Annotated in this window: 433 protein-coding genes, 4 tRNA genes, 1 other RNA gene and 3 pseudogenes (1 of these 441 only partly in view); 203 read left to right on the top strand and 238 right to left on the bottom strand. The window is 66.7% G+C overall.

The genetic code is table 11. The features are described from left to right. Nucleotides 1–76: 76 nt before the first annotated feature. Together ASE61_RS21130 and ASE61_RS21125 are read right to left on the bottom strand one after the other, a co-directional pair. On the bottom strand, nt 77–1,462 hold the full coding sequence (locus ASE61_RS21130) for an IS1182 family transposase (protein ID WP_061970217.1): 1,386 nt from the start codon (nt 1,460–1,462) through the stop codon (nt 77–79). 226 nt (nt 1,463–1,688) lie between these two features. Continuing rightward, nucleotides 1,689–2,723 carry a LacI family DNA-binding transcriptional regulator gene (locus ASE61_RS21125; protein ID WP_082617596.1) on the bottom strand — a complete coding sequence of 345 codons (1,035 nt, stop codon included), beginning with the start codon at nt 2,721–2,723 and terminating at the stop codon, nt 1,689–1,691. Between the two features lie 61 nt (nt 2,724–2,784). On the opposite strand from ASE61_RS21125, the gene ASE61_RS21120 reads away from it, so the two are divergent. From ASE61_RS21120 to ASE61_RS21095, 6 genes are read left to right on the top strand one after another with little or no spacing between them, the layout of a single operon-like run. After that, nucleotides 2,785–3,735, top strand: a complete 951-nt coding sequence (locus ASE61_RS21120; protein WP_162260131.1) for an N-formylglutamate amidohydrolase — start codon at nt 2,785–2,787, stop codon at nt 3,733–3,735. Nucleotides 3,736–3,765: 30 nt separating this feature from the next. Next, nucleotides 3,766–5,259, top strand: a complete 1,494-nt coding sequence (locus tag ASE61_RS21115; RefSeq protein WP_162260130.1) for an ABC transporter substrate-binding protein — start codon at nt 3,766–3,768, stop codon at nt 5,257–5,259. A 26-nt stretch (nt 5,260–5,285) separates the two neighbouring features. Continuing rightward, the gene (locus tag ASE61_RS21110) at nt 5,286–6,245 is read left to right on the top strand and encodes an ABC transporter permease (protein ID WP_061970209.1); all 960 of its coding nucleotides are present in this window, start codon (nt 5,286–5,288) and stop codon (nt 6,243–6,245) included. Next, nucleotides 6,223–7,080 carry an ABC transporter permease gene (locus ASE61_RS21105; protein WP_061970207.1) on the top strand — a complete coding sequence of 286 codons (858 nt, stop codon included), beginning with the start codon at nt 6,223–6,225 and terminating at the stop codon, nt 7,078–7,080. Before ASE61_RS21110 ends, ASE61_RS21105 begins: the two co-directional genes overlap by 23 nt. Next, the gene (locus tag ASE61_RS21100; protein ID WP_061970205.1) at nt 7,080–8,960 is read left to right on the top strand and encodes an ABC transporter ATP-binding protein; all 1,881 of its coding nucleotides are present in this window, start codon (nt 7,080–7,082) and stop codon (nt 8,958–8,960) included. Before ASE61_RS21105 ends, ASE61_RS21100 begins: the two co-directional genes overlap by 1 nt. 13 nt (nt 8,961–8,973) lie before the next feature. After that, on the top strand, nt 8,974–9,570 hold the full coding sequence (locus ASE61_RS21095; RefSeq protein ID WP_061970203.1) for a HutD family protein: 597 nt from the start codon (nt 8,974–8,976) through the stop codon (nt 9,568–9,570). Between the two features lie 112 nt (nt 9,571–9,682). Here the strand turns inward: ASE61_RS21095 and ASE61_RS21090 are convergent, their stop codons facing one another. Further along, the gene (locus ASE61_RS21090) at nt 9,683–11,236 is read right to left on the bottom strand and encodes a winged helix-turn-helix domain-containing tetratricopeptide repeat protein (protein ID WP_061970201.1); all 1,554 of its coding nucleotides are present in this window, start codon (nt 11,234–11,236) and stop codon (nt 9,683–9,685) included. A 125-nt stretch (nt 11,237–11,361) separates the two neighbouring features. On the opposite strand from ASE61_RS21090, the gene ASE61_RS21085 reads away from it, so the two are divergent. After that, the gene (locus ASE61_RS21085; protein WP_061970327.1) at nt 11,362–11,823 is read left to right on the top strand and encodes a cupin domain-containing protein; all 462 of its coding nucleotides are present in this window, start codon (nt 11,362–11,364) and stop codon (nt 11,821–11,823) included. 165 nt (nt 11,824–11,988) lie between these two features. Here the strand turns inward: ASE61_RS21085 and ASE61_RS21080 are convergent, their stop codons facing one another. From ASE61_RS21080 to ASE61_RS21045, 8 genes are all read right to left on the bottom strand, one after another. Next, nucleotides 11,989–12,480, bottom strand: a complete 492-nt coding sequence (locus ASE61_RS21080) for a DUF411 domain-containing protein (protein WP_061970199.1) — start codon at nt 12,478–12,480, stop codon at nt 11,989–11,991. A gap of 161 nt (nt 12,481–12,641) precedes the next feature. Then, nucleotides 12,642–12,908: a heavy-metal-associated domain-containing protein gene (locus ASE61_RS21075; protein WP_061970197.1), complete on the bottom strand. Its 267-nt coding sequence runs from the start codon at nt 12,906–12,908 to the stop codon at nt 12,642–12,644. A gap of 75 nt (nt 12,909–12,983) precedes the next feature. Then, nucleotides 12,984–13,199 carry a hypothetical protein gene (locus ASE61_RS21070; RefSeq protein WP_061970195.1) on the bottom strand — a complete coding sequence of 72 codons (216 nt, stop codon included), beginning with the start codon at nt 13,197–13,199 and terminating at the stop codon, nt 12,984–12,986. 74 nt (nt 13,200–13,273) lie between these two features. Continuing rightward, the gene (locus ASE61_RS21065; RefSeq protein ID WP_061970193.1) at nt 13,274–13,552 is read right to left on the bottom strand and encodes a copper-binding protein; all 279 of its coding nucleotides are present in this window, start codon (nt 13,550–13,552) and stop codon (nt 13,274–13,276) included. Between the two features lie 26 nt (nt 13,553–13,578). After that, a complete protein-coding gene (locus ASE61_RS21060; RefSeq protein ID WP_061970191.1) occupies nt 13,579–14,061 on the bottom strand; it encodes a plastocyanin/azurin family copper-binding protein in 483 nt (160 codons plus the stop codon). A gap of 28 nt (nt 14,062–14,089) precedes the next feature. Then, nucleotides 14,090–15,526 carry a multicopper oxidase family protein gene (locus ASE61_RS21055; protein ID WP_082617593.1) on the bottom strand — a complete coding sequence of 479 codons (1,437 nt, stop codon included), beginning with the start codon at nt 15,524–15,526 and terminating at the stop codon, nt 14,090–14,092. Nucleotides 15,527–15,540: 14 nt separating this feature from the next. Next, complete coding sequence (locus ASE61_RS21050) at nt 15,541–17,007, bottom strand: TolC family protein (RefSeq protein ID WP_244492939.1); 1,467 nt, start codon at nt 17,005–17,007, stop codon at nt 15,541–15,543. A gap of 56 nt (nt 17,008–17,063) precedes the next feature. After that, nucleotides 17,064–17,282: a hypothetical protein gene (locus ASE61_RS21045; RefSeq protein WP_139163516.1), complete on the bottom strand. Its 219-nt coding sequence runs from the start codon at nt 17,280–17,282 to the stop codon at nt 17,064–17,066. Nucleotides 17,283–17,439: 157 nt separating this feature from the next. Here ASE61_RS21045 and ASE61_RS21040 point away from each other — a divergent pair, with 157 nt between their 5' ends. Together ASE61_RS21040 and ASE61_RS21035 are read left to right on the top strand one after the other, a co-directional pair. Continuing rightward, on the top strand, nt 17,440–18,228 hold the full coding sequence (locus tag ASE61_RS21040) for a response regulator (RefSeq protein ID WP_082617611.1): 789 nt from the start codon (nt 17,440–17,442) through the stop codon (nt 18,226–18,228). Beyond that, nucleotides 18,225–19,637 carry an ATP-binding protein gene (locus ASE61_RS21035; protein WP_061970187.1) on the top strand — a complete coding sequence of 471 codons (1,413 nt, stop codon included), beginning with the start codon at nt 18,225–18,227 and terminating at the stop codon, nt 19,635–19,637. Before ASE61_RS21040 ends, ASE61_RS21035 begins: the two co-directional genes overlap by 4 nt. Nucleotides 19,638–19,712: 75 nt before the next feature. Here ASE61_RS21035 and ASE61_RS21030 read toward each other — a convergent pair. After that, nucleotides 19,713–19,797 (bottom strand) — tRNA-Leu (locus tag ASE61_RS21030). 197 nt (nt 19,798–19,994) lie between these two features. Here ASE61_RS21030 and ASE61_RS21025 point away from each other — a divergent pair. From ASE61_RS21025 to purU, 3 genes are all read left to right on the top strand, one after another. Continuing rightward, a complete protein-coding gene (locus ASE61_RS21025; RefSeq protein ID WP_061970185.1) occupies nt 19,995–20,606 on the top strand; it encodes a YqaA family protein in 612 nt (203 codons plus the stop codon). 9 nt (nt 20,607–20,615) lie between these two features. Then, nucleotides 20,616–21,164, top strand: coding sequence for a disulfide bond formation protein B (locus ASE61_RS21020; RefSeq protein WP_061970183.1), 549 nt, complete (start codon nt 20,616–20,618; stop codon nt 21,162–21,164). Between the two features lie 209 nt (nt 21,165–21,373). Further along, on the top strand, nt 21,374–22,258 hold the full coding sequence (gene purU / locus ASE61_RS21015; RefSeq protein ID WP_061970181.1) for a formyltetrahydrofolate deformylase: 885 nt from the start codon (nt 21,374–21,376) through the stop codon (nt 22,256–22,258). A 252-nt stretch (nt 22,259–22,510) separates the two neighbouring features. Here purU and ASE61_RS21010 read toward each other — a convergent pair whose 3' ends face one another. Further along, on the bottom strand, nt 22,511–23,068 hold the full coding sequence (locus ASE61_RS21010; protein WP_061970322.1) for an HNH endonuclease: 558 nt from the start codon (nt 23,066–23,068) through the stop codon (nt 22,511–22,513). A gap of 222 nt (nt 23,069–23,290) precedes the next feature. Between ASE61_RS21010 and ASE61_RS21005 the strand changes: the two genes are divergently transcribed. Further along, nucleotides 23,291–23,797, top strand: coding sequence for a DUF3060 domain-containing protein (locus ASE61_RS21005; protein WP_061970180.1), 507 nt, complete (start codon nt 23,291–23,293; stop codon nt 23,795–23,797). A gap of 30 nt (nt 23,798–23,827) precedes the next feature. Here the strand turns inward: ASE61_RS21005 and ASE61_RS21000 are convergent, their stop codons facing one another. From ASE61_RS21000 to ASE61_RS20930, 15 genes are all read right to left on the bottom strand, one after another. Beyond that, a complete protein-coding gene (locus tag ASE61_RS21000) occupies nt 23,828–24,712 on the bottom strand; it encodes a 3-hydroxybutyryl-CoA dehydrogenase (RefSeq protein WP_061970178.1) in 885 nt (294 codons plus the stop codon). Nucleotides 24,713–24,795: 83 nt separating this feature from the next. After that, nucleotides 24,796–25,740: an electron transfer flavoprotein subunit alpha/FixB family protein gene (locus tag ASE61_RS20995; RefSeq protein WP_061970176.1), complete on the bottom strand. Its 945-nt coding sequence runs from the start codon at nt 25,738–25,740 to the stop codon at nt 24,796–24,798. Continuing rightward, the gene (locus ASE61_RS20990; RefSeq protein ID WP_061970174.1) at nt 25,740–26,486 is read right to left on the bottom strand and encodes an electron transfer flavoprotein subunit beta/FixA family protein; all 747 of its coding nucleotides are present in this window, start codon (nt 26,484–26,486) and stop codon (nt 25,740–25,742) included. The genes ASE61_RS20995 and ASE61_RS20990 overlap by 1 nt, the downstream gene beginning before the upstream one ends. Nucleotides 26,487–26,650: 164 nt before the next feature. Then, nucleotides 26,651–27,349: a rhomboid family intramembrane serine protease gene (locus ASE61_RS20985; protein ID WP_061970172.1), complete on the bottom strand. Its 699-nt coding sequence runs from the start codon at nt 27,347–27,349 to the stop codon at nt 26,651–26,653. A 6-nt stretch (nt 27,350–27,355) separates the two neighbouring features. Beyond that, on the bottom strand, nt 27,356–27,937 hold the full coding sequence (locus ASE61_RS20980) for a cob(I)yrinic acid a,c-diamide adenosyltransferase (RefSeq protein ID WP_061970170.1): 582 nt from the start codon (nt 27,935–27,937) through the stop codon (nt 27,356–27,358). A 58-nt stretch (nt 27,938–27,995) separates the two neighbouring features. Then, nucleotides 27,996–28,592, bottom strand: a complete 597-nt coding sequence (locus ASE61_RS20975; RefSeq protein ID WP_061970168.1) for an acyloxyacyl hydrolase — start codon at nt 28,590–28,592, stop codon at nt 27,996–27,998. Nucleotides 28,593–28,748: 156 nt separating this feature from the next. After that, complete coding sequence (locus ASE61_RS20970) at nt 28,749–28,937, bottom strand: twin transmembrane helix small protein (RefSeq protein WP_061970166.1); 189 nt, start codon at nt 28,935–28,937, stop codon at nt 28,749–28,751. Nucleotides 28,938–29,009: 72 nt separating this feature from the next. Continuing rightward, nucleotides 29,010–30,290, bottom strand: a complete 1,281-nt coding sequence (locus ASE61_RS20965; protein WP_061970165.1) for a glycosyltransferase family protein — start codon at nt 30,288–30,290, stop codon at nt 29,010–29,012. Between the two features lie 148 nt (nt 30,291–30,438). Then, nucleotides 30,439–31,236, bottom strand: coding sequence for a polysaccharide deacetylase family protein (locus ASE61_RS20960; RefSeq protein ID WP_061970163.1), 798 nt, complete (start codon nt 31,234–31,236; stop codon nt 30,439–30,441). Beyond that, nucleotides 31,233–32,372, bottom strand: a complete 1,140-nt coding sequence (locus ASE61_RS20955) for a glycosyltransferase family 4 protein (protein ID WP_061970161.1) — start codon at nt 32,370–32,372, stop codon at nt 31,233–31,235. Before ASE61_RS20955 ends, ASE61_RS20960 begins: the two co-directional genes overlap by 4 nt. A gap of 26 nt (nt 32,373–32,398) precedes the next feature. Then, the gene (locus ASE61_RS20950; protein WP_061970159.1) at nt 32,399–33,586 is read right to left on the bottom strand and encodes an ABC transporter permease; all 1,188 of its coding nucleotides are present in this window, start codon (nt 33,584–33,586) and stop codon (nt 32,399–32,401) included. Continuing rightward, nucleotides 33,583–34,581 (bottom strand): ABC transporter permease, encoded by a 999-nt coding sequence (locus ASE61_RS20945; protein ID WP_061970320.1) that lies wholly within the window; start codon nt 34,579–34,581, stop codon nt 33,583–33,585. Before ASE61_RS20945 ends, ASE61_RS20950 begins: the two co-directional genes overlap by 4 nt. 6 nt (nt 34,582–34,587) lie before the next feature. Next, nucleotides 34,588–36,543 (bottom strand): ABC transporter substrate-binding protein, encoded by a 1,956-nt coding sequence (locus ASE61_RS20940; RefSeq protein WP_061970157.1) that lies wholly within the window; start codon nt 36,541–36,543, stop codon nt 34,588–34,590. After that, the gene (locus ASE61_RS20935; RefSeq protein ID WP_061970156.1) at nt 36,540–38,417 is read right to left on the bottom strand and encodes an ABC transporter ATP-binding protein; all 1,878 of its coding nucleotides are present in this window, start codon (nt 38,415–38,417) and stop codon (nt 36,540–36,542) included. Before ASE61_RS20935 ends, ASE61_RS20940 begins: the two co-directional genes overlap by 4 nt. 26 nt (nt 38,418–38,443) lie before the next feature. Continuing rightward, on the bottom strand, nt 38,444–39,469 hold the full coding sequence (locus ASE61_RS20930) for a polysaccharide lyase (RefSeq protein WP_082617609.1): 1,026 nt from the start codon (nt 39,467–39,469) through the stop codon (nt 38,444–38,446). A 184-nt stretch (nt 39,470–39,653) separates the two neighbouring features. On the opposite strand from ASE61_RS20930, the gene ASE61_RS20925 reads away from it, so the two are divergent. From ASE61_RS20925 to ASE61_RS20875, 11 genes are all read left to right on the top strand, one after another. After that, a complete protein-coding gene (locus tag ASE61_RS20925) occupies nt 39,654–42,410 on the top strand; it encodes an ABC transporter ATP-binding protein/permease (RefSeq protein ID WP_061970154.1) in 2,757 nt (918 codons plus the stop codon). Next, entirely contained in the window at nt 42,407–42,856 is a 450-nt protein-coding gene (locus ASE61_RS20920) for a Crp/Fnr family transcriptional regulator (protein ID WP_061970152.1), read from the top strand. The genes ASE61_RS20925 and ASE61_RS20920 overlap by 4 nt, the downstream gene beginning before the upstream one ends. Nucleotides 42,857–42,872: 16 nt before the next feature. Beyond that, nucleotides 42,873–44,681: an adenylate/guanylate cyclase domain-containing protein gene (locus ASE61_RS20915; RefSeq protein WP_061970150.1), complete on the top strand. Its 1,809-nt coding sequence runs from the start codon at nt 42,873–42,875 to the stop codon at nt 44,679–44,681. A gap of 76 nt (nt 44,682–44,757) precedes the next feature. Further along, nucleotides 44,758–45,420 (top strand): hypothetical protein, encoded by a 663-nt coding sequence (locus ASE61_RS20910; RefSeq protein WP_061970149.1) that lies wholly within the window; start codon nt 44,758–44,760, stop codon nt 45,418–45,420. After that, nucleotides 45,417–46,667: a glycosyltransferase gene (locus ASE61_RS20905; RefSeq protein ID WP_061970147.1), complete on the top strand. Its 1,251-nt coding sequence runs from the start codon at nt 45,417–45,419 to the stop codon at nt 46,665–46,667. The genes ASE61_RS20910 and ASE61_RS20905 overlap by 4 nt, the downstream gene beginning before the upstream one ends. After that, a complete protein-coding gene (locus ASE61_RS20900) occupies nt 46,664–47,824 on the top strand; it encodes a glycosyltransferase family protein (protein WP_061970145.1) in 1,161 nt (386 codons plus the stop codon). Before ASE61_RS20905 ends, ASE61_RS20900 begins: the two co-directional genes overlap by 4 nt. Nucleotides 47,825–47,976: 152 nt before the next feature. Next, nucleotides 47,977–48,960 (top strand): cobaltochelatase subunit CobS, encoded by a 984-nt coding sequence (gene cobS / locus ASE61_RS20895; RefSeq protein WP_170843377.1) that lies wholly within the window; start codon nt 47,977–47,979, stop codon nt 48,958–48,960. A 16-nt stretch (nt 48,961–48,976) separates the two neighbouring features. After that, complete coding sequence (locus tag ASE61_RS20890) at nt 48,977–49,327, top strand: GFA family protein (RefSeq protein ID WP_061970142.1); 351 nt, start codon at nt 48,977–48,979, stop codon at nt 49,325–49,327. Between the two features lie 8 nt (nt 49,328–49,335). After that, nucleotides 49,336–49,752, top strand: coding sequence for a GNAT family N-acetyltransferase (locus ASE61_RS20885; RefSeq protein WP_061970140.1), 417 nt, complete (start codon nt 49,336–49,338; stop codon nt 49,750–49,752). Beyond that, a complete protein-coding gene (gene cobT / locus ASE61_RS20880; RefSeq protein ID WP_061970139.1) occupies nt 49,749–51,641 on the top strand; it encodes a cobaltochelatase subunit CobT in 1,893 nt (630 codons plus the stop codon). Before ASE61_RS20885 ends, cobT begins: the two co-directional genes overlap by 4 nt. After that, nucleotides 51,641–52,639: an esterase-like activity of phytase family protein gene (locus ASE61_RS20875; protein ID WP_061970137.1), complete on the top strand. Its 999-nt coding sequence runs from the start codon at nt 51,641–51,643 to the stop codon at nt 52,637–52,639. The genes cobT and ASE61_RS20875 overlap by 1 nt, the downstream gene beginning before the upstream one ends. 166 nt (nt 52,640–52,805) lie before the next feature. Here ASE61_RS20875 and rpmB read toward each other — a convergent pair whose 3' ends face one another. Next, nucleotides 52,806–53,093 (bottom strand): 50S ribosomal protein L28, encoded by a 288-nt coding sequence (rpmB, locus tag ASE61_RS20870; protein WP_061970136.1) that lies wholly within the window; start codon nt 53,091–53,093, stop codon nt 52,806–52,808. Between the two features lie 288 nt (nt 53,094–53,381). On the opposite strand from rpmB, the gene ASE61_RS20865 reads away from it, so the two are divergent. Further along, nucleotides 53,382–54,194: a DUF3108 domain-containing protein gene (locus tag ASE61_RS20865; RefSeq protein WP_061970134.1), complete on the top strand. Its 813-nt coding sequence runs from the start codon at nt 53,382–53,384 to the stop codon at nt 54,192–54,194. 9 nt (nt 54,195–54,203) lie between these two features. Here the strand turns inward: ASE61_RS20865 and ASE61_RS20860 are convergent, their stop codons facing one another. Next, on the bottom strand, nt 54,204–54,536 hold the full coding sequence (locus ASE61_RS20860) for an NIPSNAP family protein (protein WP_061970132.1): 333 nt from the start codon (nt 54,534–54,536) through the stop codon (nt 54,204–54,206). A 2-nt stretch (nt 54,537–54,538) separates the two neighbouring features. After that, on the bottom strand, nt 54,539–55,723 hold the full coding sequence (locus ASE61_RS20855; protein ID WP_061970130.1) for a pyridoxal phosphate-dependent aminotransferase: 1,185 nt from the start codon (nt 55,721–55,723) through the stop codon (nt 54,539–54,541). 257 nt (nt 55,724–55,980) lie between these two features. On the opposite strand from ASE61_RS20855, the gene ASE61_RS20850 reads away from it, so the two are divergent. The 7 genes from ASE61_RS20850 (at nt 55,981) to denD (ASE61_RS20820) (ending at nt 63,267) form a co-directional block, all read left to right on the top strand. Beyond that, the gene (locus tag ASE61_RS20850; protein WP_061970128.1) at nt 55,981–57,801 is read left to right on the top strand and encodes an IlvD/Edd family dehydratase; all 1,821 of its coding nucleotides are present in this window, start codon (nt 55,981–55,983) and stop codon (nt 57,799–57,801) included. Between the two features lie 316 nt (nt 57,802–58,117). Further along, complete coding sequence (locus ASE61_RS20845) at nt 58,118–58,957, top strand: isocitrate lyase/PEP mutase family protein (protein WP_061970127.1); 840 nt, start codon at nt 58,118–58,120, stop codon at nt 58,955–58,957. Beyond that, nucleotides 58,954–59,280 carry a hypothetical protein gene (locus ASE61_RS20840; RefSeq protein WP_061970125.1) on the top strand — a complete coding sequence of 109 codons (327 nt, stop codon included), beginning with the start codon at nt 58,954–58,956 and terminating at the stop codon, nt 59,278–59,280. Before ASE61_RS20845 ends, ASE61_RS20840 begins: the two co-directional genes overlap by 4 nt. Beyond that, nucleotides 59,277–60,410: a GNAT family N-acetyltransferase gene (locus ASE61_RS26110; protein ID WP_082617589.1), complete on the top strand. Its 1,134-nt coding sequence runs from the start codon at nt 59,277–59,279 to the stop codon at nt 60,408–60,410. The genes ASE61_RS20840 and ASE61_RS26110 overlap by 4 nt, the downstream gene beginning before the upstream one ends. Before the next feature lie 14 nt (nt 60,411–60,424). Next, complete coding sequence (locus tag ASE61_RS20830; RefSeq protein WP_061970123.1) at nt 60,425–61,171, top strand: SDR family oxidoreductase; 747 nt, start codon at nt 60,425–60,427, stop codon at nt 61,169–61,171. Nucleotides 61,172–61,265: 94 nt separating this feature from the next. Then, complete coding sequence (gene denD / locus ASE61_RS20825) at nt 61,266–62,252, top strand: D-erythronate dehydrogenase (RefSeq protein WP_061970122.1); 987 nt, start codon at nt 61,266–61,268, stop codon at nt 62,250–62,252. Between the two features lie 34 nt (nt 62,253–62,286). Next, the gene (gene denD, locus ASE61_RS20820) at nt 62,287–63,267 is read left to right on the top strand and encodes a D-erythronate dehydrogenase (RefSeq protein ID WP_061970120.1); all 981 of its coding nucleotides are present in this window, start codon (nt 62,287–62,289) and stop codon (nt 63,265–63,267) included. 119 nt (nt 63,268–63,386) lie between these two features. Here denD (ASE61_RS20820) and ASE61_RS20815 read toward each other — a convergent pair whose 3' ends face one another. From ASE61_RS20815 to ASE61_RS20805, 3 genes are all read right to left on the bottom strand, one after another. After that, complete coding sequence (locus ASE61_RS20815) at nt 63,387–64,076, bottom strand: GNAT family N-acetyltransferase (RefSeq protein ID WP_082617588.1); 690 nt, start codon at nt 64,074–64,076, stop codon at nt 63,387–63,389. Between the two features lie 154 nt (nt 64,077–64,230). Next, the gene (gene rpmA, locus ASE61_RS20810) at nt 64,231–64,497 is read right to left on the bottom strand and encodes a 50S ribosomal protein L27 (protein WP_061970119.1); all 267 of its coding nucleotides are present in this window, start codon (nt 64,495–64,497) and stop codon (nt 64,231–64,233) included. Nucleotides 64,498–64,596: 99 nt separating this feature from the next. Continuing rightward, nucleotides 64,597–65,286, bottom strand: coding sequence for a 50S ribosomal protein L21 (locus ASE61_RS20805; protein ID WP_061970318.1), 690 nt, complete (start codon nt 65,284–65,286; stop codon nt 64,597–64,599). A 295-nt stretch (nt 65,287–65,581) separates the two neighbouring features. Between ASE61_RS20805 and ASE61_RS20800 the strand changes: the two genes are divergently transcribed. The 3 genes from ASE61_RS20800 (at nt 65,582) to ASE61_RS20790 (ending at nt 66,548) form a co-directional block, all read left to right on the top strand. Then, nucleotides 65,582–65,671: transfer RNA gene (locus tag ASE61_RS20800), tRNA-Ser, on the top strand. Between the two features lie 204 nt (nt 65,672–65,875). Beyond that, the gene (locus ASE61_RS20795; RefSeq protein WP_061970118.1) at nt 65,876–66,085 is read left to right on the top strand and encodes a hypothetical protein; all 210 of its coding nucleotides are present in this window, start codon (nt 65,876–65,878) and stop codon (nt 66,083–66,085) included. Nucleotides 66,086–66,266: 181 nt separating this feature from the next. Next, nucleotides 66,267–66,548, top strand: a complete 282-nt coding sequence (locus tag ASE61_RS20790; protein WP_061970117.1) for a hypothetical protein — start codon at nt 66,267–66,269, stop codon at nt 66,546–66,548. Nucleotides 66,549–66,626: 78 nt separating this feature from the next. On the opposite strand, the gene ASE61_RS26650 is transcribed toward ASE61_RS20790, so the two are convergent. Both ASE61_RS26650 and ASE61_RS20780 read right to left on the bottom strand, forming a co-directional pair. Beyond that, entirely contained in the window at nt 66,627–66,839 is a 213-nt protein-coding gene (locus ASE61_RS26650; RefSeq protein WP_061970116.1) for a DUF2934 domain-containing protein, read from the bottom strand. Nucleotides 66,840–66,987: 148 nt separating this feature from the next. Then, nucleotides 66,988–68,010, bottom strand: coding sequence for a bile acid:sodium symporter family protein (locus ASE61_RS20780; RefSeq protein WP_061970115.1), 1,023 nt, complete (start codon nt 68,008–68,010; stop codon nt 66,988–66,990). A gap of 88 nt (nt 68,011–68,098) precedes the next feature. Between ASE61_RS20780 and ASE61_RS20775 the strand changes: the two genes are divergently transcribed. Continuing rightward, complete coding sequence (locus tag ASE61_RS20775) at nt 68,099–69,004, top strand: LysR family transcriptional regulator (RefSeq protein ID WP_142113307.1); 906 nt, start codon at nt 68,099–68,101, stop codon at nt 69,002–69,004. Nucleotides 69,005–69,124: 120 nt separating this feature from the next. On the opposite strand, the gene ASE61_RS20770 is transcribed toward ASE61_RS20775, so the two are convergent. Next, complete coding sequence (locus ASE61_RS20770) at nt 69,125–69,943, bottom strand: aspartate dehydrogenase (RefSeq protein WP_061970114.1); 819 nt, start codon at nt 69,941–69,943, stop codon at nt 69,125–69,127. A 323-nt stretch (nt 69,944–70,266) separates the two neighbouring features. Here ASE61_RS20770 and ASE61_RS20765 point away from each other — a divergent pair, with 323 nt between their 5' ends. The 6 genes from ASE61_RS20765 to mnhG are packed head-to-tail and all read left to right on the top strand — an operon-like array spanning nt 70,267 to nt 76,303. Further along, a complete protein-coding gene (locus tag ASE61_RS20765; protein WP_061970112.1) occupies nt 70,267–73,173 on the top strand; it encodes a monovalent cation/H+ antiporter subunit A in 2,907 nt (968 codons plus the stop codon). Then, nucleotides 73,164–73,505, top strand: coding sequence for a Na+/H+ antiporter subunit C (locus tag ASE61_RS20760; RefSeq protein ID WP_061970111.1), 342 nt, complete (start codon nt 73,164–73,166; stop codon nt 73,503–73,505). The genes ASE61_RS20765 and ASE61_RS20760 overlap by 10 nt, the downstream gene beginning before the upstream one ends. Next, nucleotides 73,505–75,139, top strand: coding sequence for a monovalent cation/H+ antiporter subunit D (locus tag ASE61_RS20755; RefSeq protein WP_061970109.1), 1,635 nt, complete (start codon nt 73,505–73,507; stop codon nt 75,137–75,139). Before ASE61_RS20760 ends, ASE61_RS20755 begins: the two co-directional genes overlap by 1 nt. After that, entirely contained in the window at nt 75,136–75,621 is a 486-nt protein-coding gene (locus tag ASE61_RS20750) for a Na+/H+ antiporter subunit E (protein WP_061970107.1), read from the top strand. Before ASE61_RS20755 ends, ASE61_RS20750 begins: the two co-directional genes overlap by 4 nt. Then, nucleotides 75,618–75,899 carry a K+/H+ antiporter subunit F gene (locus ASE61_RS20745; RefSeq protein WP_061970106.1) on the top strand — a complete coding sequence of 94 codons (282 nt, stop codon included), beginning with the start codon at nt 75,618–75,620 and terminating at the stop codon, nt 75,897–75,899. Before ASE61_RS20750 ends, ASE61_RS20745 begins: the two co-directional genes overlap by 4 nt. After that, complete coding sequence (gene mnhG / locus ASE61_RS20740) at nt 75,896–76,303, top strand: monovalent cation/H(+) antiporter subunit G (protein WP_061970104.1); 408 nt, start codon at nt 75,896–75,898, stop codon at nt 76,301–76,303. The genes ASE61_RS20745 and mnhG overlap by 4 nt, the downstream gene beginning before the upstream one ends. A gap of 163 nt (nt 76,304–76,466) precedes the next feature. Here mnhG and ASE61_RS20735 read toward each other — a convergent pair. Next, a tRNA-Val gene (locus ASE61_RS20735) sits at nt 76,467–76,541 on the bottom strand. 167 nt (nt 76,542–76,708) lie between these two features. Further along, complete coding sequence (gene cpdR, locus ASE61_RS20730) at nt 76,709–77,068, bottom strand: cell cycle two-component system response regulator CpdR (RefSeq protein WP_038363805.1); 360 nt, start codon at nt 77,066–77,068, stop codon at nt 76,709–76,711. A 221-nt stretch (nt 77,069–77,289) separates the two neighbouring features. On the opposite strand from cpdR, the gene ASE61_RS20725 reads away from it, so the two are divergent. Continuing rightward, complete coding sequence (locus ASE61_RS20725) at nt 77,290–78,210, top strand: N-formylglutamate amidohydrolase (protein WP_061970102.1); 921 nt, start codon at nt 77,290–77,292, stop codon at nt 78,208–78,210. A gap of 308 nt (nt 78,211–78,518) precedes the next feature. After that, entirely contained in the window at nt 78,519–79,301 is a 783-nt protein-coding gene (hisN, locus tag ASE61_RS20720) for a histidinol-phosphatase (RefSeq protein WP_061970315.1), read from the top strand. Here the strand turns inward: hisN and ASE61_RS20715 are convergent. Next, nucleotides 79,206–80,261: an alpha/beta hydrolase gene (locus ASE61_RS20715; protein WP_061970100.1), complete on the bottom strand. Its 1,056-nt coding sequence runs from the start codon at nt 80,259–80,261 to the stop codon at nt 79,206–79,208. The genes hisN and ASE61_RS20715 overlap by 96 nt on opposite strands. A 265-nt stretch (nt 80,262–80,526) precedes the next feature. Between ASE61_RS20715 and ASE61_RS20710 the strand changes: the two genes are divergently transcribed. Continuing rightward, entirely contained in the window at nt 80,527–80,997 is a 471-nt protein-coding gene (locus ASE61_RS20710; RefSeq protein ID WP_061970098.1) for an Hsp20 family protein, read from the top strand. A 64-nt stretch (nt 80,998–81,061) separates the two neighbouring features. On the opposite strand, the gene ASE61_RS20705 is transcribed toward ASE61_RS20710, so the two are convergent. Then, nucleotides 81,062–82,021 carry a hypothetical protein gene (locus ASE61_RS20705; protein WP_061970097.1) on the bottom strand — a complete coding sequence of 320 codons (960 nt, stop codon included), beginning with the start codon at nt 82,019–82,021 and terminating at the stop codon, nt 81,062–81,064. A 93-nt stretch (nt 82,022–82,114) separates the two neighbouring features. Next, on the bottom strand, nt 82,115–83,170 hold the full coding sequence (locus tag ASE61_RS20700; protein WP_061970095.1) for a threonine aldolase family protein: 1,056 nt from the start codon (nt 83,168–83,170) through the stop codon (nt 82,115–82,117). A 614-nt stretch (nt 83,171–83,784) separates the two neighbouring features. Between ASE61_RS20700 and gltB the strand changes: the two genes are divergently transcribed. Both gltB and ASE61_RS20690 read left to right on the top strand, forming a co-directional pair. Further along, complete coding sequence (gltB, locus tag ASE61_RS20695; protein ID WP_061970093.1) at nt 83,785–88,473, top strand: glutamate synthase large subunit; 4,689 nt, start codon at nt 83,785–83,787, stop codon at nt 88,471–88,473. 98 nt (nt 88,474–88,571) lie between these two features. After that, a complete protein-coding gene (locus tag ASE61_RS20690) occupies nt 88,572–89,996 on the top strand; it encodes a glutamate synthase subunit beta (RefSeq protein ID WP_061970092.1) in 1,425 nt (474 codons plus the stop codon). Between the two features lie 31 nt (nt 89,997–90,027). Here the strand turns inward: ASE61_RS20690 and ASE61_RS20685 are convergent, their stop codons facing one another. Next, nucleotides 90,028–90,336: a DUF6958 family protein gene (locus ASE61_RS20685; RefSeq protein ID WP_061970090.1), complete on the bottom strand. Its 309-nt coding sequence runs from the start codon at nt 90,334–90,336 to the stop codon at nt 90,028–90,030. A gap of 355 nt (nt 90,337–90,691) precedes the next feature. On the opposite strand from ASE61_RS20685, the gene ASE61_RS20680 reads away from it, so the two are divergent. After that, nucleotides 90,692–92,206 (top strand): ABC-F family ATP-binding cassette domain-containing protein, encoded by a 1,515-nt coding sequence (locus tag ASE61_RS20680; protein WP_061970088.1) that lies wholly within the window; start codon nt 90,692–90,694, stop codon nt 92,204–92,206. On the opposite strand, the gene ASE61_RS20675 is transcribed toward ASE61_RS20680, so the two are convergent. Then, nucleotides 92,207–93,409: a DUF459 domain-containing protein gene (locus tag ASE61_RS20675; RefSeq protein WP_061970086.1), complete on the bottom strand. Its 1,203-nt coding sequence runs from the start codon at nt 93,407–93,409 to the stop codon at nt 92,207–92,209. A gap of 56 nt (nt 93,410–93,465) precedes the next feature. Then, the gene (locus tag ASE61_RS20670; protein WP_061970085.1) at nt 93,466–94,698 is read right to left on the bottom strand and encodes a lytic murein transglycosylase; all 1,233 of its coding nucleotides are present in this window, start codon (nt 94,696–94,698) and stop codon (nt 93,466–93,468) included. 340 nt (nt 94,699–95,038) lie between these two features. Here ASE61_RS20670 and rnk point away from each other — a divergent pair, with 340 nt between their 5' ends. Then, nucleotides 95,039–95,449: a nucleoside diphosphate kinase regulator gene (rnk, locus tag ASE61_RS20665; protein WP_061970083.1), complete on the top strand. Its 411-nt coding sequence runs from the start codon at nt 95,039–95,041 to the stop codon at nt 95,447–95,449. Nucleotides 95,450–95,581: 132 nt separating this feature from the next. Here the strand turns inward: rnk and galE are convergent, their stop codons facing one another. After that, nucleotides 95,582–96,574: a UDP-glucose 4-epimerase GalE gene (galE, locus tag ASE61_RS20660; protein WP_061970081.1), complete on the bottom strand. Its 993-nt coding sequence runs from the start codon at nt 96,572–96,574 to the stop codon at nt 95,582–95,584. Nucleotides 96,575–96,743: 169 nt separating this feature from the next. Here galE and galU point away from each other — a divergent pair, with 169 nt between their 5' ends. The 6 genes from galU (at nt 96,744) to grxD (ending at nt 101,985) form a co-directional block, all read left to right on the top strand. Next, nucleotides 96,744–97,622, top strand: a complete 879-nt coding sequence (galU, locus tag ASE61_RS20655; RefSeq protein WP_061970079.1) for a UTP--glucose-1-phosphate uridylyltransferase GalU — start codon at nt 96,744–96,746, stop codon at nt 97,620–97,622. A 101-nt stretch (nt 97,623–97,723) separates the two neighbouring features. Next, nucleotides 97,724–98,611, top strand: a complete 888-nt coding sequence (locus ASE61_RS20650) for a class I SAM-dependent methyltransferase (RefSeq protein WP_061970077.1) — start codon at nt 97,724–97,726, stop codon at nt 98,609–98,611. Beyond that, the gene (locus ASE61_RS20645; RefSeq protein WP_061970075.1) at nt 98,608–99,045 is read left to right on the top strand and encodes an acyl-CoA thioesterase; all 438 of its coding nucleotides are present in this window, start codon (nt 98,608–98,610) and stop codon (nt 99,043–99,045) included. The genes ASE61_RS20650 and ASE61_RS20645 overlap by 4 nt, the downstream gene beginning before the upstream one ends. 49 nt (nt 99,046–99,094) lie before the next feature. Beyond that, entirely contained in the window at nt 99,095–101,353 is a 2,259-nt protein-coding gene (gene purL, locus ASE61_RS20640) for a phosphoribosylformylglycinamidine synthase subunit PurL (RefSeq protein WP_061970073.1), read from the top strand. Between the two features lie 12 nt (nt 101,354–101,365). Further along, nucleotides 101,366–101,602 (top strand): BolA family protein, encoded by a 237-nt coding sequence (locus ASE61_RS20635; RefSeq protein WP_061970071.1) that lies wholly within the window; start codon nt 101,366–101,368, stop codon nt 101,600–101,602. 47 nt (nt 101,603–101,649) lie between these two features. After that, complete coding sequence (gene grxD / locus ASE61_RS20630) at nt 101,650–101,985, top strand: Grx4 family monothiol glutaredoxin (protein ID WP_061970069.1); 336 nt, start codon at nt 101,650–101,652, stop codon at nt 101,983–101,985. A gap of 78 nt (nt 101,986–102,063) precedes the next feature. Here grxD and ASE61_RS20625 read toward each other — a convergent pair. The 4 genes and pseudogenes from ASE61_RS20625 to tlpA all read right to left on the bottom strand — a co-directional run bounded on the left by ASE61_RS20625 (nt 102,064) and on the right by tlpA (nt 105,516). After that, nucleotides 102,064–102,706 (bottom strand): annotated as a pseudogene (locus ASE61_RS20625) (glutathione S-transferase family protein). Between the two features lie 52 nt (nt 102,707–102,758). Next, a complete protein-coding gene (locus tag ASE61_RS20620) occupies nt 102,759–103,007 on the bottom strand; it encodes a DUF1272 domain-containing protein (RefSeq protein ID WP_061970067.1) in 249 nt (82 codons plus the stop codon). A gap of 105 nt (nt 103,008–103,112) precedes the next feature. Beyond that, complete coding sequence (locus ASE61_RS20615) at nt 103,113–104,843, bottom strand: carbamoyltransferase (RefSeq protein WP_061970066.1); 1,731 nt, start codon at nt 104,841–104,843, stop codon at nt 103,113–103,115. 43 nt (nt 104,844–104,886) lie between these two features. Beyond that, the gene (gene tlpA / locus ASE61_RS20610) at nt 104,887–105,516 is read right to left on the bottom strand and encodes a thiol:disulfide interchange protein TlpA (protein ID WP_061970064.1); all 630 of its coding nucleotides are present in this window, start codon (nt 105,514–105,516) and stop codon (nt 104,887–104,889) included. 30 nt (nt 105,517–105,546) lie between these two features. Between tlpA and argH (ASE61_RS20605) the strand changes: the two genes are divergently transcribed. From argH (ASE61_RS20605) to ASE61_RS20590, 4 genes are all read left to right on the top strand, one after another. After that, nucleotides 105,547–106,929 (top strand): argininosuccinate lyase, encoded by a 1,383-nt coding sequence (argH, locus tag ASE61_RS20605; protein WP_061970062.1) that lies wholly within the window; start codon nt 105,547–105,549, stop codon nt 106,927–106,929. A 151-nt stretch (nt 106,930–107,080) separates the two neighbouring features. Next, the gene (lptM, locus tag ASE61_RS20600; protein WP_061970061.1) at nt 107,081–107,344 is read left to right on the top strand and encodes an LPS translocon maturation chaperone LptM; all 264 of its coding nucleotides are present in this window, start codon (nt 107,081–107,083) and stop codon (nt 107,342–107,344) included. Nucleotides 107,345–107,491: 147 nt separating this feature from the next. Beyond that, nucleotides 107,492–108,781: a diaminopimelate decarboxylase gene (lysA, locus tag ASE61_RS20595; protein ID WP_061970059.1), complete on the top strand. Its 1,290-nt coding sequence runs from the start codon at nt 107,492–107,494 to the stop codon at nt 108,779–108,781. Nucleotides 108,782–108,916: 135 nt separating this feature from the next. Then, a complete protein-coding gene (locus ASE61_RS20590) occupies nt 108,917–111,634 on the top strand; it encodes a TIGR02302 family protein (RefSeq protein WP_061970057.1) in 2,718 nt (905 codons plus the stop codon). A gap of 104 nt (nt 111,635–111,738) precedes the next feature. Here the strand turns inward: ASE61_RS20590 and ASE61_RS20585 are convergent, their stop codons facing one another. Next, on the bottom strand, nt 111,739–112,683 hold the full coding sequence (locus tag ASE61_RS20585; RefSeq protein WP_320409882.1) for a DMT family transporter: 945 nt from the start codon (nt 112,681–112,683) through the stop codon (nt 111,739–111,741). A 181-nt stretch (nt 112,684–112,864) separates the two neighbouring features. Between ASE61_RS20585 and ASE61_RS20580 the strand changes: the two genes are divergently transcribed. Beyond that, the gene (locus tag ASE61_RS20580) at nt 112,865–114,067 is read left to right on the top strand and encodes an MFS transporter (protein WP_061970055.1); all 1,203 of its coding nucleotides are present in this window, start codon (nt 112,865–112,867) and stop codon (nt 114,065–114,067) included. A 135-nt stretch (nt 114,068–114,202) separates the two neighbouring features. Next, nucleotides 114,203–115,441: an MFS transporter gene (locus tag ASE61_RS20575; protein ID WP_061970053.1), complete on the top strand. Its 1,239-nt coding sequence runs from the start codon at nt 114,203–114,205 to the stop codon at nt 115,439–115,441. 70 nt (nt 115,442–115,511) lie between these two features. Here ASE61_RS20575 and phbB read toward each other — a convergent pair whose 3' ends face one another. From phbB to ASE61_RS20560, 3 genes are read right to left on the bottom strand one after another with little or no spacing between them, the layout of a single operon-like run. Beyond that, a complete protein-coding gene (gene phbB, locus ASE61_RS20570; protein WP_061970051.1) occupies nt 115,512–116,237 on the bottom strand; it encodes an acetoacetyl-CoA reductase in 726 nt (241 codons plus the stop codon). A gap of 42 nt (nt 116,238–116,279) precedes the next feature. Continuing rightward, entirely contained in the window at nt 116,280–116,495 is a 216-nt protein-coding gene (locus ASE61_RS20565) for a DUF1737 domain-containing protein (protein WP_061970050.1), read from the bottom strand. Between the two features lie 19 nt (nt 116,496–116,514). Beyond that, nucleotides 116,515–117,693, bottom strand: a complete 1,179-nt coding sequence (locus tag ASE61_RS20560) for an acetyl-CoA C-acetyltransferase (RefSeq protein ID WP_061970048.1) — start codon at nt 117,691–117,693, stop codon at nt 116,515–116,517. Nucleotides 117,694–118,000: 307 nt separating this feature from the next. On the opposite strand from ASE61_RS20560, the gene phaR reads away from it, so the two are divergent. Both phaR and ASE61_RS20550 read left to right on the top strand, forming a co-directional pair. Next, a complete protein-coding gene (gene phaR, locus ASE61_RS20555; RefSeq protein WP_061970046.1) occupies nt 118,001–118,603 on the top strand; it encodes a polyhydroxyalkanoate synthesis repressor PhaR in 603 nt (200 codons plus the stop codon). Between the two features lie 130 nt (nt 118,604–118,733). Next, the gene (locus ASE61_RS20550) at nt 118,734–119,114 is read left to right on the top strand and encodes a hypothetical protein (protein ID WP_061970045.1); all 381 of its coding nucleotides are present in this window, start codon (nt 118,734–118,736) and stop codon (nt 119,112–119,114) included. Between the two features lie 91 nt (nt 119,115–119,205). Here the strand turns inward: ASE61_RS20550 and ASE61_RS20545 are convergent, their stop codons facing one another. Then, entirely contained in the window at nt 119,206–120,897 is a 1,692-nt protein-coding gene (locus tag ASE61_RS20545; protein ID WP_061970043.1) for an EAL domain-containing protein, read from the bottom strand. Between the two features lie 172 nt (nt 120,898–121,069). Between ASE61_RS20545 and ASE61_RS20540 the strand changes: the two genes are divergently transcribed. Next, a complete protein-coding gene (locus tag ASE61_RS20540) occupies nt 121,070–121,282 on the top strand; it encodes a hypothetical protein (protein ID WP_061970041.1) in 213 nt (70 codons plus the stop codon). An 85-nt stretch (nt 121,283–121,367) separates the two neighbouring features. On the opposite strand, the gene rpmF is transcribed toward ASE61_RS20540, so the two are convergent. Together rpmF and mtgA are read right to left on the bottom strand one after the other, a co-directional pair. Beyond that, a complete protein-coding gene (rpmF, locus tag ASE61_RS20535) occupies nt 121,368–121,553 on the bottom strand; it encodes a 50S ribosomal protein L32 (RefSeq protein WP_047582212.1) in 186 nt (61 codons plus the stop codon). Nucleotides 121,554–121,704: 151 nt separating this feature from the next. Continuing rightward, nucleotides 121,705–122,373 carry a monofunctional biosynthetic peptidoglycan transglycosylase gene (gene mtgA / locus ASE61_RS20530; protein WP_082617585.1) on the bottom strand — a complete coding sequence of 223 codons (669 nt, stop codon included), beginning with the start codon at nt 122,371–122,373 and terminating at the stop codon, nt 121,705–121,707. 127 nt (nt 122,374–122,500) lie between these two features. On the opposite strand from mtgA, the gene ASE61_RS20525 reads away from it, so the two are divergent. Further along, on the top strand, nt 122,501–123,448 hold the full coding sequence (locus ASE61_RS20525; protein WP_061970039.1) for a polyprenyl synthetase family protein: 948 nt from the start codon (nt 122,501–122,503) through the stop codon (nt 123,446–123,448). Between the two features lie 137 nt (nt 123,449–123,585). Here ASE61_RS20525 and ASE61_RS20520 read toward each other — a convergent pair whose 3' ends face one another. Both ASE61_RS20520 and ASE61_RS20515 read right to left on the bottom strand, forming a co-directional pair. Next, entirely contained in the window at nt 123,586–124,830 is a 1,245-nt protein-coding gene (locus ASE61_RS20520; RefSeq protein ID WP_061970038.1) for a hypothetical protein, read from the bottom strand. Between the two features lie 31 nt (nt 124,831–124,861). Continuing rightward, the gene (locus tag ASE61_RS20515) at nt 124,862–126,154 is read right to left on the bottom strand and encodes an adenylosuccinate synthase (protein WP_061970036.1); all 1,293 of its coding nucleotides are present in this window, start codon (nt 126,152–126,154) and stop codon (nt 124,862–124,864) included. A 305-nt stretch (nt 126,155–126,459) separates the two neighbouring features. Between ASE61_RS20515 and ASE61_RS27605 the strand changes: the two are divergent. The 4 genes and pseudogenes from ASE61_RS27605 to ASE61_RS20500 form a co-directional block, all read left to right on the top strand. Beyond that, a pseudogene (locus ASE61_RS27605) lies at nt 126,460–126,723 on the top strand (hypothetical protein); the annotation flags it as partial. 20 nt (nt 126,724–126,743) lie between these two features. Further along, entirely contained in the window at nt 126,744–127,769 is a 1,026-nt protein-coding gene (locus tag ASE61_RS20510; RefSeq protein ID WP_082617583.1) for an amidohydrolase, read from the top strand. A 499-nt stretch (nt 127,770–128,268) separates the two neighbouring features. Next, nucleotides 128,269–129,300: amidohydrolase (locus tag ASE61_RS20505; protein WP_244492935.1), on the top strand; the 1,032-nt coding region annotated here is incomplete at its 5' end. A 123-nt stretch (nt 129,301–129,423) separates the two neighbouring features. Continuing rightward, nucleotides 129,424–130,008, top strand: coding sequence for a tyrosine phosphatase family protein (locus ASE61_RS20500; RefSeq protein WP_061970033.1), 585 nt, complete (start codon nt 129,424–129,426; stop codon nt 130,006–130,008). A gap of 15 nt (nt 130,009–130,023) precedes the next feature. Here the strand turns inward: ASE61_RS20500 and ASE61_RS20495 are convergent, their stop codons facing one another. The 4 genes from ASE61_RS20495 to ASE61_RS20480 all read right to left on the bottom strand — a co-directional run bounded on the left by ASE61_RS20495 (nt 130,024) and on the right by ASE61_RS20480 (nt 134,081). After that, nucleotides 130,024–131,730, bottom strand: a complete 1,707-nt coding sequence (locus ASE61_RS20495) for a mucoidy inhibitor MuiA family protein (protein WP_162260129.1) — start codon at nt 131,728–131,730, stop codon at nt 130,024–130,026. Nucleotides 131,731–131,874: 144 nt separating this feature from the next. Next, on the bottom strand, nt 131,875–132,666 hold the full coding sequence (locus ASE61_RS20490) for a F0F1 ATP synthase subunit A (protein WP_082617581.1): 792 nt from the start codon (nt 132,664–132,666) through the stop codon (nt 131,875–131,877). 101 nt (nt 132,667–132,767) lie between these two features. Then, on the bottom strand, nt 132,768–133,085 hold the full coding sequence (locus tag ASE61_RS20485) for a DMT family transporter (RefSeq protein ID WP_061970028.1): 318 nt from the start codon (nt 133,083–133,085) through the stop codon (nt 132,768–132,770). A gap of 114 nt (nt 133,086–133,199) precedes the next feature. Next, nucleotides 133,200–134,081, bottom strand: a complete 882-nt coding sequence (locus ASE61_RS20480) for a type 1 glutamine amidotransferase (protein ID WP_244492934.1) — start codon at nt 134,079–134,081, stop codon at nt 133,200–133,202. Between the two features lie 83 nt (nt 134,082–134,164). Here ASE61_RS20480 and ASE61_RS20475 point away from each other — a divergent pair, with 83 nt between their 5' ends. Next, complete coding sequence (locus ASE61_RS20475; protein ID WP_082617580.1) at nt 134,165–135,103, top strand: DMT family transporter; 939 nt, start codon at nt 134,165–134,167, stop codon at nt 135,101–135,103. Nucleotides 135,104–135,232: 129 nt separating this feature from the next. Here ASE61_RS20475 and bla read toward each other — a convergent pair whose 3' ends face one another. The 3 genes from bla to ASE61_RS20460 all read right to left on the bottom strand — a co-directional run bounded on the left by bla (nt 135,233) and on the right by ASE61_RS20460 (nt 139,265). Next, nucleotides 135,233–136,234 carry a class A beta-lactamase gene (gene bla / locus ASE61_RS20470; RefSeq protein ID WP_061970025.1) on the bottom strand — a complete coding sequence of 334 codons (1,002 nt, stop codon included), beginning with the start codon at nt 136,232–136,234 and terminating at the stop codon, nt 135,233–135,235. Between the two features lie 69 nt (nt 136,235–136,303). After that, nucleotides 136,304–137,893: a phosphoglycerate dehydrogenase gene (gene serA, locus ASE61_RS20465; protein WP_061970024.1), complete on the bottom strand. Its 1,590-nt coding sequence runs from the start codon at nt 137,891–137,893 to the stop codon at nt 136,304–136,306. Between the two features lie 193 nt (nt 137,894–138,086). After that, a complete protein-coding gene (locus tag ASE61_RS20460) occupies nt 138,087–139,265 on the bottom strand; it encodes a phosphoserine transaminase (RefSeq protein WP_061970022.1) in 1,179 nt (392 codons plus the stop codon). A 274-nt stretch (nt 139,266–139,539) separates the two neighbouring features. Here ASE61_RS20460 and ASE61_RS20455 point away from each other — a divergent pair, with 274 nt between their 5' ends. Continuing rightward, nucleotides 139,540–140,115: a DUF6932 family protein gene (locus tag ASE61_RS20455; RefSeq protein WP_244492933.1), complete on the top strand. Its 576-nt coding sequence runs from the start codon at nt 139,540–139,542 to the stop codon at nt 140,113–140,115. Continuing rightward, entirely contained in the window at nt 140,115–141,092 is a 978-nt protein-coding gene (locus ASE61_RS20450; RefSeq protein ID WP_061970308.1) for a hypothetical protein, read from the top strand. The genes ASE61_RS20455 and ASE61_RS20450 overlap by 1 nt, the downstream gene beginning before the upstream one ends. An 838-nt stretch (nt 141,093–141,930) precedes the next feature. Here the strand turns inward: ASE61_RS20450 and ASE61_RS26645 are convergent. After that, nucleotides 141,931–142,455, bottom strand: a complete 525-nt coding sequence (locus tag ASE61_RS26645) for a hypothetical protein (RefSeq protein ID WP_156407173.1) — start codon at nt 142,453–142,455, stop codon at nt 141,931–141,933. On the opposite strand from ASE61_RS26645, the gene ASE61_RS20440 reads away from it, so the two are divergent. Then, a complete protein-coding gene (locus ASE61_RS20440; RefSeq protein ID WP_061970017.1) occupies nt 142,448–142,708 on the top strand; it encodes a hypothetical protein in 261 nt (86 codons plus the stop codon). The genes ASE61_RS26645 and ASE61_RS20440 overlap by 8 nt on opposite strands. Nucleotide 142,709: 1 nt before the next feature. On the opposite strand, the gene ASE61_RS20435 is transcribed toward ASE61_RS20440, so the two are convergent. Then, nucleotides 142,710–143,165: an RbsD/FucU family protein gene (locus ASE61_RS20435; RefSeq protein ID WP_061970015.1), complete on the bottom strand. Its 456-nt coding sequence runs from the start codon at nt 143,163–143,165 to the stop codon at nt 142,710–142,712. Then, nucleotides 143,159–144,019 carry an amidohydrolase family protein gene (locus ASE61_RS20430; protein ID WP_061970014.1) on the bottom strand — a complete coding sequence of 287 codons (861 nt, stop codon included), beginning with the start codon at nt 144,017–144,019 and terminating at the stop codon, nt 143,159–143,161. The genes ASE61_RS20435 and ASE61_RS20430 overlap by 7 nt, the downstream gene beginning before the upstream one ends. Before the next feature lie 201 nt (nt 144,020–144,220). Between ASE61_RS20430 and ASE61_RS20425 the strand changes: the two genes are divergently transcribed. The 9 genes from ASE61_RS20425 to ASE61_RS20385 all read left to right on the top strand — a co-directional run bounded on the left by ASE61_RS20425 (nt 144,221) and on the right by ASE61_RS20385 (nt 153,533). After that, complete coding sequence (locus ASE61_RS20425; RefSeq protein WP_061970012.1) at nt 144,221–145,558, top strand: ABC transporter substrate-binding protein; 1,338 nt, start codon at nt 144,221–144,223, stop codon at nt 145,556–145,558. A 134-nt stretch (nt 145,559–145,692) separates the two neighbouring features. Next, complete coding sequence (locus tag ASE61_RS20420; RefSeq protein ID WP_061970010.1) at nt 145,693–146,622, top strand: carbohydrate ABC transporter permease; 930 nt, start codon at nt 145,693–145,695, stop codon at nt 146,620–146,622. Beyond that, nucleotides 146,622–147,440 carry a carbohydrate ABC transporter permease gene (locus ASE61_RS20415; protein ID WP_082617579.1) on the top strand — a complete coding sequence of 273 codons (819 nt, stop codon included), beginning with the start codon at nt 146,622–146,624 and terminating at the stop codon, nt 147,438–147,440. Before ASE61_RS20420 ends, ASE61_RS20415 begins: the two co-directional genes overlap by 1 nt. An 84-nt stretch (nt 147,441–147,524) precedes the next feature. Further along, a complete protein-coding gene (locus tag ASE61_RS20410; protein ID WP_061970006.1) occupies nt 147,525–148,421 on the top strand; it encodes a dihydrodipicolinate synthase family protein in 897 nt (298 codons plus the stop codon). Nucleotides 148,422–148,426: 5 nt separating this feature from the next. After that, nucleotides 148,427–149,122, top strand: coding sequence for a GntR family transcriptional regulator (locus ASE61_RS20405; RefSeq protein WP_061970005.1), 696 nt, complete (start codon nt 148,427–148,429; stop codon nt 149,120–149,122). Nucleotides 149,123–149,194: 72 nt separating this feature from the next. Next, nucleotides 149,195–150,187: a sialic acid TRAP transporter substrate-binding protein SiaP gene (locus tag ASE61_RS20400; RefSeq protein ID WP_061970003.1), complete on the top strand. Its 993-nt coding sequence runs from the start codon at nt 149,195–149,197 to the stop codon at nt 150,185–150,187. Nucleotides 150,188–150,352: 165 nt separating this feature from the next. Continuing rightward, nucleotides 150,353–150,865, top strand: a complete 513-nt coding sequence (locus ASE61_RS20395) for a TRAP transporter small permease (protein ID WP_244492930.1) — start codon at nt 150,353–150,355, stop codon at nt 150,863–150,865. Beyond that, nucleotides 150,862–152,148, top strand: a complete 1,287-nt coding sequence (locus ASE61_RS20390; protein WP_061970000.1) for a TRAP transporter large permease — start codon at nt 150,862–150,864, stop codon at nt 152,146–152,148. The genes ASE61_RS20395 and ASE61_RS20390 overlap by 4 nt, the downstream gene beginning before the upstream one ends. Before the next feature lie 86 nt (nt 152,149–152,234). Then, nucleotides 152,235–153,533, top strand: coding sequence for a hypothetical protein (locus ASE61_RS20385; protein WP_061969998.1), 1,299 nt, complete (start codon nt 152,235–152,237; stop codon nt 153,531–153,533). Here the strand turns inward: ASE61_RS20385 and ASE61_RS20380 are convergent. The 4 genes from ASE61_RS20380 to ppk2 all read right to left on the bottom strand — a co-directional run bounded on the left by ASE61_RS20380 (nt 153,481) and on the right by ppk2 (nt 156,251). Continuing rightward, nucleotides 153,481–154,056, bottom strand: coding sequence for a hypothetical protein (locus tag ASE61_RS20380; protein WP_061969996.1), 576 nt, complete (start codon nt 154,054–154,056; stop codon nt 153,481–153,483). The genes ASE61_RS20385 and ASE61_RS20380 overlap by 53 nt on opposite strands. Then, entirely contained in the window at nt 154,053–154,613 is a 561-nt protein-coding gene (locus tag ASE61_RS20375) for a hypothetical protein (RefSeq protein WP_061969995.1), read from the bottom strand. The genes ASE61_RS20380 and ASE61_RS20375 overlap by 4 nt, the downstream gene beginning before the upstream one ends. Continuing rightward, nucleotides 154,610–155,206 carry a hypothetical protein gene (locus ASE61_RS20370; protein WP_061969993.1) on the bottom strand — a complete coding sequence of 199 codons (597 nt, stop codon included), beginning with the start codon at nt 155,204–155,206 and terminating at the stop codon, nt 154,610–154,612. Before ASE61_RS20370 ends, ASE61_RS20375 begins: the two co-directional genes overlap by 4 nt. A gap of 91 nt (nt 155,207–155,297) precedes the next feature. Beyond that, complete coding sequence (gene ppk2, locus ASE61_RS20365) at nt 155,298–156,251, bottom strand: polyphosphate kinase 2 (RefSeq protein WP_061969991.1); 954 nt, start codon at nt 156,249–156,251, stop codon at nt 155,298–155,300. A gap of 121 nt (nt 156,252–156,372) precedes the next feature. Between ppk2 and ASE61_RS20360 the strand changes: the two genes are divergently transcribed. The 7 genes from ASE61_RS20360 to phoB all read left to right on the top strand — a co-directional run bounded on the left by ASE61_RS20360 (nt 156,373) and on the right by phoB (nt 162,905). Continuing rightward, nucleotides 156,373–157,431 (top strand): ATP-binding protein, encoded by a 1,059-nt coding sequence (locus tag ASE61_RS20360; protein ID WP_061969990.1) that lies wholly within the window; start codon nt 156,373–156,375, stop codon nt 157,429–157,431. Between the two features lie 114 nt (nt 157,432–157,545). Further along, nucleotides 157,546–158,571 carry a phosphate ABC transporter substrate-binding protein PstS gene (gene pstS, locus ASE61_RS20355; protein WP_061969988.1) on the top strand — a complete coding sequence of 342 codons (1,026 nt, stop codon included), beginning with the start codon at nt 157,546–157,548 and terminating at the stop codon, nt 158,569–158,571. 156 nt (nt 158,572–158,727) lie between these two features. Further along, the gene (gene pstC, locus ASE61_RS20350) at nt 158,728–159,702 is read left to right on the top strand and encodes a phosphate ABC transporter permease subunit PstC (protein WP_061969987.1); all 975 of its coding nucleotides are present in this window, start codon (nt 158,728–158,730) and stop codon (nt 159,700–159,702) included. A gap of 8 nt (nt 159,703–159,710) precedes the next feature. Then, complete coding sequence (gene pstA / locus ASE61_RS20345; protein WP_082617578.1) at nt 159,711–160,595, top strand: phosphate ABC transporter permease PstA; 885 nt, start codon at nt 159,711–159,713, stop codon at nt 160,593–160,595. A 45-nt stretch (nt 160,596–160,640) separates the two neighbouring features. Next, the gene (pstB, locus tag ASE61_RS20340; protein WP_061969985.1) at nt 160,641–161,441 is read left to right on the top strand and encodes a phosphate ABC transporter ATP-binding protein PstB; all 801 of its coding nucleotides are present in this window, start codon (nt 160,641–160,643) and stop codon (nt 161,439–161,441) included. 23 nt (nt 161,442–161,464) lie between these two features. Further along, nucleotides 161,465–162,184, top strand: coding sequence for a phosphate signaling complex protein PhoU (phoU, locus tag ASE61_RS20335; RefSeq protein ID WP_061969983.1), 720 nt, complete (start codon nt 161,465–161,467; stop codon nt 162,182–162,184). A gap of 13 nt (nt 162,185–162,197) precedes the next feature. Next, nucleotides 162,198–162,905, top strand: coding sequence for a phosphate regulon transcriptional regulator PhoB (gene phoB / locus ASE61_RS20330; RefSeq protein WP_061969982.1), 708 nt, complete (start codon nt 162,198–162,200; stop codon nt 162,903–162,905). A gap of 3 nt (nt 162,906–162,908) precedes the next feature. Here the strand turns inward: phoB and ASE61_RS20325 are convergent, their stop codons facing one another. Continuing rightward, nucleotides 162,909–163,295 carry an STAS/SEC14 domain-containing protein gene (locus ASE61_RS20325; RefSeq protein WP_061969980.1) on the bottom strand — a complete coding sequence of 129 codons (387 nt, stop codon included), beginning with the start codon at nt 163,293–163,295 and terminating at the stop codon, nt 162,909–162,911. Between the two features lie 57 nt (nt 163,296–163,352). Further along, nucleotides 163,353–164,279, bottom strand: coding sequence for a LysR family transcriptional regulator (locus ASE61_RS20320; RefSeq protein ID WP_061969979.1), 927 nt, complete (start codon nt 164,277–164,279; stop codon nt 163,353–163,355). A 95-nt stretch (nt 164,280–164,374) separates the two neighbouring features. Between ASE61_RS20320 and argH (ASE61_RS20315) the strand changes: the two genes are divergently transcribed. The 13 genes from argH (ASE61_RS20315) (at nt 164,375) to lpdA (ending at nt 180,450) form a co-directional block, all read left to right on the top strand. Then, nucleotides 164,375–165,790 carry an argininosuccinate lyase gene (gene argH / locus ASE61_RS20315; protein ID WP_061969977.1) on the top strand — a complete coding sequence of 472 codons (1,416 nt, stop codon included), beginning with the start codon at nt 164,375–164,377 and terminating at the stop codon, nt 165,788–165,790. Further along, nucleotides 165,787–166,680, top strand: a complete 894-nt coding sequence (locus tag ASE61_RS20310; RefSeq protein WP_061969976.1) for an amino acid ABC transporter permease — start codon at nt 165,787–165,789, stop codon at nt 166,678–166,680. The genes argH (ASE61_RS20315) and ASE61_RS20310 overlap by 4 nt, the downstream gene beginning before the upstream one ends. After that, nucleotides 166,677–167,471, top strand: coding sequence for an amino acid ABC transporter ATP-binding protein (locus ASE61_RS20305; protein WP_061969974.1), 795 nt, complete (start codon nt 166,677–166,679; stop codon nt 167,469–167,471). Before ASE61_RS20310 ends, ASE61_RS20305 begins: the two co-directional genes overlap by 4 nt. A 35-nt stretch (nt 167,472–167,506) precedes the next feature. Beyond that, entirely contained in the window at nt 167,507–168,337 is an 831-nt protein-coding gene (locus ASE61_RS20300; RefSeq protein WP_061969972.1) for an ABC transporter substrate-binding protein, read from the top strand. Nucleotides 168,338–168,554: 217 nt separating this feature from the next. Then, a complete protein-coding gene (gene zapE / locus ASE61_RS20295; protein ID WP_061969970.1) occupies nt 168,555–169,733 on the top strand; it encodes a cell division protein ZapE in 1,179 nt (392 codons plus the stop codon). Between the two features lie 3 nt (nt 169,734–169,736). Then, complete coding sequence (locus tag ASE61_RS20290) at nt 169,737–170,336, top strand: TetR/AcrR family transcriptional regulator (protein WP_061969969.1); 600 nt, start codon at nt 169,737–169,739, stop codon at nt 170,334–170,336. 321 nt (nt 170,337–170,657) lie between these two features. Beyond that, nucleotides 170,658–171,620, top strand: coding sequence for a malate dehydrogenase (mdh, locus tag ASE61_RS20285; protein WP_061969967.1), 963 nt, complete (start codon nt 170,658–170,660; stop codon nt 171,618–171,620). 78 nt (nt 171,621–171,698) lie between these two features. Next, nucleotides 171,699–172,895, top strand: a complete 1,197-nt coding sequence (gene sucC / locus ASE61_RS20280; protein ID WP_061969965.1) for an ADP-forming succinate--CoA ligase subunit beta — start codon at nt 171,699–171,701, stop codon at nt 172,893–172,895. A gap of 9 nt (nt 172,896–172,904) precedes the next feature. After that, nucleotides 172,905–173,789, top strand: a complete 885-nt coding sequence (gene sucD, locus ASE61_RS20275; RefSeq protein ID WP_061969963.1) for a succinate--CoA ligase subunit alpha — start codon at nt 172,905–172,907, stop codon at nt 173,787–173,789. A 163-nt stretch (nt 173,790–173,952) separates the two neighbouring features. Further along, nucleotides 173,953–176,910: a 2-oxoglutarate dehydrogenase E1 component gene (locus tag ASE61_RS20270; protein ID WP_061969962.1), complete on the top strand. Its 2,958-nt coding sequence runs from the start codon at nt 173,953–173,955 to the stop codon at nt 176,908–176,910. A gap of 106 nt (nt 176,911–177,016) precedes the next feature. Then, complete coding sequence (gene odhB, locus ASE61_RS20265; protein ID WP_061969960.1) at nt 177,017–178,249, top strand: 2-oxoglutarate dehydrogenase complex dihydrolipoyllysine-residue succinyltransferase; 1,233 nt, start codon at nt 177,017–177,019, stop codon at nt 178,247–178,249. 16 nt (nt 178,250–178,265) lie between these two features. Next, the gene (locus tag ASE61_RS20260; protein WP_061969959.1) at nt 178,266–179,009 is read left to right on the top strand and encodes an SDR family oxidoreductase; all 744 of its coding nucleotides are present in this window, start codon (nt 178,266–178,268) and stop codon (nt 179,007–179,009) included. Nucleotides 179,010–179,046: 37 nt separating this feature from the next. Further along, the gene (lpdA, locus tag ASE61_RS20255) at nt 179,047–180,450 is read left to right on the top strand and encodes a dihydrolipoyl dehydrogenase (RefSeq protein WP_061969957.1); all 1,404 of its coding nucleotides are present in this window, start codon (nt 179,047–179,049) and stop codon (nt 180,448–180,450) included. Between the two features lie 115 nt (nt 180,451–180,565). Here lpdA and folD read toward each other — a convergent pair whose 3' ends face one another. Beyond that, nucleotides 180,566–181,426 (bottom strand): bifunctional methylenetetrahydrofolate dehydrogenase/methenyltetrahydrofolate cyclohydrolase FolD, encoded by an 861-nt coding sequence (folD, locus tag ASE61_RS20250; protein WP_061969955.1) that lies wholly within the window; start codon nt 181,424–181,426, stop codon nt 180,566–180,568. A gap of 191 nt (nt 181,427–181,617) precedes the next feature. Between folD and ASE61_RS20245 the strand changes: the two genes are divergently transcribed. From ASE61_RS20245 to ASE61_RS20225, 5 genes are all read left to right on the top strand, one after another. Beyond that, nucleotides 181,618–182,943, top strand: a complete 1,326-nt coding sequence (locus ASE61_RS20245; protein WP_244492928.1) for a cytosine deaminase — start codon at nt 181,618–181,620, stop codon at nt 182,941–182,943. Beyond that, nucleotides 182,940–184,364 carry an FAD-binding oxidoreductase gene (locus ASE61_RS20240; protein ID WP_061969953.1) on the top strand — a complete coding sequence of 475 codons (1,425 nt, stop codon included), beginning with the start codon at nt 182,940–182,942 and terminating at the stop codon, nt 184,362–184,364. The genes ASE61_RS20245 and ASE61_RS20240 overlap by 4 nt, the downstream gene beginning before the upstream one ends. 5 nt (nt 184,365–184,369) lie before the next feature. Then, the gene (locus tag ASE61_RS20235) at nt 184,370–184,957 is read left to right on the top strand and encodes an NAD(P)H-dependent oxidoreductase (protein ID WP_061969951.1); all 588 of its coding nucleotides are present in this window, start codon (nt 184,370–184,372) and stop codon (nt 184,955–184,957) included. Between the two features lie 98 nt (nt 184,958–185,055). After that, on the top strand, nt 185,056–185,538 hold the full coding sequence (locus tag ASE61_RS20230; protein WP_061969949.1) for a MarR family winged helix-turn-helix transcriptional regulator: 483 nt from the start codon (nt 185,056–185,058) through the stop codon (nt 185,536–185,538). 92 nt (nt 185,539–185,630) lie between these two features. Beyond that, complete coding sequence (locus ASE61_RS20225) at nt 185,631–186,554, top strand: DMT family transporter (RefSeq protein ID WP_244492926.1); 924 nt, start codon at nt 185,631–185,633, stop codon at nt 186,552–186,554. 126 nt (nt 186,555–186,680) lie between these two features. Here ASE61_RS20225 and ASE61_RS20220 read toward each other — a convergent pair whose 3' ends face one another. The 3 genes from ASE61_RS20220 to ASE61_RS20210 all read right to left on the bottom strand — a co-directional run bounded on the left by ASE61_RS20220 (nt 186,681) and on the right by ASE61_RS20210 (nt 190,560). Then, on the bottom strand, nt 186,681–188,645 hold the full coding sequence (locus ASE61_RS20220) for a potassium transporter Kup (RefSeq protein ID WP_082617576.1): 1,965 nt from the start codon (nt 188,643–188,645) through the stop codon (nt 186,681–186,683). A gap of 78 nt (nt 188,646–188,723) precedes the next feature. Continuing rightward, nucleotides 188,724–189,998 carry a flavodoxin-dependent (E)-4-hydroxy-3-methylbut-2-enyl-diphosphate synthase gene (ispG, locus tag ASE61_RS20215; RefSeq protein ID WP_061969945.1) on the bottom strand — a complete coding sequence of 425 codons (1,275 nt, stop codon included), beginning with the start codon at nt 189,996–189,998 and terminating at the stop codon, nt 188,724–188,726. 13 nt (nt 189,999–190,011) lie between these two features. Then, nucleotides 190,012–190,560, bottom strand: coding sequence for a Fur family transcriptional regulator (locus ASE61_RS20210; protein ID WP_244492924.1), 549 nt, complete (start codon nt 190,558–190,560; stop codon nt 190,012–190,014). Between the two features lie 112 nt (nt 190,561–190,672). On the opposite strand from ASE61_RS20210, the gene ASE61_RS20205 reads away from it, so the two are divergent. The 3 genes from ASE61_RS20205 (at nt 190,673) to ASE61_RS20195 (ending at nt 193,237) form a co-directional block, all read left to right on the top strand. Then, entirely contained in the window at nt 190,673–191,458 is a 786-nt protein-coding gene (locus tag ASE61_RS20205) for a 3-hydroxybutyrate dehydrogenase (protein ID WP_061969943.1), read from the top strand. Continuing rightward, complete coding sequence (locus tag ASE61_RS20200; RefSeq protein WP_082617574.1) at nt 191,455–192,528, top strand: patatin-like phospholipase family protein; 1,074 nt, start codon at nt 191,455–191,457, stop codon at nt 192,526–192,528. The genes ASE61_RS20205 and ASE61_RS20200 overlap by 4 nt, the downstream gene beginning before the upstream one ends. A 292-nt stretch (nt 192,529–192,820) precedes the next feature. Continuing rightward, nucleotides 192,821–193,237 (top strand): DUF3830 family protein, encoded by a 417-nt coding sequence (locus ASE61_RS20195; RefSeq protein ID WP_061969942.1) that lies wholly within the window; start codon nt 192,821–192,823, stop codon nt 193,235–193,237. Between the two features lie 55 nt (nt 193,238–193,292). On the opposite strand, the gene ybaL is transcribed toward ASE61_RS20195, so the two are convergent. After that, on the bottom strand, nt 193,293–195,164 hold the full coding sequence (gene ybaL, locus ASE61_RS20190; RefSeq protein WP_082617573.1) for a YbaL family putative K(+) efflux transporter: 1,872 nt from the start codon (nt 195,162–195,164) through the stop codon (nt 193,293–193,295). A 173-nt stretch (nt 195,165–195,337) separates the two neighbouring features. Further along, the gene (locus tag ASE61_RS20185) at nt 195,338–195,658 is read right to left on the bottom strand and encodes a polyhydroxyalkanoic acid system family protein (RefSeq protein WP_061969940.1); all 321 of its coding nucleotides are present in this window, start codon (nt 195,656–195,658) and stop codon (nt 195,338–195,340) included. 134 nt (nt 195,659–195,792) lie between these two features. Here ASE61_RS20185 and ASE61_RS20180 point away from each other — a divergent pair, with 134 nt between their 5' ends. After that, nucleotides 195,793–196,170, top strand: coding sequence for a YkvA family protein (locus ASE61_RS20180; protein ID WP_061969938.1), 378 nt, complete (start codon nt 195,793–195,795; stop codon nt 196,168–196,170). 88 nt (nt 196,171–196,258) lie between these two features. On the opposite strand, the gene ASE61_RS26640 is transcribed toward ASE61_RS20180, so the two are convergent. Continuing rightward, nucleotides 196,259–196,657 (bottom strand): hypothetical protein, encoded by a 399-nt coding sequence (locus ASE61_RS26640; protein WP_156407172.1) that lies wholly within the window; start codon nt 196,655–196,657, stop codon nt 196,259–196,261. Between ASE61_RS26640 and ASE61_RS20170 the strand changes: the two genes are divergently transcribed. After that, nucleotides 196,644–197,306 (top strand): hypothetical protein, encoded by a 663-nt coding sequence (locus tag ASE61_RS20170; RefSeq protein ID WP_061969935.1) that lies wholly within the window; start codon nt 196,644–196,646, stop codon nt 197,304–197,306. The genes ASE61_RS26640 and ASE61_RS20170 overlap by 14 nt on opposite strands. Before the next feature lie 85 nt (nt 197,307–197,391). Here the strand turns inward: ASE61_RS20170 and ASE61_RS20165 are convergent, their stop codons facing one another. Beyond that, nucleotides 197,392–197,622, bottom strand: a complete 231-nt coding sequence (locus tag ASE61_RS20165) for a hypothetical protein (protein WP_244492923.1) — start codon at nt 197,620–197,622, stop codon at nt 197,392–197,394. Between the two features lie 326 nt (nt 197,623–197,948). On the opposite strand from ASE61_RS20165, the gene ASE61_RS20160 reads away from it, so the two are divergent. Continuing rightward, complete coding sequence (locus ASE61_RS20160; RefSeq protein ID WP_061969931.1) at nt 197,949–198,257, top strand: DUF4156 domain-containing protein; 309 nt, start codon at nt 197,949–197,951, stop codon at nt 198,255–198,257. Nucleotides 198,258–198,303: 46 nt separating this feature from the next. Here ASE61_RS20160 and iolB read toward each other — a convergent pair whose 3' ends face one another. The 8 genes from iolB to ASE61_RS20120 form a co-directional block, all read right to left on the bottom strand. Then, nucleotides 198,304–199,101: a 5-deoxy-glucuronate isomerase gene (iolB, locus tag ASE61_RS20155; protein WP_061969930.1), complete on the bottom strand. Its 798-nt coding sequence runs from the start codon at nt 199,099–199,101 to the stop codon at nt 198,304–198,306. Between the two features lie 108 nt (nt 199,102–199,209). Beyond that, nucleotides 199,210–200,094 carry a myo-inosose-2 dehydratase gene (gene iolE / locus ASE61_RS20150; protein ID WP_061969928.1) on the bottom strand — a complete coding sequence of 295 codons (885 nt, stop codon included), beginning with the start codon at nt 200,092–200,094 and terminating at the stop codon, nt 199,210–199,212. A 31-nt stretch (nt 200,095–200,125) separates the two neighbouring features. Then, nucleotides 200,126–201,976 (bottom strand): 3D-(3,5/4)-trihydroxycyclohexane-1,2-dione acylhydrolase (decyclizing), encoded by a 1,851-nt coding sequence (iolD, locus tag ASE61_RS20145; protein ID WP_156407182.1) that lies wholly within the window; start codon nt 201,974–201,976, stop codon nt 200,126–200,128. 73 nt (nt 201,977–202,049) lie between these two features. Continuing rightward, complete coding sequence (locus ASE61_RS20140; RefSeq protein WP_061969925.1) at nt 202,050–203,984, bottom strand: bifunctional 5-dehydro-2-deoxygluconokinase/5-dehydro-2-deoxyphosphogluconate aldolase; 1,935 nt, start codon at nt 203,982–203,984, stop codon at nt 202,050–202,052. Between the two features lie 106 nt (nt 203,985–204,090). Further along, nucleotides 204,091–204,960 carry a MurR/RpiR family transcriptional regulator gene (locus ASE61_RS20135; RefSeq protein ID WP_061969923.1) on the bottom strand — a complete coding sequence of 290 codons (870 nt, stop codon included), beginning with the start codon at nt 204,958–204,960 and terminating at the stop codon, nt 204,091–204,093. A gap of 97 nt (nt 204,961–205,057) precedes the next feature. After that, on the bottom strand, nt 205,058–205,861 hold the full coding sequence (locus ASE61_RS20130) for an SDR family NAD(P)-dependent oxidoreductase (protein ID WP_061969922.1): 804 nt from the start codon (nt 205,859–205,861) through the stop codon (nt 205,058–205,060). Between the two features lie 158 nt (nt 205,862–206,019). After that, complete coding sequence (locus tag ASE61_RS20125; protein ID WP_061969920.1) at nt 206,020–207,039, bottom strand: TRAP transporter substrate-binding protein; 1,020 nt, start codon at nt 207,037–207,039, stop codon at nt 206,020–206,022. A 53-nt stretch (nt 207,040–207,092) separates the two neighbouring features. Continuing rightward, complete coding sequence (locus tag ASE61_RS20120; RefSeq protein WP_061969918.1) at nt 207,093–208,961, bottom strand: TRAP transporter large permease subunit; 1,869 nt, start codon at nt 208,959–208,961, stop codon at nt 207,093–207,095. 234 nt (nt 208,962–209,195) lie between these two features. Here ASE61_RS20120 and ASE61_RS20115 point away from each other — a divergent pair, with 234 nt between their 5' ends. From ASE61_RS20115 to ASE61_RS20105, 3 genes are read left to right on the top strand one after another with little or no spacing between them, the layout of a single operon-like run. Next, nucleotides 209,196–210,083, top strand: coding sequence for an IclR family transcriptional regulator (locus ASE61_RS20115; RefSeq protein WP_061970301.1), 888 nt, complete (start codon nt 209,196–209,198; stop codon nt 210,081–210,083). Continuing rightward, a complete protein-coding gene (locus tag ASE61_RS20110; protein WP_061969916.1) occupies nt 210,080–211,714 on the top strand; it encodes an acyl-CoA synthetase in 1,635 nt (544 codons plus the stop codon). The genes ASE61_RS20115 and ASE61_RS20110 overlap by 4 nt, the downstream gene beginning before the upstream one ends. Continuing rightward, on the top strand, nt 211,711–212,562 hold the full coding sequence (locus ASE61_RS20105) for a PCC domain-containing protein (RefSeq protein ID WP_061969915.1): 852 nt from the start codon (nt 211,711–211,713) through the stop codon (nt 212,560–212,562). Before ASE61_RS20110 ends, ASE61_RS20105 begins: the two co-directional genes overlap by 4 nt. Nucleotides 212,563–212,574: 12 nt before the next feature. Here ASE61_RS20105 and ASE61_RS20100 read toward each other — a convergent pair whose 3' ends face one another. Further along, on the bottom strand, nt 212,575–214,200 hold the full coding sequence (locus tag ASE61_RS20100) for an acyl-CoA synthetase (protein ID WP_061969913.1): 1,626 nt from the start codon (nt 214,198–214,200) through the stop codon (nt 212,575–212,577). A gap of 120 nt (nt 214,201–214,320) precedes the next feature. On the opposite strand from ASE61_RS20100, the gene ASE61_RS20095 reads away from it, so the two are divergent. The 8 genes from ASE61_RS20095 to ASE61_RS20060 all read left to right on the top strand — a co-directional run bounded on the left by ASE61_RS20095 (nt 214,321) and on the right by ASE61_RS20060 (nt 222,464). Beyond that, nucleotides 214,321–215,214, top strand: coding sequence for a 3-keto-5-aminohexanoate cleavage protein (locus ASE61_RS20095; RefSeq protein WP_244492921.1), 894 nt, complete (start codon nt 214,321–214,323; stop codon nt 215,212–215,214). After that, on the top strand, nt 215,214–216,443 hold the full coding sequence (gene pepT, locus ASE61_RS20090; protein WP_061969910.1) for a peptidase T: 1,230 nt from the start codon (nt 215,214–215,216) through the stop codon (nt 216,441–216,443). The genes ASE61_RS20095 and pepT overlap by 1 nt, the downstream gene beginning before the upstream one ends. A 75-nt stretch (nt 216,444–216,518) precedes the next feature. Then, nucleotides 216,519–217,886: an ABC1 kinase family protein gene (locus tag ASE61_RS20085; protein WP_061969908.1), complete on the top strand. Its 1,368-nt coding sequence runs from the start codon at nt 216,519–216,521 to the stop codon at nt 217,884–217,886. Nucleotides 217,887–218,186: 300 nt separating this feature from the next. Beyond that, nucleotides 218,187–218,471 (top strand): aa3-type cytochrome c oxidase subunit IV, encoded by a 285-nt coding sequence (locus tag ASE61_RS20080; protein WP_061969907.1) that lies wholly within the window; start codon nt 218,187–218,189, stop codon nt 218,469–218,471. Between the two features lie 37 nt (nt 218,472–218,508). Then, a complete protein-coding gene (locus ASE61_RS20075; protein WP_061969905.1) occupies nt 218,509–219,648 on the top strand; it encodes a Re/Si-specific NAD(P)(+) transhydrogenase subunit alpha in 1,140 nt (379 codons plus the stop codon). A gap of 17 nt (nt 219,649–219,665) precedes the next feature. Continuing rightward, on the top strand, nt 219,666–220,100 hold the full coding sequence (locus ASE61_RS20070; RefSeq protein ID WP_061969903.1) for an NAD(P) transhydrogenase subunit alpha: 435 nt from the start codon (nt 219,666–219,668) through the stop codon (nt 220,098–220,100). Nucleotides 220,101–220,105: 5 nt separating this feature from the next. Next, on the top strand, nt 220,106–221,512 hold the full coding sequence (locus ASE61_RS20065) for an NAD(P)(+) transhydrogenase (Re/Si-specific) subunit beta (RefSeq protein WP_061969901.1): 1,407 nt from the start codon (nt 220,106–220,108) through the stop codon (nt 221,510–221,512). A gap of 79 nt (nt 221,513–221,591) precedes the next feature. Further along, entirely contained in the window at nt 221,592–222,464 is an 873-nt protein-coding gene (locus ASE61_RS20060) for an alpha/beta hydrolase (RefSeq protein ID WP_156407171.1), read from the top strand. Nucleotides 222,465–222,484: 20 nt separating this feature from the next. Here the strand turns inward: ASE61_RS20060 and ASE61_RS20055 are convergent, their stop codons facing one another. From ASE61_RS20055 to ASE61_RS20035, 5 genes are all read right to left on the bottom strand, one after another. Beyond that, entirely contained in the window at nt 222,485–223,336 is an 852-nt protein-coding gene (locus tag ASE61_RS20055; protein ID WP_185745081.1) for a tetratricopeptide repeat protein, read from the bottom strand. Between the two features lie 343 nt (nt 223,337–223,679). Beyond that, nucleotides 223,680–223,913 (bottom strand): 30S ribosomal protein S21, encoded by a 234-nt coding sequence (gene rpsU, locus ASE61_RS20050; protein ID WP_061969899.1) that lies wholly within the window; start codon nt 223,911–223,913, stop codon nt 223,680–223,682. Between the two features lie 171 nt (nt 223,914–224,084). Then, nucleotides 224,085–225,191, bottom strand: a complete 1,107-nt coding sequence (locus ASE61_RS20045; RefSeq protein WP_061969897.1) for a 5-(carboxyamino)imidazole ribonucleotide synthase — start codon at nt 225,189–225,191, stop codon at nt 224,085–224,087. After that, nucleotides 225,188–225,688 carry a 5-(carboxyamino)imidazole ribonucleotide mutase gene (gene purE, locus ASE61_RS20040; RefSeq protein WP_061969895.1) on the bottom strand — a complete coding sequence of 167 codons (501 nt, stop codon included), beginning with the start codon at nt 225,686–225,688 and terminating at the stop codon, nt 225,188–225,190. Before purE ends, ASE61_RS20045 begins: the two co-directional genes overlap by 4 nt. 99 nt (nt 225,689–225,787) lie before the next feature. Continuing rightward, complete coding sequence (locus tag ASE61_RS20035; protein ID WP_047580734.1) at nt 225,788–226,006, bottom strand: YdcH family protein; 219 nt, start codon at nt 226,004–226,006, stop codon at nt 225,788–225,790. A gap of 230 nt (nt 226,007–226,236) precedes the next feature. Here ASE61_RS20035 and ASE61_RS20030 point away from each other — a divergent pair, with 230 nt between their 5' ends. The 3 genes from ASE61_RS20030 to ASE61_RS20020 all read left to right on the top strand — a co-directional run bounded on the left by ASE61_RS20030 (nt 226,237) and on the right by ASE61_RS20020 (nt 227,506). Then, on the top strand, nt 226,237–226,425 hold the full coding sequence (locus tag ASE61_RS20030) for a YdcH family protein (RefSeq protein WP_061970298.1): 189 nt from the start codon (nt 226,237–226,239) through the stop codon (nt 226,423–226,425). A 236-nt stretch (nt 226,426–226,661) separates the two neighbouring features. Continuing rightward, entirely contained in the window at nt 226,662–226,922 is a 261-nt protein-coding gene (locus ASE61_RS20025) for a GlsB/YeaQ/YmgE family stress response membrane protein (RefSeq protein ID WP_061969893.1), read from the top strand. An 80-nt stretch (nt 226,923–227,002) separates the two neighbouring features. Further along, nucleotides 227,003–227,506, top strand: a complete 504-nt coding sequence (locus ASE61_RS20020) for a YidB family protein (RefSeq protein ID WP_061970296.1) — start codon at nt 227,003–227,005, stop codon at nt 227,504–227,506. Between the two features lie 146 nt (nt 227,507–227,652). On the opposite strand, the gene ASE61_RS20015 is transcribed toward ASE61_RS20020, so the two are convergent. Beyond that, a complete protein-coding gene (locus tag ASE61_RS20015; RefSeq protein WP_061969891.1) occupies nt 227,653–229,281 on the bottom strand; it encodes an acyl-CoA synthetase in 1,629 nt (542 codons plus the stop codon). A gap of 98 nt (nt 229,282–229,379) precedes the next feature. Further along, nucleotides 229,380–230,144, bottom strand: coding sequence for a sulfite exporter TauE/SafE family protein (locus tag ASE61_RS20010; protein WP_061969889.1), 765 nt, complete (start codon nt 230,142–230,144; stop codon nt 229,380–229,382). 172 nt (nt 230,145–230,316) lie between these two features. Here ASE61_RS20010 and ASE61_RS20005 point away from each other — a divergent pair, with 172 nt between their 5' ends. After that, nucleotides 230,317–232,251, top strand: a complete 1,935-nt coding sequence (locus tag ASE61_RS20005; protein WP_061969887.1) for a propionyl-CoA synthetase — start codon at nt 230,317–230,319, stop codon at nt 232,249–232,251. Between the two features lie 21 nt (nt 232,252–232,272). Here the strand turns inward: ASE61_RS20005 and ASE61_RS20000 are convergent, their stop codons facing one another. The 3 genes from ASE61_RS20000 to ASE61_RS19990 form a co-directional block, all read right to left on the bottom strand. After that, nucleotides 232,273–233,163, bottom strand: coding sequence for an MBL fold metallo-hydrolase (locus ASE61_RS20000; protein WP_200959666.1), 891 nt, complete (start codon nt 233,161–233,163; stop codon nt 232,273–232,275). A 25-nt stretch (nt 233,164–233,188) separates the two neighbouring features. Continuing rightward, nucleotides 233,189–233,917, bottom strand: a complete 729-nt coding sequence (locus tag ASE61_RS19995; protein WP_061969883.1) for a DUF1013 domain-containing protein — start codon at nt 233,915–233,917, stop codon at nt 233,189–233,191. A 178-nt stretch (nt 233,918–234,095) separates the two neighbouring features. Continuing rightward, nucleotides 234,096–235,094: an NAD(P)H-quinone oxidoreductase gene (locus ASE61_RS19990; RefSeq protein WP_061969881.1), complete on the bottom strand. Its 999-nt coding sequence runs from the start codon at nt 235,092–235,094 to the stop codon at nt 234,096–234,098. A 92-nt stretch (nt 235,095–235,186) separates the two neighbouring features. On the opposite strand from ASE61_RS19990, the gene ASE61_RS19985 reads away from it, so the two are divergent. Both ASE61_RS19985 and ASE61_RS19980 read left to right on the top strand, forming a co-directional pair. Next, nucleotides 235,187–235,387, top strand: coding sequence for a DUF1192 domain-containing protein (locus tag ASE61_RS19985; protein WP_061969879.1), 201 nt, complete (start codon nt 235,187–235,189; stop codon nt 235,385–235,387). 360 nt (nt 235,388–235,747) lie between these two features. Then, nucleotides 235,748–236,278 carry a DUF1465 family protein gene (locus tag ASE61_RS19980; protein WP_061969877.1) on the top strand — a complete coding sequence of 177 codons (531 nt, stop codon included), beginning with the start codon at nt 235,748–235,750 and terminating at the stop codon, nt 236,276–236,278. Between the two features lie 124 nt (nt 236,279–236,402). On the opposite strand, the gene rpmE is transcribed toward ASE61_RS19980, so the two are convergent. Beyond that, nucleotides 236,403–236,639, bottom strand: a complete 237-nt coding sequence (rpmE, locus tag ASE61_RS19975) for a 50S ribosomal protein L31 (protein ID WP_061969875.1) — start codon at nt 236,637–236,639, stop codon at nt 236,403–236,405. Between the two features lie 253 nt (nt 236,640–236,892). Between rpmE and ASE61_RS19970 the strand changes: the two genes are divergently transcribed. Beyond that, on the top strand, nt 236,893–238,689 hold the full coding sequence (locus ASE61_RS19970; RefSeq protein ID WP_061969873.1) for an ABC transporter transmembrane domain-containing protein: 1,797 nt from the start codon (nt 236,893–236,895) through the stop codon (nt 238,687–238,689). A 12-nt stretch (nt 238,690–238,701) separates the two neighbouring features. Here ASE61_RS19970 and ASE61_RS19965 read toward each other — a convergent pair whose 3' ends face one another. From ASE61_RS19965 to ASE61_RS19935, 7 genes are all read right to left on the bottom strand, one after another. After that, nucleotides 238,702–239,115 (bottom strand): Ivy family c-type lysozyme inhibitor, encoded by a 414-nt coding sequence (locus ASE61_RS19965; protein ID WP_061969871.1) that lies wholly within the window; start codon nt 239,113–239,115, stop codon nt 238,702–238,704. Nucleotides 239,116–239,117: 2 nt separating this feature from the next. Beyond that, a complete protein-coding gene (locus ASE61_RS19960) occupies nt 239,118–240,137 on the bottom strand; it encodes a peptidoglycan -binding protein (RefSeq protein ID WP_061969869.1) in 1,020 nt (339 codons plus the stop codon). Nucleotides 240,138–240,166: 29 nt separating this feature from the next. Then, complete coding sequence (locus ASE61_RS19955) at nt 240,167–241,177, bottom strand: hypothetical protein (protein WP_061969868.1); 1,011 nt, start codon at nt 241,175–241,177, stop codon at nt 240,167–240,169. Nucleotides 241,178–241,275: 98 nt separating this feature from the next. Beyond that, nucleotides 241,276–242,067, bottom strand: a complete 792-nt coding sequence (locus ASE61_RS19950; RefSeq protein ID WP_061969866.1) for an inositol monophosphatase family protein — start codon at nt 242,065–242,067, stop codon at nt 241,276–241,278. Between the two features lie 199 nt (nt 242,068–242,266). Further along, nucleotides 242,267–243,199: a tetratricopeptide repeat protein gene (locus tag ASE61_RS19945; RefSeq protein WP_061969864.1), complete on the bottom strand. Its 933-nt coding sequence runs from the start codon at nt 243,197–243,199 to the stop codon at nt 242,267–242,269. Next, the gene (locus ASE61_RS19940; protein ID WP_082617572.1) at nt 243,196–243,849 is read right to left on the bottom strand and encodes a thiamine phosphate synthase; all 654 of its coding nucleotides are present in this window, start codon (nt 243,847–243,849) and stop codon (nt 243,196–243,198) included. The genes ASE61_RS19945 and ASE61_RS19940 overlap by 4 nt, the downstream gene beginning before the upstream one ends. Next, entirely contained in the window at nt 243,846–245,000 is a 1,155-nt protein-coding gene (locus ASE61_RS19935) for a benzoate/H(+) symporter BenE family transporter (protein WP_061970295.1), read from the bottom strand. Before ASE61_RS19935 ends, ASE61_RS19940 begins: the two co-directional genes overlap by 4 nt. 206 nt (nt 245,001–245,206) lie before the next feature. Here ASE61_RS19935 and ASE61_RS19930 point away from each other — a divergent pair, with 206 nt between their 5' ends. Continuing rightward, nucleotides 245,207–247,207, top strand: a complete 2,001-nt coding sequence (locus tag ASE61_RS19930; protein ID WP_061969860.1) for a PhoX family protein — start codon at nt 245,207–245,209, stop codon at nt 247,205–247,207. A 57-nt stretch (nt 247,208–247,264) separates the two neighbouring features. Here ASE61_RS19930 and fba read toward each other — a convergent pair whose 3' ends face one another. From fba to tkt, 5 genes are all read right to left on the bottom strand, one after another. Then, nucleotides 247,265–248,347, bottom strand: a complete 1,083-nt coding sequence (gene fba, locus ASE61_RS19925) for a class II fructose-bisphosphate aldolase (protein ID WP_061969859.1) — start codon at nt 248,345–248,347, stop codon at nt 247,265–247,267. Between the two features lie 140 nt (nt 248,348–248,487). Beyond that, nucleotides 248,488–249,681, bottom strand: a complete 1,194-nt coding sequence (locus ASE61_RS19920) for a phosphoglycerate kinase (protein ID WP_061969857.1) — start codon at nt 249,679–249,681, stop codon at nt 248,488–248,490. Next, on the bottom strand, nt 249,678–250,175 hold the full coding sequence (locus tag ASE61_RS19915; protein ID WP_061969856.1) for a hypothetical protein: 498 nt from the start codon (nt 250,173–250,175) through the stop codon (nt 249,678–249,680). The genes ASE61_RS19920 and ASE61_RS19915 overlap by 4 nt, the downstream gene beginning before the upstream one ends. A 74-nt stretch (nt 250,176–250,249) precedes the next feature. Then, complete coding sequence (gene gap, locus ASE61_RS19910) at nt 250,250–251,260, bottom strand: type I glyceraldehyde-3-phosphate dehydrogenase (protein WP_061970293.1); 1,011 nt, start codon at nt 251,258–251,260, stop codon at nt 250,250–250,252. A 122-nt stretch (nt 251,261–251,382) separates the two neighbouring features. After that, complete coding sequence (gene tkt, locus ASE61_RS19905; protein WP_061969854.1) at nt 251,383–253,380, bottom strand: transketolase; 1,998 nt, start codon at nt 253,378–253,380, stop codon at nt 251,383–251,385. A gap of 321 nt (nt 253,381–253,701) precedes the next feature. Here tkt and ASE61_RS19900 point away from each other — a divergent pair, with 321 nt between their 5' ends. Then, the gene (locus tag ASE61_RS19900) at nt 253,702–254,007 is read left to right on the top strand and encodes a DUF4164 family protein (RefSeq protein WP_320409881.1); all 306 of its coding nucleotides are present in this window, start codon (nt 253,702–253,704) and stop codon (nt 254,005–254,007) included. A gap of 19 nt (nt 254,008–254,026) precedes the next feature. Beyond that, on the top strand, nt 254,027–254,395 hold the full coding sequence (locus tag ASE61_RS19895) for a cell division protein ZapA (protein WP_061969853.1): 369 nt from the start codon (nt 254,027–254,029) through the stop codon (nt 254,393–254,395). 74 nt (nt 254,396–254,469) lie between these two features. On the opposite strand, the gene pal is transcribed toward ASE61_RS19895, so the two are convergent. After that, nucleotides 254,470–254,985, bottom strand: coding sequence for a peptidoglycan-associated lipoprotein Pal (gene pal, locus ASE61_RS19890; RefSeq protein WP_061969851.1), 516 nt, complete (start codon nt 254,983–254,985; stop codon nt 254,470–254,472). Between the two features lie 341 nt (nt 254,986–255,326). On the opposite strand from pal, the gene ASE61_RS19885 reads away from it, so the two are divergent. The 4 genes from ASE61_RS19885 to ASE61_RS19870 all read left to right on the top strand — a co-directional run bounded on the left by ASE61_RS19885 (nt 255,327) and on the right by ASE61_RS19870 (nt 257,256). Beyond that, on the top strand, nt 255,327–255,650 hold the full coding sequence (locus ASE61_RS19885; protein ID WP_061969849.1) for an ArsR/SmtB family transcription factor: 324 nt from the start codon (nt 255,327–255,329) through the stop codon (nt 255,648–255,650). After that, nucleotides 255,647–256,066 (top strand): SRPBCC family protein, encoded by a 420-nt coding sequence (locus tag ASE61_RS19880; RefSeq protein ID WP_061969847.1) that lies wholly within the window; start codon nt 255,647–255,649, stop codon nt 256,064–256,066. Before ASE61_RS19885 ends, ASE61_RS19880 begins: the two co-directional genes overlap by 4 nt. 42 nt (nt 256,067–256,108) lie before the next feature. After that, nucleotides 256,109–256,312, top strand: a complete 204-nt coding sequence (locus ASE61_RS19875) for a hypothetical protein (RefSeq protein WP_061969845.1) — start codon at nt 256,109–256,111, stop codon at nt 256,310–256,312. Nucleotides 256,313–256,455: 143 nt separating this feature from the next. Further along, on the top strand, nt 256,456–257,256 hold the full coding sequence (locus ASE61_RS19870) for an aldolase (RefSeq protein WP_061969843.1): 801 nt from the start codon (nt 256,456–256,458) through the stop codon (nt 257,254–257,256). A gap of 90 nt (nt 257,257–257,346) precedes the next feature. Here ASE61_RS19870 and tolB read toward each other — a convergent pair whose 3' ends face one another. The 10 genes from tolB to ybgC form a co-directional block, all read right to left on the bottom strand. After that, a complete protein-coding gene (gene tolB / locus ASE61_RS19865) occupies nt 257,347–258,684 on the bottom strand; it encodes a Tol-Pal system beta propeller repeat protein TolB (RefSeq protein ID WP_082617571.1) in 1,338 nt (445 codons plus the stop codon). Between the two features lie 5 nt (nt 258,685–258,689). After that, entirely contained in the window at nt 258,690–259,898 is a 1,209-nt protein-coding gene (tolA, locus tag ASE61_RS19860; RefSeq protein WP_061969842.1) for a cell envelope integrity protein TolA, read from the bottom strand. A 28-nt stretch (nt 259,899–259,926) separates the two neighbouring features. Beyond that, nucleotides 259,927–260,376 (bottom strand): ExbD/TolR family protein, encoded by a 450-nt coding sequence (locus tag ASE61_RS19855; protein ID WP_061969840.1) that lies wholly within the window; start codon nt 260,374–260,376, stop codon nt 259,927–259,929. Between the two features lie 11 nt (nt 260,377–260,387). Continuing rightward, nucleotides 260,388–261,098, bottom strand: a complete 711-nt coding sequence (gene tolQ, locus ASE61_RS19850; RefSeq protein WP_061969839.1) for a protein TolQ — start codon at nt 261,096–261,098, stop codon at nt 260,388–260,390. A 385-nt stretch (nt 261,099–261,483) separates the two neighbouring features. Beyond that, nucleotides 261,484–261,756 carry a hypothetical protein gene (locus ASE61_RS26635; RefSeq protein WP_156407170.1) on the bottom strand — a complete coding sequence of 91 codons (273 nt, stop codon included), beginning with the start codon at nt 261,754–261,756 and terminating at the stop codon, nt 261,484–261,486. A 114-nt stretch (nt 261,757–261,870) separates the two neighbouring features. After that, on the bottom strand, nt 261,871–262,131 hold the full coding sequence (locus ASE61_RS19840) for a hypothetical protein (RefSeq protein WP_156407169.1): 261 nt from the start codon (nt 262,129–262,131) through the stop codon (nt 261,871–261,873). 88 nt (nt 262,132–262,219) lie between these two features. After that, nucleotides 262,220–262,528, bottom strand: coding sequence for a hypothetical protein (locus ASE61_RS19835; RefSeq protein WP_061969834.1), 309 nt, complete (start codon nt 262,526–262,528; stop codon nt 262,220–262,222). A gap of 263 nt (nt 262,529–262,791) precedes the next feature. After that, nucleotides 262,792–263,253, bottom strand: a complete 462-nt coding sequence (locus ASE61_RS19830; protein ID WP_061969832.1) for a DUF2852 domain-containing protein — start codon at nt 263,251–263,253, stop codon at nt 262,792–262,794. A gap of 95 nt (nt 263,254–263,348) precedes the next feature. Beyond that, nucleotides 263,349–264,005 carry a TetR/AcrR family transcriptional regulator gene (locus tag ASE61_RS19825; protein WP_061969830.1) on the bottom strand — a complete coding sequence of 219 codons (657 nt, stop codon included), beginning with the start codon at nt 264,003–264,005 and terminating at the stop codon, nt 263,349–263,351. Nucleotides 264,006–264,193: 188 nt separating this feature from the next. Beyond that, the gene (gene ybgC / locus ASE61_RS19820; RefSeq protein WP_061969828.1) at nt 264,194–264,598 is read right to left on the bottom strand and encodes a tol-pal system-associated acyl-CoA thioesterase; all 405 of its coding nucleotides are present in this window, start codon (nt 264,596–264,598) and stop codon (nt 264,194–264,196) included. A 125-nt stretch (nt 264,599–264,723) separates the two neighbouring features. Between ybgC and ASE61_RS19815 the strand changes: the two genes are divergently transcribed. Then, entirely contained in the window at nt 264,724–265,236 is a 513-nt protein-coding gene (locus ASE61_RS19815) for a hypothetical protein (protein ID WP_061969826.1), read from the top strand. Between the two features lie 24 nt (nt 265,237–265,260). Here the strand turns inward: ASE61_RS19815 and ASE61_RS19810 are convergent, their stop codons facing one another. The 5 genes from ASE61_RS19810 to ruvC all read right to left on the bottom strand — a co-directional run bounded on the left by ASE61_RS19810 (nt 265,261) and on the right by ruvC (nt 268,714). Further along, the gene (locus tag ASE61_RS19810; protein ID WP_061969824.1) at nt 265,261–265,791 is read right to left on the bottom strand and encodes a DUF3828 domain-containing protein; all 531 of its coding nucleotides are present in this window, start codon (nt 265,789–265,791) and stop codon (nt 265,261–265,263) included. A gap of 89 nt (nt 265,792–265,880) precedes the next feature. Next, complete coding sequence (ruvB, locus tag ASE61_RS19805; RefSeq protein WP_061970288.1) at nt 265,881–266,906, bottom strand: Holliday junction branch migration DNA helicase RuvB; 1,026 nt, start codon at nt 266,904–266,906, stop codon at nt 265,881–265,883. Between the two features lie 23 nt (nt 266,907–266,929). Continuing rightward, the gene (locus tag ASE61_RS19800; protein WP_061969822.1) at nt 266,930–267,421 is read right to left on the bottom strand and encodes a hypothetical protein; all 492 of its coding nucleotides are present in this window, start codon (nt 267,419–267,421) and stop codon (nt 266,930–266,932) included. Continuing rightward, entirely contained in the window at nt 267,418–268,035 is a 618-nt protein-coding gene (gene ruvA, locus ASE61_RS19795) for a Holliday junction branch migration protein RuvA (RefSeq protein ID WP_061969821.1), read from the bottom strand. The genes ASE61_RS19800 and ruvA overlap by 4 nt, the downstream gene beginning before the upstream one ends. Nucleotides 268,036–268,201: 166 nt before the next feature. Further along, nucleotides 268,202–268,714 (bottom strand): crossover junction endodeoxyribonuclease RuvC, encoded by a 513-nt coding sequence (ruvC, locus tag ASE61_RS19790; RefSeq protein ID WP_061969820.1) that lies wholly within the window; start codon nt 268,712–268,714, stop codon nt 268,202–268,204. Nucleotides 268,715–268,823: 109 nt separating this feature from the next. Here ruvC and ASE61_RS19785 point away from each other — a divergent pair, with 109 nt between their 5' ends. Next, the gene (locus ASE61_RS19785) at nt 268,824–269,657 is read left to right on the top strand and encodes a sulfite exporter TauE/SafE family protein (protein ID WP_210171890.1); all 834 of its coding nucleotides are present in this window, start codon (nt 268,824–268,826) and stop codon (nt 269,655–269,657) included. 103 nt (nt 269,658–269,760) lie between these two features. On the opposite strand, the gene ASE61_RS19780 is transcribed toward ASE61_RS19785, so the two are convergent. The 4 genes from ASE61_RS19780 to ssrS form a co-directional block, all read right to left on the bottom strand. Continuing rightward, a complete protein-coding gene (locus tag ASE61_RS19780; RefSeq protein ID WP_061969818.1) occupies nt 269,761–270,507 on the bottom strand; it encodes a YebC/PmpR family DNA-binding transcriptional regulator in 747 nt (248 codons plus the stop codon). A 101-nt stretch (nt 270,508–270,608) separates the two neighbouring features. Further along, nucleotides 270,609–271,433 (bottom strand): TIGR00282 family metallophosphoesterase, encoded by an 825-nt coding sequence (locus tag ASE61_RS19775; RefSeq protein ID WP_061969817.1) that lies wholly within the window; start codon nt 271,431–271,433, stop codon nt 270,609–270,611. 97 nt (nt 271,434–271,530) lie between these two features. After that, nucleotides 271,531–272,118 carry a 5-formyltetrahydrofolate cyclo-ligase gene (locus ASE61_RS19770; RefSeq protein ID WP_061970286.1) on the bottom strand — a complete coding sequence of 196 codons (588 nt, stop codon included), beginning with the start codon at nt 272,116–272,118 and terminating at the stop codon, nt 271,531–271,533. 6 nt (nt 272,119–272,124) lie between these two features. Next, nucleotides 272,125–272,281, bottom strand: a non-coding RNA gene (gene ssrS, locus ASE61_RS19765) — 6S RNA. 166 nt (nt 272,282–272,447) lie between these two features. On the opposite strand from ssrS, the gene ybgF reads away from it, so the two are divergent. From ybgF to glmM, 4 genes are all read left to right on the top strand, one after another. Beyond that, complete coding sequence (gene ybgF / locus ASE61_RS19760) at nt 272,448–273,392, top strand: tol-pal system protein YbgF (RefSeq protein ID WP_061969815.1); 945 nt, start codon at nt 272,448–272,450, stop codon at nt 273,390–273,392. 80 nt (nt 273,393–273,472) lie between these two features. Beyond that, nucleotides 273,473–274,444: a tRNA lysidine(34) synthetase TilS gene (gene tilS / locus ASE61_RS19755; protein WP_082617607.1), complete on the top strand. Its 972-nt coding sequence runs from the start codon at nt 273,473–273,475 to the stop codon at nt 274,442–274,444. A gap of 111 nt (nt 274,445–274,555) precedes the next feature. After that, complete coding sequence (gene ftsH, locus ASE61_RS19750) at nt 274,556–276,481, top strand: ATP-dependent zinc metalloprotease FtsH (protein ID WP_061969811.1); 1,926 nt, start codon at nt 274,556–274,558, stop codon at nt 276,479–276,481. A gap of 159 nt (nt 276,482–276,640) precedes the next feature. Continuing rightward, nucleotides 276,641–277,984 carry a phosphoglucosamine mutase gene (gene glmM, locus ASE61_RS19745; protein WP_061969809.1) on the top strand — a complete coding sequence of 448 codons (1,344 nt, stop codon included), beginning with the start codon at nt 276,641–276,643 and terminating at the stop codon, nt 277,982–277,984. Nucleotides 277,985–278,107: 123 nt separating this feature from the next. Here glmM and ASE61_RS19740 read toward each other — a convergent pair whose 3' ends face one another. Beyond that, nucleotides 278,108–278,875, bottom strand: coding sequence for an SDR family oxidoreductase (locus tag ASE61_RS19740; protein WP_142113099.1), 768 nt, complete (start codon nt 278,873–278,875; stop codon nt 278,108–278,110). A 130-nt stretch (nt 278,876–279,005) separates the two neighbouring features. Between ASE61_RS19740 and ASE61_RS19735 the strand changes: the two genes are divergently transcribed. Then, nucleotides 279,006–280,043 carry an L-idonate 5-dehydrogenase gene (locus ASE61_RS19735; protein WP_061969807.1) on the top strand — a complete coding sequence of 346 codons (1,038 nt, stop codon included), beginning with the start codon at nt 279,006–279,008 and terminating at the stop codon, nt 280,041–280,043. A gap of 9 nt (nt 280,044–280,052) precedes the next feature. Here ASE61_RS19735 and ASE61_RS19730 read toward each other — a convergent pair whose 3' ends face one another. The 4 genes from ASE61_RS19730 to ASE61_RS19715 form a co-directional block, all read right to left on the bottom strand. Beyond that, nucleotides 280,053–281,813, bottom strand: a complete 1,761-nt coding sequence (locus ASE61_RS19730) for a diguanylate cyclase (RefSeq protein ID WP_061969805.1) — start codon at nt 281,811–281,813, stop codon at nt 280,053–280,055. A gap of 71 nt (nt 281,814–281,884) precedes the next feature. Then, complete coding sequence (locus ASE61_RS19725; RefSeq protein WP_061969804.1) at nt 281,885–283,558, bottom strand: formate--tetrahydrofolate ligase; 1,674 nt, start codon at nt 283,556–283,558, stop codon at nt 281,885–281,887. Between the two features lie 133 nt (nt 283,559–283,691). Then, a complete protein-coding gene (locus ASE61_RS19720) occupies nt 283,692–284,378 on the bottom strand; it encodes a glutathione S-transferase family protein (protein ID WP_061969802.1) in 687 nt (228 codons plus the stop codon). 22 nt (nt 284,379–284,400) lie between these two features. Next, the gene (locus tag ASE61_RS19715; RefSeq protein WP_061969800.1) at nt 284,401–285,150 is read right to left on the bottom strand and encodes a haloacid dehalogenase type II; all 750 of its coding nucleotides are present in this window, start codon (nt 285,148–285,150) and stop codon (nt 284,401–284,403) included. Between the two features lie 114 nt (nt 285,151–285,264). Between ASE61_RS19715 and gpmI the strand changes: the two genes are divergently transcribed. Further along, entirely contained in the window at nt 285,265–286,779 is a 1,515-nt protein-coding gene (gene gpmI / locus ASE61_RS19710) for a 2,3-bisphosphoglycerate-independent phosphoglycerate mutase (RefSeq protein WP_061969799.1), read from the top strand. A gap of 59 nt (nt 286,780–286,838) precedes the next feature. Here the strand turns inward: gpmI and ASE61_RS19705 are convergent, their stop codons facing one another. The 8 genes from ASE61_RS19705 to ASE61_RS19670 form a co-directional block, all read right to left on the bottom strand. Further along, nucleotides 286,839–287,708: an outer membrane protein gene (locus ASE61_RS19705; protein WP_061969797.1), complete on the bottom strand. Its 870-nt coding sequence runs from the start codon at nt 287,706–287,708 to the stop codon at nt 286,839–286,841. A gap of 168 nt (nt 287,709–287,876) precedes the next feature. After that, complete coding sequence (locus ASE61_RS19700) at nt 287,877–288,341, bottom strand: low affinity iron permease family protein (protein ID WP_082617570.1); 465 nt, start codon at nt 288,339–288,341, stop codon at nt 287,877–287,879. Between the two features lie 79 nt (nt 288,342–288,420). Beyond that, nucleotides 288,421–289,257 (bottom strand): S-formylglutathione hydrolase, encoded by an 837-nt coding sequence (fghA, locus tag ASE61_RS19695; protein WP_061969795.1) that lies wholly within the window; start codon nt 289,255–289,257, stop codon nt 288,421–288,423. Nucleotides 289,258–289,468: 211 nt separating this feature from the next. Continuing rightward, on the bottom strand, nt 289,469–290,581 hold the full coding sequence (locus tag ASE61_RS19690) for an S-(hydroxymethyl)glutathione dehydrogenase/class III alcohol dehydrogenase (RefSeq protein ID WP_061969793.1): 1,113 nt from the start codon (nt 290,579–290,581) through the stop codon (nt 289,469–289,471). A gap of 25 nt (nt 290,582–290,606) precedes the next feature. After that, the gene (locus ASE61_RS19685) at nt 290,607–290,891 is read right to left on the bottom strand and encodes a metal-sensing transcriptional repressor (protein WP_061969791.1); all 285 of its coding nucleotides are present in this window, start codon (nt 290,889–290,891) and stop codon (nt 290,607–290,609) included. A gap of 130 nt (nt 290,892–291,021) precedes the next feature. Further along, nucleotides 291,022–291,933 carry a hypothetical protein gene (locus ASE61_RS26630; protein WP_061969789.1) on the bottom strand — a complete coding sequence of 304 codons (912 nt, stop codon included), beginning with the start codon at nt 291,931–291,933 and terminating at the stop codon, nt 291,022–291,024. A gap of 152 nt (nt 291,934–292,085) precedes the next feature. Next, on the bottom strand, nt 292,086–292,646 hold the full coding sequence (locus ASE61_RS19675; protein WP_061969786.1) for an NUDIX hydrolase: 561 nt from the start codon (nt 292,644–292,646) through the stop codon (nt 292,086–292,088). A 5-nt stretch (nt 292,647–292,651) separates the two neighbouring features. Next, nucleotides 292,652–293,695 carry a DUF3616 domain-containing protein gene (locus ASE61_RS19670; protein WP_061969784.1) on the bottom strand — a complete coding sequence of 348 codons (1,044 nt, stop codon included), beginning with the start codon at nt 293,693–293,695 and terminating at the stop codon, nt 292,652–292,654. Between the two features lie 178 nt (nt 293,696–293,873). Between ASE61_RS19670 and ASE61_RS19665 the strand changes: the two genes are divergently transcribed. The 3 genes from ASE61_RS19665 to ASE61_RS26625 are packed head-to-tail and all read left to right on the top strand — an operon-like array spanning nt 293,874 to nt 295,246. After that, entirely contained in the window at nt 293,874–294,083 is a 210-nt protein-coding gene (locus ASE61_RS19665) for a hypothetical protein (protein ID WP_244492920.1), read from the top strand. Between the two features lie 8 nt (nt 294,084–294,091). Then, nucleotides 294,092–295,036, top strand: coding sequence for a dihydrodipicolinate synthase family protein (locus tag ASE61_RS19660; protein WP_061969780.1), 945 nt, complete (start codon nt 294,092–294,094; stop codon nt 295,034–295,036). A 48-nt stretch (nt 295,037–295,084) separates the two neighbouring features. After that, nucleotides 295,085–295,246, top strand: coding sequence for a hypothetical protein (locus ASE61_RS26625; protein ID WP_156407168.1), 162 nt, complete (start codon nt 295,085–295,087; stop codon nt 295,244–295,246). A 66-nt stretch (nt 295,247–295,312) separates the two neighbouring features. On the opposite strand, the gene aceB is transcribed toward ASE61_RS26625, so the two are convergent. Then, complete coding sequence (gene aceB / locus ASE61_RS19655) at nt 295,313–296,920, bottom strand: malate synthase A (RefSeq protein WP_061969778.1); 1,608 nt, start codon at nt 296,918–296,920, stop codon at nt 295,313–295,315. Nucleotides 296,921–297,225: 305 nt separating this feature from the next. Here aceB and ASE61_RS19650 point away from each other — a divergent pair, with 305 nt between their 5' ends. Continuing rightward, the gene (locus tag ASE61_RS19650) at nt 297,226–298,500 is read left to right on the top strand and encodes a TadE/TadG family type IV pilus assembly protein (RefSeq protein WP_162260128.1); all 1,275 of its coding nucleotides are present in this window, start codon (nt 297,226–297,228) and stop codon (nt 298,498–298,500) included. Nucleotides 298,501–298,502: 2 nt separating this feature from the next. Here the strand turns inward: ASE61_RS19650 and ASE61_RS19645 are convergent, their stop codons facing one another. From ASE61_RS19645 to ASE61_RS19635, 3 genes are read right to left on the bottom strand one after another with little or no spacing between them, the layout of a single operon-like run. After that, the gene (locus tag ASE61_RS19645; RefSeq protein WP_061970282.1) at nt 298,503–299,105 is read right to left on the bottom strand and encodes a YfbR-like 5'-deoxynucleotidase; all 603 of its coding nucleotides are present in this window, start codon (nt 299,103–299,105) and stop codon (nt 298,503–298,505) included. Beyond that, nucleotides 299,105–299,734: a DNA-3-methyladenine glycosylase I gene (locus tag ASE61_RS19640; protein ID WP_200959671.1), complete on the bottom strand. Its 630-nt coding sequence runs from the start codon at nt 299,732–299,734 to the stop codon at nt 299,105–299,107. The genes ASE61_RS19645 and ASE61_RS19640 overlap by 1 nt, the downstream gene beginning before the upstream one ends. Before the next feature lie 11 nt (nt 299,735–299,745). Beyond that, entirely contained in the window at nt 299,746–300,645 is a 900-nt protein-coding gene (locus ASE61_RS19635) for a YgfZ/GcvT domain-containing protein (protein ID WP_061969774.1), read from the bottom strand. A gap of 150 nt (nt 300,646–300,795) precedes the next feature. Here ASE61_RS19635 and ASE61_RS19630 point away from each other — a divergent pair, with 150 nt between their 5' ends. The 5 genes from ASE61_RS19630 to pgm all read left to right on the top strand — a co-directional run bounded on the left by ASE61_RS19630 (nt 300,796) and on the right by pgm (nt 306,318). After that, the gene (locus ASE61_RS19630) at nt 300,796–302,136 is read left to right on the top strand and encodes a dihydroorotase (protein ID WP_061969772.1); all 1,341 of its coding nucleotides are present in this window, start codon (nt 300,796–300,798) and stop codon (nt 302,134–302,136) included. A 134-nt stretch (nt 302,137–302,270) separates the two neighbouring features. Then, a complete protein-coding gene (locus tag ASE61_RS19625; protein WP_061969770.1) occupies nt 302,271–302,693 on the top strand; it encodes a YciI family protein in 423 nt (140 codons plus the stop codon). 77 nt (nt 302,694–302,770) lie between these two features. Further along, the gene (locus tag ASE61_RS19620; protein ID WP_061969768.1) at nt 302,771–303,196 is read left to right on the top strand and encodes a YciI family protein; all 426 of its coding nucleotides are present in this window, start codon (nt 302,771–302,773) and stop codon (nt 303,194–303,196) included. Nucleotides 303,197–303,258: 62 nt separating this feature from the next. Continuing rightward, entirely contained in the window at nt 303,259–304,530 is a 1,272-nt protein-coding gene (locus tag ASE61_RS19615) for an RNA polymerase sigma factor (protein ID WP_061969766.1), read from the top strand. 129 nt (nt 304,531–304,659) lie between these two features. Beyond that, entirely contained in the window at nt 304,660–306,318 is a 1,659-nt protein-coding gene (gene pgm / locus ASE61_RS19610; RefSeq protein WP_061969764.1) for a phosphoglucomutase (alpha-D-glucose-1,6-bisphosphate-dependent), read from the top strand. A 40-nt stretch (nt 306,319–306,358) separates the two neighbouring features. Here the strand turns inward: pgm and ASE61_RS19605 are convergent, their stop codons facing one another. From ASE61_RS19605 to ASE61_RS19590, 4 genes are all read right to left on the bottom strand, one after another. Continuing rightward, complete coding sequence (locus ASE61_RS19605) at nt 306,359–307,747, bottom strand: amidase (protein ID WP_061969763.1); 1,389 nt, start codon at nt 307,745–307,747, stop codon at nt 306,359–306,361. 56 nt (nt 307,748–307,803) lie between these two features. After that, entirely contained in the window at nt 307,804–309,243 is a 1,440-nt protein-coding gene (locus ASE61_RS19600; protein ID WP_244492919.1) for an aldehyde dehydrogenase family protein, read from the bottom strand. Between the two features lies 1 nt (nt 309,244). After that, a complete protein-coding gene (locus tag ASE61_RS19595; protein ID WP_061969759.1) occupies nt 309,245–309,928 on the bottom strand; it encodes a GntR family transcriptional regulator in 684 nt (227 codons plus the stop codon). A 100-nt stretch (nt 309,929–310,028) separates the two neighbouring features. Further along, on the bottom strand, nt 310,029–311,498 hold the full coding sequence (locus ASE61_RS19590) for an aromatic amino acid ammonia-lyase (RefSeq protein ID WP_061969757.1): 1,470 nt from the start codon (nt 311,496–311,498) through the stop codon (nt 310,029–310,031). A gap of 168 nt (nt 311,499–311,666) precedes the next feature. Between ASE61_RS19590 and ASE61_RS19585 the strand changes: the two genes are divergently transcribed. After that, complete coding sequence (locus ASE61_RS19585; RefSeq protein WP_082617565.1) at nt 311,667–312,416, top strand: GntR family transcriptional regulator; 750 nt, start codon at nt 311,667–311,669, stop codon at nt 312,414–312,416. A gap of 3 nt (nt 312,417–312,419) precedes the next feature. On the opposite strand, the gene ASE61_RS19580 is transcribed toward ASE61_RS19585, so the two are convergent. From ASE61_RS19580 to ASE61_RS19555, 6 genes are read right to left on the bottom strand one after another with little or no spacing between them, the layout of a single operon-like run. Then, entirely contained in the window at nt 312,420–313,199 is a 780-nt protein-coding gene (locus tag ASE61_RS19580) for an enoyl-CoA hydratase-related protein (RefSeq protein ID WP_061969755.1), read from the bottom strand. Further along, nucleotides 313,200–313,979, bottom strand: a complete 780-nt coding sequence (locus tag ASE61_RS19575; RefSeq protein ID WP_061969753.1) for an enoyl-CoA hydratase/isomerase family protein — start codon at nt 313,977–313,979, stop codon at nt 313,200–313,202. A 36-nt stretch (nt 313,980–314,015) separates the two neighbouring features. Next, complete coding sequence (locus ASE61_RS19570) at nt 314,016–314,891, bottom strand: amidohydrolase family protein (RefSeq protein WP_061969751.1); 876 nt, start codon at nt 314,889–314,891, stop codon at nt 314,016–314,018. After that, nucleotides 314,884–315,498: a carboxymuconolactone decarboxylase family protein gene (locus ASE61_RS19565; protein WP_061969749.1), complete on the bottom strand. Its 615-nt coding sequence runs from the start codon at nt 315,496–315,498 to the stop codon at nt 314,884–314,886. The genes ASE61_RS19570 and ASE61_RS19565 overlap by 8 nt, the downstream gene beginning before the upstream one ends. Nucleotides 315,499–315,509: 11 nt before the next feature. Then, entirely contained in the window at nt 315,510–316,715 is a 1,206-nt protein-coding gene (locus ASE61_RS19560; protein ID WP_061969747.1) for a CaiB/BaiF CoA transferase family protein, read from the bottom strand. Continuing rightward, nucleotides 316,708–317,334 (bottom strand): glutathione S-transferase family protein, encoded by a 627-nt coding sequence (locus ASE61_RS19555; RefSeq protein WP_200959665.1) that lies wholly within the window; start codon nt 317,332–317,334, stop codon nt 316,708–316,710. The genes ASE61_RS19560 and ASE61_RS19555 overlap by 8 nt, the downstream gene beginning before the upstream one ends. Nucleotides 317,335–317,604: 270 nt before the next feature. Here ASE61_RS19555 and ASE61_RS19550 point away from each other — a divergent pair, with 270 nt between their 5' ends. Then, complete coding sequence (locus ASE61_RS19550) at nt 317,605–318,618, top strand: amino acid ABC transporter substrate-binding protein (RefSeq protein WP_061969746.1); 1,014 nt, start codon at nt 317,605–317,607, stop codon at nt 318,616–318,618. Between the two features lie 263 nt (nt 318,619–318,881). Continuing rightward, nucleotides 318,882–321,230, top strand: coding sequence for a xanthine dehydrogenase family protein molybdopterin-binding subunit (locus ASE61_RS19545; RefSeq protein ID WP_061969744.1), 2,349 nt, complete (start codon nt 318,882–318,884; stop codon nt 321,228–321,230). A 24-nt stretch (nt 321,231–321,254) separates the two neighbouring features. Here ASE61_RS19545 and ASE61_RS19540 read toward each other — a convergent pair whose 3' ends face one another. The 4 genes from ASE61_RS19540 to ASE61_RS19525 are packed head-to-tail and all read right to left on the bottom strand — an operon-like array spanning nt 321,255 to nt 330,493. Further along, the gene (locus ASE61_RS19540; RefSeq protein ID WP_061969742.1) at nt 321,255–324,401 is read right to left on the bottom strand and encodes an efflux RND transporter permease subunit; all 3,147 of its coding nucleotides are present in this window, start codon (nt 324,399–324,401) and stop codon (nt 321,255–321,257) included. Next, nucleotides 324,398–327,562, bottom strand: a complete 3,165-nt coding sequence (locus ASE61_RS19535; RefSeq protein ID WP_061969740.1) for an efflux RND transporter permease subunit — start codon at nt 327,560–327,562, stop codon at nt 324,398–324,400. Before ASE61_RS19535 ends, ASE61_RS19540 begins: the two co-directional genes overlap by 4 nt. A 13-nt stretch (nt 327,563–327,575) precedes the next feature. Beyond that, nucleotides 327,576–329,012, bottom strand: a complete 1,437-nt coding sequence (locus tag ASE61_RS19530) for an efflux RND transporter periplasmic adaptor subunit (protein ID WP_061969739.1) — start codon at nt 329,010–329,012, stop codon at nt 327,576–327,578. Beyond that, the gene (locus tag ASE61_RS19525) at nt 329,009–330,493 is read right to left on the bottom strand and encodes an efflux transporter outer membrane subunit (protein WP_061969737.1); all 1,485 of its coding nucleotides are present in this window, start codon (nt 330,491–330,493) and stop codon (nt 329,009–329,011) included. The genes ASE61_RS19530 and ASE61_RS19525 overlap by 4 nt, the downstream gene beginning before the upstream one ends. A 217-nt stretch (nt 330,494–330,710) precedes the next feature. Here ASE61_RS19525 and ASE61_RS19520 point away from each other — a divergent pair, with 217 nt between their 5' ends. Continuing rightward, the gene (locus ASE61_RS19520) at nt 330,711–331,307 is read left to right on the top strand and encodes an IMPACT family protein (protein WP_061969735.1); all 597 of its coding nucleotides are present in this window, start codon (nt 330,711–330,713) and stop codon (nt 331,305–331,307) included. A 21-nt stretch (nt 331,308–331,328) separates the two neighbouring features. Here the strand turns inward: ASE61_RS19520 and ASE61_RS19515 are convergent, their stop codons facing one another. Next, entirely contained in the window at nt 331,329–331,991 is a 663-nt protein-coding gene (locus tag ASE61_RS19515; RefSeq protein WP_061969733.1) for a GNAT family N-acetyltransferase, read from the bottom strand. 130 nt (nt 331,992–332,121) lie between these two features. Here ASE61_RS19515 and ASE61_RS19510 point away from each other — a divergent pair, with 130 nt between their 5' ends. From ASE61_RS19510 to ASE61_RS19500, 3 genes are all read left to right on the top strand, one after another. Beyond that, nucleotides 332,122–333,552 carry a PLP-dependent aminotransferase family protein gene (locus ASE61_RS19510; protein ID WP_061969731.1) on the top strand — a complete coding sequence of 477 codons (1,431 nt, stop codon included), beginning with the start codon at nt 332,122–332,124 and terminating at the stop codon, nt 333,550–333,552. 130 nt (nt 333,553–333,682) lie between these two features. After that, nucleotides 333,683–334,825 carry an MFS transporter gene (locus ASE61_RS19505; protein WP_156407167.1) on the top strand — a complete coding sequence of 381 codons (1,143 nt, stop codon included), beginning with the start codon at nt 333,683–333,685 and terminating at the stop codon, nt 334,823–334,825. Between the two features lie 48 nt (nt 334,826–334,873). Next, a complete protein-coding gene (locus tag ASE61_RS19500; RefSeq protein ID WP_061969727.1) occupies nt 334,874–335,710 on the top strand; it encodes a Ku protein in 837 nt (278 codons plus the stop codon). On the opposite strand, the gene ASE61_RS19495 is transcribed toward ASE61_RS19500, so the two are convergent. The 5 genes from ASE61_RS19495 to ASE61_RS27435 form a co-directional block, all read right to left on the bottom strand. Beyond that, nucleotides 335,711–336,496, bottom strand: coding sequence for a Ku protein (locus ASE61_RS19495; protein ID WP_061969725.1), 786 nt, complete (start codon nt 336,494–336,496; stop codon nt 335,711–335,713). A 67-nt stretch (nt 336,497–336,563) separates the two neighbouring features. Continuing rightward, nucleotides 336,564–339,182, bottom strand: a complete 2,619-nt coding sequence (gene ligD, locus ASE61_RS19490; RefSeq protein WP_061969723.1) for a DNA ligase D — start codon at nt 339,180–339,182, stop codon at nt 336,564–336,566. 44 nt (nt 339,183–339,226) lie between these two features. Continuing rightward, on the bottom strand, nt 339,227–339,502 hold the full coding sequence (locus ASE61_RS19485) for a hypothetical protein (protein WP_061969722.1): 276 nt from the start codon (nt 339,500–339,502) through the stop codon (nt 339,227–339,229). Nucleotides 339,503–339,615: 113 nt separating this feature from the next. Beyond that, a complete protein-coding gene (locus tag ASE61_RS19480) occupies nt 339,616–340,485 on the bottom strand; it encodes a hypothetical protein (RefSeq protein WP_061969720.1) in 870 nt (289 codons plus the stop codon). Between the two features lie 216 nt (nt 340,486–340,701). Beyond that, nucleotides 340,702–340,827 carry a hypothetical protein gene (locus tag ASE61_RS27435; protein ID WP_274532885.1) on the bottom strand — a complete coding sequence of 42 codons (126 nt, stop codon included), beginning with the start codon at nt 340,825–340,827 and terminating at the stop codon, nt 340,702–340,704. 14 nt (nt 340,828–340,841) lie between these two features. Between ASE61_RS27435 and ASE61_RS19475 the strand changes: the two genes are divergently transcribed. The 4 genes from ASE61_RS19475 (at nt 340,842) to ASE61_RS19460 (ending at nt 342,946) form a co-directional block, all read left to right on the top strand. Continuing rightward, nucleotides 340,842–341,051: a hypothetical protein gene (locus ASE61_RS19475; protein WP_061969718.1), complete on the top strand. Its 210-nt coding sequence runs from the start codon at nt 340,842–340,844 to the stop codon at nt 341,049–341,051. A gap of 107 nt (nt 341,052–341,158) precedes the next feature. After that, nucleotides 341,159–342,061: a TIGR04255 family protein gene (locus ASE61_RS19470; protein ID WP_162260127.1), complete on the top strand. Its 903-nt coding sequence runs from the start codon at nt 341,159–341,161 to the stop codon at nt 342,059–342,061. After that, on the top strand, nt 342,058–342,537 hold the full coding sequence (locus ASE61_RS26620) for a hypothetical protein (RefSeq protein ID WP_156407166.1): 480 nt from the start codon (nt 342,058–342,060) through the stop codon (nt 342,535–342,537). Before ASE61_RS19470 ends, ASE61_RS26620 begins: the two co-directional genes overlap by 4 nt. 118 nt (nt 342,538–342,655) lie before the next feature. Continuing rightward, entirely contained in the window at nt 342,656–342,946 is a 291-nt protein-coding gene (locus tag ASE61_RS19460; RefSeq protein WP_061969713.1) for a hypothetical protein, read from the top strand. Between the two features lie 54 nt (nt 342,947–343,000). On the opposite strand, the gene ASE61_RS26615 is transcribed toward ASE61_RS19460, so the two are convergent. Genes ASE61_RS26615 through ASE61_RS19440 form a run of 5 tightly spaced genes read right to left on the bottom strand, consistent with a single transcriptional unit; the run spans nt 343,001 to nt 344,692 of the window. Beyond that, entirely contained in the window at nt 343,001–343,168 is a 168-nt protein-coding gene (locus ASE61_RS26615) for a hypothetical protein (RefSeq protein ID WP_156407165.1), read from the bottom strand. Continuing rightward, nucleotides 343,168–343,854 (bottom strand): SOS response-associated peptidase, encoded by a 687-nt coding sequence (locus tag ASE61_RS19455; protein WP_061969711.1) that lies wholly within the window; start codon nt 343,852–343,854, stop codon nt 343,168–343,170. Before ASE61_RS19455 ends, ASE61_RS26615 begins: the two co-directional genes overlap by 1 nt. Nucleotides 343,855–343,861: 7 nt before the next feature. After that, nucleotides 343,862–344,053, bottom strand: coding sequence for a hypothetical protein (locus tag ASE61_RS19450; protein ID WP_061969710.1), 192 nt, complete (start codon nt 344,051–344,053; stop codon nt 343,862–343,864). Nucleotides 344,054–344,057: 4 nt separating this feature from the next. Beyond that, the gene (locus ASE61_RS19445) at nt 344,058–344,441 is read right to left on the bottom strand and encodes a hypothetical protein (protein WP_061969708.1); all 384 of its coding nucleotides are present in this window, start codon (nt 344,439–344,441) and stop codon (nt 344,058–344,060) included. Further along, nucleotides 344,438–344,692, bottom strand: a complete 255-nt coding sequence (locus ASE61_RS19440) for a hypothetical protein (protein ID WP_061969707.1) — start codon at nt 344,690–344,692, stop codon at nt 344,438–344,440. Before ASE61_RS19440 ends, ASE61_RS19445 begins: the two co-directional genes overlap by 4 nt. A gap of 60 nt (nt 344,693–344,752) precedes the next feature. On the opposite strand from ASE61_RS19440, the gene ASE61_RS19435 reads away from it, so the two are divergent. From ASE61_RS19435 to ASE61_RS19420, 3 genes are all read left to right on the top strand, one after another. After that, the gene (locus ASE61_RS19435; RefSeq protein WP_061969705.1) at nt 344,753–345,007 is read left to right on the top strand and encodes a hypothetical protein; all 255 of its coding nucleotides are present in this window, start codon (nt 344,753–344,755) and stop codon (nt 345,005–345,007) included. Between the two features lie 353 nt (nt 345,008–345,360). Further along, a complete protein-coding gene (locus ASE61_RS19425; protein WP_061969702.1) occupies nt 345,361–345,615 on the top strand; it encodes a hypothetical protein in 255 nt (84 codons plus the stop codon). Continuing rightward, entirely contained in the window at nt 345,612–345,902 is a 291-nt protein-coding gene (locus ASE61_RS19420; RefSeq protein WP_061969700.1) for a hypothetical protein, read from the top strand. Before ASE61_RS19425 ends, ASE61_RS19420 begins: the two co-directional genes overlap by 4 nt. A 32-nt stretch (nt 345,903–345,934) precedes the next feature. Here ASE61_RS19420 and ASE61_RS19415 read toward each other — a convergent pair whose 3' ends face one another. The 6 genes from ASE61_RS19415 to ASE61_RS19390 all read right to left on the bottom strand — a co-directional run bounded on the left by ASE61_RS19415 (nt 345,935) and on the right by ASE61_RS19390 (nt 350,183). Then, the gene (locus ASE61_RS19415) at nt 345,935–347,905 is read right to left on the bottom strand and encodes a transglutaminase domain-containing protein (protein WP_156407164.1); all 1,971 of its coding nucleotides are present in this window, start codon (nt 347,903–347,905) and stop codon (nt 345,935–345,937) included. A 147-nt stretch (nt 347,906–348,052) separates the two neighbouring features. After that, nucleotides 348,053–348,388 (bottom strand): hypothetical protein, encoded by a 336-nt coding sequence (locus tag ASE61_RS19410; RefSeq protein WP_156407163.1) that lies wholly within the window; start codon nt 348,386–348,388, stop codon nt 348,053–348,055. A 117-nt stretch (nt 348,389–348,505) separates the two neighbouring features. Next, a complete protein-coding gene (locus ASE61_RS19405; protein ID WP_061969696.1) occupies nt 348,506–348,736 on the bottom strand; it encodes a hypothetical protein in 231 nt (76 codons plus the stop codon). Further along, nucleotides 348,736–349,242: a lysozyme gene (locus tag ASE61_RS19400; protein ID WP_061969694.1), complete on the bottom strand. Its 507-nt coding sequence runs from the start codon at nt 349,240–349,242 to the stop codon at nt 348,736–348,738. The genes ASE61_RS19405 and ASE61_RS19400 overlap by 1 nt, the downstream gene beginning before the upstream one ends. Further along, nucleotides 349,232–349,462 carry a hypothetical protein gene (locus tag ASE61_RS19395; protein ID WP_061969692.1) on the bottom strand — a complete coding sequence of 77 codons (231 nt, stop codon included), beginning with the start codon at nt 349,460–349,462 and terminating at the stop codon, nt 349,232–349,234. The genes ASE61_RS19400 and ASE61_RS19395 overlap by 11 nt, the downstream gene beginning before the upstream one ends. A 64-nt stretch (nt 349,463–349,526) precedes the next feature. Then, nucleotides 349,527–350,183 (bottom strand): hypothetical protein, encoded by a 657-nt coding sequence (locus ASE61_RS19390; RefSeq protein WP_061969691.1) that lies wholly within the window; start codon nt 350,181–350,183, stop codon nt 349,527–349,529. An 88-nt stretch (nt 350,184–350,271) separates the two neighbouring features. On the opposite strand from ASE61_RS19390, the gene ASE61_RS19385 reads away from it, so the two are divergent. Further along, the gene (locus tag ASE61_RS19385) at nt 350,272–350,982 is read left to right on the top strand and encodes a hypothetical protein (protein WP_061969689.1); all 711 of its coding nucleotides are present in this window, start codon (nt 350,272–350,274) and stop codon (nt 350,980–350,982) included. A gap of 9 nt (nt 350,983–350,991) precedes the next feature. On the opposite strand, the gene ASE61_RS19380 is transcribed toward ASE61_RS19385, so the two are convergent. From ASE61_RS19380 to ASE61_RS19245, 27 genes and pseudogenes are all read right to left on the bottom strand, one after another. After that, nucleotides 350,992–351,426: a hypothetical protein gene (locus ASE61_RS19380; protein ID WP_061969687.1), complete on the bottom strand. Its 435-nt coding sequence runs from the start codon at nt 351,424–351,426 to the stop codon at nt 350,992–350,994. Nucleotides 351,427–351,909: 483 nt separating this feature from the next. Beyond that, nucleotides 351,910–352,632, bottom strand: a pseudogene (locus tag ASE61_RS19370) (hypothetical protein); the annotation flags it as partial. After that, on the bottom strand, nt 352,632–352,886 hold the full coding sequence (locus ASE61_RS19365) for a hypothetical protein (protein ID WP_061969682.1): 255 nt from the start codon (nt 352,884–352,886) through the stop codon (nt 352,632–352,634). The pseudogene ASE61_RS19370 and the gene ASE61_RS19365, both read right to left, overlap by 1 nt. Beyond that, a complete protein-coding gene (locus ASE61_RS19360) occupies nt 352,868–353,368 on the bottom strand; it encodes a hypothetical protein (protein WP_061969680.1) in 501 nt (166 codons plus the stop codon). The genes ASE61_RS19365 and ASE61_RS19360 overlap by 19 nt, the downstream gene beginning before the upstream one ends. Further along, entirely contained in the window at nt 353,368–354,942 is a 1,575-nt protein-coding gene (locus tag ASE61_RS19355) for a hypothetical protein (RefSeq protein ID WP_061969679.1), read from the bottom strand. Before ASE61_RS19355 ends, ASE61_RS19360 begins: the two co-directional genes overlap by 1 nt. Next, nucleotides 354,939–355,133 carry a hypothetical protein gene (locus ASE61_RS19350; RefSeq protein WP_061969677.1) on the bottom strand — a complete coding sequence of 65 codons (195 nt, stop codon included), beginning with the start codon at nt 355,131–355,133 and terminating at the stop codon, nt 354,939–354,941. The genes ASE61_RS19355 and ASE61_RS19350 overlap by 4 nt, the downstream gene beginning before the upstream one ends. After that, nucleotides 355,133–355,534 carry a hypothetical protein gene (locus ASE61_RS19345; protein WP_061969676.1) on the bottom strand — a complete coding sequence of 134 codons (402 nt, stop codon included), beginning with the start codon at nt 355,532–355,534 and terminating at the stop codon, nt 355,133–355,135. Before ASE61_RS19345 ends, ASE61_RS19350 begins: the two co-directional genes overlap by 1 nt. A 9-nt stretch (nt 355,535–355,543) precedes the next feature. Then, nucleotides 355,544–360,757, bottom strand: coding sequence for a phage tail length tape measure family protein (locus tag ASE61_RS19340; RefSeq protein ID WP_061969674.1), 5,214 nt, complete (start codon nt 360,755–360,757; stop codon nt 355,544–355,546). A gap of 535 nt (nt 360,758–361,292) precedes the next feature. Beyond that, the gene (locus tag ASE61_RS19335; protein ID WP_061969672.1) at nt 361,293–361,565 is read right to left on the bottom strand and encodes a hypothetical protein; all 273 of its coding nucleotides are present in this window, start codon (nt 361,563–361,565) and stop codon (nt 361,293–361,295) included. A 29-nt stretch (nt 361,566–361,594) separates the two neighbouring features. Further along, a complete protein-coding gene (locus tag ASE61_RS19330) occupies nt 361,595–362,059 on the bottom strand; it encodes a hypothetical protein (RefSeq protein WP_061969671.1) in 465 nt (154 codons plus the stop codon). Continuing rightward, on the bottom strand, nt 362,056–362,268 hold the full coding sequence (locus tag ASE61_RS19325) for a hypothetical protein (protein ID WP_061969669.1): 213 nt from the start codon (nt 362,266–362,268) through the stop codon (nt 362,056–362,058). The genes ASE61_RS19330 and ASE61_RS19325 overlap by 4 nt, the downstream gene beginning before the upstream one ends. A 27-nt stretch (nt 362,269–362,295) precedes the next feature. Continuing rightward, complete coding sequence (locus tag ASE61_RS19320; RefSeq protein WP_061969668.1) at nt 362,296–363,219, bottom strand: phage tail tube protein; 924 nt, start codon at nt 363,217–363,219, stop codon at nt 362,296–362,298. A gap of 22 nt (nt 363,220–363,241) precedes the next feature. Next, a complete protein-coding gene (locus tag ASE61_RS19315; protein WP_162260126.1) occupies nt 363,242–363,646 on the bottom strand; it encodes a phage tail terminator-like protein in 405 nt (134 codons plus the stop codon). Between the two features lies 1 nt (nt 363,647). Continuing rightward, nucleotides 363,648–364,211, bottom strand: a complete 564-nt coding sequence (locus tag ASE61_RS19310) for a hypothetical protein (protein WP_244492917.1) — start codon at nt 364,209–364,211, stop codon at nt 363,648–363,650. Between the two features lie 38 nt (nt 364,212–364,249). After that, on the bottom strand, nt 364,250–364,600 hold the full coding sequence (locus tag ASE61_RS19305) for a hypothetical protein (RefSeq protein ID WP_061969663.1): 351 nt from the start codon (nt 364,598–364,600) through the stop codon (nt 364,250–364,252). Continuing rightward, nucleotides 364,600–365,196 carry a hypothetical protein gene (locus ASE61_RS19300; RefSeq protein ID WP_061969661.1) on the bottom strand — a complete coding sequence of 199 codons (597 nt, stop codon included), beginning with the start codon at nt 365,194–365,196 and terminating at the stop codon, nt 364,600–364,602. The genes ASE61_RS19305 and ASE61_RS19300 overlap by 1 nt, the downstream gene beginning before the upstream one ends. Before the next feature lie 2 nt (nt 365,197–365,198). After that, a complete protein-coding gene (locus ASE61_RS19295; RefSeq protein WP_061969660.1) occupies nt 365,199–365,504 on the bottom strand; it encodes a hypothetical protein in 306 nt (101 codons plus the stop codon). 58 nt (nt 365,505–365,562) lie between these two features. Further along, nucleotides 365,563–366,000, bottom strand: coding sequence for a hypothetical protein (locus tag ASE61_RS19290; RefSeq protein ID WP_061969658.1), 438 nt, complete (start codon nt 365,998–366,000; stop codon nt 365,563–365,565). A gap of 87 nt (nt 366,001–366,087) precedes the next feature. Beyond that, nucleotides 366,088–367,491: a phage major capsid protein gene (locus tag ASE61_RS19285; protein ID WP_156407160.1), complete on the bottom strand. Its 1,404-nt coding sequence runs from the start codon at nt 367,489–367,491 to the stop codon at nt 366,088–366,090. A gap of 23 nt (nt 367,492–367,514) precedes the next feature. Beyond that, nucleotides 367,515–368,354, bottom strand: coding sequence for a head maturation protease, ClpP-related (locus ASE61_RS19280; protein WP_061969657.1), 840 nt, complete (start codon nt 368,352–368,354; stop codon nt 367,515–367,517). After that, nucleotides 368,332–369,645, bottom strand: a complete 1,314-nt coding sequence (locus ASE61_RS19275) for a phage portal protein (protein ID WP_082617561.1) — start codon at nt 369,643–369,645, stop codon at nt 368,332–368,334. Before ASE61_RS19275 ends, ASE61_RS19280 begins: the two co-directional genes overlap by 23 nt. Nucleotides 369,646–369,648: 3 nt before the next feature. Further along, nucleotides 369,649–371,352: a terminase large subunit gene (locus tag ASE61_RS19270; RefSeq protein WP_244492915.1), complete on the bottom strand. Its 1,704-nt coding sequence runs from the start codon at nt 371,350–371,352 to the stop codon at nt 369,649–369,651. 3 nt (nt 371,353–371,355) lie between these two features. Continuing rightward, nucleotides 371,356–372,138: a hypothetical protein gene (locus ASE61_RS19265; protein WP_156407159.1), complete on the bottom strand. Its 783-nt coding sequence runs from the start codon at nt 372,136–372,138 to the stop codon at nt 371,356–371,358. Between the two features lie 15 nt (nt 372,139–372,153). Continuing rightward, nucleotides 372,154–372,483, bottom strand: coding sequence for an HNH endonuclease signature motif containing protein (locus ASE61_RS19260; protein ID WP_061969653.1), 330 nt, complete (start codon nt 372,481–372,483; stop codon nt 372,154–372,156). Nucleotides 372,484–372,700: 217 nt separating this feature from the next. Beyond that, a complete protein-coding gene (nusG, locus tag ASE61_RS19255) occupies nt 372,701–373,354 on the bottom strand; it encodes a transcription termination/antitermination protein NusG (protein ID WP_061969650.1) in 654 nt (217 codons plus the stop codon). A gap of 9 nt (nt 373,355–373,363) precedes the next feature. After that, a complete protein-coding gene (locus ASE61_RS19250) occupies nt 373,364–374,521 on the bottom strand; it encodes a helix-turn-helix domain-containing protein (RefSeq protein WP_061969649.1) in 1,158 nt (385 codons plus the stop codon). Further along, the gene (locus ASE61_RS19245; RefSeq protein WP_061969647.1) at nt 374,518–375,210 is read right to left on the bottom strand and encodes a hypothetical protein; all 693 of its coding nucleotides are present in this window, start codon (nt 375,208–375,210) and stop codon (nt 374,518–374,520) included. The genes ASE61_RS19250 and ASE61_RS19245 overlap by 4 nt, the downstream gene beginning before the upstream one ends. 61 nt (nt 375,211–375,271) lie before the next feature. On the opposite strand from ASE61_RS19245, the gene ASE61_RS19240 reads away from it, so the two are divergent. Further along, nucleotides 375,272–376,009 carry a hypothetical protein gene (locus ASE61_RS19240; RefSeq protein WP_156407158.1) on the top strand — a complete coding sequence of 246 codons (738 nt, stop codon included), beginning with the start codon at nt 375,272–375,274 and terminating at the stop codon, nt 376,007–376,009. Here the strand turns inward: ASE61_RS19240 and ASE61_RS19235 are convergent. The 6 genes from ASE61_RS19235 to ASE61_RS19205 form a co-directional block, all read right to left on the bottom strand. Next, a complete protein-coding gene (locus ASE61_RS19235; RefSeq protein ID WP_061969643.1) occupies nt 375,990–377,123 on the bottom strand; it encodes a DNA polymerase III subunit beta in 1,134 nt (377 codons plus the stop codon). The two genes, ASE61_RS19240 and ASE61_RS19235, sit on opposite strands and share 20 nt — an antisense overlap. Continuing rightward, nucleotides 377,111–378,478: an MT-A70 family methyltransferase gene (locus ASE61_RS19230; RefSeq protein WP_061969641.1), complete on the bottom strand. Its 1,368-nt coding sequence runs from the start codon at nt 378,476–378,478 to the stop codon at nt 377,111–377,113. The genes ASE61_RS19235 and ASE61_RS19230 overlap by 13 nt, the downstream gene beginning before the upstream one ends. Beyond that, complete coding sequence (locus tag ASE61_RS19225) at nt 378,471–379,067, bottom strand: hypothetical protein (RefSeq protein ID WP_061969639.1); 597 nt, start codon at nt 379,065–379,067, stop codon at nt 378,471–378,473. Before ASE61_RS19225 ends, ASE61_RS19230 begins: the two co-directional genes overlap by 8 nt. Before the next feature lie 217 nt (nt 379,068–379,284). Next, nucleotides 379,285–379,644, bottom strand: coding sequence for a hypothetical protein (locus ASE61_RS19215; protein WP_061969636.1), 360 nt, complete (start codon nt 379,642–379,644; stop codon nt 379,285–379,287). Further along, nucleotides 379,641–380,111, bottom strand: a complete 471-nt coding sequence (locus ASE61_RS19210; protein ID WP_061969634.1) for a hypothetical protein — start codon at nt 380,109–380,111, stop codon at nt 379,641–379,643. The genes ASE61_RS19215 and ASE61_RS19210 overlap by 4 nt, the downstream gene beginning before the upstream one ends. Before the next feature lie 56 nt (nt 380,112–380,167). Further along, nucleotides 380,168–380,440: a hypothetical protein gene (locus ASE61_RS19205; protein ID WP_061969633.1), complete on the bottom strand. Its 273-nt coding sequence runs from the start codon at nt 380,438–380,440 to the stop codon at nt 380,168–380,170. A 90-nt stretch (nt 380,441–380,530) separates the two neighbouring features. On the opposite strand from ASE61_RS19205, the gene ASE61_RS19200 reads away from it, so the two are divergent. The 13 genes from ASE61_RS19200 (at nt 380,531) to ASE61_RS26085 (ending at nt 387,406) form a co-directional block, all read left to right on the top strand. Beyond that, the gene (locus ASE61_RS19200; RefSeq protein ID WP_061969631.1) at nt 380,531–381,229 is read left to right on the top strand and encodes a helix-turn-helix domain-containing protein; all 699 of its coding nucleotides are present in this window, start codon (nt 380,531–380,533) and stop codon (nt 381,227–381,229) included. Nucleotides 381,230–381,345: 116 nt separating this feature from the next. Beyond that, nucleotides 381,346–381,513 carry a hypothetical protein gene (locus ASE61_RS26610; protein WP_156407157.1) on the top strand — a complete coding sequence of 56 codons (168 nt, stop codon included), beginning with the start codon at nt 381,346–381,348 and terminating at the stop codon, nt 381,511–381,513. A gap of 11 nt (nt 381,514–381,524) precedes the next feature. Beyond that, nucleotides 381,525–381,734 carry a hypothetical protein gene (locus tag ASE61_RS19195; RefSeq protein ID WP_061969629.1) on the top strand — a complete coding sequence of 70 codons (210 nt, stop codon included), beginning with the start codon at nt 381,525–381,527 and terminating at the stop codon, nt 381,732–381,734. Then, on the top strand, nt 381,731–382,339 hold the full coding sequence (locus ASE61_RS19190) for a hypothetical protein (RefSeq protein ID WP_061969627.1): 609 nt from the start codon (nt 381,731–381,733) through the stop codon (nt 382,337–382,339). The genes ASE61_RS19195 and ASE61_RS19190 overlap by 4 nt, the downstream gene beginning before the upstream one ends. Nucleotides 382,340–382,556: 217 nt before the next feature. Next, a complete protein-coding gene (locus ASE61_RS19185; RefSeq protein ID WP_061969626.1) occupies nt 382,557–382,937 on the top strand; it encodes a DUF4031 domain-containing protein in 381 nt (126 codons plus the stop codon). A 26-nt stretch (nt 382,938–382,963) separates the two neighbouring features. Next, a complete protein-coding gene (locus ASE61_RS19180) occupies nt 382,964–383,206 on the top strand; it encodes a DUF2312 domain-containing protein (protein WP_061970270.1) in 243 nt (80 codons plus the stop codon). Further along, nucleotides 383,203–383,601 (top strand): hypothetical protein, encoded by a 399-nt coding sequence (locus ASE61_RS19175; RefSeq protein WP_061969624.1) that lies wholly within the window; start codon nt 383,203–383,205, stop codon nt 383,599–383,601. The genes ASE61_RS19180 and ASE61_RS19175 overlap by 4 nt, the downstream gene beginning before the upstream one ends. Beyond that, nucleotides 383,598–383,864 (top strand): hypothetical protein, encoded by a 267-nt coding sequence (locus tag ASE61_RS19170; RefSeq protein ID WP_061969622.1) that lies wholly within the window; start codon nt 383,598–383,600, stop codon nt 383,862–383,864. Before ASE61_RS19175 ends, ASE61_RS19170 begins: the two co-directional genes overlap by 4 nt. Beyond that, entirely contained in the window at nt 383,849–384,103 is a 255-nt protein-coding gene (locus tag ASE61_RS19165; protein ID WP_061969619.1) for a hypothetical protein, read from the top strand. Before ASE61_RS19170 ends, ASE61_RS19165 begins: the two co-directional genes overlap by 16 nt. Continuing rightward, the gene (locus ASE61_RS19160) at nt 384,096–385,295 is read left to right on the top strand and encodes a phage Gp37/Gp68 family protein (protein WP_061969617.1); all 1,200 of its coding nucleotides are present in this window, start codon (nt 384,096–384,098) and stop codon (nt 385,293–385,295) included. Before ASE61_RS19165 ends, ASE61_RS19160 begins: the two co-directional genes overlap by 8 nt. After that, nucleotides 385,292–385,657 carry a DUF4326 domain-containing protein gene (locus ASE61_RS19155; RefSeq protein WP_061969615.1) on the top strand — a complete coding sequence of 122 codons (366 nt, stop codon included), beginning with the start codon at nt 385,292–385,294 and terminating at the stop codon, nt 385,655–385,657. The genes ASE61_RS19160 and ASE61_RS19155 overlap by 4 nt, the downstream gene beginning before the upstream one ends. Further along, nucleotides 385,657–385,842 (top strand): hypothetical protein, encoded by a 186-nt coding sequence (locus ASE61_RS19150; protein WP_061969614.1) that lies wholly within the window; start codon nt 385,657–385,659, stop codon nt 385,840–385,842. The genes ASE61_RS19155 and ASE61_RS19150 overlap by 1 nt, the downstream gene beginning before the upstream one ends. Next, nucleotides 385,796–387,406 (top strand): recombinase family protein, encoded by a 1,611-nt coding sequence (locus ASE61_RS26085; RefSeq protein WP_082617604.1) that lies wholly within the window; start codon nt 385,796–385,798, stop codon nt 387,404–387,406. Before ASE61_RS19150 ends, ASE61_RS26085 begins: the two co-directional genes overlap by 47 nt. On the opposite strand, the gene ASE61_RS19135 is transcribed toward ASE61_RS26085, so the two are convergent. The 3 genes from ASE61_RS19135 to mnmA all read right to left on the bottom strand — a co-directional run bounded on the left by ASE61_RS19135 (nt 387,363) and on the right by mnmA (nt 389,385). Next, nucleotides 387,363–387,439: transfer RNA gene (locus tag ASE61_RS19135), tRNA-Met, on the bottom strand. The two genes, ASE61_RS26085 and ASE61_RS19135, sit on opposite strands and share 44 nt — an antisense overlap. A 67-nt stretch (nt 387,440–387,506) precedes the next feature. Then, the gene (locus ASE61_RS19130) at nt 387,507–388,163 is read right to left on the bottom strand and encodes a class I SAM-dependent methyltransferase (protein ID WP_061969609.1); all 657 of its coding nucleotides are present in this window, start codon (nt 388,161–388,163) and stop codon (nt 387,507–387,509) included. A 37-nt stretch (nt 388,164–388,200) separates the two neighbouring features. Then, nucleotides 388,201–389,385 (bottom strand): tRNA 2-thiouridine(34) synthase MnmA, encoded by a 1,185-nt coding sequence (gene mnmA, locus ASE61_RS19125; protein ID WP_082617560.1) that lies wholly within the window; start codon nt 389,383–389,385, stop codon nt 388,201–388,203. A 252-nt stretch (nt 389,386–389,637) separates the two neighbouring features. Between mnmA and ASE61_RS19120 the strand changes: the two genes are divergently transcribed. From ASE61_RS19120 to ASE61_RS19085, 8 genes are all read left to right on the top strand, one after another. Then, nucleotides 389,638–391,131: a flagellar hook-length control protein FliK gene (locus ASE61_RS19120; RefSeq protein WP_156407156.1), complete on the top strand. Its 1,494-nt coding sequence runs from the start codon at nt 389,638–389,640 to the stop codon at nt 391,129–391,131. A gap of 15 nt (nt 391,132–391,146) precedes the next feature. After that, nucleotides 391,147–391,809 carry a flagellar hook assembly protein FlgD gene (locus ASE61_RS19115; protein ID WP_061969605.1) on the top strand — a complete coding sequence of 221 codons (663 nt, stop codon included), beginning with the start codon at nt 391,147–391,149 and terminating at the stop codon, nt 391,807–391,809. 107 nt (nt 391,810–391,916) lie between these two features. Then, nucleotides 391,917–392,192, top strand: coding sequence for a DUF1153 domain-containing protein (locus tag ASE61_RS19110; RefSeq protein ID WP_038359348.1), 276 nt, complete (start codon nt 391,917–391,919; stop codon nt 392,190–392,192). A 201-nt stretch (nt 392,193–392,393) separates the two neighbouring features. Continuing rightward, nucleotides 392,394–394,091, top strand: a complete 1,698-nt coding sequence (gene fliF, locus ASE61_RS19105; protein WP_082617559.1) for a flagellar basal-body MS-ring/collar protein FliF — start codon at nt 392,394–392,396, stop codon at nt 394,089–394,091. A 14-nt stretch (nt 394,092–394,105) separates the two neighbouring features. Continuing rightward, complete coding sequence (gene fliG, locus ASE61_RS19100) at nt 394,106–395,185, top strand: flagellar motor switch protein FliG (protein ID WP_061969603.1); 1,080 nt, start codon at nt 394,106–394,108, stop codon at nt 395,183–395,185. Between the two features lies 1 nt (nt 395,186). Then, entirely contained in the window at nt 395,187–395,777 is a 591-nt protein-coding gene (locus tag ASE61_RS19095; protein ID WP_061969601.1) for a FliH/SctL family protein, read from the top strand. Between the two features lie 11 nt (nt 395,778–395,788). Then, the gene (gene fliN / locus ASE61_RS19090) at nt 395,789–396,139 is read left to right on the top strand and encodes a flagellar motor switch protein FliN (RefSeq protein WP_061969600.1); all 351 of its coding nucleotides are present in this window, start codon (nt 395,789–395,791) and stop codon (nt 396,137–396,139) included. Nucleotides 396,140–396,183: 44 nt separating this feature from the next. Beyond that, nucleotides 396,184–397,548, top strand: coding sequence for a sigma-54 interaction domain-containing protein (locus ASE61_RS19085; RefSeq protein ID WP_061969598.1), 1,365 nt, complete (start codon nt 396,184–396,186; stop codon nt 397,546–397,548). Nucleotides 397,549–397,560: 12 nt separating this feature from the next. Here the strand turns inward: ASE61_RS19085 and ASE61_RS19080 are convergent, their stop codons facing one another. From ASE61_RS19080 to ASE61_RS19070, 3 genes are all read right to left on the bottom strand, one after another. Further along, nucleotides 397,561–397,875: a hypothetical protein gene (locus tag ASE61_RS19080; protein WP_185745076.1), complete on the bottom strand. Its 315-nt coding sequence runs from the start codon at nt 397,873–397,875 to the stop codon at nt 397,561–397,563. A 137-nt stretch (nt 397,876–398,012) separates the two neighbouring features. Continuing rightward, complete coding sequence (locus ASE61_RS19075) at nt 398,013–399,455, bottom strand: MFS transporter (protein ID WP_061969595.1); 1,443 nt, start codon at nt 399,453–399,455, stop codon at nt 398,013–398,015. 70 nt (nt 399,456–399,525) lie between these two features. Further along, on the bottom strand, nt 399,526–399,810 hold the full coding sequence (locus ASE61_RS19070) for a hypothetical protein (RefSeq protein WP_139163494.1): 285 nt from the start codon (nt 399,808–399,810) through the stop codon (nt 399,526–399,528). A gap of 224 nt (nt 399,811–400,034) precedes the next feature. Here ASE61_RS19070 and flhA point away from each other — a divergent pair, with 224 nt between their 5' ends. Together flhA and ASE61_RS19060 are read left to right on the top strand one after the other, a co-directional pair. Continuing rightward, the gene (gene flhA / locus ASE61_RS19065) at nt 400,035–402,164 is read left to right on the top strand and encodes a flagellar biosynthesis protein FlhA (protein ID WP_061969592.1); all 2,130 of its coding nucleotides are present in this window, start codon (nt 400,035–400,037) and stop codon (nt 402,162–402,164) included. An 83-nt stretch (nt 402,165–402,247) separates the two neighbouring features. Further along, the gene (locus tag ASE61_RS19060; RefSeq protein WP_082617558.1) at nt 402,248–403,135 is read left to right on the top strand and encodes a DMT family transporter; all 888 of its coding nucleotides are present in this window, start codon (nt 402,248–402,250) and stop codon (nt 403,133–403,135) included. Between the two features lie 59 nt (nt 403,136–403,194). On the opposite strand, the gene ASE61_RS19055 is transcribed toward ASE61_RS19060, so the two are convergent. Both ASE61_RS19055 and ASE61_RS19050 read right to left on the bottom strand, forming a co-directional pair. After that, entirely contained in the window at nt 403,195–404,232 is a 1,038-nt protein-coding gene (locus ASE61_RS19055) for a lysylphosphatidylglycerol synthase transmembrane domain-containing protein (RefSeq protein WP_061969590.1), read from the bottom strand. A gap of 159 nt (nt 404,233–404,391) precedes the next feature. Next, on the bottom strand, nt 404,392–404,775 hold the full coding sequence (locus tag ASE61_RS19050) for a DUF305 domain-containing protein (RefSeq protein WP_061969588.1): 384 nt from the start codon (nt 404,773–404,775) through the stop codon (nt 404,392–404,394). Nucleotides 404,776–404,968: 193 nt separating this feature from the next. On the opposite strand from ASE61_RS19050, the gene ASE61_RS19045 reads away from it, so the two are divergent. After that, on the top strand, nt 404,969–405,583 hold the full coding sequence (locus ASE61_RS19045) for a GNAT family N-acetyltransferase (RefSeq protein ID WP_061969587.1): 615 nt from the start codon (nt 404,969–404,971) through the stop codon (nt 405,581–405,583). Between the two features lie 54 nt (nt 405,584–405,637). On the opposite strand, the gene fliJ is transcribed toward ASE61_RS19045, so the two are convergent. Then, nucleotides 405,638–406,042 (bottom strand): flagellar export protein FliJ, encoded by a 405-nt coding sequence (gene fliJ / locus ASE61_RS19040; RefSeq protein ID WP_061969585.1) that lies wholly within the window; start codon nt 406,040–406,042, stop codon nt 405,638–405,640. A 338-nt stretch (nt 406,043–406,380) separates the two neighbouring features. Between fliJ and ASE61_RS19035 the strand changes: the two genes are divergently transcribed. Further along, the gene (locus tag ASE61_RS19035) at nt 406,381–407,598 is read left to right on the top strand and encodes an MFS transporter (RefSeq protein WP_061969583.1); all 1,218 of its coding nucleotides are present in this window, start codon (nt 406,381–406,383) and stop codon (nt 407,596–407,598) included. A gap of 7 nt (nt 407,599–407,605) precedes the next feature. Here the strand turns inward: ASE61_RS19035 and ASE61_RS19030 are convergent, their stop codons facing one another. Together ASE61_RS19030 and fliI are read right to left on the bottom strand one after the other, a co-directional pair. Beyond that, nucleotides 407,606–407,959, bottom strand: coding sequence for a DUF1304 domain-containing protein (locus ASE61_RS19030; protein ID WP_061969582.1), 354 nt, complete (start codon nt 407,957–407,959; stop codon nt 407,606–407,608). Nucleotides 407,960–407,990: 31 nt separating this feature from the next. Further along, complete coding sequence (fliI, locus tag ASE61_RS19025; RefSeq protein ID WP_061969580.1) at nt 407,991–409,337, bottom strand: flagellar protein export ATPase FliI; 1,347 nt, start codon at nt 409,335–409,337, stop codon at nt 407,991–407,993. Between the two features lie 436 nt (nt 409,338–409,773). Between fliI and ctrA the strand changes: the two genes are divergently transcribed. Further along, a complete protein-coding gene (gene ctrA, locus ASE61_RS19020) occupies nt 409,774–410,475 on the top strand; it encodes a response regulator transcription factor CtrA (RefSeq protein WP_047580924.1) in 702 nt (233 codons plus the stop codon). A gap of 314 nt (nt 410,476–410,789) precedes the next feature. Here ctrA and ASE61_RS19015 read toward each other — a convergent pair whose 3' ends face one another. The 6 genes from ASE61_RS19015 to chpT form a co-directional block, all read right to left on the bottom strand. Then, a complete protein-coding gene (locus tag ASE61_RS19015) occupies nt 410,790–411,680 on the bottom strand; it encodes a CheR family methyltransferase (RefSeq protein WP_061969578.1) in 891 nt (296 codons plus the stop codon). Then, entirely contained in the window at nt 411,677–412,792 is a 1,116-nt protein-coding gene (gene cheB, locus ASE61_RS19010) for a chemotaxis-specific protein-glutamate methyltransferase CheB (RefSeq protein ID WP_061969577.1), read from the bottom strand. The genes ASE61_RS19015 and cheB overlap by 4 nt, the downstream gene beginning before the upstream one ends. Nucleotides 412,793–412,880: 88 nt before the next feature. Further along, nucleotides 412,881–413,246: a response regulator gene (locus tag ASE61_RS19005; protein WP_038359309.1), complete on the bottom strand. Its 366-nt coding sequence runs from the start codon at nt 413,244–413,246 to the stop codon at nt 412,881–412,883. A 30-nt stretch (nt 413,247–413,276) separates the two neighbouring features. Next, the gene (locus ASE61_RS19000; RefSeq protein WP_061969575.1) at nt 413,277–413,780 is read right to left on the bottom strand and encodes a chemotaxis protein CheW; all 504 of its coding nucleotides are present in this window, start codon (nt 413,778–413,780) and stop codon (nt 413,277–413,279) included. Further along, nucleotides 413,777–416,407 (bottom strand): chemotaxis protein CheW, encoded by a 2,631-nt coding sequence (locus ASE61_RS18995; protein WP_061969573.1) that lies wholly within the window; start codon nt 416,405–416,407, stop codon nt 413,777–413,779. Before ASE61_RS18995 ends, ASE61_RS19000 begins: the two co-directional genes overlap by 4 nt. Nucleotides 416,408–416,516: 109 nt before the next feature. Continuing rightward, nucleotides 416,517–417,158, bottom strand: a complete 642-nt coding sequence (chpT, locus tag ASE61_RS18990) for a histidine phosphotransferase ChpT (protein WP_061969571.1) — start codon at nt 417,156–417,158, stop codon at nt 416,517–416,519. A gap of 125 nt (nt 417,159–417,283) precedes the next feature. Here chpT and ASE61_RS18985 point away from each other — a divergent pair, with 125 nt between their 5' ends. After that, nucleotides 417,284–418,117 (top strand): 3'(2'),5'-bisphosphate nucleotidase CysQ, encoded by an 834-nt coding sequence (locus tag ASE61_RS18985; protein ID WP_061969570.1) that lies wholly within the window; start codon nt 417,284–417,286, stop codon nt 418,115–418,117. Between the two features lie 5 nt (nt 418,118–418,122). Here the strand turns inward: ASE61_RS18985 and ASE61_RS18980 are convergent, their stop codons facing one another. Then, nucleotides 418,123–418,680 carry a YHS domain-containing (seleno)protein gene (locus tag ASE61_RS18980; protein ID WP_061969568.1) on the bottom strand — a complete coding sequence of 186 codons (558 nt, stop codon included), beginning with the start codon at nt 418,678–418,680 and terminating at the stop codon, nt 418,123–418,125. 294 nt (nt 418,681–418,974) lie between these two features. On the opposite strand from ASE61_RS18980, the gene ASE61_RS18975 reads away from it, so the two are divergent. The 4 genes from ASE61_RS18975 to ASE61_RS18960 all read left to right on the top strand — a co-directional run bounded on the left by ASE61_RS18975 (nt 418,975) and on the right by ASE61_RS18960 (nt 422,852). Further along, a complete protein-coding gene (locus tag ASE61_RS18975; RefSeq protein WP_082617556.1) occupies nt 418,975–419,562 on the top strand; it encodes a DUF1134 domain-containing protein in 588 nt (195 codons plus the stop codon). Between the two features lie 123 nt (nt 419,563–419,685). Further along, a complete protein-coding gene (locus ASE61_RS18970; protein WP_061969566.1) occupies nt 419,686–420,930 on the top strand; it encodes a hypothetical protein in 1,245 nt (414 codons plus the stop codon). Between the two features lie 123 nt (nt 420,931–421,053). Beyond that, a complete protein-coding gene (locus tag ASE61_RS18965) occupies nt 421,054–421,992 on the top strand; it encodes a sugar kinase (RefSeq protein ID WP_061969564.1) in 939 nt (312 codons plus the stop codon). Further along, nucleotides 421,992–422,852, top strand: coding sequence for a TIGR01459 family HAD-type hydrolase (locus ASE61_RS18960; RefSeq protein WP_061969563.1), 861 nt, complete (start codon nt 421,992–421,994; stop codon nt 422,850–422,852). The genes ASE61_RS18965 and ASE61_RS18960 overlap by 1 nt, the downstream gene beginning before the upstream one ends. A gap of 8 nt (nt 422,853–422,860) precedes the next feature. Here ASE61_RS18960 and ASE61_RS18955 read toward each other — a convergent pair whose 3' ends face one another. From ASE61_RS18955 to ribA, 3 genes are all read right to left on the bottom strand, one after another. Next, nucleotides 422,861–424,393: an MFS transporter gene (locus ASE61_RS18955; RefSeq protein ID WP_061969561.1), complete on the bottom strand. Its 1,533-nt coding sequence runs from the start codon at nt 424,391–424,393 to the stop codon at nt 422,861–422,863. Nucleotides 424,394–424,494: 101 nt separating this feature from the next. Then, nucleotides 424,495–426,858 carry a glycosyltransferase family 39 protein gene (locus ASE61_RS18950; protein ID WP_244492913.1) on the bottom strand — a complete coding sequence of 788 codons (2,364 nt, stop codon included), beginning with the start codon at nt 426,856–426,858 and terminating at the stop codon, nt 424,495–424,497. A gap of 31 nt (nt 426,859–426,889) precedes the next feature. Further along, complete coding sequence (ribA, locus tag ASE61_RS18945; RefSeq protein WP_061969559.1) at nt 426,890–428,017, bottom strand: GTP cyclohydrolase II RibA; 1,128 nt, start codon at nt 428,015–428,017, stop codon at nt 426,890–426,892. Nucleotides 428,018–428,270: 253 nt separating this feature from the next. Between ribA and ASE61_RS18940 the strand changes: the two genes are divergently transcribed. Continuing rightward, nucleotides 428,271–428,834 carry a cytochrome b gene (locus tag ASE61_RS18940; protein WP_061970264.1) on the top strand — a complete coding sequence of 188 codons (564 nt, stop codon included), beginning with the start codon at nt 428,271–428,273 and terminating at the stop codon, nt 428,832–428,834. A gap of 7 nt (nt 428,835–428,841) precedes the next feature. On the opposite strand, the gene ASE61_RS18935 is transcribed toward ASE61_RS18940, so the two are convergent. Then, nucleotides 428,842–429,315, bottom strand: the 3' portion of a protein-coding gene (locus ASE61_RS18935) for a class I SAM-dependent methyltransferase (protein WP_061969558.1). 366 nt of this gene lie beyond the right edge of the window; only the last 474 of its 840 coding nucleotides appear in the window; its start codon lies beyond the right edge, outside the window; it ends in the stop codon at nt 428,842–428,844.

The following is a 429,315-nucleotide window of genomic DNA, read 5'->3' as shown; positions in this document are numbered from 1 at the left end:
GCCGATACCGTTGAAAAAGTCGGCCTGCGAGCGAGGCGATCACGAGCTGTGATTTACCTGCGGGGGCGTTTGCCCTTCACGCGGCCCTCATCTGCGGTCCGTTGGGCAGGAGCTTGGCGAGCTTCCTGAGGTTCTGGGCTGCTGCGGCGAGGTGGAACTCGTCTCTGGCGCCGTTGGGTCCGCGTAGGCGCAGCCGGTCGAGCCTCAGGATGCCCTTGAGATGGGCGAAGAGCATCTCGACCTTCTTCCGCTCGCGTCGCGAGACGACGTAGGCGTCGGTCTGCGCGATGTCCCTGGCCATGTCGCGGGCGCCCTCGTGGATCGAGCGCAGGATTTTGCGGGCCGGTGTGTTGGGGCAGCACTGCGGCTTCAGCGAGCAGGCGTCGCAGGCAAATTTGCTGGCGTGGTAGCGCATCAGGCCGTTCTCATCGACGAGCGGGCGCTCGGTTCGATAGACCTTCTGGCGCTGCCTCAACTCCTTCCCGCCCGGGCAGATGTAGAGATCGCGGTCGTGGTCGTAGGCAAAGTCGGAGCGGCTGAAGGTGCCGTCGCTGCGCTGGGATTTGTCGAAGACCGGGATATGCGGCTCGATCCCGCGCTCGTGCACCAGCCAGGCGAGGTTCTCGGCCGAGCCGTAGGCGCTGTCGGCGGCGAGCCGGGCCGGCCAGAGGCCGAAGCGCTTCTGCGTCCGGTCAAGCATGGTGCGGGCCGATCCGACCTCGGCCTGCCGGATCGCTCGGCTGGCCTCGACATCGACGATGACGGCGTGGTCGAGGTCGATCAGGTAGTTGGTCGCATAGGCGAAGAAGGCGTGACCCTTCAGGGCTCCCGTCCATTGCGCTGCCGGATCAGAGCGCGACACGAACTTCGGCTTGGCCTCGCTGGCTGCGCCCCAGGCGGCCTCGTCGAGCGTATCGAGATACTCGCGGACCGAGCGCCGTGTTCGGGCGAGATCGTCCCAATCGACCGGCTCGGAGGCTTCGGCCGAGCGTTGCTTGTTGGCATCGGCCTTGATCAGGCTGGCATCGACCGCGAAGCCCTCGCCGCCGACGAGCCCCTCCGCGATGCAGCGCCGGACGGTCGTCTCGAATAGCTCGCGCAGGAGATCGCTCTCGCGGAAACGGCCATGCCGGTTCTTCGAAAAGGTTGAGTGATCGGGAACGGCGCCCTCCAGCCCGAGCCGGCAAAACCAGCGATAGGCGAGGTTTAGATGCACTTCCTCGCACAGGCGCCGTTCGGAACGGATGCCGAAGCAGTAGCCGATGAGCAGCATCCGGATCATGAGCTCCGGATCGATCGAGGGCCGACCCATCTCGCTGTAGAACGGTCGCAGATGCGCTCGGATATCTGAGAGATCAACGAACCGATCGATGGCTCGCACCCAATGATCGGCCGGCACGTGGCGCTCCAGGCTGAACTCGTAGAACAACGCCTCCTGCGCCACCTGCCGTTCGCCCATCATCGCGCCGCCCTCCGACCAAGGACAACTGAATCAGGACTTCAAACCCGTGGCAACGACGACTTTTTCAACGACATCCGCCNCCTGCCGTTCGCCCATCATCGCGCCGCCCTCCGACCAAGGACAACTGAATCAGGACTTCAAACCCGTGGCAACGACGACTTTTTCAACGACATCCGCCACAAGCAGACGTTGCGCGCCCCCCCAGATAATGGGCCTTGTCGAGCCCTCACCTCAAGCTGGAAACAGAGCCTCTTTCGGCAATACGGAAACGCTCGAGCCGAACATTTTCCATCTCGGATCCATTCTCAATGGCATCAATGAGTTCGTTCGCAGCCAGGCGCCCCAGCTCCTCGAACGGGAACTGCACGGCTGAAATGGCTGGCACGTGCATCAGCGCGAGCGGGCTGTCGAGAAGCGAGATGACGGAAAGCTCGTCCGGCACCTCCAGCCCGATCGATCGCGCTCCCGCTATCATCCCTGAGGCAATCGTCGTGTTCGCGGCGCAGACCGCGGATGGCGGGGCCGCGCTGGCCACGTAGATCCGCTTGAAGACCTCTGCCGCCTCGGCCCAGCCATAATTGCACTCGCCGATGAGCTGTTCATCAGGCACGAGCCCGCAGCGACGAAGCCCCTTCGTGAAACCCTCCAGGCGCTTCTGTCCGGCATATTGGTGCAAGGGTCCCGATATGAAGGCCAGGCGCCGATGCCCGAGCATGACAAGGTGCTCGACCACCTGTGCGGTCGCCTCGACATAGTCGACGATGATCGAACCCTGATGACCTTCGAGTTCGCGATTCACCAGGAGATGCTTGATCGAACGGCGGCGCAACTCGTCGACCAGGCCGGGATCGCTGATGGTCGTGACGAGAACGCCGTCGACGCCCTTGCCCTCCACGAGCCGGCGATAAAGCGCCGTGTCGGGCTGGTCCTTGTCGGCGAGCGAGATGAAGAGCGAATACCCTCGCTCGATCGCGGCCTTCTGCGCACTGCGTATGATCGTGCCGAAAGCCGGATTGTCGATTTCGGGCACGACGATACCAAGCGCGTAGGTTCGCTTGAGACGCAACGCGCGCGCCCGGGTGTCGGGCCGATAGCCGAGTTTCGCCGCGGCATCGAGCACGCGCTGCCGTGTTTCCTCGCGGATCGTCAGCGTGGCTTCGCCGCTCATGACTCGGGAAGCCGTCGACCTAGCCACGCCCGCCGCAGCCGCAACATCATCAAGGCGCGGGACGAGAACACCCTTCCGAAACTGCTCCGGCACGCGTTTTCCTCGCCCGTTGCCCCTGGTCCGCTCTATCGCAGATGCGAGACGTCAACTCAGGGTGAGCAAGCATGGAAGCCATGCGCTTGACAATCGGCAGGTCGGCTTCATAGGGTTAGGAAATCGATTTCCTTTTCACTTACCGCCGAGTTATCCCATGCTTCTCGTACCTGGCGTTATGCTCCGGACCGACCCGGCCGGCGTCGCTTCACCCGTGGTTTTCGACGTGCCGAGAAGCGGAACCTGGTATCCTTGCGATTTCCGCCCGGACGCAAGCTTCCAGGATGTGCATCGCTCGGTGTCGATGTACCTGCACGAGCTCTACAGCGTCGTTCCGACGGCCGGGGCGACGTTGCTCTATGCGCTATTTCCCAACGCCTATATCGACGCGAACCGCCACGAGACCGATGTCGATCCGGAGCTCCTCAGCGACGAATGGGCAGGCCCCGGGATCCTGAATCCGACGGTCAAATCCAAGCTCGGCATCGGCCTGATCCACAGCGCCGCCGGCAACAATTCTCTCTATGACGGCAAGCTCACGGCGGCGGACGTCCGCAACCGCATCGAGAACTACTTCCTGCCCTATCATGACGAGCTCGCCCGGATCATCTCCGAGCAGCGGAAGGCTTCGCCGGCCAGCTACCACATCAGTTGCCACAGCATGGCTTCCATCGGCGGCCGGTCCACGCTCGATGCAGGCTCGCCGCGATCGGACATCGATATCGGCGACCTGAACGGCAAGAGCTGCTCCCCGGAGCTTTCCAAGCTCGTCGAGGAAACCTTCAAGCGGCACGGCTATCGCGTGACCTCCAATTTCCACTACGCCGGCGCCGAATGCGTGACGCGTCATGGCGATCCGGAGAGCGGCCGCCACAGCCTGCAGATCGAGGTCAACCGCAAGCTGTACATGGACGAGGAAAGCCTCACCAGGAATCCGGGTTTTTCAGAGCTTCAGAAGGCTATCGCCGACCTCGCCGGCGCATTGAAGGAATTCGCCGCTCATCGCGGCTGAGACATTCCAAAAAAAGAAATGGGGACGAACATGAACAAGCTACTTGCTGCAACTCTGGCGATTCCTTGCCTGGTGTTGTCCCCATCGGCCGATGCGCAGGTCAAGGACAGCCTCGTCGCGACGCTGAACAGCAACGTCAACAGCCTCTACCCGGGCCGCGGCACGACGGCAGAGGAGTACAATGTCGGCGTCCTCCTCTTCAACGGCCTGGTCCGCATCTCCGAGGACCTCAAGCTCGAACCGGAGCTGGCGACCTCCTGGACCGCCAATGCCGACGCGACGGAATGGACCTTCAAGCTCCGGGGCGGCGTGAAATTCCACAATGGCAAGCCCTTCTCTGCCGAGGATGTGGTCCACACCTTCGCGCTGCTCGCGGATCCGCAACTGGCCTCCCGCGCACGCTCGACCGCCGAGATGGTCAAGACGATCGAGACGCCCGATCCACTCACGGTGAAATTCGTGCTGCATCAGCCTTACGGCTCCTGGCCGGAAATGCTGATCGAGCGCCATCTCAAGATCGTGCCCAAGGGCGTTTCGATGGACGACATGCTCGTCAAGCCGATCGGCACCGGCCCGTTCAAATTCGAGTCCTATACGCCCGGCGACAAGCTCGTCGCGGTCAAGAACGCCGACTATTGGGAGGATGGCCTGCCCAAGTTGAAGCAGGTCACGCTCCGCATCATGCCGGAGGACGCCGCCAAGATCGCGGCGCTGAACGCCGGCGACATCGACATTCTCTGGAACGTGCCGCTCGAGGCCATCAAGGAGTTGTCGGCGTCGCAGGCGATCAAGGTCGATCCCGTGCCGACCGGCACCTGGGACGGCATCGTCATGAAGAACGACCTGAAGCCGTTCACGGATGTGCGCGTCCGGCAGGCGGTGCTGAAGTCGCTGGACAAGGCGCAACTGGTCCAGTTCGCGCTGTTCGGCCAGGGCGCGCCCACGCACACGCCGATTCCACCCAACCACCCCTTCTTCGACGCATCGCTGCCGCTGAAGCCCGACGTCGCCGGCGCCCGGAAGCTTCTTGCGGAGGCCGGATATCCCCGCGGCTTCGAGATCACGCTCAACGTGCCTGTCGGGCGGCCGACCCGCGAGCGCGCAGCCGTCGCGATCCAGCAGATGCTGAAGCCGGCGGGCATCAATGTGAAGCTCGAGCGGGTGCCGTACAGCCGCTGGGGCGCGACCGTCGCGGGCAAGGCCCCCTTCTACATGGACGGCTATCTGTCGCGGCCGACGATCGATACCGCCACCTATCCCTGGTACCACTCCAGTGGCTCCTGGAATAAGCAGATGTGGAACTTCAAGAGCGAACGGATCGATGCCGTGCTCGACAAGGGCCGGCTGGCAACGTCGGAAGACGAGCGCAAGGAACAATACAAGCTGTTCCAGAAATACGCTGTCGAGGACGTGCCGGGTGCCGTGATGTACGTCATCAACTTCGCCACCGCCTACCGCAACAACCTCCAGGGCTACAGGACTCATCCGTATTCCTGGATGGATTTGCGCCGCGCTCATTTCTAAGACGCATCTCGGCGAGGTAGGTCTGCATGGCCGGCTACGTTCTCAAGCGACTGCTGTCCATCGCCCTGACGATGGCGGTCATGTCCGTCCTCATCTTCTGGATCACGCAGGTCATGCCGGGCAACGTCGCCTACATGATCCTGGGTGATTTTGCCTCGCCCCAGGACGTGGCGACGCTGGAGGCCAAGCTCGGCCTGAACGACCCGGCTTACGTCCAGTATCTGCGCTGGGCGACGGGATTGCTTCAGGGCGACCTCGGCCGGTCGCTGGTGATGGATCGTCCGATCGCACCCGTCTTATGGGATGCGGTCGGCAAGTCGGCGATCCTCGCAGGCATCTCGATTGGCCTGGTCGCGCTTCTCGGCATCTCGCTGGGCGTCTATGCCGGCGTCCGGCACGGCCGGATCTCGGATCACATCGTCTCCGTCGCGACCTATATCAACATCGCCATCCCGGAGTTTCTCTGGGCGATCGTCATCGTCATGCTGTTCGCCGGCTATCTCAACTGGTTCCCGGCCACGGGGTACAGCGACCTGTCGAGCGGCTTCGCTTCCTGGGCCCGCCATCTGATCCTGCCGGTGTTCACGCTGGTCACCGGCCTGATCGCGCACATCTCGCGGCTCACGCGCTCGAGCATGATCGACACGATGCAGACCCAGTATGTCCGCGCGGCCCGCGCCCGCGGACTGCCGGAGAAGCTGGTCATCCGGCGCCACGCCCTGCCTAACGCCCTTCTCCCGACGATCACCATCCTGGCGATCGACGTCGGCATCATGATGGGCGGCATCGTCGTGGTCGAGACGATCTTCTCCTATCCCGGTCTCGGGCGGCTTCTCATGTTCGCGATCCAGAACATGGACGTGCCGCTCCTGCAGGCCTGCATGATGGTGATCACCTTCGTCTACGCGGCGGCGAACCTGATCGCCGACCTGCTCTACGCATTCCTGAACCCCAAGGTCCGATATGGCCGAAGCAGCAGCGAATAGTCGGCCCCGGCACCGGCGCGCGCCCCTTCCAGCATCGCTGATCTGGGGCGGCGTTCTCCTGACCGCGATCCTCGCTCTCGCGATCGCAGGCCCCTCCCTCTCGCCCTACGACCTCGACGCGCTCCAGCTCGACATGCGGCTGATGCCGCCGAGCGCCGTCCATTGGCTCGGAACCGATGAATTTGGCCGGGACGTGCTCAGCCGCGTGCTCAACGGTGCCCAAAGTTCCCTGCTGATGGGCTTCGGCGCGACCGCGGTCAGTCTCCTCTTCGGTGTCCCGCTCGGGCTGGTCGCCGGCTATTATCGCGGCTGGGCCGACGAGGCCATCATGCGCGCCGTCGACGTCATGATCTCCCTGCCGCCGATCATTCTCGGACTTCTCATCCTGTCGGTCACGTCGCCGAGCCTCTGGAAGACCGTGCTGGCCGTCGGCTTCGTCTACATCCCGATCATCACGCGGCTCACCCGGGGTATCACCCTCGAGGTCGCGAGCGAGGAGTATATCCAGGCTGCCCGCGCGCGGGTCGAGGGCGGCTGGTACATCCTCTTCCACGAAATCCTGCCGAATGCCTGGCCCCCGATCATCGTCGAGTCCGCGCTCAGGGTCACCTTCGCGATGCTGCTGGCGGCGGCCCTGAGCTTCCTCGGCCTCGGGGTGCAGCCGCCGGCCTCCGATTGGGGCCTGATGATCGCCGAGGCCCGGCCGTTCATCAATTCTGCCCCCTGGATCGCATGTTCGGCTGGCGCGGCCCTCTGTGTGACCGTGATCGCGATCAACCTCGTCGGCGACGGCCTTCGCGAAGCGCTCGATCCCCGGCTGGCGAGGAGGCGGTGATGACTGACCATGTCCTGAAGGTCGAAGACCTTTCCGTCAGCTTTCCTCAGTCCGGCGGCCGGGCGCGCATTCTGCACAATGTCGACTTCGCCCTGGAGCGGGGAACGGTGCTCGGCATCGTCGGGGAGTCCGGTTCCGGCAAGAGCACGGCCGCGCTGGCTGTTCTCGGCCTGCTGGACAACGGCGGCAGCATCGATAGCGGCCGCGTCGTCATCGATGGCGAGGATCTCTACGCCAAAAGCGCCGAGGAGCGTCGCCAGTTGCGCGGCGGCAAGATCAGCATCGTCTTCCAGGATCCCTTCACCACGCTCAACCCGGCCATCAGGGTTGGCCGGCAGATCGCCGAGCCCCTGGTGATGCATCGTGGAATGACCGAGGCGGCAGCCCGGGCTGAGACGCTTCGGTTGCTGAAGGAAGTGGGGATTCCTGACCCCGAACGGATGGCTGCGAGCTATCCGCACCAGTTATCGGGCGGAATGAAGCAGCGTGCATTGATCGCGAGCGCGCTCGCCTGCGATCCCGATGTGCTCATCCTCGACGAGCCCACAACCGCCCTGGACGTGACCATCGAGGCGCAGATCCTCGATCTCCTCGACAGCCTGCGCATCACGCGCTCGTTGTCGATGCTGTTCATCAGCCACAATCTGGGGGTCGTATCCCGGATCTGCGACGAGATCTGCGTGCTCTATGCCGGCCGCGTCGTCGAATATGGCAAGAGCGCTTCCATCCTGACGGAGCCGCGGCACCCCTACACGAAGGGGCTTCTCGCATCGCTTCCCAAGATGTCGCGCGAGCGCCACCGGCTCCAGCCGATCCCCGGCCGCCTGCCGGACGTCAGGAAACCATTGAGCGGCTGTGTCTTCGCGCCCCGGTGTCACTTCGCCGAACCGCGCTGCCAGACCACGCCCCCTGCGATCACACCTATCGGCGAGGATGTGGCGGCAGCCTGCTGGCGCGCGAGCGAACTCGCAAGAACGCCATGGCGCATCGAGAGTAGTGAGACGATCCCGCGTCGCGTCGACGCCGGCGACGGGAAGCCGATCGTCGTGGCACGCGATGTCGAGCGCACGTTCGAGGCCGGCGGCGCCATGGACGGGATATCGTTTTCGCTCGACGGCTGGGTACCGAGGGTCAGCTTTGGCAGGAAGGTGGTCCGGGCGGTCGACAAGGTCTCGCTCACCATCCATGAAGGCGAGATCGTCGGGCTCGTCGGCGAAAGCGGCTCCGGCAAGACGACGCTCGGGCGCTGCCTGATCGACCTGATTTCGCCCACCTCGGGCGAAGTCGCGATCGATGGGGCCCAGCTGTTGAATGCCAGCCGCTCCGAGAAGCGCGACCTGCTCAAGCGGGCGCAGATCATCTTCCAGAATCCGGATTCCTCGCTGAACCCACGCAAGTCGATCGGAGAAACGCTCGAACGACCTCTGGAGCTTGTCGGGCTCGGCCGCGAGGAACGCCAAAGGCGCGTCGCGGAGCTGCTCGACCTCGTTCGCCTGGATGCCAGCTACGCCGAACGCTACCCGCACCAGATGAGCGGCGGCGAGAAGCAGCGTGTCGGCATTGCCAGGGCCCTGTCCACGAATCCTCGCTTCATCGTCTGCGACGAAGCGGTTTCGGCGCTCGACGTCTCCGTGCAGGCCTCGATCCTCAATCTGCTTCTCGACCTGCGCGAGCAGTTCAAGTTGGCCTATCTCTTCATCACGCACGATCTCTCGGTCGTTTCCTACATCGCGGATCGGATCTGCGTGATGCGCCACGGAGCGATCGTCGAGGTCGGCAGCACCGAGGCCATCATCGACAGGCCGCAGCACCCTTACACCAAGGCGCTGCTGGCGGCCGTGCCCAAGGTTCCCGAGCTGCGCGCGAACCTGGATCGTTAGGGATCGGATTGCCATGACCAACAGCGCGATCAGCTATCGCTACCTGCCGCGGGCCGCCTGCACGGTCGAGCCCTGGAAGAACGGGCTGGGCTCGACGGACATCATCGCCGAGGAGCGGATCGGCAACGTAGCGAGAGAGGGCTGGGACGGGCTGGTCTGGCGTCTCGCCGCAACCGAGATACCGACTGCTCTGCCGTTCTCCGACCATAGCGGCTTCGAACGCCACCAGGTCGTCATCGAAGGCGAAGGCCTTTATCTCGATACGCCTTCCGGCACCATCGACCTATCGACGCCGCTGAAACCCGTTCGATACGGTGGCGAACTCAAGATCATCAGCCGACCGGAAAAGGGGGCTGTCAAAGTCTTGAATCTGATGCTCGATCGAAGCTTGGCGACAGGAGAAATGGCAGTCCTCACTGCTGAGGCGGATAGCGAGTTTCCGGCAGGAGCGCATCTCGTATCGGCCGTCGCGGGTAATGTTCGTGCGCTGGTTCAAGGCGTCGAAATCGACATTGTGGAAGGCGATACCGTCGCCCTTGAGATTGAATCAACTGTATCGATAGTCATCAGATCGGGTTCTGCTGTGGTCTCCTCAATTTATCGGACATGAAGATCGGCGCCTGCGTTTCACGTTCATGAGGGCGGGTGTCGCCTGCTGATGCTGCACTTCGGGATGGCTGAAATTGAACTTCTAAAGATAGACAGCCCGAAACCGGACATCGCTACTCTGGCAGTCCGGCCAGGAGCAATGCCTCACCGAGAGCCTCTGCAAGCGCGGGAGCGCAGTTCACCCCCGCGAACTGGCGGCTGAAGCGAAACGTCGGATGGAGTTCGAGCACCCGTGCCGCTGCGCATTTGGCGTCTTCCAGCCGGCCGAGCTTGGCCAGCGCCGCCGCCAGTTGCACATAGGTGATGCTGTGGCCCGGATTGGCATGTACGGATTTGTAGGCAGCGCTGCAGGCTTCCTTGTAGCGACCGCGCAGCAAATGGCTCATCGCCTGCGCATCAAAGGCGGCGAAGGCCCATGGATCGAACGGGCTGAGCCGCATGCCTCGCTCGCTCCACACGATGGCCTGTTCCGCTTCCCCGCCCCATCCGAGCATCACGCTGCCCAGGATATAGGTGAGCGCTGATGACGAGCTGATCGCCAGCGCGGCTTCGAACGCGGTGAACGCGGCGCCGCGATCATGACCGTCCATGCCGATCGAAAACCCGGCGAGGGTCAGCGCGGTCGCATCATCCTGGCCATGGATGAGCGCGAGACGGGCATGGTGGATCGAGGCTGCGCGGCTGGCTTCCTGCCAGCCGGCGCGCAGGAAGAGGCAATGATGGCACATCGCGGCGTTGCCGTACGCCAATGCATAACCAGGATCGAGCTGGATTGCTCGTTCGAGCAGGCCAAGAGCGCGGGTCACCCGCTCGGGCATGCCTGAATCGACATCGGGCTGAGCTCGCAGCACAAGATCATAGGCGTCGAGGCTGTCGGGACGTTTGCGCTTGACCCGATCCATTTCGGCGCGCCGGATGCTCGGCGCAATCGCCCCCACGGCCGACAGCGCAATCTCATCCTGAAGCTCAAAGATATCGTCGGAGGCACGGTCGTAGCGCTCGGCCCAGACATGGGCACCGGTCGAGGCGTCAATCATCTGAACGTTGACGCGGATGTTGCTGTCGCTCTTGCGCACGCTGCCTTCGAGCACATAGCGCACGCCAAGCTCCCGGCCAATTTGCTTCACGTCGAGCACACGCTCTCTGTAGGTGGCCGTCGAGTGGCGCGCGATGACGAACAGTCCCTTGATGCGCGCCAGGCCGGTGACGATGTCGTCGACCATCCCCTCGGTAACGTAGTCCTGCGCCCGGTCGCCGTTCAAACTGGAGAAAGGCAACACCGCGATCGAGGGCCTGTCCGGCAACGCCAGCTGAGTCGATGCGGCAGCCGTGGTCGCTGCGTCTGGATCATCGATAGCGACTTCGGGTCCGATATAGCGATAGCCGCGTCGGGGAAGGGTCTCGATCCAAGAGGCGCTGCCACCCCGCTCGTCGAGCATACGCCGTATCGCGGCGATCTGAACCGTAAGGTTGCTGTCCTCGATCGCCTGCGCAGGCCAAGCCTTCTCGAACAGGGCCTCCTTGGCCACCGGCTTGCCCTCGCGTTCCACCAGCAGCGCGAGCAGTGCTATCGCGCGCCGGCCGAGCGCAACCGGCTCAGCGCCGCGGAACAGGATTCCAGCACCGGCGTCGAGGCGGTATGGGCCGAATGCGAAGATTCTCGCCATGAGCGAAGATGGGACCGGTTGCGAATTTTTCGCAATGATTTCGGAACGGTTTCACGACTCGCCGATATGACGAGGAGATATTGCCCGGTGCCTGCACATCAGAACCCCAGCCGATGGAGGATCATATGAGCGCTGCACCGGTCATTCGTAGGCCCGAGCAGAACAACGGCGTCATGCTGCGAGGCTATCCGATGACATTCCTCGTCACCGGTGAGGATACGAGGCACACGAGCATGTTCGATTGGACGATTCCGCCGGGGTTCGCTACCGGCCTGCATGTCCACCGCGTCCAGGAAGAAACATTCTACCTCCTCGACGGCGAATGCGCCTGGTATGTCGGCGATGAAGTCATCCATGCGCGGCCCGGCACCTTCCTCTTCATCCCGCCAGGCGTGCCGCACAACATCACCAATGTCAGCGAGAGCCCGGCGCGCGTGCTGATGACCGTTTCGCCGCCAGGCCATGAACGCTATTTCGAAGAACTCGCGCAACTTGCAGCACACGGGGCTCCCGATCCAAACGTTCTCGCCGATCTGCGGGGCCGCTATGACACGGATCAGCTCTCGACTTTAACCACGCGGTCCTAGATCGCGGCTCGGTTGCACAGCGCCGAAAGCTGACGCTGGCAATCTGCCACGGAGCGGATATTCAGCTGGACGTGAAGGTGGGAGAACCTTCGCATCGTGCCCGCTTTCAGCTGGAGATTGCCTCGTGCATTCGGCCCAGGTCGCGGAGAGTGGATGGGCGGCAGATCAGATCTGATCGAGCCCGCGGTAGCGCGCGAAGATGTTCTGCCGGCCGGCTGAGAAGATGACGACCTCGTAACTGTCGGGCGCCTGCCCGCGCACCTCCATGCCGGGCGAACCGACGGGCATGCCCGCGACGGCAAGGCCGGTCGCCTTCGGGCGTTCGGCCAGCAGGCGTTTGATCGCCTCGGCCGGGACATGACCCTCGACGACATAGCCGCCGATCTCCGCGGTATGGCAGGAGGCGAGAGCATCGGGCACGCCGAGTCGGGTCTTGAGCGGCGCAACATCCGCGACCTCGATCACCTCGACCGGAAAGCCGGCGGTCCTCACATGCGCGACCCAGTTGCCGCAGCAACCGCAATTCGGGTCGCGCGTCACGGTCATCTTCGGTAATGCCTCGGCAGCGACCGCGGGGAGCCACAGCATGAGGCCGGCAGTTGTCGGCGCGAGGCCGAGCATCAGCGCCCGGCGGGATGGCAGAAATGCGTTGGTCATGACGATCTCTCTTCTTCGGCGTCCAATTCTACCATTGCCGCCTCATTGGTGACGCCTGCGCTCTCGATCGCGGCACCCGTGTCATCGAGCACCGTTTCGCGTCGCCCCGTTCGCAGCCGCAGGCGAGGAGGACCGGCCGCGAAGGCCGGCCCTCCTTGACGTCAGCTGACCGGCTCCGGGCTCGGCGTGTAGCCGGCTGCGATGACGGCGGCCTTGATCGCGGCATAGTCGTCCGAGCCCAGCACGCTCACGCGCTTGGAGCCGGGGTCGGCAGTCGCGGCGGTTCCCGGCAATCTGGCCTCGATCGCAGCCTTGATCGTACCGGCGCAGTGGCCGCAGGTCATATCCTCGACCTGAAAGGTTACGGCGTCGCCGGTCGGCGCGGCCGCCTCGGTTGCGGGCTTCGCGTGCTGTTGGCAGGAGCACATGTCTGCATCATCCTTTCGATGTGGCGATGGCCGGAGCGTGCTCTTTCCCATCGTGGGAAGGTCAAGCGGCTTTTGCTAGCCACCGCGATCTTTGGCCGAGGGGCTTGGGCTGCACCGGCCCCTGCTGCAGACGATGACGAGAATCTTGTGCGAAGTGCCAAGGCAATTCGCCCGGTAGGCGATGAGATCGCGCTGCTGCAGAACAGTCTCGATCTGCGGCTCGATGCAGCCGTTGTCGAGCAGGGTTCGTTGCAGATCGGCATCGGAGGCGAGGGCTGCGGAGCTTGTCATGGCGACCCCCGCGGCGATCGAAACGACCCTGCGAAGGCGGGCGCGTCGAGACCGCCCGCCGCGCTTGGGTGTCGTCACTTCGCTTTCTGGAGCTTGGTCACCGTAAGCTGGCCGTTGACGCGGTCGGCGTCGAACTTGACCCTGGTGCCGGCCTTCAGCCCCTTGAGCATGGCCGGGTCGCCCGCCCGGAACACCATGGTCATGCTGTCCATGTCGAGATTCTTGATCGGGCCGTGGTTGATGGTGAGCTTGCCCTGGGCCTCGTCGATCTTGGTGACGGTGCCGCTGACCGACTGGGCGGCGGCCGGCAGCGCGGCGACGAGGAAGGCGAGGGCGGCGGCGGTTTTCAGCATGGGATGCTCCTTTCGGCAGAGGCCGTTCACTTGACGATGATCTTACCGGTCATGCCGGCTTCGCGGTGGCCGGGGATCAGGCAGGAGAAATCGAACTCGCCGGCCTTGGTGAAGGCCCAGACGATCTCGCCGGTCTTCTTCGGCGCGAGCCGCTTGGCGTTCGGATCGTCATGTTCCATGTCGGGGTTCTTCTGCATCTCGACGGCGTGCTTGAGGTTCTCCGCCAGCGTCGCCAGCACGAGCTCGTGGTCGAGCTCGCCATTGTTGCGGAGCTGGAAGCGGATCTGCTCGCCGCGGCGAACCTCGACCCGGTCCGGGATGAAGGACATCTTGCCGTCCCGCTCGGCCATCACGACCTGGACGATGCGGGCAGGCTTCTTCGGGTCTCCGGCCTTGCCATAGGCGGTTTCGTCACCATGGCCGTGCCCGGCGCCGCCGGGACCGGCCAGCGCGGCGCCGGCTGAGAGGAAGACCGCGATCGCGGCGAGCTTGAATGCTGCTATGCCCATGAGGCTCTCCTGGTCGGGGATTTGCGTGTCAGTGGTTGGAATGCGGTTTCTTGGTCGCGGGGCGGGGCTTTCCGTCCGGCGCCAGGCTCGGCTGGCGCGGGTCCTTGGCGCGCCATTCCGCTGCCTTGACGCCGCTGTCGGGCGAGGTCGCGCGCGGCGCCTCGCCGAGCTTCGCGCCCTTGAGCTCGTAGGCGACGGTTCCCTCGGGATGCTTGAACCAGCCGGGGTCCTTGTAATCGCCCTTCGCCAGGCCATCGCGGACCTTCACCACGGAGAACATGCCGCCCATCTCGACCGGGCCGAACTGGGCGAAGCCGGTCATCATCGGCAAGGTATTGTCGGGGAGCGGCATCTCCATCGCGCCCATCTCGCCCATGCCGTTCGAGCCCATCGGCATGTAGCCGGGCGCGATCCTGGCGATGCGCTTGGCGAGGTCCTTCTTGTCCACGCCGATATAGTTCTTAACCGAATGCCCCATGGCATTCATGGTATGGTGCGACTTGTGGCAGTGGATCGCCCAGTCGCCTGGCTCATCGGCGACGAAATCGAAGGCGCGCATCTGGCCGACGGCGACGTCGATCGAGACCTCGTCCCAGGCCGCCGCCGGATCGACCCAGCCGCCATCGGTGCAGGAGACCTTGAACTCGTAGCCGTGCATGTGGACCGGGTGATTGGTCATGGTCAGGTTGCCGAAGCGGATACGGACCTTGTCGTTCTTGCCCACGACGAAGGGGTCGATGCCCGGAAACACGCGGCTGTTCCAGCACCACATGTTGAACTCGGTCATCTCCGCGACGCGCGGGACATAGGAGCCGGGCTCGATGTCGAAGGCGTTGAGCAGGAAGACGAAATCGCGGTCGACGCGGCGGAAGGCCGGGTCCTTGGGGTGGACGACGAAGAAGCCCATCATGCCCATCGCCATCTGGACCATCTCGTCCGAATGGGGGTGGTACATGAAAGTGCCGGAGCGCCGGAGCAGGAACTCGTAGACGAAGGTCTTGCCCGAGGGGATATGCGGCTGCGTCAAACCGCCGACGCCGTCCATGCCGTTGGGCAGGCGCTGGCCGTGCCAGTGCACGGCCGTGCTCTCCGGCAGCTTGTTGGTGACGTAGATGCGGACCTTGTCACCCTCGACCGCCTCGATCGTCGGCCCCGGCGACTGGCCGTTATAGCCCCAGAGATAGGCCTTCATGCCGGGCGCCAGCTCGCGCACCACCGGCTCGGCGACGAGATGGAACTCCTTCCAGTCGCCGTTCATCCGCCAGGGCAGGGACCAGCCGTTGAGCGTCGCGACCGGCTGGTAATCCGGTCCCGTGGTCGGCACGAGCGGCGCCTGCGTCGTCGCCTCCGTCATGGTCGGCGCTTCCGGCACGGCGGCGAAGGCGCTGCGGCCCGAGACGGCGGCGGCACCGGCCAGCACCAGCCCGGACGAGCCGATGAAGCCTCTGCGGGAAAGGGATGTCATGTCCGTCAACTCCTTCAGTGGCCTGCGCCGCCGGCATCGCCGCCGCCGGCAGCCGCCACGGTGGCCGAGCCGCCACCCCCGCTGCCGCCGCCGATCAGCGCGTGCTTGAAATCGGTATGGGCGATCCAGAAATCGCGGCGGGCATTGATCGCGGCGACGTTCGAGAGGATGCGGCTGCGGGCATCCGCGATCAGGTCCGTGACGTCGTTGAGCATGCCGCTATACTGCAGCAGCGACTGCTCCTGGATGATCTTGCGCAGCGGCAGGACGTTGGTCTGGTACTGGCGCGTGATGTCGTAATTGGCGCGGTAGGCGGTGTAGGCCTCGCGGGCCTCGGAGCGGATATTGACCGCCTTCTCCGCAAGCTTGTTGGCGGCCTGCATATAGGTCTGCTCGGCGAGCGCGACCTTGGACTGGCCGAAATCGTAGATCGGGATGTCGATCTCGAGCTCCAGCGTCCGGCTGCGGCTTGCCTCGCGCTCGACATGGCCGTGGTCGTTGACGCTGCGGCTGCGGTCATAGGTGCGCCGCCCGAGCAGGTCGATGTCGTTGACGAAGCGCGTCGCCTGGGTGAGTCCCAGCGACTTGGCGAGCGTGTCGAGCTCGGCCCGTGCGATCCGGAGGTCGACGCGCTTGCGCAAGGCCTCGGCCTCGATCGCCTTGACCGATTGCAGGCGCGGCAAGGGCGGCAGGCTGCCGACCCGGAACTTGAGGTCGTCGCCCCAGAGGCCGAGTTGGCGGACGAGGCGCTCGCGCTCCTGGGTCTGCTGCTGGCGGGCCTGGGCGAGCTGCACGGTGAGCTCGGCCTCGAAGGCGAATTCGCGGGCCTGGTCGATCTTGTTGACGCCGCCGGATTCGCCGAGCCGCTTGAGCAGTTCGGATGCCGCATCGGCGGAGCTTTTCGCCTCCTGATAGAACGCGACCTGCGCATTGGCGGCGGCTGCGCGATAGTACTGGCGGCGGGTGTCGGCTGCGAGTTTCAGCACGGCTTCTGCCGTCCGCATCTGTGCGGTCTGGAAGCGGTCGCGGGCGATCTCGGCCCGGGCCGGCAGGGTCGCCAGCGCCAGCAGGCTGCCGACGATCTGGCGCTCGATCTCGACCTCGAAGCGGCCGGAGAGCTTGGAGATGCCGAAGCGCGGATTAGGCGGCAGGCTCGCCGCGACCATCTGCGCCTCGGCCATGCCAAGCTCGTTGAGGGCGGCCTGCAAGCCGCGATTGTTGAGTAGCGCGACCTGCACGGCCGCATCCGCCGTCAAGGGCTTGCGCAGGAGCTGGTCGACACGCCCCTTGGCGGTGAGTGCGGCCTCGTCGTCACTGATCTTGGCCACGTCCTTGCCGATATCGGCATAGGTCGCGCTCTGGATCGCGCTCATGCCGCCGTCAGCGGAAAACCCGGCGCAGCCGCCCAGCAGCGCCGTGGCGCCGGCAAGCAGGGTCCAGCGCAGCAGGCGGCGGGCTTTCGAAACGGGAGAAGCGGTCAAGGCCGGTCCTTGGGTATGGATGCGCGAGGGCGTGGCGGCAGGGCTGCTCGGCTTCGTCATGATTTCGGCCCGACCCGGCGGTTGAGCTCGCGCCAGTCCCTGGGCTCGGCAGGGCGATAGGTGGCGGCGCCTGCGGTCACGCTGCCATAGGTGACGGCGGGAACGCGGGCATTCGGATCGGCCGGCCGGGCCAGATGGTCTGGAACGGCGGCGACCGAGCAGGCACCGAGTGCCAGACCGATCGCCCCCAGGAACGGCAGCTTCACCAATCTCACGACTCACGGCTCCCCTGTTGCGGTGGAGCAGGGGTAGCAACGCCGATCCGCGGGCGTCCGTTACAAATTGTTTCAAAGCGATGCGGGCAGCCGGATCGCGGGCGCGCTATGGTCGGTTCGCACAGAGAAGGAGAGCCGGCGCTCGCGCGGCATGGTGATGTCAGGGAACGCGGAACACGAGACGGATCAGGCGCCGGTTGCGCCGACCAACGACGATCACGGTCATATCCTGGTGGTGGATGACGATCCGCAGATCAGGCTTCTCGTCGCGCGCTTCCTGCAGCGGCACGGCTATCAGGTGACCGGTGCGCCGGACGGCCGGGCCATGATGGAGGCACTGGCGCACAGCGCTATCGACCTCATCGTGCTCGACCTGATGCTGCCCGGCCGCTCGGGCGTCGAGCTCTGCCGCGACGTGCGCGCGACCTCGCATGTCCCGATCGTGATGCTGACTGCGCGCAGCGAGGAGAGCGATCGCATCACCGGCCTCGAAGGCGGGGCGGACGACTATGTCACCAAGCCGTTCAGCCCGCGCGAATTGCTGGCGCGCATCCGGGCCTTGCTGCGCCGGGCGCGGGCGGGGCAGGGCGCGGCCGTCTCGCAGGCGAGCGCGCTCGTGACCTTCGACGGCTGGCGCATGGATCTCAGGCGCCGGGAATTGCAATCGCCGGCCGGGACCTTGATCGACCTCTCGACCGGCGAGTTCGACCTGCTCCTCGCCTTCGTCGAGCATGCCAATCGCGTGCTCTCGCGTGAGGCGCTGATGCAGTTCGCCAAGGCGCGGATGAGCGACGACCCGTTCGACCGGACGATCGACGTCCAGATCAGCCGCCTGCGCCGCAAGCTCGAAGCCGATGCCAGTGGCGGCCAATTGATCAAGACGGTGCGGGGCGCTGGCTACCTGTTCGCCTCGACGATCGGGTATCACGAAGGACAGAGCGCTTGACGAGGCTGCTTGGACGATTCTGGCCCGACACGGTGGCAAGCCGCGCGATCCTGATCCTGTTCGCGGCGCTGCTCGCCTTCCATCTGTTGGGCTACTGGGCCTTCCGCGTCGGTGTGGAAAGTTTCGCCTCGGCCGGGCGGGACGGCAGCCTCGCCGAGCGCATCGTCTCGATCAAGCGCGCCATCGCCAGCATCCCCGACGGGGCGGAGCGCGACCGCGTCGCGCATGATTTGTCGAGCGCGAGCCTCGAAGTGCATTGGAGCAAAGTCAGCCTCGTCCTCGGGAACGTGCCGGCGACCGAGCGGACGCGCCTGATGGAAGCGCACTTGCAGCAGTTCGCGCCCGATCTCGCGACAGAGTCCTTCCGCGTCGGTGTGGCGGATGATGGCGGAGCCGCAACCGACCGGCACCTGATGCTGGTCTCGATCCGGCTCGACGACGGCAGCTGGGTCAATTTCTCGTCGTCGGCGCTCGGTGCCGCGCAGCATCTCGACTGGAACCTGACCGCGATCATGATCTGCTTCGCCGTCGGGATCGTCGTGGTCGCGCTGCTGCTGCTGCGCTGGGCGACACGGCCGCTGCGCGACCTCGCGCTGGCGGCGGAGCGCTTCAGCCTCGACCAGGTGCCGCAGCCCTTGCCGGAGGGCGGCCCAGCCGAGGTCCGCCGTGCCGCGCGCGCCTTCAACACCATGCGCGAGCGCATCCAGCGTCTCGTCACTGAGCGCATGCAGGCGATGGCCGCGGTGTCGCACGATCTGCGCACGCCGATCACCCGCCTCCGTTTGCGCTCCGAATTGCTCGACGACGACGCGACGCGGCGCCTGATCGATGCCGATCTCGGCGAGATGGAGGAGATGATCGATTCGACGCTGGACTATCTGCGCGGCGGCGTGTCGAGCGAGGCGCTCCGGCCGATCGATCTCGCCTCGGTCGTCGAGACCATCGTCGACGAGCATCTCGACCAGGGGCATAGCGTCAGCCTGTCGGGGCTGAACGCGGCGCCGATTCTCGGGCGCCTCCTGCCGCTGAAGCGGGCGTTCTCGAACGTCATCGGCAATGCGGTCAAATACGGGACATCGGCCACGATCAGCATCGCCGAAGCGGGGAGTCTTGTCGTGATCACGGTCGAAGACGAGGGGCCGGGGATCCCGGCGGCCGACAGGGAGCGCGTCTTCCTTCCCTTTGTGCGGCTGGAAGAATCGCGCGGCCGCGAGACCGGGGGCTCCGGGCTCGGCCTCACCATCGCCCAGGCCGTCGTCAGGTCGCATGAGGGGAGCGTGGTGCTGGAGAACCGGGTGGAAGGCGGCCTTCGCGTCACGGTCTCGTTGCCCAGGCTCGATCATCCGACCCGGGACCGTTCCCGTTGGCCCGATGCGCTCATCAAAAATGGGCAAATCGTCCGTGGCTGAGGCAATTATTCTGGAATGGCCCACCGCCGACGCACGCTCGGGACAACGACGCCGGATTGCCTGAAAGCAGACCTTTGGTGCCCCTGGCCGGGATCGAACCAGCACTCCTTGCGGAACTCGATTTTGAGTCGAGCGCGTCTACCAATTCCGCCACAGGGGCCCTTGCAGGCGGGCGGACTATAGCGATCGACCGATGCCGGTCAATCGGCGGAAGCGTCATTCCCGCAGGTTTCGTCGGATGATCTTCGGGGCGTTTCATCGTCGAGGCGGCATTGCCGAGGCGATGGCTCGACAAGCGATCGCCTCGGCTTATGGAAGCCGTTGCGTCACCGGCTGCCTCATGCTCTAGAGCGCGCCATGCTCAAGCGCCTCTATGAATGGACGATGTCGCTCGCCGCCCGGCCGCGGGCAGAGCTCTGGCTGGCGGCCGTCGCCTTCGTCGAAAGCTCCTTCTTCCTGATCCCCGCGGATGTCCTGTTCGTGCCGATGGCGCTCGCCCGGCCGCAGCGGGCCTATCGGCTGGCCTTCATCGCGACGCTGTTCTCGGTGCTCGGCGGCATCGCCGGCTATGCGATCGGCTATTATGCCTTCGAGGCGCTGGCGAAGCCGGTCCTGGCCTTCTACGGCAAGCTCGGCGCCTTCGAGACGCTCAAGGCCTGTGCCGGGCCGGATACGACCCTGATCCTGCTGACGACCTCGGGCCTCGCCCATCTGCCGCCGATCAAGGTGGTGACGATCCTGGCCGGTGCCGTCCATATCGGGCTGACCTTCTTCGTGATCTCCTGCGTGCTGGCGCGCGGCGCGCGCTTCTTCGCACTCGCCTTCCTGCTGCGGCGCTACGGCGATACCATCCGCCACTTCATCGAACGTCGCCTGAAAGTGATCGCCGTTGCCGGCGCTGCCGTGCTGATCCTGCTTTATTTCGGCCTCAAGCTCGTCGCAGGGTCCGGCCAGCTTCTCTCCTGCTGAGCCCCCGCCATGACCGCCTCCCCAGCCGCCGCTGCTTCGAGCCGCCTGCCGAACTCGCGACAACTGATCGCCCTCATCGGCGTCGTGAGCCTGGCGCTGATCGCAGGAGCCTGGTTCTTCGAGCTCGCCCTGCACTTGAGGCCCTGCAAGCTCTGCCTCGAGCAGCGCATGCCGCATTACGCCGCCATCGGGCTGGCGCTCGCCGGGCTGGTGCTGGCGCGCTCGCCGCGCCTGCAATGGCTCGTCCTGCTCGGGCTGGCCGGGCTGATGGCGTGGAGCACGGGGCTCGGCATCTATCATGCCGGCGTCGAATGGGGCTGGTTCATGGGGCCGAACGACTGCGGCGGCGCGGCCGCGGCTGCGACCGGCATGCAGGATTTCATGAAGCAGCTCCAGACGACGCGCATCGTCGCCTGCTCGGAGGCAGCCTGGCGCTTCCTTGGGCTGTCGCTCGCCGGCTGGAATGCGTTGGCATCGGCCGGGCTCTTCCTGCTCGCGGTGCTCGGGCTGCTGCGCGGGCGGACGGCTGTCACGCATCCGGGAACCGGGCTCGTTTAGCCACTCTAGCGGTCGCCTCCTGGTTCGATCGGCGCCAGGCTCCTCATCGCCCCGGCTTCTCGGGGGCTGGCGTCCCGGACAGAGCCCGTGCGGTTCAATCGCGAAGACGACGACCAGGGTGAGATTGCACGCGGCTGTTGGCAGCCATAGATTTTCGCGAGAAGGCGGATCTGACCCCTTAAGAACCCGCAACCGGATTGGTCCGTTCGATGAACAAGCACATCCTGACTGTTACCTGCGTATCGAGAAGAGGGGTCGTTGCCGCAATCGCGGGCTATCTGGCCGGCATGGGTTGCAATATCTCGGACAGCGCGCAGTTCGACGATAGCGACACGGGCCGCTTCTTCATGAGGGTCGGCTTCGTCAGCGAGGAAGCGAAGCCGCTATCGGCGATCGCGGAAGGCTTCGCAGATGTCGCCAGGCCCTTCGATATGACGTTCGACTTCCGCGACGAGAGCGAAAAGGCGAAGGTCGTCCTGATGGTCTCGCGCTTCGGGCACTGCCTGAACGACCTGCTCTACAGGTGGCGGATCGGTGCGCTGCCGATCGATATCGTCGCGGTGATCTCAAACCACATGGACTATCAAAAGGTCGTCGTGAACCACGACATTCCGTTCCATTGCATCAGGGTGACCAAGGAGAACAAGACGGCTGCGGAGGCGCGCCAGATGGAGATCATCAAGGAGAGCGGCGCCGAGCTCGTCGTGCTCGCGCGATACATGCAGGTCCTGTCCGATGAAATGTGCAGGCAGATGTCCGGGCGGATCATCAATATCCACCACTCGTTCCTTCCAAGCTTCAAGGGAGCGAACCCCTACAAGCAGGCCTTCGAGCGTGGTGTGAAACTGATCGGCGCCACGTCCCACTATGTTACGGCCGATCTCGACGAAGGGCCGATCATCGAGCAGGACATCGTGCGCGTGACGCATGCGCAGAGTCCGGAGGATTATGTGAGCCTGGGAAGGGATGTCGAGAGCCAGGTGCTGGCCCGGGCGATCCACGCCCATATTCACCGCCGCGTCTTCCTGAATGACGGGAAGACTGTGGTGTTTCCTGCCTCGCCGGGGTCGTACGCCTCCGAGCGGATGGGGTGACCCCAACCATTCGGCCGAAGCCGCTGCGGAACGGCAGCTCGCCGCTCGCAGCCGTTCTTCGTGTGGGCGCGCTGGCTCTACGTAAAAACACGCTGTCATTCCGGGTGAAGCCCGAATGGCGGTGCGTTTCGTGGGAATGAAGCGAGCGCTTGAAGCAATTCCGCAACTCTTCGAATCGCGGAATTGCTCCAGGTCCTTGTCTTATCGGATGTTCTTCACGCGAACCGGTGCCCGCTTCGCTCGAAAACGCTCTCAGGGCTCCAGTTCCGAATCCCAGTAGAGGTAATCGAGCCAGCTTTCGTGCAGGTAATTCGGCGGGAAGAGCTTGCCGTTGCGGTGGAGGTCATTGACCGTCGGCGCAAAGGGCTTCTGGGCCGGGAACATCTCGACTGCGGCCGGCATCTTGTCGCCCTTGCGCAGGTTGCAGGGCGAGCAGGCGGCGACGACGTTTTCCCAGGTGGTCAGGCCGCCCTTCGAGCGCGGGACGACATGGTCGAAGGTCAATTCGTCGCGCGTATTGCAATACTGGCAGGCGAAGCGGTCGCGCAGGAAGACGTTGAAGCGGGTGAAGGCCGGGGTCCGAGAGGGCTTGATATAGCTCTTGAGCGAGACCACCGAGGGCAGCCGCATGTCGAAGCTCGGGCTGCGGACGACGGTGTCGTATTCGGAGACGATGTTGACGCGGTCCATGAAGACCGCCTTGATCGCGTCCTGCCAGCTCCACAGCGACAGGGGATAGTAGCTGAGCGGCCGGAAATCGGCGTTCAGCACCAAAGCCGGACAGCCGTCCGGCGATGCCATCGGATGCATCACATGCGCCGTCAAACCCGTCGCACCTCCGCTTCATCGAGCGGGACGAATCCCGCCTGAGGATCAATGTAAGCGCGAGACGACAGGAATGTGAAGGAACTTATTGCGCCTGCGTTGCGGCGCCCGGCATGAGGTGCGGCACATAACCGCCCGACTTCGCCGGTAGTCGCCGGACAGGCCCTGTGGGGCCGATTCGTGGACGAAACACCGGAGGGTCCGCCCGTGAAGGCCAAGCTTGCCGCGTTCCTTGCCCTGATGATCCTGATTGCGCCGGCTTCCGCCGCGGAGATCCGGGTCGAAGGCGCGCAGATGTCGCGCGATTTCGCCTGCGAGGACGGGCAGGATGTCTCGATCTCCGGCGCCGGACACAAGGTCGTGCTCACCGGCCGCTGCGGTGCGGTGAACGTGCACGGCGCGGATCACATCGTGTCGTTCGAGACGGCCCGGGAGATCGCCGTCAGCGGCATCGCCAATACGGTCGAGGGCGGCACGACCGCGGGGCTCGTCGTCGAAACGGCCAAGAATAAGGTCAAGGCGACCGTGAAGGCGGCGGAGACGGCGAAGATCGACGTCTCGGGCGCCGATCAGAAGCTCGAGTTGACGCTTGCGGGCCCCACGCAGATCGAGGTGCAGGGCGCCAAGAACGCTGTCGAATGGCGCGCCGAGGCCGGGATCAAGGCGCCATCGGTTTCGGCCGGGGGCGTCGAGAATCGGATCAGCCGCCGCTGAGGCGGCAGCTGCGAAGCAGAATCGATCCGCTCAGCGGGTCGGGACGGGCTTCTCGCCGCGATAGTCGTAGAAGCCGCGCTTGGTCTTGCGGCCGAGCCAGCCGGCCTCGACATATTTCACCAGCAGCGGGCAGGGGCGGTATTTCGAGTCGGCCAGCCCGTCATGGAGCACCTGCATCACCGAAAGGCAGGTATCGAGGCCGATGAAATCGGCGAGCTGGAGCGGGCCCATCGGGTGGTTGGCGCCGAGCCGCATGGCGGTGTCGATCGCGTCGACCGAGCCGACGCCCTCATAGAGCGTGTAGACGGCCTCGTTGATCATCGGCAGCAGGATGCGGTTGACGATGAAGGCCGGGAAATCCTCGGAGACCGAGACGGTCTTGTGCAGGCTGCCGACGAGGTTCTTGGCGCGCTCGAAAGTGCCGTCATCGGTAGCGATGCCGCGGATCAGCTCGACGAGCTGCATCAACGGCACCGGATTCATGAAATGGATGCCGATGAAGTGCTCCGGGCGATCGGTCGCGGCCGCAAGGCGGGTGATCGAGATCGAGGAGGTGTTGGAGGCCAGGATCGCGTCCGGGCGCAGATGCGGGCAGACCGCGGTGAAGATCTTGCGCTTGACCTCCTCGTTCTCGGTCGCGGCCTCGATCACGAGGTCGCAATCGCCGAGGTCGGCGAGGCCGACGGCGGGCTGGATGCGGGCGATGGCCGCACGGCGCTCATCCTCCGCCAGCGCACCCTTCGAGACCTGCCGGGCCATGTTGCCGTCGATCGTGGCGAGCGCGGCGTTGATGCGCTCCTCGGCGATGTCGTGCAGCTTGATGTCGAAGCCGGCGGCCGCCGCGACATGGGCGATGCCGTTGCCCATCTGGCCTGCCCCGATAATGCCGATCGTCTTGATCGCGTGGTCCGACATGGTTTGATCCCGGATGAAACGTTCAGGCTCCCGCAGGAGCGGAACGGGCCGCCCTGAGGCGGCCCGGAAGGGTGGTGCCGGCCTTACTTGCCGGCTTTGGCGAGCTCGGCGTCGAGCTCTGGCAAAATGGTGAAGAGGTCGCCGACGAGGCCGTAATCGGCGATCTGGAAGATCGGGGCTTCCTCGTCCTTGTTGATGGCGACGATGACCTTCGAGTCCTTCATGCCGGCGAGATGCTGGATCGCGCCGGAAATGCCGACCGCGATATAGAGCTCGGGCGCGACCACCTTGCCGGTCTGACCGACCTGCCAGTCGTTCGGGGCGTAGCCGGCGTCGACCGCGGCGCGCGAGGCGCCCATCGCAGCACCGAGCTTGTCGGCGACGGGCTCGATCACCTTGCCGAAATTCTCGGCCGAGGCCAGCGCACGGCCGCCGGAGATGATGATCTTGGCCGAGGCCAGCTCCGGACGGTCGGACTTGGCGACCTCCTCGCCCTTGAAGGACGAATTGCCGGGGTTCTCGGCCGCCGCGACGCTCTCGACCGCGGCCGAGCCGCCTTCGCCCGCCGCCGCGAAGGAAGCGGTGCGGATGGTCAGCAGCTTCTTGGCGTCGGTCGACTGCACGGTCTGGATCGCGTTGCCGGCATAGACCGGACGCTCGAAGGTGTCGGGCGAGACGATGCCGCTGACATCCGAGACCTGCATCACGTCGAGCAGGGCGGCGACGCGCGGCAGCACGTTCTTGCCGGTGGTGGTCGAGGGCGCGACGATGGCGTCGTAGCCGTCCGCGAGCTTGACGATCAGCGCGGCGAGCGGCTCGGCCAGCGCATGGCCGTAAGCCGCGTCATCGGCGAGCAGCACCTTCTCGACGCCGGCGAGCTTGGCAGCGGCATCGGCCGCGCCCTTCGAACCCTGACCCGCGACGAGGATATGGACGGGGCCGCCGAGCTTGGCAGCGGCCGTCAGTGCCTTGGCGGTGGCGTCCTTGACGGAGGCGTTGTCGTGTTCGGCGATCAGCAGCGTGGTCATCAGATCACCCCGGCGGTCTTGAGCTTGGAGACGAGTTCGGCGGCGTTGGCCACCTTGACGCCGGCGGAACGGCCAGCGGGCTCGACCGTCTTCAGAATTTTCAGGCGCGGCGCGACGTCGACGCCGAGCGCTTCGGCCGAGGTCTCGTCGAGCGGCTTCTTCTTCGCCTTCATGATGTTGGGTAGCGAGGCATAGCGCGGCTCGTTGAGGCGCAGATCCGTGGTGACGATCGCCGGGAGCTTGAGCGTCACCGTCTGCAGGCCGCCGTCGACCTCGCGGGTGACGTCGACCGAATCCGCGGAAAGCTCGACCTTGGACGCAAACGTGCCCTGGCCCCAGCCGAGGAGGGCTGCGAGCATCTGGCCGGTCTGGTTGCAATCGTCGTCGATCGCCTGCTTGCCGAGGATGACGAGACCGGGGCCTTCCTGCTCGACCACCTTCTTCAGGAGCTTGGCGACGGCGAGCGGCTCGACGATGCCGTCGACCTTCACGAGGACGCCGCGGTCGGCGCCCATGGCGAGGCCGGTGCGGATCGTCTCGGCCGCCTGCGCGGGGCCGATCGAGACCACGATCACCTCGGTCGCCTTGCCGGCTTCCTTCAGGCGCAGCGCCTCCTCGACGGCGATCTCGTCGAACGGGTTCATCGACATCTTCACGTTCGCCAGTTCGACGCCCGAACCGTCCGCTTTCACGCGGATCTTCACGTTGTAGTCAACCACCCGCTTGACGGGCACCAAGATCTTCATCGCCAGATCACCGTTCAGAAGAGATGAGCCTCGCACCGCACTGCACCTGACGGCAGGACAGCGGCATCGCGGCCCTCGGCTGGAATGCGCTGGGACCGTAGCGACGCCCGTTTGCGCTTGTCAACGCCCGTCCAGGCACGGCTCGGGGGCAAAACAGCGTGGCTTCAGCCACGGGCAGGCTTGCGCCCGAACAGCGCGATGCTGCGGTGCACGAAGAGCGGGGTCAGGGCGGCGCCCGTCGCCAGCCCGCCAAGGTGCGCCCACCAGCCGACATTGCCGTCGGCACCGAGCAGGGCGGCGGCGGCCTGCAGCAGGACCCAGCCGCCGAGCGCGTAGAGCGCGGGGATGTGGATCGGAATCCAGTTGAAGGCGAGCCCCCAGATCCGGACCTGCGGATAGATCATCAGATAGGAGGCGATGACGCCGGAGATGGCACCGGAGGCGCCGATCAGGGGCTGCTCCGATCCGGGATACATGCCGGCATGGAAGAGGGAACCGCCGAGCCCGCAGAGGAAGAAGAAGGCGAGGAAGCGCAGATGCCCCATCGCATCCTCGACATTGTCGCCGAAGACCCAGAGGAACAGCATGTTGCCGACGAGATGGGCGACATTGGCGTGCAGCAGCACATTGGTGAACAGGGTCGCCCAGGCCGGGACATGGGCAAGGCCTTCCGGCAATTGCGCCGTGCCGAACAGCACCGAGGGAATCATGCCGAAACCGGCCATGATCGCGAGCTCCGCTTCCTGGCTCGGCCAGAGCTGCAAGGCGATCTGCAGGGCGATGCAGGCGCCGATCAGCCCGTAGGTGATATAGGGCGTGCGCATGAAGCGCAGCGGTACACCGTCATGCAGGGGGACGAACATGGTGGCTCAGCGGTTCTGGCCGGGCACCCAGAGCACGTCGCCGGCTGCCTTGGCATTGAGGTAGCGGGAGGCGACGAACAGGAAGTCCGAGAGGCGGTTGATGTATTTGAGCGCGGGCGCGGCAACCGTCTCGCCTTCGGTCGCGGCAAGCTCGGTCATCAGGCGCTCGGCCCTTCGGCTGACGGTGCGGGCGAGATGGAGATGGGTTGCGGCCGGGGTTCCGCCGGGCAGGACGAAGGAGCGCAAGGGAGCGAGATCGGCGTTCAGCTCGTCGATCTCGGCCTCGATCCGGTCGACCTGGGCCTGGACGATGCGCAGCGGCTCGAAGGCCAGGGGCTTGTCGGTCTGGGGGGTCGAGAGGTCGGCACCGAGATCGAAGAGATCGTTGCTGATGCGGCCGAGCATGGCGTCGACCAGGGCGTCTTCCGTCGCTGCATGGAGGCGGGCGAGGCCCACACAGGCATTGGTCTCGTCGACGGTGCCATAGGCGGCGACGCGCAGGTCGGATTTCGGCCGGCGCGGGCCGCTCGTCAGTCCGGTCGTGCCGTTGTCGCCGGTGCGCGTGTAGATGCGGTTGAGCTTGACCATGCGATGCTTATAGCGTGGCTGCGGCGGGACGGAAGCGCGTTTGCGGCGTAGCCGGGCTTCAGAAGGTGTAGCCCAGCCTTGCGCCGATATTGGCGGGGCCACGGCTGGTCGTGCCAGGCTTGTCGGAGCAGCCGACCGTGCTGAAATGCTCGAGCGTGGTGACGAGGCTCCAGCGATCCGACAAGCGGAAGCCGAGGGCGGCAGCCTCGCGCGTGCCGGTATTGCAGCCAAGCGCGAGGCGATTCTCGGGGACGACCAGGCCGGTCTTGCCGTCGTTCAAGGCGGCACCGAGGCTCGCCTCGACGAAGATGTCGCGGGTCACGTCGAAGGTCCAGGTCGCCCCGGCATAGGCATAGCGCGTACCGTTGAGGTTGACGCTCGCGCCGATGTTGAAGCGGGGGATGAAGGTCGCCGCGATGCGATCGCTCAGGGGGAGGAGGCGTGGCGACAGGAGGTCGGCGCCCAGGTTCGGCAGGCCGCTCTCCCGGCCACCGGGATTGGCAAGGCCGGCGCCGATGCGGGCTTCCCAGGCAGGGGTGGGCGCTTCGGTGGCTGGGGCGTAGCTGGAGACAGAGCCGGAGAGGGACCGGGTCTGCGCGGAAGCAGCAGAGGCGGCCAGGCAAACGGCAAGTGACAGCAACGCGACGCGGACCATGGGCCTTCGGCAATTGAACGTGTGAGCAGGCGTTAGTGAAGCACACATACTCGTGTTCGGAATGTGGCGAGGCCCGGATATTCAGGCTCTCGTCCACAGCGGGTGAAGAAATTCAATTCAATTATTTCAAAGGCTTGCGCGCAGTGACGCAGGCGTTCAGCCGTTGCGCCACCACAAGACGATGACGATCAGCACGATGGCGACGAACTGCAGGACGACCCGCAGCCGCATCAACCGCTGCGAGGTGTTGGCGCTGCCGCCGCGCAGCATGTTGATGAGCCCGAGCAGGAGCACGATGGCGACGGCGCCGACCGCGACGGACACGAGAGTGTTCGAAAACGTCATGGGGATTGGCTTAGGACCATGCGAGGAACTTGACCAGCGCCATCATGCGGCTGACGTGGCCTGAGCCGTGGGTCAGCTCGTCGCAGCCGTCTGCGCCAGGGCGCGGCTGCGGACGGGCAGGGAAAGATCGCCGGCAAGCGCGCGGCTGATCGCGGGCAGGCCGTCGAGAAGATCGGGCATGAAGGCCTGTGACGGGGGCGGGCGTTGCGGCAGCGCATGGAGCGCGGCTGCCATCACGCGCGGATCGCGCTCGCCCTCGCCGGTCTGGGAGGGGTCGTAGAGGACGTCGACCAGCTTGAGCTCGTCGGCGCGGCCGGCGCGGATCGCCTGTTCGAGGCGCGGACGGACGCGGGGCACGATCAGGGCCGGCTTGTCGAAGGAGAGGATCTCGCAGAAGGTGTTGTAGCCGCCCATGGCGACGACACAGTGGGCCCGGTTCATCAGCAGTTCCAGGCGCGGCTCGAAGCCGAGGCCTTCGAGCTTGGGATTGCGGGCGATGCGCTCCGCGAATTCCTTGCGCTTCTCCCGCGACATGAACGGTCCGAAGACGATGAGCGCGGGGAGCGCGATCGTCGGATCGGCCTCATAGGCCGAGATCACCCAGTCGATGACGCCGGCGCCGTCGCCTCCGCCGCCCGGCGTGACCAGGATGAAGGGCTGCTTGGTGATGCGCGGGTAGCGGTTCGGCGGCATCGGGCTCGGCACCGCGCGCTTGAGATAGCCCAAGTAACGGAGCTTGTCGGCGAAGCGGTGCTGGCCCGGCAGGCCGGTCAGGGGCTGGTAGACGTTCTCCAGCCCGTAGACGAAGATGTCGTCATAGACGGTGTCGAGCGCTTCAAGCGCGCCGTTGCGGCTCCATTCCTCCAGGACGGCGGCGGGCTCGTCGAGCACGTCGCGCAGGCCGAGCACGATGCGTGCGCCGCGCCGGCGCAGGATGTCGAGCGAGGGCTTCAGCTCGCCGCGCAGGCCGACCGGCTCCTTGTCGACGATGACGACGTCGGGATCGAAGGACAGGACCGTCTGCTTGATGATGTCGGCCCGCAAACGGATCGTATCGCCGAGGTCGAGATTGAGATGGTGCGGCTCGTAGCTGCCGTCGCTCTGCTTCTCGACGCCGGGAATGCGGACATAATCGACGCCGTCGCCGAACTGGAAGCTCGAGATGACGGACGAGCCGGAGACGATGATCACCGAGATATGCGGAAAGCTGGCGATCAGCGCATTGGCGATGGCGCGGCAGCGGCGGATATGGCCGAGCCCGAAGGTGTCGTGGCTGTAGATCAGGACGCGCGGCGCATGGGGGCTGCGCGGCGCACGTTCGGCACCGGCGAGATCGACGACGTTTGAAGGCATCGGAACGTCGCCCCCCGGAAAGGCCAGACGACCTCTTGGCGAGGACGAACGCAGTTGGAACTATGGAGCGATTATAACCGGTCGTTGGGGACGATCCAAGCCCGTCCAGCACCTGTTCCGTTGGGATATCCAACGGCAGCAGATCACGTCATCGTAAGCCGGCGACGCCGCTCGCAGCGTCTTCGGGCGGTGTGACGAACTGGCCGGGATCGATCGTGCGGACCGCCGGGTGAACGGCGGTCGCGGCCAGAATGTCGGATAAGACTGACCAGGCGGTCTCGTCGTGGTCGCGATGGTGCAGCAGCAGGCCCAGCTCGATGTCGCCGGCCTCGTTCCGCCGCCGCTGTGCCAGTAGAGCGACGAGTTCGCCCAGGATGTCCGCGGCCGGGCGCCCGACGCGGCCGCCATGCCAGTCCATGACGTCGACATGGGTGTTGAGCAGGCGCGGCCCACCGTCCGACCCCAGGCGATACCCGCGAAAGCAGGAGAGACCGGCAAAGCCGAGCGCGCCGAGGCGCGCGGCATGGCCCTGGGCGATGCGGTTCCAGGGTGGCACGAAGACCGGCAGGACGGCGTCGCCGAGGAGATCGCGCAGGCGCTGCTGGCCCCGCGCGATATCGGCATCGACATCGGCGGCCTCGCGATCGGTGCCGAACTCCGATTTCTTGCTGCCGGCAGGTGCGTGGTTCAGGTGGGAAGCGCCGTGCTGGCAAGGCCGCAGCAACGGCCTGCCGCGCAGCGCCGGCGCCAGCGCAGGCTCGGCCAGCAGGGGGATGACCGCGAGCAGGATCGGTGCCGCGAAGCGCTCGGCCAGATCCGAAAGACGGTCGAGTGCCGGGCTTGGCGCCACGGTGTCGTCGTCGCGCAACCAGAGGCCGATCTTTCGGCCGGATGCACTCCAGTGGTCGAGTTCGAGGGCGAGCGCCTGCCAGGGGGAGACATTCACGGCGCAGTTCTCTCCGTTGGGGATGATAGCTTGGCGCGGCGATTCCGCATGGCGAGCGCCAGGCCTTCCGCCAGCCTTTCGGCGGCGCGTTTCGTCGTGCGTTCGGCCGATATGAAACGGCGCGCGGCAGCCCCCATGGCTTCGCGCTGCGCTCCGTCGCGCAGCAAGCTGATCAGCGCAACGGCCAGGGCTTCCTCGTCAAATTCGGGGGCGAGCAGGGCAGTCTCGCCGACCAAGACCGTCTCGCCGACGCCGCCGCTGTCGAAGGCGACGACTGGCAACCCTGCCGCCTGGGCCTCGAGATAGACCAGCCCATAAGCCTCGCCGATGCCGGGCCAGACGAAGATATCGTGCCGGGCGAGCTCGGCCTGGGTGGCGTCGCGGTCGAGCTGGCCGTGCCAGGTGATGCGGCCAGCGGGGAGACCGGCAAAGGCGGATTCGACTTCGGCACGGTGGGGACCGTCGCCGATGATGCTCAGCGTCCAGTCTTCGCCCCGGCAGCGGTCGAGGACGCGGGCGAGGGTGAGGTAGCTCTGCAGCTTGGCACCCTCTCGCATCATCGCAATGGTGACGAGGCGTGGCGGGCCCGATGAAATGGCGGGCCGGGGCTGCTCGAGAGGGGTCGCGACGAAGGGGGGCAGTGCGAGCAGGGACGTACCCGCGTTCCGCCAGGGTTCGAGCCCCTGCCGGTCGCGGTCGGTGAAGTAGAAATGGACGTCGCCGGCGGCCAGCCCCTGCCGGACAGCCGCCGTATGCGCGGCCCATTCGCCGGTGGCGCGCCGGGCGGAATCGCTCGATTCGGCGGTGACATAAGGGATGTCGAGCGCTGTCGCGATATCCGGCCCGAGGAGGTCCGGCGAGCGATAGTAGTTGTGATAGGTGAACCAGAGATCGGGGCGTGGCCGGCCGGCTTGGTATCCGGCGAGCAGGGCATCGCGCAGGCGGGCCGCGTCGGTGACGACGCTGATAAAGCGCGCCGGGTCCGGTTCGCGAAAATAGGTCTTCGGCGCTGCGACAGGCTCGACGAGATGGCCGAGGCTTTCGAGCGCGGCGACGAGCTGGCGGGCCATGCGGCGGTCGCCGGAGACGCCGCCGTCACCGACCGGATTGAGCGGGGTGTGGAACGCGATGCGCAAGATCGTCTTCGAGGTCGGTGATGCTGTCAGCGATAGGGGTCGGCCGCGTCGCGCAGGCCGTCGCCGAGGAAGTTGAAGGCGAGGATGATCACGATCACGGGCACGACCGGATAGAGCAGCCAGGGATAGAGCGCCACCACATTGATGTTCTGGGCCTCGTTGAGCATCACGCCCCAGCTCGTGATCGGCGGCCTGAGGCCGAGGCCGAGGAAGGAGAGGGCGGTTTCGCCGAGGATGGTCTTCGGGATCGTGATCGTCGCCGAGGCGATGAGATGGCTCATGAAGCCGGGCACCAGATGGAGCGCGATGATGCGGCGCGGCTTCGCGCCCATGAGCTGGGCGGCGACGACATAATCCTCCTCGCGCAGCGAGAGCAGCTTCGAGCGCACGGAGCGGGCAAGCCCGGTCCAGTCCATCAGGCCGAGGATCACCGTGATGCCGAAATAAACCAGCAGCGGGCTCCAGGTCGGCGGCAGGATCGAGGCCAGCGCCAGCCAGAGCGGGATATGCGGCAACGACTGCACGATCTCGATGATGCGCTGGACGACCAGATCGATCCGGCCGCCATAATAGCCGGCGATGCCGCCGATGATGACGCCGAGCACGAAGGAGACGGAGACGCCGAGCAGGCCGATCGAGAGCGAGATGCGCCCGCCATAGAGGATGCGCGAGAGCATGTCGCGGCCGAGCCGGTCGGAGCCGAGCAGGAAGAAGGTGCCGCCCTCGGGCGGGCAGACGAGGTGCCGGTTGCCGGGGATCAGTCCCCAGAAGTCGTAGTCGTCGCCTTTGCAGAAGAAGCGCAGCTTCTGCGGGCGCGTCCTGTCGACCTCGTATTCGCGCTTCAGGTTCTCCATGTTGAGGCGCATCGCATAGGGGTAGACGAAGGGGCCGATGAAGCTGCCTTCGTGGAAGAGGTGGATGCTCTGGCTGGGCGCCCGGATGAAGTCCGTGTTGCGCGTCGTGTAGTGATAGGGCGCGAGGAACTCGGCGAAGGCCGCCATGGCGTAGATCACGAAGATCACCACGGCGGAGATGACCGCGAGCTTGTGCTTGCGGAACTTCCACCACATCAATTGCCATTGCGAGGCGAGGTAGACCCGCTCCTGCTCCGGCGTCATCGCCTCGGTGGCATAGGGTTCGAACGGTGCCGTCGAGACCTCGTGCGGCAGGGCCGCGCCGTCCGGCGGAAGATGGTTGAGCGTCGTCGCCTTCACTTGGTCGCGGCTCCCTGGAGGCGGATGCGCGGATCCAGGATGGCGAGCGCGATATCCGAGATCAGCACGCCGATCACGGTCAGGAAGGAGAGGAACATCAGGAAGGAGCCGGCGAGATACATGTCCTGGCTCTGCAGGGCGCGGATCAGGAGGGGGCCGGTGGTCTGCAGCGAGAGCACGATCGCGACGACCTCGGCGCCCGAGACGATCGAGGGCAGGATGTCGCCGATATCCGAGATGAAGAAGTTGAGCGACATCCGTAAGGGGTATTTCCGCAGCGCCTTGCCGGGCGGCAGTCCCTTGGCGCGGGCCGTGACGTAATATTGCTTCTGCAACTCGTCGAGCAGGTTGGCGCGCAGCGCCCGGATCATGCCGGCGGTGCCGCCCGCACCGATGATGATGACGGGAATCCAGAGATGCTCCAGCACCGATTTGAGCTTGGCCCAGCTCATCGGCTGGTTGAGATAGGCGGGATCGACGAGGCCGCCGATCGAGGTGCCGAACCAGATATTGGCGAAATACATGAAGACCAGCGCCAGCAGGAAATGCGGCACGGCAAGCCCGACGAGGCCGAGGAAGGTAAGGCCGTAATCGCCCCAGCTGTACTGGTGCGTCGCCGAGTAGATGCCGATCGGGAAGGCGACGATCCAGGTGAAGATGATGGTGGCGAAGGACACGATCATGGTCAGCAGCAGGCGGTCGCCGACGATCTCGCGCACCGGGCGCTGGTATTCGAAGGAATAGCCCATGTCGCCCTGGATGAGGCCAGCGACCCAGCGGACGTAACGTTCCAGCGGGGGCTTGTCGAAGCCATATTCCTTCTTCAGGAACTCGATGCGGCTCATGTCCGCCTTCTCGCCCTGGGCCTGCATCTCGGCGGCGAGCGTCTCGAAATAATCGCCTTCAGGCAGGTTGATGACGGTGAAGATCAGCGCGCTGGTGACGATCAGCGTCGGGATCATGAGCAGGATGCGCTTGAGGATGTAGCGGATCAGCACGCGTCAGGCCTTGGTCTCGGCTCGGTCGAACCAGAAAGTGTCGGGCATGTAGCGGCCGATGAAGGCGCCGGGCTCGAAGCTGTAGAGACCTTTCTCGGGCACGTTGCGCAGGTCCCTGGAGACGACGATCGGCTGCAGCGTGCTGTTGATCACGCCGATGCTGAAGAGCTGCTCGGCATTGATCGCCAGCATCTTGTGCCAGATGGCGCGGCGCTGGTCGCGGGTCGAGCTGACGCGCCATTCCTCGTAGAGCCGCACGAGCTCGTTGACCTCCGCCAGGGCCGGCCGTTCGCCTTCGCGGCCGCTGTTCTCGACGAACTGGCCCCAGCGCGGCCACTGGAACTGGGCGGAAGAGGTCGGCGCCAAGGCATCCGGCTCCATGTCCGAGGTGACCAGAGCATTGTCCATGCCGGCCCAGGCCGACATCACCGTCTGGCCGGCGAGGATGCGGCGGCGGAAGACGTCGCGCTGGGTCGAGCGGGGATAGATCTTCATGCCGACATCGAAGAAATCCTGCTTGAGCAGGTCGAGTATGTCGGTTTCCTCGGTGTTCTCGCCGGCGGTCTCGATGGTGAACTCCAGCCGGCGCCCGTCCGGGAGCAGGCGGATGCCGTCGTCGTCGCGTTTGGTCAGGCCGATCTCGTCGAGCAGGCGGTTGGCGAGCGCGGGGTCGTGCTGCGTCCAGAGCGCGGCGAGCTTGGCGTCGTAGAGCGGGCTTTCGGGCAGGGCGGTGTTGCCGCTCTCGCGCGCCAGCCCGAAGAAGATGACCTTGTTGACGTCCTTGCGGTTGATCGCGACCGAGATCGCCCGGCGATAGCGGACATCGCGGTTGAGGTCGCGCCAGACTGGATCGATGGCGTTCAGGTTGGGGAGCAGGGCGAAATAGGCGCCTTCCGCCCGCTTCCAGAGCCTGACGTCGAAATTCATCCGCTTCGAGGCTTCCTTCAGGAAGGTGTAGTTGTCGAAGCGGATATAGCGGGCCTGGAGGTCGGACTCGCCGGCCGCGGCCTTGGCCGGGATGAGCGAGCTTGTGCCGATCGTCAGCGTCACCTGGTCGGTATAGGGGAGCTGGCGACCGTTCCTGTCGATGCGGTGGAAATAGGGGTTGCGCTCGAAGACGAACTGCTCGGCCGGCAGGGGCGTGGTATTGCGCCAGGGCTCCAGCGTCGGCAGCTTCGGGTTCTCCGGCCGGTACATGCGCGAGAGCCGCTCGTGCAGCGCGCCCCAGTCGCGGACATGGTGCTCCTTCACCCGCTTGGCCAGTTCGTGCTTCGGGGCGTGGCGCTCGTGGAACTGCTTGAGATAGCCGGAGGCCATGAAGATGTAGGTCGGCTGCGCGCCCGCCAGCGCCGGCAGGAAGATCGGGTTCGGCGTCTTCCAGCTGTAGCGGACTTCCGTCTCGCTCAGGATCTCGAAGCGCGGCGGTTCATTGGCCGAGAACAGGGCCTGGGGCGGGCCGCCCGGCGAAAGCCGCTTGTTGTTGGCGATATCCTCCCACCAGTAGCGGAAATCCTCGGTGGTGAAGGGCGAGCCATCCGACCAGCGATGGCCCTGGCGCAGCTTGAGCGTGAAGATGCGGCCATCCTCGACCTCGCAGCTCTCGAGCAGGTCCGGCACAAGCTCCAGATCGTCGTCATAGACCATCAGGCGGGTGTAGCCGTAGAGCGTCATCATGCGGATGTCGCGCTGGTCGCCCATCAGCATGCGGATATTGCCGCCATGGCGGCCGGGCTGCCGGCCGAGTGTCGCCAGATCGATGATGCGTGGATTGGCCGGCAGGCGCGCAGCGACCGGTGGCAGGGTGCCGGCGGCGACCTGGTCCGCGAAGAACGGGCTGTCGATCGCAGTGCCCGAGAACGGCGCGGCCTGCGCGCGGCGCGGCAGGGCGGCTCCCGCGAGAGCGGCGGAGCCGAGTAGCAATGCAGTGCGGCGGGTCGGGTGCGGGGCACGGCGCGTCATGGCACCAGCTCCCGCATATCGGCATTGGGCCGCGCGAGTACGAAATGGCCGTCGCCGAGCGGCAGATGCGTCAGGGTGCCCTCGTCGGGCCCTGCCTTGAAGGCCTTGTCCCAATGGCTGTCGTCGGAGGCGCCGCCGGGCGCGGCCAGCTTGAAGTCGAGCCTGCGGTCGAGATCGGCGAAGGGCACGGAGCGCAGCAGCGCCCTCGTGTAAGGATGGGCGGGGCGGTCGAAGAGCGCGTGGCGCGGCGCCAGCTCGACGATCCGGCCATTGGCCATCACCGCGATCCGGTCCGCCATGTAGTTCACCACGGCGAGATTATGCGAGATGAACAGGAAGGTCAGGCCGCGCTCGGCCTGCAGGTCCTTGAGTAGGTTGAGGATTTGCGCCTGCACGGAGACGTCGAGCGCTGAGACCGGTTCGTCGCAGATGATCAGGTCCGGGTCGAGCGCGAGGGCGCGGGCAATGCCGATGCGCTGGCGCTGACCGCCGGAGAAGGAATGCGGATAGCGGTTGAGGAACCGCATATCGAGCCCGACATCCTGCATCAGGGTCCGCACCCGTTCGTCCTGCCCGGCCTGATCGCCGCGGCCATGGATGACCAGCGGCTCGCGCAGGATGTTCATCACGGTCATGCGCGGTGACAGCGACGAGACCGGGTCCTGGAAGATCATCTGGACGCGCGGGCGGAACTTGCGGAGGTCCTCGCCCTCTAGGCCGAGCACGTCGACCCGCTCGCGCCCATCGTCGAAGATCACTTCGCCGGAATCGGGCGTGACGGCGCGCATGATGATCTTGCTGACCGTGGTCTTGCCGCAGCCGCTCTCGCCGACGAGGCCGAGGCATTCGCCACGCCTGATGTCGAAGCCGACATCGTTGACGGCCTTGACGCTGGTCTGGTTGCCCTTGCCGAAGAAGCTGCGCGAGCCCGTGACATAGGTCTTGTGCAGGCCGCGGACGCTGAGGAGGGGGGCGGCGTCTGCCGCGGGTTTCGGTGGCGGCGCGGCGACGGCCGGGCGCGGGCGGGCTTCCCTGAGGGCGACCAGCCGCTCGCCGTCCTGCATGTCGAAATGCGGGGAGGCGTCGAGCAGGGCCCTGAGATAGGGGTGGCGGGGGCGGCGGAAGATATCCTCGACCGTGCCGCGCTCCATGATCTCGCCGTGGAAGATCACCACCACCTCGTCGGCCATGTTGGCGACGACGCCGAGATCATGGGTGATGAGCAGGATCGCCATGCCCATCTCGGCCTGGAGATCGCGCATCAGGTCGAGCACCTGGGCCTGGATGGTGACGTCGAGCGCGGTCGTCGGCTCGTCGGCGATCAGCAGGGCTGGCTGGCAGATCAGCGCCATGGCGAGCATGGCGCGCTGGCGCAGCCCGCCCGAGAGCTCGAAGGAATAGAGGCCGAAGGCGCGCTTCGGGTTCTTGAAGCCGACACGCTTCAGCATCGCTTCGATCAGTTCGCGCGCCTCAGGCTTCGGCATCGGTCGGTGCAGGAGCAGCGCCTCCTCGATCTGGTTGCCGATGGTATGGACCGGCGAGAGCGAGGACATCGGCTCCTGGAAGATCATGCCGATCCGCCCGCCGCGCAGCGCCCGGATGCCCTTGCCTTCGGCGGGCAGCGTCGCGATGTCGACGACGGTCTCGGGGGCCTGCGGGTCGCGGAACAGGATCTCGCCGCCGGTGATCCCGCCGGCGCGTGGCAGGAGACCCATGATGGCCTGGGAGATCACCGATTTGCCGGAGCCGGATTCGCCGACGAGCGCGACGGTCTTGCCCGCGGGGACGCGCAGGCTGACGCCCTTCACGACGTCACGGGCCAGGCCGTGGATCGTGAAGCCGATACGCAGGTCGCTGATGCGCAGGATGTCCATAGTCCGAAACGATGTGCCCCTGGGGCCTAGGGCCCTTCACCTTTCCTGACGTCACTAGACGTCGAAAGCGGCAACTTGCCAATCGCTTTCGACGCTTGCGGTTCCGGCGGGCATTGCCCGATGCGGATGACATCGCTGCAACGGGGACCGCGCCGGAAGTCGTCGTAGCTGATGCTCCAGGGCAGCGGGGCCGGGGCGCGATAGGGGCCCATCTTGAAATACTGGTTGTCGTCGAGCCCCGGGCCGCTATGGCCGATATGGCCTGTGACGGTCGCGATATGGACGCCGTCGGCGATGATCTCGATATGGCCGTCGCCGTCGGGGCCGGGCTTGGAGCGGACGACGAAATCGATCCAACCCTGCTGCGCCGAGGGCAAGTCGGCATGATGCTTGACCCGGATTCCGGGTGCGCAGGCATTGAAATAGCTCGGGTAGTTCTCCGTGGTCGTGCCGCTTTCCATGGCGACCAGCGCACGGGTCTGCTGCGCTTCGGTGCGGCTGATCACGAGGGCCTCGCCCGGCAGGCAACCCTCGGGGCGCTCGCTGCCGCCGATCGGGTAGGAGGGGATCAGGTCGGTCTCGACGGTGATGCCGAGGCGGCCGCGATAAAGGCGCAGCGCCAGGAAGGGTGAATAGTCGCCGACGGCCTCGGGCAGGATCTCGCGCTTCCACTGGGCGATCACATATCTGCGATCGTCCTGGGCGAGCGGATCGTTGAGGCGCAGCGCAAAGCCGTACCAGACCGCGCTGCGGAAGGGGACGAGCACCTCCGGGCGCTCCCAGACCTCGGCCCGCTCGCTGCAGCCGATGGCGCGCGGAAGACAGGACGGCGTCGCGATCAGGGTCAGGCCGCCCGCGCCGCTATAGGGCGCGGCATCTCCGAAAATCGCGCGGCCGGAGCGCTGCTCGGGATTGTCCTTGTAGAATAGCCCGCCTTCGGGGGCGAAACCGCCCTGTTCGAAGCCGTCGTGCAGGATGCGCTGGGCGGGGTCGGCTCGGGCCGAGACGACGAATAGGCCGACGAGACCGATCGCGGCCGCGCAGCACAGCATTCCCGACGCAACTGTCCTTTTCACGCTACCCCCGACGATGGATGCCGCCTTCGCTCTGCAATGCCGGCATGGCCACAGCGTGGCGCGCATTGCACTCGGCCGCAACCTCACCACATATGGTCGCTTCGGGCCCGCCGGACCCGGTCGGGACCGCGCCGCGAGCGCTTCGGTACAGGGTTGCCCTTTGGAGTCCAATCTCTTCCGTTATATCTGGCAGAAGAGCCGGGCCGAGCAGATCGTCGTCCTGCTGATCATCCTTGTCTCGATCCCGTTCAACTGGGCCTCCTTCGACGTGCCCAAGCGCATCGTCAACGATGCGATCCAGGGCGGCGCCTTCAAGGACGGCAAGACCACCGCGACGCTGATGGATTTCACCCTGCACCTGCCGTCCTGGCTGGGTGGGGCGAGCTACAGGCTGTCGGAGGGCATCCAGGTCGGCCAGTATGGCCTGCTCGTCGGCCTCAGCACCTATTTCCTGCTGCTGGTCCTGATCAACGGCGCCTTCAAATACGTCATCAACGTGCGCAAGGGCATCCTCGGCGAGCGCATGCTCAGGCGCATGCGCTACGATCTGTTCAGCCAGCTGATGCGCTTCCGGCCGGAGGAGATCCGCGCGGTCAAGCCGGCCGAGATCGCCAGCATGATCAAGGACGAGGTCGAGCCCGTCGGCGGCTTCGTCGGCGATGCCTTCATCCAGCCTGTCTTCCTGCTCAGCCAGGCGCTGACGGCGCTGATCTTCATCATGGCGCAGAGCTTCTGGCTGGGCTCGATCGCGCTGCTGATCGTGCTGGTGCAGGCGATCATCATCCCGATTCTCAGGCGCGAGCAGCTCAGGCTCGGCCGCGAGCGCCAGATCGCCTCGCGCCAGCTCGCAGGCCGGATCGGCGAGATCGTCGATGCCGGGCCGATGATCCAGGGCCATGGCGCGACGGCCTATGTCCAGTCCGACATCGCCGGGCGGCTCGGGCGGCTCTTCGACATCCGCTATGCGCTCTACAAGCGGAAATTCGCGGTCAAGTTCCTCAACAACCTGCTGGCCCAGATCACGCCCTTCTTCTTCTACTCGATCGGCGGCTTCTTCGCCCTGCAGGGGCGGCTCGATATCGGCCAGCTGGTCGCGGTGATCGCCGCCTATCGCGACCTGCCGCCGCCGATCAAGGAGCTGATCGACTGGGACCAGCAGCGCAACGACGTGACGATCAAGTACGATCAGGTGATCTCGCAGTTCAACAGCGACGAGACGCTCGTCCTCGACGAGGAGGACGGCGTCGCGGCCCTGCCGGAAAAGGGCGAGATCCGGCTCGAATCCGTGCAGATGCTGGACAATCGCGGCCAGCCGCTGCTGACGCCGCTCTCGTTCAGCCTGGCGCGGCCGGGCCTGGTGGCGGTTATCGGCCCGCCGGGCGGCGGCAAGGACGTGCTCGGCCGGATCCTCGGCCGGCAGGCGACGAGCTATACCGGCCGTGTGCTGATCGACGGCGAACCGCTGGCGGGGATGTCGGTCGAGCGGGCGAGCCACATCATCGGCTATTCCGGCGACGAACCCGAGCTCATCGCCGGCTCGATGCGCGACAACATCCTGCTGCCGCTGCGGCGCCGGCGCCCGGACCTCAAGGCCGGCGGCGCGGTCTCCGCACCGGAGCATCACCGCTTCGTCGAGGCGATCCGCTCGGGCAATTCGCCCTTCCCGTTCGAGGCGGACTGGACCGACTATGCCGGGGTCGGCGTCACCGACACCGCCGAACTCGCGGCGCGCATCCACGAATTGCTCGACGTCTTCGGCTGCACGCAGGAGGTCTACGAGCTCGGGCTTGGCGGCAAGGTGATGCGCCCGGTCAGCGAGCAGGCGATCGAGCGCATCATCGCGGCCCGACGCGTGGTCGCGGCCGAGCTGACACGGATCAAGCAGGGCGACCTGATCGAGCCCTTCGTGCTCGACCGCTACAACCGCAACGCCCCGATCGTCGAGAACCTGATCTTCGGCACGCGGACCAGCACGCGCTTCGACAGCACGACCCTGCTGTTCGAGCCCTATGCCCAGTCGATCCTGAAAGCGGAGGCGCTGGTCGAGCCGCTGGCCGAGATGGGCGCGCGCATCGTCGCGACGGTGGTCGAAATCTTCGCTGGCCTGCCGCAAGGTCATGCGCTGTTCGAGCGCTATTCCTTCGGCGCGAATTTCGAGTTCGAGCGCCTGAACGAGCTCGCCGCGCTGCTGGCCAAGCACGACATGCGCAACCCGCTCGACCAGGAGACCGAGCGCGATCTCGTCGCGCTGGCGCTCGGCTATATCGAGCCCAAGCACAGGCTGAACTTGATCGATGCGCGCCTCGAGCGACGCATCCTGCGGGCGCGGGAAAGCTTCCGCAAGCATCTGCCGGCGGATGCGGTCGAGGATGTCGATTTCTACGATCCCGACAAGGTGATGGTCGGCGCCAGCGTGCGCGACAACCTGATGTTCGGGCGCATCGGCTACGGCGTGCCCGATGCCGCCCGCAAGGTCGGCGAGATCGTGCTGCAGGCGCTCGCCCGCTCAGGGCTGGGCGAGGCGCTCTACCGGCTCGGCCTCGATACCGAGAGCGGCATCCGCGGGCGTTTCCTGCCGGTCCGGCTGCGACAGGCCGTGCCGCTGGTCCAGGCGCTGGTCAAGGCGCCGCAGATCGCGGTGCTCGACATATCCTCTCTGCTCGCGATTTCGGACGAGCCGCGGGAGATCGTCGCCCGGCTGCACAGCTATTGCGCGGGCATGACGCTGTTTCTTCTGGTCGGAGATGCTAACCTTGCGGGAGAGGTCCCGCTGCGGGTGCTGTTCCACGGAGCGACGGGCACGGTCGAGGCGCCGGGCAGGCCCGATGCGGCCAATGATCGGGCGTCGCGCCTCGAAAGCACCGGGCGCGAGGACACTGGGCGCGAGAACACTGGGCGAATGGAGGCGCGATCATGAGTCTGGAAACCGATATCGGCTGCCTGCGTTGCCTGCCGCTGTTCCAGGACATGCCGGCATCGCGGCTCAAGCTCGTCGCGCTGATGGGCGAGCGGCTGCAATTCGAGCCCGGTGCTGTCCTGATCAGCCCGCAGGAGAAGCTCGAGGGCGTCTACGTGATCCTGGAAGGCGAGGTCGAAATCCTGCAACCAAGCGAGAGCGGCGAGGAGCGGCGCTTCGTCAAGGACACCGGCAGCATCACCGGCGACGTGTCCCTGCTGAGCGGCCAGCCCTTCATCGCCACCATCAGCGCGAAGTCGCGGGTGCTGGCGCTGCGGATTCCGAAGGACCTGTTCTTCGAGCTGCTCCAGACGGTGCCGGAATTCAGCCTCGCCGTCTGCCGGGATCTGGCCGGCCGGGTCCACAGGCTTGCCTCCGTCCTGCTGCGCGAGCACGAAACCGTTTGACGAGGTCCATCATCGCATGAACCGGCCGCAAGCCGCAGGCACGAACCGCACGGGCGCAACCCGCGGCGGCATGGGTGCGAGCATGGACCAGGTCTCGTCCTGGAGTCGGGACATCCGGTTCGTCTCCGGGCTGATCCTGCTTGTTTTCGCCACGACCCATTTCCTGAACCATGCCGTCGGCATCCTCGGTGTCGGCGCCATGGAGAAGGTCCAGGACTGGCGCTATGGCTTCTGGCATTCCTGGGCCGGGACGGCCGCGCTCTATGGCGCGCTGATCGTCCACCCGGTCTTCGCGCTGCTCAGGGTGGTGCAGCGGCGCACCTTCAAGATGCCTCTGCGCGAAATGCTGCAGATCGCGCTCGGCCTCGCCATTCCGCTGCTGCTGGTCGACCACATCATCAGCACGCGGGTGATGGGCATCTATTTCGGCGTCGACGAGAGCTACCGCTCGGTCCTGCGCCGGCTCTGGCCGGGGCTGGCGCTGACGCAGTCGCTGCTGCTGCTGCTGGTCTGGACGCATGGCATCATCGGCATCCATTTCATGCTGCGCGCCCGCGACAGCTATCGCCACTGGCGCGACCCGTTCCTGCTGGCGGCGATCCTGGTCCCGCTCCTGGCCATCATCGGCTTCTCCGTCGGAGCGCGGGAGGCCGAGCAGATGGCGATGCCGGCCGAGCTGGTCAGCGACGCGCAGGCCGCGATGTTCGCCCGCGACGTGATGTGGGGCAAAGGCGCCTTCTACGGCCTTGTCGCTTCCTTCCTGCTGTTCATCGGCATTCGCGAGATCAGGGTCCGCACGACGCGCCAGATCACGGTGCGCTTCGTCGGCCACGGCACGCGCAGGCTGGCGCCGGGGCCGACCGTGCTCGAGATGTTCCGGCGCTTCGGCATTCCCCATGCCGCGCTCTGCGGCGGGCGGGCGCGCTGCGCCACCTGCCGCGTGCTGGTGATGGACGGCAACGACAAGCTGCCGAAGCCGGGTCCGAACGAGGCCAAGCTGCTGCGGCGGATCTCGGCGCCGGACGGTGTCCGGCTCGCCTGCCAGATCAGGCCGCGCGACGATCTTCAGGTGCAGATCCTGCTGGCGTCGCGATTGAATGCCGGCGCGGCGCGCCCGTTCGAGATCGACGATGCCGCGGGCAAGCGCGGCCTGACCGTGGTGGTGGCCGATCTCAGGGCGTTCTCCGCTCTCTCCGAACGGCAATTGCCGCGCGAGCTGATCGGCCTGCTCAACCGTTTCTTCGACGAGATGGGGCAGGCGATCACGGCGCATGAGGGGCGCATCGACGCCTTCTATGGCGACGGCTTCATGGCGGTGTTCGGTCTCGAAGGCCCGCCGGCACGCGGGGCACAGGCCGCGATCGCGGCTGCCGGCGACATCGTGCGCGCGGTCGATGCGCTCAACCGGGAATACGGTGCGGCGCTGCCTTTGCCGCTGCGGATCGGCATCGGCATCCATACCGGCGACGCCATCACCGGCGCGGTCGAGAACGACAATCTCGGCCGGCGCGAGATTACGGTCGGCGAGACCGTGATGGTCGCGAGCCAGCTCGAATCGGCGACTCGGCGTGTGCTCGCCGATGTCGTGGTCTCCGAGGACACGATCCGGGCGAGCGGGCGCAGCTATGCCGGCACGACGACGCTGAAGATCGCGATCAAGGGGCGCGAGAAGCCTTTGACCGCCTATGGCTTCGCCAGCGCGCCGGAAATCGCCCGCCGCAAGCGCGAGGACGTGGCGGTGCCGGTTCCCGTGGTGGCCGGCGGCGAGGCGACCACATCGGCAGAAGTGGTGCAGGAGCAGGGCGAGACCGGCGAAAAGGGCTGATCCTTGCGCGGGCGGCTGGTTTTTTGCGGGCGCGCATGTCTATGGTCCGCCGCCTTCTCCGGATGACGATCGACCCATGACGCCCGAACCGCCTCAAGAGGCTTTTCACGATCTGCTGCGCGGCATGGCAGCGCTCTCGGGCAACCGCGTCGTCGGCGATATCGCGCGGCTCTATGGCAAGGGCGCGCCGCCCGATCTGTCGATCGCCTGCAACCACAAGCAGATCGCCTCGAAGCAGTGGCTGGTCGAGGCGCTGGCCGAGACTTACCCCAAGCCCGCGGGACCGGTCTGGGTGCTCGGCGCCTGGTACGGCGTGCTCGGCGCGCTGCTGCTCGACGATGAAGGGCTTGCGATTCCCGGGATCGTCAGCCTCGACATCGATCCGACCTGCGCGCCGATCGCGGAGATCCTGAACCATCGCCATGTTCAGGCGGGGCGGTTCCGGGCGATGACTGCGGACATGATGGCAATGGATTTCGCGGCCCAGTCGCCGGCGCCGGGCCTCGTCATCAACACGAGCTGCGAGCATCTCGATGATGTGCCGGGCTGGCTCGCGACCTTGCCCAAGGGCCTGCCGCTCGTGCTCCAGTCCAACGACTACTTCCGCGAGCCGGACCACCGCAGCTGCGTGCCTTCGCTTGATGCCTTCCGCGAGCAGGCGGGGCTGTCCGAGGTCTGGTTTGCCGGCGCCCGGCCGACGAAGAACTATACGCGCTTCATGCTGATCGGGCGGCGATGACAGCGGGCAAGGCGCCGCGCATCGCGGTGGCGATGAAGGGCTATCCGCGCCTGTCGGAAACCTTCATCGCGCAGGAATTGCTCGGCTTGCAGCAGCGCAGCCTCCCCTTCGAAATCTGGTCGCTGCGCCATCCGACCGATGCGGCGAAGCATCTGATGCACCATCAGATCACGGCGCCGGTGCGCTATCTGCCGGAATATCTGCATGACGAGCCGGTTCGCGTGGCGCGCGGCATGCTGGCGGCCCTGCTGAGGCCGGGTTTGCTGCGACTGCTGCCGGTCTTCCTGCGCGACCTCGCGCGCGACCGGACGCGCAATCGCTGGCGCCGCTTCGGGCAGGCCTGCGTGATGGCGCGCGAACTGCCCGATGATATCCGGCACCTGCATGTGCATTACCTGCACACGCCGGCTTCCGTGATCCGCTATGCCGCCTTGCTCGGCGGCCTGACATGGTCGTTCTCGGCCCATGCCAAGGATATCTGGACGACGGAAGACTGGGAAAAGCGCGAGAAGATCGCCTCTGCCGCCTGGGGTGTCACCTGCACCCGCGATGGGCATCGCGAGCTGGAGCGCCTCTCCGACCGGCCGGACAAGGTTGCGCTGGTCTATCACGGGCTCGATCTCGCGCGCTTTCCGGCGCCGGGATCGCGCTCGGCACGGGACGGCTCGGACGCGAACGATCCCGTGCGCTTCGTCACCATCGGGCGCGCGGTGGCGAAGAAGGGCTTTGACGACCTTCTGGACGCGCTGGCCAAGCTGCCCCGCACGCTGCACTGGCGCCTGACGCATATCGGCGGCGGGGAGAGGCTGAAGGCCTTGCAGGCGCAGGCGCAGGCGCTCGGGCTCGACGACCGGATCGTCTGGGCCGGGCCGAAGGCGCAGGATGAGGTCATCGCGGCTTTGCGGGCGGCCGACCTTTTCGTGCTGCCTTCCAAGGAGGCTGGCGATGGCGACCGCGACGGCCTGCCCAATGTGGTGATGGAGGCCGCGAGCCAGGGCCTGCCGATCGTCGCGACGGATTTCGCGGGAATCCCGGAATTCGTGCGTGATAGCGTCGAGGGCCTGCTGGTGCCGCCGGGCGATGTCGCGGCGCTCGCTGCTGCGTTGAATGATCTGGCGAAGGCGCCTGAGAAGCGCGCCACGCTGGGCGAGGCGGCCTATGCGCGGCTGACGGGAGCCTTTTCTGCTCAGGCGGGGCTCGATCGGGTCGCGACGATGCTGAAGCGCTCGGCGGGCGAAGGGGCATGAGCGCTTCCGTCCTGATCGCGGTGACGCATCTGCTCGGCAGCGGCCATCTGGTCCGGGCCGCGAATCTCGCGCGAGCATTGGTGCAGGGCGGGCTTTCCGTCACGCTCGCCAGCGGCGGGATGCCGTTGCGCGCCATGGAGGATGAACCCTTCGCCTTCGTGCAATTGCCGCCGATCAGGACCGAAGGCACGGATTTCCGCACGCTGCTCGATGAGAACGGGCAGCCGATCGACCCGGAGCGAAGGACCACCCGCGTCGCCATGCTTGAAGAGCTGGCGGCGCGGTTGCGGCCGGATGTCGTGATCGTCGAGCATTTCCCCTTCGGGCGACGGCAACTGGCCGCCGAGTTCCTCGCGCTGATCGCCGTAGCGAAGTCGGCACGGCCCGAGACGCTCGTGCTCTCCTCGGTGCGCGACGTTCTGGTGACGCCGAGGCCGGACCGAATCGCCGAGGCGGAGGATCGGATCGCTGGGATGTTCGATGCGGTCCTGGTCCATGGCGATGCCGGTTTCCTGCCGCTCGACCGGTCGTGGCCGGTGGGCGAGGGGCTGGCGGCCAAGCTGCGCTATACCGGTTATCTCGCCGATGATCGGCCTGCCGGCATCGCGCTGGAGAACAGCGAGGTCATCGTCTCCGGCGGCGGCTCGGCCGCGGCCCTGCCGCTTTTCGCTAGCGCAGTCGCTGCGGCGCGCCTCGACCGCTCAGGACGTCGTTGGCGGCTTTTGGCCGGGCGTGGCATGGCGGATACCGATCTCGCGCTGCTTGCGACGGAGGCTCCCGAGAAAGTCGTGATCGAGCGGGCTCGGCCGGACTTTCCCGCTCTCCTTGCCGGCTGCGCGGTCTCGATCAGCCAGGCCGGCTACAACACCGTGCTCGATCTCGTCGCGGCCGGGCGGCCGGCGATCGTCGTGCCCTTCGATGCCGGCAACGAGACCGAGCAGACGGTCAGGGCCGAGGCGATGGAGCGGGCGGGGCTGGCGCGATGCTTCCGTCTGTCCGGGGATTTCGTCGGGGATGCGGTGGCTCTGGCGGATGCCGTCGGTGAGGCCATGGGAGCCCTGCCCCCGGCCCTGCTGATCGACCGGGACGGCGCAGCCCGCTCGGCCGCGATCGTGAAGGAGCTTCTCGCCGGGATTGCCGGCCGCGCTCGACACTGAGCCGGCATGCCCTTTGCGAGGGCCGGGGTGCAGCTTTGCGAATTGCCGCCTCCGGTCTTTCGCTCTAATGAGGGACGATCCGCCTCCCTTCTCGGTCGGCTCTGGGTTAACCGGCGAATTCCGGTCATGGCCCTTTGCCTGGAGACAAGATGATGACGACGACGACTGCGCCCGGCCTGCCCGACATCAAGCTGTCGGTGCGCGAGACCTTCGGGATCGATTCCGATCTCGAGGTGCCGGCCTTCTCCGCAGCCGATCCGCACGTGCCGGACTTCGACCCGGATTACCGATTCGACCGCGACACCACGATCGCGATCCTCGCCGGCTTCGCGCATAACCGCCGCGTCATGATCTCGGGCTATCACGGCACCGGCAAGTCGACCCATATCGAGCAGGTCGCTGCCCGCCTCAACTGGCCCTGCGTCCGCGTCAACCTCGACAGCCACGTCTCGCGCCTCGACCTCGTCGGCAAGGACGCGATCGTGCTGAAGGAAGGCAAGCAGATCACCGAGTTCCAGGACGGCATCCTGCCCTGGGCGCTGCAGAACAACATCGCGCTGGTCTTCGACGAATACGATGCCGGCCGCCCCGACGTGATGTTCGTGATCCAGCGCGTGCTGGAGCAGTCCGGCAAGCTGACGCTGCTCGACCAGAAGCGCGTCATCCGCCCGCACGGCGCCTTCCGCCTGTTCGCCACCGCCAACACGGTCGGCCTCGGCGACACGTCCGGCCTCTATCATGGCACCCAGCAGATCAACCAGGGCCAGATGGACCGCTGGTCGATCGTCACCACGCTGAACTACCTGCCGCATGACAACGAGGTCGCGATCGTCCTGGCGAAGTCGAAGCATTACCAGGGCACGCCGGACGGCAAGGATGTCATCAACAAGATGGTCCGCGTCGCCGATCTCACCCGCAACGCCTTCATGAACGGCGATCTCTCGACCGTGATGAGCCCGCGTACGGTCATCACCTGGGCCGAGAACGCGGCGATCTTCGGCGATATCGGCTTCGCTTTCCGCGTCACCTTCCTGAACAAGTGCGACGAGATGGAGCGGACGCTGGTGGCCGAGTTCTTCCAGCGCTCCTTCGGCAAGGAACTGCCGGAAAGCGCCGCGAACGTGGTGCTCAGCTAACGGGAGGACACGAGCCATGGCGCAGTATCAGGGAAGCTGTCACTGCGGGCGGGTCGCCTATGAGGTCGAAGCCGATCTCGGACAGACCCTTACCTGCAATTGTTCCTACTGCCAGCGCCGCGGCTCGATCCTCGCGTTCTCGCCCGCCAGCGCCTTCACGCTCACCAAGGGCGAGGATGCGCTGACCGAGTACCGCTTCAACACGCAGAAGATCCAGCATCTGTTCTGCGAGACCTGCGGCATCGAATCCTTCGCCAAGGCGAATGGGCCCGACGGCACGCCGATGGTCGCGGTCAATGTGCGTTGCCTCGCTGGCGTCGAGCCGACCGAACTGTCGCCGACCGCCTATGACGGGCGTTCGCGCTAGGAGGGGTTGTGGTCGCGATCACGGTCGAGCCCGAGCAGGACGAGACGCGTGCCGCGGTGCTGCGCGGCCTCAGCGCCCATAACCAGGTCAGGGTCGGCCCGCGCAACGGCACGCCATTGACGATCAGCCTGCGCGATGCGGACGGCACGATCCTCGGCGGGCTCGTCGGCGAGCTGAAATGGGAATGGCTGCATGTCGATCTGTTCTGGATCGACGAGAGCCAGCGCGGCACGGGCCGGGGCGCGGCCATCATGGCCGAGGCCGAGCAGCGGGCGAGGGATTACGGCGCGCGCGGCGTCTATCTCTCGACGATGAGCATCCAGGCGCCGGGGTTTTATCCCCGGCTCGGTTATCGCGAATGCGGCCGGATGGAGGACTATCCGGTGGCCGGTCAAACGCTGCATCATTTCACGAAGGCGCTATGAGTATCTCGAACCGCAAGCCAGGAACGCCGAAGGAAGCCCCGGCCGAGCCGCTGAAGCGGGCGATCTCGGGCGCGATGAAGGCGATCGCACGCAAGCCGGAGATGGAAATCGTCTTCGCGGCCGACAAGCCCTCGCTCGTCGGCGAGCGGGCGCGCCTGCCCGAGCCGCCGCGCAAGCTCAGCCCCGGCGATGTCGCGATCCTGCGCGGCCATGCCGATTCGATGGCGCTGCGCCTCGCCTGCCATGATGCCGCGATCCACCGCCGCACGGCGCCGGAGGGCGATGCGGCCCGTGCCGTGTTCGACGCCGTCGAACAGGCGCGCGTCGAATCGATCGGCGCGCGGCGGATGTCCGGCATGGCCGGCAACATCACCGCGATGCTGGAGGACCGCTACCACCGCGGCGGGCGCTACGAGGAGGTCACCGACCGGGCCGACGCCCCGCTGGAGGATGCGTTGGCGCTGATGGTGCGCGAGCGCCTGACGGGCCTCAAGCCGCCCAAGGCGGCCGAGAAGGTCGTCGAGCTCTGGCGCGAGCAGATCGAGGCCAAGGCCGGCGCGGATCTCGACCGGCTCACCAAGACGATCGAGGACCAGCGCGGCTTCGCCCGCACGGTGCGCGACATGCTGGCGGCGCTCGACATGGCCGAGCAGACCGCGCAGGGCGACGAATCCGACGAGGACGAGGACAACCAGGACCAGTCCTCCGAAGACCAGCAGCAGCAGGAAGGCGAATCCGAGCAGGAGAGCGGCGCCGATCGTTCCGAGGTCGAGGTCTCCGAGGACGCGACCGAGGAACTGCAGGAAGGTGCCTCCGAGGCGACCGACGCGCCGGCCGGTGACTGGGACGAGGAGGACGAAGCTTCCGAATCCGAGGAGGCCGGCGAGGCCCCGCGTCCGCGCGAGAGCCGCGGCAACGAGCGCCCGCAGACCGATTACAAGGCCTATACCCAGAAATTCGACGAGGTCGTCACGGCCGAGGAACTCTGCGACGCCGAGGAACTGACGCGCCTGCGCGCCTATCTCGACAAGCAGCTCGCCCATCTCCAGGGCGTGGTCGCGCGCCTCGCCAACCGCCTGCAGCGGCGCCTGATGGCACAGCAGAACCGCACCTGGCAGTTCGACCTGGAGGAGGGCGCGCTCGACCCGGCGCGCCTGCCGCGGATCATCCTCGATCCGTTCCAGCCGCTCTCCTTCCGGCAGGAATCGGACACGAATTTCCGCGACACGGTCGTCACCCTGCTGATCGACAATTCCGGTTCGATGCGCGGCCGACCGATCACGGTGGCGGCGACCTGCGCCGACATCCTGGCGCGGACGCTGGAGCGCTGCGGCGTCAAGGTCGAATTGCTCGGCTTCACCACGCGCGCCTGGAAGGGCGGGCTGTCGCGCGAGGCCTGGCTGCAATCAGGCAAGCCGGCCAATCCCGGCCGCCTGAACGATCTCCGACACATCATCTACAAGGCGGCGGATGCGCCCTGGCGTCGGGCACGGAAGAATCTCGGGCTGATGATGCGCGAGGGATTGCTCAAGGAGAATATCGACGGCGAGGCGCTGGATTGGGCGCATAAGCGCCTGCTCGGCCGCTCCGAGCAGCGCAAGATCCTGATGGTGATCTCGGACGGCGCGCCGGTCGACGATTCCACCCTCTCGGTCAATGCCGGCAATTATCTCGAGCGGCATCTGCGCCATGTCATCGCCGAGATCGAGACGCGCTCGCCGGTCGAGCTCATCGCCATCGGCATCGGCCATGACGTGACGCGCTATTATCGCCGCGCCGTCACCATCGTCGATGCCGAGGAGCTGGGCGGGGTGATGACCGAGAAGCTCGCCGAGCTGTTCGAAGAGGACGGGCCTGCCGGGTCCGGCTCCAAGCGCCGCGGGCATTGATGCGTCTCACGCGCCGCGCCGCGCTGGCAGGGCTCGGCGCGTTCGCGCTGCCCGCCGCCGCGCAGGCGATCGAGCAGACCCGCTTCCCCGTCGGGGTCTCGGCCCGGCCGATCGCGGCTTTCGAGCCGCGCCGGCCGGAGCAGCGCCGCTTCGGCGCGCTGCAATTCCGCAGCGGGCTCGTGCTCTCGTCCGGCCATCCGCGCTTCGGTGGATTTTCGGGGCTGGCGCGACTGAATGGCGGGCGCGATCTCGTCGGGATCACGGATCGCGGCTACTGGCTGACGGCGAAGGTCGCCTCCAGTGGCGGCAAGCTCGCCGGGCTCGAAGAGGCCGAGATGGCGGCGATTCTCGGCGCCTCCGGCCGGCCGCTGACCCGCTCCGGTCTCTTCGACACCGAGAGCCTCTGCATCCACGAGGGTACGGCTTACGTCGGGATCGAGCGCAAGCACGAGATCGCCCGCTTCGACTGGGCGCGTGATGGCGTCGAGGCGCGTGCACGGCCCGTGCCGGTGCCGCGTGAATTCAAGCGCCTGCCGCGTAATCGCGGGCTGGAGGCGATCGGCGTCATGCCTGTGGGGCCGCTGAAGGGCGCTCTCATCGCCATCGCCGAGCGTTCGGGCAAGGAGGACGAGCCGACGCTCGGTGCCATCCTTGGCGGCCCTCAGCCGGGCCTGTTCAAGCTCGCCCGGCATGACGGCTACGACATCACCGATCTCGCCTTCCTGCCTTCGGGCGACATGCTGGTGCTGGAGCGCTGGTACCAGCCGCTGCGCGGCGTCGGCATGCGGATCAGGCGAATCGCCGGGCGCGACATCCGGCCGGGTGCGTTGCTGGACGGACCGCGCCTGATCGAGGCCGATCTCGGCTTCGAGATCGATAATATGGAGGGCTTGTCCGTCCATCTGGAGGGCGGGCGGGCGATCCTCACCCTGATCTCGGACGACAATTTCTCGTTCCTCCAGCGCACGCTGCTGCTGGAATTCGAGCTGCTTTCGTAGACAGCGTCATGGTCGGGCTTGTCCCGACCATCCACGTCTTCGCTGTTCGAAAGCCGTGTTCAAGACATGGATGCTCGCCACAAGGGCGAGCATGACGGTTGAGCTCAGCTCAAACGAAAAAAGCGGCCTTGCGGCCGCTTCATTCAAACCCGGAAGGGCAAACCGCTCAGTTGGCGGCGAGCTTCTTCTCGAGGTCGCGCTTCAGCGTGGCAGCGCCCGTCGAGAGGTCGCCGGCCGAAGCCTTGATCAGGAAGGCGTCGAGGCCGCCGCGGTGCTCGACCGAACGCAGGGCGTTGGCCGAAATCCGCAGGCGCACCGAACGGCCGAGCGCGTCCGACTGCAGCGTGACGTTCACGAGGTTCGGACGGAAGACGGTCTTCGTCTTGCGGTTCGAGTGGCTCACGAGATGGCCGCTCTGGGTGGCTTTCCCGGTCAGTTCGCAACGGCGGGCCATGATATCGTTCCTTACGTTCCCGGGGGGCGCTCAAACAAAAAAACCGACACGTGACGTGCCGGCGAGCACCGGAAGTCAAATTGAAGTCGCGGTTCCATAGCCAAGGGCGCGGCCTGCGTCAAGGAAAACTCCGTTCGCCGTTCACATGGCCTTCAGCGTTAACGGGGTGTAAAGATCGGGGTCCGATGCTTCAATCGGTCGTTGCTTCGCCACAAGGGGAAGCCGGCCACGATTCGGGCTGATTCAGAGTGCATTCCGCACAGGATCGCGCCGTTCCGGAGACAGTGGATGAAGTCCGCCGCCGCATCGACCCTTGCAGGCCTCGTCCTCGCCGCCTGTCTGGGCGTGAGTGCCGATGCAGCCTCGCTCGACGCGCGCTACGACGTCTCGCTCCTGGGAATCACCCTGGGCACGGCGAGCCTCAGCGGCGGTATCGACAACTCCGGCTACAAGCTCGACATCACTGCCAAGCTCACGGGAATCGCCGGTGGCGTCACCGGCGGGCGCGGCTCGGGCGCGGCGACAGGCGCCCTCGTCGGCGGCAGGCTTGCGCCGAAGACCTTCGCTGTGAGCTCCGCCAATTCCAGCGAGAGCCGGACCGTCCGCATGGCGCTTGCCGAGGGCACCGTCGCCGGCATCGATATCGAGCCGCCGATCGACGAGAAGCCCGATCGCGTGCCGCTCAACGAGAGTCACAAGCGCAATATCGTCGATCCCCTCAGCGCCTTCCTGATGCCGGTCACCGGCAAGGGCAAGGACGCCGCCTGCAACCGCACGCTGCCGATCTTCGACGGCGCGGCGCGCTACGACATCAAGCTGTCGAGCGCCGGCACCCGCAACGTCAAGCTCGAAGGCTATAGCGGCCCGGTCTCGATCTGCCAGGCGCGCTTCGTCCCGATCGCCGGCCACCGCGCGCTCAGGCCCAGCACCAAGTTCATGGCCGAGAACCGGGACATCTCGGCCTGGCTCGCGCCGATTGCTGGCACCGATGTGATGGTGCCGGTGCGCATCTCCGTGAAGACGATGATCGGCACGGCCGTGATCGAGGCTTCCAGATTCAAGGTCGATCCCGGCGTGACCGCCAGCGCTGCGCGGAATTGAGGCCGGGCCTCAGGGTGCGCGCTTGACGCCCTGATCGTCCTCGAAGACCGGCCGGAAGAACGAGCGCTCATAACTGATGATGAAACGCTCCTTCTCGTTCATCGCGAAGGCTGCCTGGCATTCGGGATCGGCGAAGGAGCGCTTGCGGTAGTCCTCATAAGCAGCGAGCGAGGGAAAGCTGAACATCGCCAGCGCGACGTTCGACACGCCTTCCGACGGCATGAAATAGCCGTGGTGCTTGCCGCCGAACTTTTCGACCAGCCGGATCCAGAGCTTGCCATAGGCCTCGAAGGCTTCGAGCTTATGCGGATCGACGACATAGCGCAGATAGCAGGTGACCATGGTCAGGCCGCCTTCGCCGTGCTGAGGAAGGTCTTCATCCGCTCCAGCGCCTTCTCGATGTTCTCCAGCGAGTTGGCATAGGAGAGGCGGATATAGCCCTCGCCATGGACGCCGAAATCGGGGCCGCCGATGGTGGCGACGCCGGTCTCCTCCAGCAGGGCCGAAGCCAGTTTCTTGGCCTTCCAGCCGGTCTGCGAGACGTTCGGGAAGGCGTAGAACGCGCCCCTGGGCTCGATGCAGGAGACGCCGGGCAGGCCGTTCAGGCCCTTGACCACCGCCTTCCGGCGCCGGTCGAACTCCGCCAGCATCATGTGGACCGCGTCCTGCGGGCCGGTCAGCGCGGCGAGGCCGGCCCATTGCGCGGGGGCGTTGACGCAGGAATGCGAGTTCACCGCGAGCTTGCGGGCATTGTCGAGCAGGGGCTTCGGCCAGACCGAATAGCCGAGGCGCCAGCCGGTCATCGCATAGGTCTTGGACCAGCCATTGAGCAGGATCAGCCGGTCGCGGATTTCCGGATAGCTGAGAAGGCAGACATGCTTCTCGCCGTCATAGACCATCTGGTCGTAGATCTCGTCGGACATGATCGCGACATCGGGAAACGCCGCCAAGCCGGCGACGAGCTTGTCGATCTCGGCCTTGGGCGTGACGCCGCCGGTCGGGTTGGCCGGCGAGTTGATGATCAGCAGCCGGGTCTTCGGCGTGATCAGCGCCAGCGTCTCCTCGGCCGAGAAGGCGAAGCCGTTCTCCTCGCGGATCGGCACCGGGATCGGCGTCGCGCCGGTATACTCGATCATCGAGCGATAGATCGGGAAACCGGGGTCCGGATAGAGGATCTCGGCGCCGGGCTCGCCGAACATCAGGATCGCCATGAACATGGTGACCTTGCCGCCGGGCACGATCATCACGCTCTCGGGCGAGACCTCGACCGCGAAGCGCTTGTGCAGGTCGGCGGCGACCGCCTCGCGCAGGGGCAGGATGCCGTTGGCGGGGGTGTAGCCGTGATGACCGTCGCGCAGCGCCTTCACCGCGGCTTCGACAATATGGTCGGGCGTCGAAAAATCCGGCTGGCCGATGCCGAGATTGATGATGTCCTTGCCCTGGCGCTGCAACTCGGTGGCGCGGGCCAGCACGGCGAAGGCGTTCTCCTCGCCGATGCGGGAGAAGGAGGGGACGACGTGGAGGGTCATGGCGCGTTTCCTCGGGCAGCGTTGGCGTGAAGGCCGGCTTCGGCATTTCTTGGCGCCAAACCGGCGCGGCTGGCAAGCGTGGGCGACGCATCGCAGGATTGTTGCATGCTGCATACAGCATGATTAAATAGTATGACTATCAGCCAGATTGGGCCTTGCCGAGCCGCAGGCGATGGGCATGATGGCTAGTCTCAAATCGTTTGAATGTGAGATCGGCAAGCGGCCGCCAGCGCCGCGCCGAACGAGAGGAAACGAGGATGGCCAAGGCACCCGGCAAGAAATCCGTTCGGCGCATCAAGCCCGAGCAGTTGCGCTCGAAGGCATGGTTCGACAATCCCGACAACGCCGACATGACCGCGCTCTATATCGAGCGCACGATGAATTTCGGCTTGTCGCGGGAAGAACTGCAATCGGGTCGGCCGATCATCGGCATCGCCCAGACCGGCTCGGACATCGCGCCCTGCAACCGGCATCATATCGAACTCGCCTCGCGCGTCCGCGACGGCATCCGCGAGATGGGCGGCGTGCCCTTCGAGTTCCCGATCCATCCGATCCAGGAAACCTGCAAGCGGCCGACCGCGGCGCTCGACCGCAACCTGCAATATCTCTCGCTGGTGGAGATCCTCTACGGCTATCCGCTCGACGGCGTCGTGCTGACGACGGGCTGCGACAAGACCACCCCGGCCCAGATCATGGCGGCCGCGACGGTCGATATCCCGGCGATCGCGCTGCCGGGTGGGCCGATGCTGAACGGCTCCTTCCGCGGCGAGCGCACCGGCTCCGGCACGATCGTCTGGAAGGCGCGCCAGATGATGGCGGCCGGCGAGATCGACTATAAGGGCTTCGTCGACCTCGTTGCCTCGTCGGCACCTTCCGCCGGCCATTGCAACACGATGGGCACGGCCTCGACGATGAACTCGCTGGCCGAGGCCATGGGCATGACGCTGCCCGGCGCCGCCGCGATCCCCGCGCCTTATCGCGACCGCTACGAGATGGCCTATCTCACCGGCAAGCGCATCGTCGAAATGGTCTGGGAGAACCTGATCCCCTCGAAGATCCTGACGCGCGAGGCGTTCGAGAACACCATCGTCATCAATTCGGCGATCGGCGGTTCGACCAACGCGCCGGTCCATGTCAACGCCATCGCCAAGCATATCGGCGTCAAGCTCGACAACGAGGACTGGACCAAGATCGGCTACGATATCCCGCTGCTGGTCAACCTGCAGCCGGCCGGCGAATATCTCGGCGAGGATTACTACCGCGCCGGCGGCCTGCCTGCCGTGATCGCGGAGCTGATCGAGAAGGGCAAGCTCAAGCCCGCGATCACCGCCAACGGCAAGACGCTGGAAGAGAACTGCAAGGGCGCCTTCTCGATCGCCCGCGAGGTGATCAAGAGCTACGACCAGCCGATGAAGGCCCAGTCGGGCTTCCTCAACCTCTCCGGCAATCTGTTCGATTCCGCGATCATGAAGACCAGCGTGATCACGCCGGAATTCCGCAAGCGCTATCTGGAGAACCCTGGGGATCCGATGGCCTTCGAAGGCCGCGCCATCGTCTTCGACGGGCCGGAGGACTATCACCACCGCATCGATGATCCGGCGCTCGCCATCGACGAGCACTGCATCCTGTTCATCCGCGGCGTCGGGCCGATCGGGTATCCGGGCGCGGCCGAGGTCGTGAACATGCGGCCGCCGGATTACCTGATCAAGAAGGGCATCACGGCGCTCGCCTGCGTCGGTGACGGGCGCCAGTCCGGAACTTCGGGTTCGCCCTCGATCCTCAACGCCTCGCCGGAAGCGGCGACCGGCGGCGGGCTCGCGCTGCTCAAGATGGGCGACAAGGTCCGCATCGACCTCAAGAAGCGCACCGCCAACATCCTGATCTCGGATGACGAGCTGGCGCAGCGCAAGGCGGCGTTCAAGGCTTCGGGCGGCTACAAGTATCCGAAGAGCCAGACGCCCTGGCAGGAGATCCAGCGCAAGATCGTCGACGAGCTCTCCGAGGGCATGGTCCTCAAGCCGGCGGTCAAGTACCAGAAGATTCACAAGAAGTTCGGCATTCCGCGCGACAACCACTGAGGGGATGTCGCGTTTGAAAGGGTGTCATCCCGTGCGCGCTGCGGCATGTAATGCCGCGGCGCAGACACGGGATCGTCGCCCGATAAAGGCGCCTTTGCTTCGTACGATCCCGCATCTGCGCAGCGGCACTTCGCGCCGCGGCGCGTGCGGGATGACACGCGGCACTGGCGCTTTCCCGTTGCCGTCGCCACCCACGCCATTCCGCTCGCGCATCGGCGTTCGCTGCGCGACGCGCAGCCTTCGGGGCTGACAAACGATACGACCCTCGACACTATGGCAGTCGTTCGTTCCGCCTCCATTTGAAACGATTTAAACCATGGCACAGAGCCCGCAGGTCGAAGCCTTCCGCAAGCTCCACGAGGCCGGCTGCTTCGTGATGCCCAATCCCTGGGATCTCGGCTCGGCCCGCTGGCTGCGCGGGCAGGGCTTCAAGGCGCTGGCGACGACGAGCGCCGGCTATGCCTTCACGCAGGGGCGCGCCGACCAGGACGTGCCGCGCGACATGATGCTGGCCCACATCGCCGAGATCGTGAAGGCGGTGCCCGACCTGCCGGTCAATGCCGATTTCGAGAACGGCTATGCCGATACGCCGGACGGCGTCGCCGCCAACGTCAAGCTCTGCGTCGCGACCGGCGTCGCGGGCTTGTCGATCGAGGATGCGACCGGGCGCCAGGACGAGCCGCTCTACCCGTTCGAACTCGCGGTCGAGCGGATCAAGGCGGCGCGCAAGGCGATCGACGAGACCGGCTCCGGCGTCGTGCTGACGGCGCGCGCCGAATGCTTCCTGACCGGCCATGCCGAGCCGCTGAAGGAATCGGTGCGGCGGATCGAAGCCTATGCCGCGGCGGGTGCCGATGTGCTCTATGCGCCCGGCCCGAAGACCACGGCCGATATCGGAGCCATCGTCGCTGCGGCCGGCGGCAAGCCCGTGAACACGCTGATCTACGGCGATTTCGGGCTTTCCGTGCCTGAAATCGCGGCGACCGGCACGCGGCGCATCTCGATCGGCGGGGCGCTGGCGCGGGCGGCCTGGGCCGCCTTCATCGAGGCGACGCGGCTGATCGCGGAGGAGGGCAGCTTCAAGGGCTTCGCCGGCAACGGCGCCTCGGCGCCCCTGAATCCGTTCTTCACCAAAGACCTCGCGGAGCGCTCATGAGCGGCACGCTGCTGATCGCGCCGGAATGGCTTGGCCTCAGCGGCCTCTGGCAGATCGACGCCAAGGGCAAGCGTCGAGCGGTCGACGCCGAGGATGTCGGGCTCTCCGAGGCGGTTGCGGACCGGCTCGAAGCCTGGATGGATGCCTTCGACGCGATCTATGACGAGGATCAACCGGCGGCTTCCGATTTCAGCGACGCGGTCGAGCGGCTGGCCTGGGAAGCGGAGGGCGCAGCGCTCGCCCATGCCATTGCGGGAGAACTCGGAGCGGGCTGGGAGATCCGGCTCGACCTCGCCGGCTGGAAGGGGAAGGAAGCATCATGACGACGCTTCATTGGACGCCCCCCCCGTTCCCGCCGGCCAAGGTTCTGGAAGGCCAGTATTGCCGGCTCGAACCGCTCGATGTCAGCAGGCATATCGACGACATCTGGGCCGCCGATGTCGGGCGCGACAGCGTCTGGGACTGGCTCTCGGCCCCGCCGCCGAAGGACAAGGACGCATACCGCGCGCTGCTCGACTCGATGGTGGCCAAGGCCGGCATCGTACCACTCGCCGTGATCGACAAGGCCGACGGCAAGGCCAAGGGCCATCTCTGGATCATGGAGATCCGGCCCGAGCATGGCGTGTTCGAGGTCGGCTCGATCACCTATTCCCCGGCGCTGCAGCGGACGCGGGCGGCGACCGAGGCGATCTATCTCGTCGGCGATTACGGCTTCTCGCTCGGCTACCGCCGCTACGAGTGGAAGTGCAACAACCTGAACGAACCCTCCAAGCGGGCCGCTTTGCGCTTCGGCTTCCAGTATGAGGGGTTGTTCCGCCAGCACATGGTGGTGAAGGGCGCCAATCGCGACACCGCCTGGTTCTCGATGCTCGACGGGGAATGGCCGGTGCGGGCCCAGGCGTTCCGTCGCTGGCTGGCGCCGTCGAATTTCGACGCGCAGGGCCAGCAGAAGCTCGCGCTCGGTGCCTTCAACCAGATCGGAGGCCATGCGGGAACTGTCACGCTGCGCCGGGCCGGGCTGGCCGATATCCCGGCGATCCTCGCGCTCAAGAACGCTGCCTATACGCCGAACGAGAGCATCATCGGCGTGCCCTCGCTGCCCCGCATCGCCGATTATGCGCAGGTCGTCGCCGAGCACGAGGTCTGGCTCGCGGAGGATGCCGGCAAGCTCGAAGCCGCGCTGGTGCTCGACATCGAGCCGGAGGATTTCACGATCTGGAGCGTGGCCGTCGCGCCGGAAGCGGCGGGCCGCAAGCTGGGCGCCGCGCTGATGGGCTTCGCCGACGAGCGGGCGCAGGCGCTCGGCTATGCTTCGGTCCATCTCTACACCCATGCCAAGCTGACCCAGCGCATCGGCTGGTACGAGCGGCTGGGCTTTTCCATCACGCATCATGAGGACATGGCCGACCGGCGGCTGACCCATATGCGCAAGACCTTTGCAAAAGCCGGTTGAAAGAGGACACGGGTATGGCAGGACGTTTGAAGGGCAAGGTCGCGGTCGTCACCGCCGCGGGGCAGGGGATCGGCCGGGCCATCGCCGAGGCTTTCGTCGCCGAGGGCGCCACCGTCTGGGCGACCGACAAGGATGTCGCCCTGCTGGAGGGCATTCCGAAGGCGAAGAAGCGCAAGCTCGACGTGCTTTCGTCCAAGGCGGTCAATGCCTTTGCCGAGAAGGTTGGCCCCGTCGACATCCTCGTCAACGCCGCCGGCTTCGTCCATCACGGCACGGTTCTCGACACCGACGACAAGGCTTGGGACTTCTCCTTCGACCTCAACGTCAAGTCGATGCACCGCACGATCCAGGCCTTCCTGCCGGGCATGCTGGCCAAGGGCTCCGGCTCCATCGTCAATATCGCGTCCGGCGCCGGCTCGGTGCGCGGCATCCCGAACCGCTACGCCTATGGCGCGACCAAGGCGGCGGTGATCGGCCTGACCAAGGCGGTCGCGGCCGACTACATCAAGAAGGGCGTGCGCGCGAACGCGATCTGCCCGGGCACGATCCAGTCGCCCTCGCTCGACCAGCGCATCAAGGATCTCGCCCAGGCGACGAAGACGACCGAGGCCGCCGCCCGGCAGGCCTTCATCGATCGCCAGCCGATGGGCCGGCTCGGCACGGCCGAGGAGATCGCTGCGCTCGCCGTCTACCTCGCAGCGGACGAGTCGAGCTACACCACCGGCCAGATCCATCTGGCGGATGGCGGCTTCGCCCTCTGAAGCGCTTTCGGACGGAGGGCGGCCGTCGCCCTCCGTTCCCCTGACGGGTTGCCGCGAAGAGCAGCCCGCGATGCGAACCGGATAGGGAGACGTCATGCATGTCCTGATCACGGGTGCGGCCGGCATGGTCGGCCGCAGGCTGGCGGAGCGTCTGGCGCGCGAGGGCCAGTGCGCCGGCCAGGCGATCGACAGGCTGACGCTGACCGATGTGGTGGCGCCCGCGCTGCCGGCCGAGCTTGCCGATCGCGCGACGATCCGCGTCGAGGATGCCGGCGATGCCGCTGTCGCCAGGGAATTGGCGGCGCTGCGGCCGGACCTGATCTTCCATCTGGCCGCGATCATCTCCGGCGAGGCCGAGCGCGATTTCGACAAGGGCTACCGCGTCAATCTCGACGGCATGCACAACCTGCTGGAGGCGATCCGGCATGAGGGCGGCGCTGCCTATGCCCCCAAGCTCGTCTTCACCAGTTCGAGCGGCATTTTCGGCGCGCCGTTCCCCGCGTCGATCTCCGACGAGTTCCACGTCACGCCATTGACCAGCTACGGCACGCAGAAGGCGATCGGCGAATTGCTGCTGGCCGACTATTCGCGACGCGGCTTCGTCGAGGGCATCGGCATCCGCTTCCCCTCGATCGTGGTCAGGCCGGGCAAGCCCAATGCCTCGGCCGGCGGCTTCTTCTCCGGCATCATCCGCGAGCCGCTGCAGGGGCAGGAGGCGTTGCTGCCGGTCAGCGACGAGGTGCTCTTCACCCATGCGAGTCCGCGTTCCGCCGTCGGTTTCCTGATCCATGCCGCCGGCCTCTCGCGCGATGAGCTTGGCCCGCGGGTCAACCTGACCATGCCCGGCGTCTGTGTCACGGTCGGCGAGCAGATCGAGGCGCTCCGCCGCATTGCCGGCGACAAGGCAGTGAAGTTGATCAAGCGCGCGCCCGATCCGGCCTCGGCGGCGATTGTCGCGGGCTGGCCGACGCGCTTCGACGCGAAGCGCGCGCTGGCTTTGGGCTTCACCGCCGAGCGTGATTTCGACGAGATCATTCGCGTCCATATCGCCGACGATCTCGGCGGCCATCTCCCGAACTGACGAAACCTCAGAGCAAACCTTCAGGACAGATCCGATGCATATTCTCGTTCTCGGCGGCGCCGGCATGGTCGGGCGCAAGTTCATCGAGCGGCTGGCGCGTGACGGCCAGCTCGGCGGCAAGCCGGTGACCCGCGTGACGGCGCAGGACGTCGTCGTCGCCTCGCCGCCGCCGGCCGCGCCCTTCGATTTCGAGGCGGTGGTCTCCGATCTCTCGATCCACGGCGAATCCGAGAAGCTGATCGCGACGCGGCCCGAGGTGATCATCCATCTCGCGGCGGTGGTCTCGGGCGAGGCCGAGGCCGATTTCGACAAGGGCTACCGGATCAATCTCGATGGCACGCGCTATCTCTTCGAGGCGATCCGCCATGCCGAGGGCTATACCCCGCGCCTGGTCTTCACCTCCTCGGTCGCCGTGTTCGGTGCACCCTTCCACGACAAGATCGAGGACGAGTTCTTCACCACGCCATTGACCAGCTACGGCACGCAGAAGGCGATCGGCGAGCTCCTGCTCTGCGACTATTCGCGGCGCGGCTTCTTCGACGGCGTGGGCATCCGCCTGCCGACGATCTGCGTGCGGCCGGGCAAGCCGAACAAGGCGGCCTCGGGCTTCTTCTCCAACATCATCCGCGAGCCGCTGAACGGCGAGGAGGCGGTGCTGCCGGTCTCCGATCAGGTCCGCCACTGGCATGCCTCGCCACGCTCGGCGGTCGGCTTCCTGATCCACGCGGCGACGATGGATACGGCCGCGATCGGCCCGCGCCGCGCCCTGACGATGCCGGGTTATTCCTGCACGGTCGCCGAGCAGATCGAGACGCTGCGCAAGGTCGCCGGCGAGAACGTGGTCAAGCGCATCAAGCGCGTGACGGACCCGGTGATCGACGGGATCGTCGCCGGCTGGCCGCGCAATTTCGATCCGCAGCGCGCTCTGGCGCTCGGCTTCAGGTCGGAGGCGAATTTCGAGGAGATCATCCGCGTGCATATCGACGACGAGCTGCACGGGACCTTCGTGAAGTAAGACGAAACTGCACTTCCGTCATGGTCGGGCTTGTCCCGACCATCCACGTCTTCCTCGGTCAAGTCCGCGTTCAAGACGTGGATGCTCGCCACAAGGGCGAGCATGACGGTTGCAGATCTTCAGGCCGGGCAGGGCTCGGCCTGTTCCTGCTGGCGGCGAGGAGGCATGCCGAGCGCGGGCGCACCGCGCGCCGGCTCCGGTTCCAGTTCAGGCGCATGAGCCCAGCCGCTGGCGCTCCAGCTCTTGAGCGCCGCCCAGGTCGAGCGGTCGAGCCGGAACTGCTCGCAGGGGAACAGCCCGCCGCGCGCCGGCAGCGACTTCAGGAACGAGCCCTCCGACCGGAAGCCGGACTTCTCCAGCACCCGCCGCGAGGCCGGGTTGATGACGCGGGTATCGGCCTCGATCGCGGGCAGGTCGATCAGCGAGAACAGGCTGTCGATCAGGCCCTGCACGGCCTCGGTCGCGCAGCCCTTGCCCCAGTGCGGGGTGCCGAGCCAGTAGCCGATGAAGGGCACGCCCGTCGCCTGCCTGTGCGCGCTGATCATGCCGATCAACTCGTTGGGCTTCGACCGCGGGGTAATGGCCAGCGCGAGATGCTCGCCCAGCGCGTTGCCCTTGCGCATCGCGAAGATGAAGGGCTCCACCGCCTGGGGCGGGTAGGGATGGGGGATCGATGCCGTCATCTCGGCCACCGCCTTTTCACCGGCAAGGCGCAGGATGGCATTGGCATCGGCCATGCGGGGCCAACGCAGCCAGAGACGCCGGGTCTCGAGCCGGAAGACATCGTCGCGGGTCAGTTCGGGGAACATATCGTCTCTCCGTCGGCGCAAACGAAAAAGGGAGCTGGGACTTTGGTCCCATCTCCCCTTCGCTGACCTTCGGGAGACCCGTATTGGGTCTTTTAACCCTTGATCCGTTCGGTTCGATGGAACCGGCGGATCGAGAGAATTCCCTATCCGCCTTTTACTCTGCGGCCTCTTGGGCCGGAACTACGTTCACGAAAGCTCGGCCGAGTTTCGTCGTGAATCGGACTCGGCCATTCGCCGTCGCAAAGAGGGTATGGTCTTTGCCCATGCCGACATTGGCGCCGGCATGCCACTTGGTGCCGCGCTGACGGATAATGATGTTGCCCGGAATCACGGCCTGGTCGCCGAACTTCTTGACGCCGAGGCGCCTGCCTTCGGAGTCGCGACCGTTGCGGGACGAACCGCCTGCCTTTTTATGAGCCATAACGCCCTACCTCAAAACTTGTGCTGTCTCTGTAACCCGAATCGGCGGCGAAAGCCAGCCGGTTCGGGTCCGACGATCAATCTGCGCTGACGGATGCCGTCAGTAGTCCTCGCCCGAAGCCAGTTCGGCCTGGTCGGCCTTGGCGCGCGGCGGCTTGCCGGCGAGCAGCTCCTTGGCCTGCTCGACCCACTCCTCGCGGGTGGCGCGGCCACGCAGCTTGAGCTCCTCGTCCCACTTGGCGATGTCGGCCTCGGTCCAGGCGGCGATGTCGTTCCACGAGGTGATGCCGGCGGCGCGCAGCTTCTTCTCGATGGTCGGGCCGACGCCCGAGATCAGCGAGAGGTTCGAGGCGTCGAGGCCCTCGGCCGCCGCAGCAGCCTTGGCGGCCTTCGGAGCGGCCTTGCCCTTGGTCGCGGTCGAAGCGGCCTTCAGCGCCACAGCGGAGGCATCGCCCTTCTTCATCTCCGGCTTCTTGCCGCCGGTGAGGATGTCGGTGATGCGGATGACGGTCAGCTCGGCGCGGAAGCCGCGCTTGCGCTTCGAATTCTGGCGGCGGCGCTTCTTGAAGGCGATGACCTTCTCGCCACGAGCCTGCTCGACGATTTCACCGACGACGGTGATGTCGGAGAGGGCCTTGGCGTCGAGCGTGGTCTTCTCACCCTCGGTGAGCATCAGCACGGAGCCGAAAGCGACGGTGTCGCCCGGGTTGCCTTCGATCTTGGCGGCGGTGATCTTGTCGTTGGCGGCGACGCGGAACTGCTTCCCGCCGGTCTTGATGACTGCGAACATTTTGTCCTCCATGTTCGGCCCCGTCCTGTCACGGCGCTTCCGGTGGGAGCGCCTGCGGGACGGCTTTTTGGCAGTCGATTGCGTGGTCTGGCTTGCTCTTGCGACATGCGACGCAGCGCACATGCCAAAAGAGATCGGGCGCGAGTTTCCCCGCGCCGGACGGTGCTCGATAGTCGCAAGGCCGGAGCAGGTCAAGCGAAAGCGGCGGGGAAGAGTGGATTTCTCCTGCGCAGGAGGCTTGCTCCCCGGACGCGGCTTGTGTAGTAACCGCCTCGCTTCGACCGAAGGCGACCGCGGACAGGTGGCAGAGTGGTTGAATGCACCGCACTCGAAATGCGGCATACCTGCAAGGGTATCGGGGGTTCAAATCCCTCCCTGTCCGCCATTCTCTCAATTCATTGCGCTGATCTGGAACGAGAAGCGCCACCCGGCGACGTCAAGCTCGCGCTCTTCATTCCCACGCGGTCCGCAGAGTCGGTGTGCGAGGCGGGCTTGCGGCTCGCTGGATACAGCTACCGGCACGGAACGGGGTTGAACTGACCGGCCAGGTTGCGCCTTAATCGCGGCTCCCACAGCAAGGAGGCCCCCGATGCGATTGGCGCTTGCCATTATCACCCTGGCTCTCACCGGCTGCAACAGCACGCCTCAATCCCAGCATCCGACGCGGGATTACACCGTGGGCACGGCGGAGTGCTCGAAATTCGGCTGGGGTACCGCCCAGATGGCGGAATGCCTCGATCGTACCGCCGAACGCCAGTCGGCAACGGTTTCGCAAGAGCGCACAGGCGAAGCCGGCTAGATCGCGGGCGGCCTTTCGGATGTGAAGTGTCGATCCGTTGCTGTAGCCGGCAACGAATCGGCAGACGTCTTCGGCCTCCCTTTGAACCGCTGCCGATCCCGCGTGCAGCCTGAACTGTTGGTTCGTCGCAAATTCGTAAGCAGGGTTGCACGCTGCCCTCAGGCGCGGCAAAGATGGACACATGATCAGGATCTCGATTGCCGCCAGCCTGGTTGCCGTTCTGGCCGCCGGCTGTGTCTCCTCCCGGCCCCAGCCTGTCCAGCAGACTGCGGCTCCTTCCGCCAAGCGCATCGTCCGCGACGGCGGGCAGCTGGTTCTGCCGGACGGCACACGCGTCTCGCCGGATCATACCGGCGGCTTCACTCTGCCGAACGGCGATTACGTGAAGCGCGAGCGAGGGGCGCTGGTGTTGCCGACGGGCGCACGCTGCCAGCCCGACGCAAGCGGGTATATCTGCCCCTGAGGCCGAGGCGCCGGATGACGGCGCCTGCCTCGCTGCTCATTCTCTTTTCAGCCCGTTCATGACGAGCGGGCCTGCTGCTCAGGCCGCGTCGGATGTCTGCCGACGCTTCTTCGCCGTGCCCGCGCCGGAATCGTCGGTGTCGTCGAGGACGTGGTTATGGCTGCGGAAGGCCCAGATCTCCTTGGCGGCTTCCCAATGCTCGCGGTCGCGGCCCTCGGGCTGTCCGTCCTTGATCCAGAGCCCGTAGGCGATCTTCCGAATCTCGTGCTGGGTCTTGTCGTCCTGCTTCATGTCTCGCCTCCATGATCGCTCCCCGATGCGCATCGGGGAACTCTGGTTTCGGAGAGGATGACGGCCTTGCCGTGCAGGGGAACAACCGCGGGTCGGCCGGGTTGTTCCCGCGCGCGATGAAAGATCCAGCCCGGCGCGGGCGGCATGTTCAGGTCTTTGCGGTCGCCAGATCCGCTTCGCCGGGCGTTTCGGTTTTTGCTTGAACGGGACGGCGGGCATAACGCTGGGCCAGAACGGCGCAGGCGAAGAGCTGTGCCTGGTGGAACAGCATCAGCGGCAGCACGATCAGGCCGAGCGCCTCGCCGGGGAACAGAATGTTCGCCATCGGGATGCCGCTCGCCATGCTCTTCTTCGAGCCGCAGAAGACGATGGCGATCTCGTCCTCCTTGGAGAAGCCGAGGCGGCGGCTGACGAAGGTCGTGATCGCCAGCACTGCGGCGAGCAGAGCGACGTCGATGATGATGACGAGTCCGAGATCGGCGAGCGTGACCTGCGACCAGATGCCGGCGACCATGCCCTCGCTGAAGGCGGCGTAGACGACGAGCAGGATCGAGCCGCGATCGACCAGCGAGATCGGCGCCTTGTGGCGCTGCAGGAAGGGGCCGATCCAGCGGCGCAGCAACTGCCCGACCAGGAAGGGCAGCAGGAGTTGCAGGGCGATGCTCTCGACGGCACGCGTGCTGAAGCCGCCGCCTTTCGAATTGAGCAGGAGGACGACGAGCAGCGGCGTCAGCACCATCCCGAAGAGGTTGGAGACCGAGGCACTGCACAGCGCCGCCGCGACATTGCCGCGCGCGATCGAGGTGAAGGCGATCGAGGACTGCACGGTCGAGGGCAGGATGCAGACGAAGATCAGGCCGGCGATCAGTTCGGACGGCAGGAAGCCGCCGAAGATGCGCGTGAGCAGCAGGCCGAGCAGCGGGAAGAGCAGATAGGTGCTCGCGAAGACCAGCGATTGCAGGCGCCAGTGCAGCAGGCCTTCCCAGACCGCCAGCGGCGACAGCCTTGCGCCATAGAGGAAGAAGAGGAGGGCGACCGCGACGGACACGGCGTCACTGGCGATCTCGGCCCCAGTGCCATGGGCGGGGAACACGGCCGCGACCGCGACAGTGGCCATCAAGGCGATCAGATAAGGATCGATGCCGAAGCGGGCGAGGGTGCGGCGGAGCATCTGCGGTCCTTGTGATGAGATGGCGCCTTCTAAACTCTTTCACGTTCATTTTGATCTGGACTGGCGGCGATATCGGATATCATGAATCATGATGAACATCCGCCCCGATCCGAAGCCGCTCGATCCGGTCCTGCTGCAGAGCTTCCTAAAGGTCTGCGAGACGTTGAGCTTCACCGAAGCGGCGCGCCAGCTCGGCCTGCGCCAGTCCTCCGTCAGCCAGCATGTCGCGCGGCTGGAAAAGCGGCTCGGGCGGCGCCTGCTCGCGCGCGACACCCACGAGGTGCGGCCGACGCCGGACGGGGATGCGATCCTGCCCTTCGCGCGGCAGGCGCTCGAGGCGGGACAGCGGATCGAGCGTCATCTCGCTGGCTCCACCCTGCGGGGGCGTCTCAGGCTCGGGGTCTCCGAGGATTTCGCCTATACGGCATTGCCGGAGATTCTCGCCGCCTTCGCCATGCAGCATCACGCGGTCGATCTGGAGCTGACGGTGGGCCTCAGCGGGTTGCTCTACGAGCAATATGACGCGGGCGATCTCGACCTGATCTTCGCCAAGCGCCGCAAGGGCGACGCGCGCGGCGAGGTCGCCTGGCAGGAACGGCTGGTCTGGGCCGGCCGGCCGGGCACGGGACTGGCCGAGCAGCCGGTGGTGCCGCTCGTGCTCTATCCGCCGCCGAGCATCACGCGCGTTCATGCCATCGAGACGCTGGAACGAGCGGGCCGCGCCTGGCGCGTCGCCTGTACCAGCGGCAGCCTCGCGGGTCTGCGCGCGGCGACGGTGGCGGGGCTCGGCATCACCGCCCATTCGGCCCGCCTGATTCCGCAGGGGCTCGCCGAGGTCGAGCCGCGTGACGCGCTGCCGCCGCTGGGGACGATCGAATTCGTCGTGATCGGCGGGCAGTCGCATCAGGCGGCGGCGCGGGCGCTTGCCGACAGCATCCTGGCGAGCGCGGAGCGCCTCCTGCCGGAAGCGTCGCGGCGTGTCAGGCGCGGTTAGGCTTCAGATCGCCATCCTGTGGGGGAGCGTCTTCACGGTCATGTAGTGGGCGAGACCCTCGGCGCCACCTTCGCGCGCCTATCCGCTGTCCTCGACGCCGCGCGGAATGACGCTGGAGGTTCAGCGCACCAAGGTGCGCACGCGGTTCTCGATCAGCCGGACCAGCCCCAGCGCCGTCATCTCCGAGGATTTCGGGTTCGTGGCGAGCGGGCGGTTCTCGATGGTGATGTCGAGCTTGCCGAAGGCGCCGCGCGCGCTGAGCTGGTGGCCGTTGCCGCCTGCTGCAGGGTCGGCGACAAGCTCGACGCGGGTGCGGTCGAGCCCGATGCCGGCGAGCGCCGAGATCACCGCGACATTGGCGTTCTGCGGAAAGCGCGAGGCGGCCTCGCGGGCGGTGCCGGAGAAGAAGGCGGTCGCCTCGGTGATCCCGTCGAGCCCGAGCAGGCTTTCGGCCGAGGTCCCGCGCCAGGCGACCGGCGGCTTGACGATGCGGTGGATGACCTCGTCGAGCGGCAGCAGGGAGGCAGCGGCGATGCCGTCGATGCCGGCGAGGGCGCCCGGCGGGATCAGGAGCTGGCTGCCGCGGCTTTCGGCGGCGGCGATCAGGCGAGCGAGCAGGGCGTCGTCGCAGAAGGCGCTGGTCGAGGCGACGGCGAAAGCCGGAGCGTGCACGAGCGCCGCCTTACCCCAGATGCCGACAGCCTCACGCCCGGCGGCTTCGACGACGAGATCGAGATCCAGGCCGGCGAGTTCATCCGGCTCCGTGATAAGCTTCGCTCTGGCTGGGATGTCGCCGGCTGCGGCGGGGTTGCGGACGGCGACAGCGGCGATGGTGATGTCGCCGCTGCTTCGCTCCGCCAGCAACTCCGCGACACGGCGGTTGATGGCGCCCCAGCCGATCAGGGCGAGACGGAGCGGTTTGCGAGGTTGCATCGTCATGAGCCTTCCGCCGTTTGCAAGGCGAGATCGGGCAGGGGGCCGCCGTTCAGGCCTTCCAGCATGCTGAAATGGCGGCCCGCACAGATCAAGGGCGCTGGCGCCTGCGTGCGCGGCCTCGCCGGCGCTCTCGGTTTTCGAGGGGCTGCTGCGCCGCTTCGTACGCCAGCTCGCGCCGAGCGAGGCCGGGTGAGGGGCGCATGCCGGCTTCGTCTGCCGTCGTCAGCGCGAGAGAAAGCGCGCGACCGTATGACCGGCCGCTCGCCGTTGGCGGATCACGATCGATGGCCTAAGAACGGACGACGCCTCGCAGCCAAAGGAGAACGATGCCTTCCCCGCTACTGCTGATCCTCGTTCTACCCTTCGTCGGCAGCCTGGCCGTGGTCCTATTCCCGGGGGTTTCCCGCGAGCCGGCGACCTGGATTACCGGGGTTACCATGCTGGCCTGCCTCGTCGTGACCGGGGCGCTTTATCCTGATGTCAGCGGCGGAGATGCCGTCCGGGTTCAGATCGACTGGATACCGTCCCTCGGGCTTGACTTCACCCTGAGGATGGACGGTTTCGCCTGGATTTTCGCGATGCTCGTCAGCGGCATCGGGCTTCTGGTCGTTATCTATGCCCGATATTACATGTCGGCCGAGGATCCGGTCCGTCGCTTCTATATGTTCTTCCTGGCCTTCACGGGATCGATGCTGGGGGTCATCCTCTCGGGAAACCTGATCCTTCTGGTCGTGTTCTGGGAACTGACCAGCATCTTCTCATTCCTGCTGATCGGCTACTGGCACCATACCCAGCCAGCGCGCGACGGCGCCCGCATGGCCATGACCATAACCGGCATGGGCGGCCTCGCTTTGCTGGGCGGCGTGCTGATCGTCGGCCATATCGTCGGCAGCTACGACCTCGACGACGTCCTGCGGTCAGGCGACCTGATCCGTTCGCATCAGCTCTACGTCCCGGCGCTTGTGCTGATCCTCCTCGGCGCGCTCACGAAAAGCGCGCAGTTTCCCTTCCATTTCTGGCTACCCAACGCCATGGCGGCGCCGACGCCCGTCTCGGCGTTCCTGCATTCGGCCACCATGGTGAAGGCTGGCGTGTTCCTGATGGCGCGGCTGTGGCCGGTGCTCTCCGGCACGCCCGAATGGTTCATGATCCTGGGCATCGCGGGCATGGCGTCGTTCGTGCTCGGCGCCTACCTCGCCATGTTCCAGCATGACCTGAAGGGACTCCTGGCCTATTCGACGATCAGCCATCTGGGCCTGATCACGCTGCTGCTCAGCCTCGGGAGCCCGCTCGCGGCCGTGGCGGCGATTTTCCACATGCTCAACCATGCGACCTTCAAGGCGTCGCTGTTCATGGCGGCCGGGATCATCGACCACGAGACGGGCACGCGCGACCTGCGGCGGCTCTCGGGCCTGTTCCGCTACATGCCGATCACGGGCACGCTCGCCATGGTGGCAAGTGCCGCGATGGCGGGCGTTCCACTGCTGAACGGCTTCATCTCGAAGGAGATGTTCTTCGCGGAAGCCGTGGAGACCCACGCCGATTCATGGCTGGACACCGCCGCTCCCTACGCGGCCGTGCTCGGCAGCGCGCTCGCCGTCGCCTATTCCCTGCGGCTGATCCATTCGATCTTCCTGGGAGCGCCCCCCGAAAGCTTTCCCCGCGAGCCCCACGAGCCGCCGTTCTGGATGCGGTTCCCGGTGATGTTCCTGGTCATCGCCTGCCTCGTCGTCGGCATGATCCCGGCCCTGACCATCGGCTCGTTCCTCCACGTCGCCGTTTCGTCCGTGCTGGGTGCCGCCACGCCGCAATACAGCCTGGCGGTCTGGCACGGCTTCAACCTTCCGATGGCGATGAGCGTGCTCGCGCTGGCGGCCGGCGCGCTCCTGTATCTCGGCGTCGGCAATTACCTCGAGCGTTCCGAACGTCCGCCGCTTCTTGGCCGGATCCAGGGGCAACGCATCTTCGAGCGGGTGATGGTCGCGATTTCGTGGCGCGCAGCGCCGCTGGTCGAGGACATCTTCGGCACCAGGCGCCTTCAGCCGCAGATGCGCCTGCTGGTGGCGGCCGCAGTGGCCGCCGGCACCGTCCCGCTGCTCGCTTCGGGCCTCTCCTTCGGGGCCTTCGGCAACGGCACGACGGATCTCGCCTTCACGGGCCTTTGGTGCGTCGGGATGATCTGCGCCGTCGCCGCCGCCTATCAGGCCAAGTTCCACCGCCTCGCGGCACTCGCCCTGCTTGGCGGCACGGGGCTCGTGACCTGCGTGACCTTCGTCTGGCTTTCCGCGCCGGACCTTGCCGCGACCCAGCTCGTCGTCGAGATCGTGACGACCGTGCTCATCCTGCTCGGCCTGCGGTGGCTGCCCAAGCGGCTGCAGGACGTGCCGGAACCGAGCGGCTGGCTGCCGCGGCTGCGCCGCTTCCGGGACCTCACGATCGCCGTCGTTGCGGGCCTGGGAATGACGGCGGTCTCCTATGCGGTGATGACGCGCACGCCACCCGACACGATCTCGAAATTCTTCGTCGAGAAGGCCTATAGCGAAGGCGGCGGCCGCAACGTCGTCAACGTCATTCTCGTCGATTTCCGCGGTTTCGACACGCTGGGCGAGATCACGGTCCTGGGCATCGTCGCGCTGACCGTCTTCGCGCTGCTGCGGCGTTTCCGCCCCGCGCCGGACAATATCGAGCGGCCCGAACAGCAGCGCATCCAGTGGTCCTTTGACGAGGCCGAGCCGGAGGTGGAGGCCGGAGCGACCAAGGCCGAATACCTCTACCTGCCATCCGTGATCATGCAGTGGATGTTCCCGGTCGTCATCGTCCTGGCCGCCAATCTCTTCCTGCGGGGGCATGACGCCCCGGGAGGGGGCTTCGTGGCCGGCGTCGCCATGGCGGCAGGCTTCATCCTGCAATACATGGCTGCGGGCACGGTCTGGGTCGAGGACAGGCTGCGCATCCTTCCGGTCGTCTGGATCGGCGGCGGCCTGCTTCTGGCCGCGTTCACCGGGGCGGCCTCGATGCTGCTGGGAGATGCCTTCCTCACCTCGTATTTCCGGTATGTCGAGCTGCCGCTCGTCGGGAAGGTTCCCATGGCGAGTGCGACCCTGTTCGATCTCGGCGTCTTCAGCCTCGTGGTCGGGGCTACGGTGCTGATGCTGATCGCCATCGCCCACCAATCCGTCCGCCGCCTGCGCGCGGCCGCCCGTCTCGAGGAGGAGCGCCGGCGATGGAACTGACGCTTGCAATCGCCATCGGCGTTCTCACCGGATCGGGTGTCTGGCTGGTCCTGCGTCCGCGCACCTATCAGCTCGTCATCGGCCTGTCGCTGCTCTCCTATGCGGTGAACCTCTTCATCTTCAGCATGGGCCGGCTGCGCGTCGGAGCCGCTCCCGTGCTGGAATCCGGCGGCGCGGGGAATCCGGCGGATTATGCCGACCCGATTCCGCAGGCGCTCGTGCTCACGGCGATCGTGATCGGCTTCGCCACGACCGCTCTCCTTCTGGTCGTGCTGCTCGTCGCCCGCGGGCTGACGCGCAACGACCATGTCGATGGGAGGGAGCCGAGCTGATGGAGTGGACGAGGCACCTTCTCATCGTCCCGATCCTGCTTCCGCTGATCACGGGGGCCGCCCTGCTGTTGATCGACGAGCTGCGCCACACGCTGAAGGCGCTGCTCAGCCTGGCATCGACCTTGCTGCTACTCGTGACGGCGATCGCCCTGATGCGCCTGGCAGACGGAGTTCCCGGCGGAAGCGCTGCCCTGTCCTCGTCCTACGCCGTCGCCAACTGGCCCGCGCCCTTCGCCATCGTGCTGGTGCTCGACCGGCTGTCGGCGTTGATGCTCACCCTCACGGCCGTGCTGGCGGTGGCCGCCCTCGTGTTCTCGACGGCGCGCTGGGACCGGGCGGGGCCGCATTTCCACACGCTCCTGCAGTTCCTGCTCATGGGGCTCGGCGGCGCGTTCCTGACCGGGGACCTGTTCAACCTCTTCGTCTTCTTCGAGGTCACGCTGGCAGCGTCCTACGGGCTGCTGCTGCATGGTTCCGGCGCCTTCCGGGTTCGCGCCGGGCTCCACTACATCGCGATCAACCTGGCCGCATCGTTGCTCTTCCTCATCGGCGTCAGCCTGATCTACGGGACCGCCGGAACGCTGAACATGGCCGATCTCGCCGTCCGCCTGCCGAACGTGCCGGCCGAGGACCAGGCGCTGCTGCGCGCCGGCGTCGCGATCCTCGGCACCGCCTTCCTGGTCAAGGCCGGGCTGTGGCCGCTCTGCTTCTGGCTTCCTTCCGCCTATATGGCGGCAGCCGCCCCCGTTGCCGCGATCTTCGTCGTGCTGACCAAGGTCGGCACCTATGTGCTGCTGCGCCTCACGCTCCTGCTCTTCGGCCCCGAGACCGGTGATATTGCGGGCTTCGGCGGCATGGTCCTGCTGTGGGGCGGCATGGGCACGATCGCCTTTGCGACATTCGGGCTGCTCGCGTCCCAGGCGATGGGCAGGCTCGCCGGCTACAGCGTGCTGATCTCCTCGGGGACCTTGCTCGCGGCCGTCGGCATCGGCGATGCCAGGGTCGTGTCCGGAGCCCTGTTCTACCTGGTCAGCTCGACCCTCAGCGTGGCTGCCCTCTTCATGCTGATCGAACTGGTGGAGCGGGCACGCGAGCCGGCGGCGGACCTGCTGGCCGTCACCATGGAGGCGTATGGCGACGAGAGCGACAAGGGCGAGGAACACGAGGATGAGGAGGTCGGCGTGGCCATGCCGGGAGCGCTCGCCATCCTGGGCATCTCGTTCGGATGTGCCGCGCTTCTGCTCGCGGGCCTGCCGCCGCTATCGGGGTTCATCGCCAAGTTCGCGATGCTGACGGGGATGCTGAACCCGGACGGGTTGGGAGCTCCGGCCGCGATTCCAGGGCGCATCTGGCTCTTGGTCGCGCTGGTCATCCTGTCCGGCCTGGCGGCGCTTGTTGCCATGATGCGCAGCGGCATCCGGATATTCTGGGCGCCGCTCGAGGTCATCATTCCGCGCGTGCTCGTGGTGGAGGTCGCGCCGATCGTCGCGCTGCTGGCGCTCTGCATGGTCCTTGCGGTCCAGGGCGGCGCGGTGCTCAGCTATACCGACGCCGCGGCGCAGGCGCTGCATGCCCCGTCGAGCTATATTCAGAGCGTATTGGGGGCGGGGCACCCGCCGGGCGTGTCCCGATGAGCCGCGCGCTGCCCTATCCACTCCTGACCGCGGCGCTGCTGCTGATGTGGCTGCTGCTCACCTCCTTCTCGACCGGGCAGCTCCTCGTCGGTGCCGCGGTCGCGATCGGAGCCTCCCACGCGATGGCGGCGCTGCAGCCATCCAAGCCCAGACTGAGGCGCTGGCAGCTCCTTCCCAAGCTTCTGGGCATCGTGGTGCTGGACATCCTCCAGTCGAACATCGACGTTGCCAGGATCATCATCGGTGGGGACCGTCGCGGCCGGGTCGCGGGCTTCGTCGCCATACCGCTCGACCTGCGCGACAAGACCGGCCTGGCTCTGCTGTCATGCATCGTCACCAGCACGCCGGGGACGGCCTGGGTCGAGTACGCCCCGGATACCGGCGTGCTTCTGATCCATGTGCTCGACCTCGTCGACGGGGCCGACTGGGTCTCCCTGATCAAGAATCGCTATGAGGCGCTGCTCATGGAGATATTCGAATGACCGCCGCAATTCTCCTGTGGTCGGTCATGGCCGCGCAGGCGATGCTCGTCGCCGCCATGGCGTGCTACGCCTACAGGGTCATCCGGGGGCCGCGCGCGCAGGACCGGGTGCTTTGCCTCGACGCCATGTATGTCTGCGCCATGCTGCTGATCCTGACGATCGGCATCCGCACCGGCAGCGCGATCTATTTCGAGGCGGCCCTGATCATCAGCGTGCTCGGCTTCGTCTCGAGCATCGCGCTCGCCAAATTCCTCATGCGCGGCGAGGTGATCGAATGACCCCGGCCGAGAACCTGCCCGCCTGGGCAGCCCTGTTGACGGCCGTCCTGGTCCTCCTGGGCGCCGCACTGACCCTGGTCGGCGCGATCGGAACCTTGCGCTTCGGCAGCTTCTTCGAGCGGGTTCATGCGCCGACGCTCGGCACGAGCTGGGGGACCGGGGCGATCCTGCTTGCGTCGGTCGTCTGCTTCTCGGCACTGGGATCGCGGCCGATCGTGCACGAGATCATGATCGGCGTCTTCGTCACCATCACGACGCCGGTCACGCTCATGCTGCTCGCTCGCGCGGCGCTTTACCGGGATCGGGTCGAGGACGATGCAAATGTCCCCCCGCGAACCATGTTGCGGCGCCGCAGCGTGAACGCCGCAGCGCCGGAATCGGGAGACGAGCAGCCGCGCGGATGAACGCGCTCTACGCGGGCAACAGGCGACAAGCTCTCATATGACTTACTTGCCCGGGAGACCGCGTGCCGGGGCCTTGTGCGCTGTCACGGCCCCATTCGCGGCCCCAAACGAAAACGGCCTCCCGGGAGGGAGGCCGTAATCCCCAGCAGACACTGAGGGAAAATGGTGGGCGCGACAGGGATCGAACCTGTGACCCCTACGATGTCAACGTAGTGCTCTCCCGCTGAGCTACGCGCCCGTCGCCGCTGAAAGCAGCTTCCGGAAGCGTGTCCGGGCCGTGTTGACCGCGATCACGCTGCGAGTGAGGGGGGCTATAGCGGCTCGCTTCGCGGGTGGCAAGGCGTTTGCCGCATAAATTCTACAGGGGCTGTCGGCATCCACATTCGTGCGATGCCGAACGGCCTTTCAGGCGGCCAGCAGCTTCTCGACCTCGTTGACGAGCTCGCGCAGGTGGAAGGGCTTGGAGAGCACCTTCGCATCCTTCGGCGTCTGCGAATCGGGGTTGAGCGCCACGGCGGCGAAGCCGGTGATGAACATCACCTTGATGTCGGGATCGAGCTCGGTGGCGCGGCGCGCCAGCTCGATTCCATCCATCTCCGGCATGACGATATCCGTCAGCAGGAGCTCGAACGGCTCCTCGCGCAGGCGGTTATAAGCCGACAGGCCGTTATCGAAGGAGGCGACGTCGTAGCCTGCGTTCTGCAGGGCCTTGACCAGGAAGCGACGCATATCGTTATCGTCTTCCGCGAGCAGTATCTTCGTCATGGGCCTGATCTGTTCGTCCCTGAGGCCTGAGTTCGTCTAGCGTCTGGCGCCCGGCCGAGGCCGGGCCTGGAACGGTTGGGTAATCACCCGGCCGCACAGTTGGAACCATGTCCTTTCATAAGGCAACATCATGGTAAACAACGCGTGAATCCAGCACGGATTTTCCAGGGTTTCGCGACATCGCTTCAACCGTTCAGGTTTGTGTGCTTCAGTCATTTGCGATGAGCCTGTCCTCAGCCCCTTTCCCGCCCGCGCCGGACGATGTCGTCGCCGAGATCGAGCGGCCGTTCAGCCTGTACCAGCCGGCTCTCCAGGTCGTGCCGGTGGTCGTCGACGTGCCGCATGCCGGGCGCTGCTATCCCCGCCGCTTCGTCGAGGCGGCGCGCCTGCCCTTGCGCAGCCTGCGTCGCTCCGAGGACGCCTATGTCGACCGGCTGTTCGCGCAGAGCGTCTCGCTCGGCGCGCCGTTGCTGGTGGCCGAGTTCCCGCGCGCCTATCTCGATGTGAACCGCGAGCCCTACGAGCTCGATCCGCGCATGTTCGAGGGCCGGGTGCCGCCCTTCGCCAATACGCGTTCGATGCGCGTGGCGGGAGGCCTTGGCACCGTCCCCCGGATCGTCGGCGACGGGCAGGAGATCTATTTCGGGCGGATTCCGGTCCAGGAGGGGCTCGCCCGGATCGAAGAGCTCTACCGGCCCTATCATGCGGGCCTGCGCAGCCTCGTCCAGCGTACCCAAGGCGTGTTCGGCACCTGCATCCTGGTCGATGCGCATTCGATGCCCTCGGCCGGGCTCGACCGTGACGGGCTGGCGAAATCGGACATCATCCTCGGCGACCGCTTCGGCACCAGCGCGGCCGGCTACATCATCGACATCGCCGAGCAGGCCTTCACGCGGCTGGGCTTCAGCGTCACCCGCAACCGGCCCTATGCCGGCGGTTTCATCACCGAGCATTACGGGGCGCCCGCTGCGGGCGTGCATGCTTTGCAGATCGAGGTGAACCGGGCGCTCTACATGAACGAGGCGACGCTGGAGCCGCATGCCGGCTTCGGCGCGGTCGAGCAGGCAATGGCGGCGGTGATGGCCGATTGCTTCGCGCGCTGGAGCGGCTGGCTCGACGAATGGCGCGAGGCAGCCGAATAGCGGCAGCTGGTGAAGCGGGGGGCTTTCCAAGAAAAAAGGGCCGCACACTTGCGTGGCGGCCCAAGTCTAGGGAGGAAACGCCCAAGGAGGGCAATGAAGGTTTGAGGTCATCTCCCCTTCGCAGTGCACAATATGAGGGTGCGCTGCAAAACGCAAGTAAAATCAGCGGAATCACAGGTGTCATGCGATGAGCGCATGATACCGAGACGAAAAGGCGAGGTTTCCTGGATATTTCCGCATCCGGCCTCGTCTGAGATGGTCAATTTGCGGAGTCGATGCTGCAAAGCAGCAAACTGGAGTGCCTGTTCATGAGCGCAGTCGATTTCGGCGCTTTCGTCGCGGATCTGGCGACGCAGTCCGGCCGGGCGATCCTGCCCTTCTTTCGGGCGCTGCATGCGACGGAGGACAAGTCGCGGGGCGGGGTGTTCGATCCCGTGACCGAGGGCGACCGCGCCGGCGAATCGGTGATGCGCCACATGATCAAGCGGCAGTTCCCGGCGCATGGCGTGCTCGGCGAGGAATTCGGCAGCGAGAACACCGATGCCGAATATGTCTGGGTGCTCGATCCGATCGACGGCACGCGCGCCTTCATCTCCGGCATCCCGGTCTGGGGCACGCTGATCGGGCTGACGCGCAACGGCGTGCCGGTCTACGGCATGATGCACCAGCCCTTCTCGGGCGAGCGCTATTCCGGCGACGGGCGCGAGGCGCGCTATGAGGGGCCGGGCGGGCCGAAGAAGCTCAGGACCCGCCAGACCACCGATTTCGCCACGGCGACGCTGATGACGACCTCGCCCGCCCTGTTCAAGGGCGCGGAGGCGAAGGCCTTCGCCCGCGTGGAGAAGGAGGTCAGGCTCTCGCGCTATGGCTGCGATTGCTACGCCTATTGCATGCTCGCTGCCGGTCATGTCGATCTCGTGATCGAGAGCGGCCTCAAGCCCTATGACATCGTCGCGCTGATCCCGATCATCGAGGGCGCCGGCGGCGTCGTCACCTCATGGGACGGCGGCAGCGCTGCCGGGGGCGGGCGCATTCTCGCGGCCGGCAGCAAGGCGCTGCATGAGGCCGCCATGGCTCTGCTCGCCGGCTGAGCCCGGCAGGGCCTGGTCCTCGCCGGGGATGAAGGCGTCGAAGGCGGCCCAGAACTGGGCGCGGATTTCGTCGTTTTCCATCAGGATCTCGTGGCGTGCGGTCGGCAGGACCAGTGCCGAGCCGGTCTTGAGCCGCGCCGCGAAGCGCTCGATCGCCGGGGTCGAGACGACCGGGTCGCGGCCGGCGGCGATGATCAGCGTCGGCACCTTCACCTCCAGCGCGGCGGAGGGCGCGGCGAGACGAGCGATCAGGCGGAAGGCCGTCCGGATCCAGGCGACGGTGGGGTCGCCGATGCTGAGATCGCGCGCCGCGGCCGAGAGCGCGGCGTTGCGGGCGTAGCGGACAGGGTCGCTGGTCAGGCGATTGCCCTCGAAGGGCTTGGTCGCGATCGCGGTGTCGCCGCCGCCCGGCACGAAAGCCCGGCCGAAGCCGAGCCAGTAGAGCAGGCTTGCCAGGAGTTTGGCCCGGCCGGGATGCGCGATCATCGCGATGCCGAGCATCGGCGCGAGCGCGACCATGCGCGAGACCGGCAAGGCATCGGAGCGGGCGGCGTCGAGGCAGAGCGCAGCACCCATCGAATGGGAGAGGACGAAATAGGGCGGGGGCAGCTTCGCCTGCATCTCGGCCATCGCCAGCGCCAGATCGGCCTCGTAATGCCTGAGACGCCCGACATGGCCCTTGCGCGTGCGGCGGACGAAGCGTTGCGAGCCGCCCTGGCCGCGCCAGTCGAAAGAGAGGACGTGGAAGCCGCGGCGACGCAGCTCCGCGACGGTCTCGCTGTAGCGCTCGATGAACTCGGCCCGGCCCTGCACGACGACGATGGTGCCGCGCACCGGCTTCACCGTCGGGCGCCAGCTGGCGAAACGCAAGGAGGCGCCGTCGCGCGTCGTCGCAAGCCAGGTCTTGCCATGCCCGGGAACGGGATAATCCGGATCGGCGAAAAAGGCGGCCTCGGCCATCAAGTGCTCCGCATCGCGGCTGCAGTATCGAACGCGGCCGCCGCATGCCCGATATCCTGCACCGGATATCCTGCGAAAACATGTCGGTGCGCTTAAAAAGAAATGCGAGGGCTGATTTCGCGGCCCGAAAGAACGGCTCTTGAAAAGCTCGGGCGCCTCCCCAGATCAGGTCTGCGCAGGCCGGAACCGGCTGCGCGAAAGCAACCTAGGTCCGCGCTCAGGCGAGGCGGACCGACTCCATTGTCGCTTCTTCGGAGGACATATCATGCGTCATTTCGACCTTTCCCCGCTCTATCGCTCGACCGTCGGCTTCGACCGTCTGTTCAATCTCCTCGACCAGGCGACGAGCAACGAAGCCGCCCCGAGCTACCCGCCCTATAATATCGAGCGGACCGCCGAGAACGCCTACCGCATCACCATCGCGGTCGCAGGTTTCGGCGAGGGCGACCTCTCCATCGAATCCAAGGAAAACGCGCTGACCGTCAAGGGCGAGAAGCAGCTCGTCGAGGGCGCCGAGAAGCGCGAGGTCCTGCATCAGGGCATCGCCGCGCGCGCCTTCGAGCGTCGCTTCCAGCTTGCCGATTATGTGCAGGTGACCGGCGCCAGCCTGGAGAACGGCCTGCTGCATATCGACCTCGTGCGCGAGATCCCCGAGGCCAAGAAGCCGCGCCAGATCGCGATCGGCACCGGCGGTTCGGCCAAGGTCCTCGAGGCCAAGGTCGCTAAGGCTGCGTAACCAGCGTCCAGCTTTCGATGCAAGCGAAAGGCTCCCGGAAACGGGAGCCTTTTTTGTTGGCCGGTCAGTTCATCGGCGCGACGGGGGCGATCGACGTCTCAGGTTTGGGCGTCGATGGCGTCGGGTCGTTCTGCTGCACCGGCGGGATAGCCGGAGCCTCGGGCGCGGGCGCAGCTGTCGAGAGCGGCGGCTTGCGGTCGGTGCCTTCGGTATTCCGCACATCGCTGGGATTGACGAGCTTCGGCTTGTCGGCGCCGGTCTCCGGATCGGTCGTGCCGGGGGATGGCTCCGCCGGCTTGGCGGGCTGCGGCGGCACGGCGGTTGCCGGAGCGCTGGCTTCGGCCGGTGCGGTTTCCGCAGGCTTCGCCGGTTCGGGTGCCGGCGGCGCGGCAGGGGAGGGCGGTGAGGTGGTTGCGGGCGCGCTCGCTTCTGCCGGCGGCGTTTCCGCTGGCTGGACAGCTTCGGGTGCTGGCGGTGCGGCCGGCGAGGGCATCACGGTTGTCGCCGGAGCGCTGGCTTCCGCCGGGCCCTTCAGTTCGGCCGGGCGTTCGGGCGGCTGGGGCACGAGGCGCTGGCGCGGCGGAGCGTGCTCCTCGCGCGGATCGGCGCGGGCGACGCTGGGAGCAGCCGGCTGCCCGCGCAGGGGAATGCGGCGGATCAAGTCGCCGGCATAGGCGTCGAGGATCAGGCGTTGGCGCTGGCCACCGGCGGTGACGCCGTCGACGATATAAGTGTCGTTGCGCCGGATCGAACGCTCGATCCGGACGAGCCCGTAACGGCGGGCGGCGATGCCATTGACCGAATAGGCGGAGACGGCAGCCGGAGCACGCGGCACTGCAACCGGTGGGCGCGGGGCGTATCCGTAATCATAACGATAGCCGTAGCCATAGGCCGGGTAGGGATCGTACCCGTCGTCATAATAGTAGTACTGCGCGCTGGCGGCGCCCGCCATGCCGGCCATTGCGCCGGCCACGACCAGGCCCATCAGCGCGATGCGCCCCGGTGCGGTCGAACGATCTGCCATGCCAAATTCCCTTAACGAATGACTATTCGACACTTAGTCTTGTTAGGGATTGCGGCGGGCGTGGGGCTGGAAACGCGGCGCAAATACGCCCGATCAGCCAGCGATCGCGGCGATCAGAGCCTCGACATGCTCCGCTTCCGTCGCAAAGGACATGACGAAGCGGCCGACGACCTCGCCCTCCTTGAGCGGCGCTTCCGGCGGCAGCGAGCGCGCGGACCAGTCGTAATAGCCGATGCCGGCGGCCTTCAGGCGCTCCTGCACGGCGGGCGACAGAACCAGGAAGACCTCGTTCGCCTGACAGGGCCAGGCGAGGCGCGCCTCGCCCCCTTGCGCGACCGAATCCGCCAGGCGTTTGGCCCGGGCATTGGCGTGGCGGGCGAGGTCGAGCCAGTGATCGTCGGCAAGCAGGCCTTCGAACTGGGCGCCGAGCACGCGGCCCTTCGAGAGCGTCTGGCCGGCGCGCTTGCGTCGCCATTTCATTTCCTCGGCCTCTGCCGGGTCGAAGAAGATCACGGCTTCGGCCGCCAGCGCGCCGTTCTTGGTGCCGCCGAAGGAGAGCACGTCGACGCCGGCCTTCCAGGTGATCTCGGCCGGCGTGCAGTCGAGCGTGACCAGCGCATTGGCGAAGCGGGCGCCGTCCATGTGGAGCTTCAGGCCGCGCGGCGTCACCGCCTCCTTCAGGGCGCGCACCTCGGCCGGCGTGTAGATGGTGCCGCATTCGGTCGCCTGCGTGATCGTCAGCGCCTGGGCCTGGACCTGGTGGAAATCGCCGGCGCGCAGATGCGAGAGCGCCTTCGTCACCGCTTCCGGCGTCAGCTTGGCGCCGGTGCCGGGCAGGTCGACCAGCTTGGCGCCGTTGGTGAAGAACTCCGGCGCGCCGCATTCGTCCTCGACGACATGCGCCTCCTCGTGGGTGAGGATCGCGCCCCAGGGCTTGACGATGCTGGCGAGCGCGAGCGCATTCGCCGCCGTGCCGGTCAGGACGAGGAAGACCGCGACCTCGCGCTCGAAGATCGCGGCGAAGCGCTCCTCGACGCGCTGCGTCCAGTCATCCTTGCCATAGGGGGAGGCGGCGCCGGCATTGGCAGCGGCGAGAGCGGCCATGACGCGGGGGCTGGCGGCGGCGGTGTTGTCGCTGAAGAAATCCATGGTTTGAGGGTTAGGCGGATGGCGCTTTCCTGCCAAGCGGCACCGGCGGAGAGGGGGCTTGCGCGCTGCGCCGGACGGATTTGCGCGAACGCTTCAAAAACAAGAACCGGGTTGCCTGACTCAGGCTTTCGTTCCGGAAATGTCTAGTACGGATTCGATTTTGCAATAAAATTTCGCTGCAGCGCGAAATCGGCGCTTGTGCGTAGATTGGAATTCTGGCAAGTTCATCGCAATAGGACAGTGTTGCTGTCCCATTTTTCACCGCGCCGACCAAAAGCTGATCTAGCTGGAGGTCGCGCCGTCGCAGCGGAGCGGAGCATGACGAAGGGCCGGGCTACCAACGCCAAAGCCAATCGCACGCGCGCCGTCCGTAAAACGACGGCCTGAAGACAGGCGCGAACGGGCGAGGCACGCCCGAGGCGCCTGCGGAGGACGCGGGCGCGGTGGAAACAAAGCGCAAGCAGAGCCTCCAAAAAGACGACGGCCGGACCGCCTTGGCCCCACCTTGCTGCCGACTTCAAGTCGGCACTGAGGGCCGCAGCGGTCGGGATCATGGACTGACGGGTCTCCCTGCCGGCGCAAGCTCGCGGGGTTCTGGGAAGCGGGGTTTGACGATGAGCGTGACCAGCAAGTCGAGCGGCGCAGCGGCTTTCGAGCGTTTTCCGGCCGTGCGCGATCCGGCGATGCCGGTGCGTCAGGGCCTGTACGATCCCAATAACGAGAAAGACTCCTGTGGCGTCGGCTTCATCGCCGACATGAAGAACCGCAAGAGCCACGCGATCGTGCAGCAGGGCCTGCAGATCCTGCACAATATCGACCATCGCGGCGCGGTCGGTGCCGATCCGAAGCTCGGCGACGGCTGCGGCATCCTCGTCCAGATCCCCGACCAGTTCTTCCGCGAGGAGACCGCGCGGCTCGGCATCGCCCTGCCGGAGCAAGGCTATTACGCGATCGGCCAGTTCTTCATGCCGCGCGATCCGACCGCCCGGGCGATGTGCGAGGATGTCATCTCGCAGACCGTGGCGGAGGAGGGACTCGTCTTCCTCGGTTGGCGCGACGTGCCGGTTGACAACAGCGATCTCGGCCATGCCGTGCTGGCGACCGAGCCGGTGCATCGCCAGCTCTTCGTCGGCCGCCCCGACGACATTACCGACGAGGACGAGTTCGAGCGGCAGGTCTATGTCCTCCGCAAGTCGGTCTCGAACAAGGTCTACAAGCATCAGGAGCGCAAGACGGCGGAATATTACCCCGTCTCGATGTCCTGTCGCACCATCGTCTACAAGGGCATGGTGCTGGTGAACCAGCTCGGCTCCTACTTCAAGGACCTGCAGGACGAGCGCTTCGTCAGCGCGCTGGCCCTCGTCCACCAGCGTTTCGCCACCAACACCTTCCCGTCCTGGCGCCTCGCCCATCCCTACCGGATGGTCGCCCATAACGGCGAGATCAATACGCTGCGCGGCAACGTCAACTGGATGGCGGCGCGGCAGGCGAGCGTCGATTCCGACCTGTTCGGCTCGGATATCTCGAAGCTCTGGCCGATCTCCTATGAGGGCCAATCGGATACCGCCTGTTTCGACAACGCGCTCGAATTCCTGGTGCAGGGCGGCTATTCGCTGGCCCATGCCATGATGATGCTCGTGCCGGAGGCGTGGAACGGCAACCCGCTGATGAACGAGGAGCGGCGCGCTTTCTACGAGTACCATGCCGCGCTGATGGAGCCCTGGGACGGGCCGGCCGCGATCGCCTTCACCGATGGGCGTCAGATCGGCGCGACGCTGGACCGCAACGGCCTGCGCCCCGCGCGCTATCTCGTCACGGACGACGGGCTCGTCGTGCTCGCTTCGGAATTCGGCGTGCTGCCGATCCCGGAGGAGAAGATCGTCGAGAAGTGGCGCCTTCAGCCCGGCAAGATGCTGCTGATCGATCTCGAACAAGGCCGCATCATCGGCGATGACGAGATCAAGACCTCGCTCTGCCTCGCCAATCCCTACAAGGACTGGCTGAAGCGCACCCAGATCGTGCTGGAGGACCTGCCGCCGGTCGAGGCGCGGGCCTCGCGCACCGACGTGCCACTGCTCGATCGCCAGCAGGCCTTCGGCTACACCACCGAGGACGTTCGCCTGCTGATGGCACCGATGGCGGTGACCGGGCAGGAAGCCGTGGGCTCGATGGGTACGGACACCCCGATCTCGGCGCTCTCGCTCAAGTCGAAGCTGCTCTACACCTATTTCAAGCAGAACTTCGCGCAGGTGACGAACCCGCCGATCGACCCGATCCGCGAGGAGCTGGTGATGAGCCTGCTCTCCTTCATCGGGCCGCGTCCGAACATCCTCGATCTGGAGGGCACCTCGCGCCGCAAGCGTCTGGAGGTCCGCACCCCGATCCTGACCAATGACGATCTCGAGAAGATCCGCTGCATCGGCCATTACGAGGATCGCTTCGACACCAAGACGATCGACTTCACCTATCCGGCGCGCGAGGGCGCGGCCGGCATGGACGGCGCGGTGGCGCGGCTCTGCGAGCGCGCCGAGGCTGCGGTCCATGGCGGCTACAACATCATCATCCTGTCCGACCGGCAGGTGGGCTCCGACCGCATCCCGATCCCGGCGCTGCTCGCGACGGCGGCGGTGCACCATCACCTGATCCGCAAGGGCCTGCGCACCTCGGTCGGCCTCGTCGTCGAATCCGGCGAGCCGCGCGAGATCCATCATTTCTGCTGCCTCGCCGGCTACGGCGCCGAGGCGATCAACCCCTATCTCGCCTTCGACACCCTGCTCGACCAGCATGAGCAGGGCGCCTTCCCCGAGGAGGTCGATGCCGACGAGGTGGTGAAGCGCTACATCAAGTCGGTCGGCAAGGGCGTGCTCAAGGTCATGTCCAAGATGGGCATCTCGACCTACCAGTCCTATTGCGGCGCGCAGATCTTCGATGCCGTCGGCCTGAAGAGCGCCTTCGTGGACAAGTTCTTCTTCGGCACGGGCACGGCGATCGAGGGCGTCGGCCTCGAAGAGATCGCCGAGGAGAGCCTGCGCCGTCACCGCGACGCCTTCGGCGACTCCCCACTTTACCGCAACAGCCTCGATATCGGCGGCGAGTACATGTACCGCGTCCGCGGCGAGGACCATGTCTGGAAGCCGGACGTGGTCGCCTCGCTGCAGCATGCGGTGCGCCTCAACGCGCAGGATCGCTACGAGGAGTTCGCGCAGCAGGTCAACGACGACGCGCAGCGGCTCAGCACGATCCGCGGCCTGTTCAAGGTCAAGATGGCCACCGATAACGGCCGCGCGCCCGTGCCGCTGGAGAGCGTCGAGCCTGCCGCCGAGATCGTGAAGCGCTTCGCCACGGGCGCGATGTCCTTCGGCTCGATTTCGCGCGAGGCGCATGAGACGATCGCGCTCGCGATGAACCAGATCGGCGGCAAGTCGAACACCGGCGAGGGCGGCGAGGAGCCGATCCGTTTCCGGCCGATGCCGGATGGCCGTTCCAAGCGCTCGGCGATCAAGCAGATCGCGTCCGGCCGCTTCGGTGTCACCACCGAATACCTCGTCAATGCCGACGTGATGCAGATCAAGGTGGCGCAGGGTGCCAAGCCCGGCGAGGGCGGCCAGCTCCCCGGTCACAAGGTCGACGCCAAGATCGCGCGGACCCGGCATTCGACGCCGGGCGTCGGCCTGATCTCGCCGCCGCCGCATCACGACATCTATTCGATCGAGGATCTGGCGCAGCTGATCTTCGACCTGAAGAACGTCAACCCGTCGGCCGATGTCTCGGTGAAGCTCGTCTCGGAGATCGGCGTCGGCACGGTTGCGGCCGGTGTCGCCAAGTCGCGCGCCGACCACATCACCATCTCGGGCTTCGAGGGCGGCACGGGCGCAAGCCCGCTGACCTCGCTGAAGCATGCGGGCTCGCCCTGGGAGATCGGGCTTGCCGAAACGCAGCAGACGCTGGTGCTGAACCAGCTGCGCGGCCGCGTCGCGCTACAGGTCGATGGCGGCCTGCGCACCGGTCGCGACGTCATCATCGGCGCGCTGCTCGGTGCCGACGAGTTCGGCTTCTCGACCGCGCCGCTGATCGCGGCGGGCTGCATCATGATGCGCAAGTGTCATCTCAACACCTGCCCGGTCGGCGTCGCGACGCAGGATCCGGTGCTGCGCAAGCGCTTCAAGGGCCTGCCCGAGCATGTCGTGAACTACTTCTTCTTCGTGGCCGAGGATGTCCGCCGGATCATGGCGGAGATGGGCTTCACCAAGATCGAGGAGATCGTCGGCCGTTCGGACCTGCTCGACAAGCGCGACGCGATCGAACACTGGAAGGCGAACGGGCTCGACTTCACCAAGCTCTTCCACAAGGTCGACCTGCCGGGCGTGGCGATCCGCCATGTCGAATTGCAGAAGCACCCGATCGACACCGTGCTCGACCGCCAGCTCCTGGTCGAGGCCACGGACGCGATCGAGACCGGCACGCCGGTCGTGATCGAGAAGCCGGTCGGCAATGTCGACCGCAGCACGGGCGCGATGCTGTCCGGCGCCGTCGCCAAGAAGTACGGCCATGCCGGCCTGCCGGAAGACACGATCACGGTGAAGCTCAAGGGTACTTCCGGCCAGAGCTTCGCGGCCTTCCTTGCGGCGGGCGTCACGGTCGAACTTACCGGCCAGGCCAACGACTACGTCGCCAAGGGTCTGTCCGGCGGCAAGGTCATCGTGAAGCCCGATCCTGCGACCAAGGCGGTGGCCGAACGCTCGATCATCGTCGGCAATACCGTGCTCTACGGCGCGATCGCGGGCGAGGCCTATTTCAGGGGCGTCGCGGGCGAGCGCTTCGCGGTGCGCAATTCCGGCGCCATCGCGGTGGTTGAGGGCACCGGCGACCATGGCTGCGAATACATGACCGGCGGCGTCGTCGCGGTGATCGGCCAGACCGGGCGCAATTTCGCGGCCGGCATGTCGGGCGGCATCGCCTATGTGCTGGACGAGGACGGCACCTTCAAGTCGCGCTGCAACCTCTCGATGGTCGATCTCGAACCGGTCGAGGAGGAAGAGGACCTGATGGAGCGTTTGCACCATCACGGCGGCGATCTCGAGCATAAGGGCCGGATCGACATGACCAACATGTCGGGCCACGATGAAGAGCGCCTGATGCAGATGCTGACGAACCATGTCGACTACACCGGCTCGGAGCGCGCCCGCACCATCCTCGACAACTGGGCGGATTACCGCACCAAGTTCGTCAAGGTGATGCCGGTCGAGTACCGCCGCGCGCTGCGCGAGATGGAACAGGCCCGCACCTTGCAGGCTGCGGAATAAGCGAACGCCACCCCGCCGGGGCCGTCACGGTCCCGGCATCTCGATCAAGTCAAGGCACGCGCACGGGGACGCCCCGCGCACACGGCGAGAGAAACGGCATGGGCAAGGTCACGGGCTTTCTCGAATTCGACCGGCAGGAGCAGAAGTATCAGCTCGCCGGCGACCGCATCCGGCATTTCCGCGAGTTCACGCTTCCGCTTGAGGAGCGCGACATCAAGAAGCAGGCGGCGCGCTGCATGGATTGCGGCATCCCGTTCTGCCACGGGCCGACGGGTTGCCCGGTGCATAACCAGATCCCGGACTGGAACGAGCTGGTCTATTCCGGCGGCTGGGAGGATGCGCTGCGCAACCTCCATTCGACCAACAACTTCCCGGAATTTACCGGCCGCATCTGCCCGGCGCCCTGCGAGGAAGCCTGCACGCTCAACCTCGAGAACATGCCGGTGACGATCAAGACGATCGAGCAGGCGATCGCCGACAAGGGTTGGGAAGAGGGCTGGATCGCGCCGGAAATCCCGGCCAAGCGCACCGGCAAGCGCATCGCCATCGTCGGCTCGGGGCCGGCCGGGATGGCTGCGGCGCAGCAACTCGCCCGCGTCGGGCACGATGTCCATCTCTATGAGCGCGAAGCCAAGGCCGGCGGCCTGCTGCGCTATGGCATCCCCGACTTCAAGATGGAGAAGAAGCATATCGACCGCCGGGTGAAGCAGATGGAGGCGGAAGGCGTGACCTTCCACTACAACGCCAATATCGGCGTGACCCTGCCCTTCGCCACGCTGATGGCCGAGCATGACGCGGTGCTGATGACAGGCGGGGCGGAAGCGCCGCGCGATCCTGGCCTGCCGGACACCAACCTTGCCGGCGTGCATTACGCGATGCCGTACCTGACCCAGCAGAACAAGCGCGTTGGCGGCGAGGATGTCTCGAACGAGGCGCCGATCAGCGCGGCCGGCAAGCATGTCGTCGTGGTCGGCGGCGGCGACACGGCCTCGGACTGCGTCGGCACTGCCTTCCGGCAGGGCGCGCTCTCGGTAACGCAGCTCGACATCCGGCCAATGGCGCCGGAGCTGGAGGACAAGCTCACGGTCTGGCCGTACTGGCCGACCAAGTTCCGCACCTCGTCCTCGCAGGCGGAAGGCGCCGAGCGCGAGTTCCAGGCGGCGACGCTCGGCCTCGAAGGCCGCAACGGCCGGCTGACCGGCGTGAAATGCGCCCGGGTCGACGAGAAGCGCAAGCCCATCGCCGGCAGCGAATTCGTCCTCCAGGCCGACCTCTGCTTCCTCGCCATCGGCTTCGCCGGCTCGGTGATCGAGGGCATGATCGCGCAGTCCGGCGCTGCGACCGACAAGCGCGCCAACGTCGTCGCCAATGACCGCGACTACAAGACCAGCGTCGGCAAGGTCTTCGTCGCCGGCGACATGCGGCGCGGCCAGTCGCTGGTGGTCTGGGCGATCCGCGAGGGCCGCCAGGCGGCCCATGCGATCGACAAGGAATTGATGGGCGCGACGATCCTGCCGGTGTGAGGCAGGCGCCAGCCCTTATACCGCTGAGCGTTCACTCCTTCGCCGGATCGGCCTTGTAAAGCCGGACCGGCGAGCCGGGTGCGCGCCGGATCGTGCCCTTGGCTTCGAGGTCGAGCTGTATGGCTTTCAGCCACCATCCGGCCGTCTTGCCCTGCGGAAACAGCGCCTCGGGCAGGTGCGGCAGCAAGGCTTCCTTCGCATCGGGGACCTTCAGGCCCGGTGCGGCTCGCGGCAGGACCAGCAGCAGCGCCTCGCGCATCGCGAGATATTTGGCCCGGTCGACCCGCTCGGTCTTGCCGGGCGTGTTGACGTTCTCGATCTCGATCTTGTCGTCAGCCATCGGTCGTCCTTGCCGTTCTGTTTCCGGGTTTCCCGGTTCCGCCAGCCGAAGCCGGTTCGTCGATCTCCCTCTACGCAGGCGGAGCCGCTTGGTGTCATGAGTGCGTTCCGCGCCGCGCTCTTGCCCCTTATGCCAGGGAGGCGCTGGTCCTCGGCTGCTGCATCGCTATGATCGCCGTCATGGAATCGAACCAGAAGGGGAAGCAGGCGCCGCGTCGCCGCTTCCATTGCCGCACCCGCGGACCTGTCTGCGCCCCGCGCTTCACCTCGCGGGGCTGACCGGGAACGCACCGTCGTCTCATCGTCAGCCTTTGTTGGCGCGCTCTGACGCGCATGCCTGACTTCATGAGATTCCGATGTCCCTGATCACCCTGAAAGACCTCTCGCTCGCTCGCAGCGCGCCGCTGTTCGCCGGCCTCGACCTCGCCATCGCCAAGGGCGACCGCCTCGGCCTCGTCGCCGCCAATGGGCGCGGCAAATCCTCGCTCCTGCGCATTCTGGCCGGCACGGAGGAGGCGAGCGGCGGCACGCTGACCCGCTCGCGCGGCCTCGTCACCGCCTTCGCGCCGCAGGACCCGCCCGAGCGCCTGCTGCCGCTGAGCCTCTATGATGCCGTGCTGGACGCGCTTGATCCGGAGGCGGCGGAAACCGAGAGCTGGCGCGTCGATGTGCTGCTCGACGATCTCATGGTCGAGGAGAGCCTGCGCGGCCGCGCCGTGGGCAGCCTCTCCGGCGGCTGGCAGCGCACGATGCTGTTGGCGCGCGCGGCGGTGATCGAGCCCGACCTGCTCTTGCTCGACGAGCCGACCAACCATCTTGATCTCGAACGGATCGGTCTGCTGGAGCGCTTCCTCACAGCCTTGCCGCGCGACTGCGCCGTGGTCGCGGCGAGCCATGACCGCGCCTTTCTCGACGATATCAGCACGCGCACCCTGTTCCTGCGCCCGGCGGAGAGCGCGGATTTCGCCTTGCCCTATTCGCGTGCCCTGCAGGCGCTGGAGGAACGCGATGCGGCGCGGGACCGGCAATTCGAGAACGAGATGCGCAAGGTTCGGGCGCTCCGGCAGCAGGCAGCGAAGCTGAAGAATATCGGCATCAATTCCGGCTCTGACCTGCTGGTGGTCAAGACCAAGCAATTGTCCGAGCGCGCGGACAAGCTGGAGGATCAGGCGCGGCCAGGACACAAGGAACGCTCGGCCGGCACGATCCGGCTCGCCAGCAGCGGCACCCATGCCAAGGCGCTGGTCTCGATCAAGGAAACGGCCATCAACACGCCGGACGGGCGCCTGCTGTTCCGCACCGGGCCGCTCTGGATCGAGAAGGGGGACCGGATCGCGCTGCTCGGCGCCAATGGCAGCGGCAAGACGCGTTTTGTCACGCGGTTGCGGGCGGCGCTGGACGGCTCGGACCCGGAGATCCGCGGCGCTGCGACCCTGAAGGCCGGCTATTCCGACCAGTCCCTGTCGCAGCTCGATGCCTGGCGCACGCCCTGGGATGCGGTGAAGCGGTCGAGCGATCTCGGCGACCAGACCGCGCGCACCGTGCTGGCAGGCGCGGGGATCGCGAGCGAGGCGCAGACCGCGCCGACGGCCCGTCTCTCCGGCGGGCAGCGTGCGAGGCTGGCGATGCTGCTGCTGCGCCTGATCGAGCCGAATTTCTACCTGCTGGACGAACCGACCAACCATCTCGATATCGAGGGGCAGGACATGTTGGAGGGCGAATTGATCAAGCAGGAAACGGCCTGTCTGCTGGTGAGCCATGACCGCGCCTTCGTGCGGTCGGTGGCGACTCGGATCTGGGTCATCACGGCTAAGAAGCTGGTCGAGGTCGACGATCCCGATCCGGTCTTCGACCGACTGATGGCGGGTTGATCAGCGCGGCCAGCGGTAATCGTCGAGCCGGCCCGGGACCGGGTCCGGCGCGATACCCTGGCCGAAGACCCGTTCGAGCTGGAGGGCGGCATCGCCGCGCCCGCGCGCCTCGGTGATCGAGGCGAGCAGCGGCTGCTCGGAGAGCGCGGCCTGGCCGGTGAGGGGCTGGATCGGCCCGGCGAGCGGGCGGGCCTGCAAGGCGGCCGGCAAGCCGATCACCGGCACGCCGGCAACCATCTGGTCGATCAGGCGCTCGACGCCACCGGGCTGGAGTTCCGGCGCGCTGGGGGCGCCGGTCTCGGGCGAGACGGGCAGGGCGATGACGCTGTTCTGCGGAGCCGCCTCGATCATGCGGCGGATGACGAGATCGACGAAATGGGCGGCCTTGCGCGCGCCGGCCGCAGTGAAATGGATGCCGTCGCCCAACCGTAGGCGCACCGGCTGGCCGGAGACGTCCGGACCTATCGCGGCATAGCGGTTCTCGGCATCGACGAAGCCGCCCCAGAGATCGACATATTGCCCGCCCGCCTTCTCGACGCGCTGGCGATAGAGGTCGTTGAAGGTGACCATGTCGGCGGAGAGCCGCCCGTTCTGCATCGGCGGTGCGCCGACCCAGATCAGCGGCACGCGCTTGCCGGCAAAAGCGTTGGCGATGGCGTCGATCCGGTCGCGGTAGAGTTCGAGCCAGCGCGGGCTCAAGGGCTCATGGACGGTCTCGCCCTCGCGGATCGGCTGGCGGTCGTTGAGGCCGAGCAGGATGACGCCGATGCTGATCTTCTGATCGCTGGCGAGAAGCTCGGAGATCGTCTTCGGCCAGTCATAGAAATCGCTGCGGACGAGGCCGGAATCGGGCTTGGCCTTATGGACCACCTCGACATCGGGGCGGTTGTTGAGGGCGTCGTCGAGCCCGTTCGCCAGGAGGTTGGCGAGGGAATCGCCCATCACGACGATATGGCTGCTGACATCGACCTTGGGGATGACCGGATCGTCGCGAACGACGACGGGCGCCTCGCGGCGCCGGACGACCGGCGCGACGCGCTGGCGCGGTTGTGGCGTCGCGGTGCGCGGTTGTGCCGGGATTTGCCAGAACATCTGGAACAGGCTGCGCTGTTGCGGCTGCTGCTGGGCGAGGGAGACCGGCCCGCCGGTCAGCAGGAGCAGGCAGGCGGCAGCCAGAACCATGGCAAGCGAGCGCAGGCGCATAGGCCGATCCGGTGGTTCCCCTTCGCTCCCCAGTATAGGCCGGGGCCGGCCCGAAGTCAGCGCTTGCCGCGCAGCTTCGACAGCAGGGCCGGCGTCGGGTAACCGTCGGCGATTTCGCCGGCGCTGATCTGATAGCGCCTGACAGCCTCGCGTGTGCCGGTGCCGATGCGGCCGTCGGCATCGTGGTTGTAGAGGCCGAGGGCCTTCAGGCGGTGCTGGAGATCGCGGGTCGCGGCCATGTCGAGGCGCGGCGCCTTGGTCGGCCAGCTCGCCCGGATGGCGGAGCGCCCGGCGATCCGGTCGCCGAGATGGCCGACGGCCATCGCATAGGCGTCGGAGGAGTTGTATTTCTTGATGACGTCGAAATTGGCGGTGAGCAGCATCACCGGGCCGGTATGGCCGGCCGGGTAGAACAGGCGGCCTTCGCCGGAGGAGGGCAGGCGATTGCCATCGGCGCGACGCACGCCGGCGGAGGCGAAGGCGGAGAAGCTCGCCTTGTCCAGGCGGTGGTCGAAGCCATCGGGTAGCGTCACCTCCATGCCCCAGGGCAGGCCCGGCACCCAGCCATAGCCCTTGAGGTAGTTGGCGGTGGAGGCGATGGCGTCGCTCGACGAGGTCCAGATGTCGGCATGGCCGTCGCCGGTCCAGTCGACCGCGTATTTCATGTAGCTCGACGGCATGAACTGGGTGTGGCCCATGGCGCCGGCCCAGGAGCCCTTCAATTCGCTGCGCTCGACATGGCCCTTCTGGATCAGCTCCAGTGCGGTCAGCAATTCGTCGCGGAAGAAGTCGCCGCGATAGCGGATCGAGGCGAGCGTCGCGAGCGAGCGGATGACGTCCTTGCCGCCCTTGAACGAGCCGTAATTGGTCTCCATGCCCCAGACGCCGAGGACGATTTCCTTGGGCACGCCATAGCGCGCCTCGACCTGGGAGAGGACGCTCGCGTTCTCGGCCGCGGCCTCGCGCCCGCGCCCGATGCGGGAGCCGCCGACGGCATTCTCCAGATAGCTCCAGATCGGGGCGCTGAATTCCGACTGCTTCCTGGTCAGCGCGACGATGGAAGCATCCGGCGTCACGCCGCGGAAGGCGAGGTCGAAGGTCGCACGCGAGATACCGCGCGCCTGAGCCTGCGGCCAGAGCCGCTGCACGAAGACGTCGAAGGGGGCGCTGGCCGGGGTCGCCTGCGCATTGCGGGCATGGGCGCCGGAGACGTTGATCGAGCCGGTGGTCTGGGCCAGCGCCGGTGCCAGGCTGATCAGGACTGAGGCTGCGATGACGGACAGGCGCATGGACACTCCCGGCGAATGCTGGATGGAAACATCTTCACAGCGCCCGAACAAGATTAACCAGCGGTTAATTCAGGTCATGATCGCTGCGGCATTCGTGATTTGACAAGCTCCGGCGATTGTCAGATTCTGCGGGGATGAATAGCGCGTCCCCCTTCCGCCGCGGTCTCCACCGCTCGGGCAACCTTATCGCGGGCTTCTAGCCCCGGGCCTGTCGCGCTTGGCGCCTCCGGTTCGGGGTGCGCCTGCTCTGCCGCTTTTTCCTGCGAGTTCGACCTTTTTGATGCCGCGCGGATTTCAACCGCCGGCGGGCGCTCGCCTTTTCGATGAAAGACCTGTCCTGATGTCTACCAAGCGTCCCGCCATCACCGTTACGACCGCGGACCATGCTATGCTGAGCCGCATCGCGGCCGGCGCGGCCAACACCATGCCCGATCTCGCCGCCGAGCTGACCCATGAGCTCGACCGCGCCCGAATCCTGCCGGAGGGGCGGGTCTCGCACGACCATGCCCGGATCGGCAGCCAGATCGTCTATCGCGACGAAACCACCAAGCGGGAAAGCACCATCACGCTGGTCTGGCCTGAGCATGCCGATATCGAGAAGAACCGCGTCTCGGTGATGACGCCGATCGGCGTCGCGCTGATCGGCATGGCGGCCGAGCGCTCGATCGACTGGACGACGCGCTCCGGCGACGTCAAGCGCCTGACCGTGCTCGAAGTGCGCGAACCGGTGGAGGAAGAGGCTGCGTCCTGAAATCAGGCGTGGGTAAAGCACATCGTCATTGCGAGGAGCAAAGCGACGAAGCAATCCAGGTAGACGTAGAGCTCTGTCGCCTCCGGATTGCTTCGCTGCGCTCGCAATGACGGGTGTGGATGTTCCGACTTCTCACGCCGTGGCGTTCTTCGTCCTGAGCTTCTCCTCCCAGGCGAGCGCCTGGCCGACGATCTCCTCGAGGTCGTCATGCGCGGGCTGCCAGCCGAGCTCGGCGCGGATGCGGTCGGCGCGGGCGATCAGCGAAGCCGGATCGCCCGGCCGGCGCTCCGCCAGCGTCACGGGAAAATCGACCCCGGAGACCTTCTTCACGACCTCGACGACCTCCTTGACCGAATAGCCACGGCCATAGCCGCAGTTCAATGTCAGGCTCGCCCCGCCGCCGCGCAGATGGTCGAGCGCGGCGAGATGGGCGCGGGCGAGATCGGTGACGTGGATATAGTCGCGCACGCAGGTGCCGTCCGGTGTCGCATAGTCGGTGCCGAAGACGGTCAGGCCGTCGCGCTGGCCGAGCGCCGCCTGGCTCGCGACCTTGATGAGATGGGTGGCGTTCGGCGAGGACTGGCCGGAGCGGCCCTTCGGATCGGCGCCGGCGACATTGAAATAGCGCAGCGCGACATAGCTGAAACCATGCGCCTTGGCGGCGTCCTGCAGCATCCACTCGCTCATCAGCTTGGAGCGGCCATAGGGGTTGATCGGGTTGAGCGCGATCTCTTCCGGCACCGGCGAGACCGGCGGCTCGCCATAGACGGCGGCGGTGGAGGAGAAGATGACGTGTTTCACGCCCTTGCGCGCAGCGCTTTCGATCAGTCCGCGGGTCTTCACCGTATTGTTGAAATAATAGCCCAGTGGATCGGTGACGGATTCGGGGACGACGATCCTGGCGGCGAAATGCGCAATCTCCGTGATCTCATATTCGCCGATCAGGCCCTCGACCAGCTCCTGGTTGCCGATATCGCCCTGAACGAAGATCGCCTCGGGCGGCACCGCCCACCAGAAGCCGGTGGAGAGATTGTCGAGCACCACGACCTTCTCGCCGCGATCCAGCAATTCCAGGACCATATGGCTGCCGATGTAGCCGGCGCCGCCGGAAACCAATACCGCCATCGTGTTTCTCGCCTCATCTTCGTCAGGAACCGCCTTTATCGAAAAACCGTTGACGGCTTCTCAAGGCCTGTTGGCTAATACCGCCTGATGGCCCGCAACCATGACAGTTGTACGGCCGTTCCCATCATTGCCTGGCTTCGGCAAGGCTATCGCGCCCAATGGATTTTGCATGACGAAACGCATCCGCAAGGCCGTTCTTCCTGTCGCTGGTCTCGGCACCCGCTTCCTGCCCGCCACCAAGGCGATCCCGAAGGAGATGCTGACCATCGTCGACCGCCCGGTCGTGCAACATGTCGTGGACGAGGCGCGCGCCGCCGGCATCGAGCATTTCATCTTCGTCACCGGCCGCAACAAGGCAGTGATCGAGGATCATTTCGACCTGGCCTACGAGCTCGACGACACGCTGGCCAAGCGCAACAAGACGAAGGAGCTGGAGGCGCTGAAGCACGATCTGCCGGCTGCGGGTGCGACCAGCTTCACCCGCCAGCAGGCTCCGCTCGGCCTCGGCCACGCCGTCTGGTGCGCGCGTGAGATCGTCGGCGACGAGCCTTTCGCGCTGCTGTTGCCGGACATGCTGCATTACAGCCAGGGCAAGGGCTGCCTCGCCGAGATGATCGAGGCCTATGACCAGCATGGCGGCAACCATATCGCCGTTGCGCCCGTGCCTGAGGATCAGACCCATCAATACGGCATCGTCGCCGTCCAGGACGCCAAGGCCAAGGTCTCGAAGATCACCGGCATGGTCGAGAAGCCGCCGAAGGGCACGGCGCCGTCCAACCTGCATGTCTCCGGGCGCTACATCCTGCAGCCGACGATCTTCAACCTGCTCGCCAATCAGGAGAAGGGCGCCGGCGGCGAGATCCAGCTGACCGATTCGATGGTCGCGCTGTCGCGCCAGGAGCCGTTCTACGCGGTGCGCTTCGACGGCGAGATCTACGATGCCGGCTCGAAGATCGGCTTCCTCGCGGCGAATGTCGCCTATGCGCTCGACCGCGGCGATCTCGGTCCGCAACTGCGCGAAGAGATCGCCAAGCTGCTCGACCGCTGAGCGACAAGACTCGTTCAACTCAGCCCTCGTCCTGAGGCGTCAATCCGAATAGGAATGGCGTCTCCAAGGACGAGGGCTTGTGTCTTGCTGACGGTGCAAAGTTGAGTGACCAGAGTCTCGTCTTCGACCGGGCACTTGGCCGCAAGCGGCTGAGGCGCGCGCTTGCCGGCGACTATCCGGATTTCCTGCTGCAACGTGCGGCAGATGATCTGGGGGATCGGCTCGGCGCGGTGCTGCGGGAATTCGCGGTCGCGGCCGATCTCGGTACGGCCCTGCCGGTGGTTGCGCCGGTGCTTGCCGGCCGGGCCGGGCGGCTGCTGCGCATGGCGGAGGCGGAAGGCGCGCCGGCCGATCTCGTCGGCGATCTCGAACGCCTGCCCTTCGCCGCCGGTTCGCTCGACCTCGCCGTCTCGCTGCTAGCGTTGCATGGGGTCAACGACCTGCCGGGCGCGCTCATCCAGATCAAGCGGGCGCTGCGGCCCGATGGCTTGTTCATGGGCTGCCTGCTCGGCGGGCGGAGCTTGCAGGAACTCAGGCAGGCGCTGCTCGAAGCCGAGAGCGAGACGATGGGCGGGGTCAGCCCGCGCGTGGCCCCCTTCGCCGATCTGCGTGACCTCGGAAGCCTGTTGCAGCGGGCCGGTTTCGCGCTGCCCGTCGTCGACAGCGAGATCGTGACGGTGCGCTATCGCGACGCCTTCGGGCTGTTCCGCGATCTGCGCGCCCTGGGCTGGGCCAATGCGCTCGTCGCCCGGCGCAAGACGCCGTTCAGGCGCGAGACCTTGCTGCGCGCGGCTGCGCTCTATGCCGAGCGCTTCGCCGATCCGGACGGGCGTTTGCCCGCGACCTTCGAATTCGTCTGGGTCTCCGGCTGGGCGCCGCATGAGAGCCAGCAGAAGCCATTGAAGCCCGGCTCGGCCAAGGCGCGGCTGGCCGATGCGCTCGGCGTGCCGGAGATCAAGGCGGGCGAGAAGCCGGGAGGCCAGGGATGAGCGAGCGGCAGCCCCGCCTGACCCGCGCCGATTTCCGCGTCTTCCGCGCCATTCCGACGCGCTGGCACGACAATGACGCCTTCGGCCACGTCAACAATGTCGTCTATTATGGCTGGTTCGATACGGCGGTGAATGCCTGGCTGATCGAGAACGGCTTCCTCGACCTTGCCGGCAGCGAGGTCGTCGGGCTCGTGGTCGAAACCGGCTGCACCTATTTCGAGAGCGTCGCCTTTCCGGAGACGGTGGAGGCGGGGATCGCGGTCGAGCGCCTTGGCAACAGCTCTGTCACCTATCGGATCGGTATCTTCCGGCAGGGCGGCGATCAGGCGGCGGCGCAAGGGCGCTTCACCCATGTCTATGTTGAGCGCGCGAGCCAGAAGCCCGTGCCGATCCCGACGCCGCTCAAGGCTGCCTTGGCGGTCATCCAGAGCTGAAAAGGGCCGGCTGCGCCGGGGAATGTTGTCTCGCGGCCTGAGGCAGGCTATGCCCCTGCCAACCCCTTTCGCCGGACCCGCCAGGAACCCTGAGCCCGTGATTCCGAACGACATCAAGATCACCCCGCAGCTCGTCGCCGAGCACGGCCTGAAGCCGGACGAGTACCAGCGTTTCCTGCATCTGATTGGCCGCGAGCCGACGATCACGGAACTCGGCATCGTCTCGGCGATGTGGAACGAGCACTGCTCCTACAAGTCCTCGAAAATCCATCTGAAGACGCTGCCGACCAAGGCACCCTGGGTGATCCAGGGCCCGGGCGAGAATGCCGGCGTCATCGATATCGGCGAGGGCACCGCCATCGTCTTCAAGATGGAGAGTCACAACCACCCGTCCTTCATCGAGCCCTATCAGGGCGCGACGACGGGCGTCGGCGGCATCCTGCGCGACGTCTTCACGATGGGCGCCCGCCCGATTGCCGTGCTCGACGCTTTGCGCTTCGGCTCGCCGGATCATCCGAAGACCCGGCATCTCGTCTCCGGCGTCGTCGCCGGCATCGGCGGTTATGGCAATTCCTTCGGCGTGCCGAATGTCGGCGGCGCGACCGGATTCCACTCGCGCTATGACGGCAACATCCTCGTCAACGCGATGGCGGTCGGCATCGCCCAGGCCGACGAGATCTTCTACGCCAAGGCTTCCGGCGTCGGTAAGGCGATCGTCTATCTCGGTTCGAAGACCGGTCGCGACGGCATCCACGGCGCGACCATGGCCTCGGCCGAATTCGACGACAAGTCGGAGGAGAAGCGCCCGACCGTGCAGGTCGGCGACCCCTTCGCCGAGAAGCTCCTGCTCGAAGCCTGCCTCGAGATCATGGCCGCGGGCCATGTCGACGCGATCCAGGACATGGGCGCCGCCGGCCTGACCTGCTCGGCCGTCGAGATGGGGGCCAAGGGCGATCTCGGCGTCGAGCTCGATCTCGACAAGGTGCCCTGCCGCGAGGAGGGCATGAGCGCCTATGAGATGATGCTGTCGGAGAGCCAGGAGCGCATGCTCATGGTGATCAAGCCCGGCCATGAGGACGCCGCCGAGGCGATCTTCAGGAAATGGGGCCTCGACTTCGCCGTCATCGGCCACACCACCGACACGCTCCGCTTCGTCGTGAAGCACCAGGGCGAGGTCATGGCCGACCTGCCGATCAAGGAGCTCGGCGACGAGGCTCCGGAATACGACCGGCCCTGGATCGAGACCGTGCCGCAGCAGCGCATCGCGGCCGAGAGCGTCGCCGCGCCTTGCGGCAATGCCGAGGCGTTGAAGACGCTGATCGGCTCGCCGGACCTCTCGTCCAAGCGCTGGATCTGGGAGCAGTACGACACGCTGATCCTCGGCAATTCGGCGGTGACGCCGGGCGGCGATGCCGGCGTGATCCGCATCGAGGACGGGCCGCGGGGCCTTGCCATGACCGCCGACGTGACGCCGCGCTATTGCGAGGCGGATCCGTTCGAGGGCGGCAAGCAGGCGGTGGCGGAAGCCTGGCGCAACCTGACCGCGACGGGTGCTACGCCGCTCGCCGTCACCGACAACCTGAACTTCGGCAACCCCGAGAAGCCGGAAGTCATGGGCCAGCTCGTCGGCTGCGTCCGTGGCATCGGCGAGGCCTGCAAGGCACTCGACTTCCCGGTCGTCTCCGGCAACGTCTCGCTCTACAACGAGACCAACGGCGTCTCGATCCTGCCGACCCCGACCATCGGCGCCGTCGGCGTCATGGCCGATGTGACCAAGCATGCGACGGTCGCCTTCAAGGCCGAGGGCGAGGCGATCATCCTGATCGGCGAGACCGCCGGCTGGCTCGGCCAGAGCGCCTATCTCGCGACAATCTGCGGCCGTGAGGAGGGCGCTCCGCCGCCGGTCGATCTCGCAATCGAGCGCCGCAACGGCGATTTCGTGCGCGGGCTGATCGCGGGCGGCAAGGTTTCGACCTGCCACGACCTGTCGGATGGCGGGCTTGCGGTTGCGCTCGCCGAGATGGCGATGGCCAAGGGCATCGGCGCGGTGATCGAGACGCTGCCGGCCGGCCCCGCCCATGCCGCGCTCTTCGGCGAGGATCAGGCGCGCTATGTCCTGGCCGTCCCGGCGGCCGAGGCCGATGCGGTGATCGCGGCGGCGAAGGCTGCCGGCGTGCCGGCGCTCGCCATCGGCAAGACGGGCGGCGCGGCGCTTGCCCTTCCGGGCGAGCCGGCGCTGGCGATCGCCGATCTCCGCAAGATCCATGAAGACTGGCTGCCGTCCTACATGGCCGGCAAGGCGGCCTGAGGAGTTCGACCCATGGCGATGGACGCGCACGAGATCGAACGCATGATCAAGGCGGCGCTGCCGGATGCGGCGATCGAGATCAAGGATCTGGCCGGCGACGGCGACCACTATGCCGCGACCGTCGTCTCGGCCGCCTTCAAGGGCAAGACCCGGGTGCAGCAGCACCAGATGGTCTATGCCGCGCTCCAGGGGAATATGGGCGGCGTGCTGCACGCCCTTGCGCTGACGACCAGCGTTCCCCAAGATTAGAACAAGACCATCCGGCGGGCCTTGAACCCGCTTCAGGAGACGAGACGATGTCCGACGTCAATGCCCGCATCGAAGCGGAAGTGAAGAACAACGACGTGGTGCTCTTCATGAAGGGCACGCCGCAATTCCCGATGTGCGGCTTCTCCGGCCAGGTCGCGCAGATCCTCGGCTATATCGGCGTGCCCTATAAGGGCGTGAACGTGCTCGAGGACCAGGAAATCCGCGAGGGCATCAAGGCCTTCTCGAACTGGCCGACGATTCCGCAGCTCTACGTCAAGGGCGAGTTCGTCGGCGGCTGCGACATCACCCGCGAGATGTTCCAGGCCGGCGAATTGCAGCAGCTCTTCGAAGAGAAGGGCATCGCGGTGAAGCAGGCGAGCTGAAGACTCGTCTCCACGGCCCATCTGCCCGCGTCGCAAGCGGGCAACTGGTGGCTTTGGCGATCTCTGTGACGAAACCGCCTAGGCGGGAAAGGCGGTGGCCTGCATAGCGGGCCGCTGCACCATGCTCGCCCACCAGGCTTTGATGGCGGGCTGCTCGGCAAGCAGCGCCTCGGCCTCAGACGCCAGCGTGAAATAGGCGAAGATCGGCGCGGCATGAAGATCGGCCAGCGTCAGCGCCTCGCCGGCGAGATAAGGGCCGCCATCCATCAGGTCGCTGATCGCGCGCAGGCATAGCTGCGCCTTGGGCAGGGCGGCCTGAATTCGCGCCTCGTCCGGCGCGCGTCCCTGCTTGGGGGCGGAGACGCGCTCCACATAGATGTCCCAGACCAGCGTGCGATAGGCGTAGGAATCGAGGATGCTCGTCAGCTGATTGACGCGGGCACGCTCGCGCGGCGCAGAAGGCTGCAGGGCAGGCCCCGGGGAACGCCTCATCGACATAGCGTTCGATGGCACTGGCTTCGTAAAGCCGGAAGCCATCATGCTCGAAGGCGGGGATGCGGCCGAACGGCTGTCGCTCCAGCAGGGAAGCCGGCGGCCCGTTCTCGGCGAAGACATCGACCGGATCGAGCCGGTAGGCTACGCCCTTTTCCTCCAGTGCCAGCCGAACCGCGCGGACATAGACGCTGTAGGGCGCACCATAGACGACAGGCATGAGCGTCATCGCGTGTTCCCTGGCTGCTCGATTGATCCCGCTGGATGCGTTCGGGGCAGATTCAAGCCGCCGCGCATTGCGGGTGCGGCTTGCGGACGCGTTCGGTCGAGGCCGGGTATTTCTCCAGCATCCGCTCCGGCCTGATCGGCCGGCGCACGAGGTCGCCGCCGCAATTCGGGCAGGTGCCCGCAAAGCGGGTCTCGACGCAATCGGCGCAGAAGGTGCATTCGAAGGTGCAGATCAGGGCGTCGCGCGATTGCGGCGGCAGGTCGCGGTCGCAGCATTCGCAGTTCGGGCGCAATTGCAGCATGGCGTCGTCTCCTTCCGATGGCCGGAAGAATGACCGCAAACCGGACTGAGGCCAGCGATTTCGCGTGATCCGACCGATCAATGGGGCGGATCGATCGGCTGCCCGCTACTTCACCAGCAGCCGGTCCTCGATCACCAGCGCGTCGAGCCCGCTCGTATAGAACATCAGGATCGCGTCCTCCGCCGTGTGCAGGATCGGCTTGCCCATGATGTTGAAGGAGGTGTTGAGGACCACCGGCACACCCGTCAGCTCATGGAAGGCCGAGATCAGCGCGTGATAGCGCGGATTGCGCTCAGCCGTGACGCTCTGGAGACGGCCGGTCCCGTCCTCATGGACGACGGCTGGGACGCGCTCGCGCACCGCTTCCTTCCAGACCAGGGTGCGCTCCATATAGGGCGCGTCCTGATAGTTCTCGAACCAGTCGGTGGCATGCTCGGCCAGGATCGAGGGCGCGAAGGGGCGGAAGGCCTCGCGATACTTCACCTTGGCGTTGAGGATGTCCTTGGCGTCGGCCGGGCGCGGATCGGCGATGATCGAGCGATTGCCGAGCGCGCGCGGCCCGAACTCGGCGCGGCCCTGCACCCAGCCGATCAGCTTGCCTTCTGTCAGGAGCTTGGCGGTGACCGGAGCGATCTCGTCGGGAGCGAGCTTGCGCAGGCGCTTCTCCCAAAGCTGCATGCGCTCGAAGGGCTCGGTCGAGACGGTCGAACCGAGATAGGGGGAAAGGGGTCCCTTCGGCGCGCGCCAGTCCGGATTGGCCTCCGCGTGCGCCAGCCAGGCTGCGCCGATCGCGTTGCCGTCATCCGCAGGGGCCGAGGGCACGAAGACGGTCTTGAAGCCGTGGCGGCCGGCGATCTTGCCGTTGAAGGAGGAATTCAGCGCGCAGCCGCCGGCCATGACGAGGTTTTCGCTCGGGACCAGCGCCGCGGCCTCAGCCAGCAGGGCTTCCATCATCTCGGCGAAGACGTCCTGCCCGCAGCGGGCGAGATCGGCCCAACCCTGGTCGAGCGCGTCCGCCGGACGCTTGGCCAGGATCTCGGCGGCGACAGCCTGCACCACATCGGCCTTGGCGAAGGAGAGCTTATGGCCTTCGATGCTGTAGAGCTTGCGTAGCAGCGCCATCAGCTCCGGGTCGGTCTTGCCATAGGGGGCCAGCCCCATGATCTTCCATTCCTCGCCCTTGGCCTGGTCGAAGCCGGCGAGATCGGTGACGAGCCCGAAATAGAAGCCGATCGATTCCCGGCCGCGATGGCGCTTCACCTCGCGGAGCCTGCCGTTCTCCAGCGCGAAGATGGCGGAGGCGCCGGTCTCGCCCATGCCGTCGACGACGAGGCAGGCGGCATTGTCGAAGGGCGAGGACCAGCAGGCATAGGCCGCGTGGCTGAGATGGTGGCCGTAGCGCGTGAGGCCGGTGACATTGGCCTTGCCATAGGCGCGGTCGAGCCCGAGCAGGACGCCCATGCCGGCGCGCTGCTGCGCCGCATGAAGCGAGGCGATCAGCGCGCGCTCGGTGCGCTCCGGCACCAGAGAGCGGTTGAGTTCGGGCGAGAGCTTGAGCAGGGCGTCGAGCGTGAAGGAGCCGGCGCGGGCCATCTGGTCGAGGAAGCCGGTGAAATCCTCGCCCCAGCTCGTGGCGATGCGGACCTCGGCATCTTCAGGGATGTAGCGCTTCAGCAGGCCTTCCATGCGCGGCGCCGAATCGGGCTCGCAGTTCGGCGCGCGCTTGTATTGCAGGTAGCGCTCGGTCGCCTCGGCGAAGAGCACCTCGCCATCGGGGCCGATGATCGCAATGGCGGGATCGTGGAAGGTGGTGGCCAGGCCGATCGTGTAGCTCATGGCCGAAAGCCAATAACCTCCCGGACCCGGGAAGCCAAATCGCTCAGGGCTTGCCGATGGCGGCTTTCATCAGCGCCTTCGAATCGGCGCTCGCCCAATCGGCCGGGCCCTGGATGATGCCGAGCTCGCAGCCCGCCTTGTCGACGATGATGCTGACCGGCATGCCCTCGACCTTGTGCGCGGCGCGCAGCGCCTGGAAGGTTGCGGCCTGCGGATCGCCGTAGAAGGGCAGGGTGGTGACCTTGTTGTCGGCGAGCCAGGCCTTCGGCTTGTCGAGATTGCGGGTGTCGATATTGATCGCGACCACCGCGAAATCCGGCCCGCCCATCTCCTTCTGGAGCGCGTCGAGCGCCGGCATTTCCTTCAGGCAGGGCGCGCACCAGGTCGCCCAGAGATTGACCAGCAGCGTCTTGCCTTTGAACGCTGCCAGCGTCATCGGCTGCCCATCCGGCCCGGTGAAGGCGAGTGCAGGCGCCGGCTGCGGGCGCGCACGCAGCTCGACCGCCGCGACCTCGCCCTTGACCAGCGGCTTCATGCGCTCGGCCGCCGCGCTTGCGGCGCTGCATGATCCGTTGCCGGCATCGCCCCGGACGGAGTAGAAGGCGGCTACGCCAGCGAGGCCGAGCGCCGCGACGACCCCGAGGGCCAGTCCGATCTTTTTTCCAGACGTCATTATGCGTCCTCAAAAGCAGGAAAGACCGTCGTGAGCAATCGCATGTGGGGTGGGCGTTTCGCCACAGGTCCAGGCGTCATCATGGAGGAGATCAATGCCTCCATCGATTTCGACAAGAAACTCTGGCGCCAGGATATCCGCGGTTCGCTGGCGCATGCGGCCATGCTGGCCGAGACCGGCATCCTGACTAAGGAGGATGTCGCGACGATCACTGCCGGCCTGAAAAAGGTCGAGGGCGAGATCGAGAGTGGCGCCTTCACGTTCTCGCGGGCGCTCGAAGACGTCCACATGAACATCGAGTCGAACCTCAAGGACAAGATCGGCCTCGCTGCCGGCCGCCTGCACACGGCTCGCTCGCGCAACGACCAGGTCGCGACCGACATGCGGCTCTGGGTGCGCGACACGCTCGACGAGATCGATGGCCAGATGGCCGATCTCCAGCTTGCGCTGGCTGAGAAGGCCGACACCTATGCCGGCGCGGTGATGCCGGGCTTCACCCATCTGCAGTCGGCGCAGCCGGTCACCTTCGGCCATCATCTGCTCGCCTATGTCGAGATGCTCGGCCGCGACCGCAGCCGCATCCGCGACGCCCGCGCCCGCCTCAACGAATGCCCGCTCGGTGCGGCCGCGCTCGCCGGCACCTCCTTCCCGATCGACCGTCACATGACGGCGAAGGCGCTCGGCTTCGACCGGCCGACGGCGAACTCGCTCGATTCGGTCTCGGATCGCGATTTCGTGCTGGAGACGCTCTCGGCGGCCTCGATCTGCGCGATGCATCTCTCGCGTTTCGCCGAGGAGATCGTGCTGTGGTCGACGCCGCAATTCGGCTTCGTGCGGCTCTCCGACGCCTTCTCGACGGGGTCGTCGATCATGCCGCAGAAGCGCAATCCCGACGCGGCCGAGCTGGTGCGCGGCAAGGCGGGCCGCGTCTTCGGCGCGCTCCAGGGCTTGCTGACGATGATGAAGGGCCTGCCGCTGACCTATTCGAAGGACATGCAGGAGGACAAGGAAGGCACGTTCGACGCGCTGCAGACGCTGTCGCTGTGCCTTGCCGCCACCGCCGGCATGGTCCGCGACATGCAGCCCGATCTCAAGGTGATGAAGAAGGCCGCCGGCCTCGGCTACGCCACGGCGACCGATCTCGCCGACTGGCTGGTGCGGGTCCTCAAGATGCCGTTCCGCGACGCGCATCACGTCACCGGTCGCCTCGTCGGCATCGCCTCGGAGAAGAAGGTCGGGCTGGAGAAGCTCTCACTGGCCGAGATGCAAGGCGTGGAGCCTGCCATCACCGAGGCCGTCTTCGCCGTGCTCGGCGTCGACCAGTCGGTGAAGAGCCGGGTCAGCTATGGCGGCACGGCCCCGGCCAATGTCCGCAAGCAGGCCCGTCGCTGGCTGAAGCAGCTCTCCAAGTAGGGCGTCATCCTCGGGCTTGACCCGAGCATCTCCTGCGAGAGATTCTCGGGTCGGCGCTGCGCTTGCCCGAGAATGACGCCTAGGCAAGTCTCGCGCTCCGCCGCATCCTCCGCTAAGGTCCCGCCACGTTTTGCCCCGAGGGTTCGTTTTCGTGCTTGATTCCCGCCTGAAACTCGGCCGCACCTTGCTGGTCGTCGGTCTGCTGGCCGTTGCGCTCGGCGCCTGCGGGCGCAAGGGGCCGCTGGAGGCGCCGCCCAATGCGACCGGCGCCATCGACCTGCCGGACGACCAGATCGGCGCCAAGGAGAACGATCCCGCCTCCCTGGGCTCGGCCTCGGTCCTGGCGAAACCGGCCAAGACCAACAAGGCGATCGTCATCCCGAACAAGCCTTTCGTCCTCGATCCGCTGATGTGACGGCCGACGCCGTCGGGATATCCCACATCACGCGTCATGCTCGGGCTTGACCCGGGCATCTCCTGGACGAGATTCTCGGGTCTCCGCTTCGCTTCGCCCGAGAATGACGCCTGCGGACCCGCCTTTCCCTTACTGCGAGCTTATCCCATGCATCATTTCGCCTATCGCGACGGCTCGCTCCATGCCGAGGGGGTCGATCTCCAGCGCATCGCGACTGAGGTCGGCACGCCGGTTTATGTCTATTCGAGCGCGACGATCGAGCGGCATTACAAGCTGTTCGAGGCGGCGATGAAGACGACCGCGCCGGCCGGCAAGACCCATGTCTTCTACGCCATGAAGGCGAACGGCAATCTCGGCGTGCTGAGGACGCTGGGCGCACTCGGCGCCGGCATCGACACCGTCTCGGAAGGCGAGGTTCGCAAGGCGCTGGCCGCCGGCATTCCGCCCGAGAAGATCGTGTTCTCCGGCGTCGGCAAGAGCGAGCAGGAACTGCGCTTCGCGGTCGAGGCCGGGCTCTACCAGGTCAACATCGAGAGCGAGAGCGAGCTCGACCTGCTCTCCAAGGTCGCGGCGTCGCTCGGCAAGCGGCAGGAGGCGGTGTTCCGGGTCAATCCCGATATCGGCGCCGGCGGCCATGCCAAGATCACGACCGGTTCGTCCGAGAACAAGTTCGGCGTCTCCTTCGAGGAGGTCGGTCGGCTCTATGCGCGCGCGGCCAATATGGAAGGCGTCCGGATCATGGGCCTTGCCGTCCATATCGGCAGCCAGATCGGCGAGATCGACGCCTTCGAGGCGGCCTATTCCAAGATGGTTGCGCTGGTCGGCGACCTGAAGGGCGAGGGCCACCGGGTCGATCGGCTCGATCTCGGCGGCGGGCTCGGCATTCCCTACGACATCCCGAGGACGTTCGATTACGGACCGGGACTGATCGAGGCCTATGCCGCGATGGTCGCCAAGGTGACCAAGGGGCTCGATGTCGAGCTCGGCTTCGAGCCCGGCCGCCTGATCGTCGGCAATGCCGGCATCCTGCTGACGCGGGTGCTGCATCTCAATCCGCGCCCGACCAAGCAGTTCCTGGTCGTCGACGCCGCCATGAACGACCTCGTCCGGCCGGCGATGTACGAGGCCTATCACGAGATCTGGCCGGTGACGGAGCCGGTGATCGGCGGGCCCGAGGCTGCCTATGACGTCGTCGGGCCGATTTGTGAATCGGGCGATACCTTCACGACCGGGCGCAACCTGCCGCAGCTGCGCCAGAACGACCTCATCGCCTTCATGACGGCCGGCGCCTACGGCGCTTCGATGTCCTCGACCTATAACCAGCGCCTGCTGGTCGCCGAGGTCATGGTCAAGGACGACCAGTATGCCGTCACGCGGCCGCGCCAGAGCTATGAGGAGCTCATCGGCACGGACAAGCTGCCGGGCTGGTTTGCCTGATCGGTTCCGCTCCGTTCACGAAAGGCGGAGCGCTGTGCGTTGGCGGGTCTTCGCACTGGCAATGCCACATTCCCATGCTAGCCTGATTTGGTCAGGCGAGTTCAGACAGGAATGGGGGCTGCCCGGAGCGATGGCATGAGCGAGGCAGAGCGCCGCAAGGCGCCCGACACGATCGACGGCATCCGCCAGCGGCTCTCCCGTCTCGCGCTGGCCTCGCGCGTCTCGCTCGGCTGGGAGCGGCTATGGCCGCGACTTTGGCTGCCGCTCGGCGTCGTGCTCGCTTTCCTCGCGGTCTCCTGGTTCGGCCTGTGGACGCATCTGCCCTGGTATGGCCGGATCGTCGGCGTTCTCGCCTTCGCAGGGACTTTCGCCGCCAGCCTCTGGCATGTCGCCCGCCTTGTCCTGCCGACGCATCGCGATGCATTGACCCGGCTCGACCGGTCCTTCGTCGATGGCCATCGCCCGGCCTCGTCGCTGGAGGACAGCTTGGCGATCGGCTCGGCCGATCCAGTCTCGCAGGCCCTGTGGAAGCTGCATGTCGAGCGCCAGAGCCGGCAGGTCGCGGCGTTGCGCGTCGAGCCGCCGCAGCCGCGCATGGCAGGCCACGACAGGCGGGCGCTGCGCGCCGTGCCGCTGCTCGCCGCCATCACCGGCTTCTTCGTCGCCGGGCCCGAACTCACGCAGCGCCTTTCCGCCGCTTTCGACTGGAAGGGCCCCTCCGCGATCGCTGCCTCGACCCGGATCGACGCCTGGATCGATCCGCCCGCCTATACGCGCCTGCCGCCGATCCTGATCGATTTCGCCAAGCTGGCGAGCCCGCATCTGAGCGCGCCCGAGAAATCGGTCATCGTCGTGCGCATCGCCGGCAAGACCAATATGGATGTGGCCACCACCGGCCGGCTCGACCTGATCAAGCCGGAGGCGAAGGACGGCGAAGGCAAGGATGCTCAGGCCAAGCCCGCTCAACCGGTCGGGCCGCAGCAGGCCGTGCTGGAGAAGCGCTTCACGCTCGCCGGCAACGGCACGCTGAAGCTCACCGGCAGCGGCGCGCCCGGCACGGTGCTCAATATCACCTCGGTCCCGGACCAGCCGCCGACCGTCGCCTTCACCGACCCGCCGAAGCCTGTCACCGGGGCGCAGTCCGGGGGATTGGGCATCACCTACAAGGCCAGGGACGATTACGGCATCGCCTCGATCGAGGTGAATGTCTCGCGTCCGGACGTGGCCAAGGGCGGGCGCTCGCTGGTCGAGCCGCCGAAGCAGAACCTCGCCGTGCCGTCCTCCGCCTCGGGCGAGGAGGAGAACAAGAGCGCGGTCGATTTCTCTGCCCATCCCTGGGCCGGCGCCAAGGTCAGGATGGTGCTGATCGCCAAGGACGAAGCCGGGCAGGAAGGCCGCAGCGAGCCGCTCGAGGTCGTGCTGCCGCAGCGCACCTTCACCAAGCCGCTGGCCAAGGCGCTGGTCGAGCAGCGCCGCAAGCTCGTCATGGATGTCGAGGACCGCTCCAAGGTGCAGCTCGCGATGGACGCGCTGATGATCGAACCCGGCCTCTTCATGAAGGAGCCCGGAATCTATCTCGGCATGCGCATGCTGACCGAGCGCCTGCGCCGGTCCGGCAGCGACGACGAATTGCGCGAGGTCTCGGAGCTGATGTGGGCGATGGCGCTCCAGCTCGAGGACGGCGACATGTCCGATGCCGAGCGGGCGCTGCGGCAGGCACAGGAGAACCTGCAGCAGGCATTGGAACGCGGTGCCTCCGAGGAGGAGATCAAGAAGCTCACCGACGAGATGCGCCGGGCCATGGACAATTTCATGCGCCAGCTCGCCGAGCAGATGATGCGCCAGCAACAGCAGAACGGCGATCGCGACCAGGCCCGCCTGCCCGAGAATTTCCGCACGGTGACGCCGCGCGACCTGCAGAACATGCTCGACCGCATCGAGGAACTCTCGAAGCGCGGCGACATGGCCGAGGCGCAGCGCCTGATGGAAGAGCTCAACCGGATGCTCAACAATCTCCAGATGGCGCGCCCGGGCCAGCAGGACCCCCGCCAGCGCGAGATGAACCAGGCGCTCGGCGATCTCGACCGGATGACGCGCGATCAGCAGAACCTGCGCGACGAGACCTATCAGAACGAACAGCGCCGGCAGCAGGGACAGGGCCAGACCCAGCGCGGCCAGCGCCCCGGCCAGCAGCAGGCGCGCCCGGGCCAGCGCCAGCAGGGCCAGCAGGGGCAGCGCGGTCAACAGGGGCAACGCGGCCAGCAGCCGGGGCAGCAGCCCGGCGACCAGGGTGAGGACGGCGAAGGCGGCGAGGGCATGCAGGGCCAGAACGGTCAGGGGCAGGGCCTGTCGCAGCGCCAGCAAGCCCTGCGCGAGCGCCTGCAGGACCTCCAGCGCCGGATGCGCGGCATGGGCGCGCCGCAGAATGGCGAGCTCGACGAGGCCGAGGACGCGATGCGCGAGGCGGAAGGGCAGCTCGGCCAGGGCCAGGGCGAAGGTGCCCTCGATGCGCAGGGCCGCGCGCTCGAAGCCCTGCGCAAGGGGGGCCAGAATCTCGCCCAGCAGATGCAGGGCCAGCCCGGCGAGGGCGAAGGCGAGGGGCAAGCCTATGGCGAGCCCGACGGGCGCCAGCAGGGTCGGCCTTCGGCGCAGCAGCGCGGCAGCGAGGACCCGCTCGGCCGGCCGCAGCGCCAGCGCGACTGGGCCGATGGCCGGGTCAAGGTGCCCGGCGCCGACGAGAGCGCGACCCAGCGGGCGCGGCGCATCCTGGAAGAGCTGCGCAAGCGGCTCGGTGATCCCTTGAGGCCGACGGAAGAGCTGGACTATCTGGAGCGGTTGCTCAGGCGGAACTGAGCGAGCGCAAGGCCGTCATGCTCGCTCTCGTGGCGAGCATCTCGGAAATGCGAGCCTTCTCGTTGCGAGATTCTCGGGTCAAGCCCGAGAATGACGCTCTGGTCCTAGGTCTTCCGCCCACCGCCGCTCGCCACCAGTGCCCCCACGACGATCAGCGCGCAGGATGCCGCGAGCAGCCAGCTCGCCGGGGCATAGCCGAACAGCACGAGGATCAGCGTCGAGAGCACCGGCGCGGCATAGGAGGCGACGCCGAGCAGGGCGACGTCTCCCTGCTTCATGCCGATATCCCAGACGACGAAGGCGAGCCCGATCGAGCCGAGGCCGAGGCCGAGCACGCCGCCCCATTCCACGGGTGTCAGCGACCAGAGCGTGCTCTCGAAGGCGAGATGGCAAGCCAGCGCCGGCACGGCGCAGCCGAGCACGGTGATGCACAAGCTCTCCGAGGGGACATTGGCAAAGCGGCGCGAGGCCACCGAATAGCTCGCCCAGACGAAGGCGCCGAGCGCTGCCAGCACATGGCCGAGTGCCAGTCCGCCGCCGGCTCCGAGGCCGCCCGAGACGAGGAGGCCGGTGGCCACCAGCCCGATCAGCGCGCCGACGAGGTGGCGCGGCTTGAGCGCGCCGCCCGGCAGCAGCGCCGCGAAGAGTACGATCAGCAGCGGCCAGAGGTAGTGGATCAGGTTCGCCTCGGCCGGCGGGGCGGTCTTCACTGCGGCATAATAGAGCGCGGTGTCGCCGAACGGGCCGTAGAGCCCGAGCGCGAAGGAGGCCGGCGTCGGGCGGATGCGCGAGAGCTGCCCGCGCAAAGCCGTGATCGCGAGGATCAGCAGGCCGCCGATGATGAAAGTCATGGCGACGAGCTGGAACGGCGGGACACGCCCCGACATCGCCGTGAACAGCGCCAGCGTCGACCAGAGCAGGATGGCGCAGAAGCCGATGAGGGTCGCGGTGCGGGCGGTCATGACGGGGCCGGATGTGAAGATCGCGCGGCGATAGCAGGTTTCACAGGGCTTGCCGATGGGGATCGCTTCGTTCCTGCCAGGAGACATGCTCGGGCTTGACCCGAGAATCTCGGGACAGGGACGCGCCGCAGCCCCCTCCGGCATGAGATGCTGGGGTCAAGCCTGAGCATGACGGGTGCATGTTGCACCGCAACTCAGCCTCGCGGCCATGGGCGTCATGCTTTCTGCCCCGTTGACCGCACGCAAAAGGCGGCTCATTGCCTGTTTTATGACCACGATCCCGCTGCAATCCGTCGCTCGCCGTCCGCTGATGCCGGTTCTGGCGGCGCTCAGCGTCGCGCATCTGCTGAACGATCTCGTCCAGTCGATGATCCCGGCGCTCTATCCGCTGTTCAAGGAGAACTATCAGCTCGATTTCGTGCAGATCGGCCTGATCACGCTCGCCTTCCAGGTCACGTCTTCGCTGCTGCAGCCGATCCTCGGCTTCGTCACCGACCGCAAGCCCTGGCCCTATGCGATGGTCGCCGGCATGTGCTCGACGCTGGCGGGCCTCCTGATGCTCTCCTTCGCCCATAGCTACGCCATGGTTCTGCTCGCGGCGGGCCTGATCGGACTTGGCTCGGCCGTGTTCCATCCGGAGGCGACGCGGATGGCGCGCCATGCCGCGGCCGGCCGTCAGGGCCTGGCGCAGGGCGTGTTCCAGGTCGGCGGCCATATCGGCTATTCCGTCGGCCCGCTGCTGGCGGCGGCGGTGGTGATGCCGCGCGGGCAGGAGAGCCTGTCCTGGTTCTCCGGCGTGGTGCTGGTGGCGATGCTGGTGATGGGCTGGCTCGGCGCGCGCTATTCCGCGATGCGGCGCGAGCAGAAATCGTCCTCGGCCCATGTCGAGGAAAGCGCCAGCCACGGCCTGCCGCATGGGCGCGTCCTGCTGGCGATGGCGGTGCTGGTCATGCTGCTGATCTCGAAGAACGGCTACACGGCGGCCTTCACCTCCTATTACACCTTCTACCTGATCGAGCGCTTCGGCATCGAGATCCAGCTCTCGCAGATCATGCTGTTCCTCTACCTCGTCGTCGGCGCCATCGGCGTGATCGTCGGCGGCATGATCGGCGACCGGATCGGCCGCGACCGGGTGATCTGGCTGTCGATCCTGGGTTCGCTGCCCTTCGCGCTGATGCTGCCCCATGCCGACCTGTTCTGGACCGGCGTGCTCAGCATCGTCGTGTCCTTCATCATGTCGAGCGCCTTCTCGGCGATCCTGATCTACGCGATCGACCTGGTGCCGCACCGGGTCGGCCTCGTCGGCGGGCTGTTCTACGGACTGTCCTTCGGGCTCGGGGGCGTCGCTGCGGCCGGCATCGGCCTGCTCGCCGACAAGATCGGCATCATCGAGGTGTTCAAGATCTGCGCCTGGCTGCCGGCCTTCGGCCTGCTGACCTTCCTGCTGCCGAAGGGCGGCCGGCAGAGCTGAGCGGGACGGCTTTTCGTCGCTTATATCCGGGCCGCCGACGACAGCCGGCGGCCCTGACGCATTGAACCCACATTCACGCGCTAGCGCTGGCCACTCCCCGGCCGGGTGCTGACCGGCCGCTGCAGAGGTTGGCTGATGCTGGTTCAGATTGGAACGCTGATCGCCGCAACGAGTCTGGTGCAGCTCGCGAACGGCTTCTTCAATACGTTCCTGTCGTTGCGGCTGACGCTCGAGGATTTCGGCCCGGCTGCGACCGGCATCGTGCTCAGCGCCTATTTCGTCGGCTTCACCATCGGCGCGGTGTCGAGCGGCGGGGTGATCCAGCGCGTCGGCCATATTCGCGCCTATACGGCCTTCGCCGGGCTGGTCGTGGTCGCGACCGCGCTGATGCCGCTCTGGACCTCGGCACTGGTCTGGGCGGCCTGCCGGATGGTGATCGGCATCGGCTGCGTCGGGCTCTTCGTGACGACGGAGAGCTGGCTCAACGCCAAGGCGATGCCGGACCAACGCGGCCGCATCTTCTCGACCTATATGGTCGGGACCTTCGTGGCGCTGGCGATCGGCCAGCTTGCGGTGGCCGGGCTCACGATCCAGGCGGCGGGGGCGTTCCAGGTCGTCATCGCGCTCTTCGCGCTGGCTCTGGTCATGGTCAGCACGACGCGGGCGGAAGCGCCTGGCCTCAAGCCTGAGGCGAAGCTGCGCTACGGCGAGCTCTCCCGGCAGGCGCCGATCTCGGTCGTCGGCTGCGTGGTCAGCGGCATCGTGACCAGTGCCTTCTACGCGCTGGTGCCGGCCTGGATGCTCAGCAACGGCGCGCCGCAGCAGACGATCGCACTGTTCATGCTGGTCGCGGTGCTGGGCGGGCTCGCCTTCCAGGTGCCGGTCGGGCGCCTGTCTGATCGCAATGACCGCCGCCTCGTGCTGGCGGGGTTGGCGGTCGGCTATGCGGTGGCCGTGATCCTGCTGGTGGCGATGCCGCGCTCGCTCCTCGCGGTGCTGCCGGTGGCGGCGCTGCTCGGCGGCTTCATGTCGACGCTCTATCCGGTCTGCGTCGCCCATGCGCTCGACCGGATGCCGGCCGACCGGGTGGTTGCGGTCAGCGGACGATTGATCCTGGTCAGCGGCTTCGGCTCGGCGCTCGGGCCTCTGGTCGGTGCGGGCATCATGGCGCGCTTCGACATCGACGGGCTGCTCTATTTCATGGCGGCGATCGCGCTCGTGCTCGCGGCCTTCGCTGGCCTGCGGATGCGGATGCGCGAGGCGCCGGACAAGGTCGAGCGGCCCTTCGAAGTCATCGACCCGCTCAATCCCGGGATCACGCAGACGCCCGAGGCGACGGAGCTCGACGGCACGCCCCGTCCCGCCATGGCCTGACCGAAAAGCAGGACCGCCGCCCGTTGCCGGGCGGCGGTCCCAAATGCTCGATAGGGTGTGACTGGCGCGCTCAGGCCATGTACTGGCCGCCATTGGCGGAAAGGGTCGAGCCGGTGATGAAGCCGGCATCGTCACCCGCCAGGAACACCACGGCCCGTGCGATCTCCTCGGGCTCGCCAAGGCGGCCGACCGGGATATGCGGCAGGATCGACTTCTCGATCACCGCCGGGTCGATCGCCTTGACCATCTCGGTCGCGATATAGCCGGGGCAGATCGCATTCACCGTGATGCCGGCGCGCGCGCCTTCCTGGGCCAGAGCCTTGACGAAGCCGATATCGCCGGCCTTGGCGGCGGAGTAGTTGACCTGCCCCATCTGGCCCTTCTGGCCGTTGATCGAGGAGATGCAGATGACGCGGCCGAACTTGCGGGCGCGCATGCCTTCCCAGACCGGGCGGGTCATGTTGAACAGCGAGTTCAGGTTGGTGTTGATCACCGCGTCCCACTGCTCCTTGGTCATCTTGTGGAACATGCCGTCGCGGGTGATGCCAGCATTGTTGACCAGGATATCGACCGGCCCGAGATCGGCCTCGACCTTGGCGATTCCGGCGACGCAGGAATCATAGTCCGAGACGTCCCATTTATAGGTCTTGATACCGGTCTCGGCGGTGAATTTGGCCGCGGCCTCGTCATTGCCGGCATAGCTCGCCGCGACGCTGTAGCCGGCCGCCTTCAGACCCTTCGAGATCGCCGCGCCGATGCCGCGCGAGCCACCCGTAACCAATGCCACCTTCGCCATAGGCCAGTCTCCCTTTCAGATGATCCCTGCGGCGTTTCGCCGTTATTGTTCAGATAGTTTCAGGGTGGGCGCGTAGGCTGCGTCCACGTCCTTGATGATGGCCTGGCCACAGATGACCCGGCCCTTGACCGCGTCGAAGGTCAGGGTGGGCTGGCCGTAGAGCGACCAGCCGAGGCTCAGCGCTTCGGAGACCCGATGACAGAAGGAGGCGTCATCGGGGCCGGTGAGATAGCGGTAGAGCGTCGTGCGCTTCGCCATGGGCTGTGAGGCGCTTGTCTCAGCGCTCCACGGCCATGGCGACGCCCATGCCGCCGCCGATGCAGAGCGTGGCGAGGCCCTTCTTGGCGTCGCGCTTGGCCATCTCGTGCAGCAGCGTCACCAGCACGCGGGCGCCGGACGCGCCGATCGGATGGCCGATCGCGATCGCGCCGCCATTGACGTTGACGATATCAGGGTTCCAGCCGAGGTCCTTGTTGACCGCCAGGGCCTGCGCCGCGAAGGCCTCGTTGGCCTCGACGAGATCAAGATCGCCGACCTTCCAGCCGGCCTTCTCGAGCGCCTTGCGGGTCGAGGGGATCGGGCCGGTGCCCATGATCTGCGGGTCGACGCCGGCCGTCGCCCAGGAGGCGATGCGGGCGAGCGGAGTGAGGCCGCGGCGGGCCGCTTCCTTGGCGGTCATAATGACCAGCGCGGCGGCGCCGTCATTGAGGCCCGAGGCATTGCCGGCGGTCACCGTGCCGTCCTTCGAGAAGGCGGGCCGGAGCTTGGCCATGGCCTCGACCGTGGCGCCGTGGCGCGGATACTCGTCGCTGTCGACGACGATGTCGCCCTTGCGGGTCGAGATGGTGACCGGCGCGATCTCGTCCTTGAACCGGCCGGCCTTCTGGGCGGCCTCGGCCTTGTTCTGCGAGGCGACGGCGAAGCGGTCCTGCTCCTCGCGGCTGATCTGGTACTTGGTCGCGACGTTCTCGGCGGTGGTGCCCATGTGATAGCCGTGGAAGGCGTCCCAGAGGCCGTCCTTGATCATCGTGTCGGTGAACTTGACGTCGCCCATCTTGGTGCCGGCGCGCATATAGGCGGCGTGCGGGGCAAGCGACATCGACTCCATGCCGCCGGCGACGATGATGTCGGCATCGCCATTGGCGATCTGCTGCAGGCCGATGGCGACGGTGCGCAGGCCCGAGCCGCAGAGCTGGTTGAGGCCCCAGGCGGTCTTCTCCTGCGGGATGCCGGCGGCCATCGCGGCTTGGCGGGCGGGGTTCTGGCCCTGGCCGGCGGCGAGCACCTGGCCGAGCACGACCTCGTCGACCTCGGCCGCTTCGACCTTGGCGCGGCGCAAGGCTTCCTTGATCGCGACGGCGCCGAGATCATGGGCGGGAGTGTTGGCAAAAGCGCCGCTGAAGGCGCCGACCGCAGTGCGGGCCGCACCGACGATCACGATATCCGAATCTGCCATGAGAGGTATCCTCGCTTTGTTGTTGCGGCTGCACCGCTCCCGCCGGCCCAACCGTTCCCCGCCACCTTCGAAGCCTGCCGCGACGCCGTCAAGACAGGCGAGAGGCTAAATCGACCGAGGCATCTTCACCGAGGTGACGCAAGGGAGGGGCTATCGCTGTGGTTGCAGGGCCTTCGGTGGTTTTTTGCAGCGCCCGCTCAAAGAGCTTGCGGTGCAGCACCGACAGGCTATCGTCGCGTCATGGGAGACCGTTTCGCCGAGCACGCCGGAACCACTGGCGGCCGCGGATCAACGTCAAGCAGGACCGATGGCCAGCGACAAAGAACCGACCGTCATCAAGAAATACGCCAACCGGCGTCTCTATCATACGGGCACCAGCTCTTATGTGACCCTGGAGGATCTCGCCGGGCTCGTGCGCTCGGGCGAGGATTTCGTCGTCTATGACGCCAAGTCAGGCGAGGACATCACTCGCTCGGTGCTGGCGCAGATCATCTTCGACGAGGAAGCCAAGGACGGGCAGAACCTGCTGCCGATCGCCTTCCTGCGCCAGCTCATCCGCCTGTACGGCGACAGCATGCAGGCGCTGGTGCCGCGCTACCTGGAATTCTCGATGGAGAACTTCACGCAGGAGCAGAGCAAGTTCCGCGAGCAGATGACCAAGGCCTTCGGCGGAACGGCCTTCAGCGGCAACGCGCTCGACGCCATCCAGGCGCAGACGCGGGCGAACATGCAGATCTTCCAGGAAGCCTTCCGGCTGTTCAACCCGTTCACCGCGGTGGCGCAGGCCAAGCAGGAAGCAGCCGCCGGCGCGAAGCCCGCGGCGGAAGCAGGCAGCGGCGATCTCGGCGATCTCAAGCGCGAGCTCAACGAGATGCGCGAACGCCTGGACAAGCTGTCGCGCTCGCGCTGAGGATAGCTTGACGATTTTGAGCCGCGCTCTCGGGAGACGAGGGCGCGGTTTTTTGTTGGGCTGAGAATCGTTACCGCGAGTGTCTTGATTGGTTCGCTAGCGGACATTCGGTTTAGCGCTAGGATGGGGCATGCGCTTCCCCTCAATGGCGATCGACGGCTGGCAACTACTTGATGGCAAAGAACACCATCGATGGGCCCCGGCAACCTTCTCAATCCCCACGCGGCTAGAGCGGGAAGGATTGCGGGCCGGCGATTTCGCAAAGCTGATGTTTGAAATCGCGGTTGGGGACCGCGTCGTTGTAGAGCGGATGTGGGTACTCGTAACCGCTCGAAATGAGAGCGGCTATGTCGGCATTCTCGACAATGACCCGACCGAGATCGCTGAAAATGATGAGCTTTGGTCGGGGACCGAACTTCCCTTTGGAGCGGCGAACGTCATCGCAGTCACGGAACGGAATGAGAACAGTTTAGCTATGGCGGAGCTGCCGCCTAGAAGGAGCTGGCTCTAACGGCATTCGCGCATCACTTGCTCAAGTCCGCTATGGGTCGGAAGCGGTCATCTAGCTCAGCGCCGGAATCGCGCTCAAAACGCCGCCTGCCTCAGCCGGCCGCCAGCCGGCGAGGTGCAACCTGCAACGGCTCGGCCACTTCGGCACGGCCGACGAGATGGCCCTGCAGATAGGTGACGCCCCAGTCGCGCAGCATGCTCGCCTGCATCTCGTCGTCGACCCATTCGGCCACCGTCTCGACGCCGAGATGGCCGGCGAGCTCGACCAGCGTGCGAACATAGAAGCGGTCGTCGGTCGAACGGCGCAGGTTCTGGGTGAAGGCGCCGTCGATCTTGAGGATGTCGATCGGGAAGGCGCGCAGATGCCGCAGCGAGGTGTGGCCGGCGCCGAAATCATCGATGGCGATGCGCGCGCCCTGCTCCTTGATCCGTCGCAGCAGTTTGGCGATGCGGGCGGGATTGTCGATCGTCGAGGTTTCCGTGACCTCGACGATCAGGCGCGAAGCCTTGTCCCGGGCGGCGCCGGTGCAGGCGATGAAGGCGTCGAACCATTCGGGGTCGTTGAGGGAACGCGGCGAGACGTTCACCGAGAGGGTGAGCTTCGGATCGGCGCCGAGCATCTCGATCGCGAGTTCCAGCACGCGCTGGTCGAACAGTCGCACGAGCCCGCGCCGCTCCAGCATCGGGATGAGCTCGGCCGAGGCGAAGTAGAGGCCGGTATCGCCCTGGCCGACGCGCAGCAGCGCTTCGTGGAAGGCGATTTCGCGCGAGGCCGTCCTGACGATCGGCTGCAGCGCCAGGCGCACGCGGCGTTCGTTCAGGGCGGCGATGGCCTGCACGTCGAAGCCGGTCTGCTCGGTGCCGGGGCTGCGCCGCTGCTGCGGCCTGGCCATCACGGCGGTGTCGACGGCCCCGGCGCGGGCGCTGGCCAGCGCCCCTTCCGCTGCGGCCAGCAGCGCGCCGCCGTGGCTGCCGAGCTCGGGCGCGCTGGCGGCACCGACGCGCAGCCGCACCAGGGCGATGCCGCGGCTGGTTTCGATCGCCGATTGCGCGACGACCTTGATGAAGCGGCGGGCGGCGGGCTCGACCTGCTCGGGCGGGCAGCCGACCAGCAGAATCGCGAAGCTGTTGCCGGCATAGCGGACGAGATGGTCGCGCCGGCGCGTCACCGAGCGCAGGCGCTCATGCACGGTGACGATGATCTCGTCGGTGGCCTCATGGCCGAAATCGTCGTTCAGGCGGGCGAGTTCGTCGATGGCGGCGACGAGGACGACGACCGGCCGCTCCGCCGGAAGATGCTCCTGCAGGGCCATGCCGATGCGCTCGACCAGAGCGGGCCGGTCGCAGAGCTCGCTGCCGAACTGCTCGAGTTCGTCGGTCCGGGCGGCGCGTTCGAGTCGGAGCACGCCGCGCGCGCTCGCCGGATAGCCGTCGCTGCCGGCGAACCAGCGGCCGGTATCCTCAGCCCACATCTTGCGGCCGGCGAGATCGATCGCATAGCGGGTGCGATAGATGACGCCGTCGCCACCGTCATGCTCGCTGGAGCAAAAGATCGCGTCGTAGCGGCTGGGCCCGCTACCGGGCTCGACGAGGCCAGCGAAGGCAAGGCCGCGCTGCATCGCCTGTTCGGGAAGCGCGCCGAGGACTTCGGCTGCATTCGGCCCCCAGCTCAGGGCGTCGCTCTGGATATCCCAGCCATAGACCACTTCGCCGATCGAGGAGAGGATGCTGCGGGGATCAACCGGGCCGCCGTTCTGGAAGCTGAAGATCGGCGGGGAGGGCATCGTTCGGCCTCGATCGGACGGCTGCGCGGCTCCGTTCCGGTGCTTCGGCGCGCTGTCCATGTGATGGGAAGTGCTTCGAAACGATGCGGTATTTTTGCTTAACGCAGCGTTAAGATTGGCCGCCCCCTTGCAACGAGGCTTCCGTCACAACTCGTCTGTGCCGGAGTGATACATGACTGAGGCCGGAAGCCGGACCGATCGGAATGCCACCGATGCCAACGCATCCGCGCTGGTGCTCCTGCAGGCGGCTGCGGCGCGGGCGGAGATCGGTCCCTTCGCCCGGCGCGGGCGGGCGAGCCCGCAATCGGCGGCGGTCTGCTACCGGGCGGCGGCGCGGCTTGTCGCACCAATCGGAAACGCCCGCCTGCAGGCTGCCCGAGGCTAAGGCAAAGAAAAACCGGCCTCGCGGCCGGTTCTGAAACGTTCAGCAGCAAGCCGGCATCGCTGCCGGTGCCGAAAAACCGGACGCCTCAGGCGTCGGTCTTGACCTTCAGCACCTGACGGCCGCGATACATGCCGCTCTTCAGGTCGACATGGTGCGGACGGCGCAGTTCACCCGAGTTCTTGTCCTCGATATAGGTGGGCTGCTTCAGGGCGTCGGCCGAGCGGCGCATGCCACGCTTCGACGGCGACGTCTTTCTCTTCGGAACGGCCATTGTACTTCTCCATCATGCCACCGCCCGGACGCTGGCCCAAGGCCACGCATCCGTCACAGCGACGGATCAATCTCGTGAGGCGTTGGCCTTACACCGTCGGGGCCATGATGGCTAGTGCCGAATCCGGATTTATTCGCCGGCCGAGCCTGGATCAACCGGGGAGGGCGCAATCGCCCAGCGATCCGAGCTGGCGGAGCTGGCGCAGGCTGCGGCCGGCGGCCGATTGCAGCGCCCGATTCGGCTTGGCGGGATTGCGCAGGAGCGGATTGGGCAGGGCGCCGGCGAGCCGGGCGGCCTCGGCCGGCGTCAGGCGCGCGGCGGATTTGCGGAAATAGCGCTGCGCCGCGGCCTCGGCCCCGAACAGGCCGTCGCCCCATTCGGCGATGTTGAGATAGACCTCGATGACACGCGGCTTCGACCAGGCGAGGTCGATGGCGATCGCGAGCGGGATCTCCATGCCCTTGCGGATATAGGAGCGGCCTGGCCAGAGGAAGACGTTCTTGGCGGTCTGCATGGTCAGGGTCGAGGCGCCGCGGCTCGGCCCGTCCTCGTTCTCCAGCACCTTGTTGAGCTCGACCCAGTCGACGCCGCCATGGCTGCAGAAGCGCTGGTCTTCCGAGGCGATGACGGCTTTGACGAGATGCGGCGAGATCTGGTCGAGCGGCACCCAGTCGCGCTCGACCGGCTTCAGCACCAGCCAGCGGCCGAGCATCAGGGTCGAGGGCACCGGCACGAACCGGTAGAGCAGGATCAACGCCGCAAGGGCGAGGAGCAGCCAGAGGGCGAGCCGGAAGCACAGGCCGAGAATCCTACCCAGCACCTTGCTTCACCCTCCCACGCCACGCGATCGCCCCGGGCATGACGGCCCGAGCCGAGGCGGCGCAGCTTGACGATGTGGCGAACGTCCGGCAAGGCCCCCCTTCCGGCAGCGAACGCGAGATCCGCGCATGAGTTCCGTCCCCCCTTCGGTCCATCCCGGCGATCTCGATGCCCGGCTGGCGCAGAATGCAGCCGCCATCGAGGCGCTGCTGGAGGCGCTTCTGTCCAATGCTCCGGCTGTGGGCGAGATCGCGCGCCCGCCGCGCCTTCTCGCCGCGATGCGGCATGGTGTGCTTGGCGGCGGCAAGCGGCTGCGGCCTTTCCTGACAGCCGAGACGGCAAGGTTCCTGGGCGTTCCGGTGGAGCAGGCCAGGCGGGCGGGGGCCGCAGTCGAATTGCTGCATTGCTATTCGCTGGTCCATGACGACCTGCCGGCGATGGATGACGACGACCTGCGCCGCGGCCGGCCGACCGTGCACAAGGCCTTCGACGAGGCGACGGCGATCCTTGCCGGCGACGCGCTGCTGACGCTCGCCTTCGAGGTGCTGGCCGACGAGGCCACGCATGAATCCGGTGCGGTGCGGGCGGCGCTGGTGACAAGCCTCGCGCGGGCTTCCGGCTGTGGGGGCATGGTCGGTGGCCAGATGTTCGATCTGGCTGCCGAAGGACGCTTCGAGGCCGTGCGCGGCGCGCTTCCGGAGGCGGAGATTCGCCGGCTCCAGGCGATGAAGACCGGGGCACTGCTGGCGGCAAGCGTCGAGATCGGCGCGCGGCTCGGCGGCGCGGACGCGGCGGCGCTGGCCGCGCTCGGCCGCTATGGCCGGGCGCTGGGCGCGACCTTCCAGATCGCCGACGACATCCTCGACGTCGAATCGGACGCCGCGCAGATGGGCAAGGCGACGGCCAAGGACGCGGACAAGGGCAAGGGGACGCTTGTCGGCGCGCTCGGCCTCACCGGGGCCAAGCGCGAGCGCGACCGGTTGAGCGCGGAGGCCGTGGAAGCACTCGCGGGCTTCGGCCCGGATGCGGGTGTGCTCCGGGCTGCGGCGCGGTTTGCGGCCGAGCGGAAGAGCTGAGCCTGAATCGGCAATTCTAAGGAAGCATGCCGTCATGCTCGCCCTTGTGGCGAGCATCCACGTCTTGAACACTGCATGGCATCGATGAAGACGTGGATGGTCGGGACAAGCCCGACCATGAAGGCCGAGTGCTGCTTCTACCGCCAGCGGCCGAAGGCGTCGGCGAGCGTCTGGCTGCCGGAGACGCCCTTCTCAAAGGTGATGATGCCGCGGCGGCCGGAGGCGAAGCGCACAGGCACGTCGATCCAGCTGCGACTCAGGATCAGGTCGGTATTGCGCTCGACCTCGACCGGCACGTTCGACAGCGCCGCCACGAAGAGATTGTCACCCAGCGCCGAGTTGATCGCCGAGAGCGGCGCGCCGCGCTCGCCTTCCTCGCTCTTGAACTGGGGAACGCCGACTTCCTTGACGGTCTGGGTCGCCGGATCGCCGGTGCTGGTGAAGCGCAGGCCGATGATATGCGAGGCCGGGAAAGCCGAATCAGTATTGCGGCGGATGGTGAAGTCGAGACTCAGGCCGACATCGGGAATCTCGACGGTCGCACGGACGATAGTCTCGATCGGCCGGCCCTGGCCGGCGCTCTCGCTGTCGAGGCGCCAGAACACGCGGCCGCTCGTGGTCTGCGGCTGCTGCGGGGTCTCAGGCACTTCGACGAAGAGGACGGCGCGCTGTGCGACCGCGACCTCACCGCCGGGCTGCGGCACGGGGATGCCGGGCGCGTTGTTCGGCTGGCTGCCGGCCGGGCGGTTCTGCGGCGGGGCGCCGGGCTCGCCGACGCGCTCGGCGATCTTGCCGCCATTGTCGGACTGGGGGGCTTGCGCCGGCTGCGATGCCGTTTCGCTGTTCGGGCGCGGCGTGTCCTGAGGCCGGAGCTTGTGGACATAGATGGCCGTGGCGGCGATGGCGGCGACCGCAACCGCCACGACGCCGCCGACGACGGCGGAGCGGATATGGCCGGGCTTCACCCGTCGTTCGCGCGGCGGCAGCACCCGCGGCCGGGCGGCCTGCGGCTCGGCCGGCTCGGGCAGGGGCTCGCCGTCGTCCTCACCCGCGGCGGCGGGGAGCGGCGCGAATTCCGGCGCCTTCTTCGGCGTCGGCGGGCGGATCGGCAGCGTTGGATTCTCGACGGTACGGATCACCGGGCCGCCCGCTGCCGGCGGCGGCGCGGGAGCCTCGTCGTAATCCGCCTCAATCCGGGCGACGGCCTCGTCGAGCGACAGGCGCTCGCGCATGATCTCGGCTTCGCTCAAGGGCGGGTCGAGGCCACGCAGCTGCGAGACCAGGGCGGCCCGCGCCCGGTCGTAGATGGCGCGCCGGGCCTCCGGGGAGGTTTCGGACAGCCCGGCAACCGCACGTGCCAGGATCGGATAGAAGTCGGCCATTGGCCTCACTTGTCGCTGTTGTTGCGCCGCGTCAACCCTCGAAGGGATTATGGACGAGGATCGTATCGTCGCGCTCGGGGCTGGTGGAGAGCACCGCGACGGTGGCGCCGATCAGCTCCTCGATGCGGCGAACGTACTTGATCGCCTGTGCCGGCAGGTCGGCCCAGGAGCGGGCATTGGCGGTGGAGCCTTCCCAGCCCTCGATGGTCTCGTAGATCGGTTCGACGCGGGCCTGGTCGTTCTGGCCGGCCGGCAGATGCTCGAGAACCTGGCCGTCGAGCCTGTAGCCGACGCAGACCTTGATCTCCTTGAAGCCGTCGAGGATGTCCAGCTTGGTCAGCGCGATGCCGTCGATGCCGGAGGTCTTGACCGTCTGGCGCACGAGGCAGGCGTCGAACCAGCCGCAGCGGCGCTTACGGCCGGTGACGACGCCGAATTCCTTGCCCTTGGTGCCGATCAATTCGCCGATCTCGTCGAAGAGCTCGGTCGGGAAGGGGCCTTCGCCGACGCGCGTGGTGTAGGCCTTGGCGATGCCCAGCACATAGCCGACCGCGGAGGGGCCCATGCCGGAGCCGGTCGCGGCCTGGCCGGCGACGATGTTGGATGAGGTGACGAAGGGATAGGTGCCGTGGTCGACATCGAGCAGCGCGCCCTGCGCACCCTCGAACAGGATGCGCTTGCCGGCGCGGCGCTCGGCATCGAGCAGCGCCCAGACCGAGGTCGCATAGGGCAGCACGTCCGGGGCGATCGCCTTGAGCTGGCCGAGCAGTTCCGCCGCATCGACCTCGCCGATGCCGAGACCCCGGCGCAGGGCGTTGTGATGGGCGAGCAGGCGCTCGATCTTGGCTTCGAGCAGCGCCTCGTCCTTGAGGTCGATGACGCGGATGGCGCGGCGGCCGACCTTGTCCTCATAGGCCGGGCCGATGCCGCGCTTGGTCGTGCCGATCTTCATGCCGGCATTCGAGGTCTCGCGGAAATGGTCGAGCTCGCGGTGCAGCGGCAGGATCAGCGTCGCATTGTCGGCGATGCGCAGGTTGTCGGGGGTGATCGCGACGCCTTGCGCGCGCAGCTTGGCGATCTCCTCGACGAGATGCCAGGGATCGACGACGACGCCGTTGCCGATGACCGAGAGCTTGCCGGTGCGGACGATGCCGGAGGGCAGCAGCGAGAGCTTGTAGACGACGCCATCGATGACCAGGGTGTGGCCGGCATTATGGCCGCCCTGGAACCTGACGACGACATCGGCCTGGCTGGAAAGCCAGTCGACGATCTTGCCCTTGCCCTCGTCGCCCCACTGGGCGCCGACCACCACAACATTCGCCATGAGCGAGGTGTCCCTGCTGTTACCGCGTTGCCTTCTGCAAGCGGCCCGCGCAAATGCAAAACCCCGGCGCAAGGCCGGGGTTTCGGGGCAGGTCCTTGCAAGCCCTCATGGGCCAACACGGTCCGCAGGTCAAGTTTTTCGGCAGGCCGGGCCGTGATCCGAGGGGATAAACTGCCTGAGCATGGCGGGTCTGCAGCATCTGCGCAGTGATGCTGCCACAATCGGGCGTAAGGGCTATGGGCCAGCGGGCGGCGATGGAGGGGCCATGCCGCCGCAGGCCGCAAGAAGAGGGGATTTCACCGACCATGACGAAGCTCGATGCCTGGCTCGGCCAGCACCATGCCGCCTTCACCGCGATCCGCCGCGACATCCACGCTCATCCCGAACTCGGCCTCGAAGAGGTCCGCACGGCCAAGCTCGTCGCCGACAAGCTGCGTGAATGGGGCGTCGAGGTCACCGAGAATGTCGGCAAGACCGGCGTCGTCGGCGTGATCCGCGGCAACAAGCCGGGCCGTGCGGTCGGCCTGCGCGCCGACATGGATTGCCTGGCGCTCGATGAGACGACGAACNTAAGACCGGCGTCGTCGGCGTGATCCGCGGCAACAAGCCGGGCCGTGCGGTCGGCCTGCGCGCCGACATGGATTGCCTGGCGCTCGATGAGACGACGAACCTGCCCTATTCCTCGAAGAACCCGGGCCGAATGCATGCCTGCGGCCATGACGGGCACACCACGATGCTGCTCGCGGCCGGGCGCTACCTTGCCGAGAACCGGGATTTCGAGGGCACCGTCAACCTGATCTTCCAGCCGGCCGAGGAAGGCCGCGGCGGCGCCAACGCGATGCTCGCCGACAAGCTGTTCGAGCGCTTCCCCTGCGACGCGATCTACGGCCTGCACAACACGCCTGGCATGGCGCCCGGCACCTTCGGCACCACGGTCGGCCCGTTCCTGGCGGCGGCTGACTCGTGGAAGGTCACCTTCCACGGCGTCGGCGGCCATGGCGGCTCGCAGCCGCATCGCTCGACCGATATCACCTATGCCCAGGCGCATTTCGTGCTCGGCCTGCAAGGCATCATCGGCCGCAACGTCGCCCCGCTCGACACGGCGGTGATCAGCGTCGGCTATATCCATGGCGGCGACGTCAACGCCTCGAACGTCATCCCCTCCGAGCTCGTCATCGGGGGCACGGCGCGGACCTATTCCATGGAAGTGCGCGATCTCGTCGAGCGTCGCATCGGCGAGCTCGCAGCGGCGACGGCGCAGGCCTGGGGTTGCAAGGCCGAAGCCTATTACCATCGCGGCACCAGCCCGCTGGTGAACGAGGCCGAGCAGGTGCGCGTCGGCGTTGCCGCGGCGTCGGCGGCTGTCGGTGCCGAGAAGGTCAACGGCCAGCTGCGGCCGGGCACGGGCGGCGAGGATTTCGCCGAGATGATGCTGGTGCGTCCGGGCGCGTTCATGCGCATCGGCAACGGCGTCAACCCGGACGGCTCCTTCGTCGGCCTGCATACGCCGCTCTACGACTTCAACGACGCGATCATCCCGGACGGCGTGCGCTACTGGGTCGGCGTCGTCGACCAGGAACTCGGACAGGGCCTGCGCGCCGTCGCGGCGGAGTAGCGCCCGGTCTTTCCACGCCTCCGGTCGCTCCGAGCGACCGGAGGCGTGGACGATCCCCGGCCATTCGACACGGGGGCCGATCCAGGCTTCGCTCTATTCGGATGGCCCGCACTGTTTCGGCCGGGGCGGCTGGCCGAGCGTTCGACGTATTTCGAAAAATTCTGCGCTATGCAGCGGGTCGGGACATCCTCTGAGCTCACGTTCCCGATGCTGCAGGAGAGGGAAAGCACCGATCATGACCAAGCTCGACGCCTGGCTCGGCCAGCATCACGCTGCGTTCACCGCGATCCGCCGCGACATCCATGCCCATCCCGAACTCGGCCTCGAAGAAGTCCGCACGGCCAAGCTCGTCGCCGACAAGCTGCGTGAATGGGGCGTCGAGGTTACCGAGAATGTCGGTAAGACCGGCGTCGTCGGCGTGATCCGCGGCAACAAGCCGGGCCGTGCGGTCGGCCTGCGCGCCGACATGGATTGCCTGGCGCTCGATGAGACGACGAANAAGACCGGCGTCGTCGGCGTGATCCGCGGCAACAAGCCGGGCCGTGCGGTCGGCCTGCGCGCCGACATGGATTGCCTGGCGCTCGATGAGACGACGAACCTGCCCTATTCCTCGAAGAACCCGGGCCGGATGCATGCCTGCGGCCATGACGGGCACACCACGATGTTGCTCGCGGCGGCGCGCTACCTCGCCGAGAACCGCGACTTCGCCGGCACCGTCAACCTTATCTTCCAGCCGGCCGAGGAAGGTCGTGGTGGCGCCAACGCGATGCTCGCCGACAAGCTGTTCGAGCGCTTCCCCTGCGACGCGATCTATGGGCTGCACAACGTGCCCGGCATGGCGCCCGGCAACTTCGGCACCGCGGTCGGCCCGTTCTTGGCGGCGGCTGATAGCTGGAAGGTCACCTTCCGTGGCGTCGGCGGCCATGGCGGCTCGCAACCGCATCTTTCCACCGACATCACCTATGCGCAGGCGCATTTCGTGCTCGGCCTGCAAGGCATTGTCGGCCGTAACGTCCCCCCGCTCGACACGGCGGTGATCAGCGTCGGCTACATCCATGGCGGCGACGTCAACGCCTCGAACGTGATTCCGTCCGAGCTTGTCATCGGCGGCACGGCCCGCACCTACTCGCTTGAGGTGCGCGACATCGTCGAGCGCCGCATCGCCGAGCTCGCGGCGGCCACCGCCCAAGCCTGGGGCTGCAAGGCGGAAGCCTTCTACCGTCGTGGCACCAGCCCGCTGATCAACGCGGCCGAGCAGGTCGCGGTCGGCGTCGCTGCGGCGAGCGCGGCGGCTGGCGCCGAGCGTGTCGAGGACAAGCTTCCGCCGAGCACGGGCGGCGAGGACTTCGCCGAGATGATGCTGGAGCGACCCGGCGCCTTCATGTTCATCGGCAACGGCGTCGATCCGGATGGCAGCTCTGCCGGCCTGCATACGCCGCTCTACGACTTCAACGACGAAATCATCCCGGACGGCGTGCGCTACTGGGTCGGCGTCGTCGATCAGGAACTCGGGCAGGCCAAGGCCGCCTGATCACGATCATCGTGGCCGGCCCTCAGGGGCCGGCTGCAATCATGCAGGGCAGCCCGTCATCCCCGGTGGTTGTATAGCCGGCGCAAGAGCGCTACGCGGCGGGCTTCGCAGCGGAGGCGCGCCATGAAGACCCTGTCCATCTCGACCCTGACGATCTGCGGCATCGAGGAACTGCCCGGCAACAGCGCCCGCGAGGTGACGCATGTGCTCTCGGTGATCGATCCCGACCGGGCCGAGATCGATGCCTTCGGAACCTATGGCGAGCATCATCGCGTCACGCTGCGCTTCCACGACATCATCGATCCGCTCCCCGGCCAGATCATGCCGACGCCGGAGCATGTCGGCGAGATCCTGAATTTCGGCGAGGGCCTGCGCGGGACCGCGTCCGGCCGCGTCAAGGGCCATCTGCTGGTGCATTGCCATATGGGCATCTCGCGCTCGACCGCGGCGATGATGACGCTGATGGCGCAGGCCGATGCGGCCGAGGACGAGGATGCGTTGTTCGCCCGCCTGCGCGAGATCCGGCCGCAGGCCTGGCCGAACTCGGTGATGATCGGCTTCGCCGACGAGCAGCTCGGCCGCGGCGGCCGGCTGACGCAGGCGCTGCGGCGGCACTACGCCCACCAGCTCGAGATGCAGCCGAAATACCGGACCTGGATGAACGATCTCGGCCGCAAGCGCGAGATCGAGATGGGGCTCACGCTCTGAGCGAAGGCTGCCGGCTCACTTCCCCGGCAGCGGCTGCTCTTCGTAGGAGAGTTCGCGGTCGCCGGGCCATTTGATGCGGTACGCGAGCTTGATCTCCTTCTCGGCGCCAGGGGCGAGATCGAAGGTCCAGGCGGCGACGCCGCGGCGGTCGCCGACCTGCTTCTCGGTCGGCGGGGTGGTCTGGGCGGCGATGGTTTCGACCGTGATTCCGCTGCTCTCCGAGAAGGGGATGCGCTCCAGCACGGTGACCTTGACCGGCTTCGCATGCAGGCTCTTCACCACCGTGCGGAATTCGCGCAGGTCGGTGCGGGTCTGGCCGAGCCAGCTCGGATCGTTCTCGCGGCGCTTTACCGGCGCGAACGAGACCTTGATGCGGTCGTCGGCGCCGAAGCCGAGCTCGACCTTGTCGCCGGGTGCGACCAGATTGAACTGGCCCATGCCGACATAGGTGCCGTCGCGATGCAGCGCGACGCGGCCGGCGAGAAGCGGCGCCTCCTCGTCATGGACGAAGCCGGCTTCGAGATAGGCCTTCTGCTCGAGCTCCGGCACGGTGCGGGCGGCGAGCGTCGCCTCTGTCTTGCGCTGGGTCAGCGTCACCGTCTTGGAGCTGCCGTCCTGCGGAATCGAGGCGCGGCCGGGCACCTGGAAATTCGCCTGATAGGCACCGGCCTCGATGGTGGCGACCTGGATTTCGGCAGGCTTGGCCGTGACGGCGCGCTGTGATTGCTTGGCCAACGCGTCCGCCATGGCCTCGGCTTCCGCCTTGGCACGGCCGGCCGTCGGAGCAGGCGCGGCGCTGACGCGCGGGCGGCTTTCATAGACCACCGGCGGCTCGAAGAAGGCCACCTGCATCGGCGTCAGTTCCGGCGCGCGGGTGCCCCCCGTCGCGCGCGTGGTCGAGAGCGAAAGCGCGACATCGTCCCAGGCCTCGCCGCTGCGCTGGCGAATCTCGGCGCGGCGCGTCAGGGCGATTTCCGGCTTCTCGCCGGTCGTCGTCAGTCGCGCCTCGTAGGTCGGCGTCCAGTTCGCGCCGGTAACGCGATAAGTGACGGTGAACTCGGCCGCGACCGGCTGCGGCGCCTCGACGGCGATGGCGATGTCGCGCTTCGGCGCACCGGGGCGGCCGGCCGGCGGGCGGGCGCGCTCCAGTGCGGCAATCTCGGCCTCGACATCGGAGAGGCGGTTGCGGGTGCCGCGCAATTCGTCCTGGACCTTGACCAGTGCGGTGCCGATCGCCTCGAACACCGCCGGCCAGTCGCCGACGGGCAGGGCCTTGCCGTCGGGGCCGAGCTTGTCGGGGCCGACCTGCGCGAAGCGCTCGATCGTGGCGCGCTTCGCTTCGATCGCGCCGATCTGGCCGGAGAGCTTCTCCTTCTCGTCGCGCAGCGTCTTGAGCTTCTCTTCCATCACCGTGTCGAGCACGGGCTTGGCATCGCCCGGCGTAATGCGGACATCGACCGCGCCGACCGAGAAGGCCCCGTCACCCAGTCCTTGCGCCAAGCCCTTGCCCTCCACGCGAATGGAGGCGGGGTCGATCGTCGCCGGCAGGCCGCGCAGCACGATCTGCGAGACGCCCTGCAGCAGGTCGGCCTTGCCGAGCCGAGTCACCACCGCCCCGTCCGGAAAGACCGTGACGCGGTCGATCCGGCTCGACAATTCGGTCTCGGCTGCGACGGCGAGGCCGGGTGCGAGAAACAAGGCTGCGGCAATATGGCTTCGCATCGAAATCATCCCCTCCAGGTCGCAATCACGTCGCCGTGATTGGCGCTGCCGAATTCGGCGTGCCCAAGGCGGAATTGGGCCGGAATGCGGATAGGCGGGGGATGCGCCGGAAGCGTCCTGCATTTGCAGGAGCGATCCGGCAACTCAATGGCCCGGATGCAGCGCATCGTTCAGATAGATGCAGGCGAGCACGGTGAAGACATAGGCCTGCAGCACCGCGACCATGAATTCGAACGCCGTGAGCGCGACCGTCATCAGCAGCGGCAGCGGCGCCAGCAACGAGGTGCTGACGCCAGCCGCGAGCAGCGCCGCGACGAAGCTGCCGAAGACCTTAAGTGCGATATGGCCGCCGAGCAGGTTGGCGAAGAGGCGCAGGCTCAGCGAGATCGGCCGCGACAGGAAGGAGACGACCTCGATCAGCGTGATGAAGGGGAGGAGCCATTTCGGCACGTCGGAGGGCACGAAGAGCCTGAGGAAGCCGAAGCCATGGCGCAGCACGCCGTAACCGACGACGGTCGCCATCACCAGCATGGCGAGCGCGAAGGTCACGACGATATGGCTGGTGACGGTGAAGGCGCCTGGGATCATGCCGAACAGGTTGAGCACCAGCACGAACATGAAGAGCGAGAAGATCAGCGGCAGGAAGCGCATGCCCTCGCGCCCGGTCGCGTCGGTCAGCGTCTTCGCGACGAATTCGTAGAGCATCTCCGCCAGCGCCTGGGCGCGGCCGGGGACGATGGCGCGCGAGCGCGTCGCCAGAATCAGCCCGCCGGCGATCGCGGCGGTGGCGAGAACCATCATCAGGGACGCGTTGGTGAAGCCGAGATCGAGCCCGCCGACTCGCAACGGCACGAGGGTCTTGACGATGAACTGGTCACTGGGATTGGCCACGGCGAGGGGCCTCCGCTCACGGGGTTGCGCGACGCCGCGGAGCATTCCGCGTCGTGGGGCCGTCCCCTGTGAGTTCACGAAGGCCGCGGGTCGTCCCGAGGCGCGGCCTGCCTAGAAGGCGCCGGCCGTTTTGGCAAGAGCGGCTGTCAGCTCGCCGAGAGCTTCATCATGACGAGGCCCGAGACGATCAGCAGGGCGGCGGCGATGCGCATCGGCGTCAGCGCCTCGCCGAGCACGGTCACGCCGACGACGAAGGCGCCGACCGCGCCGATGCCGGTCCAGATCGTATAGGCCGTGCCGAGCGGCAGCGAGCGCATCGCCAGCGAGAGCAGGGCGAAGCTGCCGATCATCGTGACGATGGTGATCACGGTGGGCATCGGGCGCGTGAAGCCGTCCGACTGCTTCATGGTGAAAGCCCAGACGATCTCGAGTACGCCTGCAGAAAGAAGATAGAGCCACGCCATAGCGGGTCCCCCATGGTTTGCCGGGTCGTCCCGGCACATGTCCCAGGTTGGGGGAGGTCGTGGCCTCGCGGGTGCTGATCTAGCGATCGCCCAGCGTCATGGCAAGGTCACGGCTCAGGCGCGTCCGCGCGCGCTGGCGTGCGGCTTGACCCGATGTTCCATGAAGTTGCGGAGCTCGGTGACGCGGCGCCCGGCATCGAGCACCTCGCGGTCGAGGCCATGCGCCCAGGCGACATCCTGCCGGTCCGGATCGGCGTCGAGCGTGCGCAGATCGTCGAGCCAGGCCTTTGCCGAAGCTTCGTCGTTGCGGAAGCCTTCCTCGATCAGCAGCGGCACCATGCGGCCGAGGATCGCGGCCATCTGCTTGAGCGAGAATTCGGGATGGTACTGCACGCCCCAGAAGGTGCCGCCATTGTGTTTGATCTCGGCGGCCTGGACCTGGCTGTAGGCGTTGGAGGCGAGGATCGTCGTGCCATGCGCGGGCAGCGCGACGGTGTCGAGATGGATCGCCGGGGCATCGAAGGCGGCCGGGCGGCTGGCGAGCAGCCTGTGGCCGCGGCCTGCCTCGGTCGGCGTGATCCGGCGGGCGAAGCCGGTCTCCCGGCCCTTGGGATTGGCGGTGACGGTGCCGCCGGCTGCGACGGAACCGACCTGCACGCCCCAGCAGGAGCCGAAGCAGGGTGTGCCGCTGGCATAGATCGCCCGCATCAGTTCGACCTGCCGGGTCACGGGCGGGGTGATGTCGTAGATGTGCAGGGCGGAACCGGTCAGGAAGATGCCGTCATAGGATTCGAGCCCGGCACTGTCCGGCAGGTTGGCCCCCTCGTCGGCCGGCAGGCAGATATCGGAGACGATGCCCGGCGCGATTGCCGCGATCTCGGCCGCATAGGCCTCGCCATAGGCCATGCCGTAAGCCTTGCGCAGCCCTTCGCGTGTCTCGTGCATGTTGCCGTCGACGAAGAGCAGGCGGAGCGGGCGGGCGCTAGTTTCGATCATCGGGATATTCCGCAGGGATGCGCAGGGCGACGGGCAGGTGTGCGCCCGATCTCATATGAGCGGGGTACACGCAAGGGTATTGCATGAGCCCTTTCTCGCAACAGGGCCGAAACGTGCACCCCACCCAGACCTGGCTGCAACGCGCCTGGGGCAATGCTTACCTGCTGATGGTGCTGACCACGTTGATGTGGGCCGGCAATGCCGTGGCGAGCCGGCTCGCCGTCGGCAACATCTCGCCGATGATGCTGACCTCGCTGCGCTGGGTGGCGGTCTGCGCGATCATGCCCTGGCTGCTGCGCGACCAGTTACGGACGCATTGGCCGGCGCTGCGGGCGCATTGGCGGCTGATCGCCTTGCTCGGTGCGCTCGGTTTCACCACCTTCAACACGCTGATGTATCTCGCAGCCTATTCGACCAGCGCGATCAATATCGGCATCCTGCAAGGCTCGATCCCGGTCTTCGTGCTGATGGGCGCCTTCCTGGTGTTCCGCACCCGGATCACCCTGATGCAGGGGATCGGCGTCGCGGTCACGCTGCTCGGCGTCGTGGTCACCGCGAGCCGCGGCGACATCCATACCCTGACGGCCTTTCGTTTCGTGCCGGGCGACGTGCTGATGATCATCGCCTGCGTGCTCTATGCCGGCTTCACCGTCGGCGTCCGCAAGCGGCCGCCGGTGCCGGGCCTCGTCTTCTTCATAGCGATGGCGAGCTTCGCCTGCGTCGCGTCGCTGCCGCTGCTCGCGACCGAGATCGCGCTGGGACGTTCCTATATCCCGACGACGCAGGGCTGGCTGATCCTCGCCTTCACGGTGATCTTCCCCTCGATGGTCTCGCAGCTTTCCTTCATGCGGGCGATCGAACTGATCGGGCCCGGCCGGGCCGGCGTCTTCGTCAATCTCGTGCCGGTCTTCGCGCCGATCCTGGCCGTGCTGATCATCGGCGAGCCCTTCGGGCTCTATCACGCGCTGGCGCTGGTGCTGGTGCTCGGCGGCATCTTCATCGCCGAGCGGCTGGGGCGGTAGGGCGGTAGCCAACACGGTCGTCATGGTCGGGCTTGTCCCGACCATCCACGTCTTTGCTGGCCGAAGGATGTGGTCAAGACGTGGATGCCCGCCACGAGGGCGAGCATGACGTGGGTCCCTCGGCGTCCGTCAGCGCAGCGCTGAAACCGCGAGCCGCGCGACATCCGCCAGAGCCGCCTCCCGCTCCTTGGCATCGGCGCGGGAACCCGCGAGATAGGTCACGATGACGAAGCGCCGGCCGTCCGGCAGCGTCGCGATGCCGATATCGTTGGTGGCGTGGTTGATTCCATCCGTCGTCAGCCCGGCGCCGGTGCGGTGGGCGAGCCGTGAGCCCGCTGGCAGTCCCGCCTTGATGCGATCGGCGCCAACCTTGGTCTCGGTGATGATCTGCGTCAGCAAGGCGGCATGCGCGGGGTCGCGCAGCCAATTGCCCTTGGCGAAGGCCTCCAGGAACTGCGCGCTCGCCTCGGGCGTCGAAGCGTCGCGCTTGTCCTTGAGCGCGTTCGACAGGGCGGCGATGCGCAGGCGCGGCCGCATCGCCTTGAGCTCGGCCCGGAACGCCTTCTCGTCGACGACCTGATCCCAGCCGAAGCCCTTGAGCCCGTAGATCTCCGGCTGGAACTGGCGCTCGTAGCGATCGACCGACATGCCCTGGATGCCGCCGTCGCGCAGCATCTTCGTCACCACCTGCGGGCCGCCGATCTCGCGCATCAGCAGGTCGGCGGCGGTGTTGTCGCTCTCGCCGGCCGCGAGCCGGATCAGCTCGCGCAGCGGATAGTCGTTGCGCTCGCCCTTGAAGGCCTTGGCCAGCGGGCTGTGGAACAGCGAGAAATCCTTGCGGGTGACCGTGATCGGCTGGTCGAGCCTGAACTTGCCGGCCTCCACCTGCTGCAGCACGGCGACCGCCAATGGCAGCTTGAAGACGCTCTGCATCGGAAAAGTCTCGGAGCCGCGATGCGACCAGAGCTTGCGGTCGCGCAGGTCCATCAAGGCGACGCCGAGCCGGCCCTCGGCCTGCTGCTCGATGCCCTCGATCGCCTTGTCGAGCTTGTCGCGGTCCCAGTCGGCGAGGGCCGGGACGGCCGTCAGGCAGGCGAGGGCTGTGGCGGCGAGGCGAAGGCGGGCAGACATGAAAATCCCCTGTGGCGCGCACCACAGGGGACGAGAATTGCGGCGGCGCTGGGGCGCGGGACCGGCGGATCAGAACTTGAGGCGCCGGGCCCGCTTGACCATCGGGATCGCGTGGATCTTGTCGAGCAGTTCATCCGAGATCGGCTCGTCGACCGCGACATAGCAGATCGCGTCGCCGCCGGGCTTGTCGCGGCCGAGCGCGAAGGTCGCGACATTGACGCCGGCGCCGCCGAGCAGCGAGCCGAACTGGCCGATGAAGCCCGGCTTGTCGGCGTTGCGGACGTAGAGCATGTGCGGCGCGAATTCGGCATCGATGGCGATGTCGCGGACCTCGACGATGCGCGGCTTGCCGTCATGGAAGACCGTGCCCGAGGCATGGCGCGGCATGTCCTCGGCCTCGACGACGATGCGGATGACGCTTTCGAGATTGCCGGCGACCTCGCGGGTCAGTTCCTCGACGACGATGCCCTTCTCCTTCGCCACCATGGCCGAGTTGACCATGTTGATCTCGGGCAGGAAGGGCCTGAGCACGCCGGTGATCGCGGCAGCCGAGATCGCCTTGAGGTTGAGGCTCGCGACCGCGCCCTCGTACTCGATGCGGATGCCCTTGACCGGCGCTTCCGTCAGCTGGCCGAGGAAGGAGCCGAGCTTTTCGGCGAGATCGACGAAAGGCTTCACGCGCGGCGCTTCTTCCGCCGTGATCGAGGGGAAGTTGACGGCGTTGGTGATCGCGCCCTTGAGCAGGTAGTCACTCATCTGCTCGGCGACCTGCAGCGCGACATTCTCCTGTGCCTCGTTGGTGGAGGCGCCGAGATGCGGCGTGCAGACGACGTTGTCGAGGCCGAAGAGCGGGTTCTGCTCGGCCGGCTCCTGCGAGAACACGTCGAAGGCGGCACCGGCGACATGGCCGGACTTGATGAGGTCGGCCAGCGCCTGCTCGTCGACGAGGCCACCGCGGGCGCAGTTGATGATGCGCACGCCCTTCCTGGTCTTGGCCAGGTTCTCGGCCGAGAGAATGTTCTTCGTCTTCTCGGTCATCGGGACGTGCAGCGTGATGAAGTCGGCGCGCTTCAGCAGGTCTTCGAGCTCGACCTTCTCGACGCCGAGCGCGACCGCGCGTTCCGGCGAGAGATAGGGGTCATAGGCGATGACGCGCATCTTCAGGCCGATGGCGCGCTCGGCGACGATCGAGCCGATATTGCCGGCGCCGATCAGGCCGAGCGTCTTGGCCGTGATCTCGACGCCCATGAAGCGGTTCTTCTCCCACTTCCCGGCCTGGGTCGAGGTATCGGCCGAGGGGATCTGGCGGGCGAGCGCGAACATCATGGCGATGGCGTGCTCGGCAGTGGTGATCGAGTTGCCGAAGGGCGTGTTCATCACGATCACGCCGCGCGCGGTCGCGGCAGGGATCTCGACATTGTCGACGCCGATGCCGGCGCGGCCGATGACCTTGAGGTTCGTCGCCTGCTCCAGCAGCTTGGCGGTCGCCTTGGTGGCCGAGCGGATGGCGAGGCCGTCATAATCGCCGATGACGCTGGCCAGCTTGTCCTTGTCCTTGCCGAGGTTGGGATCGAAGGTCACGTCGATGCCGCGATCCCTAAAGATCTGGACGGCGGCGGGGGAGAGGGCGTCGGAAATCAGGACCTTGGGTGCGGGCATGGGAGGCTCCGGCTGGCGCCGCGCTACACAGGGAGCGGTCTGGCGCGTGACATCAATGAATTGGAAATGCGCGGGTCATCCCGGGCGACCGGAGGGAGACCCGGGATCCATGCCGGAACGGTTCAGGCATGGATCCCGGATCTGCGCCACTTGCGTGGCTTGTCCGGGATGACGGCGCGTGGGTGTAAAGCGCTTACGCCGCCTTCTTGCCGAGCCCCGCCTTCGCCTCGGCGAAGGCATAGGCGATCCAGGGCAGCAGCGCCTTGACATCGCGCGACTGGACGGTCGCGCCGCACCAGATGCGCAGGCCGGGAGGAGCGTCGCGGTAATGGCCGAGGTCGTAGCCGGCGCCGGCCTTCTCGATGATCGAGACGACCTGCTTGGCGAAGGCTGCCTGCGCGTCCGCCGGCAGGGCGGTCACGGCCGGATCGGTAAACTTCAGGCACACGCTCGTGTTGGAGCGCGTCTTCGGCTTCACCGCGAGGAAGTCGATCCAGTCGTTCTCGCGCACGAACTTGGCGATGACGCGGGCATTGCCGTCGGCGCGCTTCACCAGGCCGTCGAGCCCGCCGACCTTCCGGGCCCATTCCAGCGCGTCGATATAGTCCTCGACCGCGAGCATGGAGGGGGTGTTGATGGTCTCGCCGGTGAAGATGCCCTCGATCAGCTTGCCGCCCGAGGTCATGCGGAAGATCTTCGGCAGCGGCCAGGCCGGCTTGTAGGTTTCGAGCCGGGCGACGGCGCGCGGCGAAAGCACGATCATGCCATGCGCGGCCTCGCCGCCGAGCACCTTCTGCCAGGAGAAGGTGACGACATCGAGCTTCGGCCAGTCGAGGCGCTGGGCGAAGGCGGCGGAGGTGGCGTCGCAGATCGTCAGCCCCTCGCGATCATCGGCGATCCAGCTCGCATCGACGACGCGCACGCCGGAGGTGGTGCCGTTCCAGGTGAAGACGACGTCGCGGTTCTTGGTGTCGACCTTCTTGAGGTTCGGCAATTCGCCATAGGGGGCGTCGAAAGTGCGGACATCGGCGAGCTTGAGCTGCTTGACGACATCGGTGACCCAGCCGGCGCCAAAACTTTCCCAGCTGACCATGTCGACGCCGCGGGCGCCGAGCAAGGACCAGAGCGCCATCTCGACGGCACCGGTATCGGAGGCCGGCACGATGCCGATGCGGTAATCGGCGGGGACCTGCAGCACCTCGCGCGTCAGGTCGATCGCAGCTTTCAGCTTGTCCTTGCCGATCTTGGCGCGATGCGAGCGGCCGAGCGGGGCGTCGGAGAGGTTCTTGAGGGCCCAGCCGGGGCGCTTGGCGCAGGGGCCGGACGAGAAATTAGGCACGCGCGGGCGCGTGTTCGGAACGGTATTCGCCATCGATGTCTCCATCCTTACAGATGGGCGCGCCCCGTTGGGGGGGCGTGTCCCGTCGATGGGGGTAGGATGGGAGGGCGGGGGGAGTCAAGCGGGAGAAGCGGTCACGCTACGCGAGCCCCTACTGATGGATTACAAGAGTGCTTCGCCGGACACTGGCCTATCATGCGGTTAATGACAGATCGCTGCAGCAGCGAAATCCTGACCTCGTTCGACATTTACCTGATTTAAGTGCCTTGCCGTATCGTATGGTCAGCGTCGGCATGTGGGGGATCGCATGGCTTTGCCGCCGTTTGATTTACGAGGGTTGTTGCCGCCGTTCAAAGGTGGGGATCCAGTGACCGCGGATCGGTCGCCCTATTTTTGCGACATGTCGGAGCTATGCGCTACGCTAGGAACAAGCGACCATCGGAAGCAGCTACTTCGTAACCTGATCGCTTACAGAGCGCTGCTTGCGACTGACGATTATGCAGACGGGCTCCAGTTCGTCGATGGCAGTTTTGTTGAGAACATCGAGCAGATCGAATCGAGAAACCCGACTGATATCGATGTTTTTAGCATCCTGTCGCCGCCGGCGAAATACGTTGGGAATCTAGCTGCGTGGAATGCTGCCGGCGTTACGTTCTGGCAGACAGAAATTATTGATCAGGCAAAGAACAAGGCTCGTTTCTCACTCGATTGCTATGCGATGATGTTCGACGCTAGTCGACCTGCGGCTCTGCTGAAGCAACTTCTGTATTGGTACAGCTTGTTCTCGCACCGTCGTGCAAACCACGACTGGAAGGGTTTCGTGGCAGTCCCCTTGGACGCTGCTGGAGATCAGGCAGCACTTGCGACGATTGGAGGCCCATGATGGCTACGCTCCATTCGCTGAAAGTTCTCGAAGCCGATAGATATTACGTCGAGCGGCAGCTAGCAGACGCTCAGCAGGACCCTTGGGGAACTGCGCTGATGATGTGGCAGAATCGCCTTGCTGAAATCACACGGCAGATAGACGAGCTAGCAGCATCGAGCTCTAGCTATGCGTCTGTTGCACTGATTTTCGAAGGCAATCCGGTGATCAGCTCGACGGACATCCGCGTCGACTTCACCACAGATGCGCTCACCACTTTCCAGAAATTGGTCGCCGCGCGCCTTGCCGAGCAAGAACGCCAAGCTGCAGGAGATCACGCCGCGCTGCCACGTCGCGGGCGCCTCCCGGGGCGTCGTAGCAGCAGTCTTTACATCCGCGATATCGTGCGCGGGTCCATGGGTTTTGTCCTGGAAGAGCGTGCAGAACAGGCCGAGCTGCTTCCTACCAAACTTAAGGAGGCTGTTGAAAGTACAACTGCTCTCCTTGGGCGCTTGAATAGTGCTGAAGAGGATGAATTTCAGCGTATTGTCTTGGAAGCTGAACCTCGTGTCGTTCAAGCGATCCAAAAATTCACGAAGGTGCTGTTTGAGGCTGGGGCGAGCACGCGGATTGCCGGCGACCAGAACGAATTGACTATGGGTATCGCGGATGTCGATAGGCTCTCCAAACGGCTTAACGAGGTCGAGGTCTCAGAAGACGTTGAAACCGTCGATGGCGTGCTTCAGGGGCTGCTGCCAGAAAAGCTCGAGTTCGAGTTTAAAATTGCTGGCGAAGATGGGCCGACGATCCGCGGGGACGTTGCTGAAGATCTTGCCACCAAATATACGCTTGATCCGGCATTCGTTGAACGACTGCTTCACAAGCCGGGCCGTGCCAGGGTCAAGGTCGTGCGCACCAGCAAGAACGGTGTGCTGACCAAAGAACAGCGCATAATGGAAACGTTGGAGCCCATTTCAAGCACGTTGACTGCTTACTGATTGGCCTGCCTGACGCGTTCACGGAATCCGATGCGCTGCTCCCTGAACAGCTCGCCCGCGAATTCGAGCGCCGTGGCGCTATGGGCGGGCAAAAGGCAGAGAGGCGTTCCGGCACAATAGGCTCGCCAATACCGTGCTGAGGCCTGTGGACGCGCGGGCCGCTGCCGTCGCCAAACTTATCCCCGCCCTCCCACACCGCACCTATCCTCACCCCACCTCGTCCCCGAGGGGCAGCCATCCGGAGGTATGCCGTTGGCGGGGCGGGGGCGGCGCCTGCGGGTGGGGTTACGACCCACTCCCGGGAGGCTTCGGGGCACCGCCCTGGGGGTACTACGGCCCCTGTGCGAGGAGCTCGCTGGAAGGCATGGCGGCACCGCATCTGCGGGGCCAGGACGCGACAAGGCCGGCATCGGACCGAAAACGGCTTGGCCCTTTTCGGGATCATCCGCTGCACGAGACAAAGGAGATCGCGCAAGCGTCTCTGCCGGATAGCGTCGAGGCCCTCAGGTCAGCGAAACGCCCTGCCGTATAAGCGCGGCCCGGAGACTTAAGAACGCCGTCGAGCGGAGCGCCACGGGGCGTGCGGATGGTGGCTCAATCCATCCGCGCCGCATCCTGGCTCAATGGAAGCGGCTTAGATAACCTGCGCCTCGCGGCGCTCCGCTGCCCCTCATCGATCAACGAACGCGGCAACGCGGGCGGCGAAGATGCATGCACGGAAACCGGCCGTCATGCTCGGGCTTGTCCCGAGCATCCACGTCTTGAACACGACCTGCATCGGCGAAGACATGGATGGTCGCCACAAGGGCGACCATGACCGGGAGCGTAACGTTTCCGCTCAATCCCCCGTCATCGTCATTTCGGCGTCGATCGCCTTCATCTTCGGATTGGCGGCGCAGAAGGCCCTGATCTTGTTCGCGACGGGGGCTGAGTATTCGCTCTTGCGGTGGGCGCCGGATTTCAGCCAGTCGGCACAGCTCTGCTCCCGGTCGGTGATCCGAGCGGCGGCGGGCGTGGCGAGGAAAAGGCCGGCGAGAGCGGCGAGTAAGGCGAGGCGGGGCATGGTCTGGTCCTGAACGGGCGGCCGCATCACAGGCTTCGCCTCGGGCGCCGCTCCTGCCTTGCGTCGCGCCTGCTTGCAAATGCGATTGTCGCAGGCCCGATGCGCGGGCAGGGCAGTGCGGTCGAAGAGGGCAGGCAGGGCTGCGCATTTCGTGATAGGCAGCGGCTCGATCCACGAGAGCTTTGCAGGCGAACACCGTTCGCCTGCAAAGCTCTCATTTTCTGATTTGACGCAATTCCGGACGCAAAACCGCTTCGCACTTTTGCTGGAATTGCTTTGAGGTGAAGAGACCATGGCCAAGAAGACCCCCGAACAGCTCGCCCAGGAATTCGAGGGCCGCAAGGCCAAGGGGCTGGCCAAGGGCGGGGCGGCGTACTGGCCCAATATCATCGCCAATGCCGTGCTGAAGCTGACCCAGCAGCGGGCCGAGATCACGCCGGAGACGCTGATCGAGATGATCGAGCGCGAGGCGCCGACGCTGGAGGTCACGGTCCGGTCTGGCGCGGCAGAGGCTGTCGCGCGGCTGAAGCAGGCCGTCGCCAAGGGTTCGTGAGCTAGCCCGGCTCGCCGGCGATGACGCCCTTGCGCAGCAGGAAGCAGCCATAGGGACGGGGATCGCCGACCTGCACCACGGCGAAAGCCCGCCGCGCCTGATCGTAGAAGGCGAAGCGCTCGAGGCGAGCGAGCGGCGTGGGGCGGCCGAGCGCCTTGTCGATTTCGGACTGGACCGCGCGCTGGACATCGGGGATCGCGGCGGCATCGCCGACCACTTCCATGCGCCGGAGCGGTGCGGGCTCGAAATCGTCGATCGGCAGCACCGAGAGGATGGCGCGGGCGGCGCGCTGCATCGTCAGGCCGGGCAGGCGGATCAGGCGCCCGCTGGTGGTGGCGCTGGCGATGGTCTGCGCCGGGTGGTTGGCATCGACCAGCGCGAGGTCGTCGCCATGGCCCATCGCGGCGAGCACCCAGAGCAGGTCGGCGGAGAGGACGGGGTCGAGATTTTTCAGCATGACGGGCGACGGCCCCTCTTCGTCAGGTAGATGCGGGCTGCGTTGCCGCCGAAGATCGCGGCGCGTTCGGGCTCAGTGAGCGTCGCGGTGAGGCGCTCAGTGGCGGCAAGCCATTGGTCGTAGCTGGCGGCAAGCGTAGCGACCGGCCAGTCGCTGCCCCAGAGCAGACGCTGCGGCCCGAAACAGGCCAGCAGCTGCGCGACGGCCGGCGCCAGCGTCGCCTCGCGCCAGCCGGGCGCAGCCTCGGTGACGAGGCCGGAGAGTTTGCAGGTGGTGTTCGGCCTCGCCGCCAGCGCCGCGATGCCGCCGCGCCAAGCGGAGAGGTCGGCGCCGGTGAGATCCGGCTTGGCGCCGTGGTCGATGATGACGGGCAGTTCCGTCTCGCGCTCCAGCAGCGCGAGGAGTGCGGGGATCTGCGGCGGCTTCACCAGCGCGTCGAAGACGAGGCCATGCTCTTTCAGCGCCGCGAAGGCGGGGGCGAGGGCGGGCTTCGCGAGCCAGTCGGGATCGGGGATGTCCTGCGCCATGGGGCGCAATCCCACGAGCAGCGGATCGGCGGATAGGGCTGCGATGCGGGCGGGGGCGTCGGGAGCCTCGAAATCCGTCCAGCCGACGACGCCAGCGACGAAGGGCGTGGCGGCGGCGATAGCGAGCAGGTGATGCGTCTCGGCCTCGGTCGGTGCGGCCTGGACGAGGATGGTCGATGCGATGTCGTGCTGCGCCAGCAGCGGGGCGAGGTCGGCAGGTTCGAAATCACGATGGATGGGGCCGAGCGCCGGCGTCAGCCAGCCATAGTCGCCGCGGGCGAGGCGCCAGAAATGCTGGTGGGAATCGATGCGGGGCGGGCTCGTCACGGGCGGCTCTCGCGGCGGTTCGGCGGCGGCAGGGGAGATGTGACACTACTATGTGCACGCCAACATGTTAGCTTGCAACCGGCCCGAAAGGAGATTAGCGTCCAGCCCGATCGCGGAAGCGGGAGGTGGCGTTCCGCCTCGTGATCCGCGCGCCATCAAAGGCCCGAAACGGGCCGTGTTCAAGTCCTGGGGAGGACGCCGATGACCGACCATCTTCTCAAGCCGACCCGTCGTGTCCTGCTGGCCGGCGGCGCCGCCGCGATCGCCTCGCCCTTCGTGCTGCGCAAGGCGCAGGCGCAAGGGGCGTTCGACTGGAAGAAGTTCTCCGGCCAGACGATCGACGTGCTGCTGGTCAAGAACCCGCGCTCTGACCTGATGCAGGCGGCGGAGAAGGAGTTCACCGAGCTCACCGGCATCAAGGTCTCGGCCGAGCAGGTGCCGGAGCAGCAGCAGCGCCAGAAAGCGGTGATCGAATTCGCCTCGGGCAAGCCGAGCTTCGACGTCAGCGGCATCTCGCTGCACGTCCAGAAGCGCATGGCGGCCAAGGGCAAGTGGTTCGAGAACCTCGATCCCTACATCAAGAACGCGTCGCTGACCGCGCCGGATTTCGATTTCGCCGATTTCGGCGCCGGCCCGGTCGCCTATGCGCGCCAGGCCGACGGGGCGCTCGATACGATTCCGTTCTTCGTCGATTACTGGATGATCTACTACAACAAGGAGCTCTTCGACGCGAAGGGCGTCGCCTATCCCAAGACGATGGACGAGATGTTCACCGCCGCGCAGAAGCTGCATGACCCCGCGAAGGGCGTCGCCGGCTTCGTCTCGCGCGGCCTGAAGAACGCCAACGTCCCCGTCTGGACCTCGCTGATGCTCGGCCAGGGCATGGAGACGGTTTCGCCCGAGGGCAAGCTGCTCACCGATACGCCGGAAGCGATCTGGGCGGCGGAACTCTATCGCAAGCTCAACAAGGAGACCGGCCCTGTCGGTCAGGTCGGCTTCAACTGGAACGAGTGCCAGACCAGCTTCATGCAGGGCCGCGCCGCGATGTGGCTCGACGGCATCGGCTTCGCCACACCGCTGGAGGACCCGTCCAAGTCACGCATTGTCGGCAAGGTCGGCTACGGCGTGACGCCGCCGGGGCCGAAGGCGCATCACGCCGGCATGTTCGCCGACGGCATGGGCATTTCGCGCGGCTCCTCGAAGAAGGAGGCGGCCTGGCTCTATCTCCAGTTCATGACCAACAAGAAGAACCAGATCGCCATGCTCAAGGCCGGCGCCGGCGCGCCTGGCCGTTCCTCGGCCTATCTGGACACCGAGACGATCGCGAGCTCCAAGTTCGGCAAGCAGTATTTCGAGTGCCTGCTGGCCTCGGCCAAGATCGCGCGGGCCGGCCTGCCGCAGATCGTGCCGGTGACCGAGTTCCGCGACGTGTTCGGCGTGGGGCTCACCAACATGATCGGCGGAGCGGATGTCGCGGCCGAGCTCAAGAAAGCGACCGAAACCTTCGCGCCGGTGCTCGCCAAGAGCGAGCAGGGCTGAGGGCGCGAAGCGGGAGCGTCATGGTCGGGCCTGTCCCGGCCAGCCACGTCTTCCCGCATCGCAGGCTGTGTTCAAGACGTGGATGCTCGCCACAAGGGCGAGCATGACGATTGGTTTCCAGTGAAGCAGACCGCATGACCAGCACGTCCCTGCCAGCCAGCATGCCGAGTACGACACAAGCGAGCGTGGCCGCGGCATCGGCGGATTTCACGCCGCGCTACTGGCTGTTCTCTCTGCCGGCGGTGCTGGTGATCGCGGCGGTGATCGTCTTCCCCTGGCTGTTCACGCTCTACATGTCCGGGCAGGACTGGAAGATCGGCGGCGGGGTGGAGTTTGTCGGCCTCGGCAACTTCGCCGAGCTGATGAAGGACCAGCGCTTCATCGAGTCGATGGGGCATACGCTCTACTTCACGGTGCTGGCGGTGGTGCTGCCGATCGTCTTCGGCACGGCGGCGGCGCTGGTCTTCCATCGCGAATTTCCGATGCGGGGCGTGCTGCGCACGATCTTCGTCATGCCGATGATGGCGACGCCGGTCGCGGTCGCGCTGGTCTGGACGATGATGTTCCACCCGCAGCTCGGCGTGCTCAACTACCTGCTCTCGCTCGTCGGCATCGGGCCTTCCGGCTGGGTCTACGAGTCGTCGACGGTGATCCCGACGCTGGTCCTGGTCGAGGTCTGGCACTGGACGCCGCTGGTCATGCTGATCGTGCTCGGCGGGTTGGCCGGGCTGCCGCGAGAACCTTACGAGTCTGCGCTGATCGACGGCGCCAATGATTGGCACATGTTCCGGCACATCACGCTGCCGCTGGTCTGGCCCTTCATCATGGTCGCGATCGTGATCCGCACCATCGATGCGCTGAAGGCCTTCGATACGATCTTCGTGATCACGCAGGGCGGGCCGGGCACGGCGTCGGAGACGCTGAACATCTTCCTCTATCTGCAGGCCTTCCAGTTCTACAAGATCGGCTACGCCTCGGCCGTCGTGGTGATCTTCTTCGTCATCATCATCATGCTCTCGCTGCTGCTGCTCTATGCGCGGCAGAAGTCGAAGTGGAACGCGTGATGAACCGCGCGCTCAAGAAATTCGGCTTCTGGGCCTCGGTGTTCGTGCTGGTCTCGCCAGCGGTGCTGGTCTTCCTCTGGATGATCTCGCTGTCGCTGAAGAACGAGCTCGACAACACCGCCTTCCCGCCGGTCTTCATTCCCGATCCGCCGACGCTGAAGAACTATGTCGACGTCTTCGCGCAGAACAATTTCGGGCTTTATCTCTGGAATTCGATCCTGGTCACCGGCGGGGCGGTTCTGCTCGGCTTGCTGGTCGGCGTGCCCGCCGGCTACGGCATCGCGCGCGGCAAGGCGCATAAATTCGCGGTGCTGATCCTGGTCGCACGGATGACGCCAGCGCTTTCCTACCTGATCCCGCTCTTCCTGCTCTTTCAGATCACGGGATTGGTGGGTTCCATTACGGCGCTGGTCATCACCCATCTCGTCATCACCATCCCGATCATCGTCTGGATCATGATCGGGTATTTCGAGAACGTGCCGATGGAGCTGGAGGATGCCTCGCGCATCGACGGTGCCACGACCTGGCAGGCCTTCCGCCATGTCGCACTGCCGCTGGCGAAACCGGGCATCGTCGTCGGCGGCATCCTCGCCTTCATCTTCTCCTGGAACAACTTCATCTTCTCGGTGGTGCTCGGCGGCAAGGCGAGCCGGACGCTGCCCTCGGCCGTCTACAATTCGCTGACCTTCGAACAGATCTCCTGGGGGCCGCTTGCTGCCGCGGCGCTGCTGGTGACGCTTCCCGTGCTGCTGGTCACCGTCATCGCCCAGCGCCAGATCGTTGCCGGGCTCTCTGCCGGAGGCCTCAAGGACGGCTAGAGACAAGTCCGCCGGACCGCTTGCGGGCGGCTCTGTCTTCATTCTAACATGTCAGTCAACATTCAGCCCTGAAAGCCCTCTCAAATGGCCACCCAAAAGACCCGCTTCGGCCTCTCCTGCGCAATCACCACCCCGATGCGGGAGGGCGGAGGCATCGACCTGCCGCGTCTCGTCCATCACGCCCGCCATGTGCTGGCCGAGGGCTGCGATTCCGTCACGCTGTTCGGCACGACGGGCGAGGGCGCGGCGCTGGGCCTGCCGGCACGCACCGCGATGATGGGTGCGCTGATCGGGGCGGGGATCGACCCGGCCAGGCAAATCTATGCGGGCATCGCGGCGGCCTCAATGAACGAGGCGGTGGAGCAGGCCCGCATCGCGCTCGATGCCGGGGCGAAGGGGTTGCTGGTCGCGCCGCCCTTCTACTTCAAGGGCGTCAGCGACGAGGGGCTCTATGTCTGGTTCTCGCAGTTCTTCGAGAAGCTCGGCGCCTCCGCCCGCAATGTCGTGGTCTATCACATCCCCTCGGTGACGGCGGTCGATATCAGCGTCGGGCTGGTGCAGCGGCTCAAGACCGCGTTCCCCGGCCTCGTCATCGGCGTCAAGGATTCCTCGGGCAGCTACGCCAATACCGAGGCGCTGCTGAAGGCGCATGGCGAACTCGCGATCCTCGTCGGCGACGAACGCCAGCTCGCCAAGGCGGTGCGCAATGGGGCCGAGGGCTCGATCTGCGGCCTCGCCAATCTGGTTCCCAGCCTGCTGCGCCCGATGGTCTACGAGGGCAAGGACAGCCCGGTGGTGAATGCGCTGGTCGACGAGATCTGCTCGCATCCAGTGCTGGCGGCGGTGAAGGCGCTGGTCGGCCATATCCATGGCGATGAGGGCTATGGCGCGATGCGCCCGCCCCTGGAGGCACTGGACGCGGCGACGCGCAAGCGGCTCTTCGCCGCCTTCGATTCGATCAGGCAGGCCAAGGCTGCCTGACAGTAATGCCGGAAGGAGGGATCGTGAGCGAGCCGGAGCAGGAACCGCGCGAGGGCGAACCGCTGAAGCTGAGGGAGCGCGCCTATGCCTCCTTCACCGAGCGATTGCTGGCGCGCGAGATCAAGCCCGGCCAGTTCGTGACCCAGCGCGAGCTCGTGGCGATGACGGGATTTCCGCTCGGCGCCATTCGCGAGCTGGTGCCGCGACTGGAGGCTGAGGGGCTGATCAAGACCGTGCCGCAGCGCGGCATGCAGGTCGCCCATGTCGATCTCAACCTGATCCGCAACGCCTTCCAGTTCCGGCTCTTCCTGGAGAGGGAGGCGACGGCGCTCTACACGCAGAACGCGACGGATGAGGAGATCGCCGAGCAGCGCGCCCGCCACGAGGCGATCATCGCGCGGGCGGAAGCCGGCGGCGACGAGCGGCTGATCGAGGATGCCGAGGATGTCGACCGGCTGATGCACGAGGCGATCATCGACCATCTCGACAACGACATCGTCAGCCAGGCCTTCCGCGTGACCTGGCTCAAGATCAGGCTGATCCGCCAATACGAGACGCGCATCCAGAACCACATCCTGGTGCCGGTGATGCAGGACCATCTCAAGATCATCGCCGCGATCGAGAGTCGCGACCCGGAACGGGCATCGGACGAAATGAGCATCCATATCGGCAACGCTCGCGCCAGGGCGATGCAGTACTGACGACTTAAGGACGACCACGCAGCACAGCATGACGACGAGCCGGAAAACCGGCCGCATGGGAGGGAAGCGACGATGACCAGACTGACGAAACGCAGCTTGCTCCAGGGTTCCGCCGCTGTCGGCGCGACGGTGTTCATGCCGGCGGTCGCAAGGGCGCAGGCGACGGTGCTGCGCTGGGGCGAGATGCTGCCGGCGACGCATCCGCAGGTGCAGATGGTCGAGCGCATCGCCAAGCAGGTGAAGGAGAAGACCTCGGGCCGCGTCGATATCCAGTCCTTCCCGGCCGGCCAGCTCGGCTCCGGCAAGGACATGATGGAATCGGTTTCCTCGGGCGCGCTGACCATGACGACCGATGGCGCGGCGGCGCTGGGCTCCTTCCTGCCGCAGCTCTCGGTGGTGGAAGCGCCCTATCTCTGGCGCGACGCGGCCCATATGTCGAAGGTCGCCAAGGCGCCGGTGTTCACGCAGATGAATGCCGAGCTCGAGAAGAAGCGCGGCATGCGCATGATGGCGGTGACCTATTACGGCAAGCGCCACCTGACGACCGGATCGAAGGCGGTGAAGAGCGCGGCTGATGTCGCGGGACTGAAGCTGCGCGTGCCGCCGGTCGACACCTTCCGCGCCATGGTCGACGCCTGGGGCGCCAAGGCGACGCCGGTCAATTTCAACGAGCTCTATCTCGCGCTCAGCCAGGGCGCCGTCGACGGGCAGGAGAACCCGCTGCCGACGATCCACAGCGCCAAGCTGCAGGAGGTTCAGAAGCACCTGATCCTGACCGGGCACATCATCACGCCGCGGCTCGTCATCGTGAACAGCGATTTCTGGAAGGGGCTGAAGGACGCCGACCGGACCGTGGTGGAAGCCGCGATCGCCGATGGCGTCGCCTGGCAGGACGCGGAGCTGACCAGCCAGGAAAACAGCCTCGTCGCGACGCTGAAGGCGGGCGGCATGACTGTGACCGAGCCCGATCTGGAAAGCTTCTCCAAGCCTGTGCTGGCGAGCCTGCCCAAGCAGTTCGAGAGCAAATGGGGCAAGGGCACCTGGGACGCGCTGGCTGCGCTGTAAGGCGCTGCCCGTGGCGGAACCGCTTCGTCATGGTCGGGCTCGTCCCGACCATCCACGTCTTCATTCCCGACGGGTTGCGCTCGAGACGCGGATGCTCGCCACAAGGGCGAGCATGACGGCGCGAGCCGCACATATGTGCCCTCCCGTTCATCCGAGCATCAGGACATGGCTGGTCATCAGATGAAATCCCTCGCCGCATTGGCGGACCGGCTGGTCTACTGGGCCGCGGTCGTGCTCCTGCTGACGCTGCTCGCCGTCGTGGTGCTCGGCGTGTTCTTCCGCCAGATCAACCAGCCGCTGGCCTGGTCGGACGAGCTGGCGCAGTACCTGCTGGTCTGGACTGGCTTCGTCGGCTGGATCATCGCGGCGCGGCGGCGCTCCCATATCCGCATCATGGTCTTCGCCACACGGTTGCCGCGCGCCGCACAGGCGGTGCTGGAGATTGCGACGCAAGCCTCGGTGATCGTCTTCGCGGCCGTGCTGCTGCGTTACTCCTGGGGCCTGATCGAGCGGACCTGGGACGTGGAATCGATCGCGCTGCCGGTCAGCTCGGCGGCGCTCTACATCGTCATGCCCTTCGCCGCGCTGGCGCTGATCCTGCAGGCGCTGGCCGAGATCGGCGACGTGCTGGCCGGGCGCAAGGTCGAGGTCGCGGAGCCGGGAGCGCAGGCGCTATGACCACGCTGATGCTGCAGATCCTGCCGGTCTGGTTCCTGGCCCTGATGATCGGCGTGCCGCTCTTCGTCTCGATGGGGCTCGCGGCCGTCGCCTTCGTCTTCCTCGGCGGCTTCCCGCTCGGCATCGTGCCGCAGAAGATCGCGCAATCCGCCAATTCCTTCCCGCTGCTGGCGGCGCCGCTGTTCATCCTGATGGGCAACATCATGAACTCGGCGGGGATCACCGACCGGATCTTCGGCTTCGCCACGGCCTGTGTCGGCTTCATGCGCGGCGGGCTCTGCCATGCCAACATCCTCGCCAGCGTGATCTTCGCGGGCATGTCGGGCTCGGCCGTGGCGGATGCCGGCGGCGTCGGCACGCTCGAGATCAAGGCGATGCGGGACGAGGGCTATGATGCCGAGACGGCGGCCGCGATCACGGCCGCTTCCGCCACGATCGGGCCGATCATCCCACCCTCGCTGCCGATGGTGATCTATGGCGTCACCGCCGACGTCTCGATCGGCGGGCTGTTCATCGCCGGCATCATTCCGGGGCTGCTGATGGCCGGCGCGCTGATGGCGATGGTCGTCTACATCGCCCGGAAGCGCGACCTGCCGCGCCATCCGTTCCCCGGGTTCCGCCAGCTGTGGGTCGCCTACAGGGAGGCGCACTGGGCGCTGATGACGCCGGTCATCCTGTTCGGCGGCATGATGGGCGGCATCTTCACGCCGACCGAGGCGGCGGCGGTGGCGACCGCCTATGCGCTGGTGCTCGGCCTCTTCGTCTATCGCAGCTTCTCGCTGAAGACCCTGCCGGAGCTCGTCGTCCAGACGGTGGAAACCACCGGTGTCGTGCTGGCGCTGGTGATGGCGGCGGCGGCGCTCGGCTGGTGCCTGTCGATCTCGCGGATTCCGCAGGTGGTCGGGCCGGCGCTGGTCGAGCTTGCCGGCAGCCCGATCGTCTACCTCTTGATCGTCAACCTGCTGCTGCTCTTCGTCGGCTGCTTCATGGAAGCGCTGGCGGCGATGCTGATCCTGATCCCGATCCTGACGCCGGCGGCGGCACAGTTCGGCATCGATCCGATCCAGTTCGGGTTGATCTTCGTGCTCAACCTGATGATCGGTACGATCACGCCGCCCGTTGGCGTGGTGCTGTTCGTGACCTCGAAGGTGGCGAACATTTCCTTCGAGGCGATGTCGCGAGCGATCGTGCCCTGGCTGGCGCCGCTGATCGCGGTCCTGATCGCGATCACGCTCTGGCCGCCGCTGACGACCTGGCTGCCGCAACTGATCATGGGGCGCTGACGGGGCGGCTTGTTCCTGGCAGGGCGTGTCAGCAATGCGCCCGGGCCGGGTTCGCCATGCGGGAGCGATCGCCTAGACTGGCGCCGATGCGCGAGATCGGCGACCTCACCCGGCAATTCATCCATCTGTGGCGCTTCGGCTGGCCGATGCTCCTTTGCGTCGCTGCCGGCGGGGCGCTCGTCACGGACCTCCTGATGCCGCTGGCGGTGAAGGCGGGCTTTGCTAACGCGCTCGCCGGCTTCGTCGTGCTCTCGGCGATCGTGCTGGTGAGGCTCATCACGGTCGTCGCCATGTTCCTGTCGCTGCGCCCGGCGATGCCAGCGGTGGCCGCGCTGTTTCCGGTGAAGCCGCGTGCAGGAGCTGCCGACATCGCGGCGAAGGATCCGGACTGGCTCGGCGTGGTCGCGATCGCGATCATTCCCTTCTTTGCCTATTACGCGGCCTGGGGCTTTCTCGGCGACACGGTGCGGGATTACTCGCTGCTGGCGCTGGAGATGGCCGATCTCGGCCAGAAAGTGTCGCTGTTCGACGTCCCGGCGACGCTCTGGCTCGGCATCGCGGTCGCGCTCGCCTTCGGGATGCGCAGGCTCGCGAAATTGATGCAGACGCGCAGCTCGCGCCCGGCCTGGCAATTCGTCATCGTGCTCTGCGATGCCAACTGGATCTTCGTCGGCCTCTATGCGCTCGCGGGGTGGAAGAATGCGGCTTGGGCCTGGATCGGCACAGGTGGGCCGCTGCCCTATCTGACCCGGGCGCGCGACCTTCTTCTCGGGCTGATCGGCAAGGCGCAGGCGGCGGCGCCCGTCGCGGTCGATCTCGCGCCGCCTTCTTTGCAGAGCAGCGCGCAGGGGCTTTTTCTCTACGCGCTGCTGCCGCTGGTCTGGCTCCTGATGGCGGCGGTGATCTACGGCTTCGACATGAAGGACGCGGCGGCCCTGAGTGGTCACCGGCGCACCGCGGCGGCCTTGTCGCGCTATGGGCGACTGCCGAAATTCCTGCGCGAGTTCCTCGACCATTTCGTCGCCGGCTACCGCTCCCGCTACCTGCCGATCGCCAACAGCGTGCGGCTCGCCTTCGGGGCGGGGCTCGCGGTGCTGATCGGCTTCGTCCTGCTCTATCGCCTCATCGGCTGGGCGGCGGCCTGGGGCTGGATCGGCCTCGCGCATCTGATCGGGCCGCAGGAGCTGCCGGCCTGGCAGGCGCTGGCCAGCATCATCGCCTTCTTCCTGGGCGGTCCCAGCGACATCCGCGGCGGCATCCTGGTCGAGGCGCTGCGCATCTGCCTCATCGCGGCCGTGGTGGAGCAGGCATCGGCAAAGCGGGTCGAGGCGCTCAGTTCGTCCGCGCAAAGCGAAGGTAGCGCGGCCGCGACGCCGGCAGGCTGATCGTGACATCGGCCGTCGCGAAGGCCGATGTCGGCAGGATGAAGCTCTCGGTGATCGCGACGGTCGAACCGGTAACCGGCTTGCCGAGGAAGGCGGGACCGCAGGTCTTGCCTAGGTCCTTGTCGCGGCTGAGAACGCGCCTCGCCTCGCTCGGCGCCAGGAAGGCGGGCTGCCAGCGCCGGCCGTCCGGGGCGAGCAAGGCGATGCGACAGGGCGGCTGCGCAACGCTCTCCGCATCCAGCACCTTCGCCTCGAGGCGCAGCAGCGCGACGGCAGAGCCGTCCGGCCGTTCGGCGATGCGCTGGAGGCTGACGATGCGCCATTCGGCGCCGGCGAGGGAAGCTGGCCGGTCGAACGGCGAGGTCTGCGCGACGAGATCGCTGGCTCCGGCCCAGGCCGAGACGGTCTTGTGCGCCTGCACGAACAAGGCCAGCGGCAGGACGATCGGCAGTGCCCAGAGGCAGCGCCTGCGCCAGTTCGGCGGCGGCTTCGCCGCGGGTTCGGCTACGGTCGCGTCCGTCATGTCAGCGTTTCCAGGTCGAGGGTTTCGGCCTGCTCGATACGCTCGTTGGGGATCGTGATGCGCAATTGCGTGTCGAGGCGCGGCCAGCGCGACATCGAGACGAGCAGGGCGCCATTGCGCGCCGCGTCGCGGCCGATCTCGAAGATCAGCAGGCCCCGCTGTGGCAGGCCGGGTTCGAGGCGCCTGCCGCGCAGGAAGCCACGGACCGACTCGGCCCGCTCGCTTGCCTCGAAGCGCAGGCCGGACGCCGCCAGCCAGGTTGCGCCGCTGAGTGCCGTGGTGGCGGGGGTGCCCTCGACCTCCACGACGGCCACGGCCCAGAGCCCGCCGGTGTCACGGTCGTAGCTGCGGCCGAAGGCTTGCCAGCGCAGGCGCTCCGCCAGGACGACCTTTTCGACGCGCAGGGTGAAGCCGCGGGCATTTGTGGTTGTGCCGGCGACGCCGTGCTGCGTGATCGGGCCGGTGATCTCGCTATAGCCCGGCGTGGTCTGCTGCAGGGCGAAGAGGAGCAGCGCCGCGACGGCGAGCGCGGTGACGCGGGCGAGGGCGCGGATCATGAGCCGCCGCCTTCCGTTCGCAGCGGCAAGGTGATCGCGGCGACGGGCTTCCGATTGAACCAGCCTGGCGCGGCGAGGAGATTGTCGCGCGGCTTGAAGGTCTCGCCGGTGACGACGACGCGGATGGCTTCAGGCGCCGGCGCAGCATCCGGCAAGTCCCAGACCATGCGGATGCGCTCCGGCAGGCCAGGCTGCAGGGCGCCGAGGATGGCGCCGTCGCGCAGCAGATAAGCAGTCGGCAAAGGCGAAAGGCCAGCGATCGGCGGATCGAAGCTCAGGATGCGGGCAATCGCGTTGCTGCTCTCCGAACTTCGGTTCATCAGGTCGAGATCAACGCTGAGCGCCTTCGTGCCGGGCCGTCCGCGATAGCCGTCGGGGCGCGGGGCGCTGCTCAATCCGGCCTCGCGGATGACGACCTGCCAGCGCCCGGCGGCAATGGGCTGCCCGGCCTGCGCAGCCGGAAGATTGGCGGGTGGCATCGCCTCGCGCAGGGTCTGGGCGGTGGTCAGCCCAAGCGCCAGCAAGCCGCCGATGCCGATCGTCAGCTTCGACGCGAAGGATCGCCGCAGGCTTGCGAAAGCCGTGGTCGCCATGGGCCGGTTGCTCGTCTCCGCTCCGGTCAGAGCCTGAAGATCACCCGATTCTGTGACCGGAATCCGGCAGGAGCGGTTCGGTGGGCCGGAATCAGTGGCTTTCGGGTTCGCCACCGTTGTCGAGATAGCGGCTCACGGGGATGACGATCTCCTCGTCGAGCGTGCCGATCGCGGCCTCGTCCTTGTCCTTGTAGGGGATTGCGCGCAGGACGTGGCGGATGGCGTTCAGTCGGGCGCGGAGCTTGTCGTTGCTGCGCACGACATGCCAAGGCGCGGCTTTGGTCGAGGTCCGGGAGAGCATCTCGTCGAAGGCGCGGGAATAGTCGTCGAAGCGCGGGACCGACTCGAAATCGATCGGCGAGAGCTTCCAGCGCTTGAGCGGATCATGCCAACGGGCGTGCAGGCGGGTCATCTGCATCTCGCGGCCGATGGTCAGGAACAGCTTGATCAGGCGGATGCCGTCACGGGCGAGCATGCCCTCGAAGGCGGGGGCCTCATCGAGGAAATGCTCGGTCTCCTCCGGCTTGCAGAAACCCATGACGCGCTCGACGCCGGCGCGGTTGTACCAGGAGCGGTCGAAGAACACGATCTCGCCGGCTGTCGGCATCTGCGCGGCATAGCGCTGGAAATACCACTGGCCCTTCTCCGTATCGGAGGGCTTGGACAGGGCGACGATGCGGGCCTGGCGCGGATTGAGATGCTGGGTGAAGCGGGCGATGGTGCCACCCTTGCCGGCGCCGTCGCGGCCCTCGAAGACGATGACGATGCGCTCGCCATGCTTGCTCGCCCAGCGCGTCAGCTTCTGCAATTCGATCTGCAGCGGCTCCATCTCGCGGTTGTAGCGCTTGCGCTTCATCCGCTTGCCATAGGGGTAATTGCCGCTGTGATAGGCGGCGTCGATGATGGCTTCCGGCAGGCTGTCGGCCTCGATGTCGAAGCCCTTCGGCTTTTTGGATCTGGTGCGGGTTTTGGCTGGCTTGCCGTGCTCCTCCGACGGAGCGACGACAGATTCCTTCGCGCCCGGATCCGAGAATTTCTTGGCCATCGTCCTGTTCTCCGCTTTGGATCAGCCTAGCCGGCTAGCTCGCGGAAGGGAATTGACGCCTGCCGCTGTTCCGCTCAGGAAGAGGCCCCGTCGGCATCCGCCGTCTGTCTCCGGGCTTTGCATGGTCAATCTTTCCGCTTCCAATGCCGCGCTGGTGCGGGACGTGGTCGAGGCGCTCGGCGCGCCGGCCGTGCTGCTCGACGGGCAGGGTGTGGCGCAGGCGCTGAGCCCGGCCATGCAGGCGCTGATCCCGGGGCTGGCGGCCGGCAAGCTCCTGGCGCTGGTGCTGCGCGATCCCGACCTCAACGACGCGATCGAGCAGGTCGCGATCGAGGGTGGCGCCAAGACCATCGAGCTCATCGAGCGCGTGCCGGTGGAGCGGACCTTCCGCATCCATATCGCCGCGCTGCGCGACAGCGGTCTGCGCCATGCGACGCTGCTCACCTTCCAGGACCTGAGCGAACAGCGCGTGATCGAGCGCATGCGCGTCGATTTCGTCGCCAATGCCAGCCATGAACTGCGCACGCCGCTGGCTTCGCTGCTCGGCTTCGTCGAGACCTTGCAAGGCCCGGCGCGCAACGACGAGCGGGCGCGCGAGCGCTTTCTCGGGATCATGCGCGAGCAGGGTCTGCGCATGGCCAGGCTGGTCGACGACCTGCTCTCGCTATCGCGGATCGAGCAGCGCGCCCATGTGGCGCCGGATACCCCGGTCGATCTGGCGGGTATCGCCCGCGAGATCGTGGATTCGCTGACGCTGATGGCCCGCGAGCGACAGGTCGCATTGGTGCTGAAGACGCCGCGCGAGGCGTTGCAGGTGCCGGGCGATCGCGACGAATTGCTGCGCCTGATGGAAAACCTCGTCGAGAACGCCATCAAATACGGCAAGCAGGGCGGGGAGGTCGCGGTCACCGTCGACGCCGGCGAGAGCGAGGCGAGCTTCAGCGTGCGCGACGACGGGCCGGGTATCGCGCCGGAGCACCTGCCGCGCCTGACCGAGCGCTTCTATCGGGTCGACACCGCGGCCAGCCGCGAAGCGGGCGGCACCGGGCTGGGGCTTGCGATCGTCAAGCACATCGTGCTGCGCCATCGCGGCCGGCTGACGATCGAGAGCAAGTCGGGTGAGGGGGCGACCTTCCGGGCGATCCTGCCGCGCTTCGAGGCGGGGCGCACCAACGGCTGATCCGTGCATGACAGCCATTCATGACAGCTTTCATGACGAACTGTCATTTGGCTGTCATACAGAGGGTGTTCTGACAGGGTCGCTGCAAACAGCGATCAGATGAGGACTTCTCACATGCGCAAGATTCTTGTTCTCGCGGCCGTTGCCGTCGGGATCGCCGGTTCCGCCCAGGCCGCCGACATCACCGGTGCCGGCGCGACCTTCCCCTTCCCGATCTATGCGAAGTGGGCCGAGGCCTACAAGAAAGAGACGGGTATCGGCCTGAACTACCAGTCGATCGGCTCGGGTGGCGGTATCCGCCAGATCAAGGCCAAGACCGTCGCCTTCGGCGCCACCGACGCCCCGCTGAAGGGCGCAGACCTGACCAAGGACGGCCTGATCCAGTTCCCGACCGTGATGGGCGGCGTCGTGCCGGCCGTGAACATCGCCGGCGTCGAGCCCGGCAAGCTCAAGCTCTCGGGCGAGATCATCGCCCAGATCTATCTGGGCGACATCAAGAAGTGGAACGACCCGAAGATCGTCGCGCTCAATGCCGGCGTCACCCTGCCGGACGCGAACATCAACCCGGTCTATCGTTCGGACGGCTCGGGCACGACCTTCGTGTTCACCGACTACCTCTCCAAGGCCTCGGCCGAGTGGAAGTCGAAGATCGGCGCCAACCAGTCGGTCCAGTGGCCGGTCGGCATCGGCGGCAAGGGCAACGAGGGCGTCTCGGCCTCGGTCAAGCAGGTCGCCAACTCGATCGGCTATGTCGAATATGCCTATGCCAAGCAGAACAAGCTCTCCCATGCCCTGGTGAAGAATGCCGACGGCAACTTCCCGGCGCCGGAAGAGAAGGCCTTCCAGGCCGCCGCCGCCAATGCCAACTGGAACGAGCAGCCGGGCTTCGGCATCTCGCTCAACAACCAGAAGGGCGCGGATGCCTGGCCGATCACCTCGGCGACCTTCATCCTGGTCTATGCCAAGCCGGAGAAGCCGGAAGAGACGCAGGCCGCTCTGAAATTCTTCGACTGGGTCTACAAGAACGGCGACAAGCTCGCGAGCGAGCTCGACTACGTCGCCCTGCCGACGAACGTGAAGGACCAGGTCCGCAACGCCTGGAAGGGCGTGACCGACACGGCCGGCAAGCCGATCTTCTGATCGCTGCCATCGACAAGGCGAGGCGGGGTTCGACCCGCCTCGCCGCACTCTTCAAGCCCTCATCCTGAGGAGCCCTGTTCGGGCGCTCCTCAGGATGAGGGCTGGGATCGGGCGGACCCTCCGACGATCCCGGCCATGCCACCGGAGCCTTCGCGGATGACCGCAGCAACCGACATGACGAGCATTCCCGGCGCGACGCCGATCGTGCGGAAGACGCCGAAGGCGACCTTCGATGCCATCTTCCGCAATGCCAGCTTCGGTGCGGCGCTGCTGGTGCTGGTGCTGCTCGCCGGCATCATGGTCTCGATGGTCATCGGCGGCTGGCCGGCCTTCCGCGAATTCGGTCTCGGTTTCATCACCTCCAGCGTCTGGGATACCCAGAACGAACAATACGGCGCCTGGCCGGCGATCGTCGGCACGCTCTCGACGGCGCTGATCGCGCTGGTGATCGGTGTGCCGCTCTCGCTGGGCATCGCGGTCTACCTGACCCAGCTCGCCCCGGCCTGGTTCAAGAAGCCGGTCGCGACCGCGATCGAGCTGCTCGCGGCCGTGCCCTCGATCATCTACGGCATGTGGGGCCTGTTCGTCTTCGTGCCGCTCTTTGCGGCTTATGTGCAGATCCCGCTCTCGAACATCGTCGAGGGCCTTCCGATCGTCGGCACCGTGCTCTACTCGCGCTCGCCTTCGGGATTGGGCATCTTCACGGCGGGCATCATCCTCGCCTTCATGATCATCCCCTTCATCGCCTCGATCACCCGCGACATGCTGGAGCAGATCCCCTCCGTGCTGCGCGAGAGCGCCTATGGCATCGGGGCGACGACCTGGGAGGTCGTGCGCCATGTGCTGGTGCCGCAGGCCGGCGTCTCGATCATCGGCGCGGTCATGCTCGGCCTCGGCCGCGCGCTCGGCGAGACCATGGCGGTGACCTTCGTCGTCGGTAACGCCAACCGGCTTTCGGCCTCGATGTTCGACCCGGGTTCCACCATCGCCTCGCGCATCGCCAACGAGTTCAACGAGGCGCTGGGGCTGCAGCTCAACGCATTGATCGCGCTGGGCTGCATCCTGTTCTTCGTCACCTTCGTCGTCCTCGTCATCGCGCGGCTGCTGGTCGCCCGCGTCAAGCGCTACTGAGGCCCTCCATGACCATGACGACCACGCCTCGCGAACTGCCGCATCAGCCCTGGGGCCGCGTGCGCCAGTCCCGTCGCACCGCCGACCGGCTGATGAAGATCATCGCCACCGGCTTCACCTTCATCGCCATCTTCGTGCTGTTCTGGATCCTCGGCATGCTCGTGGTGAAGGGCCTCGGCGGGCTTTCGCTCGCCACCTTCACCGCGGTCACGCCCGGCCCCGGTACGGAAGGCGGCGGCCTCGCCAATGCCATCGTGGGATCCTTCGTGCTGACCTTCCTCGGCATCGCCATCGCCACGCCGATCGGCGTGCTCGCCGGGACCTGGCTCGCGGAATACGGCCGCGGCTCGCAGCTCGCCAACCTGATCCGCTTCATCAACGACATCCTGCTCTCGGCGCCGTCGATCCTGATCGGCCTGTTCGTCTACGTCATCCTGGTCGAGCCGTTCCGCGGCTATTCCGGCTGGGCCGGCGGCGTCGCGCTCGGCATCATCGCGATCCCGGTGATCGTGCGCACCACCGAGGACATGCTGAACCTCGTGCCCGGTCCCTTGCGCGAGGCTGGCGCCGCGCTCGGCGCGCCGCCTTCCGTCGTGATCACATCGGTGACCTGGCGCGCGGCCAAGGCCGGCATGGTCACCGGCATCCTCTTGGCGCTCGCCCGCATCGCCGGCGAGACGGCGCCGCTGCTCTTCACCGCGCTCAACAACAATTTCTGGTTCTCGCCGACGCTCACCGGCGGCGTCTCCAACCTGCCGGTAACGATCTACCAGTTCGCCTCCGCCCCTTACGAGAACTGGCAGCAGCTCGCCTGGGCCGGCTCGCTCATCATCACCGTCTCGATCCTCGTGCTCTCGATCGTTGCCCGGCGCATCGTCGCCGGCAGCAAGTGAGCCTGAAACCAACCCGGTCGCGACCGACCTTGAGGACCTAAGTCGATGCTTTCGACCCTTGAACTCTCCCCCCAGTCGCTCGATGCCGAGGCGCCCGTCCGGATCGCGGTGAAGAACCTCGATTTCTACTACGGCGAGCACAAGGCGCTGAAGAACATCAATCTCGACTTCCGTGATCGTCACGTCACGGCGCTGATCGGCCCGTCCGGCTGCGGCAAGTCGACCCTGCTGCGCATCTTCAACCGGATCTACTCGCTCTATCCGCAGCAGCGCGCGGAAGGGCAGATCATGCTCGACGGCCGCAACATCATCTCGAACGACGTCGACGTGAACGAATTGCGCTCGCGCGTCGGGATGGTGTTCCAGAAGCCGACGCCGTTCCCGATGTCGATCTACGACAACGTCGCCTTCGGCATCCGCCTCTACGAGAAGCCGCCGAAATCCGAGCTCGACGACCGTGTCGAGGGCGCGCTGCGCCGCGCCGCGCTCTGGGACGAGGTCAAGGACAAGCTGAAGAGCTCCGGCATGGGCCTCTCCGGCGGCCAGCAGCAGCGCCTCTGCATCGCGCGCACCATCGCGCAGAAGCCGGAAGTGATCCTGTTCGACGAGCCGACCTCGGCGCTCGACCCGATCTCGACCGGCAAGATCGAGGACCTGCTGGAGCAGCTCAAGAGCGATTTCACCATCGCCATCGTCACGCACAACATGCAGCAGGCGGCGCGCATCTCGCAGTACACGGCGTTCATGTATCTCGGCGAGGTCATCGAGTTCGCGCCGACCAACACGATCTTCATGAACCCGGCCAAGAAGCAGACCCAGGACTACGTCACCGGCCGTTTCGGCTAAGCGGCGACGAGGAGGACACCCCTATGACCGACCACATCGTCCGCTCCTACGACACCGATCTCGAAGGCATCCGCCGCAGCCTCGCTGAAATGGGCGGCATGGCCGAGCGCATGCTGGGCGACTCGACCGTCGCGCTCGTTCGTCGCGACACCGCGCTCGCTCAGAAGATCATCTCGGCCGACCAGCGCCTCGACAATCTCCAGCGCGAGGTCGAGGAGAAGGCCGTGCTCACCATCGCCCGGCGCCAGCCGCTGGCGCAGGACCTGCGCGAGCTGATCTCGGCGATCCGCCTCGCCTCCGACATCGAGCGCGTTGGCGATCTCGCCAAGAACATCGCCAAGCGCGCCGTCGCCATCGCCGGGCAGTTCCAGCCGCCGCATCGCGCGGTCGTCGGCCTCGAGCATATCAGCCGCCTCGTGCAGGCCCAGCTCAAGGACGTGCTCGACGCCTATGCCGCGACCAACGAGCAGAAGGCGCTCGAGGTCTGGAAGCGCGACGACGAGATCGACGCGCTCTATACCTCGCTGTTCCGCGAACTCCTGACCTATATGATGGAAGATCCGCGCAACATCACCTTCTGCACGCATCTGCTGTTCTGCGCCAAGAACATCGAGCGCATCGGCGACCACACCACCAATATCGCCGAGACGATCCATTACCTCGTCACCGGCGATTCCCTCGACGTGAACCGGCCGAAGCTCGACACGACCAATATCGAGGTCGAAGCGGTGACGGGAAGCTGAGGTCAAAGCCATCATGGCCGCACGTATCCTGATCGTCGAGGACGAGGAGCCGCTCACCCTGCTGCTGCGCTACAACCTCGAAGCCGAGGGCTTCGAGGTCGACAGCGTCGCGCGCGGGGATGACGCCGAGCTGCATCTGCGCGATTCCACGCCTGATCTGGTCCTGCTCGACTGGATGCTGCCGGGTCTCTCCGGCATCGAGCTCTGCCGGCGCCTGCGCTCGCGCCGAGACACCGAGCGCGTGCCGATCATCATGCTGACGGCGCGCGGCGAGGAGACCGAGCGCGTGCGCGGGCTTGCGACCGGCGCCGACGACTATGTCGTGAAGCCGTTCTCGCTGCCGGAGCTGATCGCCCGCATCCAGGCGCTTCTTCGCAGAGCGAAGCCTGGCCATGTCGCAGGGTTGCTCGCGGCCGGCGATCTCGAACTCGACCGCACGACGCGCCGCGTCCGGCGCGCCGGGAGCGAACTGCATCTCGGCCCGACCGAGTTCCGCCTGCTGGAATTCCTGATGCAGGCGCCGGGCCGGGTCTATTCGCGCGCCCAGCTCCTCGACGCTGTCTGGGGTCGCGACGTCTATATCGACGAGCGCACGGTCGACGTCCATGTCGGGCGGCTGCGCAAGGCGATCACGCCGGGCGACGCCAAAGACCCGCTGCGCACCGTGCGCGGCGCGGGTTACGCCTTCGACGAGACCTTCGCGCGCAGCGGCGCCGCGTAAGCCTCAGGCGTTCGGGCCGCCCTCGATATCGCCGGCCCAGGTCAGGGCCTTGTCATAGTCCTCGGGCTTGAAGGCGCGGACCTTGACGAAGGGGATCGCCGGGTCGAGCAGATCGACGAAGCCGGCGAGCCAGCCCTTGTCGGTGATCACGGCTTCCTTGGGGAAGCGCCTGAGCTCCCAGAGCTTGCCGAGGCTGTAGCGCGCGTCCTTCCAGGCCGCGGCCAGCGTCATGTCGGTGAAATCGGTCATGTCGGCGAGGATGCCGAGCTTCTCGTGACGTTCGAGCCGGGCGTCGATATCGGCCATGATGGCGTCGAGATCCTCAGCCGTGAGCGTCTGCGACAGCCGATAGGCGGCGACATGGTCCGGGGCTGGCAGAATGGTGAGCATGGCTCCTCCTCCTCGGGTGACAACGCGCAGGCGAGGGGGAGGTTTCGCCGGGTCCGGTCAGACGTAAGGGGGCGGCGCGCGCGTCGCTGCGTCGAAGCTCTCGGCCTCGGCCCGCAGCCAGGCGATGAAGGCATCCAGCCCCGGCCGCGGCGGCTGGTCGAGCGGCCGCGTCAGCCAGCAGCCGGTGGCGCTGGTGAAGCCGAGCCCCAGCGGATTGACGAGCGCGCCGGAGGCCAACTCGTCGGCGACGTAGCAGCGTGGCGCCAGCGCGAGGCCGAGGCCGGCGACGGCGGCGCTGGTGATCACGGAATAATAGCCGTAGCGCACGGTATGCTCCGGCACCGCGCCGCGCAGGTCATGGGCTTCGGTGAACTCGGCCCAGAAGGCCGGCATCTGGTAGTGCTGCAGCAGGGTCATCTTCTGGATATCGGCGGCGCGGCGGAAACCGCCCATCCGCTCGATCAGGCTCGGCGCGGCGACGAGCGCGACATCGCGGCCGAAGAGGAAATGCGCCTCCTTTCCAGGCCAGGGCGGGACGCCATGGGCGATCTCGATATCCGGCTCCTCGGTCTCGCTCTCGCTGACATAATTGGTGAACTGCACGTCGACGCCGGGATGGGCCTCGGCGAAGGCCGGAAAGCGCGCCATCAGCCAGCGTTCGCCGGCGATCGCGACCATATGCAGGCGGATCGGCCGGGCGATGGCGCTGCGCTCCGCAAGACGCCTGGCGCCGCGTTCCATCTGCTCCAGCGCGGCTTCCGCATAGGGCAGGTAGATCGCGCCGGCTTCGGTGAGCTTGAGGCCGAGCGGGCTGCGGTCGAACAGCACCGTGCCGAGATGGTGCTCCAGCGAGAGGATCTGCTTGGAGACGGCGCTCTGGGTCAGGTTGACCGCGAGGGCGGCACGGGCCGTCGAGCCCAGCCTTGCGACCGTCGCGAACGCCCTCAGCGCCGCGGCTGACGGGGGTGGCCGGCTGGCCGCCATGGGGTATTCCTTTTTGGACTATCTCGGCGGAGATCGTTTCGTTTGCCGGCCTCTCGGTCAAGAGGCCATTCTTCCTCAACGGGAGGAATGAGATCATGAACCAGACGACCCGACTCTGGGGCGGCCGCTTCCGCAAGCCGCCGGACCCGCGGCTGATGAAGCTGTCGAGCGCCGCCGGCGAACACGCAAGGCTGGTGCCGCAGGATGTCGCGGGCGGCAAGGCGCATGCGGCCGAGCTCGGACGGGCCGGCCTGCTGACTGCCGAGGAACTCCAGGCCATCCTGACCGCGCTCGACGGGATCGCCCGCGATACGGTCGAGGGGCGGATCGCGCCCGGGCCCGATGACGAGGACGTGCATACCTTCATCGAGCGCATCCTGACCGAGCGCGTCGGCTCGACCGGCGCCAAGCTCCGAGCCGGACGCTCGCGCAACGATCAGGCGGCGAACAATCTCAAGCTCTATCTGCGGAGCAAGTCGCGCACGCTCGCCGGCATGCTGGCGGAACTGCTGACCGCGATCGCCGACCAGGCGGACGAGCATGCGGCGTCGGTCTGCCCCGGCTTCACCCATCTCCAGAGCGCGCAGCCCGTCACTTTCGGCCACTGGCTGATGGCGCATGGGCAGGTGTTGATGCGCGATGCCTCGCGCCTGACCGACTGGGAGAAGCGCTCCGGCCAGTCCCCGCTCGGGGCGGCGGCGCTCGCCGGTTCGGCGATCACGCTCAATCCGGAGCTCAGCGCCAAGGCGCTCGGCTATGACGGGCCGTTCGAGAATTCGGTCGATGCGGTCGGCGCGCGCGACCATGTCGCCGAGTTCCTGTTCGTCGCGGCGATGCTGGCGACGAACCTGTCGCGGCTCGCGGAGGAGGTGACGCTGTGGACCTCCCGGCAATTCGCCTGGGTGACGCTGGATGACGCCTTCGCGACCGGCTCGTCGATCATGCCGCAGAAGAAGAACCCGGATATCGCCGAGATCTCGCGCGGCCGGGCGGCGCGATTGACCGGCGATCTCGTCACCATGCTCGGCGCGCTGAAGGGGCTGCCGCTGTCCTATAACCGCGACCTCGCGGAGGACAAGCGCACCGGTTTCGACGCCGTCGACGTGCTGGAGGAGGTGCTGCCGGCCTTCGCCGGGCTGATCGCCAGCATGAGCGCCGATGTCGCGACGATGCGGGCGCAGGCCGGCTCCGGCTTCGCGCTGGCGACCGAGGTGGCCGATCATCTCGCTCGCAATGGCGTGCCCTTCGCCGAAGCGCATGAGATCACCGGTGCGCTGGTGCGCTATTGCGAGGAGATGGGCCGCGAGCTTGAAACGCTCGATGCCGTCGACCTCCGGGCGGTCGATCCGCGCCTCGATGCCGGCGTGCTCGACCAGTTGACGCTCGATGCCGCGGTCGCCGCGCGCAGCGGCCATGGCGGCACGGCGCCAGAGCGGGTGCGCGAGCAGATCGCGCGCTTCCGTGGCAAGCTCGCCGCTCTCGAAACCTGGAGCCGGGAGACGAAGCGATGAGCGACGCCACCTCGCCGATCAGCAGCCGCGATCTCGCTGCGGTCTCGCATCTCAGGATCGTGCCGCGGCGCTTCTACGGGCGCTGGGTCGCGTCAGTGATCATCCTCGCGATCCTCGCCTGGATCGTGATGGCCTTCGTCGAAGGTGACATCGCCTGGCCGGTGGTCCGGCAGTTCTTCACCGCGCCGGCGATCATCGCCGGTCTCGGCAACACGCTGATCATGACGGTCTGCGCGATGACGCTGGGCATCGTGCTCGGGGTGATCTTCGCGATCATGTACATGTCGCCGAACCCGGTGCTGCGCAGCGCGGCGCTGTTCTACATCTGGTTCTTCCGCGGCACGCCGCTGCTGCTGCAGCTGCTGATCTGGTTCAACCTGGCGCTGGTCTTTCCGACCATCGGCATCCCCGGCCTGTTCTCCTGGCGCACGATCGACATCATCGGGCCGTTCATGGCGACGCTGCTCGGGCTCGGCATGAACCAGGGCGCCTATACCGCCGAAGTCGTGCGCGGCGGCATTCTCTCCGTCGATACCGGGCAGACCGAGGCCGCCAAGGCGATCGGCATGACCCGGCTGACGACCTTGCGCCGGATCGTGCTGCCGCAGGCGATGCGCGTCATCATCCCGCCGGTCGGCAACGAGGTGATCAGCATGGTCAAGCTGACCTCGGTGGCGAGCGTGATCCAGTATGCCGAGATCCTGCGCAACGCGCAGACGATCTACTACGCCAATGCCCGGGTCATCGAGTTGCTGATCGTCGCGGCCGGCTGGTACCTGCTCGTGGTGACGATCCTGCAGATCGGACAGTATTTCCTCGAACGCCATTTCTCGAAGGGGCGGGGAGGGCGGCGCACCAAGCGCGCCGCGGTGCAGGAGGAAACGGCATGAGCACGGCGGAGAACTCGGCGAAGGCCGATAGCGCGATCGTCACGATCGCGAATGTCAGCAAGATCTTCGGCGAGCTGAAGGCGCTGAACGACGTCTCGCTCTCGATCCAGCCCGGCACGGTGCAATGCATCATCGGGCCCTCGGGCTCGGGCAAGTCGACGCTGCTGCGCTGCATCAACCAGCTCGAGAAGATCGACAAGGGCGCCATCCGCGTCGATGGCGAATTGATCGGCTATCGCCGCGTCGGCGACGAACTGCACGAATTGACCGATGTCGAGATCGCGCGCCAGCGCCTCGTCACCGGCATGGTGTTCCAGCGCTTCAACCTGTTCAACCACATGACGGCGCTGCAGAACATCATCGAGGGGCCGCTCACCGTGCTGAAGCAGCCGCGCAAGCAGATCGTCGCCGAGGCGACGGCGCTGCTGGAGCGCGTCGGCCTCGCCGACAAGCGCGACGCCTATCCGAGCGAGCTTTCGGGCGGGCAGCAGCAACGCGTCGCCATCGCGCGGGCGCTCGCCATGAAGCCCAAGCTGATGCTGTTCGACGAGCCGACCTCGGCGCTCGACCCCGAGCTCGTCGGCGAGGTGCTCAACGTGATGCGCGATCTCGCGGCGTCCGGCATGACGATGATCGTGGTCACGCACGAGCTCGGCTTCGCCCGCGAAGTGGCAGGCGACGTCGTCTTCATGGACAAGGGCGAGATCGTCGAACAGGGCCCGCCGCAGACCGTGCTCGTCGCGCCCAGCCAGGCGCGCACGCGCGACTTCATCGCCGCCGTCCTGAAGTGACGGCGACGGATCAGTTCACCAGAGGGAGAGACCACATGCTTCGTTTGACCATCGTTGCCGCGCTGCTCGCCGGCACCGCGCTCGCCGCGCAGGCCCAGGCCCTGCCGGACCGCATCAAGACCGCCGGCAAGATCGTGATCGCGACCCAGCCGAACTATCCGCCGATCGCCTTCAAGGATGTCGCGACCAACCAGCTCTCGGGCTTCGACATCGAGCTTGGCGAGGCCATCGCCAAGGAGCTCGGCGTCAAGGTCGAGTGGCAGGAGACCGCCTTCGCCCAGATGCTGCCCTCGCTGCAGACCGGCCGCGTCGACGCGGTGATGGCGGGGATGAGCGACCTGCCGGCGCGGCGCGAGACCGCCGACTTCATCGACTACATGGATTCCGGTGCTCAGTTCTACACGGTCACCGCCTTCAAGGACACGATCAAGACCCCCGAGGACCTCTGCGGCAAGAGCGTCGGCGCCAGCCGCGCGACCAACTGGCCGCGCCAGATCGGCGAGTGGAGCGAGGCGAACTGCGTTGCCAAGGGCAAGCCGGCGATCAATGTGGTCGGCACCGAAGGCTCGGTCGATGCCCGCACCCAGCTCAAGACGCAGCGCCTGCAGGGCGGCGTCCAGGGCAGCGAGACGATGAGCCACTTCCAGAAGCTCGAGCCGAACACCTATATCGCGCTCGGCAAGCCTTTCACCCATTCGCTGGCCGGCATCCCCTTCGCCAAGACGGCGGAAGGCACGCAGCTGCGCGACGCGGTCAAGGGTGCGCTCGACCGGCTGCAGGCGAACGGCACCTATGACAAGCTGATCGAGAAGTACGGCCTCGCCAACAATGCGGTGAAGCCGGTCTCGATCAACCAGGGCAAGTAAGCCCTGCTTCCCGCTCCTCGTCATTGCGAGGAGCGTAGCGACGAAGCAATCCAGGGGCCGCCGGCCTGAACGGGTCGAGCCGGTCCCCTGGATTGCTTTGCTTCGCTCGCAATGACGATGTGTTCCCGGCGCGCGAGGTTCGCTCCGTGGGCTTGCGATGACGGCAGGGCTGCCGTAACCCCGTCAGGTCTTCCTCGGATCGCCAGCGCCCGCCGTCATGTCAGCCTCGATCACCGACCGTTATGCCGCCCTGGTCGAGGCGGGCGCCATCGAGCGCGATCCCGCGCAGGTCGCGGTGGTCAAGAAGCTCGAGGCTTTGTCCGCGACGCTCGCCGCCCGCCGGCTCGCCCGCAAGGGCAGCGCGCTCGGCTGGCTCTTCGGCAAGAAGCCGGACACGGCGTCTGCACCGAAGGGGCTCTATGTCTGGGGCTCGGTCGGCCGCGGCAAGACCATGCTGATGGACATGTTCTTCGAGGCCGCGCCGGTGAAGCGCAAGCGCCGCGTGCATTTCCACGAGTTCCTGGCCGACGTCCATGGCCGCATCAACGCCTATCGCCAGAAGATCAAGAGCGGCGAGGTCAAGGAAGGCGATCCGATCGCGCCGGTCGCGGCGGATCTCGCCGATGAGGCCTATCTGCTCTGCTTCGACGAGTTCACCGTCACGGACATCGCCGATGCGATGATCCTCGGGCGGCTGTTCACCGCGCTGTTCGCCGCCGGCGTGGTGGTGGTCGCGACCTCGAATGTCGAGCCGTCGCGGCTTTACGAGGGCGGGCTCAACCGGGCGCTGTTCCTGCCCTTCATCGAATTGCTGCAGACCAGGGTCGAGGTGCTCAAGCTCGATGCGCGCACCGATTTCCGGCTGGAGAAGCTCGGCGGGGCCCCGGTCTATCATGTGCCTGCCGACGCGAAGGCGAAGGCTGCGCTCGATGCCGCCTTCAAGGCCTTGTCCGGTACGGCGCAGGGGCAGCGCACTGTTTTGAACGTGCAGGGGCACGATCTCGTCCTGCCGCAGGCCGCCGCCAGCGTGGCGCGGGCGGGCTTCGCCGATCTCTGCGCCCAGGCCTACGGCGCCTCGGATTACATCGCCCTGGCGCAGCGCTTCCATACGCTGGTGCTCGACGACATCCCGATCCTTGATTTCGACCGGCGCAACGAGGCTAAGCGCTTCATCATCCTGATCGACACGCTCTACGAGCATCATGTGAAGCTCGTCGCTTCGGCGGCGGCCGAGCCGCATGAGCTTTATCGCGCGAGCAAGGGGCGCGAGGCCTTCGAGTTCGACCGCACGGTCTCCCGCCTGATCGAGATGCGCTCCGAGGAATATCTCGCGATGCCGCATGGCCGGCCGGATTCGACGGCGAGCGGCGATACGACAGGGCTGGTGGAGACCTGAGCCATGCCGCAGCGCGAACCGAGCGAGACCCGCATCCTCACGGTCGCCGGCGAGCATCTGCGCAAGTTCGGGCTGAAGCGCTTCACGGTCGTCGCCGTGGCGGAAGAGGCCGGCATGACCCATGCCAATGTCTACCGCTACTTCCCCTCCAAGGGCGCGCTGATCGACGCCGTCGTCGATGTCTGGCTGAAGGCGACGGAGCGTCGTCTCGCGGATGTTGCCGATGGACCCGACCCGGCCGACGACAAGCTCGAACGCCTGATCCTGGCGCTGGCCAAGGCCAATCGCGACCTGCTGACCGAGGAACCGCATCTCTTCGCAGCCCTGTCGCTGGCGGTCGCCAAACGGCATGCGATCAGCCGGCGCAACCGGACTCGCGTGCGTGCCCTGTTCGAGCGCGTGGTCGACGAGGGCATGGCCACCGGCGTGTTCGAGCCGCGTGATCGCGACCGGGCGATCGCCTTCGTGATCGACGCTACCAACCGCTTCATCCATCCGGCCTCGCTGGCGCTGGAGGCCGACGTGCCGCAGGCTTCCGTCGATACCCGGCTCTCGACCCTGATCCGTGTGATCCTGCGGGTGCTCGGCAGCGGGATCGTGTGAATAATCCGGTTACCAATTACAATATATGTAAATTGTAATTATCGATTTTCGTTCCTGATGGAACCGAGTGAATGCGAAGGCCTCTGCTAAGTCATTGAAAAATCGGGGCCGGCCTTGCGCGACGACGCGCGAGGCGTTTCGTGCCCGAGAAAAGCCGCTTTTGCGGCGAGGGTTGCGGCAAAAGCCCGGTTTGGGCCAAAGGAACGCACGGTTTGGCCGGCTCCCACCGGGAGCTGACCTGTCGCAGCGCCAAGGCATTTTGAATGTCGAAGCCGGCAGCAGCCGGATCGATGGTCGCGCCAGAAACAAAAGGACTAGGCAATGGCCCGTAAGAAGATCGCCCTCATCGGCTCCGGCCAGATCGGTGGCACGCTCGCTCACCTCGCCGGCCTCAAGGAGCTGGGCGACGTCGTCCTGTTCGACATCGCCGAGGGCATTCCGCAGGGCAAGGGCCTGGACATCGCCGAGTCCGCTCCGGTCGACGGCTTCGACGCCGGCTACAAGGGCACGAACTCCTACGAGGACATCAAGGGCGCCGACGTGATCATCGTCACCGCCGGCGTGCCGCGCAAGCCCGGCATGAGCCGCGACGACCTGATCGGCATCAACCTCAAGGTGATGAAGTCGGTCGGCGAGGGCATCAAGCAGTATGCCCCGAAGGCCTTCGTGATCTGCATCACCAACCCGCTCGACGCGATGGTCTGGGCGCTGCAGAAGTTCTCGGGGCTCAAGCCCAACATGATCTGCGGCATGGCCGGCGTGCTCGATAGCGCCCGCTTCCGCCACTTCCTCGCCGAGGAATTCCAGGTCTCGGTCAAGGATGTCTCGGCCTTCGTGCTCGGCGGCCATGGCGACGACATGGTGCCGCTGGTCCGCTACTCGGGCGTCGCCGGCATCCCGCTGCCGGACCTCGTCAAGATGAAGTGGACCACGCAGGAGAAGCTGGACGCCATCGTCGAGCGCACCCGCAAGGGCGGCGGCGAGATCGTCAACCTGCTCAAGACCGGCTCGGCCTTCTACGCCCCGGCGGCTTCCGCGATCGCGATGGCCGAGAGCTATCTCAAGGACCAGAAGCGCGTCCTGCCTGCGGCGGCTGCGCTGCGCGGCCAGTACGGCGTCAAGGACATGTTCGTCGGCGTTCCCGTCGTGATCGGCGCCAAGGGTGTCGAGCGCGTCGTCAAGATCCGCCTCAACGGTGCCGAGAAGGAGATGCTGGCGAAGTCGGTGGCTTCGGTCCAGAACCTGATCGACGCCTGCAAGACCGTCGATCCGTCACTCGCGTAAGTTAAGCGGGGGCGGCGGCGCGACAACGCGCGGCCGCCCTCTCGTCAATTTTCGGTCGCTGTCAGGGAAACCGAGCACATGAACATCCACGAATACCAGGGCAAAGCCATCCTCAAGGAATTCGGCGCGCCCGTTTCGGCCGGTTTCCCGGCTCTCACGGTGGCGGAGGCGGTCGAGGCCGCCAAGAAGCTGCCGGGGCCGCTTTACGTCGTGAAGTCGCAGATCCACGCCGGCGGGCGCGGCAAGGGCAAGTTCAAGGAACTCGGCCCCGACGCCAAGGGCGGCGTTCGCCTTGCCAAGTCGGTCGAAGAGGTCGAGGCCCACGCCAAGGAGATGCTTGGCAACACCCTCGTGACCATTCAGACCGGCGAGACCGGCAAGCAGGTCAACCGCCTCTATATCGAGGACGGCTCGGACATCGAGAAGGAGTTCTACCTCTCGGCACTGGTCGACCGCGAGACCTCGCGCATCGCCTTCGTCATCTCGACCGAGGGCGGCATGGACATCGAGGCCGTCGCCCATGACACGCCCGAGAAGATCGAGACCTTCTCGGTCGATCCGGCGACCGGCATCATGCCGCATCACGGCCGCGCCATGGCGCGCATCCTCGGATTGCAGGGCGATCTCGCCAAACAGGCCGGCACCGTGCTCGGCCAAATCTACACCGCGTTCGTGGCCAAGGACATGGACATGCTGGAGATCAACCCGCTGATCGTGACCACCCAGGGCCAGCTCAAGTGCCTGGACGCCAAGGTCTCGTTCGATTCCAACTCGCTCTATCGTCACCCCGACGTGGTTGCGCTGCGCGACACCACGGAAGAGGACGAGAAGGAGATCGAGGCCTCCAAGTACGACCTCGCCTATATCGCGCTCGACGGCACGATCGGCTGCATGGTCAACGGCGCGGGCCTCGCGATGGCGACGCTCGACATCATCCAGCTCTACGGTGAAAGCCCTGCGAACTTCCTCGACGTCGGCGGCGGCGCCAGCGAAGAGAAGGTGACGGCGGCGTTCAAGATCATCACCGCCGACCCGAAGGTGAAGGGCATCCTCGTCAACATCTTCGGCGGCATCATGAAGTGCGACGTCATCGCGCGCGGCGTCATCGCCGCGGTGAAGGCTGTCGGCCTTCAGGTTCCGCTGGTCGTGCGCCTCGAAGGCACCAATGTCGAGGAAGGCAAGCAGATCATCCGCGAGTCCGGCCTCAACGTCATCCCCGCCGATGACCTCGACGACGCCGCGCAGAAGATCGTCGCCGCGGTCAAGAAGGCCTGAGGAGCAGACATGTCCATCCTGATCGACAAGAACACCAAGGTCATCACCCAGGGCTTCACCGGCAAGAACGGGACCTTCCATTCCGAGCAGGCGATCGCCTATGGCACGCAGATGGTCGGCGGCACCTCGCCGGGGAAGGGCGGCTCGCTCCATCTCGGCCTGCCCGTCTTCGACAGCGTGCATGAGGCCAAGGCCAAGACCGGCGCCACGGCGTCCGTCGTCTACGTGCCGCCTCCGGGCGCGGCCGATGCGATCTGCGAGGCGATCGATGCCGAGATTCCGCTCGTCATCTGCATCACCGAGGGCATCCCGGTGCTCGACATGGTCCGCGTCAAGCGTTCGCTGGTCGGCTCCAAGACCCGCCTGATCGGCCCGAACTGCCCCGGCGTCGTCACCGCCGGCCAGTCGAAGATCGGCATCATGCCGGCGAACATCTTCAAGCCGGGCTCGGTCGGCATCGTTTCGCGCTCGGGCACGCTGACCTATGAAGCGGTGTTCCAGACCACCCGCGAGGGCCTCGGCCAGACCACGGCTGTCGGCATCGGCGGCGACCCGGTCAAGGGCACCGAGTTCATCGACATGCTTGAGATGTTCCTGGCCGACGATAAGACCGAGTCGATCGTCATGATCGGCGAGATTGGCGGCTCGGCCGAAGAGGACGCGGCGCAGTTCATCAAGGACGAAGCCAAGCGTGGCCGCAAGAAGCCGATGGTCGGCTTCATCGCCGGCCGCACGGCTCCTCCCGGCCGCCGCATGGGCCATGCCGGCGCGATCATCTCGGGCGGCAAGGGCGGCGCCGAGGACAAGATCGCGGCGATGGAAGCTGCCGGAATCCGGGTCTCGCCCTCGCCGGCGCGCCTTGGAAAGACCTTGGTCGAAGTGTTGAAGGGCTGACATCGGTTGAGCGGCCTGGCGGGGTTCGTCCCGGTCAGGCCGACAACGGTCTTACCTTACGAAACGATTAGGTCGGGCCTGAGGCCCGGCCGAGCGAACTGAACAGGGATGTCCGGGCAAGGGTTCGGGCGTGGCTTAAGCGGCGAAGGAAGGCAGGAGCATCATGGCTCGCCAGGATATCAACGAGGCTCTCGCGCAGACCGGCTTCCTCTATGGCGGCAACGCTGCCTATATCGAGGACCTCTATGCCCGCTACGAGGCTGACCCCAAGTCGGTCGACGAGCAGTGGCAGGGCTTCTTCGGCGCGCTGAAGGACGACAAGGAAGCCGTCCTGCAGAATGCCAAGGGCGCCTCCTGGAAGAAGCCGAACTGGCCGGTCGCCGCCTCTGGCGAGCTGGTCTCGGCGCTGGACGGCAACTGGGCCGTCGTCGAGAAGGTGATCTCCGACAAGCTCGGCGCCAAGGCCAAGGCCGCCGGCACCGCGCTCTCCGCGGCGGATGTGCAGCAGGCGACCCGCGACTCGGTGCGCGCGATCATGCTGATCCGCGCCTACCGGATGCGCGGCCATTTCCATGCCAAGCTCGATCCGCTGGGTATCGAGAGCCGCACCGACCATGAGGAATTGTCGCCGGCTGCCTTCGGCTTCACCGACGCCGATCTCGACCGCAAGATCTTCATCGACAACGTGCTCGGTATGGAGTTCGCCACGGTCCGCGAGATGGTCGCGGTGCTGCAGCGGACCTATTGCGGTACGGTCGGCATCGAGTTCATGCACATCTCCGACCCCGAGCAGAAGGCCTGGCTGCAGGAGCGCATCGAGGGGCCGGACAAGGAGATCGCCTTCACCAAGGAAGGCAAGAAGGCGATCCTGAACAAGCTGGTCGAAGCCGAGGGCTTCGAGAAGTTCCTCGATCTCAAGTTCACCGGCACCAAGCGCTTCGGCCTGGACGGCGGCGAGGCGCTGGTTCCGGCGCTGGAGCAGATCATCAAGCGCGGCGGCGCGCTCGGCGTGCGCGACATCGTTTTCGGCATGGCTCATCGCGGCCGCCTCAACGTGCTGACGCAGGTGCTGGGCAAGCCGCATCGCGCGCTGTTCCACGAGTTCAAGGGCGGGTCCTTCGCGCCTGACGACGTCGAGGGCTCGGGCGACGTGAAGTACCATCTCGGTGCGTCCGCCGATCGCGAGTTCGACGGCAATAACGTCCACGTCTCGCTGACCGCCAACCCGTCGCATCTTGAGATCGTCGACCCTGTCGTGCTCGGCAAGGTGCGCGCCAAGCAGGACCAGTTCGGCGACATCGTCGAGCGCTCGAAGGTGCTGCCGCTGCTGATCCATGGCGATGCGGCCTTCGCCGGCCAGGGCGTCGTGGCGGAATGCCTCGGCCTGTCCGGGCTGAAGGGCCACCGCACCGGCGGCTCGCTGCATTTCATCATCAACAACCAGATCGGCTTCACCACCTATCCGCGCTATTCGCGCTCCTCGCCCTATCCGTCCGACGTGGCGAAGATGGTCGAGGCCCCGGTCTTCCATGTGAACGGCGACGATCCGGAAGCGGTGGTCTTCGCTGCCAAGGTCGCGATCGAGTTCCGGCAGAAGTTCCACAAGCCGGTCGTGATCGACATGTTCTGCTATCGCCGCTTCGGCCATAACGAGGGCGACGAGCCGGGCTTCACCCAGCCGCTGATGTACCGCAAGATCCGCGGCCACAAGTCGACGCTGGAGCTCTACGGCGAGAAGCTCGCGGCCGAAGGTGTGATCGAAGCCGGCGAGCTCGACGCGATGCGCGCCGCCTGGAAGGCGAAGCTCGAGGTCGAGTTCGACGCCGGCCAGGCCTTCAAGCCGAACAAGGCCGACTGGCTCGACGGCCGCTGGGCCGGGATGAAGGCGATCCGCGCCGACGAGGACGATCCGCGCCGCGGCGCCACCGGCGTGCCGGCGGCGGTGCTGAAGGAGATCACCGAGAAGATCACGGCCGTCCCGGCCGGCTTCAACGTCCACAAGACGATCCAGCGCTTCCTCGACAACCGCAAGAAGGCGGTCGAGGCCGGCGAGGGCATCGACTGGGCGACGGCCGAATCGCTGGCCTTCGGCTCGCTGCTGCTCGACGGCAATCCGGTCCGCCTCTCCGGCCAGGATTGCGAGCGCGGCACCTTCTCGCAGCGCCATTCGGTGCTGATCGACCAGGAGACCGAGGCCCGCCACACCTCGCTGAACGACATCCGCGAGGGGCAGGCGCGCTACGAGGTCATCAACTCGATGCTCTCGGAAGAGGCCGTGCTCGGCTTCGAATACGGCTACACCCTGTCGGAGCCGAACGCCCTGACCTGCTGGGAAGCGCAGTTCGGCGATTTCGCCAACGGCGCGCAGGTCGTGTTCGACCAGTTCATCTCGTCGGGTGAGCGCAAGTGGCTGCGCATGTCGGGCCTCGTCTGCCTGCTGCCGCACGGCTATGAGGGCCAGGGGCCGGAGCACTCCTCTGCCCGCCTGGAGCGCTTCCTGCAGATGTGCGCCGAGGACAACATGCAGGTGGCGAACTGCTCGACCCCGGCGAGCTATTTCCACATCCTGCGTCGGCAGCTGAAGCGCGACTTCCGCAAGCCGCTGATCCTGATGACGCCGAAGTCGCTGCTGCGCCACAAGCGCTGCGTCTCCGACCTCAGCGAGCTGGCCGAGGGCTCGACCTTCCACCGCGTGCTGGCTGACGATGCCGAGCGCGGCAAGTCGACCACCAAGCTGGTCAAGGATTCGAAGATCCGCCGCGTCGTGCTCTGCTCGGGCAAGGTCTATTTCGACCTGCTGGAGGAGCGCGAGAAGCGCGGTGTCGACGATGTCTACCTGATGCGCGTCGAGCAGCTCTATCCGTTCCCGCTGAAGACGCTGGCGCAGGAGCTGGCGCGCTTCAAGGGCGCCGACGTCGTCTGGTGCCAGGAAGAGCCGAAGAACATGGGCTCCTGGACCTTCGTCGAGCCCTACTTGGAATGGGTTCTCGGCCATGCCGGCTCGAAGTCGAAGCGTCCGCGCTATGTCGGCCGCCCGGCCTCTGCCGCGACCGCGACCGGCCTGATGTCCAAGCATCTCGCCCAGCTCAACGCCTTCCTCGACGAGGCCTTCGCGGCCTGACATCCTTCCCGGCGGCGCCTAAAGGCGCTGCCGGATTTCATTGCCGCATCGGCGCCTCAGCCGGTGCCGAACCTGCCGCCAGAGAACGAGACAACAGAGGCCTGACATGGCGACCGAAATCCGCGTACCCACCCTCGGCGAATCCGTTTCCGAGGCCACCATCGGCAAGTGGTTCAAGAAGCCGGGCGAGGCGGTGAAGGCCGACGAGCCCCTGGTCGAGCTCGAGACCGACAAGGTGACGCTGGAAGTCAACGCGCCGGCCGCCGGCGTGCTCGGTGAGATCGTCGCCAAGGAAGGCGATACGGTCGGTGTCAGCGCGCTGCTCGGCACGATCGCCGAAGGCGGTGCTGCTGCCGCAGCGGCTCCTGCTGCGAAGGCCGAGGCCAAGCCTGCCGCCGCTCCGGCTCCCGCTGCCGAGGCTCCGAAGGCTGCCGCGACCAAGGCCGCCGATTCCGGCCCGGCCGTCTCGCGTCTGGCTGCCGAGAGCGGCGTCGACCCGTCCAAGGTCGCTGCCTCGGGCAAGGATGGCCGCGTCACCAAGGGCGACATGCTCGCCGCGATCGCGACCGGCGGCGCTGCCGCCCCGGCCGCCGCGCCTGCTCCCGTTGCCGTCCGTGCCCCGTCGGCGCCGAATGACGGCGCCCGCGAAGAGCGCGTCAAGATGACCAAGCTGCGCCAGACCATCGCGCGCCGCCTGAAGGAGGCCCAGTCCAACGCGGCGATGCTGACGACCTTCAACGAGGTCGACATGTCCGGCGTGATGGCGCTGCGCAACCAGTACAAGGATGTGTTCGAGAAGAAGCACGGCGTGAAGCTCGGCTTCATGGGCTTCTTCGTGAAGGCCTGCGTGCAGGCGCTGAAGGAGATCCCGGCAGTCAATGCCGAGATCGACGGCACCGACATCATCTACAAGAACTACTACCATATCGGCGTCGCCGTCGGCACCGAGAAAGGCCTGGTGGTTCCGGTGGTGCGCGATGCGGACGAGCTCTCCATCGCCGGCGTCGAGAAGAAGATCGGCGAGTTCGGTCGCAAGGCCCGCGACGGCAAGCTCTCGATCGAGGAGATGCAGGGCGGCACCTTCACCATCTCGAATGGCGGCGTCTACGGCTCGCTGATGTCGACCCCGATCCTGAACGCGCCGCAATCGGCAATCCTGGGCATGCACAAGATCCAGGAGCGCCCGGTCGTCGTCGGCGGCAAGATCGAGATCCGCCCGATGATGTATCTCGCGGTCAGCTACGATCACCGCATCATCGACGGCAAGGAAGCCGTGACCTTCCTCGTTCGCATCAAGGAAGGCCTGGAGGACCCGGCGCGCCTCGTCCTCGATCTCTGATCGCGCGGGACGGGATATGTCGGGCGTTGCGATCGTCACCGGCGGCAGCCGGGGAATCGGCCGGGCGACCGCGATCCTGCTCGCGGAGCGCGGCTACGATCTCGTCGTCAACTACCAGTCCAATGCCGAAGCCGCGACTGATACGGTCGCGGCCGTCAACGGCCAAGGCCGGCAGGCTGTGGCGGTCAAGGGTGATGTCGGCAATGAGGCCGATGTCGCCGCGATCTTCGCGGCGGCTGACCAGCTCGGTCGGTTGACCGCGCTGGTCAACAATGCCGGCGTCATCGATGCCCCGCAGCGTCTCGACGAGATGGATTTCGCCCGGCTGGAGCGGATGTTCCGGATCAACCTGACCGGCAGCTTCCTCTGCGCCCGCGAGGCGGTGAAGCGGATGTCGACCCGCCATGGCGGGCAGGGCGGTGGCATCGTCAACCTGTCCTCCGCCGCGGCGGTGCTGGCCGGCGCCGGGCAATATCTCGACTATGCTGCCGCGAAGGCTGGCATCGACATCTTCACGCTCGGCCTCGCTCGCGAGGTCGCGGCCGAGGGCATCCGGGTCAATGCCGTCAGGCCCGGCATCATCGATACGGAGATCCATGCCAGCGGCGGCATGCCCGATCGCGTCGCTGCCTTGCGCGACCAGCTTCCGATGAAGCGCGAGGGCACGGCGCGCGAGGTGGCGCAGGCGATCGCCTGGCTGCTCTCGGACGAGGCCTCCTACACCAACGGAACCGTCTTGAACGTGACCGGCGGGCGCTGAAGCGCCGCCGCATTCGAACACAGGAAAGGAAGTCACCATGGCTGCGGCCTACGATCTCGTCGTCATCGGAACCGGCCCCGGCGGCTATGTCTGCGCCATCCGCGCCGCCCAGCTCGGCCTCAAGGTCGCGGTGGTCGAGAAGCGCAAGACCCATGGCGGCACCTGCCTCAATGTCGGCTGCATCCCGTCCAAGGCGTTGCTGCATGCTTCCGAGATGTTCGAGGAAGCCGGCCACACCTTCGAGAAGCTCGGCATCGTCGTCGGCAAGCCGAAGCTCGATCTCAAGGCGATGATGGCCCACAAGCAGGAAACGATCGACGCCAACGTCACCGGGGTCGGCTTCCTGCTGAAGAAGAACAAGATCGACGCCTTCCACGGCACGGCCTCGATCCCCGCCGCCGGCAAGGTCGTCGTGACCGCCGAGGATGGCAAGGCGCAGGAGATCGAGACCAAGAACATCGTCATCGCGACGGGTTCGGAATCGGCGCCGCTGCCGGGCCTGACCGTCGACGAGAAGACCGTCGTGACCTCGACGGGCGCGCTCGAGATCGGCGCTGTGCCGAAGGAGCTCGTCGTGGTCGGCGCCGGCGTGATCGGCCTCGAGATCGGTTCGGTCTGGGCGCGTCTCGGGGCGAAGGTCACCGTCGTCGAATATCTCGACCGCATCCTGCCGGGCATGGATGGCGAGGTCGCCAAGCAGTTCCAGCGCATCCTGCAGAAGCAGGGCTTCACCTTCCAGCTTGGCTCCAAGGTCACCAAGGTCGAGACGGGCAAGAAGGGCGCGACCGTCACCGTCGAGCCCGCGGCTGGCGGCGCGGCGACCACGCTCAATGCCGATATCGTGCTGGTCGCGATCGGCCGCCGTCCGAACACGGATGGCCTCGGCCTCGACAAGGCCGGCGTCGCGACCGAGAAGGGCCGCGTCGTTATCGACGATCATTTCAAGACCAATGTCGCCGGCATCTACGCCATCGGCGACGTGGTGCGCGGGCCGATGCTGGCGCACAAGGCCGAGGATGAGGGCGTCGCCGTCGCCGAGATCATCGCCGGCAAGCATGGCCATGTGAATTACGACGCCATTCCCGGCATCGTCTATACCGCGCCGGAAGTCGCCGCGATCGGCAAGACCGAGGAAGAGCTGCAGGCAGCGGGTGTCGCCTACAAGGTCGGCAAGTTCCCGTTCACCGCGAATGGCCGCGCCCGCGCCATGCGTCATACCGACGGCTTCGTGAAGGTGCTGGCCGATGCGGCGACCGACCGCGTGCTTGGCTGCCACATCATCGGCCCGCATGCCGGCGACCTGATCGCGGAAGTGACCGTGCTGATGGAGTTCGGCGGCTCGTCGGAAGACCTCGCCCGCACCTGCCACGCGCATCCGACGCTGGCCGAGGCCGTGAAGGAAGCCGCGATGGCGGTAGAGAAGCGCCAGATCCATATGTGATCGGGCTGGCGGGCCGTGCCTCTGGTGCGGCCCTGCTGCAAGAACGAAAAAGGAGCTGCAGGACTGCAGCTCCTTTTTCGTTCGAGGACTACTGGGAAAAGCCTGACCGCTGAGCTCAGCCGCGCCGCGCGTGAAAAGCCGTCAGCGTGTTCTTGAGCAGGCAGGCGATGGTCATCGGGCCGACGCCGCCGGGGACCGGGGTGATCGCGCCCGCGACCTTCACGGCTTCCGCGAAATCGACGTCGCCGGTCAGCTTGCCGTCGGGCAAGCGGTTGATGCCGACATCGATCACGGTCGCACCGGGCTTGATCCAGTCGCCCTTGACCATGCGCGGGCGGCCGACCGCGGCGATGACGATATCGGCGCGCTTCACCACGGCGGCCAGGTCGCGGGTGCGCGAATGAGCGATGGTGACGGTGCAATCGGCCTGGAGCAGAAGCTGGGCGACCGGGCGGCCGACCAGCTCGGAGCGGCCGATCACGACGGCATCAAGTCCCGACAGCGATGGCAGGGCCTGCTTCAGCAAGAGCATGGAGCCGAGCGGCGTGCAGGGCACGAGCCCGTTCTTGCCGCCGGCGAGCAGGCCAGCATTGATCGGGTGCAGGCCGTCGACATCCTTGGCCGGGTCGATGGCGTCGATGATGCGGCCGGTATCGATATGCTTCGGCAATGGGAGCTGGACCAAGATGCCGTCGACGCTGTCGTTGGCGTTGAGCTCGGCGAGCTTGGCGAGAAGCTGCGCTTCGGTCGTCTCGGCCGGCAATCGATGGGCAACCGAGTTCATGCCGATCTCGACCGCAAGCCTTTCCTTCGAGGCGACATAGACCTTGCTCGCCGGGTCCTCACCGACCAGGACAACATGCAGCCCTGGCGTCAGTCCACGCGTAGCCTTGATGGCCGCGACCTCGCGGCCGATCTCGGCCCTGAGCGCGGCCGCGGTGGCCTTGCCGTCGATAATGCGGGCGTCGCCGGTCATGGGTCCGACCTCGTGTTGGCTGATGACGCCGCCCTCATGCGCGATCCAGCCCGCATGAACAAGCCCGAATGCGCGGCTTTCCCGGTTGCGACGTCATCGGCGGGGGAGGAGGGGCCGGCGCGGCTTGCGGGTGCTCCATCGGCCCGGTATCGACGAACCGGAGCTTGAGAGGCAGGAGAGGCGAGGACAACGTGACGACCGGTTTCGCCCGCCTGCCCGATACGCCCACCTTCCTGCTGACCGATCTGCGTGTGCCTGCTTGCCTGATTGAGGGCACCGACCTTCCGGCCGACCGCAACGGGCTGGCGCGTGTCGATCTTGCGATCGTTGATGGCCGCGTGGCCGCGATCGAGCCCGCCGGAACGGCAGCGGCCGGGACCGGAGCCGTTGTGAACCTCGACGGCGGCATCGCACTGCCTCGGCTCGTCGATGCGCATGTCCATCTCGACAAGGGCCATATCTGGCCGCGCAGCCCCAACCCGGATGGCACCTTTCCGGGCGCGCTGAACACTGTAGGTGCTGATCGCGAGGCGAACTGGTCGGCCGAGGACGTGCGCGCGCGCATGAATTTCTCGCTGCGCAGTGCTTTCGCCCATGGCACGGCGGCGATGCGGACGCATCTCGATTCGATCGGCAAGCAGATCGGCATCTCCTGGCCGGTCTATGCGGAATTGCGGGCGGAATGGGCCGGGCGCATCGCGCTTCAGGCCTCGCCCCTCTTCGGCGCCGATGCCGCGCTCGACCCGGCGCATATGGCGGCGGTGGTCGCAGCCGTGAGGGCGCATGGCGATCGCTTGCTCGGCTGCGTCACCTATATGATCCCGGAACTCGACCGGGCGCTCGACATCCTGTTCCGGGCGGCGATCGAGAACGGCTTCGATCTCGATTTCCATGTCGACGAGACCAACGACCCGGCGGCGCGCTCGCTGGAGCACATTGCGGATGCGGCTTTGCGTCATCGCTTCGCGGGCAAAATCCTGTGCGGGCATTGCTGCTCGCTCGCCCTTCAGGCACCGGAGGACGAGGCGCGCATCATCGCCAAGGTCCGCGAAGCGGGCATTGCCGTGGTCTCGCTGCCGCTGTGCAACATGTATCTGCAGGACCGCCAGCCCGGCCGCACGCCGCGCTGGCGTGGCGTCACGGCGCTGCATGAATTGAAGGCTGCCGGTGTGCCGGTGGTGATCGCCTCCGACAACACCCGCGACCCGTTCTACGCCTATGGCGATCTCGATCTCGTCGAGGTGCTGCGCGAGGGCACGCGCATCCTGCAGCTCGATCATTCCGGACTGGACTGGGCCAAGGCGGTGGCGCGCACGCCGGCGCGGGTGATGGATATCGAAGGCGGCGTCATCGCCGTCGGCGCGCCGGCCGATCTCATCCTGACGCGGGCGCGCGACTGGACCGAACTCTTCTCCCGGCCGCAGGCCGATCGCACCCTGCTGGTTTCCGGCCGGGCGATCGACCGGACGCTGCCGGATTACCGCGAACTCGACCATCTGATGGGCAGAGCATCATGACTGCACGCTATGACATCGCCACGCTGAAGAGCCGCATCAGTGGCATCCGTACCGAGGAGAACCCGGCGCTGGTGAAGCAGAAGAGCCGCGACTTCTTCTGGTACTCGCCGATCCTGAAGCGTCAGCTCGATCATGTCGTGGCCGATATCGTGGTCTCGCCGACGAGCGAGGCCGAGGTCGTGCAGGTGCTCGCCGCCTGCCACGAACTCGGCATTCCCGTAACGCCGCGTGGCACCGGCACTGGCAATTACGGGCAGGCGATGCCCCTCTCGGGTGGCGTGCTGCTCGACCTTTCGGGCTTCAACAAGGTCAAGGAAATCGCCGCCGGCCGCTATGTCGCCGAGCCCGGTGCGATCATGGCCCGGATCGATGACGAGACGCGGGCGCATTCGCGGCAGGAGCTGCGGCTGCATCCGTCGACCTACCAGACGGCCTCGATCGGCGGCTTCATCGCCGGTGGCTCGGGCGGCGTCGGCTCGATCAAATGGGGGGGCCTGCGTGACTGGGGCAACATCATCCGGCTCAAGGTCGCGACGATGGAGGCAAGCCCGCGCATCCTCGAATTTTCCGGCGAGGACCTGCACAAGGTCGCCCATGCCTATGGCACCAACGGCATCATCACCGAGGTCGAGATGCCGCTCGGCCCGGCCTACAACTGGGTCGATGTCATCGTCGGCTTCGAGGACCTGCGCGCCGCGACCGAATTCGCCAATGCGGTCGGCGAGCAGGACGGGCTTGCGCTGAAGAACCTCTGCGTCGTCGCGGCGCCGGCGCCGCACGATTATTTCCTGCGCCATCGCAAGTTCCTGCCGCGCGACAGCCATCTCGTCATCGTCATGGCCGCCGATTTCGCGGTCGACGCGCTCTGCGCCTATGCGCGCCGCTTCAAGGGCGCGGAACTGCTGCTGCGCACCGACAAGCTCGCGCCCGAGGATGCCAAGGGCCTGCCGCCGGCCTATGAACTCGGCTGGAACCACACGACGCTCAGGGCGCTGCGCGTCGACCCGGCGATCACCTATCTGCAGGTGCTCTATCCCTATCCCAACCAGGTCGATCTGGTGGACAAGATCCATGCCCGCTTCGGCGACGAGGTGACCTGCCATCTCGAATTCGTGCGCTTCGACGGCAAGATCACCTGCTTCGGCCTGCCGCTGGTGCGCTTCACCACCGAGGAGCGGCTGGAGGAGATCATGGCTGTTCATGAGGAGATGGGCGCGCCGATCTTCAATCCGCACCGCTACACGCTGGAGGAGGGCGGCATGAAGCAGACCGACGAGACGCAGCTCGCCTTCAAGCGCGAGGCCGATCCGCAGGGCCTGCTCAATCCCGGCAAGATGATCGCCTGGGAGGACCCGGCCTACGATTATCGCTCCGGCAAGACCTTTCTGTTCCGCAGCTTGTCTGAGGCCGGAGTCGGCTAAGCACCATGCGCGTCCTCGTCCTCTACGCCCATCCCGTTCCGGAAAGCTTCGGCGCAGCCATCCACGAGACGGTGGTCGCCAGCCTGAAGGCGGCGGGGCACGAGGTCGATGATTGCGACCTCTATGCCGAGGGCTTCGACCCGGTGCTGAGCCGGGAGGAGCGGCGCGGCTATCACGACACGAACAGCAACACATTGCCGGTTGCCGGTTATGTCGAGCGGGTGAAGCGGGCCGAGGCGCTGGTGCTGTGCTTCCCGGTCTGGAATTTCGGCTATCCGGCTATCCTGAAGGGCTTCCTCGATCGCGTCTTCCTGCCCGGCGTCTCTTTCGAGATGGTCGAGGGCAAGGCGCAGCCGGCTTTGCACAATATTCGCCGGCTGGTCGCGGTCACCAGCTATGGCGGCTCGCGCTGGCGGGCCTTCCTGATGGGCGATCCGCCGCGCAAGGCGGTCTGCCGGGCCCTGCGGGCCGTCTGTCATCCGCTGGCGCGCACGACTTATCTCGCTCATTATGAGATGAACCTCTCGACACCGGCCAGCCGGGCGGCCTTCCTGAAAAAAGTCGCCGCGAAACTCGCGTCCTCTTCGCTCTGACATCCGGTTGTCATCCGTCTGTCATGTTCGCGCGCGAATACGCAGCCGGCGAAGCGTCTCGCTTATCCGTCCAAGGATCGGCCCGAAGGATCGACCCCATGACCAAGGCAATCGAGAAGAGCGTCGGCCGTGCCCTGCTCGTTACCGCGCGGCTGCATCGCTCGCGGATGGGTGAGAGGCTGAACGGCCTGGGGTTGTTCCCGGGGCAGGAGCAGGCGCTGAAGGCGCTGCAGCCGGCCCCGATGACGATGGGCGAGCTTGCCGCATTGCTGCGCGTCAAGCCGCCGACCGTGTCGAAGACGATCGGGCGGCTTTCGCTGCAGGGTCTCGTGACGCGCGAGGGTGGTAACCGCGATGGCCGCCTCGTGCAGGTCGCGCTGACCGAGGCTGGCCAGAAGACTGCGGCCGAGCTCGACGCGGTCTGGAACGACGTCGAGGACGAGCTTCTCGACAAACTCGACGGCAGGGAGCGCAAGCAGCTGCGTAAGCTCCTCCGCAAGGCGGCCAAGGGCCTCTCCAAGGCCGGCGCCGAGCAGGACGATGTCGAGGCTGATCTCGACGAAGCCGATAGCGACGCCTGATTTCTGCATGGAGCGCATGCTCCAGCGTACTGGCGACGCCGCCTAAATCGGTTCAATCTATTTCGTCATTCCTCCAGAGCATGGCGAGACCCGTGTCCTCTCCTTCAGCGGCGCCTTCCGAGACGGGTCGCGCGCGCATGGCCGCGATCGGCCTGATGTGTGCGGCCGTCGTGCTGTTCTCGCTGCTCGATACCAGCGCGAAATGGCTGGGCCAGTCGATGAACCCGCTGCAGGTGGTGTTCGCGCGCTATGCCGGCAGCATGATCCTGGTCCTGGCGATCATCAATCCATGGACGCGCCCCGGCGTGCTGCGGACCAGCCGCCCCTGGCTGCAATGGGGCCGCTCGCTGCTGCTGCTCGGCTCGACGGCGCTCAACTTCATCGCGCTGCGCTATCTCCAGCTCGCCGAGACGATCTCGATCATGTTCGCGACGCCGCTCCTGGTGGCGCTGGCGTCCGGGCCGCTGCTCGGGGAATGGCCGGGACCGCGCCGGCTTGCGGCGATCGGCGTCGGCTTCCTCGGCGTGCTGGTGGTGACGCGGCCGGGTGTCGGCGGCATGCATCCGGCGGCATTGCTGAGCGTGCTGGGCTGCCTGTGCTACGCCTTCTATTCGCTGGCGACGCGAGTGCTGTCCGGCCACGATTCATCGGAAACGACGATGATCTATTCGGGCGCGGCGGGGACGCTGGCGACTATTCCGCTCCTGCCCTGGATCTGGGAGACGCCGCAGACGCTGTTGCCCTGGCTGCTGATGTTCGCTGTGGGTGCGCTCGGCGGCTTCGGCCATTGGCTGCTGATCCTGGCGCATCGGCTGGCGCCGGCCACGGTGCTGGCGCCCTTCATCTACTCGCAGATCGTCTGGATGCTGCTGCTCGGCTGGCTGGTCTTCGACCAGTTGCCGGATCGCTGGACCTTCGTCGGCGCCGGCATCGTGATCTCGTCGGGGCTCTACCTGCTCTATCGCGAGCGGGTGCGGCATGTGCCGGAGGAAGCGGCTTCGGCAAGGCTCGACTGAGGTCGTTCAAGGCGCGCCATGCTCGGGCTTGACCCGAGCATCTCTTGCGGGAAGAGGCGCCCTATCCTGCCAGAGATTCTCGGGTCTGCGCTTCGCTTCGCCCGAGAATGACGATGCGAGGCGTTCTTAGACCGTGACCTGCGTGCCGACCTCGACGACGCGACCGGTCGGGATCTGGAAGAAGTCCGTGGCGTCGGTGGCGCTCTTGGTCAGGCCGATGAAGAGATTGTCCTGCCACATCGGCATGCCCGATTGCGGGGAAGCCTTGATCGAGCGGCGCGACAGGAAGAACGAGGTCGACATGATGTCGAACTTGAAGCCCTGCTTGCGCAGCATGGCCAGGCCCTTCGGCACGTTAGGGCTCTCCATATAGCCGTAGACCATGTCGACGCGCCAGAAATCGTCGGTGATGCGGGCAAGGCGCACCCGCTCCTCCTCGACGACGCGAGGCGTATCGGCCGAGCGCACGGTCAGCACGACGTTGCGCTCGTGAAGCACCTTGTTGTGCTTGAGGTTGTGCAGCAGCGAGGCCGGCGCGGTCTCGGGGTCGCTGGTCAGGAAGACGGCCATGCCCTTGACGCGAGCGGGCGGGCTCTTCGACAGCATGGTGACGAGCTCGAGCAGCGGCACATCGGTCTTGCGGGTCTTGTCGAACAGGATCTTGGTGCCGCGCATCCAGGTCCACATCACCAGAGTCAGGCCCATGGCGAGCAGCACCGGCACATAGCCGCCGTGGAACAGTTTCAGCATGTTGGCCGAGAAGAAGGAGACGTCGACCAGGAAGAAGGGGAGGATGAGGGCAGCGGTCGCCAGCGGGCTCCAGCCCCAGTGGCGGCGGATGACGATCGAGGCCAGCATCGACGAGACCACCATCGTCCCGAAGACCGAGATGCCATAGGCATGCGACAGGCTCGACGACGTCCGGAACGACCAGACCAGGATCAGCACCACGACCAGCAGCAGCAGGTTGACGCGCGGCACGTAGATCTGGCCGGAAGTCTGCTCGGAGGTGTGACGGATCTCCATGCGCGGGAGGAGGCCGAGCTGGATCGCCTGCCGGGTCAGGGAGAAGGCGCCGGTGATCACCGATTGGCTGGCGATGATGGTCGCGACCGTCGCCATGATGACGAAGGGCAGCAGCAGGCCCTGCGGCGCGAGCCGGTAGAACGGATTGTCGATGGCGCTGGGATCAGAGAGGATCAGCGCGCCCTGGCCGAGATAGTTGAGCCAGAGAGCGGGGAAGACGACATAGAGCCAGGCGCTCCGGATCGGGCCGCGGCCGAAATGGCCCATATCGGCATAGAGTGCCTCGGCACCCGTCACCGCCAGACAGACCGAGCCGAGCACGGCCAGCGCCACGCCGGCATGGTCGTGGAAGAACAGCAGCGCGTAATACGGGTTGATCGAGCGGAAGACGCTGAGATCATCGGCAATGTGATAGATGCCGAGCCCGGCCAGCGTCAGGAACCAGACCAGCATGATCGGACCGAAGAAGGTCGCGACACGATGGGTCCCGTGGCTCTGCATGACGAACAGGCCGATCAGGATCGCCGAGGCGATCCAGAGGATATAATCGTTGAGTGCGGGCGTGATCAGCTTGACGCCCTCGATCGCGGAGAGAACCGAGATCGCCGGAGTGATGACGGTATCGCCGTAGAACAGGCCCGCGCCGATCATGCCGAGCAGCAGCGCGACATGGCTGCGCGCCCGCCCGAGGCTGCGCTGGGCCAGCGCGACGAGAGTGAGGATGCCGCCTTCGCCGTTATTGTCGGCGCGCATCAGCAGCACGACATATTTCAGCGTCACCACGATGACGAGCGACCAGAGAATCAGCGAGAGCACGCCGATGACGACGGTCGGAGGAATGACCGCGCCCTCTTCGCCGCCGGTCGCGGCCAGCAGCGTCTCGCGCAGCGCGTAGAGCGGGCTGGTGCCGATATCGCCGTAGACGACGCCGAGCGCGCCCAGAGCCAGCGCCCCGACGCCCATCTTGCCGTGACCGTGGCCCCCATTCTGGCCGTGGGCGGCGTCGAGCCCGAAGCGTGAATCCTCCGGCCGAACGGTCGCAGGATTCGGGTTCTCATGCCCCATCAGGGATCTCCGCTCATGCTGCGGTGCAGCGAAAGGCCGGGGCCTCTAGCACGTTGCGGGCGGCGCGCAAAGGCGTGATCAGCCAGTGGCGCCGAGGCCGACGCCGAAGCGCCGTTCGATATAGCTGGCGACCATGGCCTTGAATTCGGCGGCGATGCCGGCGCCGCGGAGCGTGGCGACCTTCTTGCCATCGACGAAAACGGGCGCCGTCGGCGCCTCGCCGGTGCCGGGCAGCGAGATGCCGATATCGGCATGCTTGGATTCGCCGGGGCCGTTGACGATGCAGCCCATCACCGCGACGTTGAGGTTCTCGACGCCGGGATACTGCGTCTTCCATTCCGGCATGGAATTCGAAATCCAGCTTTGGATATCCTGCGCCAGCTCCTGGAACACGGTCGAGGTCGTGCGGCCGCAGCCGGGGCAGGCGGCAACCAGCGGCACGAAGGCGCGGAAGCCCATGGTCTGGAGCAGTTCCTGCGCCGTCCTGACCTCGAGCGTGCGGTCGCCGCCGGGCTCGGGGGTCAGCGAATAGCGGATGGTGTCGCCGATGCCTTCCTGCAGCAGGATGCCGAGCGCGGCCGAGGAGGCGACGATGCCCTTCGAGCCCATGCCGGCCTCGGTCAGGCCGAGATGGATGGCGTAGTTCGCCCGGCTCGCCAGCATGCGGTAGACCGTGATCAGGTCCTGCACGCCGGAGACCTTGGCGGAAAGGATGATGTATTCGCGTGCGAGCCCGATCTCCTCGGCGCGCTCGGCCGAAAGCAGGGCCGATTGCACCATCGCCTCGCGCATGATGGCGCGGGCATCGAGCGGGCGCACGGCACGCGCGTTCTCGTCCATCAGCGCGGTCAGCAGTTCCTGATCGAGCGAGCCCCAGTTGGCGCCGATCCGCACCGGCTTGCGATGCTTGATCGCGAGCTCGATGATCTGGCTGAACTGCTTGTCCTTCTTGTCCTTGAACCCGACATTACCGGGGTTGATCCGGTATTTCGCCAGCGCCTCGGCGCAGGCTGGATGATCGGCGAGCAGCTTGTGGCCGATATAATGGAAGTCCCCGACCAGTGGCACGTCGACGCCGATGCGGTCGAGCCGCTCGCGGATCTTCGGCACGGCAGCCGCCGCCTCGTCGCGATCGACGGTGATGCGGACGAGTTCCGAGCCCTGGCGGGCGAGTGCGGCGACCTGCGCGACCGTGCCGGCGATATCGGCGGTGTCGGTATTGGTCATCGACTGCACGACGATGGGTGCGCCGCCGCCGACCGTGACATGGCCGACCTTGACCGGGACGGTGAGCTGCCGGCCCAGCGGGCCTGCGCGTTCCGGCGTCAGATAGGAAAAGGCGCGCTCGTTCATGCGGGCTGCTCTATCACGATCCGGAATTGCGGCAATGCTCGCATCGCCCGACGATCTCGACCATCTGGTGCGAGGGTGAGAATTGCCGGTTTTCGGCGATCGCCGCCACCGCTTTCTTCATGGCGGGCGAGGAATCCTCGTCGACCCCGCCGCAGGATTCGCAGATCAGGAAGGCGACGACCTCGTTCGCGCCATGGCCGTGCAGGCAGGCGACATAGGCATTCTTCGACGAGAGCCGGTGGACGAAGCCCTGCTCGACCAGGAAATCGAGCGCCCGGTAGATCGAGATCGGCGCGAGGCGGCGCCCGCCGGCCGGCGAGATGCGGTCGGCGAGATCATAGGCCCCGACCGGGCGGTGGTCGGCATGGAGCGCCTCCAGCGCCTGCCGCCGGATCGGGGTCAGGCGCAGGCCCCGCTCGCGACAGATGCGTTCGGCCCGGGCGAGGGCCTCCGCGGCGTGGCGGCGATGGTCCTCGGCATGGCGGCAAGGCCCCTCGGCATGGGCATGCGATGCATGGTCATGATCGCCGTGATGGCGCGCGTCAGGCTGCATTTTCGTCATGTTGCGTTGCGAAGACTCATCGGGCACCCTGCGACGATATCCTGTCGGCGCATCGTCCGTTCGACCCCGAACCTAAGCATTTTCTCCCCGATTGTCAGGAGCCTTGACGCTCATGTTCCTCAAAGACCGTACCGCCGCCATTACCGGCTCGACCTCCGGCATCGGGTTGGCCTATGCCCGCGCGCTCGCAGCCGAGGGTGCCAACCTCGTCATCAACGGCATCATGGCCCCGGCCGATGCCGAGAAGCTGCGCACCGATCTGGAACAGGAATTCGGCATCAAGGTGGTGTTTTCGGGCGCCGACATGACCAAGCCCGCCGAAATCGCCGGCTTTATCGCCGAGGGCGAGAAGGTCTTCGGCGCGATCGACATCCTGATCAACAATGCCGGCATCCAGTTCGTCTCGCCGATCGACGAGTTCCCGATCGAGAAATGGGACCAGATCATCGCGATCAACCTGTCCTCGGCCTTCCACACCACCCGCGCCGCGCTGCCGAAGATGAAGGAGAAGGGCTGGGGCCGCATCATCAACACCGCCTCGGCGCATGCCTTCGTCGCCTCGCCCTTCAAATCGGCCTATGTCGCGGCCAAGCACGGCATCGCCGGCCTGACCAAGACGGTGGCGCTCGAAGTCGCGACCAAGGGCATCACCGTCAATGCGATCGCGCCGGGCTATGTCTGGACGCCGCTGGTCGAGAAGCAGATCCCGGACACGATGAAGGCGCGCGGCCTCACCAAGGAGCAGGTCATCAACGACGTGTTGCTCGACGCCCAGCCGACAAAGGAATTCGTCACGGTCGAGCAGGTCGCGGCGCTCGCGGTGTTCCTGTGCACGGATTCCGCGAAGTCGATCACCGGGACGACGCTGCCGATGGATGGCGGCTGGACCGCCGCGTGAGCGGGCGCCCCTCCCGCAAGGCCGAACCGGTCAAGGGACTGGTCGGGCCGAAGGCGGAGAAGACGGTTTCGCTCGCGCTGCAGGGCGGAGGCGCGCATGGCGCCTTCACCTGGGGCGTGCTCGACGCCATCCTGGAAGACGGGCGCCTCGGCATCGAGGCGCTGACCGGCACCAGCGCGGGTGCGATGAACGCGGTCGTGCTGGCCGAGGGCTGGATCGATGGCGGGGCCGATGGCGCGCGCACCAAGCTCGAGGCCTTCTGGCGGGCGATCAGCGTCGACGGCAAATATGGCGGCTCGGAACGCTCGCTGCTCGACACGATGCTCGGCGCCTGGGGCAACAATAACGGCACGCCGCCGGGCATGCTGTTCTTCGAGATGTTCGCGAAGGTGGCGAGCCCCTATGACGTCAATCCGCTGAACATCAACCCGCTGCGCGGCGTCGTCGCCGACCTCATCGATTTCGACAAGGTCAGGGCCTGCGATGCGGTGAAGCTGTTCATCGCGGCGACCAATGTCCGCACCGGCAAGATCGCGGTGTTCGACGGCAAGGACCTGACGCCGGACCATGTGATGGCCTCGGCCTGCCTGCCGATGGTGTTCCAGGCGGTCGAGATCGACGGCGAGGCCTATTGGGACGGCGGCTATATGGGCAATCCCGCCCTGTTCCCGCTGTTCTACAAGGCGCATTGCGACGACATCCTGCTCGTGCAGATCAACCCGATCCAGCGGCGGGAATTGCCGACCAAGGCGCGCGAGATCCAGGACCGGCTGAACGAGATCACCTTTAATGCCTCGCTGCTGCGCGAATTGCGGGCGATCGACTTCGTCAACCGCCTGATCGACGACGGCAAGCTGCCGCGCGAGGAATATAAGCGCGTGCTGATGCATCGGATCGACGGCGGCCCGCCGCTGGCGGAATTGACCTCGTCCTCGCGGATGAATGCGGAATGGTCCTTCCTGCTCAAGCTGCGCGACATGGGCCGCACCGCCGGCCGGCGGTGGCTGAAGCGCAATTACGAGGCGATCGGCAAGAGCGGGACGCTCGACCTCAGGGAAGCGATTTTCTGAGCGGTGTGTTGACCTTGCGCTGAACCAAGCGGGTCATCCCGGACGGAGCGTAGCGGAGATCCGGGATCCATTCCGGAGCCTCACCGAGGCATGTTCTGGAATGGATCCCGGGTCTCCCTTTGGTCGCCCGGGATGACCCGCGTTCTTGATAACGCGCGGTGCGAACCAATCACGCGCCACCGGCATCCTTCACGTTCCGGCGCCGCAGTTGTTCCGGCAGCGCTCTTGCGCGGGCGTCGGGCGCAGTGTCATTCAGCGGGGCCGAAGCTTTTTCCAGGACAACGGGGATTTCATGAGCAAGCTGATCGTTACCGCCGGGCCGTTCAAGTTCGACGCCAGGTTCGAGCTGGAAGCCGCCCCCAAGACCTGCGCCGCCTTCAGGAAGCAGATGCCGTTCATCAGCAAGATGGTGCATGTGCGCTGGAGCGGCGAGGGCGTCTGGATGCCGCTCGGCGATCTCGATTTCGGCGTCGGCTACGAGAACAACACCGCCTATCCCGCGCCCGGCCACATCATCCTGTATCCGGGCGGCGTCAGCGAGACCGAGATCCTGCTCGCCTATGGCGGCGTGCAGTTCGCCAGCAAGGCCGGCGTGCTCTCCGGCAACCACTTCATCACCCTGACCTCGGGGCTGGAGAACCTCTACACGCTCGGCCGCAAGACGCTCTACGAAGGCGTGCAGGACGTGCGCTTCGATCTCGTCGACTGAACGCTATCGGCGACCGAATGCGAAAAGGGCGGGGCGCGGCGCGTCCCGCCCTTTTTCACGCCGCCGCCGGGGGATCGGCCGGTGGGTCTTCCGCCGACCCGGTAGCGGATGGTCTCGGAGTCGGCAACAAGGCGATCACCCCGGGCGTTGCTGCGTCGGGGGGAGCATCCGGCTCGGCCGGCGCCGGCTTGGCGCCGTCGGCAAGATTCTGGCAGAGCGAGAGCATCGCACGAGCGATCTCGGCCTCGCCCATGATCGTCAGCGTCGCCCCGCATTTGGTGAGATGCGCGACCTCGGCATCGGAATGGGCGCGGGCGACGATCGGCAAGGCCGGGTTCTCGGCACGGGCCTGCTCGCAGACCTGCCCGGCCTCGAAGCTGCCGGGGATGGCGACGAAGAGGCGCACGGCCCGGCCGACCGCGGCGGCGGCCAGCACCTCGGGGTCGGCGGCGTTGCCGACGAGGAGCTCGGCACCGTCGCGCTTGGCGGTCGCGACCGCATCGGGATTGTCCTCGATGACCAGAAGCTTCGCGCCTTGCGAGAGCAGGCCGGCGCCGAGCAGGCTGCCGACGCGGCCATAGCCGACGACGACAATGTGGCTGTCCAGGCTGGTCGGGGCGATGTCGCGTTCCGGCGGGGGCTCGACCTCAGGCTCTGGCGCGGCGGCCTTCTCGGGCTCGCCCGCCTCGGCGGGAGCTGCCGGCTTCGGCTTCGCGGCGGGGGGCTCCGGCGCCAGGCGCTCCGCCAGGGCGAACATCACCGGGTTGAGCAGGATCGACAGGATCGCGCCGGCGAGGATCAGGTCGCGCCCCTGCGCCGGCAGGATGCCCAGCGCCGTGCCGAGGCCGGCGAGGATGAAGGAGAACTCGCCGATCTGGGCGAGCGAGGCCGAGATGGTCAGGGCGGAGGTCTGGGAGCGGCCGAAGGCGCGCATGATCAGCCAGGCCGCGACGGACTTGCCGATCAGGATGATGGCGAGGGTGCCGATCAGGGGGCCTGGTGCGCGCAGGAGGATGCCGGGGTCGAAGAGCATGCCGACCGAGACGAAGAACAGCACCGCGAAGGCGTCGCGCAGCGGCAGCGTCTCTTCGGCCGCGCGCTGGGAAAGCGGTGATTCCGACAGGATCATGCCGGCGAAGAAGGCGCCGAGCGCGAAGGAGACCCCGAACAGGGTCGCAGCCGCATAGGCAACGCCGAGCGCGACCGCGAGAACCGCAAGCCGGAACAGCTCGCGCGAGCCGGTATGCGCGACCCAGTGCAGCACCCAGGGAATGACGCGCCGGCCGATGACGAGCATGAAGGCGAGGAAGCCGACCAGCTTGGCGAAGGTCAGGCCGAGCACGCCCCAGACGCCGAGATCGAAGCGGGTCGCGAGCGGGGCGCTGCCGCTGGACGACGAGCCGTTGATGATCTCCGCTACCACCGGCAGCAGCACCAGCGCCAGAACCATGGCGATGTCCTCGACGATCAGCCAGCCGACGGCGATGCGGCCACGCTCGGTCTGGACCAGTCGCCGCTCCTGCAACGAGCGCAGCAGGACGACCGTCGAGGCGGTCGACAGTGCGAGGCCGAAGACAATGCCCGAAAACCAGCTCCAGCCGAGCAGCGTGCCGAGCCCGAGTCCGAGCAGCGTCGCGATGCCGATCTGGACGACGGCGCCGGGCACGGCGATCGCCTTCACCGAGAGCAGGTCCTTCAGGGAGAAATGCAGGCCGACGCCGAACATCAGCAGGATGACGCCGATCTCGGCCAGCTCGTTGGCGAGGTTCTGATCACCGACGAAGCCCGGCGTGAACGGGCCGGCGGCGACACCGGCCAGTAGATAGCCGACGAGAGGGGAAATCCGCAGTCTGTGGGCGATTGATCCGAAGACGAAAGCAAGGCCGAGGCCGGCGACAACGATGGCGATCAGCGGGCCGTGATGCATGGCTCTCCCGAATCCGAAAGGTCAAGAAATCAAGATTGTTTGAACATTCGGAGCATGGGGTTTCGGGGCAGGGATTTCAACCGAAAGGCGTACGACTTTTCGGGCTTCGCTGCCGAAATTCCGGGCTGTTCGGATGGGGTGCGGCAGCGGGAGGGCTCGAAGGCGCAGATGCCTCAGGCCTTCGGCTTCTCCAGCAGGATCTGGCCCTGCTTCTCGACGCCGATCTTGAGCTTCTCGGCGAACATCGCGAGCATCCAGGGCAGGCTCACCTCGACGCGGATCAGGCGGTCCTCGACCTCGACGCGGCCATGGACGGTCTGGCCGAGCGCGCCGACACCGAAATGCAGGGCATCGCCCTCCCAGCGTTCCTCGACCAGCTGCATCCTGACCACGCCGAGCCGGTCGCGGATCTTGTCGACGCCGCCGCGCAGGCGCGCCAGCGCGGCGTCCCGGCCGAGATCATGCGAGATGGTGATGGAAACGGGTTTGCCCATGACTGCTCATCGGAAAGGAAGGAGGGCTCTACATGGCAATGATATGGGCGCATTTCCAGCGCAGCGAACAATGAGACCCGGCAGCGGACATCTGCTAACGGGACGGCGCAAGATCGAAACCGGCAAGGCCTGTCATGCTCGAACGAGCGAAGCAATGGGCGCGCCTGCTCAAGCGGGATGTACTCGCCCTGTGGATCGCGGCCCGTGACAGCCGGACGCCGTGGTATGCGAAGCTCGCGGCGGGGGCAGTCGCCGCCTATGCCCTCAGCCCCATCGACCTCATCCCGGATTTCATCCCGATCCTGGGCTATCTCGACGACCTGATCATCGTGCCGCTCGGCATCCTGCTGGTCGTGAAGCTCATTCCCCCCGGTCTGATGGCCGAATACCGGGCGATGGCGGCCGGGCAGGCGAAGCAGGCGAGCTATGGCGGCATGGCCGCGATCCTGGCGATCTGGATTGGAGCCGGGGCTGCGCTGCTCTGGTGGCTCTGGCCGGCTGGATCATTCTGAGTATCGGCGGCCATGCATGGAAAAGCCCGCCGAAGGGGCGGGCCTGGTTGTCCATCGCTTGTGCCGGATCATCCGGCCGTCATCCGCCTCAATCGCGTTCGCTCAGGCGCTTCTGGCCGGTCTGAGTGACCCGCCAGATGGCGCCGTCGGCTTCGACGAGGCCACGATCCTGCAGGGAATGCAGCATCGTCTCGTCGAAGATGAAGTGGCGGGTCTCCTCCTCGATGCTCTCCAGTGCGATCCATTCGGGATCGGAGAGAACGAACGGGTGAGCGATCTGGAGGTGCTGAACATGCATGCGCGTCTCCTTCTCGTTGAATGCCCCTGTTCTCGGGTGAATCGCATTCAATCGTGACGCGGTCGTGGCCGAAGCGGCGGCGAATCGTGGTTCGGTTGTTTTGTCGCGGTCTGGAACCCGGCCGCTCCCGCTTCGTTCTCTGGCCATGACCCCTTCCAAGAACGGAGAGACCGCCATGGCGATCAGCAACAGTTTCCCGCCCGATGTTCCGAAGGCCGCCGACGAGGCCGGCGAGGCCGTGGGAGCCAGCGTGAGCAGTCTGCGCGGCAAGGCGGCCGATCTCGCGGGCAAGGCCGGGGAGACCGTCAAGGATCATTACGAGCGAGCCAAGGATGCGTGGGACGAGGCCGAGCCGCTCGAGGCGGTCCGCGGCGGCGGGCAGGCCGTGGTGCACAGCGTCGAGCGTCACCCGCTCGCGGCGCTTGGTCTGGGTGTGGCCGGCATCGGCCTCGTCGCCTGGGCGATGTTGCGCAGTCAGCCTTCGTCGGGTTGGGAGCGCTATCAGCCTGACTATGGGCGCTGGCGCGGCTGGCTCCAGGATTACGGCTCCGATGCGGCCGATGCCGGCAATCGGGCCTTGAAATCGGGCGGCAGCTGGCTGCGCTCGCATCGCGACGTCGCTGATGATTATGCCGGCCGCGCCGGCGACTATGCGGCGATGGCCCGCGACTATGCAGACAGGGGCGGGCGCATGCTGGCAAAGCGGGCCGAACGCGAGCCGATGGCGGTCGTCGTCGGACTCGGGCTCGCGGCCTATGTGATCGGTTCGCTCCTGAGCTCGGGTTCGTCCAGCGAGCCGGCAGCCGCACCCGCCCGCAAGCGGGCCGCCCGGCGCTGACGGGCAACAAAAAAGCCCTGCGGCGCGAAACGCCGCAGGGCTCGAAGAGCTGACGGGGTGCCTTCCGAAGAGGGCGCCCGCTATCTTACCACCAGTAGCCGCGGCGGCCGTAGTAGCCACGGCCGTAATAGGAGCGGTTGTCGGCGGCGATCAGCGCACCACCGACGACGCCGGCGGCGACGCCAGCCGCGACAGCCGAGCCGGCTTCGTTCGAGGCGCGGCGGTTCTCGACATAGTTCGCCGAGCGGCACTTCTGGTAGGCGCGGGTGCCGGGGCGGAAGCCCTGGGCCTCACAGGTCACTTCGGCGTCGGCCATGGACTCCTGCGCGGTCTGACAACCAGCGAGAAGAGCGGCCATGGCGCCAACGATCAGAATGCTACGCATATTTTATCCCTTTTCAGCCTCCCATTGGCCTGAGGTGGACTTAAGAGCAGCTCGGTCTGCAGGTCAAGAATGACGCGGGCTTTGCGTTAAAGTTCGCAGCGTCAAATCGCGACAATTCCGCTGGAATTGCGACAGTTCGGCGGAGTCGCCGGCGATGCAGGGCGCGCCGGAGCGGTTTCACGCGGGCTCAGGCTTGCATTTGTGCCGAAGCGGGCGAACATGGGCGCAGACCCGATCAGCCCAGTCCGGACGTGACGATGCCCCGCTTTTTCATCCTTCTGCCGGCCCTGCTGCTTGGCGCCTGCGCCTATCACACCTCGCGCAGCAGCATCGTGGTCGTGACCGATGCGAAGAGTGTTGTGGAGAATTGCGCGAAGCTTGGTGAAGTCGACGGGCAGGACAGCTCCCAGGTCATCATGCCGCTCGACAAGACGCGCGATTCGGTGATCACGCGCCTGAAGATCGCTGCGGCGGAGCTGGGGGGGACTCATGTCCTCGCCAACGCTGCCGACATCAAATGGAAGGGCCCGGACACCAAGGGCGCCGTCTACAAGTGCAACCCCTGAGAGGCGAGCGAGCCACGCCGCCGTCAGCTGATCCGGCCGGCGTCGGTCAGCCCTTCAGCAGCCATTCGTGCTCGGCGGCGTTGTGGAATTTCCAGGTCCGCTGCGGGCCGGCCATGACGTTGAGATAATAGAGATCGTAGCCGTGGCAGGTGGCGCAGGGATGATAGCCCTTCGGCACCAGCACGACGTCGCCATCCTCGATCGCCATCGCCTCGTCCAGGCTGCGGTCATCTGTATAGACGCGCTGGAAGCCGAAGCCCTGCGGCGGGTTGAGGCGGTGGTAATAGGTCTCCTCCAGATGGGATTCGTGCGGCAGGTCGTCCCGGTCGTGCTTGTGCGGGGGATAGCTGGAGGTGTTGCCGGCCGGCGTGATGACCTCGACCACCAGCAGCGAATCCGCCGGCTCGTTCTCGGGCAGGATGTTGGTGACGTGGCGGGTGTTGGAACCCTTGCCGCGGATCTCCTGGCCGAGATCGTCCGGCCCGATGACGCGGACGGGCAGGCCGCCCTTGAGGCCAGGCGCCGTGCAGACAGCGAGTTCGAGATCGGTCGTCGCGGTGACGGACCAATCGGAACCTTCCGGCAGATAGACCGACCAGGGCTTGCCCTCGAACGGGCTCATGCGGCTGCCGAGTTCGCCCAGGTTTTCGCCGCCGGCCGCGACCTTGCCCTTGCCGGTGACGAAGACGAGGCAGGTCTCGCGATCGCCGGTCGCGGCCGAGACGGTCTCGCCCGGCTTCAGGCGGTGCAGATCGAAGCCGACATAGGTCCAGCCGGCGCTTTCCGGCGTGACATGGGTAACGCGGCCGCTGGTGCCGGCAGGGCGGACCTTGAGATGGGACATCGGCGGTTTCCTATCTGTTACGCTCGTCATGCTCGGGCTCGACCCGAGCATCTCCTGCCAGAGATTCTCGGGTCTGCGCTACGCTACGCCCGAGAATGACGGCCTTATTCAAGCCAGCCCGGCTTCCCTGATGAAGCGGGTGAGATTGGCGTGGCCGAGCTTCGCATAGGTCGCGGGCTCCGCCTTCTTCGGGTCCTGCTCGGCCTCGACCACGATCCAGCCGGAATAGCCCTGAAGCTCCCGGAGCACGCGGACATAGTCGATCAGGCCGTCGCCCGGCACGGTGTAGACGCCGGCGAGCACGGATTCGAGGAAGGACCAGTCCTCGCGATTGGAGCGCCACATCACAGCCTCGCGGATGTCCTTGCAGTGGACATGGTGGATGCGCGCCTTCCAGTGTCTGACGATGCGGGCGGGATCGCCGCCGCCCCAGGTGGCGTGGCCGGTGTCGAGCAGCAGGCCCACGGTCGGGCTGGTGACGCCCATGAACCGGTCGATCTCGGCCTCGGTCTGCACCACCGTGCCCATATGGTGGTGATAGACGAGTTGCAAACCGTATTCGGCCTTCAGGGCCTCGGCGAAATTGGTATAGCGCGCGCCGAAATCGTCCCAGCGGTTCTTCGGCAGGACGGGCCGGGTCGAGAGCGGCCTGGTGATGTCCGAATGGATCGCGTTCGAGGTCTCTGCGGCGATGAGGACCGAGCAGCCCATGTCGCGCAGCAGCGTCGCATGAGCCTTCACGGCGACCATCTCGGCGGCGACGTCGCGGTCGAGCAGCTCGGTCGAGTACCAGCCGGAAACCAGAGCGTGGCCGTGGGCGTCGAGGATCGGCTTCAGCTTCGCCGCCTCACGCGGGAACTTGTTGCCGAGCTCCATGCCGGTGAAGCCGGCTTCGCGGGCTTCCGTCAGGCAGGTCTCGAGCGGGATGTCGCCGCCGATCTCCAGCATGTCGTCATTCGACCAGCCGATGGGGTTCGCGCCGATGCGGATCATGTGTCGGGTCTTTCTCGCCTATGGGAACGGCTTAGTTGCCGATGGTCTGACGCTTGCGTCGTTCGTCGTAATTCGTCCGCGCCGTGCGGACCTCGGCGCGCTCGCTGACCTCGGGCACCGCGACGTCCCACCAGGCGCCGCCGGAGCCGGTCGAGATCAGCGGGTCGGTGTCGATCACGACGACGGTCGTGCGGGTGTTGGTCTTGGCCTGCGCCAGCGCGGCTTCCAGCTCGGCGATCGAGGCGGCCTTCACCGCGATCGCGCCCATGCTGGCGGCGTGCTGGACGAAATCGATCTCCGGCAGCGTCTCGTGCCTGCTGTCCTTGAGCAGGTTGTTGAAGCTCTGGCCGCCGGTGGCCATCTGCAGGCGGTTGATGCAGCCGAAGCCGCGATTGTCGAGCAGGACGATGGTGAGCTTCAGGCCCAGCATCACCGAGGTCGCGATCTCGGAATTGAGCATCAGGTAGGAGCCGTCGCCGACCATGACGACGACCTCCTTGTCGGGCCTCGCCATCTTGGCGCCGAGCCCACCGGCGATCTCGTAGCCCATGCAGGAGAAGCCGTATTCGGCATGGTAGGAGCCGGGCGCTCCCGCCTGCCAGAGCTTGTGCAGTTCACCCGGCAGGCCGCCCGCGGCATGAAGCAGGATGACGTCCGAACCCAGCGTGCGCTGGACCGCGCCGATGACCTGCGCGTCCGAGGGCAGGGCGGCATTGCTGGCGGCGGTGGCCTGGCCGGCTTCCTTCTGCCAGTCGGTCTTGCCGGCCTTGGCATTGTTGGTCCAGCTCTCCGGCGTCTTCCAGCCACCGATGGCCTCCGCCAGCTCGGCGAGACCCTCGCGGGCGTCGGCGACGAGGGGCAAGGCGCGATGCTTGCCGGCGTCGAAAGATTGGACGTTGAGGCCGATGATCGTTTTCCCGGCAGTGCCAAACAGGGCCCAGGAGCCGGTGGTGAAATCCTGCAGGCGCGTGCCGATGGCCAGGACGAGATCGGCCTCGGCGGCAAGGCGATTGGCTGCGCCCGTGCCGGTGACGCCGACGGCGGCCATGTTGAGCGCGTCGTCGTCGGGCAGGGCGGATTTGCCGCCTTGCGTCTCGCAGACAGGAATGCCGGTCGCGGCCGAGAAGCGGGCGAGCTCGTCGCTGGCGCCGGAATAGAGCACGCCGCCGCCAGCGACGATCAGCGGCTTCTTCGCGGCCTTCAATGCCTCCGCAGCAGCCTTCAGTTCGCCGCGGTCGGCGCGGGGGCGGCGCGGCGTCCAGAGGCGCTCGGTGAAGAAGCTCTCGGGGTAGTCATAGGCCTCGGCCTGCACATCCTGGCAGAGCGCGAGCGTGACGGGGCCGCATTCGGCAGGGTCAGTCAGGACCTGCATGGCGCGGGTCAGCGCTGGGATGATCTGCTCGGGCCGGGTGATGCGATCGAAATAGCGCGAGACCGGCCGAAAGCAGTCATTGGCCGAGACCGTGCCGTCACTGAGCCCCTCGACCTGCTGAAGCACCGGATCGGGAATGCGGTTGGCGAAGACGTCGCCCGGCAGCAGCAGCACCGGCAACCGGTTGACATGGGCGAGCGCGGCGGCGGTGACGAGATTGGTGGCGCCGGGGCCGATCGAGGTCGTTGCGGCCATGAAGCGGCGGCGCATGTTGGCCTTGGCATAGGCGATGGCGGCATGGGCCATGGCCTGCTCGTTATGGGCGCGGAAGGTCGGCAGGCGTTCGCGCTCATGCCAGAGCGCCTCGCCGAGGCCCGCGACATTGCCATGGCCGAAGATCGCCCAGACGCCACCGAAGATCGGCAGGCGCTGCCCATCGATCTCGGTCATCTGGCGGCTAAGGAAGCGCGTCAGCGCCTGCGCCATGGTGAGGCGGACGGTGCTCATGATCCTGTCTCCGGTCGGGAGTCTTCTTAGCATCGGCTTGGTCCGAAAACCGGTTCCCACTTTTCGGGCCGATGCGCTAGGCCGCCTTCCGGCCGCGCGTGGCAAGCCAGAGGCCGGTCAGCGCCTCGAAGCGGCCAGCCATGTCGGCGATGGCTGCCTCGTCGTCGAGCTTGCCGGAAAGCCAGCCCTCCGCCGCGCTCATGAAGATGGTGCGGCCGACGGCAAAGCCCTTGACGATGGAGGCGGATGCGGTGGCTGCGAAGCCGGCCTCCAGCTCCTCGGCCGGCGCGTCGAGCCCGAGCAGCAGCACGCCGCGGCACCAGGGATCATGCTTCGCGATGGACTTCTCGATCGCGGCCCAGGCGGCAGGGGAGGATTGTGGCTCCAGCTTCCACCAGTCCGGCTTGATGCCGAGCGCATAGAGCTCGCCGAGCGCGCGGGCGATCGTGTCGGGGCCGAGCGGGCCGTTCTTGCTGGCAATGATCTCGATCAGCAATTCGCGGCCGACCTTGCGCGCCGCCTCGAACAGACCGCGCAGCTTCTCCTGCTGCTCGCGCTTCAAATCTTCCGGGTCGTCAGGGTGATAGAAGCAGAGCGCCTTGATACAGTGATCGACCGGCCATTCCGGCAGGAGCGAACCGATATCCTGGCTCGTCTCGAAGCGCAGCGGGCGCGAGCCCGGCAGTTCGACCGGGCGGCCGAGCCAGGCGAAGGGATGGCGGGCGAATTCGAACATCGCCTCGCGGCCATGCTTCTCGTCGAGCAGCATGCCGTAGCCGGGGCGGCCATCGGCGACGCGGGCGGCGGCCTTGACCGCGAGCACCTTGAAATCGCGGATGCGGGCGGGATCGGCACCGGCCTTTGCCGCGAGCTCTTCGAGCTGCGAGCGGTGGTCGCAGGCGAGCGCCATCAGCGAGGGCACGTCGCGGCGGCGCGTCGTCGCCCAGTGGATGTGGTTGATGTCTTCGTCCTTGCGCAGCGCCCGGTGCGGGCTGCCGTTTTTGAGGAAATATTGCAGCTCCTCGAAGGTCGGGCTTTCCGGCGAGCAGAGCAGGCGCGAGACGGCGAAAGCACCGCAGGCATTGGCCCAGGTCGCGGCGGTCTGGAGGCTCTCGCCACCGAGCCAGCCGCGCAGGAAGCCGGACATGAAGGCATCACCCGCGCCCAAGACGTTGTAGACCTCGATCGGGAAGCCCTTGCCGACGATGCCCTCTTCGAGATCGTCGGGGATCGCGCCCTCATAGACGATGCAACCCATCGGGCCGCGCTTGAGCACGATGGTCGCAGGCGTCAGCGAGCGGATGGTCTTCAGCGCCGGCAGGAGCTCGCTCTCGCCCGAGGCGATCAGTACTTCTTCCTCGGTGCCGATGATGAGGTCGCAGCCGGGCAGGACGGTCTTCATCCGTTCGGAGACGGCCTGCGAGGCGATGTAGCGGTTGTCGCCGGCATCATGGCCGGCGAGGCCCCAGAGATTCGGGCGGTAGTCGATATCGAGCACGACCTTGCCACCGTTTGCGCGCATCAGCTTCATCGCCTTGCGCTGGGCGGCCTCCGGGCCAGGCCGGGCGAAATGCGTGCCGGTGACGACGACGGCGCGGGCCCTGGCAATGAAGGCGGGGTCGATATCGCCTTCCTCCAGCGCCATGTCGGCGCAGTTCTCGCGGTAGAACAGCAGCGGAAAGGCCTTGTCGCTTTCGACCGAGAGGATGGCGAGCGCGGTCAGGCGCTCGGGATCGGTCTTGAGGCCGTCGAGATTCACGCCCTCGCGTGAGAGCTGCTCGCGCAGGAAGCGGCCGAACTGCTCGTTGCCGACGCGGGTCAGCAGGGCCGAGCGCAGGCCGAGCCGGGCGGTGCCGATCGCGATATTGGCCGGACAGCCGCCGACCGACTTGGCGAAGGAGGTGACATCCTCCAGCCGCGAGCCGATCTGCTGGCCGTAGAGATCGACCGAGGCGCGGCCGATGGTGATGACGTCGAGCGCCTGCGCCGATCCGCCGAGCGGTCCCGCCATGTCTTCCTCCCGGCAGCGATGATCATCGAAGCCGAGCGGCTCCGGTTGCGGGAATGAAATAATAATTCCATCAATTCGTCAATGCGGAATGTATGTTCCTAAAGCTTTAGGCGTGTCCGGCACGGCGGCCCCTGCCGCGTCCGGCCCGGCGCGCCTCGCCGACGCCGACGGCGAGCGCCATCGAGAGCGCCATGGTCGAGGCCAGCGTGCGAAACCCGCCGAAATCCGCCTCGGCGACCTCGAACCAGAGCTTGGCGATGCTGGCGAGCGGGGAGAAGGCGCTGTCGGTGATGGCGACGAGCGGCACGCCACGTTCCGCGAGGCCGCGTGCGTCCTCGATCGTCGCGGGCGCATAGGGCGAGAAGCTGATGACGAGGACGGCATCCTTCGGCGTCGCGAAGGCGATCATCTCGGGATCGAGGCCGGCAGCCGACTCGACGAGCTGGTTGCGGACCTGGAGCTTGCCGAGCGCATAGGCGAGATAGCTCGCCACCGGATAGGAGCGGCGCCGGGCGAGGATATAGATGGTCTCGGCGCGGGCGAGCACATCGATCGCGCGATCAAGCGTGGCTTCGTCGATGGTGCGGCTCATCACGTCCAGCGACTTGCGCGAGGCGGTCAGGAAGCCGTCGAGGATGCGGTGGTTGCCGGCCGCGGTGCCATCGCCGACCCGCAGCGTGTTGAGGCGTTCCTCATAGCTGGAATTGCGCTCGCGCAGGCGGGCGCGGAAGACGCCCTGCAGGCTGGTGAAGCCGTCGAAGCCGAGATGCTGGGCGAAGCGGATCAGCGTGGAGGGCTGGACGCCGGCCGAGACCGCGATGCTGGCGGCGGTGCCGAAGGCGATCTCGTCGGGATTGTCGAGAGCATAGGCTGCGATCTGGGCGATGCGCTTGGGCAGGCTTTCGCGCTGACTGAGGATCGATGCGCGCAATTCGTCGAAGTCGCGCGGCAGCTCCGCAACGGCGGTTTCGCTCATCCTGGATTCCCGTTGCCGTCCCTGTTGTCGACAGTTCTGGCAGCGAAGCGGAAATGGAGCAAGCGTTCCAATGGAGGAATGAACGCTCGACTATAGGTTAGCCCAGCGGTGCGGTTGTGCAGCTCTGGCCGCCATCGACCGGCAGGCAGACGCCCGTGATGAATTTCGCCTCGTCGGAGGCGAGGAAGACGGCGGCGTTGGCGATGTCCCAGGCGGTGCCCATCTTGCCCATCGGCACCTGTGCGTCGCGGGCGGCGACCATCTCCTGGACGGAGGCGTATTGCGCGGAGATCTGCTTGTAGATCAGCGGTGTGTCGATCAGTCCGGGCATGATGCAGTTCGCGCGGATGCCCTGCCTGGCATATTGCATCGCGAGCGCGACCGTCGCCTGGTTCACCGCGGCTTTGGTCGCGTAGTAGGCGAAGTACGGGTAGCCGGTCCAACGGATGGCGGCGAGCGAGGAGATGTTGACGATGGCGCCGCCACCGCCCTTCAGCATCTCCGGAACGACGGCCTTGGCGCAGCGATAGACCGAGCCGAGATTGAGCTGGAGCGAGAGGTTGAACTGCTCCTCGGATAATTCGACCGGGCCGCCCATATGGGTGACGCCGACATTGTTGTGGAGGATGTCGATGCGGCCGAAATGCCGCACGGTTTCCGCGACGCAGGCCTCGACCGAGGCAAGATTCGTCACATCGGCTGCGAGTGCGAGAGCCTTTCCGCCCTCTCCGGCGATGATCGCGGCGGTCTCTTCGGCGGCCGCGTGGTTCAGGTCGATGCAGGCGACGCCGGCGCCCTCGCAGGCGAAGGCTACGGCCGCGGCCTTGCCGTTGCCCCAGCCGGGTCCGGAGGAGCCGGCGCCGAAGACGATGGCGATCTTGCCCTTCAGCCGGTCGGCCATGAGGTAACTCCGATATGAAACAAGAAATGCCTCAGCCCTCATCCTGAGGAGCCGCGAAGCGGCGTCTCGAAGGATGTTCCAGTGAGCGCTGGAGCATCCTTCGAGACGCGGGCTTGCGCCCGCTCCTCAGGATGAGGGCTGAGGGAATTATGGCGTTGTCAGCTCAGCGAGCTGCCGACGGCCTTCTCCAGGATGCCCCAGGCCTCGTCGCCGTACTTCTTCTTCCACTCCGCGTAGAAGCCGGCCTTGCGCAGGGCTTCGCGGAAGGCGTCGGCCTTGGTCTCGTTGGCGACCATGCCCTTGGCGACGAGCTCGCCCTGCACGTTGGCATTGAGCTTGGCGACGTCGTCACGCTCGAGCAGCGCGGCGGCGTTGATGTTCTTGGCGACGATGGCGCGCAGGTCCTCCGGCAGCTTCTCCCAGGCGCGGCGGTTGGCCAGGAACCAGAAGCCGTCCCACATGTGGTTGGTCAGGGAGAGGTATTTCTGGACTTCGAAGAGCTTGGCGGTCGAGATGATCGCGAGCGGGTTCTCCTGGCCGTCGACGATCTTGGTCTGCAGCGCGGTGTAGACCTCGGCGAAGTTGATCGAGGCCGGGGCCGACTGGAAGGCGGTGAACATCGAGGTCCAGAGCGGCGAGACCGGCACGCGGATCTTGAAGCCCTTGAGGTCGTCGGGCGTGTTGATCGGGCCCTTGGACGAGGTGATCTGGCGGAAGCCGTTATCCCAGATCTTGTCCATGACGACGAGATTGGCCTTGTTGATCTGGCCGCGGACGTAAGCCCCGAGTTCGCCGTCCATCGCCTTCCAGACCGCATCGTAGTTCGGGAAGGCGAAGCCGATGCCGGAGAGCGAGGCGTTGGCGACCAGCGTCGAGAGGATCAGCGGCGAGAGCGTGAAGAACTCGACGCCGCCCGAGCGGACCTGGCTCAGCATGTCGGTGTCGGAGCCGAGCTGGTTGTTCGGGAAGATCTGGATGTCGACGCGACCCTTGGTCTCTTCCTTGATCTTGGCCACGGCCTCGTTGGCGCGCGTGTTCATCGGATGCGCGACGGGCAGGTTGTTGGCGTATTTATAGGTGAACTCGGCGGCCTGCGCGTTGGCGCGGCCGATATGGAAGGTGCCGATGGCGGAGGCGGCGGCTGTCGCCTGAAGCAGGGTGCGGCGTGAGATGGTCATGGGCGTTTCTCCTTGAGCGTGTCTGGTTTCTTGCTGGTTTCTTGTTGTGAGCTTCACAGCACCCAGGTCGAGAGGCCGGGCACGAGGGCGATGACGACGAGGCCGACGATCAGGGCGAAGATATAGGGCCAGACCGCGCCCATCGCCTCGTCCGGCGAGACGTTGCCGATCTTGCAGGCGATGTAGAAGCCGATGCCGATCGGCGGCGCCATCAGGCCGATATTCATCGCGGTGACCACGACCATCGAATAATGCACGTCGTTGATGCCGAGGTTCTTGGCGATCGGGAACATCAGTGGCGCCATCAGCACGATCGCCGGCAGGCCTTCCAGCACGCAGCCGAGGATCATGAAGACGACGATGGTGACCGCCATGAAGGTGAGCCAGCCGCCGGGCAGGTTCGCCATGAAGACGGCGAGGTCGCGGGCGAAGCCGGTCTGGGTCAGCGCCCAGGCCATGGCGAGCGCCGTGCCGAGAATGACCAGGATCGCGCCGGAGAGTGCCGCCGTCTCGACCAGCATCTGGTAGAACTTGCGCAGGCCGATGCCGCCATAGAGCACGATGCCGATGACGAGCGCATAGAGCACTGCGATGGTCGAGACCTCGGTCGCGGTCGCGACGCCGCCGCCGACCGCGGCGCGGATGATGAAGGGCAGGACGAGGGCCGGCGCGGCGACGAGCGCCACCTTGCCGATCACCGCCAGCGGCGCGCGGCGCACGCCCTTCATGTCCTCAGCCGCCGCCTTCCAGCGGGCGAGACCGGCGAGCGCGACCAGCAGAACGCCGGCGATGACGAAGCCCGCGTTGAACAGCCCGGCAATCGAGACGCCGGCGACCGAGCCCAGCACGATCAGCACGATCGAGGGCGGCACGGTGTCGGCCATGGCGGCGCCGGTCGAAAGCAGCGCGATCAGGTCCTTGGGCTTGTAGCCGCGCCGCTTCATCTCCGGGAACAGCGCGGGGGCGACCGTCGCCATGTCCGAGACCTTCGAGCCCGAGATGCCCGAGACCAGATAGAGCGAGCCGAGCAGGACATAGGACATGCCGGCGCGGACATGGCCGAGCAGGGAGGCGAGGAAATCGACGATCGCCTTACCCATGCCGGTCGCGTCGAGGATGCAGCCGAGCAGCACGAAGATCGGCACGGAGAGCAGGATGAGGCTCGACATGCCCTCGTCCATGCGCCCGATCATGACGATGGTCGGGACGCTGGTCGAGAAGGCGAGGAAGGCGAGCGTGCCCAGCCCGAAGCAGAAGGCGATCGGGACGCCCGCAACGAGGCAGGCGGCGACGACGCCGAGCAGGAAGATCAGGATGTTGTAGTAGCCGAGCCCCTTCAGCGTCGGCCCGAGCAGCCAGAAGGCCAGGCCGAACCCGCCGACGACCAGCACTGCTGCGGCGATGTCGACGAGGCGCGCGGTCTTGAAGATATAGCGCAGGGTGAGCAGCAGCATCAGCACGATGCCGACGGCCAGCGCCGAGACACGCCAGCTGACGGGGATGTTGAGCGCGGCCGAGGTGACGTAGCTCTCTTCCATTGCATATTCGATGGCCGGGTCGACCATCGCGGCCAGGAAGGCGGCAACCGCGACGAGTGCCAGCGTCTCGACGAATTCGCGCAGCCGCGGCGGCATCATGCCGACGAACAGCGACAGTCGCAGGTGCTCGTTGCGGTCGACCGCGATGGCGGCGCCGAGCATGGCAAGCCAGATGAAGGCGATCGAGGCGACCTCGTCGACCCAGACGAAGGGCAGCGAGAAGACATAGCGCGAGACGACGCCGAGCAGCAGCACGCCGATGATGAAGGCGACCAGCACGGCAGCGACGGCCTCGACCGGGCGCATGATGGCCGAGCCGGGACGTGCGTCCTCGTTCTCGCTGAGGTTCTCAGGGATTTTCAGGGTATCGATGACATCGACCATGCGGCGGCCTCAGGTGCCGGTCGCCGGACGCGAAGCGCCCGCTATGCAGGATGCCCTGGGGGCCATCGTTCCGTTCCTCCCTCCGCGCCGATCTTGTTGGGTCGTCGGCGTCGCTTGTGGTCCACACTGTGAATAGCCGGACAGCGGGACGGCAGGCAGATTACACAAGGGAAGCGGCATTGCAATCCGCAAAGCGCCCATCTACGGTTGGAGAACAAGAACAAGGTCCATATCATGGACTGTGTGGAGGAGCGCTTGCCGCCAAATTTCGCGCCCGAAGCCGGGCTGTCCGGCTCGCAGAGCGTCGACCGCGCGCTCGGGCTGCTCTCGCTGATCGGGCGGGAGCCGGCCGAGGGGTTGCCGCTTGGCGAGATCGTCTCCGGCAGCGGCCTCAACAAGCCGACGACGCGGCGCCTTCTGCTGGCGCTGATGCGGGCGGGATTGGTCGAGCAGGAGCCGCAGACGCGGCGTTATTGCCTGGGCGAGGAGGCCTTCGTGCTCGGCGTGCTGGCCGCGCGGCGCCATAGCCTGCTCGAGATCGCGATGGAGGGCCTGCGCCGGCTTTCGGCCGAGACGCAGGATACGAGCTTCCTCACCGTCCGGCGCGAGAACTATGCGATCTGCCTGCATCGGGAGGAGGGGACCTATCCGGTCCGCACGCACGCGCTGCAGGCCGGCGACCAGCACCCGCTCGGCGTCGGTGCGGGCTCGCTCGCCATGCTGGCGGCCCTGCCGGACGACGATGTGGACCGGGTCATCGCGGCTAACGAGGCCGTCTTGCTGGCCCGCTATCCAGGCTTCGCGCCGCAGGCTTTGCGGTCCGACGTCGTCGGGACACGGGCGCGCGGCTTCTCGCTCAATCCCGGCCGGCTCGTCGCCAGCTCATGGGGCATCGGCCGGGCTTTCCGCTACCCGGACGGGCGGGTCGCAGGGGCGCTGTCGATCGCCGCGATCGACAGCCGGATGGTACCGGCCCGGCAGGCAGAGCTTTCGCTCCTGCTGGCGCGCGAAGCCGAGCGGCTGGAAGCGCTGCTCAAGCAGATGTTCGTATCCAAGCGGGCAGCACGGCCAACCGTGGCCGCCGCACCGCGTTCCATCGAGACAGGGAGAGCCGCAAGATGAGCTCTGCAAAACCAGCCCCGACCGGGGGCGTCGTGCCGATGACGCGGCGTGTGATGAACCTCGCCCATATCGCGACGCAGAATGCCCGGCGCCTGCCCGCACACCCCGCCTTCATCTGGGGCGAGAAGACGCTCGACTGGGCCGAGATCGATGCGCAGGTCTCCGCGCTGGCGGCGGGCCTGCGGGCGCGTGGCATCGGCAAGGGCGACCGCCTGCTGGTTCACTCCAAGAACTGCGACGCGATGTTTATCTCGATGTTCGCGACCTTCCGGCTCGGCGCCGTCTGGGTGCCGACGAATTTCCGCCTGCTGCCGGACGAGGTCGCCTATCTCGCGACGGCTTCCGGCGCCAAGGGTTTCCTCTGCCATGGCGATTTCCCGGAACATGCCGCGGCGGTCGCGGCTGCGAGCCCGGCGCCGGAGTTCACCTGGCGGATCGGCGAGGGCGCTTTCGGCGAGGACGAGGTCGGCGCCGTGATCGCGCGCCACCGCGGCGAAAAGGTCGAGAACGCCGGGGTCGAGCACGACGATCCCTGCTGGTTCTTCTTCACCTCCGGCACGACCGGGCGCTCCAAGGCGGCGGTGCTGACCCATGGCCAGATGGGCTTCGTCATCACCAACCATCTCTGCGACCTCGTGCCCGGCTCGACCGAAAAGGACGCCTCTCTGGTGGTGGCGCCGCTCTCGCATGGCGCAGGCGTGCACCAATTGATGATCTCGGCGCGCGGCGCGTCCTCGATCCTGCTGCCGACCGAGCGTTTCGACATCGACGAAGCCTATCGCCTGATCGCGAAGCATCGCATCAGCAACATCTTCACAGTGCCGACGATCCTGAAGATGCTGGTCGAGCATCCCGCCGCCGACCAGCACGATCATTCCAGCCTGCGCTACATCATCTATGCGGGCGCGCCGATGTATCGCGAGGACCAGAAGGCGGCGCTCAAGAAACTCGGCAAGGTGATCGTGCAGTATTTCGGGCTGGGCGAGGTCACCGGCAACATCACCGTGCTGCCGCCGGCCCTGCACGAGGCCGAGGACGGCCCGAACGCCCGCATCGGCACCTGCGGCTTCGAGCGCACGGGCATGCAGGTGCAGATCCAGGACGAGGACGGCAAGGAGGTCGAGGCGGGCGTCCAAGGCGAGATCTGCGTGATCGGGCCGGCCGTCTTCGCGGGCTATTACGACAACCCGGAAGCCAATGCGAAATCCTTCCGCAACGGCTGGTTCCGCACCGGCGATCTCGGCCATATGGACGAACAGGGCTTCGTCTACATCACCGGCCGCGCCTCGGACATGTATATCTCCGGCGGCTCGAACATCTATCCGCGCGAGATCGAGGAGAAGATCCTGACGCATCCTGCCATCGCGGAGGTCGCGGTGCTCGGCGTGCCTGATCCGGTCTGGGGCGAGATCGGCATCGCGGTCTGCGTCAACCGGCCGGGCCAGAACGCGACCGAAGGCGAGATCGCGGATTTCCTCGGGCCCAAGATCGCCCGGTACAAGATGCCGAAGCGCTTCCTGTTCTGGGAGGCCCTGCCGAAATCGGGCTATGGCAAGGTGCCGAAGCGCCTCGTCAAGGACGAGCTGGAGAGGCGCGGCGAGCTCGATTTCCTGAAGGGGAAGGCATCGTGAGGCGCATCCAGCAGCCCGGTACGGGAACGCCCGAGCGCATCCAGTGGGTGGAGTGCGGCGGGCGCTCCTTCTCGCTGACGCTGCCGGCCGGTGTGCCCCTGCTGGAGGCGGTGAGGAGCGGCTTCGCAGCCGAGGGGTTCGCCTCGGGCGTGGTGAAGCTCGACGGGCTGAAACTCTCGCCCTTCGCCTATGTGATGCCGGCGCTGTCGAAGACGCCTGAGCATGCGGCTTTCTATAGCGACACCTTCCGGCCGGAAGGGGGAGCTGGTGTCGAAGTGGGCGCGATGACCTTCGGCCAGCGCGATGGCGCGCCGTTCTTCCATGCTCATGCGCTGTGGGTGGAGGGCGATGGCAAGCGCAGCGGCGGCCATATCCTGCCGGATGAGACGGTGGTTGCCGAGACGATCACCGTGGAGGCCGTCGGGCTCAATGGCGCGGTCTTTGCGGCCGAGCCGGATAGCGAGACGCATTTCAAGCTGTTCGGGCCGGTGGCGGCGGCATTGGGTGGCGCCGGGGCAGGGCGGTTCTTCGCGCTGCGGGTGAAGCCGAATGTCGATTTCTGCGGGGCATTGGAATCGTTTTGCGCAGAGCGCGGCATCCGCGAGGCTGTCATCCATGGCGGTGTCGGCTCGACCATCGGGGCGCGGTTTGTCGATGGTGGTGTGGTCGAGAATTTCGCGACGGAGGTTGCGATCACGGAGGGGCGGATCGCCCGCGGTGCCGGCGGCTTCGAATCGGCGATCGATGTCGCCTTGGTCGACTATAGCGGCGCTCTGGCGAGCGGCCGCCTGAAGCGTGGCGACAACCCGGTGCTGATGACGTTCGAGCTCGTGCTGGAGGCGCGTTGACGTTTCAGCCCGTCAACCGCCCTGCTGTTTCGCGATCTCCCGGTTGCGCAGATCCTTGCGCATGATCTTGCCGGTCGCAGTCAATGGCAGCTCCGTCACGAACTCGACCTCGCGCGGATACTGGTAGGCTGCCAGCCGGTCGCGCACGAAGGCCTGGATTTCCTTCGCCAGCTCCGCCGTCGGCGTCACGCCCGGCTTCGGCAGCACGAAGGCCTTGACGATCTCGGTGCGAACCGGATCGGGCACGCCGACGACCGCGACCATCAGCACGGCCGGATGGCGGATGATGCAATCCTCGATATCGCCGGGTCCGATGCGGTAGGAGCCCGAGGAGATGATGTCGTCGTCGCGGCCCTGGAACCAGAAATAGCCTTCCTCGTCGCGCGCGCCGCTGTCGCCGGTGACGAGCCAGTCGCCGATGAACTTCGCCGCGGTGGCTTCGGGCTGGTTCCAGTATTCCAGCATCATCACGGGATCGGGCCGTGCGACCGCGATCAGCCCCTGCTCGCCATCAGGCAGTTCGCGGCCCTCGGGCGAGATCACCGCGACGCGGTGGCCGGGCACGGCACGGCCCATCGAGCCGGGCTTCACCCGGTAGAGGCTCGCGCAATTGGAAACGAGCAGATTCGCCTCGGTCTGGCCGTAGAACTCGTTGACCGGGAAGCCGAAGGTCTCGCGGCTCCAGTCGAGCATGTCGGCGCCGAGCGTCTCGCCGCCGGTGCCGATCGAGCGCATCTGGTAGCCGAAGCGTTGGGGATTGTTGACTTGCCGCATCAGCTTGAGCGCGGTCGGCGGCAGGAAGGCGTTGCGCACCTTGTGCCTGTTCATCAGCGCGAAGGCGGCTTCGGGATCGAATTTGCGGGCGCGGGAGGCGAGCACCGGCACGCCGCAATAAAGGCTGGGCAGGAGCACATCGAGCAGGCCGCCGATCCAGGCCCAGTCGGCTGGGGTCCAGAACAGGTCGCCCGGCTGGGGGAAGAACTCCTGCGGCAATTGCACACCCGGCAGATGGCCGAGCAGCACGCGATGGGCATGCAGTGCGCCCTTGGGCTTACCTGTCGTGCCAGAGGTATAGATGATCACGGCGGGGTCGTCGGCGCGGGTGTCTGCCGCGGTGAAGCGGTCGGAGGCCTTCGCCATCTCCGCCTCGAAATCGAGATGACCGGCGCCGTCGACGACGAAGATCTTGTGCAGGTTCGGCAGCGCGTCGCGGATCGCCTCGACCTTGCCGATATTCTCGGCGTCGGTGACGAGCACGCTGGCGCCGCTATGGCCAAGCCGATGCTCCAGAGCCTCGGGTCCGAACAGGATGAAGAGCGGCAGGGCGATGGCGCCGAGCTTATAGGCGCCGAGATGGGCGATCGCGGTCTGCGGCGATTGCGGCAGCAGGATGCCGACGCGCTCGCCCGGGCCGATGCCGTGAGCGCCGAGCAGATTGGCGAAGCGGTTCGAGGCGCGAGCCAGTTCATCGAAGGAGAGTGTCGCGAGTTTTCCGCCGTCTTCCTCGAAGATCAGCGCCGGTTTGCCGGTGCCATCGGCATGGGCGTCCGAGCAGGCCGTGCCGATATTGAACCGCTCCGGGATGCGCCAGGCGAAGGCGTCCAGCGTGTCGCGATAGGTCGCGCGGTGTTCGAGCATGGTGGGCTCCGATCTTCGCATGCGTTTGCGCCGATCCTGCCCAGCCGGCCTATGGGCTGACAAGCCCGAGCGGAGCAGCTTACGGTTTGCGCAAAATTGCGGAGAAGCGAGGACATGCCCGTGACCAAACCGATCTGGGTCGAGGCCGCGATCAACGGCCCCTGGGGCAAGGAGCGCCAGCCGGGCATACCTGTCAGCATTCGCGATATCGTCGCGGATGGCATCGCCGCTGTGGAGGCGGGCGCCGCCATCGTGCATCTACATGTCTACGACATGGCGACCGGCCGGCAGCGCGACGACTGGCAGCTTTATGCGCAGGCGATCGAGGGTATCCGCGCCAGGGTCGACGCGATCGTCTACCCGACCATCCCGATCCTCGGCTCGGGCTATGCCGGCGACATGATCGGCTCCGGCCGCTACACCCATCTCGAGGAGCTGGCGAAGCGCGGCCTCGCCGAATGGGGCGTGCTCGATCCCGGCTCGTGCAACTGGACGACCTTCTCCGGCATCCCGGAAGGCGAGGCCGGTTTCATCTACCAGAACCCCGGCGAGCATATCCGCGAAGGGATGGAGGTGGCTGAGCGCCACAAGGTCCATCCGAGCTATGCGATCTACGAGCCCGGCTTCACCCGGCTCGGCGCCGCGCTGGCCAGGGCCTATCCGGGCATGCCCATGCCGATCTACCGGCTGATGTTCTCGGATGCCTTCGCCTGGGGCTTTCCGCCGCGCGAATGGGCGCTGGAGGCGCATCTCAAGCTGCTCGCCGAGGATGCGCCCGATGCCCCCGTGATGATTGCCGGGCTCGGCGTCGATCTCAGAGACCTGATCGGCCCGGCCGTGGCGCGGGGCGTCCATGTCCGCGGCGGGCTGGAGGATGCGCCCTTCGGCTGCGACAAGACGAATCGCGAATTGATCGCGGACACCGTCCGCCGGGTCGAGGCTGCCGGCGGGAAGCCGGCAAGCGCGGCCGAGGTGCGGGATTGGCTGGCGCAGCAGGGGAAGGGAGAAGCGTAGTGAGTGTGCGCGATAAATTGCTCGACCGGTTCCTGCGCTACGTCGCGATCGAGAGCCAGAGCGACATGAAGGCGACCAGCCTGCCGAGCACGCCGGGCCAGCAGGTGCTGGCGGAACTGCTCGCCGGTGAATTGCGCGCGCTCGGGCTGGAGAATGTCGTGATCGACGATCACGCCACGGTGACGGCGCTGAAGCGTGGCACGAAGCCCGGCGCGCCGCGCATCGGCTTCATCGCCCATGTCGATACGGTCGATGTCGGCCTGTCGCCGGTGATCAAGCCGCAGTTGCTGCGCTTCGAAGGCGAGGATCTCTGCCTCAACGCGGAGAAGGACATCTGGCTGCGCGTCGCCGAGCATCCCGAGATCATCCGCTACAAGGGCAACGAGATCGTCTTCAGCGACGGCACCAGCGTGCTCGGCGCGGACAACAAGGCGGCGGTCGCGATCGTGATGACGCTGCTGGCGGAACTGCGCCCCGAGGACGAGCATGGCGACATCCTCGTCGCCTTCGTGCCGGACGAGGAGATCGGCCTGCGCGGCGCCAAGGCGCTCGATCTCGCCCGCTTCGATTGCGATTTCGCCTATACGATCGACAGCTGCGAGGTCGGCGAGGTCGTCTGGGAGAATTTCAACGCCGCCATGGCCGAGATCGTCTTCACCGGCGTCACCGCCCATCCGATGTCGGCGAAGGGCGTGCTGGTGAACCCGATCCTGATGGCGCAGGATTACATGGCCGCTTTCGACCGGGCGCAAACGCCGGAGAACACGGCCGGCCGCGAGGGCTATACCTGGTTCGTCGAACTCGTCGCCAATGCGGCCGAGGCGGTGCTTCGCGCCAATATCCGCGACTTCGACAAGGCGTCCTTCGAAGCTCGCAAGCGGCGGATCGGTGAGGTCGCGGTGGAGATTGCAAAGCGCTATCCGACCGGACGGGTCACCTCGGAGGTGAGCGATGTCTACGGCAATATCGCCGACAGCCTGGGCGAAGACCGGCGCTCGGTCGATCTCTTGATGGCGGCGCTGTCCGAATTGCAGATCGCGCCGAAGCGGATCCCGATGCGGGGCGGCACGGACGGGGCGGCGCTCTCGGCGCGCGGGCTGCCGACGCCGAATTTCTTCACCGGCGCGCATAATTTCCACTCGCGCTTCGAATTCCTGCCGCTGCCGGCTTTCGAGACCTCCTATGAGGTGGCGCGGCGCATCTGCCTGCTGGCGGGGCAGGGCGCCTAGCGCGGCTTGTCGCATTGGCGTGCGGCTCGCCGGTGCCTACATGAGGTGGGCAGGAACAGCGAAAGCACGATCCGCATGTCCGAACGCGACGCCGAAGCCAACCGATTCTCCGCTCGCGCGGCGCGCTATGCCCGCGTCGGCGCCAATGTCGGCGGGGTGGCCGCCCGGATGGCCGGCGCCCGGCTCTTCGGCGTCGAAGGGCGCGATGCCTCCAATGCCGAGGCGCTGGCCAAGGCACTGGGCGGGCTGAAGGGGCCGATCATGAAGGTGGCGCAGCTCGTCGCCACCATTCCCGATGTCGTGCCGCCGGAATACGCCGCCGAATTGCAGAAGCTGCAATCGCAGGCGCCGCCGATGGGCGCGGCCTTCGTCAAGCGCCGGATGATGGCCGAGCTCGGTGCCAGCTGGCGCGAGCGCTTCGGTGAATTCGATCTGAAGCCGGCGGCTGCGGCCTCGTTGGGGCAGGTGCATCGCGCGACGACGCTGGAGGGCGCGGCGCTCGCCTGCAAGCTGCAGTATCCCGACATGGAATCGGCGGTGGAGGCCGATATCGCGCAACTCGAGGTGCTGTTCTCGCTGCACCGGCGCATGGGCGCGGTGATCGATACCACCGAGATCGCCAAGGAGATCGGCGCCCGTGTCCGCGAGGAGCTCGACTACCGGCGCGAGGCCAAGCATGCCGCGCTCTATCAGGCGATCCTGTCGGATACGCCGGAAATTCGCGTGCCGGCTGTCGAGGCCGGGCTCTCGACCGGGCGGCTTCTCACCATGCACTGGCTCGAGGGCAGCCCGATTCTCTCGCACAAGCAAGACGGGCAGGCGGTGCGGGACCGGATCTCGACGGCGATGTTCAAGGCGTGGTGGCGTCCGTTCAGCCATCACGGCGTCATCCATGGCGATCCGCATCTCGGGAACTACACGGTGTTCTCGGAGAGCGGGGAGCCAAAGGGCATCAACCTGCTCGACTACGGCTGCATCCGCATCTTTCCGCCGAGCTTCGTCGGCGGCGTCGTCGATCTCTACAAAGGCCTGCGCGACGGCGAGGAGGCCCGCGTCGTCCACGCCTATGAGACCTGGGGCTTCAAGGGACTGACGAAAGATCTCGTCGACACCCTGAACATCTGGGCACGCTTCATCTATGGGCCGCTGCTGGAGGACCGGGTCAGGCGCATCGCCGAGGATGTCAGCCCGGCCGAATACGGGCGCAAGCAGGCTTTCCAGATGCATCAGGCCCTGAAGGCGCGCGGACCCGTGACGGTCCCGCGCGAGTTCGTGTTCATGGACCGCGCCGCGATCGGGCTCGGCGGCGTCTTCCTGCATCTCGACGCCGAGCTGAATTTCCACCGCTTGTTCGAAGCGGAGATCGAGGGATTTTCCGTCGAGCGCGTCGCGGCGCAGCAGGGTGCGGCACTGACGGCTGCGGGGTTGAAGCCGGCGGCATAAGGCGCTCAGTCGCCGTCTGCCTCCGTGAAACAGGGGCTGCCGATACCGTCGGTCCGACCCGACGGGCGGCGATGCCATGCTCCCGGCCGCTGCCGAGTGACGTAATCGTTCTCAAAATTGGCCAATAACGAGAATAATCCTCTATTTAAATCGATTGAATTGGTCGGCATCGTCCGCTAGAGAGTGGGCGTGCGAGGTTGCGACGGCATGCTCCACCGTTGCAGCAAGCTGCCGCGTTGCCCGTGCGTCGCGGGTGCGCTACAGGCTTAGAGAGACTGTGTCTTTTTCAGGATCGAGACCATGGCCGACCACGCCCATCACGCCGACGCCCCCGCGATGGACTATCCCGAGCATGAGCGGACTTATACCGGCTTCGTGCATTTCGCCGAGGTTGCGACCGTCGCCTCGCTCGCCATCGTCGCGGCGCTTGCCGTCGGCGGCACCAAGCACGCCTGGGGCACGGCGCTGATCGGCACGCTTCTTGCCGTCATCGGCACGGGCATCGGCATCGCCGCCCCGTCGATCTCCTGGCGCGCGCCTCTCGTCTCGCTGGTGCTGATGCTGCTCGCGCTGCTCCTGCTCTGACCGTCTCCCCATAACGCCGGAAAGGCCTTTTCCCGCCATGCGCATTGCTGTCCCAGCCGAAACGCAAGGGGCGGAAACCCGCGTCGCAGCGACGCCGGAGACCGTCCGCAAGTTCAAGGGCCTCGGTGCCGAGGTCGTGGTCGAGGCCGGGGCGGGCAAAGCCTCCGGCATCCTCGATGCGGATTATGAGGCAGCAGGGGCGACGATCGCGAAAACGGCGGCGGAAGCGCTGGCCGGCGCGGCTATCGTGCTGAAGGTGCGGCGTCCGTCGGAGAGCGAGATCGCCGGCCTGCCGGCTGGTGCGCTCGTCGTCGCGACGATGGACCCCTATGGCAACGAGGCGCAGGTCGCGGCGCTGGCCAAGGCCAATGTCGCCGCCTTCGCCATGGAGTTCATGCCGCGCATCACCCGGGCCCAGGTGATGGACGTGCTGTCCTCGCAGGCCAATCTCGCGGGCTATCGCGCCGTGATCGACGGCGCGGCCGAATACGGCCGGGCGCTGCCGATGATGATGACGGCGGCGGGCACCGTGCCGGCTGCGAAGATCTTCGTGATGGGGGTCGGCGTCGCCGGCCTGCAGGCGATCGCGACCGCGCGGCGCCTCGGCGCCATCGTCACCGCGACCGACGTGCGCCCCGCCACCAAGGAACAGGTCGAATCGCTCGGCGCCAAGTTCCTCGCCGTCGAGGACGAGGAATTCAAGCAGGCGCAGACCGCCGGCGGCTATGCCAAGGAGATGTCCAAGGAATACCAGGCGAAGCAGGCGGAGCTGACCGCGAGCCACATCGCCAAGCAGGACATCGTCATCACCACCGCGCTGATCCCGGGGCGGCCTGCGCCGAAGCTGATCTCGGCGGCGATGGTCGAGAGCATGAAGCCCGGCTCCGTGATCGTCGATCTCGCGGTCGAGCGCGGCGGCAATTGCGAGCTCGCCAAGGCGGGCGAAGTCGTGACCACCGATAACGGCGTCAAGATCGTCGGGCATCTCAACGTGCCCGGCCGCCTGCCCGCAACCTCCTCCTCGCTCTACGCCAAGAACCTCTTCGCCTTCGTCGAGACGCTGATCGACAAGGCCGAGAAGAAGCTCGCGGTGAACTGGGACGACGAGCTGGTCAAGGCGACCGCCCTGACGAAGGACGGTGCCGTCATCCACCCGAATTTCTCAGCCAAGGCCTGAGCGAAGGAATTCCGACCATGGCAACTCCCTCCACCGAACAGGCTCTCGAACAGGCCCGCAACGCGGCCGCTCTCGCCAAACAGGCAGCCGAGCTCGCCGAGCGCTACGCCGATCAGGCTGCGGCCGCGGCCAGCATCGCGACCGGCGGCGTCGACCCGACGGTCTATCGCCTCGCGATCTTCGTGCTCGCCGTCTTCGTCGGCTACTACGTCGTCTGGTCGGTGACGCCGGCGCTGCACACGCCGCTGATGTCGGTCACCAACGCGATCTCCTCGGTCATCGTCGTCGGCGCCTTGCTGGCGGTCGGCGTCGAGACCCTGCCGACGCTCGGTGACGGGCCGATCTGGGCCAAGGTCTTCGGCTTCCTCGCGCTGGTCCTCGCCTCGGTGAATATCTTCGGCGGCTTCCTCGTCACCGAGCGAATGCTCGCGATGTACAAGAAGAAGGGCTGATCGCCATGGCCGCGAACCTCTCAGCCCTGCTCTACGTCGTCTCCGGCGTCCTCTTCATCATGGCCCTGCGCGGCCTGTCGCATCCGACGACCTCGCGACAGGGCAACCGCTACGGCATGATCGGCATGGCGATCGCCATCGTCACGACCGTGGTGTTCTTTCCGCCGTCGGGCTTCTCGGGCTGGCTGCTCGTCATCATCGGCATCGCCATTGGCGGCGGTATCGGCGCGGTCATGGCCAAGCGCGTGCAGATGACGCAGATGCCGCAGCTCGTCGCCTTCTTCCACTCGCTGGTCGGCCTTGCCGCGGTGCTGGTGGCGGCGGCGGCGCTCTATGCCCCTGAAGCCTTCGGCATCGGCCATGCCGGCTCGATCAAGGGCGCGAGCCTGTTCGAGATGGCGCTCGGCGTCGCGATCGGCGCGGTCACCTTCACCGGCTCGATCATCGCCTTCCTCAAGCTCGACGGGCGGATGAGCGGCAAGCCGATCATGCTGCCGCAGCGCCATGGCATCAATATCGGGCTCGGCATCGCGCTCGTGGTGCTGCTGGCGATCTTCATCAAGAGCGAGAGCCACACCGTCTTCTGGCTGATCGTCGCGGTCTCGCTGGTGCTCGGCGTGCTGCTGATCATCCCGATCGGCGGCGCCGACATGCCGGTCGTCGTCTCGATGCTGAACTCCTATTCCGGCTGGGCCGCGGCGGGCATCGGCTTCACGCTCGGCAACATGGCGCTGATCATCACCGGCGCGCTGGTCGGCTCGTCCGGTGCGATCCTGTCCTACATCATGTGCAAGGCGATGAACCGGAGCTTCATCTCGGTCATCCTCGGCGGCTTCGGCGGCGATGACGCCGCGGCCGGCGCGGGTGGCGCGGTCGAGGCACGGCCGGTCAAGCAGGGCTCGCCCGACGATGCCGCCTACATCATGAAGAATGCCGGCAAGGTCATCATCGTGCCCGGCTACGGCATGGCGGTGGCACAGGCGCAGCACACGCTGCGCGAGATGGCCGACCTGCTCAAGAAGGAGGGCGTCGAGGTCAAATACGCCATCCATCCGGTCGCAGGCCGCATGCCCGGCCATATGAACGTGCTGCTGGCCGAGGCCAACGTGCCCTATGACGAGGTCTTCGAGCTCGAGGACATCAACTCGGAATTCGGCCAGGCCGACGTCGCCTTCGTCATCGGCGCCAACGACGTCACCAACCCGGCCGCCAAGACCGACAAGTCCTCGCCGATCTACGGCATGCCGATCCTCGACGTCGAGAAGGCCAAGACCGTGCTCTTCATCAAGCGCGGCATGGCGGCGGGCTATGCCGGCGTCGAGAACGAACTGTTCTTCCGCCCCAACACCATGATGCTGTTCGGCGACGCCAAGAAGGTCACCGACGCGATCGTCAAGGCGATGGCGCACTGACGCGCCGAGCCGTCATCGGATTGCTGCAAAGGGCCGGCTTGATCGCCGGCCCTTTCGTTTCCGGAACCTGCATCGCGCGATGATCCGGCGTCTGCTGAAACTGCTGCTGTTGCTGGGGCTGGCGGGCTACTTCGCCGGGCTGGGCATGCTCTATCTGCGCCAGCGCGAGATGATGTATCCGCGCGATCCGGCGAGGGCGGACATCACTGCGGCCGGGCTCGCCGCCGCCGAGGAGGTCAGCGTGGCCACGGCCGATGGCGAGCGGCTGGTCGCCTGGGTCGTGCCGCCGCGTGCGGGCAAGCCGGTCCTGCTCTATTTCCACGGCAATGCCGGCAATCTCGGCAGGCCCGGGCGCGTGGAGCGCTTTCGGGGGCTCACGGAGGACGGCACGGGCCTGTTCGCCATCAGCTATCGCGGCTATGGCGGCTCCTCCGGCACTCCGAGCGAAGAGGGGCTGCTGCAGGACGCGCGGGCGGCCTATGGCGCTGCTGCGGCGCGGTTCGGCGCCGGCAGGCTGGCCGGATACGGCGAGTCGCTGGGCACCGGCGTGGTGCTGAAGCTCGCGGCAGAGGTGCCGCTCCAGGCGGTGGTGCTGGAGGCGCCCTATCGTTCGACCCTGGCTGTGGAGCAGGGGCTCTATCCCTATCTGCCGCTCAGCCTGGTGATGAAGGACCAGTTCCGCTCGGATGAGATCATCGCCCGGGTCCGGGCGCCGCTGCTCGTGCTGCATGGCGAGCGCGACCAGGTGATTCCCTTCGCGCAGGGACAGCAGCTCTACGCGCTCGCGAACGCGCCCAAGCGCTTCCTGGGCTTTGCCGCGGGGCGGCACGCGGATCTGCCGCGCTACGGATCGATCGGCGAGATCAGGCGTTTCCTGGCCGATGCCGTATCAGGCAGCATCGGCGGGGCGGAACGCCGCATGATCGGGGAGGGAGCCGGCCCGCGCCCCTGAGGCGCGCCTCCGATGCTCCGTCAGCTCCGGAAGAAGCCGCCCCCGCCGCCGAGGCGCGATGAGCCGGCGCGGGCCTGGGCATTGTTGCCGTCGATGGAAAGCGCGCGCTGATAGGCTTCGGAGGCTTCGGCCTTCTTGCCGAGCTTCTCGAAGGCGAAGCCGCGGCCGGCCCAGGCATTGGCATTGCGGTTGTCGACGTTGAGGGCGGCCGTGAAGTCCTCCTGCGCGGAATCGTACTTGCCAAGCGCGTTCAGGCTCTCGCCGCGCGCGATATAGGGCGGGGCGGTGTAGGGATTGCGGTCGATCACCGAGTCGAAATCGGTGACGGCATTCTGATGCTGGCCTTCCTTCTGGTAGACGAGGCCGCGGGCATGGAAGGCTTCCGCCGATTCGGGATTGAGCCGGATCGCGGTGTTGAGATCGGCCAGCGCCTGCTGGCTGTTGCCCTGCGCGCGCAGCAGATTGGCGCGGGCGATATAGGCCGGCGCATAATTCGCATTGGCGGTGGTGGCGCGGTTGAAATCGGCGAGCGCCGAATCGGCGCGGCCGCTCTGGCGCAGCGCGAGGCCGCGATTCGTATAGGCGGAAGCGAGGGTCGGATCGATCTGCACCGCCTTGGTGAAGTCCGAGATCGCATCCGAGAAGCGGCCGACGCGGGCATAGGCCGCGCCGCGGGTGTTATAGGCGCCGGGGTCGTTCGGATTGCGCGAGATGACCTCGCTCAGCGAGCCGATATTGACGCTGGCGTCGGCGGTGTCGCGGGTATCGAGTTCGGCGACGGCGGGCTGTGAGCCGAGATTGGAGACGGTGTCGCAACCCGCCAGGGCCAGCGCCATGCCGGCTGCGGCCAACCAGTAATTGCCTCGGATCATGCTCTGCCTCATCGGTTTTCGTGCTTCGCTTGCCGCGATGCCCTCGTTCCGGAGGATGCCCGGCTTCCGGATCGCCATGCGTCCTGCTGGGCGCAAAGTGACGAACCGGCTTATTGTTCCAGCACCGGATTTGTTCGAAAAGCGGATTTCACTTTTCGGTCCGATGCAAGCCGTCGCGGCGTGGTCGCGCTCCCAGACCGGCAGCGCTCTCTCGGAGAAGACGCCCGAAATCCGCCAAAACTTGGTTAACGTCGCTCAAATGACAACGCGCCCGGAGCGAGCTCCAGGCGCAAATCACTATCGGCCCTGTCATGGCAGCCCCAAACAGGGCAGCCAGAGGGTCTCAGGGGCGCTTGGGCTTCACCGGCGCGGGCAGGAGGCCTTCGCGCTGGAGCTTCTTGCGCTGGAGCTTGCGGGCGCGGCGCACGGCCTCGGCCTCTTCGCGAGCGCGCTTCTCGGAAGGCTTTTCGTAGTGGCCACGAAGCTTCATCTCACGGAAGATGCCCTCGCGCTGCATCTTCTTCTTGAGGGCGCGGAGCGCCTGATCGACATTGTTGTCGCGAACGAGAACCTGCACGTGAAACGTCCGTCCTTAACGGGTTGATCCAAGAATGGAGGCCGGCGATAAGCCAGAGCCCACCGCGCGAAGATGGGTGCCGATAGCAGAATTCATTTCGGCTGTCCACGCCGCAATCCCTTGAAAATGCGGGGTCGGATGCAGTTCGGGGATCGGCCTGGAACCGGGCGCTCAGGCGCGCTCGTCCGTGACCCGGGTGACATGGCCCATCTTGCGGCCCGGACGGGCGTCGCGCTTGCCGTAGAGATGCAGATGCGCGCCGGGTTCGGCCAGCAGTTCGCGCCAACGCAGCGCGCTCGCACCGATCAGATTTTCCATCTCGACGCGGCCGCGCCGGGCGGTCGAGCCGAGCGGGAAACCGCAGACGGCGCGGACATGCTGGTGGAACTGCGAGGTCTCGGCGCCCTCGCTGGTCCAATGTCCGGAATTATGGACGCGCGGGGCGATCTCGTTGACGACGACGCGCTCGGCGAGGTCGCCCTCGGCCTCGAGTACGAACAACTCCACGGCAAAGACGCCGACATAGCCGAGCGCCTCGCCGATGCGGCGGGCGGCGTCTATCGCCTGGAGCGATGCGCCTTCCGAGAGATTCGCGGGGATGCGGGTATAGGCGAGGATATGGTCGCGGTGCTCGTTCTCGCAGACGTCGAAGGCGGCGAAGGAGCCGTCGAGCCCGCGCGCGGCGACGACCGAGACCTCGCGCACGAAGGAGACGAAGCCTTCGAGGATCGCGGGAAAGCGCCCGATCGCCTCATGAGCCTGGGCGAGGTCGCTGCCCGGCGCGATCTTGACCTGGCCCTTGCCGTCATAGCCGAAGCGGCGGGTCTTCAGGACCGAGGGGCGGCCGAGCTCGGCGGCGGCCGTTTCGAGATCGGCGAGCGAATCGACGGCCCGGAACGGCGCGACGGCCAGGCCGAGTTCGGAGACGAAGCGCTTCTCGCTGAGCCGGTCCTGGGTCACCGCAAGCGCCCGCGCGCCGGGATGGAGCGGCACACGCGCAGCGAGGAAGGCGGCGGTCGCGGCCGGGACGTTCTCGAACTCGTAGGTGACGACATCGACGGCGTCAGCGAAGCGGGCGAGCGCCTCCTGGTCCTCATAATCCGCGACGGTATGGCGCGCCGCCACGTCGAAGGCCGGGCTGTCGGTCTCGGGCGCGAAGACATGGCAGCGGATGCCGAGATCGGCGGCGGCGAGCGCCATCATCCGGGCGAGCTGGCCGCCGCCGAGGATGCCGAGCATGGCGCCGGGGGCGAGGCCGGTGGGAACGGGAGGATTCATGCGTCGTCCCGGTTGGGGCGCTCGGCGATGCCGGCGCTCTGGCGGGCGCGGTAGGCGTCGAGGCGTTCGGCGAGCGCCTGATCGGACAGGGCGAGCACGGCTGCGGCAAGGAGGGCGGCGTTGACGGCGCCGGCGCGGCCGATGGCAAGCGTGCCGACCGGGATGCCGGCCGGCATCTGGACGATCGAGAGCAGGCTGTCCTGGCCCGACAGGGCCTTGGATTCGACGGGCACGCCGAAAACCGGCAGCGGCGTCAGCGATGCCGTCATGCCCGGCAGATGCGCGGCGCCGCCGGCACCGGCGATGACCACCTTGAAGCCCTCGGCCTTCGCACCCTTGGCGAAGTCGAAGAGCCGCTCCGGCGTGCGATGAGCCGAGACGATGCGGGCGTCATAAGGGATGGCGAGCGTGTCGAGAGCCTCGGCTGCGTGACGCATCGTCGCCCAGTCGGACTGGCTGCCCATGATGATGGCGACGGGTGGGCTGCTGGCTGCCATGGAATGCGCTCGGGCTCGGCTCCGGAAGCGCGCGATCTAGACCGGTCGACGCGGGGTAAGCAAGGGCGAATCGGCGTAAGGCAGCCGGAAAGGGCGGCTTCAGGCAATGATGTCGGGCGTCAGTGCGTCCTCGATCTGGGAAATGCGGTCCTTGAGGTAGAGCTTGCGCTTCTTCAGGCGCTGGACCTGGACCTGATTGATCGAGCCCACGCGCTCCAGCGCATCGATGGCGCTGTCGAGATCGCGGTGCTCCTCGCGCAGCCGCGCGAGTTCGGAGGTGAAGGTCTCGACCTCTTCCGGGCTGAGCTCGAATCCCATGGGCATCTCATCATCGCCTTGATCGGGGGCGACTATGCGCGTGCCGCCCGGAGTCCTGCAAGTGCGGGCAAGGCGGCTGAAGGCATAGGGAAGCCATCTATTCACGGCTTTCCGGAAACGGACCGGTCACGATCACAGAATCTCATGAATGCCGTGTGACGGCGCGGGGAAGACGTGAAGCCGGCTCTATGCCAGATTGGTTAAGTCAACCGCTCATCAGGAGGATCCAGATGTCGTTGCAGACCCGTCTTGCGGAACTCGAGCGCAAGCACCGTCAACTCGAGGACGCCATCTCCCAGGCTGTGGCGAGCCCGTCTTCGAGTGACCTCAGCCTCGCAGAGCTGAAGCGGAAGAAATTGCAACTGAAGGATGAGATCGAACGCGTACGGATGACCATGCCGGAGCGAACCTTGCACTGAGCCTGCGGGCCGCCAGGCCCTTTGAGTGCTACACAGATGCGGATGGACCGGCCCGAAAGGGCCGGTTTTTCGTAGGCGGCTGCAAGAGCCGTCAACGGAATGACACAATGGACTTTGAAGCTGCTTCGGCATGTTCCGAAAACCGCATCGCCCGTTTCGGGGTGATGCAAGCTGGCGGGAACATCTTGCGCGATGGCCAGTTGAGGCCGGGCGCGCCTCGCGCGGGGGAGACTGTCATGGGCATCATCTGGACCATCATCATCGGTTTCATTGCCGGCGTCGTCGCCAAGTTCGTCATGCCGGGCTCGAACGAGCCTGCCGGCTTCATCCTGACGACGATCCTCGGCATCGTCGGGGCCTTCGTCGCGACCTGGCTCGGCCAGTCGCTCGGCTGGTACGCGCCGGGCGAGGGAGCCGGGCTGATCGGCGCCGTCGTCGGCGCCGTCATCGTCCTGGCCGTCTGGGGGATGATCAGCAGCCGCAATCGCGCTGTCTGAACCCGACCGTTCCCGCATCGGCTTCCGGCTGTCGCGATGCGACTCCAAGCCGATATTTTCTCCCACATGGAGTGATTGCCGTGAGTGACGACAACAGCAGCAGCGGATTTCCGTCCCTGACCGCCCTTCTGGGCCTCCTCGCCGTCGCCGGCTACCAGAACCGCGACAAGATCTCCGAATGGCTTGGCGGGCGCGGCCAGCCTGAACCGGGCGAGGCGCCGGTGCCGCAGCCGGGCCAGGCAGGGGCCGCGCCGCAGGGCGATGGCGGGCTTCTCGGTGGTCTCGGCGGATTGCTCGGGGCCGGCGGTGTCGGCGGCATGCTGAATGGCGGGCTCGGCGAGCTCGCCGACCGCTTCAAGCAGGCGGGACAGAGCGAGAAGGTCGATTCCTGGGTGCAGCACGGACCCAACCAGCAGGTCGCGCCCAATGATCTCGAACAGGCGCTCGGCCCGCAGGTGATCGATGCGATCGCGACCCGCACGGGCCTGTCGCGCGACGAATTGCTCGACCGGCTGTCGCAGGTCCTGCCGGAAGCCGTCGACCGCTTCACGCCGAATGGAAGGCTCGATCGCGCCGGGGCCTGAGAGCGCGGCTCGCTACGCTCCACGTCATGGTCGGGCTTGTCCCGACCATCCACGTCTTCGCTCGCCGAGGGACGTGTTCAAGACGTGGATGCTCGCCACAAGGGCGAGCATGACGACTGCCGGACGCGGTGGCCGGGCCGGCTGGCCTACAGCGCCCGTGCCATCTCGCGCAGTCGGAATTTCTGGATCTTGCCGGTCGAGGTCTTCGGCACTTCGGCGAAGACGATGGTCCGCGGGCATTTGAACGCCGCGAGCTGCTCCCGGCACCAGGCGATGATCTCAGCCTCGGTCGCGCTCTTGCCCGGCTTCAGTTCGATGAAGGCGCAGGGGGTTTCGCCCCATTTCTCGTCGGGGCGTGCGACCACGGCGGCCGCCTGCACGGCCGGGTGCTTGTAGAGCGCGTCCTCGACCTCGATCGAGGAGATGTTCTCGCCGCCGGAGATGATGATGTCCTTCGAGCGGTCCTTGAGCTGGATATAGCCGTCGGGATAACGCACGCCGAGATCGCCGGTATGGAACCAGCCCCCAGTGAAGGCGGCCTCGGTCGATTTCCGGTTGCCGAGATAGCCCTTCATCACGACATTGCCGCGCATCATCACCTCGCCGAGCGTCTGGCCGTCGCGGGGGACGGGCTGCATCGTCTCGGGATCGAGCACGTCGAGCCCTTCGAGCGCCGGATAGCGCACGCCCTGGCGGGCCTTCCTGGCGGCCTGCTCGGCCGGAGAGAGCGCGTTCCAGTCGTCGTTCCAGTCGTTGACGACGGCAGGCCCGTAGCACTCGGTCAGCCCGTAGAGATGGGTCACCTCGAAGCCGGCCTGCTTCATACCGGCGAGCACGGCCTCGGGCGGCGGGGCGGCGGCGGTGAAGAAGGAGACCGTCTGCGGGAAGTCGCGGCGCTCCTCGGGCGTGGCGTTGAGTAGCGCCGACATCACGATCGGCGCACCGCAGAGATGGGTCACGCCATGGTCGGCCAGCGCATCGTACATCGCCCTGGCCCGGACCTGGCGCAGGCAGACATGGGTGCCGGCGACGATCGAGATCGTCCAGGGGAAGCACCAGCCGTTGCAGTGGAACATCGGCAGCGTCCAGAGATAGACCGGATGCCGGCCGAGATTGCCGGTGATGACGTTCGAGGTCGCCAGCAGGTTGGCGCCGCGATGGTGATAGACCACGCCCTTGGGGTCGCCGGTGGTGCCGGAGGTGTAGTTGAGCGCGATGGCGTCCCACTCGTCCGACGGCATCAGCCAGTCGAAATCCGGATCGCCGGAGGCGAGGAAATCCTCGTATTCGATCTGGCCCAGCCGTTCGCCGGGGCCGTCATAGACCGGGTCGTCATAGTCGATGACGAGGGGCTTCGCCTTGCAGAGGGCAAGCGCTTCCTTGATCGTCTTCGAGAATTCCCGATCGGTGATCAGCACCTTCGCGCTGCCATGGTCGAGCGAGAAGGCGATGATCGCCGCGTCGAGCCGGGTGTTCAGCGTGTTCAGGACGGCGCCGGCCATCGGCACTCCGTAATGGCATTCGAGCATGGCCGGCGTGTTCGGCAGCATTGCTGCGACCGTGTCGTTCTTGCCGATGCCGTGCTTCGCCAGCGCCGAGGCGAGGCGGCGCGATCGGGCGTAGAATTCAGCATAGGAGCGGCGCAGCGGGCCGTGGATGATCGCGGTGCGCTCGGGGAAGACCGAGGCGGCGCGCTCGAGGAAGGCGAGCGGTGTCAGCGGCTGGTAGTTCGCCGGATTGCGGTCGAGATCGGTGTCATAGGCCGAACGGGTCATCGGGAGCCTTCCTTGCAAGCGCTGGCAGCCTTAGCGGCTGGCGCGCTCCCGGGTAATCCATCCCTTTTTCCGATGCGGCGCAATCGCGCGGAGGCCGATCAGCCGAGAAGATGCAGGTCGCGCAGGCCGTCGAAGATCAGCTTCCCGCCCACCAGCAGCAGAAGCCAGTAGACGATGCCGTAGAAGCGCTCCGCGGGCACGCGCCGGACCAGCCAGACCCCGGCGAAGGTCGCCGCGACGGCGAAGGGCAGCAGCGCGGCAGAGGCCATGAGGTTCTGGCCATTGAGCTGGCCGAGCGCGAGATAGGGGATGAGCTTCACCAGGTTCATTGCGGCGAAGAACACCGCGCCGGTGCCGACGAAGACGGCCGGCTTCAGCTTCTGCGGCATGACATAGATCTGGAAGGGCGGGCCGCCGGCGTGGGCGACCATGCTGGTGAAGCCGCAGAGGAAGCCCCAGAGGCTGCCGGCGCTCCAGTTCGCCTGCGTGGCGACAGCGGGCTTCCGGCCGTCGCTCAGCATGCGGCGCAGTGCGAAGCCGACCGAGATCAGCCCGACCGCCAGCACCACCGCCGCGTCCGAGACTTTTGCGGCCAGCAGATAGCCGACGAGGATGCCGAGCAGGGCGCCGGGCGCGAGCGTTGCAAGGTTGCGGCGGTCGAAATCGCGGCGGTAGGACCAGACCGAGACCACATCCTGCGCAATCAGCAGCGGCAGCATGATCGCGGCGGCGGTCACCGGCGAGACCACCAGCGCCATCAAGGGCAGGGAGAGCAGGCCGATGCCCGAGAAGCCGCCCTTGGCCAGGCCGGTCAGGATGACGGCCGGCACCATGGCGGCGAAGAAGAGAAGATCGAAGGGCATGGAGGGCTGCGCCGCTGAGCCGGGACGTGCAGAATGGGATGGGCGAAAGTCTTAAAACAGCGAGCTTGCGTTGGCCGGGGGCAGTGCGCAGGATTCCGCGCAAAATCAGCCCCGCCATCGCCGGCTTGCCACGGGGCTTTAGGATGAAACCCGGCGCAGAGGAACGCTTGCGATGAATGGCCCCCATGCGGCGCCCGCCCGCCCGGCGCAAGGCTATGCCGAAACCTATGCAAGCTGGCAGGCCGATCCGGATGCCTATTGGCTCGACATGGCCAAGGCGATCGACTGGATCAAGCCGCCCGAGAAGGCTTTCGACGCCTCCGCCGGCATCTATGGCCGCTGGTTCCCGGATGCGACCTGCAACACCTGCTTCAACGCGCTGGACCGGCATGTGCGCGACGGGCGCGGCGATCAGGCCGCGCTGATCCATGACAGCCCGGTCACCGGCACGAAGGCGAGCTATACCTACGCTGAGATGCTGGACGAGGTCGCGACGCTCGGCGCCGTGCTCGAAGACCTCGGGGTCGCCAAGGGCGACCGCGTCATCATCTACATGCCGATGGTGCCGGAAGCGGCCTTCGCGATGCTGGCCTGCGCCCGGATCGGCGCGGTGCATTCGGTGGTGTTCGGCGGCTTCGCGGCGAAGGAGTTGGCGACGCGCATCGACGATGCCGAGCCCAAGGTGATCCTGACCGCGACCTGCGGCATCGAGCCGACGCGCGTCGTCGAATACAAGCCGCTGCTCGACGGCGCGATCGAGATGGCCAGGCACAAGCCGCAGGCCTGCGTCGTGCTGCAGCGACCCCAAGTCGATGCCTCGATGCATGCGACCCGCGACAAGAACTGGCGCACGCTGGTGGCTGCTGCGAAGGCGGCTGGGCGCAAGGCCGAGTGCGTCGAGGTCGCGGCGACCGACCCGCTCTACATCCTCTACACCTCCGGCACGACCGGCCGGCCCAAGGGCGTGGTTCGCGACAATGGCGGGCACATGGTCGTGCTCAAGGCGACGATGGACCAGCTCTTCGATGTCGGGCCGGGCGAGGTGATGTTCTGCGCCTCCGATGTCGGCTGGGTCGTCGGCCACGGCTATATCGTCTATGCGCCGCTGATCCAGGGCGCCACCAGCGTGCTCTATGAGGGCAAGCCGGTCGGCACGCCCGATCCCGGAGCCTTCTGGCGGGTCATCGCCGAGCATGGCGCCAAGGTGCTGTTCACGGCGCCGACCGCCTTCCGCGCCATCCGCAAGGAGGACCCGGAGGGCAGGCACCTCGCCGGCCACGACCTGTCGCGCTTCAAGGCGCTGTTCCTCGCCGGTGAGCGGGCCGATCCCGAAACGCTGAAATGGGCGGAAGCGCTGCTGCAAGTGCCGGTGATCGACCATTGGTGGCAGACCGAGAGCGGCTCGCCGATCGTCGGCGACCCGCTGGGCCTCGGCCTCCTGCCGGTGAAGCACGGCTCATCGACCGTGCCGCTGCCCGGCTGGGACGTGCAATGCCTCGACGAGGGCGGGCGACAGGTCGAACCCGGCACGATGGGCGCGATCGTGCTGAAGCTGCCCTTGCCGCCCGGCGCGCTGACGACATTGTGGAACGACGATAAGCGCTTCAGGGAGGCCTATCTCACGACCTATCCGGGCTACTACAACACCTCGGATGCGGGCTTCATCGATGCGGACGGCTATGTCTTCATCATGGGCCGCACCGACGACATCATCAATGTCGCCGGCCATCGGCTTTCGACCGGCGGCATGGAGGAGGTGCTGGCGGCGCATCCGGCCGTGGCGGAATGCGCGGTCGTCGGCGTTCGCGACGCGCTCAAGGGCGAGCAGCCCTGTGGCTTCGTCGTGCTGAAGGCCGGCGCGACCGTGACGCCCGAGCAGGTCGAGAAGGAACTCGTCGCGCTGGTGCGCGAGCGGATCGGGCCGGTGGCGGCGTTCAAGCTGGCGCTGACGGTCGCCCGCCTGCCGAAGACGCGCTCCGGCAAGATCCTCAGGGCGACGATGAAGAAGATCGCCGATGGCGAGGATTATGCGGTGCCGGCGACGATCGAGGATACCGCCGTGCTCGGCGAGATCGGCGTAGCCCTGAAGGGCAGGGGGATCGGGTAGGGCCGATCCTATGCTGGCGCGCTAGTAGGCGACCGTCGCGCCGTTCCAGCTCAGCAGGCGCTCCGGCACGTCGAGGCGCATGAGGTCTTCGCCGACCAGCAGGGCGCCGGCATAGCCCGCGGCCCGCACTTCGCGGGCGAGCGCTGTGGTATCGGCGTTCGGCGGCACCAGATGGGTCAGCGCCAATGCCTTGGCACCGGCACGCGTCGCTAGCCCCGCCACGACAGCCGGCGTCATGTGATAGCTCTCGACCGCCGCCACGGTCTCGGCCGAGCGGACGCCGGCGACGACGGGCATCTGGCTGGCAATGAACACCTCGCAGACCAGCAGGTCGCAGCCGGTGGCTTGCATCTCCAGCGAGGGCGTGAGGCGGGTGTCTCCTGAGAAGACGATCCGCGTGCCGCCATGCGACAGGGTCAGGCCGAAAGCAGGCTCGACCGGCCGGTGATCGACCAGGAAAGCCTCGATGGAGAGCTCGCCCAGGCCAGAGACCGGACCTTCGCGCAATTCCTCGAAGATAACCTCAAGCCCCGTTGCGTCGGGGCGCTTTTCGAAGGCGATGCGCAGGATGCGCTCGCGTTCGAAGGCGGCATATTGGGCGCGGAGATTGGCGAGCGCGGGCGCAGGGGCGAGCACGCGCCAGGGCCTTGCGCGGCCCTGATGCCAGGAGGAGACTACGAGCTGATAGAAGTCGACCAGGTGGTCGGAATGCTCGTGGGTGACGATCAGGGCGTCGATATCGGCGCCGCGCGTGCCGGCGGCGACCAGGCGCTGGCTGACGCCGGAGCCACAATCGATCAGCAGCTTGCGGCCAGCCGCCTCGACGAGATGCGAGGGGCCGGCGCGGCGCAGGCTGACGGGTGGTGCGCCGGTGCCGAGGAAGGTGAAGGCGAGACCGTCCATTCCCGACATGCGCAGCGTCCGTGGTTGAGAGCTCTTACTCGTCGTCTTCGTCGTCGGCCGGGCGCTTGAGCTGCTTCAGCTTGGCGAAGACGGAATCGACGTCGATCGCAGCTTCCTCCTCGCGCTTCGGCCGGCTCATGTCGGCGAAGGGCTGGCTCTCGCTGGGCTTCGGCTCCGGAGCAGTGGCCTCTTCCACGGTGAGCAGGGTCGAGCCGGCCTCGACCAGCGCGGCCGGACGGTCCTTGGCGGCGCGGCCGACTTCGAAATCGAGATCGATCTGCGAGCACAGGCCGAGGCTGACCGGGTCGATCGGGGTCAGCGTCTGGGCGTTCCAGTGGGTGCGGTCGCGGATCTGCGCGATGGTCGACTTGGTGGTGCCGATTAGGCGGATGACCTGCGCGTCCTTGAGCTCGGGATGGTTGCGCAGCAGCCAGAGGATGGCGTTCGGCCGGTCCTGGCGCTTGGAAACCGGGGTGTAGCGCGGGCCCTTGGTGCGCTTGATCTCCGGCACCTTCACCTTGCGCTCGGCGAGCTTGAGATGGTGGCTCGGGTTCTTGGCGGCGCGCTCAAGCTCCTCGCGGGTGAGCTGGCCGGAGGTGATCGGGTCGAGGCCCTTGATGCCGGCGGCAACTTCGCCGTCCGCGATGCCGCGCACCTCGAGCGGGTGCAGCTTGCAGAACTCGGCGATCTGCTCGAACGTCAGCGAGGTGTTCTCGACCAGCCAGACCGCGGTGGCCTTGGGCATCAGCGGGGTTTGTGACACGGTACGGTCTCCTCTTCGCCTTCGCGCCGCCGCTCGCAGGGGCTCTTAAGGCAGGGTCGCGGACAATAGCTCTCATGCGCCGACCGGCCTCCCCGGCCGGCCATCCAAATCATCGACGATGAGCAGGATGGCGCGCCTTATAGGCGAGGGCGGGGCAAGTGTCCACGAAAAGCAGCGCTCACACCGTCAGCACGATCTTGCCGATATGGGTGCTGGATTCCATCAGGCGATGGGCCTCGGCCGCCTGCGCCAGCGGGAAGGTGGCGTGGATCAGCGGCTTGCAGCGCCCGGCCTCAAGCAGCGGCCAGACCTTGGCCTGCAATTCGGCGGCGATGGCGGCCTTCTCGACAACGGTGCGCGGCCGCAGCGTCGAGCCGGTATGGGTCAGGCGCTTCAGCATCAAGCGGCTGAAATTGACCGTGGCCTTCGGCCCGTTGAGGAAGGCGATCTGGACGATGCGGCCCTGATCGGCGGCCAGTTCGTAGTTGCGGTCGATATAGTCGCCGCCGACCATGTCGAGGATCAGGTCGGTGCCGCGCCCGCCCGTCGCCGCCTTCGCCGCTGCGACGAAATCCTCCGTCCGGTAGTTGATGGCATGGTCGGCACCGAGTTCGCGGCAGGCGGTGCATTTGTCGTCGGAGCCGGCCGTCGCGATGACGGTCGCACCGAAGGCCTTGGCGAGCTGGATCGCCGTGGTGCCGATGCCGGACGAGCCGCCATGGACGAGGAAGCTCTCGCCGGCCTGCAAGCGGCCGCGCTGGAAGACATTGGTCCAGACCGTGAAGAAGGTCTCGGGGATCGCGCCGGCCTCGGTGAGCGTCAGGCCCTTGGGGGCGGGCAGGGCGTTGCGCTCGTCGACCACGGCATATTCGGCATAACCGCCGCCGGCGACGAGGGCGCAGACCGTCGAACCGATCGCGAAGCGGCCGGCGCCTTCGCCCTGAGCCACGACCGTGCCGGCGAATTCGAGGCCGGGGATGTCGGAGGCACCGGGCGGCGGGTTGTAGCCGCCCTGGCGCTGCAGGACGTCCGGCCGATTGACGCCGGCGGCAGCGATGGCGACGAGGATCTGGCCCGGACCGGGCTTCGGGACCGGGCGCGTTTCCGGCCTGAGGACCTCGGGGCCGCCCGGAGCCGCCATGCCGATCGCCGTCATCGTTTCGGGAAGTGCCGTCATGGCGCAGTGTCCTCGTTTGGTGCGTCGCAGCGTGACTGCGTTGGAAACTTAGCTAGCGTGCCCGGCGCAGTTTGAGCAGATGCGAGGCCGCCATGTCGATATTCCCGGAGGATGACCGCCCCAAGCCGAAGAGCGTGCACGAGATCGGGCAGGATCTGTCGACGCTGTCGCTTGGCGAGATCGACGAGCGGGTCGCCGCGCTCAAGGCCGAGATCGAGCGCCTGATCGAGACCCGGTCCCGCAAGGACGCCTCTCGCTCTGCTGCGGATGCGTTCTTCCGCAAGCCCGCCTGAAAAGGCGTCAAAAAGAAACGCCCGTTAACAGGGCGTTAATGATTCCAAAGTATGAATCGCATCATCCAGTTTGTCTGGATGTCGAGTGGCTCCTGCCCACTCTGTTTGACGCCTCCCTGTTGACCTTCGAGCCGCCTTTGGCGGCTCTTTTTTTGTCTGCGCGTTCCCCGGACCCGGCGGATCTGGGATGCTCCTGTGGAGCCGCCCGCCTTGTTGTCGCCACAGGGGTTTAGCCTCGTTAAGGTTAACGACACCTTACCGGCGCCGGCGACCGTGATCGGCGCTATCCTTGCGACATCGGTGTCCTGATCCGTGACGCGTTCCAGAGGCGCACGGGCTTGTGCCGATGGGAGACACCGCATGAACGACGCCCAGTTGCTCGACCCGCAGACGGAAGAGGGCGCGATTTCCTTTGCTCGGGGCTTCGTGCGCTCCGATGCCTTCATGCTGCTGTTTCGCGAGGGAATGGGACTGGTCGAGCAGACGGCGGGCTATCTCGACGGAGACGGGCGCAAGGATGCCGCCGCCCTGCCGCGCGAGGCCTCGCTGACCTACGCCACCGAGAGCATGCGCCTGACCACGCGATTGATGCAGGTCGCCTCCTGGCTCCTGGTGCAGCGGGCAGTGGCGGAAGGCGAGCTCACCGCGGAGCAGGCCCGGACCGAGCACAACAAGGTCAAGATCGGCGACCCGATGGCGCCGCCGTCGGAGTCTATCGTGGCGCAATTGCCGGAGCGGCTGCGCGAGCTGATGGCGCATTCGTTCAGGCTGCAGGAGCGCATCCGCCATCTGGAGGGCCAGATGTCGGGCCAGGCGCCTGTCCGCGCGGCCGTCAACCCGGTCCTGGACCAGCTCGCCAGCCTGCAGGCCCGGCTCGGGCTCACCCACTGATCATTCGGGAGCGCGGCGCCGTCGAGGCGCTGCGCTTCGGATCATGCCAAAACGGAAAAACCCGGCCGCGAGGCCGGGTTTTCTTGTTCGAGATCAAGGACGGCGGCGCCGCAGCGCCGCAGCATCACTTCTTGCCGATCGCGCCCAGGCCGGCGAAGCGCGTGTTGAAGCGCGAGACGCGGCCGCCGCGGTCCAGCATATGCTGGGTGCCGCCGGTCCAGGCCGGGTGGGTCGTGGGGTCGATGTCAAGGTTGAGGGTGTCCCCTTCCTTGCCGTAGGTCGAGCGGGTGGCATATTCGGTGCCATCGGTCATGACGACCTTGATGGCGTGATAGTCGGGATGGATGCCAGCCTTGGCCATGACGAAATCCTCAGAAAGCTTACAAAAACGGGCGCATCGACAAGCAGGCGAGCCTGCCCGGCCCGTCGAAAGAATTCGGATGAGCCTGTCGTGAATTTGGGTGCACATATCGCAGCCGGCGCTCCAGTGCAAGCGCGACGCACTCCCGGGGAAGGGCCCTGCGGCGTTGCGTCGTTTGCCAAGCCCGCCATGATCGGCTTCACGGAGGCGAGATTGAGATTGGTCGAAAGAGCGCGCGCGACGCGTGCGCGAGATGCAGGAGGCCCGGTGCGTGGCCGAAGCTGAGAAGAACGACAGGAAGGCCCGGCCGGATTTCCGTTCGCTGGCGACCTTCTGGCCCTATGCCCGGGCGCAGAAGCGCCGGATTCTGCTCGCGCTCGTCGCGCTGGTCGTCGCCTCGCTGGCGACGCTGGCGCTGCCGCTGGCGGTGCGCCGCGTCATCGATGTCGGCTTCACCGGGGGCGAGCAGCAGCTCGCCAACAGCTATTTCATCCTGCTGATCGGCGTGGTCGGCGTGCTGGCGCTCGCGAGCTCGGCACGCTTCTACCTGGTGATGACGGTGGGCGAGCGCATCGTCGCGTCGCTCCGCGCCGATGTCTTCCGCCATCTGACGCGGCTGGAACCGGCCTTCTTCGATTCGAGCCGGGCGGGCGATCTCGTCTCGCGGCTCACCGCCGACACCACGCAGATCAAGTCGACCTTCGCCTCGACAGCCTCGATCGCGCTGCGCAACGCCATCATGACGCTCGGCGCGCTGGCGATGATGGTGGCGACGAGCCCGCGGCTTTCCGCGATCGTCATCGGAGTCATTCCGCTGATCGTGATCCCGCTGGTCCTGTCCGGCCGCTCGGTCAGGCGCCGCTCGCGGGCGGCGCAGGACCGGCTCGCCGATGCCTCCGCCTTCGCGGCCGAGGCGGTTGGCGCCATCCGCACGATGCAGTCCTTCGGTGCCGCCGGGCAGAGTTCGGCGCGGTTCGAGGCGGCGTCGGACGGGGCCTATGCAGCCTCGCGGGAGGCGACGGCCTCGCGCGCGCTTTTGTCCGGCGTCGCGATCTTCCTGGTCAGCGCCAGCGTGGTCTGCGTGCTCTGGGTCGGGGCGACCGAGGTGTTCGATGGGCGGATGACCGGCGGGCGGCTGTCGCAGTTCATCCTCTATGCAGTGCTGGCCGCAAGCTCGCTCGGCCAGCTCTCCGAGGTCTATGGCGATATCAGTGCGGCTGCCGGTGCCTCCAGCCGGCTCGGCGAGATCCTGGCGCTGAAGCCGGCCATCGCCGCGCCGCCGCATCCCAAGCCGATGCCGGCTCCCTCGCTCGGCGAGTTCGCCTTCGAGAACGTCTCCTTCAGCTATCCCGGCCGTGTCGGGCCGGCGCTGTCGGACCTGACCTTCTCGGTTCGGCCGGGCGAGCGGATCGCGCTGGTCGGGCCATCCGGTGCCGGCAAGAGCACGGTGCTGCAACTGGCGCTGCGCTTCTACGATCCGCAGGACGGCCGCGTCGTCGTCGACGGCGTGGCGGGCCCCGAGGCCGATCCGGAGGCCTGGCGCGAGCGCTTCGCGCTGGTGCCGCAGGAGCCGACGGTGTTCGGCGTCTCGGTGCGCGACAACATCGCCTATGGCCGGCCCGGAGCCTCGCAGGAGGAGGTCGAGGCTGCGGCGAGGCTCGCGGCGGCGGACGAGTTCATCCGTGCCTTGCCTGAGGGCTACGAGACGGTCGTCGGCGAGCGCGGTGTGACTCTCTCGGGCGGGCAGCGGCAGCGCCTCGCGATCGCGCGGGCGATCCTCAAGGACGCGCCGATCCTGCTGCTCGACGAGGCGACCTCGGCGCTCGATTCCGAAAGCGAAAAGGCGGTGCAGGATGCGCTCGACCGCCTGATGCAGGGCCGCACCACGCTGGTGGTGGCGCATCGCCTCGCGACCATCCTCTCGGCCGACCGCATCCTCGTCATGGAGGACGGACGCATCGTCGAGGAGGGCAGCCATGCCGAGCTCAAGGCGCGCGGCGGTCTCTATGCGCGGCTGGCGGCGCTGCAGTTCGGACTGGAGGCGGCCTGAGCTGGTGGGCTGCTAGGGCCCCACCAGTGCGCGCTGCTGCTCTTCGCTGGGTTGGCCGAAGAAGCGGATGTTGCCGGGCTGGACGAGGACGCCGAGCGCTTCCCTGCCGTCGGACGAGAACAGCGCATAGAACTGGTTGTTGCCGCAGTCGTGCCGCTTGCAGGTGTCGACGCGCTCGAAGGCCTGGCCACCGACGGTGACGATCGTGCTGGGGCCGCCGGGGCCGGTGAGCTTGTCAGCCTTGAGCCAGGATTCGCGCGGGCCGAGCTTGCCGAGCATGCGCGCCCAGGCGTCGCGATAGGTCGGCTGCTTCATCAGGTCGTGGAGATAGCGCCCTCCGTCCTTGGGCGCCTGGGCCGAAGCCGGAACTGACAGCAGCAGGGCGACAGCACTCGCGATTGCGAAAGGCAGACGCCTGACGGACATGTTCAGCGCTCCGTGATCTTGAACTCGATGCGGCGGTTGCGGCGGTGGGCGTCGTCGGTATTGGCGACGTCGAGCGGCTGGTATTCGCCGAAGCCGGTGGCGGCGACGCGGTCGGTCGGCAGGCCGCGCGAGATCAGGTATTCGACGACGGCGATGGCGCGGGCCGAGGAGAGATACCAGTTCGAGGGGAACTGCGCGGACTTGATCGGCCGGTTGTCGGTATGGCCGTCGACGCGCAGGATCCAGGGCAGGTCCGGCGGCATCTCGTTGCCGAGATCGAGCAGGATGGTGGCGAGCTTGTCGAGCTCGACCTTGCCTTCGGGCTTCAGCACGGCCTGGCCACCGTCGAAGAAGACCTCGGACTGGAAGACGAAACGGTCGCCGACGACGCGGATATCGGGCCGTGTGCCGAGCACCTGCCGCAGCCGCCCGAAGAAGTCCGAGCGGTAGCGCGCCAGTTCCTGCACGCGCTGGGCCAGAGCGATGTTGAGGCGCGAGCCGAGCTCGGAGATGCGGGCCTGCGAATCCCTGTCCTTGGCCTCGGAGGCGGAGAGGGCTTCCTCCAGCGCTGCGAGCTGGCGGCGCATGGCCTGAATCTGCTGGTTGACGAGATCGACCGTCGCCTGGGCCCGGGCGGAGAGCTGCTTCTCCGCATCCAGCGCCTTTTGCGATTCGGCGAGCTGGGCGCCGGCGTTGCTGCCGGCTTGCGTGTCGATCAGGCCTTGCAGCCGGCTGCGCTCACCTTGCGTCTGCGCCAGCGTCGATTGCATCAGCTGGAGGCTTTCCTGCGCCTGCCGGTTGGAGGAGCGCTCGAGGGCGAGCAGGTCCGTCAGTTCGGAAATCTGCCTGTTGAGCCGCTCCAGCGCAGTGTCCTTGCCGGTCAATTCCTGCGACAGGAAGAACTGGCCGAGCACGAAGACCGTCAGCAAAAAGACGATGCCGATGAGCATCGTCGAGAGCGCATCGACGAAGCCGGGCCAGAAATTGACGTCCTCGCGGCGATGGGCGCGGGAGAGGGCCATCCGTCAGGTTCCTGCTTTGGCGAGCAGCATCATGGCTCCGTTACCTGGTCGGCGGTGAGGCGGTCGATCAGGCGCTTCAGGTCCTTCTCGCGCGCGGCCTGCGCCTCGACCCAGTCGCGGATCATCTGCTGCTCGGAGCGCATGTGCTGGACGAGTCCTTGGATGCCCTCGGCCAGATTGGAGAGCGCCTGCGTCGCGGCGCGATTGTTGGAGGCGCCGTCGGCCATGGCGGCGCTGAGCTGCTCGAAACGGTCGGCGAGCGGATTGCCGGCCGCAAGCAAGGCGGCAGGCGCATCGGGCGTGCCGGTGCGGCTTCCGAGCCAGCTCTCGACCTCGTTGCGGAAGCGGCGCTGTGCCTGCCCGACCTGAAGGTCGAGGAAGCCAAGGATCAGCGAGCCGGCGATGCCGAACAGCGAGGAGGAGAAGGACAGGCCCATGCCGGCGAGCGGGGCGGAGAGGCCGGCCTTGAGCTCGTCGAAGAGCACGCCGGCCTCGGCGCCGGTGCGCAGTGACTTGATGACGGTTCCGACCGAGCCGACCGTGTCGAGCAGGCCCCAGAAGGTGCCGAGCAGGCCGAGGAAGACGAGCAGGCCGCTGAGATAGCGCAGCACCTCGCGCCCGTCATCGAGCCTGACCGCGATCGATTCGAGCGCCGTGACGGCCTGGGCCGGGGCAAGGGTGCCATGCTCCAGCGCCGGCAGGACGGAGCCCAGCGGGGCGATGACCTGGCCGCGGCGGATATCGGCGGAGGCAGGCACGACGGCGAGGTTGGTCGCGGCGCGCGCCTCGCTGTGGATGCGCCAGAGTTCGCGCAGTGCGATCAGGCAGCCGACGAGCAGGGCCCCGAGGATGAGCCCGTTCAGACCGGGATTGGTCATGAAGGCCTGGACCAGCCCGGCCTGCAGGATGAAGCCGAGGAAGCCGATCAGGACGAGGAACAGGACCGCGCGGACGACGTAGCGGAGCGGCCTGGAGAAGCGGACCTGCGTCCGCACGGTTGCGGCCGTTGCCGGCTCGGCCGCGAAATCCTCAATCGCCATGCGTCGTCTTCCGTTCGCCTCGGAGTGCGGGGAGGACTGTCGCCTCCCACGCCGCCGGGATCAAGCACGAAAGAGCAACAGTTTCGAGGCTGTTGGCCTCAGGCCGCCGCGGTCTTGAGCGCCTGGCTGAGCGCGCGCTCGCCGGCCTCGTTGCCGCAGATGATGTCCTTGGCGCTCGTCACCGGCTTGCCGTCGAGCGTGCCGAAGGTGCCGCCGGCCTCGCGGATCAGCACGGCGCCGGCCGCGAAATCCCAGGTGTTGAGGCCGCGCTCCCAATAGGCGTCCATGCGGCCGGCGGCGACATAGGCGATGTCGAGCGCGGCCGAGCCCATGCGGCGGACATTGGCGAAGCGCGGCATCACGGCGGCAAGCTCGCGCAGGAACTGGCCGTGGCCGCCCTTGCCGATATGCGGGATGCCGGTGCCGATCAGCATGTCGGCCGGCTCGTTGCGGCCGGAGACGCGCAGGCGGCGGTTGTTGACATAGGCGCCCTTGCCCTTCTCGGCCATGAACATCTCGTCCTTGGCGGCGTCGTAGATCACGCCGGCGATGAACTGGTTGTCGCGCTCGAGCGCGACCGAGATGTTCCAGTGCGGGATGCCGCGCAGGAAGTTATGGGTGCCGTCGAGCGGGTCGATATGCCAGCGGTTGCTCTCGTCGGTGCCGTGGACGACGCCGCTCTCCTCCATAACGAAGCCGTAGCCCGGGCGGGCCTTCTCCAACGCGGCGCGGAGGATTTCCTCGGCCTTGGTGTCGGCCTTGGAGACGAAGTCGCCCGGGCCCTTGGCCAGGACCTGCAGGTTCTCGACCTCGCCGAAATCGCGCTTGAGCGAGCGGGACGCCTTCATCACGGCGTCGGTCATCACGGTCATCAGGGGAGAGCGGATCATCGGAAACCTCTTGCGCGCTCGTGGGCGCGGCTGGAAATGAAGGAACGGTCACGCCAGCCCTCATCCTGAGGAGCCGCGAAAGCGGCGTCTCGAAGGATGCTCCAGAGCGCGCTGGAACATCCTTCGAGACGCGGGCTTTGCCCGCTCCTCAGGATGAGGGCTGTGTTTCGACCGTAGTACCCCGTCACTTGCGCGGGTCTTACGGCGCCGTCAAGACGGCGGTGCTGATCCGGCCGGCGGCCATGCGGGCGGCGCGGGCCTGCTGCTCGGGCTTGAGGCGTTCGAACATGTCGTCGAGCGCGGGGTCCTTGAGGCCTTGCGAGCGGGCCGCGAGGTGCCAGGCCGCGGCCTCGATCGTGTCCGGCGCGATGCCGAGACCGAACTGGTAGAGCTTGGCGAGGCGGTTCTGGGCGATGGGGTTGCCCTCCCAGGCGGCGCGCCGGAACAAGCTGGCGGCGGCGGCCTCGTCCTTCTCGACGCCGGTGCCGTTGAACAGCATGATGGCGTATTCGACCTCGCCGGGGACGTTGCCGGCCGCTGCCGCCTGCTTCATCCAGCGGGCGGCGACCTCCTCGCTCTCCGGCATGCCGCGTCCCTGCTTTGCCAGCACGCCGAGCGCATGCATGGCGTCGCCGATCTGGGATTTCGCCGCGATTTCAAGACAGGCGACGGCACGTTTGTCCTCGGCCTCGCGGTTCGCCGCGAGAAGGGCGAGCGCGAGATTGTAGTTGGCGGCGGGGTGGCCGGCGGCAGCCGCCTTCTCGAGCAGCTTGCCGGCGCGGGCGGGGTCGCGCTTGCCGCTCTTCTCGTCGAGAAGCTGCGTCGCCAGCGCGAAAGCCGCGTTGATGTCGCCGCGCGCCTCGGCCCGCTCATACCATTCCGTCGCGACCTTCTGGTCGGGCGCGACCCCGAGGCCCTGGCGATAGAGTTCGCCGACCAGGGTCATCGCGGCGGCATCGCTGCTATCGGCCTCGATGCGCTTGAGCGCTTCCGCCTGGGCGCGACGATAATGTCCGGCCTGGTAGGCGCCATAGGCCAGATCCGGCGTGGCCGCGGCCTCGGCCGGGCCGGCAAGCACGGCACCGGCGAGCAGGGCACTGGCCAGCAAGGCTTGCCCGGCCAGCCGCGTCATCGGGCCGTCTTCCGCGCGGCGCAGGCGCTGATCGCCTGGTTGGCCTGCTCGACCAGGGCGCGGATATCCTGCCCCTCGTCGAAGGCCCAGGCGCCGAGCGCGACGAATTCCGCACCGGTCTCGATCAGCGCGGGGATGGAGTCGGCATCGGGCGCATAGGCGACGCAGGGCGTCTCGAAGATCTCGGCCCACCAGCCGGCGCGCTCTACCACGGCCGCGAGCGGCGGCAGCGACCCGTCGGGACGGGGCTCGCCGAACATCACGTAATCGACGCCGGCCTCGCCGGCATCCATGGCGTCATGGCGGGCACGCAAGGCGCCGATGCCGATGATGCGCTCGCTCTTCAGGCTGGAGCGGGCTTCCGAGACCGCGGCCGGGCCGCCGGTGAGATGGACGCCGTCGGCGCCACCGCGCGCCGCGACGAGCGCATTGTCCTCGACGACGAGGGCGACATTATTGGCCTGGACCGGGCCGGCGAGGCGCTTGACGCGCTCGATCCGGCTGCGGTCGTCGCCGGCGCTGAGGCGCAGCAGCACGGCGGCGACATCGCCGCCGGCCATGGCCTGCATCAGGCGAAAGGCCATGGCCTCCGCGTCTGCGACGGGAGGGGTGACGAGCATCAGGCGAGTGGAGGATGATTGTGTGGTCATGATTTGCTGCGCAAACGGCCCGCAGCGAAGTCCAATGTCAAGACCGCAAGGCCGGCAACGAGGCTCCAGAAGGCCGATCCGATGCCGAAAAGCGAAAGGCTGGAGGCGGCGACGGCGAAGGTGACGACGGCGGCGAAGCGCTCCTTGTCGGAAGACATGGCCTGTCCGAGCGCGCCCGTCAGCGAGCCGACCAGCCCGAGGCCGGCCACGGCGACGATCAGCGCCTTGGGCAGCGCCAGCAACAGGGCGATCAGCAAGCCGGTGCAGGCGGCGACGACGAAATAGAACAGGCCGTAGAGCACGCCGGCCTTCCAGCGCTGGGCAGGGTCGGGATGGGTGTCGCCGCCGGTGCAGATCGAGGCCGATATCGCGGCCATGTTGGTCATATGCGCGCCGAAGGGCGCGGTCAGGAGCGAGGTCAGGCCGGTGACGAACAGCGAGGGTGCGGTCGGCGGATTGTAGCCGGCGGCGCGCAGCACGGCGAAGCCCGGCAGGTTCTGGGCGGCCATGGTGACGAGATAGAGCGGGACGCCGATGCCGAGCATGGCGGCAATATCGAAGCGCGGCGTGACGAATTCGAGGCCGCTCAGCGTCATTGCTCCGGCAGGCCAATGGGCGAGGCCGCCAACGAAGCTGATCGCGATACCGGCGACGAGCGCAGCGATGACGCCGAGGAAGGGGTTTAACAGGCGCGCCAACAGGAAGACGGCGAGCAGCGGCAGGACGAGCCCGGGCGAGAGCCGCATCTCGTCGAAGACCGCGACGACGAAGCGGAAGATGACACCGGCGAGCATCGCGGCTGCCACCGGCATCGGGATGCGCTCGATCAGCCTGCCGAGCGGGCGGAAGGCGGCGGTCAGCATCATCAGCACGGCCGCGACCAGGAAGGCGCCAACGGCTGAGGCCATGTCGAATCCGGTCACGGCGGCGATGAGGGCGGCGCCCGGCGTCGACCAGGCGCAGATCATCGGCATGCGGTAGCGCCAAGACAGGAAGAGGCTGGAGGCGCCGGTCGCAAGACAGAGCGCCGCAATCCACGAGATGGTCTGGCCGGGCGTGGCGCCGAGCGCCTGCGCGGCCTGGAGGATGACGGCGACGGAGGCGGCGAAGCCGACGAAGACCGCGACCACGGCAGAGAAGACGATCGACATGGTGCGGGAAGCCGGCTGGGACAGAAGCAAGCCAGCGTTGAACCAGAAATCGCCTGAGACGGAAAGGGCGGCGGGCGCAGGGCCGGGACCAGTCTGAGGGCGGGACTGGCTGGAAGATGGCCTGCCGGTAACGGGCGATGTCATTCGGCTGTCAATGGCCGGGCCTAGCTGCGCATTATTCCAATCCGCAGCGACCGAGGCCGACCATGCGCGACGACGAGTACGAATCCACCTTCGGCGCCAGCATGCTGGAGCATGAGGATGCCGAGCCGCGGAATCCGACCGACAACCCGACCATGGGTGAATTGATCTCGCAGCGGTTCTCGCGGCGCGGTCTGCTCAAGGGCGCGCTCGCGGTCTCGGCGATCTCGGCGACGGTCGGCACGCTGGCGCTGGAAACCGCTGCCGAGGCGCAGGCGCAGGGCGCCAAGTCGGCCTTCTCCTTCAAGGAGGTCGAGGTCGGCGTCGATGCCGATCACCACGTCGCCGAGGGCTACGAGGCGCAGGTGCTGCTGCGCTGGGGTGACCCGCTGACGGCTGATGCGCCAGCCTTCGACCCGGCAAAGCAGAGCGCGGAGGCCCAGAGCAAGCAGTTCGGCTACAACAACGACTTCGTCGGCTATGTGCCGATGATGGGCGCGGCCGACCCGTCTGCCCACGGGCTGCTCTTCGTCAATCACGAATACACCAACCCGCATCTGATGTTCCCGGGCGTGGTCGAGATGAAGGACGGCAAGCCCGTCCTGAAGAACGCGACGCCGGAGCGCTTCGCGATCGAGGCGATGGCTCATGGCGCGACCGTCGCGGAAATCCGCAAGACCGGCAGCGAATGGGCGCTGGTCAGGGATTCCAAGTACAACCGCCGCATCACCGCCGCCACCGAGATGCAGCTCTCGGGACCGGTCGCCGGCCATGAGCGCGTGCAGACCAAGGCTGACGCCACGGGCCGCAAGGTACTGGGCACGCTCAATAACTGCTCGGGCGCGCTGACGCCCTGGGGCACCTTCGTCTCGGGCGAGGAGAACTTCCACGGCTATTTCTCCGGCAAGCTGCCGGAGGGCCATCGCGAGGAAGCCAATTACAAGCGCCTCGCCGTGCCGTCCTCGCCTTATGCCTGGGGTCGCTTCGAGGAGCGCTTCAACCTCGCCAGGGAGCCGAACGCGGCCAATCGCTTCGGCTGGGTGGTCGAGGTCGATCCGTTCGATCCGAACTCGGTGCCAAAGAAGCGCACCGCGCTCGGCCGCTTCAAGCATGAGGGCGCCGACATGATCGTCGCCAAAGACGGGCGCGTGGTCGCCTATCTCGGCGACGATGAGCGCTTTGATTATGTCTACAAGTTCGTGACGACGGGCCGGTTCGACCCGAACAACCGCGCCAGCAATCTCGACCTGCTCGATGCCGGCACGCTCTATGTCGCCAAGTTCGCGGCGGAGGGCACGCATGAATGGCTGCCGCTGGTCTTTGGGCAGGGGCCGCTCACGGCCGCGAACGGCTTCCAGAGCCAGGCCGACGTGCTGATCGAGGCCCGCCGCGCCGGCGACCTGCTCGGCGCCACCAAGATGGACCGGCCGGAAGACATCACGCCGAACCCGGTGACGGGGCGCGTCTATGTGATGCTGACCAACAATACGAGCCGCAAGGACGAGCAAGTCGACGCCGCCAATCCGCGTGCCAAGAACGCCTTCGGCCATATCATCGAGATCGCCGAGGCCGATGGCGATCACACGGCGACCAGAGGGCGCTGGGAGATCCTGCTGACATGCGGCGATCCATCCGTCGCGGCGGTCGGTGCGAGCTTCTCGACCGATACGACCAAGAACGGCTGGTTCGGCATGCCCGACAATGCCGTGGTCGATTCCGCCGGGCGGCTCTGGGTCGCGACGGATGGGAACGGCATCGACGTGACCGGGCGCACAGACGGGCTCTGGGCGGTCGATACCGAGGGTGGCGCGCGCCGGACCTCGAAGCTGTTCTACCGCGTGCCGCATGGCGCGGAGATGTGCGGCCCCTGCTTCACGCCGGACGACACCACCGCCTTCGTCGCCGTGCAGCATCCGGGTGACGATGGGCCGGACTGGCCCGAATTCGGCCGCCGCTCCTATTACGAGGACCTCTCGACCCGCTGGCCGGATTTCAAGCCGGACATGCCGGTGCGGCCTTCCGTGGTGGCGATCACTCGGAAGGGCGGGGGGAAGATCGGCGTTTGAGGCGCCACCGTTGACGAAAAGGAAGAGCCGCCGGATCGCTCCGGCGGCTCTTTTCTTTCAGGCCGCCTTCTTGGCGCCGAAGGTCGGGTCGAGCTCGCCCTTGGCGTAGCGCTTGGCCATCTCGGCCAGCGTGATGACGCGCTTGATCTTCGAGGCCTGGCCGGCGGTGTTGAACTCCTCGAGGCGCTGCTTGCAGAGCTTGGTCATCGCTTCCATGGCGGGCTTCAGATACTTGCGCGGGTCGAACTCGCCGGGGTTCTCCGAGAGGATCTTGCGGATCTGGCCGGTCATCGCCATGCGGTTGTCGGTGTCGATGTTGATCTTGCGCACGCCGTGCTTGATGCCGCGCTGGATCTCCTCGACCGGCACGCCCCAGGTCTGGGGCATCTTGCCGCCATACTGGTTGATGACGTCCTGAAGGTCCTGCGGAACGCTGGACGAGCCATGCATGACGAGATGCGTGTTCGGCAGCAGCTTGTGGATCTCCTCGATGACATGCATCGCCAGGATCGCCCCATCGGGCTTGCGGGTGAACTTGTAGGCGCCATGCGAGGTGCCCATGGCGATCGCGAGCGCATCGACCTTGGTCTCGGCGACGAACTTCACGGCTTCGTCGGGATTGGTCAGGAGCTGGTCGTGGCTGAGCTTGCCCTCGAAGCCGTGGCCGTCCTCCTTCTCGCCCTCGCCGGATTCCAGCGAGCCGAGCACGCCGAGTTCGCCCTCGACCGAGATGCCGCCGAGATGGGACATGTCGGTTACCGTCTTGGTCACGCCGACATTGTAGTCCCAGTCGCCCGGCGTCTTGCCGTCGGCCTTGAGGGAGCCGTCCATCATCACCGAGGTGAAGCCGGCCTGGATCGCGGTCATGCAGGTCGCCGGCTCGTTGCCGTGGTCGAGATGCACGCAGACCGGAATATGCGGATAGATCTCGGTGACGGCATCCATCATGTGCTTGAGCATGATGTCGTTGGCGTAGCTGCGGGCGCCGCGCGAGGCCTGGATGATGACGGGCGCGTCGGTCGCGTCGGCCGCCGCCATGATCGCCAGCGCCTGCTCCATGTTGTTGATGTTGAAGGCGGGCACGCCGTAGTCGTTCTCGGCGGCATGATCGAGCAACTGGCGAAGCGTGATACGGGCCACGATGGCACTCCCCTTTTGAAAACGGATATGGCGAAAGATGTAGTGCGGACAGGCTCCCGGCGCAAAGCCGGGTGGGTGGAAAGCTTAAAACGCGAGCGGCCGCCCCGTTGTCGGAGCGGCCCGCACGGTCAATGCCCGGATCAGCGCTTCCGCAGGGCCTCGACGCCCGGCAGGGCCTTGCCTTCCATCCATTCGAGGAAGGCGCCACCCGCCGTCGAGACATAGGACAGGTCGTCGATGACGCCGGCATGGTTCATCGCCGCGACGGTGTCGCCGCCACCGGCGACCGCGACGAGATCGCCGGCCTTGACGTGCCTGGCCGCGGCCTTGGCGACGGCGACCGTCGCTGTGTCGAAGGGCGGCAGCTCGAAGGCGCCGAAGGGGCCGTTCCAGACCAGCGTCTTGACCTTCTCCAACCGCAGCACGACTTCGGCGATCGAGAGCGGGCCGGCATCGAGAATCATCTCGTCGGCGCCGACTTCACCGACCGGCACGACGCGATGGCCGGGATGAGCCTTGAACTCGCGCGCCACCAGCGCATCGACCGGCAGCAGGATCTCGCAGCCGGCGGCCTTGGCCTTCTCCTCGATCTCGCGGGCTGTGCCGACGAGATCATGTTCGCAGAGCGACTTGCCGACGTTCACACCGCGCGCGGCAAGGAAGGTGTTGGCCATGCCGCCGCCGATGGCGAGGACATCGACCTTCTTCACCAGATTGCCGAGCAGGTCGAGCTTGGTCGAGACTTTGGCGCCGCCGACGATCGCCATCACGGGGCGGGTGGGGTTGTCGAGGCCGGCGGAAAGGGCTTCGAGCTCCGCCTGCATGGTGCGCCCGGCATAGGCCGGCAGGACATGGGCGAGGCCTTCGGTCGAGGCGTGCGCCCGGTGCGCGGCCGAGAAGGCGTCGTTGACATAGAGGTCGCCATTGGCGGCGAGCGCCCTGACGAAGTCGGGATCGTTCTTCTCGTCGCCGGCGTGGAAGCGGGTGTTCTCCAGCAGCAGGACGTCGCCGTTCCTGGCGGCGGCAAGCGCCTTTGCAACCGGTTCGCCGATGCAATCGTCGACGAAGGTGACGGGGCGGCCGAGCGCCTGTGTCAGTGCCGGCACGACCTGCCGCAGGCTGTTCTTGTCGTCGCGGCCCTTCGGCCGGCCGAAATGCGCGAGCAGCACGACCTTGCCGCCCTTGTCGGCGATCTCGCGGATCGTCGGCAGGATGCGGTCGATGCGGGTGGTGTCGCTGACCTTGTCGCCGTCCATGGGAACGTTGAGGTCGACGCGGACAAGCACCCGCTTGCCCGCAAGATCGGCGTCGTCGAGAGTGCGGAAGGCGCTCATCGCGGCAGCAGGCCGCCAAACAGGCCGGGCACGCCGAATTTCAGGACGAGGATGGTGAGCAGCACGGTGAGCACCGCGGTCACGGCGGCGGTGACGAAGAGCGTGCCGGCCCGCGGCGTCGCATCGACGCGCTGGCGCAGGGCGGCGATCTCGTTGCGGATGCCGCCGATGTCGAGCGTGCCCACCGCATTGTCGACCTTGCCGGCCGAGCGCTCCAGCGAGGCTTCGGCGCGGGTCAGGACGGCCTCGTAGCGGGCGAATTTCTCCTCGATGCGCGCCGCCTTCTCCTCGATGCGGGAGAGCTGGTCGAGCTTGCGCGGCTCGGTCGCGACCGTCGCCGGCTCGGCGCGTATCGGAGCCGGGGCCGGAGCGGGAGCAGGGGCAGGGGCCGCAGCGGAGGGGAAGGCCGGGACCGGCGCCAGGTTGGCCGGTGCGGAGGCAGCCTCGGTCTGGGGGGCGGGCGGGGTCGCTACTGTCGGCTCGATCTTGGCCATGCTCGGTCCGTTTCTGCTGCTGTTCAGGGACAAGGCCACGCCCTGACGGAGGAACGTGGCCTTGGTAAGACGGTTCAGAGCAGGGCGCCCATGGCGACGGCGGTGTCGCTCATGCGGTTCGAGAAGCCCCATTCGTTGTCGTACCAGGACAGCACGCGCACGAACTTGTCGTCCATGACCTTGGTCTGGTCGAGGGCGAAGGTCGAGGACGCCGGATCGTGGTTGAAGTCGATCGAGACGTTCGGCTGGTCGGTGACGGCGAGGATGCCCTTGAGCGGGCCGCGCTTCGAGGCCTTGATGATGGCCTCGTTGACCTTCTCGACCGTGGTCTTGCGCTTCGAGATGAACTTGAAGTCGACGACCGAGACGTTCGGGGTGGGAACGCGGATCGAGGTGCCGTCGAGACGGCCTTTCAGATCGGGGATGACGAGGCCGATCGCCTTGGCGGCACCGGTCGAGGTCGGGATCATCGAGAGCGCGGCGGCGCGGCCGCGATAGAGATCCTTGTGCATCGTATCCAGCGTCGGCTGGTCGCCGGTATAGGCATGGATCGTCGTCATGAAGCCCTTGTCGATGCCCATGCTGTCATGCAGCACGCGCACGACCGGCGCGAGGCAGTTCGTGGTGCAGGAGGCGTTCGAGACGACGACGTGGTCCTTGGTCAGCTCGTGATGGTTGACGCCGAAGACGACGGTCAGGTCGGCGCCGTCGCAGGGGGCGGAGACCAGCACGCGCTTGGCGCCGGCGGCGAGATGCGCGGCGGCCTTGTCGCGGGTGGTGAAGATGCCGGTGCACTCGAAGGCGATGTCGACGCCGAGCGCCTTGTGCGGCAGGTCCTTGGGATCGCGGATCGCGGTGACCTTGATCGGGCCGCGGCCGACATCGATCGTGTCGCCGGAGACGGTCACGGTGCCGGGGAAGCGGCCATGGACGGAGTCGAAGCGGAAGAGATGGGCGTTGGTCTCGACCGGGCCGAGATCGTTGATCGCCACGACCTCGATATCCTTGCGCTTCGACTCGATGATCGCGCGCAGGACGTTGCGCCCGATGCGGCCGAAGCCGTTGATCGCTACCTTCACCGTCATATCTTCCTCTCCTTCGCCGAGCGAAACGGCGATGCCGTCGCTATCCACGCGGGCAATTCGGCCAAAGAATGGCCGAACGCAAGATGTCTTTCGGGAATATCAGCCCTGCCTGCGGCCGGCCCTCAGGCGTTGTGCTGCTTCATCGCGGCGTCGGCGATCGCCTCCGCCGTGATACCGAAATGCTTGTAGACCTCCTTGTAGGGGCCGCTGGCGCCGAAGGAGTGCATGCCGATGAAGGTGCCGTCATGGCCGATCACGGCATCCCAGCCGAAGCGCACGCCGGCCTCGACCGCGATCTTGACCGGGGCCGAGCCGACGATCGCTGCCTGGGTTGCCTCGTCCTGCTCCAGGAAGAGCTCGAGCGAAGGCACGGAGACGACGCGGGCGCGAACGCCCTTCTCGGCGAGCAGCTTGCGCGCGGCGACGGCGAGCTCGACCTCGGAGCCCGAGGCGAAGAGCGAGACCTGGGCCTTGCCGCCTTCAGCCGCCAGAAGCTCATAGGCGCCGGTGGCCGAGCGGTTCTTGGCGGAGGCGTCGGTGCGCAGCTGCGGCAGGTTCTGGCGCGAGAGCGCGAGCACCGTCGGGCCGTTGGTGCGTTCCAGCGCGGCCTGCCAGGCTTCCGCGGTCTCGATCGTGTCGGCCGGGCGGAAAACGCGCATGTTCGGCATGGCGCGCAAGCTGGCGATCTGCTCGACCGGCTGGTGGGTCGGGCCGTCCTCGCCGAGGCCGATCGAGTCATGGGTCATGACATAGACGACCGGGGCGCCCATCAGCGCGGCCAGCCGCATCGAGGGGCGGGCATAGTCGGCGAAGACCAGGAAGGTGCCGCCGGCGGTGCGGAAGCCGCCATGCAGGGTGATGCCGTTCATCGCGGCCGCCATGCCGTGCTCGCGGATGCCGTAGCGGACATAGCGGCCCTTCGGGGTCTTCGGGGTGAAGTCCTCGGCGGCCTTGGTGCGGGTGTTGTTGGAGGGGGTCAGGTCGGCCGAGCCCATCACCAGCTCCGGCATGACCGGGATGATGGCTTCCAGCGCCAGCTCCGACGCCTTGCGGGTCGCGACGGCCTGCGGCGCGGCGATCAGCGCCTTCTTGTGGGCGAGGATCGCCTTGTCGAGCTTGGCCGGGACACCGTGCACGAGGCGGCGGTCGAACTCGCCACGCTTGCGCTCGGAGAGGGTGGCGAAGCGCTCGCTCCAGTCCTTGTGGGCGGCGGCGCCGGCAGCGCCGAAGCCGCGCCAGGCCTTGAGCACGTCGGCGGCGACCTCGAAGGGCCCGCCGGTGATGCCGAGCGCCTTCTTGGCGGCGGCAAGCTCCTCGGCGCCGAGCGGCTCGCCATGGGCCTTGGAGGTGCCGGCCTTCTTCGGCGCGCCGAAGCCGATCACGGTCTTGCAGGCGATCATGGTCGGCTTGTTCGACTTCTGGGCGCGGCGGATCGCGGCCTCGATTGCCTCGGGGTCATGGCCGTCGACGCGCTCGGAGCGCCAGCCGCAGGCCTTGAAGCGCGCGACCTGGTCGACATTGTCGGTGATGGTCAGGGGGCCGTCGATCGAGATGCCGTTATCGTCCCAGAGCACGATCAGCTTGCTGAGCTTCTGGTGGCCGGCGAGCGCGATCGCCTCCTGGCTGATGCCCTCCATCAGGTCGCCGTCGGACGCCAGCACATAGGTGTGGTGATCCACGACCTTCTTGCCGAACTCGGCGGCGAGCATGCGCTCGGCCATCGCCATGCCGACGGCGGTGGCCAGCCCCTGGCCGAGCGGGCCGGTGGTGGTCTCGACGCCGGCGGTCATGAAGTTCTCGGGGTGGCCGGGGGTCTTCGACTCGATCTGGCGGAAGGCCTTGAGGTCGTCGAGCGCCATGCCGGGCGCACCGGTGAGATAGAGCAGGGCGTAGAGCAGCATCGAGCCGTGGCCGGCGGAGAGCACGAAGCGGTCGCGGTCCGGCCAGCGCGGATCGGCGGCGTCATATTTCATCACGCGGGTAAACAGCACGGCGGCAACGTCGGCAGCGCCCATCGGCAGGCCGGGATGGCCGGACTTGGCCTTCTCGACACCGTCCATCGCCAGGCCGCGGATGGCGTTGGCGAGTTTGTCGTGCTGGGCGCGGTCGATGGTGGTCATGATGATCTCACGAGCTTTAAGTCTGGCGGGCTTGAGGCCGATCCGAACCTGCGGGAAAGGCAGGAATGGGGCCGGCGGGCAGGCGATGTCGGCAGGCTTGGAAAAGGACCGGTGGATTAGGCCTTGCGCTCGCCACGAGTCAATTCGCGGAAGCCGGGTTTCAGGGTCGCAGTAGCCGGTTGCCGCAGGTTTTTCGCATGGTTCCGTCCGAACCGGCGCGTTCACGCTCTCGGATGGGGCCGATTCCTGTTTTCCCGCGTTCTCATGTAAATTCGCTGGACGAATCGTGTGAGCCGGCTTCGATCTGAAAGGAGAACGACGGTGGCGAGCCTGATGCTGGACAATGCGCTGGCGCGCCTGGATACGGCGCTGGGGCAGCTGGAAGCGGCGGCGCGGCGGCGGGTCGAGGCTGAGCGTGGACATGGCAACCTCGAAACCGAACTCGCCCTGATGCAGGACGATCGCGCGCGCCTTGCGGCCGATCTCGACGGCGCCATGGCGCGGCTCGGGCAGGTCGAGACGGCCGCCGCCGATGTCGACCAGCGGCTGGAGCGGGCGATGAACGTCGTCGGCGCCGTGATCGCGCGGGTGGAGGCGCAACAGCCGCCGGAGCCCGAGGCAAGCTAGAGCAAGGACTGGAGAGGGAATGCCGCAAGTCAACGTCATGATCGCCGGGAAAGCCTACCGCATGGCCTGCGGAGAAGGCGAGGAGGGCCATCTTGAGGGGCTCGCCCGGTTCTTTGACGAGAAGATCGGCGAAATGCGCGAGGCCTTCGGCGAGATCGGCGACATGCGCCTGCACGTCATGGCCGCGCTGATGGTGGCCGACGAGGTCCATGAGCTGAAGCGGCGACTGGCGAAGCTGGAAGCCGACCTCGCGGCGACGCAGGGCAATGCCGGGGCTGCCGACCAGCGGCTCGGCGAGGTCGAGGACCGGGCGGCGGAAGCGCTCGTCGCGGCAGCCGAACGGATCGAAGGCGTGGCGCGCAGCCTGATCCCGACCGCGGTGGGGTGACGGCTTCCGCCCGGAAACAGAAAAGGCCCCGGACGATGTCGTCCGGGGCCTTTTCTTTTCTAACTGCGCAGCGATCAGACGCCAGGCGCGCCGCCGGCGCCGTCCAGCACCGTGACGGAGCGGCGGTTCTGCGACCAGCAGGAGATGTCGTTGCAGACCGCGACCGGGCGCTCCTTGCCGTAGGAAATGGTGCGCATGCGGTTGGCCGCGATGCCACGCGAGGCGAGGTAGTCACGCACGGTCTGGCCGCGGCGGGCGCCGAGCGAATAGTTGTACTCGCGGGTGCCGCGCTCGTCGGCATGGCCTTCGACGGTGAAGGTGTAGCGCGGATAGCGCTGCAGCCAGCCGGCCTGCTTGTCGAGGGTGGCGGTCGCGGTCGGGGTCAGGTCGGTGGAGTCGGTCTCGAAGAAGACGCGGTCGCCGACATTGACGACGAAGTCCTGCGCGCTGCCCGGGGTCGCGGCGCCGCCGGCGCCGAAGCCCGAGGCGTCGGCATTCTGGTCCTTGGCGCAGGCGCCGAGCGCGAGCGTGGCGGCGATGGCGGCGGCGAAACGGACGGCACGGCCGCCGGGAAGGAGAGTGGTCAACATGGCTGAACTCCGGGGCAATCGAATTTTGTGGCGCGCACTTCGAGGAGGGCTTCGCGAAGCCTCATCAATGAAGCGTCAACCTAAACGAGACCTTGCCAAATCAGGGCGAAGTGGCGGCATTGCGGCTTATGGTTAACCAAATGTGGCGAAAGGCGTTTGCGAGCCGGGCTGTTGCGTCGGGAGCACAGGAATGCTCCGCAGGGCGGCTTGCCTGCCTCATCGACCATGGGTTGGGCCGCAGGGTGACACCACCCGGCAAAAAAAGATCGGAGCTTTCCGGTTGACGAATTCATAGCTGTTTGGTTATGGATAAATCATAGCCATATGGTTATGGAATTCCGATGCCCGGCACGCATGACCTTCTCTTCAGGACGCTTTCCGACCCGACGCGGCGGGGCATTTTCGAGTGCCTGTGCAGCCAGGGCGAACAGACGGTCGCGGCGCTGACCGCACAGGCCGGCGTGTCGCAGCCGGCTGTCTCGAAGCACTTGGCCATGCTGAAGCAGGCCGGGCTGGTGCGGGACCGCCATCAGGGCCGGCAGACGCATTACAGCGCGCAGCTCGCGGCGCTCGCGCCTCTCGCCGACTGGACGAACCGCATGACCGGCTACTGGGAAAGCCGGTTCGACGATCTCGAAGACCTGCTCAAGAGGATGGACCAATGACCGAAACCCGCTCCGTCATCGTCGAGCGCGAGATGCCCCATCCACCGGAGAAGCTCTGGCGTGCGCTGACGCAGCCGCATCTGATCGCCGAATGGCTGATGAAGAACGACTTCGTGCCGACCGTCGGCCATCGCTTCAATCTGAGCGGCGACTGGGGCGGGGTGCTGGACTGCGAGGTGCTGGCCGTGGAGCCCAACCGCTCGCTCTCCTATAGCTGGGATTTCGCGCATGATGACCCGGCCTATGCCCTCAAGAGCGTCGTGACCTTCACGCTGACGCCGTCGCCCAAGGGCACGCATCTGCGCATGGAACAGGTCGGCTTCCGGCCGGAGCAGAAGCAGGCCCTCGGCGGCGCCAAGGCCGGCTGGCAGCAGTTCTTCGCCAAGCTGGAAGAGGTCGTGGCGCGCGCCGGCTGAGGCGGCGCCACTCCTCCTATCCCCTCATAAAAGGAGCTTTCCTTGACCTGGAGCACTGCAATCCGGCAGGGCCATCGCTGGCTGTCGATCATTTTCACGGCCACCGTCCTCGCGAATTTCGCCGCGATGGCGCGCGGCGAGCCGCCGGCCTGGATCGTCTATTCGCCCCTGCTGCTGCTGTTCAGCGGGCTCTACATGTTCATCCTGCCTTACGCCGCGAGATGGCGCGGCCGGCGTCAGGCCTGAGGGCAGGTCAAGTCTCGGGCTGATCGCGAAAAAATTGCGCAAACAGGGTGCAGAATTGCAGCGCATCTTTCGCGCCCTCCGGTCTATCGTGAGGAGATGCGGCCCTGCCTCGGCCCACCTTCCAGTCCCGACCGGAGATCGCGATGGCTCATTCCCTCAATTCCGCTGTTGCGAGCGTGGCGCCGATCCGCGGCCCTAACCAGCCCGACCTCGATTCCGATATCGTCTGGGAGGCGCGCCGCGATCTCGCCGCGACCTTCCGGATGGCGGCGCGCTACGGCTTCGAGGAGGGCATCTGCAACCATTTCTCCGCGCTGGTGCCGGGCTATGACGACCTCTTCATCGTCAATCCCTATGGCTGGGCCTTCCGGGAGCTGACCGCCTCGAAGCTGCTGATCTGCGACTTCCACGGCCAAGTCGTCTCAGGCGAGGGCCAGCCGGAGGCGACCGCCTTCTACATCCACGCCCGGGTCCACAAGAACGTCCCGCGCGCCAAGGTCGCCTTCCACACGCATATGCCTTACGCGACGGCGCTTTCGATGACCGAGGGCGATCCGCTGATCTTCGCCGGCCAGACGGCGCTGAAGTTCTACGGCCGCACCGTTGTCGACCGCGACTATAACGGGTTGGCTTTGGACGAGCGCGAGGGCGACCGCATCGCGGCTGCGGTCGGCGATGCCGATATCGTCTTCATGAAGCATCACGGCGTCATGGTGCTCGGGCCGACCATCGCCGAGGCCTGGGACGATCTCTATTATCTGGAGCGTGCCTGCGAGGTGCAGGCGCTGGCGCTGGCGACGGGGCGCGAGGTCAAGCCGGTGAAGCCCGAGATCGCGGAGGCGGCCTATCGCCAGATGCGCGAGGGCGATCCGGAATCCGCGCGGCTCCACCTGGCCTCGATCCGCCGGCAGCTCGACACCGAGGAACCGGTCTATCGCGACTGAGCGGGCCAGCGGTTGGGCCCTAAAAAGCAGAAGCCGCCCGAACTCGTCGGGCGGCTTCGCAGAATCCACAGGTGACGATCGCTTTTCGCCTCAGCGCCCGCCGCTGAGCAGCGGCGACCAGGTCGGGTCGGAGGCGAAGGCCGGGGTCGGCACGGGCACTTCGACGCGCCCGGTGATGTCGACCATATAGAGCTTGCCGCCGGACTGTCCGCCGGGATCGCGGAAGAACATCAGGTACTGGCCGTTCGGCGCCCAGTTCGGAGCCTCGTTGTGGAAGCCCTCGGTCAGGATACGCTCGCCCGAGCCGTCCGGCCGCATCACGCCGATGGCGAAGCCGCCGCCGCCCTGGCGGGTGAAGGCGATGAGATCGCCGCGCGGCGACCAGGAGGGCTGCGAATAGCGGCCCTGGCCAAAGGAGATGCGCTGGCCCTCGCCGCCGCCGGCCGGCATCACGTAAAGCTGCTGCTGGCCGCCGCGGTCGCTCTCGAAGACGATGCGCGAGCCGTCAGGCGCATAGGAGGGCGAGGTGTCGATCGCCGCCGTCGAGGTCAGGCGCTGGGTCGTGCGCGAGCCGATGTCGATGGCGTAGAGATTGGCGTTGCCGCCCTGCTGCAGCGAGAGCACGACGCGCTGGCCGTTCGGCGCGAAGCGCGGGCTCGAGCTCATATCCGGGAAGTTGCCGACGATCTGGCGCTGGCCGGTCTCGATGTTGAGGACCTGTACGCGCGGCTGCTCGCCCTGGCGCTGCGACATGAACGCGACGTCCTGCGAGATCGGGGAGTAGCGCGGCGTCACGACCGAGACGTCGCCATTGGTCAGGTAGCGCACATTGGCGCCATCCTGGTCCATGATGGCGAGGCGCTTGCGGCGGGTCTCCTTCGGCCCGGATTCGTCGACGAAGACGACGCGGGTATCGAAGAAGCCGCCGAGCCCGGTGATCTTCGAGAAGATCGCATCCGAGATGATGTGACCGACGCGGCGGTTGTTGCTCGGGTCGGTGAAATATTGCTGGCCGTCGGTCTGGGTGCCGGTGGCGACGTCCCAGAGCCGGAACTCGGCGCGGATGCGGCCGGCCTCGCGGGAGACGCGGCCGGTGACGAGGGCCTGCACGCCGGCGGCCTGCCAGGCCTGGAACTGCGGCGCCGCGTCGAAGGGCGGGTTCTTCTCGGGATGGCGGCTCTTGTCGATGGGGGTGAAGTAGCCGCAGCGCTTCAGGTTGTTGGTGATCACGCCGGAGACGAGCACGCCGCCTTCGCCGCCGAAATCGGCGATGGCGATCGGCATCGGCTGGAAGGCGCCGCCGGTCAGATTGATGATGAGCTCGGCCTTGGCCGCGGTGGGCAGCAGCAGCGCTGCGCCGGCGGTGGCAAGGAGACGGCGGCGGGTGGGCGCAGCCGCGAGACGGGGAAGGGGGGTGCGGTCGATCATCGGGGTCACATGACGTCCCTGGCGTCGAAATTGACGACGACATCACGCCAGTCGTCGTAATAGGAGGCGAATTGAGCCGGGATGCGCAACGGCGCGCAGCGGCGGGTGGCGGTCAGCGCCGAATCGGCGGCGACCCGGAAGAGCGGATCGGCGGACGAATTGATCACGCCGGGCTGGCCGATGAGCGAGCCGTCGGTGTTGAGCTTCATCCGCACGGACGGCACGACATTGCTGCCGCCACGGGCGTTGGCGAGCGCGATCGGCACGTTCCAGCACTTCAGGAGCTGATCCTGGATGATGCCGATGAGCTGGGCCCTGAGCGAGGGGCTGAGCTTCTGCGAAGACCCGCGCTCGGTGCCGAGCGAGGCTGTGCGGTTGATCTGTGGCGCCGAAGAGCCGGAGGATTGCGCCTTCTCCTTGGACTGGAGCAACTTGGCGATGTCGCTGGCGTTGAAGTTCTTGGCGATCTCCGCCTCCTTCTTCGCCTTGGCCTCCGCCTCCTGCTTCGCCTTCGCCGCGGCGGCGATCTTCGCCTTCTGCTCGGCCTCCGCCTTTGCCTTGGCGGCCGCCTCCGCCTTTTCCTTCGCAGCCTTGTCGGCTTCCGCCTTGGCGAGCGCCTCGGCCTTGGCCTTGGCATCGGCGGCGCGCTTGGCAGCCTGGGCGTCGGCTTCCGCCTTGGCCTTGGCGGTGGCCTTCGCCTCCTCCTCGGCCTGTTTCGCCTTCGAGGCGAGTTCAGCCTCCTCGGCGAGCTTGGCCTGTTCCTCGCGCTTCTGCTCGGCCTCGCGGGCGGCAGCAGCCTCGCTCTTCTGCGGCGGCTGCTTGGCGGGCTCGGGCGGCTTGGTCTCGGGCTTGGGCTGTTCGGCCGGACGGGCCGGCGGCGGAGGCGTCGAGGCGTTGTTCTCGGCGGTCTTCAGTTCGACCGGGCGCGAGGGCGGGGCGGGCGTATCGGTCTTGGCCTCGCCGGCTTCCTTGCGCTCGACCATTTCGGACTGACGCTCGGCACGCGGGGTGGGCTGGGCCTGGACCTTCTCGGCGCTGCGCTCGCCACGCGTCACCTGGTTGAGGGCACTGGGATCGATGACCTCGACGGCGATCGCCTCCTCGTTCTCCGGCAGCGGCGTCGGCGACGAGAACGCCAGCAGCCCCGCGACGAGGAACGTCACGTGGCCGAGCGCCGACACCAGCATGCCAGGTTCGGAGGTCGAAAGCTTCACGCCCTGAACACCCTTACTCTCTCAACCTTCAGCGGCTCGCGGGCTCGGTGACGAGCGCGACCCGCTTGAAGCCGGCGGCGGTGATGGTCGACATCACCGAGGCGACGCGGCCGTAATCGACCAGCTTGTCGCCACGAACATAGACGCGCTCGTCGAAGCCCTGCTTGGCCAGGCCCTGGAGCTTGGCGACGAGATCAGGCTCGAGCGTCGGCTCGTCCTGCAGGAAGATCTGGCCCTTGCTGTCGATGGCGATGGTCAAGGGCTTCTGGTCGACATTGATCGGCTTGGCGCCGGTCTGCGGCAGGTCAAGCGGGACGCCGGTCGCGATCAGCGGGGCTGCGACCATGAAGATGATGAGCAACACCAGCATGACGTCGATGAACGGCGTCATGTTGATCTCGGCGATGGCGCCGTGGCGGCGCCCGCGCCGGCCCCGGCGACCGGAGCCCTTTGCGCCTGAAGCGGCTGACATACCCATCGATCAGCCCCTCACGCGGCCATGCGTTCGTCGATCTGCCGCGACAGGATCGCGGAGAACTCGTCGGCGAAGGCTTCGAGACGGCCTTGCGCCTTGGCGACCTCGGCCTGGAGCTTGTTGTAGGCCATCAGCGCGGGAATGGCGGCGAAGAGGCCGATCGCGGTCGCGAAGAGCGCTTCGGCGATACCGGGCGCGACGACGGCGAGCGAGGAATTCTTGGAGACCGCGATGGCGGTGAACGAGGTCATGATGCCCCAGACCGTACCGAACAGGCCGATGAAGGGAGCCGCCGAGGCGATGGTCGAGAGCACGAGCAGCTTGGATTCGAGCCGCTCGGTCTCGCGCTGGATGGTGACGTCGAGCACCTTGTCGATGCGCTGCGACAGGCTGGCGACCGAGCGGCCGCCATTCTCGAAGGAGCGCTTCCACTCGCGCATCGCCGCGACGAAGACCGCGGCCATGTCGTTGACCGGCTTGCCGGCGAGGTCGCGATAGAGCTCCTCGAGCGAGCGGCCGGACCAGAACACCTCCTCGAAGGCGTCCATGTCCTTGCGCGTCCGCCGATAGAGCAGGGTCTTGTCGACGATGATCGACCAGCACCAGACCGAGGCGCCGATCAGGCCCATCATGACCAGCTTGACGACGATGTGGGCGTGCCAGAACAGCGTCCAGAACGACATGTCGATCTGCGGCGCGGCCTGCGCGACGTCGGCGGGGTTCATCCTGTCATCCTTCTCACCCAGGCGGTACGGCCGATGATGGGTGCCTTGCGGCTCCAACCCGGTCCAAGCCCCGCCGCTTGCGTCGCGGGAGCCCCACGCCGCCGCCCGATCCGCGATCCGGGGAAATGCCGTATCCCTCCAATCGCGCGTGAATCCGGCGAAAGATGGGCCGAAACAGGGTTTCCCACGGAACGCATGCTCCAGACCGAGTTAAGCATCCGGCAAGGTTAATGTCGGGTATACGCGGGAGATGAGGCGCAGGCGCGGCGGCAGAAATGCTGCGGGCGCCTTCGCCATTCGGTCGCAGGGGATGACGGTGTCGTCGGGATTGCGTAGGTCGCGTAGCCTTACGCAGCGGGGGCTGCCATAGCGCGTCCGGCACTCGTCAATTGTGCTTGTCCCGAATGCGGTTGAGTTCTTTCGTCATGGGATTGTCAGGGCGCCGCGGACGCCTGACCGATAGAGTTTTGCCTGCCGCGCCTATTTGAGCTTCACCAATGACGCGCTCCCGATCATCGCTGCCTCGAATGCGATACTGAGGCTCACCGTCGACGCGAGTCGGCAGGACCGCTACGATCTCATAAACTCCAATGGCGTCCTGATCGTGAAAGCCGAACGACAGGCTGACCTTCTCCCCAATCTTATAGTGATGCGTCATCAATCTTTCCTCGATGCTGATTACGCCGACAGCAAAGAACCGGCCTAAAGTCGCTCAGATGCGCTCCTGCAGTGACAATGGCCGGCAGTCGCTGGCCAAATGGCGCGTGGGCCTTCAGGCGGCCCTGTCGAACTCTCGCAACGGACGCCCGACCACTGTCATGTAGCGATCCGTCCAATTGGTCACGGCAAGCTCGACGGCGGAGCCGCCATCGCAGTGAAGGAGGACCTTGTACGAAAACTCGCTTGGATCGGTGAGCGCCGTATCGACGATCAGGTATCCGGCCCAATGATGCTCCTGATGCGTGCCAAACTGGTATTTGACAGGCAACGCCCGGCCACTGCGGAGCGTGACTGAGCCAATTCCGCTGAGCATGGTGTATCTCCGCTTGAGGGCGTCAAAGGCTACGGTCTTCAATGGAGTCCAAAGCTCGACGGCCGTAATCGCGTCGAGATCAGCAGCCCTACTGGGCGATAGCTAACGAGGGGCCTGTCCGCTGCGGCAACCGGCCTTTGAATCGGGACATCAGCCGGCCGAGATTCGTGACGAACCGGACATGCCGCTCGGAATGGCCGGTGACATATGCGACCAACGCATCGCCATTGTTCAAGGTGATCTTGATGGGCTTAAGGAAGCTATCCTGACCAACCGACCGAATGTTGCCTATGAGAATGCCGTAGCATCCAACGCCGACTTCAGAGCGAAAAAGGCAATAGCCAATTGGTAAGTCCGTACCGTCGCGCAGGATCAACCTGCCGTGGCCGGATTTCATGGCTGTCTCGATTTTGATTGCCGGCCGAATTGTTCGGGCGGGAGGAGAGCGCGCAAAGGCAGCGCTCTCTACACAAGGCGCTTGATTGGCGCGAATAGCAAGAAGTACTTGCGTTTATCAAAGAACTTGGCCCGCCAGTCGAGGTCAGATTGGGCCGTTTGGTGGCTGGCGCCCGGCTTCTCGTCGCGGAAAGAAAAAACCCGCCTCGAGATGTCGAGGCGGGCTGGATGCTATCCCGATGACGGGCCTGTCGCGGGGTGATGTCAGGCCGCGTCGGGCTGGGCCGGGGTATTGGCCGGCGGGTTGTTGCGGCGCTCGGTCATGAACTGATCGAACTCGGCCTTGTCGCGGGCCATGCGCAGCCGGCCCAGGAAGTCGTGGAACTCGCGCTGCTCATCCTCGAGCCGGCGGATCGTCTCGTCGCGGTATTCGTCGAAGGCGCGGTTGCCGCTGGTGGGGCCGCCGCGGCCGCCCCAACCACCGAAGCCGCCGCCGAAACGACCCTCGCGGCCGGTCATGCGCTCCCGCAGGCGGTCCATCTTGCCCTGAAGGCGGCTCATCCGGTGCTCGTACCGGTCTCCGGCATATCCACAACCCATGCGTCCACTCCAGAAAAGAAAGGCCAGGGTCGCCAGACCCAGGGGCCAGAAGAGGATGAAGCCGAGAACCGCGAAGGCGATCCAGGCTCCCTTTCCATATTCGTCCAGTTTCTCGACGATCGGCATTGCTCCCTCACCATCCATGAACGTGAATGTAAATCACATTTACATAGATGAGCCCGACCCTGCCGCTTGTCAAGAACGCGGCCCGCGAAAATGAATCAGTCCGGCTTCGGAGGGCTGTTGCGGCCGATGCCGAGGCCCTGGAGATAGATCAGGGTGCCGGCCTCCAGCAGGTCGGACGCCGACATCGGCAGCGGGCGGCGACCGCCATCGGCGCGGCCGAACAGGGCGGCGATGCCATGCGACATCGCCCAGATATGCAGCGCCATCATCAGGGCGGGGGGGCGCTTGCCCTGCGGGAGCTGCGCGATCAGGGCCTCCGATGCCTGACGCAGACAGGCAAAGGCGCTATCGGCGGCGGCCCGCAGCTCGGCGCTGGCGTCCAGCGGCACGCCGGCCTCGAACATCGCGGAGTAATAGGCCGGTTCGTCATGGGCGAAGGCGAGATAGGCGCGGCCGAGCCGGTGAAAGGCAGTCTCCGGATCGGGCCGGCCCTGGTCCCAGGCGCGCGACAGCGCCACCTCGAAGGCCTGGAAGCCGCGGGCCGCGACATCGGCCAGGAGTTCGTCGCGGTCGCGGAAATGGCGATAGGGGGCGGCGGGGCTGACGCCGGCCATGCGCGCGGCCTCGGCGAAGGTGAAGCCGTTCGGCCCTTTCTCCCGGATCAGCCCGAGCGCGGCCCGCACCAGCTCCTCCTTGAGGTTGCCATGGTGATAACCGCGGGGTGTCTCGGGGCGTTCGCGCTTCCAGCTCATGTAAGGAGCGCTAACATGCGGGTGGGGCTGCGTCGACTGTTAGGCGTAACAACACAAGCCCTCATCCTGAGGAGCCGCGTCAGCGGCGTCTCGAAGGATGTTCCAGATGGCTCGGGAGCCTCTTGAAGCATCCTTCGAGACGCGCCTTCGGCGCTCCTCAGGATGAGGGCTCCGGGTGGTTGGCCTTCTCAGTCGTCGAGCATCAACCGTTTGCGCAAACCATCCGGGATGCGCCGGGCCCGGCCGCCGCCGACGCAGGCGACCATGACCTGCGCGGAAATCAGCACCTCCTCGCCGCGCAGCACGCGCTGCTCGATGTCCATGGTGGCGCCACGGGCCGCGATCGAGCGGGTCTCGACCGTCAGCAGGTCGTCCATCACGGCGGGCCGCAGGAAATCGATCGTCATCTTGCGGACCGCGAAGCCGAGCGCCGTCTCGCCGTCGAAGAGCTCGCGCTGCTCGACGCCGAGCGCGCGGATCAACTCGGTGCGGCCGCGCTCCATGAAGCGCAGATAGGAAGCGTGATAGACGACGCCGGAAAAATCGGTGTCCTCGTAATAAACGCGGATGTCGAGGCGGTGGACCCTGCTCATGCTGCTCCGGACGGATATTGCGCGATTGCTGCTGCCATAACCAACAGATGCGGCTTCGGAAAGGCTGGAACTGCTCCGCTGGAGAAGCGTTGCCCGTTGCGTGACCACAGCAACGGAGACCTATCATGGCGCAATCCAGCAAGGCGACCGCGCGGCTGCTCGACAAGGCCGAACGCGATCTCGTCGCTCATAGCCAGCGCGGTGCGATCGGGGCTCTCCCGGACGATGAATTGCGCGATCTCGCCGCCAAGCTGCGCGAGCGGCGCGACAAGGCGCGCGACGGCGCCCGCCGCCAGAAGCGCGAGATGCGCGGCAAGGCCGAGCCGAAGGGCGCCAAGGCGGCCAGCGACAATACCGGAACCAAGGCCAAGGCCGACGCGCTGACGGCAGCGTTGAAGCGCGTCGGTGCCGAGCGCACACGCCGGGCGGAGAAGGCAAAGGTGCCGAGCCAGCGCAGCCTCGCGCGCAAGGCCCTCGCGCTCAAGCAACGCCAGCGGGTGGCTGAGCGCCCCGCCAACCGCACCGCCAGCAAGGGGATGCGGCCGGTCGAAAATCCGAAGGCGGCGAAGTCCGGCGCGTTGAACGATGCCGGGGCTCGCCCGGCGATGATGCGCTCGAAGATCGCGCGTCAGCCATAGGCCGATACCCAGTCCTGCAGGCGTTCAGCGCTTGCAGGGCTTGTTCATGAAGGAGCCGCAGTCATAGGGCTTCGACAGCTCGTCGCGGACCGAATAGTCCTTGCCTTCGAAGCGGTTGACGATGTCGTCGATGCGCCAGCCGCCGCCTTCCTCGACCATGTGGAAGCGCACCGTGACCGGCTGCTTGAAGCTGCGGAAGGCGGCGCTGACTAGGGCCCGACCGTTCGCGGGTTTCTCGGTGACCGTGACCTTGAGGTTCTTCACCTCGCCATCCTGGCCGTTGATGAAGGGATCGGCGCCGACATGGCCGATCTCGCCGGCCTCGTCCTGATAGAGATCGTCGCGGGCGAAGAGGGCAGCGAGACCCTTGCTCATCAGCTTGTCGCGATGCGGCGGGCGCCAGGGCGGCTCGCCCGAGGCGGCCAACGTCTTGACGGTGGCGGCATAAGCGTCCTTCACCGGGCCATCAGGCGTGGTGTCGGCGGCGAATGCATTGCTGGTGGCCAGCAGGCCGAGAGCGAGTGCCGCCGACGAGGCGAAGCGAAGAGCGGGCATGCGCGAACTCCGAAAGCGACTGATCCGATGCGATCAAGCGCGAAGGATGCGATGCCCGCGTCCTTCATATGCGGGACGATGGCCCGGCCTTACTCACCGTCCTCATCGCTGCCGAACAGCCCGAACTGCGCCGTCTCACGCGAGGGTTCCGGCATGCCGAGATGGCGGAAGGCGTGGGGTGTCAGCAGGCGTCCGCGCGGCGTGCGCTGGATGAAGCCCTGCTGGAGCAGGAAGGGCTCGATGATCTCCTCGATGGCGTCGCGCGGCTCGGAGAGCGAGGCGGCGATGGTCTCGATTCCGACCGGGCCGCCGCCGAAATTGATCGCGACGGTGGTAAGATAGCGCCGGTCCATCTGGTCGAGGCCGATGGCGTCGACATCGAGCAGGGAGAGGGCCTTGTCGGCGACCTTGCGGGTGACGATCGGGTCGCCGTCGACGATGGCGAAGTCGCGGACGCGGCGCAGCAGGCGCCCGGCGATGCGCGGCGTGCCGCGGGAGCGCTTGGCGATCTCGTTGGCGCCGTCGTTCGACATCGGCACGCCGAGCACGCGGGCGCCGCGGGCGACGATGCCCTGCAACTCCTCGACCGTATAGAATTGCAGGCGGATCGGGATGCCGAAGCGGTCCCGCAAGGGCGTGGTCAAAAGGCCGGCGCGGGTGGTGGCGCCGACCAGGGTGAACTTGGGCAGGTCGATCTTGACCGAGCGCGCCGCCGGGCCTTCGCCGATGATCAGGTCGAGCTGGTAGTCCTCCATCGCCGGATAGAGGATTTCCTCGACGGCCGGGTTGAGGCGGTGGATCTCGTCGATGAAGAGCACGTCGCGCTCTTCGAGATTGGTGAGCTGGGCGGCGAGGTCGCCGGCCTTGGCGATCACGGGACCGGAGGTCGAGCGGAAATTGACGCCGAGCTCGCGCGCGACGATCTGCGCCAGCGTCGTCTTGCCGAGGCCGGGCGGCCCGACGAAGAGGACGTGGTCGAGCGCGTCGCCACGGCTCTTGGCCGCGTTGATGAAGACCTGGAGATTGGCACGCGCCGCTGCCTGGCCGGTGAAATCGGACAGCGAGAGCGGCCGCAGCGAGGTCTCGCTGTCGTCGTCGCGGCGTTCGGCCGTCATCAGGCCGGAGCGCTTGGGGTCGCTCACAGCGCGATCTCCAGCTCGATGGCGTCGTGGATCGGAATGTCCTTGTACCCTGTCTTGATGATGCCAGGCACGACCGAGCGATAGGCGTCGATCGCTTCCAGATAAAGCCCCGAGAGGCGGAATCCGCGGCGCTGGTAGAAGGTCATGCCGGGCATGTTGTCATTGGTGAGCATGGCTTTCAGTTTTCCGGCGCCGGCCTTGCGTGCCGCGAAGATCACGGCGTCCAGCATGCGGATGGCGACGCCTTCGCCCGGCTTCAGCGAATGGAGTGCGCAGAGATAGGCGCTGTCGCCCCGCACCGTCCAGCTCGCCAGCGCGGCGGTCCTGCCCGAGCTGTCGAACAGGCCGAGCGCATCGATCTCGGCGACGTCGTAGACATGCAGGCCGATCATCATGCTGTGCGAGCCCCAGCTCGCCAGCATGATGCGGCAGAGCTCGGTCTTGTCGGTCACGACGCGCAATTGAAGCTCGTCGGGCGCTTCGCTCACTTCGCCAGTTCCTTCAGGCCCAGCTTGATCAGCTGGGCCGTGCCGGCCCCATCGCCGGCGGCCTTGGCGGCAGCCGCCACGGCAGCCACCGCCTGCGCCCGAGGATAGCCGAGATTGGCGAGCGCGGACACCGCGTCGGCGATCGGCTGCGGCAGCTTCCTGTCCTCCAGCGCGCCTGCGAGCTGCGCCACGCCCGGATCGATATGGCCGAAGGCCGGGGCTTTGTCCTTGAGCTCGGCGCAGAGGCGTTGCGCGAGCTTGGGGCCGACGCCGGGGGCGCGCGCGATCGCGGCCTTGTCGTTGGTGGCGATGGCGGTGGCCAGCCCGCCCGGATCGAGCGTCGAGAGGATGGCGAGCGCGACCTTGGCCCCGACGCCCTGCACGACCTGCATCAGGCGGAACCAGTCGCGCTCATTGTCGGACATGAAGCCGTAGAGGCGGATCGCATCCTCGCGGACATGGGTCTCGATCGAGAGCGCGGCGGCCTCGCCCGGCTGAGGAAGGCGCTGGAGCGTGCGCGCCGAGCACTGCACGACATAGCCGACGCCCTGCACGTCGATGATGACGTGGTCCTCACCATAAGAATCGATCAGGCCCTTGAGCTTGCCGATCATCGATTTTCTCCACGAGTCATCCCGGGCGACCGTAGGGAGACCCGGGATCCATTCCGGAACATGTCTCGGTGAGGTTCCGGAATGGATCCCGGATCTTCGCTTCGCTCCGTCCGGGATGACCCACGCGAGGGAGTGTCGCGAAAAATGTCGCTCGGCAGCATGAGGCTCATGATGCCTTCATCTGCGCGACCAGCGCCTTCATGCCGCGATGCTGGGCATGGCAGATCGCTACGGCGAGCGCGTCCGCCGCGTCGGCCGATGAGGTCTCGGCCTTCGGCAGGAGCACGCGAATCATCGCCTGGACCTGCTTCTTGTCGGCATGGCCGACGCCGACCACGGTCTTCTTGACGAGGTTGGCGGCGTATTCCGCGACATCGAGTCCGGCGAGCGCCGGCACGACCAGTGCGATGCCGCGGGCCTGGCCGAGCTTCAGCGCCGATTGCGGGTCGCGGTTGATGAAGGTCTCCTCGACAGCGGCCTCGTGCGGGCGATGCGCGGCGAGGACCTTGTTCAGGCCCTCGTGCAATTGCCGCAGGCGCTGGCCGAGCGGCAGCGCGCCGTCGCTCTCGACGCAGCCGCAGGCGACGAAGGAGAGCTTGCTGCCTTCGGAGACGACGATGCCCCAGCCGGTCTTCCGGAGGCCGGGATCGATGCCGAGGATGCGAATCGGGGGTGCCATGTCGGGTTCAACCTAGCGGATGTTTCGGATTTGTCCCGCGCCGAGACAGGCCGCGCGATGGGGCTGGATGAATTCCCCTGATCGATGACATCAAAAAGGAAAGTTGTTCTTGCCGCCCGCCCGTGGGCATGGTTCGCCGCATCTTTCTTCCTCATCCGGTGTCATGTCCTTCAACCTGTCTTCCTTCATGCCGGGCCTCACGGCCGATGGCATCGCCGTCCTGCTGGCTGCAACGCTGCTCGGCGGGCTGGTGCGTGGCTTCACCGGCTTCGGCTTCGCGATGGTGTTCATGCCGCTGGCCTCGATGATCCTCGGGCCGGTCGCGGCGCTCGGCCTGATCTGGTTCATCGATCTGCCCTTCGCGCTGCCGATCGCGGCACGCAGCGCCAAGACGGCGGAATGGCGCGAAATCCTGCCGCTGCTGCTGACCGCGACGCTCGCCCTGCCGGCAGGAATCTGGCTGCTGATCTGGCTCGACCGCGAGACGATGCGCTGGGTGCTCGCTCTGCTCGTGCTCAGTGCGGTGGGCCTGATGGCCTCGGGCTGGCGCTATCACGGGCGGCCGACGATCCCGCTCTCGCTCGGGGTGGGCGCCCTGTCGGGGCTGTTCAACGGCATGGCCTCGATCGGCGGCATGCCGCTCGCGGTGTTTTGGCTCGGCGCGCAGCGCAACGACCGGCACAAGACGCGGGCCAACATGCAGGCCTTCTTCGGCGTCTCGACGCTGATCAGCGGCACGGTCCTGTGGTGGAAGGGCATCCTGACCGGTGGGGCCCTCATGATGGCGGTGCCGCTGTTCGCAATCTACGGCGTCGGGCTCTGGGCCGGCACGCATGGCTTCCGGCTGGCTTCGGAGCAAACGTTCCGGCGCGGCGCCTATCTGGTGATCTTCCTGAGCGCGCTGATCAGCCTGCCGCTCTGGGACGCGGTGATCGGGCGATAGGACGCGTCGCGGGTATCCGCGTCCTCACACCATATCAAGGCTTCAAAAACGCAAATGGCCGGGACGAGCCCGGCCATGATGCATGGAGGACGCTGGCTTCAGCTCACGCGCTGAGCTTGGCCATGATGTCGTCGGCGATCTCGAAATTGGCGAAGACGTTCTGGACGTCGTCGTCGTTGTCGAGCGCTTCCATCAAACGCATCATCGAGGCGGCTTTTTCCTCGTCGAGCGGGGCCGTCGTCGTCGGGCGCCAGACCGGCTTGGCCGAGGCGGGGGCGCCGAGTGCTGCCTCAAGCGCCTTGGAGACTTCGTTCAGGGCGTCGAAGGCGCAGAGGATGGTGTGACCGTTCTCGTCCGAGATCACGTCGTCGGCCCCGGCCTCGATCGCGGCTTCCATCACCGTGTCGGCATCGCCAGCCTCCGGCGGATAGCTGATCTCGCCGACGCGGTTGAACATGAAGGAGACCGAGTTGCTCTCGCCCAGCGCACCGCCCGACTTGGTGAAGTAGGAGCGTACGGCGGAAGCGGTGCGGTTGCGGTTGTCGGTCAGGGCCTCGACGATGACGGCGGTGCCGCCGGGGCCGTAGCCCTCGTAGCGGACCTCGTCATAGTTATCGCCTTCGCCGCCGGCTGCCTTGTTGATGGCGCGCTGGATGTTGTCCTTCGGCATGTTCTCGGCGCGCGCGGCAAGCACCGCCATGCGCAGGCGCGGGTTCATGTTGATGTCGGGCATGCCCATCTTGGCGGCGACGGTGATTTCGCGGGCCAGTTTCGAGAACAGTTTCGAGCGCACGGCATCCTGCTTGCCCTTGCGATGCATGATGTTCTTGAACTGTGAATGGCCGGCCATGGGAGCTCGTTACCTTCAGAGGTTGCGGCGGAAAGCGCTGGAAGCCGGCCTTATAGGCGCCGGCTCCGCCCGCGTGCAAGCGCTGCGCACGCCGGAAAGCGTCAGGAAATCCAGGCGTCCGGCACGGCCTGGCTGAGATGCGGGCCGACGCGAACGGCCCAGACCGCTTTCGCCAGGCCGGTGGCATCGTCGATATCGACCGCGACCCCCGAGAGCGTGCCTTCGCCCGTCGCCGGCTCCAGCCTTGCGCCCGGCACCTTCTGCAGGAAGCGGCGGATCGGCTCGTCCTTCTGCATGCCGAGCACGGAATCATAGTCGCCGCACATGCCGGCATCGGACTGATAGGCGGTGCCGCCGGGCAGGATGCGGGTATCCGAGGTCGGTGCATGGGTATGGGTGCCGACAACGAGGCTGGCGCGGCCGTCGAGGAAATAGGCCATGGCCTGCTTCTCGCTGGTCGCCTCGGCATGGACGTCGACGATCACGGCATCGGCGATTTCGCCGAGCGGGCAGGCGGAGAGCTCACGCTCCATCGCGGCGAAGGGGTCGTCGAGCGGATCCATGAACAGCCGGCCCATAACGTTGACGACCAGGACGCGGGCGCCATTGCGGGCCTCGATCACGGTGGCGCCGCGACCGGGCGTGCCGGGTGGATAATTCGCCGGGCGGATCAGCCGGTCCTGCCGGGTGATGAAGACGAGGGCCTCGCGCTGGTCCCAGGAATGATTGCCGAGCGTCACGACATCGGCGCCGGCGGCGAGGATCTCGTCGCAGATCGCCTCGGTGATGCCGAAGCCGCCCGCCGAGTTCTCGCCGTTGATGACGACGCAGTCGAGCTTCCAGGCCTCGCGCAGGGCCGGCAGCCGCTCCTGAACCGCAATCCGGCCGGGGCGGCCGACGATGTCACCGAGGAAGAGAAGACGCATGGAACCGACCTGAAAACTGCGAAGGCTTTCTCCCTCGCGCGAAGGCGCGGGGGAATCAACCGCAGCAGAAGAACTTCCGCGCGAAGGCGCGCGGGAATCAGCCGCAGCGAAGGGTTTCGCGCTCCGTCACGATCCAGTCGAGGCGCCGGTCATGCGGCTCGTCGGGCACCGCGTCGATCTCCTGCGCGCCGTATCCGATGCCGATGCTGACGGTTGGGCCGAGTTCGGAGAGCGCCCGATCGTAATAGCCCTTGCCGTAGCCGATGCGGTAGCCGCGCCGGTCGAAGGCGGCGAGCGGCACGAGCAGGATCGCGGGCTTCAGCTCCGGCTGGTCGGGGGCGGGGACGAGCGTGCCGAAGCCGCCGGGCACGATCGGCTCGTAGGGCGCCCAGCGCCGGAAGATCATGTGCCTGTCGACGATGGCGGGCAGGCAGAGCGGCAGGCCGCGCTCATGCAGGGCTTCGAGGATCGGACGGGGATCGGCTTCCGAGCGCATCGGCCAATAGGCCGAAACCGGGCCGGCACTTCCCCTCCAGACCGGAAGATTCAGAACCTGCGCGGCGATCTCGACGTCCCATTCGAGCCGATTGTCGAGGTCGAGCGCGTCGCGGCGCGCCAGCGCCTCCGTGCGGAGGGCGGCCTTGCGCGGGGAGGGCGGAGCGTGCGTGCCGGGCGTCATCGTCATGAAGGTTGCGGAGCCACCTTGGCCGTGGAGTTTTGAATCCCGGGACACCTACAGAGTAGGTGGGCGCCGTGTGTCCGGTTCCAAGGGATCCGGACAGGGACAGCTCCCTAGGGAGTCGTATGGGCCCGGGGAATGCTGTCTCGCACGCACCAGGCAGCCCCGCTCCGCTTATTTAGGGAAGCCGCCGGCAAAGCGCCAGTGGTACTTTGATGCGTTTGCGCATGGCGCGCCCTCCGGCTGGGCCGGCCGTGAAAAGCGTTCATATTTTGGCCGTGGTGAGCTGATGGTATAGAGACAGCGCGCGACATGTACGGAAACCGGTTTCAGCGATGCTTCGTTCTCTCCTAGCCCGCCATCTCTCCCGCCCGGGACTGGCCGCGTTGGCCCTTTCCGCCGCGCTCGCTGGCGGCGCCGTGCCGGCTTCGGCACAGGATGCCGCCGATCTGCTGGTCCGCACGACGCGCCTCGAGAACCAGTTGCGCCAGATGTCCGGCCAGATCGAGCAGCTCCAGTTCGAGAATCGGCGCTTGTCCGAGCAGCTCCGCAAATTCCAGGAAGACGTCGATTTCCGCCTGAACGAAAAGGGCGGTGGCGGGCGTCCGAATTCGGCTGCTCCCGGACCGACAGGGGCGCCTCCCGCAGGCGCCGCGCCGCAGCGGCATCGCCGCAGCGATGCCTTCGACCCGGCGACGCAGCAGGGCGCGGCCGGCGCGCCGCAGCAACTCGGTGGCGGCGGCGCGATCGCCGGCATCATCGAGGACGACTATGCCGGCGGCCCGGCCACGGGCCAGCCGCTCGATCTCCAGGGCGTCGGGCGCCCGGTGCCGCAAGGCGGGATGCCGCAGGACAGGCCGCGCGGCGCGAGCGTCGCTGCCGCGAGCGGCCCGCAGAGCGCCAAGGAAGCTTACGATCTCGCCTTCGCCTCGCTCCGGCGCAAGGAATACGAGCAGGCCGAAATGGGTTTCCGCCAGTTCCTGCAGAGCTACCCGCGTGACCGGCAGGCGGTCGACGCGACCTATTGGCTCGGCGAGAGCTATCTGCAGCGCCAGCGCTATCGCGAGGCGGCGGAGCAGTTCCTGAAGATCTCCCGGGAATCGCCGAAGGCCGCCAAGGCGCCGGACAGCCTGCTCAAGCTCGGGATGTCGCTCAACGGGCTCGGCGCCAAGGAACAGGCCTGCGCCACCTATGCGAAGGTCGGCGTCGATTACCCCTCGGCCTCCAACGCCGTGCGCCAGGGCGTTGCACGCGAGCGCCGCCGCTCCGGCTGCGCTTGAGCGCGGCTGCCGACGCAAGCGCATTCGCGCCGGTCTCGCTCGCCGAGGCCGGCGCTGCTTTTGAAGGGCTGTCGCGTGAGATGGCCCTCCTCATCGCCGTCTCCGGCGGTCCCGATTCGATCGCGCTGCTGGCGCTTCTCGCCGCCTGGGCACAGTCCTCGGGCCGGCCGCCACTCCATGCCGCGACGGTCGATCACGGATTGCGCCCGGAATCGGCGGAAGAGGCGGCCACTGTCGCGGCATTCTGCGCGACGCTCGGCATCGGCCATGCGACCCTGCGCTGGGAGGGGCTGAAGCCGACCAGCGGCCTGCAGGCCGAGGCGCGGTGCGCCCGCTATGCCCTGCTGGCGAACGAGGCGAGGCGGCTCGGCGGCGCGACGCTGGTCACGGCCCATACGCTCGACGATCAGGCCGAGACGATGCTGATGCGCCTCGCCCATGGCTCCGGGCCTTCGGGGCTCGCCGGGATGCGGGGGCGCAGCGCGGTCAACGGCGTTCCCCTTGTCCGGCCGCTGCTCGGCATCCCGAAGGCACGGCTCGTCGCGACGGCCGATGCGCGGGGGCTTCCTTTCGTGCGCGATCCCAGCAATGCCGACCGACGCTTCGAGCGCGTGCGCTGGCGGGAGACGATGCCGGTTCTGGCGGAACAGGGGCTGACGGCGGAGCGCCTGGGGCGACTGGCGGAACGGATGGCGCGGCTGGACGAAGCTGCCGCGCAGCGGGCCCGCGACGTGCTGGCAGAGGCGATGCTGCCGGACGAAGGCGCGGACAACGGGCTGCGCCTGCGCTTTTCCAGGCTGGCCGCCGAGCCGGAGGAAATCCTGCTGCGGGTCCTGGCGCTGGCGCTCGATGCGGTGGCGCCGGGTGGCGACGGCCATGGCCGGCTGGAACGGCTCGAGGCCTGCGGGGCGGCCCTGATGGATGCGGCGCGCGCCGGCCTCGCATTGCGGCGGACCTTGTCCGGCTGCGTTCTCTCGCTTGGCCGCGACGGCGTGCTGACGCTGCAACTGGAGCCGCCGCGGCGACGCGGCGTTCACCCTTCGGCGTCATAGTGCCGCCACGTCATTGCTTTCCCTTGGCAAGGGCGTGTGCGACACCTAAATTGGTAGTCGGGAAACTCTAGGCCTCATCCGGTTCTTCCGGGAGGCCCGATCGGACTGGGAATGAATCCGAATTTTCGTAATTTCGCCCTCTGGGTGGTGATCTTTCTGCTGGTCCTGGCGCTGGTCACCCTGTTCCAGAGTCCGAGCCAGCGCGCCAGCACCAATGAAATCCCTTACAGCCAGCTGATCAACGAGGCCGAGGCCGGACGCGTATCGAACGTCGTCGTCGCCGGTCAGGAGATTTCCGGCGCCTTCTCGGATGGCCGCAGCTTCGTGAGCTACGCGCCTTATCACGACCCGAACCTCCTGAGGACCATGGCCCAGAAGGGCGTTCAGGTCTCGGCCAAGGCGCCGTCGGAAGGCACGCCGTGGTTCATGGCGCTGCTGGTCAACTCGCTGCCCTTCGTCATCTTCATCGGCCTGTGGATCTTCATGTCCCGCCAGATGCAGAACGGCGCCGGCCGGGCGATGGGCTTCGGCAAGTCCAAGGCCAAGCTCCTGACCGAGGCCCATGGCCGCGTCACCTTCGAGGATGTCGCGGGCATCGACGAGGCCAAGGAAGACTTGCAGGAGATCGTCGAGTTCCTGCGCGATCCGCAGAAGTTCCAGCGGCTGGGCGGGCGCATCCCGCGCGGCGTGCTGCTCGTCGGCCCTCCCGGTACGGGCAAGACCCTGACGGCGCGTGCCGTCGCGGGTGAAGCCAACGTGCCGTTCTTCACCATCTCGGGTTCCGACTTCGTCGAAATGTTCGTCGGCGTCGGCGCGAGCCGTGTCCGCGACATGTTCGAGCAGGCCAAGAAGAACTCGCCCTGCATCATCTTCATCGACGAGATCGACGCGGTCGGCCGCCATCGCGGCGCCGGCCTCGGCGGCGGCAACGACGAGCGCGAGCAGACGCTGAACCAGCTCCTCGTCGAGATGGACGGCTTCGAGCCGAACGAGGGCGTCATCATCATCGCCGCGACGAACCGTCCGGACGTGCTCGATCCCGCGCTGCTGCGGCCGGGCCGTTTCGACCGGCAGATCGTCGTGCCGAACCCGGACGTCGCCGGCCGCGAGAAGATCCTGCGCGTGCATGTCCGCAAGGTGCCGATGGCGCCGGATGTCGACCTCAAGATCCTGGCCCGCGGCACGCCCGGCTTCTCGGGCGCCGACCTGATGAACCTCGTCAACGAGGCGGCGCTGCTGGCAGCGCGGCGCGGCAAGCGCATGGTCACGCATGGCGAATTCGAGGACGCCAAGGACAAGGTCATGATGGGCGCCGAGCGCAAATCCATGGCGATGTCCGAGGAAGAGAAGAAGCTGACCGCCTATCACGAGGCCGGTCACGCCATCGTCGGCCTCTATGTCCCGGCCGGCATCCCCGTGCACAAGGCGACGATCATCCCGCGCGGCCGTGCGCTCGGCATGGTCAAGTTCCTGCCGGAGGGCGACCGCTACTCGATGAAGTTCAAGGAGTTCACCTCGCAGCTCGCGGTCGCCATGGGCGGGCGCGTGGCGGAGGAAATGACCTTCGGACGCGAGAACGTCACCTCGGGCGCCACCGGCGACATCCAGCAGGCGACCAAGATGGCCAAGGCCATGGTCACGCAGATGGGCTACTCGTCCGAGCTCGGCATGGTCGCCTATGGCGACAATCAGGAAGAGGTCTTCCTGGGTATGTCGATGGGGCGCAGCCAGTCGGTCTCCGAGTCGACGGCGCAGAAGATCGACGCCGAGGTCAAGCGCCTCGTCGACGAGGGCTATGCCGACGCCAAGAAGATCCTCACCGATCATCACGAGGAGTTCGTCGCGGTGGCCGAGGCGCTGCTCGAATTCGAGACGCTGACCGGCGAGGAAATCCGCGACCTGATCGCCGGCAAGCGCCCTGTGCGCGATGCCGACGACACGCCGCATGCTCCGCGCGGCTCGGCCGTCCCGAGCGCGGGCAAGGGCCGCAAGCGCGGCGAACCGGATGCCGGCCTGGAGCCGCAGCCGCAGGCCTGAGGCGAATCGAGTGGATTACGAAGGGCGGCCGAGAGGCCGCCCTTTTCGTTTGCCCGGGCGCGATGTCACGCTCCGTCATAATTTGTGAGAAGGCGGAAAGGTTTTTTGGCTATAGAACGCCGGAAACGGGCGCGATGCGCTCCATGGAACCGAATCACGATGACGCGCAAATATTTCGGAACGGACGGCATTCGCGGGCGGGCGAACGGCGTCATCACGCCGGACCTCGCTCTGAAGGTCGGCCAGGCGACGGGCCTCGCCTTCCGCCGCGGCGAACATCGCCACCGTGTCGTGATCGGCAAGGATACCCGCCTCTCCGGCTACATGATCGAATACGCCATGGTTGCAGGCTTCACCTCGGTCGGCATGGACGTGATGCTGCTCGGCCCGATACCGACGCCGGCGGTCGCCATGCTGGCACGCTCGATGCGGGCCGATCTCGGCGTGATGATCTCCGCCTCGCACAACGCCTATGAGGACAACGGCATCAAGCTGTTCGGCCCCGATGGCTACAAGCTCAACGACGAGGTCGAGCGCGAGATCGAGGCGCTGATCGATGGCGACCTGACGCCCCGCCTTTCCGCCTCGCCGAAGCTCGGCCGGGCCAAGCGCATCGACAGCGCCGATGCGCGCTATGTCGAGTTCGCCAAGCGCACCATGCCGCGCAACATGAGCCTCGAGGGGCTGCGCATCGTGCTCGATTGCGCCAATGGCGCCGGCTACAAGGTGGCGCCGGAAGCGCTGTGGGAGCTGGGTGCCGAGGTCATCGTCATCGGCAACGAGCCCGACGGCTTCAACATCAACCACGATGTCGGTTCGACCCACCCCGCGACGCTGGTGGCGAAGGTCAGGGAATTGCGCGCCGATGTCGGCATCGCGCTCGACGGCGATGCCGACCGGGTGCTGGTGGTCGATGAGCAGGGGCACATCGTCGATGGCGACCAATTGATGGCCGTGATCGCGCGCTCCTGGCTGGAGGACGGCCGGCTCTCGGCGCCGGGCATCGTCGCAACGATCATGTCCAATCTCGGGCTGGAGCGGTATCTCGCTGGTCTGGGCCTGTCGCTGGCCCGGACCGCGGTCGGCGATCGCTATGTGCTGGAGCACATGCGCAACCACGGCTTCAACCTCGGCGGCGAGCAGTCGGGCCATATCATCCTCTCGGATTTCGGCACGACCGGCGACGGTCTCGTCGCGGCGCTGCAACTGCTTGCCGTGGTCAAGCGGATGGACAAGCCGGTCTCGGAAGTCTGCCACTGCTTCGAGCCGTTGCCGCAGATCCTCAAGAATGTCCGCTACAAGAAGGGCCGTCCGCTGGAGGAGAAGCAGGTGGTCAGCGCGATCGAGGCGGCGAAGCTGCTGCTCGGCGAGAGCGGCCGCCTGGTGATCCGCCCCTCCGGCACCGAGCCGGTGATCCGCGTCATGGCCGAGGGCGATGACCGCGACCTGGTCGAGCGTGCTGTCGACGATGTCGTCGAGGCGGTGACCAAGGCTGCGGCCTGATAAAGGGCACGTCACGCTCGGGCTTGAGCCCTGAGCATCTCCTGCCGGAGGAGGCTCCGGTGCTTTCTCGTCATGAGATTCTCGGGTCTGCGCTTCGCTTCGCCCGAGAATGACGGATAGGCCTCACACCACCGAGGTCAGGCCGCCATCGACCATCAGCAGGTGGCCGTTGACGTAGTCGCTCGCCGCCGAGGACAGGAAGATCGCGGCGCCGGCCAGCTCTTTCGTCTCGCCCCAGCGACCGGCCGGGGTGCGGCTGCAGACCCAGTTCGAGAAGGCCTCGTCGGCGATCAGCGCGGCGTTGATCTCGGTGGCGAAATAGCCGGGGCCGATGGCATTAGCCTGGATATTGTGCTTGCCGAGTTCGGCGGCGAGGCCTCGTGTCATCATCTTCACCGCGCCCTTGGACGCCGTGTAGGGGATGATGGTGGCGCGGCCGAGCTCGCTCATCACCGAGCCGATGCTGATGATCTTGCCGCGCTTGCGCGGCACCATGCGCTTCGTCACCGCTTGGGTGACGTAGAACACCGAATGCAGGTTGGTGTTGATCACGTCGTGCCAGCCCTCGACCGGGAATTCGGTGATCGGCGCGCGCTTCTGCATGCCGGCATTGTTGATGAGGATATCGATCGGGCCGATCTCGGCCTCGATCATGGCGACGCCGGCCTCGACCGCCTTCTGGTCGGTGACGTCGAAGGGCGCGATCGAGGCCTTGCGGCCGGCCGCGATCAGCGCCTGCTGCGCCCGTTCGAGCTTCGCCTTGTCGCGCCCGTTCAGCACGACATGGGCGCCGGCATCCGAGAGCCCCTCGGCCAGCGCGAGGCCGATCCCCTGGCCCGAGCCGGTGACGAGCGCGATCTTGCCGGCGAGACTGAACAGCGACAGCGACATGGCGTATCCTCGCAAAATGCCGGATGCGGCGATTTCGGTTTGCGCCCGGGGCGCCGCTTTGGGTAAGCAGGTTTCAATCGATTAGACAATGGTGCCGCGCGCCGTCGCGCGGTGAATTCGGGAGCGTGCCATGCGTGCCGTCGTCATTCATGCCGAGAAGGATCTGCGGGTCGAGCCGACGACCGCGCCCGAACTCGGGCCGCGCGACGTGCGCGTGCGGATCGAGGCTGGAGGCATCTGCGGCTCGGACCTGCATTACTACCTGCATGGCGGCTTCGGCACGATCCGCGTGCGCGAGCCGATGATCCTCGGCCATGAGATCGCCGGCCGGGTCGAGGCGATCGGCGGCGAGGTCTCGCGGGTGAAGCCGGGTGATCGCGTCGCCGTCAATCCGAGCCGCGCCTGCGGCCATTGCCGCTATTGCCAGATGGGTTTGCAGCAGCACTGCACCGACATGCTGTTCTACGGCTCGGCGATGCGGTTCCCGCATGTGCAGGGCGGCTTCCGTGATGTGCTGGTGGTCGAGGAGCGGCAGGCGGTGAAGGTGGCGCCGCGCGTCACGGCGGCCGAGGCTGCCTTCGCCGAGCCGCTCTCGGTCTGCCTTCATGCCGCCAAGCGGGCTGGACCACTGCTCGGCAAGCGCGTGCTGGTGACGGGAGCCGGGCCGATCGGTGCGCTGACCATCCTGGCCGCCAAGGCGGCGGGCGCCTCCGAGATCGTCGCGACCGACGTTGTCGACGGGCCGCTACCGGTCGCCCGCAAGATGGGTGCGACCGCGACGGTCAATGTCGCGGCCGAGCCCGAGCGGCTCAAGGCTGAGTACGGCGCGGAGAAGGGCGCCTTCGACGTGATGTTCGAGGCGTCCGGCAACCAGCACGCGCTGACCGGTGCCTTCGACGTGGTCAGGTCGGGCGGTGTCATCGTCCAGATTGGCGTCGGCGGCCAGTTCACGCTGCCGATGAATGTCGTCGTCGCCAAGGAATTCGACCTGCGCGGTTCCTTCCGCTTCCACGAGGAATTCGACTGGGCGGTGGCGATGATCGGCTCGGGCTCGATCGACCTGTCGCCCTTGCTGACCGCATCGATCCCGGTCGACCGGGCGGTCGAGGCGTTCGACCTTGCCGCCGACAAGTCGAAGGCGATCAAGGTTCAGCTCGACTTCGCCTGATGACCGGTTTCAACCGTTGCTGCGCCGGCGGAGCGAGACCTCTTCCGGCGGGCTGATGGCGAAGCCGTTGCGGCCGTTGCGCTTGGCGACATAGAGCGCTTCGTCGGCGTGGCGCGTGGCCTCGGTCAAGGTATCCTGTGGCTCCAGCAGGGTCGCGCCGATGCTGGTGCTGACCGTGACGGAGGCGCCGTTGCCGAGGGTGACGGGGCGCTCCGCAGCCGCCGTGACGATCGCCGCGGCGATGGCTGACAAGGCGTCGCGGTCGACATTGTCCAAGAGCAGGATGAACTCGTCGCCGCCCCAGCGGGCGCAGATGTCGCGATCACGCAGCAACGCGGTCATCCGCCGGGCGAGCTCGGCGATCACCTCGTCGCCGCTCTGGTGGCCATGGCTGTCGTTGAGCGGCTTGAGATTGTCGAGATCGACCAGCAGCAGCCCCGCCTGATGCCCGGTCCGCCCGGCGCGGCTACGGCTCTTTTCGAAGGCCTGCTCGAAGCCACGCCGGTTGAGGGCGCCGGTCAGCGGATCGGCATGGGCCAACCGTTCGAGCTGCTCGGTGCGCTCGCGCACGGCTTCCTCGAGCCGCGCGGTGTTCTCCTCGACGCTGCGGGCCATCGTGCCGAAGGCCTGCGACAGCCGGCCGATCTCGTCGCGACCGGCATCGATCGCGACGGCGCGGAACTCGCGGGCGCGGACATGACTGGCGGCATGCTCGACGCGCGCCAGCCGGTCGAGCACGGCGCGCTTGAACAGAAGGGTCATCAGGGCGGCCGCCGCCAGCAGGACGGCCCCGAACAGCAGGCCGAGCGGCAGGAACAGCCTGCGGTCGATGATGCGGTCGATATCCATCACCGTGACGTTGAACCAGCCGAGCCGGTCGAGATAGCCGACGCCGACCAGCACACGCTTGCCGCCGACATGCATGAAGCGCGACTGCACGAGATCGTCGCCGGCCCCGACGCGGGCGATCATCTCGCCGAGGAGGCTGCGATCGGGATCGTTGTCGACGAGCTGGTAGATCGTCTTCTTGGACGCGATGTCCTTGGTCAGGCTGTGGAAATCGACGAGGTTCGCGTCGCGATGGGCCTGCACGGCGCCGCTGCGATCGACGAACATGCTCTGGACGCCGGTCTGCGGGATGTCGACGACCTCGCGGATGAACTGCGTCAGGTCGAGCCCGGTGCCGATGATGCCCAGCACACGGCTGTCCTTGCGGATGACGCAGTTGATCCAGACCTTGGTGACGCGGAGATTGTCGTCGTTGTCGACATTGAGGTGGCAGCCGGAGCCCAAAGCCGCGGTCTTGTAGTACCAGCCGTCGCGCGGATTGCCGACTGAGAGCGTATAGCGCTTGCGATCGTGCTCGTAGCTGTTGTCCCTGTCGTTGAAGTAATAGTTGCCCGATCCGGCGATGACGGTGAAGTAGCTGCGATCCCGGAAGGACTGGCGGTAATGCTCGAGTTCGGCCAGGCCGCGTTCGGCCTTCACCGGATCGGCCTCGTTCTCGGCCCAGTCGACGATCGCGGGCGAGCGGGCGACGGTTTCGGCCAGCGAGACCTCGCGCATCAGCGCTTCCAGCCCGCGATAGCGATCGAACAGGATCTGCTTTTCGGCGACGAGCGTGCCGAGCTTCACCACGGTCGCGTCGACGAGCCACAGGAAGGCCGCGCCGGCGGGGAGCGCGATCGCGACCAGGATGGCGAGCGTCCAGCCCATGACCCGGGTCTTCAGGCTGTACGTGCGGGGCAGACCGGCCTCGGCCTGGCTCATCGGATCGACTTCCTTGCGGGATTGCGCAGGGTAGGGGCCGATCCGTTGCGTAAGCTTTAAGAAGACAGCCTTCAGAACAGTCCTTCGATCCGCCCTTGCTTATCGATATGGATGCGCTCGGCCGCCGGCTCGCGCGGCAGGCCGGGCATGGTCATGATGTCCCCGCAGATCGCGACGACGAAGCCGGCGCCAGCCGAAAGCCGGAGCTCGCGTAGCGGAACGGTGTGACCGGAGGGCGCGCCGCGCAAAGTCGGATCGGCCGAGAAGGAATACTGGGTCTTGGCGACGCAGACCGGCAGGTCGCCGAAGCCGGCATCCTCCAGCTCGGCGAAGCGGGCCTGGAGCTTGGCATCGATGGCGACGCCGCCGGCGCCATAGATCTCGCGCGCGATCGTCTCCAGCTTCTGCCGCAGCGGCATGGCATCGGGATAGAGCGGGGCGAAATCGGCCTCGCCCTCGTCGGCGAGCGCGGCGACCTTGCGGGCGAGCTCCTCCGTGCCGGCGCCACCTTCGGCCCAGTGCCGGCAGATCACCGCCTCGACGCCGAGATGGTTCCGGCAATAGTTGCGGATCAATTCATGCTCGGCGGCGGTGTCGCTGGTGAAGTTGTTGATTGCCACGATCGGCGGCACGCCGAACTTCCTGAGATTGTTGACGTGGCGCGTGAGGTTGGAAAGCCCTGCCTCCAGTGCCTTCAGGTCCTCGCGGCCGAGCGCGTCCTTGGCGAGGCCGCCATGCATCTTGAGGGCGCGGACCGTTGCGACGACGACGGCAGCGGCGGGCTTTAAGCCCGCCTTGCGGCACTTGATGTCGAAGAACTTCTCGGCGCCGAGATCGGCGCCGAAACCGGCCTCGGTGACGACGTAATCGGCGAGCTTCAGCGCGGCCTTCGTCGCGATCACCGAGTTGCAGCCATGGGCGATATTGGCGAAGGGGCCGCCATGGACAAAGGCGGGCGTGCCTTCCAGCGTCTGCACGAGGTTCGGCATCAGCGCGTCCTTGAGCAGCACGCTCATCGCGCCGGTCGCCTTGATGTCGGCGGCGGTGACGAGGCGCTTGTCGCGCGTGCGGCCGATGACGATGCGGCCGAGGCGGGCTTCGAGGTCGGCCGCGTCGCGCGCGAGGCAGAAGATCGCCATGACCTCGGAGGCGACGGTGATGTCGAAACCGTCCTCGCGCGGGAAGCCGTTGCTGGCGCCGCCGAGCGAGGAGACGATGGAGCGCAGCGCCCGGTCGTTCATGTCCATCACGCGCCGCCAGGCGATGTGGCGGGTGTCGAGCCCGAGGCCATTGCCCCAGTAGACATGGTTGTCGATCATCGCCGCCAGCAGGTTATGCGCGCTGGTGATCGCGTGGAAATCCCCGGTGAAATGCAGGTTGATCTGCTCCATCGGAACGACCTGGGCATAGCCGCCGCCGGCGGCGCCGCCCTTCATGCCGAAGCTCGGGCCGAGCGAGGGCTCGCGCAGCGCGATCATCGCGCGCTTGCCGATGCGGGAGAGCCCGTCGCCGAGGCCGACCGTGGTCGTGGTCTTGCCTTCGCCAGCGGGCGTCGGGCTGATCGCGGTGACGAGGATCAGCTTGCCGTCGGGCTTCGCCTCGAAGCCGGGGATCGCCTGCGTGTCGATCTTGGCGATGTACTTGCCGTAGGGGTTCAGCGCCTCGGAGGGGATGCCCGCCTTTGCGGCGATCGTGGCGATGGGCTGCAGCGTGGCTACGCGCGCGATCTCGATATCGGTCGGCATTCGTCCTCTCGGAGGCTATTCCTGCCCGCGTCTCCCGAGCGCGGGACCGCGCGGACACTGGCGCGAAAACCTCGTCGCCGCCAGCGCTATTGCCGCCGGGGCGGCCATGATGCACAGGCGGCGCGGGTCTGGCTTAGCCAGCCAGATGGGCGTTCTGCGGGAACAGGAATTTCCGGGCCTCGGCATCGAAATCAGCCTTGAAGGCGAACTGGTCCTTCAGCGCGACGGCGCGCTGCGCTGCGGGGCGGGCCGAAATCTCGTCGAGATGGCGTTTCACATGCGGGAACATCTCCGGCCATGTCTCGCCCACGGCGAAGGAGAGCCGCGTCGCCCAGCCCCAGATCGACATGTCGACCAGCGTATAGCGGTCGCCCAGCATGTAACGACGGCCAGCGAGCAGGTCGTTGACGATGCCCCAGTGCCGCTCGGCCTCGCGGGCGTAGCGGTTGATGGCATAGGGCAGCTTCTCCGGCGCGAAGCGGCTGAAATGCACCGCCTGGCCGCAATAGGGGCCGATGCCGGTCGCGACGAACATCAGCCAGGACAGCATCTCGCCGCGCGCTTTCGGCGTGTCCTCCGGCAGGAACTGACCGGTCTTCTCGGCGAGATAGAGCAGGATCGCGTTGGAATCGAAGACAGTGACGTCGCCATCGGTCAGGGCCGGTGTCTTGGCGTTGGGGTTGATCGCGAGGAAGTCCGGCGCGAATTGCTCGCCCTTGCGGGTATCGACCGGCACCATCTCGTAGGGCAGGCCGGCCTCTTCCAGGAACAGCGCGATCTTCGCCGGGTTCGGCGAGGGGTGATAGTAGAGCTTGATCATCGGGGTCTCCACGCGCGGCGCGTCAGGCCTGTCTCAGTCCGGCGACATAGGAGACGAGATCGGTCAGCGCGGCAATGGTCGCATCGGCCTGGAAGCCGAGCTGCTCCGGCTGCATCCGGAGCGCCTTGAACATCAGCGTGGGGTCGATCGTCGCAGCGGCAGCAAGCTCGCCGCGCAGCCGGCCGGCCGGCACGCGCTCGATGCGAGCGACATGGAAGCCATGCGCCTTGGCGCCGGCGATGTCGAAGCCGTTGGAAGAAACGAACAGGATCTCGTTTCGAGAGAGGCCGAGCCGCTTCTCGACATGGGCATAGCCGCGCGGATCGGGCTTGTAGACGCCGATCTCGTCGACGCTGATCACGGTTTCCAGGAGGTCGGTGATGCCGGCATGGGCGACGAGCCGCTTGAGCATGTCCGGGCTGCCGTTCGAGTAGATGGCGAGGCGGTAGGAGGCGAGGCCTTCGAGTGCGGTGCGGGCCTCGGGGTAGAGGGACAGCGCATCATAGGCTGCCGCGATCCTGGCCACGAGCTCGGGCGACGCGGCGAGGCCGAGCGTTCTCAGCGTGAAATCGAGCGAGTCGCGGGTGACGGTCCAGAAATCCTCATAGCGGTCCATCAGGGCGCGCAGCCAAGTGTATTCGAGCTGCTTCAGCCGCCAGACCTGCGTGATCGTCGCGCCATGGCCGGGAAAGGCGGCGTCGGTGACGGCCGCGACCGACTGGACGTCGAAGAGCGTGCCATAGGCATCGAAAACCAGCGCCTTGATCGACATGCGTCTCCTCCGTTGCGGCTTCGTCGCGTTCCCAACCTTCATAACACTCGCATAGGCCGTGTGGCGCATGGTATCCGCACAAGCACCTTTCACCGTTCCAGACAGGTCAAGCCGATGCCGCCTCGCCCCGTGATGCTGATGATCCTCGATGGCTGGGGCTGGCGCGAGGAGAGCCAGAACAACGCCGTCAGGCTGGCGAACACGCCGAATTTCGACCGGCTCTGGGCGGCGGGGCCGCATGCCTTCCTGCACACATCGGGGCTGGATGTCGGGCTGCCGCCCGGGCAGATGGGCAATTCCGAGGTCGGCCATCTCAATCTCGGCGCCGGCCGGGTGGTGATGCAGGACCTGCCGCGCATCAACCAGGCGATCGCCGATGGCTCGATCGCCGGGGCTCTCGAAGCGACCGGCCTCGTCGCCGGGTTGAAGGCGAGCGGCGGCGCCTGCCATCTTCTCGGCCTCATCTCGCCGGGCGGCGTCCATGCCCATCAGGACCATGCGGTGGCGCTCGCCCGCATCCTGACCGCGCAGGGCGTCACCGTGCATGTCCATGTCTTCACCGACGGGCGCGATACCCCGCCGCAATCGGCCGCGGAGTATGTGAAAGCCTTCGCCGCGGCGCTACCGGCGGGCGCGAGCATCGCCAGCGTTTCCGGCCGCTATTACGCGATGGATCGCGACAATCGCTGGGAGCGGGTCGAGAAGGCCTGGCGGGCGATGGTGCTGGGCGAAGGCGAGCGCTTCGCCGATGCGCAGGCCGCGATCGCCGCGGCTTACGCGGAGAACGTCACCGACGAGTTCATCCTGCCGGCGGCGATCGGCGCTTATGCCGGGATGCGGGACGGCGACGGGCTGCTCAGCTTCAATTTCCGCTCGGACCGCATCCGTGAGATCCTCGCGGCGGTGCTGGAACCGGATTTCGCCGGCTTCACCCGCTCGCGGCGGCCGGTGCTGGTCAAGGCGGTCAGCATGACCTCCTACAGCGCCGAACTCGACAAGATCATGCCGATGCTGTTCGCAGCCCAGACGCTGGCCAACGGGCTTGGCGAGACCGTCGCCAAGGCCGGGCGCAAGCAGGTCCGCATGGCCGAGACCGAGAAATATCCGCACGTCACCTATTTCTTCAACGGTGGCGAGGAGACGCCCTATGCCGGCGAGGACCGGGTGATGGTGCCCTCACCCAAGGTCGCGACCTATGACCTGCAACCGGAGATGTCGGCGCCGGAACTGACGCGCAAAGCAGTCGAGGCGATCGATTCAGGCCGTTACGATCTCGTCGTGCTCAACTTCGCCAATCCCGACATGGTCGGTCATACCGGCGTGCTCGCCGCGGCGATCAAGGCGGTCGAGACGGTCGATGCGGGGCTCGGCGCCATTGCCGAGGCCATCGAGCGGCAGGGTGGCGCGATGCTCGTCACGGCCGACCATGGCAATGCCGAGCTGATGGTCGATCCGGTGACGGGCAAGCCGCATACGGCCCATACCACCAACCCGGTGCCGCTGATGCTGGTCGGCGGGCAGGCCAAGGGGCTCGCCGACGGACGTCTCGCCGATATCTCGCCGACGCTGCTGGCGCTGATGGGGCTGGCGCAGCCGGCCGAGATGACCGGGCAATCGCTGCTGCGCTGACAAAAGCAAAACGGCGCGGGGATGACCCGCGCCGCTTCGTGTCTCGATAGGCTGGACGATCAGTACTTGCGCACGACCGGCGGCGGGGCGTAGGCGATCGGCTCACGCTCGACCGGGCCGCAGCAGTTCGGGTCGCCGAAATTCCAGCGCATGCCGATGCGGAAATCGTGGCTCTCGATGTCCTTGGCCTTGAGCGGAGCCTGGACCTGCCCGGTGAAGGCGTTGATCAGGCGGCCCGACTGGGCGTCGCCGAGGTTCAGGTAGCGATAGCCGACTTCCAGGGTCAGGTTCTTGTTCACCTCGTAACCGACGCCGGCCATCAGGGCCCAGGCGAGATCGGTCTTGCTGCCGCTATTGGCATAGCCCAGCGTGGAACCGTTGAAGTTGCCGGTCAGTGAGCCCTGATCGGTCAGCCCGCTGATGCGGTTCTGCGAGAAGCCGATGCCGGCGCCGATATAGGGCGTCAGGCAGTTCCAGGTGCCGAGGTCGAAATAGCCGTTGAACAGCGTGACCAGCGAGGTCAGGTTGCCCTTGTAGGTGTTGGTCTGGTTGCCGTTGTTGAACGGGTTGAAGACGATGTCGTTCACGCCGATCTGGCCGGCGCCGCGATATTCGCCGGTGACGTCGAAACGCAGCCAGTTGTTGAAGCGATAGCCGACGCCGAGCCCGCCGAAGAAGGCGGCATTGTCGCTCTTGCCGAAGAAGGCGCCGCCGAACTGGGCGACATCGTCCTGGTGATATTTGCCGACGCTCTGGATGCCGACGCCGATATCGCCGCGCAGATAGATGCCGCTCGAGATCGTGCCCTTCAGGCCGAGCGGCTCCGGCGGCGGGGGCGGCGGTGCGTAGGCGAGATCCGCGGCCTGTGCCGCGGCGGAGACGCCGAGGGCCAGGCTGCCCGCCAGCGCGAGAGTTTTCAGGCTGCCCATGGCAGTGTCCTTCGCGTTTGCGCGGCGCAAGAACGCAGCCCGCGCGTGTTACCAACGGGAAGGAACATGCCAGTGATTTCTTAAACGACACTTAACCTTAAGCGCTAACCTTACCGGCGGATGAAGAAAGCTCCGGAGCCCGGCTGGATGCCCGTATAGCGTGGGACTTCACGCCCGAGCGGAGGGAGAAGAACCTGTCCGCGGTTCGTGCGAGGGCAGGGGCGTTGCCCCGGCGGAGGGGGCGAGCTTGCGGGCCTTGGCGGCCATCGCCTCGAATTCGTTCCGGATCGCTTCGAGCTTGTCCTCGTCGAGCTCCTCCAGATCGAGCAGCTCCTCTCGGGCGCCCTCCAGCCGGCAGATCAATTCGTCGAGCTTGATCTGCATCGCCGCGGTGTCGCGGTTCTGGCTGTTCTGGATGATGAAGACCATCAGGAAGGTAACGATCGTCGTCGAGGTGTTGACGACGAGTTGCCAGGTATCGTTGTAGCCGAAGAACGGGCCGGAGAGCGCCCACACGACGATCAGCGCCGCAGCGCCCAGAAAAGTCTGTGGCCGGCCGGCCCAATGCGCGACGGCTTGCGACAGGCGCGTGAACAGCGAGCGGTCGCTCTGCGGCATGCGGCGCTTGGCCATGAAACGATCCCCCTTGGGCCGGTTGAGGCTGTGATGCTCTCAACGCGGCCGGAGTGGCGACCGTTCCCGCTGGGGCGCCTTATGCGGTCAAGCGTTCCGCGTGCCAGGCGATGTGCTGGGCCATGAAGGTCGAGATGAAGTTGTAGGAGTGGTCGTAGCCGTCGCGCATGGTCAGTTGGAGCGGGATGCCGGCGGCGGCGCAGGCGACATCCAGAAGCTGCGGGCGCAGGCCTTCCTCGAGGAAGCCGTCGGCGGTGCCCTGGTCGACCAAGAGGTCGCGGACGCGGTGGCCGTCGGCGATCAGCAGGGTCGAGTCATAGGCACGCCAGCGCGTCTCGTCCGGTCCCAGATATTTCTCGAAGGCCGGGCGCGACCAGCCGGCCGTCGAGGGCTGGGTGATCGGCGCGAAGGCGGAGACGGAACGGTAGCGCTCGGGATTCTTCAGGGCGAGGGTGATCGCGCCATGACCGCCCATGGAATGCCCGAAGATGCCTTGCCGGTTCATGTCGACCGGGAAATGCCTGCCGACCAGCTCCGGCAATTCGTCGCGGATATAGCTCTCCATGCGGTAGTTCTTCGCATAGGGGGCCTCGGTTGCGTCGAGATAGAAGCCGGCGCCGCAGCCGAACTGCCAGTTCTCCGGTTCGTCCGGCACGCCTTCGCCGCGCGGGCTCGTATCCGGGCAGATGATGGCGATGCCGTTGGCGGCCGCTGCGGCGCGGTATTCGCCTTTGTCCATGACGTTCTGGTGCGTACAGGTCAGGCCCGAGAGATACCAGAGCAGCGGAACCGGCCCGTCCTCGATCTGATGCGGCAGGTAGATCGCGAAGTTCATCGGGCAGGCGCAAGCCGCGCTGTCATGCCGATAGACGCGCTGCGAGCCGCCGAAGGCCTTCGAGGACGAGAGGAGTTCCATTGGGCGGGTCCTTCAGAGGTTTGGCACGACGCCTGTCATTCCGGGGCGGCCGAAAGACGAACCCGGAACCCACGACCGGGCAAGCCCTTGCCCGGTCGGTCTATTCAAGCTTCGTACCCAGTCGTGGGTTCCGGGTTCAGCGCTTCGCGCTGCCCCGGAATGACAAAGGTCGTGCTTCAGTGCCCGCCGAATGAGGCGGTGGAACGGCACCTCAGTAGACCACCACGCTCCTGATCGACTTGCCCTCATGCATCAGGTCGAAGCCGTGGTTGATCTCGTCGAGCGAGAGCTTGTGGGTGATCAGGTCGTCGATGTTGATCTTGCCCTCCATGTACCAGTCGACGATCTTCGGCACGTCGGTGCGCCCGCGCGCGCCGCCAAAGGCGGTGCCCTTCCAGACACGGCCGGTGACGAGCTGGAACGGGCGGGTCGCGATCTCCTTGCCGGCCTCGGCCACGCCGATGACGATCGACTCGCCCCAGCCGCGATGGCAGCATTCCAGCGCCTGGCGCATCACATTGGTGTTGCCGGTGGCATCGAAGGAGAAATCGGCGCCGCCGCCGGTGAGGTCGACGATCGCCTGTACGACCTTGTCGTTGCCGATCTCGGCCGGGTTGATGAAGTCGGTCATGCCGAACTTGCGCGCCATCTCCTGCTTGGCCGGGTTGATGTCGACGCCGATGATCTTGTCGGCGCCGACCATGCGGGCGCCCTGGATGACGTTGAGGCCAATGCCGCCGAGGCCGAAGACCACGACATTGGCGCCCGGCCAGACTTTTGCCGTGTAGATGACAGCGCCGATGCCGGTGGTCACGCCGCAGCCGATATAGCAGATCTTGTCGAAGGGCGCGTCCTCACGGACCTTGGCGAGCGCGATCTCGGGCAGCACGGTGAAGTTCGCGAAGGTCGAGCAGCCCATGTAGTGGAACACTTCGCCGCCGTCGCAGGAGAAGCGCGAGGTGCCGTCCGGCATCACGCCCTGGCCCTGAGTGGCGCGGATCGAGGTGCAGAGATTGGTCCGGCGCGACAGGCAGGACTTACAGCTGCGGCATTCCGGCGTGTAGAGCGGGATGACATGATCGCCGGGCTTCAGGCTGGTCACGCCGGCGCCGACCTCGCGCACGATGCCGGCGCCCTCATGGCCGAGGATCGCCGGGAACTTGCCCTCCGAATCCAGCCCCGACAGCGTGTAGGCGTCGGTATGGCAGATTCCGGTCGCCATCACCTCGACCAGGACCTCGCCAGCCCTGGGGCCGCCGATCTCGATGGTCTCGATGGTGAGGGGCTTGCCGGCTTCCCAGGCGACGGCGGCGCGGGTCTTCATCGGGGGCTTCCTTCCTTGCGGATGTTCATTTCAGATAGGGGCGGATCACCCGCATGATCGCGGCGATCTCGTCATCGTTTCCGGCTTCCAGCTGCGCTGCCTCGGCCGGCCGGGCCATGGTCTCGCGCAGATGGCTTTCGAGCACCTCGGCCATCAATCCGGTCGCCGCGCCACGCAAGGCCGCGAGCTGCTGCAGCAGGGCGCCGCATTCCTCGCCGCGTTCGACGGCGGCGATCAGGGCGTCAGTCTGCCCCTTGATCCGGCGCAGCCGCGTGACGGCGCGCTTCTTCTCTTCGGGCGTGTGAGGCATGGGCACGAGGCTCCGGTTGCCGCGACGCTATGGTACTGAGGGGGAGTATGTCAACGCGCGAGGCCGACTGAAACGAAAAGAGCGGCAGCGTTGCCGCTGCCGCTCTCCCGCCGATGCGATGTTGGATGGCTCAGAAGCTGTAGCCGAGCTTCACCTTGACGAGATGCTGGCTGAAATTGGTGAGGTCGAGATTGCCGGGCTCGCCCTTGGCCTTCCCGGAGACCTGGATGTTGTAGGCGGCGGAGAGGGCGAGCTGCTTCGTCGCCTGCCAGAACACGCCGGGGCCGGCGAAGGTGGCGTAGCCCGCCTCCTTGCCGAAGCCGAGCTCGTTATGGGCACGCATATGGCGAACCTCGCCGCTGAGATAGAGCCCCTCCTGCACCTGCCAGGCGAGCGAGCCGGCGATGGTGAAGGTCGATGAGCGCTGATAGGGCGAGGGGCCGGTCCAGGTCAGGTCATGCGAGAGATTGAGCCCGGCGTAGAGCGTGTTCGGGATCAGCGTCTTGTCGGCGAAGAGGCGGATGCCGGTATTGTAGGTGGTGAAGCGGCCGGCGCCGTCCGGATCGGCGCGGTTGACGCTGGGATCGATCACGAGGGTCAGGCCGAGCCCGTGCATGCTCCGCCCGAGCAGCTTGTACTTCATCTCGACGCCGGCGCCGAAGGCGCGCTCGTCGGCGCTGATGCCGCCGATCGAGGCGTTGCTGAAGGAGCCCAGCACATAGGGGCCGATCTCGAAGCAGGGAAACAGACCGTAGGAGCCCTGCAAGGTCAGGCCATGGCCGTTGAAGCTGCCGCCGCGGGTGCCGAAGGCGCCGCCATAGGTCAGGCTCGGGCCGAAGGAGCCGGTATCGGCGACGTCGGAACCGGTGGTGAAGCCGAAGGCGTCGGTCGGGATGCCCTCGCTTTCCGTACAGGCGGAGAGCGTGGGCGGAGGCGCAGCCGGAGCGCCCTTGCGGGAGGGCAGGTCGGCGGCGAAGGCCGTCGTCGTGGCGATGGACATGAACAAGGAGGCGGCGAGGCGAAGAGGAGCGAGGTTCGTCATGGCGCGGTTCCAGTTGCGCGGCGGAAGCAAGCTTCGCCGCGACTCGGGCGGGGCTTCTCCCGTTGCAAGACATGCGCCGCTCCGAAGCCGCAGGCGATAAAAGAGCCATAGCCGTTTCAGCAATCCGGATTGCTGTTGTTGCGCTGCAACAGTCAGGGCGTGTGCAGGTGCGACAGACGCTCCAAGGCACGCGGCGCGATCCCCGCGAGCGTGCCGACCGGTTTCCAGGCAGCGGCGTGCACCTCTTCGACCTGCGCGACGAGTGGCAGGGTCGGATCGGCGAGAAAGAGATATTGCAGGTCGTGATGGATATGGGCCGGCTCGCCGCGGGATGGCTTGCCCGGCACGTCATGGCTGTCGATGGTGAAGGGCAGGTCTGCGCCGCGATGCCAGGGATGCAAGGCAAGGCCCTGCACGCCGGTTTCCTCGATCGCCTCGCGTGCGGCCGAGAGGTGGAACTGCTCGGCTTCCTCCCAATGCCCGCCGGGCTGGAGCCAGCGGCCGATCACGACATGGTCGATCAGCAGGACCTGGGCATGATCGGGCGAGAGCACGAAGGCGCTGGTGGTGAGATGGCCGGGAAAGGTGTCACGCCGATCGAGCGCGTGGCCCTGCGCCATCTGCCAGCGCAGCAAGGCGAGGTGCTCGCGGGCGTCGGCGACCTCGGCGCGATAGCGCTCGACGGCGCGGGAGAGATCGTTGCGGAAATCCATCGGGTTCAGCGCGGTTCGAGCGGCAGGCGGTAGGATTCGAAATGCCCGTTCTTCGGGCCGTCATAGCCGATCAACACCGCGAGGCCCTTGCCGTCCTGAGCCAGCACGGTCAGGGATTCCGCCTTGTCGCCGCCGCGGGCCGGCAGATCGCCGAGCGGGGTTGCCGCATCGGGTCTGGCGGGGTCGATCAGCAGCAGTGAGTAGGGCAGGGCCTGTTCCTGCGCCGGCCCCAGCAGCGCGAGCAGGCGGCCATCGGGGAGGGGCGCGAGGTCGCGGATGCCGCGATCGGGGCCGGCCGGCAGTTGGAAGACCCGCGGCGCTTCCGTTGCGGGCGCATGGCCCGGCGCGAACAGGGCGTTCAGCGAGGCGCCGACAAGGAAGCCGCGATTGCCGAGGGAGGGAGCGCGCAGACCGGCCCAGAGCGTGTCGCCGGTGACGGCGATGCCTTCGACATTCAGGCCGTTATCGTCCATCAGGCCGCGTCCGAAGAAGGCGCCGGCTGGACCGGCGGTGCGCAGCATGTCGCTCAGGCGATAGGTCAGTTCGACCTTGCCGGCGGCGGTGCCTTCGGCATCGACCTTGATCCGGGCGAGATGGAAGGCCGAGAGGCGGAATTCGCCGCGTTTGCGCGAGCAGCCATGCGAGCCTGCGACATAGAAGGCGCCCTCGGCATAGGCGACGGCCTCGCCGTCGAGTTCGGCGAAGCGGCCGGGCATCTTGCAGATGCCTTGCGGCAGCTGACCGAGCGTGTCGGGCGCGGCCTCGGCGCCGATGATGGGCACGGTCGCGTCCGGCGTGATGCGGTTCTCGGCGATGCGGGCGAACTGGGCGAAGGAGCCCTCGTCATTGATCAGCAGGCAGCGCTGGGTGCCGTTGGCGGCCGGCATGCAGGCGAGGCCGCTGACATCGCGCGCCGGCTTGCCGGGCTTCTTGCCGGAGAAGTCACCGAGCGTCCTGAAGCGCTGTTCCGGCGCGAGCGTCGCGGCCCGGGCGAGGGGGCCGGCGAGCGTAGCGGCGGCGAGGAGCATGACGAAGAGGGGGTAGCGCATCAGGCGAATCCGAAAGAAGAGGCGCGGATTGAGCGCGAGCGGCAGGAGGATGTCAAAGCGCTGCGGCGCGATCCCTATGGGATCTTGATGATCCTGCCCTTTGCCTCGTCTCGAACGGCTATGGCGCCGTCCCTAGCTTGTCCGGGCGGTCCTGGAAGACCGCTCGGGAAACAGGATGATGTTCAGTATTCCTCGCAAATCCTTCGGCGGCCCGCTCCAGTTCCTCGTCGGGCGCGATGTGGAAGGTCATTGGCTGGCCGTCGAGACGCATGGCCGCGGCGGCGGCATCTTCTGCGATCGCAGTGCCGCGCTGCGCTATGCCGTCTTCGAGACCGGGCACCGGGCTCGCGCGGTCCGCATGACCGCGAAGACGCTCTCGCTGCTCTGAGACGCGCCATGAACCACTGGCTTCACGGCATGTTCACCGCGCTGGTCACGCCTTTCGACGAGGACGCGATCGATTACGGCGCGCTGGAACGCCTCATTCTCTGGCAGATCGCGCAGGGCGCCGACGGCATCGTGGTCGGCACCGCCACAGGTGAGAGCCCGACGCTGAGCGGGTCCGAGCGGGAGGCGCTCTGCGCTGCCGCCCGCCGCATCGCCGGCCGGCACTACCCGGTGATCGCCGCTGTCGGGAGTTATTCGACTGCCGGGACCATTGCCGAAATCGCCGCCGCCGAGAAGGCCGGCGCCTCGGCCCTGCTGTTGCGCATGCCCTATTACAACCGGCCGACGCAGGCGGGCCTGGCGGCCCATGCCCTGGCGGCGGCCCAGGCGACGGGCCTCGAGCTCATCCTCGACAACGATCCGGATCGCTGCGGCGTCGAGATCGCCCCGGAGACGCTGGAGCAGCTGGAAGGGGCGGCGAACATCGTCGGCATCCTGGAGCGGCGGGGCGATCTCGTTCGCTGCGACCGGATCGCCCGCGTGCGCGACCGCCGCTTCATGCGGCTGACGGGGGCGGCCGAGACCATCCCGGCCTATCTGCTCGCCGGCGGCTGCGGGGCGATCACCAGCGTCGGCAATCTTGCGCCGCATTGGCTGGCGCGGATGGACAGCGCGGCGCGCTCCGAGTTCTACGGGCAGGCGCAGATCTTGCAGCGGCGGCTGGTCCCGTTGCTCGACCTGCTCGCGCGGGAGCCCGACCCCGTCCTGATCAAGCTCGCTCTGTCGATGCTGCATCCGGAGGTCGGTGCCACCTGCCGCGCGCCGCTCGCGCCGCCGCGGCCGGACATCGTGCCCCTGCTTTGCGACGCCATTGAGGACCTGCCGCACCCGCTTGCCGGCATGGCGATGAAGGCAGCGCGCAACGGGCCGGCGGTCGCTGCCCGTCGCGCCTGAATCCGTAGCAGCGCGGCTGTGTCCACCGCGAACCGGATGGAGGTTTCAATGACCACGATCGGGACCTATCGCCGTCGCCGGGAGGCGATCTACCGGCATGTCCGCAGGCCATCGGCCGGTGGCTGGAAGGCTGACCTGCTGCACCTGTTCGGTTCGGTCGTCTTGCTCGCCATCCTGATCGGCGGACGGGTCTGGTGGCATCTGCATTGACTGCGCGAAAAGAAAGGGCGCCGCGATGGCGCGACGCCCTTCCGATGTCATCGGTCCGAACCGAACTCAGGCGAGCTTGGCGTAGGCCGGCACGGTAAGGAAGTCCTCGAAGTTCGGCGCCAGCGACAGGGTCTCGAACAGCGCGATCGCCTCGGGGAACCGACCCTTGGCATAGTTCTCCGCGCCGAGCTCGCCCTTCACGCGTTCCATCTCCTCGGGCAGGCAGCGCTTGAACAGCGCCGCATCGGCCGTGATGCCGCCTTCGAGCGCGACGCCATACTGGACGAACTGCCAGATCTGGGCGCGGCTGATCTCGGCGGTCGCGGCGTCCTCCATCATGTTGTAGATCGGAACCGCGCCACGGCCGCGCAGCCAGGCCTCGATATACTGGACGCCGACGCGGATGTTCTCGCGGAAGCCTTCCTCGGTGCGCGTACCCTGGTGGACCTCCAGCAGATCCTTGGCGCCGATCGAGACGTCGTCGCGCTTCTTGTCGAGCTGGTTGGCCTGCGGCATCAGCCGGTCGAAGACCTCCATCGCGACCGGGACGAGATCCGGGTGAGCGACCCAGGTGCCGTCATGGCCGTCGCCGGCCTCGCGCTCCTTGTCGGCCTTGACCTTGGCGAAGGCCGCGGCATTGGCTTCAGGGTTGTTCTTGACCGGGATCTGCGCTGCCATGCCGCCCATCGCGAAGGCACCGCGCTTGTGGCAGGTCTTGATCAGCAGCAGCGAATAGGCGCGCAGGAAGGCCTTGGACATCACGACCTGCGAGCGATCCGGCAGGACATAGGCCTTGTTGCGGGCGAGCTTCTTGATGAAGGAGAAGATGTAGTCCCAGCGGCCGCAATTGAGGCCGGCCATGTGCTCGCGCAATTCGTAGAGGATCTCGTCCATCTCGAAGGCGGCCGGCAGGGTCTCGATCAGGACGGTGGCCTTGATCGTGCCGTTCTTCAGGCCGAGCGCCGACTGGGCGGCGACGAAGACGTCGTTCCAGAGCCGGGCCTCGAGGTGGCTCTCCAGCTTCGGCAGGTAGAAATACGGGCCGGAGCCGGCGGCCAGCGCCGCCTTGGCGTTATGGAAGACATAGAGGCCGAAATCGACCAGGGAGCCCGAGGCCTCCTCTCCGTCGATGATAATGTGCCGCTCCGGCAGATGCCAGCCGCGCGGGCGGATGATCAGGACGGCGGGCTTGGCCTTGAGCTTGTAGTCCTTGCCGTTCGTGGGATCGGTGAAGTCGATCCTGTTCGCCCAGCGGTCGCGGAGATTGATCTGGCCTTCGATCATGTTGGCCCAGACCGGCGAGGACGCATCCTCGAAATCGGCCATGAAGACCTTGGCGCCGGAGTTCAGCGCGTTGACGATCATCTTGCGATCGACCGGGCCGGTGATCTCGACACGGCGGTCAAGGAGGTCGGCCGGGATCGGTGCGACGGTCCAGTCGCCTTCGCGGATATGCCGGGTCTCGGCGAGGAAATCGGGCGTCTCGCCAGCGTCGAAGCGCTTCTGACGCTCGGTACGCAGGGCCAGCAGGCGCTTGCGCGTCTCGTTGAAGCGGCGATGCAGGTCGGCGACGAAGCCGAGCGCCTCGGCGCTGAGAATCTGCTCGAAGCCCGGCTGCAGGGCGCCCTTGACGACGACGCCGGCCGGCAGGGCGAGTGTGGGGGTGTCCGACATGAATGGTCCTCCGATCAGGTTGGGACCATCATTCCGCGAAAGCACACTTTGCAAAATCCGGAAAAAATGACGATCACTTGTTCAAGTTTGGAATGAATTTCCGTTCGCGGGTAAGGGCCGTCAAAATGCCCGTGAAAGTTGTGTTGCGCGCGCGGTGAACGCATAATGACGTAACGGCAGTGCGTTTCGATTCAAAATGTGCAGATAGGCCCGACTTCCGCAAATCGGTTTCAGCAATTCGTAAGTTCCGGCCGCCAACGCTTCCGGGGTCGAATGCGGCAATCCGGCCCTGGATGAAACCAATGATGAAGATCGGCTCACTGCCTGAGATGTTCAGGCGCTTCCGCCGGGATCAAAGCGGCAACGTGATGATGCTGTTCGGGCTGGTGCTCGTGCCGCTGATGGGCGTCGTCGGCGTGGCGATCGACTATTCCCGCGCCAGCAATACCCGGCAGGCGCTCAATGCGGCGATCGATTCCGCGGCGCTGATGGCGGCACGCGATGCCCAGAAGCTGACGGACGGGGAGCTCAGGACGCGCATCGACGCCTGGATCCGCGACAACCTGCCCCCCGATGTGAAAGGCGAGTTCGAAAGTGCGGCGGTGACGATCGATCGCACGGCGCGGACGATCAAGATCGAGGCCAAGGCGATTGTGCCGACCACGATCTCCCGCGTGCTCGGCACCAGCCAACTGCCGGTGGGTACGAACAGCGAGTCGACCTGGGGAACCAACAAGATCGAACTGGCGCTGGTGCTCGACAATACCGGCTCGATGTCTTCGTCCGGCAAGATGACGGCGCTGAAGCAGGCCTCCAAGGATCTCATCAAGATCATGCAGGATGCGGCGATCGATCCCGAACAGATCAAGATCTCGATCGTGCCGTTCAACACCCAGGTCCGGATCGACCGCGGCCTCAAAAACGAGAACTGGATCCGCTACGGCATGACGCGAAAGGTCAATTGCGACCGGTGGGGCAATAACTGCACCACCGAGACGCTGACCAAGACCGTATGGGCCCAGAGCCATGGCTGTATCGCCGACCGCGATCAGAGTTACGATGTCAGCGATGCCGGTTCCTATTCGGCCAGCGCCCAGCAATATCCGGCGACCTGGTGCGGCCAGACCTCGCTCGCGGAGGTCCTGCCGCTGACTGCGGACTGGGCGGCGCTCAATGCCCGCGTCGACACGATGACGCCGGTCGGCAACACCAACGTCACGATCGGTGCCGTCTGGGGCTGGGCCACGCTGTCGCCGGCGGCCCCGTTCACGCAGGCGAAGCCTTCGACCGAGCCGATGCTGAAGAAATACATGATCCTGCTGACCGACGGCGACAATACCGAGAATCGCTTCACAAAGGTCGGCAACGAGATCGATGCCCGCACGACGCTCGCCTGCACCGGGGTCAAGGCGGCGGGAATCAGCCTCTACACGATCCGCGTCATCGACGGCGACGCGACGCTGCTGAAGAACTGCGCCACGCGGCCGGAGATGTATTACGACGTCAAGAACGCCTCGCAGCTCAGCCCGATCTTCAAGGCGATCGCCAGCGAGATCAGCGCGGTGCGCCTGACGCAGTAAGTTCAGCCTCCGCCGAGCGCGGCGAAGCGCGCCAGGAAGCGCGCTTGCGCCGTCTCGGTGTCGAGCGGGTCGAGCCAGGACAGAACTTCGGCCGGCAGCGCCTGCGGCCGGCCGAAGAATTTCAAGGCCTCCTCGCGGCCGAAGCCGGCCAGCCGCGTCGCCTCGAAGAAAGCGGCGATGGTGTCGGCCTCCTTGACCTTCCGCTTCAGGATGGCCGGCGTCGCGGCCGGCAAGCCGAAGCGCAGGTGGATCGCCGCCAGGAGGCGCAGCTCCACGCTCTTGTAGGCATCGCCCATCACCACCTTGAACGGCGAGATCATGTCGCCGATGACGTATTCCGGTGCGTCGTGCAGCAGCGCCATCAAGCGCCAGCCACGCTCCCAGTCCGGATTGAGATGGGCCGCGATCGCTTCGACCAGCAGCGAATGCTGCGCGACGGAGAAGGAGTGGGCGCCGTGCGTCTGCCCATTCCAGCGGGCGACGCGGGCGAGACCATGGGCGATGTCCTCGATCTCGATGTCGAGCGGCGAGGGATCGAGCAGATCGAGCCTGCGGCCTGAGAGCATGCGCTGCCAGGCGCGCGGCGGTTCGGGCTTGCGAGCCATCAGGCGGCGGGGCGCGAGTCGCGGGCGAGCGCGGCGCATTCGCTCCAGCGGAAGCAGCCGGTGAGGTGGTCATTGACCAGCCCGCAGGCCTCCATGAAGGCATAGACGATGGTCGGGCCGCAGAAGGTGAAGCCGGCCTTCTTGAGCTCCTTCGAGACGGTCTCGGAGAGTTTCGTCTGGGTTGGGACCTCGCCCTGAGCGCGATAGCTGTTCTGCAGCACGCGGCCGTCGAGATGCTTCCAGAGGAAATCGGCGAAGGGCTCGCGCTCGCTCAGCCTGAGATAGGCCTGCGCGCTCCTGATCGTGCCCTCGATCTTGCCGCGATGGCGGATGATGCCGGGGTCGGCGAGCAGACGCTGGACATCGGCCTCGGTGAAGCGGGCGACGGCTTCCGGTTCGAAACCCGCGAAGCCGGTGCGGAAGGCATCGCGCTTCCTGAGGATCGTGATCCAGGAGAGACCGGCCTGGAAGCCGTCGAGGATCAGCTTCTCCCAGAGCGCGCGGGAATCATATTCCGGCACGCCCCATTCGGTGTCGTGATAGGCGATGTAGAGCGGATCGGTGCCCGGCCAGCGGCAGCGGAACTTGCCGTCTGCGCCCTGGATCGCGATGCGTTCTTCGCTGACGATGACGGTGTCGCTCACAGGGCGGCTCCTGCGACGGCACCGAAATCGGGCTCGCCGGGGAAGGGGAAGCGGATGAAGTCCGGCTTTTCCGCGAGATGGAAGGCGAGCCCGCCGCCGAGCGGCGTTTGTCCCGCGGCGAGCGCGTCGGCCAACCGGTCGAGCCGGAGCATGGCGAGGGCACGGCCATTGGCGCCCGAGCCGATATGGCCGAGTTGCTTGCTGCCGGCCGTGGCCTCGGCACCGGTCTCGGTCGCGATGCCCTCGTCGAAGACGACGGGTACGACGCGGGTGCGGGCGGTGCCGCGATGCTGCATGCGGGAGACGACCTCCTGCCCGATATAGCAGCCCTTCCTGAAGGAGACGCCGCCGAGCTGGTCGAGCAGCGCCTCATGCGGGAAGGTGTCGCCATAGGAGAAGTCGCGCCCGCCGGCGGGAATGCCGAGCGCGATGCGGCGGGCGTGATAGGCCTCCGGCTCGGCGGTGACCAGTGCCTCGATGCCCTCGATATCGGCAATGGCACGCTGGCCGAGCGCCGGCAGGCGCGGGTCGTCATAGACGAAACCGGCATCAGCAGGCAGGGAAGCGCCATCAGCCGAGGCGATGACAGCGCTCTTCTCTGTGAGGTCGTCGAGCGTCACCTTGGCGCGCAGCTTGTAGAGCTTGAGGCGTTTCATCAGGTCGGCGGTCTGGAGCAGGGGGGTGTCGATGAGGAAGCCGCCGCCATCCTCCGGCGCCAGCGCGAGGATGAAGAAATCGCAGATCATCTTGCCCTGTGGCGTCAGCAGCGCGCCATAGCCGGCCTGCCCGGGCACGACCGGATCGAGATCGTTGGTCACGAGGTTCTGCAGGAAATCGCGCGCGTCGTCGCCGCTGACGCGAATGACGCCGCGATCGATCAATCGGGTTGCGGACATGGGCAGCCGTTCCAGTTCTGATGTCGGACGAGGCTCCTCGGCCGAATCGAGATGATGTCGCCACCCGAAAGCTGTTTGGGCTTCCGGGACGGCGCGTTGGCCGATAGGTAGGCTGCATCCCGTCTTTGCTCAACCTTTCGGAGACCTGTCATGCCCCAGACCTACGATGTCATCCTCAAGGGCGGCACGGTGGTGAACCAGGACGGTCGCGTGGCGCGCGATGTCGGCGTCACCGGCGGCAAGATCATGGCGCTGGGCGATCTCTCGCAGGCGTCGGCGGGCGAGGTGGTCGACTGCACCGGCCTGCACATCCTGCCCGGCGTGATCGACTCTCAGGTGCATTTCCGCGAGCCCGGGCTCGATCACAAGGAAGACCTGGAGAGCGGCTCGCGCTCGGCGGCGCTTGGCGGCGTGACCTGCGTCTTCGAGATGCCGAACACGATTCCGCAGACGGTGACGCCGGAGGCGCTGGCCGACAAGGTGAAGCGCGGGCGCCATCGGATGCATTGCGATTTCGCCTTCTGGGTCGGCGGAACACATGAGAACGCGCATGATGTCGCCGAGCTGGAGCGGCTTCCCGGCGCGGCCGGCATCAAGGTGTTCATGGGCTCGTCCACCGGCGACCTGCTGGTCGAGGACGACAAGGGCGTCGCCGAGATCCTGAAGCGGACGCGCCGGCGCGCCGCCTTCCATTCCGAAGACGAGGGGATGCTGCGCGAGCGCATGCCCCTGCGCGTCGAGGGCGATCCGTCGAGCCACCCGGTCTGGCGCTCGCCCGAGGTGGCGCTGACCTGCACCAAGCGGCTAGTGCGGATCGCGCGCGAGACCGGCGCACGCGTCCATATCCTGCACATCTCCACGGCTGAGGAGATGGTCTTCCTCAAGGATCATAAGGATGTCGCGACCGTCGAGGTGCTGCCGAACCATCTGACGCTGGTCGCGCCGGATTGCTACGAGCGGCTCGGCACCTACGCCCAGATGAACCCGCCGATCCGCGACGACAGTCATCGCCAGCGCATCTGGTGGGGCGTGGAGCAGGGCATCGTCGATGTGCTCGGCTCCGACCATGCGCCCCATACCCATGAGGAGAAGCACCATCCTTATCCGGCGAGCCATTCCGGCATGCCGGGCGTGCAGACGCTGGTGCCGATCATGCTCGACCATGTGAATGCCGGCCGGCTGACGCTGGAGCGCTTCGTCGATCTCAGCAGCGCCGGGCCGCAGCGCATCTTCGGGCTGGAAGGCAAGGGCCGGATCGCGGTGGGCTACGATGCCGATTTCACCATCGTCGACCTCAAGCGCCGCGAGACGATCACCAAGGAATGGAGCGCCTCGAAATGCGGCTGGACGCCCTATGACGGCGTCACCGTCACCGGCTGGCCGGTCGGCACCTTCGTGCGCGGGGTCAAGGTGATGTGGGAGGGCGAATTGACGAACCCCTCGCGGGGCGAACCGGCCCGCTTCCTGGAGGCGCTGCCGCGCGGCGCCTGAGGCCGCGCGAAAAATATTTGAAAAAGATTCGCGGCCCGTGTCGATTCGGGCCGTGCCCGTTCGACGTGCCAGCAGAGAACGGGTTCCGGCGGCGTGCCGGAACGCCCGGGTTCTCCCAACCAAGGAGACGATCGATGCGTGTGATGGTTCTGGTCAAGGCGGACAAGGACAGCGAAGCCGGCATCATGCCGAGCGGGGACATCCTCACCAAGATGGGGGCCTATAACGAGGAGCTGGTGAAGGCTGGCGTCATGCTGGCCGGCGATGGCCTGCATCCGAGTTCGAAGGGTATCCGCATGCGCTTCTCGGGCAGCGAGCGGGTGATCACGGACGGGCCCTTCGCCGAGGCCAAGGAGCTGCTCTGCGGCTTCTGGATCTGGCAGGTGAAGTCCTTCGACGAGGCGGTCGAGTGGCTCAAGCGCGCCCCCTTCGACGGCGGCACCGAGATCGAGCTGCGTCGCATCTTCGAGATGGAGGATTTCGGCGAGGCCCTGACGCCGGAATTGCGCGCGCAGGAAGAGCGCATTCAGGCCGGCGCGGCGAAGCTCGCCGGCTGAGCGATCAACTCTCGAAACCGATCCCCCGGAAGGCGCCCGGCCACAGGCTCCGGCGCTTCCGCTCAAGGAGAAAACCGATGCGCTTCATGGTGATGGTCAAGGCAACCAAGGACAGCGAAGCCGGCGCGCCGCCGACCCGCGAACTGCTCGAGGCGATGATGGCCTATAACGAGGAGCTGGTGAAAGCCGGCATCATGAAGGGCGGCGACGGCCTGCAGCCCAGTTCGAAGGGCGTGCGCGTGCAGTTCGACGGCGCCAAGCGCTCCGTCGTCGACGGCCCCTTCGCCGAGACCAAGGAACTCGTCGCCGGCTACTGGCTCTGGGAATGCGCCTCGCTCGACGAGGCGATCGCCTGGGTCAAGCGCTGCCCCAACCCGATGCCCGGTCCGTCCGAGATCGAGATCCGGCCGTTCTTCGAGCTGGCCGATTTCGGCGAGATCGTCACGCCGGAGGCCGCGGCAGCCTGGGATCGGCTCAAGGCCGAGGCCGGCGGCCAGGGCTGAACCATCGGCGTCTCGTCCGAGCCGCTTGCCAGCCTGTATGCTGATGGTGTGTATCGCTTCCCATGTCGGGCAGCGATGCACACCGCACCATCGAGACGGTCTGGCGCATGGAGTCGCCCCGGCTGATCGCGGGGCTTGCGCGCCTGACGCGGGATGTCGGCCGGGCCGAGGAGCTGGCGCAGGACGCGCTGGTCGCGGCGCTGAAGCAGTGGCCCGAAGAGGGCGTGCCGCGCAATCCGGCGGCCTGGCTGATGCAGGTCGCCAAGCATCGCGCGCTCGACACCGCCCGCCACGAGATCATGGCCCGGCGCAAGCAGGATGAGATCGGCCGCGACATCGAGAGCGAAGGGCCGGCGATGCCCGATCTCGACGAGGCGCTCGACGACGAGGTCGGTGACGACCTGCTCCGATTGATCTTCACGGCCTGCCATCCTGTCCTGCCCAAGGAGGCGCGGATCGCGCTGACCTTGCGCCTGCTCGGAGGCCTGACCACCGACGAGATCGCGCGCGCCTTCCTCGTGCCGGAGCCGACGATGGCGCAGCGCATCGTCAGGGCGAAGAAGACGCTGAGCGAGGCGAAGGTGCCCTATGAGGTTCCGGCCGGTGCCGAGCTCGGCGAGCGCCTCGCCTCGGTGCTGGAGGTGGTCTATCTCATCTTCAACGAGGGCTGTGCCGCGACCGCCGGTGAGGACTGGGTCAGGCCGGGGCTTTGCGAGGAGGCATTGAGGCTCGGGCGCATCCTGGCGGCGCGGGCGTCTGACGAGCCCGAGGTCCACGGCCTCGTCGCCCTGATGGAATTGCAGGCCTCGCGATTCCGGGCGCGCGTCGGCCCCGATGGCGAGCCGATCCTGCTGCTCGACCAGAACCGCGCCCGCTGGGATCGCCTGCTGATCGGGCGCGGGCTTGCGGCGCTGGAACGGGCGCAGCAGCTCGCAGGCGTGGTGCCGGGGCCTTATCTGCTGCAGGCGGCGCTCGCGGCCTGCCATGCCCGCGCCCGAACGGCCGAGGAAACCGACTGGAAGCGGATCGTCGCCCTCTACACGGTTCTGGGGCAGGTGACGCCGTCGCCGGTCGTGGAACTCAACCGTGCCGTGGCGGTCAGCATGGCGGACGGACCGGCGGCCGGGCTCGCGCTGGTCGAGGCGCTCGCCGGAGAGCCGGCGCTCAAGCGCTACCACCTGCTGCCGGGCGTGCGCGGCGATCTGCTCGCCAAGCTCGGCCGCCACCGGGAGGCGGCGGAAGCTTTCGAGCATGCGGTCGCGCTGACGCAGAACGCCAGGGAGCGGGTGCTGATGGAGGAACGGGCTGCGAAGGAGCGAACTGCCGATTCATGACGCCGGCCTTGCGGCCGGACTCGCCTCACGGCCCTGGTGCCGCGACCCCGTCGCATTCCGTTGCAACTCTGTTCATGGCGGCGTCTATAAGGGATGTCGCATCCTGATTTGCCTAGAATGAGAGCCTACATGAGCGATAGCGTGAGTCCCCTGGCCGGCAAGCGGCTCGAGCCCGGCCAACTTGTCGACGTGGCAGCCCTCACCAAAGCCTATTATGATGAGCCCGATCCCGCGCAGCGTTCGCAGCAGGTCGCCTTCGGCACATCCGGTCATCGCGGCTCGGCGCTGCTGCGCTCGTTCAACGAGGCGCATATCCTCGGGATCGCGCAGGCGATCTGCCTCTATCGCCGCGAACAGGGGATCGACGGGCCGCTCTTCCTCGGCATCGACACGCATGCGCTCTCGCGCAACGCCTTCGAGACGGTGCTGGAGGTCTTCGCGGCCAATGGCGTCGCCACGATCATCGACGAGAAGCTCGGCTTCACGCCGACCCCGGTGATCTCGCATGCGATCATCGCGCATAACCGTGGCCGCTCGGCCGGGCTCGCCGACGGCGTCGTGATCTCGCCCTCGCATAATCCGCCGGCCGATGGCGGCCTGAAGTACAATCCCCCGCATGGCGGGCCGGCCGATACCGACGCGACCGGCTGGATCGAGAAGCGCGCCAACGCCTTCCTCGCCGACAAGCTCGCCGGCATCCTGCGGATGCCCTATGACAAGGCGCTGAAGAGCGAGCATGTCCACCGGCACGACTACATCACCGGCTATGTCGCCGACCTCGCCAGCGTCGTCGACATGGAGGCGATCCGCCAGGCCGGCGTCGTGATCGGCATCGATCCGCTCGGCGGGGCGGGGCTCGACTACTACCAGCCGATCATCGACCGCTACGGGTTGAACGCGACGATCGTCAGCAAGGAGGTCGATCCGGCCTTCGGCTTCATGACCGCCGACTGGGACGGCAAGATCCGGATGGACTGCTCATCGCCCTATGCGATGGCGAGCCTGATCGGCATGCGCGACCGCTTCGACGTCGCCTTCGCCAACGATACCGACGCCGACCGGCACGGCATCGTGACGCGCAGCAGCGGGCTGATGAACCCGAACCATTATCTCGCGGCGGCGAGCGCCTATCTCTTCGCCAACCGGCCGGGCTGGCGCGCGGATGCGGCGATCGGCAAGACGGCGGTGTCGAGCGCGATCATCGACCGCGTCGCAGCCAAGCTCGGGCGGAAACTCGTCGAGGTTCCCGTCGGCTTCAAATGGTTCGTCGACGGGCTGATCTCGGGCAGCTTCGGCTTCGCCGGCGAGGAGAGCGCCGGTGCCTCCTTCCTGCGCATGGATGGCCCGGCCTGGACCACCGACAAGGACGGCATCATCCTCGGCCTGCTCGCCGCCGAGATCACCGCCAAGACCGGCAGCGACCCCGGCGTGCTCTACGGCAAGCTGACGGCGGAGCTCGGCGAACCGCGCTATGCGCGCGTCGATGCGCCGGCGAGCGCCAGCCAGAAGGCGGTTCTGAAGAACCTCTCGGCCGAGCAGATCGCCACGAAGGAGCTGGCAGGCCAGCCGATCACGGCGATCCTGAGCAAGGCGCCGGGCAACGGCGCGCCGATCGGCGGGGTCAAGGTCACGGCGGCGGATGGCTGGTTCGCGGCGCGCCCGTCGGGCACCGAGGAGGTCTACAAGATCTATGCCGAGAGCTTCCGGGACGAGGCGCATCTCGCCGCGATCCAGGAGGATGCGCGGCGGATCGTCGGGCAGGCCTTCGCGGCGGCCGGGGCCGCCTGAGGCGGGCTTGCCTGCCTTGTCGAGAGAGGTGCGCGACGCTCTATGACAGCGTCGGCCAGGGTCTTGCCGGTGCGCGCATCTCCTCGAAGACGCGCGCAAGACGCAGCACGCCGATATCGTCGAAGGACTGGCCGATGATCTGGAGGCCGATCGGCAGGCCGTCGCCGGAGTAGCCGCAATTGATCGACACCGCCGGCTGGCCGCCCATATTGGCCGATACCGTGAAGGCGATGTGTTCGAAGGGCCGCTGCGGGTCGTTGAGCGGCGAACCCCATTCGGCCGGGTAGGACGGTTCCGGCGCGGTCGGTGAGATGATGAAGTCGATGTCCTTGAGCGCGCCGTGGAGCGCGTTGCGCATCGCGTCGATCTGGGCGAAGCCGGAATAGACATCGCCGCCCGAGAAGTCCTTGGCGGTCACGATCCAATTGAAGATGTAGGGCAGGATCCTGGCTTGCTGCTCGGGCGGGAGGCGCGAGACGTCCTCATAACCTCGCGCCCGCCAGAAGCGGTCGAGACCGTCGATCATGGCGCGCGTCAGGAAAGGCTTGATCGGCACGATGGTGGCGCCGGCATCGGCGAGCAGCGCGGCAGCACCTTGCACGGCCGCGAGCGTCTCGTCGCCGACGGCCTGGCCGAAGCCTGCCTCCAGCCACAGGCCGATCTTCAGGCCCTTCACCGAGCCAGCGAGGTTCAGCCAGTCGATCTCCTGATAGGGCAGGGCCATCGTGTCGCGCCGGTCCGGCCTGGTCAGCACCGACATGTAGAGCGCGGTGTCGGCCACCGTGCGCGTCATCGGCCCGGCGGCGCGCCCGATGAAGGGCGGATCGATCGGCAGACGCCCGGCGGAGGGCTTCAGGCCGACGAGGCCGCACCAGCCGGCCGGCAAACGGATCGAGCCGCCGATATCGGTGCCGATATGCAGCGGGCCGTAGCCGGCGGCGGCCGCAGCCCCGGCGCCGGCACTGGACCCGCCGGGATTGGTCGAGAGATCCCACGGATTGCGCGCCAGCTTGTGGAAGCTCGACAGGCCGGAGGAGAGCATGCCGTAATCGGGCATGGTGGTCTTGGCGAGGATGACGCCGCCCGCTTCCCGCGTGCGGGCTGCCGGGGGCGCATCGGCCGCCGCCGGCACGAGCGTCGTGGCCGCGGTGCCGAGTGGCACCGGCGTCCCCTTCGTCGCGATGTTCTCCTTGATCGTGACGGGTACGCCGTCGATCGCGCCGAGCGGTTCGCCTTTCATCCAGCGCGCCTCGGATTCGAGCGCGCTCGTGCGGGCCGCGTCGGGATCGTAGGCCCAGAGCGCATTGAGGCGCGGCTCCCACGCATCGATGCGCGCGATGACGGCGTCGATCACCTCGACGGGCGAGAGCCTGCGAGCGCGATAGGCTTCGACGAGAGCGACGGCGGTGAGATCGGCAAGTTCGGTCATGCAGTGGCTCTCGTCATATCCAGTCTTCCCGCGGGGCAGAGCCTCGGGGAAGCACCCTAGCCGTGAAAGATCGAGATCGTCTTCATGCTGGCGAAGCCATAAAGGGCCTCGAAACCCTTCTCGCGGCCATGGCCGGATTTCTTGACGCCGCCGAAGGGCAGTTCGACGCCGCCGCCGGCGCCGTAATTGTTGATGAAGACCTGCCCGGCCTGCGCGGCGCGGGCCATGCGCAATTGCCGGCCGCCAACGCTCGTCCAGATGCCGCAGACCAGCCCGTAGGGCGTGCCGTTGGCGAGCGCCAGCGCCTCCTCCTCGCTGTCGAAGGGCATGATCACCTGCACCGGGCCGAAGATCTCCTCCTGCGCCAGCCGGTGGTCGGGCGGGACGTCGCGCAGCAGGGTCGGCGCGACATAGGCGCCGTCCGCCGGTGCTTCCGGAACGATAGTCCCTTGTGCCGCGACCGTCAGGCCGTCCTTGCGGGCGACGCCAAGGAAATCCTCGATGATCGCCTTCTGGCGCTGCGAAACCACGGGGCCGACGGAGAGATCGGACTCGGCCGGGCCGACCTTGAGAGCCCGGTACTTCTCGCTCATGCGGGCGATGACATCTTCGTAGATCGAGCGCTCGACGAGGATGCGCGACGAGGCCGAGCAGGTCTGGCCGGCATTCTGGATGCCGGCATTGACCAGGAAGGGCACGGCGCGGTCGAGATCGGCATCCGCGAAGACCACCTGGGCCGACTTGCCGCCGAGTTCGAGCGTCACCGGCACGGCATTCCGGGCCGCGGCCGTCTGCACCATCTCGCCCGTCCGGGCCGAGCCGGTGAAGGAGATGTGGTTGATGTCCGTGTGCTCGGAAAGGGCTGCCCCGGCCTCGGCGCCGAAGCCCGTGACGATGTTCAGCGCGCCGGTCGGCAGGCCTTCCTCCTGCGCGATCCGCGCGAATTCGAGAATGGTCAGGCAGGCTTCCTCGGCCGGCTTGACGACGGCGGCGTTGCCCATGGCCAGCGCCGCGCCGAGGCTGCGGCCAAGGATCTGCATGGGGTAGTTCCACGGAATGATATGCCCGGTGACGCCATGCGGTTCGTAGATCGTCAGGACGGTGAAGCCGTTCTGGTAGGGAATGGTGTCGCCATGCACCTTGTCGGCGGAGGCGCCGTAGAACTCGAGATAGCGCGCGAGCGCGACGACATCGGCCCGCGCCTGCGTCAGCGGCTTGCCGACATCGCGCGCCTCGATCTCGGTCAGAAGGTCGATGTTCTTGAGTACGCCGGCCCCGATCCGAGTCAGGATGCGCCCGCGCTCGGTCGCGGTCAGGCGGCCCCATTCGCCGGACAGCGCCTGCCGGGCGGCGCGAACCGCGAGATCGACATCCTCGCGCCTGCCGCGCGCGAGCCTTGCCAGCTCCTCACCGGTCGACGGATTCCGAACGGCGATATGCTCGCCATCCACGGCATCGCGCCATTCGTTCGCGATGAAATTGCGGTAGGTCTTCACGTCAGGCCTCGATATGGGTTTGTGGTCCGGCAAGCTGCGCCTTGAGGCGGACAGCCGTTGCATGGATGTGAGCTCGCGCGACGCGCTCGGCTTCGTCGGGCTTGCGCTGTTGGATCGCGTCGAGAATTTCGCTGTGCTCGGCCACAGCGGCGCTCGCCCGCTCGCTCGACAGCGCGAAGGCCGGCGCGAACACCTGAGACGTCAGGTGCAGAAGCGGCACGAGGGTGGCCAGCGACGCGTTCCGGGCCGCGCCGATGATCGCCAGATGAAAATCGACATTCGACTGGGAATAGGCGCTCGGATTCCAGTCGGCGATCTGCTTCTTCTGCAGATCGACCAGCTTCGCCAGTTTCGCGATTTCGTCCGATGTCGCGCGTTCGGCCGCGTTGCGCGCCGCGACGCCGTCCATCGCCTCGCGCACGGCGTAGGCGTCCAGCAGCTTCGGCAGATCGGCCGTCGCGACCCTGACGCCGCTGCCCGGCTTGTTCACGACCAGCCCGTCGCGCTCCAGAACGCGAAACGCCTCGCGCAACGGCGTCCGGCTGATCCCGAATTCGGTGGCGATCCGCTCCTGCCGGAGCGTCGCGCCGGGCGCATAGACCCCGGCATAGATGCGCTCGCGCAGGGCCTGCGCCACCTCATCGAGAAGGCGCGACTGGCTGCGCCATTCGAGCACCTGGTCCATCGGTTTCTCCAAGATCGGGAGGATGGTATCCAGGATACAAGGCCTGTCAACAGGCTCTGGCGCGGTGCGGCCTGGTGGAGGCCCGAAAGGGAAGCAGGCTCTAGCGGGCCGTCGCCATGCCGGCTTCGATGAGGCGATCGATCTCGGCTTCGTTTGCGGCGAGGTGGTCGAGGAAGGCCCCGGCATGGGGCACGCGCTGTCCCGCGCCGGCATAGGGGATACCCTCGCGAACGAAGGCGAACAATCGGCCGGTGACAGTGCCGAGCGGACTGGCCTTCCGCATCTCGATAGCCTGCGCCGCCACCATCAATTCCATCCCGAAGATCGAGCGGCAAAGCGTCGCCATCTCCGCCGTCCGGCGCGCCGCGAGACCGGCCATGCTCGCCCGATCGAGATTGCCGTTCGAATGGCTCGAACTCGCGAGCTCGCTGACGACAGGGGCGCCGAGAAGCCGCGCCTCGGAGGTGATGGATTTGTGAAACTGCGCGAGGCCGTTGAAGCCCGGCAGGCCGACGCCGTCCTCCTCGATCAGGCCGACGCTCAGGCCCGACCAGAATGAATCAGCCTGCTTGGCCAGCCGCTCCGTCGAGCTGGTGACGACGGGCACCATGGCGAGCCGGGCGATATCGAGCGCCATCGCGAGCGCCACCATGTCGAAATTGGCGACCGAGACCAGTTGGCGTTGCTCGATGCCGACGATGGGGTTGTTCTGGCTGGCGCCGAGTTCGATCGCGAGTTGCCGGCCCGCAAAGGCGAGGCTGTCGGCGGCCGTTCCATGGATCAGTGGCAGCGAGCGGAAGCTCAGCGGGTCCTGGAGATGGCGCGGTCCGCCGGCTCGCATCAGATAGCTGCCATCGAGATATGCCCGGATCGCGCGGCCGTGGCGCAGCACGCCGTCGAAGGGACGCGAGTTCAGCGCGGCTTCCGAGACGATCGACGGATTGGCCGCAAAGCCCTCCATGCTGAACGCACCGGCCAGCGTGGCGAGATCGAGCATGCGCTCGAGATCGTGGAAGGCGAGGGCCGCGGTGCCGATCGACAGCGCGCTGGAATTCAGCAGGGCGAGCGCCTCGCCGGCCGCGAATTCATGGTCCTTGTAGAGTTCCAGCGCCAGGTCCGCGATCGGCGACATGTCGCTTTGGCCCATCGAGCCCCAGAGGTGGACATCGACCCGACGATCCCCGTTCAGGGCCTCGACCAGCCTGTCGGCCATCACCGGCCTGACGCCGAGATAGCCGGTCGCCATGCTGTTGAGCAGCACGACCATCATGGCCCGCACGGTCTCGTGCGAGGCGAGGGGGCCGTGCCCCATGTTATGGGTCAGGAGCAGGCGGCGGTTGAATTCGGGAATCTTGTCCGGAGCCAGCATCGTGCCGGTCTTGGCCCCGACGCTGCTGGTGACGCCGTAGATCTTCTCGCCCTTGCGGACTACCTCGTCGACGACCTTGCGCGCGCGGCCGATGCGGTCGACCGCATCCCGCGTGAGAGCCACCCGCGCCCCGAACCGGGCGACCTGAACGACCCCTGCCGGAGTCAGGCCTTGGCCGGAGATGTCGACGACGTTCTGCATGATGATCCGTCCTGGCGGCAATCTGCGATCGGAGTGCGTAGGTGGCGCAGGCGCGATCGATGAAAAGGACAATAATCTAGTTCATCGGATTAATGATGCGTCTGCGGCTCGTCAACCGCCGGTTGTTGGGGTAGCCTGCCGATTGTCGCAAGCCTGATCGGGAGCCGCATGATCGTCCGCAGCGTTTCTTCGAAGCCGTTGGATTTCAAACGGTCCGGTATTTCCCGCTATCATCAGCTCGCCACGCTGTTCCGGCGCCGGATCGAGGCCGGGCAATGGCAGGTCGGCGCACAGATTCCGACCGTCGACGAGCTCGCCACCGAATGCGGCGTGGCGCGGGCGACGATCCGTCAGGCGCTGGACCTGCTCGAAGACGACCAGCTGATCGAACGCTACCGCGCGCGCGGCACATTCGTGCGCAAGCGCCCGGCGGAGAATTTGTGGTGCGCGGTCGGGACGGACTGGTCGGGCCTGCTGCGCCCGAGCTACGACGCGACGATCGAGATCCTCCATGACGAGCCCGACAGGGTCCTCCATGCCTTCGAAGAGCAGATCGGGACGCTTGCCCCGGCCTATCGCCATGTCCGGCGCCGTCACTGGCGGCATGGGCAGCCCTTTCTTCTGGCCGATCTTCATATCGACGAACGGCTCCGCGACCGCATCGCCCAGCGCGACCTCGAATCGAAGACGGCCCTGCGCCTGATCTCCGAAGTCGAGGGCGTCGAGATCATGGATGCGCGCCAGACGCTGACCATCGGCACGGCGGATATCGAGACCAGCGAGGCGCTCGGGATTTCCCTGGATTCCCCGGTCGCCTTCGTCCACCGGCAGGCCCTGGATCAGGATGGCGTGCTGGTGCTCGATGCGAAGGGCATCTACCGCGGGGATGTCGTCAAGTTCGACGTGAAGCTGCGGTAGGAATCACCGTCCTTTGAACTCGGGCGGGCGCTTGTCCAGAAAGGCACGCATTCCCTCTTTCTGGTCCTGCGTGTCGAAAAGCTGGACGAAGGCCTTGCGCTCCAGCGCGAGCGCCGTGTCCAGGGGTACATCCTGCCCGAGCTGCACGACCTCCTTGATCGCCTGGACGGCGAGCGGCGGCATCGAAGCTACCGTCCGAGCGATGGCCAGCGAACGGTCGAGAGCATTGCCGTCAGGCACGACCTCCGAGAGCAGGCCCGCCTGGAAGGCTTCGGTCGCGGTCAACGGCTCGCCCGTCAGGGCCAGCTTCATGGTGCGGTACTTGCCGATGGCCCGCAGCAGGCGCTGCGTACCGCCGGCGCCGGGCATGATGCCGACGCGGATTTCCGGCTGGCCGAAGCGGGCGCCTTCGCCGGCGACGATCATGTCGCAGCAGAGTGCCGTCTCGCAGCCGCCGCCCAGCGCATAGCCTTCGACGGCCGCGATCAGGATCTTCGGGCAGCGCCTGAGCACCGTGAACATCCGGTCGGTCGCGAGCGCCTGATGCTGGGCCGGGCTCATCGGCTCCATCTCGGCGATATCCGTGCCGGCGATGAAATAGCCGCCGGCGCCGGTCAGGACGATGACGCGCACGCTGGTGTCGGCCTCGAGCGTCAGAACCGCGTCGGCGATGCGCGCCTTGATGTCGAGATTGAGCGCGTTGCGGCGCTCCGGGCGGTTCAGCGTGATGACCGCGACGCCATCGGATGCGTGGCGGACGGCGACGGCTTCACTCGAATCCATCTAGCCGCCTCCGAAGACCGGCTTGCGCTTTTCGGCGAAGGCGCGCTGCGCCTCCTTGGTATCCTCCGACGAGGCGAGGGCCACGGTCTGCGATTGCTCGAAGCGGTAGCCGTCGCGCAGTTCGAGGCCTTCGGTGACATTGAAGGATCGCTTGGCCGCCTGGACCGCCGAAGGGCTTTTCGAGGCGATCTCGCGCGCGATCTCCTGGGCCAGCCCGAGCAGGCGCTCGGCCGGGACGCAGTCCGAGGCGACGCCCATGCGGTAGAGCTCCGCGCCGCGCATCCGGCGCGCCGTATAGATCAGCATCCTCGCATCGGATTCCCGGAAGAAGCGCCTGACATGGCTGACCCCGCCGGCGAGCCCGACATCGACCTCGGTCATCGCGAAGAAGGCCTCCTCCGCCACGAGGATGATGTCGCAGCACAGGGCCAGCACGCAGCCCGCGCCGATCGCCGCGCCATTGACCGCGGCGATGACGGGCTTGGAGCATTCCATCACCGTGTCGAAGGACGCGCGCACGAGACGGTTATGGCGGGGATAGGCGCCCGCCTCCTCTGCCAGTCCGGGCCGCTCCTTCAGGTCGGCGCCTGCCGAGAAAGTCTTTCCGGCGCCGGTCAGCACGATCGCGCGCACGTCGGAGCGGTCGCTGAGGCTGTCGAAGACAGCGACGATCTCCTCCCGAAACTGGCGGTTCTGCGCGTTGACCGGCGGCCGGTCAATCGTCACCGTCGCGACGAAGTCGCTGACGCTGACGGTCAGGGTTTCGGGGGTGTTGGTCATCTCAAACTCCGTAACGAACACGGCTTCGGGCCAGCATCAGAGCCCGTAGAGCTTGCGGGGATTGTCGACGAGAATCTGCTGGCGAAGCCCGGCATCCGGAACCCATTCGGCGAACAGGTCGAGCAGATGCCCGACATCGGGAGCCCGCTCGGCCAGGCGAAGATGCGGCCAGTCCGAGCCCCAGATCACCCGCTCCGGGTTGGCCTGGATCAGCGCATCATGGAACGGGCGGGCATCGGCATAATCCGGGAACTCCTGGGAGACGCGGCACAGAACGAGCTTGATCCAGAGCCAGCCTTCGCGAAGCGCGTCGAGGATCATCCTGAACGACGGATCGCCCAGCCTGCGCGCGATCTGCAGGCCCGCCATATGGTCCAGCACGATCGGGAGGCCACTGGCGCGGTAGAGCGGCAGGTTCGCGACATGCCGGTCGATCCCGGCCCAGATCTCGGCATGCCAGCCCCTCTTGCGCATGCCGGGAACCAAGGCGGCGAGAGCCTCGGTGCTGACCGATCCGGGAAAGGGGCCTGTGCCTCCGGGCACCGTCATGTCGTTGAAACGCAAGCCCCGGATGCCCGCCGCGTCCCAGGCATCGAGATCGGCCTGCGGCACCCGCTCGCTCGCGGCGGCGATGCCGCGCAGGCGCCCGCCACCTTGCGAGAGGGCGTCGAGGATCGGCGCGGGATCCTCGCCATAGGCGCCGGGCTGGACGAGGACGCCATGGGCCAGGCCGATGCGATCCAGCATGCCGCGATGCGCTGCCGCTGGTGCCAAGGGCGCCGCGTAATGCATCCGGTGCGACACGGGAAAGCGCTCATAGGGGCCGAAGACATGTGCGTGGCAGTCGCAGGCTCCGGCCGGCAGCGGCCAGCCGGGAGGGCGGTGCGATCTCGGGAGGACGGTCTCAGTCACGGCTGATGTCCTCGGCCACCCGCAGGGAGGCGGGCAAGCGTGTCGGCCCGTCCTGCAGCCTGGGCAGGGGCGGAGCCGCTCCGTCCGGCAGCGGGATTCCATGCGCGTTCAGCGTCATCGACACCATCGTGTAGTAACCGATCACGCCGGTGAGCTCGACCGCGCCGCGCGCGCCCCATCGCCCGACGATCGCGGCATGCACGTCGTCGGGAACGGTGCCGGTCTGCACGAGCAGGCGGGCATATTCATAGACCTCCCGCTCCTCGTCCGCGACGAAGACCGGGGCCTGGCCCTGCCGGATGGCCTCGATGCTGGCGGCGTCAAGGCCGGCGACCTTCGCCGCCTCGGCGTGGATGTAGAATTCCAGCTGGCTGTTCCAGTGCCGGCCGGCGACGATGATGGCGAGCTCGTTGAGCTTCGGCGGCAGCAGTGTGGAATAGCGCAGGAACTCGCCGAGACGGGACCAGCGCGTCGCGAGTTCCGGGCTATGGATGACGGCCCGCAATGGCCCGACCAGCCGACCGCGCGGCCCAGAGACGACCTCGTCATAGACCTTGCGCTGCTCGGTTGTCAGCTCGTCGACGGCCGGGAGGTGGAGGCGACCCATTCTGTCTTCCATCAAGCTTGCTCGGCCAGGCCGATGTCACGGAGGATCTCGTCGGTATGCTCGCCGAGCAAGGGTGGGGGACGGTCGAACGCGAGCGGCTCGTTCGCGAAATTCAGCGGGCTGACGACCTGCGGAACCGTGCCGGCGAGCGGATGCGGCAGGTGGCGCAGCATGCCGCGATGCCTGACCTGCGGATCGTCGAACACCTCAGGGACCGTGTTGATCGGCGCGCAGGGGACGCCGGCGGCATCGAGCGCGGCGATGAGCGCGTCGCGGTCGAAGCGGCCGAAAGCGGCGCGCAGCAACGGATCCAGCAGGCCGTGATTGGTCACACGCGCCGGATTGGTGGCGAAGCGCGCATCCTGCGCCCACTGCGCCTCGCCCAAGGCGTCGCAGAGCTTGGCGAATTGCCCGTCATTGCCGACTGCGAGGACGATGAATCCGTCGGCGCAGGGGAAGACGTCCTGGGGCTGGATGTTGGGGTGGCGGTTGCCGCCACGCACGGGCGCGCGGCCCGAGACCAGCCAGTTCATCGCCTGGTTGGCGAGGAAGCCGGTCTGAACATCCAGCATGGCGAGATCGATATTGTCGCCCTTGCCGGTTTCGTTGCGCCTGACGAGCGCCGCGAGCACGCCGACCGCCGTGTACATGCCGGTCATGAGGTCGACGATGGGAACGCCGACCTTCTGCGGCCCGGCGCCCGGCATGCCCTCGCGCTCGCCGGTGACGCTCATCAGGCCGCCCATGGCCTGGATCGCGAAATCATAGGCCGCCGCCGACTTGCGAGGACCGCTTTGCCCGAAGCCGGTCACCGAGGCGAAGATCAGGCGCGGATTGATCGCCTTGAGCGCCTCGTAGTCGAGACCGTAGCGCTTGAGCGTCCCGACCTTGTAGTTCTCGACGACGATATCGCTCGTGGCAGCCAGCCGGCGGACGACCTCCTGGCCCTTCGCGCTGGTGATATCGACGGTGATCGAGCGCTTGCCGCGATTGACCGAGAGGTAGTAGCCGGCCTCGCTGGTCGGGTTGCCGGCCTCGTCCTTGAGATAGGGCGGCCCCCAGGCCCGGGTATCGTCGCCGGCGCCGGGGCGCTCGACCTTGATGACGTCGGCGCCGAGATCGGCGAGAATCTGGGTCGCCCAGGGACCGGCCATGATACGGCTGAGATCGAGGACCCGGACATGGCTGAGGGGGCCTTGGCGTCGGATATCAGCCATCGTCCTTGACCTCGGTTGCGATGGCCGACGGGCGCTGGCGGAATTCGTCATGCCATTGCGCGAGCCTGGGGTGGCTCGCCCGCCAGTCGAGATCCTCGAAGCGGAAATCGAGATAGGACAGGCAGCAGCCGAGCGCGATTCCCGAAAGCTGCAGCGGCCCCGGCGCGATCGGGCCGGCTTCGCTCTCGAAACGCGCGAGGGAGGCCGACGCCTTGGTGGCGAAGCTCGACAGCCACTCCGCCGTCTGCCGTTCCGCCGGCTTGTTGCGCTCGTTGCGCCAGAGGATCAGCAGGTCGAGAAACCCGGTCGCGAGTTCGTGCCGGCTGAGTTCTTTCCAGCGCTCCGGCCCCGCGGCGGGGATGATGATGCCGCCGCCGGCGAGCGAATCGAGATATTCGCAGATCAGGCCGGAAACGATCAGCACCGTGCCGTCGGCCAGGACCAGCGTTGGGATCTTGCTCAGCGGATTGTCGGGCAGCAGGTCCGGGTTCGGCTTGGTCATCTGGACGACCGTGCGCCGCAGCGTCAAACGATCGACGAGGCCGAGCTCATGCGCGGCCACCATCACCTTTCGCACGAAAGGCGATCGCGGCGACCAGTGAAGTGTCATATCGCCCATTGCATGCTCCCCGCCTGGACAGGCGTCGCCTTGTTAAGTCAGCTTTATGACCCATAGCGATCAGATGCCTGCCTGTCGAGCGCGGCCACGGCGCGGATCTGTAAAGTAACCTGCGGCGAAGCGAATCGGGCAAATATCGCCATGTTTGGCAAATTCTTTCGCGTGCTGGATGGAGGTGCGGCAGAAGCCACCCCTGCGCCCCAGTTGACGGCGGCATCCCTCGCCAATAGGCTAGTCTTATGACCTTTAAAGAATAATCGGGAGGGAACGATGAAGGCATTGCAGGTGGTTTTCGGGGCAGCGGCGGTTCTGGTATCGGCTGCGGCGGCACAGGCGGGCACGCTGGAGAAGGTCAAGGAGCGCGGTGAGCTGATCTGCGGAACGAGCCCGGGCGTTCCCGGCTTCTCGCTGCCGAATGCGCAGGGGCAGTGGGGCGGGCTCGATGTCGATCTGTGCCGCGCCGTCGCCGCGACGGTCCTGGGCGATGCCAAGAAGGTCAAATACATCTCGCTCAACCCGAAGGATCGCTTCGCGGTCGTGCAGTCGGGCGAGGTCGACGTGCTCTCGCGCCAGACCACCTGGTCGCTGTCGCGCGACACGACGCTCGGCCTGTCCTTCTCGGCGATCACCTATTTCGACGGGCAAGCGCTGATGGTCAAAAAGTCGCTCGGAATCAAATCGGCGAAGGACCTCGGCGGTGCGACCGTCTGTGTCCAGGGTGGCACGACGACCGAATTGAACATCGCCGACTTCTTCCAGAAGAACGGGATGAAATACGAGCCGGTGAGCTTCGCTTCGGGCGACGAGGCCATCAAGGCGTTCGAGACCGGCCGCTGCGACGTCTTCACCACCGATGCGTCGGCGCTCTATGCCTATCGCCTGAAGGTCGCCAATGGCCAGGACTTCGTGATCCTGCCCGAGCTCATCTCGAAGGAGCCGCTCGGGCCGGCGGTTCGTCGCGGCGACGAAGCCTGGGCCAATATCGTCCGCTGGGCGCATTACGCGATGGTCAATGCCGAGGAATTGGGCCTGACCTCGGCCAATGCCGACGAGCAATTGAAATCGGCCAATCCCGAGATCAAGCGCTTCCTCGGCGTCGACGGCAATCTCGGCGAGGGGCTCGGGCTGACCAAGGACTGGGCCTACCGGATCGTCAAGCAGGTCGGCAATTACGGCGAGAGCTATGAGAAATATCTCGGGCCGTCATCGCCGCTGGGCATTCCGCGCGGCGCCAACAATCTCTGGTCGAAAGGCGGCCTGCAATACGCTCCGCCTGTTCGCTGACGAAGATGCTCCCCGGCGATGTCCAGCGGAATCGACAAAGGAACAGCGTCCCGCGACGATGCCTCTCGGTCGCCGCCGGGCTACGCCAGGGTCAATGGCGCTATGCCGCGAACACAGGCGCCAATGCGCTTCAGGATGCCTATGATCACCACAGTTGGGTATCGCGGCTGAATAACGCGGCGGTGCCCGCACGAGGCCGAGGCGCTCCCTGTTGATCCGCTCAGGGCGCCGCTTCGGCTTTCATTCGACTGCGGTGCCTTGCGATGAACATGCATGTTTCTCAGGCCGATCGTCCGGCGGTCAATGCGGGGATCGGCCAGTCGCTGCCGCGTAAGGAGGATGCGACCCTCGTGCGCGGCGAAGGGCGCTATACCGACGACCTGTCGCTGGACGGCCAGCTCCACGCGGCCTTCGTCCGCAGCCCCCATGCGCATGGCATCATTCGCGGCATCGACACGGCCGACGCGAAAGCCATGAAGGGCGTCGTCGCGATCTACACCGCTGCCGACCTCGACGGCCAGGGCTATGGCGCGCTGAAATGCCAGGTCGACCTGTCGAACCGCGACGGCACAGCCATGAGGAAACCGGTCCGGCACGCGCTGACGGGAGACAAGGTTCGCTTCGTCGGCGATCCCGTCGCCATGGTCGTCGCCCGCACGGCACTGCAGGCCCGCGATGCGGCCGAGGCCGTGTCGCTCGATATCGACATCCTGCCCGCGGTGACATCGGCCGAGGCTGCGCTTGCGCCCGGTGCGCCCCAGCTCTTCGACGACGTTCCCGGCAATCTCGTCATCGACTATCATTTCGGCGATGCCGGCAAGGTCGCGGCGGCCTTTGCGGAGGCCGCGCATGTCACCAGGGTGCGGATCGTCAACAACCGCATCGTCGTGAACCCGATCGAGCCGCGCGCGGCGATCGGAACCTATGACCGCAAGGCGAAGCGCTACACGCTCCATGCCCCGAGCCAGGGTGCCTTCGGCATGCGCAACAACCTCGCCGCGGCGATGGGCGTGCCGCAGGAGCGGATGCGCCTGGTGACCGGCCATGTCGGCGGTTCCTTCGGCATGAAGTCGGCGGTGTTCCCGGAATATGTCGTGCTGCTGCATGCGGCGCGGCTCCTGAAGAAGCCGGTGAAATGGGCCGACCAGCGCTCGGAGAGCTTCGTCTCCGACCATCACGGCCGCGACATGGCGTTCGAGGCGGAGCTCGCGCTCGATGCGCGCGGGCGCTTCCTCGCCACGCGCTTCACCGGCTTCGGCAATATGGGAGGCTATCTCTCTCCGCCCGGCCCGATGATGGCGACGCTGAACATCGGCAAGAACAGCGTCGGCATGTATCGCACGCCGCTGGTCGAGGTGCAGACGCGCTGCGCGCTCACCAATACCGCGCCGATCGGGGCCTATCGCGGGGCCGGGCGCCCCGAGGGCAATTACTTCATGGAGCGGCTGGTCGACAGCGCCGCCCGCGAGATGGGGATCGACGCGGCCGTCCTCCGGCAACGCAACCTGATCGCGCCCGCCCAACTGCCGTGGAAGACCCCGATCGGGACGGTCTATGACAGCGGCGATTTCCCGGGGCTCTTCGCGCGGGCGCTGGAGGCGGCCGACTGGAAGGGCTACCGGGCGCGCGAACGCGCCAGCCGCAAGGCCGGCAAGCTGCGCGGCCGCGGCATCGGCTGCTATCTCGAGGTCACCGCCCCGCCGAGCAACGAGATGGGCGGCATCCATTTCGAGCCGGACGGCACGGTCACCATCGTCACCGGGACGCTCGATTACGGGCAGGGCCACTGGACCCCCTTCGCCCAGGTCCTGACCAGCCAACTCGGCGTGCCCTTCGACAGGATCAGGCTCGTGCAGGGCGACAGCGATCGCCTGATCGCGGGCGGCGGCACCGGCGGCTCGAAATCGATCATGGCGAGCGGCTCGGCGATCATCGAGGCGAGCGAGCGCGTCATCGAGAAGGGCAAGCTCCTGAGCGCGCATTTCCTTGAAGCGGCTGTCGCCGATATCGAATTCACCGAGGGCCGCTTCAGCATTGCCGGAACCGATCGCTCGATCGGCATCATGGAGCTGGTGCGGAAGCTTCAGGCGGGCGCGGCGCTACCGGATGATTTGCCCAAGACGCTCGATGTCGACCACGTCTTCAAGGCGGCGCCTTCGGCCTATCCCAACGGCTGCCATATCGCCGAGGTCGAGATCGACCCGGACACCGGCCATGTCGAGATCGCCAGCTATGTCATGGTCAATGATTTCGGGGTGCTGGTGAACCCGATGATCGTCGAGGGGCAGCTCCATGGCGGCGTCGTGCAGGGCATCGGCCAGGCGATCTGCGAGATGACCTCCTATGACGAGAACGGCCAGCTCCTGACCGGGTCCTACATGGATTACGCGATGCCGCGCGCCGCCGACGTGCCCTTCTTCTCCTTCATCAGCCAGGGCGTCCCGACGCAGACCAACCCGGTCGGCGCCAAGGGCTGTGGCGAGGCCGGCTGCGCCGGCTCGCTGCCTTCGGTGATGAACGCGATCGTCGATGCGCTTTCGCCTCATGGCGTGCGCCATATCGACATGCCGGCGACGCCGCAGGCGATCTGGCGGGCCATCCACGCGCGATAGCGGTCACGGCGCCCGCGCCCCGGCTCAAGCCGGGCCGGGATCCCCTTGAGCCGGGGATGGGCCGGCGGCCTCCCGCGAGGCCCGGCGGCGGCCCAGCTTGCTCATCCAGAGATAGATGATCGGCGTGGTGTAGAGCGTCAGGATCTGGCTCAGGATCAGCCCGCCGACGATGGTGATGCCGAGCGGGCGGCGCAGTTCGGCACCGGGGCCGGTCGCGATCATCAGCGGGACCGCGCCGAGCATGGCCGAAAGGGTCGTCATCAGGATCGGCCGGAAGCGTTCGAGGCAGGCCTCGAAGATCGCCTCGCGCGAGGGCATCGCGCGCTGGCGTTCGGCGGCAATGGCGAAATCGACCATCATGATGCCGTTCTTCTTGACGATGCCGATCAGCAGGATGATGCCGATGAAGGCGATGATGGTGAGGTCGGTGCCGGATATCCGCAGGGCGATCAGCGCGCCCAGGCCCGCCGAGGGCAGGGTCGAGAGGATCGTCACCGGGTGGATCAGGCTCTCGTAGAGCACGCCCAGGATGATGTAGACGGCCAGGATCGCGACCAGGATCATCATGCCCTGGCTGCCGGCCCCTTGCGCGAACGCCTTGGCATCTCCCGCGAACTCGGCCCGGAGCGAGGCCGGCATGTGCAGGCCCTCGACGGCGGCGACGACGGCGTCGCTCGCCTCCTGGATGCCGACGCCGGGCGCGAGGTCATAGGTGATCGTCACTGCCGGGAACTGGCCCTGGTGGTTGATCACGAGCGGGGCGGTACCGCGCTCGACCTTGACCAGGCTGCGCAGCGGCACCTGCCTGCCGTTGCGGCCGGGCACGTAGAGATCGAGGATGTCCTCGGGATCGCGGCTGCGCGAGGGCGCGACTTCGAGCACGACGCGGTACTGGTTGCGCGCGCCGTAGATCGTCGAGATCTGGCGCTGGCTGAAGGCATCGGCCAGCACGTTGTCGATGGCCTGGATCGCGACGCCGAGCTGCGAGGCCTTGTTGCGGTCGATCACGACCTGCGCCTCGAGCCCGCCCTGCTCGCGATCGGTCGAGACATCGACGAGTTCTGGCAGGGTGCGCAGCTTCTCCAGCACCTTGGGCACCCATTCCTGCAATTCGGGCAGGTCGGGGTCCCAGAGCGTGAACTGGTATTGCGAGCGGCCCTGCCGCCCGCCGGCGCGCACATCCTGCACCGGGGTCAGGAAGATGCGCAGGCCCGGGATCGAGGAGAGGCGTCCGCGCAGCCGGTTGACCACCTGCGCCGAGCTGACGCCACGTTCCTCCAGTGGCTTGAGGCTGACGAAGAAGCGCCCGGTATTCACCGAGCCGCCGCCGCCGATGAAGGAGGCGACGCCGAAGACGGCGGGATCGGCCGCGACGATGGCGGCGCCACGCTGCTGGAGCTGCATCATCGCCGGGAAGGAGATATCGGTCGAGGCCTGGGTGAAGCCGATGACGAGGCCGGTATCGTCCTGCGGAAAATAGCCCTTCGGCGCGCTGCGGAACATCTGCACGGTCAGCACCACCGTGGCGATCATCACGACGAGCATGAGCCAGCTATGCCGCAGCACGATCGTGAGCGTGCGGCCATAGAAGCGCGTCATCCCCGACAGCACGCGCTCGACGATGCGATCGAAGCGGCTGGGGGCATGCGGCCCGGCTTTCAGGAAATGCGCGCAGACCATCGGCGTGACGCTGAGCGAGACCACCGTCGAGACGAGGATCGCGAAGGTCAGGGTCAGCGTGAACTCGCGGAAGAAGCGGCCCGCCACCCCGTCCATGAAGAAAAGCGGGATGAAGGCCGCGATCAGGGACAGGCTGATCGAGATCACGGTGAAGCCGATCTGGCCGGCGCCGAGCAGAGCGGCCCGCAGCGGCGACATGCCTTTCGCGACATTGCGCTCGATGTTCTCGATCATGACGATGGCGTCGTCGACGACGAAGCCGACCGAGATGGTCACCGCCATCAGCGAGAGATTGTCGAGCGTGAAGCCGGCCACCCACATCGCCGCGAAAGTGCCGGCGATCGAGAGCGGTACGGTGACACCGGCCGCGACCGTCAGGGTCGTGCGTCGCAGGAACAGGAAGACGACCAGCATCACCAGGGCAATCGAGATCAGCAGCGTATGCTGGATATCCGCGATCGAGGCGCGGATCGTGACGGTGCGGTCCGACATGATCGAGAACTGGATGCCGGCGGGCACCCATTTCTGGATCTCGGGCAGGAGCGCCTTCACCCGGTCGACCGTGTCGATGACGTTGGCGTCGGCCTGCTTGGTGATGGTGATGAGGATCGCCGGCTTGCCATTGTACCAGCCGGCGGCGCGGCTGTTGCGCACGCCGCGCTCGACGGTGGCGACATCGGCGAGCCGGACCACCGTGCCCTTGGCCGAGCGCACGACGATGTTGCCGTAATCCTCGGGCTGGCGGATCTGGTTGTTGGCGGAGAGCGTCTCGCTCAATCGCCCGCCGTCGAAGGAGCCGACCGCCGAGACGGTGTTCGCGTTGACGATGGCCGTGCGGATCGTATCGAGGCTCAGGCCCATGGCGGCGAGCTGGGCGGGGTCGACGCGCACGCGGATCGCCGGCTGCTCGGCGCCGTTGACCGTGACCTCGCCGACGCCCTCGACCTGCGCGATGCGCTGGGCGATGACGGTGTCGGCCGCGTCGTACATCGCGCTCGGCGTCATCGTGTCCGAGGTCAGGGCCAGGATCAGGATCGGCGCGGCGTTGGGATTGGCCTTGCGGAATTGCGGCAGGGTCGGCAGGTCGCCGGGCAGATCGGTCGCGGCCGCGTTGAGCGCCGCCTGGACGTCGCGGGCGGCGCTGTCGGTATTCCGCGTCAGGTCGAATTGCAGCACGATCGAGGTCGAGCCGAGCGAGCTACGGGACGTGATCTCCGTCACGCCGGGGATCGAGCCGAGCCGGCGCTCCAGGGGCGCGGCGACACTGCCGGCCATCGTCGCCGGATCGGCGCCGGGCCGGCTGGCGAAGACGCGGATCGTCGGAAAGTCGACGCTCGGCAGGCTCGCCACCGGCAGGAACATGTAGGCGACCATGCCGACGAGGAAGAGGCCGATCGCCATCAGCGTGGTGCCGACGGGACGCAGGATGAAGGCGTCGGAGAGGCCCCGCACCGATTTCCAGCCCTTGTCCTCGTCGGGGGCGTCGCTCATTCGGCGGCCTCCGGATCGGGATAGGGCACGACGCCGTCCGGGCCGCCGCCGAGGCGCCGGCGCAGCTTTTCGAGTGCGAGATAGATCACCGGGGTGGTGTAGAGCGTCAGCAGCTGGCTGAGCAGCAGGCCGCCGACGATGGTGATGCCGAGCGGCTGGCGCAATTCGCTGCCCGTGCCGGTCGCCAGCGCAAGCGGCAGGGCGCCGAGCAGGGCGGCCAGCGTCGTCATCATGATCGGCCGGAAACGCAGCAGGCAGGCCTTGACGATGGCTTCCTCCGGCGAGAGGCCCTCATGCCGCTCGGCCTCGAGCGCGAAGTCGATCATCATGATCGCGTTCTTCTTGACGATGCCCATCAGCAGGATGATGCCGATCAGCGCCACGATCGAGAGTTCGCGGCCGGTCAGGATCAAGGCGAGGAGGGCGCCGACGCCGGCGGAAGGAAGCGTCGTCAGGATCGTGAAGGGGTGGACATAGCTCTCGTAGAGGATGCCGAGAACGAGATAGATCGTCACGATCGCCGCGAGGATCAGCCAGGGCTGGTTGGCAAGCGAGCGGTTGAACTCCGCCGCATCGGCGCTGAAGGAGCCCGAAATCGCGCTGGGCATGCCGATCTCGCGCTCGACGGCGGCGATCATCTTGACGGCATCGCCGAGTGCCTCGCCGGGCGCCAGATCGAAGGAGACCGTCGCGGCCGGGAACTGCTCCTGATGGGCGATGGAAAGCGGCGCGGTCTCGCGGATCAATCGGGTGAAGGAGGAGAGCGGCACCTGCACGCTGTTCTGCGTCACCGTCGAGCTGCCGGCGGAATTGGTCTGGCCCTGGGTATTGGTGTTGCCGGTGACGTAGAGCTTCGTGAGCGCAGAGGGGTCGCGCAGATATTGCGGCGCCGCCTCCAGGATGACGCGATACTGGTTCGACTGCTCGTAGATCGTGGCGATCTGGCGCTGGCCGAAAGCGTCGTAGAGCGTGTCGTTGACGGCCTGGATCGAGATGCCGAGCCGCCCGGCCTTGGCCCGGTCGATCTCGACGCGGGCGCGAAGCCCGCCATCCTGCGCCTCGTTGGCGACGTTGCGCACGATCGCTTCCCGCCGCAGCGCCTCCGAGAGCTTGCGGGCCCATTCCATCACCTGCAACTGGTCGGCGCCGGTCAGGGTGTACTGGTATTGCGAGCGGCTGGCGCGGGTCGTGATCTGGATGTCCTGAACCGGCTGGACATAGGCCACGACGCCGGGGATCGCGGCGGCCAGCGCGCGCAGCCTCTCGGCGATCACGACCGCGTCGTCATGCCGCTCGTCCTTGGGGCGCAGCGTCACCGTCATGCGGGCCGTGTTGAGCGTGGTGTTGGCCTGACCGATGCCGAGAACCGCGACGACGCCGGTGACATCGCCGTCCTGCTCGAAGGCCCGCGACACCTGTTCCTGCAAACGCTTCATCTCGTTGAAGGAGACGTCCGGCGAGGATTCCATGACGACATTGAGCAGGCCGGTATCCTGGCTCGGCAGGAAGCCCTTGGGGATGACGACATACATCCACACCGTCAGCACCAGCGTCGCCAGGGTCGCGAGCAGCACGAGGCCGCGGACCTTCAGGGCCCAACCGAGCGTCACCTCGTAAAGCCGCGCCATCGCCGAGACCGGCCATTCCGCCAGCCGCATCAGCGGGTTCTCGCGCTTGCCATCTTTATGGCGGAGCAGCCGCGCGCACATCATCGGCGTCAGCGTCAGCGAGACGATCGCCGAGACCACGACCGCGATGGTGAGCGTCAGGGCGAACTCGCGGAACATGCGGCCGACGAGCCCGGTCATGAACAGCAGCGGGATGAAGACCGCGACCAGCGAAACCGTCAGCGAAATGACGGTGAAGCCGATCTCGCGGGCGCCGTCATAGGCCGCCCGGAGCGGTTTCTTGCCCTGCTCCATGTTGCGCACGATGTTCTCGATCATCACGATCGCATCGTCGACGACGAAGCCGGTGCCGATGGTCAGGGCCATCAGCGAGAGATTGTCGAGGCTGAAGCCGCAAAGCCACATCACCGCGAAGGTCGCGATCAGCGAGAGCGGCAGCGCCACGCCGGCGATGATCGTGGCGCGCACCGTGCGCAGGAAGAGCAGCACGACCAGCACGACCAGCGCGCAGGCCAGCACCAGCGTGAACTGCACGTCCGCGATCGAGGCGCGGATCGTCTCGGTGCGGTCGCTGACTACCTGCAATTCGACACCGGCCGGCATGCCGCTCTTGAGGCGCGGAATCTCCTCCTTCACCCTGGCGACCGTGGTGACGATGTTGGCGCCCGGCTGGCGCATCACGTCGAGGACGACCGCCGTCTTGCCCTTGTACCAGGCGCCGACGCGGCTGTTCTCCAGGTCTTCCAGCACCACCGCGACGTCGCGCAGGAAGACCGGCGCGCCGCTGCGATAGGCGACGACGATGTCGCGATAGGCGCTCGCGCTGCCGATCTGGTCGTTGGCGCTGATCGTGTAGGCTTGGTGATTGCCGTCGAGCGCGCCCTTGGCGCCGGAGACATTGGCGGCGACGGTTGCCGTGCGCAGGTCCTCCATGCCGAGCCCGTAGGCGGCGAGCCGCGCGAGATCGGCCTGGATGCGGATCGCCGGCCTGACGCCGCCTTCGAGCGAGACATGGCCGACGCCGGAGACCTCGGACAGGCGCGGCGAGAGCAGCGTGTCGGCGAGGTCGCTAAGCTGGCGCAGCGAGACGGTGTCCGAGGTCAGCGCCAGCACCATGATCGGCGCATCGGCCGGGTTGATCTTCGCGTAGGTCGGCGGATAGGGCAGGGTGCGCGGCAGCGTCGAGCCTGCCGCATTGATCGCCGATTGCACGTCCTGCGCGGCCGCGTCGATGTCGCGGTCGAGGTCGAATTGCAGGGTGACCTGGCTGAGCCCGAAGGAGCTCTGCGAATACATCGTCGAGAGCGCCGGGATCTGGCCGAACTGCCGCTCCAGCGGCGCCGTCACCAGCGAGGCGATCGTCTCGGGGTTCGCGCCCGGCAATTGCGTGGTGATCTGGATGGTCGGGAAATCGACCTGCGGCAGCGCCGCAACCGGCAGGCGCAGATAGCCGAGGATGCCGCAGAGCAGCACCGCGATGCCGAGCAGCGAGGTCGCGATGGGCCGGCTGATGAAAGGCGCGGACACGCTCATCGCGGCTGCCCCGTCATGGCTGCGCTTGCGGTCTTTGTGCACCCGATCCGCCGGCAGGGGAACCCTGCCCGCCGGGCGGCGCGCTTTCCGAAGGGGCTGCACCGTTGCGCCGCTGCCGGTTCTGGCGGGTGCCGTCGGTTCCGGCGGGTGCTTCCGGCGCCGGGGCGGCCGAGCCGGCTCCGGAGGCATCGCCGCCGCCCTGCTGGTCGCGCCGCCGCCCCTGGCCCTGGCCGGGCTCGCGCGTGCCGCGGCGGCCGGGCGCGGCGGCCGGCGGCTGGGCTGCCTCCTCCGGCGTTGAGACGCGCACCTTCGCCTTGTCGGTCAGGCGGGCGAAGCCGGTGGTGACGAGCTTGACCGGCGGCTCGACGCCGGCGGTGATCACGGCGGTCGTCTCGGTCTGCTGGCCGACGGTGACCGCGACCTGCCGCACCGTCTCGTCCTCGTCGACGGCGAAGACGTAGGCACCGTTCGGCCCGCGCTGGATCGCGGCGGTCGGGGCGACCACGACATTCTTCAGTACGTCGACGAAGACCCGGACATTGACGAACTGGCCCGGCCAGAGCTGGAGCCGCTCGTTCGGGAAGCGGGCCTTGACCTTGATCGTGCCGGTGGTCTGGTCGACGACGTTGTCGATGACCTCGACGACGCCCTTGTCGATGATCGTCGTGCCGTCGGAATCGAGCGCATCGACCTCGACCGGTCCGCGTGCCACGGCTGCGCTGACGGCGCGAAGCTGCTGCTGCGGCAGGTTGAAGATCATGGCGATCGGCCTGAGCTGGGTGATGACCACGAGGCCGTTCGTATCGGAGGCGCGCACGATATTGCCCTGGTCGACCTGGCGGATGCCGAGGCGGCCGTCGATCGGGGCGCGGACCGTGGTGTAGTCCAGAATGGCCTTGGCATTGTCGATCGCGCCCTGGTCGGCGCGGACCTGCGCTTCGAGCTGCGCCACCGTGGCGCGCTGGGTGTCGGCCTGCTGGCGCGAGCCGTAATCGGTCTGGGCGAGCTTGGCATAGCGCTCGAGATCGGCGCGGGCATTGGCGAGCTGCGCCTCGTCCTGCGCCTTCTTGGCCATGGCCTGGTCGTATTGCGCCTGGTAGGTCGCCGGATCGACCTTGGCGAGGATATCGCCCTTCTTGACGTCCTGGCCGTCCTTGAAGGCGATTTCGAGCAGCCTTCCGTCGACCTGCGTGCGCACCGTCACGGTGTTCAGCGCCTGGATCGTGCCGACGGCATCGGCCGTGACAGGCACGTCGCCGCGGCGCGCCGCGGTCGCGATCACCGGGATCGGCCCCTCACCGCCGCCGAAGCGGGCACGCCTTCCGCCGCGCCCGGCGCCTTGCTGGCCGGTCGAGACGCCGTCTCCGCTCTGGGGCATCCAGCCGCCATTATAGCTATGCCAGCCCCAGGCGGCGGCGATCAGCACGAGAAGGACGAGAAGACGCTTCATTCCGCCGCCTCTGTCGCTGTGATGGCGGCGCGGCGATCAGCCTCGGACCAGCCGCCGCCCAGCGCCTTGAACAGGTCGACATACGCAGTGAGTTTGCGCAGCTTGATCTGCGAGAGCTGATCCTGCGCCTGGAACAGGGTCTGCTGGGTGTTCAGGAGCGTCACGATGTCGATAGTGCCCTCGCGGAGCCGCTGCTCGGTGATGGAATAGGCGCGCCGCGCAGAGGCGACGACCTCCGCCTGCAGGCGCTCATGGCGGGTGTTTTCCTGGATCGCGATCAGCGCATTCTCGACATCGGCAAAGGCGCTGACGATGGTCTTGCGATAGGTCGCGATCAGTTCGTCGGCGGCGCCGCGTTCGAGTTCGACCCTGGCGCGCAGGTTGCCACCGTCGAGGATCGGCTGGACGAGGCCGGCCGCCGCCGAGGCGAAGGCGGCATCGGGCCGCAGCAGGTTCTTCAGCAATGCGCTTTCGAGCCCGCCCTGGCCGGTCAGGCTGATGCTCGGATAGAGCGCCGCGCGGGCGGCATAAAGCGTCGCCTCCTGCGAGGTCAGCCTGGCTTCGGCCTCGGCGATGTCGGGCCGGCGCTGCAGCAATTGCGAGGGCAGGCCGGCGCGCACGCTCGGCACGGCGATCGCATTGAGGCTGCCGCCCTTGATCGTGATGGCGGCCGGCGTCTCGCCGACGAGGACGGCGAGCGTGACCTTGGCCTGGCGCTGCGCGAGTTCGAGGGCCGGCACGGAGGCCTTCTGCTGCGCCACGACGCTTTCCTGCTGCGCGATGTCGAGCTGGGTCGCGGTGCCCACCGAGAGCCTCGCCTGGATGACCTTGAGCGTCCGTTCGGCGACGGCGATATTCTCGCGGGCGATGCGCAGGCGGTCCTGCGCCTCCAGAACCTGGAAATAGGTCGTGGTCACGCTGGAGACGGCAGTCAGCGCCACCACATCACGGTCGAAGCGCGTCGCCTCGGCCGCGAAACGCCCGGCATCGGCGCTCGCGCGGTTCTTGCCCCAGAAGTCGAGCTCGTAGCTCGCCGAGAGGCCGAGGCTGAACTGGTTGCCGACGCTGTCGCTGAACGGTCCGCGCTTCGAACCCAGCGTGCCGGGCCGCAGGCTGCGCGAAGCATCGCTCGAACCGCTCAGCGTCGGGTAGAGCGCTGCCGCCGAGACCCGCGACTGCGCGTCGGCCTGACGAATCCGTGTCATGGCGATGGCGATGTCGAAATTGGCGCCGGCCGTCCGCTCGATCAGCCGGTCCAGTTCGCGCGAACGGAACAGGCGCGGCCAGTCCGGCGAGACGGCAGGCGATGCGCGTCGCTCACCGGCGGCATAGTTGCGCGTAACGGTGACGCCGAGATCGGGACGCTGGTCGGCCGGCAGGCAGGCACCGAGGCAAAGAGCGATGGCTGCCGCGGAAGAAAGACGGAAAAGCGAATGTCCGACCGCGTGTCCCGCAAGATCACGCCTGTAGTCCGGCACCATTCCGCTCTTCTCCAGCCTCGATTCGAAAGAACGCGGAACACGGCGCGACAGAGCCGCTTCTAGAGCTAACGACGCGAGAGAGAAAGTGAATTTCTCTTCATGTTTGCCACCGGGGCGCCGTTGCCGGTTCGCCGGCATGGGGTCTACGCCGCACGGCGCTTGCAGCCATGACGGGCGGGTCGTGGTTCGCCCGGCTTGCACCGTGCTACACGGGCGCATGGTCGCGCGCTTCACCCTCGTCGAACTCAGCACTGCCCGGCAGGAGATCAAGAAAAGCCGCTTCATCGCGGTGGCGGGCCCGGTTGCGGACGAGGCGGCGGCCAGGGACTTCATCGCCGCACGATCGGACCCGGCGGCCAGTCACAATTGCTGGGCGTGGCGGTTCGGGCAGAGCTACCGGTTCAACGATGACGGAGAGCCGAGCGGCACCGCAGGCAAGCCGATCCTCGCCGCCATAGACGGGCAGGGGCTCGACGGCGTCGCCGTCGTCGTCATGCGCTGGTTCGGCGGTGTCCTGCTGGGCAGCGGCGGGTTGATGCGCGCCTATGGCGGGACGGCTGCCCAATGCCTGCGCGAGGCGGCGAAGGCGGCGCTCATCGAGACCGTCCCTGCAACGGTCACATGCGGCTTCGGCGATCTGACCCTGGTCCAGGCGCGGCTCGGCGCCGTGCCGGGCGTGCAGTTGCGGGATCAGGCTTTCACGGATACCGGCGCGGTCCTGGCGGTCTCGACTCCAAAGGCCGAAATCGATGGCGTGACCCGGCTGGTGATGGATCTCACCAGCGGGCGCGCGGTGATCAGATGGGACGAATAGGCAGGTAGCCGCAACGCGGGCTCAACCGAAGTCGAGCCTGGCACGCTGCTGACCGTCTGAGTCGAAGTTTTCGGGTGCGAGCCAGGCTTCGTAGCCCGTCCGGAGGCGCGGCCAGTCGGCGTCGACCATCGCAAACCACGCGGTGTCGCGATTCCGGCCCTTCTGCACCATATGCTGCCGGAAGACGCCCTCCGGCGTGAAGCCGAAGCGCTGCGCCGCGCGCTTCGAGGGCGCGTTGTGGTCGTTGCACTTCCATTCGAACCGGCGATAGCCCAGCGTATCGAAAGCGTAGCGCGCGAAGAGATAGAGCGCCTCCGTCGCGACGCGGCTGCGGGCGATCGCGGGACCCCACAGGATATTGCCGATCTCGATGACGCCGTGCACGGCATCGATCCGCATCAGCGCCTGCCGGCCCTCTGCCCGTCCGGAGTTCCTGTCGACGACCGCGAAGAAGAGCGGATCGGCCGAGGCCGAGGCCTTTTCGAGCCAGGGGCTGAGCGCCGTCATGTCGGCGGGCGCATCCTCGAACAGGTAACGGAAGCGATCATCCGCTCCGGGTTCGCGGGCTGAGGCGAGCAGGTCCTTCCCGTGCCTGGCGGGATCGAGCGGCTCGAGCCGGGCATAGCGCCCTTCCAGCACAATCCTCTCGGGGCGGGGAACGCCCTTCCAATCCGACAGATCCATGGCGATGCCCTGATTTCATGCGTGGTTGCCTCTGCCGCCGAAGCTGCAGCAGCGCATCACTGGCGGATTTTGTGGTGTGATGTATACTGCCACTTCTTTCAATCTGACCAAACCACTTTGCGATGTGACGATGCCGGCAAAGGCCTTCGCCTGGCGGCCGCTGGAGAGGGCGGCCGGCGATCTCGAAGGGCAGCTCTATCGCGGGTTTCGGGATCGCATCCTCGACGGGACGCTGCCGGCCGGGGACCGTCTGCCGTCCTCGCGTGATCTGGCCGCGGCGCTCGGCGTCGCCCGCTCGACCGTGGTCCAGGCCTATGAGCGCCTGAAGGCCGATGGCTATCTCTTGGCGCAGGCAGGCTCGGCCACGCGCGTCGCCGCGATCGGGGCGGGGCCGCCCCCGCTCCTGCTCAAGCCCGCCGCGGGTGTTTCCGAGCCGGTTCGCCAGCCTGCGCCTTCCAGGCTTTTCGAGCCGGGCGTGCCCGACCTCGCGGATTTCCCGCATGCAGGCTGGGCGCGCTATCTTGGTGCGCGCGCCCGTTCCCTGCGCATTCACGATCTCGGATATGGCGAGGCGGACGGCCTTCCGGCGCTGCGGGAGGCGATCCTCGATCATGTCGCCAAGACGCGAGGCGTCCTGGCGCGGCCGGAGCAGGTCATGATCGTGCCCTCGACCCGGGCGGCCATCAACCTGCTGATCCGTGTGCTGATGCGGCCGGGCGATCCGACCGGCGGCGTGGCCTGGATGGAGGAGCCGGGTTATCCCACGGCACAGGCACTCCTGCGCGAGGGCGGGGCCAGGATCGTTCCCGTGCCTTGCGACGAGGCCGGGATCGACGTCGCGAAGGCTGCCGGGCCGCCGCCGCGCCTGATCTACGTGACGCCCTCGCATCAATACCCGACGGGTGTGACGATGAGCCTGCAACGGCGGCTCGCATTGCTGGATGCCGCGCAGGCGCATGGTGCCGTCGTGATCGAGGACGATTACGACAGCGAGTTCCAGTACGGCTCGCGACCGATCGCGGCGCTGCAGGGCATCGATCGCAACGGCCTCGTCGCCTATCTCGGCACCTTCTCCAAGATCTTCGCGCCGGGGGTACGCGTCGCCTATGCGATCGTCCCGGTGCGGTTGCTGGAGGCGTTCTCAGCCGCGCTGCAACTGCAAGGCGCCGTCGTGCCGATCCACATCCAGGCGGCCCTGGCCGATTTCATGCGGGACGGTCGCCTGCGTGGCTATATCCGCAAGATGAAGGCCCTCTACGCCGCTCGCATGGCGGCGAGCGTTGCAGCGCTCGAGCAGCATTGCGGGGATGCCTTGCAGATCGGCGCCGGAGCCGGCGGGCTTCAATTGGCGACATGGTTCCGCGATCCGCATGTCGACGACCGAGCCGTTGCCGAAAGCTTGAAGGCGAATGGCTTTGCGATGCAGCCGATGGCGCGCTTCCATCTGGGGCGAGCGAGGCCGGGCCTGGTTTTCGGCATAGCGCGCGTCGTCCCGGCAACCGTGCAGACCCATGTCGCCGCGCTGGCCGATATCATGCGGCGGGCGCGGCGGGCGGTGTGAGCGGCGCATTGACAGTGTGGCATGGATTGCTAATCAGGCTCCCGAGGTAACGTCCTCGATCCCGTGACGGGATTTGAATGTCCGGGAACGGCCCGGCCCTCTTCTCCGGGGCCGGCCCATGACGCGTTCCATGACCAGAATATCGAGCGCCGCGCCGCTGGTTCGGTGGTTCATCTCCTCCGCGACGCTGACCGTTCCCCAGGCGGCCGGCCCTGTCGCCTTCGCGCTGGTCGCCCTTGCTCTGACGGGCGACACCAGCGGCGGGGCGGGGATGATCCTGGCGATGACGCTGGCCCAGGTCGCCGGCGCCATCCCGATCACCCGGGCGGGGCATGGCTTGCCGCCGACGACCTTCCTGCGCCTGCTGGTGATCTTTCGCACGGTGGCCCTCGCTGTCGTCGCCCTGCTGGCGCATTACGCAGCGCCCTTCATCTGGCTGGTGGCGTTCTCGGCGCTCGCGGGGGCCGTGAACGGCGCCGCCTTCGGATATCTGCGGACCGTTCTCAACCAGCTCGCACCACCGGCGAAGCTGCCGAGAGCGCTCGGCATTGCGGCCACGCTCAACGAGGTGACGTTCGTCCTGGCTCCCGTCGCGGCTTCCGGGCTGGGCACCCTGTCGCCCGTGTTCGCCGTTCTGGTCATCGCCGCTCTCGGCGCGATTCCGGCCCTGCTCGTTCCGACCGTCGGGTCGATGGCGACGGAGGAGATGCATCAGGCCGATGCCTCGATCATCAGCCCGGCGATCCTGCTCTGGCTGATCTGCGCGGCGGCGGGTAGCTCGACCGTGGCGGCCTTGGAGATCGGCGCCGTCGCGCTGGCGCTGCATTTCGGCTACGCGCCCGCCCTGGCGATCCTTTTCACCGTCCCGCTCTGTATCGCCTCGGTGCTCGGCGGTGTCTGGGTCAGCGTCCGCAACCGCATGGGAAGCCGCCGCGCCGTCCTGATCCAGCTGATGATCATGACGGCCGGTGCCATCCTCGCCGCGCTACAGATATCGATGACGGTCACGGTCCTCGGCGCCGTGCTGATCGGAGGGGTCCTGGCTCCCCTCGGCACCTATTATTCGCTTGTCCTCGATTCCCTCGCGCCTCCCAGGAAGCGGCCCGAGGTCTTCGCTCTGCTGCGGACAGCGAATGCGATCGGGATCATCATCGCCAGCGCGGTCATGACGGCCGTTTCGCTGTCGACGGCCCTGATCGTGGTGAGCTGCCTGATGGTCACGGTCGTGCTCGTCGTCGCCGCCTCCTCGCCACGGAACCGGGGCGCGCGGTAGCCGTTGATCTCGGACGTCCCGCATGGGCGCAATCCCTGGGGAACATTCATGGCGCCGCGAGCAATCTGGAAGGGCATCCTCAAGGTCGCCGAAGTCACGTGCCCGGTGGCGCTCTACACCGCCGCGTCGACCAGCGAGCGCATCTCCTTCCACACGCTGAACCGCAAGACCGGCCATCGCGTCCATCGCCAGTTCATCGACGCTGTCACGGGCAAGCCGGTCGAGAAGGAAGACCAGGTCAAGGGATATGATCGCGGCGACGGCGACTACATCATGCTGGAGCCGGAGGAGATCGCCGAGGCTATTCCTGAAAGCGACAAGACACTCGATGTCGCGACCTTCCTGCCTTGCGACGAGATCGACGACCTGTTCTTCGACCGGCCTTATTATGTGACGCCGAGCACGCCCGTCGCAGCCGAGGCCTTCGCGCTGATCCGCGAGGTCATGGCGAGCCGCGAGACCGCCGCCCTGGCGCGCACCGTGATCTTCCGGCGGATGCGCTCGATCCTGATCCGGCCGCACGATGCCGGGATGATCGCGACGACCCTCAATTTCGACTACGAGGTGCGTCCGGTGGAGAGCGCCTTCGACGACATCCCGAAGCTGAAGATCGAGGGCGAGATGCTGGAGCTCGCCGAGCACATCATTCGGACCAAGGCCGGCCGCTTCGACCCCAAGGCCTTCGACGATCGCTACGAGACCGCGCTGGCCGAACTGGTCAAGGCGAAAATCGAAGGCCGCAAGATCAAGCCGGTGAAGCGGAGCGAGCCCGCCAAGGTCGTCAATCTGCTCGATGCTCTCAGGCAGAGCGCCAAGCCTGGCAAAAGCGGCAAATCGGCCGACAAGCTGGCGGCCAAGGCCGAGCCGCGGCGCAAGGCGGGCTGATCACTTCCGGGGTTCGAGGCTGCGCTTGAGCGCATCCATGATACTGATGACATTGCCTTCGCTGGCGGCCGGCGCGTCTTTTCGGGCCGGTTTGCGGCCCTTCTGCTTGGCCTTGATGATATCCAGCAATTCGTCCTGAACCGGATCCTGCACGAGCTCCGGCGACCAGTCCTTCGTGCGCGAGGCGATGAGCTTCTCCATGAGCGCGCGCATATCGGGCTCCGGCTTGGCTTTCCCGATGTCGGTGAAATAATCCCCCTCGTCACGGACCTCGTCGCCATAACGCAGCGTCCAAAGCACGATGCCCCTGTCGCGCGGCTCCAGCAGCACGGCCCGTTCGCGCCGGTAGAGCACGACGCGGGATATGCCGACGGTCCTGGTCGCTTTCATCGCCTCGCGGATCACGGAAAAGGCTTCGTCGCCGATCTTGCCGTCCGGCACGAGGTAATGCGGCGTGTCGTACCAGATCCAGCCGACGGAGGAGCGCGGCGCGAAGAGCTCGATATCGATGGTGCGCGTGCTGTCCAGCGCCACGGCGTCGAGCTCGTCGTCATCCAGCATGACGTAGTCGTCGTCGCCCTTGGGATAGCCCTTGACCTCGTCGTCATCGCTGACCGGCTTGCCGGTGACCGCATCGACGAAGCGGCTCTGGATGCGATGCCCCGTCTTGCGGTTCAGCGTGTGAAAACGGACTTTCTCGCTCTCGGAGCGTGCCGGCATCATCGCCACCGGGCAGGTCACGAGCGAGAGCTTGAGATAGCCTTTCCAGAATGTCCGTTGCGCCATGGAAGCCTCTTCGATCGGACGCGAAACGCATCGGCTGCCTATCCGTTCCGATGCTGCCGCCCGCAGGTCAGGAACGGCCGAGCTTCTTGATCGCCTCCGCGAGAGGCCGCTCGGCTTCGTCATAGTCCGCCCAGGCCTTGCTCGCGGCCAGCAGCTTCGGAACGGTGCGAATGGTGTAGCGGGCTGGGTCGAGCCCGACCTTCACCTGCGGCCAGGTCAGCGGCATCGAGACATGTGCTCCCGATCTCGCGCGCGGCGATAACGGCGCCACCGCCGTCGCCATCCGGTCGTTGCGGAGATAGTCGAGGAAGATGCGCCCCTCGCGCAGGCGCTTGGCCATGTTGATGACATAGCGCTCCGGCTCGTCGGCTGCGATCTGCCCACAGACACGGCGGGCGAAATCCTTGGCTGCCGGCCAGTCCGGGGCGTTGCGGCCGGGCTTCGCCAGCGGCGTCACGACATGGAGACCTTTGCCGCCGGTGGTCTTGCAGAAGCTGACGAGGCCGAGCGCATCGAGCCGCTCCTTCATCGTTTTGGCCGCAGCGATCACCGCATCGAAGGAAACGCCCGGTCCCGGATCGAGATCGAAGACCAGCCGCCCGGGAACCTCGGGCTCGCCGGGCCGGCAGTTCCAGGGATGCAGTTCGATCCCGCCGATCTGGGCGGTGGCGATCAGGGCCTGGATCCGGTCGATCTGGAGATAGGGCTTCCTGTCGCCGGAAATCTTCACCAGCTCGAACAGGCTCGACGTTCCCAAACCGGCATGGCGCTGGAAGAAGATTTCGCCCTCGATCCCGTCGGGCGCCCTGAGCAGCGAGCAGGGCCGGCCCTGGATATGCGGCAGCAGCCAGGCCCCGACGGTTTCGAAGTAGCGGACGAGATCGAGTTTCGTGGCGGGCTCGCCGTCCTCGGCATCGGGCCAAAGCGGCTTGTCGGGCTTGGACAGCGGCACGCCGAGCACATCGACCCGGCCGCCGCGCGCTGGCGCGGGGTTCGGCGGGGCGGCTTTTGCTGCTGGCGCCGGCAGCTCGGTCTCGACCTCCGCCGCGGGCTTGTCCTCGCGCAGGCCCTTGAAGGCGGCCTGACGGACCATGCCGTCGCCGGTCCAGCCTGCGAACTCGATCTCGGCGACAAGGGCGGGCTCGACCCAATGGACGCCGGCCGCTCGACGCGGGGCGCCTTTGCCCGTGAAGGGCGAGGTTTCGGCCTCATGCTCCTTGAGGCGCGGCAGCAGCTTTTCGACCTTTGCGGCGCCATAGCCGGTGCCGACCCGGCCGATATAGATGAAATGCGGACCGCGATGGACGCCGACGAGAAGCGAACGGAACTTGCCCGCCGTGGTCGCCCAGCCGCCGATGACGACCTCGTGGCCGGCGCGGCATTTCGCCTTCGTCCATGTGTCGCTGCGGCCGGAGATGTAGGGCGCATCGCCCTGCTTGGAGACGATGCCCTCGAGCGACAGGCGGCAGGCGGATTTCAGCACCGCATCGCCGCCGGTCTCGAAATGTTCGACATAACGGAGCGTGACGCCGTCGGCCGCGTCCCGTATCAGCGCAGCCAGTCTTTCCTTGCGGGCAAGGAGTGGCTGCTTGCGCCAATCCTCGCCTTCGAGAAAGAGCAGGTCGAAGGCGAAGAAGACGAGGTTCTCGGTCTTCTCCTCTGACAAGGCGGCCTGAAGCGCAGCGAAATCCGGCGCACCATGGTCGTCGAGCGCAACGACCTCGCCATCGATGATGCAGTCCGGCAGCTCCTTGAACGCCTTGGCGACGGCACCGAACCTCCTGGTCCAGTCGAGCCCCTTGCGCGTCTTCAGCGTGACTTTGCCTGCGACGATGCGTGCCTGGATGCGGTAGCCGTCGAACTTGATCTCGTGGACCCAGCCCCTGCCTGCCGGCGGCCGCTCCACGCTCCGGCAGAGCTGCGGTGGGACGAAGCTGGGCACATCGGTCGCCGCCGCCTTGCGCGCTTTCGGGCGGGCGGTCCCGGCCTTGTTGCGCACCGGCCTGCCTGCGCGCTCCTCGGCCGCCAAGCCCTGCTTGCTGTCCCAGACCGCATCTGCGTCGACCGCCTGCTCGGCCAGGAGGAAGGGCTTGGGCGAGCGCCCGCGTCCGGCCGCGATGGCCTTCATCGTCCGGCCCGAGGCCACCGAAGCGTCGCCCTTCAGGATCGCATCGCCATCGGAATCGACAGCATGGTCGTCGCGGTGCTTGATCAGCAGCCAGTTGGTGCGCTTGCCGCCGTCACGGTCGTGCTTCATCCGCACCAGCACGAAGCTGCCTTGCAGCCGCTTGCCGTCGAGCGTGAACTTGAGGTCGCCCTTCTCGAGCTGGCGCTGCGGGCTGAGCTTGCCTTCGGGCTCCCAATAGCCGCGATCCCAAAGCTGCACCGTGCCGCCGCCATATTGCCCTTTCGGGATCGTCCCCTCGAAATCGCCATAGGCGAGCGGATGGTCCTCGACCTCGACCGCGAGGCGCTTGTCGGCGGGATCGAGCGAGGGACCGCGCGTCACCGCCCAGGACTTGAACACGCCGTCGAGTTCCAGGCGCAGGTCGTAATGGAGCCGCGTCGCGTCATGCTTCTGGATGACGAAGCGCAGGCGGTTTGAAGGAGCCACTGCGATCGAATCGCTCGGCTCCCTGGTCTTCTTGAAATCGCGCTTGGTGCGATAGATCTTCAGCTTTTCCACGAAACACCATCCGATGCGAACCCGCGGAGGGAGGTGAATGAAGATCAGCCGGTGCCGGGCTCGATAAGGCGAGCAGGCTTGGTCGACGGGAGAGCGCCGGAACCCGGCGTCGCCTCCTTGTTCGTCTGCGACTCCTTCGCATGGGGGCCGGCGGGAGGCGTGTGCCGGTCCTGCGCGCGCTGCTTCTGATTGCCCTCGGCAATGATCTTCGGACCCTTCATCGCATCGTCGGCAGCGTCTTCGCGCTTTTCGGGTGGCCGCTGGTTCGGCTCGGTCGGGCCGTTGGTGCTGCCATTTCGCTCGTGGTGACGGTCGATCATCGCATGCCCTTTCTGAAAGTGTTGCTGGAACAACGCTGGCGCGCCCCGATCGTTTCGAAGAACAGCAAAAATGCCCGGCTCCAGGCGGAGCCGGGCTACGCAACCTCGACCGATCAGAGCGCCGGATCGCTCCGCAGGTTCTCGTCGCGATGCTCGCCGCCGAGCATGGCCGCCCAGGCAGCCGCAGCCGCACCGACCAGCAGCGCAGCCGCCGTCAGGAAGGCGGTCAGAACAGCAATCTTGCGCGCACGCTCCGCTGCCTGCTTGGCGGTTTCCTTGGCCTGCGAGATCCGGGCATAGGCATCGTCGATGCGCTTCTGCGCATCCTGCTCGCTGATGCCGGAACGCGCGGCGAGCCGCGAAGCAAGATAGTCCCGGTCACCTTGCTCGATCTTGCCGTTCTTCAGTGCGTTGATGAAGATTCTGGAGGCTTCGTCGCGCTCCTCTGCGGTCGGCGGCTGCTGACCATTCGCGCGCATGACATTGTCGAGCGCCATCGCGAGCGGATCGATATTCTGCGAGACCAGTGATGCTGCGCCGGAGCTGGCGCTGGCGACGCCGCTGGCCGCCGTCTTCGCCGCACCGAACAGCGACGAGGTCGCGACGACGGTGATCAGCAGCGCGCCGGTCGCCCAGACGAGCAGGCCATGGGTGGCATCCCGCACCTTGCGCTCCTCGCCATTGGCATCGAAGCTCGGCTGGCGCATCCGTCCCGCGAGGTAGCCGCCGGCCATGGTCGCCGAAGCCATGACCCAAAGCGCCCACAGAGCGCCTGCAACCGCCAGCGCCGTGGCGCTGGAGCTCTTCTCGAAATCGGCGGAGACCATTGACAGGCCGATCGCCGAGCCGAAGACCGTCATGATGGTCGAGATGGCGGTCGCGATCACCGCGCCGCCGATGATCGGTCCCCACTGCACATAGGAGCGAGACTCCTTGTTGACGGTCACGGGAGCGACGACGACGTCCGTTCCAGACATGGACATGGCGAATTCCTATCGAAGACCGAGGAATGACAGGATGGCCATGATGACCACCACGAGACCGACGAGGTAGATGATGCTGTCCATGAGCCCCTCCTGCTGATGAGCGAAAGTGAGGGCGAAACGGCTGGCGCTGCGGATAGGTTCCTGAAGCTCTCGCGGCAGGACGGATCAATTGGTGATGGAGCTTGCGCTTCCTCACCGCCGGGGCGCAGGCCGTCACATCCGCGATGACGAGAGCCGGATGTCGGCGGTGCTGTCGACGCCCGAATGAAGGGGCAGGGCAGGGAGCGTGACGACGTCGAGCCTGAGCTGGCTCGCCTCCCGGAAGACAGCAACCGTCATGCCCCCCGGCCGCGGTGAAGCATTACCTGGCGGCGATCGAGACGCTCGCCGAAACAGTCCGCGCCAACGCGGCGTTCGCAGCGGAATCAAAAGCCGCCCTGCGCGACCTGATCGCGACAGTGACGGTTCACCCGGCCGAGGCCGGAACAGCTCCAGAGATTTCGATCGAAGGCCACCTGACGAAGATGATCGGCGGCGATCATTTCCCCACCCGCAAAGCTTGAGGGGGTGAAGTGGTAGCGGGAGAGGGACTCATGCCCGCCCCCCTCACAGAACAAATCGGGTTCAGCTACCGGGCGACGGCAACAAGGGCCACGGGCTGACGATGGGAATGGTGACGATCGGAGCATATGCGCTCGTGCGTCTTGCGCGGCTAAACCAGTGCCCTTATCAAACTCTCATGATAGGTGCTGCTGTGGCTCGACCTGAACATCTGCCTGAGTTTCAGAATCCGCCTCTCGATGAGGTCGTGATTGGAATCCAATTCGAGCCAAACGCGGCTTATCAGCAGATCTTCGCGGGCGAGGTCTGGGGGTTATTCCGAGACAGGTTTCCAAAAGTGGAGGAGAAGCCGCCTCTCCAGCCTGTGTTCGAGACGTTCGGCCCTCCGACGCCCCCGCAGCAGAATCTGCAGCTGTTTTCAGGAGCAAGTCACGATCGGTTCTGGTTTCTCACCAATGAAGGTGAAGAGCTCCTGCAGTTCCAGCATGATCGATTCCTCCATAATTGGCGCCGGCGCGGCAACGTCAATCTGGTTTATCCTCGGTTCGAGCCTATGCTCGATAAATTCGCTGGCGAATGTAAGGAGATTGAGGACTACTTCAATTCGCTTGAAAAGGGGCCGTTGGCGATCAATCAGTGCGAGTTGTCGTACATTAATATCTTGAGGGGAAGTTTACCTACATTCGCTGAGGGGGCGAAATGGTTGCGATTTCTCGATGCCTCTAATGTTGGGGCAACGGATGACTTTAACGTTGTATTTCGAAAAGTAATTGAGAGAAACGGAGGGCCAATCGGTCGGCTTTATTGCAATGCTGCCTCGGCCGTGGTCGCTTCGGCAGATGGCGGAGCGGAGCAGGCCATCCGGTTCGATTTGACTGTTCGAGGCGTCCCTGCGGAACCTTCCCTCGGTGGGGCACTTGAATTCATGCGAATTGCGCGCGACATCATTGTTCAGAAATTCGCAACCTTGACGACTGATTCTGCCCATGAGGCATGGGGAAGATTGAAATGACCGCGCTGTGGGAACAGACCACCACCGCAGGCCGCTTCGGCAATGTGGTTCAGTTACCGAACAATACGCGTGCTGTCGTGCCACCAGCCCATCAGAACTGGTCCCATATGATTGTCACGCGACTGGAGCATTTGACAGCTCTTCCCCGGGGTTGGGACGGCTACAATGCTGGACCTGTTCGATTTGGAACCGCGTCGTTTGCGCTGAACCTGCTTCAGAGAGTTTGCCCAGCGGACGGTGAAGCGCCAGCGATTGTGCCGGGGGCGCGAGGCGACTTGCAGATCGAGTGGCACTCTGACGACACCGACATCGAGCTCCACGTCTTGGCGCCGTATCGAGTTCGGGCATGGCGGTGCGGGCCGATGACTCCAGAGGACGGGGAAGAGTTCGAACTTACCTCGGACTTTACTCGCGTTCGGGAGTGGGTGCAGTCCTTTGCGGAGAGCGCAGTTGCCGCTAACGCCGCCGCCGCGTGATGAGAACGGCAACACGAAGCCGCACGACCATCCGCAGCTTCAAAACGAACACGGAATTATCCGGCGCATATCCGCTGACCTCGTAATTGAGAAGGGCGGTCGCCGGAGAATTTCGAGCATGGCTTATCAAGGCTCGACGGTGGACGGCGGCATGTCGGTTGATCTTGAGCCGAGCATTATCGAGGCGGGGACTGATCCTCGCGAACATGTAACTAGCCCGAAATGGATCGCCTCCGTCCGGTTTACAGTCGAGCAACTCCGGAGCCTTGAATTACAGGTTGGCTTTGATCCGCAGGCTGACAACCCGCACCACGGTCAGGCTTGGGGAGCGTTTCCCGGCGGCAAGCGGAAAAGGCTCGCCGCAGCGGCAGCTTGGTTCGTCCCACTCGATGATGTGGATTTAATCTGACGTCAGCTTGGGAAGCGGTGGCAACCCGCTCTTGCGCAAGCGCCGCGTTCCCCATCACCGCGCTAGCAGCACCATCCACACCAGTACACCCGCGACCACCCACGCCACCGCGACGAGCGCCGCCTCGGCATGGGTCCGGATCGCGCGCCGCCACGAGGGCAGCGCGGCGCGACGCGCCCGTTCCTCTCGATTGTCACGGCCGATCTGCTGCCAATGACCCATCAGAACAGGTCATCCTTGAAGGGCTCGACCGTCGTCGGGTCGTCGTCGCCTTCGCCAGCCTTGTTGACGCGCTTCGAAACGATCCATTCGCGGAGGTCGCGCGGCGGCTGCTTCAGCAACTCCATACCGCCCGAGCCGTCGAGCCAGGCGTCGAAGTCCTGCTTCAGCAGCATGCAGGGCATCCGGTCGTGGTACTGCGCCGTCCAGGCATTGGCCTCCCGCACGATCATGGTACAGGTCGTGCTCTCTTCGCCGGTCTCCGGATTGCGCCAGCGCTCGTAAAGGCCGGCGAAGGCCAGAAGATCGCCATCGGCCGCCGAGAAGAAATGCGGCACCCGATCCTTTTTCTCACCGGTCCATTCGAAAAAACCCGAGGCGGGGATAATACAGCGCCGGCTCTTATACGCATGCTTGAAGGTGCCGCTCGTCTCGACAGTCTCGACGCGCGCGTTGAAGGTGGCGAGCTTGAAATCCTTCAGCCCGCCCTTGTGCCAACCGGGGATCAAACCCCAGCGCGCTTTGCGCAGCTCGCGGCCCGCCTCGGTCAACACGATGATGTCGACCTCGGTCGTCGGAGCGATGTTGTAACGCGCCCGCAGGTTCGGCCGGTCGGCCGGCACCGTCAGAGGCTGGCTGAAGGCAACGATCTCATCCCAGGTATAGGCTTGGCTAAATCGACCGCACATAGCTACCTCACTTCTGCCGAGGCGGTAAGGCAGCCAGAATGCGCTTCATGTCCTCATGCTCGGCACTGTCCTTTGTGACCAACCAGCGAGCCCTGTGCATGTGCCAGGAGAGGCCGGCGGTTCGTAGCGCCGACCTGAAGGCCTTGGGATCGATATCTGCTGCCTTGGCCATGGCAATCGCATCGGTTTGATCCGACATTTCGCTACTCCTCGCCGCCGACACGCCGGCGCCGCTCCCCCGGCGCCGTCTCGGCCGGGAGCATGTCTGCCTTGCCGCCATCGATCAAGGTGAGGCCTCGCATCGAGGGCGGGAGGTCCGGTGGCGGGTTAGCCTTCAGGTCCGGGCAATAGCCACCACAGGCGAACTGCGGATCGGCCACCAGGCGCCCTCCTTTCGAGCGCGGACGGTTCGGGCAGGTCGCATGAAAGCGCGTCAGCAAGGACTCGATCGTCTCGGTCGCACCGAACTTCTCAGCCAGCCTCGCCAGGCGCGCGTCGCCGTGGCGCCGGCACTTCGCGCACCGGAAGCGCACGATGATCCAGCGATAGAATTCCAGCGTCGTGTGCAGCCCCGGCAGCTCGCTCACGATTCCTTTTCGCGGACGGGCCGAGCCCCCTCTGAAAACAGGCCACGCAGAAAGCCGCGCGAGTAGGAACGGTCGGCATCGCTGGCCAGCCGCTCGCTCTCAGCCAAAAGCATAAGATAGCTCTGCGCCAGCGCCTGAAAGGCCGCCCGCTCGAACCCCTGATGCTCATCGAGCAAATCTTCGATCAGCGATGAGATTTCGGCGTCGAGCGTCGAATCCTCGACCTGCTGTTCGGCTGGCTGGGCTGACATCGTTCCAGTCCTCTGATATGAGAACATTAAGAGAACAGACAGCCCGCAGGAGTCAAGACCATGGCCGAGATCGAGACCTTCGTCATCCAGCCCTTCCACATCCACCGCAAGAAGCTCACGCCGTCGCCAAAGTCGTCAGCGAAGAGCAGTGGCCAGGCGCTCATCGACGGCCGCCGCATTGCCTCCAGCAGGCCCGGCGCCGCGGTTCTTCGCATCCTCGCCGACGATGAAACCGGCGAGCCGTCGAGCATCGAGGTGATCGGGCGCTTCGGCGAGATCCCAGAGGAATTCGAGGAGCAGATCAGAGCGCTTTGAGGCCGCGATGAGGGCAAGGGGTCAACCCACCGACACGCAGATCAATCGTGACTATCCGCATCAGATCGCGGTGCCGCTCTTTGAAGGCCGGACCATGGGTTATGTGAATCCGTCAGGGCCTCTATCCAGCCTCTGCAGGATTCGCTTCGGCGTAAGCGACGGCGTGAGGAGTTATGAGATCTTCTGCTTCGGCGATCGGGGCCAGGCAGAGCAATTTCGCGAAGCAATCAAGGGCGAGGATTTCGACTCCCGCGATCGCGCCGGCGCGATATGGCATCGCGGCCGCGGCAAGCGCCGGGACGCCAGTCGCGCTCGAAAGGGGTATTGGTAGCGGCCACATTAGAGATTCGCAGATGCCGTTCCCGCCCGATAGCCCGCCGCACGTCTATTCAATCCTCGCCGGCCGGGAGGTTTCCACCTGGTCGGAAGAGTGGAAGATCGAATGCGAGGTGCGGTTCCTCGCCGGCCTGCCGCTCGGCCAGCGCAATGACGCCCTCGACGGTGTGAAGGACGGGTTGAAGGGCATGAAGGCATTTCGCGGGGATGCCGCTGTGGCCCAACTCCGCGCGGAGATCGATCGCTACGCGATGTTGAAGGCCAAACCATGATCCGTAGCGTTCTCTGGATCGAGCGGGTCAGGCCGCGACCGGGCGGTCCAGAGCACCCTCACCAGACGAAGCGCGGCTTCCGGTTGGCCGATCCGAAGCATGGCAACCGTCAGCACGTCACGGCGAATGCGGTCTATGTGGAAACCCTCGAAGAAGCCGCCGCTCTGATAGAGCGCGGCTTCTGGATCTGGATGAGCCAACCCGGCAAGCGGCCATCGCTCATCTCGCCAGACGCAGTTTGGGTTGAATACGCAAGACAACAAAAAAGCCCCGCGAGCCGGAGCTGACGGGGCTAAGTCCGATGCAAAACCCGTCAGTTCTAGAGAATGAACCAAGAAGCTTCTGGATTGACCAACCCGCTTAGGCGAATGATCCCCTCGTAATCGGCGTCGGAGTCCGTGTTAAGTAGGAGGCACGTTTCACCTCCGAACTGAGTGTATCGCACTTCGCCGGGGCCATTGAATGCTTGAGTGCCAACAAATTTGAAGGCCTGATCACCCGCCAACCCATCATTCGCGTCAATGAAATTGAGGCTGATTCGATCGCCGCTAGCATACGAAAAGTCGCGCACCAGGTCGGTCGTGGACGTACGAATGGACAGATCTGAAATGTTCCGAAAGATGAATAGATCTGAGCCATAGTTACCTGACAGCGTATCCGCGCCAGCGCCTCCTTCTATGATATCGTTCCCCTCTCCACCGACAATTACATCATTTCCGGACAGGCCAAGTAACGTGTCGTTCCCTGCCTCTCCACTTAAGACATTATTCTCAGCATTGCCGTTGATTCGATTGTCCAGCTCATTGCCGGTTCCGTAGATTCCGCTAAGCATCACTAGATTTTCAACATTGGCTCCGAGAACGTGGTTGCCAGCAGAGCGGACCGTATCCAGGCCAGAGTCCGGCTTCTCAATGATAAATTCTGCCAGTTCATCGGTGTAATAGACATCGTTGCCCATACCGCCTTCTAGCCGATCGCGACCAGCGCCACCGATAAGCACATCGTCGCCATCGCCTCCCACCAACCAGTCGTCGCCAGCTGTGCCCTGCAACGTCTCGCTGCTGTCCGTTCCTGTAATTTTGGACTGTGCCCAGTTTATGGAGCGCTGACTGCCATCGTCGTTCTGAAAAACCGTCTGCAAAATCTCGCCGGTAGCATCATACGCGTCACGATAAGATAACCAATTATAGCGCGATAGATCGTCGTATTCGATTAGCCACGACTGGCCGTTATCATAACTTCCAATCTGCCTATCGAGAAGCCCAGATGCTGTAAATGAAGTAGTCTTTTCAGTCCAATTATATATATTTGGATATGAGTCGTACTCAATCACATCCTTCGAACCGTTATCATACTTTATCTCACAGTAGTCCAGAACCCCGTTTCGGAGCTTTCCGACAAAGGTTGTTTTTACTGACCAGTCATACCGATTGTCTTGGTCGTAGTCGACGAAGTGTGCATACGTCCTAGGGCTATCTAGATCATACTCAAACCAGCGAAAATCGAGACGACCCTCAGCATCGTAGGTATTAACGTAGCGCATCCATGCATAGGCATCAGCGGTGTCGGAGACCGAGATCCAGCTCGCCCCGCTCCCGGGAACCGGTGTGGTCGGGCCACCAAACCAGTAAGCGGCCTCCGGCCCAAAATACAAACTATTTATCTCGCCACTGATTGCGATATTTTCAATGCCGAAGAACTCTTTTGACTGATAGAAAAACGGGTTCTCATAATTGTTATAAGCAAAGCCCGGATGGATCGTATCCAAGTCAACAAATGATCCCTGCCAGCCAGGCAGAATTGACTTTTTCACATCGAGATCCGGCCATTGAGCGCGGGCCTCCTCAACTGATAACGGTTCGCCGCCCCCTTTTGGCTCAAAATAGGTCCCGAAAGTGGGATCGAACCACATCCACTTTCCATCAATAAATAATTCAGTTGTCGTGTGGTTACCTTGGAACGGCACGTTATAGAAATTGACCGTTCTCGTCGGTACGCCAACGCTTTCAAATAAATCTACCAATAAGATGTGGCGCCAACCGCAACTGCTTCCGTTCTGAGGATCAGCAGCACTTTGAGCGTCTGTCGGCTCAGGCCCATAGCCGCCCGGCAACAAAGAGCTCCATATCCATGCATTAATAACCTTGGCTGCGCTCTCCAGCGAATTAACGTTGTCCTGAACGTACTGCGCCAAAATCTCATAGTTGGAATTCACAGCAGCTTTCCCGTTGACACAAATTCCGGCCACTTCCGTGCCGTCAGTACCACGGTCGCTTCCCGGCGTCAGCACGGTCGCATTAAGACAATCGTTCCGATTAATCCCGCGTCGTGGTTCCGAAAAAAAAGGCCGCCGCTCCCGAAGGAACGACGGCCCGAGATGAGGGAGGAATCGCTCAAGCAGGGCAGGCCGGGTTGCGCCGGCCAGATGAAAAGCGGCCTAGGGCCGTGATGGCGTTGGTGGTTGGACCATCATCATGCGGTCCAATAGCGCTTCAATTCGAGCCGTAGAGCGCAACACGTTGCGGACATCCCCGGCCAGTTCCGCCGTCTTCTGGCGGTCAGCAGCGGCCGACATGCGGGCTTCCTTTGCTTCAGCCTCGACGGTGTCCATCCGCTTTTCGATGCGAACGATTGATTCCGCCGCTTTCTGGTCAGCGGTGCGGGCATCGGCCCACCAGACGACGCTACCGACCAGCAGGACCGGCAACGCGCCCGCAAAGGCCGCCACCACGCGCCCGAAGAACTTTCCGTCGTCGTTGACCTTCATGCTCATGGCGCCCATCCGCAAGCGCCGATGCCCTTTGCGTTATGGGCATCGACTTGTCGTTTCGTGTCGTCGGTGTCTTTCTTCGAGCCATAGATCGGCGCGAAGATGGTGCAGCCCTCGACCTTAATCGCGGTCGAACTGGCGCACGCGGCTGTCATCGCCGCTATCAAGCCGGCGGCGCTCAGTTTCAGCGCGGTCCTGTGCATCCGTCTGCCCCTTCTGGATTTCCGTGACGATAGTGGTTGCGCCTCGCTGCTCTGCGTCGCTGGAGATCTTCCAGTACGCGCCGAGGGCGAGGAGGAGGATGCCAAGGCCGATCCAGGCCTTGATGGGGAGGAGCGAGAGGAGCGGCATCACAGGCCTGCCAGGCAGAGTTCGAGCTCGCCAATGCGGCTGGCGTCGCCATTCTCACGGCGCAGGACGAGGCCGCGAATGGTCTTGCCGCCGGACTTGTTGAACCAGGTCACGGCATGGCACGCGGAGGTGTAGCTGCCGGCCTCGGCGCGGCGGGCCGCGGTCGATTTGCATATAGCCCCGGTGCCGACATTGTAGGCCGCGTCGAGCAAGGACGCCTGAAGGCTGATCGGCAGCTTGTCATAGCCCTTGATGCACTTCTGGAGCGGGCGCCTGTAGTCCTTCTCCAACGTCTCGTAGAGCATCGCCGCGCATTGCTCGTCGGTGTAGCGGTCGCCCTTCTGCACGCCTTTCGTTTCGCCTGTGCAGACGGTCCAGACCCTCCCGAGGCTGTCCCAGTAGGCGAGGTTCTTGGTCCCTTCCCATGGCGTCGTCAGATAGGTTGCTGTTAGCGCGACGAGGCCGAGACCGGACGCCAGCGCTGCCTTGGCTCGCTTACTCGCCATCGTCGCCTCCCGAGATGGATTTCTGGGCGACGAGCCGAGCGATGAAGGCGCCGGCCGTGACGATAAGGGAGGCGGCGGCAAACCAGCCGCGCGGTACGTCGACCACTTCACGGATGAGCGGCAAAGCGACCTCGGCTCCCGAGAGGACGCCGCCAAGGACGATGAGTTTGATCGACCAGGCATAGCGCAGCACGCGCCGCCAGTTGGGGACGGGTTCCATGGAGGCTCCGGGCAAAGAAAATCCCGCCAGAGGCGGGCGAAACGGCTTGGCGATGTGAGGAGCGCTAGATGCTCCAGCTCTGCGGCGTGGCCCATGCGGCGGAACCGGGTGCCGCCACGTAGTCGTCGATCGTCGGGAAGTAGTAGAGGAGATGGCTGGCGTAATAGCCGCCGGTCGACACAGCGCTCTGCACATTCGCGTTCAACGCGGCGATATTCGTCCGCCCGGAGTTGAACGAGAAGAACGACTTGGCATTGGCCGGAAGGCCGCCGAGCCCCCTCGTCAGCCCGTTCAGCGTCTGCCCCTTCACCAGATAGCCGATGGTCGGGTCGGCCATCAGGTGGACGCCGTCAGCCGTCATGAACAGCTGGGCATGATTGCCCACCGCCCCGCCGTTCCAGCCGATGATCTTCGGCTCGACGCCCGGCGTCGGGTTCATCAGCTTATAGAGCTCGCGGGCCAGGATGCAGTAATTGTCGCAATTAATGTCGGCCGCAGCGAGATTGCTAGCGAGATCGAGGCCGCCGCCATTGCCATAGGGCTTCAGATCGAAGGCCAAGATGGTGGCGAAGGCGAGCTTGAGATTATCCTCCGGCAACGTCTGCAGCGCGGCGGGAAGATCGTTGATGAAGATGGAGCGGATCGAAGAATATAGCCCCGGGACAGTGCCGGCGGCATCGGCGATCACGGCCGCATGGGTGGAACTCGACAGGTAGGACATTGCTGTCTCCAGACATGAAAAAGCCGCCCGAAGGCGGCGGTGGGAATTTCGATTGTCCTCGGATGAAAGCCGGCGTAGCTCTACGGCCATGCGGTTATGGCTTGGGCTCATCTGCGCGTTGCTCGGCGCGACGCCTGCACTCTCTTTGGACTGTTCTGATCGCTCTGTGCGGTCGGCGGTTTCGGCGACAGCCAGCGATGCGACGTATTTCAGGTCCGCGTTTGACCGGTGCTCGTATCTGCTGGCCGCGAGAGACGAGGACTTCTTTCGCGCGCTGGACGATGATCAGCGCGCGCTGGTCTGGGCCGTGATCGCTGCCCACAACTATCGCCCATACGGGAACTCGATGGCCTTCCGCCTTCCCGATCTATTGAGCGAGAAGCACCTCGACTGCGACAACTATGTCCTGCTCGCGATCAGGCTGTTTCGGCTCCTGCGGCCCGACGCCAAACTCGACGTCGACATGGTCGGGTGGGAAGGCGGCCTAGTTGGAAACCACGCACAGATCGTCGCCAACCACCCAACCACGCCATTGCTGGTCGATCCCACCGTAGGCATCGTAGCCAAGATCAGCTTCGACGACCTCGCATCCGGGAAGAATGTCGACCCCGAGGATCTTCTTGTGCTTTCGCAGCGCAACGATCCGCCTGGCTTCCGCGAGAAGGTCGAAAAGGCCCTGCTGAGCGGTGCCTACCGACCGTCGCACATCCTCTACTACTTCAACGATCCCGACGATTATCCGGCAGCAATCGCCACGGTGAAAACCTGGCCGACACCAGCCATACAGGAGCGACGCTAGCTCCCGAGGTCAGAGCAGCGCGGCAGCCATCCAGAGCTCTCGCCGGGCCGGCTCGTCGAAGCCGAGCAGAGCGCCGAGCTGCGGCCCCAGCGGATGGCCGAACTCGTAGATCGTTGCCGAGGAGAGCAGCATGCGAGCGGCGAAGCGCTCGCCGTCGGGCAGCTGGCCGATTGCGGATTCCAGCGCTGCCGGCAGATCGCCGCGCGCGGCCCAGGCCAGCGCCTCGGCCTCGCTGATCACGCCGAGCACGGCGAGCTGCTGCGCGAACTGGCGATCGGAGATCGCGGGCACAGCCGGGCCGGGCAAATCGGCGAGAGAAGCCAGGTGCTCGGCCTGCTCGTCCGGCGTCATATCAACGATCACGGTTTCGGTGATGAACCTGGCCGAGGCTTCCTCGCCTTCGCCAATCTGGACCTGACGGAGTTCAACAACGGCGCGCAGCATCACATTCTCCCGTACATTTCGTAGCGGACCTGCTCGATATTCCCGGCCCCGTAGAAGAAGCGNCTGGACCTGACGGAGTTCAACAACGGCGCGCAGCATCACATTCTCCCGTACATTTCGTAGCGGACCTGCTCGATATTCCCGGCCCCGTAGAAGAAGCGGGCGGCCCCGATCCGCGAGGCGGAGGCACCAGCGGCCATCAGCCGCGAGCCGCCACGCATGACGTTCAGCGCGCCACCGGTGTTGTTGGCGCAGAGCCCGTAGACTTCGAGGAGGTGGCTGTAGTTCAGCACGTCAGTCGCCCGTAGCAGGATGCGGGCCGAAGCGTTGGAGCCCGATTTGAGCTGACCGACCGGGATGACCGGCAGCGCGGAAGCGCCCGTGGACGCGACCGCAGTATCGGCGCCGGCGGAATCGACGTTGTGATGGGCATAGCGATAGTCGGTCGCCCCGGAATAATAGGCTGCTGTGCTGGCGCCGAGNGGACGCGACCGCAGTATCGGCGCCGGCGGAATCGACGTTGTGATGGGCATAGCGATAGTCGGTCGCCCCGGAATAATAGGCTGCTGTGCTGGCGCCGAGGCGCATCTGCATGATTTCGCCCGCCGTCACCGGCTGCATGTGGTGCAGGTAGATCTCAACCTCGCGGAAGCCGCTGGGGATGGCGATGTCCAGCGTCGCGACCCCAGCCGCGGTGCCATCGGCAAGGCGATAACCCGAGACCGGATAGTCTTCTCCGGTCGAAATCAGCTTGCGCAGGATGCCGTCTGCGTCGGCATAGAAGCGACTGGTGCCCGCGGAAGGCGCCGCCGGCGCGGCGACGTGAGGCATGTCGAGCGCCTGGCCGGCCCTCCGGTATCTGGCGTCGGCATAGTCGCGGCGGACAGCATCGAAGTCGCCGGCCGTGAGACCGATCGGCAGCGGCGCGTCGCTGAAGACGGCCGACGGAATCGTGATGTAGACGCTCTTCGTCCCAGCCCCGAAATTGATCTTGGCGGTCGAGCCGAGCGAGTTGGAGAGCACGGTGGTGCGCGCCAGCGTGGTGCTGGCGGTCAGCGTGCCGATACCGACCTCCCAGCTCGAGCCCATCTCGATACAGTACCAGCAGGTATCGTTCACCAGCATGGCCTGTGCGAAGGTCCGGCAGCCGGACACTGCGCCGGCGAGCGCCATCGAGCCGGTTCCTGTCGTGGTCGAGAAGGCCATCAGAGGCGCTCCGTCAGCGTGAGAGACTTGGAATAGATCGGCTCGCCGTCGAGCCAGCCCATCGGCTGCAGGACCGGGCTCACCTCGTCGACAAGGCCCCAGAGCGAATCCCGGCCGAGATTGGCGCTGTCGAGATCGGTGATCAGCAGCAGGTCGCGCGAGGCACCGTTCTCGCGGTCCATCTCCTCAAGCCAGGACAGACGCTCGCTCGCCCGCAGCGCGCCGAACGACACCGTCAGGGTGCGGTAGCGCACATCCCGGTCGACGAAGATCTGGCCGCCGCGACCCGTGGTGCGCCGCGACCTGTCGAGGAAGGCGCGCGACCAGTCGAAGGAGAAGTTGATGCGCGGCGCATGGCGCTGCCCAACGAAGAGCTGAAGCGACCCTCGACCGGAGCCGGCAGCAGCGCGACCTGCGTGCCATAGGCCGGGTCGACCGCATCCGTTACCGGACCGGAATCGAAGAGGTCGCCGGCGAGCCCGGTATTGTCGAGCGCCGAGACGCGGACACGGGCGACATGCCCGGCCGCGAGCGCCAGCCCGAAGAGCCCGATCGTGTCGAGCGTCTGCAGCGAGCCGAGGTCGCACAGCACGAACTGCGCAGCCCCGTCCAGCGAACGCCACTTCCGGGCGACATGGACGTTCTGCAGCAGCGAGACCGGCATGCGCGCGGCACCGCTGGACGCGCTGAGGCTCCCGGCATCCGCCAGGTTGCGAAAGGCGAGGGCTGAGGACATCAGGCGAACCCGGTTATCTCGACGGTGTTGGCGTCGCAGTCTTCCGAGACGGCGACGATGCGCAGGAGCCGGCCGGCGCCGAGGTCCCAACGCGGATAGGTGACATGCACGACGCCGCCAACCTCGTGCTGGAACGGCCGGCCGTGGGCGGTGAAGCGATACAGCGAGCTCGGCCGCCCGAAGAGATCGAGGCGCCGCTCGGCTTCGGCGAAGGCGTCGGATTCGTGATGGAAGAAGCTCTCGATCACGGCCGCGTCCTGCGCGAGCGGATGGCGGGCGAGAATCGTCCGGTCATCCCATTGCGCCACCGACCACGGCGCCGCCAGACGGGCGACAGTCGCCGCCGGGACCAGTCCGGCCAGATCCGTCTGGACGGTCCAGTTGCGGGCATAGGCCGTGCGGTAGCGCCAGGGCGGCGGGTTCAGCGCCCCCGGAGGCCGCAGCCTGTCGATCGCCAGCAGATCCTCGCGGCCATATCGACCGCTCGGCACGCCATCAGGCAGATCGAAGCGACCGACCCCGAAGCGGCCATCGCGACCGAAGCCGCTGAAACCGCCAATGCCGGCGACGAGGCGTCCGACAACGTCGGCAACGCTCTGGCCGTCATCCGCGCCGAGCCAGTAGCCTACCGGCGCCGGCTGCAACGCATCGAGCGCGGCGAAGGCGTAGGCATCGAGATCGTCCGCGACCAGGCGGGTGCGGGCGAGCAGCAGCCGCTCGACGATCCGGGCAGTGCTCGACACATACACGCCATCGGCCTTGTCGCCACTGAGATCGACCGTGACGGTGCCGGCCGGCTGCGCGCCAAGCCGGATCTTGCCGGCCGTCAGGCAGGTCGCATAGGCCCCCGGCGCCACCGTGGCGAGCGTCAGGGAGTTGTAGCTGCTATGGTCGACGGTGGCGGTGAGAGCCGCGCCACGGTCTCGAACGGCGAGCACGGCATCGATCGGCCCGTCATTGAGATCGTAGATCAGCAGCGCCGGATCAAGCAGCGGCGGCGAGACATTGACGAGCTCGCCGAGCGCGGCCGGTCGACGCTTGCCCTTCAGCTCGTCGCCGCCCTCGATGCCGCCCGTCCCGGCATAGATGGCGTCCTGCGCCGGCACCTCGAGCAGGTTGCCGCGATCGCGCACCGAGACGACGACCGTGTCTTCCTGAATATCCCAACCCGCCATGGTGCCCCGGAACACCGTCTCGAAGCGGCGATAGGCGGAGCCGGCACGGCCGAGCTTCAGGGTGAGGTCACGCCCATCGACCGCATAGCCGGCGAGGAAAGCGTCATAGGCGCCGTCGGTGTTGATCAGCACCATCTCGCCCCAGCCGACCGTCAGCGCGCCGAACGCCTCGCCGGAGAGCAGCGAGCGTTCGAAGCGCAGCGCCTGCTGCAGCGTGCCCCAGACCGGCTCGTTCGCCGGATCGTCGTCCGGCTGCGTCGCCATCTCGGCGGTGCCCGCGAACAGCCGGAAGGTCGAGGATTCGCTGACCTGCGAGGAAAGGCTGGCGCCACCGAAGGTGAAGTTGGCGAGCGGCAGGTCGGCGAACGGGTTTCCGGCGATGACGCCGGCCGCGATCACGAGATCACCCCATAAGGCGCGACCGAAATCTCGGCCACGATGACGAAATCCTTCACGCCGGCGTCCATCATCTCGGAGAAATCGTTGGTGCCGTCGACCTCGCTTTCGAGCACGATCACAGCCTCGCTGAGCAGCGGATAGCGTCGCAACTCGGTGATGGCGAACTCGCCAAGGCATGATCCGCACAGCATCAGGCGAAGGAAAACTGGATCTGGCCTTCGAGCAGCATGAACGGATCGCCCGAGGAAATCAGGCGTGCCACGCTGAGCGGCTGGCGGGTGAGCAGATTGCCGGCGGCGGCGGCGTCGCAGAGGCCGACATGGCTGACGACGCCCCAGGAAGCCGACGGCGTCGGGAAGGTGATGATCGTGCTGTTGACGATCAGGCCCGAGGTCGGATCGGCATCGCTCAGCGCCGCTGAGATATTGACCCGGGCGTAGTCACCGCCCGCAACCTCGGCGGCGAAGGAGCCGGACAGGCCGGGATCAGCCGTGAACAGTGCCAGATAGACCGGGCTCGGCATGGTCCAGGCGGCATGGCCGACGAGATGATCGCCGAGCTTCTTGCGGGCATAGGACGTCAAGTTCGCCATGGTGCTTCCTCAGGCGGCCGGCCGGTTGGCCGCGAGCCGCGTTTCGTTGGTCAGCCGGTCGACGGCGCCCTTGACCTTGTCGGCACCCTCGCCCTCGGCCGCGATCAGGGCGGCGACGAGACGGGCGAGATCCGCGCGCAGTGCCGCGATCTCGGCGCGCTGGCTCGCATTCTCGCTGCGCAGGGCGGCAAGGCCATCGACAATGCGGGTGTCGGCGGCGGCCATGGCCGGGGGCGCCGTCACCGCGCCGGCCGGGATGTCCGAGGCGCTCAGCGTCGGGGCGCCGCCGAAGAGCCTCTGCAGGCCCATCAGGTCCGTGTTCACCGAGCGGAAGGCATCCTGATAGCCGCCAGCCGAACCGTAATAGGCACGGGACGCTTCGAGCAGTGCCTGCGCATACTGGGTGACGCCGTTGGCCGATTCCGCATTGCCGGAGCGCGCCATCGCCAGCTCGCGCTGATAGGAGGCTTGAGCCTCGCGCAGCCGATCGGTCGGCGACAGCGTCGAGGAGGAGCCGCCGCGCAAATCGTCGAGATAGCGCTGGATCGAGTCGATCGAGGCCCGTTGCTGCTCGACGATCTGATCGTTGAAGTCCTTCACGATCTTGGCGCGCTCGGCCGCCAGCGTGCGCTCGAGCAACAGGATGTGCTCGCCCCCGGCGGTGACCTCCTCCTGGCGTTCGCGCGCCGCGCGCCGGTTGAACTCGGCCAGGGCGCCTTCGAGTGTGGAATTGTCGTTCGTCGCGGCGAAGAGCCGGTCCTCATAGCCCTGCGCCCGCTGCGCCGCCGCGGCGAGACGGTCCTCGAGGCTGCCGAGCGCACCGGTGAAGGCATGGACCTGGCCGTTGAGCTCCGGGAACATCCCGACGAGGCTGGTGAAGGCGTCTCCGGTCAGCCGGGCATTGTCGACGATCTGCTGCGCAGCCGCCGCGAAATACTGCTCGACCTGGTCGGTTGGGAGGCCAAGCCGGCCGGCATCGGCACGCAGCGTCGAGCGTTCGGCGAAGAGATCGGAGACCTCGTTGATATAGCTGCGTCCGAGTGCATCGTTGAGCTTGCGACCGAGATCGTTGGTGAAGCTCTGCCGCAGATTCTGCATGGCCTTCACGACGCCCTGCTGGATCGCCCCAGCGGCAACCTCCGACGACAGGCCGAGATCCATCAGCACATCCTGCAGGCCGGCCGCCGTGCCAGTAATGCGCTCCATCTCGGTCTGGACAGCGGTCAGTTTGGTCTCGCCGGTGATCAGGCTCAGCGCATAGTCCTGGCTCGCCTTGCGGGCCATCAGCACGTTGGCGCCGACGGTCTGCGTGTCAGTGACGAAGCCCTTCAGCGCCTCACCGACCTGCTTGATCTGGCTGCGTGCCTGCATGAAGGGGCCGTTCGGTCCGGAGCCAGCGTCGAGCGAGCGCAGGGTGTCGCCAAACGAGCGCCAGAACTCCCCGGCCATCTTGTCGAGATAGGTGCCGAGGTCGCGCTCCATCGCGAAGACGGCGTTGCTGTCGCCCGCGAGCTGGGCCGTCTTCGCCGCGTTGGTGAAGCTAGAACGCGCCTCGCGGAAGGAGCCGGTCAGTGATCCCTCGGTCTCGCCGCGCCAGATCGAGCGCTGCCGCATGACGTCCGGCTGAATCTGCTCCCAGTTCTGCTGGTATTCCATCGCAGCTTGAATCATCTGCTGCCGGCGCTGCTTGGCTGCTTGCTGCTGCCCCATGATGCCGCCGGCGACTCCCGCCAGGGCGCCCACGATAGCGCCGACCGGGCCGCCCCAGGTCGTGCCGAGAGCTGCGCCGGCGACGAGACCAGTGAGCGCACCGCCGATACCGCCCATCAATGGAGACTGCGATTGCTGGCCCATACCGAAGCCGGCGAGGCCGGCGACGCCAACACCCGCGATACCTCCGAAGGTCGAGCCGCTGGCCGCCGGCGCGCCGCTGACGGTCGACGAGGATGAACCCGCGCCGGTATTGCCGGTGATCCACTTCCAGCCATCGGTGAAGGCCTTCTCGATCCCCTTGAAGAAGGTCGACGGCGTCAGTGAATTGTCGTTCGCCGCGGTGAGGCTGCCGAAATTGAAGCCCTGTCCGGACAGGATCGGCTTCAGGATCTGGTTTTCAATCAGACGCGTGCCGAGGCGCGAGAAGCTCTTCAACGCGTTCTCGGCGACCCCCTTGAAACCCTTGTCGGCGTTCGAGAACAGATCGTCGAAGGCGCCGCCGACGATCGTGGTCAGCTCTTTCCCGAAATCGACGAACTGCTCCTTCGTCGCGTTGAGGCCGGCCTCGACCTTGGCGCCGTCGGTATATTGCTGGCCGAGATTGCTGGACGGATCGATGCCCTGGCGCTTCAAGGCCTGCTCGGCCTTCAGCGCGGCGACGGCGCGATTGCGCTCTTCGGTCGAGCGGCCCAGCAGGGACACCTCGAGCTGCAGCAGCGCGATCGAATCGCGCTGCGACGCAATCATTCCGAGAGCGGCACGCTCCTTCTCGATCGACAGTTCACGCTCCTTCAGCGCGACCTGTTCACCGACCACGCGATTGATCTCGGCTTCGCCGACCCCTGCGGAACGGAGCCGCACGATCAGCTGCTGGCGCTCGAGCTCCTGCTGCTGCAGCCGGCCGATCTGCTCCTCCGAAAGCTGGCGCTGACGAGCGACGTCGACCACGCGCTGGCCAACCGCGACCTGCCCCTGCATCTCGGCCGAAACCTTGGCGATCTCGGCGCGGGCCTTGGACGCCGACTCCATCAGCAATTCGTTCAGACGGGTCTGCCGACCTTCGTCATTGTCGAACTCGGTGCCTCTCACCTCGCGAGCTGCCTGCTGACGCAGCCGTTCCAACTCGCCTGCAGCGACGCCCTGTCGACGATAGGCCTCCGCCTCCGCATTGGCGGCAACGGCGCCGTCCTGGCTCGCCTTCGTCATCGCCGCAGAGGCTTCGCGCCCGCGGATCATCACATCGTTGGCGGCCTGGCGCGCCTGCGTCAGGCGCTCTTCCTTCGACATCTCGGTGCCGAACAGGTCGATCAGCTTCTGCCGGTGCGCCAGCTGGGCCTGCTCGGCGACCGTTGTGCGGCCGACAAATTCCTCGCGCAGCTTCTGGGCAGCGATGGCGCGGTACTCCTCGACCGTCTGCCCCTGTTGCAACCGGTTGATATCGCGAAGAGCCTCCATCGCACGATCGCGCAGAAGCGCCTGCTCACGCTGGGTCTCGATGTTCTTTGCTATCGCCTCGGAATTGCGGCCAGCGTCGGCCGAAAGATCGGCATAGCTCTTCCTCAGCCCCGCGATCGAGTGCTCAAGATTGTTCACATTGGCATTGAGCTGCTCGCGGTTCCGGTTCGTCGGCTGGGCATCGACAAGCGACTGCCCGCGCGCCGTGGCGAGGTTGCGATCGACACGCTCTTTCTCAGCCTTGGCGATATCGTCGCTGATCTTCAGCTCGCGCTCGAGCACGGCAAGACGGGCTCGCGCCTCTGCAAGCCACAGCTGAGGCCTCAACGCCGGTTCTTTCTGCTCAACTTCGGCAATCTGCCGCTGCAAGGCAAGACGCTCCCGAAGCTTCTGTTCGGCCTCATCCGGCCCTACCACGAGGTTACCGACGCCTTGCTTCAGGCGATCCCACGGCTTGGAGATCCACTCGTCAATCGCCCGGTTCCAGGCGGACTGTTTCTGCTCGGCATTCGCCGTGCTGGCCGCGATCGCGTCGATGATCAGCTTCTGCGCCTGGCCGCGCTCGCCCATGGATTCGAGACGGCGGATCGCCGAAAGGGTGATGCCGTCGAAAGCGCCGAAGCGCTGGTTGAGCTGCTCGGCCGCCCGCGACAGATCCCCGGCGAAAAGGCCGGCCAGTTCTTTCGAGGCCGGCAGAAGATCCTGCTGCGTCGTCAGCGCATAAGCCTTCGACATCGTGATCAGCCGCGTCGTCACATCGGGTGCGATCTTGCCAGTGCGCGTGAACTCCGCCGCCATGCTCCGGGCCGCCGTGGCGGTAATCTCAGCTGCCCGTGCAGCATCAACCGCAATCCGGTTCAGCTCGCCGGCCGTCACACCGGCCGCCCGGCCGATACCAGATAGCGAGTTTTCGAGCTCGCGCCGCTCGCCCAACAGGGACAACGCCGAATAGAGCGCCATGGCGGCCGTGGCCGCGAGGCCGAGCGGACCGGCGAAGTTCAGCGCGCCCTGGCCAATCTGCGCGAAGAAACCGCGCAGCGTGCCCTGCGACGACATGAAGACGTCGGCGATCTGCGTGCCCTGCTGGATCAGCACGGTCAGCGGCGACTGGCCCGAGGCGAGCGAGACGAACACATCCTGCGCCTGCCGGCCGAGATTGACCATCTCATGCCGCGCCAGCCCGGTCGCGCGGGTCAGCGCCTGGCCGGTATCGGCCGTCTGGCGCATGGCGAGCACTGTGGCAGCGAAGGCATCTTTGGTCCGCTGCAGGGCCGCCGCCCGTTCGGCCTCGTTGATCGCACCGGCGCGGGAGGCCAGAGCGATCTCCTGGAGCGTCGAGCGATATTGCTGCTGGACAGCGGCGAGCGGCACGAACTTGGCCCGCAAGGCATCGAGCGACGCACCATAGGCCTGCACGTCCGCTGCCCGGGATGCCGTGTTGAAATCCGAGCGCACGCCGAGCTGGCTGTTGAAAGCCGATTGCGCCGACTGCATGCCCGACTGGTCGAGCCGCTGGCGCGCCTGAACCGCTGCATTCATCTCCGCCGTCGCCTTGGCCACGCCGAGCCGGTAATGCTCAAGCGAAAGGGCGCCGGCGGTATAGAGGTCCTCCGCCTCGTGGATCGCTGCGTTGAACCGTTCCTGCGCCGCAGCCATCGGGTCGATGCTCCGGCGGAAGGTCTCGGCACGGCGTGTCAAATTGTCATTAGCCGCAGCGAGATCTCGCGCCGCCTGCTCGGCCTGGCTGTATTTCGCCGCGAGCAGCTCCATCGAGCGCACATGCTCCGCCGCCTCGATCCGCCCGACAGCCAGGGCGCGATCGAGCACGCGCTGTCCGCTCTCGAACATCTGGCTTTCGCGATAGGCCGCGTCGAGCGAGCGCTGCAGGCGCTCATAGGCGCGCCCGATATCGAGCGCGCGCCGTTCCAGCCGCTCCGAGCTGACGACGGTGGCGTCGGCCGCACGGCCGAGCTGCTCGGTCGCAGCCGCGGCCTGCTGAACGCCTTCGGTCTTCGCCCGGATCGTGACGTCGCGGACGAGCGATGAAACGCGCATGAGCGCTCCTCAGGGTTGCACGAAGCCCTCCCGCGCGGCAGGTTGCGCGCGGGAGGGTCATCATGCTGCGAACAAGATCGATTGCAGTTGTATTTGCGCTGGGCGCTCTAAACAGCGCGCAGGCCAGCGAAAGCGGAAATCTATTCGGGATACCCAGGCGCACTCATTATTCTACTTTGAAACATGAGTTAAGCCCCGACAAAACCACTATTATTATGCCGACCGTTCCGAAAGATAGCGGCCACTTCATATTGTACTCTGCTTCTTTGAATAAATTTGGCCATATCTGCGTAGTGAACGGAAGGGTCGACCACAAATCGTTTAACCGGCTGCAAGTGGAAGCAGAAATACTAGACAACCTCAGATCCGCGTTTGGTCCCCCTATAGGCAAGTTATCCGGCAGCTTAATCTTTCAAAAGGACAGCGTCCGCGCGTCGGCATACCACCTAAATAATGGTCAATTTAGTGTCACAATGCGTTTTGTGGACGAGCCCAACTGCCCGGCCCCCGAACGCGCGAAGGTAAATCCGTTTTCTCAATAGCCCCGCTTGTTGGGGTTCTTGGCTCTTCGCGCCATGTGCCCCAGATAGACGCCATCCAGCTTCTTGATCACCATTCGCAGCCGCTCGAACCCCGCCGCTTCATCAAAGCCGTTGCGGATGGCCCAGCGATCGAGGGCGAGGAAGGGGATCGACCCGGCGCCGCCCATGGCGCCGAGCGGCCTGTCGCCGGACAGGTCCCAGAACGCCGAGAGATAGATCTCGGCACCCGGGAGAGGATCAGGCCGGCCTAGCAGCGCCTTCGGCACATAGCCGGCCTCTTCGTCGATCTGGTCCTCTAGCCAGCGCTCGCGTTCGCCCCAGTCGAGCTGCCAACCGAGGACGCTGGCGAGTTTCCCGCGAGCTCCTCCGTATCCGCCGCCACGCCCTCGGCGACGAGGCTGGCAGCGGTGACTACCGCCTCGCGGATCTTGCTGAAGGCCGGTTCCGTCATGAACGCCTTGGCCTGCTCCGCCGAGTACTCGATCGGGCTGCCGTCGTCGTTTTCGAAGCCCTCCCAGCCGAGCAGGATGGTGCGATGCAGGCACTCGCCGGTGATCCGGTCCTGCTCTTCCTGCGCGATCCGGCCGCCGATGCGCTTGGAACGCGGCAGCGCCTCGACCAGCTTGGCTTGCAGCTTGCGGAATTCGGCGCAGCCGATGCCGCGCACATGCAGGCGCACGCCGCCCATCTCCGGCAGGTCGCCGATCCAGGCGCCTTCCTCGCGCTTGACCGGATCGATCTTCAGTTCGCTGATCTTCACTTGCGGCGCTCCTTATGGCCGGCCGGCTTACCGGACGCGGCGGGCGGTTCATCGGGTTTCACCTCGTCCGCGAGCTCGCGGGCGAGGCCTTTTCCGACCAGCAGGTCGGCATAGTCGCTCTCGACGGTCGGCTTCGCGCCGGCGACGAAGCGCTGCTTCGTGCCCTGCGGATATCCGTCGAAGGTCGAGAGGATTTCGATCGTCTTCATCTGCGCCTCCGGTCGAGGCCGCGCCCGTCAGGCGACGGCGCGCGTGATCTTCAGGCTGGCGGTCTCCGTCGGGTCGTAGAGCCCCCGGAACGGGATCTGCACCATGACATCGTCGTTGTTGCCGCCGACGACGCGTGAGCCGTCGCCGAAGCGGATCTTCGGCAGCTCGAAGGTGTATTTCTCGGCGGTGACGTCGCCGATGGTGAAGGACAGGTCGCCGGAGCCATGGTCCAGCACCGCCTGATAGAGCGCGTTCGACTCGAAATAGGCTTCGATGGTGCCGGTGACGTCGAAGCGGCCGATGCCGAATTCCTCGGAATAGACCGAGCCGACCACGGGGCGTTCACGCAGATTGTTGGCGACCTGCAGCTGCAGCGAGCGAACCTTGGCGGAGCCGACCGACAGCGTCAGCGCCGCGACAGAGCGGGACGCCGTCATGACGTCGTTCGTGTTCGGCGCGGCGTAGGTCGCGCCGGCGACGATGGCGGTGGCGAGCGTCTCCTGCTTCGCCAGCCACTCCCAGCTCAGCGTGGCCTTCTCCCGCGCGGTCAGGCCGAGCGAGAAGCCGCCGATCTGCGCGCCGGTGAAGCGCGAGAAGCTGTCGGTTGCGCCGAGCTCGAGCGTCTCCTCGACCGTGAAGGATTTGCGGGTGACGCCGTTCTTCAGGACGTCCGAGGCCCAGGTGCTGCAGAGCGCCGCCTCGAGCCAGTCGTCGAACGTGCCATAGGTCAGCTCCGCCTCGAAGGAGCCGCCGGCGCCGAGGCCGAGCAGGAACTCGTCCCGGACGTTGCGGTCAGCCTGCCGCTCATCGCTGGCGCCGGTCTGCTTGTTGGTCCGCAGACCACCACTCGTGGCACGGATGACGGTGAAGGATGGTGTCGCGGGGGTAGTCCCCCAGGTCACCTCGGGGACATAGGCGACGCGGACCTCGCTGCCGGAAGCGAAAGGCATGGGAATCTCCTGTGATGTGGGGTCAGGCGAAGATGTCGTGCTCGTAGGGCACCGCAAACGAGGCGCGGTGGTAGTTGCCGTCATCCCCACGGCCGTCGAAGACGGGCGAGGTCGGGGCATAGGTCCGCACGCCGCCGAAACGGGCGTTCCGGAACAGGTCGCGCAGCTGGTCGGCCAGGGCGGCGGCCGGGTCGACGCCCTCGCCGCGCGGTGAGCAGATGACGAAGCGGACAGCGCCTTCCTCGCGGAAGACGTTCGACTCGGGCGCGCCGAAGGAGGCCTGCTCCTCCGAGGCGATCGGGAACTGGACCGCGATGAAGGCACTGCCATCGGCCGGCGGGGTGAAGCTCTCGTTCGGCCATTCGATGGGCGTGGCAAAGCCCGCGAGGCGCGCGCGCATCGCGGTAATCGTCGCAAGAGAAGCCATGTCAGTAGAGCCTGATCGAGATGGCGGGGACGCGCGTCGCCCGTTCCTGCGCCCGGGTCGCCGTCGCGACGGGAGAGCGCCAGCTGAATTTAACCGAGGCAACATTGCCGAAGCGTCGCGAAGCCAGCGCGGCCACCGCCTCATAGACGCCGTCCGGCGCCTGGTCCGAGGAGCCGGCCTCGATCTTGCGGGCATAGGGCTGGACGTTGAGGAACACCCACTCCTCGGCGCGGCGAGCCGCATCGTATCGCTCGACCTCGACACCGTCGGCGAAAAGCACATGCGAATCCTGATACCGGCCGGTGAGCCGCGGCGAGTGCTGCACCAGCATGCGCCCGACATAATCGAACAGGTCCGTCGAGACGTCGAACACCGCCAGGATGACGCCGCGGTCGGGATTGACGCTGTCCAGCGCTGCCCCGACCCGGCCATCCACGAAGGTCTTCTGCTCCGGATCGCGGCCGAGCGCCGCCCGGTTCGTCGCCTGCGCCTCGGAGATCGCGTCGCGAGCGATTTCGGCGACCATCCGCGACCGGGACGCCGGCGAGAGCGTCTCGTCCAGCATGACGGCCAGCTCCTGAGACAACGTCCCGAGCCGCGCCATCAGCCGCGCACCGTGCATTCGATCCGGACGAGGACGCCGCCCAGACGGATGCCTGCCGCCGCCTCGACCGCGCGCACCCGACCGGCGATGACGATCCGGTTGTTCTTCACCGGGACAGGGGAATCGACCCCGCCGCTCGACCAGCCCGAGAGGTCCGTCGGGCTCAGGATCAGCTTGGAATCCTGCTGCGTGATGCCGTTCACCAGCTCCTGCGGCGCGAAACCGCGCACGAAGGCAGGCACCGTCACCTCCTGAGCAACCGCAGCGCCGGCGAGGCGCTGCAGCGTGACGGTCTCGCCATGCTGCGCGAGCTGCCGATCGAGGGCGGCGATAGCTTGAGCCGGCGTCATCAGATCGTCCAGACCCTGAGGCCGGCCAGCAGGGCCTCGACGGCGCGGCTGGTCGCGCTGCGCTGCGAGGATCCGCCGAGATCGTATTCGAAGGAGCCGACGCCCTCGACGACTTCCTTTTTCAGGAGACCGTCATGCACCATCTGCCCGTTGAGCTCGCCGACGCGCAGCTGCACGGCGACCTTGATCCGGCTCGGAGTCTCATCATAGCCGGCCTTATAGCGGACCCGGATATAGCAGCCGGCCGGCCAGCCGGATTTGGGCGCGATGCAATCGCCGACGAGATCATAATCAGTGGTCGGCATCACAACGTTGCTGCCGCCCGACCCGGTATAGGTGATCGAAACCACCTCGATAACCGGCGGCAGGGGCAGCCGGATCGGCCCGCAAGGGAAGGCACCGAGGCGAAGCTCCAGTGTCTGCAGGCCGATCGAACGGCCGAGCCATCCTGTGGGGCCGTCCAGCTCTTCCGTCGCCGCGGCGATCAGGGCGTCGAGTACCCCCTCATCGACGCCGGCAAGTGCGGGCATTCCAGCCCGCACCTGCACGGCACTCATGACCGGCTGAGGCGCCGTGATGACGGCGATGCGCGCCATCGTCAGGCCTGCGGGATCTCGACGCCGGCAGCGGCCAGAGCCTCGACGAGCTGCTCTTCCGTCGCATCATCGCCGATCGCGACGTTCTTCTCCTTCGCGAGGGCGAGGAGAATGTCGACACGCTTCTGAGCAGCCTTTTCTCCCTTGCGCTCGGCCGCGGTACGAGCCTTCGCTTCCTCGGCGCTCTCCAGAGCCCCCACCTCGACCGCGGCGACCCGCAATTCGGCCGGACATTCGTCGCCGGGCCTGAACGAGGTCGGGTAGATCTCGCCCGAGCGGCAGCCCCGGAATTCTTTCTTGAACAGCATGGATGCTCTCCCTTGAAGCAGACAGGACAGGAGGACGCCCCGCGAGGGGGCGGCCGGTTCAGATCTGGTTGGCTTGCGGGTTGTCGTGGCCGACGCCCAGCACGGCGACGGCGGAGATGGGCGTGCCCGTGCCGTGCGTGCCGGAGAAGTCCGGCAGGAGCTTGAGGTAGCGACGATCGCCCTTGTAGCCGAAGCGATAGGCCGCCGCGGCGGCATGAGCGGCGACCAGCGACTTGACGATGCCGCCGGCGGCAACGGTCGCGCCGAGCACATCCTTCTGCTCGACCGCGTCATAGGTGACGTTGTCGTCGGAATGAGTGAGCTTGAACTCGACCTTGTTGGTGCCGTCGAAAGTGATGCCGCCGACGCCGACCGAGAGCACTACTTCGACGGCCTCATACCCGCGGCGATCGATGGCCGGCGGAGTCGGATCAGCAGAGAGGGAGGCGGCAGCGATCGCCACCACGGCCTTGCAGCCGGAATGCAGGTCCTTCATCGGACATGTCCTCGTGATTGACAGGGGATGACCAGGTGGAACGGGCGGCCGATCAGCCGCCCGCCAGTTGCCGAGAGCGCGCGCCCGTCAGGACGAGGCGATCTTCATCAGCTTGATGGCCTCGAAATTCGAGACGCCGCCGCCGACGCGCTTGGTGGTGTAGAAGTGGACGTAGGGCTTGTTCGTGAAGGGATCACGCAGGACGCGCACACCCATGCGATCGACGATCAGGTATCCACGCCTGAAATCGCCGAAGGCGACCGGGAAGGCATCGGCACCGACGCCCGGCATGTTGTCGTCATTGAAGACCGGCTTGCCGAGGATGGTGGCGACAGCGGCAGAATCGGTCGGCGGCGCCCAGATGTAAGCGCCGTCGCCGTCCTTGAACTTGCGCACCTTGGCCATGACGGCATCGGACATCAGCCACGACGCATTGCCCCGATAGCCCGCCTTCAGCGCGTAATAGAGATCGATGAAGGCATCGACAGCGGAAACCGTGGTCGACGGCGTGGCGAAGTCCGCGGCGGCTCCGCTGACGACATAGCCAAGCTTGCCCCACGACCAGGAGCCGTTGGCGACAGTGTCATAGGCCAGCAGGCCACGGGGCCGCTTGACGCCGTTGCCGGCGATGAAGGCACTCCCCTCCTGTTCGGCAAAGGCGATCTGCACTTCATCCGAGAGCCAGGCCGCGATGTCGATGATGCCGTCGTCCAGCATGGTCTGCGTGGTTGCCGGATTCGCGTAGAGTTCCATCGTATTGAAGGACAGCTCGCGGAGCGTCGGCGTTCCAGTCTCGGGGCGCGTATCTTCCTCGCCAACCCAGCCGGCGCCGGCGCCGCCCATGCTGACGATTTTCTTGTACGTGGACGTTCCGACCGGCATCACCGTGGCCAGCTGCCGCATCACCGAGATCAGCCCGAGCACGCGGTCGATCGTCGCCGAGGTTTCCTCCGGCACGAGGTAGCCGCCGTCCGGGTCGGACTGCGTCGTCAGCTTCGCCTTGACCTCGAGATCCCGCAGGCCGGCGTCGGCCCCCTTGCGGAAGAATTTCTCGAAGGCCTGGGCATGTTCGGCCTTGGCGGGATCGAGCGCGCCGGAACCGCCGCCGCCGACCTTCGCCGCGGCGAGCGCGACGTTGACCGCATCGAGCGCCTTGGTGAGGTCGGTGATCTGCGCATTGATCTTCTCGACCTTCTCCGTCGTCACCACATCGGCGAAGTTCTTCTTGATCCCCTTCAGTTCCTCCTCATGAGCCGCCTTGAACTGCTCGAAGGTGGTCTTCAGCTCGTTCAGAATCTTGTTGGCGTCGCCGGCATCGGCACGCGCCAGGGAGACGCCGCGGAAGGAGGCGCCCATCATGCCCATGGCCATGGTAGCGGGGTGCGAATACGCGGTCGCGAGGTGGTGGACACCGTCGCCGACGCTGGGGAAAAGGCACACAGCAGCGAGTGCCGCGAGCGCGAGGCCCGCGAACAGATATCCGATCTTCATGTTGAATTCTCCGGTGAGGCCGATCAGGCCTTCATGGTTGCGAGAAGCTGCGTCGCCGCAGCGATGTCGAGAACAGCGCCGGGCATGCCCTCGTGGTCGGCAGCGTCACGCGTGCCGGAGGCTTCGCGCAGCAGCCGGCGACGCTCGGAGCGCGGCACCCCCTGCTTGGCGAGAAGAACGTCGAGACGCTCGCGAGCGGAGGCCTTCGACTGGGTTTCGGAAGTGGTGCCGCCGACGAGATCCTTGTCGACGACATCGGCGAAGCCGTTGGTCACCGCCTCCGATGCCGACATGAAGGTCTCGGCATCGAGCAGCTTTTCGATCTGGGCGCGCTTGGCGCCAGTCCGGGCCTCGTAGATATCGGCGAGCGCCGCATCGAAGCTGTCGAACAGCTCGGCCGCGCCGCGCATGTCGTGACGGTTGCCGACGACAACGCCCCAAGCGTTGTGCACCATCATGAAGCTGCCCAGCCCCATGCGGATCTCATCGCCGGCCATGGCGATGATCGAGGCCGCCGAGGCAGCCCAGCCGATCACCTCCACCGTGACCTTCGCCTGGTGACCACGGAGGAGATTGTAGATCGCAATCCCTTCGAACATGTCGCCGCCCGGCGAGTTGATCCGGACCTTGACGTCCTTCTGTCCGATCGAGCGAAGGGCGGCCGAGATGCGCTTGGCGGTGACGCCGTTCCCGCTCCACCAATCCTCGCCGATCACATCGAGGACGGAGATGACGTTGTCCTCGTCGCTCGCGGCGGCGCGCGGCGCTTCGGACCACTGCGCCAGCACGTCCGAGGGAGCATCCCACTGGTAGCTCTGCGGGCGGCTGAAGGCCTGCGCTTCAGGGAGCTTTCGGAGGCTCATTGCCATCTTCCTTATCGGATGAAGGATCGGACTTCCCGGCCGTGTTTGGCGGCAGGTAATAGATGTCGCCGCCCTCGCGCGGGTTCTCGTCTTCGAGCGCGCGGATCTCATTCGGGCTGAAGACGCCCCATTGCAGGCCCTTCACATAGGCTTCCCAACGGGCCTTGAGGTCGGCGCGAACGATGGCGGAGCGGTTGAAGCGGGCGAAGAGGTCGGAGTCGTCGGCAATCAGGTCGCGCGCGATCGTCTCTTCCCAAGCGGTGTAGTAATCTTCGAGCGTATAGGCCCGAAACGATCCGCCCTGCTGCTCCAGACCCGTGCCCCAGGAGGTCGATTTCTCGGTGTCGCCGAGCATGAAGCCAGGCACGCCGAGGAACATCTCCAGCTCGGTGCGGGTGAATTGCCGAGTTTCGATGTATTGAGCATCTTCGGCCGTCATCCCGATCGGCGAGATCGTCATGCCCTCTTCGGTGACGATCGACTTACCGGCGTTCTCGGCGCCGCGATAATCGTCGAGGCTGGCCTTGAGATGGTCCTTGGCCTCGTTTCCGATCTTGTTCGGATGCGAGAAATGCAAGCCGAGCGAGGCGCCGTTCCGGAAGACGCTTGCACCGTGGCGCTCCGTCGTGAGCGCAACGCCGATGGCTTCGCGGGCATAGGTGATCGGTGTGACGCCGCGATAGCCGTCGAGCGTCAGCCCGATGAGGTGGAAGATGTCCTCTTGCGGAATGACGATCTGCCGGCCGTTCTTCCGTGTGTAGGTGTATTTCAGGCTCAGATCGTCAAGCTGCTCGACCTCCATCCGATCCGGATGAAGCGGGATCAGGTCGATCACACGGCCCATTGAGCGGACGATCAGGGCATAGCCATTGCCGCGCAGGATCAGATGCGCCGTCAGCATGCGCCGGAAGGCAGATGGCGTAAGCCGACCCTTCCGAGGCTTGCATAGGATGCGCGCGAGCGGGTCGTCGCCGGCGTCACTGCGCGTGCGGGCGTCGACCCGGCGCTTCATCTGAATCGGCGTGTTCGCCACCGCTCCGGAGATGATGCGGACAGAGCCGTAGACGACGGACGTCCGCATCGCGGCATCGGGCGAGACGCTGGCTCCGGAGGCCGTTTCCCGGCCCGACAGCATATAGCTCTCAAGCTCGGCCTGCGTCGTGATCAGCGCACCGCCGCCGGCGGGCTGGACCATCGCGCGCGGCGCAGCCGCAACCAGCGCAGTCGACGGCAGGACTGGCCGCGGCAGGCACTCGGCCGAGACGATGGAGGGGACAGACGAGCGCGCCATCGCTCAGAGCACCAGAACGCCGCGGGATTCGTACACGGAAGGCCCCCCAGCCGCCTCGGGATTGCGGCTCATCAAGTCGAATGCGTTGAAGAGCCCGATCACGGGATCGATTTTGGCCGTGCCGGACGCCTGCTTCGTCACCAGAACGGCGGAACCCTTCAGCTCGGAACGGCAATTGCTGACGCACCAGGCCATCATCGGGCGGGCACCGTGCTTCAACGTTCCATCCTTAAGCTTGCGGGCGGCGCCCTTGATGACGCCGGAAAGGCGGTAGCCCTGTGGAACCGCGGCGATGCAGTCGTCGGGAATCTCGCGGAGCGTCAGCTCATCGACGATCGCAGCGATCCCGACCGCGTCGACGCCGATCCCGGCCTTTTCCGGCAGGAGCCCGGCCTTGTGGATGCGCTCGACGATATCGGCGACGCCGGCAACGTCCGCATTGGCGCCGTCTGCCGTCTCGCGAATGTCGACGAGCGTGAGATCGCCCTGCCGCTCAAAGTCGAGCAGGCGCGGCGCGATTTCCTTGCGGAGCAGGAGCACGCCGCGATCAGCCCAGGCGTGACCCCAGTGATACCAGCGCTTCGTCTTTCGATGCCGCCCGATCACCGCCAGTCCGAGCAGATCGTCGAGACCGCCGCCGTCGATCCCGACCGTGCAGACCTCGCACTCGGCCAGGATGAATTCGAGGGTGACAGCCTCGCTGCCGGCCGCCTCCCAATGGTCGGCGCCCTCCCAGCGGTTGCTGTGCAGGGCAAGGCCGATCTGAATATTCAGATGCTGCGATGCCCAGCGCCGCTCTTCCTCGTCGCCCTTCTCACGGGCGGTCGCGTAGTCGCGCTCAAGTACCGGCAGCGAGACCGAGCGGCCGAGGTTCGGCAGCACCAGGCGCCAGTTCTCGACCTTCCGCCACGGCTTCGCGCCATCGGTCTGCATCGCCTCCGGAAACTCGTAGAGCACCGGCAGGATGGAACCATCGGCGATGCGCCCGTCACGAACGCCGCGGGCATAGTCGAGCTCGGCCTTGAAGGCGCCGGCCGGCGGCTCGTCCGACTGCGTCGTGATGATGACGCCGAAGGATTCCGGCACCGCAACCGAGGCACCGCGTAATTGGCCGATGACGCGCGAGGTGTAGCCAACCTTGCCGAGCAGGTGCAGCTCATCGAGCAGCCACCCTGCGAACTTGCCGCCCGTCGCGACCTTCATGTCGAAGGTCATCACCTTGAGCGTGGCCTTCGTGACCCGATTGACCACGGTTTTGATGTGGTCGCGGACATAAAGCAGCTTCGCGAGCCCCTTATCGGCCGCGATCATGCCGGAGATCGCCGCGAAAGCGAGATCCGCGATTTCCTGCGTGGGACCGAAGAGGGCGAAAGAGGCGCTCGGTCGCTGATTCATGAGCAGCGCCGTCAGCATCAAGGCGGCGCCGTTCGTCGTCTTCGAGTTCTTCTTCGGCACCAGGACGAAAACACCCGGCACCATCCGCACGCCATCGACTATCGAGCCGAACAGCGCCCGCACGATGTCGCGGAACCAATCGCCGGCGGCTTCGGCCATCGCTGGCTGGCCCGGAACGTCCGGGAGCCGGAGGCGATCGAAGATCGTGACCGCGCGCCCCGCCTCGCTCATGTCGAGCGGCAGATCGGGCACGAGGCTGCGGCCGGCGAGGAGGGCTTCCTCCCAATCCGGCATCGCGAAGTGATAGCTCACAGCCTATCGAACCCTTTGCGGAAGGCGGATCACATCCGCCCAATCGCCATCCGTCGCGACCTGATGCGCATCGATATCCGCTTGCACCTTCTTCCCGAGCGCATCGGAAGCCGGCGCCGGCGCCGGCGCCTGTGTCTCCGCCTTGCCCGTGCCGCGTACCTCATCCTGCAAGGCCTCAAGATTGGCCCGATCCATGATCGCGAGCGACTCGCGCAGCGCCGCGACGTTGCCTTTCAAGGCAGCTCGGTTGAGAGCCATCAGCAGCTCGCCGCGCTTTCGCAGCGCGCCGGTCTCTATCTCGGCGCGGTAATGTTTGCGCAGCGTCGGCTCGGTGATCGCCATGGCGTGGGCGATCTGGTCGACCGTCATTCCGGCAGCGACCAAGACAGCGACCTTTTCCCGGTCGCGATCGGCCGGCCGATAGCTCTTCCGGCCACCTCTGCCCGGGCGTTTTGCCTTCGGCGGGACCGGCTGCAGCGGCGGGATCTCCTCGGCCGCCGCGGCGAACAGGTTGCCGCCGGCGATCCGATCCCTCAGCTCCTCGGCGAAAACCTTGCGCAGCGTCGGCACGCTGATGCCGATCTCCGCGGCGATGACAGGATGACCGAGCCGCTCCGAGGCCATCCGGCGCACGGTCGCGCGCTGTTCATCGCTCGGCACGAAGGCCTTGCGGCCCGCCTTCGTTTCTTTCTTTCCGTCGCTGGAATTCGCGTCGTCCAAGAAAAAAAACTCCGAATGACACCAAAGCCGGTGCGGGGCTCCTATCGGCCCCAGACTTTCGACCACCCCCCTGGTCGCGGGTCAGACGGCCCGCTGCCCGCGTCGACCGCGCTCGCGCGCCGTCTTCCGGTTGTGGCAGGCCGTGCACATCAACATGACGTTGGACGGGTCGAAGTCGGCGCCACCATCCTTGCGCTCGACGATGTGGTCACCGATCAGGCCGCGATGGTTGTCGCTGCAGTCCTTCCTGCAGGTCACCACCTCGCAGACGTATCCGCGTTGGACCTTGATCGCGCGGATGAACTCGCGCCACGCGTTACCCTCATAGAAGGGATCGGGCACCTTGGCGGGAACAGCGATGCGGCTGCCCACGCTGGCAACCCGAGGAGGCATGGCCTTGAGACGTCCCATGTCCAGATATGCCAAACCCGCCAACCTTGCGGCGGCGGGTCGATATAGCTTCGCACAAGGCCGCCGACCCGAAGACCTAAGCGACGCGGGCTTGCGAGATACGAGCCGCCGAAGCGACGATCACACTGACCAAGCTGATCCGTGACGCCATGGAGTCCGATTCGGACTGCAAGAGTCAATCGTGATCACGCAACTGATAAATGATCGCTGTGTATCACTACGCCGCATCGAGATGCTCGACCCTCACCGTCATGGGCACAGGCTTGCCCAGCAGCTCGATCAGCACCTCAGCCTCGGCCAAGCCGAGCTGCTCGGTCACCTCGGCGAGGAAGCCCATGAATGGCCCGCTGATGACCTTGACCCTTTGCCCAGGGGAGAGCTTGGGATCAGGCCGGAGGATATCGCGGCGGGGCTCAACCGCGTCATTCTGATAGGCGGCAACCTTGGCGATGGCATCACCCGGCACGCGTGCCCAGCCCTCTTGAGAGCGCACGATGTACATCACGCCTTCAATCTCGCGGATATCGGTCAGAGGCCGACCGTTGATGGTGATCACCGTCACGCCATCATCGGCGACAAGGTAACGGTCGCGGCCAAGGGTCGGGACACCGGAGGCGAAGAGATAGCCAGTGAAGGTCGCAATCTGATGATCGGTCTCGCGGCGCTGGAAGCGGATCACGCGACGGATCGCGGGCAGGAAGACCGAGCATCCGGCATCGGCCAGCCCCTTCGCTGCCTTGGCTTCCATCCGCGGCGCGCAGTGCACGAGATACCAGTCGCGGCCGAGATCGAGATCTTCGGGCGCGGGCACCTTGGTTTCCTGCACGTCGCGGAAATGGACGAAGGGCTTCTTTTCGTGGCGGCGTCCCATCGTCAGCCCTCAGAGCGGCACGTTGTCATCGTCGCGCGGGTCGCGCGGCGGCATCTCACTCGGCAGGAACACGCGGGCGCTGCTGCCCTCGGCAAAGACCGGAATGCGGGCGCCTCGATCGGCGAGCCACAGGCGCCACGCCTCGATCTCCGGCCCGCGTCCAAGGAAGGCCTTCAGCTCCCCGATCCGCTTCGCAGCGGCGTCGAGATCAGCCTGCGAGACCGAGATCGGCTTGTGGGCCTCGGCCTGCTGCACCATGAAGCCCAGTCGCTGCCTTGCCCCTTCGGCAATGCGGAAGTGCAGCGTCAGCCACCATTCCTTCGACCAGCTCTTGACCTCGACGAAGGCGCTGGCCTTCCGCGCCTCTTCCTGCTTCGGCATCAGCGTCCAGCGACGTTCGCCGAGATAGGTCGCGGCCGATGGGCGGTACTTGCGATGGCCATTCCGCGTCAGGTCGGCGAGGAAGGGCTTTATCTGCTCGATGGCCGGCCGGCGCATGGCGAAGGGCAAGGCGGACCAAGCGGTCTCGATGGCCTTCCGGCTGTCCCGGTGAACGTCAGGCCATTCGGCCATGAACGCGGCGAGCGTCCAGGCACCCGCAGGCTCGCCCTCGATCGCTGGCGTGCTCTCGCGCTCTCGCGCACCCTCTCTCTCAGAGTAAGGGGTTTTACTAAGGGGTTGGGTATCACCCTGATGATACCCTTCCGCCTCGTTTGGAAGGCTATCACCGTGATACCCTTCCACCGTGATACCCTTATTTGCGGGCTCGGCGGGCCGTGCGCGCCCTGCGTCTGACGCATGGGCAGCCTCGTCGTCATCGTCGGAATCGGACAAGGGCTGATGCACGGATGCAGCCTCCAGCGCAGGCCAGTATTCCGGCCGGCGCAGGCGCGCCAGCAGGTCGACATCCATCTCGTAATGGTTCGTGGACTTGGCACCGGAGCCGCCTTCCTTGACCAGGCGCAGCAGGCCCACGCGCACGAAGCTCTGCATCACCCGGCGCGCGGTCGGCACCGAGCATTCGGCATCCTCCGCGATGGTCGCGAGCGAGGGATAGATCCGCGTGCCGTCTTCATGGCAGCAGTCGACGAGCTTGATCAGCACCATCTTCCGCGTCTGGGAATGCAGCTTGGCTTTGAGCGCCAAGCCCAGCAGGGCAGCGCTCATGCCACCCTCAATTCATCGACGAGACCGCCCCATTGATCGGCCATGGCGTTGGCCATGCCGTCGAAGAAGCGCGAGCGCTCCTTCCCGCGATCGGCGATCGGCGGCATGCGCCAGACCCGGTTCCACGCCTTCCACTGGTCCGAGCCATGTGGCGGCTCGGCGAGGCGCAAGGTCTCCTGCAGCTCCGGCAGGCCGCGCAGATACCAGCCCGTCGCCTTGTATTCGGGATGACCGAACCAGAACGGTTGCACCATGTGCGGGCGCGGCACATCGGCGGGCATGCGCGCCCGCGCGATGTCATGCATCTCGGGATTCTCGATCGCGACGCGCGGAATCGGTGCCCGCCAGCAGGTCACGAACAGATCAACGCCGGCTTCGAACTCGGCGATCATATCCGGCCAGGTGCGACCCTTCGGCAGCTGCTTCGGCGGCGTCATATGGCCGGGGCCGGAGAGCCAGCGCCGGCCCGAGCGGCACAGCCGTGTGCAGGGCGGATGCGCGACGACGAGCAAATCCCAGCCATCGCCAAGGATGCCGCGTACATCGCCGACGATATGGTGATTGCTGCCATCCTCGGCCGGCAGCAGGTCGCACGACCACGCATCATGCCCGCGCGCCGTGAAGGCCCGTCGCACGATGCCAGTGAACTCGCAGGCGACGAGCACGCGGAGGGGTTTGCCGTCACGCATGAGCGGGCCTCCCAAATGAACCGAGGCGCGCTATAGAGCTTGTGGGTTGGGGGCTTCCGAGATGCAGAAACCAAGTCGCGAGATGCTCGTTGGCATTGCCGTCGCTCTGACGGTCGCGGCTTTTATGCACTTGTGGCAGTGGCTGGAGCCAGCTTGCTCGAATGAGCAGCGGCGCATCATCATGAAGGCCGCAGGAGGCGTCGGGTGCTTCGAATTCTGGCTCAACCGTTACCAGACGACGATTCAGACAATCATATCCTCGGCGCTTGCAGGCGCTGGCCTGTTTTTCGTCCTCAAGCAACTGAAGGAGCTCGGCCAGCAGAACAAGATGACGCGCGCCGCTCTTGAAGCAGACACGCGCGAGAAGGCTGCCGCACGGCGTTTGGTAATGGCCCGCGCGATCGTTGCTGTTGGCCGCCTCGGCCGCCTTGCTGGAGTGTTCCTCGTGCAGATCGGGACTTTGAGAGTCGATGGCCGATTCCCGATGTCTTTCGAGGAACTTGCGAAAACTGCTGTCGAAGCCCACGAGCAGACGACAGAAATTTTCCCGGCACTGGAAACAACCGAGATCGAAACGGATTGGACAGAGATCGAAGCCCGGATGAATAGCGCTACGAGCTACATCACGTTGCGAGCGAACGGATACGCCCCATCGGAAGTTGCGCAAGCCCTGTCGGGCCGTCCCATCGCTGATGATAACGCGGCCTTCGCCGAACTGACCGACGCGGTAACTCGACTCGGCCTCTTGCGTGAGAAATTGGTTCGAATGCGTCGACACATCACACCCGCATCGGCATGAGGATACGGGTCATCTCCGGATCGGAATCCTTGATCAGGAGCGGGTCGCCGGGCGCCGAGAGGCCGAGCGTGATATCGCCCATGCAGCCGGAGACCATGTCGCCGAAATAGGCCGCGTTGAGGCCGAAGGCCGTGAGCCCCGCCGGCCAGGTCGAGGCTGTCTTCGCCCGCGCCCCCCCATCGCCTCCGCTGCGGACGAGGACGAGCCGCCCATCCTGTGCATCGAGCTTGATGGCTCGCCCGATATCGCGGCCGAACACGCCAAGGCGCGCCAGTGCGGCCGAGACATCCGGCCGCTTCAACGCGATGGCGAAGGCGCCGGCCTTTTCGACGCAAGGCGCGACGATCCTGTCGAAATCGGGATAGGTGCCGTCGATCAGCTTGGTGCGGATCGAAAGCCCATCCGCCTCAAAGGCGAGCCCGCTCAGCGCCGCGCCACCCTCGCGCTCATGCACGCGCACATCGAGCCCGGCCATGTGCTTGCTGATCAGCATGATGGCCTTGCGCGGGATGATCCGCGCGACCTCGTCGACCGGGTCGGCGCTGACGCGGCAGCAGGCTAGGCGATGTCCGTCCGTGGCGACGAAGCGGGAGCCGAGCGGCCCGCGATGCCAGCACACGCCGTTGAGGTAATAGCGCGTCTCTTCCGTCGAGATGAAGGCCCGCACCTTGTCGAGCTGCGTCGCCAGCTGGCCATTGCTAAAGGTCTCCAGCAGCGCGCCGCGCGCGATCAGATCGCTGGGGAAGTCGGCAGCCGGCAGCCCGTCGAGCGTATAGACCGCCTCGTCGTCGCCGAGGCTGATCGTCGTCTTCGTCTCCTCGTCGCCGCTGCCGCGCACGATGCGCACCGGCATGACGCCGGCGACGTGAGCGATGCCGGCAAGAGCTTGCGCCGGCAGGCAAAGGCTCCAGCCGCCGGCCCGGTCGCCGTCGATCACGTCGATCCGCGTCTCGACCTCGACCTCGAGATCGGTCGCGGAAAGCCGCAGGCCGTCGCTCTCCAGCGTCAGCCGGACATAGCCGAGGATCGGGATCGTCGATCGCCGTTCGATCACGTCGACCAGCGGGCGCAAGGCATGCTTGAGGGATCGGCCCTCGACCGTCACGAATTGCATGTCGGCTCTCCAGGGGATGAAGCGGAAAAAGGGAGCGGTTGCTCTGCCCTCCCGCGCAGGGGCAGGGCGGGCAGTTCGGTCGCAAACTCGTCGACGATGACGAGCGACGGGGTGGCGCCGCGGACCAATTTGGCGGCGTCAACAAAATGGTCAGGCGCCTCGGCCCCCCACACGTCCCAGCCTGCGCGGGCCTCGCGGGCATTGCATTCGAGCTTGGGAACGCCAGGGAAGAAGCGCTCCGCCCATTCGTGCATGGTTGGCGGCTTCACCGAGTTGGCGCCGCGCGGCGCCTCAAAGACGCTGTCCCATTGCGTGCCCAGCGCCGGGCAGGGCGGATCGCCGCGCGTGCCGAGCAGCACCAGCTCATGCGTGAAATGGAACCAGTAGCCGCGCCCGCGCATCGCGCCGGGCAGCAGCTTCCGCCAGATTGCATGGGTGCGGTAGGTGAAGCCGCGCGCCTCCATCACCTTGAGGGCGGCAGGCAGGCGCGGCGGCGTCGCCCAGAGCAGCAGCACGCAATCGCGTGCCGCCAACTCGCCAATCGGCCGGGCGCAGATCTCCTCGATCGACGAGGTCGGGTAATGGTTCTCCTCTGCCCGATCCATGCCGGTTTCGGCCGACCACGACTCCCACGGCCATTCGGAATCTTCGATGATCAAGCCGTATCGCTTGGCCGAAGCGACCATGCCGGAGAGCTGTTCATTGGCTGCCGCGATCTTGCCGGCCATGCCGAGGACGCGCTCCTCGCGCCGGGCCTTTTTCTGGTCCTGCTTCGCCCGATGCTGCTCGCTGACGAGCTGATGCAGGGCTTCGACCGGAAGCGAGCGCAGCGTCGCCATGTCAGCCGCACGCTTATCGATCGCGAAGTTTCGCTCGGCCACGGTGCCGTGACGGCTGACGAATTTTCGCTCCATGGAAACGTTGCCATGGAGATCACGCAGCTTGGCGACGAAGGTATGCGAGACGTGCGCGCGCCCGGCGATCTCGCGGTCGCTCCATCCCGACCATTCGGGATCGCGTAGCAGCAGGATCACCGCCCGGCGCTTGTCCTCGGTCGTGCGGCGCAGGCCATGAGTGGCGTTGGCGCCGCAGGCGAACAGGATCGCGTCGCGCTGCGTGCCGGGCCGGATATCGGCGGCGATCTCGCTCTCGCCTGCGACGGCATGGGCCTCGGTGCGGTGGAAGCCATCCGCCAGCCAATGGTTGGTGCCGTCATGAAAGACGACGACGGGCGGGAAGCTGGCGCCGTCGCGCACGCCATCGGCATACACCTCGACCGTGGACGGATCGAGCATGGCGCGCGGCTGCGTGCCGCCGTCGCGCCGCAGTTTCGCGATGGCGATCATCTCAGCCATGGCTGCCTGCGAACCTGGTCGCGCCGCGCGGGGGCAGACCAGCGCTCGGGGCCGATCCGGCAATCAATGAATCGAACAGGATCATGAACTGGAATTCGGCCTCGACCGGCGTCCAGAACTGGAGGCGCACGCCGAGCGGCTCGACGTTCTCTTCCGAATTCCAAGGGGCCGGCGGCGGTGCCATGTTCTGCTGGCGCTCATCGACGAGGATGCGGTTATCCGCCTCGTGGACCTCCGCCGGCAGATCGATCGGTAGTCCGAAGCGCGCGCAGATCGCGAGCCAGATTGCGGTTTCAGCGGCGCGATAGGACGGCATCGTCCGCTTCACGGGGCGCACGAGATCGCGCAGATAGCCCTCCGGCGAGTCGTGCATGAGGGCCGCGAGGCGGAGATCCGGCGCAACCGCGCGTGCCAACAGGACGCTGTGCTCAGCAACCGAGTAGAAGCGCCGGCAGTGCCCGCCGAAGCGGCAATCATGCGCCAGCGCGTGGGCTATATCTTCGATCGCGATCTCTTCCGGGCGCGGGTCGAGCGGCCAGAACTGCCGGCCGGAGAAGGTCTGTATCCAGTCGCCAAGCCTGGCAATCATGAGCGCGCTCCTTCAGCGACAAGCCGGCCCGACCCGCTGCAGCTGATGCAGTCGGGAAAGGTGCCGTCATGGGTGGTGATGCGATGGCCGCGGCCCTTGCAGTCCGGGCAGGAAGGAAAGGCCGCCGGCTCGCTGGAGGTGACGCGGGCCGGCGGCAAGTGACCGGCCGCGGTCTCGGAGACGGCCGGTGGGGGAAGGGTGAGGAAGCGGCCGGCGCTCATGAGCCGAGCACCTTTTCGACCGCGCGATAGGGCAGCCGCAGCTTGGCGGCGATCTGCGATGCGGTATGGCGCACGCTGCGCAGCGCCCGCACGGCACGCGCCTCGGCGCCGGTCAGCTCCGCCGCCTCTGCGACGCCCTCGAGAACGTCGACCGTCTCGGCAGCGAGATGCGCTTCCGGCTCCCGGTCGACACCGATGATCTCGCCGATCGGCAGCTTGAGCGACCGCGCGAGCAGCGCCTCTTCCAGCAGGCGCGTCGCGTAGTCGATCGGGTCGCGGTCCACCCGGCGCGCCATCTGGTCTAGCCGCAGCGCCGCGGCTGTCGAAAGCGGGAGGTCGATCCGGACGCAGCTCACGCGCAGCCTCCGGCTTGCGTCGCCGCATTGACGCGCTCGAAGCGCTCGATCGCGCGGCGCAGATCGGCGAGATCCCTGCCGACCGTCAGGGCGTCGGTGCGAGAATACTTCCCGTCACCGACAGCCTGCGAGAATGTCCGGCAGAGATCGCCGACCTCGATCATGACGGCAGCGTGGGCATCGAACGGGCCATCAGTGTCGGCGCAGAGCGGGGCGCCCTCACGCTCGATGCGGTGCCCCTGCAATTCGGCCTCTACCTTGGTGACGACCGGCACGCCGCATTCGCGCTCCAGCATCAGCTTGGCTGCGATCGAGAGCATCGCCGGGTTGTCGCGCTGGCAGACATAGGAGAGCGTCGACTGCGCCAGCCCGACGATATCGGCGGCGCGCTTCTGCCCGCCGCAGCGCTCCACCAGGTCGGCCATGGCCGCCTTCAGGAGGTAGAAATCCGCATCGAATTTGCGCATCGGGGGCCTCTGATACTGGGCCGGGCGATATCGCTCGCCCGCCGGGAATGCGGGCGTTAGGGGTTACAGACCGAGGCAAGCTCGGGAGGGGCAGAGGCCGGCGAGGGGCGCGGGATGTCACAAGGCCATTCGGTGTCCTCCGGCCAATTGGCCGACAGCCACAACAGCGCGCTAAGCGAGGTCAGCACGCCAATATCTCGACCGTCCCGAAGCTGCTTGATGCGTCCGCCACCGTTGAAGATCAGCGTTGACGCGCGAGCTTCAGAAATGCCGCGCGCGGCGCAAAACGCGTCCACCACCGTCAGGAGCTGTTCGATTTGGTTTGCCATAGCGGCGATAGATGCGGTTCATTTTCCGCATCTGTCAACGGTTTATTTTCCGCTCACGAGCCTTTTGCAGTGCGGATAGAATTCCGCACCATGGGTACGACCATTGTTGACAGAATTGAGCGGGCGCTTCTGGCAAGTGGACTGACGCCGCGCGCCGCATCGCTGGCCGCCGGCATGAGTCCTGACGCGATCAGAGGTATCATGCGCAACCCTGACTCTTCGCCGACCGTCGACACTGCGAAAAAGCTCGCAGGAGCTCTCTCTGTCTCGCCGGAATGGCTGGCGTATGGGACTGGCGAGGGACCCGGCTCGGCTCAGGAGCAGAGCGTTGTCGGCGTATTCGGGTACATCGGCGCCGGTGGATCTATCGATACGTCGAGTGCTCAGATCGGCGCTCATGAGCCCTTATTTGAGGTGCAGGTTCCTTTTCCGCTACCAAATGATGCCATGGCATTCCAGATTCAGGGCGAAAGCATGTGGCCCAAATACGATTCTGGCGACGTGATCGTTTGCTCGCGATTTGCAGATCATCCAGGCGCAGTGATCGGTCACACCGCCGCGGTTGAGACGGCGGAAGGCGCGCGGTACTTGAAGCGCGTCCTGCAAGGTTCGAGGACGGGGCTCTATCATCTCATGAGCTACAACGCCCCCGAGATGATGGATGTGCCAGTCGTTTCCTTCAGCGAAGTGATTGCGGCAATCCCTGCAGCACAGGTGAAATCTATTGCCGATGAAGCCCGCAGATCGGTCTTGAGGCAGATCAAAAGTGGCAAGGCGATGCGGACCTGATCCGCGTCGGCCAGAGACGCGCTCTGTCAGTGGTGCGTTTTATTTTCCGCATTCCATATTGACGCGGTTCATTTTCCGCATCATGTTGCGCCCATCGAAACCCGATGAGGCGTGCCATGTGCGTTCGTTCTGCCTGCTACCTCCCCAGCCGTGAAGCCACCCCAAGCGATTATGCCCGCGCGCTGATCGTTCGGCGCCATCTCGCGTCACTGGTCGAGATCGGCGCGCTCGCGACGCTGCTCTACGCGATCCTCATCTGGTCCTCGGTGCTCTCCCAAGCCTGAAAGGATCGGACATGATCTCCCAGACCGTTGCCGCCCGCCGTCCCGCCGCCGCGCTCCGCTCGGTGCCGGCCCGCATGGCAGATTTCCTCTCCAGCCATTCCGCCTCGGCCGGCGGCGTGACCGAGGAAGACCTGCTCCTCGACTTTACGAAGGACGAGATCGCCGAGCATCTCGAGAAGGCGAAGCAGATCGCCCGCAACAACGGCAAGGTGCGCCAGTGAGCGCGGTGCCGGAGCGCGGGGCGCAGGGGCTGGCGCCGCGCGCGAACACCATGGCCCAGCGCACGGCACTTCGCCTCATGCATACCGGCGCGCTTCTGCGCGCCGGTGGCAACAGCAACTGGTACTGCCGCGCCTTCCCGAAGCATCCCGTTCGGGATGAAACGGTGCAGTCGCTGGTCAAGCGCGGGCTGGCCCGCATCGAATCCTATCGAGGTCTCTATCTGGACGAGCGCGAATGCGCCGTCCTCACACCAGCAGGGCAGGCCGAGAATTGCGGCGTTCGCATCGCCGCGCCGCCCCCGCCGCCGGTCGCGGCAGAGGTCGTGTTGCGCGAGGTCGAGGCCGCACTTGCCGTGCTCGACGCCGACGCGAACAAGCTCCGCGCCGAGATCCTGCAGGACAGCGCCGCCGCGCTTGAGATCCGCCGCACGCTTGCGGAGGCGGAAGCCAAGATCGCCCAGGCCGAGAAGCGCCTGCACCAGCGCGAGCGTGCCCGCGAAAGCCTCAATCAGCGGCGCGTCGACCTGCGCGCGCTCGTCGCCCATGCCTGCGAGCGCCTCGGCGCCGAGATCGCGGGGGCCGCTCTGTGCAGCGATCATCATTGAGCGGCGTTTTGCCACGCGATTTGGCGCAAGGCATCTCAGACGCGATCCACAACGCCGTCAAAGCCGGCATGGAGCTGGACGAGGCGTGCTGCGTTGGCGTCTCGGTCATCGCTGACTATGCCAGGGCCGCTTATGGGCCGGGATACCTAACACCGCTGTCCGGTGTTCTGCTTGAACGTGGCGGGCGGCCCCTACCTAATTTCAAGCAGGCACGCCGATGACCGTCTACGTCGACGACGTCCGTCACCAGTTAGGCCGCATGGTCATGTGCCACATGTGGGCCGACAGCCTCGACGAGCTGCTCGCCATGGCCGATCGGATCGGCGTCGCGCGCAAGTGGATTCAGGGCCACCCGCAGCTGAGCTTCGGCAAGCATCGCAATGCCTCGTGGGTGCATTTCGATATCGCGCTCGCCATGAAGGCTAAGGCGATCGAGGCCGGCGCCGTCCTGACCGACAAGTTCGGCCCGGTCGAGTTCGAGGCGCGCGCAAACATCGCGACCGGCGACGCGGTACTGTTCGCGATCGGCACGCGCAAGCTGCGCCAGGTCGAGCACTGCCGCATGCAGCGGCGATTGGCGGCGGAGACCGCGCAGTGAGCTATCCCAGCAATTCCGGAGGCGACATGGACGATCCGGTCCAGGGCGATCAGCTGAAATCCATCGTCGAGCGCATCGAGCGCTTGGAGGAGGAAAAGAAGACGATCGCGGACGATATCAAGGAAGTCTACGCCGAGGCCAAGGGCACCGGCTACGACGTCAAGATCCTGCGCAAGGTCGTCGCGCTTCGCCGGCGCGATCTCGACGAGCGCAAGGAAGAAGAGGCGATCCTCGATCTTTACCTGCAGGCAGTGGGAGAGGTCGCATGAACGACGCCTTCCGCCGCTATGCCTTCGGTCGCAGCTTCAACCTCAACCTGTCAGAGAAGCACGTCGAGACCCTCTCGCTGCTTTGCAAAGGCGACATGATCGCTTCGCTCGGCTTGGGCGGAACGCAGATTCATGGTCTGGAGCGGCGCGGGCTGGTCGTCATGGACGTCAGCGAAGAGGGGCAACGCCGTTTCCGGCCGACCAAGGCGGGGCTGCTCGTCTATGATCTGCTCGTCGAGGCCGGTGAGTACGCCGCTCTTGAGGTGACCCGTCGTGAGACGCTTGAGCTCGAAGACGAGCTTCACAAGCGCGAATGGGAAGAGCGTTTCGGCCGGATCAAGATCACCTTGCGTGAGCGCTATCGCCGCGATCCCATCAAGGGAGAGCCGGCATGACCTCGCCGATCCGCATCGAGATGACGCCCGGCCTGCCGGAGGCGAAGAGCCCCGGCCAGTTCCTTGGCTATGACGCGACCGGCGCCATGTGGTTGCTCCGCTGGAGCACCAAGGAAGGCCTCTGGCACGGCCTCGGTTTCGAGCGCGATCAGGGGCCGAACTGGCTTGCGCTGCGCCGCGGCGCCGAGCTGCCTCCTCTCATCATTGGCCACGTCAAAGGGCCGGATTTCCATGTGGAGGCGACAGCATGCAGATCGGCATGATCGAAGGCCACACCCGCATCCTCGGCAAGAGCCAGGGCTATCTGGGCCTGCCGCTGCGCGACGTCGCCATCAACTGCACGGTCGGCGGGCCGAACACACCGGCCATGGAAACTGCATGGTTCCCGACACCGGACGAGATCGCCGCGATCGTCCAGGGCGCGCCTGTCATCCTGCGCGTGCTCGGCACGCAGCACCCTCCTGTGATGATCGAGACCGGAAAGGTGCCGGGCAATGGCTGAGACCTCAATCGAATGGACCGAGCGGACTTGGAATCCCATCGTCGGCTGCTCGATCGTCTCGCCGGGCTGCACGAATTGCTACGCCATGGGCATGGCCGATCGCTTCAAGCACGTCTATCGCGGCCGGAAATGGGCGGGGGCGGCGGCTCAGGGAATGACGCGCCGGGTCAATGGCAAGGCCATCTGGACCGGTCAGCTGACGCTGGCGCCCGATCACATTCTCACCGAGCCGCTGCGCCGTAAGAGGCCGACGACTTACTTCGTCAACAGCATGGGCGACCTCTTCCACGAGGACACGCCCGAGGATTGGATCGACCGCGTTTTCGCCGTCATGGCGCTGACGCCGCACCATACCTACCAAGTGCTGACTAAGCGGGGCGCGCGGATGCGCGAATACATGCTGGAGCAGTGGCAGGGCACGCCCGCGCGAACTGTCAGCCTTGGCCACGGCGAGACCCTCAGCATTCCCGCCGGCGGCCCCACGGGGCGGCGCGTCAGGGTGGAGGAAGCCTGCGAAAGGTATCTGGAGCAGTTCGGCCTGGTCGACACGACCAAGGATCACCTCTGGACCGAGGAGGGCAACTGCAAGGCCATGCAATGGCAATGGCCCCTCCCGAACGTCTGGCTCGGCGTTAGCACCGAGGATCAGAAGCGCGCCGACGAGCGCATCCCCGAGCTGCTCGCGACACCGGCTGCCGTCCGCTTCGTCAGCGCCGAGCCGCTGCTCGGGCCGATCGACTTTCGCGACATCACCATCCCGCAGGAGGTCGGAACATGGCAGGTTAACGCTCTTGAATGCGACTGCCCGGCCGAGGAAGACACCGAGTTGGGCGGCGCCAAGCTCGACTGGATCATCGTGGGCGGCGAGAGCGGGCCGGGCGCCCGTCCGATGCATCCCGACTGGCCGCGCCAGATCCGCGATCAATGCGCCGCCGCCGGGACAGCATTCTTCTTCAAGCAGTGGGGCAATTGGTTTCCCCTGGTCGATCGCGACAAGGACGATCCCGATTGGCGGCTCGATTACAGCCGCCGCTACTCAGACGACCGGCCGAACATCGCCTGGCTAAATGCTGCCGGCGGGCGCGGCTTCCACGGCGAGCGCTTCCACATCATGGGACGAGGCATGAAGGCAACTGCCGGACGCTTCCTCGACGGGGGCGAGCACAACGCCATGCCGAAGGGCAGAGCATGACGACGCCCGTCCGCCTTCAGCTTTCCCGGCGAGTCGGCTTCAAACTGCAGGCGTTGTCGCACGAAACAAATGGCCTGCCGGCCGTCAACGTCGCGCGTCCGACGAAATGGGGAAATCCGTACAAGGTCGCACCGGCCGTGGAAGAGGACGGCCTTCGGCTTCCGGAGATTACGCCGCAGCTTGCGGTCGACGCTTTCCGGGAGCGCTACGAGAGGGCACTGCATCAATGGCGCTCGACGCGCGAAGCGGTTGAGGGATTGCGGGGCAAAAACCTAGCCTGTTGGTGCAGACCCGGCTCGCCATGCCATGCCGACGTGCTGCTCGAATTGGCGAACCGCCCCGTTTGCGAGGCCGTCGACTAATGGCCCGCGCCGCCGCCAGCACCGGAAGCACGCTCGATCCCGGACTCGTCCGGTTGATCGAGGCGCTTGCGCGCGAGGCGGCGCGCCGTGATCATGCCGCCGCGACCGGGCAGGCCGCACCATTGAAGGCACTGACGCATGCGCGCGGCGATCTACGCTCGATTCTCAACCGACCTGCAGAGTGACCGCTCGGTCGAGGACCAGGTCGCACTGTGCCGCTCGCATGCTGACCGCCTCGGCCTCACCGTCACCGACGTCTTCGCCGATCGCGCCGCCTCCGGCGCCTCGATCCACGGCCGGCCGGATTATCAGCGCCTGATCGGCCTCGCGCTTGCCGGCCAGTATGACGCCATCCTGACCGAGGATCTCGACCGGCTTTCGCGCAACCTCGCCGATATCGCCCGGCTCTATGAAACCGCGCAGTTCGCGGGCGTGAAGCTCGTCACCGTCGCGGATGGCGAGATCAGCGAAATGCATATCGGCCTCAAAGGCACGATGTCCGCGCTCTTCCTGAAGGGACTGGCGCAGAAAGTGCGGCGCGGCCTCGCTGGCGTGGTCAGGGACGGCCGTAGTGCAGGCGGGCGTGCCTATGGCTATCGCGCTGTCGCCGGGCAGCCGGGGAAGCTGGAGATTGTGCCGGAAGAGGCCGAGACCGTGCGCCGGATCTTCGCTGAATATCTCGCCGGCAGCAGCCCACGCGAGATAGCCGGCAAGCTCAATGACGAGGCCGTGCCGCCGCCTCGCGGCCGGTTCTGGGCTGCTGTCACCATCAATGGCAATCGCAATCGCGGCCACGGTATCCTGCTCAATCCGCTCTATGCAGGCCGCATGGTCTGGAATCGGGTCCGGATGGTGAAGGACCCGGCGACCGGCCGGCGCATCTCCCGCGTCAACGAGGCGAGCGAGCACCAGGAGAAGGCGGCGCCGCATCTCGCGATCGTCGACGCGGAGACCTTCGATGCGGTGAAGGCCCGGCGCGATGGTCGGGCGCTCAACGGCCCGCGCGACCGGGCGAAGCCCCGGCACTTGCTATCCGGGCTGCTGCGCTGCGGCGGTTGCGGCGGCGGGATGTCAGTCAAGGATCGCGACCACGGCCGGGTCAGGATTCGCTGCACTACGGCGGCCGAATCGGGCAGCTGCAGCAACCGGCGCAGCTACTATCTCGACCAGGTCGAGCAGGCCGTCGTGGGAGGCTTGCGCGAGCGCATGGCCGATCGCGACGCCATTGCCCTCTATGTCCGTGTCTACAACGAGGAGCGGCAACGCCTGGCCGCCAGCACGGTCGCAAACCGAGGGCAGATCGAGAGACGGCTTGCAGCCGCCGAGCGCGAGCACGAGCGGGTGTATCGGGCTTATGTGAAGGGGCTGATCGAGGAAGACGCTCTTGAGCGCGAGTTGCCGCCGCTTAAAGCCGAACGCGACCGGCTGCGCGCCGAGCTCGCCACAGCCGAGCAGCCGCCGCAGATCGTGACACTGCACCCCGCGACTGTGAGACATTACCTCGCCTCGATCGAGCGGCTTGAGGTGGCGATCGCAGAGGGTGAGGAGCATGGCGGCGAGGCCAAGGCGGCCCTGCGCGACCTGATTAGGACGGTGACGGTCCAGCCGGCGCCGGCGGGCGAGGCTCCGCAAATCGACGTGCTTGGGGAATTGTCGGCACTCATCGGAGGCGCCCACTTCCCGACGAAACGGTCGGGGGGGCCGATGGTAGCGGGAGAGGGACTTGAACCCCCGACACGCGGATTATGATTCCGCTGCTCTAACCAGCTGAGCTACCCCGCCACAGGGTCGGAACCGGCAGAGCCGGCTCGTCGTCGAGGCGCGATATAGGCGTCGTGAGCGGGGTGCGTCAAGCCTTGGATTGCGCGTTATCGGCAGAAGCCAGCTTGCGCAGCCGGACGACCTTGAAATAGCCGCGCCCGACATGGGCCGTCTCGTAGCGGCCCGTCGCCTGCGCCCAGTCGGTCAGCCGGCTGACCTTGAAGTCGGAGCTCCAGCCGATTGCCTTCGACAAGGGCGCGACCGCGCTCCAGAACGGCGCGAGCAGGCCGCCGTCGTCGACGAGGCGGCTCGATATGATGATCTCGCCACCGGGCTTGAGGACGCGATCCATCTCGGCCAGCGCCTGCTCCGGATCGGGGACGAGCGTGATCACGAATTGCGCGGTGACCGCATCGAAGCATTCCTTCCCGAAACCGAGCCGGCAGGCATCCATCACCATCAGCCCGTGGACATGGTCGAGCTTCTGGCTCTCGACCTTGCGGTGGGCGACCTTGAGCATGTCGAGCGACAGGTCGGCGCCGAATACGCGCGAGTCCGGCGTGAAATAGGGCAGTGTGAGGCCGGTGCCGACGCCGATCTCGAGGATGTCCGGGCCGCAGGCACAGGCCGCTTCGACCGCCTCGCGCTGCGGGCGCGCCAGCATGCGCTGATAGATCCGGTCGTAGAACTTGGCCCAGGTCGCATAGACGCGCTTCTGGCTGTCGAGGTCGTAGGTCACCGGCATGGTCTGGAGTCCGAACGGAAGAGCGGGGCCTGAGCGATCAGGACAGGGCGAGCGCGGCCGGTGAGGGCGCGGCCGGCAGGGCGAGTGGGCGGCGCAGGATGGTGCCGCCGCCCAGGACGCGGGAGCCGGGTCCGGCATCGGCGTAGATCACGCAGGCCTGACCGGGCGAAACGCCCTCCTCGTCGCTGGCGAGTTCGATGCGCAGGCCGTCCTCGTCGCGGAAGAGGCGGGCTTCGCGCGGGGCGCGGGTCGAGCGGACGCGCACGGCGACGTCGAGACCTTCCGGCGGCAGGGCATCGAGCGCCATCTCGCCGAGCCAGTTGAGATCGCGCAGGCGGATTTCGCCGACGCTCAGCGCCTCGCGCGGGCCGACGATGACACGGGCGTCGTCGGCATCGAGCCGCAGGACATAGAGCGGCTCGCTCGCGCTGATGCCGAGCCCCTTGCGCTGGCCGACGGTGTAGTGGAGCACGCCGTCATGATGGCCGAGGATGCGGCCGTCGAGATGAACGATGTCGCCGGGGCGGGCGGCGCCGGGCTTCAGCCGCTCGATGACGTCGGCATAGCGGCCGTTCGGCACGAAGCAGATATCCTGGCTGTCGGGCTTGTCGGCGATGGCGAGGCCGAGCTCGGTGGCGAGCGCACGGGTCTGCGCCTTGTCGATATGGCCGAGCGGGAAGCGCAGCAGGTCGAGCTGCTCCTGCGTCGTGGCATAGAGGAAATAGCTCTGGTCGCGGCTCGCATCCGCCGCGCGGAACAGGCCGCGATGGCCGTCGCCGAGGTCGCGGCTGAGCACGTAATGGCCGGTCGCCAGCGCGTCTGCGCCGAGCTCCTTGGCGAGATCGAGCAGGTCGCGGAACTTCACGGTGCGGTTGCACTCGACGCAGGGGATCGGCGTTTCGCCGGCGAGGTAGCTTTCGGCGAAGCGCTCGATCACCGCATCGCGGAAGCGGCTTTCGTAGTCGAGCACGTAATGCGGGATGCCGATGGTCTCGGCGACGCGGCGGGCGTCGTGGATGTCCTGGCCGGCGCAGCAGGCGCCGGCGCGATGCACCGCGGCGCCGTGATCGTAAAGCTGGAGCGTGACGCCGACGACGTCATAGCCCTCGCGCTTGAGCAGGGCCGCGACTACTGAGGAATCGACGCCGCCGGACATCGCCGCGACGACGCGTGTCGCCGCGGGCGGCTTGGCGATGTCGAGGGAATTGCGGAAAGCGGTCATTCTCGGCTGGGTCGTCGCTGGCTCGGGGGCTGGCGCGGGCATTCGGCGCATCTGCGGGCTCTATACCGGCTTTGGCCGGGCGCCGCCAGCAGGATCGGCAAATCCTGCCGGCCTGCGCCGGGAAACCGGGCTCATCTTGCCCGCTTGCTGTGGGGCATCGGCGCTAAGGCCTTGATTCAGAAAGGGCTGTTTCTGGCTTGCAACTTGCTGGGCTGGGTCGGGCGCGTTGCTGCCCGCGTCACGGGACCGTTCATGCCGATCCAGTCTGTGTTCACTAATCAGGCCTCTGCCGAAGCGCCGGCTGCCCGTTCGCGCGCCGGTCAGGCGGAGCCGCAGGAGACTGGCGAGGTCTTCGTTCTGCCGGAGGCGGAGGCGACTGTCGCGGGGACGGTGAAGACCGGCGCGGCCGCGAAGGTGGCTGCCACGGTGGAACCGGCTGCGACCAACGAGATCAGCGGCGCCGACCAGATCGTCGACCCCGCGAAGGTGAGCGCGCGGCTGGACGGGCTCCAGCCGGCTGCCGTGCCGGCGGCGCCTGCTCCGGCGGGCAAGCCTGCGCCGCAAGCGGCGAAGGCCGATGCGAGCGGGATCGCGTTCCTGATCGCAATGGCGGCCGCCCAGGCAGGTGCCCGGACCGAAGCTGCCGGCGAGGAACCGGCGGCGGAGCCCGGGGAGGTTGCGGGCGAGGTCCGCGAGGGCGCGACCAAGAGAGACGGCAAGGCGGCCGCCGAGGACAAGGGGGAGGTCGCGGCGGCGGCTGCCGCTCCGGTGGCCGAAAGCCCTGCCGCGGCGACGCCGGGGGTGGTCGTGATCGGACCCGCTCTGCTTCCGCTGGGGCCATCGATCGCCATCGATGCTGCTGCGGACGATGCTGCGGAAGCGGTGTCGAGCGAGGGCGCGACGAAGACGGGCGCAGCGAAGCTGGCGCTTGCGGCAGCAACCGCGGGGCTGCCGCTGATTGCGGCCGCGGCGCCGGAACACCCGCAGGCGGGGATCGCCGCGGCTGCCGAGGGCAAGCCTGCGGCAGGTGGCGTGCAGGCTCTCGGAACGGTCGGGCAGGGTGCGCAGGAATTTGCGGACGTCCTCGCCAAAGCCGACCAGCCGGCTGCCGCCAAGGGTGCGCAGGCTCCCGCCGAGGCCAAGGCGCTCGACGCTCTTCAGCAGCAGCCGGCCGCCCCGTTCGATCTCTCGACCCTGCTGCAGCAGGCGCCCGGAAAATCCGGGCATGACCGGTTGCTTCAGCCCTTCGATCCGAGTGCTGCGCCGGGCGCGGCTCCCGGCGCTCCGGGGCAGAGCGCGGCGAACGGCCAGCCGACGCCGATCCATGTCGTGCCGATCGAGATCGGCCTGCGCGCGATGTCGGGCTCGCGGCAGTTCGATATCCGGCTCGATCCCGATGAGCTCGGCCGCGTCGACGTCAACCTGTCGATTTCCGACGCGGGCGAGGTCAGCGCCAGGCTGGTCGTCGACCGCGTCGAGACGCTTCACCTCCTGCAGCGCGATGCGCGCACGCTGGAGCGCGCCTTCGAACAGGCCGGGTTGAAACCGTCCGATGGCGGCGTCGACATCACCCTGCGTGACCCGTCCGACCAATCGGCCTTCCGCCAGAACCGCCAGCAGGACGAGGCGCCGCAGCGCCCGCGTCAGCCGAACGGCAGCGAACTCGCCGAGGACGTCCCCCTTTCCATCGACCCCGCCCCGCAGCGCCGTCTCATCCGGCTCGGCGGCGTCGATCTCAGCATCTGAACGAGGACCAGCGCCATGGCGGTTTCCGGAACCAGCGGCACATCGGGCAGCAGCACCAGCGGCGTGACCGGCTCCACGAGCGGGATCGCCAACAATTTCGACCAGTTCCTGACGCTGCTGACGACGCAGCTCAAGAACCAGTCGCCGCTGGACCCGCTCGACACCAACCAGTTCACGGCCCAGCTCGTGCAATTCGCCGGCGTCGAGCAGCAGCTCCGGACCAACGAGACGCTCGGCTCCCTGCTCAGCCTCAGCGCCGCCGGGACGGCGACGAACGCGGTCGGCTTCATCGGGGCCACGGTCACCGCCGATGGCACGACGACCCGGCTGATCGACGGCAAGGCCGACTGGAAGGTGAACATGGCCTCGGCCGGCACCGCCACGATCACCATCAAGGATTCGAAGGGCAGCGTCGTCCAGACCCTGACCAAGACGCTGACTGCCGGCGACCAGACCTATAGCTGGGACGGCTCGACCTCGGTCGGCACCGCGGCGCCGGACGGCGAGTACAGCATTACGATCGATGCCAAGAACGTCGCCGGCGAGAGCGTCACGGCGAAGACGCAGATCAGCGGCGTGGTCGACGGCGTCGACTTCACCTCGTCGATCCCGATGCTCAAGATCGGCTCGATCAGCATCCCGATCGACAAGGTCAAGAGCGTGGTCCGCAGCGAGTGACCGGCTGCGAATCAGTCGTGGACATCCGGAGCGATCGTTTTAGCCAATTCTTAAAGCCGCCCGCCTATGATGCCCTCAGTAGCTCTGTTGAGTTGTGTGAGAGTACCATGACCGAGCCATTGCGACCGCGGGTGAAATACGTGATCGGACCGGACGGAAGTCCGCTGACGATTGCGGACTTGCCCCCGATGAATACCCGGCGCTGGGTCATCCGGCGAAAGGCAGAGGTGGTGGCAGCCGTGCGCGGCGGGCTGCTCAGCCTCGAAGAGGCGTGCCAGCGCTATACGCTGACCGTCGACGAGTTCCTGAGCTGGCAGATGTCGATCGACCAGCATGGCCTCGCCGGCCTGCGGACGACCCGGATTCAGCACTACCGCCAGTAAGAAACAGATATTCACGTTTCTTTTCAAAGGCGTCGGCCCGAACAGGGCCGGCGCCTTTGGCGTTTGCGCGAACCTCCGCCTGGAAAGTTTAACGATCCGCATCCAAAAATTAACCGGCCGCTAACCATGCACTGGGAAAAACTTGCCTAGTGGGTCGGAGCAGGTGCGCCGTCCCTGCGATTCTGTGGGACGGATGACGGCGTGAGCGGCCTGATCGAGCAGTTTGCCAAATTCGGCGCGGCGCGCCTGGCGGCCATGCTGGCCGTCACGCTGGTGCTCGTCGGCTTCTTCGGCTTCGTCATGCTCAAGATGTCCCAGCCGGCGATGAGCGTGCTGTTCGCGGACCTCGGGAGCCAGGACGTCAGCGCCATCCTCAAGGATCTCGACGCCCGCGGCATCAAGTACGAATTGCGCGGCGACGGCCAGACGGTGCTGGTGCCGAAGGCCGACGTGCCGCGCCTGCGCCTCGACCTCGCCAGCAAGGGCATCCCGGCCGGCGGCGGCGTCGGCTACGAGATCTTCGACAAGGGCGATGCCTTCTCCTCGACCAGCTTCGTCCAGAACATCAACCACCTCCGGGCGCTGGAAGGCGAATTGTCGCGTACGATCCGTTCGATCGGGCGGGTGCAGGCCGCGCGCGTCCATCTCGTCATTCCCGAGCGGCGGCTGTTCGAGCGCGATCGCGAGGCGCCGCGCGCCTCGATCGCGCTCAAGCTTGCGGGCGATCTCGATGCAGCGCAGGTCCGGGCCGTGCGCCATCTCGTCGCCTCGGCCGTCGATGGGCTGAAGCCGGAGCGGGTGTCGATCGTCGATGAGCGCGGCAGGCTTCTGGCGGACGGAGCCCAGAGCGACCAGGGCCTGATCGGGCTCGGCATCGAGGAGCGCCAGACCGCGATCGAGAAGCGCCTCAAGGCGCAGGTCGAGGATATCGTCGCCAGCGTCGTCGGCTACGGCCGGGCGCGGGTGCAGGTCTCGGCCGCGCTCGACACCAACCGCGTCGAGAGCCGCTCCGAGAGCTTCGACCCGGAAAGCCGGGTCCTGCGTTCCAGCCAGAACCGGACCGAGGCCTCGACGACGAACGAGGGCGGCAACGGCACGGTCACCGTCGGCAACGAATTGCCGGGTGCGCAACAGGCGCAAGGCGCGCAGCAGAACCAGCGCGAGAATTCCTCGAAGAACGAGGAAGTCGCCAATTACGAGATCTCGCGCACGACCCGCACCGAGGTGCTGGAGGGCGGGCGGGTCAAGAAGCTCTCGGTCGCCGTCCTCGTCGACGGCAACTACAGCCGCAGCCCGGCCGGCGAATTGTCCTACCAGCCCCGCAACAACGAAGAGCTGGAGCGGATCGGCGAGCTGGTGCGCACCGCCGTCGGCTTCGACCAGGGGCGCGGCGACAAGGTCGAGGTCGTCAACCTGCGCTTCGCCGAGGCGCCGCCGCCGCCGGCCGAACTGGCCGAGCAGACGCTGATGCAGCAGCTCACCTCCTTCACCAGGGAGGATCTCGTCCGTTTCGCCGAGCTCGGCGTGATCTCGCTGCTGACCCTGATCGTGCTGATGACCGTGGTGCGCCCGCTGCTGAAGCAGGTGCTGGCCTCCGACAACGGCAATGTCCGCGCGATTCCCTCCTTCATGCGCAATGGCACGGTCCTCGCAGGCCCGCCCGGCGCGACGGGAGACCCGGCCGGCAGCGGGCGGGCGGTGGCCATGGCCGGTTCCGATGCCGAGGCGCTGGCCGTGGAAATGGACCCGGCGCCCTCCGAGCGGATGCTGGCGATCGCCCAGGTCAAGGGGCAGCTCAAGGCGCAGTCCGTGGAAAAGATCGGGGCTCTGGTCTCGCAGAACCCGTCCGATTCGGTGGCGGTGCTGCGGAGCTGGATCCACGAGAAGTCAGCAGCGTGACGGAGCGCTGAACCATGGCCGAGACCCGATCCATCGCAACGCGCAATACCGGTTTCCAGGACGCCATCGAGGGCGGCGGCTTCGGCGTGACCACCGTCGCCGAGATGAGCGGCCCGCAGCGCGCCGCCGTCATCCTGCTGGTGCTGGGCGAGGAGCACGGCCGCGCGATCTGGCAGGAGTTCGACGACGACGAGATCCGGATCATCACCCGCGCCATGGCCGAGCTCGGCACCGTCGATGCCGACGAGGTCGAACGGTTGATGCTCGACTTCGTCGGCAAGCTCTCCAGCGCCGGTGCCGTCACGGGCTCCTTCGACCGGACGATCTCGCTGCTCGAGAAAATCCTGCCGACCGATCAGGTGGCGCTGATCATGGAGGAAATCCGCGGGCCGGCCGGTCGCAACATGTGGCAGAAGCTCGGCAATATCGACGCGGTGGTGCTGGCGAACTTCCTCAAGAACGAATACCCGCAGACCATCGCGGTGATTCTCTCGAAGATCCGGCCCGAGCATGCCGCGAACGTGCTGCGCAACCTGCCGAACGATCTCTCGATCGAGGTCGTCGGGCGAATGCTGCGGCTGGAATCGATCCAGAAGGAAGCGCTCGACCATATCGAAAATACGCTGCGCACCGAATTCGTCTCGACGCTGACCCAGACGCGCCGTCGCGACCCGCACGAGATGATGGCGGAAATCTTCAACGGCTTCGACCGGCAGACCGAGATGCGCTTCCTCTCGGCGCTCGATGCCTCGAACCAGGAATCGGCCGAGCGCATCCGCGCCCTGATGTTCACCTTCGAGGATCTCGCCAAGCTCGACCCGGCCGGCCTGCAGACGCTGATGCGCCAGGTCGACAAGGACACGCTGGCACGCGCGCTCAAGGGCGCCAGCCAGTCGATGCGGGACTTCTTCTTCGGTGCGATGTCGCAACGCGCGTCGAAGAACATGCAGGACGACATGGAAGGCCTGGGTCCGCTGCGCCTCAAGGAGGTCGACGAGGCCCAGACCAAGCTCGTCCAGATGACCAAGGACCTGGCCGACAAGGGCGAGATCGTGCTGTCCAAGGGCAACGCCGACGACGAACTGGTTTATTGAGATGGCTGCTGCGACCAAGTTCATGTTCGGGACGGATTTCCGCGAAGGAGGCCGCAAGGCCGCCGGGGAGGCCGATCTCGCCGCCGCCCGCGCGGAGGGCTTCCATGCCGGGCAGGAACACGCGCATCGCGAGGCGCAGTCGCAGCTCACCGGCCTGACGGGGCAGCTCGCGCGTTCGGCCGAGCGGCTTTTCGCACAGGAAGCGGCCCGTATGGCTGCCATCGAGGAACATGCGGCGCAGGTCGCGATCGTGACGGCGAAGGCGCTGGCCGGCGCCGCGCTTGCGGAAAAGCCGCTGGCGGCGCTGTCGGGGGCGATCCGGGAGTGCCTGAGCCATGCCCGCACCGCGCCTCATCTGGTCCTGCGCGTCCATGAGAGCGTGGTCGAGGCTGCCGAGGAGCTGGTCCGCAAGCTCGCGATGGAACACGGCTTCTCCGGCAAGCTGATGGTGCTCGGGCAATCCGACATCGCGCCTGGCGACGGGCGCATCGAATGGGCGGAGGGCGGTTTCGTCCTCGACAGCCAGCAACTCACGGCTCTGGTCGAGCAGGCGGTCGCCCGCGTGTTCGGCCATGGTCACGCGGAACCATGAAGGTCTGAGCCATGAGCCAGCAGAACGATCTCAACCTGCCGCCGCTGAACCAGGCCGACCTGTCCTTCGACCAGGGCGACATGTCCGTCGCGCGCTCGGGTCCGGTACCGGTGAAGACGGCCGAGGACCTGGAGCAGGTCTTCGACGTGCCGGTCACGGTGTCCGCGGTGCTGGGTTCCTCGAAGGTCGCGGTCGGCGACCTGCTCCAGATCGTGCCCGGCGCCGTGCTCGAGCTCGACCGGCGCGTCGGCGAGGCGATCGACATCTTCGTCAACGAGCGCCTGGTCGCGCGCGGGGAGGTCGTCGTCGTCGAGGACCGCCTGGGCGTGACCATGACGGAAATCATCAAGGCGGACCGGTGAGAGCCGATCGCGCCATACTGACAAAGAACAGAAGGACCTGAGCCATGCGCCTCATCATCGCCGGCGGTCTCAAGGGACAGATCATCGCGGCCGCCAAGATCGCCATGTCGCATGGCGCGGCCGTGACCCATACCGAAAGCCTCGACCAGACGCTCGCCGTGCTGCGCGCCAAGGGCGCCGACCTGCTGATGATCGACGTCGTGCAGCCGATCGCGGCCTATGTCGCGGCGCTGGAGGCCGAGCGCATCCGCACGCCGATCGTCGCCTGCGGCACCTCGACCGATACGCGCGCCGCCGTCGCGGCGATCCAGGCCGGCGCCCGGGAATATGTGCCGTTGCCGCCCGATCCGGAGCTGATCGCGGCGGTGCTGGAGGCGGTCGCGGCCGACCAGTCCCGCCTGATCTGGCGCGATCCGGCGATGGAACGTGTCGTGCAGCTCGCCTCGCAGATCGCCCGCTCGGAAGCGCCGGTGCTGGTCACCGGCGAGAGCGGCACCGGCAAGGAGGTGATCGCCCGCCACCTGCACCAGAAATCGGGACGCAAGGACCGGCCCTTCGTGGCGGTGAACTGTGCGGCGATCCCTGACAACCTGCTCGAATCCGAACTGTTCGGCCATGAGAAGGGCGCCTTCACCGGCGCCATCGCGCGGCGCATCGGCAAATTCGAAGAGGCCAATGGCGGCACGCTGCTGCTCGACGAAATCTCGGAGATGGATGTCCGCCTGCAGGCCAAGCTCCTGCGGGCGCTGCAGGAGCGCATGATCGACCGGGTCGGCGGCACGCAGCCGGTCAAAGTCGATATCCGGATCATCGCGACCTCGAACCGCAACCTCGCGGAGGCGGTGCGCGACGGCGCTTTCCGCGAAGACCTGCTCTACCGGCTCAATGTCGTGCACCTGCGCCTGCCGGCGCTGCGCGAGCGGCCTGGCGATATCCTTGTCCTGGCGGAGCATTTCGCCAGGAAATACGCAGATCTGAACGGCCTGCCGCCCCGGCCGATCGCGGCCGATGCGCGTAAGCTCCTGCTGGCCGGCGCCTGGCGCGGCAATGTGCGCGAGCTGGAGAACACGATGCACCGGGCGGTGCTGCTGGCGAGCGGGCCGGAGATCACGGCCTCGGCGGTACTCAGTCCGGAAGGGGAGGCGTTGGCGCCGGCTCCGTCGCGTGATCCCGCGGCGCGCGCGGCCCAGACCGCCGAGGCGATGACGCGTTCGCTGGTCGGGCACACCGTCGCCGATGTCGAGCGCGAACTGATCCTCGACACGCTCGATCACTGCCTGGGCAACCGGACGCATGCGGCCAAGATCCTGGGGATCTCGATCCGCACGCTGCGCAACAAGCTCAGCGAGTATACCTCGGCCGGAATCACCGTCGCCGAGCCGGGTCAGACGCGCATCAGCGCGGCCTGACCCGGAAAAGGCTTACCAGTAGCGCCTGCGGTAATAGCGCGGGCGATAGTAGTAGCGGGGGCGATAGTAATATCGCGGCCGGCGATAATAATAGCGCGGTCTGCGATAGTAGCGCGGCCGGCGATAGTAGTAATACTGGCTGAATTCAGCGTCGGTCTTGTCGAGCGCCTCCTTCATCTCGGCGGTAACGGCCTCGTCGCCCTGCTTGGGCTCGGCATCCGGCAGCGGTGCCAGCTTGGGCTGGGCTGCTTCGGCGGCGGCGATGCCGCCCATGCCGGCAGCGGCAAAGCCACCGACCAGTGTCATCAGGAATGAGCGTCTGTCCACGACGGCCTCCAGGCTGTTGTCACCACATCTCCCACGGCATTCTTAGACAGGGAATGCCAGTGTGGGATAATGCATTTAAATGATGCTTTGTTCCATCGGGCCGGCTTTCGCGCGCTATGGTTACGGGCGGGCCATGGTCAATCGACCGCATTGAGCGGGCGCGCCACGCTTTCGAGCGGCTGGCGCTCCGCACGGATCGCGAAACGCCCGGCAATGGCCGCCGCCGCCAGCATCAGCGCCGCCCCCAGCAGGTAGCCGCCGAAGACGCTGCCGCGCGACCCGGTATCGATGAGGATCCCGAAGAGCCAGGGGCCGGCGATGCCGCCCGCGCCGGTGCCGACCGCATAGAACATCGCGATGGCGAGCGCCCGCATCTCGACCGGGAAGGTTTCGGAGACCGTGAGATAGGCCGAACTTGCCGCGGCCGAGGCGAAGAAGAAGACGACGCTCCAGCACAGGGTGAGCTGCGAGGCGGTGAGCCAGTCCTTCCAGAAGAGATAGCCGGTCCCGGTCAGCAACAGGCCCGACAGCGCGTAGGTCGCGGCGATCATCACGCGGCGGCCGAGCGTGTCGAAGAGCCGGCCGATCAGGAGCGGACCGAGGAAGTTGCCGGCGGCGAAGGGCAGGATGAACCAGCCGATTTGCTGCGAGGGCACGGCGTAGAAATCGGTGAGGATCAGCGCGTAGGTGAAGAAGATCGCGTTGTAGAAGAACGCCTGCGACAGCATCAGCGCCAGCCCGACCAAAGCGCGCTCGCGATGCGCCACGAAAAGCACGTGGAAGACCTCGCCGAGCGGTGTCGCGGCGCGCGGGCGCAACCGGGTCAGGGGCAGGACCTCGCCGGCGGACGGAACGAAGCCGGCGCGGCGCTCGATATCGGCGACGATCGCGGCAGCACGCTCGGGATGGCCGTGGCTGATCAGCCAGCGCGGGCTTTCCGGAATCCATTGCCTGAGGAACAGGATGACGAGGCCGAGTGCGGCGCCGATGAAGAAGGCCAGGCGCCAGCCGTATTCCGGGTCGATCCAGGCGGGGTTGAGCAGGATGATGGAGCCGAACGCGCCGAGCGCCGCGCCGATCCAGAACGAGCCGTTGATGACGAGATCGGTCCAGCCGCGCACGCGGGCCGGGACGAGCTCCTGGATGGTGGAGTTGATCGCGGTGTACTCGCCGCCGATGCCCATGCCGGTCAGGAAGCGGAAGAGGATGAAACTCGTGACGTTCCAGGAGAAGGCAGTGGCGGCCGTCGCAGAGAGATAGACGAGCACGGTGATCGTGAAGAGCTTCTTGCGGCCGAGCCGGTCGGTGAGCCAGCCGAAGAAGACGGCGCCCAGCACCGCACCGGCGATATAGGCGGCACCGGCGAGGCCGATCTCGGTATTGGTGAACTTGAGGACCGGGCTTTCCTTGAGGGCGCCCGAGACCGAGCCGGCAAGCGTGACCTCGAGCCCGTCGAGAATCCAGGTGATGCCGAGCGCGGCGACGACAAGCGTATGGAAGCGCGACCAGGGCAGGCGGTCGAGCCGTGCGGGCACGTCGGTGGCGATCGTGCCTGTCTGAGCGTTGTCCGGCGCTGTCATGCCGGCTGTCCCCCTGATGATCGATGGTCAAAGGAAAGGCCGGCACCCCATGGTGCCGGCCCTGAACCGGTCAGTAGACCCAGTAGACCCGGCCGTTGCGGACCACGCGCCGCCGGCGGCGACGGTGGACCGGCGGCGGGGGCGGGCGACGGGGATGGCGCGGCCGGCGATAGTACTGGGTGAACTCGGCATCGCTCTCGTCGAGGCCGGCCTTCAGGGCCGGGTCGATGTCTCCGGCCTTGGGTTCGACAGGCGCGGGGGCCGCTTCGACCAGGTTCTTGGCCATGGCGGTGCCGCCGATGCCGGCAACCGCGAGGCCGCCGACAAGGCTCGTCAGGAAGGAACGTCGATTCAAGGTGACCTCCAATATCGTCGGGAATGGGCGAAGTCCCGCCCTCCCTGTGCCGAGTGGGGCCGGCGAATGCGGCCACAACGCGGCGTTTTGACAACCAGCCGTTCATCGGATGGTTCCGACAGGGTATTAATCCGTTTCTTAACAATTCGTTCACCATGAACCCGGCAAGAATTGCCGAGCTGCGCCCTGCTTCGGGGCGCGTGAGGCGTGGGGCGGGGCGGTCGATGACCGATGTGACGGCAGGGCAGGGCAGAGGGTTCGCCATCCCCGATCGCGGGGCGCTCGCAAAGCTGTTCAACCGTCCCGACCTGTTCCTCGCCATCGGCGTGATGGGCATCCTGGTGGTGCTCGTCTTCCCGATGCCGGCGGTCCTGCTCGACCTGATGCTGGCGTTGTCGATCATCGTGTCGGTGCTGGTGCTGATGACCGCGCTCTTCATCGAGGAGCCGCTGGAGTTCTCGGCCTTCCCGACGGTGCTGCTGATCGTCACCATGTTCCGGCTGGCGCTCAACCTCGCCTCGACGCGCCTCATCCTCGCCCATGGCCATGAGGGCACGGCGGCGGCGGGGCATGTCATCGAGGCCTTCGCCGGCTTCGTGATGAGCGGCAATTTCGTGATCGGCGTGATCGTCTTCACGATCCTGATCATCGTGAACTTCGTGGTCATCACCAAAGGTTCGGGCCGCATCGCCGAGGTCGCGGCGCGCTTCACCCTCGACGCCATGCCCGGCAAGCAGATGGCGATCGACGCCGACCTCTCCGCCGGCCTGATCGACCAGGACACCGCCAAGGTTCGCCGCAAGGCGCTGGAGGACGAATCCTCCTTCTTCGGCTCGATGGACGGCGCCTCGAAATTCGTCCGCGGCGATGCGATCGCGGCCCTGCTGATCACCTTCATCAACGTGCTCGGCGGCATCATCATCGGCGTGGCGCAGCAGGGGCTGAGCTTCGGCCAGGCGGCGACGAACTACACCATGCTCACCGTCGGCGACGGCCTCGTCAGCCAGGTCCCGGCGCTGATCGTCTCGACCGCAGCCGGCCTGCTCGTCTCGAAGGCGGGCGTGCGCGGTGCCGCCGACAAGGCGCTCGGCAAGCAGCTCTCGGGCTATCCCAAGGCGCTCGGCATGTCGGCGGCGGTGATGCTGCTGATCGCGCTGCTGCCTGGCATTCCCATGATGCCCTTCCTGTTGCTGGCCGGAGGCGCGGGCTTCCTCGCCTACCGCTTCGGGCGGGCGGCGAAGGAGCGCGAGGCGCAAGCAGGCATGACCGATGCGGCGCAGGCCGGCGGCGCGGTCGCGGCGGACGGCACGCCGCGCGAGGAGACGCTGAACGACCTGCTCAAGATGGACGAGCTCAAGATCGAGATCGGCTACGGGCTGCTGCCGCTGGTCAATGCGCCGAGCGGCCAGGACCGGCTGACCGACCAGGTCCGGGCGCTGCGCCGTCAGCTCGCGGCCGAGCTCGGCTTCGTCATGCCGGCGGTGCGCATCGTCGACAATGTCCAGCTCGAGGCCAACCACTACTTCATCAAGATCAAGGAGATCGATGCCGGCCAGGGCATCGTCTATGCCGGCCAGTACATGGCGATGGACCCGATGGGCGGGGCGGTGAACCTGCCGGGCCACAACGTGCTGGAGCCGACCTTCGGCCTGCCGGCGACCTGGATCGACGCGGCACTGCAGGACGAGGCGCAGCTGCGCGGCTACACCGTGGTCGACGCCGCGACCGTGATCTCGACGCACCTGACCGAGGTGCTGAAGTCGAACATGCCGGAGCTGCTCTCCCATTCCGAGGTGCAGAAGCTCCTGCGCGAATTGCCGAAGGACCATGCCGATCTCGTCAAGGAGATCGTGCCGAGCCAGATCTCGACCACCGGCATCCAGCGCGTCCTGCAGCTCCTGCTCTCCGAGCGCATCTCGATCCGCGACCTGCCGACGATCATCGAAGGTGTCGCGGAGGTCGCGGCCAGCGTGCGCAACCCGCGCGAGATCGCCGAGCATGTCCGCGCGCGGCTCGCCCGCCAGATCTGCGCCCAGTTCTCGAACATGCAGGGCGTCCTGCCGATCATCACGCTGTCGCCGGCCTGGGAAGGCGTCTTCGCCGAGTCGATCATCGGCCAGGGCGAGGACCGCCACCTCGCCATGCAGCCCTCGCGGCTGCAGGAGTTCGTGCATCACGTCCGCGACAAGTTCGAGGACGCGGCGCGCATTGGCGAGATGCCGGCGCTGGTCACCTCGGCGATGGCGCGGCCCTTCGCCCGCCAGATCATCGAGCGCTTCCGCCGGGAGACGCCGGTGCTGTCGCAGGCCGAGATCCACCCGCGCGTGCGGCTGAAGACTGTCGGCAGCGTCTGACGCCTTCCCGCCTCCGGTTTCCACGGGGGCGCGATGCCCGCGGCGCAATGGTCAGCGCCCTGAGCTGCGGCTAATCGGACATCATGTCGCGCAACGCCGCCCTCTTCGCCGTCATGTGCCTCGTCTGGGGCTTGACCTGGCTACCGGTCAAGGTCGGCTCCATGCATGTCCCGCCGGTCTTCCTGGCCGCGGCGCGGTTCTCGATCGCCGGCCTGCTGATGCTGCTCTGGGCCGGTCGCGATGCTCCCAAGGTGCCTGTTGACGCCTGGCCCCGGCTGGTCGGCACGGCGCTGCTGCTCAACACCGCCAATTACACGCTATTGTTCTGGGGCACGAAGCATGCCCCGACCGGGCTCGCGGCCATCGTCAATTTCGCGACCATCCCGATCTACACGCTGCTGGCGAGCCGGGCGATCGAGGGTGTGCGGATCGACGGACGCAAACTCGTGGCGATCGCGCTCGGAACCGTGGGCCTCGGCTTCCTGTTCGCGACGCGGGCACTGGGAGGCCTTTCGGCCACGCAGGGCGATCCGATGGAGATGATCGGGCTCGCGGCGGTGGCGGCCGGTACGCTGTTCTACTGCGTCGGCGCCGTTCTCTCCCGGCCGATCGCCGGGACGATGCCGACATTGACGCTCGCCGGCTGGCAGACGCTGATCGGCGGCATCGGCCTGACCGCGGTTTCGCTTGCGCTGGAGCCCGTCAGCTTCGCTGATATCCGGGCGCTGGCGAGCTGGCCGGTGCTCCCGGCAGTACTGTTCCTGATCGTCGGCGGCTCGCTGATGGGCTTCACCATCTATATGCGGCTGCTGCGCGACTGGGGCGCCTTTCGCGCCGGGCTCTACGCCTTCGTCAGCCCCGCCATCGCGGTTGCGGTCGGTGTCGTCGCGCTGAGCGAGCCCTTCGGCTGGTCGGAAGCCGTCGGCGCGCTCCTGATGTTCGGCGCGGCGGCAATCGCGCTCAAGCGCTGACAAGGCCTGTCAGCACATCGGCTTGCCCCGAAAACCGGTTCCCACTTTTCGGGCCGATGCTATGGCGGCGGAGCAATGCGGGTGCTGCGCTTGAGTTGCGCCCGTTCGAAGGCGAGCACGATCGGCAGCGAGATCACCAGCGGCAGGATGAGATAGAACAGCCGCCAGATCAGCAGGGCGGCGAAGACGGCCGGCGCCGGCACGCCGGGCATCACCGCGAGGAAGACCGCCTCCATCACGCCGACGCCGCCCGGAACCTGGCTCAGGAGCCCGGCCGAGAACGAGAGCAGGAAGGCGCCGAGCACGATCAGGAAGCCCGGATTGCCCTGCTCAGGCAGCGCGAAATAGATGATGCCGGCCGCGCCCGCGAGCTCGATCGGGGCCGCGAGGTACTGCCTGGCGACGATCGGCAGGCGCGGATAGATGATCTCGAGCTTGCCGATCTTCAACGGCTTGAACTGCAGCCAGGAGCCGATCGTGTAGAGCGCGGCGAAGGCGAGCATGCCGACGCCGATCCAGCGAGCGGTGCTGTCGGTGATCGCGAACCATTTCGACATCCGCTCGAGCGGATGCAGGATCTGCGGCTCGTAGAGCAGCACGAGACCCATCAGGAAGATCGTGCCGAAGGCGAAGGTGAAGGAGCAGAGCGCGACGAGGACAGCAACCTCGGCCGCCGTCAGGCCTTTCGCCGTGTAGGCCCGGTAGCGCACCATGCCGCCCGAGAAGACCGAGGCGCCGATATTATGCGAGAGCGCATAGGTCACGAAGGAGCAGAGCGAGATATAGGGCCAGGAGATGTTCTTCTCCTTGCCGAGATGGATCAGCGCGATGCGGTCGTACCAGGCGAGCGCAGCATAGGCGACGAGGGTCGCAAGCGCCGCGTGGAAGAAGGCGTCAGGCGGGATGACCGCGATCTTGTGGCCGATGCGGTGGGCGATGATCTTGACGCTCTGCCAGAGGCCGGCATTCTCCAGCAGCGCCTCGATCCTGGCGTCGGTTCCGGCCTCGAGCTTGAGCTTGCTCCAGAGCAATTCGACGGACCAGACGACCGCGACGAGCCCGATGATCGGCCAGAGATAGTCGAGATAACGCTTCATGGAGGCCGCGGGCTCAGGACAGGTTGGTGACGGGTAGCGGGTGGCCCACGTCGTCACCGCTGCGGCGCGAACCTTCCCCCTCTCTGCCAGCGGGGAAGGGCGAGGGCAAGCGCCCGAAGACGTTCGCTCTCGCCCAAGGTCAAGCGAGCGGAGAGACGGCTACTTGCCGTTCTTCTTCAGCCAGTCCTTCATCATCGCGACTTCCTTCTCCTGGTCGCGGATGACGTTCTCGGCGAGCTTGCGGATCTCAGGGTCCTTGCCATGGGCGAGGACGACCTTGGCCATGTCGATGGCGCCCTGGTGATGCGGGATCATGCCGCGGACGAAATCGGCATCGGCATCGCCGGAATAGGGGATGTCCATGTCCTTATGCATCTTCATGTTGGCGTCCCGATAGGCCTTGGTCGAGGCGCTGTCGCCAGCCTTCGACGAGGCGGGCGCGCCGTGGCTGCCATGGCCGCCGTGAGGCTGCTGGGCCTGGGCCGTGCCGGCGAGCAGGCCGGCCGCCAGGAGAGCTGCCAGGGCGATGGCGGTGCGGTTCATCTGGTCTGGTCCTCAATTGGGCGTTGATGCGGAACGCACCGCAGTGGTGCTTCGATCCATCGTGATATTCGGCCGAGGAGGCGGGATGGCGCGCGATGCCGTGACGCCGGGCATGCATCGGCGTGCAGTGATCTTTCGACCTCGATCATGTCATGATCGCGGCAGATTCCCCGACGAGCCGTTGAACCCCTTCATGTCCCAGAGCCTGACCATCACCCTGACCGGAACGACCGACCTGCCGCCCGGCAAGATCGCGACGATCGTGACCTCGCTGGAAATGTTCGAGCGGCCGCCGCAGCGTCCCGATCCGGCGGGCACCGAAGGTTTCTCGCTCGAACCGATCGCGCGCTCCGAGATCGCGCGCTATCTGAGCGTCTATCGGCTGCTCGGCGAGCGCTGGATGTGGTTCAGCCGCCTGACCAAGCCGCAGGCCGAGATCGAGGCTGTCTTCGCCGATCCCGCCATCACGGTTTACGCGGTTCGCTTCGAGGGGCGCGATGTCGGCCTGCTCGAACTGGATTTCCGGGTGCCGGGAGAGGGCGAGCTCGCCTTCTTCGGGCTGGACGAGCCGGTTGTGGGCAAGGGGGCGGGGCGCTGGCTGATGAACCGGGCGCTGGCGCTGGCCTGGGCCAGGCCGATCTCGCGCTTCTGGGTGCATACCTGCACGCTCGACCACCCCGCCGCGCTCGCCTTCTATCAACGCTCGGGCTTCACGGTGTTCAAGCGCGGGGTCGAGGTCGACGACGATCCGCGCCTGACCGGGAAGCTGCGGCGCGACTCCGTCGCGCACCATCCCGTCATCGCATGAAAAAGGGCGGCGTCCGGAGGACACCGCCCTTTTTTTGAATTTTCCGAACCGGTCTCAGGCGCGCGAGCGCAACCCGATCGCGTCCATGGTGGCCTGGTCGCGGGCGGCTTCCGCCGCGCGCTCCGAGGCGCGCTCGCGGTCGTCGAGGATCTCGACCTTCTTCATGTCCTCGAAGGCCTCCTGCAATTCGGCCTTGGCCTCGTCGAGCTGGCCCTTCAGGTTGTCGGCCGACTGGCGCAGGTTGTCGCGGCGGCCGAGCGCGGCCTTGGCATAGGTCGGATAGGCGAAATGGGCGGGGTCCGCGATACCGGCGCGGGATTCCTCGGCCTGGATCTCGCGATCGAGATCTCCAGCCATCCGATGAAAATCGGCGATCATCATCTCGATCTGGCTTACCCGGCGACGCTTCTCGTCGACCTGGAAGCGCTTGAGGCGAAGAAGCGTCTCTCGCGACTTCATGTGGTTTTCAACTCCTGATTACGCCCTAGGCCCCCGCGCGCCCGTCAGGACACGGCAACGGCAGTCAATCCAGTTGTCATCACATCGGCTTTCGAAAGGTGGATTCCACTTTTCGGTCCGATGCTACGGGCACCGCCGACCCCTCGACATGCGCCCGAACTCCATCCGCGAGACGAGAAGCAACATGGCGCAAGGAGGTTGACCTTTCCTTACCGAAACGGGCTGCCTTTTACGCATGATCCGGGCGCGTCGGGGCTGCTGCCACTGGTTGTCGGGATGGTCTAGTGAACGTGAGCTGTATTGGCCGTCCGGCCTCCTGCCCCCGCGGATATCCTGTCTTGGCTGCCTCTTCTCGTTTCGGCGGGCACGGTCCCCTGCTTCTCGGCCTCGCGCTGACCCGCATCATCGGCTGGGGCTCGACCTTCTATTCGCCCTCGGTGCTGGTCGGCGCACTCGACCGTGAGATCGGGCTCAACGCCGAGATCGTCTTCGGCGGCATCACCATCCTGCTCATCACCGGGGCGCTGGTCGCGCCGGCGATCGGACGCGTGCTCGACCGCGAGGGTACGCGCCGTTCGATGTGCATCGGCGCGGTGATCTGCGCGCTGGGGCTCGGCGTGCTGTCGCAGGCCCAGGGGCCGGTGAGCTATCTCGCGAGCTGGTTCGTGATCGGGCTCGGCCATGCGATGTCGCTGGCCAATACCGGCAATGTCACCATCGCCCAGTTGATGGGCGATCGGACGCGGCGCGTGATCGGCCTGATGATGCTGGTCACCGGCCTTGCCTCCAGCGTGTTCTGGCCTTTGACCGCCGTGCTGATGAATGCCTTCGGCTGGCGGATGACGCTCATCGCCTTCGCCGCGATGCAGCTCGTCATCGTGCTGCCGATCTACGCCGCGATCCCGCGCTACCGGCATGTGCCGGCGCCCGCGGCTGCGCCGACGGCCGTTCCGGGAGCGGGCCTGGCAGGGGAGCACGGCAGCGTGGCAGCGCATTCGCGCCGGGCGGCGTTCTGGCTGGTGGCGCTCGCCTTCTCCGCGAGCGGGCTCGTCTCCTGGGGGCTGCCGCTGCACCTGATCACCCTGTTCCAGGAGGCGGGGCTGACGCAGGGCGAGGCCGTCTGGGTCGCGACGCTGAGCGGCCCTGCAACGCTGGCCGCGCGCGCCATCGACGCGACATTGGGCGAGCGGCTGCCGGCGGAGAAGGTCGCGCTGTTCGGCCTGCTGCTGGGGCCGGCGCTGTGCCTCCTGCTGCCCATCGTGCCGATGACGATCATGACTGCAGCGGCCTTCGTCGTGCTGTTTAGCGCGGCGCTCGGCGTGATCTCGGTCGCGCGCGCGACATTGCCGCTCGCCCTGTTCGGCCGCAACGGCTTCGCCGCGATGCTCGGCAAGCTCACCGTGCCGCAGAACATGGCGTTCTCAGCCGCGCCGCTGCTTTTCGCGGTGATGGTCGAACGGCTCGGCGCGAGCCCGACGCTGATCGTCTCCGCCGCGATCCAGGCGATCGGCTTCGTCGCTATGTTCGCGCTGGTGCGGATGGTGGCGCGGGGCTGAGACCCGCTCAGATCCCGGCCATCAGCGCTGCGATGGCGAGCGCGGCGGGCAGGGCCTGGATATAGAGGATCTTGCGGCTGGCGGTCGCCGCCCCAAAGAGCCCGGCGACGAGGACGCAGGCCAGGAAGAACAGCTTGATCGCGAAGCCTTCCGGCCCGAGCCAGAGCCCCCAGGCCAGGCCGGCGACGAGGAAGCCGTTATAGAGTCCCTGATTGGCGGCCAGCACCTTCGAGCGCGCGGCGAAGTCGGGCGCGAGCCCGAAAGCCTTGTGTCCGCGCGGGGTGTCCCACCAGACCATCTCCAGAATGACGATATAGACATGGATGAGGGCGACGAGGCCGGTCAGAAGCGCTGCGATCATCGGGCGGGCATCCTGCGGCGGGAGGCGAGCATCAGACGCTGCCGCTCATGATGGCGGCGAGGCGGGTATAGCATTCGCCCAGCGGGGTGGCGTCGTCCTTGGCCTGCTTGAGGAAGGCCTCCAGTGCCGGATGGAGGCGGATCGCCTCGTCGACCTCGGCCGAGGCCCCCTGGCGATAGGCGCCGAGCCGGATCAGCTCCTCCATGTCGGCATAGGTCGCAAGCGTGGAGCGCGCCTTCTGCACGACGGGGTAATAGGCCGGGTCGCAGGAGCGCGGCATGGTCCGAGAGACCGATTTCAGGATGTTGACCGCCGGGTAGCGGCCGCGCTCGGCGATCGAACGCTCCATCACGATATGGCCGTCGAGGATGCCGCGCACCGCGTCGGCGACGGGCTCGTCATGATCGCCGCCATCGACCAGCACGGTGAAGAGGCCGGTGATCGCGCCGTCGCCGACACCGGGGCCGGCGCGTTCGAGCAGGCGCGGCAGTTCGGCGAAGACGGTCGGCGTATAGCCCTTGGTCGTCGGTGGCTCGCCGGCCGCGAGGCCGATCTCGCGCATCGCCATGGCAAAGCGCGTCACCGAATCCATCAGGCACATCACCTGCAGGCCGCGGTCGCGGAAATATTCGGCCAGCGTGAGCGTGGTCAACGCCGCCTGCTTGCGCATCAGGGCGGGCTCGTCGGAGGTCGCGACGACGACGATCGAGCGGGCGAGACCCTGCGGGCCGAGATCCTCCTGGAGGAACTCCTGCACCTCGCGGCCGCGTTCGCCGACGAGGCCGATGATATTGACATCGGCCTGTGCATAGCGAGCGAGCATCGAGAGCAGCACGGACTTGCCGACGCCGGAGCCGGCGAAGATGCCCATGCGCTGGCCGACGCAGCAGGTCAGGAAGGTGTTGAGGGCGCGCACGCCGAGATCGAGCGGATGGCCGACGCGGCGCCGCGCATGGGCTGGCGGGGGATCGTTACGGAAGGCGAAGAGCGTGTCGCCCTGCGGCAGAGGCGGACCGCCATCGACCGGGCGGCCGAGCGCATCGACGACACGGCCGAGCCAGGCGGATGTCGGTTTCAGGCCGGGCTGGGCGCGGTCGACATGGACGGGGCAGCCGCGGCGGACGCCGTCGAGCCCGCCGAAGGGCATGACCAGGGCCTTGTCGCCAGAGAAGCCGATGACCTCGCAGGGAACCCGCGTGCCCGGCGCGATCTCGATGCCGACGCGCCCGCCCAGGCTCATCGCGCCGATCGGGCCGGCAACCTCGACGAGCAGGCCGCGCACGCCGATGACGCGGCCATAGACGGTCACGCCTTCGAGATGCTCGATGGCGGAGGCCAGGGCGGAGAGGCGATCGTGGCCGTGGGACGGGGAATTCATCGGGATGATTCAACTTCGCCGGCAGCGTGAGGGCAACCGAATTCGCGGCCAGCCGGTCCTGTGGATGATTTGGTAAGGGTTCCTAACAAATTGCGCTCATTTACCAGCTGTTAAGCTCTGTGATTAACACTGTGGATCGAGGCTGCCACGTGTCGCAGAGCCATTATGGCGCTGTTTCCCGCGGCAACCCTCCGCGAAAGGCGCTTTCGCGGCCGAGAAGTTCAGCGATCCGTGTCAAATTCGACTCACCTCGACAAGGATCGTTCACTTTCTCCGAGGAAGCGCTTGCGCTCGGGAATCACGGTTTGTTAACCAGTTTCCTCGTAGCGTGTCGCGTGGCGTTTCATTGGGCAAGTGCGTCGTCGTCCAGGGCCGAACGGGTCCGGGCGGAAACAACGGTCAAACCTGCCCTGCGGGCGAAATTGGGGACGTGGACATGCGGGTTCTGCTGATCGAGGACGATAGCGCGACCGCTCAAAGCATCGAGCTCATGCTCAAATCGGAGAGCTTCAACGTCTATACGACGGATCTCGGTGAAGAGGGCGTCGATCTCGGCAAGCTCTACGATTATGACATCATCCTGCTCGACCTGAACCTCCCCGACATGTCGGGTTACGAGGTGCTGCGCTCGCTTCGCGTCGCCAAGGTCAAGACGCCGATCCTGATCCTCTCCGGCCTCGCCGGCATCGAGGACAAGGTGAAGGGCCTCGGCTTCGGCGCCGACGACTATCTCACCAAGCCGTTCCACAAGGACGAGCTCGTCGCCCGCATCCATGCGATCGTGCGCCGCTCGAAGGGCCACGCCCAGTCGGTCATCACCACCGGCGACCTGGTCGTCAATCTCGACACCAAGACGGTCGAGGTCGATGCCGCCCGCGTCCACCTGACCGGCAAGGAATACCAGATGCTGGAGCTGCTCTCGCTCCGCAAGGGCACGACGCTGACCAAGGAGATGTTCCTCAACCATCTCTACGGCGGCATGGACGAGCCCGAGCTCAAGATCATCGACGTCTTCATCTGCAAGCTCCGCAAGAAGCTCGCCAACGCGTCGGACGGCAAGAACTACATCGAGACCGTCTGGGGCCGCGGCTATGTGCTGCGCGAGCCGTCCGAGGCCGAGGAGCGCATCCCGGCCTGACGCATTCCGGTGGCCGGTTCGTCATCGGGCGGTCATGAAGCGACGTCATACCAGTTCTTGACCTGATCGTCGGATGTACACGACAGGTCGACGGGGACCCCGCCGAGAGGCGGGGTTTTTGTTTGTGGAGCAAGCGTAACGACTTGGCTCTCGATCGTTTCCTGCCGTCATGCTCGCCCTTGTGGCGAGCATCCACGTCTTGAACCCAGTCTTCAATCAGCGAAGACGTGGATGGTCGGGACAAGCCTGACCATGACGGAGCGGCTCGCATTCAAGAGCGTCTCGACAGGCGAAGTCTCTTTGGGCGGCAGAGCTCAGCCCCGTAGAGCGGTGGCCACGGCGGCAGGGCGCGGACGAAAGTCCGGCGCCGGGGAGGAGGCGAGCGGAGGAGCCATCGCAGCGTGCCGGTAGAGGCCTCGGTGCTGCGGGTCGCAGACGAACTTCGTCGCCAACCCGAGCACGGTCTCGGCGGCGCCGAGCAGGAAGGCTCCGTCCGGCACGAGGCGCGGGGCGAGCTGCTCCAGGACCTTCACCTTGGTGGGCACGTCGAAATAGATCAGGACGTTGCGGCAGAAGATCACGTCGAACCGGCCGAACGGGTCGTTGCGCTCCAGCAGGTTGTGCTGCCTGAACTCGACCATCGCGCGGATGCGCTGCGAGACCTGCCACTTGTCTCCGGCCTGCTGGAAATGTTTCAGCAGCATCTGGATCGGCAGGCCGCGCTGGATCTCGAACTGGCTGTAGATGCCCGCCCGGGCCTTCTCCAGGATCTCTGCGGAGATGTCCGTTCCCAGGATCTCGATCTTCCAGCCGGCGAGCCGCTCGCCGAGCTCGTCGATCAGCATGGCCAGGGAATAGGCTTCCTGGCCGCTGGAGACGGCCGCGCACCAGATCCGCAGCGAACGGCTGGCGGCGTTGGCGGCCAGCCGTTCGGGCAGGATGACGTCGCGGAACAGGTTGAATGGCGTCTGGTCGCGGAAGAACAGGGTCTCGTTGGTGGTCATGGCATCGACCACGGCGCTCTCCAGAGCCGGGTCGCGGGCCATCCGGAGCTGGCGGACGAGCGCCTCGATGTCGGCGATGCCGCGCCGGCGGCAGAGGATGCCGAGGCGGCTTTCGGCGAGGTAGCGCTTGTCCGCGGTCAGCGACAGGCCGGAGCGCTGCTGGAGCAGCAGGCAGAGGAAGGAGAAGTCGGCTTCGGTCATGCCGGCTGCACCCCGCGTACGAGGCAGCGGATCGAGGCACCGATCTCGTCGAGCGCGATGATGCTGCTGGCATGGCGGGCGCGCACGACCGAGCCCGGCATGCCCCAGATCGTGCTGCTCGGCTCGTTCTGGGCAATGACGGCGGCTCCCGCCTTGCGCAGCGCGCCGGCGCCGTCGGTGCCGTCGCTGCCCATGCCGGTGAGGACGAGGCCGAGCGCGGCGGGGCCGAGATGGCGGGCGGCATCGCCGAACAGCACGTCGACGGCAGGTCGGCAGAAATTGACGGGGGGTTCGTCGCCGATGCGCGCGACGATATGGCCGAGCCGGCGGTCGATGCCGAGATGGCGGCCGCCGGGCGCGATATAGACGGTGCCGCGCATCAATCGCTCGCCGTCGAACGGCTCGCGGGCGGGGACGCCGATATGGTTGGCGACCTGCTCGGCGAAGGAAGCAGTGAAAAGCGGCGGCATGTGCTGGACGACGACCGTCGTCAGGTCGTTGAGGCCCTCGCCGATGTCGAACAGCACCTTGGCGACGGCGCGGGGGCCGCCGGTCGAGGCGCCGATCACGAGATAGCGCGGCATCACCGAGACGAGCGGGCGCAGATTAACCGGCCCGGTATGCGGCAAGTCGGTATCGATCTCCGGTGGCAGCGAGCCGGGTTTGACCGGCGTGTGGACGATATTGCCGAGCTTGAGCAGGAATTCGCTGCGGAAATCGAGCGACAGGGTCATGCCGCTGCGGCTGTCCGGCTTGGAGACCACGTCCATCGCGCCCCGGGTCATGCATTCCAGCGCGAGGCGGGTATTGCGCTCGTTCAGCGTCGCGGCGAGCAGGACGCCCGTGTTTGGGCTTTCCTTGAGGATCTGCGGCAGGGCGGCCACTCCGTCCACGCCCGGCATGTCGAGGTCGAGCACCATGACGTCGGGCTTGAAGCGGGTGGCGTGTGCGACCGCGGTCTCGCCGTCACCGGCGACGGCGACGACGTGGAAATTGCCCGCCTCTCCCAGCCAGCGCGCGAAGAGCCCGCGCACGACGACGGAATCGTCGGCGATCACCACGGTCTTGTGCCGCGATGCGGGGCTTGCAGGGATCGCGAGAGGAGACAACATCGGTATGTTTCTCACTGAGCCGGCTGCAGGGGCGAAGGCATTTCACGCGAGGAAAGCCCGATGCGCAGCCGCACCGGCGCGCCTTCGCTCAGAGCAACCCGACCTGATGGAATTTCGAAGCCACGATCTCCTTGTCGAAGGGCTTCATGATGTATTCGTCGGCACCGGCATGCATGGCGCGCGCGATATGGGCGATGTCGTTCTCGGTGGTGCAGAAGACCACTTTGGGTCGCTTTCCGCCCGGCATCTGGCGCAGCGTGCGCAGGAACTCGTAGCCGTCCATGATCGGCATGTTCCAGTCGAGCAGGACGGCATCCGGCATCTCGCCCTTGCAGGCGTCGATGGCGCGCGCGCCATCCTCGGCTTCGGCGATGCGGAACTGCAGCCCTTCGAGGATGCGGCGAGCCACTTTGCGGATCACCGCTGAGTCGTCGACGACGAGGCAGTATTTCATGGCTGGGTCTCCAGAACTGTGGCGCCGCCGTCAGGCCGCGCTGCGAAGGTCGAGATCGAGGACGGCGTCGAGATCGAGGACGACAAGAAGCTCGTCGGCCAGGCGATGGATGCCCGTCGCCAGCGCCGCCCAGACGCGATCGAGATGAACCGGAAGCGGCTCGAAGGTGGAACGGTCGAGCCGGATGACCTCGCCGACCGCGTCGACGATGAGCGCATAGGCCTCGCCGTCATGGTCGATGCCGATCGCCGTCAGCTCGGTGCGGCCTTGCCCGTCGAGCTTGAGGGTGACGGGCCGTCCGAGCCGCTTGCGCAGGCAGATCGCGGTGACGATCCGTCCGCGCAGATTGAGCAGGCCGACGATCTCGTCAGGTGCGCGCGGGACGATCGTGATGCGGTTTGCGATGAAGACGTCCTGGACCCGGCCGATCGGCAGGCCGAGGAGCTGCTCGCCGACGCGGATCGTCACGTAGTCGAGCGAGTTGCCGAAGCCGGGCGCGGCAGGCACGGGAGGAGGGGATGCGCTTGAGCTCATGCCGCATGCCTCAGCTCGGTGCCGGCCGCATTGAGCTCGCTCAGCAGGGCCCGGCGGTCGAATTTCGCGAGGATGTCGTCGAAACCGGCCTGGGCCGCCCGCATATGCAGGTCGGGCGTGGCGCAGGTGGTCAGGCCGAGGATGCGCAGGCGCTCGCCCTTGGCGCGTTCGCGCAGGGCTGCCGCAAAGGCAAAGGCGGCGTCGCTGTCGCGATCGAGATCGAGCAGCGCGGACATGATCGGCTCGCCGGCGGCGGCGAGGCTCGCCGCGCTGAAATCCGCCAGCGTGGCGATGATCCGGCCCGAGGCCTTCAGCACGGGGGTCAGCATGTCCCGCAGGAAATCGGACGGCTCGACCAGCAGGATGCGGCCGGAAGGCTCCGCGCTCCGCCCGGCCGCGAACCAGCCGGGCTCGTTCAGCGGCAGGTAATGGGCGAGGTCGAGGATGTCGGTGGCACGGCCGCGGATCATGGCCGAGCCGATGATGCCGCGCTCTCCCGCCGCCGCCATCTCGAGCTCGAAGGTGTCTTCGACGATATCGACGATCGCCTCGACGGCGAGCGCGACGGTGAGGTCGCCATTCGAAACGATGACCAGCGGCTGGATGCCCTCGCTGCGCAATCGGGTGTCCGCGACAGGCGTCACCGGGACGAGGCGATCACGATAATGCAGCAGCGTCCGGCTGCCGCTGCGCTGGAATTCGCCAGCCTCGATCTCCTCAAGCCGCGTCACGAGCGACAATGGCAGGGCCTGGAGGTTGCCGGCGCCGGCGCGGAAGACCAGCATCGTCGTGCGCTCGCCGCGATGCACCTCGGCTGCTGCCTCGCGCGGTTCGTTTTCCGTGTTCTCGGAGGCGGCCGCCCCGACCAGGCGCGCGACGCCGTTGGGATCGACGATGAGGACGACGGTGCCGTCGCCGAGGATGGTGTTGCCGGAAAACAGGTGGATGTGGCGTAGCTTGCTCGACATCGGCTTCACCACGATTTCCTCGGTGTGGAAGACGCTGTCGACGAGGATGCCGAATTGCCGTTCGCCGATCTGGGTGACGACGATGAAGCCTTCTCCATCGGCCCGCCCGGCCTGTTCCCCACCGGGGCAGGCCATCAGCCCCGGCAAGGAGACGATCGGGAGCAGGCGCCCGCGCAGCCGCAGCACCGGGGCTCCGTTGATCTCCTCGATGCGGTTCTCGTCGCCGGCCTTGGCCCGGACCAGTTCGCGCACCGCGATCTGGGGGATCGCATAGCGATCCTCGCCGGCGACCACGATCAGCGCCGAGATGATCGCGAGCGTGAGCGGGATCTTGATGGTGATGGTCGTGCCGAGACCGGGGCGGCTGGCGACATCGACCGTGCCGCCGATCGAATCGACATTCGCCTTGACGACGTCCATGCCGACGCCGCGGCCCGAGACCGCGGTCACGTTATCGGCCGTGGAGAAGCCGGGATGGAAGATGAAGCGGCTGATCTGCGCGTCGCTGAGCTTTTCCAGCTCGGCCTCGGTCGCGAGACCTTTGGCGACGGCCTTGCGACGGATGCGGTCGATATCGAGGCCGCGGCCGTCATCGGCGATCGAGATGGTGACCGAGCCGCCCTCGTGATAGGCGGCGAGCCGGATGGTGCCGTGATCGGGCTTGCCGGCCTCGCGCCGGTCTGCCGGCAGTTCGATCGCGTGGTCGGCGCAGTTGCGGACCATGTGGATCAGCGGATCCTTGATCAGGTCGAGGATCTGGCGGTCGAGTTCGGTCTCGGCGCCGTCCGTCAGCAATTCGATGCGCTTGCCCAGTTCGGCGCTGAGGTCGCGCACGATGCGCGGCAGCTTCGACCAGGCATTGCCGATCGGCTGCATCCGCGTCTTCATCACGCCGTCCTGCAGTTCGGCGGTGATCAGCGACAGGCGCTGGAGCGGGGCCTTGAGTCCGGCATCCTCCTGCCGCCGTGCGACTTCGAGTAGCTGGTTGCGCGTCAGCACGAGCTCCGAGACCATCGTCATCAGGTGCTCGATCGTGTCGACATTGACGCGCAACGTGGCCGGGCCGCCGCTGCGGGACGGGCTTTGGGTCTCCTCGGTGGCGGCGCTGGTCTCGCTGCCCTCGATCCGGCCATCGCGCCCGCGCTGCGGGCCGGGCGCACTGCGAAAGACGACGTCCTCGACGTTCGCCGGGCTGGCGGCGACCTGGCCGTGACGGGCGAGATAGGCTGCGACCGGATCCAGCACGCTGTCAGGTGCCGGTGGCTGCTGCTTCAGCTCGCCCTTGGCGTATTCGGCGAGGGCGAACAATTCCCCGATCAGCGTCTCGTCGTTGCCCTCGGGCTCCTGCCCCTTCTCGGCGAGCTCGGCCAGGATGTCCTTGATCCGGTCGATGGTCTCCAGGATTGCCGTGACGGCGATGGAATTGACGGTGGCGCCGTCGCGGAACTGCCCGATCACCGACTCGGCGGCATGGGTCAGGGCTTCCAGCCGCGGCAGGCCGATGAAGCCGCAGGTGCCCTTGACCGTGTGGACCAGCCGGAAAATGTTCCGCAGGATATCGCGGTCGTTGGGGTCCTGCTCGAAGCGAACGAGTTCCCGATCGACCGTGTCGAGATTCTCGCCGGTCTCCGTCAGGAACTCTTGCAGCAACTCGTCCATGCAGGAACTTCACTCAACGCGGAACGCTGCAGGAACTAAAGCAGGAGAACGGTTTATGATCGGTTGAGATCGTGTCTCGACCGGTAACGACCGCTCAATCCGTCTTCTTTCAGTCTGCCTTGGCGGCCTTGATCGTCACCGTGTCGCCTTCGATGGCGAAGGTGATGCCCATCCCGGCAGCCCGGGCGACCATGCCGGCATAGAGCGGCTGGACGGCATGGGCGTCGATCGTGCCTGTTTCCGAACGCCCGGCCAGAAGCTCCTCGACATGGGCGGGAATCCGGGCATGCGAGCCGGTCGCGGTGATCTCGAACGTGCCCTGCTCGCCCTCGACCGTGGCGCGGGAGACGAGCTTGCCGCCGCGCGGCACGGCCTGCGTCGCGATGACCAGGAGGTTGAGCAGGAGCTTGACCTGATTCTTCGGCAGCAATGCGCGCGGCGCGTCCCAGTCGAGCGAGAGCTTCTCGTCGTTGAGGAAGCCGTTGGCGACGTTGCCGGCGTCGCCGAGGTCGATCATCGCGCCGGCGGAACCGGCCGCACCGAAGGCGAGGCGGGCGAATTGCAGACGGGCCGAGGCGGCGCGCGCGCTCTTCTTGATCAGCTCCAGCGCGAAATCGCGCATCGACGGATCGTCTTCCTCCAGAACCTCGAGAGCGTTGACAATCGCACCGACCGGGCTGATCACGTCATGGCAGACGCGGCTGCAGAGAAGCGCGGCCAGATCGAGCGGCTCGAGCGAGATGGCGGTCATGGGGGCGAGGTCCTGGAAACGGGGTTGCGCCGGATTGAGGCGTCGTTGTCGTTCGATATGCTGCTATCTTGGTTTTCATGTGGTTAATCGCCATATCGGGACCGTTATGAGAAGGATGGGCCGCGATGATCGGCCGTGACGATCCCCGCCTGCGCGACCGCGACGGGCTGGGGCGTAAATTGGCGGAAGCCGCCGGGTTGAGCGCAGCCGTCCTGCTGGCGAAGCGGACGGCGCGCGACGTCACGCTCAAGAGCGACGGCTCGCCGGTTTGCTCCGCCGATCTTGCGGCCGATCATGCCGCCAAGGAGGCCTTGGCGCGCCTGTTGCCCGGCTTTCCGATCGTCAGCGAGGAGACGGCGCAGAACCCGGCGCCCGGCGACATCTTCATCCTGCTCGACCCGCTCGACGGCACGCGCGAGTTCCTCGCGGGCGGCGACAGCTATTGCGTTGCGATCGCGGTGGTCCGCGATGGCCGGCCGATCGCGGGTGCGATCGCTGCCCCGGCGACCGGGCGGCTCTGGTTCTCCGGCACATCTGCCTATGTCCAGGATTTCGGCCCCGACGGCGCCCTTCTGGGCGCGGCCCGGCCGACGAGCGTGCGCGCCGTCCCGGGCGAGGGGCCGGTCGCGCTGGTCAGCCGCTTCCATGGCGACGGCCGCAGCGACGGCATCGCGGCATCCATGTGCTGCAGCAAGGGCATCCCGGTTTCGTCGGCGGTGAAGTTCGGGATGATCGCCTCGGGCGAGGCGGACCTGCATGTCCGCTGCGGCCAGACGATGGAATGGGACATCGCTGCCGGGGACGCGATCCTGTCGGCAGCGGGCGGGATCGTGCTGACGCTGGACGGCGCCTTACCCGATTACGGCCGCAGCGAGCGGCAGTTCCGCAACCCGCCCTTCGTGGCGGCATCGAGCGAGGCCCTGGCGCGCCAGGCCATCGCCGGGGATTGCGGCGGCTAAGCTTTCTAGCGCGCGACGAAGCGCAGGACCGCGTTCCAGCGGCTCTCGGCCTGCGCCAGCAAGCCGGCATTCTGCAGGAAACGCTGGCGGTTGGCGGCGGAGCGGAACAGGAACAGGCGTGATCCGATGACCGCAAACTGGCTGGGGTCGCTGTCGACGGCGACGCCGTTGGCGACGCCGGTCGGGTCGAAGCCGCCGAAAGCAGGCATGTAGACCTCCGGTGCATCGCGGAAGGCTTCGAGATTGGCCTGCGAGGCGAAGCGCCAGACGAAGCGATCCTGGATGAGCTCGTATTCGGCGCGCCCCGCCGCGGGCTTGGCTCCAAGCCGATAGGAGACGGGATCGAAGCCGTTGATGGCGAGGCCGGTGCGCAGGTCCCGCTGCATCACTTCGCCAAGCGAGGGCAGGTCGGGCAAGCCGGAGGGCAGGGCCGGGAAAGGGTTGGACGCTGTGGTTTCCGGCGCGACCGAGGGCGCGCTGGCAAGGGCCCTCGGTCCGATCAAGGCGAGCGAGACGGCAGCGGCGGCGAGCGACATCCAGCGCTGCCTTGTTGCGGCCTTCATCGCATCAAATCCTCAGGTAAGTCCCATCCCGGGCCGATCGGCTCTCCGGAATCTTCACGCCTTGGATAGATTTGCGGCGTATCAAATCCGTTACCGAATTGATTCGCATTCGCCGGACGTCATGCTTCGACGCCCGGCCGGGCGGCGGACAGCCCAGGATCGGCCCGCCCCCCGGCCCGTATCGCATCCATTCCGAGCCGGCTGCCGCGCAGCCGCCGCCGGTGCCGAGCGGACGGACGATCGAACCGCCCCGGCGCTCTGCCTCGTCTGGCGCCCTGCCTGGAGATGTCGCTGATGACCCAGACCCGCCGTAACCTGATCAAGGCCGGTCTCGCCATGGCCGGCGCGAGCGTGAGCGGATTGCCGCTGGGCGCGCGCGCCCAGAACTACCAGAACCAGCAGTCGTTCAGCCAGAACGAGCTCGTCGGCTCCGGCCACAAGTTCTTCGGAAACGTCTCGCGCGGCCTCGCGCTGGCGATCGAGGAAGCGGTACGACGCTGGGGCGAGCCGAACGGCTATGTCCTCGGTCAGGAGGCCTCCGGCGCCTTCGTCGGTGGGCTGCGCTATGGCGAGGGCCAGCTCTATACGCGCAATGCCGGCGACCGCCGGGTGTTCTGGCAGGGTCCGTCGATCGGCTTCGATTTCGGCGGCGAGGGCGCGCGCACGATGATGCTGGTCTACAACCTGCCGGCGGTCGATGCGCTCTACCAGCGTTTCGCCGGGGTGGACGGATCGGCCTATTTCATCGGCGGCTTCGGCTTCACCGCGTTGACGGCGGAGGGCATTACGGTCGTGCCGATCCGCACCGGCGTCGGCTGGCGGCTCGGCGTCAATCTCGGCTATCTCAAGTTCACGCCGCAGGCGACCTGGAACCCGTTCTAGCCGCGGGGCGTACGGTGCCGAAAGATGGTTGCCCTCACGTTCGGGCGACTATCTCTGGCCATGACATGGCTGGCATGGCAGATTCGGCCTGAGCCCATGCTGCATCGCCGGGAGCCTTGAGACTTGATCGAAGCCGCCATGCTGTTCGCGCTCGGCTTCCTCTGCGCGGCTTTGCTGGCTCTCGCAGCCGTGCCGGCGCTGGCGCGGCGGGCCGACCGGCTGGCGCGCAAGCGAGCCGAAGCAGCGTTCCCCTTGTCGCTCGCCGAAATCGCCGCTGACCGCGACCATTTACGCGCCGAGCTTGCCCTGCGCATGCGCTCGGCCGAGCAGGATGCCGAACGCGGCTTTGCCGCCAAGGCCGGTGCGATGCAGGAGCTCGGCCGGCGCGACATGACGATCGGGCGGCTGGAGCGCGAGCTCGGTGAGCGCGATACCCGGATCGGCGGCCTCGAGGCCGATCTCGCAACGACACGCAGCGCGCTTTCCGATACGCAGGCCGCGCTCGCGAGCGAGCGCTCCGGCCATGGCGAAACGACGGCTGCGCTGGAGAAGCGGGTGGCGGATCTCGCCAGCCTCGAACGCAATCTGGAAGAGACGCGCGCGGCCCTGACAGGCACCGGCGCCGACTTGGTCGCGCGCAATGGCGAGCTGGCGCAGGAGCGCGAGACCGTCGGCCGGGTCGAGAGCTTGCTCGCAGAGCGCGAGCGGGAACTGGCCGAGAGCCGCAGCCATGCCGAGAAGCTGCGCGTCGAGCAGGTCGAGGGCGGGACCCGCCTTATGGTGTTGCAGGGGAAGCGCGACGAACTTGCCGGCAAGCTTGCCCTGACCGAGGAGCGCCTTGCCTCCAGCGAGGCGGCGCTTTCCGCGATGACCGGCGAGCGCGATGGCGAGCGGGTGCGGGCGGATGCCTTCGACGCGCGCGCCGCACAGGCCGAGGCCGGGCTCGCCGCCGCCGATGCCCGTGCCAGCGCGGCAGAGGTGGCGGCGCGGCAGCTCGAAGCGCAGCTCCGGCAGGAGCAGGCCGAGCATGCCGCGACAAAGGACATGCGCGGAGCGCTGGATCTGGCACTGGCCGCCGCCAGGAGCGACCATGAGGCGGCCAAGCGGCGGAACGGGGAGGAGATCGCGACCTTGCAGGATGCTCAGAACGAACGCGAGAGCCAGATCGAGATGCTGCGGGCCGAGCTTCAGACGCTGCAGGGCGCGCTGACCCAGGCAAGAGCCGACCGGACCCAGCTCATGGATGACATCTCGGCCTTGCGTCGGGCCGGGAGTGCGGGAGCCAATGACGCGGCGCTTCGCCAGGAGATCGTCAAGCTGGCAGACCGGCTGATGAGCGCGGCGCCGAAGCGGGAAGCGGCGGAATAGGTGGCTGGCGCCGGGCACCTCCGGCGATCGAATTCTTCCCTCGCCCTGGATTTCACTTTGCCATTCGATGCTCTAGGAAGACCGTGTTCCCGGCGTTCCCGCGCCATCTGAATGGTTTGAAACGTGACCGACAGCCGCTTCGATCTCCTTTGCCTCGGCGAACCGCTCGGCGAGTTCAATGCGACCCGTGCCGAAAGCGGCGCCTTCCAGTTCGGCCATGGCGGCGATACCTCGAATTGCGCCGTAGCGGCGGCGCGGCAGGGCATGTCGGTCGGCTATCTCGGCGCGCTCGGCGACGATAGCGCCGGCCATTCGATCCGGGGCCTGTGGCAGCGCGAGGGCGTCGACGACACGCATGTCTCGACCCATCCGACTGCTCCGACAGGCCTGTATTTCGTCGATCACGGCCCGTCGGGCCATGTCTTCTCCTATCTGCGCGCCGGCTCGGCTGCGAGCTTCTACGGCCCGCGCGACCTGCCGCGCGACCTGATCCGCTCCGCCCGCATCATCCAGGCCTCCGGCATCAGCCAGGCGATCTCGGCCGACGCCTGCGATGCCGTGTTCGAGGCGTTCGAGACCGCGCGCAAGGCGGGCGTGCTCACCGCCTACGACACCAACCTGCGCCTGAAGCTCTGGCCGCTGACCCGCGCGAAGGCGATCATCCATGCCGCCTGCGCCATGGCCGACATCATCCTGCCCGGCCTCGACGACGCGACGCAGCTCACAGGGCTCAACAATCCCGATGCCATCGTCGATTTCTATCTCGGTCTCGGCGCGCGGGTCGTGGCGCTGACGCTTGGCCATGAGGGCTCGCTGGTGGCGACGCCGGTCCGGCGCGAACGCTTCCGGCCGATCAAGGTCGATGCGATCGACGCGACCGGCGCTGGCGATTGCTATGACGGCGCCTTCCTCGCCGAGTATCTGCGCACGGGCGATGCCTTCACTGCGGGCGCCTACGCCAATGTCGCGGCGGCGCTGTCGACGCAGGGCTATGGCGCGGTCGCGCCGTTGCCGCGCCGCGCCGATGTCGAGGCGCGTATCGCCGCGGAGGCGCGTTCCTGATGAGTGTTCCGGTTCTGAAGCGGGCGGGCGATCTTCTCGCCCGCTACGATGTGCTGATCAGCGATGTCTGGGGCGTCGTGCATGACGGGCTCTGGGCTCTGGAGCCTGCCTGCGAGGCCTTGATGGCCTATCGCGAGCGCGGCGGCACGGTGGTGCTGCTCTCGAATGCGCCGGGGCCGTCGAAGCAGGTCGCCGGTTTGCTCGATGCCAAGCGCGTGCCGCGTGAGGCCTGGGACCGGCTCGTCACCTCCGGCGACGTCACGCGCGCCCTGATCGCGCAGAGCCATCACAAGCGCGCCTATCACATCGGCTGGCAGAGCGACCGGGCCGTGTTCGACGGGCTCGACGTCGCGCTTGTCGGTGAAGAGCCGGCCGATATCGTCGTCGCGACCGAGCTCAACGACTACCGCACCGAGACGCCGGAGCAGTACCGGCCGCTGCTCGAGCGCTTCGCCCGGCGCGGCCTGCCCTTCATCTGCGGCAACCCGGATCTTGTCGTGCATGTCGGCGAGGACCTGCTGCCCTGCGCCGGTGCGCTCGCGACGATCTATGAGGAACTCGGGGGCTCCGTCGCCTGGGCCGGCAAGCCCTATCGCCCGGCCTATGAGCTCGCGCTCGCGGCAGCGGCCGATGCGCGCGGTGGGCGGCCGGTCGAGCCCGGCAAGGTGCTGGTGATCGGCGATGCCGTCCGCACCGACCTGGCTGGCGCGCGCCTGATGGGCTTCGACAGCCTGTTCATCGCTGGCGGCATCCATCGTGACGAGACGATGCGGGGCGGGGAGGTCGATCCGGCCGGCCTCGCCAAGGTGCTGGACGGATTGCCCGTCCAGCCGATCGCAGCGATGGGCGCTCTGGCCTGAGATGAAGCTCAGTGCGCGTCGCCGGCACGGGCGTCGCGCAAGGTCGTCAGGGTGACGGCGATGCAGAACAGCATGCCGATGATCGAGAGCACGGCCGCCGCCCGGAAGCCGACCATGAAGGCGTCGCTGGCGCGCGCCAGCATCGGCCCGGCCTGATCGGGCGAGAGCCCCGCGGCCAGCGCCAGCGCGCCGCCCAGGGTCGAGCGTGCCGGAGCGAGCGCCTCCGTACTGACGCCGGACACCGCGACATCCGCCATGCGGCTGCGGTAGAGTGCGGCGCCGAGGCTGCCGAGCACGGCGATGCCGAGAGCGCCGCCGAGCTCGGCCGAGGTTTCCGACATCGCCGAGGCCGCGCCGGTGCGCTCGGGCGGGGCCGAGCCGACGACGATGCCGGTCGTCAGCGTGATCACCGGCGTGAAGCCGATCGAGAACACGACCGAAGCCGAGACGATCTGGATCAGGCTCGGTGCGAAGACGAGCCAGACGAAGCCCAGTGCCGAGACCGCCATACCGCCGGCCATCAGCGCTGCCGGCTTGTAACGCCCGACAAGGGCGGGCGTCACGAAGGAGGCGAGCGTGAAGGCGACCGCCGAGGGCAGCGACCAGAGCCCGGCCTGCAGCGGCGTCAACCCGGCAACGAGCTGAAAATACTGCGCCAGGAAGATGAAGCTGCCGAACATGAAGAGGATGCTGGCGAGGTTGATCGTCAGCGCCGCGCGGAAGGCCGGTATGCGGAACATGGCGAGATCGACCATCGGGTCGGCGAGACGCTTCTGCCGCCGGATGAAGATCAGCACGAAGGCGAGGCCGACGAGGATCGCCACGGCGGCCAGCCAGTCGAAGCCGTCGGCTGCCCAGTGCTTGATGCCGTAGACGAGCGCCAGCACGGCCGCGAGCGAGAGCAGCGCGCTCGGGATATCGAGGCGCCCCGCGCGCGGCGCGCGATATTCCGGCAGCAGGATGGGACCGATCGCGAGCAGGAGCAGCATCGGCGGCACGGCGATCAGGAAGACCGAGCCCCACCAGAAATATTCGATCAGGAAGCCGCCCACGACGGGGCCGATGATGGCGCCGGCCGAGAAGCTGGCGATCCACATTGAGATCGCGAAGGTGCGCTCCTTCTCGTTCGTGAACATCACGGTGATCAGCGAGAGCGTCGAGGGGGCCAGTGTCGCGCCGGCGATGCCGAGCACGGCGCGCATCGCGATCAGCATCTCGGCGCTGTTCGAGAAGGCGGCGACCGTCGAGGCGACGCCGAAGAACGCAGCGCCGATCATCAGCAGCTTGCGACGGCCGATGCGGTCTCCCAGCGTGCCCATGGTCATCAGGAAGCCGGCGACCATGAAGCCGTAGATGTCGATGATCCAGAGGAGTTGGCTGGCGCTCGGCTTCAACTCGCGCGTCAGCGTCGGCACTGCGAGGTTCAGCACCGTCAGATCCATCGAATAGATCATGCAAGGCAGGGCGATCGCGATCAGGCCGAGCCATTCGCGCCGCGTCGCCTTCGTCTCGCCTTGGGTCGAAGCGGGCGCGGCCGTCATGGTTGTCTCGCAGGTTCGCTGTCAGGCCGGGCTCTCTGACACGACAGCGCGGCGGAAATTGGCAGGAGAGGCGATTTTTGCCTGTCGGCCGCGGCCGGCCTCTATCCCGGCTGGTTTGCCGGAGGCTTGCGCAGATGCGCGACGATATCCTGCCAGAGGCCGTCCAGGGGGCGGAAGACGAAGCGCACCGTCGACTTGCCGGGCGGCACGACGACGGCCCGGAACAGCACATTGGCCCGGAGCAATTCGGCCGGCTTTCCGTCGATCTCGACCTGCCACCAATGGTGCCAGACATCGTTGAGCACGAGATAGCCGCCGCGCGCCGTCTCGGCCGCCAGCGTCACGGTCGTGGTGCCGTAGTCGCGGATCGCGACGCTGTCCGGGCCGAGAGGGCCGGTCGGGAGCGGCGGCGGATCGCGATCAAGCAGGACGGTGCGGCGCGGGTCGAAACCTTCAGGCCACGCGCCGGTCTTGAGGATCGCATCGAAATCCGCCTTCCGGGCATCGGTCACCAGCAGCACGCGCGGCAGGGCGCGCGGATTCTCGTAGACGAAGGCGTCCTTGGTGCGGGCAATCTGCCTGAGGTCGCCGGGTTTCAGGCGCTTGTCGATCTGCTCGACGGGGACGCCCGTCGCGATGAAGCGCAGGCCGAGCATGTCGGCGAGCTGCGAGCGGTAGCCCGGCATCAGCGGGGAGAAGGTGCGCTGATCGGGAAGGGCGACGTGATCTCCGGCCCCGGTCGCCTTGGTGTAGAGGCCGAGACGCAGCGGGTTGTAGCCCAGCGTGTTGTCGAGGTCGTGGACGAGGCTGGCATTCGGCCAATGGAAATCGATGCCCGCGAGCTCGATCCGGTCGCGCCGGTCGGGGGCGGCGGTGCGGGCCGTCTCGCGCTTCAGCAGGGCGATGGTGTCGTTGCTGCTGTCCTTGCGCAGCACGTCATACATCTTTGCCGGCAGGGCGGTGGATTCGCTCGGTCCATTGTTGACTGCGAGGTCGATGGTCAGCGTCGCGGCCAGCACCAGGGTCGCCGCGAGTACGGAACCTCGTTTGGCAAATCCGCGCGCGGCAACGAGGCCGCCGAGCGAGAGCACGCCGCACAGCGCCGCGATGACGAGCGGCATGGCCGCGACCGGAATGCGCCCGACCGTCCAGGCGAGCCAGATGGCGAGAGCGAGCGCGCCGATGAAGATCAGGGCCTCGACGGCGACCTGCCAGGGCCGCGCCTTCGGGGCAGTGCCGGTCATGATGAGATGAGTCAGGTAGCCGCCGAGCAGGGCGAGCAAGGCACCGAGGATGAAGAGCGCGTCGGCCGGGCGGCGGTAGAAGCTGATGCCGGGCAGTTCGAACAGCAGGCGGAAGGCCGGCGTGTAACGGCCGAGCGCGAAGAGCAGGACGATCAGCGCCGCGATGGTGAGCGGAACGATCTCGCGCCGCCAGAGCGCACCGCGGACGAGGCCCACCGTGAGGATCAGCCCGATCGGCAGCAAGCCGAGATAGAGCTGGCTCATGTTGCGGGCGAGGAAGAGGCTGAGCGGCCCGAAGCGCGCCTCCCAGGCCGGGCTCGGCGCGCCCCAGAAATCGGCGAGCGGCCCGGCTGCGCCGTAGAGATTGGCGAAGACCCCCGTCAGCAGGGCGGCCGGGTGCAGCGAGCCCTTGCCGGCCTCGACGAAATCGATGACGGGGCGGTTCGATTCCTGCGCGATGAAGGCGGTCAGCAGGATCGGGATCGTCGCGACCAGGACGGCGCCGAGCGTGCCGGCGATGAGCGGTGGCAGGCTCGCACGGAAGGCGCGCCACGGGCTCTGCGCCATCAGGATCGCGGCAATGACGAGGCCGGCGAGCACATAGACCCCGAGTAAGGCGACCTGGTCGCGCCCCAGAACCATGAAGCCCGAGACGATGCCGGCAGCGAAGCCATAGCCGATCGAGCCACGCTCCAGCGCGCGCGAGAGCAGGAAGAGCGTGACCGCGAAATAGCCCAGGCTGAGCACCTGCCCGACATGTTGGATGCGCCAGGCTGCCGCCGCGCCGAAGGCGAAGGCAAGCGCCGCGACGACAGCGCCGGCCGGATGCCAGCCGCGATCCCGGAAGATCAGGACGATCGACAAGGCGCCGAGCAGCAGCGTGCCGAGGACGGCGCCGTCGCTCCAGCGGAAATCCGGAGCCGGGTTCAGCAAGGCTATCAACGCGAAGGATGGCGAGAAGATCAGCGATTGCGGATCGGCGACCTGTGGCGAGCCCGAAAAGACATAGGGCGTCCAGAACGGCGAGAGGCCCTTGTGCCAGGCATCGGCGAGAAACTGGAGCTGCGGGTGGAAATGCGCCTTGGCATCCCAGGGAATGGTGAGCGTGCCCGACAGCCAGGGCCAGGACAGGGCGAGCCAGGCGACGAACACGATCGCGCAGACGCTGGCGAGCGGCCAGCGCGCGGAGCTCTCGGGCAAGGCGTGTTCGGGCTCGGGCATCAGCCAGGCCTGATCGCAAACGGGAGCGCGGTCAATCCGTCGGGGCGGCGCGCGCCATCAGCGCGTCCATGTCGATGAAATGGCCGGCACGGTCGCGCTTGGAGGCGAGGTAGCGGACGTTATGGGCATTCGGCCGCCCGAGCACGCGCTGGGTCGCGGCGACTTCAAGCCCTGCCGCCTCGATCGCGCCGATCTTCTGCGGGTTGTTGGTCAGCGCCACCACGCTGGAAACGCCGAGCTGCTTCAGCATCGTCGCGGCGAAATCGAAATGGCGCTGGTCGAGATCGAAGCCGAGGACCTCGTCGGCGTCGTAGGTGTCCCAGCCCTGGCTCTGCAGCTTGTAGGCGCGCATCTTGTTGGAGATGCCGTTGCCGCGGCCTTCCTGGTCGAGATAGAGCAGGATGCCGCCGCCGTTCTCGGCCATCCACTGCACGGTCTCGCGCAGCTGGTCGCCGCAATCGCATTTCAGCGAGCCGAACAGGTCCCCGGTCAGGCAGGCCGAGTGCAGGCGGACCGGCACGGCGGCCGCAAGATCGGGCTTGCCGACGATGATCGCGACCTGGTCGCGCAGGCCCTCGCCGCCGCGGAAGACGACGAATTCGGTATCGGGAGCGCCTTCCAATGGCACCGGGGCGCGGCCGACGACCTTCAGCGTCGCCGCCTGCTCGGCGCGGTAGCCGTTCACGGCCGCGACCTCGACCTCGACGAGCGGTTCGCCGGCGACCGCTTCGACGCTCACGGGTACGAGGATCACCGCCGGCAGCACCAGCGAAAGACGCGAAAGCTCGAGCGCGGCCTCGTCGAGGGCGGAGGCTGGCGCGACAGGCGCATCCATGCGGCCGTCGATCTTGAGCGCAAGCGTCTCGATGCGGTCGGTGTCGATCGTCGGCAGCGCGAAAATGCCGGTCTCGAGCCGCCCTTTGGCACCGAGACGGCGCAGGCGTGCGGCGCTCAGCACGAGATGGCCGCGACCCTGCGCCAGCGTGTCGAAGCTGCGGGCGAGGTCGGCGTCGGCGAGCTCGGCGGAAAGGGCCAGCGCGAGCCGCTCGCCGTCGCGGAGCAGGACCGGCCGGCCGGCACGAAACTCGGCAATCGCCCGTTCGACCTTCACGAGATCCGTCTGGAGGGAGGGGCCGAAGAGCGTACGCGACTCAGGCATCGAAAAGTCCGTCAGATTGGGCCGGCGACCGGCCGAGGGGCATCCAGGGCACCATCGGTATCGATATAGGGCTTCGCAGTGCACTCTGCCAGCAACGTGGCCGGCATGGTGCGGGTTCCACGATCAAAACCACGTCAGGCCGCGCCCGTCGGCAAGCGAAAGCGGGAACCTCCGGAGCGCATCGCCGTCCTATGGGCGCAAACGCTTGAATATGGGATGAATGCCGTTCCGGCAGCAGGTCAGGGGCTTTCCGATGCAAGACGAGATGCCGATAACCCGCACCTACAGTCCGATTGCCCGGACGCTGCACTGGATCACGGTGGCGGCCGTCTTCCTGATGATCCCGGTCGGCCTGACCATGACCTATCGCGGCAACGTGCTGAACATCTGGGACGGGCTGACGAACGGCCTCTACAGCGCGCACAAGCTCACCGGCTTCCTGCTGCTATGGCTGATGGCGGGCCGGCTCGCCTACCGCCTGCTGCATGGCGCGCCGCCGGACGAGCCGACGCTGGCCTGGTGGCAGAAGGCGGCCTCCCATCTGGTGCATTGGCTGCTCTACGGCCTGCTGCTCGTCGTGCCGCTGCTCGGCTGGATCGGGGTTTCGCTGTTTCCGGCGCTGACGATCTTCGATCTGTTCGACCTGCCGGCGCTGGCGAGACCGAACGAAGAGGCTGCCAAGCGCGTGCTCGACATTCATGGCAAGCTCGCGCTGGCGACCGGGGCGCTTGCTCTGATGCATATAGGCGCTGCGCTGCATCACCGCCTGATCCTCAAGGACGGCGTGATGCGGCGTATGCTGCCTTGGGTGAGGTAAGGCGGTTCTAGATCGGCCGGGCCCAGAAATCCTGATGGCCGATCATCGCCGACTGCGCCTCGCGGCGCGCCGCGAGCCAATCCGCTATCGTCTTCGGATCGAGGCGGCCGGTTTCGCCGGCCGCTGCGGCGATGCCTTCCGCCAGCGCCTCCCGCAACGGCCGATGCTTCGTATCGAGCAGCCAGTTGCTGTCGCCGCTCGAGATCGCGAAGCCCGATTTGCGGAAAGCTTCCGCCATGATCTCGCAGGCATCCGGGCCGGCCGCAGGGCCAAAGCCCTTGTCGCCGTGCTGATGGTCGGTGAAAGCGGCATGGATGCCGGCATCGGCCGGATGCTCTGGCTGCCAGGTTTCGCGGCCGTCATGGGTGAGCACGGCGTAAAGTGGCAGGTGCTGGCTGGCCAGCGCAGCGACGAAGCGTTCGATCCAGCGCTTCGAGGCGAGGTCGAAGAGGGCGGCGGCGGTGACCAGATCGGGCTGCCA

Source organism: Allobosea sp. Root670 (genome assembly GCF_001429415.1).
GTDB classification, from domain to species: domain Bacteria; phylum Pseudomonadota; class Alphaproteobacteria; order Rhizobiales; family Beijerinckiaceae; genus Allobosea; species Allobosea robiniae.
Note: the sequence above shows the minus strand (reverse complement) of the source record. Positions and strands in the feature narration are given on the sequence as shown.

What these genes read in the sequence shown, in the direction of transcription:
- ASE61_RS21130 (WP_061970217.1), bottom strand. Translation starts at nt 1,462, where the DNA reads ATGATGGGCGAACGGCAGGTGGCGCAGGAGGCGTTGTTCTACGAGTTC.
- ASE61_RS21115 (WP_162260130.1), top strand. Translation starts at nt 3,766, where the DNA reads ATGAACAAGCTACTTGCTGCAACTCTGGCGATTCCTTGCCTGGTGTTG.
- ASE61_RS21110 (WP_061970209.1), top strand. Translation starts at nt 5,286, where the DNA reads ATGGCCGGCTACGTTCTCAAGCGACTGCTGTCCATCGCCCTGACGATG.
- ASE61_RS21105 (WP_061970207.1), top strand. Translation starts at nt 6,223, where the DNA reads ATGGCCGAAGCAGCAGCGAATAGTCGGCCCCGGCACCGGCGCGCGCCC.
- ASE61_RS21100 (WP_061970205.1), top strand. Translation starts at nt 7,080, where the DNA reads ATGACTGACCATGTCCTGAAGGTCGAAGACCTTTCCGTCAGCTTTCCT.
- ASE61_RS21095 (WP_061970203.1), top strand. Translation starts at nt 8,974, where the DNA reads ATGACCAACAGCGCGATCAGCTATCGCTACCTGCCGCGGGCCGCCTGC.
- ASE61_RS21090 (WP_061970201.1), bottom strand. Translation starts at nt 11,236, where the DNA reads ATGGCGAGAATCTTCGCATTCGGCCCATACCGCCTCGACGCCGGTGCT.
- ASE61_RS21085 (WP_061970327.1), top strand. Translation starts at nt 11,362, where the DNA reads ATGAGCGCTGCACCGGTCATTCGTAGGCCCGAGCAGAACAACGGCGTC.
- ASE61_RS21080 (WP_061970199.1), bottom strand. Translation starts at nt 12,480, where the DNA reads ATGACCAACGCATTTCTGCCATCCCGCCGGGCGCTGATGCTCGGCCTC.
- ASE61_RS21075 (WP_061970197.1), bottom strand. Translation starts at nt 12,908, where the DNA reads ATGTGCTCCTGCCAACAGCACGCGAAGCCCGCAACCGAGGCGGCCGCG.
- ASE61_RS21070 (WP_061970195.1), bottom strand. Translation starts at nt 13,199, where the DNA reads ATGACAAGCTCCGCAGCCCTCGCCTCCGATGCCGATCTGCAACGAACC.
- ASE61_RS21065 (WP_061970193.1), bottom strand. Translation starts at nt 13,552, where the DNA reads ATGCTGAAAACCGCCGCCGCCCTCGCCTTCCTCGTCGCCGCGCTGCCG.
- ASE61_RS21060 (WP_061970191.1), bottom strand. Translation starts at nt 14,061, where the DNA reads ATGGGCATAGCAGCATTCAAGCTCGCCGCGATCGCGGTCTTCCTCTCA.
- ASE61_RS21055 (WP_082617593.1), bottom strand. Translation starts at nt 15,526, where the DNA reads ATGACATCCCTTTCCCGCAGAGGCTTCATCGGCTCGTCCGGGCTGGTG.
- ASE61_RS21040 (WP_082617611.1), top strand. Translation starts at nt 17,440, where the DNA reads ATGTCAGGGAACGCGGAACACGAGACGGATCAGGCGCCGGTTGCGCCG.
- ASE61_RS21025 (WP_061970185.1), top strand. Translation starts at nt 19,995, where the DNA reads ATGCTCAAGCGCCTCTATGAATGGACGATGTCGCTCGCCGCCCGGCCG.
- ASE61_RS21020 (WP_061970183.1), top strand. Translation starts at nt 20,616, where the DNA reads ATGACCGCCTCCCCAGCCGCCGCTGCTTCGAGCCGCCTGCCGAACTCG.
- purU (WP_061970181.1), top strand. Translation starts at nt 21,374, where the DNA reads ATGAACAAGCACATCCTGACTGTTACCTGCGTATCGAGAAGAGGGGTC.
- ASE61_RS21010 (WP_061970322.1), bottom strand. Translation starts at nt 23,068, where the DNA reads ATGCATCCGATGGCATCGCCGGACGGCTGTCCGGCTTTGGTGCTGAAC.
- ASE61_RS21000 (WP_061970178.1), bottom strand. Translation starts at nt 24,712, where the DNA reads ATGTCGGACCACGCGATCAAGACGATCGGCATTATCGGGGCAGGCCAG.
- ASE61_RS20995 (WP_061970176.1), bottom strand. Translation starts at nt 25,740, where the DNA reads ATGACCACGCTGCTGATCGCCGAACACGACAACGCCTCCGTCAAGGAC.
- ASE61_RS20990 (WP_061970174.1), bottom strand. Translation starts at nt 26,486, where the DNA reads ATGAAGATCTTGGTGCCCGTCAAGCGGGTGGTTGACTACAACGTGAAG.
- ASE61_RS20985 (WP_061970172.1), bottom strand. Translation starts at nt 27,349, where the DNA reads ATGTTCGTCCCCCTGCATGACGGTGTACCGCTGCGCTTCATGCGCACG.
- ASE61_RS20980 (WP_061970170.1), bottom strand. Translation starts at nt 27,937, where the DNA reads ATGGTCAAGCTCAACCGCATCTACACGCGCACCGGCGACAACGGCACG.
- ASE61_RS20975 (WP_061970168.1), bottom strand. Translation starts at nt 28,592, where the DNA reads ATGGTCCGCGTCGCGTTGCTGTCACTTGCCGTTTGCCTGGCCGCCTCT.
- ASE61_RS20970 (WP_061970166.1), bottom strand. Translation starts at nt 28,937, where the DNA reads ATGACGTTTTCGAACACTCTCGTGTCCGTCGCGGTCGGCGCCGTCGCC.
- ASE61_RS20965 (WP_061970165.1), bottom strand. Translation starts at nt 30,290, where the DNA reads ATGCCTTCAAACGTCGTCGATCTCGCCGGTGCCGAACGTGCGCCGCGC.
- ASE61_RS20940 (WP_061970157.1), bottom strand. Translation starts at nt 36,543, where the DNA reads ATGACGCGCCGTGCCCCGCACCCGACCCGCCGCACTGCATTGCTACTC.
- ASE61_RS20935 (WP_061970156.1), bottom strand. Translation starts at nt 38,417, where the DNA reads ATGGACATCCTGCGCATCAGCGACCTGCGTATCGGCTTCACGATCCAC.
- ASE61_RS20930 (WP_082617609.1), bottom strand. Translation starts at nt 39,469, where the DNA reads ATGCTGTGCTGCGCGGCCGCGATCGGTCTCGTCGGCCTATTCGTCGTC.
- ASE61_RS20920 (WP_061970152.1), top strand. Translation starts at nt 42,407, where the DNA reads ATGAGTCTGGAAACCGATATCGGCTGCCTGCGTTGCCTGCCGCTGTTC.
- ASE61_RS20915 (WP_061970150.1), top strand. Translation starts at nt 42,873, where the DNA reads ATGAACCGGCCGCAAGCCGCAGGCACGAACCGCACGGGCGCAACCCGC.
- ASE61_RS20910 (WP_061970149.1), top strand. Translation starts at nt 44,758, where the DNA reads ATGACGCCCGAACCGCCTCAAGAGGCTTTTCACGATCTGCTGCGCGGC.
- ASE61_RS20905 (WP_061970147.1), top strand. Translation starts at nt 45,417, where the DNA reads ATGACAGCGGGCAAGGCGCCGCGCATCGCGGTGGCGATGAAGGGCTAT.
- ASE61_RS20900 (WP_061970145.1), top strand. Translation starts at nt 46,664, where the DNA reads ATGAGCGCTTCCGTCCTGATCGCGGTGACGCATCTGCTCGGCAGCGGC.
- cobS (WP_170843377.1), top strand. Translation starts at nt 47,977, where the DNA reads ATGACGACGACGACTGCGCCCGGCCTGCCCGACATCAAGCTGTCGGTG.
- ASE61_RS20890 (WP_061970142.1), top strand. Translation starts at nt 48,977, where the DNA reads ATGGCGCAGTATCAGGGAAGCTGTCACTGCGGGCGGGTCGCCTATGAG.
- cobT (WP_061970139.1), top strand. Translation starts at nt 49,749, where the DNA reads ATGAGTATCTCGAACCGCAAGCCAGGAACGCCGAAGGAAGCCCCGGCC.
- ASE61_RS20875 (WP_061970137.1), top strand. Translation starts at nt 51,641, where the DNA reads ATGCGTCTCACGCGCCGCGCCGCGCTGGCAGGGCTCGGCGCGTTCGCG.
- rpmB (WP_061970136.1), bottom strand. Translation starts at nt 53,093, where the DNA reads ATGGCCCGCCGTTGCGAACTGACCGGGAAAGCCACCCAGAGCGGCCAT.
- ASE61_RS20865 (WP_061970134.1), top strand. Translation starts at nt 53,382, where the DNA reads ATGAAGTCCGCCGCCGCATCGACCCTTGCAGGCCTCGTCCTCGCCGCC.
- ASE61_RS20860 (WP_061970132.1), bottom strand. Translation starts at nt 54,536, where the DNA reads ATGGTCACCTGCTATCTGCGCTATGTCGTCGATCCGCATAAGCTCGAA.
- ASE61_RS20855 (WP_061970130.1), bottom strand. Translation starts at nt 55,723, where the DNA reads ATGACCCTCCACGTCGTCCCCTCCTTCTCCCGCATCGGCGAGGAGAAC.
- ASE61_RS20850 (WP_061970128.1), top strand. Translation starts at nt 55,981, where the DNA reads ATGGCCAAGGCACCCGGCAAGAAATCCGTTCGGCGCATCAAGCCCGAG.
- ASE61_RS20845 (WP_061970127.1), top strand. Translation starts at nt 58,118, where the DNA reads ATGGCACAGAGCCCGCAGGTCGAAGCCTTCCGCAAGCTCCACGAGGCC.
- ASE61_RS20840 (WP_061970125.1), top strand. Translation starts at nt 58,954, where the DNA reads ATGAGCGGCACGCTGCTGATCGCGCCGGAATGGCTTGGCCTCAGCGGC.
- ASE61_RS26110 (WP_082617589.1), top strand. Translation starts at nt 59,277, where the DNA reads ATGACGACGCTTCATTGGACGCCCCCCCCGTTCCCGCCGGCCAAGGTT.
- ASE61_RS20830 (WP_061970123.1), top strand. Translation starts at nt 60,425, where the DNA reads ATGGCAGGACGTTTGAAGGGCAAGGTCGCGGTCGTCACCGCCGCGGGG.
- denD (WP_061970122.1), top strand. Translation starts at nt 61,266, where the DNA reads ATGCATGTCCTGATCACGGGTGCGGCCGGCATGGTCGGCCGCAGGCTG.
- denD (WP_061970120.1), top strand. Translation starts at nt 62,287, where the DNA reads ATGCATATTCTCGTTCTCGGCGGCGCCGGCATGGTCGGGCGCAAGTTC.
- ASE61_RS20815 (WP_082617588.1), bottom strand. Translation starts at nt 64,076, where the DNA reads ATGTTCCCCGAACTGACCCGCGACGATGTCTTCCGGCTCGAGACCCGG.
- rpmA (WP_061970119.1), bottom strand. Translation starts at nt 64,497, where the DNA reads ATGGCTCATAAAAAGGCAGGCGGTTCGTCCCGCAACGGTCGCGACTCC.
- ASE61_RS20805 (WP_061970318.1), bottom strand. Translation starts at nt 65,286, where the DNA reads ATGTTCGCAGTCATCAAGACCGGCGGGAAGCAGTTCCGCGTCGCCGCC.
- ASE61_RS20795 (WP_061970118.1), top strand. Translation starts at nt 65,876, where the DNA reads ATGCGATTGGCGCTTGCCATTATCACCCTGGCTCTCACCGGCTGCAAC.
- ASE61_RS20790 (WP_061970117.1), top strand. Translation starts at nt 66,267, where the DNA reads ATGATCAGGATCTCGATTGCCGCCAGCCTGGTTGCCGTTCTGGCCGCC.
- ASE61_RS26650 (WP_061970116.1), bottom strand. Translation starts at nt 66,839, where the DNA reads ATGAAGCAGGACGACAAGACCCAGCACGAGATTCGGAAGATCGCCTAC.
- ASE61_RS20780 (WP_061970115.1), bottom strand. Translation starts at nt 68,010, where the DNA reads ATGCTCCGCCGCACCCTCGCCCGCTTCGGCATCGATCCTTATCTGATC.
- ASE61_RS20775 (WP_142113307.1), top strand. Translation starts at nt 68,099, where the DNA reads ATGATGAACATCCGCCCCGATCCGAAGCCGCTCGATCCGGTCCTGCTG.
- ASE61_RS20770 (WP_061970114.1), bottom strand. Translation starts at nt 69,943, where the DNA reads ATGACGATGCAACCTCGCAAACCGCTCCGTCTCGCCCTGATCGGCTGG.
- ASE61_RS20765 (WP_061970112.1), top strand. Translation starts at nt 70,267, where the DNA reads ATGCCTTCCCCGCTACTGCTGATCCTCGTTCTACCCTTCGTCGGCAGC.
- ASE61_RS20760 (WP_061970111.1), top strand. Translation starts at nt 73,164, where the DNA reads ATGGAACTGACGCTTGCAATCGCCATCGGCGTTCTCACCGGATCGGGT.
- ASE61_RS20755 (WP_061970109.1), top strand. Translation starts at nt 73,505, where the DNA reads ATGGAGTGGACGAGGCACCTTCTCATCGTCCCGATCCTGCTTCCGCTG.
- ASE61_RS20750 (WP_061970107.1), top strand. Translation starts at nt 75,136, where the DNA reads ATGAGCCGCGCGCTGCCCTATCCACTCCTGACCGCGGCGCTGCTGCTG.
- ASE61_RS20745 (WP_061970106.1), top strand. Translation starts at nt 75,618, where the DNA reads ATGACCGCCGCAATTCTCCTGTGGTCGGTCATGGCCGCGCAGGCGATG.
- mnhG (WP_061970104.1), top strand. Translation starts at nt 75,896, where the DNA reads ATGACCCCGGCCGAGAACCTGCCCGCCTGGGCAGCCCTGTTGACGGCC.
- cpdR (WP_038363805.1), bottom strand. Translation starts at nt 77,068, where the DNA reads ATGACGAAGATACTGCTCGCGGAAGACGATAACGATATGCGTCGCTTC.
- ASE61_RS20725 (WP_061970102.1), top strand. Translation starts at nt 77,290, where the DNA reads ATGAGCCTGTCCTCAGCCCCTTTCCCGCCCGCGCCGGACGATGTCGTC.
- hisN (WP_061970315.1), top strand. Translation starts at nt 78,519, where the DNA reads ATGAGCGCAGTCGATTTCGGCGCTTTCGTCGCGGATCTGGCGACGCAG.
- ASE61_RS20715 (WP_061970100.1), bottom strand. Translation starts at nt 80,261, where the DNA reads ATGGCCGAGGCCGCCTTTTTCGCCGATCCGGATTATCCCGTTCCCGGG.
- ASE61_RS20710 (WP_061970098.1), top strand. Translation starts at nt 80,527, where the DNA reads ATGCGTCATTTCGACCTTTCCCCGCTCTATCGCTCGACCGTCGGCTTC.
- ASE61_RS20705 (WP_061970097.1), bottom strand. Translation starts at nt 82,021, where the DNA reads ATGGCAGATCGTTCGACCGCACCGGGGCGCATCGCGCTGATGGGCCTG.
- ASE61_RS20700 (WP_061970095.1), bottom strand. Translation starts at nt 83,170, where the DNA reads ATGGATTTCTTCAGCGACAACACCGCCGCCGCCAGCCCCCGCGTCATG.
- gltB (WP_061970093.1), top strand. Translation starts at nt 83,785, where the DNA reads ATGAGCGTGACCAGCAAGTCGAGCGGCGCAGCGGCTTTCGAGCGTTTT.
- ASE61_RS20690 (WP_061970092.1), top strand. Translation starts at nt 88,572, where the DNA reads ATGGGCAAGGTCACGGGCTTTCTCGAATTCGACCGGCAGGAGCAGAAG.
- ASE61_RS20685 (WP_061970090.1), bottom strand. Translation starts at nt 90,336, where the DNA reads ATGGCTGACGACAAGATCGAGATCGAGAACGTCAACACGCCCGGCAAG.
- ASE61_RS20680 (WP_061970088.1), top strand. Translation starts at nt 90,692, where the DNA reads ATGTCCCTGATCACCCTGAAAGACCTCTCGCTCGCTCGCAGCGCGCCG.
- ASE61_RS20675 (WP_061970086.1), bottom strand. Translation starts at nt 93,409, where the DNA reads ATGCGCCTGCGCTCGCTTGCCATGGTTCTGGCTGCCGCCTGCCTGCTC.
- ASE61_RS20670 (WP_061970085.1), bottom strand. Translation starts at nt 94,698, where the DNA reads ATGCGCCTGTCCGTCATCGCAGCCTCAGTCCTGATCAGCCTGGCACCG.
- rnk (WP_061970083.1), top strand. Translation starts at nt 95,039, where the DNA reads ATGTCTACCAAGCGTCCCGCCATCACCGTTACGACCGCGGACCATGCT.
- galE (WP_061970081.1), bottom strand. Translation starts at nt 96,574, where the DNA reads ATGGCGGTATTGGTTTCCGGCGGCGCCGGCTACATCGGCAGCCATATG.
- galU (WP_061970079.1), top strand. Translation starts at nt 96,744, where the DNA reads ATGACGAAACGCATCCGCAAGGCCGTTCTTCCTGTCGCTGGTCTCGGC.
- ASE61_RS20645 (WP_061970075.1), top strand. Translation starts at nt 98,608, where the DNA reads ATGAGCGAGCGGCAGCCCCGCCTGACCCGCGCCGATTTCCGCGTCTTC.
- purL (WP_061970073.1), top strand. Translation starts at nt 99,095, where the DNA reads ATGCCCCTGCCAACCCCTTTCGCCGGACCCGCCAGGAACCCTGAGCCC.
- ASE61_RS20635 (WP_061970071.1), top strand. Translation starts at nt 101,366, where the DNA reads ATGGCGATGGACGCGCACGAGATCGAACGCATGATCAAGGCGGCGCTG.
- grxD (WP_061970069.1), top strand. Translation starts at nt 101,650, where the DNA reads ATGTCCGACGTCAATGCCCGCATCGAAGCGGAAGTGAAGAACAACGAC.
- ASE61_RS20620 (WP_061970067.1), bottom strand. Translation starts at nt 103,007, where the DNA reads ATGCTGCAATTGCGCCCGAACTGCGAATGCTGCGACCGCGACCTGCCG.
- ASE61_RS20615 (WP_061970066.1), bottom strand. Translation starts at nt 104,843, where the DNA reads ATGAGCTACACGATCGGCCTGGCCACCACCTTCCACGATCCCGCCATT.
- tlpA (WP_061970064.1), bottom strand. Translation starts at nt 105,516, where the DNA reads ATGACGTCTGGAAAAAAGATCGGACTGGCCCTCGGGGTCGTCGCGGCG.
- lysA (WP_061970059.1), top strand. Translation starts at nt 107,492, where the DNA reads ATGCATCATTTCGCCTATCGCGACGGCTCGCTCCATGCCGAGGGGGTC.
- ASE61_RS20590 (WP_061970057.1), top strand. Translation starts at nt 108,917, where the DNA reads ATGAGCGAGGCAGAGCGCCGCAAGGCGCCCGACACGATCGACGGCATC.
- ASE61_RS20585 (WP_320409882.1), bottom strand. Translation starts at nt 112,683, where the DNA reads ATGTCTCCTGGCAGGAACGAAGCGATCCCCATCGGCAAGCCCTGTGAA.
- ASE61_RS20580 (WP_061970055.1), top strand. Translation starts at nt 112,865, where the DNA reads ATGACCACGATCCCGCTGCAATCCGTCGCTCGCCGTCCGCTGATGCCG.
- ASE61_RS20575 (WP_061970053.1), top strand. Translation starts at nt 114,203, where the DNA reads ATGCTGGTTCAGATTGGAACGCTGATCGCCGCAACGAGTCTGGTGCAG.
- phbB (WP_061970051.1), bottom strand. Translation starts at nt 116,237, where the DNA reads ATGGCGAAGGTGGCATTGGTTACGGGTGGCTCGCGCGGCATCGGCGCG.
- ASE61_RS20565 (WP_061970050.1), bottom strand. Translation starts at nt 116,495, where the DNA reads ATGGCGAAGCGCACGACGCTCTACCGCTATCTCACCGGCCCCGATGAC.
- ASE61_RS20560 (WP_061970048.1), bottom strand. Translation starts at nt 117,693, where the DNA reads ATGGCAGATTCGGATATCGTGATCGTCGGTGCGGCCCGCACTGCGGTC.
- phaR (WP_061970046.1), top strand. Translation starts at nt 118,001, where the DNA reads ATGGCCAGCGACAAAGAACCGACCGTCATCAAGAAATACGCCAACCGG.
- ASE61_RS20550 (WP_061970045.1), top strand. Translation starts at nt 118,734, where the DNA reads ATGCGCTTCCCCTCAATGGCGATCGACGGCTGGCAACTACTTGATGGC.
- ASE61_RS20545 (WP_061970043.1), bottom strand. Translation starts at nt 120,897, where the DNA reads ATGCCCTCCCCGCCGATCTTCAGCTTCCAGAACGGCGGCCCGGTTGAT.
- ASE61_RS20540 (WP_061970041.1), top strand. Translation starts at nt 121,070, where the DNA reads ATGACTGAGGCCGGAAGCCGGACCGATCGGAATGCCACCGATGCCAAC.
- rpmF (WP_047582212.1), bottom strand. Translation starts at nt 121,553, where the DNA reads ATGGCCGTTCCGAAGAGAAAGACGTCGCCGTCGAAGCGTGGCATGCGC.
- ASE61_RS20525 (WP_061970039.1), top strand. Translation starts at nt 122,501, where the DNA reads ATGAGTTCCGTCCCCCCTTCGGTCCATCCCGGCGATCTCGATGCCCGG.
- ASE61_RS20520 (WP_061970038.1), bottom strand. Translation starts at nt 124,830, where the DNA reads ATGGCCGACTTCTATCCGATCCTGGCACGTGCGGTTGCCGGGCTGTCC.
- ASE61_RS20515 (WP_061970036.1), bottom strand. Translation starts at nt 126,154, where the DNA reads ATGGCGAATGTTGTGGTGGTCGGCGCCCAGTGGGGCGACGAGGGCAAG.
- ASE61_RS20500 (WP_061970033.1), top strand. Translation starts at nt 129,424, where the DNA reads ATGAAGACCCTGTCCATCTCGACCCTGACGATCTGCGGCATCGAGGAA.
- ASE61_RS20495 (WP_162260129.1), bottom strand. Translation starts at nt 131,730, where the DNA reads ATGCGAAGCCATATTGCCGCAGCCTTGTTTCTCGCACCCGGCCTCGCC.
- ASE61_RS20490 (WP_082617581.1), bottom strand. Translation starts at nt 132,666, where the DNA reads ATGCTCCGCGGCGTCGCGCAACCCCGTGAGCGGAGGCCCCTCGCCGTG.
- ASE61_RS20485 (WP_061970028.1), bottom strand. Translation starts at nt 133,085, where the DNA reads ATGGCGTGGCTCTATCTTCTTTCTGCAGGCGTACTCGAGATCGTCTGG.
- ASE61_RS20480 (WP_244492934.1), bottom strand. Translation starts at nt 134,081, where the DNA reads ATGATCGAAACTAGCGCCCGCCCGCTCCGCCTGCTCTTCGTCGACGGC.
- ASE61_RS20475 (WP_082617580.1), top strand. Translation starts at nt 134,165, where the DNA reads ATGAGCCCTTTCTCGCAACAGGGCCGAAACGTGCACCCCACCCAGACC.
- bla (WP_061970025.1), bottom strand. Translation starts at nt 136,234, where the DNA reads ATGTCTGCCCGCCTTCGCCTCGCCGCCACAGCCCTCGCCTGCCTGACG.
- serA (WP_061970024.1), bottom strand. Translation starts at nt 137,893, where the DNA reads ATGCCCGCACCCAAGGTCCTGATTTCCGACGCCCTCTCCCCCGCCGCC.
- ASE61_RS20460 (WP_061970022.1), bottom strand. Translation starts at nt 139,265, where the DNA reads ATGGCGAATACCGTTCCGAACACGCGCCCGCGCGTGCCTAATTTCTCG.
- ASE61_RS20455 (WP_244492933.1), top strand. Translation starts at nt 139,540, where the DNA reads ATGGCTTTGCCGCCGTTTGATTTACGAGGGTTGTTGCCGCCGTTCAAA.
- ASE61_RS20450 (WP_061970308.1), top strand. Translation starts at nt 140,115, where the DNA reads ATGGCTACGCTCCATTCGCTGAAAGTTCTCGAAGCCGATAGATATTAC.
- ASE61_RS20440 (WP_061970017.1), top strand. Translation starts at nt 142,448, where the DNA reads ATGGCCAAGAAGACCCCCGAACAGCTCGCCCAGGAATTCGAGGGCCGC.
- ASE61_RS20435 (WP_061970015.1), bottom strand. Translation starts at nt 143,165, where the DNA reads ATGCTGAAAAATCTCGACCCCGTCCTCTCCGCCGACCTGCTCTGGGTG.
- ASE61_RS20425 (WP_061970012.1), top strand. Translation starts at nt 144,221, where the DNA reads ATGACCGACCATCTTCTCAAGCCGACCCGTCGTGTCCTGCTGGCCGGC.
- ASE61_RS20420 (WP_061970010.1), top strand. Translation starts at nt 145,693, where the DNA reads ATGACCAGCACGTCCCTGCCAGCCAGCATGCCGAGTACGACACAAGCG.
- ASE61_RS20415 (WP_082617579.1), top strand. Translation starts at nt 146,622, where the DNA reads ATGAACCGCGCGCTCAAGAAATTCGGCTTCTGGGCCTCGGTGTTCGTG.
- ASE61_RS20410 (WP_061970006.1), top strand. Translation starts at nt 147,525, where the DNA reads ATGGCCACCCAAAAGACCCGCTTCGGCCTCTCCTGCGCAATCACCACC.
- ASE61_RS20405 (WP_061970005.1), top strand. Translation starts at nt 148,427, where the DNA reads ATGCCGGAAGGAGGGATCGTGAGCGAGCCGGAGCAGGAACCGCGCGAG.
- ASE61_RS20400 (WP_061970003.1), top strand. Translation starts at nt 149,195, where the DNA reads ATGACCAGACTGACGAAACGCAGCTTGCTCCAGGGTTCCGCCGCTGTC.
- ASE61_RS20395 (WP_244492930.1), top strand. Translation starts at nt 150,353, where the DNA reads ATGGCTGGTCATCAGATGAAATCCCTCGCCGCATTGGCGGACCGGCTG.
- ASE61_RS20390 (WP_061970000.1), top strand. Translation starts at nt 150,862, where the DNA reads ATGACCACGCTGATGCTGCAGATCCTGCCGGTCTGGTTCCTGGCCCTG.
- ASE61_RS20385 (WP_061969998.1), top strand. Translation starts at nt 152,235, where the DNA reads ATGCGCGAGATCGGCGACCTCACCCGGCAATTCATCCATCTGTGGCGC.
- ASE61_RS20380 (WP_061969996.1), bottom strand. Translation starts at nt 154,056, where the DNA reads ATGACGGACGCGACCGTAGCCGAACCCGCGGCGAAGCCGCCGCCGAAC.
- ASE61_RS20375 (WP_061969995.1), bottom strand. Translation starts at nt 154,613, where the DNA reads ATGATCCGCGCCCTCGCCCGCGTCACCGCGCTCGCCGTCGCGGCGCTG.
- ASE61_RS20370 (WP_061969993.1), bottom strand. Translation starts at nt 155,206, where the DNA reads ATGGCGACCACGGCTTTCGCAAGCCTGCGGCGATCCTTCGCGTCGAAG.
- ppk2 (WP_061969991.1), bottom strand. Translation starts at nt 156,251, where the DNA reads ATGGCCAAGAAATTCTCGGATCCGGGCGCGAAGGAATCTGTCGTCGCT.
- ASE61_RS20360 (WP_061969990.1), top strand. Translation starts at nt 156,373, where the DNA reads ATGGTCAATCTTTCCGCTTCCAATGCCGCGCTGGTGCGGGACGTGGTC.
- pstS (WP_061969988.1), top strand. Translation starts at nt 157,546, where the DNA reads ATGCGCAAGATTCTTGTTCTCGCGGCCGTTGCCGTCGGGATCGCCGGT.
- pstC (WP_061969987.1), top strand. Translation starts at nt 158,728, where the DNA reads ATGACCGCAGCAACCGACATGACGAGCATTCCCGGCGCGACGCCGATC.
- pstA (WP_082617578.1), top strand. Translation starts at nt 159,711, where the DNA reads ATGACCATGACGACCACGCCTCGCGAACTGCCGCATCAGCCCTGGGGC.
- pstB (WP_061969985.1), top strand. Translation starts at nt 160,641, where the DNA reads ATGCTTTCGACCCTTGAACTCTCCCCCCAGTCGCTCGATGCCGAGGCG.
- phoU (WP_061969983.1), top strand. Translation starts at nt 161,465, where the DNA reads ATGACCGACCACATCGTCCGCTCCTACGACACCGATCTCGAAGGCATC.
- phoB (WP_061969982.1), top strand. Translation starts at nt 162,198, where the DNA reads ATGGCCGCACGTATCCTGATCGTCGAGGACGAGGAGCCGCTCACCCTG.
- ASE61_RS20325 (WP_061969980.1), bottom strand. Translation starts at nt 163,295, where the DNA reads ATGCTCACCATTCTGCCAGCCCCGGACCATGTCGCCGCCTATCGGCTG.
- ASE61_RS20320 (WP_061969979.1), bottom strand. Translation starts at nt 164,279, where the DNA reads ATGGCGGCCAGCCGGCCACCCCCGTCAGCCGCGGCGCTGAGGGCGTTC.
- argH (WP_061969977.1), top strand. Translation starts at nt 164,375, where the DNA reads ATGAACCAGACGACCCGACTCTGGGGCGGCCGCTTCCGCAAGCCGCCG.
- ASE61_RS20310 (WP_061969976.1), top strand. Translation starts at nt 165,787, where the DNA reads ATGAGCGACGCCACCTCGCCGATCAGCAGCCGCGATCTCGCTGCGGTC.
- ASE61_RS20305 (WP_061969974.1), top strand. Translation starts at nt 166,677, where the DNA reads ATGAGCACGGCGGAGAACTCGGCGAAGGCCGATAGCGCGATCGTCACG.
- ASE61_RS20300 (WP_061969972.1), top strand. Translation starts at nt 167,507, where the DNA reads ATGCTTCGTTTGACCATCGTTGCCGCGCTGCTCGCCGGCACCGCGCTC.
- zapE (WP_061969970.1), top strand. Translation starts at nt 168,555, where the DNA reads ATGTCAGCCTCGATCACCGACCGTTATGCCGCCCTGGTCGAGGCGGGC.
- ASE61_RS20290 (WP_061969969.1), top strand. Translation starts at nt 169,737, where the DNA reads ATGCCGCAGCGCGAACCGAGCGAGACCCGCATCCTCACGGTCGCCGGC.
- mdh (WP_061969967.1), top strand. Translation starts at nt 170,658, where the DNA reads ATGGCCCGTAAGAAGATCGCCCTCATCGGCTCCGGCCAGATCGGTGGC.
- sucC (WP_061969965.1), top strand. Translation starts at nt 171,699, where the DNA reads ATGAACATCCACGAATACCAGGGCAAAGCCATCCTCAAGGAATTCGGC.
- sucD (WP_061969963.1), top strand. Translation starts at nt 172,905, where the DNA reads ATGTCCATCCTGATCGACAAGAACACCAAGGTCATCACCCAGGGCTTC.
- ASE61_RS20270 (WP_061969962.1), top strand. Translation starts at nt 173,953, where the DNA reads ATGGCTCGCCAGGATATCAACGAGGCTCTCGCGCAGACCGGCTTCCTC.
- odhB (WP_061969960.1), top strand. Translation starts at nt 177,017, where the DNA reads ATGGCGACCGAAATCCGCGTACCCACCCTCGGCGAATCCGTTTCCGAG.
- ASE61_RS20260 (WP_061969959.1), top strand. Translation starts at nt 178,266, where the DNA reads ATGTCGGGCGTTGCGATCGTCACCGGCGGCAGCCGGGGAATCGGCCGG.
- lpdA (WP_061969957.1), top strand. Translation starts at nt 179,047, where the DNA reads ATGGCTGCGGCCTACGATCTCGTCGTCATCGGAACCGGCCCCGGCGGC.
- folD (WP_061969955.1), bottom strand. Translation starts at nt 181,426, where the DNA reads ATGACCGGCGACGCCCGCATTATCGACGGCAAGGCCACCGCGGCCGCG.
- ASE61_RS20240 (WP_061969953.1), top strand. Translation starts at nt 182,940, where the DNA reads ATGACTGCACGCTATGACATCGCCACGCTGAAGAGCCGCATCAGTGGC.
- ASE61_RS20235 (WP_061969951.1), top strand. Translation starts at nt 184,370, where the DNA reads ATGCGCGTCCTCGTCCTCTACGCCCATCCCGTTCCGGAAAGCTTCGGC.
- ASE61_RS20230 (WP_061969949.1), top strand. Translation starts at nt 185,056, where the DNA reads ATGACCAAGGCAATCGAGAAGAGCGTCGGCCGTGCCCTGCTCGTTACC.
- ASE61_RS20220 (WP_082617576.1), bottom strand. Translation starts at nt 188,645, where the DNA reads ATGGGGCATGAGAACCCGAATCCTGCGACCGTTCGGCCGGAGGATTCA.
- ispG (WP_061969945.1), bottom strand. Translation starts at nt 189,998, where the DNA reads ATGAACGAGCGCGCCTTTTCCTATCTGACGCCGGAACGCGCAGGCCCG.
- ASE61_RS20210 (WP_244492924.1), bottom strand. Translation starts at nt 190,560, where the DNA reads ATGACGAAAATGCAGCCTGACGCGCGCCATCACGGCGATCATGACCAT.
- ASE61_RS20205 (WP_061969943.1), top strand. Translation starts at nt 190,673, where the DNA reads ATGTTCCTCAAAGACCGTACCGCCGCCATTACCGGCTCGACCTCCGGC.
- ASE61_RS20195 (WP_061969942.1), top strand. Translation starts at nt 192,821, where the DNA reads ATGAGCAAGCTGATCGTTACCGCCGGGCCGTTCAAGTTCGACGCCAGG.
- ybaL (WP_082617573.1), bottom strand. Translation starts at nt 195,164, where the DNA reads ATGCATCACGGCCCGCTGATCGCCATCGTTGTCGCCGGCCTCGGCCTT.
- ASE61_RS20185 (WP_061969940.1), bottom strand. Translation starts at nt 195,658, where the DNA reads ATGGGCAAACCCGTTTCCATCACCATCTCGCATGATCTCGGCCGGGAC.
- ASE61_RS20180 (WP_061969938.1), top strand. Translation starts at nt 195,793, where the DNA reads ATGCTCGAACGAGCGAAGCAATGGGCGCGCCTGCTCAAGCGGGATGTA.
- ASE61_RS20170 (WP_061969935.1), top strand. Translation starts at nt 196,644, where the DNA reads ATGGCGATCAGCAACAGTTTCCCGCCCGATGTTCCGAAGGCCGCCGAC.
- ASE61_RS20165 (WP_244492923.1), bottom strand. Translation starts at nt 197,622, where the DNA reads ATGGCCGACGCCGAAGTGACCTGTGAGGCCCAGGGCTTCCGCCCCGGC.
- ASE61_RS20160 (WP_061969931.1), top strand. Translation starts at nt 197,949, where the DNA reads ATGCCCCGCTTTTTCATCCTTCTGCCGGCCCTGCTGCTTGGCGCCTGC.
- iolB (WP_061969930.1), bottom strand. Translation starts at nt 199,101, where the DNA reads ATGTCCCATCTCAAGGTCCGCCCTGCCGGCACCAGCGGCCGCGTTACC.
- iolE (WP_061969928.1), bottom strand. Translation starts at nt 200,094, where the DNA reads ATGATCCGCATCGGCGCGAACCCCATCGGCTGGTCGAATGACGACATG.
- ASE61_RS20140 (WP_061969925.1), bottom strand. Translation starts at nt 203,984, where the DNA reads ATGGCGGGACCGCTCGGCGGATCGGCGCAGGCGCTCGACGTCATCACC.
- ASE61_RS20135 (WP_061969923.1), bottom strand. Translation starts at nt 204,960, where the DNA reads ATGAGCGAAACCGCCGTTGCGGAGCTGCCGCGCGACTTCGACGAATTG.
- ASE61_RS20130 (WP_061969922.1), bottom strand. Translation starts at nt 205,861, where the DNA reads ATGGCCGACCGGCTGAAGGGCAAGATCGCCATCGTCTTCGGCGCCGGC.
- ASE61_RS20125 (WP_061969920.1), bottom strand. Translation starts at nt 207,039, where the DNA reads ATGACCATCTCACGCCGCACCCTGCTTCAGGCGACAGCCGCCGCCTCC.
- ASE61_RS20120 (WP_061969918.1), bottom strand. Translation starts at nt 208,961, where the DNA reads ATGGTCGATGTCATCGATACCCTGAAAATCCCTGAGAACCTCAGCGAG.
- ASE61_RS20115 (WP_061970301.1), top strand. Translation starts at nt 209,196, where the DNA reads ATGGACTGTGTGGAGGAGCGCTTGCCGCCAAATTTCGCGCCCGAAGCC.
- ASE61_RS20110 (WP_061969916.1), top strand. Translation starts at nt 210,080, where the DNA reads ATGAGCTCTGCAAAACCAGCCCCGACCGGGGGCGTCGTGCCGATGACG.
- ASE61_RS20100 (WP_061969913.1), bottom strand. Translation starts at nt 214,200, where the DNA reads ATGCTCGAACACCGCGCGACCTATCGCGACACGCTGGACGCCTTCGCC.
- ASE61_RS20085 (WP_061969908.1), top strand. Translation starts at nt 216,519, where the DNA reads ATGTCCGAACGCGACGCCGAAGCCAACCGATTCTCCGCTCGCGCGGCG.
- ASE61_RS20080 (WP_061969907.1), top strand. Translation starts at nt 218,187, where the DNA reads ATGGCCGACCACGCCCATCACGCCGACGCCCCCGCGATGGACTATCCC.
- ASE61_RS20075 (WP_061969905.1), top strand. Translation starts at nt 218,509, where the DNA reads ATGCGCATTGCTGTCCCAGCCGAAACGCAAGGGGCGGAAACCCGCGTC.
- ASE61_RS20070 (WP_061969903.1), top strand. Translation starts at nt 219,666, where the DNA reads ATGGCAACTCCCTCCACCGAACAGGCTCTCGAACAGGCCCGCAACGCG.
- ASE61_RS20065 (WP_061969901.1), top strand. Translation starts at nt 220,106, where the DNA reads ATGGCCGCGAACCTCTCAGCCCTGCTCTACGTCGTCTCCGGCGTCCTC.
- ASE61_RS20060 (WP_156407171.1), top strand. Translation starts at nt 221,592, where the DNA reads ATGATCCGGCGTCTGCTGAAACTGCTGCTGTTGCTGGGGCTGGCGGGC.
- ASE61_RS20055 (WP_185745081.1), bottom strand. Translation starts at nt 223,336, where the DNA reads ATGATCCGAGGCAATTACTGGTTGGCCGCAGCCGGCATGGCGCTGGCC.
- ASE61_RS20045 (WP_061969897.1), bottom strand. Translation starts at nt 225,191, where the DNA reads ATGAATCCTCCCGTTCCCACCGGCCTCGCCCCCGGCGCCATGCTCGGC.
- purE (WP_061969895.1), bottom strand. Translation starts at nt 225,688, where the DNA reads ATGGCAGCCAGCAGCCCACCCGTCGCCATCATCATGGGCAGCCAGTCC.
- ASE61_RS20035 (WP_047580734.1), bottom strand. Translation starts at nt 226,006, where the DNA reads ATGGGATTCGAGCTCAGCCCGGAAGAGGTCGAGACCTTCACCTCCGAA.
- ASE61_RS20030 (WP_061970298.1), top strand. Translation starts at nt 226,237, where the DNA reads ATGTCGTTGCAGACCCGTCTTGCGGAACTCGAGCGCAAGCACCGTCAA.
- ASE61_RS20025 (WP_061969893.1), top strand. Translation starts at nt 226,662, where the DNA reads ATGGGCATCATCTGGACCATCATCATCGGTTTCATTGCCGGCGTCGTC.
- ASE61_RS20015 (WP_061969891.1), bottom strand. Translation starts at nt 229,281, where the DNA reads ATGACCCGTTCGGCCTATGACACCGATCTCGACCGCAATCCGGCGAAC.
- ASE61_RS20010 (WP_061969889.1), bottom strand. Translation starts at nt 230,144, where the DNA reads ATGCCCTTCGATCTTCTCTTCTTCGCCGCCATGGTGCCGGCCGTCATC.
- ASE61_RS20005 (WP_061969887.1), top strand. Translation starts at nt 230,317, where the DNA reads ATGAATGGCCCCCATGCGGCGCCCGCCCGCCCGGCGCAAGGCTATGCC.
- ASE61_RS20000 (WP_200959666.1), bottom strand. Translation starts at nt 233,163, where the DNA reads ATGTCGGGAATGGACGGTCTCGCCTTCACCTTCCTCGGCACCGGCGCA.
- ASE61_RS19990 (WP_061969881.1), bottom strand. Translation starts at nt 235,094, where the DNA reads ATGACGGCACTTCCCGAAACGATGACGGCGATCGGCATGGCGGCTCCG.
- ASE61_RS19985 (WP_061969879.1), top strand. Translation starts at nt 235,187, where the DNA reads ATGTCGATATTCCCGGAGGATGACCGCCCCAAGCCGAAGAGCGTGCAC.
- ASE61_RS19980 (WP_061969877.1), top strand. Translation starts at nt 235,748, where the DNA reads ATGAACGACGCCCAGTTGCTCGACCCGCAGACGGAAGAGGGCGCGATT.
- rpmE (WP_061969875.1), bottom strand. Translation starts at nt 236,639, where the DNA reads ATGGCCAAGGCTGGCATCCATCCCGACTATCACGCCATCAAGGTCGTC.
- ASE61_RS19970 (WP_061969873.1), top strand. Translation starts at nt 236,893, where the DNA reads ATGCAGGAGGCCCGGTGCGTGGCCGAAGCTGAGAAGAACGACAGGAAG.
- ASE61_RS19965 (WP_061969871.1), bottom strand. Translation starts at nt 239,115, where the DNA reads ATGTCCGTCAGGCGTCTGCCTTTCGCAATCGCGAGTGCTGTCGCCCTG.
- ASE61_RS19960 (WP_061969869.1), bottom strand. Translation starts at nt 240,137, where the DNA reads ATGGCCCTCTCCCGCGCCCATCGCCGCGAGGACGTCAATTTCTGGCCC.
- ASE61_RS19955 (WP_061969868.1), bottom strand. Translation starts at nt 241,177, where the DNA reads ATGGCGATTGAGGATTTCGCGGCCGAGCCGGCAACGGCCGCAACCGTG.
- ASE61_RS19950 (WP_061969866.1), bottom strand. Translation starts at nt 242,067, where the DNA reads ATGATCCGCTCTCCCCTGATGACCGTGATGACCGACGCCGTGATGAAG.
- ASE61_RS19945 (WP_061969864.1), bottom strand. Translation starts at nt 243,199, where the DNA reads ATGACGCGGCTGGCCGGGCAAGCCTTGCTGGCCAGTGCCCTGCTCGCC.
- ASE61_RS19940 (WP_082617572.1), bottom strand. Translation starts at nt 243,849, where the DNA reads ATGACCACACAATCATCCTCCACTCGCCTGATGCTCGTCACCCCTCCC.
- ASE61_RS19935 (WP_061970295.1), bottom strand. Translation starts at nt 245,000, where the DNA reads ATGTCGATCGTCTTCTCTGCCGTGGTCGCGGTCTTCGTCGGCTTCGCC.
- ASE61_RS19930 (WP_061969860.1), top strand. Translation starts at nt 245,207, where the DNA reads ATGCGCGACGACGAGTACGAATCCACCTTCGGCGCCAGCATGCTGGAG.
- ASE61_RS19920 (WP_061969857.1), bottom strand. Translation starts at nt 249,681, where the DNA reads ATGAGCGCCTTCCGCACTCTCGACGACGCCGATCTTGCGGGCAAGCGG.
- ASE61_RS19915 (WP_061969856.1), bottom strand. Translation starts at nt 250,175, where the DNA reads ATGGCCAAGATCGAGCCGACAGTAGCGACCCCGCCCGCCCCCCAGACC.
- gap (WP_061970293.1), bottom strand. Translation starts at nt 251,260, where the DNA reads ATGACGGTGAAGGTAGCGATCAACGGCTTCGGCCGCATCGGGCGCAAC.
- tkt (WP_061969854.1), bottom strand. Translation starts at nt 253,380, where the DNA reads ATGACCACCATCGACCGCGCCCAGCACGACAAACTCGCCAACGCCATC.
- ASE61_RS19895 (WP_061969853.1), top strand. Translation starts at nt 254,027, where the DNA reads ATGCCGCAAGTCAACGTCATGATCGCCGGGAAAGCCTACCGCATGGCC.
- pal (WP_061969851.1), bottom strand. Translation starts at nt 254,985, where the DNA reads ATGTTGACCACTCTCCTTCCCGGCGGCCGTGCCGTCCGTTTCGCCGCC.
- ASE61_RS19885 (WP_061969849.1), top strand. Translation starts at nt 255,327, where the DNA reads ATGCCCGGCACGCATGACCTTCTCTTCAGGACGCTTTCCGACCCGACG.
- ASE61_RS19880 (WP_061969847.1), top strand. Translation starts at nt 255,647, where the DNA reads ATGACCGAAACCCGCTCCGTCATCGTCGAGCGCGAGATGCCCCATCCA.
- ASE61_RS19870 (WP_061969843.1), top strand. Translation starts at nt 256,456, where the DNA reads ATGGCTCATTCCCTCAATTCCGCTGTTGCGAGCGTGGCGCCGATCCGC.
- tolB (WP_082617571.1), bottom strand. Translation starts at nt 258,684, where the DNA reads ATGATCGACCGCACCCCCCTTCCCCGTCTCGCGGCTGCGCCCACCCGC.
- ASE61_RS19855 (WP_061969840.1), bottom strand. Translation starts at nt 260,376, where the DNA reads ATGGGTATGTCAGCCGCTTCAGGCGCAAAGGGCTCCGGTCGCCGGGGC.
- tolQ (WP_061969839.1), bottom strand. Translation starts at nt 261,098, where the DNA reads ATGAACCCCGCCGACGTCGCGCAGGCCGCGCCGCAGATCGACATGTCG.
- ASE61_RS26635 (WP_156407170.1), bottom strand. Translation starts at nt 261,756, where the DNA reads ATGACGCATCACTATAAGATTGGGGAGAAGGTCAGCCTGTCGTTCGGC.
- ASE61_RS19840 (WP_156407169.1), bottom strand. Translation starts at nt 262,131, where the DNA reads ATGCTCAGCGGAATTGGCTCAGTCACGCTCCGCAGTGGCCGGGCGTTG.
- ASE61_RS19835 (WP_061969834.1), bottom strand. Translation starts at nt 262,528, where the DNA reads ATGAAATCCGGCCACGGCAGGTTGATCCTGCGCGACGGTACGGACTTA.
- ASE61_RS19830 (WP_061969832.1), bottom strand. Translation starts at nt 263,253, where the DNA reads ATGCCGATCGTCGAGAAACTGGACGAATATGGAAAGGGAGCCTGGATC.
- ASE61_RS19825 (WP_061969830.1), bottom strand. Translation starts at nt 264,005, where the DNA reads ATGAGCTGGAAGCGCGAACGCCCCGAGACACCCCGCGGTTATCACCAT.
- ybgC (WP_061969828.1), bottom strand. Translation starts at nt 264,598, where the DNA reads ATGAGCAGGGTCCACCGCCTCGACATCCGCGTTTATTACGAGGACACC.
- ASE61_RS19815 (WP_061969826.1), top strand. Translation starts at nt 264,724, where the DNA reads ATGGCGCAATCCAGCAAGGCGACCGCGCGGCTGCTCGACAAGGCCGAA.
- ASE61_RS19810 (WP_061969824.1), bottom strand. Translation starts at nt 265,791, where the DNA reads ATGCCCGCTCTTCGCTTCGCCTCGTCGGCGGCACTCGCTCTCGGCCTG.
- ruvB (WP_061970288.1), bottom strand. Translation starts at nt 266,906, where the DNA reads ATGACGGCCGAACGCCGCGACGACGACAGCGAGACCTCGCTGCGGCCG.
- ruvA (WP_061969821.1), bottom strand. Translation starts at nt 268,035, where the DNA reads ATGATCGGCAAGCTCAAGGGCCTGATCGATTCTTATGGTGAGGACCAC.
- ruvC (WP_061969820.1), bottom strand. Translation starts at nt 268,714, where the DNA reads ATGGCACCCCCGATTCGCATCCTCGGCATCGATCCCGGCCTCCGGAAG.
- ASE61_RS19780 (WP_061969818.1), bottom strand. Translation starts at nt 270,507, where the DNA reads ATGGCCGGCCATTCACAGTTCAAGAACATCATGCATCGCAAGGGCAAG.
- ASE61_RS19775 (WP_061969817.1), bottom strand. Translation starts at nt 271,433, where the DNA reads ATGCGTCTTCTCTTCCTCGGTGACATCGTCGGCCGCCCCGGCCGGATT.
- ASE61_RS19770 (WP_061970286.1), bottom strand. Translation starts at nt 272,118, where the DNA reads ATGACGATGACGCCCGGCACGCACGCTCCGCCCTCCCCGCGCAAGGCC.
- ybgF (WP_061969815.1), top strand. Translation starts at nt 272,448, where the DNA reads ATGCTTCGTTCTCTCCTAGCCCGCCATCTCTCCCGCCCGGGACTGGCC.
- tilS (WP_082617607.1), top strand. Translation starts at nt 273,473, where the DNA reads ATGGCCCTCCTCATCGCCGTCTCCGGCGGTCCCGATTCGATCGCGCTG.
- ftsH (WP_061969811.1), top strand. Translation starts at nt 274,556, where the DNA reads ATGAATCCGAATTTTCGTAATTTCGCCCTCTGGGTGGTGATCTTTCTG.
- glmM (WP_061969809.1), top strand. Translation starts at nt 276,641, where the DNA reads ATGACGCGCAAATATTTCGGAACGGACGGCATTCGCGGGCGGGCGAAC.
- ASE61_RS19740 (WP_142113099.1), bottom strand. Translation starts at nt 278,875, where the DNA reads ATGTCGCTGTCGCTGTTCAGTCTCGCCGGCAAGATCGCGCTCGTCACC.
- ASE61_RS19735 (WP_061969807.1), top strand. Translation starts at nt 279,006, where the DNA reads ATGCGTGCCGTCGTCATTCATGCCGAGAAGGATCTGCGGGTCGAGCCG.
- ASE61_RS19730 (WP_061969805.1), bottom strand. Translation starts at nt 281,813, where the DNA reads ATGAGCCAGGCCGAGGCCGGTCTGCCCCGCACGTACAGCCTGAAGACC.
- ASE61_RS19725 (WP_061969804.1), bottom strand. Translation starts at nt 283,558, where the DNA reads ATGCCGACCGATATCGAGATCGCGCGCGTAGCCACGCTGCAGCCCATC.
- ASE61_RS19720 (WP_061969802.1), bottom strand. Translation starts at nt 284,378, where the DNA reads ATGATCAAGCTCTACTATCACCCCTCGCCGAACCCGGCGAAGATCGCG.
- ASE61_RS19715 (WP_061969800.1), bottom strand. Translation starts at nt 285,150, where the DNA reads ATGTCGATCAAGGCGCTGGTTTTCGATGCCTATGGCACGCTCTTCGAC.
- gpmI (WP_061969799.1), top strand. Translation starts at nt 285,265, where the DNA reads ATGCCGCCTCGCCCCGTGATGCTGATGATCCTCGATGGCTGGGGCTGG.
- ASE61_RS19705 (WP_061969797.1), bottom strand. Translation starts at nt 287,708, where the DNA reads ATGGGCAGCCTGAAAACTCTCGCGCTGGCGGGCAGCCTGGCCCTCGGC.
- ASE61_RS19700 (WP_082617570.1), bottom strand. Translation starts at nt 288,341, where the DNA reads ATGGCCAAGCGCCGCATGCCGCAGAGCGACCGCTCGCTGTTCACGCGC.
- fghA (WP_061969795.1), bottom strand. Translation starts at nt 289,257, where the DNA reads ATGGAACTCCTCTCGTCCTCGAAGGCCTTCGGCGGCTCGCAGCGCGTC.
- ASE61_RS19690 (WP_061969793.1), bottom strand. Translation starts at nt 290,581, where the DNA reads ATGAAGACCCGCGCCGCCGTCGCCTGGGAAGCCGGCAAGCCCCTCACC.
- ASE61_RS19685 (WP_061969791.1), bottom strand. Translation starts at nt 290,891, where the DNA reads ATGCCTCACACGCCCGAAGAGAAGAAGCGCGCCGTCACGCGGCTGCGC.
- ASE61_RS26630 (WP_061969789.1), bottom strand. Translation starts at nt 291,933, where the DNA reads ATGACGAACCTCGCTCCTCTTCGCCTCGCCGCCTCCTTGTTCATGTCC.
- ASE61_RS19675 (WP_061969786.1), bottom strand. Translation starts at nt 292,646, where the DNA reads ATGGATTTCCGCAACGATCTCTCCCGCGCCGTCGAGCGCTATCGCGCC.
- ASE61_RS19670 (WP_061969784.1), bottom strand. Translation starts at nt 293,695, where the DNA reads ATGCGCTACCCCCTCTTCGTCATGCTCCTCGCCGCCGCTACGCTCGCC.
- ASE61_RS19665 (WP_244492920.1), top strand. Translation starts at nt 293,874, where the DNA reads ATGTTCAGTATTCCTCGCAAATCCTTCGGCGGCCCGCTCCAGTTCCTC.
- ASE61_RS19660 (WP_061969780.1), top strand. Translation starts at nt 294,092, where the DNA reads ATGAACCACTGGCTTCACGGCATGTTCACCGCGCTGGTCACGCCTTTC.
- ASE61_RS26625 (WP_156407168.1), top strand. Translation starts at nt 295,085, where the DNA reads ATGACCACGATCGGGACCTATCGCCGTCGCCGGGAGGCGATCTACCGG.
- aceB (WP_061969778.1), bottom strand. Translation starts at nt 296,920, where the DNA reads ATGTCGGACACCCCCACACTCGCCCTGCCGGCCGGCGTCGTCGTCAAG.
- ASE61_RS19650 (WP_162260128.1), top strand. Translation starts at nt 297,226, where the DNA reads ATGAAGATCGGCTCACTGCCTGAGATGTTCAGGCGCTTCCGCCGGGAT.
- ASE61_RS19645 (WP_061970282.1), bottom strand. Translation starts at nt 299,105, where the DNA reads ATGGCTCGCAAGCCCGAACCGCCGCGCGCCTGGCAGCGCATGCTCTCA.
- ASE61_RS19635 (WP_061969774.1), bottom strand. Translation starts at nt 300,645, where the DNA reads ATGTCCGCAACCCGATTGATCGATCGCGGCGTCATTCGCGTCAGCGGC.
- ASE61_RS19630 (WP_061969772.1), top strand. Translation starts at nt 300,796, where the DNA reads ATGCCCCAGACCTACGATGTCATCCTCAAGGGCGGCACGGTGGTGAAC.
- ASE61_RS19625 (WP_061969770.1), top strand. Translation starts at nt 302,271, where the DNA reads ATGCGTGTGATGGTTCTGGTCAAGGCGGACAAGGACAGCGAAGCCGGC.
- ASE61_RS19620 (WP_061969768.1), top strand. Translation starts at nt 302,771, where the DNA reads ATGCGCTTCATGGTGATGGTCAAGGCAACCAAGGACAGCGAAGCCGGC.
- ASE61_RS19615 (WP_061969766.1), top strand. Translation starts at nt 303,259, where the DNA reads ATGTCGGGCAGCGATGCACACCGCACCATCGAGACGGTCTGGCGCATG.
- pgm (WP_061969764.1), top strand. Translation starts at nt 304,660, where the DNA reads ATGAGCGATAGCGTGAGTCCCCTGGCCGGCAAGCGGCTCGAGCCCGGC.
- ASE61_RS19605 (WP_061969763.1), bottom strand. Translation starts at nt 307,747, where the DNA reads ATGACCGAACTTGCCGATCTCACCGCCGTCGCTCTCGTCGAAGCCTAT.
- ASE61_RS19595 (WP_061969759.1), bottom strand. Translation starts at nt 309,928, where the DNA reads ATGGACCAGGTGCTCGAATGGCGCAGCCAGTCGCGCCTTCTCGATGAG.
- ASE61_RS19590 (WP_061969757.1), bottom strand. Translation starts at nt 311,498, where the DNA reads ATGCAGAACGTCGTCGACATCTCCGGCCAAGGCCTGACTCCGGCAGGG.
- ASE61_RS19585 (WP_082617565.1), top strand. Translation starts at nt 311,667, where the DNA reads ATGATCGTCCGCAGCGTTTCTTCGAAGCCGTTGGATTTCAAACGGTCC.
- ASE61_RS19580 (WP_061969755.1), bottom strand. Translation starts at nt 313,199, where the DNA reads ATGGATTCGAGTGAAGCCGTCGCCGTCCGCCACGCATCCGATGGCGTC.
- ASE61_RS19575 (WP_061969753.1), bottom strand. Translation starts at nt 313,979, where the DNA reads ATGACCAACACCCCCGAAACCCTGACCGTCAGCGTCAGCGACTTCGTC.
- ASE61_RS19565 (WP_061969749.1), bottom strand. Translation starts at nt 315,498, where the DNA reads ATGGGTCGCCTCCACCTCCCGGCCGTCGACGAGCTGACAACCGAGCAG.
- ASE61_RS19560 (WP_061969747.1), bottom strand. Translation starts at nt 316,715, where the DNA reads ATGGCTGATATCCGACGCCAAGGCCCCCTCAGCCATGTCCGGGTCCTC.
- ASE61_RS19555 (WP_200959665.1), bottom strand. Translation starts at nt 317,334, where the DNA reads ATGGGCGATATGACACTTCACTGGTCGCCGCGATCGCCTTTCGTGCGA.
- ASE61_RS19550 (WP_061969746.1), top strand. Translation starts at nt 317,605, where the DNA reads ATGAAGGCATTGCAGGTGGTTTTCGGGGCAGCGGCGGTTCTGGTATCG.
- ASE61_RS19545 (WP_061969744.1), top strand. Translation starts at nt 318,882, where the DNA reads ATGAACATGCATGTTTCTCAGGCCGATCGTCCGGCGGTCAATGCGGGG.
- ASE61_RS19540 (WP_061969742.1), bottom strand. Translation starts at nt 324,401, where the DNA reads ATGAGCGACGCCCCCGACGAGGACAAGGGCTGGAAATCGGTGCGGGGC.
- ASE61_RS19535 (WP_061969740.1), bottom strand. Translation starts at nt 327,562, where the DNA reads ATGAGCGTGTCCGCGCCTTTCATCAGCCGGCCCATCGCGACCTCGCTG.
- ASE61_RS19530 (WP_061969739.1), bottom strand. Translation starts at nt 329,012, where the DNA reads ATGAAGCGTCTTCTCGTCCTTCTCGTGCTGATCGCCGCCGCCTGGGGC.
- ASE61_RS19525 (WP_061969737.1), bottom strand. Translation starts at nt 330,493, where the DNA reads ATGGTGCCGGACTACAGGCGTGATCTTGCGGGACACGCGGTCGGACAT.
- ASE61_RS19520 (WP_061969735.1), top strand. Translation starts at nt 330,711, where the DNA reads ATGGTCGCGCGCTTCACCCTCGTCGAACTCAGCACTGCCCGGCAGGAG.
- ASE61_RS19515 (WP_061969733.1), bottom strand. Translation starts at nt 331,991, where the DNA reads ATGGATCTGTCGGATTGGAAGGGCGTTCCCCGCCCCGAGAGGATTGTG.
- ASE61_RS19510 (WP_061969731.1), top strand. Translation starts at nt 332,122, where the DNA reads ATGCCGGCAAAGGCCTTCGCCTGGCGGCCGCTGGAGAGGGCGGCCGGC.
- ASE61_RS19505 (WP_156407167.1), top strand. Translation starts at nt 333,683, where the DNA reads ATGACCAGAATATCGAGCGCCGCGCCGCTGGTTCGGTGGTTCATCTCC.
- ASE61_RS19500 (WP_061969727.1), top strand. Translation starts at nt 334,874, where the DNA reads ATGGCGCCGCGAGCAATCTGGAAGGGCATCCTCAAGGTCGCCGAAGTC.
- ASE61_RS19495 (WP_061969725.1), bottom strand. Translation starts at nt 336,496, where the DNA reads ATGGCGCAACGGACATTCTGGAAAGGCTATCTCAAGCTCTCGCTCGTG.
- ASE61_RS19485 (WP_061969722.1), bottom strand. Translation starts at nt 339,502, where the DNA reads ATGATCGACCGTCACCACGAGCGAAATGGCAGCACCAACGGCCCGACC.
- ASE61_RS19480 (WP_061969720.1), bottom strand. Translation starts at nt 340,485, where the DNA reads ATGTCCATGTCTGGAACGGACGTCGTCGTCGCTCCCGTGACCGTCAAC.
- ASE61_RS27435 (WP_274532885.1), bottom strand. Translation starts at nt 340,827, where the DNA reads ATGACGGTTGCTGTCTTCCGGGAGGCGAGCCAGCTCAGGCTCGACGTC.
- ASE61_RS19470 (WP_162260127.1), top strand. Translation starts at nt 341,159, where the DNA reads ATGGTGACGATCGGAGCATATGCGCTCGTGCGTCTTGCGCGGCTAAAC.
- ASE61_RS26620 (WP_156407166.1), top strand. Translation starts at nt 342,058, where the DNA reads ATGACCGCGCTGTGGGAACAGACCACCACCGCAGGCCGCTTCGGCAAT.
- ASE61_RS19460 (WP_061969713.1), top strand. Translation starts at nt 342,656, where the DNA reads ATGGCTTATCAAGGCTCGACGGTGGACGGCGGCATGTCGGTTGATCTT.
- ASE61_RS26615 (WP_156407165.1), bottom strand. Translation starts at nt 343,168, where the DNA reads ATGGGTCATTGGCAGCAGATCGGCCGTGACAATCGAGAGGAACGGGCG.
- ASE61_RS19455 (WP_061969711.1), bottom strand. Translation starts at nt 343,854, where the DNA reads ATGTGCGGTCGATTTAGCCAAGCCTATACCTGGGATGAGATCGTTGCC.
- ASE61_RS19450 (WP_061969710.1), bottom strand. Translation starts at nt 344,053, where the DNA reads ATGTCGGATCAAACCGATGCGATTGCCATGGCCAAGGCAGCAGATATC.
- ASE61_RS19440 (WP_061969707.1), bottom strand. Translation starts at nt 344,692, where the DNA reads ATGTCAGCCCAGCCAGCCGAACAGCAGGTCGAGGATTCGACGCTCGAC.
- ASE61_RS19435 (WP_061969705.1), top strand. Translation starts at nt 344,753, where the DNA reads ATGGCCGAGATCGAGACCTTCGTCATCCAGCCCTTCCACATCCACCGC.
- ASE61_RS19425 (WP_061969702.1), top strand. Translation starts at nt 345,361, where the DNA reads ATGCCGTTCCCGCCCGATAGCCCGCCGCACGTCTATTCAATCCTCGCC.
- ASE61_RS19420 (WP_061969700.1), top strand. Translation starts at nt 345,612, where the DNA reads ATGATCCGTAGCGTTCTCTGGATCGAGCGGGTCAGGCCGCGACCGGGC.
- ASE61_RS19410 (WP_156407163.1), bottom strand. Translation starts at nt 348,388, where the DNA reads ATGAGCATGAAGGTCAACGACGACGGAAAGTTCTTCGGGCGCGTGGTG.
- ASE61_RS19405 (WP_061969696.1), bottom strand. Translation starts at nt 348,736, where the DNA reads ATGCCGCTCCTCTCGCTCCTCCCCATCAAGGCCTGGATCGGCCTTGGC.
- ASE61_RS19400 (WP_061969694.1), bottom strand. Translation starts at nt 349,242, where the DNA reads ATGGCGAGTAAGCGAGCCAAGGCAGCGCTGGCGTCCGGTCTCGGCCTC.
- ASE61_RS19395 (WP_061969692.1), bottom strand. Translation starts at nt 349,462, where the DNA reads ATGGAACCCGTCCCCAACTGGCGGCGCGTGCTGCGCTATGCCTGGTCG.
- ASE61_RS19390 (WP_061969691.1), bottom strand. Translation starts at nt 350,183, where the DNA reads ATGTCCTACCTGTCGAGTTCCACCCATGCGGCCGTGATCGCCGATGCC.
- ASE61_RS19385 (WP_061969689.1), top strand. Translation starts at nt 350,272, where the DNA reads ATGCGGTTATGGCTTGGGCTCATCTGCGCGTTGCTCGGCGCGACGCCT.
- ASE61_RS19380 (WP_061969687.1), bottom strand. Translation starts at nt 351,426, where the DNA reads ATGCTGCGCGCCGTTGTTGAACTCCGTCAGGTCCAGATTGGCGAAGGC.
- ASE61_RS19360 (WP_061969680.1), bottom strand. Translation starts at nt 353,368, where the DNA reads ATGTCCTCAGCCCTCGCCTTTCGCAACCTGGCGGATGCCGGGAGCCTC.
- ASE61_RS19350 (WP_061969677.1), bottom strand. Translation starts at nt 355,133, where the DNA reads ATGCTGTGCGGATCATGCCTTGGCGAGTTCGCCATCACCGAGTTGCGA.
- ASE61_RS19345 (WP_061969676.1), bottom strand. Translation starts at nt 355,534, where the DNA reads ATGGCGAACTTGACGTCCTATGCCCGCAAGAAGCTCGGCGATCATCTC.
- ASE61_RS19340 (WP_061969674.1), bottom strand. Translation starts at nt 360,757, where the DNA reads ATGCGCGTTTCATCGCTCGTCCGCGACGTCACGATCCGGGCGAAGACC.
- ASE61_RS19325 (WP_061969669.1), bottom strand. Translation starts at nt 362,268, where the DNA reads ATGAAGACGATCGAAATCCTCTCGACCTTCGACGGATATCCGCAGGGC.
- ASE61_RS19320 (WP_061969668.1), bottom strand. Translation starts at nt 363,219, where the DNA reads ATGCCTTTCGCTTCCGGCAGCGAGGTCCGCGTCGCCTATGTCCCCGAG.
- ASE61_RS19315 (WP_162260126.1), bottom strand. Translation starts at nt 363,646, where the DNA reads ATGGCTTCTCTTGCGACGATTACCGCGATGCGCGCGCGCCTCGCGGGC.
- ASE61_RS19310 (WP_244492917.1), bottom strand. Translation starts at nt 364,211, where the DNA reads ATGCTGGACGAGACGCTCTCGCCGGCGTCCCGGTCGCGGATGGTCGCC.
- ASE61_RS19305 (WP_061969663.1), bottom strand. Translation starts at nt 364,600, where the DNA reads ATGACGCCGGCTCAAGCTATCGCCGCCCTCGATCGGCAGCTCGCGCAG.
- ASE61_RS19300 (WP_061969661.1), bottom strand. Translation starts at nt 365,196, where the DNA reads ATGGCGCGCATCGCCGTCATCACGGCGCCTCAGCCGGTCATGAGTGCC.
- ASE61_RS19295 (WP_061969660.1), bottom strand. Translation starts at nt 365,504, where the DNA reads ATGCTGTTCAAGAAAGAATTCCGGGGCTGCCGCTCGGGCGAGATCTAC.
- ASE61_RS19290 (WP_061969658.1), bottom strand. Translation starts at nt 366,000, where the DNA reads ATGAAGGACCTGCATTCCGGCTGCAAGGCCGTGGTGGCGATCGCTGCC.
- ASE61_RS19285 (WP_156407160.1), bottom strand. Translation starts at nt 367,491, where the DNA reads ATGAAGATCGGATATCTGTTCGCGGGCCTCGCGCTCGCGGCACTCGCT.
- ASE61_RS19280 (WP_061969657.1), bottom strand. Translation starts at nt 368,354, where the DNA reads ATGAGCCTCCGAAAGCTCCCTGAAGCGCAGGCCTTCAGCCGCCCGCAG.
- ASE61_RS19275 (WP_082617561.1), bottom strand. Translation starts at nt 369,645, where the DNA reads ATGGCGCGCTCGTCTGTCCCCTCCATCGTCTCGGCCGAGTGCCTGCCG.
- ASE61_RS19260 (WP_061969653.1), bottom strand. Translation starts at nt 372,483, where the DNA reads ATGGGACGTCTCAAGGCCATGCCTCCTCGGGTTGCCAGCGTGGGCAGC.
- nusG (WP_061969650.1), bottom strand. Translation starts at nt 373,354, where the DNA reads ATGGGACGCCGCCACGAAAAGAAGCCCTTCGTCCATTTCCGCGACGTG.
- ASE61_RS19250 (WP_061969649.1), bottom strand. Translation starts at nt 374,521, where the DNA reads ATGAGCGCTGCCCTGCTGGGCTTGGCGCTCAAAGCCAAGCTGCATTCC.
- ASE61_RS19245 (WP_061969647.1), bottom strand. Translation starts at nt 375,210, where the DNA reads ATGCGTGACGGCAAACCCCTCCGCGTGCTCGTCGCCTGCGAGTTCACT.
- ASE61_RS19240 (WP_156407158.1), top strand. Translation starts at nt 375,272, where the DNA reads ATGCAGAAACCAAGTCGCGAGATGCTCGTTGGCATTGCCGTCGCTCTG.
- ASE61_RS19235 (WP_061969643.1), bottom strand. Translation starts at nt 377,123, where the DNA reads ATGCAATTCGTGACGGTCGAGGGCCGATCCCTCAAGCATGCCTTGCGC.
- ASE61_RS19230 (WP_061969641.1), bottom strand. Translation starts at nt 378,478, where the DNA reads ATGGCTGAGATGATCGCCATCGCGAAACTGCGGCGCGACGGCGGCACG.
- ASE61_RS19225 (WP_061969639.1), bottom strand. Translation starts at nt 379,067, where the DNA reads ATGATTGCCAGGCTTGGCGACTGGATACAGACCTTCTCCGGCCGGCAG.
- ASE61_RS19210 (WP_061969634.1), bottom strand. Translation starts at nt 380,111, where the DNA reads ATGCGCAAATTCGATGCGGATTTCTACCTCCTGAAGGCGGCCATGGCC.
- ASE61_RS19205 (WP_061969633.1), bottom strand. Translation starts at nt 380,440, where the DNA reads ATGGCAAACCAAATCGAACAGCTCCTGACGGTGGTGGACGCGTTTTGC.
- ASE61_RS19200 (WP_061969631.1), top strand. Translation starts at nt 380,531, where the DNA reads ATGGGTACGACCATTGTTGACAGAATTGAGCGGGCGCTTCTGGCAAGT.
- ASE61_RS26610 (WP_156407157.1), top strand. Translation starts at nt 381,346, where the DNA reads ATGTGCGTTCGTTCTGCCTGCTACCTCCCCAGCCGTGAAGCCACCCCA.
- ASE61_RS19195 (WP_061969629.1), top strand. Translation starts at nt 381,525, where the DNA reads ATGATCTCCCAGACCGTTGCCGCCCGCCGTCCCGCCGCCGCGCTCCGC.
- ASE61_RS19185 (WP_061969626.1), top strand. Translation starts at nt 382,557, where the DNA reads ATGACCGTCTACGTCGACGACGTCCGTCACCAGTTAGGCCGCATGGTC.
- ASE61_RS19180 (WP_061970270.1), top strand. Translation starts at nt 382,964, where the DNA reads ATGGACGATCCGGTCCAGGGCGATCAGCTGAAATCCATCGTCGAGCGC.
- ASE61_RS19175 (WP_061969624.1), top strand. Translation starts at nt 383,203, where the DNA reads ATGAACGACGCCTTCCGCCGCTATGCCTTCGGTCGCAGCTTCAACCTC.
- ASE61_RS19170 (WP_061969622.1), top strand. Translation starts at nt 383,598, where the DNA reads ATGACCTCGCCGATCCGCATCGAGATGACGCCCGGCCTGCCGGAGGCG.
- ASE61_RS19165 (WP_061969619.1), top strand. Translation starts at nt 383,849, where the DNA reads ATGCAGATCGGCATGATCGAAGGCCACACCCGCATCCTCGGCAAGAGC.
- ASE61_RS19160 (WP_061969617.1), top strand. Translation starts at nt 384,096, where the DNA reads ATGGCTGAGACCTCAATCGAATGGACCGAGCGGACTTGGAATCCCATC.
- ASE61_RS19155 (WP_061969615.1), top strand. Translation starts at nt 385,292, where the DNA reads ATGACGACGCCCGTCCGCCTTCAGCTTTCCCGGCGAGTCGGCTTCAAA.
- ASE61_RS19150 (WP_061969614.1), top strand. Translation starts at nt 385,657, where the DNA reads ATGGCCCGCGCCGCCGCCAGCACCGGAAGCACGCTCGATCCCGGACTC.
- ASE61_RS26085 (WP_082617604.1), top strand. Translation starts at nt 385,796, where the DNA reads ATGCGCGCGGCGATCTACGCTCGATTCTCAACCGACCTGCAGAGTGAC.
- ASE61_RS19130 (WP_061969609.1), bottom strand. Translation starts at nt 388,163, where the DNA reads ATGCCGGTGACCTACGACCTCGACAGCCAGAAGCGCGTCTATGCGACC.
- mnmA (WP_082617560.1), bottom strand. Translation starts at nt 389,385, where the DNA reads ATGACCGCTTTCCGCAATTCCCTCGACATCGCCAAGCCGCCCGCGGCG.
- ASE61_RS19120 (WP_156407156.1), top strand. Translation starts at nt 389,638, where the DNA reads ATGCCGATCCAGTCTGTGTTCACTAATCAGGCCTCTGCCGAAGCGCCG.
- ASE61_RS19115 (WP_061969605.1), top strand. Translation starts at nt 391,147, where the DNA reads ATGGCGGTTTCCGGAACCAGCGGCACATCGGGCAGCAGCACCAGCGGC.
- ASE61_RS19110 (WP_038359348.1), top strand. Translation starts at nt 391,917, where the DNA reads ATGACCGAGCCATTGCGACCGCGGGTGAAATACGTGATCGGACCGGAC.
- fliG (WP_061969603.1), top strand. Translation starts at nt 394,106, where the DNA reads ATGGCCGAGACCCGATCCATCGCAACGCGCAATACCGGTTTCCAGGAC.
- ASE61_RS19095 (WP_061969601.1), top strand. Translation starts at nt 395,187, where the DNA reads ATGGCTGCTGCGACCAAGTTCATGTTCGGGACGGATTTCCGCGAAGGA.
- fliN (WP_061969600.1), top strand. Translation starts at nt 395,789, where the DNA reads ATGAGCCAGCAGAACGATCTCAACCTGCCGCCGCTGAACCAGGCCGAC.
- ASE61_RS19085 (WP_061969598.1), top strand. Translation starts at nt 396,184, where the DNA reads ATGCGCCTCATCATCGCCGGCGGTCTCAAGGGACAGATCATCGCGGCC.
- ASE61_RS19075 (WP_061969595.1), bottom strand. Translation starts at nt 399,455, where the DNA reads ATGACAGCGCCGGACAACGCTCAGACAGGCACGATCGCCACCGACGTG.
- flhA (WP_061969592.1), top strand. Translation starts at nt 400,035, where the DNA reads ATGACCGATGTGACGGCAGGGCAGGGCAGAGGGTTCGCCATCCCCGAT.
- ASE61_RS19060 (WP_082617558.1), top strand. Translation starts at nt 402,248, where the DNA reads ATGTCGCGCAACGCCGCCCTCTTCGCCGTCATGTGCCTCGTCTGGGGC.
- ASE61_RS19055 (WP_061969590.1), bottom strand. Translation starts at nt 404,232, where the DNA reads ATGAAGCGTTATCTCGACTATCTCTGGCCGATCATCGGGCTCGTCGCG.
- ASE61_RS19050 (WP_061969588.1), bottom strand. Translation starts at nt 404,775, where the DNA reads ATGAACCGCACCGCCATCGCCCTGGCAGCTCTCCTGGCGGCCGGCCTG.
- ASE61_RS19045 (WP_061969587.1), top strand. Translation starts at nt 404,969, where the DNA reads ATGTCCCAGAGCCTGACCATCACCCTGACCGGAACGACCGACCTGCCG.
- fliJ (WP_061969585.1), bottom strand. Translation starts at nt 406,042, where the DNA reads ATGAAGTCGCGAGAGACGCTTCTTCGCCTCAAGCGCTTCCAGGTCGAC.
- ASE61_RS19030 (WP_061969582.1), bottom strand. Translation starts at nt 407,959, where the DNA reads ATGATCGCAGCGCTTCTGACCGGCCTCGTCGCCCTCATCCATGTCTAT.
- fliI (WP_061969580.1), bottom strand. Translation starts at nt 409,337, where the DNA reads ATGAATTCCCCGTCCCACGGCCACGATCGCCTCTCCGCCCTGGCCTCC.
- ctrA (WP_047580924.1), top strand. Translation starts at nt 409,774, where the DNA reads ATGCGGGTTCTGCTGATCGAGGACGATAGCGCGACCGCTCAAAGCATC.
- ASE61_RS19015 (WP_061969578.1), bottom strand. Translation starts at nt 411,680, where the DNA reads ATGACCGAAGCCGACTTCTCCTTCCTCTGCCTGCTGCTCCAGCAGCGC.
- cheB (WP_061969577.1), bottom strand. Translation starts at nt 412,792, where the DNA reads ATGTTGTCTCCTCTCGCGATCCCTGCAAGCCCCGCATCGCGGCACAAG.
- ASE61_RS19005 (WP_038359309.1), bottom strand. Translation starts at nt 413,246, where the DNA reads ATGAAATACTGCCTCGTCGTCGACGACTCAGCGGTGATCCGCAAAGTG.
- ASE61_RS19000 (WP_061969575.1), bottom strand. Translation starts at nt 413,780, where the DNA reads ATGAGCTCAAGCGCATCCCCTCCTCCCGTGCCTGCCGCGCCCGGCTTC.
- ASE61_RS18995 (WP_061969573.1), bottom strand. Translation starts at nt 416,407, where the DNA reads ATGGACGAGTTGCTGCAAGAGTTCCTGACGGAGACCGGCGAGAATCTC.
- chpT (WP_061969571.1), bottom strand. Translation starts at nt 417,158, where the DNA reads ATGACCGCCATCTCGCTCGAGCCGCTCGATCTGGCCGCGCTTCTCTGC.
- ASE61_RS18985 (WP_061969570.1), top strand. Translation starts at nt 417,284, where the DNA reads ATGATCGGCCGTGACGATCCCCGCCTGCGCGACCGCGACGGGCTGGGG.
- ASE61_RS18980 (WP_061969568.1), bottom strand. Translation starts at nt 418,680, where the DNA reads ATGAAGGCCGCAACAAGGCAGCGCTGGATGTCGCTCGCCGCCGCTGCC.
- ASE61_RS18975 (WP_082617556.1), top strand. Translation starts at nt 418,975, where the DNA reads ATGACCCAGACCCGCCGTAACCTGATCAAGGCCGGTCTCGCCATGGCC.
- ASE61_RS18960 (WP_061969563.1), top strand. Translation starts at nt 421,992, where the DNA reads ATGAGTGTTCCGGTTCTGAAGCGGGCGGGCGATCTTCTCGCCCGCTAC.
- ASE61_RS18955 (WP_061969561.1), bottom strand. Translation starts at nt 424,393, where the DNA reads ATGACGGCCGCGCCCGCTTCGACCCAAGGCGAGACGAAGGCGACGCGG.
- ASE61_RS18950 (WP_244492913.1), bottom strand. Translation starts at nt 426,858, where the DNA reads ATGCCCGAGCCCGAACACGCCTTGCCCGAGAGCTCCGCGCGCTGGCCG.
- ribA (WP_061969559.1), bottom strand. Translation starts at nt 428,017, where the DNA reads ATGCCTGAGTCGCGTACGCTCTTCGGCCCCTCCCTCCAGACGGATCTC.
- ASE61_RS18940 (WP_061970264.1), top strand. Translation starts at nt 428,271, where the DNA reads ATGCAAGACGAGATGCCGATAACCCGCACCTACAGTCCGATTGCCCGG.